Source organism: Aquimarina gracilis (genome assembly GCF_035285365.1).
Taxonomy (GTDB): domain Bacteria; phylum Bacteroidota; class Bacteroidia; order Flavobacteriales; family Flavobacteriaceae; genus Aquimarina; species Aquimarina gracilis.
On record NZ_JAYKLX010000002.1, the window covers coordinates 230,687 to 692,059 of the forward strand.

The following is a 461,373-nucleotide window of genomic DNA, read 5'->3' on the forward strand; positions in this document are numbered from 1 at the left end:
CACCCCTTTTCCCAAAAATGTATCCTTGGTGCCTACCGATCTTAATTTCGTAGTTTCTTCTTACAAAGATAGCTCTGGAAAAGGAACCACAGATTTTGATGCGTATACATTGAATTATCTTATTATGGCTAACGACAATACGATGCCTCCGGCGGTGCCTTTTGCCTGGAATTGGGTAGAAAAGAATAATCTAAGCAAGTTTGCAGGCTCTGTTGCGATCAATCGAAATGTTTTTGCTGATTTTTTGAATAATCTAATATCTCCGTCACTTGGTATAATTACAAAAGAACCAACAGTTTCATTCCATGTGAATTTAATCAAAGCCAATGTTACTACTGGTTTTAAGTCCACGCAAGGTCCTTATAAATATAAATTGATGCCAACAGGAGGCTCTCATGTATTATCCTATAGCTATACAAAGGAGGCTTCTGATAGCGATACCTTTGTACCTAATTGGGGGAATTATAGTGTGAAATATACCGCAACGTCAGATATTTACCTTGAGGGAACTCAAATTAAAAATGTCACCAAGCTCAATGCACATTGCCACCTTAATATAGACGGAGGTGTAACCGAAGGAAACTGGGCACAGTACACTTTGACTACACATTACAATATAGGTGTTAATGCACAAGGACAAATTAGTGTAACCATGGCACAAGATCCGTTAAAAGACACTTCAGAAAAACCAAATCCCGGAGCTTGGGCAAAATTTATAAGCTTAGGAACTATTGACAACATGGTAAGTGAAATCCAAGGGTATCTAAAAAATTGGCTTAGCGGGTATATCAATAACGAATCCGGAACCATACAAAATATGCTTAATGGATCTAATACTTGGGTGTTTCCTGGCAGTAAAACTTTTACTTTTCAGGATGCTGAGTTTTCAGATCATCAGGATATGATTGCACATGTGCTGTATGCAGATCCTACTGGTCAAGGAGTGCAAATGATAAAAACTCAACAGGATCCGGAACCAGAATTAGAAGCAGATTTTTATCAATAGTAAAATTCGAAACAGATCTAATATATTCTTAAAAGTTAATGATTGTTTTTGTGTCGTAATTCTATTTCAATAAAAGACCGTCTTAGAACATTCAAATCTCGATTATCGATTACTATTAACTCTAGAATGTATATTATTTATTGGTTATAACATTTTCTATAGCCTATATATCCATCCGATACTTTCTCAAAAGAGAAAATATATTTCGATTCTTTTGGGAAAGGTCGGTTTGGAATTCATACCACTGCTTTCGTAAGAAAGTGTATTCATCTTAAAAATTAGCTTATGTTAGAATATTTCAATTGTCATGTTACTATTGTTAACAAGACAGCTTTTTCGTTATCGTTAAAGTCAACACCAGTAAACACTCATGGAGATTATAAGCCGAAGCCACCTAAAATTATTCCTGCAGGTACAACTGTGAAATTTTCGTTGATACATACCAACTGGTCTCCTTTTGGTACAGATGGATCTTGTCAATACCAATGTAATGACGGAAAAACCAATCCAGTATTAAAGTTTTCATATAGTTGCCCTTCAGGAAATGGCTTAAATGCTACTGATGTAAAGATATTATCCGGATCTGGTATTCAAACATTGATGATACCTAATCCGTTACCACAGTCAGGTCATCCTGTACATGTTCAATTCACTATTAGTTAGTCCCTATTCTATATTTCTATCTTAAAATAATAATAAGATTTAGAACTATGAAGCATTAAAGATTTATACGTCAAATCTTTTGGTTAAGAAAAGAAATAACTGCATTAGGACTAAAAAAACAGTATTAGTGATACATAAATCAATCTTAAACTTAAAAAACATCTTATGAAACGCATTAAAATTCCGCCATATATACGATCCGGTAATCCATTCATGTCTAGGTGGCAATCTGCAGTTGCTACTGTTGCTCGAGACCAAATAAAGGAAAGTAATCCCGATATCGATCCCGAAAAATTGAAAAGTCTGGTTGCGAACCATCCTATGGTGCTTGGAACTAATCTACATGTAAATGAGTTTGAAAACAACGGACGCGATCTAAGGCCAGAACACATACAAAGTTATTTACCAAACAGTGAAAAAAAAGCAGAAATACATCCTATAGTTCATGCGTATCTTTCTCAAGAACATTTCAAAAAAACATTAGAACTTGCTAATGATCCAGAAGGGTTTCAACTAAAAAGTGCTACTGCACCTTTGATAGGAACTCCAATAGAATTTCCAGACAGCGATTATGCATATCTACAATGGGCCAAATGTGCTGTAATTTGGGGAAAAGATGGCAATCCTATCCCAGGTCCTTACATTGATATTGATGATCACGGGGGGGCAAGCAGCAACTTTGGAGTAGTAACCATTCCAGCAAATTCAAAAATAGCAATTTTAGGAGATTTCGGAACAGGGCTCAACGATGCTACAACTATGCTAATCGCCCTGCTAGAACAATTAGATCCTGATATTATCATCCATTTGGGAGATATTTATTACTCTGGTACAAAAGATGAATGTAAAACCTATGTAGATACTTTTAATACTGCATTTAAGAAAGCTGGAAAAAAAGTGCCTGTTTTTTCGGTACCCGGAAATCATGAATATTATGCAGGAGGTTGGGGCTTTTTTGAATCGGTAGTTCCTATGAATAAAAATAATGGTTTTACAGAACTAAACCAGGAGGCTAGTTTTTTTGCTTTACAAACCGATGACAAAAATTGGCAATTCTTGGGTATGGATACCGGATATAATTCTGTACATAATTTCAATATAGCTCATCCTACACAGGTAAATGCAAGCTATGCTCCCTGGCTTACTTTTTCTGAGGCCTCTTGGCATCAAAATAAGCTAGAAACTTTTACAGGAAAGACTGTATTACTCTCTCACCACCAGTTATTCTCTAGTCATTCTATAATTAATGATGGCAAGGGAGTAACTTATAAAAGTGGCACTGATAAGAAAAGTTTAGAATATCTAAATCATAATTTATTAGCAGTATTTCAGCCTTATTTTGCTAAAGTCGCCGCCTGGTTTTGGGGTCATGAACATGTATTAAATATTTTTGAAGATAATCAGTTAGGTTTGGCAAAAGGTCGACTTGTAGGAAACAGCGGTTATGAAGAATGGAAAGGTGAAGATCCTTATAAACCAACAGGCTCTTCGTATAAAGACCATACTCCACCTGCTGAGTTAGGTAGTTCTCCTGTAAGCTGGAGTGGTAGTAATTTTGATTTTTTAAACCATGGCTTTACCATGATTACACTTAATGGATCAAATGCCAAAGCAGATTATTATCAATATCCTGTATATGCACCCAGTGCTTCTATACCTAGCAACCCTCCTAAACTGATACCTTTTCCTTTTAGCGACCCAAAATTGTAGTTTCGAGGAGAAAAAGTATGTTTTAAAAAACCCTCCATTTTTAAATATGATATAAGCCTGAATTTTTATGTTAAGAACTCAGGCTTATTCATTTTTTATCTGAAAATAGTATTATTTCCTTTAAGGAAAAAAGCTTTATATCGTTCACTAAAGGGAATTTTTTCATTGGTATCCATGATTATGAGATTATCCTCAAAATAGATTTCTTTAATTTTTTTAAGATTTACCAAAAAATTTCGGTGAACTTGTTTGAACTCAGGTTTTGCCAAAGTCTCCTTGGTTTTTGTAAGCGATAATTTGATTTGATATTGGTCTTGGTCACAAATCAGATTACAATATTTATCCTTTACCTCTATATAGTGAATGGAATCTATTTCAACTTTTACCACACTCTTTCCTTTCTTTATAAATAGAAAGTTTGGACTAAGTATTGCATTTTTTTGAGTAAAACTTATGGTATTTGCCTGTTCATAATATGTTTCTATAGCGAGTTCTATGGAAAAGAGGAGTTCCAGGTTATTGTAAGGTTTCAACAGATAGCTAAAAGGTTTGGATTCTTTTGCCTGATCAAAAATTGATTTACTCTGTATATTGGTTAGAAACAAAAAGGGTGCGCTTATTCCTTTACTCTTTAATTGTTGTGCAAACGTAATGCCTTCTGGCTTTCCATTGATCATGATGTCTAAAATAATTACATCAAAAAAGTGGTTTTCTATTTCTATTTCAGCTTCTTCTAAACTTTTAACATGAGTTACTTTGTAATCATGGTTATGTAAAAACGATACAGTTTCTCTCGCTTCTTCTTGCTGGTCTTCTAAAAGTAATACTTGTAACTGTTTCATAATTTATCTATGCACTTACCCAAGGTAATAATACTTTTATTTTTGTTCCTTTATTTAGTTCACTTTCTATGAGTAGACTTCCTTTATTTTTTTTAATCAATGTTTGACAGAGTAATAATCCCAGCCCAACACCTTTTGATCTATCTATTTTATCGATAGTAATATCGCGCAAAGCATTAATTTTAAGCAATCTTTCTTCTGGAATTCCAATACCGGTATCGGCAATTTCGATATAACATTGGTTATTAGCCACTATTCCTGTTTTTACTGTTATGGTTCCTTTTTCTTCTGTATACTTTATCGCATTATCAAACAAGTTTCGAAGAATAATTTTTAAAGACTCTTTATCAACGTTTACTAAAATCTCATTATCCAACTCGGACAATAATGTGATTTCCTTAGTTTCTATTATGCCTTCAAAATTGATTAGCGTTTGTTCTACCAGTTGTTGTAATGGGTACGTACCCTGTTCAAAAAGTAACTGATTATTTTGTTCTAAAGACCAATGAAGTACATTATTCAATAAATGAAACGTATCTTCTGTGATTTCAATTGCAGTATTTGCGGTATTTTGCATTCCCAACATATCCTCATTTTCAATTTGAACCATCAATTTATTATGAACCTTTTTTAAGGTATTTATTGGAGAACGTAAATCGTGGGAAACTACAGAAAATAAATAATCTTTGGTCTTATTAGCTATTTCTAATTCTTCTCTTTGGGTAATAATTAATTTATTTTTTTTAATCAGTTTTTTATAAAAATACCCAAGAAATCCAATAAAAATAAGCAACCCAGAAGCCCCTATAACCAAACCTTTGCGTTGTATATTTTGTCGTTTTAACTTTTCATTTTGTAGTGCAATTTCTTGTTGTTTTCTGGCAATCGCCAACTGTTTATCACGTTCTGTTAATTCCCAAATTTTATCGGCGTTCCAAATCGAATCCTTCCATTTGTTGTATTCTATATAATAATCTACGCTTTCTTTAAAATTCTCCCTGTTTTTCTCTACAACAGCCAAGTTTTTTGACGTATTTTGTTTCAATTCAATATTTGAAAAGGATTTTGCCAGTTGATACGCTTCAACAAAAAGAGGTATTGCTGTTTCATCAAGGTATTGATTATAGTATACATTAGCCAGCTCCATTTTATTTGTAATGATTTCTAGAGTATCAGTATCGTTAACTAATTTCAATTCTTTGTCAAAATATTTTTTAGCATTTTTATAGTCCTTTTTATGTAAATAGGACAGCCCAAGATTATGATATCCATTTTTTTTTAAGACTTTGTTAGTGCTTAGACTACTATCTTCCCATTTTAAATAATATGAAATAGCTTCATCGTAGTTTTCCATCATAAGATGAAGCTGTCCTAATTTCAGGTTCTTTAAATTTTTAAAATCCGGTGAATTAGATATGGCATGAAAGTTTTGAAGTGCTTTTTTTAAAAACTTTTTTTTGATAGCACTCACCCCTTGAATATAATTCAAAACATCTTGTTCTTCTCTTGAAGAAACTTCTGCAAATGCTTTATTACTATACACGTAACATGAATCAAAATCTTTCTTAAGATAAAAACTAAAGGCCTTACAAAGTGTTTTCTTTGTTTTCGTTGTACATATTCTCTCTCCCTTTTTATAAAGCCTTTGTATATCGGTCTCTGGTGGTACTTGGGATAAAACTTTATTAATAGTTAGAAAAAATATGAAAAGAGTTTTTATAAAAATTTTATTGATCATCTGTCCTAACTGTAGTTACGGTACCACGGTCTGTCTCGGGATCTTCGTTAATATCATGAACAATTATGGCCTCTACAGATTGAAAACTTTTAGGTAATAATTCATATTCAAACTGTATATGATATAAATTATAGTTTTTGATCTGTTCATGTTCATCCTCACAATCATACTCAATATTAAATTCTCTACATAACAAAACTCCATTATCAGATTTATCTACTGCTGTAGTCACTTTACTTACACCAGAATAGTTAAAAAAAATAGTTTTGTCTTCATTTAAAAATAAACCACTACTAAGATTTAGATCAGCGAGAGATTGAAGGTTCTCTGGTAAATGGGCTACTATATTTACTATATATTTCTTAAGATCTGAAGAAATAGAGCTCTTGTATATATTAGCAATGGGTTGTTTAGAAATAAAATTGGATGGGATCGGAGTATCATTTGTTTTATGACAAAAATTTAATGTAAAGGAAATACCCGCTATAGTAATTGTATTGCTCATTTTTGTGATATAAAAAGGTTGGTTAAAGTAAATTTACGATAAAATTTACGGATATAAAACTCTTATACTAATTAACCGTCAAGTTTACTATAATGTACTTCCCACCATTTTTAGACACAGACTAAATTGGCTATTTTTTGATCCTATTTTGAGATATATTACACCAACTTTTGCCTACATATTTCTTCTGTACTGCCCCCCTACTTCAAATAAAGCAGAAGTAATTTGACCTAAAGAACATACTTTGGTCGCTTCCATCAATACTTCAAAGATATTATGATTTTGAATAGCTGCTTCCTGTACTTCTTTTAAAGCCTTGTTAGCCATATCTTCTTTGGCTTTATGTAAGTTATTAAGTGTTGTGATTTGATACTGTTTTTCTTCTTCGGTTGCACGAATTACTTCTCCTGGAGTAACGGTTGGTGATCCTTTCGAGCTCAAGAAAGTATTTACACCAATAATCGGGAACTCGCCGGTATGCTTTAAGGTTTCATAATACAAACTCTCCTCTTGTATTTTACTTCGTTGATACATAGTCTCCATAGCACCCAATACACCTCCGCGCTCGGTGATTCTGTCAAATTCTGTCAAGACTGCTTCCTCCACAAGATCAGTCAATTCTTCAATAATAAATGACCCTTGAATTGGATTTTCATTTTTGGCCAAACCAAGTTCTTTATTGATTATTAACTGAATTGCCATTGCTCGTCGTACAGACTCTTCTGTTGGTGTTGTAATTGCTTCATCATAAGCATTTGTGTGCAACGAGTTACAATTATCATAAATAGCATACAATGCCTGTAAAGTGGTTCGAATGTCATTAAAATCAATTTCCTGGGCATGCAATGAACGTCCCGAGGTTTGTATATGATATTTCAACATTTGCGCTCTTGGATTGGCGCCATATTTGTGTTTTAAAGCTTTTGCCCAAATCTTACGTGCCACACGACCAATTACAGCATATTCTGGATCAATACCATTTGAAAAGAAGAACGATAAATTTGGTCCAAATTTATTGATGTCCATTCCTCGACTTAAATAATACTCTACATAGGTAAATCCATTGGCTAACGTTAATGCCAATTGAGTAATAGGGTTTGCTCCTGCTTCGGCTATGTGATATCCTGAAATCGATACTGAATAAAAGTTACGCACTTGTTTTTCGATAAAATATTCCTGTACATCTCCCATCAAACGCAATGCGAACTCTGTCGAGAAAATACAAGTGTTTTGCGCCTGATCTTCTTTAAGGATATCTGCCTGAACTGTACCACGAACCGTACTCAATGTTTCTGCTTTGATCTTATTGTAGACATCTTCCGGTAACACCTGATCTCCAGTAACACCTAACAACATTAATCCGAGACCATCATTACCTTCAGGCAATTCTCCTTGATATTGCGGACGATTTACATCTTTTTCTTTATATATTTTCTGAATTTTGGCTTCCACTTCAGCTTCCAGCCCTTGTTCTTTTATGTATTTCTCACAGTTTTGATCTATCGCAGCATTCATAAAGAATCCCAACAACATAGGTGCTGGGCCATTAATGGTCATACTCACCGATGTCATGGCATGAGCAAGATCAAACCCCGAATATAATTTCTTGGCGTCATCCAGACAGCAAATCGATACCCCTGCGTTACCAATCTTACCATAAATATCGGGTCTATGATCCGGATCATTACCATATAGTGTAACCGAGTCAAACGCTGTAGAAAGGCGTTTTGCAGGCATCCCTAAACTCACATAATGGAAACGCCTGTTGGTACGCTCTGGACCTCCTTCACCTGCAAACATACGGGTAGGATCCTCTCCGGTTCTTTTGAAAGGGTATAATCCTGAGGCATATGGAAATTCACCTGGAACATTTTCTTGCAAAGACCATCTCAAAATATCCCCCCAAGCCTCATACTTTGGCAAAGCAACTTTAGGAATCTGAGTATGTGATAGGGATTCGGTATGAGTCTCTATTTTTATTTCTTTGTCCCTTACCTTAAACGAGTAAATAGGATCCTTATATTTTTTAACTTTTGCTCCCCAAGCAGTAATAATTTCCCAGTTATACGGATCTAAATTAAGCTTAACGCGATCAAACTCGGCAAGCAATAATTTCATGAGTGATTTTTTATCTTCATCTTTAACATTACGCAACCCTTCATCTTCAATACCATTTTTGGATAATCCAATGAAATTTATATCTGCAACACTGCAAATAGTTTTATAAATTCCGAACAATTTTTGAGCTACTTCAACTTGAGTATTTGCTGTTTTATCATAAGCTCGATTATTTTCAGAAATTTCAGATAAATATCTAGTTCTGCTTGGTGGAATAACAAAAATCTTTTCAGACATTTCTTTGGAGATATGAAAATCTGATTTAAGATCTGCTCCAGTTTTTTCGACTACCTTGTCCATGATTGCCTTATAAAGCGTATTCATTCCAGGATCATTAAACTGTGAAGCAATGGTCCCATAAACAGGTAATTCGTCTTGTGGGGTATCCCAAAGGTTGTGATTGCGCATGTATTGCTTTTTTACATCTCTCAAAGCATCCAATGAACCACGCTTATCAAATTTATTGATAGCGACTAAATCTGCAAAATCAAGCATATCAATTTTTTCCAGTTGTGTTGCCGCACCAAACTCGGGAGTCATTACATACAATGACGTATCGCTATGTTCAAGAATTTCAGTATCTGATTGTCCTATACCTGAAGTTTCAAGAATGATTAAGTCAAATTCGGCAGCCTTAAGCACTTCGATTGCCTCTGCAACATATTTTGACAACGCCAGATTGGATTGACGTGTAGCTAGTGAACGCATATATACCCTTGGGGAATTAATGGCGTTCATTCGTATTCTATCTCCAAGCAAGGCACCACCTGTCTTTCTTTTTGACGGGTCTACTGATATAATTCCTATTGTCTTGTCTGAAAAATCAATTAGAAATCTTCGTACAAGTTCGTCTACCAAAGACGATTTACCTGCTCCTCCAGTTCCTGTGATACCTAAAACCGGTGTTTTTGAAGTTTTATTCTTTTGGTGGATCTCATCGAGAGTATCTTTTGCTATTTCAGGAAAATTTTCTGCTGCAGAAATAACCCGTGCTATGGCACCAATTTCTTTTTTATTTAAATGATCTGCCTCTCCATTAAGACCGTTTCCAATTGGAAAATCGGATTTTTGAACCAGGTCATTTATCATTCCCTGTAATCCCAATTCACGTCCATCGTCTGGTGAATAGATTCTTGTAATCCCATAATCCATAAGATCTTTAATTTCTTCGGGAAGGATTACTCCACCACCACCACCAAATATTTTGATATGTCCTGCTCCTTTTTCCTGAAGCAGGTCGTACATATACTTAAAATACTCATTGTGTCCACCTTGATAAGAAGTCATTGCAATGGCATTGGCATCTTCTTGAATTGCACAATTTACTACTTCTTCTACGCTTCGATCATGCCCAAGATGTATTACTTCAACCCCTGTAGATTGAATAATTCTACGCATAATATTAATAGCAGCATCGTGCCCATCAAACAATGATGCGGCAGTTACTATTCTAACTTTATTCTTGGGCGTATACGGTGTAATTTGTTCCATTGACAATAAATAGTGATTTTAATGCTGCTAATTTACGAAATATGCATCAAAAAGGATTATTTTTTTAGAATTATATAATTTATTTAACCCTTTTAGTATATTCATTAGTTAAACTTCAAATTTAATACTATTTGCGATGTTTTTTTTGAAAATTATCTATAGAAATCCCTGTCTAATTTATAATCACCTAAAAACGTAGAGAAAATGGGTATGTTTAGTGAAAATTGTTATAAAAGTTATCTCAATAATAGTAAGTTTATCTTCCGAAAAGACTTTTATTAATGAAAAAGACCACATTTTTAATTAACTGCCCCGATAAGAAGGGAATTATAGCAACCGTAACCAATTTTATTTTAGCCAAAAAGGGTAACATTACTTACATAGATCAATATGTGGATCGTGAAGTAAAAGAGTTTTTTATGAGACTTGTTTGCGAATTTGATAGTGATGAGGAAAAATTGGCACGTTTTAAAGAATCTTTCAACAATGATGTGGCAAAAAATTATGGGATGCATCTGGAAATGTATGATACCGACAAAAAACCAAAAATGGCCCTATTTGTTTCAAAATATGATCATTGTTTGTATGATATTCTTGGGAGGCATGCATCGGGAGAATTGCATGTCAAAATCCCTATAATAATAAGTAATCATAATGATCTAAAACCAATTGCAGATGCCTTTAATATTCCTTTTAAACATATTCCTGTTACCAAGGACAATAAAGAACAAGCCGAAGCAGAACAATTGGCAATTCTAAGAGAACATAAAATTGACTTTGTTGTTCTTGCACGATATATGCAAATTCTATCACCTGATTTTGTAAATCATTTCCCCAATAAAATTATTAACATCCACCATTCATTTTTACCTGCTTTCCCAGGAGCAAAGCCTTACCATTCTGCATATGAGAGAGGTGTTAAAATCATCGGAGCTACTAGTCACTATGTTACTTCAGACCTTGATGAAGGGCCTATCATTGAGCAGGAAATTGTAAGAGTGTCACATGTACACAATGTTCAAGATTTCATTTTAAAAGGCAGGGACCTCGAGAAAATTGTATTATCCAGGGGAATCAAACATCATATACAACACAAAGTTTTAGTTTATAACAACAAAACTGTGATTTTTTCATAGGTATTACTTACATTAGATCTATTGAAAGAACATTTTTCATCCCATAAATCAATACTATGAAAAAAATAATTTTCCTACTTAGCCTTCTTCTTTTAAGCAGCTGCGCAGAACTTCAGCAAGTTGTAAATAGTTTGCCTCAAACAACCGGAGGAGGATTTGGAGTAAGCAATATTGATATTGCCAATGGGTTGCGCCAAGCTCTTGATAATGGAATCGACAAACAAGTTACCAAGCTTACACAAAAAGACGGGTTTTATAGAAACCAATTGGTGAAAATTTTGCTTCCACAAGAATTACGTAAAGTTGATAAAACATTGAGAGATGTTGGTTTAAGCAACTTGGCTGATGAGGGACTTAAAATACTTAACAGGGCGGCAGAAGATGCTGTTAAAGAAGCAACCCCGATATTTGTAGATGCCGTAAAACAGATGACCTTTACCGATGCTCGACAAATTCTTTTGGGTAATGATAATGCAGCAACAACGTATCTAAAAAACAAAACCAACAATGCTTTATACGCAAAATTCAATCCGGTAATCAATCGATCTTTCTCCAAGGTTGGAGCAGATAAAATATGGTCAAACATCATTAACAAATATAATGCGCTACCGCTTACCAATAATGTTAATCCAGACCTTACCGATTATGTAACTCAAGAAGCCTTAAAAGGCGTGTATACAATGATTGCGGTGGAAGAGAAAGAAATAAGAACCAAATTAAGCTCTAGAACTACTGATTTACTAAGACGAGTTTTTGCGTTGCAAGATCGCCCTTGATGTTTTACCTATTTTGAACAGGTGTTAATTTGTTTATATCATATTTATCATAACTTTAGGCTATGTTAACTCGCTATTAAGAGGGGCTTTTTTCTTTATCGGGTACCTTTGTAATAAAATTACAAAAAGAGAAAAGATGTTTAGTTGGTTTAAAAATAGAACCGAATTGCAAAAGTTACAGCACGATTACTGTAAAATGATGAAGAATGCTTATAAACTAGCACTTACAGATAAAAAGAAGAGTGATCAATTGCATGAAAAAGCCAATGAAATACTCTCTCGAATAAAAAAAATTGAAAGTTCGGCTATATTTTAAAATCGCCACTTCTTAAGACTCTTCAATAAAAGCTATTGTTTCTCTATTAAAAACCTCGGGTTGTTCGACATTTACTACATGTCCCGAATTTTGAACTACAAAAAGTTTTGATAATTTATGCGAGGCTGCAACTTTTTGTACTGAGGGAAGAAAAAGATAATCCTCTTCGCCCATTACATATAAAGTAGGTATTCTAATATCTTTTGCTCTGAAAAATCGTAATAATGGATTGATTTCTGAAGTAAGTCTAAACCAACGAACAAATTCTTTTTGATAAAGTTTTTTTGCTTCGTTGGCGAAAAGCAATCTCGATTGTTTATGATTCTTTTTGGGCATTATAATAAATGCAAAAAATTTATATAATAGCATATATGGAATCACAGACTTGAACACCACCCCAAGTTTCATTAATACTTGAGACCTGAAATTTAATTTCATTATAGCCCCGCCCATAATCATACTCTGCACGCGTTGAGGATACTTTTCGGCTAAATTTCGAATTAATATTGTACCCAGAGAAATACCAACAAAATGTGACTCCTTAATACCTTCTTTGTCAATTACCTTAACAATGTCCTGTGTAATCGAATCAAAAGTATATTTAGAGTTAAAAGCGTCTTTAAGAACAGGTTTAGAATTACCATGTCCTCTTAGGTCCAAAAGCAACACGTTAAAATGTTTTCTAAATTCTCTGACCTGTTTAAACCATATTGAAGAGCTACCTCCCGCTCCATGAACAAAAGTCACCCATGTATTATTTTCTGGATGGCGATATACCGAATAATTAAGCAATGCTTTGTTGTTTAGTGGTTCAAAACTACAAACTTATTTGGTATAAAGAATACGGTTAACAGTATTTATAGAATTGTTTATCGAATATTTTGTTTATGTAATGTCTTGAAATAAGAAAAAGCATCAGCCAGACGTGATCCATACCAGGAAAAATATTCCCCATCTACCAAAAGAACTTTTGCTCGTTGGTTTATTTTTTGAATTTCTAGAATGTGTTTTTCAGAAAAAGGAAATGGTTCTGATGAGAGAAGGATTAAATCCTGTTCGCCCAACGCATTTATCTCTTCTAGGGAAACCTCAGGGTAACGATTTTTGGAAGCAAAAACATTTTCAAAATTATTCAGTTCTAATAAATGATCTATGAAAGTATTAGCACCAACAGCAATCCAGGGATCCTTCCATATAAAATACCCAACCTTTTTTTTAGGATTATTAGCTACTTGCTTTTTAAATAACCTCTGTTCGGCTTCTATTTTTGAGACAAGTTTATTGACTTCATTTTCCATTTTAAAGATCTCGCCATATTGCTGAATCATGTTTGTAGCATCTTCTACTGAAAAAATATCGGAAACATGTACTGCATATTCTTTTTCCAAGTTTTCAACAATTTCTTTAGTATTTTCTTCTTTGTTACAGAGAATGATATCTGGGTTAAGTTTTCGTATTTTATCATAATTCACTTTTTTTGTACCCCCCACTATTGTTTTTTCTTTTCTTAACCATTTGGGATGTACACAGAATTTGGTAATCCCTACGATAGCATCTTCTAACCCCAATGTTACCAGAAGTTCTGTTTGTGAAGGAACCAACGAAATGATACGTTTAGGAGCCTCAAAAACTTCAATTTTTCGGTTCAATTGATCGGTATAAATCATATCGTTTATGTTTGGTAAAAATTAGTAGTTATACAAATATTAAAAAAAATATAAATTGTTGATAACTAAATGTTTAAAATAGGAATTCAGGAGAAAAATCCCTATCTTAGTAAGAGTTAATATTTAAAATATTGGGGCTATGAATGCAGTATTACTTAACATTATTATTTATGGGATAATGGCATTTTTCGTAGTGTTCATTGTTTATGGACTATATGGATATGCAAAGCAAGTGTTTAACGCAAATAGACGTTGATTCGATTCTATTCATTAATTTAATTTTAAAAGAACAAGGATACTAAAGTAGCTATTCTTGTTCTTTTTTTATTTTAAAATTGCTTGCATTTCCTGTTGCAGTTCAAAAGCTTTTTTTGCAGCGGCTTCTGCATAATCATGTTCGTTTGAAGCATAGATAATTCCTCTTGAGGAGTTAATTAATAAGCCTACTTGTTCGTTAAGCCCATATTTACAAACGTCTAGTAGACTTCCACCTTGCGCTCCTACACCAGGAACCAACAAAAAACTATCGGGTATTATTTTTCTAATATCAGATAGATACTCTGCCTTGGTAGCTCCTACTACATACATAAGGTTTTCAGAGTTTTCCCAAGACTTAGACACTTTGAGTACTTGCTTATACAACTCTACACCTTCGGTATCTTTTGTTTGAAAATCAAATGCTCCTTGATTAGAAGTCAAGGCCAATAGTATGGTATGCTTATTCTTGAAAGCCAAAAAGGGTTCTACCGAATCCTTACCCATATATGGGGCCACAGTCACCGAATCAAAAGACAGGTCTTCAAAAAAGGCCTTGGCATACATGGTACTGGTATTGCCAATATCCCCACGTTTTGCATCTGCTATTGTAAAAACTTCGGGATATTTTTTATTAATGTAATTAATTGTTTTTTCTAAAGACTTCCAGCCATGTACTCCATAAGCTTCATAGAAAGCTGTATTAGGCTTATACCCCACCGCCAAATGATGTGTAGCATCGATAATGGCTTTGTTGAATTCAAAAATAGGGTCTTCTTCTTTTAATAAGTGCTTCGGGATTTTATTAAGATCAACATCAAGACCAATGCACAGAAAAGATTTCTTTTTATATATCTGTTCAACAAGCTGTTGGGTAGTCATAGTTATTTTCTATTTATTGTAAAATTATTCTTTACCATCTACATAATCTTGTAGATAACTAAACCTTTGTGTTAATGTACCATCTTTGGTCATTCTAGCTCTTTCTAGAACTCCATTTTTATCGCCATCAAAAAAAGCAGGTAAGACATGTTCCAAAAACATATCTCCAAACCCTTCGCTGGCATCTTTGGGTAATTCACAAGGCAAATTATCGACTGCCATTACCACTATTGCTTTGGGATCTTTAAAACCGACCTCTGCTTCTGTTTCCGGATTATACCCATAAATTGGATCAGCTATTGTTGACGGCCTAATTGTGCTTGCTACTGGTCCATCAATGTCACATGAGATATCTGCAACAACTTTGATATTAAAGTCATTGGATTTGGCATCTTCTCGGGTAAAAATGAAAGGAGCTCCATCTCCAAAAAAATGCCCGGCAATATACATATCACTTACTTTCGCAAATCTCATGAAGTCACTATCGTATTCTTGTGGATTGGTATAAAAATCATTTTTATCCAAAACATGACCATCTTTGCGTTTATTGTAATCCAACACATCGATTTGGATATAAACGGGTTCATCGAAAGTATCATTGAGATATTCCTGTACAGTAACCTGCTTAATATTCATCGCATCGAGTACTTCTTTTGCTCCTCCTCCTACTTTTCCTTTTCCGGTAAGTACTATTTTTATATTGGGTAATGAAATCTTATTTAACTCAAATTCCAGTTCTTTCCGATCGTTAAGACTTTCGGCCTTTGGTAAATCAAAAGTATCAAACGTAAGACCCCAAGCTCTAAATCCGTTGTAAGCTCCAACAATTCCTGCATATCGCCCAAAACCAATTAATCGAAAACCGTTTTGCCCAACAATAACCTCATGATCATACAATTCTATATTCTTGTCGAGAATTGCTCTTAATAAATCCCTGTTATAAGGTTGTTTTTTGATGGTATGCGAGAAGAAAAAATACTTTTTGTTGGGCTGTAATGCCGAAATTGGCACTTCTTTTACTCCCAACAGCACATCACAATCTGATAAATCGCTAGTTACCTTAAATCCAGCACTCTCATAAGCATTATCATCAAAAACTCTAATATTTGAACTTTCTACGGCAAATAATGCCTTCGGAAATTGGGATTTTGCTTTTTTTAAGCCATTAGGAGAGAACACAACACGACGATCTGGCGGGTTTTTGCGCTCTTTAATGATACCGAACTTGGTCATATGGTTTTGGTATGTATTTTGTTGATTTAAAATTGCGGCTAAAGATATGACAATTATAGTTATCTTTGCCAACCATAATTCTGAGAATTCGGAATTCTTAATCTTGAATTAAAATCTGGGGTCGACTGGTTTTGACAGCGAGATTAATAGAGTGGTAAGCACGTCGAGCGCTGGGATATAGCTCGTAAATATCATATTTCACTTTTTTAAACGGCGAGAATAACTACGCCCTAGCTGCATAATCCGAATCATAGTAGGATAGTGCCTCGGCTCACCAGGTGAGCAAGCAGGATACCTCTCAATAGCCTTGGTTTACGGCGATTGATTATGGGGTATCGTAAAAGTAAACCTAGAAGTTATAGAATCTTGATATAATTTTGAAACTTAATTAAGAATAAGCGATAGGTTGGCGGTCTTTGGTCTTTCTTATCGTCGAAAATTAAACAAGGACTAAACGTGTAGAAAGCTATTTTGTTACTTGTTTGGACGAGGGTTCGAATCCCTCCGACTCCACTTCAATCCTGCCTAATGGCAGGATTTTTTTCATGATCAACGTTATCTCGTGATATTTAAAAGCAAAGAAGAGAGTAAAACTATCAACTTGGACTATGCAGACGCATGCATATTACCTGCATGTGAAACCACAATTTATGCATTACTTCCCAAAAACAGACATGTTATAATATAAAAACAACACAGCAAAACCATGTGGTTTTGCTGTGTTGTTTAAAAAGTATGTTGTTTTATTATTTAACAACCTTCTTTCCTTTATACTTCCATTCGGTTATGCCTCCGTCAAGGTCATAAATCTTTTTAAAGCCCGCTTTCTTCATATATGCAGAACATTTACTGCTTCTCCCTCCTCTACCGCAATATACCGCAACGGGTTTTGATTTATCTATCTTTTCAATTTGCTCTTCGAAATTTTCATTTCTAAAATCAATATTAATAGCCCCTTCTATGTACCCTTTGGCATATTCATCGGGAGTTCTTACATCGATTAATTGAACTTTTCCCATTTCTAATAACGAATCCATTTCTTCAACAGTAATAAGCTCTACAGTAGAACTTTCATCAATTTGTTTGCAACTGAAGAATGTTAAAGAAAAAAAGGAGATCAATAAAAATGGTATGTATTTCATATTACTAAAGTTATTCGGCAGTTTCGCCATCCCAATTCATAAAACCACCAATCAAATTATAGGTAGTTTCGAACCCCATTTGGTTCATTAAGGTACAAGCTTGCGCACTACGAGCACCCGAACGGCAATACACATAATAGTTTTTGGACTTATCCAGTTGTTCAACCTCATCCAAAAAACCTTGTCCTTTGCGAATATCAATATTCAACATATTAGGGATGAAACCATCTTCTACTTCTTCTTCGGTTCTAACATCAAGGATTACCGCGTTGTCATCCTTGGCAATAAGCTCCTGCCATTCTTCTTGTGTAATATCTTCTGCCATTTAAAAATAAATTATACTAAAATTTGGACTGAATTATTTTTTATTCCTTACAAATATAAGAGTCCTATATGAAAATGCACATAGTTATGCACTCATTTAATTTGAAACATTAAAAAAGATATGCTAGTGATCTATGCCTTAATACTACAGCCTATAGCTCTTGTAGTTTCTACAGGTACTTTTTGCCCATTAAGCAATGCATTAACTGCATCTTCAACGTATTTTTCGTCTGCAGCAGAGGCATCTTTGTAGTTATTATCTATAGCACCAATATAACGTACAACATTACCATTATTTGTTTTTTCTAAAACATATACATGAGGCGTTTTGGTAGCACCATACTGAGGGTAAATCTTTTGTCCATCGTCAAATAAATAAGGAAATGTAAAACCTTTATCCTTTGCTCTTACTTTCATATTCGCAAAACTATCGTCGGGATATGCTTTTGGGTTATTGGGATTAATTGCAATAACAGGATATCCTTTGGTTTTAAATTTTTTGTCCAGCTCTATGATTCTATCCTCATATGCAACAGAATATGGACAATGATTACATGTAAAAATCACAATAAATCCTTTGGCATCTTTATAGTCTTCTAAGGAAATAAAGGAATCGTCAATATTTTTTAATTTAAAATCGGTTGCGGTGTCACCAATGGCATATCCTCCGTCAATTTTTGGGGTCGAAACTTTATCTATAGCAAAAGCACTTATGGCGATTACTAAAGCTACTCCAACGAGAATTTTCAAAGTTTTCATAGGTAGTGTTTTTTGTTTTTTTAGCAATTTACAGTTACAGCATTTTCTTTAATTCGTTTTCAAGATCATTATATGTAAATGAGCGTTCATAGAATTTACTGGTATTTCCCTTATATATTATAGTTGCCGGGATAGAACCCGACCAATCTTTACTTACTTTTGGAATCCAGTTATTCGCATCTGGATCATCCAATAAAATTACTTTGCTTTTGATCTTTCTTTTTTTAACAAACGGAATCAATTTGGTTTCAACATGTTTTGGTAAATCCAGACTCACTAATATAACTTCGACTTGATCATCTGGATATCTACTATCAATTAATTCAAAATATGGTAACTCTGCTACACAAGGCTTACACCATGTTGCCCAAAAATTTATAACTCTGGTTTTACCATCATTAATTTTTAATAGTGGTTCTAAGCTTTCAAAATCATACATAGGGATTTCTACCCCTTTACTTTTAAAAACATCGGTGGCATCGAGTGCAATTTTTTGTTCTCCCTTACAACAAGTAAAAAGCACAACCAATACAATATACAAAATCGACCTCGGCATACTACTAATTTATCAAAACCCTTAATCAAGCAAAAGAAAATTAACAGGGTTTCTGAATTTTATCTAAATATTTTCAGAAATTTTTACAAATGTTTAATTCAATAGTAAAACTATTTATTTCGCAATAATACTATTTAACAAAACCTATAAGTCTAACTTTAACAAAGTATTAATATCTATTTATATTTTTTGAAACATAATCATTCATACATTTGTACATACAAATATTGTATAGACAATTGAAAATCGAAGATATCATAAAAACCGAAGTACAGCTTCCCCCTTCTCGAAAGGCGATCATAAACTTATTGTACACAGAGAACTGGATAATGGATAAAATTAACTTGGAGTTAAAACCTCATGACATATCCATTCAGCAGTTTAATGTACTTCGAATTTTGAAGGGACAAAAGGGACAGCCGGCCAATCTTTCTACAATACAAGAAAGGATGGTTAGTAAAATGAGTAATACAACCAGATTAGTAGATAAACTTATTTCTAAAGGATATGTACAGCGTATTCCTTGTGAATCAAACCGAAGGAAAGTAGAAATAACCATTACCGAAGAAGGAAAAACCTTTATAGAAAAAATAAGCCCATTGATGAATGCTTTTGAAGAAAGAATCACTTCAAATCTTTCAGAAAAGGATTTAATACTGCTTAACGAATTACTTAACAAATTAAGAACATAATATAAATCATTAACATAAATATTTTAAATTTTTAAAAATCATGAAAACTAGACTTAAATCACTAATCTTAGCTATTGCGGTTATTGTATCAGCATCAACATTTGCTCAAAAAAAAGAAATTAAAGCTTCAGAAAGTAAAATAAACTGGGTAGGCAAAAAAGTTACCGGTGAACACAGTGGAACCCTAAGTTTATCTCAAGGTTTCCTTGTCTTTGAAGGTGAAAACATTACTGGCGGAGAGTTTATTGTAGATATGACCTCACTAAAAGTAACAGATCTGGAGGGAGAATACAAGAAAAAACTAGAAGGGCACCTTAGCTCTGATGATTTCTTTAGCATTCAAAATCATAAAACTGCAAAACTTGTAGTTACAAAAGCTAAAAAAACAGATAAAGGTTACAAAATTGCTGGAGATCTTACCATCAAGGGAAAAACAAATCCAATTTCTTTTGAACTGGCCGTAAACGGAAACTCTGCATCTACCAAGCTTATGGTCGACAGAACAAAATATGATATTAAATATGGATCAGGAAGTTTCTTTGATAATTTAGGAGACAAAACCATCAATGATGAGTTTGAATTAGCAGTAGAATTAAAAATGTAATTTTTTTGTTGTTTTAAATTGTAATTAATTTATATATTTGACTCAAATAATAAAAATGAAAGCAATCTTAACAAATAACTGGTGGTGGTCATCTCAAAACGAAAATGTCGTGAGATAGCTCCTGTTATAATGTTAAGTAAACATATCAAAGGCTTGTCAAATCACGACAAGCCTTTTTTTATTGTCCGTTTCATAGGGGTAGAATTTAAAATTATAGTGTTTTAAAATGAGTTATAAATTAACCACACATTACAAGCAAATACTGGCCGATACAATCACACCAGTAAGCGTATATCTTAAAATCAGGGATCGTTTTCCTAACAGTTTACTACTTGAAAGTAGCGATTATCGAGGCAACGAAAACAGTTTCTCATACATCTGCTGCAACCCTATTGCTAGCATCAAGATTGAAAATGAAACCATTTATAAATCTTTCCCTGATGGCACAACTTCAGAGCATACAATTACAGGCAATAGCAATGTCCCAGCAATCATAGAGCAATTTGGAAAGCAATTCGAAACTTCAAAAAGCGATTTCAAGTTTATAAACAATGGGCTTTTTGGCTATATCGCATATGATGCCGTTCGTTATTTTGAAAACATTTCCATTTCAAAAAAAGAAGGAGCATTACATATTCCTGATATTCAATATAGCGTATATCAAAACATTATAGCAATCAATCACTTTAACAATGAGGCCTACATTTTTGCACATTGTTATAATTCTGACAGTAATATTGCAGAAATTGAATCCCTACTCAATATAAAGAATTTTGCTTCTTACAATTTCACAACCGTTGGTGACACAACCTCGAACCTGAATGATAATCAATACAAAGATCACGTATCATTGGCAAAAAAACACTGCCAACGAGGAGATGTATTTCAACTCGTATTGTCCAAACGTTTTTCGCAAAAATTTAAAGGAGATGAATTTAATGTATACAGAGCACTTCGCAGCATTAACCCATCTCCTTATTTATTTTATTTTGATTATGGAGATTTTAAGATTTTCGGAAGCTCCCCAGAGGCGCAACTCGTCGTAAAAGATGACATCGCTGAAATTCACCCTATTGCCGGAACATTCAAACGAACAGGTAATGATGAGCAAGATGCAGAACTAGCCAAAAAACTTGCTGCCGACGAAAAAGAAAATGCCGAACATGTAATGCTAGTCGATTTGGCTCGAAACGATTTGAGTCGTAACGGAAGTAATGTATCTGTAGAGACCTATCGTGAAATTCAGTTTTATTCGCATGTAATTCACCTTGTAAGTAAGGTAACAGGTAAAAAACATAAAAATACAACTACTATGCAGGTAGTGGCAGATACTTTCCCGGCAGGTACATTAAGTGGGGCTCCAAAACATATGGCTATGCAACTTATCGAAAAATACGAAACTGTAAATCGTGATTTTTATGGTGGGGCTATTGGTTTTATGGACTTCTCTGGAAACTTTAACCATGCCATTATGATTCGCACATTTTTAAGTAAAAATCATGAGCTTCATTGGCAGGCCGGTGCTGGGCTGGTAAACGAATCAAATGAAGAAAATGAATTACAAGAAGTATATAATAAATTAGGAGCATTAACAAAAGCATTGAAACTAGCCGAAGAGATTTAAAAAAATTGAAAATGGGAAAAAAAGTATTAGTAATAGATAACTACGATTCTTTCGTATATAATCTGGTTCATTATCTTGAAGATTTGGGATGCGAGGTCACCGTCAAGCGAAATGATCAGTTGCGATTAGAAGAGGTCGAACCTTTTCAGAAAGTTCTACTATCTCCTGGCCCCGGGATTCCCGAAGAAGCCGGATTACTAAAGGAGATAATAGCATCATATGCCGATTCCAAAAGTATTTTTGGTGTATGCCTTGGGCAACAAGCCATAGGAGAAGTTTTTGGCGGAAGCCTTATCAATCTTGATGAAGTTTATCACGGAGTAGCAACCAATATTACCCTATCTGCAGCTAACGAACCTCTTTTTGAAGGATTGAATAAAAATTTTGACGTAGGTAGATATCATTCTTGGGTAGTTGCCGAGAAAGACTTGCCAGAATGCTTAGAGGTAACCTCATATGACGAAAACGGACAAATAATGTCCCTTCGCCATAAAGAGCTGGACGTACGTGGCGTACAATTTCATCCAGAATCGGTATTGACTCCAGATGGAAAAAAAATGTTAGAAAACTGGGTCAATAATTGACACTTAAAACATATAATGACAAATATTAATTTAAAAATAACCCGTTTAAACTCCCTCTCCTCTCTGGGGAGAGGGTTAGGGTGAGGGGCCTATGAAAAACTTACTCAACCGATTAATTAATCACGAAACTATTTCAAAAGAAGAAGCGAAAAGTGTTTTGGTCAATATCTCAAAAGGTGAATATAACCAAAGCCAAATTGCATCCTTTTTAACAGTATATATGATGCGAAGCATCACTATTGAAGAGCTAGAGGGTTTTAGGGATGCCCTATTAGAACTATGTGTAGCTGTAGATTTAAGTGAATACAATCCTATTGACCTTTGTGGTACAGGAGGAGACGGAAAAGACACCTTCAATATCTCTACACTCTCCTCTTTTGTCTCGGCTGGAGCAGGTATCAAAGTAACCAAACATGGTAATTATGGAGTGTCTTCGAAATGCGGCAGTTCTAATGTTATGGAGCATTTGGGAATCAAATTTAGTAACGATAAAGACTTTTTAAAACGAAGTATTGACGAAGCCGGTATTTGTGTATTACATGCTCCCCTGTTCCATCCAGCCATGAAGAATGTAGCACCTATTCGTCGTGAATTGGGAGTAAAAACATTTTTTAATATGCTTGGGCCGATGGTAAATCCAGCTTTTCCAAAAAATCAAATTGTAGGTGTTTTTAACCTGGAGTTGGCAAGGATGTATGGTTATTTGTATCAAAATACTGACAAGAACTTCACCATTATTCATGCTTTAGATGGCTATGATGAAATTTCGCTAACAGGTAGTACCAAAACAATTTCTAATAAGACTGAGGGAATGCTAAGACCTGTCGATTTTGGTGTTCAAACACTGAAACAAGAAGAAATCGTGGGAGGAGACTCTGTAGAAGAATCAGCAGCAATTTTTATGAATATCCTAAGTGGAAAAGGAACCGAAGCACAGAACAATGTCGTTTGCGCCAATGCCGGTATGGCCATTGCCACCGTTGAAGGATTACAGCCCAAAGAAGGATTCGAAAAAGCCAAAGAATCCTTACTATCAGGAAAAGGATTACAAGCGTTAAAGAAAGTACAAGAATTGAGCAACGCAAGTTGATAGTTCCTAGTTTATAGTTGATAGTATGGAATACACCGAACTTAAAGTATGGAAAGAAACTAGGTCACTAGTAAGTAATGTATACGGTATAATTAAAGGTTTCCCTAAAGAAGAACTTTATGGATTAATCAATCAAATGAGAAGGTGTGCTATTTCTATTCCTTCAAATATAGCAGAAGGTTGCGGAAGAAGAACTCCTAAAGATAGTATACAGTTTTTCCATATTTCTAGGGGGTCGCTATATGAGTTAGAAACCCAACTATATTTAACTCTGGATCAAAATTATGTTCAAGTAAATGAACATAAAGAATTATCAGACCAAATTATAAATTGCAAAAAATTACTAAACGGATTTATAAATTATTATAACACGTTAAACTCAAAAAACCATTAACTATAAACAATCAACAAACAACTGGAAATGAATATACTAGACAAAATAGTCGCCGATAAACATAAAGAGGTAGCCCTTAAAAAAAGTTTGATTCCGGTTAAGCAATTAGAATCTTCGGTGTTGTTTGATAGAGAAACGAATTCTTTGGCCCATGCTTTACGAAATAGTAATACAGGGATCATAGCAGAACATAAACGAAGATCACCATCTAAAGCAGTGATTAACCAAAAAGTAAATGTACAAGATGTTGCGCAAGGGTATCAAACTGCTGGAGTGAGCGGAATGTCAGTTTTAACCGATGGAAAATACTTTGGCGGATCATTGGATGATCTTTTATTAGCCAGATCATCGGTAAAACTACCTTTGCTACGTAAAGAATTTATTATTGATGAATACCAACTGCTGGAAGCTAAAGCTCACGGAGCAGATGTAATCTTATTAATTGCTGCGGTTTTGGATAGAAATCAAATCAGGTCTTTATCACAATTGGCCAAAAGTCTTTCTCTTGATGTTTTGTTAGAAGTACATAACAAAGAAGAATTAGAAAAGTCAATCATGCCATCACTAGACATGCTGGGAGTAAACAATCGAAACCTTAAGACTTTTGACGTAAGTATTGAAACAAGCAAATCATTAAGTAATCAAATTCCAGATGATTTTGTAAAAGTATCAGAAAGTGGTATTAGTAGCATTGACGCAATCAAGGATTTAAAACAATACGGGTATAAAGGTTTCCTTATCGGAGAAAACTTTATGAAAACTGAAAACCCTGGTGCTAGTGCGATTGAATTTATAAAAGAGCTGGAATCATGAAACTGAAAGTCTGCGGAATGAAATATCAAGAAAACATGAAAGCGATAGCCGCTCTTCAACCCGACTACTTGGGCTTTATTTTCTATGATAAATCACCCAGAAATTTTGAAGAAGAAATTCCAAAATTGCCTTCAACCATCAAAAAAACAGGGGTTTTTGTTGATGCAACAATTGATTTTATCGTTGAAAAAGTAAATAAATATGACTTTCAAGCCGTTCAATTACATGGTAACGAATCTGCAGAATTTTGTATAAAACTAAAAAATGAACTCAACAGACCCCACGGGTTTTTAAAACCCGTGGGGTCTATCCATATCGAAGTGTGGAAAGTATTCTCTATCAAAGACACATTTAACTTTGATCTTTTAAAACCTTATGAGGGCATTGTAGATTACTTCTTATTCGACACCAAAGGGAAAGAAAAAGGTGGAAACGGATATACTTTTGACTGGCAAGTCTTAGAGAACTACCCTTCCACTACTCCACTTATATTGAGCGGTGGTATCGGTTTAGAAGAAATTGAAAAAATAAAGGCGATCCTTAAAACAGATTTACCTATTTATGCTATCGATGTAAATAGCAAATTTGAAATCGAACCTGGATTGAAAAATATTGAAGAATTAGAAGAATTTATAAAGCTTGTCATTCCGGCGTAGGCAGGAATCCAAAATATGATTACATAGTTTAAACAATTATACCAAACAACAATCAAATGGATCCCAATCTACACTGGGACGACATAAAACAAAAGAAAATAACAAAAACTGCATTATGAACTATCAAGTAAATGAAAAAGGATACTATGGTGATTTTGGAGGGGCTTACATTCCAGAAATGCTATATCCTAATGTAGAAGAGTTGCGAGCAAACTATCTTAAGATCATGAACGAACCTTCTTTTAAAGAAGAATTTGATCAATTGCTAAGAGATTATGTGGGTCGCCCCTCACCCTTGTACTTTGCTAAACGACTTTCAGAAAAACATAATACCAAAGTATACTTAAAACGTGAAGACCTAAACCATACCGGGGCTCATAAAGTAAACAATACCATTGGGCAAATTTTAGTCGCCAAGCGTTTAGGGAAAAACAGAATTATTGCCGAAACCGGGGCAGGTCAACATGGAGTTGCTACCGCAACGGTATGTGCTTTAATGGGCATACAGTGTATAGTATATATGGGTGAAATTGATATTAAGCGTCAGGCTCCCAATGTTGCACGTATGAAAATGCTTGGAGCCGAAGTAAGACCCGTAAAATCTGGAAGCAAAACTCTTAAAGATGCCACCAATGAAGCGATACGTGATTGGATCAATAATCCTGTAGATACACATTACATAATAGGATCTGCGATAGGACCTCATCCCTATCCCGATATGGTCACTAGGTTTCAGTCTATAATTTCAGAAGAGATAAAATGGCAACTCAAAGAACAAGAAGGAAGAGAACACCCAGATTATGTTGTGGCGTGTATTGGTGGCGGTAGTAACGCTGCAGGCACTTATTATCATTTTCTAGACGAACCAAGCGTAGGAATTATTGCTGTTGAAGCTGCCGGAAAAGGTGTTCATAGTGGTGAAAGTGCAGCTACATCACAACTAGGCAAAGAAGGTATAATCCATGGCTGTAAAACCTTATTAATGCAAACGCAAGATGGACAAATAACCGAACCTTACTCTATCTCGGCAGGGTTAGATTACCCTGGTGTAGGCCCATTACATTCTCATTTGTATAAATCTGGCCGTGGAGAATTCTTTTCGGTTACCGATGATGATGCCATGGCGGCAGGATTAGAGTTATCGCAACTAGAAGGTATTATTCCTGCTATAGAAACATCACACGCACTTGCCATTTTTAATGACAAAAAATTCAAACCCGATGACATTGTGGTAATAAGCCTTTCGGGGAGAGGAGACAAAGATTTGAATACTTACATTGATTATTTTAAATTATAAAAATTAGTAGTAAGTACGAAGTACTACGTATTAAGACATTTTTTTGATACTAACTACTAACTACTAACTACTCTGTACTAAAAAGAAATGAATAGAATAAACCAAAAACTGGCAGAAGATAAAAAATTGCTATCTATATATTTTACTGCAGGATACCCATCGCTTCATGATACTGTAAAAGTGATTCAGGATCTAGAAAAAAGTGGTGTCGATATGATCGAGATTGGGTTACCGTTTAGCGATCCATTAGCAGATGGACCAACCATACAAGAAAGTTCAACAGCTGCTCTTAAAAATGGGATAACAACCAAGCTTCTTTTTGAACAATTGAAAGATATTAGACAATCTGTAGAAATCCCACTGATTATAATGGGATACTTTAACCCAATGATGCAGTATGGTGTTGAAGAGTTCTGTGCGAAATGCCAGGAAATTGGTATCGATGGATTAATTATTCCAGATTTGCCAGTTGCAGAATATCATGAACATTATCAAGAGACTTTTGAGAAGTATGGATTGATCAATGTGTTTTTAATAACTCCACAAACTTCAGATGAGCGTATTCGTTTTATCGATAACGTATCTAATGGATTTATCTATATGGTAAGTTCTGCTAGTACCACCGGGGCAAAAAACACTTTTGGAAACGAACAACAACAATATTTTGAGCGTATTGCATCCTTGGGACTTAAAAACCCCCAGATCGTCGGTTTTGGTATTAGTAATAACGAGACCTTTACACAAGCTACAAAAACGGCCAAGGGTGCTATTATTGGTTCTGCTTTTATAAAACATTTAACCAATGATGGTATTGGTAACATTGAAAAGTTCGTAAAAAGTATAAGAGATTAGTTGATATATCCCAAAACATCATATAATCACTTATCAAAATTTTGATAAGTGATTATTGCGTAGTCATGTTATTGCCGTTTTACGAAAAGATTACGAATAAACTTATCCAGTTTTTCCTTTTTTAACAGTAAAACATCGGTTTTAATTCTGGTAATAAAACCATAGGAGTTTCCTTCGATGGCCATATCTCCTGCAATATACAATTTGTTCTTTCTATCGATTTGTATTTTGCTTAGCTCAATAATTGGATATCTAAAAACTATAGATGCAATCCCATTAACCCCAAAAGTTTCATCTATAGTCCCATCACTATTAAGTTTCTTTACCAATATTTCAGAATTATCATTTAAGCTTTTAGAAACGACAAATATTTCTCCTTGTTCACCTACTATAAAATTAGAGTCATATAAATCTGCATCACTGTCTATCTCACCAGTATCCCTAAAAGTTCCATCCAGATTACCATTCAAATCATATTTACGAATAAGGTATAATGCTTCGGCATTGATTTTCAATTGGGATATGTAGACCGCAGATTTTGTTAACACAATCTGATCGATGGTTTCATAATTCCCATCGGTCGATAGACAATGTACATTTTGGGACTCCATTCTTTCACTATCTAAACCGGCTAAATAGGTAGCATAATTTGTTTCATTTCTGGCAGTTTCTGAGTATGCCAATAACAAATAATCATCTTGCATCGCCGAGCTATTAAGTTGAAAACAACTATTGGCATATAAATCTGAGGATAAAGTTCTACCTTCTCTAGAGAGTTTTAGAATTGCTATTTTTTCATCGGTTACCGATACACTAAAGTCATTGATTTTGGCGACCACTACAATTTCGTCATTTGATGATGTATATAAATACTTACCGAAATTGTCATCTGTATTATCTAATATACTTTTGGTGTAAATACCTCTTCTGCCAAATTCCTGATTAAGCGCTCCGTTTTCAAAAAATTCGTTAATATGGATCATCCAGCTGAAGCCATTCCATAGGTTGGATAGCACGACCACAGTACCATCCTTTGTGGCGCTCATTGCTACCGGAGTTGTACCTTCATTACTTAAAATAGCAGACGTAAAATTAAATGTTATATCCTTTTGCCCATTTTTATGTAAACGAATCAACTTGCGATTAATATCCGACTCGTATAATACATAAAGCTCTCCATCGTCTGTTAAATTGTAATCTATAATTTTAGAAGAACCCATACCCAACTCTTTAAATAAATAGAGGCCATTTCTAGAAAACTCCACATCAATTTGTTGTCCAAACAAAGGGTAATAAATGACAAAAAAAAGAAAAGACAATAAGTTGATCTTCATATCAAATTGGTGTATAGCTTTAATACAAGCCATCACTCAAGTGGTTGGTCGGTACAGAAGATCCAGGGGTAGTTGGATTATGCCGCAAAAAAAAGAATTAATATGTTATGAAACAAAACCTTTCGATAAACAAGTCATAAAAATAGATCAAATCACCTAAATCGATTTATTGATGATAATGGACAACAGAAAACTTTGATTAAAAGTTTTGATAAAGGATTATTAACAAATTCTGGCCATATACTTACACAACCTATTGGATATAATCTAATATTTCCTTTTTTCTTCATAAATCCTTACATTAGTATCTCACACCTAATCAATTGTTTAATCCTACCCGAGTAAAATCGGGAGTAAAATCTAATCTATGGGTAAAGGAGATAAAAAAACACGCCGAGGTAAAATCATCATGGGGACTTTTGGAAGACTACGACGTCGTAAAAAAGCAAAAGCTGTGACTGTTACCGCTTCAAAGCCAAAAGCAAAAGCTGCTTCAAAACCAAAAGCAGCAGCCAAACCCAAAGCGAAACCTGCAGCCAAGAAAAAGGAAGAAAGCAAAACTGAAGAAGAGTAAATTAAAAAAACTCGCGATACTGCATCACCCTAAAATCAATGGTATTGAATTTAGGGTTTTTGATTTTTAGATCTTTATACAATTGCATACTACCAATAGCCCTATTTGCAGAACCAGAAGGTGCTGTAAGGGACACAGTGTTAACTACTCGATTTTCTAATGTAAATTGATGTATTCTTGGTACTTGTCCTGATACTTCTTCTAATCGTAAATGATACTCCTTCAAATGTCTTCTGAAGAAATATTCTGGTCCATTTTTACTATTACCTCCTGTAAAAATTAAGGTATCGATCTTAGCATATTGTTTTAGATACGAAACCAAGTCTCTAAGTTTTATATTTTGCATCCCAAGATCTGAGGCATCTATTTTTTTTCGCTCACAACTTTGTACAATATCACAGACTCCAATTCCTCTAGAAGTTAAAAATCTTCTTCGTTGTTCTGTCGCCTCAAAAGTAGTTTCATATTTTAGATTTAGATTAAAAATACGATCCAAAACTGGCCACAACAATCCATTACTGCTACCATAACAAAAATCTACATCTTTTTCATTAAGTTCGCCCGTCGTGAAACGAGGAGGTGGTAACGTCCCCACGATTAGTTTGGTGGCTCCTTCAGGAAAAAATGGTTCGTATGGGTGGGTGTGTAGAAACAAGTTATGAGTTATGAGTTATGAGTTACGAGTTATGAGTTACGAGTTACGAGTTACGAGTTACGAATTACGAATTACGAATTTAGAAGTATTAACTCAAATCTAAAAGAAATGATTACCCAAAAATTTTAAGAATAACTCCTCCTCCAGAGCGGAGCAGATCGATTTATGATGAAAAATGGCTTGGCACTGCTGCAAATTGAAAATCATGCCTAAAAATACTTTCCACACTGATGCAAATAGAAAAACAACGTAAAAAAATCACTCCACACCGCTGCGAATTAGAAATCAAACCTAAAATTACTTCCTGCATTGATGTAAATAGAAAATCAACGTAAAGAATTCGCCCCGCATCAGTGTAAATTGAATTTTGCGATGAAAAATGGCTTCCTCAAGTTAGAAAAGATCATTTTACGGCGAAAAATACTAGTCTCCAATAAAAGAAAGGTTATTTATGTTGTTTCCCACGACAGGCCCAGGTTACAATATAAAGATATAGTAGCCTTCCTATTGGTAGTTCAGGCGATAGTGGTATGCTCAAATAAACTCTATACCCACATACTCCAATACTCAAATTCTCAACAACTTCTTAAAACTGGAAATAAATAAATGGTTGGAAATCTGCCGCATAGGTTTGATAACAAATAACAGCCACTACCATAACAACAGCTGCTTTTATTGCCATATTACTTTTTATAAACAAATCTTCGATCCAATCTTTGGTTTTATAAGGTAACCAATGTGTTATATATCCTATAAGCATCACTATAAAAACTACTCTGTATTCCCAAAGTACAGAAAGTGCATTTTGCCAATCCATATTGGTTGCAACTTGTTGATAAAAACGATCAATATGATCCATACTATTCCCCCTAAAATAGATACGAGTAAACGTTATAAACACAAAAGTCAACGCAATCCTCCAAAGTAACGCATACCAGGCCTTAGAGTTTTCGTAAGGGCTTATTTTGCGCCAATATTTATAGGTTACGATACCAACCCCATTAAGACCTCCCCATATTACAAATTTCCAGGAGGCGCCATGCCATAATCCCCCAACCAGCATCGTGATCATGATATTCACATTTCTATTGAAATGCCAAGCAAGTCTCGATGAAAATAAGGTTATAATTAACAATAGCCCTATTGCTGCCGTGGTTATGATAGCGATTCCAAAATCGGCATAAGCAAAGGCTCCCAAAAACCCAAAAATTAATATAAAAGTGTACGAAAAAATACTACCATTACGATTACCTCCAATAGGGATGTATAAATAATCTTTAAGCCAACTAGATAGTGATATGTGCCATCGTTTCCAGAAATCACCACAATGAATAGCTTTATATGGAGAATTGAAGTTTACTGGTAGCTTGTATCCCATAAGCATCGCCAAACCAATTGCAATGTCTGTATAACCCGAGAAATCACCGTAAATCTGAAGTGAATAACCAAACATGGCCATGACATTTGTAAATCCAGAGAACATTTCGGGAACATCGAAGACACGATCCATAAAATTGGCTGCTATATAATCTGCAAAAAGCATTTTTTTGATAAGCCCTTTTAAAATCATATAGGTAGCTCCACCAAATTCCTGTTTGGTAATATTAATATCCTTTCTGATTTGAGGCACAAAATCTGAAGCACGTACGATAGGCCCGGCTACCAACTGCGGAAAGAAACTCACAAAAAAACCAAAATCTATAATAGAGTTGAGTGGTTTAATCTGTTTTCGATATATATCAACACTATAACTTATCGTTTGGAAAGTATAGAAAGAAATACCTACAGGAAGAATAATTTTATCTACAGTAAAATAATCAGCACTGCTCCATGTATTTGCCCAGTGTGCCAAGTAATTAAAAACCTCATAATTGGTTTGAAAAAGATAATTATAAGACTCTGTAAAAAAGTATGCATACTTAAAATAACAAAGTGTTCCCAGGTTGATTATCACACTAATGGTCACTAATGTTTTTTGAAGTAAAACAGATTTACTTTTATAAATTGCTTTACCCAAAAAGAAATCATTAATGGTGCTAAATATTAGAATTCCAATGAAAAACCCACTGGTTTTGTAATAAAAAAGCAAACTAATTGCAAAAAGATAAGCACTGCGCAAACTTTTCTTACTGTATACTATAGCATAAATAAAATAGACAACTGCAAAGAATATCCAGAAATTGGCTTGGGTAAAAATTAAAGGAAAATCCTCTGAAAAAGAAAATATGTCAATTAGTCTATTCATTAATGATTTGGTTCAAAATTGAATTTGGTTGTAATTTTAGTTCTGTCTCCCAAGAATGTGCCAGGGCCTGCAACAATAGGTCTGCCTTTATTCTATATCCCATCACGGTAAAATGAATTCGATCACGCGGCATTAATTTATTATCATACCAACTTTTGGAAGAATTAAAACCTCCCATAATTTCATAAAAATCCCAAACTGCCATTTGCTGTTCTTTGGCTACTTCATATATGACTTTTTGGGCTACACTTGTTCTTGGATTAGGTATTTTCTTTTTGTAATAAGAATCGTTTGGCACTGTAAGCAAAACTGCACAGTCGGGATTTGCTTTTTGAATTAACTTAATTAGTTCGGTATAATACTTCTTATACTCTTGAGGATCAAAATCGGGATGATATGCATCATTGGTTCCCACAGATACAATAAATAAATCTGGTTTGTACAGCAATAATTGATCGTCAAAATATTTGCAACGGTTATAGTATGAAAAGCTACCTCCGTTTACTCCAATCGAAGTATATTGAATTCCTTTGTTATCATTCATCAACTCTATTCCCATCATCAGAAACTCTGCATCTTCGGCATTTTCTTTTCTATGGACACAAAATTCGATTTCCTCTAAAGTTTGATTAAATGTAAATTCTACAAAATGTGCTTTTTTATCTTCTTTTATTTTGGTGACAAGGGAATCTTGTTTAAACGAAATCTCATAATCAGAACTCCAATTATCATAAAAGATTCTCATTTTATTGAAATCGTACATCTTTTCATGATAATTATTACCATTTGCCTTTATTTTCACATTGGCTAAAGAATCCTTAAAAACTGCTGTAACACCTGCTAACCCCCAAGCGACGCTATCTTTTCGCACAGAACATCTATAGCCTTTCCACTCACCATCGTACTCTACCCTATAATTTCCCGGATTGTTGGTTTTTGCAATACTATAAGGATAAATAAATCCACGTTGCCCCTTGGCTGTTGGGCTCATGGTTTGCAAATATGATCTAAGGCGGTTTGAATAAATATCGGCTTGAATATGAGAGCCTCCAATATGAAATATGTGAAGATCTTCACTCCCACCTTTGGCTATTGTATCTAACTTTTGAAAAAGCTTTTTAAAGGCTGGAGAATACTCTGCCATCTTAAGTGTATTCGCTTTCCAATTTACAAAAGGATACTTATTTTGTATCGTATCTAAAACATAAGTCTGTGCTGTAACTGGCAAGGTAAAAAGCCATAAAAGAATAAGTAGTTTGCTACGCTTCATCATTATTAATAGGTTCTTTAAGGTCAAGGTATAGGGCTGTAAAAAATAGTTCTGAAATAATTTTTGTTCCTTTCCAGGTAAAATGCATGTAATCTTTGGCGGTTAACTTTTCTTCTACCCATAACTCCATCGATCCTTTTCCTCCCATAGCATCATACATGCTCCAATACGCAACATTATTATCAAGGCAGGTCTCCATAAGTCTTGTGTTTAGATAAGGTAACATTGGGTAGGTTTCCATTTTACCATTTACCGGAAGGCACATATCTGTTGGACCAATAAAAATAAAGCTGGCATTTTTTGCTCGACGTCTAATCCAGTTTACCTGGCTTGTTATACGCTTGGTATATTTTTCGACATCGGTAGAATCTTTAAGATATGGCATTGTATTTCCTCCATATTGCATGATTATGATTTTTGGTTTTAATTGACGCATCATTCTACCATAAGTAGCCGAATTGGTACTTGTAAAAATAGTTCCTGAAGCTCCTCGCATGGCAACATTATCTATTTGCACTCTTGCACCTCCATCAAGCGTTAAACCATAAAAATCTGCACTTACTTTTCCTTCTAACTCAATTCTTAAATCTGTTGGAGTTCTAGGTGTTCGGATTTTGTATTGATGGTACCTCCCATCGGTCAACAGACTATCTTGCTGCAGTAATTCTCCATCATTATACACCGATATCTTTACTGGATATTTACAATTTCCATAATGCAAACCAATATTGGTAAATCGTCTAAACTTGGCATAGGTCTTTTTTGATTTTCCAACTTTTACAACAGCTTTTACCGTAGGTAATGAATCATATGCTGCACTATCAAGACGCACGGGCTGATGCTCTGTAAAACGTGAAATCGATAAATAAGAACCATATTTTTTATGAGCGAACTTCTTCTTTGTAGGGTCAAAAAATGCATATCGTTCCCAGTTTTCGCTAGGTTCTACTATAGCGCTTATTTGGCGATATACGGGCAAGACAGGAATAAAACCTGGACCACTACCTCCATACATATGTTGAAGCCTATTTCTAAGATAAGCTGTTATTCGATCACCTTCGATTTGTGAATCTCCGTAATGCACAATTCTACATGATCTTGAAGAAAGTTTATCTCTTAATTCTTTAGCAAAATTTGAATTGCCATCTGGATATCGAATGCGTACCAATTGTGTAGTGTCGATTTTAGAAAAGTCTGGCAATTGTTTTATAGGTTCTACCGAGGCAATAGTAGTAGTACTTTCTTCGGTTTCTATTTCTAGTGGGGTTACTATTTCTGTAACTTTAATGATATCCTGACGAGTAAGTGAAGAATCCTTTTCTTTTTCCAGTCCCAGGAATGTGAGGTATGTTGGATATTTAACCGAGAAGCCTTCATACGAAAAACCGTCATCTTGAACCTGAGCCTTTTGCACTCCTCCTTTCTGACTTAAAAACATAAGTCCAAATAATCCTCCTAGTACCAAAAGGATAAATAATGCTATTTCAATAGGTCTGATTCTCAACGTTCCCGGGGATATTTCTACTTTTTAGTAAAAATAGAAAGATTTTGGAAACTTCAAAGGAATTGAAAAAATAGAGTATAAAAAAAGCCCTATTTACCATAGAGCTTTTTACTTACTTTATTTTGTATTATGCCCAATCCTCGATTGGACCACCGCCACCGCTACCACCACCGCACTGACGAGCGTTGCTAATTATAGCTGGGTAATTCAATAAACAATATTGACTTGCCCCTGATGGTTGTGTAGCGCGTTTTGTACTACAATTACAATTAAATCTACAACTTCCCAAGTGAAAAAAAGGAGGGCAACCTCCTCTGGATCCTCCTCCAGAAATAGATTTTTGTTCGCTTCTACTAATTTGTTGAGTCCCTTCTAGGTTTAAGAGTTTTTTTAACATAACAAAATGATTAAAAATTAATAATCCTTGAAATTTAAAGACACCAAGGTTTGCGTCTATCATAATTATTTAAGTGGATTAATAAATAATATATATGCAATGCTAATAGCTATGCACTCTAAGGGCGCATAGTAAAATAAGGTAGGAACTCAAATATAAGTAAAATTTCAGAAATTTTATTTGATCAACACATTATTAACATAACTACATCATACTTTACATTGACATATTTTTATCACGCTTAGTTTTGTTGCAGATAAGATGAAGCTTTCATTATTAAGATTCAGCTAATAGCTTTTTGGTATTTTTTATAACTTCTCGATATTTGACTCGATTCGTTTTGGTCATATGCTGGGATTCAGAAATAATCTCAGACAAAATTTCTTTTGCGCTTCCATGCTTCCCCTTTTCAATAAAGAATTGTGCTAATCTGTACCTTTCTGCATAATTAGAATATCGCTGATCTATTTTTCGTAATTGCTCTTCTGCTTTTTCTGATTGTCCCAATTCCTCTAAAGCTAAACCATAAAAGAATTGACTTTTAGAACCATTAAAATCTGGTTTGGCATCAATCTTTTCAGCATAAAAGATTACTTTATTATAATCCTCAATTTCAGAATACGCTTTGATTAACTTTTTGATTACTCCAAAATTGTTACTGTAACTGCCGTTTAATGCTGTTTCAAATTCGTCTATTGCATTGGTATAGTCGCCAGATTCAAATAAAGCATCAGCCAAATTAACTCGGTTCTGAAATGTATCTGCAAAATCTAACTGTTTTTGTAAATCTTTAATCTTTTTTGAAGGATTTACAATGTTTATAATTTCATCCTGCGCTATATCCAGGTCTTTTTTATTAAATACTTGGGTAAGCAAATAGATGATACTACCTATGACAGGCAAAAAAATGATCACAAAGAACCAATAATAATCTTTTCTATTCTTAATTGCGTGATAAACACAGAACCCCTGCAAAGCAATAATTAAAAAATATGGCATAGAAACAAAAATAAAAACAATATTAAAATTGATGGAGGTAATATATCACAAAATTCCTAAATATCATTTAGGAGAACGTATTCAAAAACGATAGTTGAACTCTTTTTTGTTTTGGGTTAAGTTTAACGAATAGCTAAGAAAAACTAACATTTGTTCGTTTTATCTTTAAAAGATTATTAATCAAAATATAGTATCATGAAAAAGAAGAATTTAAAAAAATTATCGTTTGACAAAAATGTGATTTCCAATCTGAATTTAAAGAAAGTAACTGGTGGTCAACTCAGTATTCAAAGTATACAGGGTGCTGCGCCAACATGCACATCAAGCGCTAATGGCCAATGTAATCTTGCCTGTTAATAACTAATTTATAAGAGAAAACCGCCAATGTAATCTAGGCGGTTTTCTTAATACTATATTTATTTGAGAGTAACCACCAAATCATCTGCTTCTACCATCGTTCCTGGTTTCAGAATTATTTTTTTAATTATCGAATCTTCATTGGCGGTAATAGTAGTTTCCATTTTCATAGCTTCAATAATAAACAAAGGTTCATTCTTTTTAACTTCTTGTCCGGCTTTCACCAATACTGAAGATAACGACCCTTGTAATGGGGCTCCGATTTGTTTTGTATCTGCTTTGTCAACCTTTGCATGCACAACTTTATCCACTGTAATAGAAGCATCTTGCACCTCAACATTACGGGTCTGACCATTAATCTTGAAGAATACGGTAACTTTCCCTTCTTCATTGGGATCTCCCACCGAGATTAATTGTACAAGTAGTGTTTTCCCCTGATCAAGTTGAACTATTATTTCTTCTCCCGGGGTCATCCCATAAAAGAAGTTTTTTGTAGGAATATTCATTACATTACCATACTTCAAATGGTGATTGTATGCCCCGGTAAATACTTTTGGATATAGTTTATATGACAAGAAATCTGTTATATCTAACGCTCTACCCATTCCCTTTTTGAAAACTTTTTCGAACTCTTTAAATTCCGTTTCAAAATCTACGGGTTCAAGATGAGCGTTGGGTCTATTTGTAAAAGGTTTTTGATCCTTTAAAACTGATTTTTGTAGTGCCTTAGGAAAACCTCCTACAGGTTGACCAAGTTCTCCTTTGAAAAGACTTACTACAGACTGTGGAAAAGAAATAGTTTCACCTCTTTCTTTTACATCTTCGATAGTTAAATTATTACTAACCAAGTATTGCGCCATATCTCCCACTACTTTAGAGCTTGGAGTCACCTTAACGATATCGCCAAATAATTCGTTTACTTCGCCATACATTCTAGTAATTTCATGAAAACGATCGGCCAAACCAAGTCCTTGCGCCTGAGGTTTAAGATTAGAATATTGTCCTCCGGGAATTTCATGTTGATATACCTCTCCCGTTCCTGCTTTGAGACCCGATTCGAATACATAATAATACTCTCTTACCGCTTCCCAATAGTTTGAGTATTCATTAAGTTTTGGAATGTCGACCACATTTTCTCTTTCATGGAACTTCAACATTTCCACAACAGCATTGAAGTTTGGTTGTGCTGTTAGTCCCGAAAGCCCTCCTAGTGCAACATCTACCACATCTACACCTGCTTCTATTGCTTTTAAATATGTTGCCGACTGCACAGAAGATGTATCATGTGTATGTAGGTGAATAGGAATATTAATCTCAGATTTTAATGCCGAAACAAGCTCATACGCTGCATAAGGTTTTAACAAACCAGCCATATCTTTAATTCCAATAATATGAGCTCCTGCATTTTCAATATCCTTCGCTAATTGCACATAATACTCCAGGGTATATTTTGTTCTTTTTGGGTCCAAAATATCTCCCGTATAACATAATGAACCTTCGGCAAGACCCTGCGTTCTAGTTCGCACATGTTCAATACAAGGTGCTATTGATTCCATCCAGTTAAGTGAATCAAAGATTCTAAAAACATCTACACCATTTTCCCAAGATTGTTCTACGAATTTGCCTACCAAATTATCCGGATAAGCTGTGTATCCAACTCCATTAGAACCACGAATCAGCATTTGAAGCAATAAGTTTGGCATTGCTTTTCGCAACGCTCTAAGTCGTTCCCATGGGTTTTCTCTAAGGAATCGCAAACAAACATCAAACGTAGCACCTCCCCATACTTCCATACTAAATACTTCGGGATGGTTTTTGGCAAATCCTTCGGCTACCTTAAGCATATCATAGCTGCGCATTCTGGTTGCCAAAAGACTTTGATGAGCATCTCGCATTGTGGTATCGGTAAAATGAACTTTTTTTTCATTTTTAAGCCATTGAGCAAACTGCTCTGGCCCCAACTCTGTTAAAAGGTTTTTTGTTCCTTTCGGAAATGCTCCATTCTCTTCAAACTTGGGTATTACGGGTTCTACAAAGGTCTTGGTAGGATCAATTTTCTTAACATCTGGATTACCATTTACGATAACGTCTCCTAAAAAGTTTACAAGCTTTGTAGCCCTGTTTCTAGATTCTCTAATTTTAAAGAGTTCTTTGGTATCTCTAATAAAATTAACGGTTACTTCTCCTTTTCTGAAAGTTTCATGCTGTAAGATATTATCAAGGAAAGGCATATTTGTTTTCACCCCTCTGATTCTAAACTCTGAAAGGGCTCTTCGCATTTTTCGGCACGCTCCGTCCAAGGTTCTACTATTTGCAGAAATCTTTACCAACATTGAATCAAAAAATGGAGAGATTGTTACGCCTTGATAAACGCTACCCGCGTCCAAGCGAATTCCAAAACCAGACGCACTACGATAGGTAGTAATCGTACCATAATCTGGCTTAAAGTTATTCTCTGGGTCTTCTGTAGTAATTCTACATTGCAGAGCATACCCAGTTGTTTTTAAACTTTCCTGGCTTTCTATTTTAATTTGTTTATCCGATAATTTGTAACCTCCCGCAATAAATATTTGGGTTTTAATTAGATCTATACCTGTTACAATTTCGGTTACCGTGTGTTCTACTTGAACTCGTGGATTTACCTCAATGAAATAAATACTTCCATCATCATCAACCAAAAACTCTACTGTACCAATATTATTATACTCTACTGCTTTACATATGGTAAGTGCATACTTATACAAATCATCGAGAATATCTTGAGAAACTCCATAGGATGGAGCATACTCTATTACTTTCTGATAACGTCGTTGCACAGAACAATCCCTTTCAAAAAGATGCACCATATTACCATGATGATCGGCTACAATTTGTATTTCTATATGCTTTGGATTTTCTACGAATTTCTCTAGAAAAACAGTATCGTCACCAAAAGCATTAAGGGCTTCTCTTCTAGATTCGGGGAAAGCCTTTTCAAGCTCCTCTGCGTTTCTAATTACACGCATTCCTCGGCCTCCTCCGCCTGAAGCTGCTTTAAGCATCACAGGGAAACCAATTCGTTTGGCCTCTTTTAAGGCTATTTTAATGTCATGTAGCTCTTCCTTATTGCTTTGAATAATGGGAATATCATTATCGATAGCTACTTTTTTGGCCGTTATCTTATCTCCCAAAGAACGTAATACGGACACTTTGGGTCCGATGAAAATTATATCGTTTTCCTTACATTTTTGAGCAAAATTGGCATTTTCTGAAAGAAAACCATACCCTGGATGAATGGCATCAACATTATTCTTTTTTGCAACTTTTATAATTGCATCAATATTTAAATATGGTTTTAGGGGTTCATTGTTTTCACCTATCTGATACGCTTCATCTGCTTTATATCTATGTAAAGAATATCGATCCTCATAGGTGTATACACCCACTGTTTGTAATCCAATTTCTGTACAAGCTCTAAAAATTCGGATTGCGATCTCACCTCTGTTGGCGACTAAAACCTTTTTAATTTGCATATTTAAAATTTTGAGTTTAGAACACTTTTAGCGAACATTCGCTGCGAAGATATTGATAAGAAATATTCTTTGCAATAGTATATTCAAAATATATAAATTTTATTCTTTAGGAATGTGACCGCCTTTTCGAAAAAAATTACATTCTAACATAATCTTAACAAAAATTAACGCTGTAAATCATAAGATTCTTTACCTGTAAACCGTTGTAATAGAAGAAATAGCAATCTGAACAATATTTATTCACAATTAAATTATCAAGTATGAAAAACAGAGTTATCGCTTTTTTAAGCATCTTAATGGTATCAAGCACTTTTTTAATAAGTTGCCAGGATGATGATAACGATCCGCAGGTTCCAACAACACAAGTAACCACATCAAAGCAATTTGAAGAAGTTGAAGCTGCAAACACCGAAATCACCACTACGGTAGAAACTGTATTTGGAAGCGAATCTGGTTTTTTACCTGCTACTGGTAAGTTTGCAAACAAAATGCCCGATTGTGCTACAATCACTTCTGAAGTAATCGATTCTACACGTACTATTGTCATAGATTTTGGAGATGGATGTGAAGTAAACGGAGAAACAATCTCTGGTAGTATTCGCATGAGTTTTGCCATTGAATTGGATGGTGAGAATAAGGCTCTAATCTCGTATAGTCTTGAAAACTTTGTATACAATGATATTACAGTATCTGGTAGTGCTACAACTACATTTACATTCAACAATAATATGACAGATGGATCATATAGCTCTAATTATGCCACAACCTCTGATTTTACATTCGCGTGGGCAGATGGAATGACAGCAACAAGTCAAACCAATTTTAGTAACGAGACTTTCTTTAACATCAATCCAGACAACCCAGAAGAATTCGAATATTACTCTTTAAATTCTGGAAGTAGTTCTACAACTTTTAGCAACGGAGATATCTATTCTGTAGAAATCACTACTCCCCTTCGCAATGAAAGAGGTTGTGCTTACATAGTAAGCGGAGCAATTGTAACCAATGAAAATAGTGAAACAACTACTTTGGATTTTGGTGATGGAGAGTGCGATAATATTGCCATTCAAACCGATGGAGATGGTAATGAAACCACTATTGAATTATAGTAAATAGTAAAGGGGTTAATAAAGTAAAAAACCGTTTCAGAATCCTGGAACGGTTTTTTTTATTGTTATTCTTGAATTTTATTGTAGTATGCCTTTTCGGTCACTTCTGACCATTTGGAAATTCTTTTTTGAAAATTAGAGTAGCTTTCATACACTTCTTTTGACAAAGGATCATCACCAATCATTTCTTGCAATGCTTCTTTGGTATATCCTCGTAAAGCATCCAAAGTTTCTTTTGAAAACTCACGTATTTGTACACCTTCTTCATTAACCAATTTATCGAGATAAATTCCATTTTGTCTATCAAATTCGGATAATACCCAAACTTGTGCTCGTTTTGAAGCAGCTTGTAATACCGCCTGAAGATGTGGTGGTAATCCATTGTATAAATTCTTATTTATAAAAAACTCTAATTGCGATCCTGTTTCATGCCAACCAGGTGTATAATAGTACTTGGCAATTTTATGAAACCCCATTTTATAATCATGATATGGTCCAATCCATTCTGTCGCATCAATTACACCTCGCTCCAAGCTAGTATAGACTTCGCTTCCGGCAACAAGAACTGCAGCCCCCCCAGCCTTTTCAAGAACTTTACCTCCAATTCCTGGTAATCGCATTTTGAGCCCTTTAAAGTCTTCTATAGAATTGATCTCTCTATTAAACCATCCTCCCATCTGAACACCTGTATTCCCCCCCATAAAAGGCACAAGATTAAACTTGGCATAGGTTTTTTTCCATAATTCGTACCCTCCTCCTGTTTCTAACCATGAAGTGATTTGCTGGCTATTCATTCCAAAAGGAACGGCTGCAAAGAATTGTGCTGCCGGAGTTTTTCCTGCCCAGTAATACGCTGCTCCACACCCCATCTCTATGCTTCCCTGTGATACCGCATCAAAAGCTTCTAAAGGTGGTACTAACTCTCCTCCTCCATAGACTTTAATCTTAATTTGTCCATTTGACAATTCATCAACCCACTCTGCATATTTCTCTGCAACCTCTCCCACAACAGGGAAATTGGGTGGCCAGGTAGTGGTCATCTTCCAATAAAACACTTTATCCGGCTTACTTACATCATAAGAATTAGTATTCCTCATACTGGCCGGTGGATCTCCTAAACAAGACGAAAACAACAGGATTATAAGTGCTGGTAAAAATAATCCTGGAATTACATCTCTTTTCATTCTAAACAGCTTCATACTTCTTTATTTTGATATAAAAATAATTTCAGGAAAAAATACTACAATCCCAACGATTATTAATTGAATAACAATGAATGGAATAATTCCTTTATAAATTTGACTGGTTTTCACACTTTCGGGCGCTACTCCTTTCAGATAAAATAAAGCAAATCCGAAAGGTGGAGTCAAAAATGAGGTTTGTAAGTTTAGGGCAATTAAAATCCCGACCCATAACATATCCATCCCAAAGGCATTGAACAATGGAGTTACTACGGGAACTATTATAAAAACGATTTCAATAAAATCAATAAAAAACCCTGCAATAAAAATTACAACCATTACCAATAACAAAAACAGTAATGGTGATAAATTTGATGATATAATCAATTCCTGAAGATAAGAGTCTCCACCAAGGGTTCGAAACACCAGGGTAAAAGTTGTAGCTCCCAAAAGAATAAAAAACACCATTGAAGTTAATTTTGTAGTTTCTTTGGCAACCTCTTTAAGGATTTTAAGAGAAAATTTCTTCTGAATAATCGTCAATATTGTTGCTCCTATTGCTCCAATGGCCGAGGCTTCTGTAGGAGAAGCTACTCCTGTGAAAATAGAGCCTAAAACAAGTACAATTAATAATATAGGTAGAAACAACACCTTGAGAATCTTTGAAACAAACTTTTCCCCTCGAAATTCTTTAATTTCATCTGCTGGAATACTGGGCGCATCTTCTTTATGAATAAAAGATTTAATCAAGATATAAATGATGTATAAAATCACCAATATAATTCCCGGCAGTAAAGCCGCAGAAAACAATGCCCCTACGTCTACTGAGGCAGCACCTCGTGATGAGCTATTAATAGTATCTGCCAACAGTACCAATACAATTGATGGCGGGATTATTTGTCCCAAGGTACCCGATGAAGCAATCACTCCTGTAGCGAGCTCTGTTTTGTACCCACGTTTAAGCATGGTTGGCAAACTAATTAATCCCATTGTAACTACAGTTGCACCAACGATTCCTGTTGAAGCAGCCAATAAGGCTCCTACAATGACTACCGAAATGGCCAGTCCTCCTCGTACGCTGCCAAACATCATCGCCATGGTTTCTAATAAACTTTGCGCCAGTCCGGATTTTTCAAGCATTATACCCATAAATATGAATAATGGCACTGCCATAAGCACATAGTTATTCACCACTCCCATTATTCTTGAAGGAAGTAAATAAAATGTAGACATCTGAAAAACTTCTGGAGCAAAAATAGATACTCCATAAGCAAAAGCTACAGAAATACCACCCAACGTAAAAGCTACTGGATACCCTCTAAGGATAAGAATGAATATAATTACAAATAATACGATTGCTAAATATTCCATACCTAATCCTTATTAAAAATAGTTTGCATAGCTTTAAGCATATGTGATATCCCTTGAAGTAAAAGAAAGAGAAAACCTAATGTTATACAAAACTTGAGTACATATAATGCGGGAAGTCCCCCAGCTTGCGGTGAATTTTCACCAATTAAATAAGAAGATAATCCATAATACCATGAAGAAACAATAACTACATAACACCAGGGAATTAATAAAATGGCACCTCCCAGTAGGTCTATCCACGCTTTTCCTTTATTTGAAAGCTTGCTATAAAAGATATCTACCCGAACATGTTTATCATATTTGAAAGTATATCCCGAGGCTAACAAAAACATCATTCCGAACAGATAAATTTCTACCTCGATCATCCAAACATAAGTGAACTTAAAAATGTAGCGAATAACTACATCCAACCCTATAACTATAGCCAATAAAGCAGCAACCCAGCTTACAGCTGTCCCTATTTTCTCACCAATCCAATCCAGGAAATTGATAATTTTTTGCATGTACTAATGTATCTGTTTTTAAACTAGGGTTGAAGATACTAAAATTAGGTACATATAACAGAAAGAGATGTGCAAAGCACATCCCTTTATTATTTTTAAAACTTATAGCAAATCAAAGTTAGTTATCTAATAAACACCAATTCATTAGGTTTAGTAGTATGCTCTTCGCTAAAACCATATCCCTCGTAATTGAACCCTTTAAGATCTTCGATGGTTTCTGCCCCAGTATCAATAATATATCTCACCATCATTCCTCTAGCTTTTTTTGCAAAAAAGCTAATCATCTTAAGTTTATCTCCTTTCCAATCTTTAAACTGTGGAGTAATTACAGGTACTTTTAAAGTTTTAGTATCAACCGCACTGAAGTATTCATTACTAGCAAGATTTACAAACAATTCATTATCTACTAATTCTTCATTCAATTTTGCTGTTACAGTCTTCTTCCAGAATTCATAAAGATTATTTTTTCGACCTACTTTTAATTTTGTTCCCATCTCAAGACGATACGGCTGGATTAAATCCAAGGGTTTTAAAATCCCGTATAAACCAGATAATATTCTCAACGTATCTTGTAACACATCTAATTTGTCTTCAGGAATTGTATACGCATCCAATCCAATATATACATCACCATTAAATGCATATACAGCTTGTCTCGCATTTTCTGGTGTAAATGGTAATGCAAACTCTTGGTTACGTTGCCAGTTAAGCTGTGCCAACTTATCACTTATCCCCATCAAATCAGAAAGTTTTTTTGGGCTCTTTTTCTGAAGCGCAGTATTTAATTTTTCAGCCTCTGCCAAAAATGCGGGTTCTGTATATTGTTTTGTAGGTAATGCTGTTTCAAAATCCAAAGATTTGGCAGGGGATATTACAATTTTCATGTGTTCAATACTTTTTCTCAAAAATACAATAGTGTATCGAAAATTAAAATATACAACTGTATTTCTTGTCTATTAGGGTATTAACAAAAGTTATTCTTTTTTACTTTTTTAACAAATAAAAAAAGCCTATCGCAATCGATAGGCTTGTACTTAAAAAAATTAATGTTGTATCTATTAAATCACTTTAACATTTACTGCGTTTAATCCTTTTTTACCTTCTTTTAGGTCAAACTCTACTTCATCTCCTTCACGAACTTCGTCGATTAATCCAGAAATGTGTACAAAGTGATCTTTGTTTGATCCTTCTTCTGTAATGAATCCAAATCCTTTGGAGTCATTGAAAAATTTTACTGTTCCTTTATTCATTATAAAATATTAAAGCGCGAAGGTAGTGTTATTTCCTTAGGAAACACTATTAATTTCAAAATAAAGTTATTAGTAACTATAATATAATATTCAAAAAACAATAAAATAACACAAAAACAGACAGCAGAATCCAGTAATCTATTGGTCTTCCAGCTGGTTCTTGGCATAATTCCTCCATCGGTCAACACATTGCTGCATATCCTCAGGGATTGAAGTCTCAAAATGCATTTTTTCTCCGGTAACGGGATGTTCAAAACCAAGTGTTCTGGCGTGCAAAGCTTGTCTAGGAAGTATTTTAAAACAATTTTCTACAAATTGTTTGTATTTGGTAAAAGTGGTGCCTTTAAGTATTTTTTCTCCACCGTAGCGTTCATCATTAAAAAGTGTATGACCAATATGTTTCATGTGCACCCTTATCTGATGGGTTCTACCCGTTTCCAATTTACACGACACCAAGGTTACATACCCCAAGCGTTCGATTACTTTATAATGAGTAACGGCAGGTTTCCCTTTGTATGCTTCATCTCCTTCAAAAACCGTGTTTTGTAGTCTATTTTTGGGATGACGACCTATATTTCCCTCAACAGTACCTTCATCTTCTTCTACATTACCCCAAACAATAGCCACATATTCACGCTCACTAGTTTTATCAAAAAACTGTTTTGCCAGGTGGGTCATGGCATCCTCGGTTTTGGCAATTACCAGTAAGCCACTAGTATCTTTATCTATGCGATGTACCAAACCTGGTCGATCACTACTGTTATTAGGTAAATTATCAAAATGATAAATCAATGCATTGATTAGTGTACCAGCGTAATTTCCATGTCCGGGATGTACGACCATTCCTGCAGGTTTATTAACTACAAGCAAGGCATCATCTTCATATACAATGTTTAATGGAATATTTTCGGGTGTTAAAAGATTCTCATAAGGAGGATGAGCAAACAATACTCGTACCACATCATTTGGCTTGACCTTATGATTAGATTTTACGGCAACATCATTTACAAACACACTCCCATTTTTGGCAGCTTGTTGTATTTTATTGCGCGTGGCGTTTTCGACAAAATTCATCAAAAACTTATCAACACGCAGAGGGATCTGACCAGCTCCGGCTACAAAACGATAATGTTCATAGAGATCATCTCCTGTGGTATCAAAATCTTCGGTATCCAAGTTCTCTTCCAAAGCTTAGGTTTTAATTGGACAGATTTAATTTTAATCCCTTACCGTCTCCTACTACAAGGTCAATTGTAGAAGTCTTCATAAGCATGGTTCCAGGCTTTAAGTTCTTTCCATTATGCCTCAATTCAAGAACCTGATCAGACATGTTGGGTTTGTATGTAACCGTTCCTATCTTGAAACCCAAAGCAATTAATTTTGGTTCTGCCTGCCTGCGCGTTTGCAGTACCACATTGGGAACCTCTATTTTTCGATATCCCGAAGGATTAAGTGTTACGTAGATTTTTCGATTTTCTTTTACTTCACTTCCTGCGGAAGGATTTTGTTCTATTACAGAGTATCTTGGATAATCTGGATTAAAATTAGCCGAATCCTGAACTTCAAAACGTAAATCTTTTTCTGTGAGAATTTTTTCTACCTCATCCAAATTCTTTTTACTCAAACTTGGCACAACAATACGTTGATGATGATTTGTAGTACTCTCCAACCACTCTAAAGCTACATACGAAAGTATAACAACCATTGCAATTGCTATTACTAATTGTATCAAGAATATTTTACTATAAACAAATTTGAAAAGTCCTTTAAAGAAATTGATAACTGCATTCATAAATACGCGCATAATTTGGACAAATATATAAAAACGGAAGGTTTTAAGCTTTTGACACTTTTTAAATTTTATAATACATTAATCTATAAACAATTAAAACATTAAAAAAGTGTGTGATTAACTAACATAATTACTTAAAGGACCTAATATTGGACTTAAATAAATGATTTTTAAATTTCTGAATACTCGTTTCTTTTGATATAAATGATATTTTTGTTTCAAAAGCGTTTCGATGAAAAAAAATATTGCCATTTTAATGGGAGGATATTCAAGCGAATTTGAAATCTCTATCCAAAGTGGAAATGTCGTTTATAAGTATATTGATAGAGATCAATACAACCCATACAGAATACATATTACCAAAGAAAGTTGGTTTTATGTAGATGATCACGATCAAAAATTTCCAATCGATAAAAATGATTTTTCACTTACATTAAATGGTTCTAAAATTACATTTGATGCGGCATTTAATATTGTTCATGGCACCCCGGGAGAAGATGGTATTTTACAAGCCTATTTCGAACTAATTGGGATCCCCCAAACCGCTTGTGACTTTTATCAGGCTGCACTTACTTTTAATAAAAGAGATTGTATAAGCGCTTTAAAACCATACGGAATCCCTACTGCCACTAATTACTTTCTAAACAAAGGAGATAAAATTGATCCCGAAACTATTTTGAGTACTGTAGGATTACCATGTTTTGTAAAGGCCAATAAGGCCGGTAGTAGTTATGGCGTTTCTAAAGTTAAGACGCAAGCAGAACTTATCCCGGCAATTGAACTAGCCTATAAAGAAGATGATGAAATCATAATCGAATCTTTTTTGAGTGGTACCGAAGTATCGGTTGGAGTGATTACTTACGAAGGAGAAGACACCGTATTACCTATTACCGAAATTGTGTCTGAAAATGAATTCTTCGACTATGAAGCCAAATATTTAGGTAAATCTCAAGAGATAACTCCAGCACGTTTATCTGAAGAAGACACAGAAAAAGTAAAAGCACTCGCATTGCGAGTTTATCAGATATTAAAAATGAAAGGTTTTTCTAGAAGTGAATACATTTTTCATAATGGAGAACCTCATTTTATTGAAATGAATACTAATCCAGGTTTTAGTGAAGCTAGTATTTTACCACAACAAGCACGTGCTGCGGGCATTAGTATTAAAGACCTATTAACTAATACTATTGAAGAGGCTATCTTGAGTAGTGAGAAGTGAAAAATCTGCTTTTTGGATTTAAAAAAATAATCTTTCATTAGAAATCTAAATTCGTAATTCTTAAATTCATTTATATCTTTGTAACCACACCAATCACCAATAACTCATGAGAAGAGCAGTTTTCCCTGGATCATTCGACCCCATTACCTTAGGACACTATGATATTATCGAAAGAAGTCTTACGCTCTTTGATGAGATTATTATAGCTATTGGGATCAACGCCGATAAAAAATATATGTTCTCTCTTGAAGAACGAAAACAATTTATTGAAGAAGCTTTCAAAGGTGAATCAAAAATAAAGGTTATGACCTATAAGGGCCTCACTGTAGATTTTTGTAAACAACAAAACGCCAATTTCATTCTTCGAGGGCTTAGAAACCCTGCAGATTTCGAGTTTGAAAAAGCTATTGCGCATACCAACAGAAAAATGTCTGAAATTGAAACTGTTTTCCTATTAACCTCATCAGGAAAAAGCTATATTTCTTCTTCAATAGTACGTGATGTGCTTAGAAATGGTGGTGATGTTTCAGGATTGGTTCCAGATACCGTTAAAGCAAAATAAAAGTCACCCATGCAGCGTAAAATTGGTGCAATTACCCTTGTTGTTAAAGATTATGACGAAGCCATTCGGTTTTATGTTGAAAAACTAGGTTTTATTCTTGTTGAAGACACCAAATTAGACGACAAGAAACGTTGGGTTTTGGTAACTCCTTCAGGTCATACAGAAACGAACATATTATTAGCCAAAGCAGATGGCCCAGAACAAGAAAAAGCTATTGGCAATCAAACCGGAGGTCGTGTTTTCCTTTTTTTGCATACCGATGATTTTTGGAGGGATTATACAAAAATGAAAAACAAAGAAGTTTCTTTTTTGGAAGAGCCAAGAGAAGAAATCTATGGTACCGTTGTTGTTTTTGAAGATTTATATGGTAATACATGGGATCTTCTTCAATTAAAGTAAGCTATAGATTTTAAATTTTAAATTAAACCTTTTACCCGAATCACAGTCTTAAAATAAACGCTGTGATTATGAGTCCCTCTTTAACAGACAAACAAATACAACATCTTTACTGGAGAATTGGTTTTGGTATTACTTCAAAAGACCTAAGAACCACAAGAACGCTTTCAAAAAATCAGATCATTGATCAATTGTTCTTAGAAAGCGAGTCATTCAAACCTTTACATATGGATTTCGGGATGTTAACAAAAAATCCCAGAGACCTTTCTCGCGAAGAACGAAAAGAATTTCGCAAACTGCGTAATCAAAAAATGAATGAACTTAATATCCAATGGCTTGATCGTCTAGTAAGTAACAAACAAGTACTTCGCGAAAAAATGACATTGTTTTTTCATGATCATTTTGCGGTACGTCTTAGAACTCCTCGAGCTTGTTTACATTTAAACAACACGATCAGAAAACATGCTTTGGGTAATTTTGGAGATATGCTTATGGAAGTTTCCAAATCACCCGCAATGCTATTATTTCTTAACAATAGACAAAATAGAAAAGACCACCCAAACGAAAATTTTGCACGCGAGGTGATGGAACTGTTTACATTGGGTAGAGATAATGGATATACTGAAACCGATATTAAAGAAGCAGCTCGAGCATTTACGGGCTGGAATTTTAATAAGACCGGTGGATTTATCTTCAAAAAAAATCATCATGATTATGGTAAAAAAACTATCCTGGGTAAAACAGGAAACTTCAACGGAGAGGATGTAATCAAAATTCTATTAAAAGAAAAACAAACTGCCAGATATCTAACCATAAAGCTGTATTCTTATATGGTGAATGAAAAAATCAACCCAGCACATGTTGATGAATTAACCACAATATTTTACAATTCGAATTACAACCTAGAAACTCTACTTAGAGCAATTATAGGTAGTGAATGGTTCTATAATTCAAGAAATATTGGTGTGAAAATAAAATCTCCGATAGAATTGATGGTAGGTCTAAGCCGCCCTTTCCAAATTAAATTTAAAAACCCAAAGGTGCTGCTTTATCTGCAACGCAAACTAAATCAAATATTATTCTTCCCACCTAATGTTGCAGGTTGGACCGGTGGAAAAGCATGGATAGATAATTCGACCCTTATGTTACGTTTAAAATTGGCTTCAGTAACACTTAACAGCGGAGTAATTGAATGGAATGAGAAGGGAGATATGCCCGAAAACATGATCATCAAGCAACAAATAATGTATCGTAACATAAAGTCTAAACTTCAGAAAAAAGTACAAGCCACTCCCAATTGGGAAACTTTTCTCACAGATCTAGAACAGAAAAAGAAAGCAGAACTCATTGATTTCTTAATTCAACCCGAATTATCTCACTCTGCACAAAATTTAGTTTCTAAGCTTGATGAGACAAACACAAAGAATTTGATAATCGAGCTATTAAGCTTACCTGAATATCAACTTTGCTAAAACCTAATTATATGGAACGTAGAGAATTTTTAAGACAATCGGTTTTTGCATCAGGAGCTGCACTAATTCCTTCTTTTTTAAAAGGAATGGAATTTCTTTCTCCAGATCAATTATCTGGATATCGAAACATAGTTATAATTCAACTCTCTGGTGGTAATGATGGTTTAAACAGTATAATCCCTATTACCAATGATATTTATCACAGGCTCAGACCAACAATCGCCAAAAAACAAACAGAAACTCTTAAGATAACAAGCGACTTGGCTTTTAATGAGAATCTAAAAGCAATAAAAGAATTATATGATCTTGGTGAAGTATCTATAATTAATAATGTTGGATACCCCAATCCCAACAGATCGCATTTCAGAAGTACGGATATCTGGCAAACGGCAAGTGATACCAACACGTATCTATCAACAGGTTGGGTAGGCCGATACCTTGATGCCAATTGCCAGCATCCGTATCAAGCCATTGAAGTAGATAATTCATTGTCTCTTGCAATGAAAGGTAACACTATGAATGGAATTGCCGTCTCGGATCCTAATCAGTTATTCAAAACTACCAGAGAACCTTTTTTTAAAAGTTTGGTATCTAATACCGAAAAAGAAATGCTTGATGAGGACAATCAAGGGTATCTTTACAAAACCATGCTAGAAACCTACTCTTCGGCTTCCTACATTTATGAGACTTCAAAAGTTTATACGACCAATATTGAATATCCTCAAAATCCATTTGCCAAAAACCTTAAAACCATAGCTGATTTTATCGCGTCCGGTCTAAAAACAAGAATTTACTATAGTTCATTAGGTGGCTTTGATAGTCATGTAAATCAATTAAACAGTCAAGACCGATTGTTAAAAGTATATTCTGAATCTGTAGGTGCTTTGGTAAAAGACCTAAAGAAAAATGATCGATTTAAAGACACATTAATCCTGACATTTTCTGAATTTGGACGAAGAGTAAAACAAAACGGAAGTCGAGGTACCGATCATGGTGCCGCAAACAATGTTATTGCCATTGGTGGATCTCTTAAAAAAGCGGGGGCTTATAACGAACTTCCCGATTTATCAAATCTCGATACGAATGGGGATATTAAATACACAATAGATTTCAGAAGTGTTTATGCTTCTATTTTGCATAATTGGTTGCAGGTAAATGACCAAAAGGTATTACATAAAGATTTTGACAAACTAAGTTTCATTTAATTCCTTTTTTGCTCAAAAAAAATAACATCCGAAAAATTAAAATCACTACTGACATACCTTTGTCATTACCTCGGTATATTTTTGGTAATATATTCATCATAAAAACCAGAAATATGACAACTAGAAAATTAAACGGGTTTCACGTTATTGGTCTTTCTGTACGCACTAGAAACGAAGATCAACATGTTACAAATGATATCCAAAACCTTTGGAACGACTTCATGAATCAAGGTATTGCCCACAAAATTCCAAATAAAATAGAAGACACTATTTTTGGAATTTATACCGACTATGAAGATGGTCCAAACGGAGATTATACCTTAATTGTGGGGTGTAAAGTAAGTAGCCTTGACAATGTACCTGAAGGAATGACAAGTACTACCATAAAAAATGGGAGTTATTCAAAATTCACGGCAAAAGGAGATGTTACCAAAGAAGCCATTCCTGAAGTTTGGGGAGAAATATGGAAAACTGATTTAAACAGAACTTTTGCTACCGATTTTGAGGTATACGATCATAGAGCCATGGATCCCACTAATGCCGAAGTAGACATTTTTGTGGGAATAGACTAATGAAAAAACAAATCAATTATTAAATCTCACAGGTTTGAAAAAGACCTATGAGATCTTTTTTTGTATGCTATCTCAAATTATGTTTACCTAGGTATATAGTGATAATTTCAACTTTAACAATATATGAAATCAATATTCACTCATAAATTTAACTTAAAACTTCCATTAAAAGATGTAAATCACAAACCAAGAAAATTTTTATTTGATACTTTAGAGTAGGAATTAAACAAATCATTAAACATGAAAATTCATGAAACTGCTTTTGTCGTATCTACCTATAGGTCCTACCATGAAGATATTAGTAAGGACGGCTATGCCAAATTATGGAATAACACGGCAACCAATGCCTTGATCCCAGATATTTTAAAAAGTGTTTCTGAGCATGAGGCTATTTTGCATAGCCTCAGAAACCGATTCTTCTATGAACGTATGAATTCTTTTTTCCAACAAAATGAGGGTGGTACTTTAGTCAATTTTGGTGCAGGATTTAGTATGTATCAATTTTCGTTTGACGATCATGTTTCTACTATAGAAATAGACAAGAAAGATATTGTTGATTATAAAAAAGAAAAAGTAGATGCCTGGATTAAAGACAATAAGCTACCGCATCGCGATATTCAATACACGGCAATCGATTTTAATCAAAATTCTGTTGATACCATGGTAAGTTCTTTGCTATCGATCCTAAAAAAAGAGCCTACTTTTATTCTAATTGAAGGCGTGGTTTTCTTCTTGGATCGTCAAACAACAAACAAGTTATTTGAGGTATTTAGACAACTTCAGAAGCCTGGTGATCTTGTAGGAGTGGTGACTTATCTTCCAGAAGTTGAAAACACCGAAGTATACAAGCGTCTTTTACATTATTTTGACAGCCATAATGATACCGGTGATTCGTTTATGCATCAAACGATTCCTGATGAATATTTCTATAAAATAAATGGATATCAGGTAAAAGAAAACACCGATGAATTCGAGATGGTAAAAATACATGTTCCCACTCATAAGATTAAGAACAGAGAAGAAATCCTTAATGAAACTATGTATATTTTGGAGAAATCATAATCTAAAAACCACCTAATAGCGCTCCACATATACCAAGCCCCACAATAAGATAAATCCCCGCGATAATAAAGAGTATTTTACCCGCTCTACGAAAGCTTTTTCTAAATAAGATAATTCCTATTCCTGATAGCAAAGCCGGAGGTCCTAACAAAATTAAGAGTAAAAAATAGACGATTATACTATAATCTCCCCCTTCAAAAAAAAGTAGCCTAAATATCATATAGTTTCGTTTCTAAGTTGTTCTAAATATTCTAATTTGTCATCTCTATAAAACAAATTCATAGTTTCAAAAGGTATAATCTTATAATCTTTATTCACAATATGAACACATGACTTCTTGATTGCCCTAACATCAAAATTATATGCATCAATAAATTGCATAATAATAATTCTGAATAAATTTTCATATTCAACATCAGGAGCATCGATCTCTGGCAAACAGCACATTATTGATTTTAGATTTTCTGAAGCGGTTTCCACCGAATTTCCGGTACTAAATAATTCTAAGACTTTCCCATGTAGTTCTTTGTCTTGCTCATATACAATGGTATTTTTACCATTATCCAACAGATCAGCAGGATTAATATAACGTGTAAGAGGTAAAATACCATCTTCATTCTTTAATGCGTATCCCATTACCAGAGCATCAGGATTACAAGGCACTGGGATAAGATCATCGGTTTTAAAAACAGGAAATTGTTCTAGGATTTTTCTTCGAACCTCAGTAAGGGTAATTCGATTTGTTTGTGCATTAAAGTCTTCTAATCTTCCTGCAATTTGTGTAGGTTGAAAAGTGACCCCACGTACACATTTTTGCTTTGTAGCAAAATCAAGAATTTCTCCTATCTCAAGATTATTAAGACCTTTTTCCAAAGTGACCACCAAAGTAGTAGAGAGGTTGAATTGATTAAGATTTTCTATGGCCTGTTCACGTGTTCTGGTTAAATCTTCACCTCTTAGCTTTTGTAAAACTTCGGGTTGTAAGGAATCAAATTGTAGGTAAATCTCAAAATCCGGCATATATCCTTTCAGCCGTTCGACAAAATTAATGTCTTTGGCTATACGAATACCATTGGTATTTACCATTAGATGTCGAATAGGTAATTTTTTGGCATAATCAAGAATTTCGAAGAATTGAGGATGCACCGTAGGCTCCCCACCACTAATCTGAACCACATCGGGTTCTTTTTCGTTCTCTACAATAGTGTCCAACATTTTCTTAATTTCTTCAAGTGTACGATGACGACCATAGCTAGGTGAAGAAGAGGCATAACATGTAGGGCATGTTAAGTTACATCGATCTGTGACTTCAATAATCGTTAAGCAAGAGTGTTGTTCATGATCCGGGCATAATCCGCAATCATAAGGACACCCATAATCTGTAGCTGTATTAAATTTATATGGAAACTCTGAAGGCTTGTTATAATTCCTGATATTCTTATAGTATTCTATATCGTCGGCTATTAGTACTTTGGATCTACCATGTTCCGGGCAACGTTTCAGCATAAAAACCTTACCTTTTTCAAAAACTATTTTTGCATCGACTCTTTTAAGACATTCGGGACATAAACTTAGTGTGTAATCGTAATACGTATAATTTCTAGTTGGCATAAAAGAGATTTCGAATAGTTTTGTGATAATAAAGCCAGCATAAGATACATAAATACTGTATACTACTTAAACCAAAAATCAAAAATGTATTAGGTTTTAAAAATTCTATTATAAAACGAAATGAGAAATATGATATCATAAAATATTGAAACAAAAGACCGTTCTTAAGAATTTTCTTTTTCTGAATATGCTTTAAAAACACCCATAAAATCATTAGAAATACAACTTCAAATAATGCAATGGGATATCTCATAATGCCATCGCCCAGATCCATTCCTAAAAAGGAAGTGGTTTCTATACCATAGGTAAATTCATTAACACCTGCCAAAAAACAACCAATCCTACCTACGATAATACCCAGTATTATGGGAAAAGTAAATAAATCTCCTGAAGACTTTGTTTCATTAATTAGTTTTTTCGTTGCCTCGACTCCAAAAAGTCCACCAAAAAGTCCACCCATAATTGTTTTGGCATTAAGTATTAAAAGGAAATACTCTGCTTTGTAAGAAAAGATAGGATTTTCTAAAAAGGCTACAACTCTGGAACCCAGAAAAGCACCGAATACAGCGCCCACGATAATCGATAATCGATTATTGTTGGTTATGGGATCTTGCGTATATTTTTTGAGGTGTATATAATAACGAAAACCTACGAAGAAAGCTGCATATTCCAAAATCAAATGGATATTCAACTTAACACCAAAAATGATAGGTTCAAAAGGAATATCCATTTGCTGCTTTATTCGATTTCATATCGAAATATACATTTTTATTCCATCACTTTGGCCATCACATGATATCTGGGATCATCTACATTATGCTCAATAACACTTGCGAGTCTTGGTGAAGCTTTGATCATTAATGCCTGACACTCTTCGCTAAGGTGTTTTATCTTTACTCTTTTTCCGGCTTCTTCATATTTTCCAACCAACGCCCAAATCGCTTCTAATGCAGAATGATCGCTTACACGAGATTCTATAAAATCAATCTCTACACTTTCTGGATCATTTGCTACATCGAACTTATTATTAAATGCTTGTATACTTCCAAAGAAAAGAGGTCCCCAGATTTCATACACTTTGGTACCATCTTCTCGAACATGTTTTCTTGCACGAATACGTTTTGCGCTCTCCCATGAAAAAGCAAGAGCAGACATGATTACACCAGCGATTACCGCAACTGCCAAATCAAAGAAAACAGTAAGCGAAGAAACCGCAACCAAAACGATGGCATCTGTTAATGGAATTTTACTAATAATTCTAAAACTTGACCATGCAAAAGTCCCTATTACCACCATAAACATTACTCCTACTAATGCAGCTATGGGTACCTGCTCTATAAGCCCCGAGGCAAATAATATAAACATCAATAAAGTGACGGCTGCTACTATACCCGAAAGTCGGGTACGTCCTCCTCCTTTAATATTAATAATAGACTGACCGATCATTGCACAACCTCCCATACCACCAAAAAGTCCAGTAATGATATTAGCTCCACCTTGAGCCATACATTCTCTATTTGAGTTACCCCTGGTTTCAGTCAACTCATCTATTAAATTTAAGGTCATTAATGATTCTATCAATCCAATAGCCGCAAGAATCAAAGCATAGGGACCAATAAACTTAAAAGTTTCCCAAGTCATTGGTACTTTATTAAATATATCTAATTGAAATTGCGGAAGTCCTCCTTTTAAACCTTCTCCCCCACCATCACGAATAAAACTACCTACGGTGGCAACATCCAATTTTCCAAGTATCACAATTGCTGAGACTACTACAATTCCTATTAAAGCCTCAGGTAATTTTGAAGTAGCTTTTAATTTTGGTAATCCCCACATGATTGCCATTGTAAGTAATACCAGCCCCAGCATTAACCACAGATCTGTTCCTTGCATCCAAACTTTTTCACCATCCACAAATTCTTTAAACATTCCCAATTGAGAAAGAAAAATCACAATAGCCAATCCATTTACAAACCCCATCATTACAGGATGCGGAATCAAGCGTACAAACTTACCTAGTTTTAGAACTCCTGCCAGCATTTGTATAACTCCCATAAGAATTACCGTTGCAAATAGATAATACAATCCAAGTTCTTCCCCAGGAGCTCCCATTGCATTTCCTTCGGCAACAAGGCTAACCATTACCACAGCTAATGCTCCCGTAGCTCCAGAAATCATACCGGGACGACCACCAAAAATAGAAGTGATTAATCCTATCATAAATGCTGCATACAATCCTACCAAAGGATCTACCCCTGCAACAAAGGCAAAAGCAACTGCTTCTGGAACCAATGCAAGGGCAACAGTTAATCCAGATAAAATATCATTTTTGGCATTGGCCACTCTTTTTCTTACAAACTCTGTCATAGCAATGGTATTTGAGGCTGCAAAAATACGTTTATTTTAGAGTACAGCAAGTAAAATTAAAAGGTATCTCATTATGAGACAGTACTAAAACGTTATAGAAGATTCTTAATCTATAAAACTTAGTATATTTGGCCTTCACACAACTATACACCATGCAAAGAATCCTACTCGCAATCTTCATTTTATTTATTTTTTCTTGTACTACTTCAGAAAAGAATCCTTTAAAAGACTTTGATTTTACAACTCATTTTGAAAAAAGCAACGGGACCGAAACACCTACCTATCCGGAAGTTATTACCTATTATCAGAATCTTGCCGAAGCTTATAATGAAATCAGTATTCAAGAAATGGGGGTGACAGATAGCGGAAAACCTTTACATATTGTAACCCTGAATCCTGATCAAGAGTTTAACTTTGAAAAAATTCGCGAGACCAAACGCATTATATTGATTAATAATGGTATTCATCCTGGAGAAAGTGATGGTATCGATGCATCGATGTTATTATTAAGGGATATTGCTCAAGGTTCCGTTAAGCCCCCTAAAAATACAGTTTTGGTAGTTATCCCTATATATAATATTGGTGGTGCATTGAATCGAAATTCTGGCACTAGAACCAATCAAAACGGACCAAAAGAATATGGTTTCAGAGGTAATGCCCGTAATTATGATCTTAATCGGGATTTCATAAAGAATGATACTAAAAACGCTCAAACATTTGCCAAAATATTTCACTTGGTACAACCCGATGTTTTTATAGACAATCATGTGAGTAATGGTGCGGATTACCAGTATACACTTACTCATTTATTTACCCAGCATAATAAATTAGGGGGCGAATTAGGCAATTATCTCAATACACAAATGCAACCACAATTAGAAAAATCTTTAAAAAGTAAAAATTGGGATATCACTCCCTATGTGAATGTTTGGGGTACCACACCTAATAAAGGATGGGCACAATTTATGGATTCTCCCAGATATTCTACTGGCTATACTACAGTATGGAATACCTTGGGAATGATGGTTGAAACTCATATGCTTAAACCCTATAAAAAAAGAGTTGAAGGCACGTATGAATTAATGAAATCAATGATCGATATTGTTGAAAAAGACGGGACGACTATAAGTTCATTGAGAAAAAAAGCATTTGACGAACTACCTGATCAAAGAACATACCCTCTGAATTGGAAAGTAGACACAACACAAACTACACAGTTTACTTTTAAAGGATATGAAGGAGATTTTATTGACAGCGAAATTACAGGAGCCAAAAGATTAAAGTATTATCAGAATAAACCCTATGCAAAAAAAGTGTCGTATAAAAACTATTTTGTTCCAACAACAAAAATTGAAGTACCCAAAGCATATATTATACCTCAAGGATGGTGGACAGTCATTGATTTACTAAAACTGAATCAAATCGAATTTGAAACATTAGAAAAGGACAGCACCCTCACTACAGAAATCTATCGTATTTCGAATTACAAAACTAGAACAAGTCCTTATGAAGGACATTATTTACATTATGAAACTTCGGTAACAAAAAGTAATGAAAAGATTACTTTCAAAAAAGGAGATATTATTATCCCTACTAATCAAAGAGGTTTTAGATATCTTCTAGAAACTCTTGAGCCTGAGGCTCCAGATTCTTTCTTTAATTGGAATTTTTTTGATACTATTTTACAGCAAAAAGAAGGATTTTCCCCATATGTCTGGGAAGATAAGGCGAAAGAACTACTTGAAAATAATAAAAAGTTAAGAATTGAGTTCGAAACCAAGAAAAAAGATACTGCTTTTGCCAATAATTGGTATACACAACTAGATTGGTTACACAAACAATCGAACAATTATGAAAAGGCTCATATGAGGTATCCGATATATAGAGTTTTAAGATAAATAATCATGAGAGAATAGTAATCTTATGTTTGCATAAGAATCTTTCAAGGCTTTAATCGCTTTTTTCTTGTCTTTCCATTTTACTTTCATAATGCCTTCATTTTTTTGAGGAACAAGTTTTCCGTTATATTCTGTCTTCATTTCAAACCAGTAAGTAACCTTTAATCGAAACTCTCCATTTCTTTTAAAAACATGATAAGACTTGTATAAAAACTTGGTAATCTCCAATCCCGTTACGCCGGTTTCTTCTTCCACCTCTCGTATAGCAGTGGTTTCCATATCCTCTTTTTTCTCTGCTTTTCCTTTAGGTAAATCCCATTTTCCATTTCGGTGAATAAATAAAATTTCTTTCTTTTCGTTATACACCTTACCTCCGCCTGCCATTACCACTGGGAGCTTAGCATACAAATGTTCTATTAACTTGTCCTCAGTCTTGTGAAAAAAATGATATTTTGCCTCATTCCCCGCTGCCTCATTAGCCAAAACATCTCGTATAATTCTCGGAAAATCAACCTCTTTTATATGGACGGTTCTGTAACCTTCAATAGACTTTTTTGTAGACAGAATAATAGGTGTATTATTCACAAAAACTTTATACATTTGCAACTATGATTTTTGATAAAGATACAGCAAAAAAAACTGCTGAATTACTACTGCAAATTAACGCAATAAAATTACAACCACAAGAACCTTTTACCTGGGCATCGGGTTGGAAATCTCCTATTTACTGTGATAATCGTATTACACTATCTTATCCAGAAATACGAAACTACCTAAAACAAAATCTTGCCAAATTTATCGAACAAAAATATGGCAAACCAGATGTAATTGCGGGTGTAGCCACTGGTGCTATTGGGATAGGGATGCTTGTAGCACAGGAACTTGACCTTCCATTTATTTATGTTCGCCCAGAAGCCAAAAAACATGGAAGAAAAAATCAAATTGAAGGAATCGTTCCTGAAGGAAAGAGTATCGTTGTAGTAGAAGATTTAATTAGCACCGGAAAAAGTAGCCTTAATGCCGTAAAAGCACTAAAAGAAGTAAATGCAGATGTAAAAGGTATGGTAGCAATTTTTAATTATGGGTTTGATATCGCAACGCATAATTTTAAAGAAGCGGCACTATCTTTGAACACACTAAGTAATTATGAAAATCTATTAGAGCAAGCTCTGGACACTAATTATATTACTCAAGAACAGCAAAAAACATTACAAGGTTGGAGAACTAATCCCGCCGAGTGGAACTTATAATAATAAAACAATACCATGAATTTAGAAAGCCCTACGGTGACTGTAAATAAAACAGCCGAAGAAGTGTTTGAATTTTTAACAAAAGTTGAAAATTTTGAACAAATCATGCCCGAGAGTAAACAAAAATTTGAAAAAATAAGTGATTCAAGATTTCTCTTTCAATTAAAAGGAATGCCAGAATTGGTTTTGGATCAAAAAGGAAATACACCTCATAGTCAAGTTGTTTTGGGTGCTGCAAGTGATAAACTACCTTTTACGCTTACTGCAGACATCATTAATACCGAAGATGGAAAAAGTACAACAAAACTTACCTTTAATGGAGAGTTTAATGCAATGATGTCAATGATGATCAAAAATCCTATTCAGAATTTCATCAATACATTAAGCGAAAACCTTGGGAAACTTTAAAATCTAATAAAGCAAGCTAATCTCTTTAAGATCAAAGGGGGTTACAATTTCATCTTCTAACAATACTTGAAGTTTACCTTCATTATTAACAGATTGAATAATACCGACAAAAGAATTGCCCTCAGCATCCAAGAATGTTGAGGGTTTGTTTCTTCTAAAAAGTAACCTCTCATATTCTTTCTTAAGCATTGCAAAACTCGAAGTTGTTAATTGAGTAAATCTCTGTTCTAATTTGGTCAACAACACATCAAGAACTTCTTCTATCTCTAAATCCTTGCCCAAAATCTTTTTTAATGATCCAGCCTGGGGAAGGTTATCAAACTCTAGTTGGTTCACATTAATTCCAATTCCTATAATTGCTCCATTTAAACTGCCATTTTTAACAACATTTTCTATTAAAATCCCACAGATTTTTTTTCGGTCTGACAGAATGTCGTTTGGCCATTTTATTGATAATTTGGTAATTAAAAGATCATTCAAAGCATCACAAACAGCCAATGAAACGGCAATAGAAATAAAGAATTGCTCAACAAGCTCAATCCCCTTGACCTGCATAAACACACTACATGTAAGGTTTTTTCCTGGTTCGCTTTGCCAAACAGTCCCCATTTGCCCTTTACCTGCAAGTTGTTCTTTTGCCATTACACAAACAGGACCATCAAATTGTTTTTGGCGATTTAATTCCCTGAGAAAAGCATTTGTAGAGTCAATGGCATCAACTTTGATTATATCCATCTAAAAGGTGTAAAAGTTTTATAAATGTAGGTATATTACCGACATTAAAAAGATAAAAAGTAATAACTTTACACAAATAAAAAAAATGCATGACAAAAAAAGAAATCGGTACTGATCAATTAATCACTCATATTATAAAAGGTATTGAAGAAGTAAAAGGTAATGATATTAACATTTTGGACCTCCGGGATATTGAAAACACAGTATGTAACTACTTCGTAATCTGTAACGGAACTTCAAATACTCAAGTAAACGCGATCGTAAATTCCATACAAAAAACGGTAAGTAAAGAACTTAAAGACAAACCATGGCATGTTGAAGGTAGCGATAATGCAGAGTGGGTATTAATTGATTATGTAAATGTAGTGGTGCATGTTTTTCAAAAACATATTAGAGAATTTTATGATATTGAAGGACTTTGGGGAGATGCAAAAACTACAGTTATCGAGACAAATTATTAAAAGCAAACCGTAAATGGCTAGAGAAAATAAAAAAACAGAACCTAATAAAAAACCAAAGTTTAGCGCATATTGGATTTATGCTGTTATAATTGCTGGTTTTATAATATTAAACTTTATGGGGGGAAACAGTTTTGGGTCTGCCCCTACTACTTCTCCTTCTGAGTTTCAGGAATTTTTAAGTAATGGCGAAGTTGAGAAAGTTGTTATTATAAATCGTCGACAGGCTAAAGTATTTCTTACAAACGATGCTAAAGCTCTAGACAAACACAAAAAAAATAAAGGCAATTCTATATTGCCAGCGAGCCCAAATGATCCCGATTACCAATTTGAGTTTGGAGATCTTCAAAATTTTGAAAACAAAATCGCTCAAATAAAAACTGAAAAAGGGTTAGATACTCAGGTAAATTATGATACCGAAAGTAATGTGTGGGGAGAGATTTTTGTTACCCTGCTACCTTTTGCTTTGATTATTGGAGTATGGATATTCATCATGCGTAGAATGAGTGGAGGCTCTGGTGGCGGTGCTGGTGGACAAATTTTCAATATCGGTAAATCTAAAGCAAAACTTTTTGATCAAAATACAGAAGTAAAAGTTTCTTTTGAAAATGTTGCAGGTCTTGAAGGAGCTAAAGAAGAAATTCAGGAAATTGTAGATTTCTTGAAAAACCCAGAAAAATATACCTCACTTGGAGGAAAAATACCAAAAGGTGCATTATTAGTAGGACCTCCGGGAACTGGAAAAACGCTGTTGGCAAAAGCCGTTGCAGGTGAAGCCAAAGTACCTTTCTTTTCTTTATCAGGATCAGATTTTGTCGAAATGTTTGTAGGTGTAGGAGCTTCAAGAGTGAGAGACCTTTTCAAACAAGCCAAAGAAAAATCTCCAGCGATAATATTTATTGATGAAATAGATGCCATTGGTAGAGCAAGAGGTAAAAGTAATTTCTCTGGATCAAATGATGAACGTGAGAATACATTAAACCAACTCCTTACCGAAATGGATGGTTTTGGAACCAATACCAATGTAATTGTAATTGCCGCTACAAACAGAGCCGATGTACTAGATAAAGCATTAATGCGAGCTGGTAGATTTGATAGACAAATTTATGTAGACTTACCCGATGTTCGTGAGCGTAAAGAAATTTTTGAGGTACACCTTAGACCTCTTAAAAAAATCGAAAATGAATTAGATACAGACTTCTTGGCCAAACAAACTCCGGGATTCTCTGGAGCTGATATTGCTAATGTATGTAATGAAGCTGCATTAATTGCGGCAAGAAAAGGCAATAAAGCTGTTGGAAAACAAGATTTTCTGGACGCCGTAGACAGAATTGTTGGCGGATTAGAGAAAAAGAATAAAATCATCACTCCTGAAGAAAAACGAGCAATCGCTTTTCATGAAGCTGGTCACGCTACTGTAAGTTGGATGCTAGAGCATGCGGCTCCATTGGTTAAAGTAACAATTGTCCCTAGAGGACAATCACTTGGTGCAGCATGGTACCTTCCCGAAGAGAGGTTAATTGTAAGACCAAATCAAATGCTTGATGAAATGTGTGCGGCACTTGGAGGCCGTGCAGCAGAACAAGTAATATTTAATGAAATTTCTACAGGGGCGTTAAGTGACCTTGAAAAAGTTACAAAACAAGCGAGAGCCATGGTTACCATATATGGACTAAATGATAAAGTAGGTAACCTAACATATTATGACTCTTCTGGTCAAAGCGAGTACAGCTTCACCAAACCATATAGTGAGCAAACTAGTGAGCTTATTGATAAAGAAATTTCTAATATCATAGAAGAGCAATATCAACGTGCTATCCAATTACTAGAAAAGCACAAGGATAAATTAACAGAATTAGCAGAAGTGTTACTCGAAAAAGAGGTTATTTTTAAGGATAATCTAGAAAAAATCTTTGGAGAAAGACCTTTCGGTAAAAAAGAAGAAGAGATTGTTACTGAACCGTCATAAATAAAACATTTTTACTAGTAAATTAAAAAATCTTAACCTAAGCAGAATATTGGGTTAAGATTTTTTTTATCTTTGAATGTATTGTAAAATTGTAATTCCCCAAGCATAATCTAAAAAATGAGTCTATTTAGAAGAATTTTTTTTCCAAAATCTAAATCAGACCAAAAGAGTAAGGAACGCCATATAGAGGATCGCAGTAAGTATATGCCAGAAATTGATCTTCCGATCGATGAAAGTTTTATGATGAATTTCAAAAGAAACGGAGGCAAATTTCTTTATTGTGACAAAGATGATGAAGTTTTGGATTCTTTTGATAAGATACTTTTAGAAAATGATTGGTACGAGAAAGATGTATGTTGTTTTGACATTGGCCTTGAACATAAATTTTCTGGCTTTAACCTTAACTTCGTAAAACAATCTTCGGCATCTTTCTTTTTTGCTACATGTGAATATTTAATTGCCGATAGTGGAGCTATTCTTGTATCCTCTAATCAACTTAGAGAAAAAAAACTAACCGAACTGCCCGATAATTTTGTTATCCTAGCTGCTACAAGCCAATTAGTTAAGAGTATTGGAGAAGGCCTTAAAGGCATTAAAAACAAAAACAAAAATTCTATTCCTTCTAACATCACCACAATAAAAGACTTCGAGCCACAAAAAGAAAAGGATTTCTTAAGCTATGGAAGTAGTTCAAAAAATCTATATTTGCTCCTGCTGGAAGATTTATAATATGAAGGAACTACTCACAAGATCTTTATCAGGGTTTTTATATGTATTAATCCTATTAATATCCATTTTTGTGTCCAAATACACCTTTCTTGGGGTATTTCTGATTTTTGGAATGATTTCTATTTATGAATTTCAAAAATTAATTCATCTTAGAAATAAAAGATTGTACATTATTTTTCTTTTCATCCTAGGATTACTAAATGTTTTTCAAGATAAATTATATGTAACCCTCCCATTTTTGATATTAACTATTATTACAGAATTATTTTTGGTAAAAGATTTGGTTACTATTCGTATCATTCCAATGTTCGAACAAAGAAAGTACAGAACAAGCATCTTTTATTTAATCACTTGTATCGTTTTCTTAACTTTGGTTCCTAATTACTCTGGCGAATACCAACCACTAATAATTGCTGGAGCCTTTTTGATCACATGGGCCAATGATAGTTTTGCCTATTTGGTTGGGAAAAACTTTGGCAAGCACAAGTTATTAGAGCGAATATCACCAAAAAAAACAATCGAAGGTTTTATTGGGGGATTTGTTTTTTCAATTCTAGCAGGATATTTAATAGCGGTGTTATCACATACCTTATCTATAACGATTTGGTTGATTATAAGTATAATTATGAGTATTTTTGGTACACTAGGTGATTTAATTCAATCTAAGTTTAAAAGACAAGCGGGAGTTAAAGACAGTGGTACCATTATGCCAGGACATGGTGGCATCTATGATCGTTTGGATAGTGTTATATTTGCCAGCCCGTTTTTATATGCATTTTTACAAATTTTGAAATATGTTTCATAAAGAAGGATATAAAATTATATCGGTAGCGATTGTTTTATTTTTAGGAATTAATGTTGCTTCTTATGTTGCCATTCAAATCAAAGAATGGCAAATAGCAATATTGGTGTTAACATTGGCATTCTTAATATTGATCTTACAATTTTTTAGAAACCCTAAACGAAAAACACTTGTAGCCGATAACACTGTGGTATCTCCCGTAGATGGAAAAGTAGTAGTTATCGAAGAAGTGTTTGAAAAAGAACATTTTAAAGACAACAGACTTCAGGTGTCAATATTTATGTCTCCAATTAATGTTCATGTAACTAGACATCCTATCGGCGGAAATGTTACTTTCAGTAAGTATCACCCAGGAAAATACTTAGTAGCATGGCATCCAAAAGCTTCAGAAGAAAACGAAAGAACCACTGTAGTTGTTAAAAACAATATTGTAGAAATACTATATAGGCAAATTGCAGGAGCATTGGCAAAGCGAATTGTAAATTATGCTACAGAAGGTGAGCAAGTGGTTCAAGGTTCAGATAGTGGTTTCATAAAATTTGGCTCAAGAGTAGATGTTTTTTTACCCGTGGGAACCAAAATTAATGTAAACCTTAACGAAAAAGTAAGAGGAGGAGAAAGTGTAATAGCCACCTTATAAAAAACACAAAGAACATTCCAATTCATAAAAGAATTGTTTGATCGACTTTTTAAGTATACTTCCCTATTGGAATATTAAAAAGCTGTTATAGACATGAATGATGAAGAATTAAATATTGCTTTTGAAAAGGCTTATGAGCGTGCTTGTAATACAAAAATACAATTTCCGCCTGACATCATGCTTCACTTCTATGCGCATTACAAGCAAGCAACTCATGCCGATGGTTTCTATACTCCATCTGGAGATAGTCAACTTAGAAACGCTTTTAAATTAAACGCTCTTTTTCAGGTAAAAGATCTGTCACAACGAGAAGCAAAAATTAAATATATAGAACTGGTAAACAAATACATTGTTGACCAAGTTGATGATTAATAAAAAAGGCTTTGGAGTTCCCAAAACCTTTTTTATAATTATTATTTTTCATCAAAACTTAGTTTTGCAAACTCTCAAGACTGGACTTTAAAGTTGCTATTTTGGCCTCGGCATCTGCTTGTTTTTTACGCTCATTGGCAATAACTTGTTCTGGAGCATTATTCACAAAACGTTCATTTTGTAATTTTTTCTGAACAGATTTCAAAAAGCCTTCAGTATATGTTAATTCTTCTGTAAGCTTCTTTACTTCTTCTTCCACATCAATAGCACCAGATATCGGAATAAAATATTCATTAGATTTTACTCTAAACGAAAGTGCTCCTTCTACTTGCGCATCAACATAATTTAGCGAAGATATGTTCCCCAATTTACTGATTACAGTATCAAAGGTTGCATCCAATTTTTCGCTATTTAAAACCGACAACTCTATAGCATCTTTAAAAGAAATATTCTTTTGTTTGCGTATTGTTCTAATGCCTGAAACCACTTCTGAAGCAATTTCAAATTGTTTTACTAGATCTTCATCTATCGATTTTGAAACTGGCCATTTAGCAATTATTAAAGCTTCTTCAGAGGTGCGATCTGTAATATTTTGCCATATTTCTTCAGAAATAAAAGGCACAAAAGGATGAAGTATCTTTAAATTATCTTCTAGAATAGCAATGACCTCTTGATATGTTTTTGCATCGACAGGACTACCATAAGATGGTTTGATCATTTCTAATAACCAACTACAGAAATCATCCCAAACCAACTTGTACGTTGTCATTAAAGCATCACTAATTCGGTATTTACTATAACTATCTTCAAGTTCTGCAAGCGCTTGCTGGAATCTTGATTCGTACCAATTTATTGCAACTCTTGAAGATTCGGGTTGTTCGATATTCGAATCAATTTCCCAACCTTTAATTAACCTGAAAGCATTCCAGATCTTATTAACAAAGGCACTACCCTGTTTACAAAGATCTTCATCAAACATAAGATCATTACCGGCAGGAGAACTAAGCAACATTCCTACACGTATCCCATCGGCCCCATATTGATCAATTAAATCTAATGGATCAGGTGAATTACCCAAGGACTTAGACATTTTACGCCTTTGTTTATCTCTTACAATTCCGGTGAGATATACATTTGTAAACGGTTTTTCTCCTTTATACTCATAACCTGCAATGATCATACGTGCTACCCAAAAGAACAAAATCTCTGGAGCGGTTACTAAATCATTAGTTGGATAGTAATAATTAATTTCTTCATTATCTGGTTCCAAAATACCATTAAAAACACTCATTGGCCATAACCAAGAAGAAAACCACGTGTCCAGCGCATCAGCATCTTGTGTAAGGTCATTATCGGCAAGGGTCATATTGCCGGTTTTCTCTTTTGCCAGTGCCAATGCCTCTTCCCTACTTTCGGCTACCACAAAGTCTTCTTTACCGTCGCCATAATAGTATGCGGGAATTTGATGTCCCCACCATAACTGACGCGAAATATTCCAATCCCGGACATTCTCCATCCAATGTCTATAGGTATTAATAAATTTTTCTGGTACAAGATTAACTTCTTTATCTAAAACAGCATCCAATGCAGGTTGCGCAAGGTCTTTCATCTTTAAAAACCATTGATCACTTAGTCTTGGTTCAATAACCGCTTTAGTACGTTCACTTGTTCCAACTTTATTAAGATGCGTTTCAGTTTTTTCTAGGGCACCTATGCTTTCTAATTCTTTAACAATCTCTTTACGAACTACAAAACGGTCTTTACCCTTGTAGTGTAAACCATAAGAATTAAGGGTTGCATCCTCGTTAAAAATATCAACCACTTCCAGATTGTGTTTATCACCTAATTCCTTGTCGTTTGGATCATGTGCCGGAGTTACTTTAAGACAACCAGTACCAAACTCCATATCAACATACTCATCTTCAATTATTGGAATTACACGATTAGCTATAGGCACAATAGCCTTTTTCCCTTTTAGATGAGTAAATCGTTCGTCATTTGGGTTAATACAAATGGCAGTATCCCCCATAATAGTTTCTGGACGTGTCGTAGCAATAGTTAGAGTATCATCACTCCCATCTATTTTATATTTAAGGTAGTAAAGATTACCTTGTTTTTCTTCATAAATTACTTCTTCATCGGACAAAGTGGTTTTTGCTTCGGGATCCCAGTTTACCATCCTATATCCTCTATAAATAAGCCCTTTGTTGTATAAATCAACAAAAACCTTGATTACAGATGCAGACAAATTGTCATCCATTGTAAAAGCAGTTCGTTCCCAATCACAAGAAGCCCCGAGTTTTTTCAACTGTTCAAGAATTATTCCGCCATGTTTATGAGTCCATTCCCAGGCATGTTCCAAAAACTCTTCTCGAGTAAGGTCATTTTTATTGACCCCTTGTTCTTTTAGTTTCGCAACAACTTTGGCTTCAGTAGCAATCGAAGCATGATCTGTACCCGGTACCCAGCATGCATTATACCCTTTGAGTCTTGCTTTACGTATCAACACATCTTGAATTGTATTGTTAAGCATATGCCCCATATGTAATACACCTGTTACGTTTGGTGGAGGTATTACAATTGTATAAGCTTCTCTTTCATCTACTTCAGAATGAAAATAATTATTCTTCATCCAGTAGTCATACCATTTTTCTTCTACTGATTTTGCATCATATTTTGTAGCTAATGCCATACTTTGGTCCGATTTTTGGAATTTGAAGTGCAAAAGTAATTATTAAAGTACGAAGTACGAAGAGAGGATGTTATAAATTATGGTAACGAGTATTAAAAAAACAAAAAATATTAACTACGATATTGTTTTATTATCTTAAAATTGAAGTTTTTACTGTTTAAGATACTTTAATTTTATAATTTCGCACCTCTTACTTTTTATCTTGTGCTTTTGGTTGCCATTTTGAAGTTGGATAAAAAGTGAGTACTTTTACAAACAACAAAAACCTACATTATGAAAAAAGTGATGATGATTCTATTTATTGGTTTTATGGGAGTTGCATTAAACGCTCAAGATGCAAAAATAGAATTTAAAACTGAAGTTATTGATTATGGCGAAATTGCTAAAGGTAGTGATGGCGTTCGTCAATTCGAATTTACAAATACAGGAGATGCCCCTCTAATCATTTCTAGAGTGTATTCTAGCTGCGGATGTACAATTCCTAAAAAACCAGAAAAACCAATTGCTCCAGGAGAAAGTGGGGTTATCGAGGTAAAATACGACACCAAAAGAGTTGGTCCTATTCGCAAAACAATAACTGTCTATTCTAACGCCAAAGAAGCAACAAAAGCTATTAAAATAAAAGGAACGGTATTGGACAAAAGTGTTTTAGAAAAGAACTAATAGCGCTGCAAAATATACTTAATTAACAAGGGTTGTGTCTGAAGACACAACCCTTGTTTTTTTAAATTACTTTTTTAAGATAAAAGGTGAATTTTAACTCTACCCCTAATCGATTTACTTTAATCTTAATGCGCTTCCCTTCTTCAAAGTAAAATAAATCGTTAAGCTGAGACAATTTGTAATTGTAAGCTTTTTTACCATTCACTTCAAGAATAATATCTCCTTTTTTTAATCCGACTTCATCAGCTGGAGAGCCAGGTCTTACATCCGAAATTTCATATTTAGGTCTTAAAATAAAATTACTTGCTAATTGTAATGTTTTTTCATTTACAACTCGATTTAATCCTAAATAACTCCTATTTTTTTCGGTAACCTTATTTATCACTGTAGGTTGTTCATCTTCTTCAGGAAGAACTGTATCAAAACCAATATGCTGAATTGTTAAACCACTCATATTATAATGAAAAGGTTTATCAAAGAAACTGTTTTTCTTAAATGAAATTTTTTGATTCGGATAATCAATGATTAAGTTAAACCGCCTAAGCACATTTCCTCCCAAAGATCCTTCTCTAGTATCCAAAGATATCCCTTGGATGTATATTGAATCTGGAAATGCAGTAGTAACTTCTTTAAGTTTGAAATCACCTATATGTAGCTCACTTATTTTGGATCTTTGACCAAAAATATCTCCATTAAATCCTTTTCCTAAAAAATCGGCAAACGATTTTTCGGGTATTGTGATACCTTTTTGCTCATTTTCAAATAACCATAAAGAAGATCCCGAACCAGAATCTAACAACAGGCGTACATCTGTTAACTTGTCTTTAGCTTTATATCTGGCTCCCACCAATGGACGTTTATTATTTTCTCTGAAATCCAATTTGGTACTGTGACACCTATCACATTTCTTATACTTATACTGATTAGGATCATGTACTTTTATAACTTTCTTGGTATAATTCACATCCAAAATGAAGTCTTTAAAAAAATCATACCCAATGATACCATGAATTGGAAACCCCATTCTTGGTGAAAAATTAATAGATTCGTCAAACACCAAATAAACAGTATGCTTAACACTAGTTGCATCTCCTATTCTTAACTCATTATCAAGTGATTTTATAGCTTCAACTGGTTCATCATCCCCCAATCCCCTGAGGTAAATTCTTGATGCATTTTTAAGTTCGAGAGACTCCTTGTTATCAACGCTAAAAATAATTGTAGAACCAACACCGGTGTCCAAAATAAAAGAGAGTTCTATTCCGTTAAGAATAACCGGAAGAATAATTAGGTTATTTGCTACTTCAAACTTAATCTTATCACTCTTTTTACCCGCAGGTAACTTAAAACTTGATTGAGCAGAAATAATAAAACTGAAAACCAGAAATAGAACTAATACCTTACTTTTAAGAAATTGACAAAAATTAAGCAGTAAAACTTTCATTACTTTAAATATAGAAAATTACTTGAAAAATCATTGCAATAGTGTGTCTATTTCTTAAAATATTTAAGAAATTTACCACTATTTATTTTTAAATCATAAAAGATGCCAGTAGTATCACGTAAAGGCAACGCAATGCCAGAATCTCCGATTCGGAAATTGGTTCCCTTTGCAGAAAAAGCAGAAAAAGAAGGTAAACATATTTATCGTCTTAATATAGGTCAACCAGATATTAAAACACCAATTGAGGCAATTAATGCCGTTAAAAACAATCAATTGGATATTCTGGCCTATAGCCATTCTGCCGGTTTTGAAAGCTTCAGAAATAAACTTGCCGGTTATTACGCGAAGCATGATATTACGATATCTTCTGAAGATATTTTGGTAACGACAGGAGGTAGTGAAGCACTTATTTTCACCATGGGAAGTATAACAGATCCTGGTGACGAAATCATAGTGCCCGAGCCATTTTATGCTAATTATTATAGTTTCTCAACGCAATCGACAGTTAAGGTGGTTCCTGTTATTTCAAAAATAGAAACAGGTTTTGCATTGCCATCTATTACAGAATTTGAAAAACTTATTACACCAAAGACCAAGGCAATTCTTATTTGCAATCCAGGAAACCCAACGGGATATTTATATAGTAAAGAAGAAATAAAACAACTTGCAGAATTAGCTATCAAATATGATTTATTTTTAATTTCTGATGAAGTATACCGTGAATTTGTTTATGACGACTCCGAGCATTATTCAATTCTGCAAGAAAAAGAGCTCAATGAGCATGCTATTGTAGTAGATTCTGTATCCAAACGCTATAGTATGTGTGGTGCCCGAATTGGTTGTATGGTAAGCAAAAACAAAAGTGTAATACAAACTGCAATGAAATTTGCACAGGCACGATTGAGCCCACCTACTTTAGCTCAAATTGCTAGTGAAGCTGCCTTGGAAGCGCCAGAAACATATTATAAAGAGACGGTTTCCAAATATAAATTAAGAAGAGACACTCTAGTATCGGGGCTTAAAGAAATACCTGGAGTAAAAGTTGCTACTCCTAAAGGTGCATTTTATTGTATTGCAGAGTTACCTATTAAAAATGCCGATGACTTTACCAAATGGTTGTTAGATAAATTTGATTTGGATAACGAAACTGTTATGTTAGCACCTGCTTCTGGGTTTTATTCAAGTCCTAATGTTGGCGAAAATCAAGTTCGAATAGCCTATGTGTTAAACAGAAGAGATCTAAGAAAAGCGGTTAACATCCTGAAGCTAGCCCTAGAAAAATACAACGATCAATGAATATCGAATACAACAAATCTTTAAGAGATTACAATACTTTTGGAATAGAGGTAATCGCTTCAGAATTTATAAAAATCACTTCAGAAGTAGCACTGAAAAATGTCCTTTTAAAGAAAAACAGAAAAGAGATATTCGTTATAAGTGGAGGTAGTAATATGCTTTTAACCAAAGACATTGATGCTTTAGTTTTACACATTGCAATACCCGGAATAACCGTCACTGATGAGTCCGATGATTCGGTTATGATTTCCGCAAATGCAGGAGAAAATTGGCATGACTTTGTTCTACATTGTATTCGCAATGATTATGGCGGATTAGAAAATTTATCTTTAATACCAGGATATGTAGGGAGCGCTCCTATACAAAACATTGGAGCCTATGGAGTAGAATTAAAGGATACTTTTGTAAGCTGTGAAGCTATCGAAGTATTATCGGGTCAAAAACATTTGTTTTCAAACGAAGATTGCAAATTCGGATATCGTAACTCTATTTTCAAAAATGATGCTAAAGGTAAATTTATCATTACCAAAGTCACCTTCAGATTGAGCAAAAAAAATCATATTCTTAACACAAGTTACGGAGCTATCGAAAATGCCTTGGCAGAAAACAATATTAGTACCCCAACAATTAAAGATGTTTCTGATGCAGTAATCCAAATTAGAAAAAGCAAACTCCCTGACCCTAAAGAAATTGGTAATAGCGGTAGTTTCTTTAAAAATCCGGTGATCCCTAAAGACCATTTTTCTGAACTTCAGAAATCACATCCCAATATCCCTTTTTATAAAGTGAGTGAAGAGAAGGTTAAAGTGCCTGCAGGTTGGTTAATAGAACAAAGTGGTTTTAAGGGTAAACGCTGGGGGGATGCGGGAGTTCACAAAAAACAAGCATTAGTTCTGGTCAATTATGATAATGCTTCTGGCCAGGAAATCCTGGACGTATCAAAAATAATTCAATCAGAAATAAAAAACAGATTCAATATCAACTTGGAAACCGAGGTAAACATAATAAAGTAGATTTTTGAAATATCAATTAGCGCAAGACCTTTTATAAAAATCTTATTAAAAAACATTATTATAAATCTTAATTTTTTGTTTTATATCTAGATAGCAATACATTCTTCGTATCTTTGCAGCTAATTTTGATAGTTTTACATTATTATGAAACTTTTACTACTTACAATCGGCTTGTTACTATTGGCTTTTGGAGGAATTGCTATAAAATTATGGGCCAAAAAAGATGGAAAATTTGCTGGAACCTGTGCAAGTCAAAGTCCGTTTCTAAATAAAGAGGGGGAATCGTGTTCTTTGTGTGGAAAAACTCCAGATCAATATGCAAATTGCAACGAACAAGAACATTCAAAATAATTTTCCTCAAACAGGCATAGTCTGCTCAAAAAAAAATCATTGAAAAAAGAACGTCTTACTTTATTAGAAGAGCATATTTCTAAAGCAAAAGATGGAAATCAAGCATCTTTTAACTTCCTGCTTGATACATTTTGGAATGATGTTTATAATTTTCAACTAAAAAGAACACAAGACGAATATGAGGCCGAAGATATTACCATACAAAGTTTTTCCAGAGCCTTTGATAGGATAGAAACGTTTAAAGAAGAATATAACTTTAAGACTTGGTTAATTCAAATATCCAAAAATATTCATATAGATCTTCTTAGAAAAAAGAATGCTTCAATTCAATCTCAAACTACTACACAAGTTGATGATTCTGTTTATAAAATAGCAGATGATAATCCCACACCAGAGGATAAATTAATTACCGAGCAAAATCTTGCCCAGTTACTTTTATATATTAAACAATTAAAACCTCCCTATCAAAAAGTAATTAACTTGCGGTATTTTCAAGAACTGAGCTACAAAGAAATTGCCCAGAATCTTAATGAACCCATAAATAATGTTAAGGTAAAACTTTTGAGAGCAAAGAAATTATTATCTGAAATAATTAACAATAAAAAAGAATAACTTGACTAGGATCTTAGGTTAAAAGAAGTAAACCCTTTGATAACCATAAATAAAGGATCGATCCATTTATCATTGATTTTTTTATCATACTTAACAAACTTTTGAATCAATCCTTTTGGAGCAGATATCTCTTTTTCTATAGCGGTAATATTGATATACCTTTGATTTTTGAGAAGCCATTTCTCAACACGCTTTCGATTATTAAGCCTTTTTTTAGGACTCACCAACTCTTCCTGCATGATTTTTTGTCTTTTTTTGTATGACAAATAACTTTTAAAATCAGAAAAAATTTTATGTTAACTAAATTTTAACCTCTTGTTAAAAAAATATTTAGACTCAAGCTTTAACTATCTTTATTAGAAAACTAATTTTTCAAAATACTTTTTCCCTTTTTAGATTAATTCAATAAAAAATCACCCAGTGCACCTATCAAAATCATAACTTTTACTTAAACTCAATATAATCTAAGCTTTCTTTGTATTTTTGTTGAAAATATTGCTTGTATGAACAATGAAGCTACTGCGATTGCCCCAAAAATAGGAAAACCAAAATGGCTAAGAGTTAAACTCCCTACGGGTAAAAAATATACAGAACTAAGAGGTTTAGTAGATAAGTATGACCTGCATACTATTTGCACATCAGGTAGTTGCCCTAATATGGGTGAATGCTGGAGTGAAGGAACAGCAACTTTCATGATTCTTGGAAATATTTGCACACGATCATGTGGGTTTTGTGGAGTTAAAACAGGACGACCAGAAACTGTCGATTGGGAAGAACCAGAAAAAGTTGCCCGATCTATAAAAATAATGAAAATAAAGCATGCTGTAATTACCTCGGTTGATAGAGATGATCTGGCTGATGGAGGTTCTATAATCTGGGCAGAAACTATACAAGCCATTCGTAGAATGAACCCTGAAACCACTTTAGAAACATTAATTCCAGACTTTCAGGGAAAAACTAAAAACATAGACAGGATAATTGCTGTTGGTCCTGAGGTGGTTTCCCATAATATGGAAACGGTAAAAAGATTAACACGAGAAGTTCGTATACAGGCTAAGTATGAGCAAAGTCTACAAGTACTTAAATACCTAAAAGATAATGGCATAAGACGCACCAAAAGTGGAATTATGCTGGGATTGGGTGAAAAAGAAGATGAAGTCATTCAAACTCTAAAGGATCTAAGAGAAGTAAATTTAGACATTGTTACTATAGGGCAATATCTACAACCAAGTAAAAAACATCTACCGGTAAAAGAATTTATTACTCCTGATCAATTCAAAAAATACGAAGAAATTGGATTAGAAATGGGGTTTAGACATGTCGAAAGTGGCGCCTTGGTTAGATCTTCTTATAAAGCACAAAAGCATTTAACCTAACCCATAAACCTATACAATAGTAAGAGGATTTGATGAATACACCAACAAGAATTGCCATTAATGGTTTTGGAAGAATAGGTCGCAATCTTTTCAGACTATTACTAAATCATCCTAGTATAAAGGTTGTTGCTATTAATGACCTAGCAGACGCCAAAACTCTAAGTCACTTGCTTAAATATGATAGCATTCATGGAGTTTTACCCATAAACATATCTTACAATGATGATCACATCATCGCTGAAAACATTAAGGTTCCTTTGATTAACATAAAAGATCCTGAAAATTGCAATTGGAAAAAATATAATGTTGATATTGTTGTAGAAGCTACGGGGAAATTTAAGACTAAAATTCTGGCTCAAAAACACTTAATAGCGGGAGCAAAAAAAGTTATACTCTCTGCCCCACCGTTGGAGGACAGCATTAAAACAATAGTGCTTGGAGTTAATGATCATATTATTGATGGCTCTGAAACCATAATATCCAACGCATCATGCACAACAAACAATGCTGCTCCAATGATTAAAATCATTAATGATCTATGCGGAATTGAGCAAGCCTATATCACCACAGTACACAGTTACACAACAGATCAAAGCTTACACGATCAACCTCATAGGGATTTAAGACGGGCTAGAGCTGCAAGCCAATCTATTGTCCCAACAACTACAGGAGCTGCAAAAGCTTTAACAAAAGTATTTCCAGAATTAAGTGATGTCATTGGAGGATGTGGTATCAGAGTTCCTGTTCCAGATGGATCACTAACCGATATTACATTCAATGTAAAAAAAGAGACATCGATCAACGAAATAAACCAGGCTTTTAAAAGAGCATCCGAAACACATTTAAAAGGTATTTTGGCATATACTGAAGATCCAATTGTTTCTGTAGATATTCTTGGCAATCCACATTCATGCGTATTCGATTCTTTAATGACATCAGTAATAGGAAAGATGGTCAAAATAATTGGTTGGTATGATAATGAAATTGGTTATAGTAATAGAATAATTGATTTAATTGTCAACATTTGTAAGAAATAACTATCTTAGTTGAGATTTTTAGAGGAAAAATGCCAACCCCAATAAGACAATTTATATTTATAATTTTATTAGTTTGTTGTTTTTTTACTTCGGCTCAAACAGCTGATAACCAAACAAACATACAAACAAATGATACTATTGACCATTATTTAATAGAAGCCTCAAAAGCTATAAATAAAGGCCAATTAGAGCTTGCACTTTCTAATGTAATTATAGCAAAAGATCTTACTCCTAATAATCAAAGTAAAGCCTACAATGCCAAAACCAAAATGGTACTAGCCAAGCTATACAGAGAATTAGGTGATTACAACCAGGCAGAAGAGCAAATTTTGGAAGCCATAGAAATTCATAAAGAATTCGACGATGAAAATATGCTAGCGCATTCATATTCTCTTTATGGCTCAATTGCTATAGCACTTAAAAAATTTGATACCGCAAAAAAAGTTCTTGAAGAAGCATTATCAATCACAAAAAAAAGCAAAACTAAAGGACTTGAAGGCCCTATAAAACTCAATTTAGGACTTCTTGCACTTGAACAGAAACAATACGATACCGCTATAGCATATTTTAATAGTGGTCTACCCATAATAGAATCTGTTAATTTAAGTTACTTTAAAGCACAAGTTTATATAAATAAAGCGAGAACATTATTAGCGCAAGATCAAGCCGACGAAGCATTAAGAACAAATGATCTGGCTATGAAAATTGGGCAAGAAAATGAGTATACCAGAATACGATCCGAATGTTATTTTATTTATAGTAAGATTTACGAGCATAAAAAAGATTACCAATCCTCATTAAGCAATCTTAAAACCCACAAAAGGATTACAGATTCATTATTTAATATTAATAAGGAAATAATTGTTCAAGAAGCAGGAGCTAAACTGAATCTTAATGAAAATAATGTTTTAATTGAAGAGCTCACCGAAGAAAATAACCAACAACTCAAATCATTAAAATTAGGAAGACTAACTACAATCCTGAGTATAGCCCTTATTACTATATTGTCGTTATTAACCCTATCTCTTTATAAAAACAATAATTTAAGAGCCAGAGCCAACGAACTGCTGCAAAATAAGAATACAGAGCTTATTCTAGCAAAAGAAAATGCAGAGCGAGCGAGTGAGGCCAAAGTTCAGTTCTTATCTACAATTACCCACGAACTAAGAACTCCTTTGTATGCTGTTACCGGACTTACGCACCTTTTGCTAGAGGAAAGTCCGACACCAAATCAAAAAGAGCATTTGAATTCCCTTAAATTTTCTGGGGAATACCTGTTATCATTAATTAACAACATCTTAGACCTTAATAAACTTGAGGCTAACAAAGTGGAATTAGAAAACACTTCTTTTAATTTAAAGAAAAGAATTAATGATGTACTAATTGCCCTAGGCAAATCGGCAAAAGATAGAAATAACAAATTGCATTATGAATTTGACGACTCTATACCTCCAAAACTGAAAGGAGACCCATTGAAAGTTTCCCAAATTCTAATTAATCTTATTGGCAACTCTATTAAGTTCACTCAAAATGGCGACATCTGGATACGAGTGAAACCTATTAACATAAATGAAAGCAATATATCACTCAATTTTGAAATCGAAGATAATGGTGTAGGGATTTCTGAAAAGAAACAACAAACAATTTTTGAAAATTTCACACAAGGATCAGTACAAATTAATAGAAAGTTTGGCGGCACAGGGCTAGGTCTTTCTATTGTAAAAAATCTTTTATCTCTAATGGATAGTGAGATAAAACTTGAGAGTAAATTAGGAAAAGGCTCCAAATTTTTATTCAACCTTACCTTTGAAATTTTTGAAGAAAAAAGTACAGACTATCTGGAAGAAGCGAAAAAAATCGATTATAAGATATTAGCAGATAAACATATATTAATTGTAGAAGACAATAAGATCAATCAATTAATCACCAGAAAAATTTTGGAAAAGAATAAGATAAAGTGTGATGTTGCTGATAATGGTGATATAGCGGTCAATAAGGCCAAAGAAAACTCTTTCGATCTTATTCTTATGGATATACACATGCCTGGTATAAGTGGTATTGAGGCTACAAAACAGATCAGAGAATTTGACAAAGAAATCCCAATTATTGCACTTACAGCAGTAACGCTAGATGACAACTTGGATGAATTTTATGATAATGGCTTTAATGACATCATCCCAAAACCATATAAAACAGAGGAGTTTTTCACAAAACTTCATAAGGCATTGGCAAAAAAACAAACAACAACATAAAGAGACTTTGGCATAACTATTGAAGAATTTTGTATAACACAAGCTATAGTAGCTTATTTGAGTTAGCCAAAACATATATTAAAAATGAGGTTTAAGTTGATAAACCTCATTTTTTTATATAACTGAATATCATTTTATTAAACTCCTCCCCGTTTTCTACAAACTTCATTTCAATGGGCTGATACCATAAGTTATCCGATTTAAAATTACCTGATAAACGCATATAATCCTTTTCAGTCGTGATTATATGTTCAAGATTCCTAAATTCCTCCAACTCTTTCTCAGAAAAATTATGATGATCAGGGAAATTTATGTGGTTAAATTGTAATCCCAAAGAATCATAATACTCTACTAGCCTTTTAGGGTTTGCAATCCCAGTAATAAGAGAAAAAGAAGAATTCTTAAAGACTTCCAAAGATCGCATTTCAGAACTTCCGATCACTTCATTACCATAATTAATAGTTGCAAAAAACAGAGACTGATGATCTTCTATATTAAGCTTCTTTCTTATTCTTTTTCTTTCATCAACAGAAATATCCTCTGGACATTTGGTTACCACAATAATATCAGCTCGCTTTGCACCTTCTCGTGGCTCTCTTAAATTTCCTGTTGGTAATAGAATATCATCACAATACAAATCATAGTATGCAGTTAATAGGATGTAAAACCCGGCTTTTACTTTTCTATGTTGATAAGCATCATCTAGCAATATTGTATCAGGTTTTGGATTAAACTTTATAAGATTAGCAATACCACGACGCCTATCACTATCAACACTCACAAATACTTCTGGAAACTTAGTTTTAAACTGCAATGGTTCATCTCCCACTTCTTTTACCGTAGAAGATGATTTAACTAACTGAAAACCTTCAGTTTCTCTTTTATACCCCCTGCTCAAGGTCGCTAGTTTCACTTCTTCCCTAAGTAATCTAATCAGATATTCAATCATTGGTGATTTACCCGTACCGCCTACGCTTAGATTTCCGACGGCAATTACCGGAAAGTCATAGCCTGTAGATTTTTTAATTCCCAGATCATACATTTTATTTCGTAACCATGTTATAAAGTAATAGACCGGAACAACAGGAAGAAGTATCTTTCGCAATAGATTCATGGTTACAAAAGTATGAAACGTAACTTTGATAATCCCAAAAAGTTTTTTTACATTCAATTTTTACTTAAAACAACAAACAATGCAAATTAAAGAGGTTATACAACACCTTGAAGCTTTGGCTCCCACTACTTATGCTGAAGGCTTTGACAATGTAGGCTTATTGGTAGGAGACCCTGACACCAAAGTTACCGGAATATTGGTCACATTAGATACTTTGGAGATAGTCGTAGAAGAAGCTATAGAAAACAATTGTAATCTAATAGTAAGTTTTCATCCCATTGTATTTAAAGGAATAAAGAAATTTAATGGCAATAATTATGTAGAACGCGTAGTAATGAAAGCCATTAAAAACGATATTGCAATTTTTGCAATACACACAGCCCTTGATAATGCTTTAAATGGAGTGAACGATATGATTTGCGAGCAATTAGGCTTAACAGATCGAAAAATCCTAATACCCCAAAACGGGAACATAAAAAAACTAACCACCTTTGCACCCATTGCAGAAGCCGAAACTTTGAGATCAAAACTTTTTGATGCAGGCGCAGGAACTATTGGCAATTATGATAACTGTAGTTTCTCGACCGATGGCACTGGCACGTTTAGAGCTCAAGAACATGCAAACCCCACTATAGGCAAGATTGGAAAGATTCATCATGAAAAAGAAACTCAAATTCAGATAACCTATCCAAAACATAAAGAAAAGAACATTCTAAAAGCACTTTTTGAAAATCATTCTTATGAAGAGGTGGCATATGAAATTATTACCTTAGAAAATCAGAACCAAAATATAGGAATGGGAATGATTGGTGAGTTACCCGAACCCATGAATGAATTAGATTTTTTAAAACATATTAAAAATGTTTTTAAAACGGGCTGTGTACGATATTCTGAATTATTAGACAAACCGATCCGAAGGGTAGCTGTACTAGGCGGAAGCGGAAGTTTTGCTATTAAAAATGCCATACAAGCAGGAGCCGATGTTTTTATTACTGCAGATCTAAAATATCATCAATTCTATGAAGCCGAAAAACAACTTCTACTTGCCGATATTGGACATTATGAAAGTGAGCAATACACAAAAAACCTAATTGTTACCTATCTTAGAAAAAAAATCAGTAATTTTGCAATCATTTTATCGGATAAAAACACCAATCCTATTCAATATCTTTAAAATATGGCAAAGAAAGAAGTTACTGTTGAGCAAAAATTAAGAGCACTATATGACTTGCAATTAATTGACTCTAGAGTTGATGAGATTAGAAACGTTCGCGGAGAATTACCTCTAGAGGTTGAAGATCTTGAAGACGAAGTAGCCGGATTAAACAAAAGATTAGACAAGCTTAATAATGATCTTGAAACTATTGATGACGGCATCAAGAGCAAGAAAAATCTTATTGAGGAAGCTAAAGCACTAATCAAAAAATACGGAGAACAACAAAAAAATGTTCGAAACAATCGCGAATATAACTCTCTAAGTAAAGAGATTGAGTTTCAAGAGTTAGAAATTCAATTGGCAGAAAAACATATTAAAGAGCACAAAGCTCAGATTGTTCAAAAAAATGAGATCATAACTCAAACCAAAGATAAGCTAGCAGAACGCAACGAACACTTATCACATAAGAAAGGAGAGCTTGATGCTATTTTGGCAGAAACCGAAAAAGAAGAACAAGCCTTAATTGCAAAATCTGAAGATTATCAAAAAGAAATTGAAGAACGTTTGGTCAATGCATATAAAAGAATTAGAAACAATGTAAAAAATGGTCTTGCTGTTGTTCCAATTGAGCGTGGTGCATCGGGTGGGTCTTTCTTTACAATCCCTCCTCAAGTTCAAATGGAAATTGCTTCTCGTAAAAAAATTATTACTGATGAGCATAGTGGGAGAATTCTAGTTGACCAAGAGCTTGCCAAAGAAGAAAAAGAAAAAATGGAAGCGCTCTTTGCCAAATTATAGTGAAAAACACAATCGATATATTAGCCTCAGTTAAAACTGGGGCTTTTTTGATTCTAAACCAAACCAAAAATGAATCATGTCTTAATTATAGGTCTTGTCTGGCCCGAACCTAATTCATCTGCAGCAGGAAGTAGAATGCTGCAACTTATAAGCACGTTTTTAGCCAAAAACTGGAAAATCACTTTTGCGAGTCCAGCCGCCACCAGTGAACATATGATCGACTTGAACGAATTAGGAATCTCGAGAGTGAATATTGATATTAACAACTCAAGCTTTGATCATTTTATAAAGCAATTACAACCCGACATTGTCATGTTCGACCGGTTTATGATCGAAGAACAATTTGGCTGGAGAGTTGCTCAACACAGTCCGGACTCTCTTAGAATCCTTAATACAGAAGATTTACATAGTTTAAGAAGAACCCGACAGGAATCTTTTAAAACCAATAAAAAACACACTATCAAAGATCTATTATTGAGTGATTTTACAAAAAGAGAAATTGCCAGTATTTATCGTTGTGATCTTTCGCTTATAATTTCCGATTTTGAAATAAGACTACTTAAACATGAGTTCAACATTCAGGAAGATTTATTACATTATATTCCTTTTCTATTAGATTCTATTGATTCTGAAGCTACCGCTAAATGGCCAGTTTTCGAAGAAAGGGATCACTTTATTACTATCGGCAATTTCCGTCATGAACCAAATTGGAACAGTGTATTATATCTAAAAAAAACTATTTGGCCCCTTATAAAAAAAGAATTACCCGAAGCAGAATTACATGTATACGGGGCCTATCCCCCACCAAAGGCAACCCAATTACATAATGTAAAAGATGGTTTTATAATCAAGGGTTGGACAAAAGATGCTCAAGCAGTCATGCAGAAAGCCCGTGTTTGCCTGGCTCCTTTACGGTTTGGCGCAGGAATTAAAGGGAAACTTGCTGAAGCTATGCTATGTGGAACACCAAGTATTACAACTTCTATTGGTATTGAAGGCATGTTGGACGAAGATTCAGATTGGAACGGCTTTGTATCAGACGAACCTAATCACTTCGCAAAAGCAGCCGTAAGATTATATTCTGACAAAAATCTCTGGCAACAATCACAGCAAAACGGTATAGAAATTATTAATACGCGTTTCGAAAAAAATAAATTTCATACCGCCTTTATTGAAAAAATCAATTTTGTAAGAGAAAATTTAGAAGAACAACGCGCAAAAAACTTTATAGGCAGCATGCTTCAATTTCATACATTAAGAAGTACAGAATTCATGTCTCGTTGGATCGAGGAAAAAAACAAGTAAATAGGTTCATTAATCTGAATATTAAAATACACAATCGAGTTAACTCGTAGTTCATCACAATATATCGTAGTTCATCAAAATTCATTTTCATGTTCATAAATAAAGCTGTCAATTCGTACAGTAATATCAAAAATCAAAACATGAAAAAAATTTCACTCATCAATCTTTCACTTATCGTTATCATTGGAGTTTACTTAATTAAAAAAGACGATATAAAACAATCAACATTCGAAGAAATTACTGCAGAGCGGTTAAACATAGTAGGAAAAAATGGCAATAAGTATGTCGTAATTAGCAATCCCGAAAAACAAGCATCCCCATCCGAAAACAACAAATCTTTAAAACACTACAGACAAAGTAGAGAACCAGGATTAGTATTTTTTAATAGTGAAGGAGACGAAGTCGGAGGCCTCATTTTTGATGCCGATAGCACAAACAGTTACCAATATTTTACTTTTGATCAATACAAAGGCGATCAGGTTATGTACCTTGCAAAAGATGAAACTCTTGTAGACGGAAATTGGAAAAGATGGTATGGATTAATCTTTAATGAACGATCTAACAAACCTCAAAAAAAAATTCTTGAAGAATACCAAAAGATTATACAAAGCAACTTAGACTCTACAGAATTAAAAAAACAACTTAAAGAATTTTGGTCTTATGAAAAAGGAAATAGAGAAATGAATCGAATGTTTGTTGGTCGCGAGACAAATGGAGAAATTGGAATTTTTCTTACCGATAGAACGGAAAAACCAAGATTGCATATTTATGTTGATTCTCTTGGAACCCCCTTTATTAAAACTTTTGACCAACAGGGAAATGCAACCAACATCTTGAAAACAAGAAAAGAATAATGAGTTTACTATCCTCTTGAATTCTGAATAAATTTGGTTTATCTTATTATCCCCTTGCATTAATCCAGTATATCGCTAATTATGTACAAAAGATCCTGGTTAAAATATGTCCTGCTTTTTGCTTTCTGCCTTTTTAGACACACCCTTACTAGAATAAAAATTCACGGAGGTTTTGAAGGGCTTCACTTTACAGATGGTTTATACTGGTCTTTTTTAAATGGCGTAATCTGTATTCTGATAATTGACTGGCTAAGCAAAAAGTTTAAAAAAACTGGTTTTCTGTTTTTGTATAGTACTGTAGGTAACCTAATTATCGTTTCAATCTACAGTATAATGGTAATGTATTATTTGGGCCCTGGCTTGGAGGATACCAAATTTGTTATAACAGAGCTTACCTATTTTCTTTTTGAAGTTATATTGGTCACAACGCTATATCTACTTTATATACTTATAAAAAACTATCAAGAAAAAGAAAAAGAGCTTTTAATACTTCAAAATACACAAGCAAAAATGGAAGTCAAACTTCTTGAAGATCAGATAAACCCACATTTTCTTTTTAATAATTTGAATATACTATCCACAATTATCAATAAAGGAAAATCGAAAGATGCCGATCAGTTTCTAAATACATTCAGTCGTATTTACCGATATGTAATTGACTATAAAAACCAAGAGCTCATTTTGCTCTCAAAAGAATTAGAGTTTGTAAAGGATTATATATATCTTTTAGAAAAACGTTTTGTCAACTCATACACCTTTAACATTAACATAGCTGGAAATGAAGAAACCAAATACTACATTATACCAAATACACTTCAAATTTTAGTAGAAAACATTGTAAAGCATAATGAAGGTTCATCAGATCATCCTGTAGAAGTTTTTTTAGACATACAAGAAGATCATTTAGTAATAAAAAATACGTATTCTCCAAAAAAATACAAACCAGAATCAAAAAAGATAGGATTATCAAACCTAAAAAAAAAAAGATATCGTTTACTCTATGAACAAGAAATAAGTATTACCCAATACAAAGATTATTTTATAGTAAATATTCCTTTAGTAATAAAACACATATAACATGAACCTCCTTCTTGTTGAAGACGAACAATTTGCAGCTTATAGGCTTAAATCATTTATTAGACGATACAATCTCTCTTGGGATATTATAAATGAGCTAACATCTATAAGTGAGCTACTATATGTTCTAAAAAATACTCCTAAACAAATTGATCTCATACTCTCTGATATTGAGCTTAGCGATGGGAACTTAATGCAAGTCATTCATTTGCTACCTAAGAATATTCCCATTATTTTCGTAACTGCCTATGATCAATATTGGCAAAAAGCATTCTCTTTAAACAGTATACATTACATTACAAAACCTTTTGATTTCAAACAAATCAAAACCGCATTAGATAAATTCGTTTTACTAAATAAACAAGGAAACTTGCTAGACCACGAACAAATAAGTTTACTTCTAAACAACTCCAAGCATTATAAAGAAAAACTGTTAATCAAAAAGCATCGTAAACTACATCTAATTGACGTAAAAAGCATAGGTCATTTTTTATCGGAAGGAGGTATTTTATTTGCAAGAATTGGAGATCAAAGGATGTTACTAAAAGAAACTTCTCTTACCAATTTAAAATCTACATTAAACCCAAATCAATTCTTTAGGATTAATAGACATCAAATAGTAAATAGTAATCATATCTCCTCTATTCAAAAATATAATAAAGACACCTTGCTCATCAAATTATCTGATGGTAATGAATTAAGAACCTCACAAGGAAGAACAAAACCATTCAAAGATTGGCTCGATAAAAAACTATAACCTATATAAAATGCTCATTTTTGTATAACAAAAAAAGCTTTTCCAAAAATTGGAAAAGCTCAATATACCATATATCGTTTACTTTACTCTTTCTTAAAGAGTAGCTACGTGTTTAGCAAGCTGTGACTTTAAGTTAGCTGCTTTATTCTTATGAATAACATTATTCTTAGCTAACTTGTCAAGCATAGAAACAACTGTAGGAAACATAGCTTCTGCCTCTTTCTTATCAGCCTCACGTAATTTCTTGATAGCATTACGTGTAGTTTTGTGCTGGTATCTGTTTCTAAGACGCTTTGTCTCGCTATTTCTAATTCTCTTTAATGCTGACTTGTGATTTGCCATCTCTCTTCTATTAAATTTCTTACTACTAAAATTTGTAGCCCGTAGGGGAATCGAACCCCTCTTACCAGGATGAAAACCTGGCGTCCTAGCCGATAGACGAACGGGCCATTTTCCTTTTTCAAGGATTGCAAATTTATAGCTTTCACTTTAAATCTACAATTAATTTCATAATTCGTAGCCCGTAGGGGAATCGAACCCCTCTTACCAGGATGAAAACCTGGCGTCCTAGCCGATAGACGAACGGGCCATAGTTGTTTGCCTAATTGCGGATGCAAAAATACAACTATTTTTTAATGGCGCAAGAGTTATTTTATTTTTTTTAAAACTTAATACGCTTTCGCAAATAAAACACGTTTTTTTGAAGGATTACCACTATAAACACACACACCTTCTTCCTCTTTTGCATCAAATGGAATACAACGTATTGTTGCTTTTGTAAGTTCTTTGATCTTCTGTTCTGTTTCTATCGTTCCATCCCAATGTGCCGAAATAAAACCTCCTTTATTTTCAAGCATTTCTTTGAAATCTTCAAAAGAATTTACTTCAGTAATATGACCATCTCTATATTGAGTAGCTTTTGCATGAAGGCTTTTCTGAATATCTTCTAGCAATGCTTCTATAGTTTCAACCACTTCATTTTTGGCTACAAATTGCTTTGTTAACGTATCTCGACGAGCTAATTCTACTGTTCCTTTCTCCAAATCTTTAGGTCCAATTGCTATTCGCAGTGGCACTCCTTGCAATTCATATTGTGCAAATTTAGCTCCTGGTCGGTGGGTATCCCGGTTATCATACTTAACTGAAATTCCTTTAGCTCTTAAATCAGCAACCAATTCATTAGCCACTTCAGAAATTTGATCCAATTGTTCTTCTCCTTTATAGATAGGAACGATAACAACTTGAATTGGCGCTAAATTAGGAGGCAAAACCAGTCCATTATCATCACTATGAGTCATAATCAAAGCTCCCATTAATCTTGTAGAAACTCCCCAAGAAGTAGCCCACACATAATCTAGTTTTCCTTCTTTTGAAGTAAATTTAACATCAAATGCCTTTGCAAAATTTTGTCCTAGAAAATGAGAGGTTCCCGCCTGCAATGCTTTTCCATCTTGCATAAGAGCTTCAATACAGTACGTATCCTCTGCTCCTGCAAAACGTTCACTTTCTGTTTTTCTTCCTTTTATTACAGGAATTGCCATAAAATTCTCTACAAAATCGGCATACACATTGTTCATTTGCTCTGTTTCGGCAATTGCCTCTTCTCTCGTCTCATGTGCAGTATGTCCTTCTTGCCATAAAAACTCCGCCGTACGCAGAAAAAGTCGGGTTCTCATCTCCCAACGAACTACATTGGCCCATTGATTTACCAAAATTGGTAAATCTCTATACGATTGTATCCATCCTTTATACGTATTCCAGATAATTGCCTCAGAAGTAGGACGAACTATAAGCTCTTCTTCTAATTTTGCATTAGGATCTACAATTAACTTTGAGCTATCTTCTGGATCAGTCTTTAATCTGTAGTGCGTTACAACGGCACATTCTTTTGCAAATCCTTCAGCATTTTTTTCTTCAGCTTCAAAAAGACTTTTTGGAACAAATAATGGAAAATATGCATTTTGATGACCTGTTTCTTTAAATTTCCTATCTAATTCTGCCTGCATTTTTTCCCAAATAGCATACCCATATGGCTTAATAACCATGCATCCTCTTACTGCCGAATTCTCGGCCAAGTCTGCCTTAACGACTAATTCGTTATACCATTTTGAATAATCTTCACTACGCTTTGTTAAATTCTTGCTCATAAACTGCTATTTGGCACAAATGTTGTGGCTTTGTTAAATATAATTTTGTTAGCGCAAAACTAACTAAATTTGTAATGTTCAACAATAAAATAAGAAGATATGCATCCTAAAAATTATTTTCAAAGAAATAGTGCCGCCACAGTTTTACTTGTGGTCAGTGCGCTTATGTTGACGTCTTGTAGTTCTTATGAATATGTACCTTATAATGATGGTATCTATGCCGATTCAAGAAACCAAAGAAATACAGAATCTCAACCTAATAGAACTCCAAAAAAGTCAAGTTACTATTCAAGCTATTTTTCTGAAAAATCAGCACAAATAGATAATGTTGTTGAACAGAATGAAATTTTTACCGACGTTGATTCTTATTCTAGTGAAGAATATGATGCCGCCGACACCACGGCTGTGGCAGCTCTTAATTATGAAACTGCACAACCTGCATGGGGAAGTAACCCTACTGAGGTAAACGTAAACATCATTGATAATGGTTGGAACAACTGGTGGGGTCCTGGATGGGGACTTGGCTGGGGATGGAATGCCGGCTGGGGATGGAATGGATGGTACGGACCCGGTTGGGGATGGAACGCTGGCTGGGGATGGAATGGATGGTACGGACCCGGATGGGGACTTGGCTGGGGATGGAATGCCGGCTGGGGATGGGGACGCCCTTGGTACGGTGGTTTTTACGGCCCCTATAACAGAGGTTACTATGGCCGTGGATATGCTTATAACAGAGGTGGTAGGTATATTGGATATAATGGTGGCAGAAATTCATATGCCTATTCAAGAAATCGTAGCAGAGCATCATATAGAAATTCAGCTTACAGATCAAGGTCTGCCAATGGAAATTACTCTCGAAGCAGACAAGGATATACAAACCGAAGAAGAGTATCTGCAGATGGAAGCCGAAGTAGAAGTTCTAGTTATTCGAATAGGTCTGGCAACAGCTCGTACAACTCTCGCTCAAGGTCTTCTTCTATAAATCGCAACGGAAGCTCCAGGAGATATTCTAGTTCTCCATCGCGATCAAGAAACTATTCTTCGGGCAGAAGCTACTCTAGAGGAACGTCTCCTGCAAGAAGCAGAGGCTCAAGTTACTCAAGAGGAAGTTCTTCACGCAGTAGCGGTTACTCACGTTCTAGCGGCAGATCTTCATCAAGAAGTAGTGGTAGTCGAGGTAGAGGAAGAGGATAAAAATCATATCAGAGTTGGCACAAACCTGATATTTATCAGAAAACTTTCCCGAATGTCTCAGTATTTTTGAGACATTCTGTAATTCTAAAATTATTATCTAATGAAAAAGCTATTCTTATTCATAGGTGCTCTATCTATGTCTTTTCTGAATGCTCAAGATATTACAGATGCTTTGAGATATTCTCAACAAGATATTATCGGAACAGCACGATTTAGAGGTATGAGCGGCGCTTTTGGAGCGCTTGGTGGAGATTTATCTGCATTACAAATTAACCCTGCAGGATCTGCCGTGTTTCTAAGTTCCTATGGCTCTATAACACTTTCTTCAACCACGATTAATAATGATGCTAGTTATAATGACGATAGATTTCTCAATGGTTTTAACAACTCGAGTTCTTCTAATTTCAATTTTAATCAGCTAGGAGCAGTTTTTATTTATGACCATTACGATGAAGAATCATCTGGAATTAATAAACTATCTCTTGGTCTAACCTACGATCAAACTGCTGATAATGCTGACGAGTTTTTCACTTTTGGACAAAGTCGAAATTCTATAGACAGTTATTTTCTTACCGAAGCTCAAGGCATCCCTTTAGACCTTATAAGCCGCAGACCTGGTGAAACACCTAGCGAACTGTATGCATTTCTAGGTGAAACAGAGGGATATAGTGCACAGCAAGCCTTTTTGGGCCATGAAGCTTTTGTTATAGAAGCAGATGATTTGGACAACCCAGATAACACAACTTACTTTTCGAATATCGCACCTGGAGTGTTTGATCAAGAATACTTTTATGAGAGCACTGGACTTAATGGAAAGTTCACTTTAAATCTTGGAGCTCAAATTAACAGAGATTTCTATATTGGATTCAACCTTAACTCACATTTCATTAACTATGATAAGGTTACAGAGTTTTTTGAAGGAAACAATAACCCTGGAAGTAATGTAAATGAAGTATTATTCACAAATAGATTATCTGCCAACGGCGCAGGGTTCTCAGGACAAATTGGGGCTATTGCAAAAGTCTCCCAAATGCTTCGCCTGGGGGTTTCTTATGAATCACCTACATGGTATTATATCGAAGAAGAAACCATTCAGCGAATAGAAACAATTAGCGATACAGATGGTCGAGCAGTAGTAAACCCCGATGTTGTGAATATTTTCCCTGAATACAATCTGCGAACACCCGAAAGCTATACAGGTAGCGCCGCTATTTTGTTTGGTCAGAATGGGCTAATAAGTTTGGATTACACATATAAAGATTATACGGCTATAGAACTTAGTTCTGATTTTGCGAATAGTTTTACGAGCGTGAATAGCGATATTGATAACAATTTGCAGGGAGTCTCTATTATTCGTATTGGAAGCGAATGGAGAAACGGAAACTGGAGTTTCAGAGGAGGGTATAGTTACGAAGAAAGTCCCTATAAAAATGAATTAATACTTGGAGACAAAAATGGCTTTTCAATTGGTGCAGGATACAGTTTTGAACAGTTCAGATTCGATGTAGCCTATGACTATACAGAGCAAGAGCGCTTAGAACGTTTCTTCCCAAACTCTGGGTTTAACAATTTTGCATTTGTAGATACTTATAGAGATACTTTAACCTTTACGCTAGGAATGGTCTTTTAATAATAAGGCACTATATATAAAAAAGAGCTGATATCAAAAGATATCAGCTCTTTTTTAATTTCCTTATTTACCTGATTAGTGAAAAATTACCTGCAAAAACTCTCCTTCGCATATTAGGATCTGTAGGTTCATTGAATTCAACTCTAAACCAATAATCTGATGACGGCATTAGTTTACCATTATAGGTTCCGTCCCATCCTTCTCCACCGGGCCTTAGCTGTTTCAATAACTTACCATAGCGATCAAAAATGTAAATTAGTGCAGCAGGTTGATTTTCGATATTAATTAGACTCCATGTATCATGAAAACCATCTCCGTTTGGAGTAAAGTATTTAGGATAGCCCAAAATCATGAAAATATCTGATATCCGCTCACTTACCGGGCAACCTCTATATCTCGCTGCAACTTGATAATCTCCCGGAGGTACATTTTCAAAAACAGGTGAATCTTGATATGGTCTGTATTCGATAAAGCCATTACCTAAATCCCTATCCAATCTATATTCAAAATCTGTAAATCCTAATGCTTGGATATCTGTTGGAGTCGTGGTAAGCGCTGTTGTAATAGTATAACTTCCTGCAAAGGATTCTTCTGCCACTACTGGATTAACAGCAATCTCTATAGCAGATACATCTACAATTACTAATTCATCTCTTCCAACAATATCATTACCATTAATATCTGAATACCCTATCAATTCATAAACTCCTTCTTGTGTAGCCTGTAACACAGGGGTATCTGTTAATCCTTGGTCCCCTAATGGAGTTATCCATCGATACATTATTGCTCCTGGAAAACGCCCTTCAATTGAAACAGGAAATTCGCCACAGGTAGCAATATCTGGTCCAACACCAGGTTCTAGAATAGTACAATCTGTGGTCCCTGCATTGTCTTCACCCAGATTAGTTTGTTGCAGCTGTATAACTCCGGCTTCGTCAGAAAAATTAGTAATCAGAATAAAATAATATTCTCCGGTTTGAGCATTTGGGATGGTAAAGTTTTCTATAAAAATTCCTTCTTCAGGATTTCTGGCAAAACTACAATCGACAATACTCGTATTATCCAAATTCTGAATGTAATAATCTGGATCATCTACATTATTTACACATTCTTCGGGTCTTAGATTTTCCCCATCTCCATTATTATCACAACCTCTTGGTAAATCATCTCCGCAATTTATAAAAGAGGTTGTAAATGGTCCCCAAGCAATAAAATCCACATCAAGTTGCATTTCTCCTCTATCCAAATTATTATTACCATTTATATCTACCCATTGTTGAATATCAAAAATGAGCTCTCCTGCTTCATCAATTCTAAGAAAATACCAGGAAGAATTTCGGGTACTATCCAAACATCCCAATCCTTGAAAACTAATATCTTCACCTGTGATATTGGGAAATGTTAATTCTTGAGCAGCATCAGAACAAAAGGGTTGCGCCAATCTACAAGCTACATCAAAATCAAGTTGAGCATTTACCTTACTGATACTCAAGCATATTAAAACAAGAAACAATGAAATCTGAGGAATTACTTTTGCCATTTTCATATAACGTAAAAATTAAATTTTTCGTGTGTAGGTATAGATTAGGGCTTTAAATATACAGAACTTCTTCAAGAAAACCAGTATATCCAATTGTTTAACATTGCTTTTACCAACTAAAACAACAAAATCGTATCTTTGCAAACCATATTACGAGAGTAGAGCACTAATTCTTTCTCGTTTTGATCCAAAAGGTACTAAAGTGAGATAAATTTAAAAACTGTTTTCTTTAGATTCATCTCACTTTAGTATTACTTTTTGGAATATTCATATAATTAAAAAAATTTGAAGTGTGAAAATTGACAAGGCCCTTGAAGCTATTGAAGCGCTAGGTGATAATCATGTAGCTACTAGCGCTACCACTCCTTTGCGAGAAGATGCCTTTAAACTAAGTGACAAGGAAAAAATCGCTTTGATTAAAGAAGATGTAAAACATATTATGGAAACCCTAGGATTGGATCTTACCGATGACAGTCTTAAAGGTACACCCCAACGTGTTGCAAAAATGTTTGTAAACGAAATTTTCTCTGGACTTCATCCACAAAGAAAACCAGATGCCTCTACCTTCAAAAATCACTATAAGTATGGTGAAATGTTAGTAGAGAAAAATATTACAGTATACTCTACTTGCGAACATCACTTACTTCCAATCGTAGGAAGAGCGCATGTCGCCTATATATCCAATGGCACTGTTGTTGGTTTATCAAAAATGAATCGCATAGTGGATTATTATGCAAAACGACCTCAGGTACAAGAACGTATGACCATGCAAATTGTACAGGACCTTCAAGTAGTTTTAGGGACAGAAGACGTTGCCTGCGTAATCGACGCCAAACATTTATGCGTTAACTCTCGAGGCATTAGAGATATCGAAAGCAGCACTGTAACTAGTGAATTTGGAGGAAAATTCAAAGAAGAATCTGTTCGAAGAGAATTCCTAGATTATATTAAATTAGACACTACATTTTAAACCCTTTTTTCAAATACAAATCATTAGCATTTAATTAAATTATGGCTCCTAGTCCTATGTACAAAAATCAAGAATTAAAAATTTACAATTCAATTTCTGGGCAAAAAGAAACATTTAAATCAATTACCGAAGGTAACATAGGTATGTATGTTTGTGGCCCAACGGTTTATAGCAACGTACACTTAGGCAATTGTCGTACTTTTATTTCTTTTGACATGGTGTTCAGGTATTTGAAACACTTGGGTTACAAAGTACGATATGTACGAAATATTACCGATGCGGGACATTTAGAAAATGATGCCGATGATGGAGAAGATAAAGTAGCAAAAAAAGCGCGTTTAGAGCAACTTGAACCTATGGAAATTGTACAGCGCTATACCTTGGATTTTCATAATGTTATGTCTAAGTTTAATGCACTACCTCCTAGCATAGAACCAACCGCAACGGGTCATATTGTAGAACAAATTGAAATTATAAAAACCATCATAGATAATGGTTTTGCCTATATATCTAACGGCTCGGTATATTTTGATGTTAAGAAGTTCAATGAAACCAATAATTACGGAAAATTAAGTGGACGCAATCTTGAAGATATGATTGCCAATACTCGAGAACTTACCGCTCAAAGTGACAAGAAAAACCCTCAGGATTTTGCTCTTTGGAAAAAAGCAGAACCTCAGCATATCATGCGCTGGCCTTCTCCGTGGAGTGACGGCTTTCCGGGATGGCATCTTGAATGTACCGTGATGAGCACAAAGTATCTGGGAGAACAATTTGATATTCATGGTGGAGGAATGGATCTTAAGTTTCCACATCACGAATGTGAAATTGCACAAGGGGAAGCGGCTTGCGGGAAAACACCTGTAAATTACTGGATGCATGCCAATATGTTGACTCTTAATGGCAAAAAAATGTCTAAATCTACCGGAAATACTATCTCTCCGGCAGAATTATTTACAGGTAACAATAACTTTTTAGACAAGCCATTTGATCCTTCAATTGTTCGATTCTTTATGATGCAAGCTCATTATCGCAGTATTTTGGATTTTTCTAATGAAGCTTTGGAGGCTTCAGAAAAAGGGTTCTTAAAATTGATGGAAGCCATTCAAACCGTTGAGAGGCTACAAATCTCTAAAGAAACAGAAGGACTTGATGTAAATCAATGGATTTCTGAATGTTACGAAGCCATGAATGACGATTTTAATACACCGATTTTAATCGCCAAGTTATTTGAAGCTGTCAAATTCATTAATAACATAAAAGAACAAAAAGCTTCAATTAACGATGTAGATTTGATATTACTTCGTAATACGCTGGACGGTTTTGTATTCAACGTTCTTGGTCTTGTAAATATTAACGAAGTAGCTTCAAACACAAGTGACAAACTATCCGGAGCCGTAGAGTTATTGATTAAACTTAGAGCCGAAGCAAGGGCGAATAAGGATTTTGCAACAAGCGACAAAATAAGAGACGAATTATTAGAGATCGGAATACAACTAAAAGATAGTCGAGAAGGAACTACCTTTTCTTTAAACTAATAGATACTTGAGTTTAAGAGTGATAATACGACGAATTTTAATATTTCCATTTGTTATTTTGGTTAAACTATATCAAAACCTAATTTCACCCTTGACCCCTGCTACCTGCCGATATCAGCCTACATGTTCCCATTATACGTTGGAAGCATTACAAAAACATGGACTGTTTAAAGGAGGTTGGTTAGCCACAAAAAGAATTTTTAGTTGTCATCCTTGGGGCGGCAGTGGTTATGACCCGGTACCGGAAAGTGATACTGACGAAACAAAAAATCATTAATTCATTCTTATATAAATACCTATATTTACTTCGAAAAATAATCACAATACATGATACCATTAAAATTTGTTTGGAATCCAGTCGAAGGAATAGATCTTGGATTCTTTGTTATTCGTTTTTACAGCTTAATGTTTGTTGTAGCCTTTTCTTTGGGCTGGTATCTAATGAAAAAAATATACATTCGCGAAAACATTTCTTTAGAGAAACTGGATACAATCTTTATCTATGCGGTTGTAGCCACCTTGGTAGGTGCCCGCCTTGGACATGTTTTTTTTTATGATTGGGATTATTACAGAAACAACCTTCTAGAAATTTTATTACCTATTCGATTCAAACCAAAATTTGAATTCATAGGATTTCAAGGACTTGCCAGTCATGGTGCAGCAATTGGGATTATCATTGCTATGTATTATTATTCTAAGAATGTAATCCAAAAACATATCTTATGGATTCTGGACAGAATAGTAATCCCGGTAGCTTTTGGCGGGATATTTGTACGTTTAGGAAACTTTTTTAATTCTGAAATTATAGGAAAAGAGTCAGGTGATTCCGCTTTTGGTGTAAAGTTTATAAGAGAGTTCTATAGTAAATCTGAAGTCGTAAAAGAAACAGGAATAAGGAACATTAATGATGCCTACACTGCTGTGGCCAGCAACCCTAAATATTCAAATCTCTTAGACGCGGTTCCGTATAGACACCCCGCTCAATTGTATGAAGCTTTTGGTTATATTTTTGTCGCAATTATTCTATGGCTTGTCTATTGGAAAACAGACAAACGCAACAATCAAGGATTCATTTTTGGAGCGTTCTTAATACTGCTTTGGACCGTTCGTTTTATCGTCGAATATGTTAAGAAAAGCCAAGGAGGATTTGAAGATTCCCTAGGAGATGCTTTATCTACAGGACAATGGCTTAGTATTCCATTTATAATTGCTGGGCTATATTTTGTAATAAGATCATTTAAGAAAAAAGAAATTAATTCTTAAGACAAGGTTTTGTTTACACTAAATAAAGTATCCAGTCGTTATCAAAGCACGAATCACAGATATTTTATAGCATGAGATTACTATCCACATTTTTCATATTTGTATTATCTATTTCATTATTAAGTGCGTGCGAATCAGATTCTGATGCTCCTGGCCCAAGTACCGACGAGCAAGGAGAGGATAACTCTGGCGGAGATGGAAACAATGGTGATGGATCTACCGATACTCCTACAACTGCAGTTGCTAATTTTGGTTTATTGAAGACTTCAGGAAATAAAATTGTTGACAAAAACAACAACCCTATACAACTTAGAGGCATGTCTTTATTTTGGAGCCAATGGATGGGGCAATACTATACCAAAGAGGCTGTTAGCTGGTTAAAAGAAGATTGGAAATGTAATATTGTAAGAGCTGCAATGGGTGTTGAAGATGCAGATGGATATCTTTCTAATAAAGATTTTGAAAAACAAAAAGTATTCACCGTTATAGATGCTGCTATAGAGGAAGGCATTTATGTAATTGTAGATTGGCATAGCCACCATGCCGAGGATCATGTCGAGGAAGCCAAAACTTTCTTTGCCGAAGTAGCTCAAAAGTATGGAGATAAGGCGAACCTTATTTACGAAATATATAACGAACCCCTTAATGTCCCATGGAACGACGTTCTAAAACCATATCATGAACAGGTAATTACAGCTATAAGACAACATGATCCTGATAATTTGATAATTTGTGGTACTCGAACCTGGTCACAAGACGTTGACGAAGTTATTGGAAATGAAATAAATGACAATAACGTAGCATATACCCTACACTATTACGCTTCAACACACAAACAATTTTTAAGAGATAAGGCACAAAAGGCATTGGATGCCGGTATTCCTCTTTTTGTAACAGAATACGGTGTTACTGAAGCCTCTGGAGATGGTTTTATTGACACCGATGAAGCTAGAGTTTGGTGGGGCTTTCTAGATCAAAATAACATATCCTGGTGCAATTGGTCTATAGCTGATAAACGGGAAGCTTCTGCAGCACTAAACCCTGGAGCTAGTGGACAAGGTGGCTGGACAGAAGATGAAATCACAACGTCTGGCAAAATGGTTAGAGATGAAATTAAAACTAAAAATCCTTAATAACAACGGTGTGAATTGTTCAAAGGGCAATTTAGCAACTCCTTATAAATAAAAAAGCGAAGACAAATATCTTCGCTTTTTTATTTATACTACATTCTATTTTCTAAAATACTTCGTTTGACTCTTTCAACTTCTCGGTATTTTCTACTAACTGAAGTTCATCTATAATCTTTTGAATATCCCCGTCAATAATATTACCTAAATCATACAATGTAAGACCAATTCTATGATCGGTAACGCGTCCTTGAGGGTAATTGTATGTTCTAATTTTTGCAGATCTATCACCCGATGAAACCATACTTTTTCGCTTTTCAGAATCTGCAGCTTGTTTTTTAGCCAGCTCTAAATCATAAAGCCTAGATCGCAATACTTTTAAAGCCTTCTCTAAGTTTTTATGAGAGGATTTCTGGTCCTGGCAACTAACAATCATTCCAGTAGGTTCGTGATGCAATTTAATTGCAGAATATGTTGTATTTACAGATTGCCCTCCTGGACCGGTAGAAGTTGTTCTTTCTATCCTAACTTCGGTCATATCCAGTTCTACATCAAACTCTTCTGCTTCTGGCAACACCATTACCGTAGCCGCGCTAGTATGAACACGCCCTTGTGTTTCGGTTTGCGGAACACGTTGCACACGATGTACACCAGCTTCAAACTTCATGGTACCATAGGCGTCTTCTCCGTTTACCTCAAAAATTATTTCTTTATAACCTCCACTGGTGCCTTCATTTAAATCTACAACACTAATACTCCAACCTTTACCTTCACAGTACTTTGTGTACATTCTGAAAAGATCTCCTGCAAAAATACTTGCCTCATCACCTCCCGTTCCTGCGCGAATCTCTACCACACAATTTTTGGCATCTTCGGGATCTTTTGGCACCAACATAAATCGGATCTTTTCTTCGAGCTCCGGTAGTGCCTCTTTGGCTTCTTCTAACTGCATCTTGGCCATTTCGACCATTTCGGCATCGCTTCCATCTGCAATAATCTCTTCAGCTTCTTTAAGATTATCGGTTAACTCAATATAAAGATCTCTTTCATCCATAATAGCTTTAAGATCTTTATATTCCTTGTTAAGTTTAATGTATCTTTTTTGATCAGCAATAATATCGGGTTGAATGATCAAGTCGCTCACTTCATCAAATCGTTGCTTAACAATATTTAATTTATCTATCATAATGCACTCCTTCGGTGTAAAGGTTACAAAAATAAGCTTTTTTATGCAAAGCACCTACCCCAGAGTGATAATCCAAGTAGGTTCTTGATCTTTTCTAAATAAATCTTTTTTTCTGGGTATAACTTCAAAATAATGAGTAATTTAAACAAGAAACCAACTTAGTATATTATGACGATGAGCTCTAAAATCATTCCTAGGGTTAAACCTCATAGCTGGTTATGGGGAAGTGTAAAACCCTACCAAAAAGACACCCTTGGATTTCTTCAAAGAAGTATTGAAACGTATGGCGATATTTTTCAATTTAGAACGGCGCACAAAAGAATTACAGTATTAAACAGACCCGAATATATCCAACATGTTTTACAAAAAAACCATCGTAATTATAAAAGGCATTTTGCTTACGAAGTTCTTAAGTTACTTTTAGGCAATGGTTTGATATGTATAGATGGTGAAAAATGGAAGGAAGAACGCAGGCTTATGCAACCTCATTTTCATAAGGAAAGCATACGGTCCTATTTCTCGATTATTGATCAATTTACAAAGGAAGCAATTAAACAATGGAATACCCGATCTGAGGTATGGCTACTTTCTGAAATGACAGAATTAACCCTGGACATCATTACCAATTGCTTTTTAGGAGGAAGCGTTACAAATGGTGCCGCTGTTGTTGAAAAAAACCTTCCATTCGCATTACAAACTATTATTGATCGTATTCATTCTCCTTTGCAATCTCCTCTTTGGTTTCCAACTGCTAAAAACAAAAAGTTTAAAAAGTGTATCCGAAATCTGGAAAGACTAGTCGCTGAAATTATAACAGAAAAAGAAAAAAAACCAATTGGTAATGACCTTATCACCATGTATTTGTTGTTAGAACGTAAAGGAGAAAATATCACCAAACAACAAATCTTTGACGAAGTCATTACCATTTTAACAGCTGGTCATGAGACAACCGCTATTGCTTTATATGGACTTATCAAAAATGTTTCTGAAAATGATACTATACAACAAAAAATCATTAAAGAATTCGAGCAAGTAACAAAAGGGAAACCTCTTTCTATTGAACATCTTGGCCAACTTGGTTATATAGATAATGTCATAAAAGAAAGTTTACGACTTAGTTCACCCGCCTGGACCATTGGAAGAGAAGTTATCGAAGATGATATTATAGATGGTTATTTGATCAAAAAAGGAGAATCTGTAATGACTAGTCCGTATTTACTGCATCGTAATAAGGACTTATGGAAAGATCCTAACGTTTTTGATCCTGATCGTTTTACAACAGAGTTACCTCATAAATTTGCTTATTTCCCATTTGGAGGAGGTCCAAAACTTTGTATAGGAATGGGGCTAGCTATTATGGAGATGCAAATTATTCTTTATCATATTTTGAACTCAGATTTTAAAATGGAATCATTATCTGAAAAGAAAATTGAATTCGAAGCCTCGATAACCCTAAGACCAAAAACAGACATACGCCTCGTGAAATCTCTAGCAAAACCTAAAAAAATACTTGAACCATTTCAATAATGGTTCCTAAATAGTTTTAAAAACTTACCTTTGTATATAGATATGAAATCATATTCTACTGCATATCGTACATTTTTACAATGGTTGTTTACAATTACCATTTTACTTGGTGTAGGAGGCTATTCTAATTATACGTCTCCAAAAAGTAAAGATGTAACTACAGAACAGCTAGTTTCAGTGCATAGGAGTACCGAAAAGTCTGTTTCATATGCATATTTTCTATCAAAAAGATACCATGTTGATGTTATAAGAATAAATAAATTTTTGATAGGTTTAAAAGATTATCATTCTAAACTAGTTCGTACGAAATCCAAGGAACTATATTCGATTTTTACTATTCCACAAATAGAGGTTTTTATAACCCTAATCCATAATAATTCTTACATTTCAGAAGATTCTTTTCATAACACAATGAGTTGTTAAACTCATTATCATGTGCCGTTTTGGCATTTTTCAATAATTCATAACTGATCACCAACTTCCTTTTACGATAGGCGTGATCATACTATTTATCTATTACAAAAATGAAAAGATTCAAAAAATTACTTAGGCGAATAGCCTTAATACTTCTTATTATAATGGCATCATTAATACCTGCTCCCATCTTTATTCAGAAAAAAGAAGGAAAATTTAATGATGACAACATCATAGAATTAGTAGAGCAAACTGAAGAAAAGACAGAGGTAGCAACCAAAAAGTTAGATCAGGAACTGAAGTCTTAATTAGCTTCTGTAATTGGTCCCAACTCGATAACTTCAAAGTTTTCTAGTAATACTTGCTGCAGGTTCCTAAGGTCATCATTATCCCAATTTTCATTGGGTGCCCCAGTGATGAACATATCAGAACCTACATCAGCAAGCATTAAGCCATATTTTTTCATTGCTCTTAAGATAATCTGATTGGTTTCAGAAAAACTGCTAATATCATAATCGGCTTTAAGACGTAATCTACCTCCAAAAGGCAATAGCTCGTTACTGGTAGCCCCAGACACCAAGTGACGAGCCGGATGTACATACCCTTCATATATTTTACTTCGGCTTATGGTAAAACGTATGGGATGATCAATTTCTCCTTTTTCTATTTCTGGATAGCGAACCAGTAATGGAAAAATGGGTAATCCGGCAGCATCTGCCGAAGTCCAGCCATCTGGTCTGAATTCTACGGTATTTAAATTAAATACCGCTGCCGAAGAAGCTTCAAAACCATTATCCACTTGATCCGCATTATATAGTTCATATAACATTCCATTTTCTATATTAACCGTTATGACATGGCTATCCCCTGCTCCATTTCCTTCGATAGGCGCATCGAGCGGAATGGGAAATGGTCCTTGATCACTCTCTCCACCATAATTTCCATCATAACCATTGGCTCTAAAACTAATAGGGACATTAGGCTGATTATTATTCACTACCACATAAGGTATTCCTATTGGTGACCCCTGATATAATCCACTACCAAAATCAGCAAAAAGATGTTCAGTTAGACCGATATTACTTAATATTAAATCAGAATTTGGATCTACCGGACTATTAGAAATATCTAAATTTAAAGGATGGTTTGCCGGAAAAAGTTGTATATCTTCTGTATCAGAAAGATCGGTACCAGTAACATCAGGATTATTTGAATCATCACTTGAATCATCTGATGAACAAGAAAAAATAAAGACCGATACAAAAAAGGTTAATAAAATATATGATTTTGGGGCTTTCATGATATTAAACTTTAGAATATCATAACGCCCTAATTCAATAAATATTTTTTAACACACTGTATACTAGCTATAGATGTACGTTCCAAACTCACTATTGATTGTGAGTTTCTTTTCTGCAGCAGCCTCAACTTTACCTACTATCTGTGCATCTACATTAAAGCTTTTGGATATCGAAATAATCTCATCGGCAATTTCGGGAGAAACATACAATTCCATACGGTGTCCCATATTAAACACCTGGTACATTTCTTTCCAATCGGTACCAGAATTTTCCTGAATTAATCTAAACAAAGGAGGCACATCAAATAAGTTATCTTTAATGATGTGTAGATTATCAATAAAATGCAAGATTTTGGTTTGTGCACCACCGCTACAATGTACCATTCCATGTATGGTATTACTATCAAACTTTGAAAGGATTTTTTTGATAATAGGAGCATACGTTCGTGTTGGAGATAGTACTAGTTTACCAGCATCGATTGGTGCATCCTTTACAGCATCTGTAAGATTTGTTTTTCCAGAATACACAAGATTCTCTGGAACTGAAGGGTCAAAACTCTCTGGATACTTTTGTGCAAGAATTTTATCAAATACATCATGACGGGCAGAAGTAAGCCCGTTGCTTCCCATACCGCCATTGTACTCTTTTTCGTAGCTAGCTTGTCCAAAAGATGCTAATCCAACAATCACATCCCCCGCCTGTATATTTGCATTATCAATTACATCTGAACGTTTCATACGTGCAGTAACTGTAGAATCTACAATAATAGTACGAACAAGATCACCAACATCGGCAGTTTCTCCTCCGGTTGAGTGAATCTGAACGCCGAAAGATTTTAATTCCTCTAACAATTCTTCAGTACCATTGATAATGGCAGAAATTACTTCGCCAGGAATTAAATTTTTATTTCTTCCGATAGTAGATGACAGCATAATATTATCTGTAGCTCCCACACAAAGTAAATCATCCACATTCATGATCAAAGCGTCTTGTGCAATTCCTTTCCATACAGAAATATCTCCCGTTTCTTTCCAATACATATAAGCCAAAGAAGATTTTGTTCCAGCGCCATCGGCATGCATGATCAAACAATACTCATCGTCATGGGTTAAATAATCCGGAACAATTTTACAAAAAGCCTTGGGAAATAGACCTTTGTCAATATTCTTTATTGCACTATGCACATCCTCTTTGGATGCTGAAACACCACGTTGTGCGTAGCGTTTACTTACTTCTTGACTCATTACATTGAAAATTAAAGCACAAAGATAGCTCAATTTAGTTCAAAGACTAATATTGAAATACAAAATTCCAAATTCCATAAAACAAAGTATGGAATTTGGAATTTATATTGTTTTTGTTTTTAAAACTACTCCCAATCTGGCATTGCAGAATTCTCAAGCAATGTGGTTCTATCTCCTAAATCTGAAAGGCGTACTACCTGGATATTTCTAGCCGAGATCCCATCATTCGAAGTATTAACGTAAATTACACTGGCATCATTAGGTGAAAAACGAGGATCAAGATCATTGGTTCCCGAAGTTTTATCTATAGATACATCTACCGTTGGATTTCCATTAAAATTGTGGATAAAAATATGCGAATCTAATCTTCGATAAGTTGTATTTTCTGAACCAGATATATCTCGTATATACAATAATTGGGTTCCATCTATTGATAGATTAATACCCCCTGCAGCACCGTTCTGACCAGTCAATACAGTGCCTTGTACTACTCCAGAAGTGTTTATAGTAAATATTTCTACCGAGTACCCATTGAGATCGTTGGTTTTTAAAGCTATTATGCCAGTATTTTCATTGTTATCTACCTCGGTAATAAGGTTTCCATTGGTGGTTTGATAAACAAGATTTAAACCACTTCCGGTCACATTTATTGAATACAGTTTATCTTGATTAGGAAATAATAGTCGAGAACCGTTTGCATCCCATGAGAAATCGACTTCTTCAAGGTTAAATCCTGAAACCCCTACTTGAGAAGTCACCTGTCTTACATCTGAACCATCTTCATTCATAGTGAACAAATGTGTTTGAGAACCTACTGATTGTAAAAATGCAATCTTACCAGTGTTTGTATTTCTTCTTGGTCGGAAGCTATTTTTTGATGTAGAAGTCAGCGCTATTTCAGTATTTCCACTCTCATCTGCAGAATAAATAACACTATTGCCGTTTACAAGCCTTGTATACACTACTCTATTATTTGGTGGAATCGCAGTAGTGAAAGCAAAAGTAGTACTATTGACAGGGGCGTTAATTTCGTCATTAGAGCTTACTTGCCAGAAGTATTTCGTTCCGTAAGAAAGCCCTGTAAGAGCATATGTAGTATCTGTAATATTTTCAAAAACTTCTACATTATCATTATCCTCATTCCTGAGGGTTACTGTAAACTTCAGTGTATCATCATCAGGGTCATTAGCACTCCAAACCAATTCTAAATCTATGGCGGTATCTACGGCATTATCTTTAGGAGTAAGCAAAGTTGCTGCATCAGGAGGTCGATTGCCGGCAGTTTCTACATCCATTTCAAAAACCACTTCTAACTCTCTTTCTGCTATTACAGTAATACCTTCAAAAACAGCGAGTAGCCCTTCTCGTTGTGCTGAAAGAGAATAATCTCCAGCAGGAACATTTTCTAATAAATAAAAACCTTCAGCGTTGGTAAAAACAGTACTTGAACCTGGATTTGTAGATATTTTCACATTCTCCAAAGGCTCGTTTGTCCCAACTCTAACTACTCTTCCTTTTACCGATCCCAAACCTTCTAAATCAATAGTATCTTCACTACAAGAAATTGTTACTAGTACTAGTAAGGCAGTAATTGTTTTTATGATAAATCCTTTCATCTGTTTATGCGTATTTTTCAGAACTCATACTTTGATATTGCTTGGTATAAGTATCAAATTGGCCATAAGTAATTCTGTTGGCGTATATGCACTTGTTATGGCTCATTTTCAATCTATGTTTGTTTAAATTCTATTCTAATTAATTGTAAATTCTACCCAATTCAATTGATAACCCTAATTTATCAGCTATCCTCTGGGTTTTAAATTCTCCTTTCTAATTCTTCGATTCCTGTCTCTAAGCTTTTTCAGTTCTGCATTTTTATCCTTTTCTTTTTTTCTAGCTTTTTTATTCATTTTAATTGCACTATCGAAATACCAATTAAGTCCGAAAGAGAAATTAAAATATTGATCGTCCCTTTTTCCTTGAGCTATATTATCTAATTTATCCCCTAATACTACATTATGTGTAGCATTTAATGACAACCCAATATTATTGGAAACCAAATATTCGATCCCACCACCATACTGAAATTTAAAGAATGTCCTATCAAAATCATCACTATTTACATTTCCCATTCCTCCGAAGAAAAAAGGCGATAATTTTTCGAATGGTAATAGCGTAACTTCGGCATTTAAATCGACAGCATTAAAACCTTCAGAAAAGGAATTTTGATTGTTCAGTTCAAATTTATTAATGCTTGCGTTTACATTTAAGAAAGGATTTAAATAATACCGTGCTCCTGCCCTTACCGAATAGGACAACTCTGCGTTATTATAATCTCCACTAATTAAAGCTGTACCCCCTTTAACAAATATCGATTTTTTGCCCCTTCTTTCTTTAAAATAACGCTCATACAAAGCGGTGTTTTGCGCTTCGTCTTTTTCTATCTTATAACTGGCTATCAGATTGTTTACGGTTTGAACATCTGCTTTGGGAGCCCATAATTTATCTTCAATACCTTCTACAATTAGGGATTCTACCGCTTTTTCAATAGCTTCGGATACCGCCATTTGCGCGGGTTCATTTTTTGTAAATCCAGTTTCAGCTTCAAGAAGTCTTCTAAACCTTACATATCTAAAGAAATTAGCATCAAGTGCCTGAGAAAGTATGGTTTTGGAAACATACACTGTTTTCAAAATTTTACCGCTAGATGTTGATACAGCTCTTAAATATACTGTGATTCTATCCTGCCTATATTGAGTAGAAGCTCCAACTCCAAAATATCGTGCTCCCAAACCTCCTGTAATAATATTTGTATCATAAGACACAATTCCTCCTTCTAATATTATTCCTGCATATAATAATGGAGGCAATTGAGGTTCATTAGGGTTTTTATTTTTTCTGTATTCTTTTCTTGTCGATCTAATGATATTTCTTTCATTAAGTAAATTGCTCAGGTTTTCTCTTTCGATCGGCACGAACCATCTTGAATCTTCGAGTGCTTTAATTAAAATAGTAGTTGCCCCCTGTGTAACTGCGGTACTGAATGTACTACCCGCTTCTGTTGGTTTATACTGCCCTGTTTGATCTCTAAATTTATATACCCCAACCACTACAGGTTCTACTGGGGAAGGGAAATCTCTAAGTGATTTGGTGACCTTTGAATCCTCACCAATTCTTGCATTTTCTATAACAATAGGTTGATTGAAATATGCTCCACATCCTGATAATAAAAGTGCGCAAGAAACAATTGCGATTACTTTATAAAATTTACAATGCATTAAAAATTAATTAGGAATTATTACTTGGGATTGGTCGCCGGTGCTTGTGTCTAATATATTGATGACTAAACCTTCTCCGGATGGAAAAATCTCTATAAATAATGTTCCGAAACTAAATGTTCCTTCGGTTAGCCCATCTTCACCAAATTGCTCATTAAACAAAGATCTTGAGATCTGACTTAGCAATTGGTTATTCAAACTTTCTGTGAATCGCTCCAAGTCTGATCTTTCATCTCTTCCCTCATCTTCTTCTGTAAACTTATTTTGTGCCTCTGCAGAACTTAACAACCATTGGTAATTAAAGGTATCTCCTCCGAAGGCAGGATTTATTGGCCTGTACACCAAATCTTGCCCCATGGATAGATTGCAGACTGCAAAAGCAAAAAATATTGTTATTATAAATGGTTTCATTCTTATTGTTCTTAATATTGAAAGATCTCGTTTTTTTGCTTTTTAAGATCTTTAAAATACTTATACACCTTTCGAATTGCAATTTTCGACATTTGTTCTAAATATTCCAAATCCGGTTTCCCAATAAATTGATGTATTACGTTATCTTCTATTTTAACTTGAAGTATCGTAGTTCGTCCAAAACTTAGTGTTTCATGTACTCCCACTATTTTACTTCCGTTTATTTGGTTAAGGGTATATGAATTGTAAAAAAACTCATAGAAATCTCTTCCTGGCTTTGTTTTCGTTTCTTCAATAACAATTCCTTCGAGTTCTATTCCATCTTCAGACACATCTTCTTCAATTTTTTGGGGCTTTTTTTCTTCTTTTTCATTAAATGCCAAACGATCCTTTGCAACAATTTTATCATCCTCATAAATAAGTAATAGAACAATAATTTTATCGGGATCTTTGCTACTCATAGTACCCGATGACAATTCCTTTGTTTCGTTTGCTTCTAAAGTAAATCTTTCTTCCTGGAGATTTTTTGTTAAGTTATTTTTAGCATCGGTCCTAAAAACGGTTAGTGTATATCGTAGACTTTTATACACTTCGGTTGTATTGGTGGCAGTAGCAACAGCGGTAATAGTCTCATCTACTGTTTCTACTTTGATCTTTGCTACTACATCTGTATTAGTGAATTGCGCGATCGAAACCTGAATGGAAAAGAAAAGAAATATGAAAAGCTTAGGCTTCATAAACACAAGTACTAAATCCCGACAGCTAAAAACTTCTTACAATAATAGTTTTGGCCTCCCCAGTCATTTTAAATTTTAAGTTTTTGGAAAGCTCATTCGCTCCATAACGTTCAAAGATCAAATTATTTCCTTCCTGAATTAATTCTAGCGAAGTAGAAATATCTGGATTAATGGTAAAATCAACTACAGAATTATTGTTCCCTGTTTGGGTAATCACTTTTTCGGTTTCTTTTACAAACTCTTCTAATTCAACCCTGTTTTCATTTCCATTTTGAAGTATATTAATATCCGAAAATTTGGCCGTAATATTAGACCGTATTATGTTGTCAGCACCTATTTGTTGAATGAATATAGAATTTGAAACTTCAGAAGACAAGTTTCCATTTTCTTGTGAAGGAATGTTTTCATTTACCTGTGATAAAGTAATAAACTTATCTTGATCAGAAATTAAAGTCTCACTTTCTTTATCAATATCCTGACCATATGATAAAGCACTAAACAAACATGTAAGTACAAATACTGATATAAAATATATTTTATTGTTCATACATTCAGAATTAAAAATTAAGAAAAGAGTTATGCTCATTAAATATAAGCATAACCCTTAACTTTAAAATATAAACTTTGTTAATTCTTATTATAATCCTCCAATTTGAGTAACTACTGCAGAGTTGTTTGTTCCAACCTGAAGAATTGTACTACTGTTTAAGCTTCCTCCTTGGGTAACAAAAGTAGAATTCCCTTCTCCTAATTGTACATCTTCAGCAAAATTTCCTGCTCCTAACTGGAAGATATCACTAACATTAGAGCTTCCATTTTGATCGGAAATAGCTACGTTTTCGTCTCCTAACTGGAACTGAATAACTTCGTTTTCACCTCCAAAAGTTGCTAGGTTTTGAATTGCAAATGCAACGTTACCATTTCCAGACTGAGTTTGAGTAACAACGTTGTTATCTTCTTCATGTCTTGCGAAAGCATCGTTTCCTTCACCAGTTTGTGACTGGTCTATAGAACCGCCTCTTGAAGTAAAGAAGAATCCACCTTGTACTGCATTAGCAATATTTCCATTACCATTTTGAGTTTGTAAAGCGATGTTATCTGTACCGGATTGAGTTACACTAGCATCGTTTTCATCTCCACTTTGCAATTGATCAGAGATATTATTACTTCCATTTTGTGATGCACTTGCAATGTTTCCATTACCAAGTTGTACCTGAATAGCGAAGTTATCTCCACCAAAAGTACCTAGGTTTTGATCTGCACTTGCACTATTTGCATCTCCAACTTGTCCTTGAAGAATTGTGTTATTATCCTCTTCGTGGTTAGCAAAAGCACTGTTTTCGTCTCCTATTTGTATTTGTTGTACTTCTCCACCTCTAGAGTCGAATACACTGCTCCCTTGTAGTGAAGTTGCAACGTTTCCTCCACCTTCTTGATCTTGAACCAAGAAATTGTCTGTTCCCCACTGCTCGGCATTTGCCAAGTTTGCTTCTCCTACCTGAAATTGTTGTGAAGCATTAAAGTCTCCAACTTGTGCAATTGATGCAGAGTTAAATGCTCCGTCCTGGTTAATATCACTGAAGTTAAACGCTCCTTCTTGAGTAGTCGATGCCATGTTACCATCTCCTACTTGAGTTTGAAAAGCTGTATTCAAAATTCCTTCTTGAGAAACCTCAGCACTGTTACCATTTCCTTCCTGTAGTTGCTCTGAAGAATTACCTCCTCCAAAAAGTGCTAAGTTTTGCGTAGCACTAGCAGAGTTCCCATCTCCTACTTGTACCTGGAAAATACCATTTGCATCTTCTTCATGTTGTGCAGTAGCAGTATTTTTGGTACCCTCTTGTGTTTGCTCTACTACACCATTTCTAGAATCAAAGAAATCACTTCCTTGAATTGCAGTGGCAGTATTTGCCATTCCTGTTTGTGTGGTCGTCGAAGAGTTTTCAGCTCCGATTTGTGTAACATCAGCGATGTTATCGTCCCCTGATTGACTAACGTTACTTGTGTTTGATTGCGCAACCATAACCGTTGCACTCAATAAAGTTGCTAGACTAAGAATTACTGTTTTCATACGTAATATAATTAAAATGATTTAATGAGTTTACTATTTTAAAATCTGCATAAGAACGCTTCAAGACTAGAAAAAATCTAATCCTTCAATCTGATCAATATTAAAGTATTTTTGGGGGACTCTAGGGGGTGTAAGCTGAAAGCTAATCTCTCAGCAGTGACAAATTTATGAAAATATAAAGGCTATTTTTATGAATTCTTCAACTATTCGACGAAATACGTTACGGAAAATCCGTAGAAAATGAATTAACTACGGATTTTTTAAGGATTTAACAGGTTTTATTATTTTGTTAAGAATAACACATAAAAAGCACTGCAAGTAAGTTTATTCCTACTTATCTAGTAAACAGGAGTTCACGGTATTTTGTTAAAGGCCATAATTCATCATCTACCAAGAGTTCCAATTTATCGCAACTGTACCTAATTTCATCAAATAACGGTTTTACTTTTTTACAATAATCTGAAGCCTTTTTCTCTAAGTCTATAAGTTTATTTGCTTTTCTGCGTTGTTCTGTCATTTCATTCACCTTGGTATTTATCTTACCTATGTACTGAGAAATATCTTCAATAATTTGCATTTGTTCTTTGCCATATTCCTTGAAATCTTTACCATACAGTTCTTTCAGGCCCGAAACATTATTAATGAGCATGTTTTGATATCGTATTGCGGTAGGAATAATATGATTGCGTGCAATATCGCCAAGTACCCTGCCTTCAATTTGTATGCGCATAACATATTCTTCAACCTCTATTTCATAACGAGCTTTTGCCTCTATCTCATTCATTACTCCCATCTCCTCAAAAAGTTTAATGTTCTTTTCAGAAATCTTTGCCTTTAATGCTTCTGGAGTTGTTTTATTGTTGCTTAACCCTCTTTTCTTAGCTTCTTTTTCCCATTCGTCACTATATCCATTCCCTTCAAAAAGAATATTTTTGGATTGTTTGATGTACTCGCGCAATACATTAAAAATTGCTTCATCTTTTTTCAATCCTTTTTTATCTATTAACTTATCAACTTCCTTTTTGAAATCGGTCAACTGCTTGGCTACAATTGTATTAAGGATAGTCATAGGATTAGCACAATTTGCCTTTGAACCTACTGCTCTAAATTCAAATTTATTCCCCGTAAACGCGAAAGGGGATGTCCTATTACGGTCGGTATTATCCAAAAGAATTTCCGGTATTTTTCCAACAACATTTAATTTAAGATCTGTTTTTTCCTGTGGTGATAATTTCCCATCTGTTACTCCTTCCAACTCCTTAAGTACAGCTGTTAACTGTTCTCCAATAAACACCGACATAATTGCCGGAGGAGCTTCGTTTGCACCTAATCTATGATCATTACTTGCAGAAGCTATACCAGCTCTCATCAATTCTTCATTTTCATTAATAGCTTTTATCGTATTAATGAAGAATGTTAAAAACTGTAGGTTACTCATTGGGGTTTTTCCTGGACTTAGAAGATTTACTCCGGTATTTGTTCCCAGGGACCAATTATTATGTTTTCCGGATCCATTCACTCCAGCAAAGGGTTTTTCATGCAGTAAAACTCTAAGCTTATGCCTGGCCGCAACTTTACCCATGATATCCATTAATAGAGAATTATGATCTACAGCCAGATTTGTTTCCTCATAAATGGGAGCCAATTCAAATTGATTTGGAGCCACCTCATTATGTCTTGTCTTTACAGGAATACCAAGTTTCATACACTCTATTTCAAGATCCATCATAAAATTTAGTGCCCTGGTAGGAATACTACCAAAATAGTGATCATCTAATTGTTGTCCTTTGGCCGAAGAATGACCCAATAGCGTTCTACCTGTCATTACGATATCTGGTCGCGACTCTACTAGTGCGTGATCGATCAAAAAATACTCTTGTTCCCAGCCCAAAGAAGCATTTACTTTTTTTACATTTTTATCAAAATACTTCGCGATTGCTGTGGCCGCTTCGTCTACGGCATGCAAAGCCCTTAATAAAGGCGTTTTATAATCCAACGCTTCACCAGTATAGGCCACAAAAACGGTAGGAATACACAATGTTGTACCATAAATAAATGCAGGAGAAGTAGGGTCCCATGCCGTATATCCTCTGGCTTCAAATGTATTACGAATTCCACCATGTGGAAAAGAAGACGCATCGGGTTCCTGTTGAACCAATTGCCCTCCTCCAAACTTCTCTATTCCTTGTCCATTTCCAACGGTTTCAAAAAAAGCATCATGCTTTTCTGCGGTAGCCCCTGTAAGTGGTTGAAACCAATGTGTATAATGTGTAACCCCTTTTGATAATGACCATTCTTTCATGGCAGAAGCTATTTGATCGGCAATCTTACGATCTATCTTCGACCCATGCTCTATAGCATCCATTACACTCGTATAAGCATCCTTTGTTAAATATTGAAGCATTGTCGTTTGGTTAAATACATTTTCCCCAAACAATATAGAGCGGCGCTCTGTTTCTGTAACTGTTACAGAACTACGATTTAACGTTTCTTTTAAGGCTTGAAATCTAAGTGTAGACATAATCAAATAAATTTTACTACAAATATAAAACAAGTTTCTATTGTTAATATGAAAAATATACTCTTTTAAAATTAATGATTTTGAAAAATACCCCCTAAAAAAATAGGGTGTTAATAAAAATGAGTATAACTTTTGATTAAATACCCCTGTTTTTTTTGCTCATAACAAAAGAAGAATTAATTTTGACACCTTTAAGAGTTCAATTTATAAAGTGTTAATTATGAGTAAAGCTAAATTAGAATACATTTGGCTAGATGGTTACAAACCAACTGCTAATCTAAGAAGTAAAACAAAAATCGAAGAGGATTTTAGCGGAAAGCTTGAAGATTGCCCAATGTGGTCTTTTGATGGTAGTTCAACTAAACAAGCTGAAGGTGGATCTTCAGACTGTCTATTAAAGCCTGTAGCTATCTATCCTGATCCTACAAGAAAAAATGGATATTTAGTAATGACAGAAGTTCTAAATGCAGACGGTACTCCTCATGAGTCTAATGCAAGAGCTACTATTGATGATAATGATAATGATTTCTGGTTTGGTTTTGAGCAAGAATACTTCATTATGGACAAAAACACTCAATTACCATTAGGTTTCCCTGTGGGTGGTTATCCTGGTCCACAAGGGATGTACTATTGTTCTGTAGGAGGAAAAAATACTCATGGAAGAGACTTTGTAGAAGAACATGCTGATCTATGTATCGAAGCTGGACTTAACTTTGAAGGAATTAATCAAGAAGTTGCCAGTGGACAGTGGGAATTTCAACTTTTTTCTAAAGGAGCAAAAAAAGCTGGTGATGAAATATGGGTAGCAAGATACCTATTAGATCGTCTTACTGAAAAATACGGTTATTATATTGAATATCACCCAAAACCAATTAAAGGAGATTGGAATGGATCTGGTATGCACGCAAACTTCTCTAATTCTGTACTAAGAACTTGTGGTTCCCAGGAAGTATATGAAGCTATTTGTGAAGCTTTCAGACCTGTAACAAAAGAGCACATTGAAGTATATGGTGAATTTAATGACCAAAGATTAACAGGAGATCATGAAACACAATCTATCAATGAATTCTCTTATGGAGTATCTGATAGAGGAGCTTCTATTAGAATTCCAATTATCACCGTTGAAAATGGATGGAAAGGATGGTTAGAAGATCGTCGTCCAGCATCTAATGGTGACCCATATAAGATTGCTGCAAGAATTGTAAAAACTGTTAAAACAGCAGACGTAGAAGCATTACTTGCTCAATAAGAGACTAAGAACTGAACTAACTATACTATGTTGGTTAAACGCAAAAAAACCTCTGAAAATATTCAGAGGTTTTTTTATAAACCTAGCTCGTCTCTGAATTTTATAGATTGTCTTCTGGATATTTCAATCTCAACATCTAAACCTAAGTCTATTTTTAACTTACCGTTAAACCATGGAGTTACTTTTTTTATATAATTAAGGTTAATTATTTGTTGCCTATTTGCCCTAAAGAAAACAGTAGTAGGAAGCTTTCCCTCGACCTGATTTAAGGATTTATAAATAAGAGGCTTTTCATTTTCGAAATACACTCTGGTATAATTACCTACTACTTCGAAAAATTTGATGTCGGATATGGTAACCAGCCAACATTTTTCACCTTCTTTAATGAAAATTTGACTCATCTCTGAGAGTTTTTCACTTGATGCAGCTTTTTTCTTTTTAGATAACTCTTCTTTCAACTTATCGATCGTCTTGGAAAACCTCGATTGGTTTATAGGTTTCAATAAGTAGTCGAAAGCATTATACTCAAAAGATTTTATAGCATATTCGTCATAGGCCGTTGTAAATACCACCAATGGAACCTGATCCAACATTTCAAGCAGATCAAACCCATTTTTTTCTGGCATATTAATATCCAAAAACAATATATCAGGATTAACCTCGACAATAAGCTTGAAAGCTTCGTCTACATTTTTGGCTTCTCCAATAACTTTGATCGAAGGGTATTCCTTTAATAATTCTTGCAATTCTTTTCTCGCAAGTCTTGAGTCTTCAACTATAACTGCCGTATTATGATTCATCTAATGGGATTCTAATTTTAGCAATTACTTTATCGTTTTCTTCTTTCAGATCAAAAAGAGCCTTATTACCATAAAGTAATCGTAACCTTTCTTTTATATTATTAAGTCCAATTCTGGTGGAAGATTTCACCTGTTTCAACCTACCATTATTACTCACAATAATACATAAATTATATTCCTCTTTATGTATCTCCAACTCAACCCAACCTCCTTTTACTTGATTAGAAACACCATGTTTTATAGCGTTCTCTATAAGCATTTGAATAAGCATTGGAGGCACCTCAACATCTAGCACATTTTTGTCAACTTTTTCTCTGTACTCCAATCGATCTTCTAATTGGATTTTTGATAACTCGACATAATTCTCTACCGTTTCTAATTCTTCTTGAAGCAATATTGTGTCCAACGTATCACTATTTAATGAGTACCTTAATAGTTCTGACAACTTTGTAATCATTTCTCTGGATTTGGGGACATCTTCTAGCATCAACCCGCGAATATTATTAAGACTATTAAACATGAAATGCGGATTGATTTGTCCTTTTAAAGTATTTAATTGAGATTCTTTGAGGTTTGATATTAGTTTCAAACGTTCAACTTTTTCTTTTTGAGATCTTAGAAAGGCTTTTATTGAAAAATATAAAATACCCCAAAACAACAACATAAAGAAAGTATTAAGAATGTTGGCCAAAAAATTAAATTCGATTTCCTTTCCTTCAAAAATCGAATAAAAATAACTTGCAATCATATACTCGAACCCAACCAACAAGAAACATGTAACCAAAATTGTTACAACAACCCAAAGAACCGTTTGCAAATTAAAATCATCAAAAGAGATTTTTCTAAGATAAAACCATCTCATTAAGCTAGTAAACAACACTCCAGAAACCACAATTAGAATCCCTTCGGTAATAATGTAATTAAGAGAAACATCCTCTATAATTGCGGATTTCAAAAACACTTGTGTTAATGCCAAGCCGCCCCAACCTAAAAATTGCAATATCCAGAACCATGACTGTTGTGTCAATTTCATCTTACTCAAAACTTATACTTTTATACTTTCAAACTGAAAAATAAAGATTAAAATCTTTTGTTTATCCAATCACTTATCATTTTCATAACCTCAACGTTAAATGTTTCTTCAATTTTAGCATATTCGGAGCTGGCCCCTGTATCTGCCATTTGAAATAGGTGATTTACTCCTTCTATTTCTTTTATCGTTATATCTTCATTTCCTGATTTCTTTAACACTTCGTCAATTCTTGTTAAGTTAATTTCAGTAATTACCTGAAAATCCTTACTACCATTTAATGCCAAAACCGGCACCTTAGTTTTTGATAAAAATTTGGCTGGATCAGTTTTTATGAAATAATGCATCCATGGATCATTTACAAATTGCCTTAATTGTTTTTCTACTTCTCCCAGAGGAAACTTTTCTTTTTGGTCATTATTCAAACTTCTGTGATATGTTTCAATTTCCTTTTTCACTTTAGTTTTTATAACCTGAGGATTATCTTCATGATAAACTGTCGACAAAACGATATCTACAAACTTGTTATTTATTTTTATGATTTCGGCAGGTACATTCTCTAATTCTGCACCACGATTTATTTGTGATAAAAGAACTTCTCGTCCTGCAACACCAGTTCCCGATAACAAAACAACAAATGAAACGTCTTTTCTTCTTGATGCTACCATTGGCGCAATAAAACCACCTTCACTATGCCCAACTAAACCAATTTTTTGTGTATTTACATCCCTTCTTTTTTTTAGAAAATCAATAGCTGCCTCTACATCTGTAGCAAAATCAGCAGAAGTTGCCCCTTCAAAAACTCCTTCACTTTTGGCGACACCCCTATCATCATAGCGAAGAACAGCAACTCCATTACGAGTTAAATAATCAGAAAGCACTAAAAACGGCCTATGGTTAAATGCTTTAATCTCTTCATCTCTATTCTGCGGACCTGATCCCGATATCAATATTATAACTGGCGGATTATCGACGTCTTTTGGTAGCGTTAATGTCCCAGATAGTTTTATGTTGTTTGCACTTGCATTATTAAAGCTTACATCTATCGAAGTATATGGATAAGGTTTTTTAGGATCTTGCAATCTTGATACAGTCCTAACATCGCCTCGTTTTAATATTAAAGGCAATTCGCCGGCCCCTTGACTAAACGTTCCCTTTATTTCATTATCTTTTAATACTCCTTTAAAACTAATTTTTAACGCACTTACTTCAAACTGAAAGTTTCCTTCTGCAAATACTGTCTTATCACACGGAAATTCTTGATCGGATTGTCTGGGACTTTTTAACGTTGAAGTATAAGAATCATTATTTTTTACAACCGTAATGACTACAGGTAATTCGGAACCTGAAACATTGAGTGCACCGTTCCACATACCTTCAACCTGTTGTGCATTTACAATTTGAGAAACAAGAATAATTACCGCTGCAATTATCCATTTTATAAGTGTAACCATAATAACTGTTTTTTTGATTCACTATCAAAAGTATATGAAAACAGCCTTGCGGTTTATAGAATTATGATAAACGGTTTTTCTGAATGGTAAATGGCAACGCCAAATTATTTAATAAACACAAGTGCTATAAAAACCGTATAAGCGACAAAAATCAAGAAACCTTTAGGTCGGCTAAGGACCATTCTCTTAGGGATAAATGCCAATGGAAGTAAAACCAATGCAAATCCAAGCATCCAATAAATATTTACATTCATTAACGTTTCGTCTTTTACAGCAATGGGTTGAATTAAAGATGTTATCCCTAAAACAGATGCTATATTAAAAATATTGGAGCCTATAAGATTGCCCAACGATATAGCCTTTTCTTTTTTTAGTGCCGCTATAACCGAAGCAGCTAATTCGGGAACACTTGTTCCCACCGCAATAAGAGTCACTGCTATAACACCTTCACTTACGCCCATTTTTACTGCTATATCTTCGGCTCCCTTAACTAACAATTCTGACCCAAAATACAAAGCACAACCGCCTATTAATAACCACACAATGATTTTAAAATTTGATGTTTTTTGCAAAGAATCATCGACTTCCTCTAACATAACGTCTGAAAACTTTCGAGCTCTCCTTATTAATAAAAAAAGATAGACAAGCAATGACAAGAAGAGCATACCCCCTTCGAATTGAGTTAGCATTCCATCATTATCCAAAAGCAAGTACAACGCAAAGGATAGCAATACCATTACAGGCCAATTGAATTTATAAAAATCTCTATCAATTGCCAAAGGCCCTATAATAGCTGTTATACCCAAAACCAAACCTATGTTAGCAATATTTGAACCTACAACATTCCCTAAAGAAATATCAGATAATCCGTCTAGGGCAGCTTGTATACTAACCAATAGCTCTGGAGCAGAAGTTGCAAAAGAAACTACCGTTAGACCTATAACCATTTTAGACAATTTAAGCCTAAACGATAGTGCCACCGAAGATCTCACCAAAAACTCACCCCCTACAACGAGAAGTACAAAGCCAATTAACACATAAAGTATGCTTAAAAACATAGAATATTATTTGGATGCGAATATAAAATAAGTATCTCGTAGTTCTATAAATATCAAAACTATTTTATCATTTTTTTGGAAAGAAATAGGTTTTTAAAAACTATAAAAATAGTTAAATAACTATAAAAATAGTTGTATAACTAAAATTATAGTTATATGTTTGACCATGTTTAATTAATTTTCTCATGGAAAAACTTACAAACAAAGAAGAAGAGATAATGCACGCATTATGGAAATTAGGGAAAGCTTTTGCCAAAGAGGTACAAGCAGAGCTTAATAATACTGTTCATTACAACACTGTATCTACCATTATTCGAAATCTTGAAGAGAAGGGATATATTAGTCATAAGGCTTTTGGAAAGACTCATCAGTACTATCCTATCATTACCAAGGAACAATATAGTAGCCAATTTGTTGGAAAAGCTATGTCACAGTATTTCAACAACTCTTACAAAAACATGGTATCATTTTTTGCCAAAGAAGAAAAGATTACTGCTGAAGAACTACGTGAAATTTTAAAAGTAATAGAGGAAAAAAAATAGCCATGGAAACATTTCTTATCTACCTTCTGAAATCAAGTGTTTTACTAGGTATTTTCTACTTAGGGTATTATTTCTTACTTAGAAAAGATACATTTTTCAATGTGAATCGACATTTTTTATTGATAGGTATTTTGATTTCATTGTTTTTACCTTTCCTAGAGCTTACCACCATAAAATTTATAGAGGCTCCTAATTTTCAAATTGTTGATTATGGAACCCAAATAGAATCTAGTAAACCAGAACCTTCTATAAACTGGTGGCAAATTGGTGCAATACTTTATTGCATTGGGGTTTTTATATTTACTATACGCTTTTTCGTACAACTTGCTTCCTTAAAAAAGCTATTTGGTAACAATCCCAAAGTAAAGCAAGGAGACTTTGTATTTATCGAAGTACGTGAAGATATCGCACCATTTTCTTTCTTTAACCATATCGTATATAATCCAAGTTTGCATACTAAAGTTGAACTGGAAATGATTCTCAAACATGAAAAAATACATGTTATACAATATCATACAATTGACTTATTGGCTATTAATCTTTTCACAATTTTTCAATGGATTAACCCTGCGGTTTGGTTTTATAAGAACAGCCTTGAACAAAACTTAGAATTCATAGCCGATAAAGAAACAATTAATCAGGTAAATTCAAAAAAAGAATATCAGTTAACCTTGGTGAAGGTATCATCAAACAACTATGCAACCATTGCAAATAATTTTTATCAGTCATTAATCAAAAAACGAATAGTCATGTTAAACAAAAGAACATCGCAAAATGGCAAACTCTGGAAAATAACTTTTATGCTTCCATTGCTGTACCTATTTTTAGTGAGTTTTAATTCTAATGAAATAGTAAAGATCAAAGAGAACACATTTGACACGAAATCAAACCAAACGTTATTGCTTCAAAAAGAAGGAGAAAAGGTAATTGAATTTATAATTAGTAAAAACTCGACAAAAAAGGATTTAGATAATGTAAAAAAGACGTTTAAAGATGAGTTTAATGTGGAAGTTAAATTCTCAGGTATTGAAAGAAACAGTGATGATGAAATCACAGGAATTAAAGTAGCTATTAACGCTCCAAAAAGCAATGCAAATTATGCTCTTCAAAATGATAGCCCTATTAATCCTTTTGTAATTTCATACAACGATAAAACCAACAAGATAAATATTGGCCAATCTGAAAGTAGTCATGATTTTGTATGGGTTAACAAAAATGGTACTGGGAAAAGTAAGATTATAGAGATTCATTCGGATGACGATAAAAAACATGAAGTTATCATTTCTGGCAGCGGAAAAAACAAAGTAGTAAGAATAAAAGACAAAAATGGAAAGGTAATCACAGAAGAAATACATGGTAGTTCTCATGATGGTGTTTATGAATTCCGTACTGACGATGATAATACTTTTGCCTTTATTACTGGCAATGACGGAAAAGAACCCTTGTTGTATATAGACGGAAAAGAATCATCAAAAGAAAAAATGAAAAAACTTGATTCTAAGAGCATTGAAAGTATTAATGTTCTAAAAGGTGACACCGCTATTAAAAAGTATGGCAAAAAAGCCAAAAACGGAGTTATTGAGATTACTACCAAAAAAATGGCTAATAAAGGAACTGGGTTTCATTTTAAAACCGATTCTAAAAAATACTTGGGTACGTTACAAAAAAACAAAGCCAAAATAAACATTTATGAAAACAAGTATGCCATAACTCCAGAAAAAATACCTTCTAATGCGCTAGTATACATTGATGGAAACAAGAGTACTTTCCATAATTTTGAAAATCTTAATACCAACGCTATTACATCGATCAACGTTCTAAAAAAAGAAACTGCGACTATAAAATATGGTAAAAAAGCCGAAAACGCTGTCATCGAAATAACCACCAAAAACAACTAATGAATTTCCCAGGATAAAAAAATGATATGGAAACAACCTTAATCTACTTATTGAAAGTCAACCTATTAATTTCTATTTTTTACTTAACTTATTTTCTATTATTAAAAAGGGATACGTTTTTTAACATAAATCGTCATTTTTTTATCCTGGGTATAATAATTTCAATACTACTGCCTCTTGTAGAGTTTTCTGAAATTATTTATATCGAGAATCCTAATACTATAATTTCAAAAGAAATTCCAACAACAACACAAGAATTTGTTCTACCAAACACTATTTCTGAAGTAAATCAAATTAACTGGTGGTTCATTGGGGGTATCATATACGGGCTTGGATTATTTTTATTTTCTATTCGGTTTAGTATCCAATTAATATCACTTAGTAAATTATTAAATAGCAGTCGAAGTAGATCTAAGGACACGTTTCGCCTTATCGAGATCAATCAAGATATAGCTCCTTTTTCCTTTTTTAAGTATATCGTTTACAATCCAACGTTGCATTCTGACAAAGAGTTACGTATGATTCTAAAACATGAAATGATTCATGCCAAACAACATCATACTATAGATCTTCTTTTAGCCAATCTATTAACCGTTGTTTTATGGTATAATCCATTTATGTGGTTATACAAGAAAAGTCTTGAACAAAATTTGGAGTTCATTGCAGATCAAGAAACTATCAAGGAGGTTTCTTCGCCTAAAGAATATCAACTAACCATGGTGAACATATCATCAAATCACCACATAGCCATAACGAATAATTTTTATCAATCATTAATCAAAAAAAGAATCCTTATGATTAACAAACAACCATCAAAAAGACTAAACATAATTAAATTTGGTATTATCCTTCCAATATTATCTTTATTTCTATGGAGTTTCAATACAAAAGAAGTTATCAAATACAAGACTGAAAAATCTTCAAACGAAAAACAAACAGAATTCGTTTTAGATTCTACAAAACCTTATATGGGTTCTCTATCCAAGGACATAACAAAGGAAAGTACCATAGAAGAACTTAAAGAGTTTAAGAATTTTGTAAAGGAGTATTTCAATGTTGAAATCGAATTTGACAATATTGATTTTAAAGACAATCTTATTTCACAAATGAGCATGAAATTTGAAGATACTTACGGAAACAAAGGATCGTTTAAAAGCGATAATGGGAACGAATACATCCGGCCTGTTATTTTTAAGATCAGGGTGAATCAAAATGGAAAAACCGAAGAAATTGGATTTTTCAGACCAGAATCGGCACTAGATTCTGTTATAGTTGTAGACAATGGCGAAAACATAAACCAATTTACTTCTTTGGGGGAAAGCCCTATATATATTGTCAATGGAACGCAATATGAAAAGTCTCAATTAATAGGAAAGACTTTTTTAACGAATAAAAAAATAATGTTATTTATTGGCAAAAATGCAGTCTCAAAATATGGTAAGAAAGCCAAAGATGGTGTCGTTGTATTAGAAAATGCCACTCCATGGAAGAGTATGACTACCAGAATTGATGATCAATACCGAAAAGAGCATGAAAAAGCTCATTTAATTGGTATTACTTCCAAAAATCCAGAATTAGTTTTTGCACAATTTAAAAAATAATCTGACATACATTTTAATCAAAAACTCGCTTATACCAGCGAGTTTTTTTTATTTTCGCATTATGAACAATATCTTATTTTCGATCTTGGCCAAATTAAATAAACTAATCTTACCTAGTTTTACCAAGAGACGTTTGGACTTAAGTAAGGCTTCAAAATTGCAATTGCTCATTTTTGGATGGAAATTATATGTCACCAAAAGAGCTTTAAAATAATCCTACCAAGCTAATAAAATTTCTTGCAACACATTCTTCTCTTTTTCGTATTTAAGATAAAGTTTAACACCCTTGCATAAATAACCAAAATACAAAAGGATATGAAAAAATGGATCTTTATAGGAATGGCTGTGCTAGGTATGCTTTCCTTATCGGCCTTTACATCGACATCAAGAACACAAAAGCAGTCTGACGAAATTACCGCTATCATTAATAAGAACACCACAGAAAAAGAGTTAGAGGATTTAAAAACCTTTTTTGCTGAAAATGATATTGAGTTGGTATTAAAGAAGATAGAATATAATGAAAACAATGAGATGACCAGTCTGAGCATTGTTTTAAAAAAAGGAAACTCAAAAAGTCAATATTCTTCATCATCCAATACCCCCATTTCAGAAATTGAACTAGGTTATAAAAATGGAAGCTTGTACATTACAAATTCAGGGACATTCGATATTGCATCTTTTCGCAATCAACATACTTTTCATTTTCCAAAAGTTGATATGGACAGTATTATGAAAAAGCATGGTTTTGCCTTCAATTTTGATTTTGATGAAGACACAGATTCTTTAATTTTTAAAGGACAAATGAATTTTAAAAAGTTAAAAGATCAAATGATGAAATCTTTTACTTTTGAAGAAGATGAACATGGTAACTTCATATTCAATGGTCAAAAGCTTAAATCTTTCAAAAACTTTCCTAAACATAGATTTAATTTCGTTGACAATCCTGATATTGAAAAGCTAATTATTATAGATGGAAAAGAAGCAGATTTTGAAATGCTTGATAACCTTGCAAAATCTGATAAGCTTGAAGAAGTTGATTTTCTTAAACCCGAAACAGCCGTTAGCATTTATGGAGATAAAGCAAAAGACGGCGCCATTATAGCGACTACCAAAAAGTAAGTAGTTTAATTATATAGAGTTTGATTAAAGCCTTCGTGATACACGAGGGCTTTTTTATTAATAACTTAGTAATGATGAAACAGGCGAATTTAGTTTATCCCTACCATTTAAGAAATCGAGCTCCATAATAAAGTTGCATTGCACTACTTCACCGCCTAACTCTTCTACCAAATTACAGACTGCCTCTGCAGTACCTCCCGTTGCCAAAACATCATCATGAATAAGAACCTTCTCCCCTTTTTTAATGGCATCAACATGAATCTCGAGAGTATCCTTGCCGTATTCTAAACCATAATCTTTCGATTTTACCTGATAAGGTAATTTCCCTTTCTTACGAACTGGAACAAATCCCGCTTCCAAACGTTCGGCAATCATTGAACCAATAATAAACCCTCTAGATTCTATACCAATAACTTTGTCGATTTTCACATTGTCTGGAGAGAGTTTGGCCAATCTATTGGCACATCCTACCAACGCTTCATGATTTGATAATAATGGAGTAATGTCTTTAAATAAAATTCCGGGTTTTGGAAAATCCGGAATGTCCCTGATAAAATCTTGTATGTCCATTGGTCGAAAATAATGAAAATTTAAAAAAAGAGTGTCAAAAAACTCATATTAACACTTTAAACAGAAATATCTCCAAAAAATCCGCTTCACTTATTACATTTTTAAACCAAAACAACAATTATAATTACAAAATAAAACATTAATCAAGATTTTTATATAACAAATCAAAACCAAATTAACATTTAAACTTACATAAAAATATCACCTTTATTGATTTTGGCTAAAAAATTTTGTCGATAATTTTCCTTCAGATATATTGAAAAAACAATCAACCAATTGAATCAATTATTAACTATAAAACTTTAGAAATCATGTAAGTAAAACTACTTCTTCAGGTAAGGGAACAATTATCAATTAATCATTTTTTAAACTAATTAACATGCTAACATTTTTAGGAATCGTTATGATTCTTATCGGAATCATTATTTTCATTATTAAACCAATTTTTAGTTCATCTAAAGCTCTTAACTGGTTCACAAAACAACGTACGTTTCAGATGATTGGCTTGGGATTTGTACTAAGTGTCATCTCGGGTTTTTTCTTCTATGCAGAACCAGGTACCGCGTATGCAGTTCAATACCCATGGGGAAGCCAAAAAGCTGTTGTAAACCAAGGAATCAACACAAAAATGTGGGGACGCTTGATCCCAATACAATTCGAATTACCTATTAAATATGTGATTCCAAATGGTGATGGTGAGTTGGGGGAACAAAGTAAATACGCCAATGTAGATAAGGCAAAATATTGGGCATTTAGTGATGCGGTAAAGGCTAGAATTGCAACTTCGGTAGTAATTAGCATCAATACGGCAGATGAAGATCAATTCTTATCAGTTGCAGATCGAAATAAAACAGAAAGAAACCTGATTCGATCTCGTATTATACCCAATATTGATCAATCTATAAAAAACACCTGTAAACTTATGGATGCGCAGGATTATATCTCTGGACAAGCTTCAGATTTTGATAGATACTTTAAGGATCAACTCGAGAATGGGATGTATGTACTAGAAGAGTACATTGCCAACGAAAATAGAGAAACTATTGGTGATAGTACCACGGTACGAACTATTGTAAATAACGAATCAAAGCAAAAACGTTTCAGAATCAAATATCATAATGGAGAGCCTGTGAGAGAAAAAGGTAATTCTTTAAGAGCCTATGGTCTGACAGTTGTGCAGGCTGTAGTGACCGAAATTGACTGGGAATCTACCTTTGACAAGCGATTACAATTGCAAAAAGAAGAGGTTGCTCAAACGCAATTAGAGAAGCAACAAGCAGAACGAGAGTTTTATCGAGCACAAAAAGAAACAGCTCGTGGTGAGGCCGAAAAGGCAGCAGAACGTGCTAGACTCGAAAAAGAGCAAATTCAAAAAACTATTGAGGCAGAAACAAAGGCCAAAGTAGCAGAGTTTAACCTTATCGAAGAGCGTAAAAATTATGAAGTGGCACAGTTTAAAGCGAAAACGCAAAAAACACTGGCCGATGCACAATCGTATGAAAATGCAAAACTGGTTAGTGCCGGACTTACTCCGCAGGAACGAGCAGAGTGGGAATATAAGACCTCTGTAAACATTGCCCGAGAATTAAAAAAGCTGAGATTGCCAGAAATTTATATCCAGGACGGAGCAAAACAAGGTAATGATGGCAACTTATTGCAATCTTTGATCGGTGCAGAACTCGCCAAGAAGATGATGTCTAGAAAGGCTCAATAGCAAATACAAACGCATACAAGAAATAATGTATAAACTTGTATATCTGCAAATAATCAAGCTACTTGAAATGTGTTACGCAAGATTATGATTTTGAAAACCATCAAGTAGTTTTTTTTTATAAATAAAAATTCAAAATAAATTTTGTTCGCATTATAAAAAACAATTATATTTGCACCCGCAAAAAGGCCTCGTAGCATAACTGAATAGTGCACTTGATTACGGCTCAAGAGGTTGCAGGTTTGAATCCTGCCGAGGTCACAAATAAATCAACAAAAAGTTGAAACGAAGCAAGCTCAAAATCAAAGAGCTTGCTTTTTTATTTTGAGTAAAGCGTAGGTTTCTTTTGTTGATTCTCAAAGTGATATACTGTTGAAGATCGGTATGTCCTGCCAGGTTTTAAAATTACATCGGGAAATCTAATTTGATTTGGCGAATCCGGAAAATGCTGTGTTTCTAAACACAAACCTCTTCTAAAAGAGTGGTTTAAATTACTCTTTCCCTTAGTCTTTCCGTTTAAAAAATTACCACTGTATAGTTGCAAACCAGGCTCAGTTGTATATACTTCCAATACCCTTCCAGAATTAGGATCTTCGACTTGAGCTGCAAAAATTAAGTCTTGATCAGGAGTAAAAGGTCCTCTACTCAGAACAAAGTTATGATCGTATCCCTTGGTTAATGTCAGTTGATTGTCTTCAATATCCTTTCCCAAGGGCTTTGATTTACTAAAATCCATTACTGTATCTCTAACTGGTGCAATCTCACCAGTAGGAATCATACTTTTATTAATTGGTGTATAATAATCTGCATTAATTCTAACGATATGATCTTCAACAGTACCATTTCCCTCTCCATTGAGATTAAAATAAGAATGATGTGTTAAATTAATAATGGTCGTTTTATCAGATGTAGCGAAGTAGTTAATTTTCAGTTCATCGTTTTCTGTTAAAATATAGGTCACTTTTACTTTAAGATTCCCTGGATAGCCTTCTTCCAGATGCTCAGAAATATAGGAAAACTCTATCTTATTATTAGAAATTTGATCGGTTTCCCAAACCACTTTGTGAAATCCCCTAGTACCGCCGTGCAAATGATTAGGCTCATTATTTTTGATGAGAAAATGTTTTTTGCCCTCTAATACTAACTTTCCATTTGCAATTCTATTAGCATATCTTCCTATGATAGCACCAAAATAGTGTTCACTCTCAGGATACAAATATTCCTCCAATGTACTATGACCAAGAACAATATCGTCAAAAACTCCATTTCTATCGGGAGCCAAAAGTGATACCAATCGTTGTCCAAAATTAGTAAATGCTGCTTCAAGCCCATTATTATTTGAAAGCACAAATAATCCCGTTTGTTTTCCGTCGATTTCTTTTTCGAAATCTTCAAATTGTAAACCTGACTTGGTTTTAGAAGGTCTCACATTTGTTATTTCTAGGATTTCTTTTGATACACTCGAATATAATCGACTTCTAATGCCTGCGGAAGTTTTTCATCTTCAATATCAAATCCAGGCCAATTACCTCCTATAGCCAAATTAATAATGAAGAAAAATGGTTGATCAAAAGGCCAGTTCTCAGATGTTTTTTGTTCTGGTGAATAGGTATAGTAATTTAAATCGTCAATAAAAAAACGAATCTTTTCTTCATCCCATTCAATACCATATTTATGAAAATCTGTAGACGCTGTATTTACTTTGAGACCACCTGAATAGGGATGATTTCCACTAGCTGCTTTCATGTGCACTGTACCGTGTACAATATTTTGCATTTTACCAATATGCTCCATAACATCAATCTCTCCGCTGCTAGGCCATCCCACTTCTTTGATATTACTACCCAACATCCATAAGGCAGGCCAGGTACCATTGCCAATAGGTAATTTCGCTCTAAATTCTATTTTCCCGTATTGAAACTCACGCTTGCCCAAAGAGTTGATTCTTCCTGAAATGTATTTATCTCCTTCTTTTCTTGCTGTAATAATTAAGTTTCCATCTTTTACGGTAATCGTTCCTTCTTTTATATATTCTTGCAACTCATTATTTACCCATCCTGGTTTTGCTTCTTTTATGTTCCAGTTTAATGTATCAAGAGCATTTCCTTCAAATTCGTCAGACCAAACCAGTTTCCACACGTCTTTTACCTGTTTCTTTGTTCGTTCCTTTACAAATTGAGCAAGTAATGGATATCCTGCTTCGGTCATATCATGCCCATATCCCTGCAATTCATATAGATCAATATCTTCATGACCGGTATTCTTCATCATTGTTTCAAAATAAAGATTCTCTTCATATCTACCAGGTAACTCAAGATTGCGATCTCCGGTGATCAATAAAAAGGGAGGTGCATTATCGCGTACATGATACAAAGGCGCAAACTCATCTACAATTGGTTGGTTTCTTGGTATGTTGTCCTCTGCTCTTACTGTAAAATGAGTTATCGTATGCCCACTAAAAGGGATTACCCCTGCAATCTTATCTGCATCGATGTCATGAGCTTTCAGCCATTTTTTATCTAAAGAAACCATACTAGTTAAGTATCCTCCGGCAGAGTGTCCCGAGACAAAAACCTGATCAGGATCTCCTCCATAACGCTTGATATTTCTAAAAACCCAAGATACAGCAGCCGCAGCATCTTCAATATATTTAGGTTTTTTGGCTTTGGGATACAAACGATACTCTACAGAAACAACAGCAAATCCTTGATTCATTAAACGTTGTGGAATGTACTTTTTACCTCCTACTAGACCACCACCGTGAATCCAAACGATGGTAGGAAATTTTTTAATTTGAGTTGGATAGTACAAATCCAACACACATCTTTCTTTTGTATAACTATCCAACTTTTTCTTAATCCCTTCATAATATTGGACATTGTTTTCAAATTTATATGATGTTTCTTGCGAAAGCAGTAATTGAAAAAAGAGGATGCTAAAAATTGTAAACCGAATTGTCTTCATTAACTAGTTTTCTACATAATTTGGATTAGGTTCAGGAAATTTAGCTTTTAAATCTGAAAGTAATTTCCTCATATTACCTTTTAACACTTCAAGTTTCTCTGTCAAGACTTCAGACAGATCATTACTTTCAGATATGTCTTTTTTCAAATTGTACAGCTCATACCTATCATCCTCATAAAAGTGAATAATCTTCCAATCTCCCTCACGATATGCTGTAGAAGGTTTACCCCGTTGTGGGCTATAATGTGGTAAATGCCAAAGTAAACCTCTTTCTTTTTGAGAATCACCTTTAAACAGTGGAAGTAAACTTATTCCATCTTGCGTTCTTTCTTTGATTTCAGCAATTTCCATGAACGTATTATAAAAATCCTGACCTATTACAGGAGTTGAATCAATTTGACTTTTTTTAATCACTTTTGGCCAGCGAGCAATTAGTGGCTCTCTGATTCCACCCTCGTATACATACCCCTTACCTGCTCGTAACATTCCATTATCCGTAGGCGGTGTGTGCTTTGCAAAAGCAGCGACTTCACGTACCGATAATCCCCCATTATCTGATGTAAAAAGTACCATTGTATTTTCTTCTAAGTTAAGTTCTTTAAGTTTTTCAAGAATTCTACCCACATTTTGGTCGATAGATGTTACCATAGCCGCATAATGAATATTGGGCATGGTAGTTTCTGAAGTATCAACCCCTCTTTTCTTCTTATATTTTTCCACTAGATCCGGCTTTGCTTGAATAGGTACGTGAGGAGAATAATAGTTCAAGCTTACAAAAAATGCAGAATCCTTTTGTTTTGTAATGTATTCTATAGTCTTATCGGTGAGTATATCCGTTAGATAATCTCCTTCTTTTGAAGAATTTTGAAGCTCGGGTTTTTCCCCTTTGTTAAAAAATGGGTAAAAGAAACTCTTTGGAAGTCCGTTCCAGGCCCCTGCTATATTAATATCAAATCCTCGACGATCTGGTGTAAACTTTCCTCCACCCAAATGCCATTTACCAATAAAAGCAGTATTATAATCTTTTGTTTTCAATGCTTCGGCTATGGTTTTATGTTCTAACTTTAACTGTTGTGCAATTGGCGGTGTTTTTAGTTTTTGATTGGGTCCAGCAGGGTGATTTCCGTGAATATGTTCGGTGATATTAACTCGAATTGGATGTAGACCAGTCATCAAACTAGCCCTTGATGGACTGCAAAGTGGTGCAGCTGCATACGCATCTGTAAATTTAATCCCTTCCCTTGCTAATTGATCCAGATTGGGAGTTTCTATGAATTCATTACCATAGCAACTTAAGTCGTACCAGCCTAGGTCGTCGGCCACGATCATAATAATGTTAGGTTGTCTACTTATATTTGTATCCTTGTTTGTTTTACAGGATAAAATAGAGATCAACGTCAAACAAAAAAAGATAGTTTTCAAATTAAAATTTTCCCGTGCATTCATAATGTCTATTAATATCTTATAAAAGTATAGTTTGTCTTTGTTTTATTCATCATGCACTTACCTGCAATATTAATTCCAGCAAGGTACAGGATACTTTTGATTCTAAAAAGCTTGATCTTTATGGTATAATAGATAAGATCATGAAAAATACAGTTGCTTATATCCTTCTCATATGCCTAGTTTTACCTCTCTCATCTTTCGCACAAACTATCAATATAGATAATACAAAACCCAGATTAGATACAAATGGACAAATTGTGGATGCTCACGATGGCAGAGTGATCCAATTTGGTGATACCTTTTATTGGTATGGCACCTCTTATGGCAGTACTAATGGATTTACTACTCAAAATCATTATCGATGCTATAGTTCTAAAGACATGACGAAATGGAAATATGAAGGTAAATTACTAGACATACAACCTGAAGGAGTTTACTATAGACCGCATGTTATTTATAACGAAAAAACTAAAAAATATGTGCTCTGGTATAATTGGTACCCAAAACTTTGGGACGGACAATTTGGAGTAGCAACCAGTGATACTCCGCAGGGGCCTTTTAAAATTGAAAATGATAATGTTAAGATGTACCGATCCGATGTTGGTTTAGGAGATTTTGGTCTTTTTGTAGATAAAGATGGGTCGGGTTATATTAGTTATAATACCATACAAAATCATCAAGTATCGGTAGAAAAACTAAGTGATGATTATTTATCTTCTACCTTAGAAAACGGTGGTATTATCGACCAACACATGGAAGCCGGAACACAGTTTAAAAAAGCAGGAAAGTATTACCTGCTGACTGACTACACCTGCTGTTTTTGTAATTATGGATCAGGAGCGCGAGTATATATTTCTGATCATCCACTTAAAGGATATACACTCATTAATAATATCAACCGATACCCTGGAAAACACTCTTTAAAAATCAATGATGGAATAAAAAGAGGAACATCATATGAAACTCTATCAAAAAATAAAAATGGATATGATGCTGTTGAAATTCTTTTTGATGAAAAAGTAACGATTAATAAACTAGCACTTCATATTTTTACTGGGAATCGCCTCGAGAATTGTGGCGATGTAAATAATCCCAAAGTACATCCCGATATTGTTTCTCCAAAGTTTGAAATTTTTGAATGGAATAACAACACTTGGAAAAGTATCAAAATTAAAAACCAAATCATTGAAAAATCTGCTTTAAAAGAGGAAATCGTACTTAATTTCTCTTCCAGTATATCTGACCGTTTCAAAATTGTTCCTATCGAAAGTGATACTAACATTTATATAAGTGAAGTTGAAACGTTTAATGAAGAGACCCCTACCAACTCAAAAGGTAGTTTTTTTATAACCGGACCCAATATCCCCCAGAAACCAATAATTCCTGCTCAGCAGTCTTATGTAATGAAGCTTAACACAATCGAGGGAGAAAAGTATATCTGGATTGGAGATCTTTGGGGTTCTGCATCTGATAACATTAAGGGACACGATTATCAGTATTGGAGTGCCCCTTTAGAGTTTGAACAAGATGGAACCATAAAGACAATGAAATGGAAAGATCAATGGTCTGTCGAACTAAAAAAATAATAGGGTGTTATGCAGTACCGCCTATTTGATTTCCTATTCCTATGATGATCGTGGAAGAAATCAATACGACTAACCCTAAAGTCAATACCAGAGCTACTTTTTTGCTCACACCTTTCCATTCTTTGGTAATCAACCCCCACATTGTACTAAAAATGATAATAAAAGCCATATGCAAGGTCCAACTGGCAAAGTCATGTTCACTCATTTGTGTAGATCCCATTCCATAAAACATAAATTGACAATACCATGTTGTGCCTGCAATAGCAGCAAAAAGGTAATTTATCTTCAATGGTGTTGTTTTATTGCTATAATCTTTGTAGCTCTTCTTTTTAATATTCAAATAGGCACACCAAATAAAATTAGAAGTAAAACCTCCGGCCAGTATTACTATAAAAGTTGGGCCATTTTGCCATAACATTGGAGCATTATTTTGAACCGCTAATTCAGAGATGGGTCCTCCGGCCACTATTCCAAAAGCAAAACAAGCACTCATTATACCCGCAAACAGCGCGACAATGATTCCTTTTTTGAGGTTAAATTCTTTTACCCCTTGTCGTTTTTCTTCATCAGAAAGTTCTTTGTCCTTAAGAATACCTGCTCTTCCGCAAATAATAATTCCTAGTAAACAAACTCCAATTCCTATTAAAACTACCTGACCCGAAGTAATTTGTAACAAACTGCTAAATTTTCCTTCATAAATGGGTGGTATTAGAGTTCCAAAAGCCGCAGTAAGACCCAAAGCTAGTGCCATACCCAGAGACATCCCCAAATATCGCATTGCCATTCCAAAAGTTAATCCCCCAACTCCCCAGAGTACTCCAAAAAAATAAGTCCAGAAAAGTGTTGAAAAGTCAGCTTTGTATAATATGGTTATAGTCTCTGGCACTGTAAGTAACGAAACTAACCATGGAACAATGAGCCAGGCAAAAAAACCGTTAACCAACCAACCACTTTCCCACGACCACCTTTTGATTTTTTTTATCGGAAGATAAAAGGATCCGGCCGCAAAACCACCGATAGCATGAAAAACAATACCTAATACAGAATTTATCATAAAATGAATTATATGAAGTTTTTACTCATGCTACTATTCATTTACCTCTAACATATTTTGATATGTTTGATCTCCAAAAAGTCAGCAATTTTTTGAATTGTGGATGATGTATGCCCAATACCAATAGCACAGTGATGCGATGGGCCAGCCATAGACCATTGATTTATGAAATCCCTTATCGATACAGAAAACTTATAGCGAGAGTTTGTATTTCCGATTTGTAGTGTTGGGCCGTCTACAGATTCACCTTCAGCCGTGAGTAAATAAATCTCTCCTAAACTGTTTTGGCAGACAGACAGCAACGTTACAGACCCACTAGCCACTTTCATCTGAATGGATAATCCTTTCCCGGGTTTTCCATGATATACAGGTAATGGAACTAATCCAACTTTTCCTTCAGCTATTTTAAAATGTGCAGGTCCATCATGGCCCAATAAGATGATATCATCTTCAAAATCCATTGCATAAAACTCTGAAAACGAACCCCCACTTCCCAATGTGTCCATAATCTTCATTGCCTGAACATTTTTTATCTCACATTCTCCTGCCACCGGGATATTTTTTCCGGTAAGCAGCGTAAATCCAGGAATTAATGAGGTTGCTATGTTTTCATAAGTAGAATCTCCATCTCCTTCATAATAATATGCCAACGATCCCAATTTGAATTTTTCAATCAATGTATCTAGTGCTACAGATGTCTGAGCAGCTCTTTGCAATTCTTTCTTATCACATTCTAGAGAAACTTCAAATAGTCCTTTAAACTCTTTTATTTTATTCAGAATTTCTTTTTCAGGCACATTATCTCTTATGTTTTTAAGCGTTCCGAATTCGATGATCTCAAAATGATTTCCAAAAGTAGCGGTGTGTTGGGTAAGATCACTATATACATCCAACATTCCATTATAATAATGTCCTAAAATACCTACCCGATTGTTGTTCATCGTCTTTACAACTTCTATGGCTTGTATACATTCTCTTATCTCCTTCCAAACATATTCTTCATCCAGATACCCTGAAATCAAATGAAACTTAATATTAGATCGATTAAAAACACTTGCAAGCTCCGGTGCTACGCAACTTTGACAATGAGCAAGCCATTCTCCTGTCATTTTACCTCTATCTCCTATAGCATTAAATGCATCATAATCTATAGCTTTTACGGGCTGAAGGTTAAGAACAATTAATGGTACTTTTGTTTTTTGAACAACGGGCAGGACATTGTGAGAAAGTGCATATGTAGATATGAAAAGAATAATACAATCTATAGTTTCTTTATTAAACTTAGTTGCAATTTTATTAGCCTTGAAAGGGTTATCGACCATTCCGGTATTGACAACTTCAACATCGAGTTCTCTTAACTTATCTGCAATTTTGTTCTGATAACCTATAAGACGGTTCTTTAGTCCATCAAATTGATCCCAATACGTATCTAAACCTATTCCGAATAGTCCAATCTTAATCATGAAAACTTAATATTAAATTTGCCTTATACTTTTTTAAAATTCCTTTCCTATTATCAATAACAGTTGCTATGTAAACAACAATATCTCTTCTGAAAATTAAATTAGTGCGCTATTATTTCGTAAAACCCCGGTGAGACTTCGAAAACTTTATAATCTTGGTCCTTGGTATGAATTACTTTCTCACCGTTTACTATAATATCTTGATATCTTGAAGGAATGTAGACTATTGCTTTTGATTCTTTTGGCACTTCTATACCTAAACGATATTCTTTATCATTCTTCAGTTCTACTTTGATATTGCCCTTAATACTGGGTACAATGGCTCTTATGTGTTTTAAAAATCCAGGCTGTGGTTTTATTTGAAAGGTTTTATATCCTGGCGAAGTAGGAGAAATCCCTGCTGCATATTGATATAGTAAAGTCAATCCACCACCACTCCAAGCGTGATTTGTAGTTCCGCCTCCGAATCCTTCAGTACCTATGCCCCAACCTTCCCACAAAGTGGTGTATGTAGTATCCAGCACCATTTTCGAAAAGCGCTCTTTCATACGTTCCAAAGCATATTCGGGATAACCCATTTGAAATAATGCTTCTAACACATATTTTTCCATATAGGGGCTGGCGTGTTTTTCGGTTTGCAATACCTCATAGATTGCTCCATATTTATCTGGGTCTGCTAAACCGGCTACTACCGCCAAACCTTGTGAACGATCGTCGGTTTTGCCTTTATAATCTTGCGAACGGTAATGATCTCTTTTCCAGAAGACATTATTAAAAGCGTCTTTAAAATCTTTCATTAATTTTGTAATCGAATCCACTTCTTGTACTTGCCCTAAAGCTTCAGACATATTTTTATAGCCTTTTAGCGCTAAATAATACTGTGTGTTTATTAAGATAGGCACATCACGATTGGTTCCCCAATCCCCCCAAGTCCAACCTCCCTTTCGTACTGTTACAGTGCCATTTTCTTTAATTTTCCATAACGAAAGATATTTTTTGACAGGATCATATACTTTTTTAAGGGTTTCAAGGTCTCCGGTATGTAAATAGTAATTCCAAAATCCATAATATCCCACACTAGATAGCATCTGTCCTGGTAGTTCCTGATTCCAATTACCTGCTGGTATTGGTGAAAAAATGGTACTGTCCTTGCGTTGCCAGTTTACTAATTCGAACATACCTTTTTTGGTTAAAGCATCGGCATTTCTATCTAAAGCATAAAAAGCTTCTCCACTTTCTAACACAACATCACCCCACCATTGGGCACGCTCACGGCCAGGGGTGTCCATATAATTATCACGCATAGTCACATACAATGTGCGAACTGCTTTTTTACATAGCTCATTATAAAAATCATCGTTAACCTCAATAGTTCCGGTGAATTTTGTTTCATAGCCGGTTTCACGATATTTCAGATCTAAAATTTCTATTCCTTCTGGTATGATGTAATACATCTGATGCCCATTAATCCAACCTAATGATTCATACTGCTGTTCACCATCTTTTGTAATGTATTCTGCTCGCATATTATACTCAGAACCGCCTTTGTAATTATCTGTGAGCATAGTAATTTTTTTACCGGCTTTGGCCTTTACCTTTAAATAGGGAGTAACTTGGGCGTTGTATGGAAGTTTACATTTTATGGTATCACCTTTACTAACCAAAGGAAAGCTTATTATGTTTTCATAGCTTTTTAAGCCAAAATCCTTCCAAAAAGGAATAGGCCTTTTCACCAATTTGTTCCAAGGGGCACATGTACCTTGACAAATAACTTTTGCGTTCGGCCAGTTTTGATCTTCAAAATCTCGTTTTACCCAATCGGGTATATCTTTTCTAGCATCAAAAACAATATTGGATTCAGGCAATCGCCAATTAGGTTGTGGTTTCTCACTTTCGGAAATATATGCCAGAAACGGTATTGCCTTCCAAGTAGTATCAGTTTGAACTAATAACCGATCATTTTGATATAATTCGGCAATTAACCCTGCTTTTCCGCTAGATTTGTGTGTCATTCCTTCTTTCCCGAAATACCAAACCAAAATCGATATGGTATTTTCTCCATCTTTTAAAGCATCATTTATATCAACCTCATCATAATAGGTATCAGTAGGAGTAGGTCCGCGTTTTAATCCACCTTCAAAAACTACTAGTTCTCCATTGATCCATAACCAATACTTTGAGTCAACGGCTAATCGTAAAGTTGTTGAAGCTGTATCTTTTTTAAACTGAAATGATTTTCTAAAAGCCAGCCAGGCATTTTTTTCGGGAAGAGGGTCTTTTGTAGTTATCCAATTGGCTTTCCAATCACTACCTATTGGAGTGAGTGGAACTTCAGAAAGAGAAGTACTTTCTTCTTTGCAAGAGAAAATAAGTATAAATATTAGTATTACATACCGCTTCATTTACTCATAAATTTAATTCATTTCTCCACAAAATATAACACACAAAAAGAAAAACTATCTTGTTGTGTCCTGATACAAAGTCTTACTCGATAATTTGTATTCGAAAAGAATATTGATATTCCTTGGCCATAATTCTGAAGGGTTTATGAGGTCTTGCGTTAATATTCCAGGTGTTATCCCCCCCTACGCCCATTTGTTTATAATCTATATTTAGGGTAATGGTTTTTCCAGATTCAAGTTCTTCAACACGATTGGCTTGTTCGATTTGACTTTGGGTAAACGGCCAGGCACTAAAACTTAAAGGCGTATGAATGCTTTCTATTTTAAGTCCCTTGCCTTCAGAATTTGTTACAGCTACCCAATACACATCTGTTTTATTACTGCTCTCTTGAGGACGAACATAATACGTAAAATCTTTTTTTACAGATTCATAATATCTTCCGAAGAAGGCTCCTGTCTTCTTATCTGCATAGCTTTCTAGTGGCCCCCTACCAAACCATTGTAATTGATCATAATGAGCTGGTATTTGAAGCTGCCATCCTAACCGAGGAATATCCGGCAAATCTGCTTCTGGATCGAATTGATAATCCAATTGTATTGAACCATCTGCAAAGACCGTATACTGTTGAGTAACTAATGATTCTGTTTCACCAACTATATGTTGTATTTTTATTCTCACTGTATTTTCAGTTTTTTGAGAAGAAATGCTTATTAATTTCTGGTTCTCTGGGGCTTTTTTCCAAATTATTTGACGCTTCATAATTCCTGACGCCAAATCGTTGTCTGTAGGTGCACGCCAAAAATTAGGTTTTGGAGGTGTGCTAATAAAATTCTCTCCTTTCGAAGCATATTTAACAAGTGTTCCATTCTTTTTATTAAAAGCTACCTCAACGTTTTTGGCCACTAGTTTGATTTCAGAATCCGTTTCTTTTAGTATAGGAGCAGATTCATCTATTAATTCGTTCTTTTTTGGAATGTAGTGTAGCAAAAATTGTTCTGCTCCTATTTCAAAACCTTTTTTGGCCCAAGGCCTATTTTCCTTTAACACAAGGGCGATTTTTACATGGTACCTTGATCCTGGCTTTGGATCGATTTCAGGCAGAGGTATCTGAAAAGATCCTCCTTGTTGCGGTAGCACATTAGGAGATTCAGCAGTTCCTTTATGGATTACCTTTCCATCTTCAGTAATTTCCCAAGCCATATTGTATTCATTAAGATTGGTACGAAAATGACGATTGTGTATTTTAAATTTCCCTTTACGAATACTATCAGCCTCTATTTTTATACGCTGCCAAACGTATTTAGCCTGCCAGCCTCCGGATTTAACCCTTCCATCAGCAGAAATCAATCCTTTTTGTACTGGATTTAGATCTGCCTGTTCCTGTCCAAAATCCTTGCCGTGTTTCCAAAGAATTTTCTCATCTCTACTTTTCTTAGTAATCAACTGATCTCTCCAATCCCAAACGAAAGCGCCCACAAACCTTGGATATTTTCTAATAGCTTTCCAATAACTTTCTAAATCACCGGTTGAATTTCCTTGCGAATGCGCGTATTCGCACCAAATCACTGGTCTGTTATCATCAGGTTTGGTCGCCAAATCAATCATATCATCTGTTAATCGATACATCCGGCTAATAATATCGGTGTATGCACGATCTTTGGGCTCTGGTTTGGGCCAGTTATACCCATAAATATTTTGAGCTCCCTCTGCATGAATAGGCCTGGTAGGATCAAATTCTTTGATCCAGGAAGATAAAGCTGCATGATTAGGTCCAAACCCCGATTCATTTCCCAGAGACCAACTTATAATACTTGGATAATTCTTATTACGTTCTACCATTCTAATTCCGCGTTCTAAAAATGCAGTATGCCACTCTGGTAAATTGCTAAAAAGGGATCCATGACCATGGCTTTCGATATTGGCTTCATCCATTACATAGATCCCATATTCATCACAGAGCTGGTACCAATACGGCGGGTTGGGGTAATGAGATGATCGAGATGCATTTACGTTTAACTGTTTCATTAATTCTGCATCACGACGCATTGCCTCTTTGGTAACCGCTTTTCCAGTATTGGCATCCCAATCATGACGGTTTACCCCGTATAACAAAACCGGTATTCCATTTACTTTAAATTGTCCATCACTAATATCTATTTCTCTAAAGCCGATTTTAGTACTTCGGGCTTCGACAAGTTTACCTTTGTTATTTTTCAAAGAAAGTACCAGAGTATAAAGATTAGGATATTCAGCAGACCATTTTTTTGGATTGATTATCGTAGTCTGCATTAAATTTTCAAAAGGACGGTTTCCTATTTCGGGATGATATTCGTCTAAGATTCGGTCAACCGAAATCTCTAGAGGTTTTACTAAAATTTGTTTTCCTTCTTGATCAAATAGTTCAGCTTCTAGTTTGTAGTCTTTGGTATCTATTTTATCACATAATTTAATTTTGGGTCTGATTTGTAAAAGAGCATTTTTATACTCTTTATCCAAATCTGTTCTAACGGCAAAATCATATACTTGCACTTTTGGAGCAGCTTCCAGATATACCTCACGGGTGATACCACTCATTCGCCAATGATCCTGATCTTCAATATAGCTACCATCACTCCATTGAGAAACCTGAAATGCAATAACATTGTTTTTAGGTTTTAAGAATGTAGTAATGTCAAATTCAGCAGGTAACCTATTATCCTCACTATAACCGACATATTTTCCATTGACCCAGACCGATAAACACGAAGATGCTGCACCAACATGTAACGTGATTTGCATATCTTTCCAGTTTCTTGGAATATCTATAATCTTTCTATATAATCCTGTTGGATTATAATCTTTTGGAATATTAGGCTGTTTTATTCCTTTCTTTTGCCATATTTGATGGGTAAGTCGATGCCAAGGTTTGCCATACCCTTCTAATTCCCAATTTGAAGGAACAGGAATTGTATCCCATTTAGAATCTGGGAAGGAAATCGAATAAAATCTGGTTGGAACTTCGGAAGGATTCTGAACCCATTGAAACTTCCAATATCCATTCAATAATTTTTTTCTGGGTGATTGATCACGATTTGCTTCAATGGCAAGTTGTTTATTGGGGTATGATATTGAGGTTGCTCTAGCAGGTAATTTATTGACCTGAACTACTGATGGGTTTTGCCAATGACGTATTTCTTGTGAAAACACATCTAACACTACACAAAAACATAGAAAAGGAATACAAATGATTTTTTGAAAATTATTGTTTTTCACTGCTATCAGTATTTGTTTCTACTGGGCTTCTTTTTTAGCAAGTTCATACCGTTGCTTCATTATTTGTTTCAAATCTTCTTGACCCTTACCGCTTGCAAGGTTTTTAGTTTCTTTAGAGTCAATAGAAAAGTCATATAATTCTTCAAAAATGACTTCATCAGTATCTTCATTCATAAAATATTTCATATATTTTTTATCTTTCCAAACAACACCTTCGGTACTTGGTATATAATATCTATCTGAAGACTTCCAGAGATGTTCATAAAAGAAGCTATCTCGCCATTGCACTTCTTGGTTTTGCATTATTTTAGTAAGATCCTTTCCCTGAATGGTTTCTGGGATTTTAACATTTGCTATCGATAAAATGGTAGGTGCAATGTCTATATTAAGTACTTTTTTATCAACCCTTTTACCTTCTGATTGTTTTCTTGGGTCATAAATAATCATAGGTACTCTAATAGAAGGGTCGCTCCCATACCATTTGCCGGCGAACCCATATTCTCCAAGATAAAAACCATTATCACTGGTAAACAGGATCACGGTATTTTTATCCTGTCCAGTTTTTTTAAGATTTTCTACAATTTCGCCTACTACTTTATCAACACCAAAGATTAGTTGATAATATTTTTTAATCGATGCTTGTTGCATTTCGGGTGTTGCAAAACGACTTTCCCATCGATTTCTGGCAACATTATTTTTGGTAAACCTTTCTGGAAAATGATCAAAAAATGTCGGTTTTGAAGTTTCTGGCACCTTAATTTTGGTATCGGTATACAAACTATCATAAGCTTTATTAGGTAAAAAGTATCCCGGATCACCCTCTACATGCGGAGCTTTAAAACTAATGGATAAGCAAAAAGGTTTGGATGCTTCTCTTTGGGAGTTAAGGAACTCCAGAGCCTGTCCCCCTATTTTTTCAGTAAGATGAATGGGATTTCCTTGATCATCCTTCTGATCAAAGGTTCCCTGTCCACTAAAACCTTTCCAATAATCAAATTTATCCTCTGGTAATTGGTTGCCAACACCATATTTTCCAATAAAACCGATGGTATATCCGGATTTTTTCAAAAGTAAAGGATATGTGTTATTTAATTGCTCTTCGGTGAAGTTTTTACTAAACCCCCATATTTGGTGTCTTCGCGCATATTGCCCAGATAATATACTCGCTCTGCTGACGGCACAAATTGAAGTGGTTACATAGGCATTATTAAAATAGATTCCTTTTGTTGCTAATGCATCAATGTTTGGGGTTTGTAAACTTTTATTACCTACATAACTCAAAGCATCCCATCGTTGATCATCTGTAAGTAAAAAAATGATGTTGGGGCGTTCTTGTTTTTCCTCGCCGTTTGCCTCAATATTATTTCGAATATCCTTGCAATGAAAAAAAAGCAAAGTCAATAATATTAATGTTATCTCTTTTTTATTCTTAAAAAAGTTGAAGAGGTACATATGTTTTAAGGTGTAAATCATCTAAATGTTCTTTGTGATTCATAATAATATCCTTCTGGATGCTTATCTATAAGGCATCCAGAAGGATTAATTCAATGTAACTAAATTTACCTGTAATCAATGTGCTTGTAGTTACTTGGGGTAAGTATTTGACTAACTCAAACGCTACAGATTATATATAATCTACATTAGAACTAAAAAAACAATCAAACTAAAATCAAACTATATCTCTATATTTTATTCCCATCCGGGAGTTTGTTCAAAACCAAATGCAAGGACTTGATTAAACGGAATTCCTATTACCGTGCGTATATTTTGATATGCATCTGGGGTAACCGTTAAACCATTAGCTATCTGATCAACCCCGTGTGCTCTCATTACCTCTTCTAATTTACCTGTTCTCAGTAAATCAAAATATCGATGAGCTTCAAATGCTAATTCTCTTCTTCGTTCATCGGCAATAGTTTGTTCTAAATCTCCTAATTCTGATGCACTAAGTGTAGGATCTGCAAGACCAGCACGCGTACGTATTTGTTCTATAATCGCAATTGGATCTCCTCCACCTACTTTTTCATAACATTCTGCAAGCATTAGTAAAGCATCTGCATATCGATACATTTGCCAATTAATATTTTGTTGATTAGGTTGATTTTCGTCAAAAGGAAACGCAAATTTACTTGCCCAGTAGTAATCATCTATATTGATGATATTCCCGTCTGTGTCTCGTATTGTATCATTATACACTGAAATGTTATGCTGAAATCTTTCATCTTGAGTATTGTATAAATCTATCAGATTTTGAGTAGGTTGAAATTGATTCCCTCTACTATTTGGTGTCGTAGCATCTCCTAAAATATCTTGCCCACTAACAAAGGGCACATAGTTTCTAAAGAAATCTGCCCCTTGATCCAAACCAGGACTGTATTGTATCTCGAAGATTCCTTCATCATGATTTCTAGTAAAAAATACATCCGAGTAATTGGGCAGCAAAGAATACCCCAATGTTGTAATTTCTTGAAGAAGAGGCCTGGCTTCTGCATACTGCTCTTGTGCCATGTGGATTTTTGCTTTCAACATTAAAGCTGCACCTCTGGTAGCTCTACCTGGGTCATCTGTAGTCACAGGTAGTAAATCTATGGCCGTTTGCGCCTCGTTTAGTATATCGACATATATTTCTGCTGCCGGATCCCTTTCTATAAACTCTTCAGATAGTATCTGATCTGGAGTCAATCCAGGTTCGATAACATAAGGTACATCGCCATAAATCCTTACCAAATTGAAATAAAACAAAGCCCTTAGAAATACTGCCTCACCCTTTCTAGCATCTTTAGTAATAACATTTTCTTGATAATCTACACCATCTATGCTTGCTAATAAAAAATTCGCACGAGAAATTCCAGAATAATTAGTGTTCCAGTAGTCTGATATTCTTCCGTTCGCTGCATCCATCGTAAACTCATTTAACTGATCGTCTCCAAACCCTCCTCCATCACCAGTAATTTCTATATTTGTATTGTCAGACCTACTTTCACCAAATCTTTGTTGTAATTGATTATGAAGGTTTCTATTAATCCTATAAACGGCAGCTATTGCTTGATCAATTTCTGATGGTTTTGAATAAAAAGTAGTAGGAGCTCTAAAAGCTACAGGGTCTTCTTCTAAAAAATCTTCACAACCAATTAAGCTAAACATGAATAAGATTCCGATTAAAATTTTTAAATTTTTCATCTCAATAATTTTATTAAAAAGTTACGTCTAAACCTAGGGTAATTGTTCTTGATACTGGATAAGCTCCATTATCTACGTTTCTTACTGCGGCGTTATCTGCAGCTCTGTTAACTGTAGGACTACCAAATTCATACTCTGTAAACAAAAATGGGTTTTGTGCATTAATGTATATTCGAGTAGATTCAAAAAGGTTTTCGAATATATCTCCGGATAATCTATAACCTAAGGTAATATTTCTGATCCATAGGTAGTCGGCATCATTAACATGAAGCGAATTTGGTCTTCTAAAAAACTGTCTACTTTGTAAACTCCCGGTTCCAGGTATCACTTTTGTTCTAGGGTCATCACCTGGCCTAAATCTATCCAAATATGCCCGCTCTATATTAAATTGCCCATCATCCTGGTTTGCCAAATATTGATTAGTTGCAGTAAAGACTTGCTGACCAACAGCACCGTCTGCAATAATATTTAGGTCAAAATTCTTATATTTTAATTGAGTTGAAAAACCAAATATAAAGTCCGGATTAGCGTCTCCGATAATTGTAACATCCTGATCGTTTAGTACTCCATCGGCTTCATCTGGAATACCATCTCCATCTGTATCAATGGTAAGTACATCTTCAAATTTTAATGACCCTTCTATTGCGCCGGGATACTTGGGAACATTAGGATCATCAATTTCTTCTTGCGTAAATAATCCAGTTACATTAAATCCTCTATATCTACCTATAGGCTCGCCCTCTCTTACTTCAGTTATATTAACACGACCTATAACACTATTTCGGGGAAAAAAGAAACCTTGTTCTTGCGGTACATCAATTACCTCATTTCTATTGGCGGTATAATTGAAATTAAAATTCCATGTGAAATCTTTTTTGTCAATAATTGTTGCCGATACTTCTAGCTCAATTCCTTTATTCTGAATTTCACCTAGATTAGCTCTAACCTCACCAAACCCACTTGTTCTAGGTAAAGGAAGAGGAAACAAAAAACCTACCGATCGGATATCATAATAATCTGCCCCTATAAAAAATCGATTATTGAAAAAGCCTAAATCTACACCCAGGTTAGTTTCTTCAGTCTCTTCCCATTTCACATCAAAATTAGGAAGTCCACGAACTGCGGCCCCAACTGCATTTACATTACCGTATAGGTAATTTGTCGGAAAATCATTTCTTTGTAGTGATACATTTCCTTGGTATTCGTAATTACCAATATTACTATTATTACCACTGATCCCATAACCTCCTTCTATCTTGAATTCGGAAACAATAGGTCTAACTGGTTCCCAGAAGTTTTCGGCAGAAATTCTCCATGCTCCACCTACTGCCCAAAAGTTACCATACCTATTGTCTAAACCAAATTTTGAAGACCCATCTCTTCGAATAAGTCCCGTAAGAAAATATCTATTATCATATTCATAATTGAGTCGGGATAAATAAGTAATCAAGGCGTTAGCTTGATAACTCACTCCTCCTGTAAAATCAGTAGGCTCTACAGAATTAGAAGCACTTGGCACTCTAATTTCTTCATCTACTAAATTACTTGAATCCGCAGTGGTAACCGTAGTTTCTCTTTTTTCCATGGTATACCCAATCAGGGCATCCAATTTGTGTTGATCGTTTTTTCCTAACAACACTGAATAACTCAATGTATTCTCCCAGATGTAGTTGAGCGCATTCTCTTCACGAACACTGGCACTGGCTTGTTGTGATCCATTAATATTAGCAAAAAGGTTCCCTCCAGGGAGTCTTGAAGGTGTAAAACCTGCGTTTCGTCTATCAATCCACTGCATAGACCAAAAAGTTTTTGCTTTTAGATTAGGTAGGAATTCCCATTCAAGAAAACTTCCTAATCTTAATAGATCTGACCTTCTTTCTGCTTCACGTTCGATTAATGAAGTTACAGGATTAGCATTTCTGGATCTAAAAATCAAATTTCCTTGTGTCACTCCTGTTAGCACGCCTTGATCATCGAAAAGAGGAGCTGTTGGATCTGTCCATGCGGCTAAAGCAGGAGCGCTAAATATTTTGAAATTTCCGGCATCAGAATTAGTTCCTGTTCCTGTTGCGACAGAACGAGTAGGGGCAAAATTCAACCCAAGTTTTAAGTTTTCCTTAATTTCCGTATCAAAATTAAAATTCAGCGAGTATCGTTTAAAATTTGTATTAATTAACGTTCCCTCTCGATCTTGATGAGCAATCGATAAACTATATCTATTACTCTGCCCACCTCCGGAAACTCCAACATTGTAATTTCTTACTATCGCATCTCTGGTAATAAGGTCCCACCAATCATTATCGGGCCCAATATCTTCAAGACCAAGTAAAAACTCTCGTTGTTGGGTTTGCAAACCTCCTAAGGGAACTCCTGCAGCCTCCTGATCTTCATAAAATTCCAATTGGTATTGATACAATTCTTGTGCATTTAAAACATCAGGCGCTTCGAATTCGGGAACAGATTGTATACCCAAGAACGTTCCAAAGTTCACTACAGGTTTGGCATTTTTTCTCCCTTTCTTAGTCGTGATGATAATGACACCATTAGATGCTCTAGATCCATAAATTGCCTTAGAAGCAGCATCCTTTAAAACACTTATAGATTCTATATCTGCCGGGTTGAGAGAATTTAAGATATAGTTATCCCGTTGGTCTCCTGCATTGGTGCCTAATGGAAAGCCATCTACTACATATAGCGGATTATTGTTACCGAAAGTTGATACACCTCTAATAGTAAGTTCCGGTCCACCATCGGGAGCACCATTATCTCTAAACTGGACTCCCGATACTTGTCCTACCAAAGCCTGTTCAAAAGTTGCTACTGATTGTTCTTGTATAGTTTCTGCTTGAACAGTTGATACCGCTCCTATCAATTCTGATTTCCTACGTTGCCCATATCCAATTACTACTATTTGTTCAAGTGAGGTTGCTTCTATTTGCAAAGTAATATCTATAGTACTTCTTGTCCCGACCAGAACTTCTTGACTTACAAATCCAATATAAGAAAATACTAATACACTAGAATTATTAGGTATTTGGATAGTATAGCTACCATCAAAGTCTGTAGAGGCTCCAATTTGCGTTCCTTTTACCAAAACATTCACTCCTGGTAACGGTACCCCATCATCACCAACAACCTTTCCTGTTACTGTTTTTTGTACATCAAAACTTGCTTTTTCCTCTGCAAAGACAATGAGTGTACAACAGATAAATATTAGAAAAAAGCATTTTTGAAGTAGATTAAATTCGTTTTTTTTCATATTCATGCTAGAATTCTGGAATTATGATATTTTTACAATTCCTGGTTAGAAAATATGCTTACCGTAAATTATCCCTTAAAAAATTGCCAATAACTTGGTAATTTAAGACAATATTAACCTCGGGATAAAATATTTCCATCCTGTACTATGCTGGCTTATATTTTTTTAAAAGAAAATATAGATGAAGTAGAACAAAATTTGCTAAATTCTTTTTAAGGAATTGAAGTAATCGCTATTGCATCAAGGAAATATTCGGAAATCACATAGACTTACGATCAATAAATCTAAAATCATTTTTAATCTGATCTTTTCGATTTTCAAGAATAAGCTGTGCTGTAGTTTCGCCCATCTTTTTAAAATCTGTTCCAATTACGGTAATACCAAGTAGCTCTTTTAATGGGGTATCATTGTAAGAAACAATACCTATTTCTTTTCCTAATATCAAAGAGCTTTCTCTTACCTGTTTGACCAGATCAACCAAATCTGTTTCTTTAATGGTAATATAGGTATCCCCTGCTCTAAGTTCCATGCTCTCGTAAATATCGTCCAAAACTTCAAAATCAAAAGAATGAGTAACGCAAAACTTCCTAAAACCGTGTAGAATTTCTCGTGGATATGGATATACAGACTTATCTGGATATACCAATATGAGTTTTTTGTATTTTTTTAATTTTTCAAGCCCTTCTTTTAAGGCTTTTATGATATCATCTTCAAAGTCCTGATATACTTGAACAATATCTTCCTTTAAAAAATCAATTTTATTATCTAAAAGAACAAGTTTATTATCAGGTATTTCTTCGATCGCATTCAAAACTTTATCAGTATATCCTACATATTGAAGTTGTTCATTTTTAAAATGAGACATGATCACATAATAGTCATAATGACCTTTATATCTTTCCATTAGTTTCAAGAACAACGTTTCATCGCAATGATAAATATGAAGATCCAGATGGGCATTGGTTCCTATTGCGTTCAGAAATGCATTGTAAATTGTCATTTTATAGGAACTTAACTTATTGATCAAAAAAAGAATATTGACCTTATTTATCAGATCTGTTTTTGCCACATAAAACCCTTTTCCCTTTACAGATTCTATTATTTTACGTTCTTTAAGAAGATTGTAAGCTTTTTCAACTGTATCCCTGGAAAGATAGAACTCTTCACTTATTTCGTTAATAGATGGGATTTTTTGTCCAACATTTAGATTTCCTCTAGAGATATCATCTATAATCGAGTCTACGATCTGTTTATACTTTGGCTTTCTCGAATCATGATCTATCTTTATGTTTACTATAAGATCCATTTTTTTCGTAGGGGTAATTAGTTGTGTCGCGTTGAAAAATAAACAAAAAATAAACAACATTGTTGATTATTTAATCATTTTTTATCTAAATTATCGAAGCATTCTGAGTAAATGATTAATTATACAGTATACTACAGGATGGAGAATGTTGGTACTACTTCTATTTTCGTCAAGTGACACTTAGAAAATAAACACCAACTTTAAAACCCAGTTTACTATGGGAATAGCCAAAAAGACGTACACGTATGTCGATTATCTTTGGGATGATAAAAAAGCTGCTTCATTAAAGAATGATGAAGTAGCACTTTTTTTATATAGATCCAACATACTTGGTGCTGATTTACGTATAACCAATTATGGAGGTGGAAACACTAGTTGTAAGACCATAGAAAAAGATCCGCTCACTAATGAAAATGTTGAAGTAATGTGGGTGAAGGGGTCTGGCGGGGATATCGGCACCTTAACAAGATCGGGTATTGCCGGGCTTTACATAGAAAGATTAAGAAATTTAAAAACCATATACAAAGGCATCGAATATGAGGATGAAATGGTTTCTTTGTTCAACCATTGTTTATATGATTTAAATAGCAAAGCTCCTTCTATCGATACACCATTACACGGATTATTACCTTTTAAACATATTGATCATTTACATCCCGATGCAGTAATAGCTATAGCTGCTGCCAAAGATGGAGAAAAAATCACCAAGGAAATCTGGGGAGATACTATAGGTTGGATTCCATGGCAACGGCCAGGTTTTGATTTAGGCATAAAGTTGGAAGAGTGCTTTAAGCAAAATCCTAATATTAGAGGAATTATTTTAGAAAGTCATGGCTTATTTACATGGGGTAATACCTCTTATGAATGTTATCTCAACAGTCTTGAAGTAATAGAAATGGCTTCGGCTTACATTGAAAACAAGATTATACAGAATGGAAAAGTATTTGGAGGCCAGAAAATAAAATCGCTACCTCCGAGTAAAAGAAAAGAACAAGCAGCAATTCTTGCTCCTATATTAAGAAAGTTATGTTCAAGTGAAAATAGAATGGTTGGTCATTTTACAGACGACGACCGTGTTTTAACATATATAAACAGTAATGATTTAAGAAAATTAGCCCCTCTTGGAACCTCTTGCCCAGATCACTTTCTTCGTACCAAAATTAAACCTTTGGTACTTGACCTTAAACCCGGAGAAAATTTATCAAGCTCCAATGAAGTTACTTCTCTAATTGAACCCTTGTTTAAACAATATAGAACCGATTACAAAGCATATTACGATTCATGTAAACATCCAGATAGTCCAGCTATGCGAGACGCTAATCCCGTAGTAATCATTTATCCAGGTGTAGGTATGTTCACTTTTGCCAAAAATAAGCAAACCGCTAGAGTGGCTAGTGAGTTTTATGTAAATGCAATTAATGTAATGCGGGGATCTGAAGCTATTTCCGAATACACAGCACTTACTAGGCAAGAAGCTTTCAACATAGAATATTGGCTATTGGAAGAGGCCAAGTTAAAAAGGATGCCTCCAGAAAAGCCTTTATCACGAAAAATAGCTCTCATTACAGGGGCTACAGGTGGAATTGGAAAGGCTATTGCAGACAAACTGTTAGCTGCTGGAGCCAATGTTGTCATTACTGACATTCAAAATGAAGCATTACAACAAATCGCCAATTCATACAACAAGGACGAGGTAATAACCGCTGTATGTGATGTAACAAATCCAAAATCTATTGAAGATGCTTATAAAGAAGCTTCTTTGAATTTTGGAGGAGTAGATATTATAATTCATTCCGCGGGTCTTGCTGTTTCTAAACCTATTGAAGAAACTACCGAGTCAGATTGGAATCTACTTCAGAACGTACTAGTAAAAGGACAGTTTTTATTGGTTCAGAAGGGTGTAGAAATTATGAAAACACAGGCTTTTGGAGGAAATATTATCAATATAGCTAGTAAAAACGGATTGGTTGCAGGACCTAACAATGTAGGGTATGGAACTGCAAAAGCGGCACAACAGCATATGACGCGATTATTAGCAGCAGAACTTGGCAGGGATAAAATACGAGTCAATACTATAAACCCCGATGGTGTCATTGTAGGCAGCAAAATATGGGAAGGCAAATGGGCAGAAGGTCGTGCAAAAGCATACGGAATTAAAGTCGAAGAACTCCCAGCGCACTATGCTAAACGTAATTTACTTAACGAGATTATTCTTCCAGAGGATATTGCTAATGCTGTATTTGCATTTTTGGCTGTTTTAGACAAAAGCACTGGTAATACAATTAATGTAGATGGAGGAATGCCTAATGCATTTGTACGCTAAACTAAATATCTGAAATGAAAATAGATAAAAATAAAATCATTGATCTTAATAAGGATATAGAAACAAAACATCTTATTCAACTAGATTCTATAGCCAATCAACTACAACATAAAGATATTGATGGCCAAGATATAATTAAAAAACTCAAGATTTTTCAAGTAGCAATACCAAGCTGGGCATTGGGTGCGGGAGGTACTCGATTCGGAAGATTCTCTTTTGGAGGAGAGCCTGCCTCATTAGAACAAAAAATAGATGACATTGGTATCATTAATACCCTAACCAACACTGCAGGTGCTGTATCACTACATATACCCTGGGACATTCCTAAAGATTACAATGGTATTAAAGAAAAAGCAGCCTCATACAACATTGTTTTCGACGCTGTTAATTCTAATACATTTCAAGATCAACCAGATGCTAATGAAAGTTATAAATTTGGTTCTCTATCTAATATAAATAAAGCTGGTCGAGAACAAGCAATACAACATAATATTGAAGTAATAAACATTGGCAAAAAACTAGGCTCAAAAAGCATTACAGTTTGGTTAGCAGATGGAGCTAATTTTCCGGGACAAAACAATTTTCAGAAAGCTCTTAAGAATACTCAAGATAGTCTTCAACAGATATATCAATCGCTACCTAATGATTGGAAAATGTTCATAGAGTACAAACCCTATGAGCCCAATTTTTATAGTACAGTGATTCAGGATTGGGGCACTGCATTAATGTTAGCAGAAAGTTGCGGAGATAGAGCTTATACCTTGGTAGATCTTGGGCATCATTTACCAAATACTAATATTGAACAGATTGTAGCCACTTTATTGTACAAAGGCAAACTTGGAGGTTTTCATTTCAATGACAGTAAATATGGGGATGATGACTTAACGGTAGGTTCCATAAAGCCCTATACCCTATTCTTAATTTTTAATGAATTGGTATACGGAATGGAAAATAATCCTCAAAACCCAGATCTGGCCTGGATGATTGATGCAAGCCATAATGCTAAAGATCCTTTAGAAGATTTAATACAATCTTTAGAAGCTATTTTAATTGCCTATGCGCAAGCACTATTGGTAGATCAAAACAAACTTAGAGAAGCCCAGGAAGCACAAGATATAGTTACTTGTCAAGAGATTTTACAAGATGCATATCGAACAGATGTTAGGCCCTTGGTAAGAGAATCCAGATTGCAAGCATATGCTGCAATTGACCCTTTGGCGACATATCGAGCGCTGAATGTAAGGAAAAACCTAATTAAAGAGCGTGGAAAAAAATCAACCGCAACAGGATTATAAGAACACATGAAAAAGGTTGTCGCAGTTTTTGATATAGGAAAAACCAACAAGAAATTCTTTCTCTTCGATTCAGATTTTAAAGAGGTATATAAAGAATACATCCAATTTAAAGAGATTAAGGACGAAGATGGTTTTCCTACAGAAAATTTGACTAAACTTCAAAAATGGTTGAAAGAGGTTTTTAATCGAATCCTTTCTGCTAAAAAGTATGATATTAGAGCAATTAACTTTTCCTCCTACGGAGCTAGTTTTATTCACCTGGATAAAAATGGTAATGTACTCACGCCATTATACAATTATTTAAAACCTTTACCGAAAAAAGTTAGGGATAATTTCTACAAGAAACATGGAAACCCCTTAACTATAGCAACAGAAACGAGTTCACCACCTGCTCAAATGTTAAATTCAGGAATGCAATTGTTCTGGTTAAAAACAACAAAACCAGAAATTTATAAGAGGATAAGATATTCTATTCATTTCCCTCAATACCTTTCTTTTTTATTTACCGGGATTCCGGTTACTGAATTTACAAGTATAGGCTGTCACACTGCTCTTTGGGACTATAAAAATAATGACTATCATCAATGGGTATTAACCGAAGAAATTAATTGTAATTTCCCAAGTATTATATCTACAAAAACCTGTATTAAAATGGATTATCAGGGAAAAAATATACATATTGGTGTAGGCATCCATGATAGTTCTTCAGCATTAATACCTTACTTATTGGGAGAAAAAAAACCATTCGTTTTAATCTCTACAGGTACCTGGAGTGTTACGCTTAACCCCTTCAACAATACCACACTCACAAAAGAAGATATAAATAATAACTGTCTTAACTATCTGGATGTAGGAGGAAAAGCAATACGAGCTACCCGGTTTTTTATGGGAAATAAATACAAAACTAAGGTTAAAAGACTTTGCCAATACTTTCAAAAAGATTCATCTTATCATAAAAGTGTAAAATTTGACAGTGGCCTTTATCAAAAACTAAAAGAATCTAACCAGCAATATTTTGGATTCCAAGAAATGGAACATTCTCGCCAAACTAAACAGATTGATTTATCAGTTTTTTCATCTTTTGAAGAAGGTTTTCATCAATTGATGATAGAGTTAGTGCAGGTTCAGATAAAAACTACACAAGTGGCAATTGGCAAAAGCACGATCAAGAAAATATACATTGATGGTGGATTTGTTGAAAATGAGATTTTTGTAAAACTAATTGCATTGAATTTTAAAGAATACAAGGTTAGAACCACGCAATCTCCTCTGGGTTCTGCTCTTGGTGCAGCTATGATAATTTCCGATAAAAAATTGGATTCAAGGTTCTTAAAAGATTATTATCAGATTAAAAAAATAAAACCTCCCGTATTACAAACATTAGAATAGATTTTTAATATATGAAGTGGCCTTATAACACAAAATACCCCTCTGTCGACGACTTAAGAACTAAAGCAAAAAAACGAATCCCAAAATTTGCTTTTGAGTATCTTGATGGTGGTTGCAATGAGGATGTGAACTTACATAGAAATCGATCCGATATTCAGAAAATAGAACTCAAACCTCATTATCTTAGTACGCATACCGGCTCTGATATGAAAACCGAGCTGTTCGGAATTACTTATGATGCTCCTTTTGGCATTGCTCCTGTGGGTTTGCAAGGATTAATGTGGCCTAATTCACCCGAAATTCTAGCAAAAGCAGCACTCGAACATAACATTCCATTTATCCTTAGCACAGTTTCTACAAGTAGTATTGAACGTATTAGTGAAATTACGGAAGGTAATGCTTGGTTTCAATTGTACCATCCTACCGAAGATAGGTTAAGGAATGATATTATTAGTCGTGCGGCATCGGCCAGTTGTCCAGTCTTGGTACTCTTATGCGACGTTCCAACCTTTGGGTTTCGACCCAGAGATATAAGAAATGGGTTAGCGATGCCCCCAAAAATGTCTTTTCGAAATATATTACAAATTCTGAGTACCCCTAATTGGGCACTTCAAACCTTATTACAAGGACAACCAAATTTTGAAACTCTAAAACCGTATATGCCCAAAAATATGGACTTGAGTGCCCTGGGACAGTTTATGAACCAAACTTTTAGTGGTCGACTCAATGAAGAAAAAATAGCTCCCATAAGAGAAATGTGGAAAGGTAAGATTGTTTTAAAAGGAGTTGCCAGCGAAGAAGATACTGAAAAAGCAATTGAGCTAGGATTAGACGGTATTATTGTTTCTAATCATGGAGGCAGACAACTGGATGCGGGACAATCGACTATTAAACCATTATATACCATTGCGGAAAAATACGGAAGCAAGATCACGGTAATGATGGACAGTGGAATCCGTTCAGGTCCTGATATCGCCAGAACTATGGCTTGTGGGGCTAAATTCACCTTTATGGGAAGATCATTTATGTACGGCGTATCGGCTTTAGGAAAAGAAGGAGGAGACCATACTATTTCTCTTATCAAAACTCAATTACAACAGGTCATGGAACAAATATGTTGTGAAAAAGTATCAGGTTTTCCTGATCATCTGATTAATTCAAAAGTATGAAAATCGTATGAGTCAATTCAATATAGAAGAAGAAATCAAAGAAATCGTAGAAGGGGAATTTGAAAGAGAACCGGTTCCTAAAAGCAGCTGGAAAAGTTGGAAAAGCTTTTTAGGGATGTATGCTGGTGAACATGCAGCCGGAACCGAATTTATGATAGGGCCACTTTTTCTTACCGCCGGAGTAAGTGCCTTTGATTTAATTGTAGGCTTACTTATAGGTAACTTACTAGCAGTGCTAAGTTGGAGATTTCTTACCGCTGAAATAGCTATTAAAAATAGGCTTACCTTATATTATCATCTTGAAAAAATATGTGGTAAAAATTTGGTAACTACTTACAATCTTGCAAACGGAATTCTGTTTTGTTTTCTTGCAGGTGCTATGATAACTGTTTCTGCAACCGCAGTAGGAATCCCATTTGATATGGAAATGCCAAAACTCACAGATACAATGCCTAATGGTGCAACCTGGGTGATTATCGTAATTATTATTGGAGCGATTATATCATTGATTGCTGCCAGAGGTTATGACACGGTATCGCAAGCAGCTAATTGGATGTCGCCAATAATCGTATTAGCATTCCTGTCTTGTGGAATTGTTGCCTTAAATCAATTAGGCGTAAAAAGTGTGAACGATTTCTGGGCAATTTGGGGAGAAGGTTCTGCTCCCTTTCCCGGTCAAATTAAGTTTACTTTCTGGCACGTAGTATTATGGTCCTGGTTTTGTAACGCAGCCATGCATATAGGGATGTCTGATCTTTCAGTATTTCGGTTTGCAAAAGCTCCATCTTCCGGTTGGACTACTGCTGCGGGAATGTATGTTGGACATTATATGGCATGGATTGCAGCAGCCTTATTATATGCAGTGTATCTTAAAACTCCTGAAGCGCAAACTTTGTTAAATACTGGTGAAGCTCCACCAGTAGCACCCGGACCTCTCGCCAATAATGCTATTGGTATATTTGGGATCATAGCGGTTATTCTAGCTGGGTGGACCACGGCAAATCCCACCATTTACAGGGCAGGATTAGCTTTTCAGGCTATAATACCTAAAATTTCAACCTTTTGGGTCACTATTGTTGCTGGATCCATTGCTACTGCTGCGGGTATTTTTCCTGCTTTTGCTATGAAATTACTTGGTTTTGTTGCATTGTATGGCTTTATTCTTGCTCCTGTAGGAGCGATTATTGTATTTGAACATTTTTATGGAAAAAAAGTAGGAATAATTCCTTTTTATGCCGAAGAAAAGAAAATTACCTTTAATCTATCAGTTTTCTTAGCCTGGGGCATTAGTTTTGGCATCTTTTACTTCATTTCAAAACAGTTTGATATCTTTTTATCATTCGTTACTTTACCAGCATGGATAAGCTGTGGAGTCTTATATTTAGTCTTTAGTAAAATACTTCAAAAGTCTTAAAAACAAAATAACTACAGGAAAGCACAGGATAAGAAACAGTTTAATTACAAATATTTTTAAGGTACTAAACTATTTCAATAATGTTCCTAAGACATATTATATATATATCCTTACTGTTTCTAAGCTGCGAGAGCAAAAGTTTTCAACAAAAGGATTATCTACATTACGAAGATCCATTGGTAACGGCAATTAATCGATTACCCATGCGAGCCACATCCATCTCTTACGAAAGGAAAAAAACAGCAATTACAGCAAATAGAAAGGCTTCCAAAAGGCATAAATCCTTAAATGGAAACTGGAAATTTTCCTGGGCTCCTTTCCCCGAAGAAGCTCCAAAGGAGTTTTATGCCAATAGTTATAATGATACTAATTGGAAAACAATTCCTGTACCCTCTAACTGGGAGTTACACGGATATGGAACTGCAATCTATACCAATATCAGATATCCTTTTTCTCCTGTAAACCCTCCTTTCGTACCAAATGATGATAATCCTACGGGTAGTTATCGAACTACTTTTGAAATTCCAGAAAATTGGAAAGATATGCAGGTTACTTTACAATTTGGAGGAGTAAGTTCAGCTTTTTATTTATGGGTTAATGGCAAAAAAGTAGGGTATGGACAAGATAGTATGCTTCCATCAGAATTTGATATCACGCCTTATTTACAAAAAGGTAAAAACCTATTGGCCGTTCAGGTATATAGGTGGAGTGACGGGGTTTACCTTGAGGATCAAGATCATTGGCGATTAAGCGGGATATTCCGTGATGTTTTTATTACAGCCTCACCTAAAATACAATTGTATGATTTTTTTGTCAAGACTGAACTTGATGACAATTACAAAAATGCTTTGTTAAAGATACGACCAAAAATTAAAGTGTTTGAAGATCAAAAAATTGACGGCTGGAAACTTGAATCACAGCTATATGATTCTGAAGGCCTTCCTATTCTTAAAACTCCATTATCAAAAAGTTTAAAAGAGATCATCTTTGAATACTACAATCAAAGAGGAAAACCAAAATTTGCAATGTTTGAAGCTACCATATCTAACCCAGAAAAATGGAGTGCGGAACACCCTAATTTGTATACATTGGTATTTTCCCTTAAAGATGAGAATGGAAAGGTAAGAGAATACCGAAGCACAAAAATAGGTTTCAGAGAAGTAGAAATAAAAGATGGTGAACTTTTCATGAATGGAGTTTCTACATTGATGTACGGAGTAAATCGTCACGATCACGATCCTAATACCGGTAAAGTAATTACCGAGGAATTGATGTTGAAAGACATCAAAACTATGAAACAATTCAACATAAATGCTGTTCGTACTTCTCACTACCCTAATGATCCCAAGTGGTATGAACTCTGTGATAAATATGGTATCTATGTCATGGACGAAGCTAATCTCGAAACACATCAATTAGGTGGATATTTAAGCAATCGTTCTGAATGGGGATCTGCTCATTTAGAACGTGCTACCAGAATGGTAGAAAGAGATAAAAACCATCCATCTATTATCTTTTGGTCCCTAGGTAATGAATCAGGTTCTGGACCAAACCACCAGGCAATGTCTGGGTGGATTAAAAATTATGATGAAACGAGATATGTACATTATGAAGGTGCCCAAACTTTGAATCATAAGAATAAAGAATTCCTAAATGACCCTGATTATGTAGATATGATGAGCAGAATGTATATGCCTATTGAACCAATGATAGACATGGCAAATCTTGAAAATGACAATAGGCCGGTTATCTGGTGTGAGTATGCCCATTCTATGGGTAATTCTACTGGAAACCTATTTAAATTCTGGGATGCTATAAGAGCTAACAAACGAATGATCGGTGGCTATATCTGGGATTGGGTAGACCAAGGCTTATTACAAAAGAAAGATGATGGTACAACATATTATGCTTTTGGAGGAGATATGGGTGATACCAAAATTAATGACAAAAATTTTTGCTTGAACGGAATTGTGAATCCAGATCGATCTCCACAACCCGCATTATGGGAATGTAAAAAAATATTTCAGCCAGTACATATTATTGCTGGTAACCTAGATCAAGGTAAGATTAGTATAGAAAACAGACATAACTTTACTAATTTAAATGAGTTTGAGTTAATTTGGCAACTTCAGGAAGATGGAAAGACAATTCAAAACGGTAATCTTGGCAACCTTGATATACCTCCAAAAACAAATAAAGAAATAACCCTACCCCTAACTAAACCTGAATTGAAAGCAGGAGCAGAATATTTTTTAAGAATTTCTGCCAACCTTAAAAATGAAAAATCCTGGGCCCCAAAAGGTCATGAGGTGGCTTGGCAGCAATTTAAACTTCCTTATTATAAAAAAACACCTTCTTTTACAGATACCCAATCATATAGGGTTAGTGTTGAAGATAATAAAAGTAATCTTACCTTATCTTCTCAAGACTTTTTAATTATCTTTAATAAAAAAACGGGAGAATTGATTTCTTATAACTATAAAGGAATTCCACTTATCACAGGAGCTTTAACCTCCAGTTTTTGGAGACCAACTACTGATAATGACCGTGGAGGAGGAAGAACTCCTTCAACTCTTAAAATATGGAAAGATGCCAATAAAAATAAAAAATTAAGCTCTTTCAACATTGATAAAACAAATGACAAAAAATATAGGATTAACTCCAGCTATGTGGTAGCAGATGCAAAAGCTAAATTGGATATAAGCTACATCATTTTTGGTGATGGAACGATCCATGTACAAAATAAATTTACTATCAAAAAAGGTGTAAACTTACCAATACTGCCCAAATATGGAATGCAGGTTAAGCTATCTGGTGATTTAGACTCTCTTCAATGGTTAGGGCGTGGTCCCCACGAAAATTATATAGACAGAAACCTTAGTGCAGACATAGGCATTTTTAAAGAATCAATTTCAAAAGATTACCAACAATATATAAGACCCCAGGAAAGTGGTAATAAAACAGATGTCCGTTGGTTCTCTGTATCTAACAAGGAGGAAAAAGGACTTTATGTAGCCGGAAGCAGTGCTAATTTGAGTGTAAGTGCTTGGCCATACACTACCGAAGATATTGATAATGCACTACATACCTATGATCTTAAAAAAAGAGATTTTATAACACTAAACATTGATCACAAACAGATGGGTGTGGGTGGTGATGATAGTTGGTCTAAAAATGCATTACCCCATGAAGAATTTAGAGTTCCTGCTATGAATTATTTCTACGATTTCATCATAAAACCTATAGACACGATAGAAATTTCTGGACGTCTACCATTACCAAAATCAGAAAAATGATTTTTAGTACAACCAAAAAAATAAAGAAGAGTAGTACTGCGCTCTGTGCAAGTATATTTATCATCTTTATAGGATGCTTTCAGGAAAGAAAAGAAAAAAATACTGCAAATCAATTGAAGTCTCAGACTATTCTTATCACTTCAGTTCCAGAAGGAATTATCCCTCCAAAAGGTATGATTTGGGTTCCTGGTAAGAAATTCAGGCAAGGAGCTGTGCCTCAAGATTCTTTTGCGATGCATCACGAAAAACCAGCTCATGCGGTTGCCGTAGATGGGTTTTTTATTGATATTACTGAAGTTACAAATTCCCACTTTAAAAAATTTGTTGAAAGTACGGGATATATCACTATGGCAGAAAGAGAAATAGACTGGGAAGAAATCAAAAAACAGTTGCCAGTTGGCACTCAAAAACCTGCAGATTCAATTTTGCATCCTGGATCTCTTGTGTTTAAAAAAGTTAAATCACAGTTACCGAACCTTTTTGATTACTCCCAATGGTGGGAATGGAAAATTGGGGCTAATTGGAAAAACCCTAAGGGACCAGGAAGTACAATTGAGGGAAAAGATAACTATCCTGTTGTACATATCGCTTTCGAAGATGCGATGGCATATTGCAAATGGGCCAATCGAAGACTTCCTACAGAAGCTGAGTGGGAATTGGCTTCAAAAGGATTGCTTCTCAAATCCATTTACAATTGGGGGGATTCTGATGATACCCTATCTGAAAAAGCGAATACTTGGCAAGGAAGTTTTCCTGATAACAATACTTTAAAAGATGGGTTTCAGGGAATCGCCCCAGTAAAATCCTTTCCCCCTAACTCTATTGGCCTATATGATATGGCTGGTAATGTTTGGGAATGGACGCAAGATTGGTACGACCCAAAGTATTATAGCCAACAGAAGAAGTTGGGTTTAATTTACAACCCAAAAGGTTCAAAAAAATCTTATAATCCACAAAACCCTTTAGCAAAAGAAAGAGTAATTAAAGGAGGCTCTTTTTTATGTAATAAGTCTTATTGTACTAGTTATAGAAATTCTGCTAGAATGGCCTCAAGTTATGATTCATCTACTGAGCACATTGGATTTAGAACTGTGGTTTCAGTAGATATGCTACAAAGTCAAACCAAAAATTAAATCATATTCCTTCCTAAAAAATAAAAATCATGGGTATTACTTCCTTCCTGGGCTTTATTTTACTAGTTGGTATTATTTCGTATTTTTCAATGCTAAAAGCAGATAAAAAAACTTCTGATGGTTACTTTCTAGGTGGTTGTAGTCTAAACGGGTTTGTTATTGCAGGATCATTATTACTTACAATCTTTCAACAGAACAGATTGTAGGTTGAAATGGGTAAGCTTTTATAGAAAGGATTTTGGTAATGGACTGGGAAACTTTGGCTGCCATTGCTATGGTTATAACAGCTGCGTTTTTATTGCCCAGATATTTAAAAGGTGGTATTACTACAATTACTCAATTTTTAGAACGAAGATATGATACGACTACCAAAGCTATAACTTCTGGGCTTTTTCTAACCGGTTACGCTATAGTATTACTACCTATAGTACTATACATCGGTGCACTAGCATTAAGCATAATGTTTAATATCTCAGGTTTGATGGGAGTGTTAAAGAATACTGCTATATGGATTTGTGTTTTTGGCATTGGGATTGTTGGATCTGTTTATGCCATTTTTGGTGGTCGGGAGAGTTATGATTCCAATATTTGGATTGCTGGAAATAGGTGATGATAATATTATTATGGGATTGACAACTTTTATTTAAAGATAACCCTGACAAGTTTAATTCTATAGGTTCTAACAAAGCTTCAGTACCGTTTGGAACTATTTTTACTGGGATGATGCTAGTTCAATTGTTTTATTGGGGTACTAATAAAGCTATTATTCAACGGGTATTAGGTGTCAAAAATCTTAAGGAAAGACAAATAGGACTGCTTTTAGCTTCGTAATAAAGCATCAATTTTTATTGCTTCCAACCATAATATCTCTTATACCAATACTCAAAACCGTACTCCATTCAACACCATTGAGCCTTCCTTTTCCATTATATTGACCTGTATTTGAAAGCACGATAATTATATTTCCATTATCATAAAATCGAATCATTGCATTGTGGCCAACCGCACCGTCTTCTGCTCCTCCATGCCTAATTTCTTTTAAATCTCCTTCCTCATACTGCATAAACCAACCATAGCCATAAAAAGTACCGTTAACAGTATCTCCCCTGACATTAGAATGTGGGGTAAATTGTTGGTCAACACTATGCTTTTTCAGGATAGAATTGTCCTTAATAGCGCCTATCCATTTGTATAAATCTTCAGCTGTGCTATAAATACCAGTTGCGCCTTTGTAGCCATAGTTTTGAATACTCATTCCCTCCTTGTAAATTGTTGGCAGAAATGATTTCATCATATCTACATTTTTAAAATCAGTTACGTATTCAGATTTTTTATCATTGTCACCCCAAAATCCAGTATTACCCAAGTTTGCAGGACTTAATATGTTTTTAGAAACGTAATCCTCAAAAGATTCACCAGAAACTATTTCTACAATTATTGCCAGAAGATTGTAACCCTCGGCCGAGTAATTGAATTTTTCACCCACATTGCTTTTCAAAGGTGCAGATAAAATAATATCAAGGGCCTCTTCTCTATTGATTATCCCATCAACAGAATAATCATTTGCCAATCCCGAAGTATGTGTTAACAGGTGGTGAATAGTTATTTTTGCTTTATCTACTGGCACATTTTCAACAAAACGTGATATACTATCATTTACAGATAGCTTATTATTATCATGTAATTTAAGGATGGCTGATGCTGTGAACTGTTTACTTATAGAACCAACCCAGAATGCGGCTTTAGTTCCCATTTTATTATTGCCATAGGTTTTATGAAAAATGACATTTCCATCTTTTGCTATTAAAATGTTTCCATTAAAACCTTCGTTGGTAGATTTTTCAGCAAGAGAATCAATCTTTTTGAGTAAAGCAACATTTGAATCTTTGCTACTTGATTTCCTTGTATTACAAGCAGTTGTAAGAGATAAAAAACTACTGAGAACTATAATAATTATTCTATTGTATTCTTTCATTTGATCGGCAAGGTTAAATGTTCTCTAATAATAATATCTACTAATATAACATATACCACTATATACGACATTAGTAATTCTTTAAAACCTAAACTTACCATGAACCGAGAGTAGACTTGGTGTTCCATAAGCTCCATAAATAGATTTATTAAAATGCAGATCATATTCTACCTCTAAAGAAAAATTGCTTCTAATATCATAACCCCACCCATTCTTGAATTTAAGTTGTGGTGGTGGTAAATCTATCTGCATTTTATCCCGTTCCATTTCCAACTCAATGCCAGAAAGAAGGTACAACTTATCCGATATATAGAGTTTTGTAACGAACGGCATTCTAAAGACATCGGCCAATAGGTATGTATCATAATCTCCCTGCAATTCGAAAAAGAGACCTGGTTTTATTTTATAGTTCATAGTAAAACTGGCATGTTGCTCCGAGCTCAACCATGTTCGAGGATAAGCAAAATCAGTAATTGTCAATTTAGAATCAGCAGATGTGGAACCTTCTTCAACATCATTTTGCTCTTGGCCATATAGACCAATGCATGACAACAAAACAAATACATTAAAAATTAAGCCTCTACCTTCTTGAAGTTTTCTACTATGATTATTCCTCAATCTAATCTGTATATATCAAGATTTATAGCCAATTCGCCCTTATCTTCCTTAAATCCTGCATCCTTTGCAAAGATGTGTATATAATCCACCTCTAAACCAGTTTCATAATTAAAATGCTTTCCCAAATTTCTGCTCATTCCCCAAGTAGGAACGATAGAAAGATTATTTACCATTTCAATATCTTCATCATCGTCAAATTTGATGAGCAAATCTTCAAGGCGTAAACTGGATTTTAAAGAAAAGAAATTACCACTATTACCATCAATAGATTTTGACTGGCCACTTCTTCGATTTAAGTTATAATACCAAAGGGGTTCTAGAGTTATCATCGTTGACATCAAAAAACCCGTATTAGGGTAAAAATCGTCATTGTCGTAAGCATCTAAGCCCAACTCAGTTCTTAAAACTAATTGAAGGAATAGCTTTAATTCGTTATGAACCCAAACTCCTGCAAATCCGGTTTGGATTTCGAAAATTGATTTTTCTACACTTGCCTTTTTAGAATTATCGTTGTTTACAATTTGTGATTCGACGGTCATAGCCATACCACACAAAAGGGCGGTTATTAAGATTTTTTTCATTTCTATCGTTATATTGATTGAACTACAAATCAATAAACTTTGAATTACTTGAATTGACCAACGGAAGCATTGGTACATTCTTTTATCTAAAAAGTAAAACCCTATGAATACTTCTTTTTATAATCAGAAGGAGAAAGGCCTGTTTCTTGTTTGAAAATTCTATTAAAACTGGTTCTTGACTTAAAACCACATTTGCAAGCAATGCCAAAGAGGGTGTATTTGTTATACTCTTCCAATTTCATTCACTCCTTTACGGCCTCCACTCGATATTTGTTGATTAGGTCATAAAATGAAGTCTGTAAATGTTGATTTAACAATATAGAGAATTTCTTATCTGTGGTAGAATTCTGATTCGCCAATTTTAAATTCCGTCAAGTCTTCAGTAGTGATGATAGTTGCCTCCATAAGTAAGAGGGCTTTGAATTGATTTGACTTTCGTCCTACAAATTTAACAAGCATTAATGTACTATATTCAATAGGCAAGTCCACAATGAATTGTATTTAATAATTCATAACAGGTTATATTGATTGTAATTCTTAGCAGGAAATATTTTAGACTAGCTATTTGTCAACTAGATTTACTTTTTATACCAAGCCAAAGCGTTTTTATAAAAGATTCTTTCCTGGGAATTCTTGTCAAAATTATTTACGATTTTTTGAATATCTAAATTAGAAAATGGGGTTTTAGCTCTTGTTGAAGGTAAGTCGGTTCCGAATATTAAAGCCTCTGGGTTTATTTCGTTTATTTTTCTCATTACACCAGTAGGTTCAAAATCGATTCTTCCAAAACCTGTTGCTTTTACTTTTACTCCTTTTTCAACCCAATTGTAAAGTTCTACCAATCCACTTTTGGAAAGACCGAGATGGTCAATTGAAAACTGTTTCAATTTTCTCAAATGCTTTTTCAATTCTTTTAAATGTTTGCTATCAACATACAATTCTGTGTGCCACCCGTATTCTTCGTATAACTTGTTTGATAAATATTCTAAATGTTCAATAGTTTCAGAGCCGCCTCTTTTTAGGTTAAATCTAACTGCAACGACATTATTGTCGTTTAATAGTTTGAGCTCCTTGTCACTCATGTTTATTGGAATGTTTGCTACTCCAAAAAAATTACCCCCTAATTGAGACAGGGAATTTTTTAGATAATTTTGGTCAAAAGCCTGAAAAGAGCCCGACACAATTGCTCCTCCAGCCAATTCATAATCCTTGGTTGAATTTTTGTAATCTTCCACCTTAAATTCTCGCGGTATGTAGCCATTATTTTCAACAATAGGGTAATCGAAATCAATTATGTGAAAATGGGCATCAAATATTTTCATAAAAATTAATAGCTTTGTTTTTTAATAAACTTTGTGACGCAAGATTATAAAAATACGATTAAGTATCGGAATCCCACATCCGATCAATAAGAGCATCTTTCGTTATCCTGGAAAATGCGGGTAAATCATGTTTATGGCAAAAACCACCAATGCCATTAGCATTGCTATAAATTCTAGGCTTGAAACCCTCTTATTTTCTTGCATAATTGGTAATGGTAAGTTGGATTGAACTGCAATAGTTGCCACTTGATTCAGTCGAAGCTTTGATATGGAATAAACTATTTAGCCTTAAGTATAGTTCCTGTTTCCCCTTTCCAATTTTGAAGTCTATCGAGGTATAAATAAGATTCTACAAACTTGCGATGCTCTGGACTTGTCATTTTCTCAATCAAAATCAATGCAGATATATAGCTTGCCAAATTTCCGTTCGAAGAACTGAACTTACCATCCTCTACATAAGTTACCGTGGCATCGTCTTTAACCTTTAAATTGGGATAGTCTTTTTGTAGTTGTTTACCACCGCCAATATAGGTTACAATGTTTCTTCCATCGGCAATTCCCGATTTACCAACAAGTTTTGCCCCTGCACAATTACTAACCGTATATTTGGTTTCTTGGTTCTTCTCCTTTATAAACTTTACAATATTCTCATTATGTATCTGGGCGTACATATCGTATGCGCTAGGAATGAAAAGTGCCTCAAGTTTAGGGCAATTCGCAAAAGTATAATCGGGTATCATTTTAAGACCTTCCTCGGCCACAATCACCTTTTCCCTTTCAGCAATGGTAATCACATTGAACAGTTGTTTACCATCCTTTGTGGGCTTCGAAAAAACATCAGCCGTAGCTGTAACCTCGGTAGTGAGAACTCCATCATAAATTAGCAACCCTATAGTCGGCAAGTCCTTTCTGAAAGGTTTTAAATGTTTGGTTAACGTATCGGTATCGACTTTGGCCATCGTTTTGCCTTGCACTTTCTCTTTTGCATTGGCTGTTTTGCCCTCACTTTTGGAATTGCAACTAACCGATATTAAAGTAACGCAAAGTGCAAGGGCGCTTAAGATTCTCAATCTCTTTACAGAAAATTTTTCCATTTTAATTTAAAGTTTTATAAGGGCTTCTATTGAAAGAAATCCCATCATTACTAACACTAGTGATTTATGTTCAAAGCACTAGAACAACTACACAAAATTATTACTATGATCGCTTGGAAAAATTAAGCTGGTTTAAGAAACGGGTACCCTTATCCTGCTATTTTTGAATTAAGCTTTTTATGTTTTTCTCCCCAAATACCTAACTCGTTAATAATGGAACTAAGTTCCTTGCCAATGGATGTTAACTGATATTCAACCTTGGCAGGAACCTCTGCAATGATAGTGCGCTTTACAAGTCCTTTTTTTTCAAGTTTACGTAGTTCTAGAGTCAACATTCTGTCGGTAATTTTTGGCAAGCTCTTTTTTATCTCACTAAACCTAAGTTGGCCCTTGATTAGATAGCAACAGATAGCCAATGTCCATTGACCACTAATAATCTTTGAGGCATAAACCTCTGGGCATTTGCCTTCAAGGTATTTTCTGTTTTCATTATTGGTTGAAGCTTCCTTTAATTTTGTCATCACTTACTTTTTTTATAGTTACTTACAATAGGTTGTCTACATACGAACTGATATTTTCTCTACTTATTTTTGCTGCAAAAACTTGTAATGAAAACATTGATTTTGGTATTCCATCCCAGTATTGAGAAATCGAAAATTAACAAACGTTGGATTCAGGAATTGAGCAAATACCCGGAAAAGTTCTTGATTCACGAGTTGCATAAAGTATATCCTGATGAAACCATAGATGTCTCGAAAGAACAGCATCTTATTGAAGCTCATGATAAAATTGTATTTCAGTTTCCTTTTTATTGGTTCAACTGTCCACCTATGCTCAAAAAATGGTTAGATGAAGTACTTACTTATGGTTGGGCTTATGGCAGCACGAGCGGATTTAGGATGGGCGGCAAAAAAATAGCCCTTGCTATATCAGTAGGAATTGAAGAACATGAGTATAGCCCTAAAGGCAAACACAAATACACTCTTAAGCAACTAACTGCGCCCTTTGAACTTACATTTGAATACGTAAGAGCGAACTACAGACCTCTTTTCGCATACTATGGCATAGAACTGGACTCATCTACAGATTGGATAGAAAAAAGCATTCCTTTGTATATAGACTTCCTTGATTCCATTTAATCTGTTTAACTACTTCTTGAGCGTTTGACCAAATGTAATTATGTGTCCATCTGGGTCAGCCAGGTTAAAATCACTCATTCCATATTCTTGCTCGCCCAAACCTCGGTTAAAAAGCACCTTTTTTGAAATAAGTTCTTCGTATATTGACTCAATTGCGTTTACAAAAATGTATAGACTACTATAATGAAATTTCCCTTTCTTATAACCTTCTTTTAAGGTCAAATGAAGCTCTACATTTTCTCTATTTAAGACGGCGTAATCTATTGGCTTATTCCAAGAGAACGTAACTTTAAAATCAAGTTTATTCACATAAAAGTGAATGGACTCTTTCATATCTGAAACAGGAAGGACACAAGCTGCATGCAAAAATAGTTTACTCATTTAATGTTGTTGTTTGGATTTAAATAACTCCAGCCACAATAGTATTAAAAAAGACGTGCCCTTTACGTTGGCAACATTGGCATAGTTTACTGCTGAGTATGCCATTTTTAGCAAAACCTTATTATCTGAGGGTTTAGGACTTATAACGTCTTCCAACTTGACATTGTCAAAATCGGCATATTTATGGATTATAGCTCCTTTCACTTTAGCTCTGCTGTAGTTCAACCTTGTCTTTAATTCTAAAACTTTTTAAGCTCCCATCTGAAATAAATCCTAGTTTGGAATAAATTCTTTCACCTGCTTCCGAAGCTACTAAAACAACCATATCACTTTTATTTTCAAAGGCTTCCAACAACAATTTATGGGTCATGGTTTTACCCAAACCGAGACCTCGGTATTCTGGTGTAGTACCTATCATATGTATGCCCGAAATGTTATCGCTGTCCAATAACAACATTCCACAACTTACGTAATGGTCATTATGCTTGCCTATAAAGAGCTTTAAACTTGATGAATTTATCAATGGGGTTATTGTTGAATCTAGTATCTCGTACCCAAAAGATTTAGAAGCTATTCTTGCAAATTCAGTCGCTCTTTGTTCATTATCCACCTTATAAATAGAGTCAAAATCATGGTTAGACTTGGGCTTTTCGATCAAATTTAAATACATCCCCTTGACAGTTGATTTTAGCATGAATTTATTCTCCAATAACGCAGTTTCCAGTGCCTTATCTTCAAATATGGAAATTGAGTTTGGGAGGGTTTGGTTTTCTATTTCGTGGTGCAAATTTTTGAACATATCTTCCTCATTCTTTAGCTCAAAAACTATGCTGGGCCATGAATTGTTTTTGGAACGGACAAAGAGGTAGTCATCTGTGACGTGAAGGATTTTGCCTTTCTCCCCGATATGCTTCCAAAGCCCAAATAGGTTGTCAATTATTTTTTGTTTCATTCTTTGCATTCGTTTTTTTTAGCAGGGTAACAAATAGGTCATTTATAGGAGTAGGGACCCCTCTTTGTTTGCCTATCTCGGTGATGACTCCATTTTTTGCTCCAAGCTCTATTGGATTTCCTTTGAGCCTATCCAAGAGCATAGAACTAGATTTTTCTTTAGGATATGATAGCAGTTTGACAACCATTTCATCCACAAAATCATCTTCTATGCTTGCGCCATCGGCTTTAGCAACTTGAACAGTTTCCTTCAAAGTGCTTTTGTATAAATCCAACATTTCTCTATCCTGAAATATCCAACAAGTCTCACCACTTAAACATAGAATGGCACCAAGAGCAGAGCTTTCACATACTTTTTTCCAACTCTCAGTTTTAAAATCCTCTACTTGATTGATGTCAATACTTCTTCGTACAAAAAGATTTTCAAAACCTGTGGCCAATCGGCTTTTGGGCAAGGTTATTATGGGTTCCCTTAACTGCTCATAAATTCCGTTTTGCTTCAATTGCGTTGGGCAGTCAATGATACATTCTAAAATGTTCTCTTGCCGGGTGTATTTTAACAAGTGCGCTTTATGATTCAAACCATTTCTAACAGAAACCACTTTAGTATCAGGGTTTATAAGTTTTATTAGCAAGTTCTCTGCACTCTTGTACTGATGCTCTTTTAAACATATAAGCAGCCAGTCCAATTTCTTGTTGAAGTTGTTTAATTTATCAATTGAAACATTATGTTCACTACCTTCAAAAAGTATTTTGATATGACTTTTTGGTGTACGGTTATAATAGAATAAATCAAGAAATTTGTTCTCCTTCAAGAGGTAAGAAATGACACTGCCTATGGAACCGATTCCAAGTATTCCTATTTTTATTTTCTCATTGCTCATAACTTTGGTTACTTAATTTTATCATAATAGATTATGTTGTTTTATAACGAATATCAATAACCTACATTTAACCATTTAATTTCTAGCTTTAAATTGAATTGATTTTGAACTACGTATTGCAGATAAATAGACCCAAATAATAAATAACACTTGAAGCGGTACTCTAAACCATAGATAATTTAAACCGTTACCATTGTTCTCACCAGTTTGATAATTAATATTTTCAACTGCAGCATTAATGTTTGCCGGTAAAACCAAAACTAAAAAGACAATCAATGCCCAACCTGTCATCACTTGATATTTGGGTAGCAACAATGCGATAGCAAATATCACCTCAATGATTCCAGTAAATAGTACCAACTCTTTTTTGAATGGAATCAAATCAGGAATCATAGCTTGCATTCCCTCTGCATACATAAAATGACCAATTGCCGTAAAGACCAACATAATAGTCATAGCAGTTCTTCCTACTAATGGGAAGTTGTTTTCTTTTCTAAAGAGTCCAAGTACAAGTGCTACTAGAACAAATGAGATGACTAAAACAAATAGTGGTTTCATAAGTTAACTTTATGTTTTGGCCAACGCCATGCATGCCAGATAATTGAGCCAAACACCAATACTTCCACAATTTGGTATAATAAGTAGAAAGTATACCATCCGCCTAAATCATCTAGCTCTCCTATGATTATTAAAACCGACATGGTAGACCATATCAAGGCTACTATTATATTCGACCATTTATTGATTTTTGGTTTCAACAGAACTGAAAAAACAATCATCAATGAGGGTACTATCAAAATGAGAGAAAAAATTACTAATAGCCCAGGAGTGGTTTCCCCAACTGGTGTTTTCAGCTTCATTATCTGCTCTATTTTACCTGGGGTCTTCAACTCAAAATAGTCTGCGTATATGTATAAAAACATAAGACACGCCCAATGAGCGGTTAGTTTACTTTTTATATTCACTTTGTGGTCTGCAAGCATATTGTTCTTTTTCTTTTAATTGATATTTTGAATACTTAATTCTCTTTTATTTTAATCAATGCTTTACTATAAAAATCAGATCCTCTTTCCTCCTTAATTAGGTTTTCTAAAGCTTTCTTATAAGCAACATTTAAAGCTTCTTCCTTGGTAGTAGGAATAGCCAATTCAGGTTCATTAAAACGGGTCACGCTAACATAACTTATATTACCCTCAAGAATACGTGCATCCTTAAATCTATAATTGGGACGCCTTAACCAATTCAAGTAACCCTGCTCCTTTTTAATACTATCTTGAGGGCTTGAAGCCTTACTTCTTTTCTTAATCCTTTCAGGTTCGCAAAGAACCCTGAGATGCTTATCACTATTGATGGATTGGACATCTTTGGTCAGTTGTTTTGCGAAAACTGTGTGACTGGCAATGGTATCGTAAAGTCCCCTACACTTGTTAGATTCTAGTATCTCTACCAATTGCTTTGCAACTTGGAGAAACACATAATTTTCCATTAACACTTTTGATACGCTTTCGACCAAGTTTTTCTTTTCCTTTTTGGTCAAAGTTCTCTGGGCAGATAGTGGTTGAAAGACTGCTAAAAATAAATAGAGGGATAGGATTTTTTTCATATTGAATTATTAGTTTGATGTGGTTTTAGTTCGTTCCCCTTTTTTCTTTTAAAAAAAGACATATACCCAACAATCACACCAACGGCAATAAAACCAATGGACATTGCCCATGGTACTTGCGCAGCGTTGTTACCTGATTGAAGGGTCAATTCTGGAAATACTATTAAAAAAAAACTTTTTGCTAAAAAAATGAAACCTAATAAGGTTACAATTATTTGCAACGTACTCTTCCATAAAAAATGATGGACCAAAATTGTCATGCCAATGAAAAAATGCACCATTCCCGAAAGATTAATTAAAACGGGGTTCGAATCTGTACGAGTAATCATCTTTGAATAGTATTCACTAGACACCAAAAATCCTATACCGGTTATGATAAGATAAACAGCTATTATTCTTCCTATTTTCTTCGTCATGCTATAGTTCATTTTTTTAAAACACCTCGATTTTAAGTGAGCTCATCCAAAATGTTTTTCTAGCTAGTTTATCAAACCCCATATTATATAGAGCTTCTGCTTTCATATTTTTTTAATGATTGTACATCTCGATAGTATGGATGATTTCATCAACAAAATCTGCTCTACTATACCTTCTTCTGGTAACATCAGTCAAAACTGGCATACGACTTTATATATAAAGTATTAAAAAGCTTGTTGAAATTTTCCTTAATCTTTGTAATTATAAGCCTGTGCTTAAACACACCAACTGGGCTCCTTGAAAAGACGTCGTTTTCTGGAATAATTATTTTCATAAAAATTGTTTATTTTACATATTGAATTATATGCTCTTTGTATTTTTTTAAATCTTCTTCAATAGTCGGGTTATGATATATATCAAATGTTCCAAAGCTTGGCAGTTGCTGCATTCCAAAATATCTATTCGATAAGTGAAAAGGAAGAAATACATCATCTACAGTTTTGTTTTTCATCAAGAAAGCATTTGCATTCTCAAATGTACTTTCTGGGGTATTCCAGGTTGTCGATAACATGTATTTTTTGCTCGTCAAACTTCCCCTGGCCCCATATTCCATATTTTCAGAATATGGAATCAAGAACCGCAACCTTCCTGCGCTAAAGACATCATCAATAAATTTTTTGAACTTCCCAGGAATATTAAACCAAAATACTGGGGTCTGATATACGATTACATCAGCCCACAGAATTTTGGAAATCACTTCCTCGACATCATAATCTTCGTCTACAATTTCACATCTAATTTCGTGGTCATGTTCGACCAATGCATTTTTTGCTACTGTAAAAAAAGCGTTGTTAAGTTCACCCTTTGCATGACTCACCTTTTCATGACCGTTGACCAATAATACTTTCATAAATGTCGATTGCTTATATTTAACATTAAACCAATGAATTTTTTATAACTTAAATTGACCAATGGAAGCATTGGTGCTCATTTTTGTCTAATAACTCAACTAAGTAGTTTTTGAGTTAAAAGATTAAGGCAATGGTTTATGGGTACTAATGGCTATCCTATTCCACGAATTTATAGTTACAATGGTCATAACTATTTGACAAAAAGTATGTTCGTCAAAATGGCGAGTTGCTTCTTGGTAGGTTGCATCGGTTAAACCGTTTTCATTTAAAACTGTTAGTTCTTCTGTCATCTTTAAAATAGCTATCTCTTCATCGGAAAACAGGTCTGTTTTTCTCCAACCGCCTAATACATAGATGCGTCTCGGATTTTCACCTTCTTTTATAGCTTCCTTAATATGCATATCGATACAAAATGCACATCCGTTGATTTGGGAAGCCCTTATTTTAATTAAATTTTTATGGGTGGCACTTAGCTTGGATTTGGTCAAATAGCCCTCCAAAACGAACATTGCTTCATAAGCTGCTGGCTCAACAGCATCAATTTGTATTCTTTTCATTTATAATAATTTTGTTTGGAACAAAACTATTCAATGGTCAAAGCAAAAAACTTAAACTGGTTTAAGAACGATTTTTTGCTCTTATTTCACTAACATATTCTGGGGTAAGTCCTAAATATGATGCGATTAAATATTGAGGAACCCTTTGAGTAAATTGAGGAAAGCGTTCTGTAAAATGATAATAAATTTCTTCTTTGGTATAATCAAATACATATTTCATTTTCATTAATGAAGCACCGTATGAAATCTCATAGATTTTTCTAAAATACTTTTCTAAAGCGGGAAATTTAGTTAGCAACTCTTCTTGATTCTCACGGCTGATTTTTAAAAGCGTTGTGTTTTCTACGCCTTGAATAGTGAAATCTGTGACCCCTCCTTTTTGATATGCTAAATTGTCGGTCATCCACCAGTTCTCGATAGCAAACTGAACTGTTCGCTGTATTCCGTTTTCACCTGTAAAGAACATATGAAGACATCCTTCCAATACAAAATAATTGAAACTACATCTAGAACCAGCAGACAGAATCACATCTTTCTTACCGTACATTTGAATGTCAAAATATTCTTGAATTTTCTCAAATTCCTCCTTCTTGAATTCAGTAAAATTTCTAATATGTTTTAAAAGTTGTAATGGCATATTCTGTTTATCCGGTTCTAGCATATTCATTATACAAAGGTAAAATCCTTCTATTCAATTCTTTATCTTATTTTGAGAATATCTTCTTTTCTAATTATAAAAAGTTAGACTCTGGTGATAACTTAGGGTTATTGGCACTTTTCATATTTTTTGTATCCCTCTCTTGATAACAAATTCAAGATCGTTCTCACTAAACTTTGATTTGTTCTTTTCGTTTGAAAAAGGCATCAGAATTTATTTGTCTCCATTTTTAGAGAAGAAATTCTCGCATCTCCTTTGGGGGTATTAATAATTTGGCATTTTTTAAAATTTTAAATTTTTCCACTTAATTCATTCTTAATAAAGTCTTTTGCATTTAACAAAATTTTGCGAATTACAAATTTAATTTATACAAACCACACCACTATCAAGATATATATTAGCTCCATTGTTAGTTTCTAAATCACAAACTTCTTGTGGAATTGATGTTAACTGATTGTTTGTGAGGAATAAGTTTTTTAGCTTATTTAAGTTCCCTAATTCCGTGGTAATGTATTGAATAATGTTACTGCTTAAGTCTAAAGTTACTAAGTTAGAGAGTTTTCCAAACTCTTCAAGCACAAAAACCAATTGGTTATTACTAGCATTCATATACTTCAAATTGGATAATGAACCTATCCCATTTGGAAAAATGATTATTTTATTGAATTCGATATATAAATATTGTAGGTTGTTTATGTTACCTATAGATTCTGGCAATAGTACGAGTTCATTATTATTAACTTGTAATTGTGTAACTTTCTTTAAATTCCCTATAGATTCTGGCAAACTAGTTAGTTGGTTGTACTCTAGATTAACAATTTCTAAATCGACCATGTTTGTAAATTCATTGGGTAATTCAACAATATCATTTCCAGAAAGATTCAATTGATAAACTTTATTTAGGTTACCAATAGTACCAGGAAGTGAAGTGAGTTTATTGTTGGTAATACTTAAATTCAAAAGTGAAGTAAGTGCACCAAATTCTTCAGGAAGTGTGGTCAATTCATTATTATCTAAACTAAACAGTATTAATTCATTACTTAAATTTTCAATAAAAGTTGGAACAATTTTAATTTGATTTTCTGCTAAACTTAAATGCTTTAACTTTTTTAATGCAACTAATTCCATTGGAAATTCTCCGAGGTTATTATTAGCTAGATTTAGCGTTTCCATATTAGTAAGGCCTGTAAATTCAACAGGTAAATCAGTAATTTGATTATTATAAATAAAAAGTTTTTCTAGGGCATCAAGACCTCCAAATTCTGGTGGTATCTCTGTAATTTTTTTATTTTGCAGTTCCAATCTAGTTACCCTATTGTTTACTACTGTAACACCTTCCCAAGAACTAAAGCTATTTGCATGTACATCCCAATTTAATGAAGCATTAGGATTTTTATTGTAAAATATGGTTAGTATTTCCCTATCACTTAATGGCTCAGGTTCTTTTATTGTAGCTTCCAAAAGATATTCTTGACTGGACCCATCTTCTGCAGTTACAGTATACTTGATAGAATTGGATAGGTTTATGACTTCATTAGATTTTGGACTTATCACAGCTTTATCTGAAATGGTTATAGTAGGTACCACATTACTGATGTCGGAGCCAGATGGAAACTCAACGGTTACTTTGTTGTTAGTCTGGTCAATATTAGCCGTAAGACTTTCACTCGGAAAGCTGTTATTGATAGATTCAAAAATTAAAGCTATTATTTGCTTCTCATTACTTAAAGGTGATGTTAGGGTATCATCATCATTTTTACTACAACTTAATATTACTAACGTAAAGATTGGTAAAATGAGTTTTTTTTTCATAGTGATATTGTTTATGTAAAGTTTATTTTTTATCCCTGTGCATTTTGTTTAAATCACTTTTTTAGTGTTTAACTTAGTATTCTTTATGAGCAAATAAATACTCAGATCTAGCATAAAATTGAGCCTTCAGTTATCAATTAATTTGATTATTTCTTTTGCGACGATTGCCGAAGAAGGCAAAAACATGGTCGATATAATTCTTTCATCAATCACTACATCATGCTTATTATTCAAATCGCTTTTTGATTGAAAAATTGCACCATTCTTTCTCAAATTATCTTCTACCGTTGTTTGCAATAATGTTCCTTGCTTAGCCCAGCTTTTTGTAATCTCGGTTGAGTTTGGAAAACCAGTAACTTTTTTCCCACTAACCATATATTCACCATTGCTAAGTTTAACATTTGCAAAGGCACCTGGTCCATGGCCACAGCCTCCGATTATTCCTTGGTTTTCATAGATTGACGCCATCAATGAAAGTAACTCTTGGTTATCGGCAACATCAAACAAAGAGCCATAGCCACCACCAATATATACAGCTTTATATTCCTTGAAATCAACTTCATTTGGGGTTAATGAATTCTCAACTTTATGGTTGAACTTTTCGTACTTTATTGTGTAACTACTTATTCCTATGGGATCCATAGAAAAGGGTACTTTAGTCCCCTTGGGGGAAACAAAATCGACCGCGTATCCATGAGAAACAAATACATGGTATGGTGGAGCTACTTCCCAAAGGTTATTACCAGCAAAATATTCTTGGGCATCATCCATATATTCTGTGTTTGAAACAACAATCAATATTTTACCCTTACTCACTTTATCACTTTGACAGGAAGAAATATTGATGAGAAAGAAAACAGTATAGAATTTAAAGAAAACTACTCTCAACAAGGAGATATTATTAGATCTTCGTTTCTTCATCTCAAGTAAGGTTGTAAATGATTGCATAACCATAGGTCTCTTTTTCAACCTTTAATTCGCCATCAGCAATATTTAGTTTGTAATCTGGAACTCCAAAGTAATTAGCCTCAATATATTTGAAATCATAAAACACTTCTGAATTACTCATAATTCCCACTTGAGAATCATTCTTAGCATAGTCATATGTACCAGGTTCCAACTTTGTATCTCGGTCTAAACGAGGCCAAATCGAAACTCCATGGTTCAAATGCTCAGCACTAGGACAAGATGACCGTACTTGCGGATCTAAAAAGGCATATTCACCATCGATAAGTGTTAGAGCAAACCAACCCAATTCATTATCGGATTGATAGTCTTCATAATACTCATAGGGACACTGTTCCAAGTATCCGTTTGGGGTTAAATAAGTAGTGGCTTCATCAATTACAAATTCACTTGTTACATTGATTATGGCTGTATTATCATCTGAATTACACCCCAAGAGGGTAATAGATAATGAAAATAACACTAATTTGATTCGGTTTTTCATGTCAAACTTTTTTAAAAATTATATAGAAATAAATATATCAGTGAATCCAACCAAAAAACTTAAACTGGTTTAAGAACAACTGAATAGCAAAGCAAAAGATTTTCAATTATTCAAATTGACCAATGGAAGCAACGGTACATTTCTTTTTCCTGAAAAAACTTTGAGCATATCTTATGTATAACTAAAAAAGATTGTTAATTTGTTCTCATGTCCCTATCAAAACTTGCTTTAAAGAAAAATTTTTACGCGGCTCACATGAGAGGACTATTCCAGTAGTCATGCCTATCTGTAGTATTGCCTAGTAACTATTTCTTTAGAATCTAGTTGCTTAACGTGATTTTCAATCTCCCGCTTGGATTCGATCAAGGATTCCTTTGAACCGCTATAGGTTGTTCCATAAATACTAGAACTTTTTCTTTTGTCAATACCATTAATATTTAGAATGAGTTCAAAAATCACATAAAAACTAAATTTTAACATATAAAAACAAAAAAGCTGTGATTTTTTCACAACTAGTATTACTAATAGAGTATTAAAGCAAAAAAATAGAGCATGAGTATCACAAAAAACATCAATTCAAGTATTCTCATTAAGAATATAGTTCGCTTCGCATTATACAGTCTAATAGCCGCTTTATGGTTTTGGCTCTTTAATTAATCACAATAAATACTTAATGATATTTAATTAACAATGAGAAAGTCTATTATCATTCTAACTCTTTATGAGGTTTTCATATATGCTCTCTCCAGTATGAAAATTCTGAAATTGACAATGATATTTTCAGAAATGTTAATTGGTTTTTGGATTCTTGCAACTTCTGTCTGTAAAAATTACAGTAAGACTTTCTGTGGTATTCAAAATTCAGATGAATACTATTTTTTCTACGATAAAGAGTAGCTTTTTGAAGAATAGCTTTACATGAATTAATCTCCAGTAAACATGCAAAAATCAATCATAACTTTTAGTATTGTATTATATGCTGTTGCAGTACCATATTTAGAAATAAACGATACTCATGTTTTTAATCCAGATTGGACACCACATGTTCGCATTCATGAAGTTTGGCAATTAATAACCAACACTTCAATAGGCTTGCTGTGTCTTTGGTTGGTATGGAATAAAAAGCAATACAAAATCAGTACTATTCTAAGTATGTTGATCACGGGTGGTTTTCTTTTGGCTTATGCAATCAAAGACACCTATGGTGGTTCAATGAAATATTTAGATGGTTCTGAGAAAACCATTGCGGGAATAAACATTGGAGTCCTGGGGTTTGGCGTTGCTTTTTTACTTTTAATCGTTTCTTTACTTATTAGTATAAAGAAAAACAAATAGGATTTTAGACAATACAAAACTGTTATCGTTAATGATAACAATAAAAAATCAAAATTATGAAGTATACACCATCACATGGTTTCCTATATTACTTTACTCTAATCAAAGAAAAAGATTTACAAACACTCTACAATGCAATGTCAACTTTTGATTTTATAAAATCAATTCCTGAGGAAAAAGCGGGTCATCGATACGAACCGGATAAATGGAGTATAAAACAAATAATTGGACATATTACCGACCACGAAAGAATAAAAATGTTCAGAGCTTTTCAACTAAGCAGAAATGAAGATGTAGAATTATGGGGATATAATCAAAATTTTCTGGTTAATCAGAGTCGATTTGATGATTTAAAAATAAAGCTTTTAATTGATGACTTTCAAAATGTTAGAAAAGCATCTATAAGTTTTATTCGAACACTATCAGCACATCAATTGAAAAAAAAAGGCTGGGCAAGAGAACATGAGATTACACTTAAGGATTTTCTTATATCTATCATTGGTCATGAACGGCATCATATAAATATTATCAAGGAAAAATATTTATAAAAATTTAATACGGCATGTAACTAAAAGTAATTCTTTCCTACAAGGAATTACATTCAATAGCATTATATATTCTATAAATATGTGTGCGAGAACTAAGAATAAATTATTCCAAGTAAATCAAAAGGAGTTTCAATTTCGAAATCTGACACTAGTAACATGATTTTGCTGCCCCTCAACCCAAGAAAAGTAACTTCAATTTACATAGGGCAATTACTATTCACAAATCGTCAATTAATATACTCCATATCATACTGCTCCGGCTGTGAAGATGATCCAATTACCATTTCGTTAATTGTATCAAAACTTATTTTTCGAGGAAATGCTTCCAGCACCCTACCTTTCTGCCAAATCATAGCCTGCTCCAACAAGTTTTGCAATTCACGCACATTACCGGGCCATGGATATTTCTTTATTCGTTCCCTGCTCCTGCTAGACTCTTGGCTAGTGGCCGCTAGAGCCAATGGTCTCTCCTTAGACAATTCAAAAGCCAAAGAAATTCGTGATCGTGCATTTACCCATCTTAAAGAAGCAATGGATGAAATTAGAGACACGGATAAATATACTTTTAGAAAAGATCCAAAGTGTTACAAAGGCTATGTAAGCCGATACCGACGTAGGTAATTTTATCAAACTCCCATTATCACTAGCCCGCGCACTGGGTTTGGGTCTCCGCGCTGCGCGGGCGCCTCACTCTGGTGCGCGGGTTACTTTTTACCCTGCGCGGAAGCATCACCCAATACCGCTGATCGATACACCTGGTGCGCGGACAGGTCGCCCACCCGTGCGGAGCACCAACCAAATGCCGTTGGTCGATACACCTGGTGCGCGGACAGGTCACCCACCCGTGCGGAGCACCAACCAAACACCGTTGGTCGATAAACCTGGTGCGCGGACAGGTCACCCACCCGTGCGGAGCACCAACCAAATGCCGTTGGTCGATAAACCTGGTGCGCGGACAGGTCACCCACCCGTGCGGAGCACCAACCAAATGCCGTTGGCCGATAAACCTGGTGCGCGGACAGGTCACCCACCCGTGCGGAGCACCAACCAAATGCCGTTGGTCGATAAACCTGGTGCGCGGACAGGTCACCCACCGGATATAAAACAAGCCGAGGCAACCTTACAAATCCAGATTACTAAATACAATCTATCGGTTGCTGAATTGTATCCTAAAATTCAATTTGGTGGATCCATAGGATTTTCGGCCGTAGATTTTTCAAACTTTGCTAGCAACGAACCCTTTACCTGGAGTATTTTTCCAAATATCAGTTGGGCAGCTTTCAATTTAGGTAGAGTGAAACAACAAATCAATAAAGAAGATGCTTTGACTCTAGCTACATTACAACAGTATGAAAAGACAGTTTTGAAAGCTTTGGAAGAAATTAGGACTGCAATGACCAATTATACTAATGAACTAGAACGCAGGGAAACCCTTAGAAAATCGTCTTTGGCCAGTGCCGAAGCAGCTGATATTGCTCAAAAACGCTTCAATGCCGGACTAGATAGTTTTATCGATTATCTAAGTGCTGATAACACATTACTACAAGCAGAGAACAGATTGGCCATTAGCGAAATTGCTTCTGTAACATCCTTAATTGCTATTTATAAATCCCTTGGTGGTGGTTGGGAAATCATTTCTGAAACAGAAATTGACAATAAATTTGAAACTATGAAAGTGGCAAATAACCAATAACAACACAATAACATTTTTAGTGTTGGATAGAACAGCGGTCTTTGAGTAATCTGGATCGCTGTTTTTTTTATTATCCAGTACTTTTTTAGTATTCAACTGTAACAATCAAAACTGTTTTACATCTTTTTTGTAAACCAATTAAGATATGAAACGTTTCTTCCTCCTATTAATTCCCTTATCCATAATTAGTTGTACTCAGTCGCGATCCATACAAAAGCCAACTAAAAATATCTATTCTGAACTTAATGATAAAATTCCTAAATGGCTTAAGGAATATGATATCCCTGGTGTTTCGGTAACCAGTATAGAAGAGGGTAAAATAGTCTGGAGCAAAACTTTTGGAATGCAAAACGAAAATACCAAGGCAACTGATAGCACTTTATATCTAAGTGCGTCTATCGCAAAACCCATGACTGCCGAAATATTTTTACGATTAGCTTCTGAAGGTAAAGTAAATCTTGATGAATCCATGGCCAAATATTGGTTGGACCCTGATATTGCCGAAGATGATAGAGCAAAACTATTAACCCCAAGACACGTGCTGACCCACCAAACCGGATTTAAAAACTGGCGCAGAATGACTGGTGGAAAACTTCAGTTTGAATGGAATCCAGGAACCAAAATGGGATACTCGGGAGAAGGTTTTTTATACCTCGTAAAATATCTTGAAAATAAGCTGAAAAAACCTTTTAACCAGATTGCAAAAGAAGTATTATTTATACCTGAAGAAATGCACAGTGCATCCTATGTTTACCAAGATGGATTTGACAATAAGATGGCGTGGCCTTACTTTCCAAATAGCGTTTGGCAAGAACCCCGGAAAGTAGAAAACGCTTCTGGCGCCGGAGGTTTACGAATAACCACACAAGACTATGCAAAATTTGTAGTAAGTATTCTTAATAATAATCGAGTTAGTTCTCAATTGCGTAAAGAACAATTTACAATTTCGTTAAATCAGTTTGAACATTGCAGGAAATCATCTACTACCCCGGATGCCTGTCCTAAAAACCTTGGATTTGGTTTAGGTTGGTATATCTATGATTTTAAAAACGAAAGAGTCATAGGACATACAGGAGCCAATGCGGCAGAGAGAACTTTGGCAGTTTTTTCTCCAGATACAAAAAAAGGATTGGTGGTTATGTCAAATGGTTCTAATGGCAATCATATACTTTTTAAAATTGCTGATGCGATTGGCATAAACAAAAACTTTATTGACATCGAAAAACCTAAAAAATAATATAATGAAATCCATTTTCACCTCCGTATTCGTAGTACTTTACTCTTTTATCCTACAAGCTCAAAGTTCTGATAAAACTGTGTATTTTGACCTAGCACACAAACAACGATTCTGGAATGACTCAAAAGATATGGTTCCAAATATAGGCCTCGAAGACTCGTCTCGTATAAATTATCTAAATCAAGAACTGGATAATACTCTTGGTGAATTCAATGCTAAAGTTTCATTCCTAAAAAAGACGATTACATATGAACTTATCAAGAAAGGCGATTTGCTTATTCTTCATGTTCCCTCAAGTAAATATGAAGAGAAAGAAATAAAGGCCATACAAAAATTTGTCAATAAAGGTGGTAAGTTATTAGTAGTTATGGAAGCAGATTATTGGACCGACTTAAAAAAAACCAATGTAAATAAAATCTTAGCACCCTATGAAATAACATATGGAGAGCAAAGTCAAGATACACTTGCAGGGGGATATACAAAGAAAGGAGCTTTACATTCAGAAAAGTTGAAAGTTACCTATCAACTGGGTAGAATTGTAAAAGGTGGAACTCCTTTTAGTTTCAACTCTCAAGACAATCAACCTTTTGGGGTTTATAAGAAAGTAAAAAATGGCGGAAGATTAGTGGTATTAGGAGATGCCATGTCATCCTTATATATGACAGAATGGAAAGGAGTTTCAGACTATCAATGTCGCGAGTTTATGCTAGGAATTTATCGATGGTTGTTTAATGAATAGCCAACCTGGAAGATAAAATTCAATCCTGTTTTGTTGCCTTTAATCGTGTATTTTCTTATTCCCTTTTGGACAAAGGTTTTCTCAAAAGTAAAATTGTCAAAACGATGATGTTTTAATTGAAATTTAATGGTTTTAAACTCTTAAAACATTCAACTTAAAATAGTATAAATCTAAAAAACGTATAGTCATACCTAAAATATCAAGAATCGAACCGGTTCACATTCCAAAAGATCAATGGATTAAAAAACAAAACCCTCCCAAAGGTGTTCAAGAAGGTTTTCACTACGGAGTTAATTGTGTGGTTATCCGGTATAGTGTTGATGAAATTGGAGAAGGTCCAAACCTACATATGCATCCTTATGATGAAATCTTTCACATTATAGAAGGAATGTTGATTTCGGTATTGTACAACTGTAAATCTATATACGAACGGTTTAAAACAACTGAAAGTCATTTATCAAGAGGTCAAGGTACTTGCACAACAGTTTCAACAACTGGTCGATAAACTATATATCGATTCTAAAAATGTAAGTGATTATGCAGACCAGCTTAATGTGACACCCAATTATTTGACCACCACTGTAAAACAGATTACCGGTAAAACAGCAAAAGATATTATCCAGCAACGTGTGTTTCTAGAAAGCAAAACAATGTTGTCATTTACATCTTTGGATATAGCAGAAATTGCTTTTCAACTCAACTTTCAGGAGCCTACGCATTTTACACGTTTCTTCAAAAAATATAGTGGTGTAACGCCTAATAAATTCCGTCAAACACTCTAATAAAGATTTTTGCCATTTTATAGTTGAAACTGGTTATTTTTCCAGATAACATAATACGAACTTTGTACTATATTCATTAAGTATTTGTATTATGAAAAAGAAAAAAATTGCCGTGGTAACCGAGGCTGGAAACGACTTAGGAAAGAAATTTGCTCAAATACTAACTAAAAATGGGTACGAAGTTATTCTGGCTGCAAAAAAGAGTAGCTATGTCGCTCTATCCAGAGAAGCTATCCCTGCTGGTATCCATTTAGTAAAAGTTGATTTTACAAGTATCGATAGTCTAATTGTATTAAAAAACTTTATCCAAAAGGGCTATGGTAAACTAGATCTCTTGGTAAACAATGCCGAAATAGCTAATGGTTTTGGACAAAAAATTGACACGTTAAATATGACCGAAGTGAAACAACTTTATGAAGAAAACTTCTTTTCTATAATTAGAGTTATTCAAGTGTTACAGCCATTAATTCAAAAAAGTGAAAGGCCGAACATTATCAATATCACCAATCCCATAGGAGATATAGCAAAAATGCAAGACGAGCGATTTCCGTATGCTAACTATCAAATGACCGCATATGCCACTGCCAAAGCAGCATTAAACATGTATACAGTCTTGCAAGCAAAAGAATTTGAAAATTCAAAAATCAATATTCATTCTTTTGATCCTATTAAATTGAAGAACTGTACACACAATAGTGTTACAATTTGTAAAACTGTGGAAAAGGAGTTTTTGAGTTTGACCGAAAAGGACGAGAAAAAGATGGAAAGATGTTAGGAAATTAGCAACTCCAAAAGTTGCTTTTGTTCCAACAACATAGGTATTAACTCCTAGTAGTTAGGTTCTTGGAGAATTTTATTGTAAAAAAACTCTGTTATTAAAAAGCCCTGTAAACCGAAATAAATATTTACAGGGCAATATTACTATTATGTCTGGCTAATTAATCTATTATAATCCTTGTAAAAATCCTTGATAGGCATCCTTTTTTTGAAAAGATTCATCAAATAAAAGTGGCCACTCGGGTCGACCATTATTTTCTGGTATTAACCAGGTATCATCGTCCTTTAATCCCCACATCGTGATTGCATATTTCAGTTGTTGCGGAATCGCATTAAATATTTCTACTATTTCTTTTACTTGTTGTGCCTGAGCCAAAGACCTCTCTGCTGTAAACTCTGTTAAATCATTGGCAGCATTTACTTTTACATCTAGTTCTGCAAAATGTATGAGTAGATTTTTAGCCACTAATTCATCTGTAGCATCTTGTATCTCTTGTCTACTCGGAAAATTATAGTCAATATGCATTTGATATCCAACCCCATCAATAAGGTTTTTTGTTTTCAATTGATCTGCCATTGCAAGCACCTTTCCTCTTTTGATAGCATCAAATGTCATATTATAATCATTATAAAACAATTTCACATCTGGATCTGCTGCTCTAGCAAAAGCAAAACATTTTTCTACATAATCTTCGCCCATTCTCTGTAAAAACAACGTATTTCTCCATTGCGTACTCGGATCATCATCTATAGCTTCATTAACTACATCCCATGAGTTAATTTTTCCTTTGTAACGTGTAAGTACTTCGGTAATATATTGTTCAATTACATCCTCAAACTCTTGATCGGTACCATTGAAATTTTCTAATGCTTGTGGTAGACTTCTGTGCCATATTAGCGTATGCCCATGAACATTAAGATTATTTGTTTCGGCATAAGCGATCAAGGCATCTATTTTACTCCAATCGTAAATGATATTTCCAGAACCATCAATTCCTGTAAATATGGATGCCATTTTCATATCATTCTCTGCAGTGATGCTACTAAACTCTCTTGTATATACTTCATCATAGGAAGATATTTCGGTCCTAGTTGCAGAAACTGCAACGCCTACAAAAAAATTATTCTCTACTGCCTTTTTAAGAGTAATATCATCGGGGATTTCAGAATTAGTTTTTACCGTAATCATATTTGAATTGCCTGAAACGACCCCATTTACAACGGCTCGCACCCTATAGTAGTACTGTGTATTTTGGGTCAAACCTGTAATTGTTTGAAACAACTGATTTACCTTAAGGTTTTCATACCCTTGCAAAAAAGAAGAGAAATCTACATTATCTGAAACATCTAATTGATATTCTCCTGCTCCAAATACATTGTCCCAGTTTGCTCTAAAACCCGTAGTGGCAATTTCTGAGGCCTCCTTAGCCAAAGGAGCAACAGTCGTTCCTGGGTTTTCATCTTCATCATCACTTGAACATGCCATAAAAACCATAAACACAAGGCCTACCAAGGTATATAATATGGACAAATTAACTTTTTTCATTTTAAACATATCTTTTTTTTATAAAACAGGGAAGGGTTTATAGAAACCCTTATCTCCCTGATATTAGTTACCGCTCATTTATATAAGAAGAACTTTTGATTTAATACTATACGAATTTGACAACTACTCCAGCTCTAAAACCTCGAATTTGATATTGTCGTATTTATACCCAGACGGAACTACTCCTGCTCCTCCTTCATGGCTAATTTGCATTTTTACAGCTACTATAGTTGATGGATTTACATCTCCATTACTTTGGTTACTAGGATCAAAACTAAAACCAAAATCAGACATTTTTAAGCGCAACGTTTGCCATCCACTTCCTTCTAATGGTACTTTGAATAACCAATTACTTCGATCATCTTCTAAAACAAATTCCATCACAGTCCCTGGAAAACCATCACCATTAATATCAATAATCAAAAAAGCATTTTCTGCATCGGTAGAAGTAGTTACCGAAGCTATACTTTGATGTGAACTTCCAGTAAAAGGATCAGCGCCTGTATCATCCCAAATAATTTCGGCACCTGTGCTTCCATCTGCACCTATACCATTAGCTATTCGAAACATGTTATCTCCGTAACTAAACCAGTCTGCAGCGTAATCGTCATTAATACTAGGTATTCCATTTCCTTCGAAATCAGAAATCAAGATCTCTACAATACCTCCTAAAATTGGTAAATCTTTGGAAACAGATCCAGCTGCAGTAACTAAGGTGAACTCTGTTGTTTCTATTTTGCCTTCGGGAAAGATAAAAGTAAGTTCCTGAGGCGAGACAACATTAAAATCAATGACAGATTCACCATCAATAAGTACGTCTTCTACATTGAAAAACCAATCACCAAATACTCTAATTTCCGCACCTGCTTCAGCCTTATCTGGAGAAAACGTATCCTGAACACTTAAAATTGGTTCGGGCTGCTTAATTTCAAACTCTGTAGATGCTATTGCCCCAAATTGATTTTTAAGTGTCACGTTCTGTTTACCAAAACGGCTCCCTTTTTCTACATCAAAAGGAACATTGAAAAACAGCGCTACATCAGAATTTAGTGCCGTATTAAATCCAACATTTATTATATCATCAAAAACTATTTCTTGCACATTACTTAGACCACTACCTTCAACTCTCACCAGTTCGTCAGGAAAGCCTGAATTAATCGTAGGGTCGTCTCCTAATGATAATATGTTTGATACTACCGGGTTGCCATAAGTATCTTCTTTATTATCATCTTCACAAGAAGAAGAAATAAATACTATAACCAGTAAACATAAAATAAGGAACCAATTATAAGTATATATAGATTTTTTATTTTTCATCATTACTTATTTTATTAATCATTAATTATATAATCCACAGCAGGATTTGTTGTATCGATAAAAGATAATTCTGCTGCTGGTATTGGAAGAAGAAAATTAGCATCATCCACGTCGTTTACAAATACCGGTTCAGTATCTAAGGGGACAAGCGTATTAACTGTACCTCTATTTTGATTTCGAATAATCTCTCTTGCCATACTTCTATCCATTCGTAACAAATCCATCCAAAATTTACCTGCTTCAAATGCCAACTCTATTCTTCTTTCATTGAAAATATCTTCTTGGCTGAGTGTCATTTTTTCTGAAAGACCTGCTCTTGTTCTAACTTGGTTAAATGCTTGTAATGCCTGCATATCTGTGGTAGAACCGGCATTTCCCAAAATAGCTTCTGCATACATTAATAGAACATCTGAATATCGCATTAATTGAGTACTCATCTCTGTTCTCATAAAAAACACATTAGGATGCTCATTCAGAGAACCCACTACATATTTTCTGTATCTTATCTTGGTTGCTGAATTGTCTCCGTTTTCAGGAAAAGTATATCCACCTTCGACGGTTTTTAGTTCATCATATTGTCGGCCTGGCTCCATGATAATCCATTTTCTTCGTAAATCTTCTTCTCCAGAATCTGCAATTTTATCAAACGCAAGAAATAGATCAACGCTAGGTGCAACCGAACCAAAAGCTCCATTATTTCCGACTAAATCATCGTCATCTATCAAATAAGCCTGGTTTGTATTTTGAATACCCCATAATCCATTAATGGCGGTCCAAATCCATCTATAAATACCTTCTCTGTTAATACTTAATGAAGGATTTATAAACTGATCTTGATAATTAGATTGTAAAGAATGTAATCCACTATCGATAACCATTTTTGAATAATCTCTAGCGTTTTCATAGTCTTTTAAAGTCAAATACATTTCTGCTAAAAATGCCCACGGAGCTGTTTTTCCTACTCTTCTCTCATCAGAAGGGCTTAATGGTAAAAGCTCGGCTGCCTTTTTCAAATCGCTTTCGATAAAAGCATAGATACTAGAAACCGTATTCAGACTATATTTTGTCGAAGTATCTGCAGTAATCTGATCGATCACAGGAACTTCTCCCCATAACCTTACCAAATAAAAATATGCGAAGGCTCTAACAAATCTAGCTTCACCTTCAACCTGATTTTTAACATCTTCAGAAATTTCAGATCCTAATCCTTGATCAATGATCTTTAACAATTGATTTGCATCAGCAATACCTTTATAAAAGCCTTCCCATCCCTCTAGCAGCGTACGGTTATTAACTCCGACCGCAAATAATTTAAATGGAGCATCTGCTTCAAAGCCTATCGAGTTACCTGACAGCATATCTAATGAATACATGAACTTATCATTAGTCGTAAAAAAGGCTTGACCATATAGTGTATTAGCTCCCGCCAGCAGCTGATCATCTGTTGCATAAAAGTTATCCTCAGTAATCGTATCCACCACTGGAACCTCTAAGAAATCATCACTACAAGATGTGAGAAAGATCAAAACTAAAACATGTGTAAAAATTTTATTAATATTTTTCATACCCATAATATTATTTTCCTTTTTCATTATTAAAATTGAACATTAAGTCCAAGTGTTATCGTTTTTGGAACCGGATATCTACCAAAATCAATTCCTTTTAAAAGTGCGCTTTGGTTTAGAGAACCAACTTCTGGATCATAACCTGAGTAATTTGTAAATGTGTATATATTTTGCAAGATTGTATATACTCTTATTTGATCAAAGAAGTTATTTTTACCAAACGTGTTTTTAGGCAAGGTGCAACCAAAAGTTACACTTTGTATCCTTAGATAGGAGCCATCTTCAATAAACCTATCGGATACCCTGGTATTCCCATTTCTATCACCATCTGAATATCTGGGTAAACTCCCATCTGGATTTGAGACACTATATCTATCAATTACTGCAGTTGCCTGATTAGAATTAAAACGATTAATCCCTTCTGTAAAAACTCTGGTATAATTATAAATATCGTTTCCGTATGATCCCTGAAGAAAGACAGATAAATCAAACATTTTGTATCTAAAATTATTTGTGATACTAAATGTAAAATCTGGATGTGGGTTACCGATAAAGGTTCTATCATTGGCGTCGATTACACCATCATCATTTAAATCTCTAAATCTTATATCTCCTAACCAAGTTCCGTTAGCTTCGCTAATAGAACTCTCTGCCGGAATTGGGCCATCTGTTAATTCTTCTTGAGACCTAAATAAACCATCGGTTACAAAACCATAAAACATCCCTATAGGTTGTCCAACCTGAGATCTTGTAAGATCGGCAATCACGTCTTCGTCCTGTATGGTTCCTATGATGGCATCTTCGTCGTTCGATAATTCTTTAATTTCGTTTCTATAAAGAGAAAAAACTACGTTAGAATCCCAACTAAAGTTTTCGTTTGAAATATTTTTGGTTGATAAGTTGATGTCCATACCATCATTTATCATTTCTCCAAAATTTAGTACAGGAGGTTGAATACCGATAAAAGACAAGGAGTTCAAACTCCCTAAAAATCCTGGTAATGGCTGAATAGCCAAGAAATCTTTTGAGGTCTTTCTATACACATCTACATCCAGTCTGATTTTGCTATCGATAAATCCAAGTTCTATCCCGAGGTTAGGCGAAATAAGGGATTCCCAAGCAACATCGGCATTAGGAAAATTAGCAGCGCTAAAACCACTGCCTAATCCCGTATTTACATTTCTAAGTAAGGTACGAAAGAGATTATCACTTATTTGTTGGTTTCCACTGGTACCGTATCCAACTCGTATTTTAAAATAATCCCAAACATTTGAAACACCCTGCATAAAAGGTTCTTCACTAACAACCCAGGCAGCAGATGCTGATGGGAATACCCCCCATCGATTATTGGGGCCAAATTTTGAAGAACCATCATACCTGAGAGAAGCGGATACTAAATATTTATCCAAATAATTATAATTAATTCTTCCGAAGTATGAGGCGATTGTACTGGAGCCTTCAAAGGATTCTGCCAGAGAATCTTCGGCATCTCCCGTATTTAGCCCGTCAACATCATTACTTGGGAAGTTAGATCGTTGCCCCGATAATCCTTGAAATTTACTTTTTTGTGCTTCGGCTCCCAATAATATTCTAAGACCATGATCTCCAAATCGAGGTGAATATGTTAAGTAGTTTTTAAACAAGTAGAAAAAACCTTCATTGGCAGACTTAAAGGCGGTATTTGTATCATTTTTAATCGATCCAAAGTCAAAGGTTGGAAAAAAACTTTCGGTCTTTGCTGTATTGTAATCGTATCCCAAATCTGTTCTGAAAGTCAGGTTTTTAGCCAACTTTAAATCTAAAAAGATATTTCCATTAACCTTATACCTTTCTAATGTACTATTTCTAATTTCGGCAGAAGCAACAGGATTTAAGGCAGCACCATTACCCAAAACATTATCTGGTGCACCAAAAGTTCCATCAGGATTTCTTACGGGTACATCTGGTGTTTGCCGCAGTGCGGTAGTTATGGTTCCGTTTCTAGAGTCATTAAGTCCTACGTCTTCAAGGGAGTTGCTTAAATTAACATTATGCCCAAATTTTATCCAATCATTGATTTTATAGTCTAGGTTTAATCGAGCTCCAAACCTTCTTAAGCCCGAATTAATCACTATTCCTTCTTGTTCAAAATAGTTTATTGAAGCATAAAACTTTGCATTTTCTTGACCCCCTGACATCGATAATTGATGATTCATGATAGGGGCAGCTCTAAAAATGGCTCGTTGCCAATCGGTCCCTTCACCCAAAATCGATGGATCTTCAAATTGAGGAAGTGGTGGTAGGTTTACCGATGGACTTTGTCTTACATCGTTGGTATACACGGCATACTCTCTGAGATCCATCATATCTAATAATTTGGGTGCGAACTGAACTCCCCCATACGTTTCATAGCTAATTTTTGCTTTACCGATTTTTCCTCGCTTTGTGGTAATAAGCACTACTCCATTAGAGGCTTGAGCACCATAAATTGCTGCAGCAGATGCATCCTTGAGTACTGTAATGGATTCTATATCGTTTGGATTCAAAGCAGAAAGTGGACTTACTGCTGTTTGCCCTCCTGTTCCTCCAAAACGAGAAAAATCAAAAGAATCTGAAGATGCATTATTAACATTTACTCCATCGATAATATACAGCGGCTCATTAGATCCCGTAACCGAAGTAACACCTCTAACTCTTATAGAAACAGCACCTCCGGGTTGTCCAGAACTTCTGGTAACCGTGACACCCGAGACTAATCCTTGAATTCCCTGGTCAATATTAGGAATCGTTTGTTTCTGTAAAGTTTCTGCGTTAATTGTTGATATCGCCGAAGTAAGATCTTTTTTACTACTTTCTCCGTATCCAATAAGTACCACTTCATCTAAATCTGTGGCGTCTTGATTCATAACCACATTAATCTGTCTTGATTCTGAAAAAGTTTTTTCTACACTTTTCATTCCGAGATAAGAGAATTCTATAATATCCCCTTTAGAAACTCCTTGTATTTCATAGTTTCCATCAAAATCTGTAGAGGCACCATTTGTAGTTCCTTTTATTAGTACTGTTACTCCGGGTAAAGGTAAGCCAGATTCATCAGTTACCTTTCCGGTTATACTATTACCCTGAGCAAAAATATGTTGTGTCCCAATTATAATTAATGCAATAATTGCAAGTTTAAGTTTTATCATAGATGATTGTTTTTGGTTGTTAATAAATTGTTTGATAGCAATTTTATTTCACAATTGATTTGTGTGCTAATAACCATTAAAGAGAAATCCCAATGACCTTGTTTTGTTTTTTGTTTTCATGTGTTTACGTATTGATTATTTGATTTTTATTGTTCTTGCTATAACCTGTGTAGTTTTAGCATCGTTCTCGCTTTTAAGATTAGGTTGTTTTCCTCCTACAAAAATTTGAACTGGTCCAGGTATAACTTGCTCTTTCCCTTCGTTATCAATTAGCGCGTATTGTTTAGGAGTAATTTTAAATGCTACAGTTATCTTTTGCCCGGGGTCCAAATTGATTCTTTCAAAACCGACCAATGAGTGTTTTGGCCCATTATTATTTTCTATTTTTTGAGAGAAATACAATTGAACTACCTCATCGCCATTCTTGCTACCAGAATTTGTTACGTCTACGCTTACTTTGATATCCTTATTTATATCTACAGATTCTGGTATTTTTAAATTTGAATACGAGAAATTGGTATACGATAATCCGTGGCCAAATGGAAATAAGGGATCTCCTTGGAAATATTTATAGGTTCGGTTTGTCATATCGTATGATTTAAAATCCGGAAGATCTTCTACAGATTTATAAAACGTTACTGGTAAGCGTCCACCGGGATTATAATCTCCAAAAAGCACATCTGCTATTGCTTTTCCTCCAAATTCTCCTGGGTACCATGATTCTACAATCGCAGGAATGTGGTCATTTGCCCAGTTAATGGCCAATGCACTTCCGTTCATCAAAACCAAAACTACTGGCTTACCAAGCGCCTGAATTTCTTTCATTAAAGTAATCTGGGATTGTGGCAAAGAGATTTTGGATCGATCTCCCTTATCAAAACCATCAAGAACAACAGGCATTTCTTCTCCCTCGATATCGGGTGACAATCCCAAACACAGTATAGTCACTTCAGATTTTTTTGCGGCCTCTATTGCAGGTGACAATAAATCTTCATCTAATTTTGCCCATACCAATTGTGCCTGAGGATCAGTATGATAATTGTAGTATTCAATTTTTATATCATAGGCTTTCCCTTTGTCTAATACAGTATCGAAATACCTCATTTTAGGTTCATGATCATCACTAAATTCAACTTTTAATGAATCGTTCATGAATAGTTTTCCAGCACTACTTGCGCGCAAACCTATACGATATCTCCCTGTTTCTTTGGGAATTAATTGTCCAGTCCATCGAATTGAAAAGTCATCAGAGGTCAAATTATCAATTGGTTTTTTGGGCATCCATACAAAATCAATAACACTATCGATTCGTGTCATTTTAGGATTTCCTTTCCATTCTTGATTATCAAAATATGCTCCTTTTAATCCAGGGTGATCTCCTGTTTTAAGTACTGAAGAAGGAATTTTATTTAATAAGGGCCATCCTTTTGCTATATCACTTCCTTTTGCATAATGAATTTTTGTATTAGGGAGTTTTTCTTTTATGGCCTTTAACGGTGTGATACTATTATGAGGTGTACCATGATAATTTCCCAAAAGAACTTGTTTGGCATTTGCATTAGGGCCAATTATTGCAATAGATGAGATATCTTTTTTAAGAGGAAGTACATTGTTGTCATTTTTTAATAAGACTATGGATTCTCTTGCTGTTTTCTCTGATAATTGATAATGCTTATCACTACCAACAACACTGTAAGGTATTTTGGACCAAGAAACAGTTTCTTGAGGGTCGAACATTCCTAGTTTAAATCTGGCAGTCATTAACCTTGATAATGCCCTGTCAATTTGCTCTTCTTCTATCAGTTCTTTTAATACTGCTTCGTTTAAATTTGGATCAAAGGCATCACCACAATTTAAATCGGTCCCTCTATTTACTGCTAATGCAGATGCCTCAGCTGGGGTTTTGACCAACTCATGCTTACTAGGTTCCCAAAAATCATTGATTGCCCAACAATCTGATACCACATAGCCATCAAACCCCCATTCTTTGCGAAGGATATCATTTAGTAACAAATTACTACCGCAACATGCCTCATCTCTGTATCTATTATAAGCACACATTACTGACTGCACATTAGCTTCTTTAATTGAGGCTTCGAAAGCGGGTAAATAGGTTTCTCTTAAATCTTTATTTGATGTATGATAGTTATCTTCATGCCTCGATTTTTCGGGTCCACTATGAACCGCAAAATGTTTAGCTGTTGCCACGACCTTAAGATGGTTTGGATCATCACCTTGTAATCCTTTAATAAAATTAACTCCCATTCGAGCCGTTAGGTATGGATCTTCTCCATACGTTTCTTGGCCTCTACCCCATCTAGGATCTCTAAAAATATTTATGTTAGGTGTCCAAAAGGTTAATCCTTGATATATTCCTCTTTTATCTTCGTTTACGAAACGATGATGTTTTGCTCTAGCTTCATCAGATATTACCGTTCCTATTTGGTTGATTAATGATTTATTAAATGTTGCTCCCATTCCGATAGCCTGCGGAAAAACAGTTGCTTCGCCAGCTCTGGCAACGCCATGTAAACATTCGTTCCACCAATTGTATGCTGGAACGCCTAATCGATCTATAGCAGGAGCATCGTAACGCATTTGGGATACTTTTTCTGAGAGTGTCATCTGACTAACTAAATCTTCGGCTCTATCTTCAACAGATAATTCAGGATTTTGAAATTTATACTCATATTCTCTCTTAGCCATGCAACCGGAATTCAACTGTAATACAATTGACATAATCACCACGCCTCTAAAACCTAACAGTTTTTTCATTGATCTCTTTAGTTGTTTATTATTAGTTATGCACTCTACTACGACATGCTATTCAAAATCAAGACAAATAATCCAAGTACCACCCCTATTAAAATAACTTCTGCCAGAATTTTTAGTGTGGAATATTTCTTCTTGCTCATTTTCAATTCTTGAATTTTTTAACAATTTAGAAACAGGAATACTAAACAAATGCAACAAAAAAAGCATTTGCTATAATATTTGTAGCATTTGGGTAGTAAAGCTGCTTAACAGCACATATGGTATATTTTAGGCAACAATATTTCTAAACAAAGTGTGTGACACACACTACTCATGAGCGTATAAATAGTACATTGTAGAAAAGGCAAATAGTAGATAATCGTCTGGGGTTGGAAAACTGTACAAACCATTTGTAAAGTATTCTTTTTTTGAGTATCCAGTTTTTTTGTTGTAAAAATGGATCTACTGATAGGTTATCTAGTTTTTTATTATGTAGAAGTATGCAACTTTTTTAAAGTATGCATATGAAAATCTAACTTTTTATGCCAGGAATTCTACTTTATTATTGTTTCTCTGATTCTATTTCTGTAGGTAAAACACCAAAATGATTTTTGAAACATTTAGTAAAATAAGAAGGTGAAGAAAACCCAACCTGATAACAAACATCACTAATGTTATCATATCCTTTCTCTAAAATTTGTTTTGCACGTTGTAATCTAATATTACGTAGAAATTGATTTGCTGTCTGCCCCGTAAGTGTTTTAATTTTTCTATAGAATTGACTTCTACTTAAATGAAGTTGAGATGCCAAGATTTCGACACTTAGATCCGGATCACTAAGACTTTCATTAATGTATTTTAAAACTTTTTCGATAAACTCTTTGTCTAGTGAAGTTGTATTTTCATTAATCTCAGTATCACTAATTGCACTAAAATATTTATTAAATAATACTTGTCTGCTAGACAATAACTGTGCTAATCGTGATTTTAAAACTCTAAGGTCAAAAGGTTTACTCATATACGCATCTGCACCCGATTCTATTCCTATTAATCTATCCTCATGCATTGTTTTGGCTGTTAACATGAGTAATGGAATATGACTTGTCTGTATATCTGTTTTTATTTTAGAGCAAAAATCAAAACCATTCATTTCTGGCATAATAACATCGGTGATTATGATGTCTGGCATCTCTTTTTTGGCTTGTTTCAAACCTTCATTGCCATTTGTGGCTGTAAAAATCTTGTAGTTATCTCTTAACTCATGCTCTAAATAATTTCTTAACTCTGTATTATCCTCAACTATGAGAAGCCTATGTTTTTTTGAATCTTCATCTACTATTTTCTTTCTGGTATTTGAAGGTAAAACCAGTTTTTCTTTGATAACTGTATCCCTATTTTCACTATCTGTAAAAATTTCGTCTGTGCCAAAATGTGATTTACCTAGTGGTAAAACTATTTTAAAAACGGTTCCTTTATTAATCTCACTGTCTACTTCTACAGAACCTTTATGTAGTTCAACAAAGCTTCGAACCACTTCGAGTCCTATCCCTGTTCCGCCATAATACCATTTGTTTAGATTATTAACCTGATAAAAACGTTCAAAAATCTTGGATAATTGTTCTTTTTCAAGCCCTGGTCCGGTATCTCGTACTTGTATTTCAAAACTGTTTTGAATAGTTTCATTATACACCTCAACGAATGCATTGGTGCTTATTCTAACTTCAATTTCGCCTTTTTCTGGGGTAACTTTAAACGCATTAGACAAAAGATTAAAAATAATCTTTTCGATCATGCTTTTATCCACCCAAGCTATTAGGTTTTCAGTATCACATTCAACTTTCAGGTTAATCTTTTTATTTAAGGCTTCTTCACTGAAGTAGCTTACAATTTCTTTTACGAAATCAACAATATTTATTTCCTGGGCTTTAACCTTTAATTTATTGATTTCAAGTTTTCTGAAATCCATTAGTTCGTTAATCAATCTTGAAAGCCTATTGGTATTCTTGTAAATAATAAAATGCTTTTCTTTTACTTCTTCGGGCAAGTTATACGTCTTACTTTTAATAATATCAATTAGTGGGTTAATTATAAGAGTTAAAGGAGTTCTAAACTCGTGAGAGATATTTGTAAAAAACTGAAGTTTCTTTTTATGAAGTTCCTCCTCTTTCAATCTTTGCTCTCTTTCATATTTGATTAGTTGTTTTTCTTTAATTCGTTCTTTTGTTACTTTATTAAGAAGATAAATCCCCAGAAAGAATAGTAATATATATGAAAACATGGCCCAATTTGTTTTCCACCAAGGGGGTAAAATCGTAATTTTCAAATTCAGTGACTCATCGCTCCATACTCCATCATTATTTGCAGCCTTTACTCTAAAAGTATAATTTCCGTAATCCAGATTTGTATACGTTGCGCTTCTTGTATTTCCCACATAATTCCAGGATTTTTCTAATCCTTCGAGATAATATGCATATTGATTCTTTTCAGGTCTGGTATAATTTATCCCGGTATATTCTATAGTAAAAACTGATTGTTTGTGAGTCAAGGAAATACTATCGGTTTCTGAAATTACTTTTTGAAGAGGAGAATTTTTATCGTCAGTTGATACTTTTTTATTGAACAATTTAAACCCTGTCAAATATAAGTGGGGTTTACTACTGTTAATTTTGATATTTTTAGGGTCAAAGTAATCGATCCCTTTATAACTTCCGAAATATAGATTTCCCTCTTCATCTTTGTAAACTGCATTGAAATTGAAATCATTGGACAGCAAACCGTCATTAATGCTATAATGTACACTGTTGTTCTCAGAAAGATCTATTTTATGAATACCCTCATTACCGCTTATCCAAATGTTCCCGTCAGAACTTTCTATGATAGATGAAACATTTTCTTCATTAATGCCATATTGTTCGTTATACCAAGTAAATTTATTTTTCGATTGATCATATCTGCATAAACCCGCCCCTCTTGTTCCTATCCATAAAGTGTTATTTGAGCTTTCATATATTGACAAAATATGATTTGCATTTAAAGAGTTTTGGTATCTAGAAGACATTTTTTGCCTCATAGATACAATGGTATACTTATTTTGATCATGGATATTAACTTTAAATAACCCTGTGGTTGATCCAACCCAAACATTATTATTATGATCTACTAATACTTTGCGTATAGAGCTTTTATGGATATTTTGCTGCACAAATTCTTTGGTGTCATGATGTAGAATCTGATTATTTTCATAATCATATGATAAGAGACCTCCGTAAAAGGTTCCTATCCAAATCTTACCACTAGCATCTTCTGCAAAGCTTAAAACACTATTTGAAGATAGTTCGCCACTTGTGTTACTTGTGTTAAAATTGATAAATCGTTGTGTTCCTTTTTTTAAAAGAAATATACCACTATTCCAACTTCCTACCCATATATTTTCTTTACTATCAACAAATATGGTTTGTATATCATTACTTGTAAGTCCTGAGATATCTGTACTTTTTGTATTAATGTGTTTAAACTCTAATGTTTTGGGATCATAAATATCTATTCCTCCTCCGTCCATACTAATCCATAATTTATTAGACTGATCTTGAACAATCCCTGTAACAGAACTAGTTTCTAAGGAGTTAGATTTACTTGGTAAACTCTCTATATGATTAAACTTGTCATACAATTTATCATAAACCCCAGTACCGCTATTGTAGTACCCCATCCAAATTCTTTCATTTTGATCTAAAAACAAAGACCATATTGAGTTGGAACGAATACTATTTTTATCCTTTTTATCAAAGAGATAATTCTTTAAAACAATCCCTTCATTACTAACATGAAAAAGCCCGTCATTCTCTGTACCACACAGAATAGTCTCGTCGGGGACAGTAATCAATGATAATATTCGTTTGGTAGTTAAGGGTACATGAATTATCTGAGTACTTTCTTCCTCTGTTCTGTTTACCTTGTAAAGTCCTGAAGACAATGTTCCTATCCAAATATCATTGTTTTTAGTTATTAATAGCGACTGAATAGGTTCCTGAATTGTTTGAGAGCCATTTTGAGATAAAAAAATAGAGGGCCGAAGGGTTTGGGTCACTGGGTCGTACTCTTTAAGCCCAACATTTGTACCCACATAGATCTTTCCATTACTATCTGTCTTGAGGTCATTGATATTTAAGATTCCTGACTTTAATCTTGTACTGAAACCAATATTGGGAATATGATGAGCTACACGTTCTTCAACATTTAACTTAAATAAACCTTTTTCAAAAACACCTACAAATAAATTACCCTCCTTGTCTTCTGTTATGCTGCTTACAGCCATATGAGTATCAAAACTACTAGTATCCGGCCTCAATCTTACACTTTTAAACTGATCCTGTTCTCTATCATACAAACTTAAGCCACTTTCTGTACCTACCCATAGCCTATTGTTTTTATCTAGATAGGTACAAAAAATCATACGGCTATTTATAGATAATGCATCCTTAGATGTATTGGGATACGAAATATATTCAATACCATCATACCTATGGATACCAGCACCATTTGTGCCAATCCATACAAAACCATAATGGTCCTGAATAATTGTAGACACAGCAGTCTTTGAAATACCACCTTTAATATTAACAAAATTAAAATCTGTAGAAGACTCTTGTCCCCAAAGATGAATCTTCAATACTAGGAAAGTAACAATTAATTGTATAGTTCTATTGAGGTTCATAAATGAGGTATCGTATTAAAGAATAAAGTTACTATCTTTTTTAATTACGGATTTAACCAGGTTAAAACACATCTAATGTCTTAAAATCATAAGGCAGTTTTACTTTTTCATCCAGTAAAATATGTTAAGACTGAAATTACAACAACGACTAGTAAAACAGATAAAACAATATCTATTATCGTAAAACTATCTTTTGCTTCTTGTTTTTGAGCATCACTCAAAGTACCGAAAGCTAAACCTTTAATCATTTGATAATTTGGTGGAGCGGTTACAAGACTCGTAAATACACATACTATAATAGAAAATATAAACATAAAAATAGCCATATGTGCAAAGTTGACTGTAGCGAATTGGTAAGCAAACCCAGACAAATCTTCTTTACCTATTTCAGCAGCAATTCTTAAAGCTGCGACAATAAGTCCTGAAAATAAGGTCACAATCGCCGCTCTAGAGTTTACTCTTTTCCAAACTATTCCTAAAACAAATACTGCTGTTATTGGTGGTGCTATATAAGATTGTACACTTTGCAGGTATTGATATAATACTCCGCCTCCAATTTTATTCATAATAGGAATCCAAATTATACCTAATACCACTACCAGTGCAGTGGCAACTCGACCAATATTCAGTAGTTTTTTCTCGGGAGTTGAAGGTTTTAATTTTTTGTATATATCGATAGTAAATATGGTAGAACACGAGTTAAAAACCGATGCTAGTGAACTCATCAATGCTGCCATTAAACCTCCTGCAACTAATCCTTTAAGCCCTGTTGGTAGCAAAGTTTTTACCAAAACAGGGAACACTTCATCTGCTTTTTCATAGCTTAAAACCCCTTGTTGAGCCAAAGCAAATGCTATGATACCAGGTATTAGAAATATAAAGATTGGTAATATCTTAAGATAAGCTCCAAAAATAGCTCCTCGCCTTCCTATTTTTATATTATTGGCCGCGAGTGTTCTTTGTACGATATACTGATCGGTACACCAATACCAAACTCCAACAATTGTACCTCCAAACAATAAGCCTGTCCAGGGAAAGTCAGGATCAGACATTGGACGCCACATATTAAAATGGTCTGAACCTGCAGTTGCACGTAAATTTTCCCATCCTCCTACTTCTTGCAATCCGAGATATGTTATTATTATAGATCCTGCTATTAATACAACGGTTTGGAGCGTTTCGGTATATATAACTGCCTTCATTCCTCCTATAATGGTGTATGCTCCTGTGAAAACTACAATTCCGATGGCTCCATACCAAAATGGGATTCCTAATAACTCTGAAACTACAATTCCTCCTGCATAAATGGTAACTGAAACTTTGGTAATCACATAACCAGCCAGAGAAAATACCGATAAGAACCATCTGGATCGACTATCAAAGCGTTTTTCTAAAAATTCTGGCATGGTAAATACTTTGCTTCTCATATAAAATGGTAAGAAAAGCCATCCAAGAAGCAATACGATCCAGGCATGTAATTCATAATGTGCCATAGGCATTCCAGATTCTGCTCCGGTCCCTGCCAAGCCAACCACATGTTCTGATCCTATATTTGAAGCAAAAATTGATGCTCCTATAACAAACCACCCAACATTGCGACCCGCTAAAAAATAATCTGCAGTATCCTTATTTTTTTGAAGTATTACCCATATTGCTACCCCTATTAGTGCTAGAAAATAAGCCCCTAACACTACCCAATCTAATTGTCCTAAGACTGATTCCATATGTTCTTTAAGTTGTTTACGTTAAATGTATTTGGTTAATTGATATTTTAAATGATCTATGCTTATTTCCGTTTTTTAGTTAGGAAAAATATCCTAATCAATCATGAATTGCTTGTATTTCCCCTGTCTATTTAACAAATTCTTTCTTTTTAACTTAAAATTTTATTAAATGCTAAAATTATTGCTTGACCATACAAACAAATGGAAGATTTGAAGCAAATGCTATCATTTATGAAGCATTTTGATTTTAAAATATGTATTAATCAAAATTTTAGAATATATTCAGTAATAACATTTCAAATTAACAACAAGCTGTACGAAAACTTATTTTAAAAGGCCTTTATAGGTGAGCTTTTACTAACCTTTTTATTCAATACTTTCATGCGATTTTATAGTTTATTTTATGATACAATCCATTTGATATGAAAAGAAAAAGAATAACATTAAAAGATATCGCAAAAGAATTTGATGTTTCTATCGCAACTGTCTCAAAAGCGCTCAATGACAGCTATGAAATTAGCATCAAAACAAAGACAAAGATTCAAGAATATGCAAAAGTTCATAATTACAAACCCAGTAATAGTGTTCCTGATAATTCAAGCAAAAAAAGCATAAAAACCATCGGTGTGATTATACCTAATATGCTAAATCATTTTTTCACCAAAGTATTTGTAGGTATCGAAAGAGTGGCGACTCAAAGTGGTTATAATTTAATTACCTGTATTTCTAACGAATCTTATGAAAAAGAAGCTAGCGCAATGGAGCTTTTGAAAAATTCTCGACTTGATGGGTTCATTTTATCAATAGCCGAAGAAACGCAAGTAAAACAACGTTTTAGCCATTTACAGAATGCAATTAATCAGGGGATTCCTATGGTAATGATGGATAGAGTAACTGATAAAATAGAGTGCGATAAAGTTATAGTAAACGATGAAGAGGGAGGCTATAATGCTACTAAATATTTTATTGAAACAGGTTGCAAGAATATTGCTATCGTATCTAACATCCATAGGTTAAGCGTGGGTAAGCTAAGGTTAGAAGGATATAAAAGGGCACTTAAGGAAGTTAATATACCTATTGATGAAGCTTTAATTCTTAAAATCGATAAGTTCAATGATGTTGATACGTTATTAAAAATAGTATTAGGATCCAGAAAAGTGGATGCCATACTTTGTTTAGAAGAAGATTCTGCGATTAGCACTTTAAAATTGGTTATTTCTAAGGGGTACAAGGTTCCGGAAGATATTTCTATAATTGGTTTTACTAATGGAGTTCTGCCTAGGTATGTAACTCCCACAATTACTACTATTAGTCAGCATAGCACCTATTTAGGCGAAGTCGCAACAAAAATTCTTATTGATAAAATAGAAAATGGAAATATTGAACCTTCTTATACTACCAAGATCATTAAAACAAATTTAATCGAAAGAGAAAGTACTAAAGCATCATCTAAGCAGTATTAAATCTTATTTCTACAGATACGAAATCCTTGATCCGGACCAATACCACTTGCCTCAAAATATCCTCTATCACTTACTTTCATAAAATTTTCAACACCGATCCATCCCCCGCCTCTTTGAGATCTATAATACCCACTTGGTATTTTGTTATCCTCGTACCAATCTCCACACCATTCTCTTACATTACCTGTCATATCGTATAAGCCTAATTCATTAGGTATCTTACCTCCAATAGCATGAGTGCAGCAATTATTTTTTTCTATGATTCTATAATCCCAATTCTGAATCAATAAAGTGTCTCCGCAATTTCTCCAATACCAAGATACATGATCCACCTCATTACTACCACTATATGAATAACTTTTGCTTAATTGACCTCCTGTTGCTGCATATTCCCACTCAATTTCTGTGGGTAAACGATAACCATTTGCTTTAGGATCTATTTTTACAAGCCACTTGATGCTATCAAATTCTGATTTGTTAAAATAATCTATTGAATCTTTATAGATTTTATAATAAGGTTTCAGCCCCTCTTTTTTACTTTTTTTTATACAATATTCTATACAATCATACCAGCTAACCATCTCTACAGGTAGATTATCTCCAAGAAACTTTGAAGGGTTACTGCCCATAATTTCAACCCATTCTTTCTGGGTTATTTCAAACCTTCCTATGTAAAAGTCATCTAGTAAGGCTTCTGTTTTATAAAGTTTAGATTTTTTATTAATAAAAGCACCTCCTTTTACCAAAATTAAATCATCGGATACCAACAGATTCTCTTTTTCATTTTTGCAAGAGTACAGTATAAGGAAGACCCCAAAAGTTATGCTCCAAAATATTTTTTTCATGAATTGTGGATTAACTATACAATAACCTAGGTATAAATGTGCATACCCGCTTTTACAAAAAAATAAGGCCGTTACCTATTAACGGCCCTATTTTTTAAAAATGCAATATAGGCTACCATACGGTTGCATTAATTTTTCCCCAATCGCCACTATAGGATTCAATTCCAAAAACCTGATAATCAAAATCTCTAAGGTTACCACTATGTCCGCCATGGTTATTCCAATGATTAATATGCGCCTGCATATTTACTTTTTGATTGCTTCCTAATGGTGCGTTACCGTGTTGACTTATATACTGATAAAAAGTTCGTGTTCCCAGAATTGAAGGAGCATTAGATCTTATTTGTTTTTTAAACTGGTAGCTTTTTCCATTAACATTAAAATTTTTGTTTTGATTTTGGCCTTGGATATTCCCTCTTTCTACAATGTAATACTCTATAAGTGGAGACCTGGTCCAACCATAGACCCCAACGAAGTTATATGCCCCCTGCAACAGCCCAACATTATAATTAATCGTTCTGCCACTACCTGTTCTCCAACCTTTTCCCCCTACAATATCTTGATTGTCTTTGTACTCAATTTCAAAATTACCACTATACTGATTGGCATAAGGAAATCTTAATCTTCCCCATCCTCCTTCTTTATAGATGGTCCAAAAATAACCCTTGTTATATCCATCAGTTCGATTATCGCTTATGTAACCATTTGAATCAATTGATTTTTGCTCTAAATCTGTGTCTTGTGGAAGATTGTCATTCCCCAAATTGTCTGAACAACCAATTAGAATAAATAAAGCAGTTGTCGTGAAAATTAGATTTTTTTTCATAATTAGATAGTTTTACATTAGAATAATTCAAAAATTTTACACCAGAAACCAGGATCTATTATTTCAGATAAAAAATTATCGATACAATTACATATGTGTTAAAAAATTAATAGTACACCAATATAAAACCCATAAAACCAAACATTTAACAACTTGAGTGTTTTAAGAATAAATTTCACGAAAAGTTTTCGTAAAATATCTGGATATATAATTTCCTTATTTTTCTATTCGTTTTCTTTAAAAAAAATAACGTCAATACATTATTTAGTAGACAATTCACTAAAACGTTTTCGCTACAAGAGTTTCCCTTGAAAACTCTCAATACTTATACAAATCCTTTTGGTACCCTCTTATTTTAGACCTGGTAAGTATTTAGATGCTATACTACATTTCTTTTCTCTTCGTTGATTATTTGTTAATTTGACATATTTTTAACAAAAAAACACTATAGTTGTAAAACATTAAGATGCATTCGTCATTCGTACAAATAATGCCAAGACTTACTAGATTAGCTTTATTTCTTTTATGTTTTTCTATTGGAAGTGGTAATGCACAAAACTCATGGAAAAAAGTTTCAGAGGTTAAAAATTATGCTAATAATGAAATTGATAAAGCAGCTCCCAAAACCTTTGATATCACACAGGGTTCTAATGGCATTGTATATTTTGCCAATGAATATGGGTTGTTAGAATTTACAAGCAATACCTGGAAAATTCTGTTGCAACCCAAAAATCGTTCTTCCATTAACTCTTTACTTTCTTACGGTGATCGTATATATGTGGGAAGTAATAATGAGATTGGATATGCAGCGAGAAATAGGTTCGATCAAACTTATTATGTTTCATTAAATCATTTGCTCCCTAAAAAATCAACTAGTTTTTCGCAGGTTTGGGGAATCTTTGAAATTCAGAACAACATTTATTTTTGCTCCGACCAGCAAATTATTAAGTATGATATCACCAAGAACAAATTAATATCAATTAGCAGTAAAGGAGGCTTTAAATATGCAGCCAAAATTAGTAATCGCCTCCTAATATTAGACAATTCAAACCGTATTAGTATACTTATTGAAGATAAACTTGAAACCGTATACACTCCAGATTACTTTTCGAAATATACTATTGACCGTATTCTTCCATATAATAATGCGTCCTTTTTAATTTTTACAGCCAAAAACGGCGCTTTTACATTGAAAAACAAAAAGCTCGAACCCTGGGGAAATTCAGAAAATTTCAGTTTTCAGAATACAAATATCTCTTCAGGCATTTTACTAAACAATGAAATATATTGTATAGGAACTACTAATAACGGAGTACTTTTTTTTGATAAAAAAGGAAAATTGTTACAACAATTAAATCGAGACAACAAACTGCTTAGCAATACAGTTCTTGATCTATTCATTGATCAATCCGAAAACTTGTGGGTTACTCTAGAAGGTAGCATAAGCTATATTGAACTAAAGTCTCCTTTTTATACACTATCAGAAAATGAGGGAATCCTTGGTTCGACCTATGATGTCAAAAAATATAAAAACACTCTTTATGTCGCTACATCCAATGGTTTGTATTACAGCAACTGGCCACAAAATGGTCATACCGATAGTTTTAGCAAAGTAACAGGTGTAGAAGGGCAAATTTGGAACTTATCGATACTAAATGATCAACTTTTTATTGGCGCTCATAATGGATCTTACATCCTACAAAATAATAATGCAGTACCTATTAGCAATATCAAAGGAGGATGGAATTTTAATACCATACCCGGGAATAAAAATCTGATTCTTCAAGGTACTTATTCAGGGTTGGTTGTTTATCAAAAAAGTGAAGATGGTTGGAAAATATGCAACAAGGTTATCGGGTTTGATGAAACTGCCAGAGAGGTACATTTTGAAGGTAAATATGATATCTGGATTTCGCATGGGTATAAAGGAATTTATCGTGTACGCTTGAATGAGGATTACTCAAAAGTCATAGAAACCACTTTGTATGACCAAAAGAAAGGTTTTCCTGGCAACCTCTTTATTAGCTTACTGGACATTAATGATCAACAGTTATTCGGAACACAACTGGGCATCTATCGTTATGATTCGAAGGTTGATTCTATGATAATAGATAATAAATACACTAGCATACTTACTAATCATCATCTTGTTCGACGTTTAAGTAATATTTCAGAAAATGAAGTTCTTTTTATTCAGGGATACGACAGAGATGATGATATAGGAATTATCAACTTTTCTCCCAATGGAGATCATACCACTCATAGAGTTCCATTTCAACGACTAAAATCACTACTCATTCCGGCATTTGAGAAATTTATACATTTCGATAATGGAGATATAGGATTTACCTCGAAAAATGGCTTAATCATTTATAGAAAAGATGTTAGATCTGATTACAATAAAGAATACTCTACATTAGTACGTAATGTTAAGATCAAAGATTCTATCGTGTATGGTAATGTTGAAGATTATGTCACCGATATACGTAAAGATTCTGTTTCACCTCCTATTCCCTTTAAATTAAATAAATTAAGTTTTTCTTATGTTGCTCCTTTTTATGAATACCCAAAATCTGTCGTATACCAAACATATCTAGAAGGACTTGATGATAATTGGTCGCAATGGACCAAAGAGGCTCAAAAAGAGTATAACTTTTTACCATCTGGAGAGTATACTTTTAAAGTAAGAGCAAAAAACATTTATGACAAAATAGGGAAAGAAGCAGCTTTCGATTTTACAATTAAACCACCTTGGTATCGATCTTTCCCCATGTACTTTGTTTATGCTACTCTTTTAGTATTAATCATCTACACTTTTATACGTATAAAAAATGACCAGCGTAAAAAAAGTATGGAAAAACTAAAAATTGCACATAAAAGAGAAATTGAACTTCAAAAAATTAAGTTTGAAGAAAAGCGTCTTAAAGCCAAAAATGAAAAAATAAAAAAGGACAATAAATACCTCAAAGAAAACCTCGAATCTCAAAACAAAGAACTAGCGTCTTCTGCCATGCAAATGGTTCAAGTTGATAATCAACTATTACAACTGAAAAAATCCCTGGATGAGATCTACAATCAATCTGAAGGCAGCATAAGAAAACAACTTAGAAGTACAATAAAAACTTTGGACGATCAAATAAAAGGTGACAATAATTGGAAACATTTTGAAACACATTTCAATCAGATACATGACAATTCTTTAGAGCGATTGAAAGACGAGTATCCAAATCTTAATCACAGGGAAATAAGATTATGCGCATATTTGAAATTAAATTTATCCAGCAAAGAAATAGCACCGCTCATGGGTATTTCGTATAGAGGTGTTGAATCCTTACGCTTCAGGGTTCGAAAAAAAATGGGATTAGACACCTCTGTTAATCTTACTGATTTTATCATACGGTTTTAGTAGACTTTCTACAAAAACAATATTTGCGTAGTAAAACCGTAGTCCCCCTGTATTATTAATGTATCAGGATTGTTAAATCTTCTTTATATGACTCATAACTTTGGTTAGTTATTAAAATTTCTACCGTTTAGTTAACAATTCGGTAAACTAAAAATCACTAATCATGTTAATTACTAATACAACAAGGAACAATATTTTATGTTGCTGCTTATTCTTAATGGGATGTTTTGCTACATTTTCCCAAAATACTATCCCTGGCAAGTTTACACCTGTAAATGGAAAAACCATGCTTATTATCGGTCAGGATTTGGGTTCAGTAGCTGGGTATGTAAATAGCGGTCAATTTCCTACTCCTGCCGGTATTACCATGTATACTGATGTGTATACGATGGCTGGACTTAATAGTGTTACCAACTATGGTGCTGGCGATATTGGTTCGCAAGCTGCATTAGATCAGTATCCAAATTCGGCACTTGCGATTGGTCTATGGATGGTAGAAGAGGCAGATGGACAAGGAGAAGATCATCCAAACGGATTGACCGAAATAGTAAACGGTTTACACAACGATGAGCTGGACAAATTTACAGCCTTTGCCAATAGAAACACCCCAAGGCCCATTTATTTAAGAATAGGATACGAATTTGACGGTCCTTGGAATAATTATGATCCCAACAAATATAAAGCTGCCTATCGCTATATTGTAGATTATCTAAATCAAAAACAAGTTACAAATGTAGCTTATGTATGGCAATCTGCAACCTGGGGCGAAACTCCCGCAAACGGAATTGATAATTATTATCCAGGAGATCAGTACGTTGATTACGTTGGACTTTCCTTTTTCTTTTACGATGCAAATTTTAATGGAAACAACCTCGATTATATTTTAAGCTTCGCCCGAAACAAAAACAAACCTATCATGATGGCAGAAGTATCTGCACAATACTATGAATTTGACCAGGGAACTTTCCATCCATTCGATAATCCAGGAGCTCCACAACAACTAGGCGGACAGGGAATCTGGAATCAATATTTCAGAGATCAGCTTATTCCGTTTATCGATGACAATAGAGATGTAATTCGTGCTGTTGCCTATATTAATGCCAATTGGCAATCACAACCCCAATGGAGGTGGCCAGATGCCGGAAATGGTTTCTGGGGAGATACAAGAATTGAAGCCAATACAACCATATCAAACAATTGGAACAATTACATAAATAATGGCAATTTTCTTCACGGAGGGCCAAATTTATTAAACGATCTGGGAATCACAACGGGCCCAACTCCTTCTTGCAATGATGGTATCCAAAATGGAGATGAAACCGGCATTGATTGCGGAGGAAGTTGTCAACCTTGCCAAACCACACCAACATGTAACGACGGAATCCAAAATGGAAATGAAACTGGCATTGATTGTGGAGGAAGCTGTGCTCCTTGCAATACAGATGGTGATATTACGGTAAAAATTGAAGCCGAATCAGCTTCTCTTTCTGGTCAAGCTCAATACTACAACGATGGTGCAGCTAGCAATAGTCAGGGAGTAGCCTATCTTGACGGGTTAGGTAATGGGTTTACAATCACTAATGCCCCAAAAGCGAATAAGGTAGAATTCTTTTATGCTTCACAAAATACTGGTAAAATATCAATTCTGGTTAATGGGCAAGACCAAGGTGATCTCAATTTCTCTTCAAATGGTGCATGGGTCGGTTCTTATACTAAAGTTATATTTGATGTTGTAGTGGCTGCAGGAGATACATTTCAGGTTATAAATAACAGCGGGGATGTAGCTTTAAATGTAGACTACCTCAACTTTATAAGTCAAGATAATGGGGACGGAAATCAACCTTGCACAGGATCTGATATCCCAACAGCGACTGTAGATAAAACAGACGAGAGTTCCCAGGGGGCTAACGATGGTAGGATTACATTTAGTTTTCCGAATACCGCAGGAAGAACAAATATTGAATTCAGTATTGATGGTGGTAGCACTTATCCATACAATGTTCCTGATAATAGCGGTTCGACCACAGTATCAAATTTATCCTCAGGCACCTACCAATTATATGTACGCTGGGGTAACAATGAATGTCCTCAAAATCTTGGACAAACTACCATAAATGCAGGAGCAGGTTGCTCAGATTGCGTTAACTTTAATCAAACGGGAACTTCTTCGTTCTCTAATCAGGACAGTGCCGCTAATATAGTTATTCAAGATGGGGGAACTACTGCATTGCTAACCGATAATACATGGAGAAGAACTAATACCAAGTATACCATAACCTCCAATACGGTTTTAGAATTTGAGTTTCAAAGTACATCTCAAGGAGAAATACATGGTATAGGATTCGATAGCGACGAGTCACTAACATCCTCACAGATTTTTCAACTTTATGGAACACAAAATTGGGGGAATCGTGATTTCGACTATTCTCCAAGTGGATACACTTTTTTTAGTATTCCTGTTGGTAATTTTTATACGGGAAATGACATGTACCTCGTTTTGGTTAATGATTTTGACAACGGATCGGGTAACACAAGTAGTTTTCGTAATGTTAGAATTTTTGAAAACACAACCGCTCCAAGTTGTAACGATGGAATCCAGAATGGAAATGAAACTGGAGTAGATTGTGGTGGTAGTTGCGGTCCATGCGGTTCTACCAATCTTAGCGCTAAACTACTCCCTCCAAATAATAAAGTTTTACTTACCATAGGTCAAGATCTTAAAACAGTAAAAGATTATAATGATGGAGGAGTACAATCAAAAGGTTTCCCTGTGATGGGCGGAACTACAACTTATATTTCATTTTACAGTTTACTAGATTCTCAATTCCCACAATATGGTGCCTTAGGTGAAACTGTAAATGGGAATATAGCAACCCATGGAGATGGATCTACCATAGATGTAGATTGGGGTGCTGGCCCTTTAAACGCGAGAAGTTCTATTTTGGCATATCCAAATTCCAGCTTATCTATTGGGTTAAGCATGACCGAAGGTGAAGCTACAGGAACCGGAATTAACTATTGGTGTCAAGGTTGTTTGGCTCAAGTGGGGCAAGGTCAGTGGGATAATCAGATAAAAAGATTAGCTACCTTCTGCAAAAAATATAGTGATCGCGCTATCTATCTTAGAATTGGTTACGAGTTTGATGGAAACTGGAATGTAGGTTATGAAAACAGAACCAATTACATCAATGCATACAGGCGTGTAGTTGATGTAATGAGATCTGAAGGTGTAACTAATGTTGCCTACGTATGGCAATCCAGCTCATCCCCTATTGATGATGTTCTTGACATACAATTCGGTGAAGGAAACTTTGGGGACATTGAAAGCTGGTATCCTGGAGACGATTATGTAGATTGGATGGGATTATCATGGTTTGTTACCCCCGATGAAACTACTTCGGTTTTACCAGGAATCCCAACGCAAAGACAAAAAGCCAACGAGGTAGTCAATTTTGCAAGAAGCAAAAACAAACCGGTCTACATTGCCGAATCTACTGTGCAGGGTTATGATTTGGTCAACATAAGGGATTGTAATATATCTTCTGTATGGGATGGAAACGCCGCACAAGGTTGTATTAATAAATCTTCAGCTCAAATCTGGAATGAATGGTTTGCTCCCTTCTTTGATTATATTTATGCCAATAGTGACGTTATCCGCCAAGTACATTATATCAATACCAATTGGGAAGATGACACGGCGCTATTTGGTCAAGGAAACAGAGCAAATGGATATTGGGGTCGTGCCGGGGTTCATGTAAATAATACAATTGCTAATAATTGGAAAACTGAAATTGAAAAACCTATTTGGTTACATGGAAGTACTGATTTAAATAATATATTATTACAATCTCAATTACAATCAAGTGTTAACCATTCTTCCAAAAGTGCTATATCCAATATAGAGTTATATCCTAACCCAACCAAAGGAGTTTTTGTGATTAGAGGTCAAAACCTTGCCAAAATAGTAGTGAGTGATCTAAATGGCAGGATCTTAAAAGAAGTTATTGCAAACCCAAAAAACTTAGAGTTAAGAATAAACACACAACGAATCCAAAAAGGAATGTATTTGATACACATCCAAGATGCACATAATAATAAAACTGTAAAAAGACTTATCATCAAGTAAATCAAACTCAACTCACGCGGGAAGACAGTCCTTCTAGTGATACTAATTACTTATTATAATAAAGGGTTGCTTTTAAAAAAGCAACCCTTTTTAACTCATAATCATTACAGAAATAGAAATTGTTTACTAACTATTTCTTTCTACACCTATCTTCTTTTTTAAATAAGGTGTGAGCAGATTATACACAGGTATAAAAACCTTTTCTTTAATATTTTCGGCATCTTGAGAGTAATACACTTTATTCACTTCATACCGAGCACTTCCAAATAATTGATGCATATGTAGCATTTTAAAATCTACTACTTCCTTTATATTTTTTCCTAAATTATCGCAACCAAAAATCCCGGGGGTATTTGGTGCCAACAACAAAATGTTTTTGATTTCATCATCCTCATTAGCAAGATCATACAGTACCTGAAGAAACACCTGTTCATACAAATCCCCTGCTCCAAGACTCCAATCGGTTTTGGGTGATTCTTCTTTGGCCAATGTACCAAGAGAAAATGATTCTTCCAGATCAATTCCTAAAACCTTAAAAGCATCATTTAGATCTCCTTTTTCACCTCCAAGACTTTTAATTAAATTACCTATTCTTTCTTTTTCGGTATCGCTCAAAATATTTTCGATCATATGCTCATAACCCAACAATAATAACGCTTCTCTTATTGCTTTATATTTTGAGGGGTTCGTCTTTTTCATTCGCACAAATATGCCTCTTGCAGTTGCTGTACCCATTGCCATATTCGAAACCAGTAATTCTGCGCCAAATGCATGATCTGCAATACGTCTAATCCCTCCAGAGGTTAACTCCTGATCAGACCATTTTAAAAAATCAAATCGATCAGAGTAGGTATTTCCTTCTATAATTTCCTTCATTCTCAGTACATGCCGATAAGATAATGCTTCTCCGTTAGGGCCTGCTGCTTCATTATCTCCAAAAACACCTGGCCAATCCATATTTGTACCCCAAACGGGTCTAGGATTTTCACCATGACATCTGATACAAGAAGCAGGGTTTCGATGAAGCTTGGGTTCTTTCTGAGTAAAGTCAAATTGAGAAAACTCCCAAAACCCACTATTTTCATTCAGCTCTGCACAATCCAATAGATCATATTTAGGATCATCAGGTTTCGTACTGATATTCATCAAAAAAGTACCATCAGAACCAAATAGAACAATTCTGGGGTATCTCAAATTGGATTGTCCCTCTCCACGAGTATGCTCGACGAGTGAAAAATTATTTCTAAAGTGTTCTGGTAACCGATTCAGTAATTCTGTAATTGTGGTGATGTTATTTTTTTGAATAAAGTTCATGACACCATCAATAGTCATTTTTGGTTCCCCATCCTTTACAATAGAATTTAGGCTATTTAACTTAATAATAATATCATTTACTGCGGTTGGACAAAGAAGTTTTCCGTTGAGCTTTCCACCGGTACTTATATAATCCACCTTATTCGATACTATTGACTGATTTTTTATGTTTGTTTTGGAGCTACAACCTAACAGAAATATAATCATTGCCACAAAACCAAAACCGCTATATACTGACCTCATTAATCTTATTTTTTTAGCAAAAAAACAGAATTTTATCTAAAAAAATGACGCAAAAATTGTGTTTAAGGCAAAATGCGTGGTAAAAGTGTAGCAGTCAAGAACTGTTGAAGTAATTGTAATTATTAAATTAACAGCTTTTTTAGAGAAATTAGCTCAAACGATTGAGTTCATCTTTTTTCAATTAAAAAATGAACCATAAACTTTAACTAAACATAAAAATTGATAGACATGAAACGTGTAGTTAACTTAGTTGTTTTTGCAATACTATTTTTAGGAGTATTAATAGCTTGCGAAACTGAAGAATTTGTTCAAGATACCTCGGTATCTAAAATAATTACCCCAGATGGTAAATCAAGTTGCCCTAGTTCCCATCCTTTTGAAGCCTGTGGTGCCTGCTGGACCGATGCTGCACAAGCACAATCTGGAGGATGTAATGACACCGGAGGCGGAAACAATGGAGGTGGAGATAATAATAGTGGTGGAGATCAAAACAATAATTGTCCTTCTTCACACCCATATTCGGCATGCGGACAATGCTGGACCGACGCTGCCCAAGCCCAAGCTGGAGGTTGTAACGATACCGGCGGAGGTAATAATGGCGGGGGCAATAATGGAGGCGGAAACAATGGTGGAGGAACACCATGTGGAAACTACAATTACAATCCCGATAATACGGCGTGTGTAACCACAGTTGCCAACGGAAGCGGATGTATGAACAGTGATGGTTTATTTGTAAGCTCTAAAGGGGTTGTTAGCAATCCTTGTAACACAAAAGAAGCTGTTTTAGATATCGAAAGAAATTTAGGAATTAACATAGATGATCAATTCATTGCACAGTCTGGTTATCAAGGAAATGTTCCTTCGATCAATCCTACAATGACAAAAAGTGATTTTCTTATTTATATGAAAGAACTACTTAAGGGTATCAACATAAATGGTAAAACAGGTGATCAATTTGCTATAGAGTTTACCAATTTGCTTGATACAAATAATGATGGTATTTTAACAAGAAATGAAGCTAGTCAAGCCAAAGGTTCTGATCCGCGTCAGGTATTAAACCTTGAACCAATCTTTACCATTAACGGAGGGCTTGCTACAGATGATGTTCTAGCATACGTAGGATTATACCTTGGCGATGGTGCATTAGACAAATATGCAGGTGATTTACCACAGGTCGTTCAGGATAATATGGCTAGTTTCACCAGAACTTGGCAACCTGGTGTAAATGCAGCATCTAAACGATATGATTCTAATAAATAATATTTCCCCAAGTATATATTAGCAACCATATTCACCGTGTATTGCCCCAAAATAGAATGTAAGGGTTTGGTTAAAGCACCAAACCCTTACATTCTTTATTAATTTTTGGTAAAAAATTTACAAATCTTTCTTATTAATTGATTGTTATAATTAATCTAATGACCAAGAAGAAAAGAATAACACTAAAAGATATAGCTAACGAGTTTAACGTATCGATAGCTACAGTTTCTAAGGCTCTAAATGACAGTTATGAAATAAGTGCAAAAACCAAATCCAAAATACAGCAATATGCCCAAAAGCATCATTATAAGCCAAACAGTATTGCCTTAAATCTTCAAAACCGAAAAACAAAAACTATAGGTGTTATTATACCAAATATTCTTAACCACTTCTTTACTAAAGTATTTGTAGGTATAGAAAAAGTTGCTACCGAAAAGGGGTATAATCTTATCACTTGTATCTCTAACGAGTCTTACGAAAAAGAAGTAAGTGCAATGGAATTGCTTAAGAACTCTGCACTAGATGGTTTTATTCTTTCTATTGCCGAAGAAACACAAATAAAACAGAATTTTAGTCATTTTCAGAATACCATAAATCAGGGAATTCCTATTGTAATGTTTGATCGTGTAACCGATGAGATTGAATGTGACAAAGTGATTGTAAACGATAAAGAAGGTGCTTACAATGCTACCAATTACTTTATAGAAACTGGGTGTAAAAATATTGCAATTGTATCTACCATTCATAACTTAAGTGTCGGAAAATTAAGACTACAAGGGTATAAAAAAGCATTACAGGAAGCCAATATACCGGTAGACGAAGCTTTAATCTTAAAAGTTGATGAGTTTCATGATATCGATACATTGTTAAAAATCGTATTAGACTCTAAAAAAGTAGATGCCATGTTATGTCTTGAGGAAGATTCGGCGGTAAGTACTTTGCGCATGGTATGTTCTAAGGGCTACAAAGTTCCCGAAGATATTTCGATAATTGGCTTTACAAATGGAGTATTACCCAGGCACGTTACACCGGCAATAACAACTATTAGTCAGCACGGAATTTACCTTGGAGAAACTGCTACCAAAATGCTCATTGAACGGCTGGAAAATGAAGATTCTGAAACTTCGCACACTACAAAGGTTATTAAAACCAATCTTATTGAACGAGATACAACCAAACCGCTACCATACTAAAGCATAATGCTAAAACTTAACTCAGCACAACTTTCATAATGTTCTCCTGCCTTTAAAACTGAAGATGGAAAATGAACATGATTTGGTGCATCTGGATAGTTTTGCGTCTCAAAACATATTGCCGGAAATCTGTCGTATTGAACTTCTTTTCTAAATTTCCAATCCGGAAATTTTTCTGGTGTGTATATTACCACAGCTGGTTGGTTGGTGGTTACCTCCATTTTTATTCCGCTTTCTTCAGAAATAAGGATTGCTTTCGCTTTCTTTTCAGAGTCAAAAATCAAGGTATCATCTAATACTCCCTTATTTTCAATTCGTCTCAAATCTGAGGTCTGTAGAAAGTCAAATTTTGTATTTACCACAGACTTTACCTTACCTGTTGGTAATTGTTTATTATCTACTTCCAAATACTGCGAGCAATTCAGTTGAAGTGAATGATCAAGAATACTGTCCGATCCATTCAAATTATAATAAGCATGATTGGTAAGGTTTACTACTGTATCCCTATCAGATATTGCGTGATACGTTATCTTTAATGTGTTTTCATTGGTTAATTGATAAATTACCTTTACTCTTAGATTGCCGGGGTATCCTTCTTCCATATCTTCACTTATATAGGAAAGAGCGATCGATAGGTCATCTTCATTTATATAATCTATATCCCATACTTTCTCATCAAAACCATTTTTCCCACCATGTAAATGAATTCCATTTTCATGATACAGAGGGTATTCTATATCTGCAATTTTAATTTTATTGTTTGATACCCTTCCTGCATATCTTCCTATTGAAGCACCAAGAAACTTAGATTCTTTAGCCTTTGATTTATTAACATAATCATTCAACGAATCAAAACCAACAATAACATTGGTAAAACCGCCTTTGGCATTAGGAACGTCTAAGCTCATAATCGTTGCCGCAAAATTTGTAATCCTGACACGCATTCCGTTATCATTTCGTAAGGATAATACCAACAATTCTTTTTGATTATGAAAACCAAATGATTTTTGTTTGACTTTTCTTTTTAGTGTTTTCAATCTTAATATTTTTATTGATCGTTATGCCAGAGCTTATCATACAGTCCTGGAAAAGATTTAATATACTTTGGTTGAGATGTAATTTTTCTCCATCTACTACTAATAGAGTCACTAAGATGCAATCTAGCGTCTATTCGTTTAAAAGTTGGGTTATCAAACCACATTCTATGCGAATCCCAATTGCAATTTATATAATGAACCGCCTTTACTACATCCAGATTTTCATCGATGGTTTTAAAAAAAGGCACAAACCATTCTTGCCATGCTTCTTCAGCCTGTTTTGGATTGCTTAATTGAGTTTCAATAGTATTCCCCGTTGTTTTTGCATCGGGTGCCGAGATTGTTGGAGAGGCTTCAGCAATAAAAACGGGCTTTCCTTTTTTTCTTGCAAAGGCTATCATTTTTTGTTCGGCCCATCGGTTAAAGAATGAAAAACCTAACCAGTCCACATATTCATCTCCAGGATACCAGGACTCCAGATCTCCATCATTAGGAGACATAAAACCAGTTGACTGCCACACAAAAGCGGTATTTTTCACACCTCTTTCTCTTAGCATGGTTACCATCCTGATATACGCCTTTTTTGTGCTTTCTTTGTCATAATGGTTCCATGGATCACCATCAAACTCATAGGCTATACGCAAAAACACAGGTCTTCTTCCCAAAGACAATAAAAAATCGGCAAGTTTATGAATGTATTTATCGTGTGTCCCATTGGCTACTTTTTCTTCATGATTTACAAATTGAAGACCAATGGCCAATGCCATATCTTTATAATCTTCATCGGCCAATTGCAGGCTTGCATTATAATCGTTATCTCCCCAATCATGAGTATCCCAAATGCCATCTAGTCCTTCTTGTATTCTTCCAAAAGAGTTTTCTCCTGGATTTATATTGGTATACGTAGTCCATCCTGCTGGTTTTTCAAAATGATCCAGGTAACCATCATTATATTTTTCTAATCCACCAACAGCTTCTAATTCTTGTCCTACAAAAAGAAGCACCTCTCCTTCTTCCGGTTCAAACTTAGCACGCTTTTTTATAGCTTGGTCTTCTTCTTTATTGATGGTCGCCTGCTCTTGAAGTTGTTTATTTGTCTTTTTTTGGCTGCAACTCCAAATACAGCAGACGAACAATAGTAGTATTACTTTGTTATTCATAGCCATTTACTTTTTATGTATTTCTTTATATTCAAACCAATCAAAATCGGCATGTTTTTTATTGTACCCTAAATCTTGACAACATATCCCTACAAACATTCCTGTAAAGGCAGGTCTGTACCTCTCATCACGTTCTCTAACATAGTCGTCTGATAAGATACTGGCATCCAAAACTTTTCCAATAGGGACAAAGGTTTGTTCTTGGTCTATGCTATAATAAAACTGAAGCTCTTCGTGATGCAAAACTCCTTTTAAAACAATAGTTGATAGACCCGTTACATCTATTTGTTGTTCCTGCTCGGTCATTTCGAAATGATCTGAAGAGATTACTTTAAGTAGTTTTTGTGTTCCTTTATAATTTGAAGTCACATGCAGGTAATGATAATGCCCTGTATTATAATAAAAAACAAGCCCAGCCATTTCAAGTATATCGTCAGGATAAAATTCTATAGCTGTAGAAACCTCTATGTCAAAGTGCTGCACTCTTCTTGCAATTAGCGCTTGTGTATGAGTTGATGTAAGGCTTTCTTTTCCCTTAAGTCTAAGGAAACCCTTTCTTTCTCTTAAAGAAATCCAACTTTCATTTTTCGGAATTCTTAATGATTGAAAATCGAAACTTAATTCTTCTGCATCAAAATCATCTCTTATAGGAGACTTATTAAACGAATGCTCATTGATATTCGGTTCTGGGACTTCTATTCTTGGTAATTTTGATCCATTTTTAAGATAGGGCCAACCATTATCTTTCCATTCGATTTCCTCTATAGCGGTTTCTCTTCCTAAAATGCATTTTCCCCTTTCAGTTAGAGGTCTTCCCACTAGAAAAACTGTATACCATTTCCCATCAGATGTCTGAACAAAATCACCATGACCTGCCTTTTGCAGTGGGTGAGTTGTATTTTCACTACTACTTAAAATCATAGTGTTAGGATGTAATTCATAAGGTCCCAAGAGCGAAGATGATCTTGCTATAGACATTGCATGCCTGTATTCCGTACCACCTTCGGCCAGAATAAGGTAGTAAAAATCATCTTTCTTGAAGATATGAGGTCCTTCTGTACAACCTAAGGATGATCCGGGATGTAGATAATGAACCTCGCCCACTAATCGTTGTTTTTTGGGATCATATTCTTGTAATTCGATCCCGCCAAAAAACTTATGCTGTTGATGATTCACCAACATGTTTAAGAAATATTTTTTTCCATCATTGTCATGAAACAAAGAGCCATCAAACCCCCTGGAGCTTAAATAAATTGGATCTGACCATGACCCCCTGATATCTGTTGTTGTTACCAAATAATTAGGAGTATCTTTCCATATCCCGTCAAAGGACCTTACGTTTGAGTACACTAAGTAAAACACTCCATCATCATAGGATAAGCAAGGTGCCCATACACCACAGGAATCCGGATTTCCCTTCAAATCCAACTGAGATAATCTATTAAGAGGTTGCGCTATAACTCTCCAATTTTTAAGGTCTCTTGAATGATGTATCTGTACACCCGGGAACCATTCAAAAGTTGATGTGGCTATATAATAGTCTTCACCCACCCTTACAATTGAAGGGTCCGGATTAAAACCTCGTAATATTGGATTTTGAATAGTACTCATTAATTTTTAATTAATTCTTTTTCTAATTGTTCTAAGGATTTTCCTTTGGTTTCCGGCAATATCTTAGCTAATACAAAGAATCCTAGTAGTGCAATTATTCCAAAAATGAAAAAACTCATGGCGTTACCTAGATTTGCCAGCTCCCAAGGAAATATTTGCTGTACCAACCAGCTTGAAAATGAATTTATGAAACCTATAAATCCAATGGCCAACCCTCGATATTTGTTCGGGTACATCTCGGATAACATCACCCACATTACCGGTCCTAAAGAGAATGCAAAGCAAGCTATAAAACCTAAAACGCCTATTAAAACCAAGGTCGCATCCATATCTACGGCTGCCTCTAGAATAGCTCCTTTATTTTTTGAATACACTTGATTTCCTAAACTTGTTATCATTTCATTTTTAAAGTCAACATCATTATCGTATATCTTATTTGCAAAGGGTAGTAATTTTTGATGATCGATTTCTTTTAGCGAAACAATTTCATCTTTTGTTAATTGATAAGTGGCCTGGTTAAAACCATACGCGCATATTAACAGACTAATGGCTATCCCACCAATACCAAATAACAGTAATGGTCTACGCCCTAGTCTATCGATTAATAACATAGCTACAATGGTGAATACTACGGTTGTAAAACTCAATAAAACTCCAGAAGAAAAGGCTGCATCAGTACCAATACCCGTTTGTTTAAAAATGGAAGTCGCATAAAAGTAAATGGCATTAATTCCTGTAACCTGCTGTAAAACACCAATGGTTAAACCTACAATAAGAATAAATCGAATAGCAGGTTTAAAAAGTTCTGATATAGATATGTTTTTATTGCTTTTTTCTTGATTAATGCTACTCATTATAGTTTCTACTTCTGCATTAGCAATAACTTTTCCGTGCAACACACCTAACACTCTTTTCCCTTCTTCATATTTCCCTTTTATAAATAACCAACGAGGGCTTTTGGGAACAAAAAATAATAACATTAAATACAATACGGCAGGAATCAGTTCTACACCAAGCATCCATCTCCACACATTTTCATCATTAAAAAATCCGGATTCAACGCTATTCAAGCTATTGAGATAATAATTACATAAAAACGCCCCGAAAAAACCCAAAACGATATTCAATTGCTGTATAGAGACCAGTTTCCCCCTATTCTCTGCAGTTGAAATTTCTGCAATATAGGTTGGTGCTAATATTAAAGCAGCTCCAAAAGCTATTCCTCCAATCATTCTTGCAATCCAAAGCATATGATAGGAAATTGCATAAGCCGATAACAAAGCAGAAAGTGCATAAAGAGACGCCACTACCAATAATATTTTTTTTCTTCCGATGATATCACTTAATCTTCCTGCCAATAGCATAGCAATCATAGCCGCAAACGAAGGGCTACTTACTGCCCATCCCAATTGCCCTGTACTCAAATCAAACTGGGGGCCTGCATACTCCATAACTCCAGAAATAATCCCTGCATCAAAACCAAATAAAAAACCTCCTAGAGATACTACAAATGCTATAAAAAGTGTTTTTCTTGACATACTTTTACTATTGATTTAATTGTTTTTCTGAAGGAAATTGTAAACCAATTTGTTTTCTCACTTCATCAACAATTTGAATTAAATTAAGGCTATCCTTATGAGACCACAAATCACTTTCAATCTCATTATTTAAAATGCATCGATGACATTCTTCTATTTCATATGTAAACCCTTTTCCTTTTGTTGGAAATTGATAAACAACTTTATGATTATTTTTAATAATCGAATACGATTGAGTTTCGTGCCAAACAGGACTCAAACAAATTCTTCCTTCGGTACCACTTATTGTAGCTATCATATTAGATGGAGCTACAAAGCTACTGTGTAAAACTGCATGGGCATTAGAATACTGCAAGATCATCGATGTTTGCTGATCTGCTCCAGAATCATAAAAGTTTGCTGAAGCAAGCACATACTCGGGTTTTCCCAAAACCAAATATGATAAAAATAAGGGGTACACTCCCATATCCATCAAAGATCCTGCTCCATTTTCAATATCAATCATTCTTTTTTGTGGTGTACCTACATTAAATGCAAAATCTGCGTTTACGTATTTTATTTCGCCAATTTCGTTATTCCTTATTTTCATCAACACCTCTTGTATTGAGGGATTAAACCGGGTCCAAAAAGCTTCCATAAAAAAACGATTATTTGACCCTGAAGCTTCGACCATTTGTTTTGCCTCATGATAATTTAAAGCAACAGGTTTTTCACAGAGTACATGTTTACCCTGTTGTAATGATTTTACGGTCAAATCTGCATGAGAATCGTGTGGTGTTGCAATGTAAATGATATCTACATCATCATCTTGCATTACTTCTTTATAAGAGCCATAAAATTTTTTAGCCTTATGCATCTTTGCAAAATTTTTGGCTTTATTAATGTCACGTGAACCCACGGCTAATAATTGAGCACCGGAAATTAGCTCCAGGTCTTTTACAAATTGATGAGCTATATTACCCAAGCCAATAATTCCCCATTTTATTTTTTTTAACTCCTCCATTTGCCAATTCATTTCTTTACCATAAATGGAATGTTACCTCCCCCTGCCTTGCCTTTGTTATCATATACATAAGCAAATATTCGATATTCTCCCTCTTTGGGAGCGATAAACGTAAACTTATCTCCTTGATCCGAAATAACTTCAATATTAATATAAGGTGGCTCTAACTCTTTTTCGCCACCCTGGCTTCTGGTAACTACCTCCTTTAAAATGATCCATTTATACACTAAGGTATCATTGTCTGGTTCTGATGCAAATACTTTTGCTGTGTATTTTTGGTTAGGTTTTAAATACACGTTATCTGTTGCTTTCTTTCCGTTTAGCAATAAAGAATCTACCCTAGGGGCACGATTTTCAGGATATTTACCTGTCCATAGCTTCGTTAGGTTATCTATGGTTTCTGTCTGACTTCCGTCTTTATGAAACATCCCATACCAAGTGGGTGTACGTTCTTGCTTTTGTCCCCATTCGAAGGCAAAGCCCCCCAAACACTTACCAGAATTATTATTTTTCAATCCTTTTTGAATTCTATACAGGATTCCATCAGCTTTGGGCCCGCTCGTTTCTTCAATTTCTCGATTCCATTCTGTTTTTGGCATTTCCCAGAATCCCATAGGACCAAATTCGGTGACCATATAAGGTTTTTGGATTCCTGTATTTTTCATTCGTTCTTCTACATTTTCTAAATCGCCATAGACTTGCACCGATACAATATCTATCTGCGGACATCGCTCCATAGCCCCTTTTAGATGCTCTTTAATAACACCAGCAAAAGTAATTGTAACGGGATGGTTTGGGTCTTCTTTATGTATAAAATCCACTATATCTGCCATGGCATCATACACTTTTGGATTTACGGGTCGAAGTGTTCCGTTTTTGTTAAAAAGTAAATTTAACTCGTTACCCACCACCCAACATAGTACATTAGGATGATTTTTATACTTTTTTATAATTGCTTTTACTTTTTTGAATTGTTTGGCAACTGCTCTTTTGTCATTATAATCAAAACCATAGAGTTCTTTACCAATACTAATCCCCATGGCAACCATAAACCCATATTTTTCTGCAGCCGCCAACTCTTCTTCAGCATTTTTAACGGTCCAGGTTCTAAAGGCATTACCCCCTGCCTTATGTAATGCTTCAAAATCATGACCATCGGCATAGTTTATTCCAACACCTCTAATTTCAAACTTTTCTCCGTTCACAAAAAAGTTATATTGACCATCAATCTTCTTTACCTCTATTTTGGAAGGTTTTTTGAGAACGTCTTGCTTTTTCTGAGCTGTAAGATTGTAACAGAAGAGAAAAAGAGGAATTAGTAAATACAAAACAACGATTCTTTTCATTACTTACGTTCTTTTAAGACTTGGCTAGTTGAAAATTGATACAACATATTTCTATATACACAGATATCGGTAATATCTTCAGGTGTTCCTTTGGGCACTGCTCTGAAATTTGAAGAAATCCGATCCTTTTTTACGGGCATTACTTTGTGCCAACAATGACCATGAAGAAAAATTATTGTTCCTTTTTTGGGTCTAAAAACCAATTGCCCTTCCAGGTCTTCACTTGGAACTCCGATAGAAAGTATTCCTGCTTTGTGAGTCCCGGGAAAAATAACTATTTCTCCTCCAGTTTCTTCGGTAATATCATGAGTATATACCAATCGATTAAGATTGAATTTTTCCTTATCATCCGGGGGGCAGTCTTGATGCCATGCCTGGCCTTTGCTTCCAGCCTTGGAAAACATCATCATGCAGTATAGATTTTCCCATCCGTCACGAAGAATCAAATCGGTAATTGAATTAAAATGCTTATCATCATTAATTCTATCAAAATACCGTTTTCCTTCTCTATACGGGAACCATGGAACTACTTCGACAGCTGATTTTGTGATAAACTCATTGGTGTGTTCCCAATTGGGGTTCACCCCATAATGTTCAAGTATTTTATGATTATACTCATCCATTAAAGAAGCTCCAAAAAAATTCTCGAAAATGATAAAACCATTTTCCCAAAACTCATCTATTATTTTATCATCATCCATGTTCATACTCAATATAAATTAAACTTTCATTGATTTTGCATCTTCCAAAAACTTTTTTAATCCGTTATCGGTTAAAGGGTGTTTTAATAATCCTTCTATGGCTGAAAGCGGTCCCGTCATTACATCGGCTCCAATTTTGGCACAATTAATTATATGCATTGTATGCCTAACCGAAGCTGCTAGAATGTCTGTTTTGTAATTATAGTTATCATATATTCTTCGAATCTCTTCTATAAGCAAAAGGCCATCAGTAGAAATATCATCAAGCCTTCCTATAAATGGAGATACATAGGTAGCTCCTGCTTTTGCTGCCAAAAGTGCTTGCCCGCTAGAAAAAATGAGTGTACAATTGGTTTTAATTCCTTTTTCTGAAAAGTATTTTACGGCTTTTACACCATCTTTTATCATTGGTACTTTTACCACAATTTGTGGGTGTAAAGAAGCTAGTTCTTCTCCTTCACGAATCATTTCATCAAAAGAAGTTCCTATAACTTCTGCAGAGACATCCCCATCTACAATTTTGCAAATATTACGGTAATGGTTTGTTATACTTTCTTTACCTGTAATTCTTTCTTTTGCCATTAGTGATGGATTTGTAGTTACCCCATCCAATACTCCTAAGGCTTGTGCTTCTTTGATTTGATCTAAATTTGCTGTATCTATAAAAAATTTCATTCTTTTCATTTTTTACCCTACGAAGTAGGATAATATGGTTATTACAATAAGTACTAAAAGTACTGACAGTACGATATCTGATAATGTTATACTTTGTTGATTCTCTAATTTTTGTTCTTTAGTCAATGTTCCAAATGCTAATCCCGTAATTGCTGCATAATTTGGAGGGTACGATAACAAGCTAACCGAGATACATAGAATTACCGAAAACCCGAACATAAAAATTGCCATATGAGCAAAGTTTAAAGTGGCAAATTGATAGGCAAATCCTGAAAGATTATCCTTGAATATTTCGGCACTAATTCTTAAGGCAGCAATTATCAATCCCGAAAACAGAGTAACTATCGCCGCTTTTGCATTTACTCTTTTCCATAAAACCCCAAGCAAAAATACTGCGGTGATGGGCGGTGCAATGTATGATTGTACGCTTTGCAAATATTGATATAAGACTCCTCCTCCAATTTTTTCCATAATTGGAATCCATATAATCCCCAATAGTACCATAATTATGGTAGCCAATTTCCCAACATTAAGTAGTTGTCTTTCTGAAGTATAGGGCTTTAATTTTTTGTATATATCTATGGTAAAGATTGTGGAGCAGGAGTTAAATACTGATGCCAACGAACTCATTAACGCTGCCATCAGACCTCCTGCAACCAATCCTTTAAGGCCAACAGGTAATAAGGATTTTACTAATACCGGAAACACCTCATCTGCCTTCTCATAAGTTAATACTCCCTGCTTTGCCAATGCAAAGGCTATGATACCAGGAATAAGAAAAATGAAAATAGGTAAGATTTTTAGGTAAGCGCCAAATATTGCTCCTCTCCTTCCTATTTTAATGTTATTGGCGGCAAGTGTTCGTTGTACTATATATTGATCTGTGCACCAGTACCAAATACCTACTATTGTTCCTCCAAAAAGCAAACCTGTCCATGGGAAATCAGGATCGCTTATTGGCCTCCACATATTAAAATGATTAGAACCTACTGTTTCTCTTAAGGTAGACCATCCTCCCACTTCTTGTAATCCAAGAAAAGTAATAATTACAGACCCGGCAATCAGAATTATCGTTTGCAAGGTTTCAGTATAAATTACAGCTTTTAAACCTCCTACAATCGTATAAGCCCCTGTAAAAACTACAATCCCAATAGCTCCGTACCAAAATGGGATTCCTATCAATTCTGAAACCACGATTCCGCCAGCGTATATGGTTACTGAAACTTTGGTGATGACATAACCCGCCAATGAGAATACTGATAAAAACCACCTAGATCTACTATCGAATCTCTTCTCTAAGAACTCTGGCATTGTAAATACTTTGCTGCGCATGTAAAATGGAAGAAATAACCATCCTAGCACCAGAACAATCCAGGCATGAAGCTCATAATGAGCCATTGGCATACCAGATTCTGCTCCGGTTCCTGCAAGCCCAACTACATGTTCTGATCCAATATTAGAGGCAAATATTGAGGCACCTATAACGAACCACCCAACATTTCTGCCTGCAAGAAAGTAGTCCTCTGTATTTTTACTTTTTTTAAGAATCACCCATATGGCGACTCCTATTAAAGCTAAAAAATACAAGGACAGAACAATCCAATCGCCAAATTCTAATACTGATTGCATAGTGAATTTATATGTATTGATTGATAATATTTTCGAACAGCTCTTGCTTTCCGCTTTGTAGTTCTAATTCTCCATTTCCTGAAGCAATATCATAAAGGTTTTTGAGATCAAGTTTTCCTTCTTCGAATGCTTTTCCGTTACCAGTATCGAACGAGCTATACCTTTTCTCTCTCAATTTTTCGTATGGTGAAGAAGAAATAATTTTATCGGCAATCGTCAAAGCTCGTGCAAATACATCTGCGCCACCAATGTGTGCAAGAAAAACGTCTTCCATATCAGTAGAGTTTCTTCTTACTTTGGCATCAAAATTAACTCCTCCGCCTTGCAGACCACCAGCTTTTAAAAATACAAGCATAGCTTCTGTAACTTCTGCTATATTATTTGGGAACTGATCGGTATCCCATCCGTTTTGATAATCGCCTCGGTTTGCGTCAATACTTCCTAGCATTCCAGCATCGGCAGCCACCTGTAATTCATGTTGAAAGGTATGTTGGGCCAAGGTTGCGTGATTTACCTCTATATTGATTTTAAAATCTTTGTCTAAACCATGTTCTTTTAAAAAGGCGATTGAAGTAGCCGTATCAAAATCATATTGATGCTTCATCGGTTCCATCGGTTTGGGTTCAATAAAGAAAGTTCCTTTAAAACCCTGACTACGGGCATAGTCTTTGGCCGCCGTTAAAAATCTGGCCATATGATCTAATTCTCGTTGTATATCGGTATTAAGAAGCGACATATATCCTTCTCTTCCTCCCCAGAACACGTAGTTTTCTCCATTAAGAGCAATAGTAGCATCAAGAGCTAGTTTTACTTGCCCCCCTGCTCGAGCTAGTACATTAAAATCAGGATTGGTGGCAGCCCCGTTCATATATCTTGGGTTTGAAAAGCAGTTTGCCGTCCCCCATAAAAGTTTTATTCCTGAAACCTCCTGTTTTTCCTTAATATAATCCACAATAGTAGAAAGTCTTTTTTCTGATTCTGAAAATGTAGCACCTTCTCTTACTAAATCATAATCATGAAAACAGAAATAATCAAATCCCATTTTGGTAATAAATTCAAAAGCTGCATCTGCTTTTTCTTTTGCCGCTGTAATGGCATCCTTTGATTGGTCCCATGCATATTTCAAAGTCCCCGGTCCAAACGGATCTGCTCCCGTACCACAGAAGGTATGCCAATACGCTACTGCAAACTTAAAATGATCTCGCATAGTTTTACCTGCAACCACTTTATTGGGATCATAGTATTTAAATGCCAATGGATTATCTGATTCTGCTCCTTCAAACTTTATATCATTTATACCTTTAAAATATTCTTTACTTCCTAGTATAGCCATCTATTTATTTTTTTAAAATTCTATTTAATTCTCTTTTCCAATTTTTATATGCTTCTTTATAATCGTCTTGATTTTGAAGGGGGTGATACGTCATAACATGATCGTTTTTGGTAATCATAGTACCAAAATCCTTAAAAGTACCATCGCTTAAACCAGCAGCTCTGGCAGCTCCAATAGCTCCCGTAGTATTGTAAATTTCGATCTCTTGATTAATTAATGTTGCTACGGTATTTGAAAAAATTTCTGAGCGAAACAGGTTATCGTTACCCGCTCGGATCACTTTAATTTTGGTATTATCTTTTTTCAGGATCTCCATACCGTATACGAACGAAAAAGCAATACCTTCAAGAGCTGCTCTAAAAATATGAGATCGTGTATGCTTATTAAGATTAAGGTTACAGATATGTGTACCAATGGTTTGGTTATCTAACATTCGTTCTGCTCCATTCCCGAAAGGAATTAACTGTAAGCCGTTTGATCCCACAGAAACTTTTGAAGCATGAGAATTCATGGTTTGATAGGAGTGAGTTTCTAAATTGAGATTGTTTTTTAACCATCGATACTGAATCCCGGCACCATTAATACACAACAGTTTCCCTATTCTGGGTTCACTATTAGAATGATTGACATGAGCAAAATTGTTAAGCTTAATCCCTTCTTTTGCACGGGTACTATTAGTTACTGCATAAATAACCCCTGAAGTACCTCCAGTTGCTGCAACCTCTCCTTCATTAAATACATTAAGCGATAATGCGTTGTTTGGTTGATCTCCTGCTCTGTAAAGTATCGGAATTCCTTCTTTGAGTCCACTCTCATAGGCTCCTGTAAATGACAATTCGCACTGCTTTGAAAAAGTAGGAACCACGTCTGGAATAAGGTTAGGATCTATATTATAGTGCTGTAATAACCAATTTGCCGGTTTATCTTCTTTAAAATCCCATAAGGTTCCTTCTGACAACCCTGACTTAGTAGTAGTAATTGCTCCAGAAAATTTGTACGCTATATAATCCCCAGGCAATAAAAACTTTTGAATTCTTTTGTAATTCTCTGGTTCATTATCTCTGACCCATTTAAGCTTTGAGGCTGTAAAATTGGCTGGCGAATTGAGCAGTGTATCCATACACTTTTCTTTACCAATTTCTGTAAAAGCCCTATCTCCTATTTCTACTGCCCTACTATCGCACCAAATGATTGAATTTCTAATTAAATCACCGTTATCATCTAATAATACCAAACCGTGCATTTGATATGAGATTCCGATTCCCTTTATTTGATTTGGGCTAATTGTATTTTCTTTTAGAATACGTTTCGAAGCTTTACAAACATTTTCCCACCAGAACTCAGGGTTTTGTTCTGCCCATTCCTTATGAACAGAAATAATATCCATTTCCTCCTCGGGCTCATTAACAGAGGCAACTGACTTACCTGTTTTTGCATTAACCAATGCGGCTTTTATTGAAGAACTTCCTATGTCAAATCCAATATAATACATTGTTCAAATTTTTTGGTGATAAAAGTTCGACTTATTAACTAGAAACGAAACTTCTATCTCAAAAATCGCCGAAAACTTGGGTTAATAGTTTTCGTAATTATTTGTAACATTTTATTTTACATCCTACTAACAAAGAATAGAAAGGGTGTTTTTTTCTAATTTAATTGAAAAGAACTCCCTCTCTAATACATCAAAAACTAGCTTATATTCAAATATATATTGTCGCCTTTAATTTTTCTGATACACTCTGATATAATCTACTATTAGAAAAGTTGGGTAATCAGAAACTACTGGAGCGATTGGTAAATTGCCTCCAACTGATAGATTCATTATTAAGTAAAACTCATCATTAAATGGGTACGGTTGTCCTCCTGTTTGAGAAGGAGTAATTGAATGATATTCGACATCATTCACCAACCAAGTGATTTTATCTTCTTCCCAAATGATAGAAAACACATAATAAACCTTGTTATAGTTCTCGTTTGGGGCAGCATATTTTTTAGAATTGAATCTACGACTGTTAAAATCTACTCCATAATGTGCAGTCCCAAATACTTCGGTTGGGTCTTCACCCAAGTATTCCATGATATCAATTTCTCCTCCACTAGGCCACCATACCCCAGGATCTGTAATTGTATAATTATGATTTAATAACCAAAGTGCCACCCATGATCCTGTTGCCGAGGGCATACTGGCACGAATATCTACTCTACCATATTGAAACTCGAATTTATTATCAGTATGAATTCTGGAAGACGTATAATTCAATCCTCCTAAATTTTCTTGCCTGGCAGCAATAATCAAATTACCTTCTTCAAAAAATAAATTCTTTTCATTATTGGTATAATATTGAAGTTCGCTATTCCCCCAAAAACATAAATTAGGGCATCCATCACCTAAATGAAAAGACCATTTATCTGCAGACAACTTAGTATCATTAAATTCATCGCTCCATACCATGTTATATCCATCATACGAAGAAGGTGCATCAAATCCAGATGTTGGAATAACAACCTCACTTGGGCAGTCGTTGCAAGATCCTCCTCCACAATCGATTCCGGTTTCGTTACCATTTTGAACGCCATCAGTACAAGTCGCCTGTGCCGGTTCTTCTGAATCATCAGAAGATGAGCAGGCAATCATCATAAGACTAAGAATAATGTAAATGGATATATAACTCTTTGTTTTTTTCATTTGTATTTGATGACGGGAGGAATCATTACTTCCTCCCATATTTATATTGAATTATTCTTTACTTAAAAGGTACAAAATCTTTCACATAAAACTCTCCCGCGGTAGTATGTCCGCTACCTCCAAATCTTAGAGTAAATACCGTATAACTTGTATTATCGGGCAATAATGTTCCTGATCCCGCGGCCGCAGCATCAGCCCCATCAAACTCAAGAGTAACCCACGTATCAAATTCGGTTACCGTTTGCGATATTACCGTCCAACGATTGAAGAATTCAGGATTGTCATCATGTAAAATCAGCTCCACAGTAGGCGTTAAAGCTCCAGAGAAATCTTGTCCTGAGGGGATAAAGACGTCTACCTTGAATTTATGATATTCTGAAAAGTCTATGGTTTCGGTCTGTGGTTGAAACTTAAAATCTTCAAAACCGCCAAACCTCCCATCATCTGGCCTATACACTCTAGCCACACCAGCATTACTACCTGCAGGATCTGCAACACCGTATGAAATATCTACTCCTTGTCCATAAGGGCTTCCATCGGCATTTGTTGTTCTTGGTTCTAAATTTGTTCCAGAAGATGCGTCTCCGGCTTCAAATGTAAAATATCGAGGCAATCCAGATGTTGCCAACGCATCAGCTCTAGGAGTCCCAGGTAATACCAAACTTGTTGTAGGTAAAAAATTACGAACATAAAAAATTGCCCCATTTTGGTGATTAGACCCACCTATTCTAATGGCAATTGTATTATAAATTGTTGCAGCAGCCAGTGCATCTCCTCCGTTCACACCTATAGTAAACCAAGAATCAAAATCAGCTGGATCTACTGTTGCATTGAGTACCGTCCATGTTTCCCAAAAAGCAGGGTTTGTATTATCCAAAAGAATAATCTCTACCAATGGCACAAGGTTATCATCGTAAGCATTGCTTGAAGGCATAAACACATCTAGTGTAAACTTGTTATATTCTGAAAAATCAATTGGAGCATCGAATGCCTCGAATTTAAAATCTGAGAAACCATCTGCTACATTTCCTTCGGGGCGGGTGTATCTCCCCACAATTTCATCTGATCCTGCCGGATCTGCGATTCCAAAATCAAGTGTGACACTATTTTCTGCTGGTAATACCAGGTTTACTGCCGATTCTGCTAACTCAAATGAGTGAAAATATGGCAATCCTAAACCTTGTAGTGCATCAAATCGTGGTGTTGCCTCAGGACACTCGCTACAATCCGAACCACCGCAATCTATACCTGTCTCATTTCCATTTTGGATTCCGTCTGAGCAAGTAGGACAAGCGACTCCGCTACCACCACCGCAATCCACACCGGTCTCATCAAGGTTTTGAATGCCATCTTGATAGGATGGAAGGACTGCGAAATTGAATTCGGGATCATCATCCTCACAAGAGGTAGCTAGTACGAACACTAATGCAAAGATTCCGTATTTAATTAATGACTTTAATTGAACTATATTTTTCATTTTAATTCGTTTAAATTTGGTTAGTAACCGAGATTTTGTTTCAACATTCCAGGAGGATACAAAGCGATCTCTACTGAAGGAATGGGTAGTAATTCATCCCTATTTACTGTAAATGATTTTCCGACCGCTTCTACGGCTTCTTTTACATCTCCCCATCTTACCAAATCGGTAAATCTGTTCCAGCCTTCAGTAGCTAATTCTCTTCTTCTTTCGTCTTTTATGCCTTGTAAATCATACGCGGGCGCAGCAGGATTTCCTGCCCCATATGCTCTATCTACCACTTGTTGAAAAGAAGACATTCCATCACCGCCACCACCTAAAAGCGAAGCTTCAGCATGCATTAAAAGAACATCGGCATATCGGAGTATTTTTTCATTTAAAGGAGATTGAAATGGTGATAATAATCCTTGGACTTCTTCAAAGGTGAGAAAGTATTTTCTGCTCATAGCATCGTTTCCAATAGCAAAAGGAAAACTTGCTGGCGCGGGATCCCATCCTCTTTCGGCCAATCCAGGAGAGAATGTTCTAGATCCTGGCAATATAAAAGTTGCTTCTTTTCTGGTGTCGCTATCATCAAAAAACTCTACCAGAGATCTGCGGGGAAGCATATTTCCAAAAGATTCATAACTATCAATAAACATAAACATGAATTTCCAAGAGCCAGAACCCTCTTGTATTGGTGTTGGGGTTTCGAAACCTCCACCCACTAGGCCATCTACATAATTAATTTCGAATAGTGATTCTTTTCCAAACTCATTATTTAATTTAAAATTATCACCGAAGTTTTCTTCTAGACTATAGATGCCTTGTGTCATTATTGCTTCGGTATATTTAACTACCTCTGGATATTCTTTTTGGTACAAGTGAGCTTTTGCCAAAATTCCTAATGCTGCACCAGAAGTGGCTCTCCATGGATCTGTTTCTCCTTTTCTTGGGAGTAATTGAATAGCCTCCTTGAGATCTTCTTCGATTTGATCATATACTTGTACTACTGATGCTCTTGGCTTGAATAATTGATCTTCGGTACTGGTAATAGCTTCAGTAAAAATTGGCACTCCACCAAAAAGTCTTACCAACTCAAAATAATAAAGCCCTCTTAAAAACTTGGCTTCGCCAATTATTCTTTCCTTTAATCCAGCTGTTTCAAAATTCTGAAACTCATTAGCTAATTCTATAGTGAAGTTCGCTCGAGAAATCCCTTGATACCATTTACTCCACACTCCTGCTACACTTGCATTATTAGGCAAAATTGTATTAAATTGATCAAAATTGGCTCCTATAGCCCAAAATGCTGCTTGTTGAGAGTGTTCATCATCAGATCGTATACTCTGAAACATTTGAGGAAATGTATGTGCTCCATTTACAAATTGCCATTGCAATGGGTCGTATACCGCAGTGAGTGATGCCAAAACATCCTCTTCTGTATTAAATGCATTTTCGGAAGTAATCTCAGTTACGGGTGTTTTTTCTAAAATATCATCTGTATTACAAGATCCAAATATTATGACGCAAGCAGTAGCAATTATAACTGCTTTTATATTGATTTTTTTGTTAAACGTTTTCATGTTCATTGCTTTTTAAAAGTTAAATTCAAAACCTAGTAAAAACTGTCTTGGTTGTGGATAAAATCCCCTGTCAATTCCAATATCCAAAGAACTATTAATGAAGTTCTCTCCTATCTCTGGATCAACACCATCATAATCTGTAAAGGTTAATAAGTTTTGACCCGATATGTAGATTCTAACTTTTTCGGCTCCTATTGCACTTATTGCGCTCTCAGGAAGACTATATCCAAGAGAAACATTTTTTACCTTGAGAAATGAACCATCTTTCACATGAAAATCTGAAACCAAATTTTCGCCATTTGTTAAGCTCGTAGCCGCCAAATTTCTAGGTGCTCCTACTTCTGTATAAGCAACAGGACGATTAGACCCAATCGCGTCATAACGAATGGTAGCGTCAAAAATATCATTACCTTGTGTCCCAAATAAGAAAGTTGAAAAATCGAATCCTTTATAACTAGCGCCAAAACTGATCCCATATGTATAATCCGGGAACGGGTCACCTATGAAAGTTTTATCTTCGGCATTTGGAGTAGTTTTATCATTGCCACTATTATCAAGATCGGCAAACAACAAGTTCCCTGCTGCATCAATTCCTTCAACCTGAAAACCATAAAAACTTGAAATAGGCTCTCCAACTGCAGTTAAGGTGATGTTATCTGCAAATAACGGTGCTGTAAACCCACCACCTATAGCTTGACCATCTGCACCTAGATCTGTTACTTCATTTTCATTAAAACCAACATTAACCGAAGCATTCCATGAAAATCCATTTTTATAGGTATCTCGATATGATAACAATACTTCAAATCCTGAGTTTTTAACACTTCCAACATTTACTACTGATGGATTTAAACCAGAAGTTAAAGGAGTATTGGCCGCCAATAAAATATCTGAAGTCTCTTTGTCGTAATACTCTACAGTCAATCCCAAGGAGTTTCCAAAAGCGTTAAGATCTAAACCAACATTAATCTGTTCTAGCTCTTCCCATTTAAGATCAGGATTTGCAAGTCCCGTAAGCACTACTCCTTGTTCCCCTCCGTATCCAGCTCCAGTATTTACTGAAGATTGAAATGCCAAGGCTCTTGGAGAGGCGTCATTACCACTAATCCCCCAGCTGGCTCTTAATTTTAGTAAGCTAATGACATTTGAGTTTTGAAGAAAATTCTCTTCAGAAATTACCCACCCTGCAGATGCTGAAGGGAACCATCCCGATCGATTATTCTCACCGAAATTAGAAGATCTGTCATTTCTAATAGTAGCACTAAGTAAGTATTTTTCATTAAGGTTGTAATCTACTTTTCCAAAGTAAGAAACCAATCCCACTTCTTGTACAAAACCTGGAGTAACCAAGGCATCTGTAATATCTGTGGATAATGAAAAGTTTACATCATCAAAATTATTGGTTAAGAATTCTCCGGCATCTGTAACTGTATCTCCCGCAATTAATTCGTTTTCTACCACTTCATAACCAGCCAAAACTTTGAGATTATGACCTTTTTCAATCAAGTTACCAAAAAGATATTCTGCCGTTCCTCCCCATTGTCTTCTTATAAAATCGGTCGTGAATTCAGAATAATTTCCAAAAGGCCCACTATTAAATATTTGAGAAGGAATTGACAAAGTAGGTACAAACCCTCTATTAAGAGCTGATAAGTTAAAAGAAGAATATGTAGCTCTTAGGTTTAAATTTTCTATGGGCTCCCAATTTAATGCTCCACCCAAAACCGATATATCCTGTACTGCTTCATTGTTTTGAATAGCAATACTCCAAATTGGATTTGTAACCGCTCCTAACACATTAAGAGGCACACCCTGAAATGTGGGATTTGGATTTTGTCTTCCGGGATTAAAAATTTCTCCATCTTCGGCAAAAACTGGGTAAATTGGAGGAAGTGCCGTGATAAAGTTCATTAATGCATTACCTGGACCTCCATTATTTTCACTTAAAAAATAACGCTGTACACTTTGATAATCTGCTGTAAGGTCTACGCTAAGGTTTTTTGTAATATCGGCATTTAAGCTTCCTCTTATGTTTCTTCTATTAAATTCTGATTTGCCTTCCCCTCCAACAATACCTTCCTGATCAAAAAAACCACCAGATACCGAGTATGCAATTTGCTCTGTACCATCCTTTAAAGAAACATAAACATCCTGTATTGGTGCATCATTAAACAACACATCATACCAATCGGTATCGGGTAATAATGCGCGTTCTTCATCTGAGAAAGTCCCTCTAAAACCTTCGGCTAGATTTGCACCCGCAGCAGCAACTCCTGCATTATAATAATCGATATATTGATCTTTATTCATAAGGTCAGGTTTATTTCCTAAACTTTGAAAGCCATAGAAACCTTTAATAGTGATATCTGGTTTGGAACGCCCTCTTTTACCTTTAACAGTTTCTACCAAAACAACCCCATTACCACCTCTAGAACCGTAAATAGCTGCAGAAGCCGCATCCTTCAAAATTGATATTTTACCTATATCATTTGGGTTAAGGTATTCTAAGTTGGGAACCTGTAAACCATCTACAATGTAAAGTGGTTGAGAACTATTAGGCGATCCTACCCCTCGTATTCTAACAGTTAATGGTGATCCAGGCGATCCCGAAGTTTGAGCAACTACAACACCAGGTGCTGTACCTTGTAAGGCCGCCTCTGCCCTTTGAATAGGTAATTCTTCTATTTGATTTGAAGATATCGTAGAAACCGCTGTTGTAATGGTCTTTTTGTTTTGAACTTGACCATATCCCAATATTACCACTTCGTCTAGTGATTGAGTATCTGGTTGTAATGATACATTTATGGTTTTTCGTCCTGCAACTTGAATTTCTTGCGTTTGAAAACCTAAATAACTAAATACTAATGTTCCATTTTCTGGCACATCACTTATTATATACTGACCATCAAAATCTGTTGATGCCCCATTATTTGTTCCTTTGACAATTACATTCACCCCTGGAACCGGGATTCCATTGTCACCAGTAACCACCCCCGAAACACTTTGTGAATAAGTGTTACTTACCATCAAAAAGACTCCTATTAAAAGAATCTTAAGTAAGTTATTTTCCATACTTGACTGTTTTAAAATTATTAATAGTTTGTTTGTTGTTTTGCGAAAAATTGGTGGTTCTAAATTAGTTTTTCTCAAACCTCAGTCAAAAAAATTACGGTTTTAGTGTAAAAAGAACAGATATGAAAATAGTAGTTTCCTAAAACTTAACCTTAACTCTAAAATCTACATAAACACTTGATAAGCAAATGTTTAATTAGTTTTAGACAGAATCGTTTTATGTTTTTCTCAAACGTTTAAGTAAATTCCTTTCGTTTAAAAGTTTAAAGCCAAAAAATGACTAGTCTTTAAAAATCTCCTATATATATTATCAATTTTTCTTAAAAACGAACGAAAACATAAAAAAGCTCACAAAGTTTGTGAGCGATAATTTTAATTTTAAGGTTGTACTTCTATTTTGTCTTCACCAACGTAGGTTTAGGATACTTCTCTTTTATCTCTTTATACTTGTCATTGGTCGCATTTACTTTTTCACCTGTTTCAATATAATGCTTTAAACCAACCAAGGTGCCGGCCAAAGTTTTTCTGAAGCTTCCTTTGGCAATAGCTCCCATAAAGGCTGGTTTGGTTCTGAACTGAAACTCATAAGAAGCTGTTGATGTACCATCACCATTATCCTTTACTCGATAATATGCTTGTGAATTATCCATATCTAACGGAAACTTTTGGGCATCAATTACAATATTACGCATCACCATATTTTGATTATCAATTTCAACGATGCGCTCATGTGTCCATCTTGATCCTTTTCTATTGAAGCTACATTTTCGTTCTGCTCCTTTTTCACCTTTCAGCGAACCACTTATATAATCTGAAGCGTAGATGTAAGGAGAGAAATTGGCTATTTCCCCATAATCCAATACCATGGCTCGCCAAACCTTATTTGCTGGTGCATTGATTTGGGTTTCTACTTTCAACGTTCTGTACCTTTTTGACATACTTTGTGCAAGCATAGTCGTGCTACATATGGACAATAGAAGTCCTGCAACGAATGTTGTCATTGTTATTTTCATTTTTATAAAGTTTAAAGTTCTATGCGGCTTTTTGACCTTTCTTTTTAAAGTATTTTTGGTCTGATTTAATTTTGGCTTCTGTCAATTTTCCGGTTTCAATGAAATATTTGAGGTCTGCCAATGTTTGGTTAACATCCTTTTTCATCTTTGGAACTATCATCCAACCCATAAATATCTTGGGAATCGTAGCAAACTCAATATCCAAATCGATTGATACTTCCGAAGTATTTACTCCTTTCTGAAGAACTTTCCAGGTATTTTTTGCACTTTTCATTATAGCCGGCAACCCATCTGCATAATAGGTATAAGTCTTATTTTCTATGTCGAGATTTTCTACGATTTCATGGATTTCACCCCAGGTAGACATACATGCTCTTCCTCCATTATTACTTCCTTGTACTTCTCTATAGTCAGAACTATTTACGGTACTTGCCCATTTGCAAACCTGACCATAGTCACCCCACAACACCTCCCAAACTTTCTCTGCAGAAGCATTGATCTTTATTGTTTTCTGAATTTTCATGGTTTTATATTTTTCGTTTTTATCTTAGATTCTAAAAAAGAATTTGTGTGACCACTTTGCATAAAAAAACCCGAACAGATTGTTCGGGTTTTAATTTTGGAGTCCATTTGTCAATTAAGATTCATAAGGTGTTTTATATGGTCATCGTTTACGATATCTTCGAGAATAGATTTTTTATCAAAGTCTTTTTTAAAAGGAAGTTTTTGGTATAACTCATGATATTTTTCTTCAACATAATCTAACATCTTATCTGCCTTGGGACGAATAAAAGTTCTAAAATTTTGGTATTCAGAACGGTTATATAGCAAGTTTTTGCTGTCAATGGCTTTCCCTTTGATAGCATAAGTAACTTTTTTATGGCATCTACACGGATTATTTTTATTCACCAAACCGCATTTCTCATTCATGAAGTTAAATATGTCTTTACGTGCTCTAGATAATCTTTTTCTGAAACTATCTTTTGAAATCCCCAGAATTTCAGAACCTATAACATGATCGGCATTAAACATTTCTCCTAGAATGAAAGTTAATCGTTGCTCCCTAGTTAAACAAAGTAACATCCCGCTCATACACATATAATTCATCTCTCGAATCACTTCTTTCTTTTCTTGTTGCTCTAATTCGGTGAGAGGGGTGTCCGGAACATCGTCTAATGCCTTTGCTATGGTATCAAAGCTATCCAACACTTTTTCAAAGGGTCTACGCTTACTCATTAAGAAATGATTAGCTACAATTCTATATAACCATGTTCTAAAAGAGCTTTTACCTTCAAATTGTGCTAGTTTGGTAATTACTTTGATATTTACCTCTTGGGTAAGATCTTCTGCATCCGTTGGGTTACGAACCATCTTCCATGCAACATTATAGATATAAGGTTGATGTTTCAGGATTAGTTTCTCCAAAGATTTTTTATTACCAGATTTGGCTTCATTTACCAATTGAATATCTGTGATGTCACCTTTGTATTCTTTCAGAAATGGATTTTCCATAATTCGCTTTTTGAATTAGATGCCTAATCAAGTGATATGTGACAACATGATCCTTTATTTTTAAAAACTATGTATAATTTACAATTCTTATAACGAATCATCTTGCTTAAAATCTATATTTTTAAGCTATGCGTCGAGAAATAGTAGTATTTAAAGATATTGCAACCTTACTTAGAGGTCTTAAAACTGTTACTCCCAAACATCCTCATTTTCAGATTCATCGTTTTGAAGATGCCCCTGAGACTCAGGTTAACGAGACTACTATCTTTAGAAGCAATACTTATGTAGTAATACTTTTGCTTGACGGAGAGGCAGATTACAAAATAGGACTTCACGACTATCATATGGGCCCCGGTTCACTTTACTTTCTTGGACCTCAACACCTACGATACTATAAACGAAATGAGAATAACTGGAAGGGTTTTGTATGTATTTTCACCGATGAATTTACTACCAATACCAAACTTCCAAATCATTTTAATGACTATCCTTTTTATAGTCTAAAAGGAAATCAAAAATTTCAGTTAGAAGGAAAATTACTCCAAAAATTCACACAACTGATTACACAACTATATCATTATTTCGAAGTCTCAGCATTAGAAAATTGCTGGCATCAACTTCATATAATTTTAAATGAATCTCGAAAATTACATCGTGAATTGTATGAAGAGAGTGAAGTAAAACCAGGGACGCAATTGGTTATTGATTTCAATAGTGCTTTAGAGAAACATTTTTATGACGTAGCTACCAATAAAGCTGAATATATATTTTCAGTGAATGATTTTGCCCAAATTTTACATATACATCCTAATCATCTAAGCAATACCTTAAAAAAGTATACTGGTGAAACAGCTGGACAGTTAATTAAAAAACGTACGGTTCTTGAAGCTAAGTCTTTGTTACTTTCTACAGAGATGTCTGTTTCTCAAGTTGCTTACTTCTTAAAATTCAACGACACTTCCTACTTTACAAAGTTTTTTAAAGGTGCTGAAGGGTCAACTCCCAAAGAATTCCAAAGATCCAATAAACGGTAACCGTCAATACTCCGATATTTTTTAAAAACTACCATTACTACAGTAAAAACTACCAAAAATCGACCTACGTGCCGCCATACCTTTGTACTATAAATAATTGGTAATTCATTTAAAACATACAATCATGAAAACGCAAAAAACATACAAATTAGGAAATCAAGAAATCAACAGATTAGGTTTCGGAACCATGAGAGCTACAACCGGACCTGGAATTTGGGGTGACACTCCAAACAAATCCGATGCCATTAAGGTTATAAGAACTGCTATCGAAAATGGTGTCAACTTTATTGATACGGCTGATGCTTATGGACCTTATACTTCAGAGCTCTTAGTAAAAGAAGCTATAGAACCTTTTAAAAATGAAGTAGTCATTGCTACCAAAGGTGGGGCGGTAAAATACAAACCTGGGGCTGTAATGGCTAATGGTCATCCATACTATCTAAGAACTGCTGTAGAAGGAAGTCTACGAAGACTTAATCGAGAAACTATCGATTTATATTTTCTACATAGAGTAGACCCTACTATTCCTATTGAAGAATCTGTAGGCGCCTTGGCAGATATGCAAAAGCAAGGAATGATCAAGCAAATAGGAATTTCTAATGTAACTGTTGAACAGGTGAAAAGGGCACAAACCGTGGCAAAAATTGATGCGGTACAAAATGCCTTCAATTTTCAAGACAGAAGATATGAAGACGTAGTAAAACTTACCGCCAAAGAAAATATTGCCTTTGTTGCTCATACTCCTATTGCCGTAAACAATTGGAACCACGAAATTGTATCTCAATCGACAGAAGGGTTGTCTATTAATCAACTCTCACTTAGCTGGTTACTTGGTTTCGAAGAAAATGTAATTCCTATTCCAGGCACCTCTTCTCTTGAGCATTTGAAAGAAAACCTAATGGTTAACGACTTATATGTTCACCCAGATAATTTTTAAAAATAATTGTCATGAAAAAATTAATCATCACTACAATAGTATATATGGTAATCTCGGTAACTATAATGATTGTAGGATTTGCCATAATAGCATATTAAAATTATAAGAAAATGAAAACTACACTGAAGATTATAGCATTAACCTGGCTAGGAATCTATCCTTTAATCACATTAATTCTATGGTTACTTGGAGAAAACCTGAGCCAAATTATACTTCCGTTAAGAACTTTATTGTTAACCTTGATTTTAGTACCTTTAATGACACTTCTAGTAATGCCATTTTTGAAAAGGATATTTGGTCATTGGTTGCAACCAGAAACTAAACTTCTGAAAAAAGAAACTCTTAATCCAGTAGAAAAAAGTCGAAATGACATATAACTTCATAAAACCAAACATTATGAAAATCACACAAATTTTTAAGGTAGGACTACTTGCTATTTCATTATTGCTTCTAAGCTGTAACCAGAAAAAACAAAATGACACTTCTGAAGAAACTACAAACCAAGAAGTTACATCACATGAGGAAACAAAGGAAAAAGAAATTATTTATGATGTAAATAAGCCTGAAACCATCATCAAGGCTATTGCCGAAGCTTCTGGAGGTTGGAATAATCTCTGGAACCTTAAGGATGTCGAATACACCTATACCTATGAACAAGCAGATGGTAAAAAAGATGTATCTCTTGAACGTTACATTTTTGACGGAGAGTATTCCTGGGGTAAGTATACAACGCATCAAGTCAATGTATTACCCCAAGGGGATCAATCTGTAATACAATCCTTTGCAAATAAAAAGATAAAAGTTAGCATGGATGGCAAAGAAATAACCAATAAAAAGATTTTAGGTACTGCTGATTTTCTGAGACAAGTAAACTATTATTGGTTTATGATGAATTTTAAAATTGGTGATCCAGGAACCGCTTATGAATATCTAGGACAGGAAACAGTAGATGGAAGAACATATGACAAAATAACCGTTTCTTACGATCCACAAAAAACTGGAAAAGAAGTTAATGATGCCTATATCTTATATGTAAATCCCGAAACTAAACTTATTGATCAATTTTATTTTTCATTACCTGCCTGGGGAATTAATGAAACCGTATTATTAATGAAAGTGAAGTATACCGAAATTGATGGAATTCAAGTTTCTACACATCGATATGCCTATATCCCTAATGAAAAAGGAGAATATCCCGCAGAGCCCTCTTTATCAGAAATCTCAACGAATGTAAAATTCAACAACGGTTTTAAACCAGAAGATTTTAAGATTTAATAAATTGAAAACCGTATAAATATTACCTTAAGCACATTGAAGTTCATCATTTAAACATGAACTGAGAATGAAAAAGAATTAACAAAAGAAGCAGTTTTACCACTGCTTCTTTTACTTCGAATATTTTTCCATTGTTTTTATTTTTTTAAATAATCGATTACTGCCGCCATCGCATCGTTCACTGCTTCTTTCTCAAAGTACAATTGTTGTTGATTGTATTCATTTAACCATTTGATCTCTTTTTTACCCGATAAAAGTTCATAAAATTGCTTTGTTCCTTGAGGTACTGCCCCACTTTCACTATGCACAATAAATACGGGTTGTTTTATTTTTTCTCCAATAGAAATTCCATCAAAGGTTAGCCAGGGTTCCCAACTACTTATAGCAAATCGGTTATCATAAAGTTTTCCTGCTGCCTTGGAAGGATTTAAATAATAATCAAATACATTTTCAGGAACAAACATGGCGCTCAAAGGGTCCAATTCACTTGCTGCCAATACATATTCCATTTCTCCTGTTTTGGCATAATTGACCTTGGCCTCTTTGGCAGCTTTTATTAATCTATCGGTTCCTCCTGGACGCATATCATAAATACTTTTTGCAATTTCTGGATTATGTAACCATGGTGCCACCAAAATGAGTTTGCTTAACCTTTCATCCTGCGCTACAGCATGTGCCATATACCCCGAACTTGCGCAAACCCCCAAACCAGAAATATCGTTAACATCTACATTCTTATGACTAATCAAAAAATCTGTAGCAGCTTTGATATCCACAATTTTCAATTTATAATCTTCTACCTGTCTAGGCTGTCCTTCGCTTTCACCAAAACCTGTAAAATCAAAAGTTAAGGTTATAAATCCATCTTTGGCCATCAAACTGGCATATTCATCAGGCATTTGTTCTTTTACACTCGTCCAGCTTCCCGTTACAATTGCTGCAGGGTATTTTTTAGAAGTATCAAATCCCGGAGGTAAGAATAAATGTCCTTTTAATATGATTCCATTACTTGTAAAACTCACTTTTTCACGTGATACACCACTATCTGTTGTGGCTCCAGATTTATGAACTGAAAAGGTTTCCGGTTGTAGTCCGGGCCAGCTGTTTAATAAGATGTTTGGGTTAAAGAATTCTGTAAATTCAATGATTTTTTCATTTTTAGTTTTAAAAATACCTACATAATAATTGTTGTATGGTTTGCCCTCACCTGTGGTAACAATCCCATTATACCTTACTAAAACGGTATTAGGGTCTGCAGTGAGGTAATACTCTCGGTCGTATTTTTGTGTATAACTCATTACGTCGGTATATTGATTACGCATAGCATCAATTCCTGTTAATGATTTTGGAAAGTTACCTGGAGAGAGCGGCATAATTTGTTTAACATTTGTATCCATAGTCGCTAATACTTCATCTAGATTTCTAGCTTCCAAGGCTTGAAAAAACTGATCCACAGTTTCTTTGGCTACACTTTCTTTGAAATTGAAAGTTTTACCTTCTTCAACATTTTTTAAGGCTTGCGCCGGAAGTGTTGTGTCTCCATCTTGATTATACAGACTTAAGTCAATGCGAGCTAGTTTCCAACTTTCATTTTCTTTTATGTATTCGGTATCATAACCAACAAAAACCGTCCATTGTTTTCCATCTAGGTAATGCGTCGCGATCGCATCCAAAGTAGCACTTGCTCTATTTCCGGCCACCCAAATAGCTTCATTATGTATTTGATGAATGGTTTTTTCAAATCCAGGAAGTAGTGCTTTCCATCCGGTAAGGATTTCATCGGGTGATTTGAACCCATCATCTCCTCCTAAAGCCGTATAATCGGTATATACACTATCTGCCATTGTTGATTTCACCTCTTCCCAATTGCGATTATCTACTTCATTAAATAAAGTTTGAATCAATTGGTTAATTTCTTTACGTTCTTTTTCTGTTGAATTTATATTCTTGGCTATCATCTTGCTATCTTCTTTGGTATTATTATTTTCTTTCTTTTCTGTTTTACATGCTGTTATCATAAAAATTGATAACAGCATGATGTATATGGCTTTCATAGTATCTTCTTTTAGTTAATTAATCTATATGGGCTTTGATGAATCGCACAGCATTTTCAGATGCTTCTTGAACTTGTTTTTCTTGGTCATAGAAATCAAAGTGATATCCATCTAACCACACTAATTCTTTTTCACCTTCAAGATCATTATAGAACTTCTTTGCATTATCTGGTAAGGCACTCTCGTCGGAATGAATGACCATAACAGGGGACTGGATATTTTTAGCTTTATCCATAGGACTAAAATCTAACCAGGTGGCCCAACTCATAGTTGCAAATTCATTTCTCCACTCCTCTACTCCGCCACCACGAGTTGTATCCATATAGTATTCCATCGGGCCAAAATGAGAGGCCGTTTTATCGGTATCGCTGTAGGCAAGGATAATCTCATTTTTACCCTGTGTTTCATACTGTTCTTTCGCCTGATTGCCAGACGCTCGTAGTGTTCTTAAATTTTCTTCACTTCCATATAACAAGGGCAATGTTTCCTCATTGGGTAACCAAGCAGCAACAGTAATGATTGCTTTTATTCTGTCATCAGCTTCGGCTAGATAAGCCATATTTCCTCCTGAAGTACATACGCCTAAAGCACCTACTCCCGAAACATAATCCAAACCTTCTAAAAAGGTTACCGCAGCCTGCAAATCTTTTAGTTTCTGTGCAGGATCTTCAAACTGTCTTGGTAATCCTTCACTTTCGCCATAATGGCTATAATCAAATGCCAGCGCTATGATTCCCTGTTGGGCAAGCTTACTTGCATAGGTACTTGCCATTTGTTCTTTTACAGAGGTTAGAGAACCACCAATAAGTACTGCTGGATACTTTTTATTCTCGTCAAAATCGGCTGGAGTAAAAAGGTGACCAATTAATTGTAAATTATCTCTTTTGAATGTTACTTTTTTCATAGTGCTATTTTTTTGAATTAAACTTTTCTTTTTTGCGTTTACTAACAAACTTACTAGTATGATTACTGTAGTTGTGAATATCTTTTTCATGGCTTTATTTTTTAGTATTATGAATTAATTACACTACAAATCTATAGTACCCATCCAAGGCAGGAAGTACAGATTTCAAAGCAAGAAGTACAGATTTCAAAGAAGAAGAAAAAAGAAGAAGAAAAAGAAGGTTTTTTATCCTTTTCGGAATTGATTAGGCGTCATCCCAGTATGTTTTTTGAAGAAATTAGCAAAGTGATTAGGGTAATTATAATACAATTCGAATGCCACTTCTTTAACCGAAATATCGGTATTCTGAAGTTTGGATTTTGCAAGAGAAACCATATGCTTTTGGATCATTTCTGAGGCAGATTGTGAAGCAATACGCTTTACCACAGCATTGAGATGATTTGGGTGAATGTTGAGTTGATCTGCATAAAACTGTACCTTGTGTGGTTCTCCATGTTCATATCCTAAATTGGGATAAAAACTGGTTTCAATCAATGTTTTAAACCTACTCACCAATGCCAAATCATTATCTCGTCTCTCAAACGTTTGTTGATTCTTGGGCACCTTCTCTTTAAAAAGTCTCGCTACCTTATTTAGTAAAACTTGTGTATGATGAAAAACAATTGCTTCAGAAAACTCGTTGCTATTATTATACTCGTTATAAATCTCTTCTAAGGTTTTTATAAAAGTCTCTGCTTCATAGTCAGAAATTTCAATAGGGACTGTATTATCCACCAAAAGAAAAGGGAAATCTAAGCTAATCTGTTTTTTTTCATTTTCCCGACGATAAAAATCTTCAGAAAAAATGATGTAGAGTCCTTCCCAATCTGGCGCAATATCCCATTGCAAAATTTGGTAGGGCGAATTAAAAAAAATAGTAGCTTTTAAATTTTCTGTTGAGTAATTGCCAGTTTTGGCAAAACCTTCTCCGTCCAACTTAACTGCAATGGCATAAAACTCATGCTTGAAAGGAAGCATTTGTTGATATACAGTTTTCATATTCTCTTCAAAAGTGCGTACATCAAAGTGTTCCCATTTGGGTGGTGCTATGTTTATGCCTTTGCAATACTCATGTAGCGTGGTAAAATGATTCATGAACTAAAAATAAAGAGAATATACTTTTTATCTACTAATTTTCTACAATTGGCCACCCTGAAACGTCAAAAATTAAGGGGATTACCTATTTTTGGGAAATCCATCTTGTAAAAGCTAGAAAATTTTAACATTTAAAATTTTGAATTACTAGACGAGTGGTCATATTTTTGTGTTAAGAAAAGTAGGAAAAAGATGTCTAAAACCCTGAAACATGAAATCAAAGCAGATGCTCTCTTAGAGAAAGGGCTGCATATTATTTGGTCAAAGGGTTACAATGGAACAAGCGTGAATGATATAGTTAAAGCAGCCAATGTACCCAAAGGATCTTTCTATTTTTATTTTGACAGTAAAGAAGACTTTGCCATTAAAGCGCTACATAAATACTTTGAGATGCAGACTGGTGACGCGCTTAAAATTTTACATGATCCTTCAGTACGCTCACCAAAAAAACGTTTACTTCGGTTTTATGAATATCGTATAGAGGTCTTAAAGGAAGAACTCGAATGCAAGATGGGATGCATGGGGTGTAATTTGAGCAATGAGATGTCCGAACACAACGAGAATATTCGCCAGGCTATACTTACACTACACAACCGAGTGAAGAATGAAATTATAAACGTAGCGGAAGAAGCCCAAAGGCTGGGTGAAATAGATTCTGATATAGATGTAGTCAATATGGTAGAATTTATCGAAGATGCAGGAAAAGGTGCCATGACCACCATGAAAGAAATGAAAAGTGCACAACCAATTGATAATGTAATGAAAATGACCAAATTGCTCTTTCTGAGGTAATTTTTTTTAAAAATATTATAGACGACTGGTCAATTATTAACAATCTAATAACAAAAACCTATGAAACAAACCCTAATTTTACATCTGTAAAAATTTTTAGCAATTTTATAGACGACTGGTCAACTAACTAATTATACTGTTCCCAGTCCAAATATTAAAATACAAAACGTCTTACTTATAAAATTCACAACAATCAGAACTATGTGGGCTTATATAAATTTTACAAGTCGACTGGTCAACTAACTTTTAAACTATGAATGCACTTAAAAAAGCCGGCAATGCAACAAATGCATTTGCAAAAAGATGGGCACAATTTGTTATTCGATTTAAATGGCCTGTTTTACTAAGCACTTTGATTCTTGCCCTAGGGATGGGGTCAAAAGGCGCAATGGAGTTTGATGGAGACTATCACGTTTTCTTCAGCGAGTCTAATCCCGAACTGGAAGCATTTGATGCTCTACAAGAGAAATACACCAAAGATGATAATGTTATTATTGTACTCTCGCCATCAAATGGAGATATTTTCACCAAAGAAAATCTTATTGCTATTGAAGAATTAACCGCCGAGGCATGGAACACCCCATATTCATCTCGTGTTGATGCTGTTACAAATTTTCAACATACCAGTGCCCAGGGAGATGATCTTTATGTCGATGACCTTTCGTATGAATCTGCTTCTAAAACCAACCAAGAAATAGCTTTGATCAAAGAAAAAGCTTTAAAAGAACCTTTACTGGTAAATCGTTTGTTAAATGAAAGTGGAAGCGTAACTGCTATTAACGTTACCGTACGACTTCCCGGTGAAGACAGTGCTAAGGAAATCCCAGAGGTAACTACATTCATAAGAAAGACCGTAGCAGACTTTCAAGAGAAGCATCCTGATTTTGCAGTACATTCTTCTGGTTTGGTTCCTTTAAATACTGCTTTCTTTGAATCTGCAATGCGAGATTTGATGCTTACCATGATCATGTTGGTTATTGTAATCATTACTACATTGGTACTTACTAGAAATTTCTTCAGTACTCTGGCAACTTTTGTAGTAGTCATGTTTTCTATAATGAGTGCAATAGGGTTTGTAGGTATAATGGGAATAAAATTAACTCCCCCTTCTTCGGTATTCCCAACTATGATATTAACGCTTGCCGTAGCAGACAGTATTCATATCTTAATTACGATGTTACAAAAAATGCGTAAAGATAGATATACAAAAAAAGACGCACTATTAGAATCCATGCGACTTAACTTTATGCCTGTTTTTATTACAAGTCTAACCACAGTAATAGGATTCCTTACAATGAATTTTGGAGATGTTCCTCCTTTCTGGGATCTTGGTAATATTACTGCTTTCGGGATGACTATGGCATTTTTGTATTCTACAACTGCCCTACCGGCCCTTATGGCAATCCTACCTGTTAGGGTAAAGGCAAGAAAAGAAGAAAAGGAAAAAAAACTAAGCTGGTATACTAATCTAGGGCTTTTTGTTGCAAAACAACCGGCCAGATTAACCATTATCTCTATGGTGGTTATTGGTGGGCTTACGTTTTTGGCAACCAAAAATCAGTTTAATGACGAATTCATCAATTACTTTGATGAAACTGTAAAATTTAGAAGTGACACCGATTACATTAGTGAAAACTTGACAGGAATTTATAATGTTGAGTTTTCCGTAGGAAGTGGAGAAAGCGGGGGAATCAATAATCCAACATACCTAAAAAAATTAAATGAATTTGAAGATTGGTTAAATGAACAACCCGAAGTTATACATGTAAATGCTTTTAGCGAAGTCGCCCGAAGGGTAAATCGCTCTATGCATGGAGATGAGGAGAGTTATTATCGGGTACCCAATAACCGCGAGGAAGCTGCGCAATATCTACTTCTTTACGAATTGTCATTGCCTTTTGGATTAGACTTGAATAATCAAATTAATGTTGATAAATCTGAAACAAGGGTGACGGTAACCATCGAAAACATCTCAAGTGCCGAGATGATCACTTTTTCAAAACGCGCCGAACGATGGCTTCAGAGCAATACCCCTCAAGAAATGCATGCCATTGGTGTAAGCCCAACGCTTATGTTTTCCAAATTAGGTTTTAGACAAGCCGATAGTATGTTTAAAGGAAACATTATTGCACTGTTACTAATCTCATTAGTTTTAATGCTTGCCCTTCGAAACTTTAAACTTGGTTTACTCAGTATCATCCCAAATGTAACCCCAGTATTGGTTGGTTTTGGTTTTTGGGCAATGTATAAAGCCCAAATCAATACGGGTATGGTAATCGTTTTTGGAATGACCTTAGGAATTATTGTTGATGATACTGTTCATTTTATGAGTAAATTCTTGAGGGCTCGACGCGAACTTGGGTACGATGCAAGAAGTGCGGTAATTTATGCTTTTGAAACCGTTGGTAAAGCCTTGGTTACCACAACAATTGTTCTTTTAGCAGGGTTTGCTGTATTATCAACTTCTTCTTTTGCGCTAAACAGTTATATGGCTAGAATAACCGTAATAATAATTGTAGCGGCATTGGTGATTGATTTCATCCTTCTTCCGTCGCTACTAATATTAATAAGCAAAAAAAGCGAGTCTATCGAATCTGTAAAAGAATTAAAACCGCAAATGCAATTAGATAAATAGTAAAACATATAACCAACAGCTGGATTCGGGCAGGTTGGCTGGAGGCGAATCGCACGGATCCTGCTGTTATCTAACTTTTAATTAAAATAATAAAATACACCTAAAATGAAAAAATTAATCTTTACCATTAGTGCACTATTTGGAATTTCGATAATGATTGCTCAAAGTCCCGAAGAACGCGGGCTTCAGATTGCCAAAGCTGCAGAAAAAGCAGATGAAGGTTTTGTAAGTTCTATCGTAAATCTAAAAATGACCTTGAAAAATAAAAATGGTCAAACTAGTGAACGATTACTAGTTACCAGAACTTTAGAATTAACAGAAGACGGCGATAAATCTCTTATCGTGTTTAACAGCCCAAAAGATGTAAAAGGAACCTCAACACTTACATTTACTCACAAAGTTGGATCAGACGATCAGTGGTTGTTTTTACCTTCGATTAAAAGGGTAAAAAGAATTTCTTCAAACAACAAATCCGGTCCTTTTGTGGGTAGCGAATTCGCTTATGAAGATCTTTCCTCTCAAGAAGTAGAAAAATACAATTACAAGTTTCTTGAAGAAAAAGGAGACTTACTCATTGTAGAACAAGATCCTGTTGATCCAAAATCAGGATATACCAGACGCATTGTGACCTATAACAAAGACAAAGGATATCGTCTGGAAAAAGTCGAATTTTATGATCGTAAGAACGCTTTATTAAAAACACTAACTTATAGTGATTATAAACTTTACAAAGAAAAGCATTGGAGAGCACTTACCTTCAATATGGTAAACCACCAAAGTAACAAAGAAACACTTTTAAAATTTGACGAATATAATTTTGATGCAAATCTTGGTGACGAAGATTTTACTCAAGTAGCACTTCAAAGAGCGGGCAAATAAGTAGTTATTCATATACACAAGGTCCGAGTAGTATATTTTGAGTTATGATTGATTGGTTAGTTAATTTGTTAATACTTGGTCCTTGTGTTTCTTAAACAATTCTTCCTTGATTGATGTATTACACATCAAAATTTTAAAAAAATCTACATGAAAATTACATCCAGTTTTTTTATTATCCTATTCTTGATTATCTCCATCAACTTGTACGCTCAAAACCAAAATAAAAAAAAGGTTGTACATGATTTTGAGTTGGAGCTTGAAGGTGAATCTCGATATTTTTATGATGATGCTCTTTTTGAAGATCAGGAAGATCATTTTCCCTCTCTAGCTATACGACCCGATTATAAAATTGAATGGAATAAAGGCTATGAAAGTATTAATTTTAAAGGCTTCTTTCGTTTGGATGTAGATGATGAAAGAACGCATTGGGATATCAGAGAACTATATTACCAAAAAGCAAAAAACAACTGGGAGCTTAGCCTTGGATTAAAAAAAGTATACTGGGGTGTGGCCGAAAGTAATCACCTAGTCGATATTATCAATCAAACCGATGCTGTAGAGTCTTTTGATGGTGAAGAAAAGCTAGGCCAACCTATGGCCCAATTTACATGGATCACAGAAAAGTTTGGAACTTTTGACTTTTTCTACCTCCCCTATCATCGTAGACGCACCTTTGCCGGAGAAAAAGGAAGATTGCGCTTTCCTGTAGTAATTGATAAAGACGATTTGATTTATGAAAGTAGCGTCGAAGAATGGCGCCAGGACTTTGCAGTAAGATGGAAACATTACTTTGATATTCTTGATATTGGTATCTCTCATTTTTATGGAACAGGGAGAGAACCGCTATTTGTTTTTGATACTTCGGGAAATATTAATGCATTTTACCCTATTATTCATCAAACGGGACTTGATTTACAAATCACCCATCATGCATTCCTTTGGAAACTAGAATCAATTTACCGTTATGCCGATGCTCAAGATTTTTTTGCAGCCGTAGCAGGAGTAGAATATACGTTTTCTAACATTGACGGAAATGGGTTGGATATTGGTGTTTTAGGCGAATACCTGTACGACGAAAGAGATGAATTGGCTCTTACTGCTTTACAAAATGACATTTTCTTCGGAAGTCGAATTGCTTTTAATGATACGCAGGATACTTCTATCCTAATTGGTGGTATTGCCGACCTTGAATCTAGTAGTACTATATTTAGTCTTGAAGCTTCAAGACGTTTTGGGAGTACATGGACCGTAGAAGCCGAAGCCCGAATATTTAATGATATTGATGAAAATGAACTGATACTAGTTAACTTCAGAGAAGACAGTTTTTTTAGAATATCAATTTCAAAATATTTCTAATCTATGATTAGAGGCTTTCAGGATTTAGCGCAAGACTATTAAATAAGTTTGCCTTTGCAGTAAAAAACTTGTTTTGTACTTCGATCTCTTTCAATTTGGCATCAATCAAACTTCGTTCTCTAGAATTTATTAAAAACAATGAACTTTCTCCAAAACTAAATTTACGTTCTTCAGCTGTCAGTAAAGTTTGATAATCCATTACAATACCTTCGATAAGCTGGTTTTGATCTATAAAGGATTCTAACTCCACATAAATTGCCATTACTTTGTTTCTTATCTGTAATTGTGTCGTTTCAAACTCAAACTGCGCATCTTGTACTTTGTACTTGGCCAATTTAAGGTCTCCCCTTTCCTTTCTTAGAAAAAGTGGAAAGCTAAAAGTTACTCCTGCCTTATATTCGGCTGTATTAAATGTACTGGCAGTTTCTGGAGTTTCTGTCAAAAAATTATACTCCAAATCAATTTGAGGCAACAACTTATTAGCTTTCAGTTTTCGATCTACCTCTAGCCCTTCAATTTTAAAGTTTAATGATCTCAATTTCGGATGATCTTCTAGTGTAAAACTATCTAACGGTCGTCCCATGATTTCTAATGTCGTATCGATAACCTCTTCAACATTACTATCAGGTATAACATTTGATTTAAGCTCAATAGGGACATTATCTTCCAACCAAAGAAAATTAGATAACTCAAGCGATTTCTTCATTAATTTCACTTTGGCTTGCTCCAAACTTAACGCTCTGTTTTGAACCGTAATTCCTGCTTCTACAGTATCGATGGTTGCTCTATCACCGGCCAAAGCGCTTTTCTTAACGCCCAGAAAACGAACTCTGGCATTTTCTAAAAAATTACTATATATTTCTTTTTCGCTGTAGGCTCTTAACCAATCAAAATATGCCAATGAAGCATCATATAAGATTTGATTGACCAATAAATCCCGATCAGCTCTGGTTTGTTCTCTGAAAAACTTTGCTTTACGCAATGTAGCCATACGATCATTAATCAACAACCCTCTCGCTACAGATACAGAAACTCCCGCATTGAAAAGTCCATCTTCTGGAACTGTATCTTGAGGATTCAGAAACACTCCATCATTTTGCTCAAATCCTCCTTTAAACTCTATACCGTACCAGGTAGGGATTTTGAAAGTTGCATTTAAAAGATCGTAATATTCTGATCCTTTAAACTTTTTCCGATCGTAGTCTACTTCCATTTTAGGGTCAAAACCACCTCTTGCCTTCATTAAGTTTGCCTGACCTACACTAATATTAAGTTCGGCTTGTTTGGCAATAGGATGATATTTTTTCACATAGCCTAAGTACTCTTTAAAATTAAGCACAAGAGTATCTTGTTGCTGAGCAAAAAGAGGTGTTATCAAAAAAAACAGGGAATACATTATGTATTTCTTCATGTTATTTCTTTTCAGATTTGGCGATATTGTTTGTATCCGGTTGATAGTAGTTTGGCGGGAAACCATTAAGTTGTCTCCAAAGCTCGAACCAAATAGGAACATCTTCTAGTAGAGCCATTGTTCGTGCCCCCGATCCAACTTGTATTTCTGGCCATTCATGATCATTAGGATCTGGTGCAATAAGTATTCTATATTTACCATTGTCGCTAATAAATCTTTCTATTGCCACCACTTCTCCCCCATACGTACCATAGGATACATTGGGCCATCCACTAAATACAATAGCTGGCCAACCGTCGAATTGAATTCGTATTTTCTCACCAAGATGAATGAGCGGAACATCTAGAGGTTCTACATAAGTCTCAACAGCTAACTCGTATCCAGAAGGCATAATACTTACTAATTGATCCCCTTCCTTAAAGGTTTCTCCAACACCAGAACGTAGTGCTTTATTAATAAACCCATTTTGCGGAGCTTTGATATAGTACATATCATTACGCATTTCATAATTGGTATATTCATTCTCCAGTTTTGTGACCTGTGCCTCTGCATCAAACTGGTTCGATTGAGCTGTATACTTATCACTTTGCGATTTTGAGATTTTGTCAGTATACTCAGCCTGAATTCTATTTAATTCTATTTGAGCATTAATAACATCATTTTTACTGGCCAGTAATTTATTTTCCTGAGATATTAACTTTGCTTGAGTTTCTTGAAGCTTTAAGCGCTTTTCCTCTACATCAGTCAATGCTTTGAGCCCTTCTTTTTCTAATTGAACGATACGATTATATTGTCTTTCGGCTATACTGATATTGGTTTTTGCAGCCTCAAAATCAATACTATCGCTTTGTACCTTTAATCTAGATTGTAATAACTTATTTCGGGCCTGCTTCAATTTCAAGCCACGCTCACTGGTCAATGCCGCGATTTGATTGTTCAGAGCTTTCACTTTCCCTTCATATGAAGTAACAGACATTGATTTTGCTTTAATTTGTTGCCCCGTACGTGCGACCAAATTTGGATCAAAATACTCATTCTTCACTTCAGATATAAACAAGATAGTATCTCCTTCCTTAACAAAATCTCCTTCCTGAACATACCATTTTTCAATTCTTCCCGGGATTGGAGACTGAATAGTTTGGGGGCGTTGATCGGGCTTTAAGGTAGTTAAGTACCCGTTACCCGATATATTTTGTGTCCAGGGAAGAAACAAAATAACCACTACCGTTACAGCAAAAATCTTTAAGAACCGGTTAAAGTACTTATAATGCCTTCTATGAAAAACCTTTTTAGTTGCCTTATAATCAGAAAGATCGACTGTTTTATTTAATGCATTCTGCGAAATATTCAACATAACATTCTATTTTTCACTTACTATTTTTCCTTTTTCTATATTAATAATTCTACCACATCTTTGTATCCATTTTGAGTTTTGACTTACCACAACCAAAGCCCATGGATTAGAAGGCTCAGTAAGAAAATCCATAATTCGATTCACTTCTTGATCATCAAATTGATCCAAAGGATCTTTTAGAATCAGGAGTTTGGGTTTTCTTACAATGCTTCGAGCCAACACAATTTTCTTTGCAACTGTATAAGATACTTGCTTACCCTCTGGGTGAAGAATGGTATTTAACCCTTTGGGTTGCTCTTTGACAAATTGAGTAAGTCCAACCTTATCTAAAGCCCAATACACATCTTCGAAAGGAATTCCTGTATCTCCAAAAGTTACATTTTCAAGAATAGTACCTTCAAAAGGAGATTCTTCGGTTAAGGACTGTCCCAAATGCGATCTATAATAATTAAGATTTATACCTCTAAGTTCAACATTATTGATATAAACGCTACCAGTATTGGGTTCTATAAGTCCAGCTATAAGTCTTAACAAAGTAGACTTTCCTGATCCGTTTGATCCTTGCACAAGGATGGTACAATTTTCTGTAATCGTTAAAGAAATATCATCAAGAATCTTTCTGTTACTTTCTGGGGTTTGATAGGATACATGATCAAGTTCTACGGTAAAACCTTCATTTTCTTTAAACGGTTTCTCTCCGCCTTGCGGCTCTAAATCTTTATCAACCACTTGTCCTAATTTTTCTAAAGAAGTAAGTACATCGTAAAATGATTCAAGTCCCGTAATTAATTTTTCTACAGATCCAATGACAAGTACAATAATAATTTCGGCGGCTACAAACTGACCAATATTCATTTCTTGATTCAACACCAAAATACCACCAATTAACAAAAGGCCTGCAGTCACCAGTACTTTAAAACCAATCATCTGTATAAACTGAAGCACCAGTACTTTGAAATGGCTCTCTCTAGCAGTTAAATATTCGGTAACCAAGGTGTCATTTTTGGTAAGAGCCAGACTAGTTTTTCCAGAAAGTTTAAAGCTTACTATAGAACGTGCAATCTCTTGTATCCAGTGCGCAACCTTATATTTGCTTTTTGATTCTTTTAAACTAGTTTCTAATCCTTTTACAGCAGTGTATTTGAAAACTATATATACCAAAAGAAGTAGTAAAATACCATAAATAATAAAGAATGGATGGTAAAATGATAGTAACATTAAACCAAATAGAATTTGTAATAACGCTGCCGGGAAATCTACCAATATTTTGGCCAAACCTTTTTGTGCGGTAAGCGTATCAAAAAATCGATTTGCAAGTTCTGGCGGATAATAATTACGCAATTCGCTCATTTTTATCTTTGGAAAACGATACGAAAATTCAAAAGAGGCTCTTGTAAAAATCTTTTGTTGCACATTTTCTATAATCCGAATTTGCATTAGTTGTAACATTCCTGCAAACACAACCCCAAGAGTTACCAGAATGACCAGAATTATCCAGGAAGTACTAATTTGCGCTCCTTGAACCAGGTTTATTATAGCCTGGATCCCAAGCGGTAATGATAAATTAACCAATCCTGCAAATATTGCGTAATAAAAAGTTTGCATAATATCCTTCTTATCTAGCTGCAATAATCTGATTAATCGCTGCCAGGCTGTCAAAATATTTTTTGCCATATTGTTATTTCTTTATAGAGTCAAAAACTAAGTCGGTAAAAAATTTTGAAGGGGTAACTTTTTCGTTACAATCGGTTAATGATGAAAAGTGATCTCTGAGAAAATGTTGATGTAAAGCTCCTTCAATAACTGTACTAGCAAGGCTAGCAGGATACGGGTATTTGTTATTTACCTCGATAATCATATCCCTGATCCTGGTTGCCAAGCGTTTGTATATTGCAAAATAACCTTCTTTATTTTCTTTATCTACCTCTTTGGTCAAATAAGATTTAGAGTATTCATTGATAACAATCTTATTTAAGAGAATTTCATTTATATGAGAAAAAGATGAGTCTTCTTTTATTGATCTGGTAATGATCTCTATAGTCTGTCTTAATTTATCTTCTGGATCGGGGATACTATTAGTCTCAAAGACCAATTGATATTCGATCCACCCCCAATACCAACATGTAAGATATAACAAAAGCATATGTTTATTTTCGAAGTAACGATAAATAGAGCTTTCATTGGATCCAATTTTTTCTCCCAATTTCTTGAACGTAAAACTTTCAAACCCTATCTCCTGAATCATAAGAATACTATGTTCAATTATTCTCTTGCCCAAAGCAGAAGACTCGGGATCTTTGATATAGATCTTATCGTTAATTCTAACTTTTAAGTCTTGCAATAAATATTTCATCGTTTAAACTTTTTTGTTGACTGACATTTAATCTTTAATGAAAAAACTTATTGCAAACTTAAAAGTAATACTATTATAATTCAATAGATTAACTTTTATTTAACCAAAAAGAAATTTGAATAAACCTAATTGATTATTATTTTTATAAAAACCTAACTGAATATTTAACAATAAAACAAAACACAAATGAAAAAAGCACTGTTTTTTATATTATTATCAATTATTAGCTTGCAAGCGCAAGAAATGACCCCACCCAATCAAAGTTCAATTGAAGTAGGTGACAAGCTTATTATTGGGAAACCATCTGCAAAAGAGTATCAACATATTCACTTTCCAAAAACCAATTTTATAATGAAAAAAGGTGGTATAGCTAATTACAAAGCATTGGCAGGAAGTGATGTAACGGTGACAAAGATTGATAAAGACCAGGATGGAAACACCAAAATAACTTTAAAAAGAACCAATGGAAAAAAGTTTTTTAATGCCGTTGCTATTGTAAATGCCAATTTTGAAAAGGCTTTAGAAGAAAAAGAAATTCTACTATCCAATTAAAAGAAAGGAATAAAAAAACCATCCCGGTGTAGTTATTCGGGATGGTTTAATAAAGTTCAAAGCTTAAATTTATTTTTAGTAAAGGGCATTAATTGCCGTAATATCCGTACTTGTAAACTCTCCGTCCTCACTAGAACTGAAACAAGCTAACATAATAGAATCGGTTCTATCTGAACTTGGAGTACCAGGAATTAAAATAGCTCCTACTCCTGCACTACCTTCATTACTATTTTGACCACAACTCTGACGAGATCTGTAGTCTGTATGACGGAAACCAATACAGTGACCCATTTCGTGACCAATTACGTGTTCGTTTACATTGTTTCCGAAAGAACTTGTACCGGCATTAATTTGGATGAATTTGAATGGTCTACCAGCGCTATCTGGGAATCCAGCAGATCCACCACCACCACCTTGGTTGTTGTTATACACAACCATATCAGCAGCTTGGAAGTTTGTACCAAAAGTAAGTCTAAAATTAAGCGACGTATTTAACCTGTTATAATTATTAACCGCCCACTGTAATCCAGTTCTCATAGTACTAGTTAATGCATTTCCAGAACCAGTATATCCCAAGATATCAATAGTTCTGTTAGAACCTGTCACCAAGTTATTTGTACGATATTGTTTGTTACCGTCCGCTAAACTTTGGAGATCTGGTAGATTATCAAAATCATTAAGTGGAAATTTAATATCACCACCAGCAAAAATATACTTTTGAGTAACACCGTCTAACTCCGTAAAGTCTGCTATATAAGCATCAGACGTGTTAACTCCTAAGTTATTAAGTTTAGCAATTTGTTCTTTTGATAATTTTTCAACAGAAGCTTCTGGTTCTACTTCAGAAACATCATTTTTTTGACAAGATGTAGCAAAACCAGCTACAATAGCGCAAAGCGCTAATAATTTGATTTTTTTCATTTTTAATAAGTTGAGTTTGTGTAGTTACAAAACAAAATAGAATTGTTACCTCCTATTTTGAATACAATAGTTTAAAAAGCTTTGAACTTTTTTAAATTTTGCGGACTGAAGATATAATATTTTTTTTGAAATATGAGTTAATTTTTTGAACTATTCTTCATGAATACGGTAAAACCGTAAGATTATTTTAATGAATTCAGCGAAAATGGTTTTTTTAATCAATTGTAAAATCGATCAAATACACACAATATTTAAATCAATTTTCTATTAAAAAACTGTTAATACAGACTTATCCAAGCAGATACGATTAAAATAAAAAAAGTAAAAGAAATACTATCAAAAGAAAGTTTTTTCCTACAAATTATAAAATTTAGATTTTACATGTTAAAAAAAGTTTAATTTTTAAATATTTAACACTATAAGCAAAACTATATCTCCATATAACAACAAATTAACCTTCAAAATAAAAAACAAAACTTAAATTTAGTGCAAAAAAAAGCCCTTAAAAAGGGCTTATCTTATTGGAAAAAAATATGTTTTAAACAATCTCGGCACTTAGACCTGCCTGAAGTAATTTTGAGCACCTGGGTACAAGCTCTTCATAAGTTCCTGTTTTAACACTGCATTTGCCTTTATAATGTACTAATAAAGCACATTGTTCTGCTTGTAAAAGCGTATGTTCACAAGAATAAATCAAAGTTTCGATAACATGATCAAAAGTGTTGACATCGTCATTATAAAGTATAATCTCGTTATTATTCTGCTCGATTGTTTGCTCTAGAACTTCTTCTAATACTTTTTCTTGGGTACTCATAGAAAAAAAAGTTTTGTACAAATATAGTAACTTAAGCATTCAAATACGTAAAAAAGCCGGCTATTTTAATTCATAATAAGCTGCTATCCAATTATTTCTAGAAAAATGATCTTTATACACTAATCCATTTATTGAACACTCATTAGAAATCATTTCTATATCTTCTTGATAAAAACCGCTTAGAAAGAGCATCCCTCCGGGAAGCAAGGAATTTGCGTAATGCTTAATATCATTAAGTAAAACATTGCGGTTGATATTAGCAATTACTACATCATAATTTCTTCCAGACAAAAGAGAAACATTTCCTTGATATGCTTTAATAGCATCGCAATTATTTCGCTCTATGTTTTCTACTGTATTTAAGTAACACCAATTATCAATATCAATAGCATCAATGGGGCTTGCTCCTCTCATTTCTGCCAAAATTGCCAATACCCCTGTACCACATCCCATATCTAGAACCTTTTTGTCTTTTAGGTTTGCTTTTAACAAATGCTGAATCATCATATGTGTAGTTTCATGATGCCCCGTCCCAAATGACATTTTGGGTTCTATTATGATATCATATTTTGCCTCTGGTTTTTCATGAAATGGTGCTCTTACGCTACAAACACCATCTACCAGAATAGGATTAAAGTTTTTTTCCCATTCTGAGTTCCAATTGACTTGCTCTATTTCTTCAAATGTGTATTTTATTTTAAATTCTCCAGAACCTAGAATATGGATATCATTTAAAATACCATCATGCCAATCTTCTTTCTTAATATATGCATTTACTCCATCTTCGGTTTCTACAAAACTTTCAAATCCAGCATATCCCAGCTCTGCAATAAGAATTTCGGAAGCAGGCTGTAAAGTAGAAACTTTAAAATAATATCCCAGGTATATTGTATTTGACATAATCTATTTTTATTACGGTACAAAGGTAATCTTTATACGCAATAAAAAAGCACTCCAAAGAAGTGCTTTTTTATATTTGATCGTATTTCTCTTTTGTATTTAGATAGCTTTTGCGATAGTTCCAAAACTTTCTGCATCCAAAGAGGCACCTCCTATCAATCCCCCATCTACATCTGGTTTTGCAAAAATTTCTTTGGCATTGTTTGGTTTCACACTACCTCCATATAGAATGGAAACTTCATCTGCAATTTCTTCATTAAATGCCTTGCCTATTGTTGCACGAATAAAAGCATGCATTTCCTGGGCTTGATCTGGTGACGCAGTTTCACCTGTTCCTATAGCCCAAACGGGTTCATAAGCCAAAACAATATTTTTCCATGCTGAAGCATCTATATGAAAAAGTCCATTTTTGAGTTGATTCTCTACGACAGAGAAATGCCCATTACTTTTACGATCTTGTAATTCTTCTCCAAAACAAAAAATTACAGTCATATTGTGTTTTAAGGCGGTATTTACTTTTTCGGCTAACAACTGATCTGTTTCCCCAAAATATGCTCTACGTTCACTATGACCTAAAATTACAATTTCTACATCTATACTCTTAAGCATATCTGCAGAGATTTCACCAGTAAAAGCACCATTCTCTGCTTGATGCATATTTTGTGCAGCAACCTTAATATTAGTACTCTTTAATTCTTGAGTTGTCTTAGATAAATTAGTAAAAGTTGGAGCAACAATAATTTCAGCTCCAGAAATACCTCCTACGTTTTCTTTCAAACCAGAAAGTAACGATTCTGTTTCTGCCAGATTTTTATTCATTTTCCAGTTTCCGGCTACAATTTTTTTTCTCATTAATTTTAGTATTTATATTGTGGTTAAAGTATTGGTTTCTAAACTAAAAATGATATTAGATCACTCACACTCTTATTCTTGGATCTAACCATCCGTATATAACATCGACAAATATATTGATTAGTATAAACATACTGGCTATAACCAATACAGAACCCATGATAATAGGTAAATCCAACGTATTTAATGCATCAACAATCTCTTTTCCTAACCCATTCCATCCAAAAATATATTCAACAAAAACGGCACCTGCCAGCATAGATGCGAACCACCCAGAAATTGCTGTGACTACAGGATTTAACGAGTTTTTTAATGCATGTTTTCGAATAATTTGAAACATAGAAAGTCCTTTGGCTTTTGCAGTACGAATATAATCTTGACCAAGTACTTCGAGCAAAGAATTACGCATTAATTGAGTAACTACTGCCAATGGTCTTATTCCTAAAACAATGGCAGGCAAAATCAAATTTTTCCATTGTATATAACTCCCTTCTCCAAAATCATCAACTTCATAAAGGCTTCCGTTCATATTAAGATTGGTGAATTCATGCAATACATAACCAAATAACCAGGCAAAAATGATCGAACTAAAAAAAGACGGAACACTCATACCCAAAGTACTTACTAGTTGAATTAATCTATCTGCCCATTGATCTTTTGTTAATGCACTTATGATTCCCAAAAAAATTCCCAAAAATATAGCGATACATATTGATGAAACAGCCAAAACTATGGTGTTTGGCAGGGTCTCTTTGATCACATCACTTACTTTTTTCCCTCTTTTCTGAAAAGAGTCTCGTAAATATGGAAACTTCATAACCACGGCTGTGTTTTTAACACTAAAAAGTTTAATTGCAGTGTACTTCTTTTTGTCTAAATACGAAAAATCTTCTTGACTTAAACTATGAAAAGAAATTGGAGAAAGATCATTAATATAATACCCATACTGTGTAGTTATAGGTTTATCAAAACCATACTTTTTCCGCACATTGTTTAATTGCTCCTTACTTTCATTTTGGCCCAGCATCATTTGGGCAGGATCTCCTGGAAGTAATGTAAAAAGTAAAAAAATCACAGTAATTACTCCCAATAAAGTGAGTAAAGCATACCCTATTTTATTAATGAGGTATCCCAGCATAATTATTTAGATTTCCCCTTCAATTTTTCCACTTCTTCAAGAGTATAAACTTTATATTGCACTCCAAAGAGGCGTTCACAATATTCCTCTACAGTTTCGGTAAAACCAGCTTCTTTTCTTCTTTGATTAACCGATTCTTGATCCTTAATTGGCCATATCATCGGAATTTGACTCCCAGTGTTCTCTGTAAAGGTCATTCCCTGGGTTCCATAGATTTGCTCTAAACCCTGTTGCATAAGATGTCTATCTTCCATCATAGCAACAGAAGACCTGTCCAATTCTCCTTTTTCACCCGCTTCCTTTATGATAGGTAAATACTTACCGATCTTATTAGAATGTTGAATTACTAACCATGCTGCAATACTCGTTTCTTCGCCAACTAATGATTTACCAGGGTATCCATGTTTTTCGAACACCTTTTCTATAAACAAAGTATTTGTACTATCAATTTGTTTTTGCACATCCCAAGAAATGTTTCCATCATTTCTTCCCTCTTGATCGAGCTTCATAATGCTATCTAGCTGTGTCTTTAACCTTACATTAATTTTTGGTTTTGGTGGCGCTACCTTTTCGAGTAAAAGTTTTTTCGCATCGTTCCAATGTAATTTTTCAACAATAGTTCCTTTTTTAAGCTGAACGATTCCAGGGTTTGACCTTAAAATGGTTTTTAAAGCAGTCTCATCTGTAGTATAAAAATCAAAATCGAGGTTATATCTTTCTTTAATTTCGGACATTGCTTTTGGCGCAGAAGCAGTAAGACCAATTACATTATACCCTTTGGATAATGCTTCTTTGGTAATTGTTTTAACAGCATCAAACCCTTCAGCTTCACTTTTTGACAAATTATACGCAACAATGAGGATCACATTCTCTTCTTGAAGATATTCAGTAGTATAATCTACATTACCTTTCTCGATAGCAAAATCGTGAATCGGAGGTTCATATCCTTCTTTAACTGTTTCAGTTTCTACATCAATAAATTTACCATCCACTTTTGGATAATCCCCACTAGTGGTGATGATTTTTTCTTCACCGCCAACATTAAACTTCCAATGATACGCAAATTCAGCCTTTGGAGCATCTTCTGGCACCTGCATTCCCTGTTCGATATTTGTTCCAATTTTATAGGCTCTAAAATCAAAAACTGGCAAATGCATTAACACATGATATGCAAACCCAAGACAAGCTGTAAAAGCACCAAACACGATCCATTTGTGGGTAGGAATAGGGTTTATAGGAGTAATAAATTTACGTCCAAAGAATAATATTAATATTAAAATAAGAAGAATAACATCTTTGGTAAAAGATTCCCAAGGTGTTAACGGTAATGCGTCTCCAAAACAACCGCAATCGGTAACTTTATTAAAATAAGCCGAATAAAATGTCAAAAATGTAAAAAACACGATCATTAGCAGTAATGACCAAACCGTAAACTTGGGCAAATACCCTAATATTAAGGTTATACCTAATATTACTTCAAAAATCACCAGGAAAACTGCTATTAATAAAGCATAAGGAATTAAAAACTCTAAATTGAGCACTCCCTCTCCAAAATATTCTTGTAGTTTATAAGAAAACCCCAATGGATCATTCAACTTTATAAATCCTGAGAACAGAAACAACGCTGCGACAAATATTCTGGAAAATGTAACTAGTATTTTCATAAATCAATATTCTTTTTCGGGAATAATTCGACCAATATAATTAGTTATAAATCTTCCCTTCTTTAGTTTAACAGTATTTTATACGTTTATTCTTATCTTGCTTCGCCAAGATGAATCATTGCAAATACCGCATAATTAATCATATCTTGATAGTTTGCATCAATCCCCTCACTTACAAGTGTTTTTCCTTTATTATCCTCTATTTGTTTTACCCTTAATATTTTCTGGATAATGAGATCTGTAAGAGAACTTACTCGTAAATCACGCCATGCTTCTCCATAGTCATGATTCTTGTTCATCATTAATTCTTTGGTAATCTCAACATGCTTTTTATATAATTTCTGGGCTTCTTCAGTAGAAAGATCAGGTTGATCTGCAACACCTTTTTCTAATTGGATTAATGCCATGATACTATAGTTAATAATCCCTATGAATTCTGATGTTTCATCTTCATCTATCTTACGCACTTCATTTTCCTGAAGACTTCGAATGCGTTGTGCCTTAATAAAAATTTGATCGGTTAATGACGGAAGCCTTAATATTCTCCAGGCACTTCCGTAGTCTTTCATTTTTTTTACAAATAGATCACGACATGTATTTATGATCGCGTCATATTGTGCAGACGTATCTTGCATATAACTGTTGAATTTTGCGTAAATTTCGCTTTAATATGGGAATTAAAAAAATTGAATCTAAAAATAAATAATGACAATTAACTGCAAAGGTTCTCTGATAGATCTATCTACCCCAAAAGCAATGGGGATTCTTAACGTTACACCGGATTCTTTTTATGATGGTGGTCAATACAAAGACGAATACCAAATTCTGTCTCAAACAGAAAAAATGCTGACTGAAGGAGCTACATTTATAGACATAGGAGCATATTCATCGAGACCCGGAGCAGACCATATTTCTGAAGAAGAAGAGAAGAAAAGAATTTTACCAATCATAACACTTTTACTTAAAAAGTTTCCCGAGATTTTAGTATCTGTAGATACATTTAGAAGTGAAATTGCTAAACGTAGTATCGAAGCTGGAGCAGCATTAATTAATGATATCTCTGCCGGAAATCTGGACAAGAATATGATCTCTACGGTAGGAGAATTGAAGATCCCTTACATTATGATGCATATGAAAGGAACTCCTCAAACCATGAAATCTATGGATCAATATGAGGATCTTATAAACGAAATAAATCTGTATTTTTCTAAAAAAGTTGCCCAAGCCAGACAGCATGGAATAAATGATATTATCATCGATCCCGGATTTGGATTTGCAAAAAATGTTACTCAAAACTTCGAATTACTTAAAAATCTTGAACTATTGCATATTCACAACCTACCCATATTGGCTGGATTATCAAGAAAATCTATGATTTACAAAACTTTAAATACCGAACCAGCACAGGCTTTAAACGGAACAACATCGCTAAATACGATTGCACTTCTTAAAGGAACTTCAATCTTAAGGGTTCATGATGTAAAAGAAGCCATAGAGTGTATTACATTAATAAATCAAATACGAGTAAGTTAACTTTATACAATCCCGTTTCGCTAATTTTTCTATTTTTACAAAAACTCCTGACACTTTGGATTTAATCAATCTTAGAATACTTGATGTACTTGATATCGTATTAGTAGCTGTATTGCTATACTACATCTATAAGTTGGTTAAGGGCACAGCTGCTATCAATATTTTTATTGGAATTGTAATGATTTATCTGGTTTGGAAACTTACACAGTTTCTTGCCATGGAAATGTTAAGTAGTGTGCTAGGTGAGTTTATTGGCGTAGGAATGTTTGCACTAATTGTTGTTTTCCAGCAGGAAATACGCAAATTCTTATTAATGATTGGATCGACCAATTTTGGAAGAAGGCGAAAATTTTTAAGACAATTAAAATTTATTAGAGATACTCCCGAAGATAGTGTTACCAATGTAAAATCTATCATTGAGGCTTGTCTAAATATGGGTAAAACCAATACCGGAGCTCTTATTGTTATTAAACGAAACACCTCACTTGATTTTGTAAAAACCTCTGGGGATGCTATGGATATTCTAGTAAACACCCCCATCCTGGAAAGTGTTTTTTACAAAAACAGCCCATTGCATGACGGTGCAATGATCATCGAAGATAATCATATAGTAGCCACGCGTGTTATATTGCCGGTAACAAATGATAATAATATGCCTTTGCGTTTTGGTCTACGCCATAGAGCTGCAGTAGGCATCACCGAAAAAACAGATGCCTTGGCATTAGTGGTAAGCGAAGAAACCGGTAAACTTTCTTATATCAAAAATGGAGAGTTTGTTATTTTTAAAACAAAAGAAGAGTTAGAAGAAAAAATAAAAAGGGACTTGGTTTAATGGGAGATATAATTACGATTACAAATTGTAAAAATTGCGGAAAACAAATTGAGATTTATAATTTTGATGTAATTGGTAAAAAAATATTACATTCGCGGTGTTCACATTAATCAATCTCATTTCTTTTATAATATTCTAAAATTTTCTTAGCATTCATGGTGATAGCTGAAAAACCAAAAAAGAGTAAGCATTAATTAATTTAACTATATTATTATGAAATTATCTTTAAATGATTTACAAGCTTCTGAATGTATTGAAACATTAGACCAAAAAGAATTAAACAAAGTACATGGAGGAAACAGTATTGGTATCGGATATGCTATATCGTGGGGCGTAGCAAAAGTTGCCGGTTGGTTTGACGATAGCGATGAGTATGTTGCATACGATCCTTGTGATCCACTTGCCGCTGAATAAAATAAACTTCAAAACGATATTGCGCAAAAAACCTAGGTTATTTATTCAAAAAAGTAATCTAGGTTTTTGAAAAAAATCTAAAACTATATTATACCAAATTCTTATCTAAAGATTTACTCTTCTACTGCAATGGCAAATTGCACTTCATAAAGATTCCTGTAATACCCATTGGCTATCTCGAGAAGTTCATTATGATTTCCTTGCTCTACTATTTCACCTTGGTCCATTACTATGATCTTATCTGCATTTTTAATAGTAGCCAATCGGTGAGCAATAACAATCGAGGTTCTTCCTTTTGTGATTTTATTGGTAGCATCTTGGATCAACTGTTCGCTATGCGAATCTATAGAAGATGTAGCTTCATCAAGCACCAAAATTTCCGGATTAGTTACATATGCTCTCAAAAAAGAAATTAATTGCCTTTGACCAGAAGACAACATGGCACCTCTTTCTTTAACATTGTAATGATACCCATCTGGTAAACTAATAATAAAGTCATGAATTCCTATTTCTTTGGCAGCTTCGTGCACTTGCTCTTCGGTAATTTCGGGATTATTAAGTGTAATGTTATTCAATATAGTATCTGCAAACAAAAACACATCCTGAAGCACAACAGCAATATGGCTTCGCAATGATTCTAAACGAATGGTCCTTATATCTACATCATCTATCGATATAACTCCACTATCGATTTCATAAAATCTACTTAGTAAATTAATGATTGTTGATTTCCCAGCCCCTGTTGCTCCAACAATAGCAACAGTTTCACCAGAATTGACATTAACAGAAACCCCCTTCAATACTTCTTCTCCTTCAAGATAACTGAATCTCACATTTTCGAATGAAATATTACCTTTTACCTCTTCTAGTTCTATCTTCCCTTCGTCCTCAATTTTAGAATCTGTATCCAGAACAGCAAATACTCTGTTGGCTGCCACCATTCCCATTTGTAGGCTATTAAACTTATCTGCTATTTGGCGTAGAGGCCTGAATAACATTTGTGATAACTCTATAAACGCAACAACAACACCCAAGGTTATTACATCTCCTTGAGCAGCTTTTAATCCACCAAACCAAACAATCAATCCAATGGTAATTGAGCTTGACATTTCTGCAATAGGAAAAAAAATGGAGTTATACCAAACGGTTTTTATCCATCCTTTTTTATGCTTTTCATTAATCTCCTTAAAATTGGCGTATTCGGTTTTTTCTCTTGTAAACAGTTGAACTATTTTCATACCGGTAATACGTTCCTGAACAAAAGAGTTAAGATTAGAAACCTGCGTACGAACTTCCTCAAAAGCTACTTTCATTTTCTTTTGAAAAACCCTGGTTGCATAAATTATTACAGGTAAAACCATCAACACTAACAAAGTAAGCTCCCAGCTTTTATAAAACATATACCCCAAAATGACTAACATTTTCAATAGGTCACTAATAATCATAAAAAGTCCCTGACTAAAAATACTAGCAATGGTCTCTATATCGCTAACCGCTCTGGTTACCAATCTCCCTACAGCAGATTGATCATAATATTGTTTCTTGAAGCCAAGCATGTGCTGGAATAATTTCACTCTAATATCCCGAATCACTTCTTGTCCCAGCCAATTCGCAAAATATATGAACAAAAATTGAGTAATTACTTCAAGAAATAGTACACCAAGTATTAAACTTATTAGAGTTAACAACAACTCTCCGTTTTGCGGAATTATACTTCTGTCGATTACTTGCTGCAAAAGGTGAGGTCTCAAAACAGCAAATACAGATAATAAGATAGCAAAAAACGCCACAGAATAAAAAGTAAGTCGATAGGGGTCAGTATACGTTATTAACCTCTTGAACAACTTAAAATCAAAAGCTTTACCACTCTTTTCTGACATTTATTTAATAAATTTTTCTGGATATTCTACTTTAGTTAAATATAGGCCATGCGCAGGCACCGAATAGCCTGCACGACCACGGTCTTCGCTTTTTATAATATCGACAAGATCATCCAAATCGAGCTTGTGCTCTCCTATTTCGATCAAAGTCCCTACGATTGCCCGTACCATGTTTCTTAAAAAGCGATTTGCAGAAATTTTAAAAACAATTTTATCTTTATTACTCTCCCAAAAAGCTTCTGTAATGGTACAATTATACGTTTTTACATCGGTTTTAGACTTACTGAAGCATTTAAAATTAGTATAGTTTAACAGTAATTTAGCAGCTTTATTCATAAGATCCAAATCCAAAGTTTTCTTCAAATAATAGGATTTATTAATTACAAATGGGTCTTTAGTAAAATTAACATGATACTCATAAGACCTACTAATTGCATCAAAGCGGGCATGCGCCTCTTCGTTTACCCGGAAAACAGATCGGATTGCAATTTCTAGTGGTAAAATTGAATTTAGTTTATAGCTAAGATCTTCATCATTCAATTCATTTTCAAAATCAAAATGTGCCATGATTTGTTTAGCATGAACTCCCGTGTCAGTCCTACCTGCTCCTACAATTTCAGTTTTAGTACGCAAAATAGTAGACAAAGAATCTTCTAAAACCTCCTGAACCGAAATCGCATTAGGTTGTCGCTGCCAGCCATGATATGGTGTTCCATCATAAGAAAGTTCTAAAAAGTATCTCAAAGTATTCTATTTTTGTAAAACCAAAGGCAAATATACCTTTTATAATACAGATACATATTATGACCAGGTTTCTGTTTTCTTATTATTCTATAAACGATATTTATATTCTTAATTTTGAAAAAAATCCTTCTACTTAGCGATACCCATAGTTATATCGATGATCGAATCTTACATTATGTAAAAGAAGCAGACGAGGTCTGGCATGCAGGGGATATAGGAGACCTGAAGGTAACAGATGCTATTGAAGCTATCACCCCCTTAAAAGCAGTTTATGGAAATATTGATAATGATAAAGCCAGAGCTACTTTTCCCTTAAACCAAAGGTTTATCTGCGAAGGGGTTTCAGTTTGGATCACTCATATTGGTGGATATCCCCCAAAATATAATCGTGTTACCCGAGAAGAAATTAGGTTAAATCCACCAAAACTATTTATCTGTGGTCATTCACATATTCTCAAAGTAATTCCAGATCATAAAAATGGACTTCTACACATGAATCCTGGTGCTGCTGGTACGCATGGTTTTCATAAAGTAAGAACCATGCTTCGATTTACATTAGCTTCTGGTAAAATTGAAAATCTTGAAGTCATCGAATTAGGAAAAAAATAAAACCCGAAGTTGGCATACTTCGGGTTTTAACGCACTAATACTACTAAGATGTTAGGTTTATCGTAATCGATCTACAGATTTTACGAGATTTTCATCCTTTTTAATAGCCTTATTGGCCATTACTAATAAAACGATAGAAATAATAGGAATTATCATCCCAATACCTTTCTCAGAAACCTTAGTTTCTCCAGATACCGTTAGAGACCAATAAACAAATACTCCTAGTAAAATAAAGTTTAATAAGATATTGATACGCCCCAATACAAATTGAAGCTGTCGGTTTTTAAACAAAAAGATTGCTATAAAGGACAAGACAGCCGATCCAGCAAACAACCCTAAAAGAAAAAAATCTTCCTTCGCAAACAATTCAACCCCATCACTATCAATACCGTATGGTAAAAATACAGGTAGTGCTGCCGAAACTCCGGCGGCCAATAAAAGGTATATCGTTTGGATTCTTTGTAACATTACAACGTTTTCTTACGGAAAAGCAAAAATAAGAGTTTCTTTTTATAAATATGTGTAAAAAATTAAAAATAAAGTCGTATACTTGCAGCACAAAATCTGTAACCCATTCAATCAAGGTTACTTACCTTCGAAATAAAATTTTCCTAGATTCTTCTTTAGAAAATTTATATACCTAAACGTAAATTATATAACAAATTTAAATGTTAGATATTTCTGAATTAAAAGCAAAAAAGCTTCCTGAATTACAGGAAATTGCAAAAACCCTAAGTGTACCTAAATATCGTACACTCAAAAAATTGGACTTGGTATACCAAATATTAGATTACCAAGCCGCCAATCCCGACAAAGTAAAAGAGGTTGCAAAAGAAGACTCTTCCAAAAAGACAGAGCCTGAAAAAAAGAATACAAACCCTCGACAAAGAAGACCACGCACCAGAAAAACAGATGGCCCGAACAACCCTGTTAATAAAGAAACTAACGTTTCTAAAGAGAAGACTGGTGAAGCTGCTTCACATACCCCAGCAGAAAATACTCCTAAAGGTTCACATACCGAAAACATAGTTAAAGGGGAAGAAAATAAGGATAGCGATAAACCACATCAAAATAAAGATGATAAGAAAGATCACAGGAATCGTGGTAATGACAAATCGCAACAAAATAAAAACAGAAATAACAACAAAAAGGAAAACGGAAATAGAGATAATCGAAATCGCTATAAAGAACCTGATTTCGAATTTGATGCTATTATAGAAAGTGAAGGGGTTCTTGACATTATGCAAGATGGTTATGGCTTCTTACGCTCAAGTGATTATAATTATCTTTCATCACCAGATGATATTTATGTATCTCAATCACAAATAAGACTTTTTGGATTAAAAACAGGAGATACCGTATTAGGACAAGTTAGACCCCCTAAAGAAGGAGAAAAATATTTCCCTCTTATTAAGGTAAATAAAATTAATGGGCTCGATCCACAAGTGGTACGCGACAGGGTTTCTTTTGAACACTTAACTCCATTGTTCCCTCAAGAAAAATTTAAACTGGCAGAAAAACAAAGTACAATTTCTACCAGAATTATGGATTTATTTGCTCCCATTGGTAAAGGACAAAGAGGAATGATTGTCTCGCAACCCAAAACTGGTAAAACCATGTTACTAAAGGATGTTGCCAATGCAATTGCTGCCAATCATCCAGAAGTATATCAAATGATTCTTCTAATCGACGAAAGACCAGAAGAAGTTACCGATATGCAACGTAATGTTAAAGGAGAAGTAATAGCGTCAACATTTGATAAAGAAGCCAATGAACATGTAAAAGTTGCCAACATTGTTCTTGAAAAAGCCAAAAGACTTGTAGAATGCGGCCATGATGTGGTGATATTACTTGACTCTATTACCAGGTTGGCAAGAGCTTACAATACTGTTCAACCTGCAAGTGGTAAAATATTAAGTGGTGGTGTTGATGCCAACGCACTTCACAAACCAAAACGCTTCTTTGGTGCAGCACGTAATATTGAAGGAGGAGGATCTCTATCTATAATTGCCACTGCCTTGACCGAAACTGGATCTAAAATGGATGAGGTAATCTTTGAAGAGTTTAAAGGAACCGGTAATATGGAGCTGCAATTGGATAGACGAATTGCAAACAAACGTATCTTCCCAGCGATTGACCTTATATCAAGTAGTACTCGTCGTGATGATCTATTATTAGACGACACAACAATACAACGTATGTGGATTATGAGAAAATATCTTGCAGACATGAATCCTGTAGAGGCTATGGAATTTATTAACGAGCGTTTTAAACAAACACGCAACAATGATGAATTTTTAATTTCCATGAACGGTTAATTCAAAAAAGATAATTAGACGAGATAATAAAAACGGCTATCAAAAATTGATAGCCGTTTTTATTTATCGTTCTTTTAAGGAATGTTTAAAGAACATCTCTCTAATTTTATATTCCTAATAATTTCTTGAAAGTTTTTTCTAATTCAACAGACCAATTGTTCAAAATTAATTTCGACATGAAAAAAATACCATATATAATAGTACTTACAATCTCATTTCTATTTATTAGTTGTCAAAGCAATGGCCAATCAACAAAAAATGAAAAAAACCCCCTTCAAAATATCAACCCAGTTGAAGTCCCAATGGTAGACGGTTTGGATAGAGCTTACTTTGCTAGTGGATGTTTTTGGTGTGTAGAAGCCATCTATGAAAGTGTAAAAGGAGTAAAAGAATCCATTTCAGGGTATTCTGGAGGACACACAAAAAACCCAACGTATCAATCAAGCAATACAGGACGTACCGGACATGCAGAAGCGGTAGAAATATATTATGATCCTAATGTTGTATCCTTTGCTACCTTGGTAGATGTATATTTTGGCTCACAAAATCCAACTCAAGTAAACGGACAAGGCCCCGATCATGGGTCACAATATCGATCTATCATTTTTTATCAAAATGAAGAACAGAAAAAAATTATAGAACAAAAGAAAAAAGCTTTAGGTAAAAAGCTTAATAGAAAAATAGCTGCAGAAATACTTCCATTTCAAAAATTTTGGATAGGAGAAGATTATCATCAGGATTACGAAAAAAGAAACCCATACAATCCATACATTAGAAATGTATCCATACCCAGATTAAAAAGATTTCAATCCAAATTTCCAGAACTTATTAAAAAGAACCATTAGTAGATAAAATTCTAATATGTTAAACTTTACTAAATATGATTTGTAACGACATTTTCGCATTTGATGTATTTTCAGGTCACACATCTTCTACTTCGCCTTTTTATATAGCCTTATAATGCCTGAAAAGTAAAACCGACAAAATCTGCTAAAAAAACATTCTAAATCGGTTGTAATGCAATAAAAAATCGTTGAAAAACACAAAACAGAGAAAAAAAATTCATATTTTTGTACAAATAAAATCAAAAGATGTTGTGTTTTTAATATTAAAACACTACTTTTGAATCTGATTTAATGGTTTTCTTATCAGTATTTTAATACAAATTATTAAAGTTCTACTAAAGAAAAAATTTGTTAAATTATTGAAAAACAAACCATTACCAATCAGATTGTTCTTTTAAAAGTTGTTAATATTCGCTTCTTAAGAAAAATATATATTAAGAAGAATTTAGAGTAAATTTAACTTTGGCATCTTTTTTGAAAGGCAATTTTTGACGGTAAATTCGAGTTTTAGAACTCAGAAAATTGAATTAACATAAAAATAATATTGAATAAAAATTATAACCCAATCTACTTAAAAACAAGAGATATGAAATCTATTTTTACATTTATTCTGCTTTTGGTGATTACTTTCTCGTCGGCTTATGCTCAGTCTGAGCAATATTTGATGTCCGCTCAAAAATTAACAGTTCGAAGTGGTCCAGGATTAAACTTTAATACTATCGCTGAGGTTCCTCAAGGAACTCAAGTATATGTGATGAGTTCTAACTATGGAGAGTGGAGTGCTATCCAGTATAAAAGTATGAACGGTTTTGTTATTACAAAGCACTTAACAGAAGATAGCCGAATCGCAGACGCTGAAAGAGCGGCAAAAGAAGCAGCTGCCAAGAGAGAAGCTGCAAAAGCAGCTGCCCAAGCTGCAATCGCACAAGCAGAAGCAGCTAAAAGAGCTGCAGAAGAAGCAGCAAGAAGAGCTATTGCAAATGCAGAGCGTTTAAAAAGAGAAGCGGAAGCCAATGCAGCTAAAGCAATCGCTGATGCTGAAGCAGCCAAAAGATCTAAAGATGCAGCAGCAAGAAAGGCTCTTGCTGACACTAGAGAAACACAAAAAGCCCTTGAAGAAGCGAGACGTAGAGCAGCACAAGGTGACGTAGCTGCGGCACCTATTGAGTCTACCACTCCTTCTTATGGTTCTAGTTCTAATGCGTCTACTCCTACTGCTGCTACTATGACAGTAACTAGAGAAGATAAATATTCTTCTTGGGAATCAAAGACCTATAAGTCTGGTGCAACACCAAAGTCATTTAACTTTAAAGGTAAGTTTGACTATAAGTTAGACAACTACCTTAAAATTAAAGTAGGTAAAAACACAGAATGTGTTGTTAAGCTTTATAAAATGGGTAAAACCGAAAATGATGATGAGCTAGTGCGTATTACATATATCAATAAAAGCACTACGCAATTTATCAGAAACATCCCTCAAGGTGAGTACTACTTAAAAATTGCTTATGGTTTTGAATGGAAGGAAAAAGTTATTAACGGAAAGCGTGTAGGGACATTTACTAAGAACGCTTTATACGAAAAAGGTACTCAAATCTTAGATTTTAACACTGTTAAAACTTCGAAAGGAATTAGTGTACCTTCATACAACTTGTCATTAGACCTACGTCCTTCTGGAAGTGGTGGATACCAAACTAACGGAGAGGAGAACATTTCTCCAGAACAGTTCAATAGCGATAGAGGCTAAAAAAATAAAAATATACATTTAATCACCAAAATATAAATGTAACAAAATGTTAGGGCGCTGCCCTAACATTTTTTTTATATCCCTATCCCAATCATTTTATTATTCTTTAATAATACAACAAGGAACCAATAGCTATTGGCGCATATCAAAAAATATTATCACTTTTAGGAAAGGTTATCTAACATGGTTACCCTTAAAAAAGAATAAAAAAATATCCCAGAACGATGTTCTGGGATATTTTTTAGTTTAAGGTATAATCTTTATTATTTACTAGTTGCGCGATGCCTTTCTCTAGCCAATAATGTATTTTTAAGCAGCATTGCTATAGTCATCGGCCCTACTCCTCCAGGAACCGGGGTAATATACGAAGCTTTTTTGCTTACATTTTCAAAATCAACATCCCCTACAATTCTATAGCCTTTTTTTGCAGATTCATCCGGCACTCTTGTGATACCTACATCAATAATTACAGCATCATCCTTAACCATTTCTGCTTTCAGGAAATTAGGCACACCCAATGCCGAAATTACAATATCAGCCTGAGAGATAATCTGTGTAATATTTTTGGTATGACTATGCGTAAGTGTAACCGTAGAATTACCGGGCCAACCTTTTCTTCCCATCAAAATACTCATAGGGCGTCCAACGATATGACTTCTTCCTATTACCACAGTGTGTTTTCCTTTGGTATCTACATCATATCGCTCTAGTAATTCCAAAATTCCAAAAGGAGTTGCAGGAATAAATGTGGACATGTCCAATGCCATTTTCCCAAAATTCATAGGATGAAAACCATCTACATCCTTATCTGGATCCACCGCAAGCAATACTTTTTGAGTGTCTATTTGAGGAGGTAATGGTAATTGAACAATAAACCCATCGATATCATCATCTTCATTAAGTTCTTTTATTTTGGCAAGCAGTTCGATTTCACTAGTTGTACTAGGCATCTTTACCAAAGTAGATTCGAAACCTATACGTTCGCAAGCTCTAACCTTGCTACCTACATAGGTTAAACTAGCGCCATCATTACCTACCAAAACAGCTGCAAGATGTGGCACTTTCTCACCACGTTCTTTCATTTTTTGAACTTCGGCAGCAATTTCATCTTTGATATCGTTACTTATTTTCTTTCCATCCAGTATTTCCATTCCCCCAATAATCTTTAAAATTTATATATTAAGTTTTGTGTTATCTCATTTTACCCATCATCTGCATCATTCGTTTACCACCGCCACCTTGCATCATTTTCATCATTTTACTCATTTGGTCAAACTGTTTCAGCAATTGATTTACCTGTTGAATTGAAGTACCAGAACCTTTACCAATACGTTTTTTTCTACTGGCATTTATAATTTGTGGTTTGGATCTTTCTTCTGGTGTCATAGAATGTATTATAGCTTCGATATGCTTAAATGCATCATCATCTATATCCATATTCTTCATCATTTTTCCGGCACCTGGTATCATCCCTACCAAGTCCTTCATATTACCCATTTTCTTAATCTGTTGGATTTGTTTCAAGAAATCATCAAAACCGAACTGATTTTTGGCTATTTTCTTTTGAAGTTTTCTAGCTTCTTCTTCATCAAACTGTTCTTGCGCACGTTCTACAAGAGAAACCACATCTCCCATTCCCAGGATACGATCTGCCATACGTGAAGGATAGAAAACATCTATTGCTTCCATTTTTTCACCTGTACCAATAAACTTAATCGGTTTATTGACTACAGATTTGATAGATATTGCCGCTCCACCTCTGGTATCACCATCAAGTTTTGTAAGAATAACTCCGTCAAAATTCAGAACATCGTTAAAAGCTTTGGCTGTATTCACTGCATCCTGCCCTGTCATAGAATCTACTACAAACAGTGTTTCGTTAGGCGTTACCGCCTTATGAATATTTGCTATTTCGGTCATCATGGCTTCATCAACAGCCAAACGACCCGCTGTATCGATAATAACAACATTAAATCCATTGGCTTTTGCATGGGCTACCCCAGCTTTTGCGATAGCTACGGGGTCATTATTATCACGATCACTAAAAACCTCAACATTAATCTGTTCTCCAACAACATGCAACTGATCGATTGCGGCAGGTCTATAGACATCACAAGCAACCAAAAGTGGTTTTTTAGTCTTTTTATTTTTAAGGAAGTTAGCAAGTTTACCCGAAAAAGTAGTTTTACCAGAACCCTGAAGTCCAGACATCAAAATTACTGAAGGATTCCCAGAAAGGTTAATTCCTGCGGCATCACCACCCATTAATTCGGTAAGTTCGTCTTTAACCAGCTTAACCATTAATTGACCCGGCTTAAGGCTTTTTAACACGTCCTGACCAAGTGCCTTTTCTTTTACTCTAGCAGTAAAGTCTTTGGCAATTTTATAATTAACATCGGCATCTACTAGTGCTCTACGAACTTCTTTAAGGGTCTCTGCAACATTAATCTCTGTAATCTGACCATGACCTTTAAGAATATGCAAGGCCTTATCTAACTTATCACTTAAATTATCAAACATATATTTATCCTGTTTTGAAAAATATCCATCTTTATCAATAGATAGGTGCAAATTTAAGGATTTGAAGCGTATAAATAAAGAATGGTTTTACAAGAATTGCACAAGTTTTTTGGGATTAAAAAAAATCACCGATAAGAATCAATTTTTATTGTCCTTACCGGTGAAATTTTCAGGAATAATCTGAAGTTCACTAACTCAAATTCTTAACTATTTTTAGATAGAAGAAGGTATTAAAACTCCTTCGATCACGTGTACAATCCCGTTGGATGCTTCGATATCGGCCATTTTAACGACTATTTCTCCGTTCAAAATGACATCGCCATCGAATATTTCAATAGTTACTTCTTCACCTTGAAGCGTTGTAACGGTTTCTGCGGTTAATAAATCTTCTGCCGTAAATTTTCCAGAAGCAACATGATACAATAAAACTTCTATCAAAGCATCACCGCTTGGGATCGCGCTTAGTGCCTCAAATGCGGCATTAGTTGGTGCAAAAACAGTAAAGGGCCCGTCACCACTAAGCGCATCAACCAAATCGGCACTTTGAAGAGCACTAACCAAAGTGGATAATTCTGGTGTTGCAACAGCAATTTCTACAATAGATGGCAAATCTGCAGGCGGTAACAAAACCCCTTCAATAACATGAATAATTCCGTTTGAAGCTTCAATATCGGCAGTCATCACTTTTATAGAACTATTAAGGATGACATTTCCATCGCCATCAACCTCAATGGTCACCTCATCTCCTTGTAATGTTGTTACTGTTTCTCCTTGAAGAAGGTCTTCTGCTGTAAATTTACCTTCGGCAACATGATATAATAAAACTTCCGTTAAGGCATCACCCGATGGAATTGCATCAAGAGCATCAAAGGCAGCATTGGTTGGTGCGAAAACTGTGAAAGGTCCTTCGCCATTGAGTGCATCAACCAAATCTGCTGCCTGTAATGCTCCAACAAGGGTTGATAAGTCTGGGGTGTTTACAGCAATTTCTACAATAGATTGTAAGTCAGCTGGCGGTAACAAAACCCCTTCAATAACATGTATAATTCCGTTTGAAGCTTCAATATTGGCAGTCATCACTTTTATAGAACCATTAAGAATCACATTTCCATCACCATCAACCTCAATGGTCACCTCATCTCCTTGTAATGTTGTTACTGTTTCTCCTTGTATCAAGTCTTCAGCAGTAAATTTGCCTTCGGCTACATGATATAATAAAACTTCGGTTAAAGCATCACCCGATGGAATTGCATCCAGTGCTTCGAAAGCTGCATTTGTAGGAGCAAAGACAGTAAATGGTCCTTCTCCGCTAAGTGCATCAACCAAATCGGCACTTTGCAATGCACTAACCAGGGTCGACAATTCTGGGGTATCAACTGCGATTTCTACTATACTAGGAAGAGGTTGAAACGAAGGCGGGATTAAAACCGCGTCTATAACCTGGATAACTCCGTTTGACCCTCCTATATTAGCAGAAAGTAATTTCACCGTATCGTTGATAACTATTTCGTTATTTTCGTTAAGACTTATTTTTACGTTTTCTCCTTGTAATGTCGTGATCATTTCTTCTGCGAGAAGATCTTGAGTATTGAATCTACCACTTGCTACATGGTATAATAAGATTTCGGTTAAAACATCTAACGGTGGTATTTCGTCTAATGCTGCAAAAGCATCATCTGTTGGAGCAAATACTGTAAATGGTCCTTCACCCGACAGTGCGTCTACCAATTCTGCAGCTTGTAATGCTCCTACCAAAGAAGTAAATCTACCGTCTTCTACAATTAATTCTACAATTGTTTTATCTGGGAATGTAGTTTCTGTAAGCTCGGCTGTCCAGGTTCCTCTTCCCAAGCCTCCAGAGGTGAAGAATCTGAAACTCCCGTCTATATCTCCGTTATCCCTAACTCTTCCAATCCCAAAAATTAAATCTCTACCAGGTGGATTAATTATTAAATATACAACGCCATCACTCACAATCGCTCCACGTGCTCTAGCTTCGGTACCATCTGGTAATGTCAAATTACCCCTAACAATTGTAAAGCTTGCGTGGTACAGTGTAAAGTAAAGCTTGAGCTCTCCACCAATTTCTGTTCCTGCCCCTGCTCCACTGTTAACATTGGCAGAAAAATTATAAACTCTTTTTTCTCGACTTATATCAAAGCCGAAGAATTTATTTTCTGTAGAAGCTAATTTTCCTTCTTCGAAAGCCAATTCTCCATCAATTGTGCTTTGTGTCATCTTATCAATTTCATCAAAGCTAATAATTGGAGATTCTTCAAATTCGGTAAGTTCCGGTTCATTGTTCATCTCATCATCATCTTGACAAGACAGTACAAAATTCATTAGAAAAAGGCACAAGAAAGGTACCGTTAATCTTTTGATTAGCGTTTTCATTGTAATAAAGGTTTTAAAAATTAGTGTAAAGAAGAGAATCTGGACCGTCGCTTTAACGGGTAAAAAAACAGTCCAGATTTTTTATTTTGGAGCGATATATATTACATCATTGTTGGTGGAAGTAACACCTGGTCAATAGCATGAATAACTCCATTTATGGCTTGTACATCAACAACAATTATATTGCTTGCGGTATCATTTCCACCTCCTTGAACACTAGGAGCTGAAGCATTTATAGTAACATCACCATTTAATGTTTCAACGGTACCGTCTACCAAATCTGTAGAACGTACATTTTGACCACCTACAACATGATAATTCAAAATAGGTACTATGTCGTCTTCATTGTCGGGGACAGTAATTGCAGCAAAAGCAGTATTTGTAGGTGCAAATACTGTGAAAGGTGCCGGCGCTTCTCCTGTTGTACTTAAAATTTGTGCAAAATCTGTATTTGGCGTTAAATCGGTAAGGGCTGCTACCAAAGTACTAAAGTTATCTGCATCTGCTACTGCAAATGTAACTACTGTTGGTAAAGTAATTACGGCATTTACAATATGCATAACTCCATTACTTGCTACTACATCTGCGGTTTGCACGCTAGAAGTTCCATTAAAAGTAACTCCATCACTCGTATTAATGTAGATACTAAGATTATTATCAGTACCTCCATAGGTTGCAAGTGTGTTTCCATATCCAGTAGCTAAGCCAGAAGACAAGTTTTCTCCTGCAATCACGTGATTTAATAATGTGTTTTCTACCTCGTCGTCTGATAATCCACTTAAATCAACTCCGCCAAAAGCCGCATCGGTTGGTGCGAGCAATGTAAGTGTTGTATCTCCCGATAATGCGGCTGCAACATCTGCCGTAGCTACAATACCCAAAGAAGATAAATCTGGATCTGCAGTAACAAAATCAAGTAACGTAGGAACTGCGATTACTTTATCTACTGCATGTATCACTCCATTTGATTGATCTATATCGGCTGTAGTAACGGTTACATCACCATTAATAACAACTCCGCTAGATGTATTAATGTAGGTACTTACCCCGGATTCATTACTCACATATCCAGTAGATAATTGAGATGAAGTAACTTCTGATCCTATCACATGATTTAACAAAATAGGAGTTAAATCTTCTTTGGTAAGATCATCCAACGTTACTCCTAGATCGGTAAGAAATGCATCAAAAGCAGCATTATTAGGTGCAAAAACTGTAAAACTCCCTGTTGTTGAAGATAGTGTTTCAACTAATTCAGCTTTTTCTAAAGCAGCTAGAAGAGAGCTATAATTAGGATTATTAGCTACAAACTGTGCAATGGTTGTTGAATTTTCATCAAATGTAGTATCATCGTCGTCACTACAAGAAGAAACTATTACTACACTTAAAATGATTAGAAGTGTTTTAAAAAGGTTTTGAAATTTCATGGTGTTTAAATTTATTGTTTGATCATTAAACAACTTACTCCTAAAAACTCTAACCCCAAAATATGACTTTAGCATTATTTTAACTTTTTGTTTATCTATTCTAAAAAAAAGTTAAACAAAAAAGCCATCAAAAATATGATGGCTTTAGTATAAAAGGAATCTAATTTTAATTATCATTCTCTTCGCAAGTAAATGCAGTATCAAGAATAGTTTCCAACAAACCGCTATTATGTTGCGCATTTAATCTTTGTCCATTATGTGCAACAAGGTCAATAGGATAATTAATACTAACAAAAGAGTTATCTCCCAATGTAGACATGAATGTAAACATCTGGGAATCATGTCCTATATCAACTACCCTAAACCTATTAGATTGGGCATTAAAAATTGACAATCCAATTGGATAAACAAAATCAACACATTCGATATCATCATCTTCTTTACGACAACTTGCTACATAAGTATTTAATTCATTACCATCAATTACTGTTTTCTCACTATGATCAAATAGTGTAATTGTAATTGGGTATTGAATCTCGATCATATCATTCACCGAGAGATTTTGATAATCCCCAATGTTATCAACAATTATCTCTTCATCATTTACAATGATCATATAAGGAAAATTAATACTAAAACAGTTACCACCATCTATTACATCATCATAAGAACCGTCGTGAGTTACTACATTGCGCATTAGTTTTGCTAATTGCGAATCTTTAGGTATAGTATTATTGATAGTAGGATCAATAACTTCTCTTTCCTCCTCCTGACAGGACGAACATAATATCATTCCAATTATTAGTAAACATAAAATCTTCTTCATCTCTTAACAGTTTTCCTACATTTTTGTAAGTAAAACAATATACACGACAAAATTCCTACTCGTAACCTCTTTTTTTTTTAATTTTAACAAAAATACAAGGAATGTCTAAAGATTTATTTGAGAATGTCTGTGAAGAAAAGCTGTTTTCTGAGCTTTTTAAAAAGCATTCCAAAGACCTCCACGACTTTATATATTATAAGTATGGAGAGCATATTGATCCAAAAGATAAAGTACAAGAGGCATTCATAAAACTCTGGGATAATTGTAAAAAGACCCCCCTTCGAAAGGCAAAAAGCTTTCTTTTTACCGTTGCTAACAACTTAACTTTAAATGAGTTAAAACACAATAAGGTAAAGTTAAAATTTCAGCAAACCGATCACATAAACAAAACTAATGAAAGCCCTCATTTTGTTTTAGAGGAAAAAGAATACTTAATAAAGTATCAAAACGCCCTATCCAAACTTACTGAAGCGCAAAGAGTTGCATTTCTAATGAATCGGATAGAAGGAAAAAAACATCAAGAAATTGCAGGCTTACTTGGGATTTCTAGAAAGGCCGTAGAAAAAAGAATTTATGGTGCATTAGAAAAATTGAGAAAAGAAATTGATGGAATTTAAGATACAAGGGTAGGAGTTTTTAAGGAACAGTTGTTATATAAACAGAAATCTTGCTATGAAAAAGAAAGATCTCATACAAAAGTGGTTGGATCATGAACAACTCACTTCAACGGAATCAGAGGCGTTTAAAAATTTAGACGCCTATGATTCTTATGTGAAGATTTCTGAGACCGCTAAGAAATTTATATCGCCACAGTACAATGTTGAACAAAATTTACAAACGTTACAAGATAGGTTATCTGAGCGCCAAAAGATTACTAATTACAGGATAAATTTCACTTACCTAGCACGAATTGCCGCTGTACTTGTTTTGGCAATTGGAAGCTATTTTATGTTTTTTAATCAAGATATATCTACTGTGGACACCTTGGCCAGTGAAAAAACTTTGATCAATTTACCAGATCAGACTGAAGTTACGCTCAATGCGCTTTCATCTATAACGTACCAGGAAGAAGATTGGGATGATAATCGTAAAATCAAGCTTGAGGGAGAAGCATATTTTAAAGTTGCAAAAGGAAAAAAATTTGATGTTGTAACCTCATCTGGTATCATAAGCGTCCTGGGAACTCAATTTAACGTAAAACAAAGAGAAGGCTTTTTTGAAGTAGTGTGTTATGAAGGATTGGTTAGTGTTACTTATTTAGAAAATGCCACGCAGCTTTCAGCAGGTAATGTTTTTAGAGTGTTAGACAAAAAAATAGTCAAGACACAAACTTCTTTAACCAAACCAAACTGGACAGAAAATCGCAGTACCTTTTCTAGCACGCCATACAAATATGTTTTAAGAGAGTTTGAAAGACAATATAATATTATAATTATTTCAAAAAACTTAGATCAAGATAAACTTTTTACAGGTAATTTTGTACATTCAGATATTCAAACGGCATTACAATCTATTACAATACCGATGCTTTTGAAATATGAAATGAATGACAACAACATAACCCTGTATAAACAGTGATCAAAACCACAATCACAGTTTTTTTTACTTTTCTCTTTTTTATTGTTCAACAGACATTCGCACAATCTGAACAGGAACCACTTCCTCTTAAAATTATATTAACCCAGATTGAAGAAAAATTTGATTGTAGTTTCACATATATTGATGAAGATATTGAAGAAGTAAGACTATTAGGTCCTTCAGATGATTTAGACCTAAAGGGAACAATCAAACATTTACAAGACAACACATCTATTGATTTCACTATTTTAAATAATAAAAACATTGTATTAAGCGCCAGATTAAGAGAGATCGAAATCTGTGGAATTTTACAATCTCTAACCGAGGATAAGACATTATCAAATGCAACCATACGAGTAAAAAATAATACAACAATTAGTGACGAAACCGGGAAATTTGTTCTAACTGTAAGAGATATAGATGAATGGATCAAAATTAATTTCATCGGATATAAAGCTTTAAGACTTCCTATAAAAGATTTTATAGATCAGCCTTGCAAAACCATTCTTTTAACTCCAGAAGTCCAGTATTTAAACGAGGTTATCCTTAATGACTTTTTGGTAAAGGGGATCAACAAAAAGTCGGATGGTTCTATAATTATTGATTATAATGATTTTGGTATACTGCCAGGATTAATTGAACCCGACCTATTACAAACTATTCAGGCATTACCAGGAGTTTTGAGTGTTGAAGAAACCGTATCAGATATTAATGTGAGAGGAGGAACTAATGACCAAAACCTTATTCTTTGGGACGGAATAAAAATGTATCAATCGGGGCATTTTTTTGGGCTTATTTCAGCTTTTAACCCGTACCTCACAAAAAACGTGCAGCTCATAAAAAATGGGTCTAGCGCTGCCTATGGTGATGGTGTCTCAAGTGTAATTGCTATGAATACCGCCAATGAAATCAACAAAGAATTTGATGCCAGTATCGGTATAAACATGATTAGCCTAGATGGATACCTTGACGCCCCTTTGGGCAAGAAGTCTTCACTTCAGGTGTCATCGAGAAAATCAATTAGTGAAGTATTAGAGACCCCCACCTACAATCAATTTTTTGATAAAGCCTTTCAGGATTCTGAGGTTACCAATACAATAGAAGATGTATCCAATACCGATCAAGAATTTTCATTTTATGATACTAGCTTAAGATGGCTATACCAATTGACTCCAAAAGATTTACTCAAGGTAAATGCTATTCTTATGCGAAATGATTTGGTTTTTGAAGAAAATGCCTTAATTAATCAAGTAAATGTATCCAGAGAAAGTAGTGCTAAACAAAATAATTTTGCCGGAAGCATATCTTATCAAAGAAACTGGAATAGCTTCTTTAGAAGTGAAATCTTAATTTATGGGACTAATTACAATCTTGAAACAATCAATTCTGACATTATAAATGATCAGCGCTTGTTACAAGAAAATGAAGTTCTAGAAACTGGAGTAAAAGTAAATACGCTATTAAAACTAAATAACTTTTTTAATTTGAAATCGGGTTATCAGTTTAATGAAACTGGTATTTCTAATCTTAGAGATGTGAATAATCCAACATTTAGAGATTTTACCAAAGAAGTTATTCGAACAAATAGTATTTTTTCAGAAGCCGAATTTAAATCACAAAGTAACAATACTCATGTTAACTTAGGATTTCGTCTCAATCATTTTAATAAGTTTTACACTTACCTTTTTGAACCTCGTATAAGTATCAATCACCGATTTAATAATCATTTTACTATTGAAGCATTAGGTGAATTGAAGAGTCAGGTCACTTCTCAAATTATTGAATCTCAAAATGACTTTTTGGGTATAGAAAACAGGAAATGGGTCCTTTCCAATGAGAATGACATACCCATCATAGAGAGTCAGCAAATATCTTTTGGAATAAGTTATAATCACAATAATTGGTTGGTAAGCACAGATACTTATTATAAAAATGTAGATGGAATTATTACTCAAAGCCAGGGATTCCAAAATCAACTTGAATTTGAACGCGATCATGGAAGTTATACAATTAAAGGAATAGATTTTCTAATTAATAAGAGATTTAAGTCTTTTGGAGCGTGGTTAAGTTATTCTTATGCTGAAAACAATTATACTTTTAATAATTTAAGCGAAAGGGACTTCCCCAACAATATTGATATACGGCACAATCTCAATCTTGCTTTTTCGTATTCCAAAAATAACTTTAAATTTTCTACTGGAATTAATTGGCACAGCGGTAAACCCACCACAAGACCTATAGCAGGAAATGAAATATCCGACAATCTTACTATTAATTATTTACCTCCAAATTCTGACACGCTAGAAGATTATTTTAGATGGGACGCTTCAGCTACTTATGATTTTAAATTCGCTAATAAAACTAGTGGAATGGCAGGAATATCTTTATGGAATGTCTTGGGACAGAAAAATACGGTAAACAATTACTATCGCATAGATTCCAACATCACTACCGAAGAAGTAAAGCAATTAGGATTAGGGTTTACTCCTAATATTGTCTTCAGAATTAACTTTTAAAGTTTTTTAACCCCGCTGTAGTTAATTATTTCATTACCTCCGACTACTTTAACAGCATTCTTAACAATGTCGAATCCATTCTTTTCGAAAAAAACTTTGGTCGCCAAATGTATTTGTATGGTAAGTGTTTTAATACCTTCTTTTTTTGCTACTTCTTCAAGTGTAATATATAATTGACGGGCAATACCTTTACCATGATAATTCATGTGTACAAAGAAGTACTCTATGTTTCCATTAACATCCATAGAAAAAGACCCTACAATTTCTCCATTAAGCTTGGCATTGTAAATAAAGCCTTTTTTAAATTTCTTTTGCCAGTATATTTTATTTGTAGCTAAGCGAGAATAAATTTTTATTTCATCCTTGGTAAATAACAAGGCACCGTAAGTTGTTACTGTTTGATAAAACAAACGTTGCATAAGTGGCAAATCACTATCAGTTGCTCTCGTTATTTGATACTGCATATCGTGAAAATAAAAAAACAATTATTCAATAACAATTTGTATTGCCGATTTTCTAAGCTTTTTTCGGATAAAAAGAGTAAAACATCGTTATTCTTCAATTATTTGAACATGAAACATATCTATTTCTAGTCAAAAACTAAATTTTACTACATTCTTTCGGGAACATTAATCCCCAAAAGGCCAAAAGCAGATTTGATAGTATTTCCAACCATTCTAGAAAGTTGAACTCTAAATTGCTTCTCTTCTTGAGAATTTGCCCCAAAAATTGAAACGTTCTGAAAAAACGAATTATAGCCTTTTACCAGATCGTAGGTATAATTTGCAATAATTGCGGGGCTGAGGTCTTTAGCGGCACTTTGAATGATTTCAGGATACAGCTCTAGTTGTTTAATCAGTTCTTTTTCTTTTTCATGTAACTCAATATTGGTTATCGAAGTATTAATATCAAAATCGGCTTTTCGTAAAATAGCCTGTATTCTTGCATAGGTGTACTGAATGAAAGGTCCCGTATTCCCTTGAAAATCTACCGACTCCTCTGGATTAAATAATATTCTTTTTTTAGGATCTACTTTAAGAATATAATATTTCAATGCTCCTAAACCAATAGTATTATATACCTCTTTCTTCTCATCTTTTGTATAACCTTCCAGTTTACCAAGATCCTTAGATATCTCTTCTGCGGTTTTAGACATCTCCAAAATCAAATCATCGGCGTCCACAACAGTTCCTTCTCTACTCTTCATCTTACCGCTTGGCAAGTCTACCATTCCATAGCTTAAGTGATGTAAGTTTTTCGCCCAATCATAACCTAGTTTCTTTAAAATTAAAAACAAAACTTTAAAGTGATAATCTTGTTCATTACCCACGGTATAAATCATTCCACCTATATCTGGATTATCTTTTACACGTTGTATTGCTGTACCTATATCCTGGGTCATATAGACGGCTGTACCATCGCTTCGCAATACTAATTTTTCATCCAGGCCTTCATCTGTTAAATCGCACCAGACCGATCCATCGTCTTTTTTAAAGAATACCCCTTTGGATAATCCCTCTTCTATATTATCTTTTCCTAACAAGTAGGTATTACTCTCATAGTAATAGCTATCAAAATCGACTCCCAATGCATTATAGGTTTGATCAAATCCATCATATACCCAACTATTCATCTTTTTCCAAAGCTCAACAACTTTTTCGTCTCCTGCTTCCCACTTTCTAAGCATTTCTTGAGCTTCAATTAAAATTGGCGCTTCTTTTTTTGCTTCTTCTTCAGGTTTACCTTTTTGAATTAATTTTGATATTTGATCTTTATAGATCTGATCGAATTTTACGTAGTAATTTCCGACTAATTTATCCCCCTTTAGATTAGATGTCTCGGGAGTTTCGCCTTCGCCAAACTTTTGCCACGCTACCATGGATTTACAAATATGTATTCCGCGGTCATTAATAATCTGGGTTTTGTATACCTTTTTTCCGCTGGCTTTAATTATTTGAGCAACCGAATACCCCAACAGAATATTTCTTATATGCCCAAGATGTAAAGGCTTGTTTGTATTAGGTGAAGAATACTCGACCATAACAGCCTTTTTGTCTTTCAGAGAATTTGCAAAACCGAATTGTTCTTCATCCCTAATACTTGTAAAAAAATCAAGATAATACGAATCTGCAATCACAAGGTTAAGGAATCCTTTTACAACATTATACCCTTTTATTTCATCAACATTATCAACCAAATACTGTCCTATCGCTTCTCCAATTTGCATAGGGTTGCCTTTTACTACCCTAAGCATTGGAAACACTACAACTGTAATATCTCCTTCAAATTCTTTACGAGTAGATTGTAATTCAACAGATTCTAGAGTCGCTTGATACAGGTTCTGTACGGCTAATTTTGTCTTTTCGGAAATGGTTTTTTGTAAACTCATTTTTATAAATAAAAGGTCATTAAAATAAGATCCCGCTCATCAGCGGGATAAGTTCAAAATTTTCACTTAATTAAGCTGCAAAGATAATAGAAATTATAGAGTCGTACTATGCGTTTTGATATCATTTACCTATCTTTTAGTAAAAAGAAAGGTTGTTACCAATTCCTATAAAGATCTCGAGTTAATGAAAAGATAGACGATACTTTGACCAAGTGTTTTTATCAAAACCAATTTCTTTGTAACTTATAGAAAAAAATGCGAATTCTTCTCACTGGGACCAATGGATATATTGGTATGAGATTATTACCGTTACTATTGGATTCTGGACATCAAGTTATTTGTTGTGTAAGAGATAAAAACAGGCTTTCTATAGACGCAGAGATTAAGGAAAAAGTCTCAATTATAGAAATTGATTTCTTAAACCCACCAGATACATCCAAACTTCCAAAAAAAATAGATGCCGCCTATTATTTAATTCATTCTATGAGCTCCTCTACGCTAGATTTCGATAAAAAAGAGGAAATATCGGCTCAAAACTTTAACATATATGTACAAAATACAGAGATTAAGCAGGTAATCTATTTAAGTGGTATCGTTAACGAAAAAAATCTATCAAAACATTTATGGTCCAGAAAAAATGTAGAAGAGACTTTATATCAAGGCAATTATAACCTAACAGTATTGCGATCTGGAATCATTGTTGGTTCAGGTAGTTCTTCTTTCGAAATTATAAGAGATCTATGCGAAAAACTTCCTGTTATGATTACTCCAAAATGGGTAAATACCAAAACACAACCTATTGCAATTCGTGATGTTCTAAGTTATATGATTGGAGTTTTGGGAAACACTCATTGTTATAATGCGTCCTATGATATTAGTGGCCCAGATATTTTGACTTACAAGCAAATGCTTAGGTTATATGCCAAAGTAAGGGGTATTAAATCCTTTATTATTACTGTTCCAGTAATGACTCCAAAACTCTCATCATATTGGTTGTACTTTGTAACTTCTACATCATACAAACTCGCCCTTAATCTGGTGGACAGCATGAAAATCCCAGTAATTGCAAAGGATAATCGATTAGAAGAACTACTAAAAATAAAACCCATTTCATATGAACGGTCGTTAGAGCTTGCGTTTATCAAAATAGAACAAAATCAAGTAGTTTCTAGCTGGAAAGATTCTATGATAAGTGGTAGATTTAGAGTCAATATACAAAAGTATATTACTGTACCCAAAAGAGGTTGTCTTACGGATAAGAAAAAACTAAAAGTCGACAATCCCGAAAAAGTTATCGAACGTATCTGGGCCATTGGCGGAGATACTGGATGGTATTATGGAAACTGGATGTGGAGAATGAGGGGGTATTTGGACAAGTTCTTCGGAGGTGTGGGCTTACGAAGGGGGCGAACACACCCTGATAAAATATTCTCTGGTGATGCATTAGATTTTTGGCGTGTTTTGGTAGCTGACAAAAAAAACAAACGTTTATTGCTTTTTGCTGAAATGAAGGTACCCGGAGAAGCTTGGTTAGAATTTGATATTGATAAAAATGATGTTTTGCACCAAACAGCAACTTTTAGACCTAAAGGAATTTGGGGGCGATTATATTGGTATGCAATGGTACCCTTTCATTACTTCATTTTTGGCGGCATGATCCAAAAGATTGTATCTCAAAAATAATTTTACTAGGACAAAACGCTTAGTTTTATCGATAAATTACCATTTTCTGTGTTTTTTTTATATATTTAAAGAAAAACTGCATGAAGCGACTCTTACCTTTTTTTTTACTATCCATTTTCTTATTTGGTTGCAATTCTAAGAGCGCAAAAGATACAGAGTTAAACAACTTAGTAAATTTGGTATTAGGCGAATTTTCTAATGAAGAACAGGCAAAAAATGATGCAAGCTATGCACATCTAAACTTGGTTAATGCAAGAATCTGGAAAGACAAACCTGGTTATTGGGTATACTCTGAAGTTTCGGATGCAAAACAAGACTTATATATCTATAGTCAACGAATAGTTAATTATAAACGCCTGGATTCAACAAGTTTTATAAGTACAAGTTATATAATAGATGGTGCCAAAGATTTTGAATCAGGATGGAAAGACCCAAACATATTTGATGAACTTACTATGGACGATATTGAAATGAGAAGAGGTTGCGAGGTTTATTACAAGAAAAAAACCTCGACTATATTTTCGGGAAAAACAGATAAGGGGTCATGTATAAGTAGCATTAAGGGAATTGATTATATCACTAGCGCCTTTGTAGTAAGTAAAGATAAGATTTCAGTATGGACAAGGGGTTATGACCAAAAAGGGAAACAGGTATGGGGTAAAATCAAAGGTCCTTTTAAGTATAAAAAACAATAAACTAACCCGTAAAGTCGGCCAATGTCTTATTTTCTAAGACTTTTAATGTACTATCTCTTACCTCTATCATCAAACTGTGTACTGCGCAGCTATCTTCATCTGGACAATCATCACACTTTTCATAAAAGTTAAGGCTCACACACGGCAACATTGCAATAGGACCTTCTAATACTCGTATTACCGAAGCCATTACAATTTCTTTTGGCTCTCGGATCAGATAATATCCACCTCCTTTACCTTTTTTAGAACCTAAGAACCCATTTTTTCTTAAGGTTAATAATATGCTTTCAAGAAACTTTTGAGATATATTTTCACTCTTGGCAATCTCTGATATCTGAACTGGATGCTCACATTTCCTTCTAGCAATATAAGTTAGTGCCTTTAAACCATATTTTGTTTTCTTAGAAAGCATATCCTATTATTTACCGGGCAGAAAAACTTCTGCCATCATACATCTTGCGCTTCCCCCTCCCAAAGTTTCGATTGTGGTAAGATCACTATGAAGAATAGCACAATGTTTTTCAATCTTACTTATTTGATCCTTGGTTAAACTTTTGAATGCCGCAGACGACATCACAAGATAGCGCTTATCTCCCGAACCTGCAACTTGAAGCATATTACCTGCAAAATTATTCACTTGACTCTCTGTAATGGCTATAATTTCTTTACCATCATTTTTTAAATGACTTATTAAATTCTTTCTTTCTTTTTTATCATCTATACAATCAAGACAAACAATTGCAAAGGTTTCTCCTATTCCCATCATTACATTGGTATGATATATGGGTAACCTTTTCCCTTTAACGGTTTGATATGCAGTAAATACGACCGGTGTATATTCAAAATCTTCACAAAATTCTATGAGTAATTCTTCATCTGCCCTGGGAGAAAGTGCACAATATGCTTTTCTATTGGTTCTATCCAAAACCAAGCTTCCGGTTCCCTCGAGAAAAACTTCTTCATCTTCGGCATCAGTATAATCAACAACATTTTTGATCTCAAAACCAGCTTTTTCTACTGTATCCAAAACTTCAGGTCTTCGTTCTCTTCTTCTATTTACCGCAAACATAGGGTATAAACCTATATCCCCATTTTCATGAAAAGAAACCCAATTATTTGGAAAAATAGAGTCTGGCGTATCATTTTTAGGTTCATCATTTATGACAATGACATTCACCCCTGCACCCCGCAATGTTTCTACAAAATCATCAAATTCTTTTTGGGCTTTAGTATTTGCATCTAGTATACCTGTATTTTCCTGATAATAATTATTAACAGCAGTTTCTTCATTCATTCTAAACTGCACAGGGCGAATCATTACTATAGTATTTGTTACTTGTTTCATCTGTTTGTTTTGGTATTTACCATCTCACATTTGGAATTAGGTAATAATCATAAAAACTTTTATCTAGTCATTTCCTGACTTACTTCATTACTTTAATCACGTATTAATGGCATCGTAGAACAACGTAATAATCCTTCTTGTTTTGCTATTTCTGCATAAGGCACTTCTTCGACAGTAATATTTAGGCTGCGTAGCCAAGTATTTAATCTCGTAAAATTTCTTTCAGAAACAACTACATCTTCTGCAATAGAGAAAATATTTGAATTCATATGATACATTTCGCTCTTATCGATATGAAATAAGTTTTCTTTTCCGAAGAAATCTACCAAATACTCATAATCAAGTGGGTCCCTAAACCCTTCCTTATGAATAATGGCTTTATCTTTACCTACTGGTTGAAAACAGCAATCCAAATGCAAAGCATTATCTCTAGGATCTTTCATTGATTTGTTAAGATCAAATTCTTTTACCGTTTTATTCGGAAAAAGGGATTTAATGTATTCTACTCCTTTCATATTGGTACGAGCAACGATACAATCAGGGTAGTCTTTTCCTTTATAAGTGCCAATAAAAATATGATCGTTATGAATCATTATGTCTCCTCCTTCAAAGTGAATATCATCTGTAGGCGCCTTGTATACTTTACCAGGGTCGATTTCATTTATGACATGCTGTATAGCCACTATTTCTTTTTCACGATCTGGAAGTATATTAGATTTAATAAACTTATCTTCGATGACAAGAGCTATATCTCGAGCAAAGATTTGATTATAATCTTCAATGATTTTGGGTCGATAGACCTTCACATCATATTTTTCAAATACTTTTGCTACCGCTTCCATTTCGGCCACCATATCTGATTCTTTTGGATATGTACCCGCCTTAATATGTTCTATAGACTTTGGATCATAGGCATCTTCAATACTTGGAACTGGTCCATTACTAACCGCCGTTCCTAAAACAACTGCTCGAAGTCTTGAGGTTTCGTTTTGTATATTTAATTTCAACAAAATTAGTTTTTAAGTGTAAATTATACTGATTTGTTTGAGTAGTTACGCAAATATATAAATAGACAATATTACTGAAGTAACTTTCTTCAAAAAAGTAAGGGTAATATTATTAAAATGTAAAAAAAGAGATACTTTAAAGCATCTCTTATGTGGATTTAATAAAAAAGCGTTGAATTTCTTCAACGCTTATATAATTTTTATTTCTGATTGTTTAACGTTCAGAGATTGCTTTAAACTTGCGATAGTTTTCTCCGATATAAATCTGTCTAGGTCTTCCTATTGGTTCTTTACGAAGTCGCATTTCTCTCCATTGAGCAATCCATCCGGGCAATCTACCAAGTGCAAACATTACAGTAAACATTTCAGTAGGAATACCTAATGCTCTATAAATAATTCCAGAATAGAAATCTACATTTGGATATAATTTTCTTTGTACAAAATACTCATCCTTAAGAGCAACTTCTGCAAGACCTTTGGCTATATCAAGTACTGGATCTTCTATTCCAAGATCTCCCAATACTTCTTCTGCAGATTTCTTAATAATCTTTGCTCTAGGATCAAAGTTCTTATATACTCTATGACCAAATCCCATCAAACGGAAAGGATCATTTTTATCTTTTGCTTTTGCAATATATTTGGCAGTATCTCCTCCATCTGCCTTAATAGCTTCAAGCATTTCGATAACAGCTTGATTTGCTCCCCCATGAAGTGGTCCCCACAAAGCTGAGATCCCCGCAGAAAGTGAAGCAAATAACCCTGCATGAGAAGATCCAACTATTCGTACAGTAGAAGTAGAACAGTTTTGCTCATGATCTGCATGTAAGATTAATAATTTATCAAGGGCATCGTTTACAATTTTGTTTGCTTCATATGCTTGATTAGGTTTGGCAAACATCATTTTATGTAAGTTCTCTACATAACCAAGAGAATTATCTCCATAGTCTAAAGGAAGGCTTTTTCTCTTTCTCATAGTCCATGCAGCCAATACCGGGAACTTAGCCAAGATTTTGACAATTGCCCCATACATCTCCTCTTCGGAATCTACATCTACAGATCCTGGATTGAAAGCAATCAATGCACTAGTTAAAGAAGATAGGACCCCCATTGGATGAGCACTTTTTGGAAATCCATCCAAAATCTTCTTCATATCCTCATCTACCTGAGATTCTTCTTTAATATCTTTATCAAATTTTTCTAGCTGCTCTGCAGTAGGTAATTCTCCAAAAATCAACAAATAACAAACCTCTAGAAAATCTGCTTTTTCGGCAAGCTCTTCTATAGAATATCCACGGTATCTTAGGATTCCTTTTTCACCATCTAAAAAGGTGATAGCACTTTGACAACTTCCTGTATTTTTATACCCTGGATCTATTGTTGTAATTCCATCAGTAGCACCTCTAAGCGTTTTAATATCAATTCCTAATTCATTCTCTGTTCCCTCTATAATCGGGAACTCATATTTATTACCGTTGATTTCTAACGTAGCTTTTTTTGACATTTGATTATTTTAGAATTTTGCTGTTATTGTAAGGGTCGCTAAAATACGAAATATAGTGTTAATATGATATTAATCGTTATATGATTTTTAGCCTTACAACGAATTTTCAAAATTATTCGCAAAAAAAATAGGCTATCTTACCAGATAGCCTATTTTAATTCAATAAATTGATAGAATTATTTTACTTTGAAAGCTTTTTCTTTTGGATAATAAGCCACGCTTCCTAGTTCCTCTTCGATCCTTAATAATTGATTATATTTTGCCATTCTATCACTTCGTGAAGCTGATCCGGTTTTGATCTGACCTGTATTTAGGGCAACTGCCAAATCTGCGATTGTATTGTCTTCGGTTTCTCCTGAACGGTGCGACATAACTGAAGTATAACCTGCATTATGCGCCATATTAACAGCTGCAATAGTCTCGGTAAGCGTTCCTATTTGATTAACTTTAATTAGGATAGAATTTGCGATGCCATTCTCTATTCCTCTTGATAACCTTTCAACATTAGTAACAAATAAATCATCTCCTACCAATTGAACCTTATCTCCTATTTTTTCTGTAAGATATTTCCATCCTTCCCAATCATTTTCATCCATACCATCTTCGATAGAAACTATTGGATATTTTGAAGCCAATTCTGCCAGGTAATCAGCTTGTTCCTCACTCGTACGCACAACTCCTTTATCACCTTCAAACTTGGTATAATCATATTTACCATCAACATAAAATTCAGCAGAAGCACAATCTAAAGCAACTTTGACTTCGTCTCCAAATTTATAACCTGCATTTTCTACAGCCTTTGCAATTGAGTCTAAAGCATCTTCGGTTCCATCTAGTGTTGGAGCAAAACCGCCTTCATCTCCAACAGCAGTACTTAATCCTCTATCATGTAATACTTTTTTAAGATGATGAAAAATTTCAGTTCCCATTTGCATGGCATGAGTAAAGTTTTCTGCCTTAACTGGCATTACCATAAACTCCTGGAATGCAATTGGAGCATCACTATGAGATCCTCCATTAATGATATTCATCATAGGTACAGGAAGTGTATTTGCGCTTACCCCTCCCACATAACGATATAGTGGCATATTAAGTTCATTTGCTGCTGCTTTTGCAACTGCAAGTGAAACCCCTAAAATGGCATTAGCTCCTAATTTTGACTTATTCGGTGTTCCATCAAGATCGATCATGGTTTGATCTAATAAATTTTGATCGAATACAGAATACCCTAAAAGCTCTTCAGCAATTATTGTATTTACATTTTCAACAGCTTTCAACACACCTTTACCCATGTAGTCTTTACCACCATCTCTAAGCTCTACTGCTTCATGCTCTCCTGTAGAAGCTCCTGAAGGAACAGCTGCTCTTCCTAAGACACCATTTTCAGTGATTACATCTACTTCCACGGTTGGGTTACCACGTGAATCTAATATCTGCCTAGCGTGAATATTAATAATTACACTCATTTTTCTATTTATTTTGTTGGATAATTTTAATTCTTCGCAAGATAACAAAACAGGTAATTCTATTGCGTCCAAAAAAGCCTTAATTTATTACGAAAACCGCAATAACACTGTTAAGTTATCAACTATAACGTTATAGATTAGTACATTATAAAAATGTGCTAATCTTAAAATAATTAATCCTAAATTTTATGCTGTGATTTTTACTTTTTTAATATTTTCTATAAACTGATCAAACAGATACGTAGAATCATTGGGTCCTGGACTAGCTTCGGGATGGTACTGTACCGAAAAGCAGTTTTTATTCTTAATCCTAATTCCTGCTACCGTATGATCATTAAGGTGCAAATGTGTAATTTCTACATTATCGTGATTTTCAGTTTCTTCTTTATTTATTGCAAAACCGTGATTTTGAGAAGTAATTTCCCCTTTACCAGTAAGTAGATTTTTAACCGGGTGGTTTATCCCTCTATGACCATGATGCATTTTATAAGTGCTTATTCCATTGGCAAGTGCAATTACTTGATGTCCTAAGCAAATTCCAAATAATGGTAAATCTCTATCCAGAATTTCTTTTGCAGTATGTATAGCTTCCGTTAATGGTTCAGGATCTCCTGGTCCATTAGACAAAAAGTACCCATCGGGACCCCATTCACTCATTTCTGCGAAAGATGCATTATAAGGAAAGACTTTTATGTATGCATCTCTACTTGCTAGATTACGAAGTATATTCTTCTTTATCCCAATATCTAATGCCGAAATTTTATATGTGGCATTTGGATCTCCAAAGAAGTAAGGTTCTTTGGTAGATACTTTGGAAGCTAATTCCAAACCATTCATATTAGGAACAGCAGCCAATTGTTCTTTTAATTTATCTACATTATCTATTTCTGTTGATATTACAGCATTCATAGCTCCGTTATCACGGATATAACTCACCAATGCGCGAGTATCTACATCTGAAATAGCCAGCAGGTTATGTTTTTCCAAAAACTCCTGTAATGAACTATCCGCCAATTCACGCGAATATTCATAACTGAAATTTTTTACAATAAGGCCTGCAATTTTTATAGAGTCTGACTCCATTTCATCCCTATTGGTCCCATAGTTTCCTATGTGGGCATTGGTAGCTACCATTAACTGTCCGTAATACGATGGATCAGTAAAAATCTCTTGATAACCGGTCATTCCGGTATTAAAACATACTTCTCCAAAAGCACTCCCTTCTCTACCCACTGCTTTACCATGAAAAATTGTACCGTCTGCTAATAAAAGAATTGCTTTTTTTCGGGATTGGTATTTCATCATTTTTCTACTTTGTTTTTTGATAATACTATTTTACCAGGTGGAAAAAACTTTCCAAAATTATTCAAAAAAAAAGGATAAACGTCAAACGTTTATCCTTTTATTATTATGTGTTATTCACACTTTTCATTTATTCTTCTTCAGAATTTGTAGCTTCAGGAGCTGGTGCTGCCGGGGCAGTTTCCGTTTTCTTGCTTCTACTTCTACGTGTTGACTTCTTCTTAGCAGGTTTACCAGCATTGTACAGCTCGTTATAATCTACTAACTCAATCATTGCCATGTCAGCATTATCTCCAAGTCGATTTCCAAGTTTAATAATTCTTGTATATCCTCCTGGTCTATCACCTACTTTGGTAGCTACTTCCCTAAACAATTCAGTAACCGCATATTTATTACGTAATTTACTAAATACGATACGACGATTATGAGTAGTATCCTCTTTTGACTTGGTCACTAGAGGTTCTACAAATTGTTTAAGCGCTTTGGCTTTTGCAACCGTAGTGTTAATTCTTTTGTGTTCAATTAGGGAACAAGCCATGTTTGCAAGCATTGCCTTACGATGTGCTGTTTTTCTTCCTAAGTGATTTACTTTTTTTCCGTGTCTCATGACATTTAATTTTAATCATCATCTTGCTACAACCCATTCTGGGGAGCAAATTATGATGAGTTTTTAGTCTTTATCTAATTTGTATTTTGAAAGATCCATACCAAAGTTAAGTCCTTTAACATTTACTAGCTCTTCAAGCTCTGTTAAAGACTTCTTACCAAAGTTACGGAATTTCATTAAGTCATTTTTGTTATATGATACCAAGTCACCTAAAGTATCTACCTCTGCAGCTTTCAAACAGTTAAGCGCTCGTACAGAAAGATCCATATCGATCAACTTAGTTTTCAACAACTGTCTCATATGAAGTGATTCTTCATCATATGTCTCTGTTTGAGCAATCTCATCAGCTTCTAAAGTAATGCGCTCATCAGAGAATAACATGAAGTGGTGTATTAAAATCTTAGCCGCTTCAGTTAACGCATCTTTCGGATGAATAGATCCATCGGTAACAATTTCGAAAACCAATTTTTCATAATCTGTCTTCTGCTCTACACGATAATTCTCGATGCTATATTTAACATTTTTAATTGGAGTGTAAATAGAATCAGTAAAAATAGTTCCGATAGGAGCATTTGCTTTCTTATTTTCCTCAGCTGGAACATAACCTCTACCTTTTTCGATAGTAATCTCTAGGTTAAGTGCCACTTTTTTATCCATATTACAGATAACCAAATCAGGATTTAGTACTTGGAAACCAGAAATAAATTTCTGAAAATCACCAGCAACCAACTGCTCCTGACCTGAAATAGAAATAGTAACAGACTCATTATCTATATCTTCTATTTGACGCTTAAAACGTACTTGCTTAAGATTTAAGATAATCTCTGTAACATCCTCTACTACTCCAGAAATGGTTGAGAATTCGTGATCTACACCTTCTATTCTAAGAGAAGTTATAGCGAATCCCTCTAAAGAAGATAGCAAAACTCTTCGTAAAGCATTACCTACCGTTAATCCATACCCTGGTTCTAATGGTCTAAATTCAAATTTACCATCGAACTCAGTAGAGTCGATCATGATAACTTTATCGGGCTTCTGAAAATTTAATATTGCCATGTTATTGTTTCTTCTTTAGCGTTATTACTTAGAGTATAATTCGACGATGAATTGTTCATTAATGTTTTCCGGAATTTGAATTCTAGCCGGAACAGATACAAAAGTACCTTGCTTTGTATCATTATTAAAAGTAATCCATTCGTACACTTTGCTGTTATTAGCTAATGCATTTTGTATTACTTCTAATGATTTTGATTTTTCTCTTACTCCAACAACATCTCCTGCTTTTAATTGGTAAGAAGGGATATTTACCAAGTTCCCATTTACAGTTATATGTCTGTGAGAAACCAACTGTCTTGCCCCTCTACGAGAGTTTGCTAATCCCATTCTAAAGACAACGTTATCTAAACGAGATTCACATAATTGAAGTAGTACTTCACCTGTAATTCCTTGCGCACGTGTTGCTTTTTCGAACATATTACGGAACTGACGTTCAAGGACACCATAGGTATATTTTGCTTTTTGCTTTTCCATTAACTGGATAGCATATTCACTTTTTTTACCTCTACGTCTGTTATTTCCGTGTTGCCCTGGAGGGTAGTTTCTTCTTTCGAATGACTTATCGTCTCCGAAAATCGCTTCTCCGAATTTACGAGCGATTTTAGTTTTTGGACCAGTATATCTTGCCATTATTAATAATTTAGTTATTGGGGTGATTATGAATTAAGGTCTCTTTCCTTCGATAACCATTATTTCCCCATTTCGATTTACTTACTTGTGTTATAATATAAAGAGATCCCGAAACAAGTTTCGGGATAAAAATTTAAACTCTACGTCTTTTTGGAGGTCGACAACCATTATGCGGCATTGGTGTTACATCAATAATTTCTGTAACCTCTATTCCTGCATTATGAATTGAACGAATTGCTGATTCTCTTCCGTTTCCTGGACCTTTTACGTATACTTTAACCTTTTTTAGTCCTGCCTCTATAGCAACAGATGCAGCATCTTCAGCAGCTAATTGAGCAGCGTAAGGTGTATTTTTTTTAGATCCTCTAAATCCCATTTTACCAGCAGAAGACCAAGAAATTACGTCTCCTTTTTTATTGGTCAACGAAATAATAATATTGTTAAAAGAAGCTGTTACGTGAGCCTCTCCTACTGATTCAACTATTACTTTACGTTTTTTTGAAGTTGACTTTGCCATACTACTTATTATTTAGTTGCTTTTTTCTTGTTAGCAACTGTTTTTCTTCTTCCTTTACGTGTTCTAGAGTTGTTCTTAGTACGTTGTCCTCTTAGCGGTAAACCAGCTCTGTGACGAATACCTCTGTAACATCCTATATCCATAAGACGTTTGATATTTAACTGTACTTCAGATCTTAATTCTCCTTCTATGGTATAGGCACCTACAGCTTCACGGATACGTCCTATTTGATCGTCATCCCAATCAGAAACTTTAATATTTTCATCTACTTTGGCAGTCCCTAAAATTTCTTTAGCTCTACTTCTACCAATTCCGAAGATATAGGTTAATGCTATAACTCCTCGCTTTTGTTTAGGTATATCTACCCCTGCAATTCTTGCCATAATTACCCTTGTCTTTGTTTAAATCTAGGATTCTTTTTATTAATCACGTAAAGTCGGCCTTTTCTACGCACAATCTTGCACTCGGCACTTCTCTTTTTTAATGATGCTCTAACTTTCATCTCTTTTTATTTTATTACTGAAAAAACAAATTTGGTCTTTTCAGAAGTATCCATTAACAAGATTTTTTCAGCGTGCAAAATTACGGAAAAAATCTTAATAACCTAACATTCTTAAATTTAATTAGTATCTATATGTTATACGAGCCTTTGATAAATCATAAGGACTCATTTCTAACTTCACTTTATCACCTGGTAATAATTTGATATAATGCATACGCATTTTACCAGAGATATGAGCAGTCACAACGTGACCATTTTCAAGCTCTACACGAAACATTGCATTAGACAATGCTTCGATAATACTTCCATCCTGTTCTATTGCCGGTTGTTTTGCCATTATGCTACTGCTTTTCGGTTTTTACCAGATTTCATTAAACCATCATAGTGTCTATTCAACAAATATGAATTTACCTGTTGCATTGTGTCTATAGCAACACCCACCATAATTAGTAAAGATGTTCCTCCAAAAAACAATGCCCAACCCTGTTGTACATTAAGCAACTTCACAGCAATTGCAGGGAATACAGCAATCAATGCTAAAAATATTGAACCAGGTAATGTAATTTGAGACATGATTTTGTCTAAATATTCAGAAGTCTCACTTCCAGGTCTAATTCCTGGTATAAAACCACCACTACGTTTTAAATCATCCGCCATTTTATTGGTTGGAACCGTAATTGCCGTATAAAAGTATGTAAAAACAATAATTAATAAGGCAAACAACACATTATACCAAAATCCGAATATATCGCTAAATGCAGCTGCAACACCTTGAGAGGTTTCAGAATCTGATAGACCAGCTACTGCAGCAGGAACAAACATAATTGCTTGAGCAAAAATGATTGGCATTACTCCAGATGCGTTTAATTTTAGCGGAATGTATTGACGAGATCCAAAAACATTTTTCTCATATCCTCCACCAGCTGTTCTTCTGGCATATTGAACTGGTACCTGACGTACAGCCATTACCAATAGAACTGAAGCAAGAATAATAACAAACCAGATCACTAATTCTATAAGTACCATAATAATATCCCCACCTTCCCCAGAAGTTCTAGAAATAAAGTTCTGAACAAATGATTGAGGAAGTGTTGCAATGATACCCACCATTATCAATAACGAAATACCGTTACCAATACCCTTGTCTGTAATCTTCTCTCCTAACCACATAGCAAAAATACACCCAGTAGTAAGAATTATTACAGAAGACACAACAAAAACTGTCTGGTTAGGAATCACGAATGCTTCCCCAGGAAGTGTTGCAAACAAATTATAGATATACCCTGGTCCTTGAACCAAAGTGATCGCAATCGTTAACCATCTTGTGATTTGATTGATTTTTTTTCTTCCACTTTCTCCTTCTTTTTGTAGTTTCTGCAAGTAAGGTATTGCTATACCCATTAACTGAACTACAATAGAGGCCGAAATGTAAGGCATAATACCAAGTGCAAATACTGATGCGTTAGCAAATGCTCCTCCTGTAAATGCATTAAGCAAACCAAGCAAACCATCTTGTGTTTGAGTTCCTAAATTTGCTAATTCCGCTGCATCCACACCAGGAAGTACAACTTGTGCTCCAAAACGATATACTAAAAGTAATCCCAGAGTAACCAGAATCCTATTTTTTAGTTCTTCGATTTTCCAAATGTTCTTTATTGTATCAATAAATTTCATGAATTGTCAATTATAAGGTTACTGCTTCACCACCGGCTGCTTCTATAGCTGCTTTTGCTGTGGCTGTAAATTTGTGAGCTGAGACTTTAAGTTTTGCCTTCAATTCACCTCTTCCCAGTATCTTAACCAAATCATTTTTTCCAGCAAGACGAGTAGCCAAGATCACATCTAGATCAACAGTATCCTTGATTTTACCTTCATCTACTAATTTCTGTAGTGTATCCAGGTTAATTCCTTGATATTCTTTTCTATTAATGTTCTTGAAACCGAATTTAGGCACACGTCTTTGAAGTGGCATTTGCCCACCTTCAAAACCAATTTTTCTAGAATATCCAGAACGAGACTTTGCTCCTTTGTGCCCTCGTGTAGACGTTCCTCCTTTTCCGGAACCCTGTCCACGACCAACTCGCTTATTGTTATTTTTTACTGAACCTGCAGCAGGTTTTAAGTTACTTAAATCCATGTGCTTTTATTATTTTGTTTCAACAGAAACTAAATGTTTAACTTTATTTACCATCCCAAGGATATTAGGAGTATCTTCATGCTCCACAACCTGGCCGATCTTTTTAAGACCTAGAGCCTCTAAGGTTCTCTTTTGTCTTTGAGTGCGATTAATTGCACTTTTTACTTTAGTAATTTTAATCTTTGCCATCGTTCCTTTTTTTATCCTTTAAACACCTTTTCAAGTGAAATACCACGTTGAGATGCTACTTGTTGCGCACTTCGCAATTGTAATAACGCATCAAACGTTGCTTTCACCACATTGTGTGGGTTAGACGATCCTTGATTCTTAGAAAGTACATCATGTACTCCTACTGCTTCTAATACCGCACGGATTGCACCACCGGCTATTACCCCGGTACCTGTAGCAGCAGGCATTAATAACACTCTAGCACCTCCGTATTTACCTTTTTGCTCGTGAGGCAATGTACCTTTATGCAAAGGAATACGAACTAAATTTTTCTTTGCATCTTCTACTGCTTTAGCAATAGCTTCTGCTACTTCTTTCGACTTACCTAAACCGTGACCTACAACACCATTTTCATCACCTACAACAACAATTGCAGAGAATCCAAAAGCTCTACCACCTTTAGTAACTTTAGTCACACGTTGAACACCAACTAAACGGTCTTTAAGCTCAAGTCCACTTGGTTTTACTAATTCTGCGTTTTTATATTTTTGATACATAATTTCTTAGAATTTAAGTCCTGCTTCTCTAGCTCCTTCAGCTAACGATTTTACTCTACCGTGATACAAATACCCTCCTCTATCGAAAGATACTGTTTCCACTCCAGCTTTCTTAGCTTTTTCAGCAAGTGCTTTTCCAACCAAGTTTGCTATTTCAACTTTATTTCCAGATGCCGAAGCAATGTCTTTATCTCTTGAAGAAGCAGCACTGATAGTTTTACCAGTTACATCATCTATGATTTGAGCATAGATTTCTTTATTACTTCTAAAAACAGATAATCTAGGACGTTGTTCTGTTCCGCTTACTCTACCGCGGATTCGCTTTCTTATTTTTAATCTTCTTGATTCTTTTGAGAATGCCATAACGTTAGTTATTATGCAGATTTACCTGCTTTTCTTCTTAATTGTTCTCCTACGAATTTAATTCCCTTCCCTTTGTAAGGTTCTGGCTTACGGAAGCTTCTAATCTTAGCAGCAATCTGTCCTACCAGTTGTTTATCATGAGAAGTCAATTTTACGATAGGGTTTTTACCTTTTTCAGAAATAGTTTCAACCTTAACTTCTGGAGCAAGGTCTATAACTATGTTGTGTGAGAAACCTAAAGCCAAATCTAATTTTTGGCCTTGGTTAGAAGCTCTGTATCCAACTCCTACTAACTCTAATTCTTTGGTAAAACCTTTAGAAACACCTTCAACCATATTATTGATCAAAGCTCTATACAATCCGTGTTTAGCTTTATGATCTTTGGCATCACTAGGTCTTTCTAGAACCACTTGTCCTTCTTCAACTTTTACAGCAATACTGTCAATCTCTTGAGAAAGCTCTCCTAATTTTCCTTTAACAGTAACAACATTACCTGTCACTTCTACAGTGACACCAGACGGAATAGTTACTGGATTTTTTCCTATTCTTGACATTTCTTTTTGTCTTTTATACTGTTAATATACGTAACAAAGTACCTCACCACCAACATTCTCTTGTCTTGCTCGCTTACCTGTCATTACTCCATGAGAAGTAGATACGATTGCGATACCCAATCCATTAAGAATTCTTGGTATATCATTAGCTCCGGCATATTTACGAAGACCAGGCTTACTTATTCTCTGCAATTGTTTAATTACAGGTTCTTTGGTCATCTTATCATACTTAAGTGCAATCTTGATAGTACCTTGAGTAGTATTATCTTCAAACTTATAACTTAAAATATATCCTTGATCGAATAATATTTTAGTGATCTCTTTTTTAACCTTAGATGCAGGTATCTCAACAACTCTATGTTGAGCTCTATTTGCATTACGTATTCTGGTTAAATAATCTGCTATAGGATCTGTATTCATTGTTTATAGTTTATGGTATTGGTTTTCGACTTTTACCGAACCTAATACCAATTAATTTACTTTATTATTACCAACTAGCTTTGGTTACCCCTGGAATTAATCCTTTATTAGCCATTTCTCTGAAAGTTACACGAGAAATTCCAAATTGACGCATATATCCTTTTGGTCTTCCTGTTAACTTACAGCGATTGTGCATACGGATAGGAGATGCATTTTTAGGTAACTTTTGTAACGCTTCATAATCTCCAGCTTCTTTTAAAGCTTTACGTTTTTCAGCATACTTAGCTACAGTTTTCGCTCTCTTTACCTCACGGGCTTTCATTGATTCTTTAGCCATAATTAATTCTTTTTAAAAGGTAATCCTAGTTCTGTTAACAATGATTTTGCTTCTTTATCGGTTTGTGCAGAAGTTTCAAAGGTGATATTCATTCCTGAAATCTTATTTACCTTATCGATATCAATTTCTGGAAAAATTATCTGCTCGGTAATACCCAAAGAGTAATTACCTCTACCATCAAAACCTGTTGCTTTAATTCCGTTAAAATCTCTTACACGTGGCAAAGCTGAAGTAATTAAACGATCTAAAAATTCGTACATTCTTTCTCCTCTTAACGTAACTTTTGCTCCAATTGGCATTCCTTTACGTAATTTGAAAGATGCAACATCCTTTTTAGAAATCGTAGGCACAGCTTTTTGACCAGTGATTGTTGTTAATTCGTCTACAGCATAGTCTATCAACTTCTTGTCAGCTACAGCCGCTCCAATACCTCTACTCAAAACAATCTTTTTAAGTTTTGGCACTTGCATTACATTATCATAGCTGAACTCTTCTGTAAGAGTGGATACTACTCTATCCTTGTACTCTTGTTTTAATCTTGGGATATAAGCCATAACTATATTACTTCATTAGATTTTTTAGAAAATCTCACTTTCTTATCTCCTTCTACTCTATATCCAACTCTAGTTGTTTCTCCTTTTGAGGTTAACAATGATAGGTTAGAAATATGAATAGGTGCTTCTTGCTTTACAATACCACCCTGTGGATTAGTAGCACTAGGCTTTTGGTGTTTAGACACAAGGTTAACACCTTCTACAATCGCCTTGTTCTTATCTTTCAATACTTTTTGTACTGTACCCTCTTGACCTTTATTGTCTCCAGCAATAACTCGTACTGTATCTCCTGACTTTATTTTTAGCTTTGTCATCTTTAAAATATATTTAAAGCACTTCTGGCGCTAGTGAAACAATCTTCATGAATTGCTTATCACGAAGTTCTCTTGCCACAGGACCAAACACACGAGTTCCTCTCATTTCGCCAGCAGGGTTTAATAAAACACATGCATTATCATCGAAACGAATATAAGAACCATCTGGTCTGCGCACTTCTTTTTTGGTACGAACTACAACTGCAGTAGAAACCGCTCCTTTTTTGATATTACCATTTGGAGTTGCTTCTTTTACACTGACAACGATCTTGTCTCCTACAGAGGCGTATCTTCTTCCTGTACCACCTAAAACACGAATAACTAAAACTTCTTTAGCCCCAGTGTTATCGGCTACTTTTAATCTAGACTCTTGTTGTACCATAATTACTTCGCTCTTTCAATTACTTCTACTAATCTCCAGCATTTGGTTTTACTCATAGGTCTTGTTTCCATGATCTTTACAGTATCACCAATATTGCAGTCGTTTTTCTCGTCGTGTGCAACGTATTTTTTCGTTTTCAACACGAACTTTCCGTACATAGGGTGTTTTACTTTTTTAACCTCAGAAACCACGATCGATTTCTGCATTTTGTTACTAGTAACAACTCCTATACGTTCTTTTCTTAAATTTCTTTTTTCCATCTTTCAGCAGAATTAACCGTTTAATTCTCTTTTTGTTAACTCAGTAGCCATTCTTGCAATAGATCTTCTTACTTTACGTAACTGTAAAGGATTTTCTAATGGAGACATAGCGTGAGCCATTCTTAAATCTGAATATTCTTTTCGAGTTTTACTAAGTTCCTCTTGTAATTCAGCTGTAGACGATTCTTTTACTTGTGATTGTTTCATAGTCTCTTTCGAATTTAACCTTGATAGGTTCTTGATACAATAAACTTAGTTTTCACTGGTAGCTTTTGAGCAGCTAGACGTAATGCCTCTTTAGCTACATCATATGGTACACCACTGATTTCGAATAATATTCTTCCTGGTTTTACTACAGCTGCCCAGTATTCTACGGCACCTTTTCCTTTACCCATACGTACTTCAAGAGGTTTTTTGGTAATTGGTTTATCTGGGAAAATTTTAATCCACAGAGACCCCTCTCTTTTCATATAACGAGTAGCAGAAATACGAGCTGCTTCTATTTGTCTGGCTGTAATAAAACTTGAATCCAATGATTTAATTCCGAAGGTACCGTTTGAAAGTGTATGTCCTCTATGAGAAAGACCTTTCATACGTCCTTTTTGTTGTTTACGGAATTTTGTTCTTTTAGGCTGTAACATTGTTAATTTACTTTAAAAAATTACTTTCTACGACGTGATTTATTTCCACCACTTCGTCCACCTCTGTCACCTTTTCCTTGTTTTTTGGATAAACCAACTAAAGGAGAAAGTTCTCTTTTACCATATACTTCGCCTTTCATGATCCATACTTTCACACCCAATCTACCATAAGTAGTATGAGCTTCTACTAAAGCATAATCGATGTCAGCTCTAAATGTTGATAAAGGAATACGACCTTCTTTGTAAGACTCTGAACGTGCCATTTCAGCTCCATTCAAACGTCCTGAAATCTGAATCTTAATACCTTCAGCATTCATTCTCATTGCAGCCGCAATAGCCATCTTGATAGCACGACGATATGAAATACGACTTTCAATTTGTCTTGCAACACTAGATCCTACTAAGAATGCATCAAGTTCTGGTCTTTTGATCTCAAAAATATTGATCTGAACTTCTTTATCAGTAATTTTCTTAAGCTCTTCTTTTAACTTGTCTACCTCTTGACCACCTTTACCGATAATGATACCAGGTCTAGCAGTAGTGATAGTAACGGTTACAAGTTTAAGTGTGCGCTCAATAATTACTCTAGATACACTAGCTTTTGATAAACGAGCGTGCACATATTTTCTAATCTTATCGTCTTCGGCAAGTTTATCACCGTAGTCATTACCTCCATACCAGTTGGATTCCCATCCTCTAATGATACCAAGGCGATTTCCGATTGGATTTGTCTTCTGTCCCATACTGTTTATAATTAGCTTTGTGTATTATTGTTAGCTCCCAACACGATAGTTACGTGGTTTGAGCGTTTTCTTATTCTGTGCGCGCGACCCTGTGGAGCAGGACGAAGTCTTTTTAACATACTTCCTCCGTCTACACGAATCTCTTTTACAAAAAGATCTGCATCTTCGATGCTAGCGTCTTCATTTTTCGCCTGCCAGTTTGCTATTGCAGAAATCAACAACTTCTCTAAGCGACGTGCTGCTTCCTTTTGGCTAAATCTAAGAATATGAAGCGCCTTTTCAATTTTTTCACCACGAATCAAATCCGCTACCAAACGCATTTTGCGAGGTGATGTCGGGCAGTTATTAAGTTTAGCAAAAGCAACTTGCTTTTTCTCTTCCTTAATTCTTTCTGCCATTTCTCTTTTACGAACTCCCATGACTTAAATTATTTTTTACCTTTATTTTTAGCACCAGCGTGTCCTCTAAATGAACGTGTTGGCGAAAATTCTCCTAATTTATGACCTACCATATTCTCTGTAACATACACAGGAACAAATTGGCGACCATTATGAACTGCTATTGTTTGCCCTACAAAGTCAGGAGTGATCATAGATGCTCTTGACCAAGTCTTGATAACAGACTTTTTATTAGCCTCTACATTTGCAGCTACTTTTTTCTCTAACTTATAGTGAACGTAAGGTCCTTTTTTTAATGAACGTGCCATATCTTATTATTTCTTTCTACGTTCTACAATATACTTATTACTCGCTTTCGTCTTAGAACGGGTTCTATATCCTTTTGCAGGAAGACCTTTTCTAGAACGTGGGTGACCTCCAGAAGAACGTCCTTCACCACCACCCATTGGATGATCAACAGGGTTCATCGCTACTGGTCTTGTACGTGGACGACGACCCAGCCATCTTGTTCTACCCGCTTTACCACCAACGATCAACTGATGATCACTGTTTGATACAGCACCAATAGTAGCCATACAGTTAACCAAGATCATTCTCACTTCGCCAGAAGGTAATTTCACAGTAGCAAATTTACCGTCTCTAGCCATAAGCTGAGCAAATGATCCAGCACTACGCGCCATTACAGCACCTTGACCCGGACGTAATTCTATACAAGAAATGATTGTACCTAAAGGAATATCGCTCAAAGGCATTGCATTTCCAATTTCTGGAGCTACATTGTTACCTGAAACGATGTTTTGACCAACTTGTAAACCATTTTGAGCGATTACATAACGCTTTTCACCATCTTGGTAATTTACAAGTGCAATGAATGCAGTTCTGTTTGGATCATATTCGATTGTTGCAACGGTAGCAGGAACTCCCTGCTTATCACGTTTAAAATCAATAATACGATACCTTCTTTTATGACCACCACCTTTGTAGCGCATAGTCATTTTTCCTTGACTGTTTCTACCTCCAGTTCTTTTTTTCGGAGCTAATAAACTTTTCTCCGGCTTATCAGTAGTAATTGCGTCAAATCCATTTACTACTCTAAAACGCTGACCTGGGGTAATTGGCTTTAATTTTCTTACTGACATTTTCTAGTCTTAAAGATTACTATATAAATCAATTACTTCACCTTCCGCCACCTGTACAATTGCTTTTTTATAAGCACTTGTTTTACCAGTGATCATACCAGTTTTGGTATAACGAACCTTACGATCCGGACGAACATTTATTGTGCGAACTTTAGTAACAGAAACACCATAAGCAGCCTCTACTGCTTTTTTAATCTCTACCTTATTCGCTTTTTTATCTACTACAAAACCATAGCGGTTGTATACCTCACTATCATTAGTAGCCTTTTCCGTAATAATAGGTTTTATTAAGATACTCATGGCTTCTATTTACTTAAATTCGTTTCAATTCCTTTCAAAGAACCTTCCAAAAGCACAACATTACTCGCATTAAGTATCTTGTAAGTACTTAATTCTGAAGCAGTTATAACTTCTGAACCTTTCAAATTGCGTGACGACAAATATACATTTTTATTTGACTCAGCCAACACAAACAAAGATTTTTTATTTTCAAGCCCTAAAGACTTCAAAACAGCAGTAAAATTCTTTGTTTTTGGAGTATCAAAAGAAAAGTCTTCAACAACTGTTATTGCCTTGTCATTTGCTTTAATACTTAACGCAGATTTACGTGCTAATCTCTTTAAGTTCTTATTCAATTTAAAAGAGTAATTTCTTGGTCTTGGGCCAAAAATTCTACCTCCTCCTTTAAACACAGGAGACTTAATGCTACCAGCTCTGGCAGTACCTGTCCCTTTTTGTTTCTTTATCTTTCTTGTACTACCAGCAATCTCTGCTCTTTCCTTTGCTTTGTGAGTACCTTGGCGTTGATTAGCCAAATACTGCTTCACATCAAGATAAACAGCATGATTATTTGGCTCTATACCAAAAACAGCGTCAGAAAGGTCTGCCTTTCTTCCTGTTTCTTTTCCGTTAATATCAATTACCGCTACTTTCATTACTTCTGAATAGTTACATAAGCGTTTTTGTGCCCAGGAACACATCCTTTAACCACAAGTAAATTCTTTTCAGGAACTACTTTTAACACTCTTAAGTTTTGAACTTTAATTTGGTCTCCACCCATTCTTCCTGCCATCTTCATTCCTTTGAATACTCTTGCAGGATAAGATGCCGCACCTATAGAACCAGGAGCTCTTAAACGGTTATGTTGCCCATGAGTTGCTTGTCCAACACCACCAAAGTTGTGTCTTTTTACTACCCCTTGAAAACCTTTACCTTTAGAAGTTGCTGACACATCAACAAATTCTCCTTCTACAAAGTGCTCTACTGTTACCGTATCACCTAATTTGTACTCCTCATCAAAACCTTTGAATTCGACAACTTTACGTTTAGCAACAGTTCCTGCTTTTTTAAAGTGACCTAAAGCCGCTTTAGTAGCATTTTTGTCTGCTTTGTCATCGAAACCTAATTGAATAGCTTCATAACCATCAACATCTTTGGTTCTGACTTGGGTAACCACACATGGTCCAGCTTCGATTACGGTACATGGAATATTTTTTCCATTCTCGTCGAAAATGCTGGTCATGCCGATCTTTTTTCCTATTAACCCAGACATATTTAAATTATTTATTAATTACTCTTATTTATTAATTAAAAATCTCTTTTTAACCTTTCACTGTATTGATTCGCAAAAAAACAGGGTCAAAATACTTTCAACCCTGAAATGTATTTTTGCCGTTTTTCTCTCGCACGCAGCTCGAGACATTTTATAGTAGACTAACGCCTACAAAAGTTTTATCAAACTTTGATCTCCACTTCAACTCCACTTGGTAATTCAAGCTTCATCAACGCATCAATCGTTTTTGAAGAAGAGCTATAGATATCCAAAAGTCTTTTGTAAGAACTTAATTGAAACTGCTCTCTGGATTTTTTGTTTACGTGCGGAGAACGAAGCACTGTAAAAATCTTTTTATGTGTTGGCAAAGGAATTGGCCCAGTTACTACAGCTCCTGTACTCTTTACCGTCTTTACGATTTTCTCGGCAGACTTATCCACCAAATTATGATCGTAAGATTTTAGTTTTATTCTAATTTTTTGACTCATTTCTGTAATAATTAAGCGTTAACTCCTTTTGCTGCCGCGATTACTTCTTCTGAAATATTTGTAGGTGTTTCTGCGTAGTGAGAAAATTCCATTGTGTAACTAGCTCTACCTGAAGTAAGCGTTCTTAATGAAGTTACGTAACCAAACATCTCAGATAATGGAACAACCGCTTTAACAACTTTAGATCCCGAACGATCACCCATATCATTTACCTGACCTCTTCTTCTATTCAAATCTCCTACAACGTCACCCATGTTTTCTTCTGGAGTAATTACCTCCAATTTCATCATAGGCTCCATGATCACAGCTCTTGCAGCTTTTGCAGCAGCTTTGTAACCTAGTTTTGCAGCCAATTCGAATGATAACTGGTCAGAATCCACATCATGATACGAACCATCGGTAAGTGTAACCTTCATAGAATCCATTTCATACCCGGCTAAAGGTCCATTTTTCATTGCCATCTTAAATCCTTTCTCAACAGAAGGGATAAATTCTTTTGGCACGTTACCACCTTTAATTTCAGAAACAAACTCAAGACCTTGTTTACCTTCTTCAGCAGGCTCCATTGTAAATACAATATCTGCGAATTTACCCCGACCACCAGACTGTTTCTTGTACACCTCTCTGTGCTCTGCACGTGCTGTAATAGCTTCTTTGTACTCCACTTGAGGCTGACCTTGATTTACGTCTACTTTGAATTCACGCTTTAAACGATCAACAATAATATCCAAGTGAAGCTCACCCATTCCAGAAATAATAGTCTGTCCTGAAGCTTCATCAGTTCTTACAGTAAATGTAGGGTCTTCTTCAGCAAGCTTTGCCAAAGCCATACCTAACTTATCTACGTCAGCTTTAGTTTTTGGTTCTACAGAAATACCAATTACCGGATCTGGGAAATCCATTGATTCTAGAACTATAGGATTTTTTTCATCAGATAACGTATCACCTGTTTTAATATCTTTAAAACCTACTGCTGCACCAATATCTCCAGCTTCTATATATTCGATTGCATTTTGCTTATTTGAATGCATTTGGTAAATACGTGAAATACGCTCTTTCTTTCCAGAACGATTGTTTAACACATAAGAACCTGCATCCAATCTTCCAGAATACGCTCTAAAGAATGCCAAACGACCAACGAATGGGTCAGTAGCAATTTTAAATGCTAATGCAGAAAAAGGCTCCTTAACATCTGGTTTACGAGAAATCTCTTCATCAGTATTAGGATCTGTACCTACAATTGCATCTTTATCTGTTGGAGAAGGCAAATAACGACATACAGCATCTAATAAGAACTGTACTCCTTTATTTTTGAATGCCGATCCACAAACCATAGGAATAATAGACATATCCATTACAGCAGCTCTAAGCGCAGCATGCACTTCATCTTCTGTAATAGAATCTTCATCTTCCATATATTTTTCAAGAAGATTCTCATCATACGCTGCAACCTCTTCGATAAGTTTACCACGTAATTCTTTTGCTTCTTCTTTAAGTTCTTCAGGAATATCAATGACATCAAAAGTTGCTCCTTGAGTTTCATCATGCCATACAATAGCACGGTTTTTTACAAGATCAACGATACCTTTAAAATCTGCTTCATCACCTATATTTAATACAATAGGAACAGCATTAGAACCTAACATTTCCTTCACTTGGTTACAAACCGCTAAGAAGTTAGACCCTTGGCGGTCCATTTTGTTTACAAATCCCATTCTAGGAACTTTGTAATTATCAGCAAGTCTCCAGTTAGTTTCTGATTGTGGCTCAACGCCATCAACAGCACTAAACAAGAAAACCAAACCATCTAACACACGTAAAGAACGGTTTACCTCTACTGTAAAGTCAACGTGACCCGGAGTATCAATAATATTGAAGTGATATCCTTTGGCATCTGCTGTTGGCTTTCCATTTTCTGTAGGGAAGTTCCAAGTACAAGTTGTAGCAGCAGAAGTAATGGTAATACCACGCTCTTGCTCTTGCTCCATCCAGTCCATGGTAGCCGCACCATCGTGCACCTCACCTATTTTATGACTTACCCCTGTATAATAAAGTATACGCTCGGTAGTCGTTGTCTTTCCTGCGTCGATATGCGCAGCAATTCCTATATTTCTAGTATATTTTAAATCTCTAGCCATTTCTGTTATTGATTAAAATCTAAAGTGAGAGAATGCTTTATTTGCTTCAGCCATTTTATGAGTATCTACTCTTTTCTTAACAGCAGCTCCTTCTTCTTTTTCTGCAGCAATAATTTCTGCAGCAAGTTTTTGAGCCATAGATTTCTCATTTCTTTTACGCGCAAACTGAATCAACCACTTCATAGCAGTAGATATTTTACGGTCTGGTCTGATTGGATTTGGAATTTGAAATGTAGCTCCACCAACACGACGACTTCTCACTTCTACGTGAGGCATCACATTAGATAATGCATCTTTCCACATTTCTAACGCGGTTTTTTCGTCATTTTGTTTCTTTTCATCTACGATATCAATCGCATCATAGAAAATTTTGAAAGCAACTGATTTTTTTCCATCCCACATCATCATGTTTACAAAACGAGTCACTAATTGATCGTTAAAACGTGGATCTGGTAAAATCGGTCTTTTTTTAGCCTTTCTTTTTCTCATGTCTTCTTCTTAAAGTTTTTTGATTACTTCTTAGGGCGTTTTGCACCGTATTTAGACCTACGTTGTGTCCTACCTTCAACACCAGCGGTGTCTAAAGCTCCACGAACAATGTGATATCTAACTCCCGGTAAATCTTTTACCCTTCCACCTCTAACTAATACTATCGAGTGCTCCTGGAGATTGTGACCTTCACCACCGATGTATGCATTCACTTCTTTTCCATTAGTCAACCTAACACGAGCTACTTTTCTCATAGCCGAGTTTGGTTTTTTAGGAGTAGTAGTGTATACACGAGTACATACACCGCGTCGTTGCGGGCACGAATCCAAAGCAGCCGATTTACTCTTCTTAGTTATTTTGGCTCTACCTTTTCGTACTAATTGTGAAATTGTTGGCATAATTTGCTTTACACTATATATTAATTTTTTTTTAAATATCCCTTTTTAAAGGGCTGCAAAGGTAGAAATATTTTTCAGCAAATCAAATCCTAAGAGATTAATTTTCAAATAGATTAAAAATCATACAATTCTAGAACCAAAAAACAAGCCTGAACACTTCTACTTTAAAAGGCTTTTTCAGGGATAAAAAATGAATTCTTAAAATTTCTTTTCAAGATAACAGGCTTGTTTCACCCCGGCGTCATAAATAGGTACGTTCTTTTGTCCCTAATATTTTATGATTCATCCCATTTTATATAACCTTCAGTACATTTTTTTTGATTTTTTCTCTAAACGGATTTTTATTTACCAAAAGAAAATATTAATAAAACTTTAATATCAAAAACTATTTTAAAAATAAGAGAACTATCATTTAAAATCAATTAACCAATGAAGAGCGGCAAGAGGTAGAAAATCTAGCGTAAAATTACGAATCAAATTATGGTTAAAAAGAATGACTTACACCGATAAATTATGGCCGAAACAAAACAGATAGATTAACCTCGAAAAACAAAAACAATTACCCTAGAAGACCGCTAGCAAACCCGTACCATTACACATATTTAATAAAATTAACTAAAAATGAAGATTACTGTCAAATTATTATAAATTAACAAACATAATAGTTAATAAAAGTTAAAAAATTCAAAAAAATAGCCTTAAAGTATCATTTTATTATCAATTTTGAAATAACTAATTTAAATAAACACACAAATCAATGAATGTAACAATGAAGCAAACTCTAATGCTTCTCATAGCATTAGCTGTGCATTATTCTTATGCACAAGACAAAACCATAACTGGTAAAGTAACAGATGACAAAGGGTCTCCATTACCTGGAGTAAATATCGTCATAAAAGGAACGAACACAGGAACACAATCAGATTTTGATGGCGTATACTCCTTAGAAACTTCTGAAGGAAGTATTCTTGTTTTTAGCTATTTGGGTTTCTCAAACAAAGAGATAACTGTTGGAGCAACTAACAACATCGACGTACAATTAGAAGCATCAGCAGCACAGCTTGAAGAAGTAATTGTAACTGCTCAAGGTATTAAAAGAGAAAAGCAAGCCCTTGGGTATGCTGTTGCCGAAGTAAAAGATGAACAACTAGAACAAAGAGCAGAGGGCGATATCGGAAGGGTATTATTTGGTAAAGCCTCTGGGGTAAACATAACTCAACAAAATGGTTTATCCGGGTCTGGAACTAACATTGTAATTAGAGGGCTAAGTTCTTTTAGTGGAAGTAACCAACCTTTGTTTATTGTGGATGGAGTACCTTTTAGTAGTGACACCAACTCACAAGGCTCTAACGATGGAAATAGCCAAAACGACTTTGTAGACGGAAATTCTGGATCAAGTAGATTTCTTGACCTTGATCCTAATAGCATAGAAAGTGTCAATGTACTAAAAGGGTTAGCCGCAGCTACACTTTATGGAACTGCTGGTAGAAATGGTGTAATTCTTATCACAACAAAAAATGGTTCTGCGGGTAATGCTGTAAAGAAAAATGAGGTAACAATCACCTCTTCATTTTTCTTTAATGAAATTGCCTCATTGCCAGATTACCAAAATCAATATGGTAATGGATTTGACCAAGCTTTTGGATGGTTCTTTAGTAATTGGGGACCCAGTTTTGAAAGAGAGGGCGTTGCTGGTTGGGGGAATGGAATAAATGAAGATCCAAACAGAGGATTTAACGAAGACGGTACACTCGCCCATCCTTATAGTACGGCTGCTGCTGCGACTGGGATTCCCGCAGATTTCCCACAATTTGCAGGAGTACGATACGATTGGAGACCCTATGATAGTGTAGATAATTTTTTCGAAACCGGTACAGTATCGAATACTGCAATCAATTTTCGAGGTACTACAGCAGACAATACTTTGAGCTACAATGCAAACTATAGTTATCTTGAAGATCAAGGATTTACCCCTGGAAACAAATTACGAAGAAACACCCTTGGATTTGGTGGAAGAGCAACACTCTCAAATAAAATAACCATTTCGAATACACTGAATTATTCAAAAACAGACTTTAGGACTCCTCCCGTGGCAGCCAGTAATGGTAATGGAGCTTTTGGAACAGGGTCTTCAGTTTTTGGAGAATTATTTTTCACCCCACGAAGTGTCGATCTTTTAGGACTACCTTTTCAGAGTCCTGTTGATGGCCGTAGTGTTTATTACCGTCAAAATAACAGTATACAACATCCATTATGGACAGTTGCCAATGCCCAAAACAGACAAACAACCAATCGGGTATTTGGAAACGGAACGCTTCAATATGATCTTTCAGAAAACCTAAATTTAGTTTATCGCTTCGGCCTTGACAACTATACTGAATCTAATATAAATCAACAAAATCGAGGTGGTGTAAGTGATGATGCGGCTTTGCGAAGTGGTATCTATCAGACTTGGACAAATATCAATACTATTTTCGATCACAACTTCATTCTTAATGGTGATTTTAATTTAAGTGATGAAATAGGAATGACTTTTAACCTTGGAGCTACAAGTCGAAGAGAAATTTTTGAACGAAATGGTGTTGCCAGTAGCGATCAAGTCCGATTTGATGTATTTCGGCATGTGAATTTCCTTAATCAGAATGAAATCGAATTCAAACAAGAAAGAAACATTGTTGGACTTTATGGACAAGCAGATTTTGATTATAAAAGAATGCTATATGTAACACTTGCCGGAAGAAATGATTGGGTATCCAATTTAAGCACAGCAAACCGTTCAATTTTTTACCCTAGTGCCAGTATCTCATTTTTACCAACAACAGCATTTGCAGGAATTAAATCAGACAACGGAATCAACTATCTTAAATTACGAGCTGGATACGGTACTTCTGCTAATTTCCCGACCGGATTCCCTATTGCCGTAACACTTGATTTAGACACACAAAACTTTCAAGACGGAGGGACAGATATCGTAACGAATTCTATTCCACCACGAGACGGAAATCCAAATCTAAAACCTGAAAGGTTGAATGAAATAGAATTTGGAATTGAATCTCGTTTTTTTCAAAACAGAATTAACTTAACGGCTTCATACTACAACCGTATTACCAAAGATCTAATTATTGATCGCCCCTTGGATCCGGCTACTTCGGCGACTATTAGAAGTGAAAATATTGGAGAAATACAAAGTGATGGTTTGGAAATCGACCTAGGTGTTGACATCCTAAGATCCCCTGGTGATAATGGATTTTTATGGAACACAAACATTAACTTCACTACCAATGAAACAGTAGTTGAAGATTTAGGAGCTGATACAGACATCATTGTATATTCTGGATTTTCAAACTTAGGGAATGCCGCTATTGAAGGTGAGCCCCTGGGAGTGATTGTAGGTAGCCGCATCCAGCGTGACGATAATGGAAACTTTGTTGTAAACGACGCTGGAAACTATAGAGAAGAAGAAGGTACGTTTGTTATCGGCGATCCAAACCCGGATTACCTATTAAATGTATCCAATTCTTTTTCTTATAAGAATTTCAACCTCAGTTTCCTTTTCACCTTTGTTAAAGGAGGAGATATTTATTCAAGAACAGTCTCTACATTATTAGGAAGAGGATTAACTACTGATACTGTAGATAGAGAGAACACATTTATACTTCCTGGCGTAAGAGATGATGGATCACCAAATAACATTCAAATTAATAACTCCACATTTTATTTTTCAAATGTACTATTTGGACCAGACGAACTTGGAGTTTTTGACGGTACAGTATTAAGATTACAAGAATTATCATTAGGATACTCATTACCTTCTAAATTTCTTGACAAAACACCATTTGGCGCCGTTAGTTTAAATGTAACAGGTTACAATTTATGGTTCGATGCTTTTAATATACCCGACGGCACAAACTTTGACCCTAATGTAGCTGGACTTGGTGTTGGTAATGGACGAGGATTTGACTTCTTAAACGGACCAAGTTCCAGAAGATATGGTATGAGTATTAAAGCTTCTTTCTAATCAAAAAACACGAACACAATGAAATTATTATCACATTATATATCGGTAGTTTCAATCCTAATTTTGGGATTGTTATTTACTGCCTGCGAGACTACAGAATTAGATTTAACTGAAAATCCAAATCAATTAGATCGCGACCAATCTGATGCAGACCTGTTTCTCAACTCCATTCAAATAGATTTTGGAAAAGTTATTGAACGTTTCGGAGCAATTGGCGGACAAGTTACTCGTATTGACAACATGAACGGAAGAGATTATGAAAATGTTTATTCACCTTCTGATTTTAATGACTTATGGAGCGGATCCTATCAATCAACAGGAGTTCCTTTTACCGATCAAAATGGTCATAACCAAACTTTCAATGGAATTTTAGCTGATGCACGGGCACTTGAACCTATAGCAGCAGAAAACGAGTTATACCAACATTTAGCTATAGCCCAAGTAATCGAAGCCTACATTATAGTAACACTAGTAGATTTCTTTGGTGATGTTCCTTATACCGAAGCACTTCAAGGTAGCACAAATCTCAATCCGGGAGTGGATGATGGAGCCATAATCTATGATGCCGCACTAAACCTTTTGGATAATGCGATTGCCAATTTCCAAAAAGACTCAGATACCGAACCAATAAATGATTTTTATTATAGAGGTGATTGGGAAAAATGGATACAAGCTGCCAATACTATAAAAATGAAAATTTATCTTCAAGAAAGACTTGTCAACCCTGAAGCCCTTAACAATTTTAATGAAATTGTAAACAATGGGAATTATATTCAGAATATGAGCGATGATTTTCAATTTTCCTGGGGAACAAATGAGATTCAGCCAGATAACCGTCATCCCAGATATGCAAACAATTATGAAGGTGATGGCGCAGACGAATATATGTCTAATTGGCTTATGAATCTGATGTCCAATTCTGACGACCCAAGAATAAGATATTATTATTATAGACAAACCAATGTTGTTCCCGGGGCCGAAACAGCTCCGAATGAAGAAACACTAAGTTGCTCACTAGAAAGTCCCCCACAGCATTATATAGATGGCGGTTTTACCTTTTGCTTTTTAAATAATGGATATTGGGGACGTGATCACGGAGATGACGACGGTATTCCGCCAGATGGGTTTTTACGTACTAATTTTGGAGTTTATCCTGCTGGTGGTCGTTTTGACGATAGTAGTTTTGAAGGCACTTCACAAGGTGATGGTGGTCAAGGGGCAGGAATTACCCCAATATTATTGTCTTCATGGGTAGACTTCATGATCGCCGAAGTTGCTATGGAAGAAATGAATGATGGTGCAGCTCTCATAGCTCTTCAAAATGGTATTACAAAATCAATAGATAAAGTTAGAACTTTTGGAATATTAGACAACTCAGCCAATTTGTCTTTTGAGCCCGACAATACTGCTATTCAATCTTTCATAAGTGACATCGCTACAAACTTCAACAACGCTGTTACTATGGAAGATAAATGGAATGTAATATCAGAGCAATATTGGGTCGCTTTGTTTGGAAACGGCATTGACGCTTACAATTTTTATCGAAGAACTGGTTATCCAACTACTCTTCAACCCAATATTGAACCTTATCCAGCTACGGGTGATTTTATAAGATCCTTCCCGTATCCTGCAGATTTAACCACAAATAACTCATCTGTCGATCCAAAACCAGATGTAGTTCAAAAAGTTTTCTGGGACAACAATCCAGATTCTCCAGCTTTTCCAGTTTCTAACTGATTTTTTAACACTGAGATATGCTTAGATGATTAGAACAAAAAAATACAGAAAAATGAAAGAAATAATCAAATATTTTAATTTAATACTTCTCGCCGCCATTACACTAGGATGCGATAGTGATGACAAAACGGTAGATGTTATTCTAGACACCTTTACCAGCGGGGGAGTATTAAGAACAATAGACATTGACAACAACATGGTCTATAATGATCTTACCATGCAATTTGACAACGATGCAAACTATACACTTACATTAGAAGAACAAGATAATCAGAATGGAGGACTATTAAGCGAAGTTGAAATTTATACCAGATTTATCGAAAACACCAGAGTCGACACAAATAATGATGGAAAGATTGACGATAAAGATGATGACCTATCCACAGAAGAAGGATTAATACGCACACTTACAGCTTCTGATTTTCAAACAGGAGAAAGAGGTGTTCCAACATCTGTGATTACTTTTACTGCAGCGGAATTAGTATCATTTACAGGGGTAAATGAATCTTTAATCCAAGGGAGTGATGATTTTGAATTGCGTTTTATTCTTAAGCTTACAGATGGTAGAACATTTTCTGTTGACGATGCTAACGGAAATGTATCTGGAGGCTCATACTTCTCTTCACCTTATACATACAGAACAACAGTAAAATGTGCAATAACCGAATCTCTTGCCGATACGTATACCTATCAAATCACAGAATTAATATCGGCACCAGGAGGAAGAAGTAACTGCCCTTCTACCCTCACTGGCCAAGTTACCTGGGAAGAAACCGATACCCCGGGAGAGTATACTACGACCGATATAAGCTTTGGTCAATTTGATAGTTGCTACAACGGTATATTTAAGGAAATCACATTTGACGAAATAAAAATCACTTGGGATTGTATTGAACTTGTTGCCGAGGGCACCATAGAAACGGTTGAAGAAGGATCTGACAAAGAAGAAGAATTCACATATACTTATACTATTACAGAAACTTCAGGATCTGACATAACAATTGAATTTGGTAATTCTGCGGGAGATAGAGGTACTGTAATATTAACTAGACCCAATGGTAAAGTCTGGCCTACTCTTTTAACCAGATAACAACTCATTTTACGATGAATAAAAAGGCTTCCATGTAAATTGGAAGCCTTTTTTATATATCCTCACTTCTAGTTTGTTAAACACATTTGACTAATTACTAAACAAGAGTGTCAAAAAAAGTATGATTCGGTATGACTGAATTATTTTTTTCCAACATCAACAAAACAAAAAAATGTCTTAATAAAAACCATTACTCCCTTGACCAAAACCACATTGTATTTCAACATGTTACGCAAAAAACCAACAATATCATAGCCTTACAAAAACTTATACTAAAAGATTGGATATACTTTAAAAAAATAAGGTTAATTAACAAAAAATTTACGTTTAAGTTGTATTATTTAAATGTTTTACAGACTTTTGAGTAGGCTAATTCTAAAATTATAAAACATAATGAAAACATCAATTCGAGGGTTGCTGATGCTATTCCTAGCATTAGTGGTGCATTTTTCCTATGCACAAGAAAAAACAGTTACAGGTACTGTAACAGATAATGGCGGAACGCCATTACCGGGGGTAAACATCTTTATTAAGGGAACAAACAGTGGAACACAGTCTGATTTTGATGGAAATTACTCTATCAATGTGAATCAAGGCGGCGTACTTACTTTTAGTTATCTTGGTTTTGCTACCCAAGAAGTTTCCGTTGGAAGCGGTAACCAAATAAACGTAAAAATGCAAGAAGATGCTGCAGTACTTGAAGAAGTAGTAGTAACAGGGGTTGCATCTGGCACCAGTAAGCGTAAACTTGGTGTTGCTGTAAACTCGGTTAAATCTGAAGATTTACAAGTTCAGGGAGCACAGGCAATCGATCAAGCCTTACAAGGAAAGATTGCTGGTACTATTATTCAATCCACAACAGGGCAGCCCGGCCAACAGCAAAACATAGTTCTTAGAGCTATCAACAGTTTGAACTCTTCGCAGCCAATGATATTAATTGATGGAGTTCAGGTTTCCACTTCTCAAACAAGTATAGGTGGTGCTTCCAATCAGAGTTCACGTCTAGCCGATATCGATTTTACAAATGTTGAAAGAGTCGAAACTATATCTGGTGCGGCGGCAGGAACAATATATGGAGCTCAAGGAGCTAACGGGGTTATTAATATAATTACTAAAAAAGGAAAGGCTGGAGCCCCAAAAGTATCAGTTAGAACAAATGTAAGTATTGCTTCTGCTATTACCAATGATGACGCAAATAGAGCAACTTTACACCACTATTCTACCAACGCTAATGGTTTCTTGGTCGACCTTAATGGAACACCTGTTACAGATCTCAATAGCAATGCTCAATACTTGGCTGTAGATCCAAATGAAAGAGACGTAAACGGCACGAATTTGGGAGCAGAAGGAATTAACGACACTCCTTTTGCCGAAAATACTTTCTTAGCAACTGATATTTTATTTAAGGAGGCATTTAATACGACTACTGGCGTTTCTGTTTCAGGAGGTTCAGAAAACATAAGCTATCTAGTTTCAGGTAATAGATCAGAACAAGAAAGTGTTTTGGTAGTAGGTAAATACATAAAGTATGATGCACGATTGAGCTTAGGATTCGATTTAGGTAAAAAAATTAAAATCAATACAAGATTTGATGTAATAAACAGCACCAACGATACCGGAACAAATACCGATAATGCAAATGCGAGCAACTTAATTAATAACGTTTTTCAAAATTTACCACATGTAGATTTCTTTAATAGAAATTCTGATGGTGACTTAACCGTTTCACCAGATGCTACAGATCCGAACTCTATAAACCCTTTCTTTTTTAGAGAAATCCAAACAAGACAAGACGATATTACTCGTTATTTGGCAAATTTTGATTTAGTGTATAACCCATTTAAAGTCTTATCACTAAATATTAAATACGGATACGATACCTATACTCAAAATTTCTCATTTTTCCAGGAGAATCAATCCAGTCACCTACAATCTGGCTCGATCCCAACTAATATACCAGGAATAATAAATCAGGTAGATACTCAGGAATACTTTCAGAATTTGCTAATTTCTGCAAATTTAACATTAGATTTTCAAGAAGATTTAGGTCTAAATATCCCTGTGACATCAACTACCACTTTTAACTTTGATTGGAGAGATCAGGAATTAAGACAAACTTCTGTTACAGGAACCAACCTTCCTGCCGGACCATTTGGTTCTTTTAACATAAACCAAGCAGCGGTAAAGACCTTCAACGGTTTCTTTGAATCTCCATTTAGAACTTATGGTTTCTTGATCAACCAAAAGTTTGATTACGAATCCTTGTTTGGTTTCTCAGGTGGTTTTAGAAGAGATTTCTCTAACAGATTCGGAAATGGCTTAGACTTTACCTTTCCAAGAGCAGATGCATATTTCAATATTGCAGAGCTATTCGAATCTGACATGGTAAATACATTAAAACTTAGAGCTGCTTATGGTGAAGCTGGAATTCAACCTTTATTCAGTCAAAACCTATTTACTTTTGCCTTAACCACTGTTGGTAGTGAAACTTTATCTAGCATCCCTTCTACTGTATCTAATCCAGATCTTGAAGTTGAAACATCCCAAGAGACAGAAATTGGTATTGACTATACCTTTTCACCATCATCCGGAAATTGGTTCAGCAGATTAGATGGTTCGGTGAACTATTTCGACAGAAAAACTGAAGGAGCAATTTTTGATTTAGGGATACCATCAAGTACCGGAGGTTCTGCTGTTTTCAATAATTCTTATGATATAAGCAGTGATGGTATTGAAGCCTCTATAGACCTTAATATGTATCGATCTGATAAAATTAATTGGAATTTTGGAGTTCGCTTTACTAAATCAACAGCTATATTAGACAGAATAGAAAATGGACTACCTGTAGTAGTTAATGACAACTTCGTTTTACAAGAAGGACAAGAAATAGGAACATTTTCTGTTTTCCCAGTACTCACTAGTTTAGATCAATTAGACAATAGCGGAAATAGAATTATTGCAGAGGCCGATGTTGATAATTTTACAGTAGCAAGCTCTGGCTATGTTGTAAATAAAAACACAGGTCGAGTTGCTATAGGGCCGGATAAAGTCGTTGCAGGTAGTACTCAACCGGACTTTGTTTTAACTTTCCTTAATGACGTTTCATTGTTTAATGATATCGTAGGAATTTCATTTCAAATTGATTGGTTCCAAGGGTTAGATGTTTATAATAGAGCAAGACAATGGCTGTACAACAATGGACTACATAACGACACGGCTGCCCCTATTTCTATAGAAGATCCTACTGGAGCTGTACAAACTGGTGCTTTTGTTGCTTACTATACTTCTCTTTATAATACAAATGTTCCTACGTCAGAGTTTGTAGAAGACGGGTCTTTTGTAAGACTTCGAGATGTTAGCCTTCGATTAAGAGCCAATAAACTTATTAAAGCAGGATTCTTTGACAATATAGACCTTACTATATCAGGAAGAAACCTTCTTACTATTACCGATTACAAAGGGCTTGATCCCGAAGCAGCTAGAGGCTTCGGAAATACCTTTCAAAGAGGATTTGATGAATTCACACATCCAAATGTAAAAAGTTACAATTTTGGATTAAATCTCACATTCTAAAAAAAAGAAACTATGAAAAGTTTATTTAAACCAATAGCATACATAATTATGCTATCATTTATCACAGGATGTCAAGATAACATTCTGGATACCGAAATAGATCCAGTAGATAATAACTTACCTGTAATAGCCTCCTTAGGGAATGTTGATGGACTAACTACCTTTTCAAGAGGCGTTTACGACTTCTTATCTTCAGAAGATGTTTTTGAAAGTGTTGGGCCTGAAAAAGAAAGCCCAATGTTATGGTTTACTTATGGATATCACGAAACTATGGGAGACGTATTGACAATGCCATGGGGTAATTTTGGAGGTAGATGGGTAAACCAAACTCAATCTGTCACTTTAGACGATGGTACAGAAGTAACACCTCCTGCTGGTGGACCGCAGCCTGGTGAAATAGCAATCAGAAATACTCGTGATGCGGGAAGCGATAATGCTATACAATATGAATGGAGAGATATGTACAGTATTATTGTTCAGTGTAACACTATTGAAGAAGCTCTCGCAGATCTTCCTGCAGATGATGCTACTAGAGACGCATTCCTTGCATGGTCATTATGGTGGCGTGCATATGCTCATAGTAGACTAGGATCAATTTACGAACAAGGGGTTGTTAATGAAAGCGGATTAATTTCTAACCCAACTTCTATTCCTAGTACTCAGTTTGTATCTAACACAGAACTTATTAACAGATCAAATAATTTCTTAAATCAATTAGAAACGCTTCTGAATAATGTTACCGATAACGCAGCTTTTAACAGTCGTTTTTCCAGCTTTCATATATCTTATTTAACAGAAAAGGTAGATATAACTGAATTAATGGAAAACATTAACACGCTTCGAATTAGAAATCTAGTGTACAATACCAAAGTTACTGACATGACAGCTGCCGATTGGGCCCAGGTTATAACCTTAGGAAACAATGGTGTTTCTTCAAATGATGGTGCTTTTATCATGCAATCTGAATCATCTTTCATTGCCAATGGATGGCTGCCTTCACAAGTGTTAGGTTTTTGGTATTTCCCAAGTGATCGTTTAATCCAGGATATAAATCCAGGAGACGCAAGATTTGATGATTACTTTATCCAGGATCCTGATCAAGGTTTCCCATTCCCTAACCAAAGAGGTAGAGGGATACAATATGGTGCATCGTACTTCTGGCAAGTAAACTCCGGAATTGTTTCTAATAATGACCTAGAAATTAAAATGTATTATGCCGGAAGTTATGAAGAAAATCAATTATTCTTGGCTGAAGCAAAAGTAAGAACCAATGATATCGAAGGTGGATTAGCACATCTTGACGCAGTAAGATCATTACAAGAGTCTGAATTACCCGCCACGGTAGGAACTGGCCTAAGCCAAGACCAAGCTCTAGAAGAAATAAGAAAAGAACGTCGCTTAGCCTTATTGTTCAGAGCGGTAGCTTTCTATGATGCCCGTCGTTATGGCGTAGCATCTGGATCAAGAACAGGCGCTCGTGTGTTAGATCAAAATGGTAATCTTAACACAAATGCGACTATTAATTATGGATACCTTGAGTATTGGCCCGTACCTGCATTTGAATCGGACTTCAACTCAATTCCATCTTCATTACAATAGAACATTTAAATCAGTTTATAGATTAAAAAAAGAGGTTGTGTATACATAACCTCTTTTTTACATTTACGACATGAAAAATATCCTAAAATTTCTTGTAGCTCTGTTACTTTTTAGTTGTTCTAATGAAAAAACAAAAGAGAAAGATTTCTTATTTAAAAAACTAGATCCAGAATCAACTGGAGTAGATTTCAAAAATGTACTGACTGAAGATGCTGAGTATAATATCGTAAACTACCTTTATTATTATAACGGAGGTGGTGTTGCTGTAGGAGATATTAACAATGACCATCTTCCAGATATTTATCTAGTTTCAAATAGAGGAGAAAACAAACTTTATTTAAATAACGGTGATCTTACTTTTAAAGACATTACAACGTCTTCAGGGACATCTGGTAATTCAGACTGGAATACTGGCGTTACTATGATAGATATAAACGGAGATGGATATTTAGATATTTATGTTTGTGCCGTGACTAAGATCCTTGGATTCAAGGGGCACAATGAGCTGTTCATTAATCAGGGTGATGGAACTTTCATTGAAGAATCCGAAAAGTATGGATTAAACATAGAAGGCTATGCTACCCAGGCCTATTTTTTTGATTACGACAAAGACGATGATTTAGATGTATACATTGTAAATCACGCATTACACACCAAAACCTCCCATGGCCCTTCATATATCAGAAAAAAAAGAGCTGACTATGTAGGTGACCTGTTGTTAAGAAATGACAATTCGCAATTCAATGACGTAAGCAAAGAAGCTAATATATATGGTGGCGCTAATGGATACGGATTAAGCGCATCAATTGCAGATTTTAATAATGACGGCTGGGATGATATCTATGTTTGTAATGATTTTCATGAAGACGATTATTATTATGTGAATAATGGTGACGGAACTTTTAGAGAAGAGTTGTCTAAAGCCTTTTCCCACACCAGTAGATTTTCTATGGGAAGTGATGTCGCGGATATTAATGGAGATACATATCCGGACCTTATCACTTTAGACATGCTACCCTATAACGAAAAGGTCCTGAAAGAATCAGATGGAGATGTATCCTATAACACCCAAGATTTTTTAATTAAGCAAGGGTACCAAAAACAGTATGCTAGAAATATGTTACAAATAAACAATAAAGGAACATATTTTACTGAGTCGGGCTTATATCACGATCTTGCTGCTACCGACTGGAGCTGGGCTCCTTTAATTGCAGATTTTAATTCTGATGGATATCAAGATATCTTCATCACAAACGGTATAGACAAAAGACCAAACAATCTTGATTTCATGAGGTACTTATCCAATTCTTTTAAAAGCAAATCAAAAGATAAGAAAAAGAATGATTGGTTGATTAATTCCCTTAAGGTAATGCCAAGCGGCAAAGTCCCTAACCAGATTTTCAAAGGAAACTCTTCGACATTTGAGAACCAGACCGGGTTGTGGATTAGTAGCGAACCAACTTTATCAAATGGTGCGGCATATGCCGATTTAGACTTGGATGGAGATTTAGATCTAATCATTAATAATTTAAATGATCGTAGTTCAATCTATGAAAACCGATCAGACACGACCACAAAAAGTTCAAGCATATCAATCTCCTTAAAATATAAAGGAAAAAACAAAAATGGTATTGGTTCAAAAATCTTTCTTTATACAAATAAAAACATACAAAGCAGGCAACTTTTCAATTCAAGAGGCTTTATATCTTCAGTTACAACAAAAGTACACTTTGGAATACCCAAACAACAGAGTATTGACTCGATAAAGATTGTTTGGCCAGACAACACTTGGCAAACCATACTACCTACCAGTACTAATAAAAATATCGAAATTACATATACCACCCCCTCCTCCCACTTTAACAACAATCAAACCGAAGAGCCTATATTCACAAAAGAAAACCTAATTCAATATAGCCATAAAGAGGACGCTTATAACGACTTCGATATTCATAAACTTATTCCATACAAAGTTTCAACACAAGGTCCTGCAGTAGCTATTGGCGATATAAACAATGATGGTAAAGATGACATTTTTATAGGTAATGGCTCTCTTAAAAAGTCAAAGATATTTATAAACACAAATGATGGATTCAAAGAAAAAAAAGTCCTTGCAATAGAAAATGACTCTATTAGTGATGATGTAGATGCTGTCTTTTTTGATATTGATAACGATAAGGATCTTGATCTCTACGTAGCCTCGGGAGTCATATCAAAAAAACATGAAGAATCTCAGAATGATCGAATTTACGAAAATGATGGTAAAGGAAATTTTAGAAGACTACGTAATGCTATACCAAAAAACAATCATAACACCGCAGTTGTAAAACCTTATGATTATGACCACGATGGCGATATCGACATATTTATAGGAAATAGATCTGACTCAAAAACCTATGGATATCAAGTAGACTCTTTCATATTAAAAAACAATGGTTCAGGTAAGTTTGAGAAAGACCAAAATTTCAAATTAACATCAATGGTCACAAATGCAAGTTGGGCAGACATAAACAATGACGGCATTAAAGATTTACTTGCCTCTACAGAATGGGATCAACCAAGAGTTTATATTAATACGAACGGCACATTAAATGAAATACAACTTCCAAAAGAGTTATCTGGGTTATGGCAATCGATAACCGCATACGATATCGATCATGATGGCGACCAAGATATTGTTTTAGGAAACTGGGGGCTCAACTCAAAATTCAATGCCTCGATAAAAGATCCCTTATTAATGTATTTTTCAGACTTTGATCAAAATGGTAAAATGGAAACCCTTTTAGCTTATAAAAAAGAAGGACACTATTACCCCCTCAATTCTAAGGACGAATTATCTTCTCAAATGCCTTTGATAAACAAAGTATATAGAAATTATGCCAGTTATGCCGGTCAATCAATAGAAAACATCATTAAAAACCTTACTTCAAACAAAGTATCTAGCTATAAGGTTACAACACTAGAAAGTGGTTATTTAGAAAATAGAGATGGTAAGTTTATAGCGTTCAAAAAGTTACCATTAGATTTTCAAATGTCTCCTATAACTTGTTTTTTAGCAAATGACTTTCTTGATAAAGGCTATGAACAACTTCTAATGGGAGGTAACTTTTATGGACTGAACACTTATCACGGAATCTTAAGTTCCAATTTAGGTTTTTTAATACAAAGAGAGAATAACAAAGAGGGTTGGAGCTACAAAAACTCACTGCACCTGGGGTTAGAGCTTTACAATAAAGAAATAAAAAACCTAAAATCTATTACACACAAGGGAAAAAGCTATATCCTGGTTCTAAGTAATAATGATAGTATTGCAACATACGGGATCAATAAAAAAAACTAAAAAACTAAAAAATTATGTTTTCATAGAGTCTAGATTATTCAAAGTCAGAAAAACAACTTGTTAATAATTAAAATTTTAGCCTATTTTTTTTTGGCTATTTCAATTTACCCGAAGAACATAATTTGATTACTCCTATAGAATTCAAAATAAATTATTTACTTCATCATTTTCTCGCAATAACACCTATTTACTAAGGCCATCACCTAACACCATAATTCAAATTTTAATAACAAAAAGTTGTTTTATAAATATATTATTATGATTTTTGGAACTGGCTAATTCAAATAAATTGTAAAATGAGAACAAAGTTTAGTGGAATTTTAACGCTATTACTAGCGTTTGTTGTGCAATTCACTTTTGCGCAAGAAAAAACAGTTTCAGGAACTGTGACCGACGATAAAGGGTTGCCACTTCCTGGAGTAAATATTGTTGTGAAAAACACAGCTACAGGTACACAAACGGATTTTGACGGTAACTATTCTATAGAAACCAACAAAGGTGCGGTACTTACTTTTAGCTATGTTGGTTTTTCAACAAAAGAGATGGTGGTCGGTGATGGTGACACCATAAATATTCAATTAGAGGCCGCTGCTTCAGAATTAGAAGAAGTAGTAGTAACGGCACAAGGTATTTCAAGACAGAAAAAGGCACTTGGTTATGCAGTGACGACAATTGCTGCAGAATCTATCGAGGAAAGCCCTGAAAGAGACCTTGCCAGAGTACTTACCGGAAAAGTAGCCGGTGTAGCTGTTACTAGTACAGGTGGTACTGTTGGTAGTGGTACTAACATTATAATCAGGGGTCAATCTTCTATTAACCAGAGTAACCAACCTTTATTCATCGTAGATGGTGTTCCTTTTAATAGTGACACTAATGACCAGGCTGGTTTTGGTGATGGTGGTGCGGTAACTTCTTCAAGGTTTTTAGATTTAGACCCAAATAACATTGTAAGTGTTAACGTATTAAAAGGTTTAAGTGCTACCGTTCTTTACGGACAATTAGGTCGTAATGGTGTAATTCTTATTACAACAAAAAATGGATCTCAAAAAGACGTAAATAAGAAATTTGAGATTACAGCTATTCAGTCTGTTTCTGTAAACAAAATAGCAAACTTGCCAGATTATCAAAACACTTATGGACAAGGTGGAGATCAAGTTGCCAACCCAGGTTTCGTAGGTAATTGGGGAGCTCGTTTTGACTCTAATCAATTAATAAACCACCCATATAATAGTGGTAGACTTAATGGTGTTTTCCCACAATTTGCTGGCTTACAAATACCTTACGAAGCTGCAGAAGACAATGTTAAAGATTTCTTTAGAGATGGAATTGGTACAACAACGTCTATAAACGTAGCTTCTACTCAAGAAAATACTAAATTCAATGCGAATTTCGGTCTATCTCAAGAAGATGGATTTATTCCTGGTAATGAATTCAGAAGGGTAAACTTTGGTATCGGTGGAAGTGCCAAACTATCAAACAAATTTACAGTATCTGGTACTGGAAACTTTGTACTTAGTGATTTTAAAACTCCTCCAATTGCTGCAAGTAATGCCTTAAACTCTATCTCTGTATTTACTAGAACATTATTTATCCCTCGTAACTTAGATTTAACAAATCTTCCTTTCCAGGATCCTGTTACTGGTGCTAGTGTATACTATCGTACAGATCAGGAAAACCCACTATGGTTAGTAGAAAATTCTGGATTTACTCAAGAAACAAGAAGATTTTTTGGATCTAACAGTATCAACTATGCTGTAACAGACAATTTCTCAATTAACTATAGAGTTGGTTTGGATACATTTACTGAAAACCAATCTTTCTTTGTAAATAAAGGTGGTGTATCGGCTCCACAATATCAAATTGGTTATTTAAGAAACACTTCAGGAGTTAACACTATTTGGGATCACACTTTATCTTTTAACTTAAATAATGTAGACCTTACTGAGTCTATCGGGTTAAATGCATTGGTAGGTTTCAACCCTAGAAGGGATGTTTATGAGCAAACAGGAGTTGTTAACACACAACAAATTGTATTTGGTTTCCTTGACCAAAATAATTATGGAACTCAAAGTAATGCAGATCCTTTCGGAACTTCTTTAGATTTTAAAACTGAGAGAAATATTCTAGGTCTATATGGTAATTTAGAGTTCGATTATGAAGATTACCTATATTTAACATTATCTGCCAGAAATGACTGGGGATCCACGGTAGAAGCTGAAAACAGATCATTATTCTATCCTGGTGCATCTGTATCATTTATCCCAACATCTGCATTTCCAGGTATGAGATCGGACAAGTTAGGGTATTTAAAATTAAGAGCTTCATACGGTTCTTCAGCAGGATATCCAAACGCTTTCCAAACAAGGCCTCAACTTAACATAGCGACGGCTTCGTTTACAGATAATGGAGGTACACCTCTTAATACCAACTCTAATACTGCAACTTTCCCTAACCCTGACTTAAAGCCAGAGCGTTTTGAAGAGTTTGAACTTGGTATTGAAGCAAACTTCTTTAATAATAGAATTTCGTTAGATGCTTCTGCATACTTAAAAACAGCGAACGATCAAATTATTAATAGAAACTTAGATAATTCTACTGGTTTTGAAACTACAACAATCAATGCAGGGGAAATTGAAACTGAAGGTTTAGAAATAGGATTAAACATCACTCCTTTAAAATCTGAAAATTTCTCTTGGGACATTAATAATGTATTCACAGCATACGAAACTACAGTAGTTGATCTTCCAGACGATGTAAATCAAATTGTTTACTCTGGTTTCTCTAACTTAGGAAATGCAGCCATAGAAGGTCAACCATTAGGTGTTATTATTGGTAGCTTTGCTGTAACGGATGATGAAGGAAATCTACTTATCAACCCAGAAGACGGTAATATCATCGCCAGTGGTGAACTAGGATTAGATGACCAGGTTGTTGGTGATCCAAACCCAGACTGGACGCTTACTTCTATAAACACCTTCAGATATAAAGATTTATCTTTATCTGCTCAGATTGAATATGTTCATGGTGGAGATTTCTATTCTGGTACAATTGGTAACTTACTAAGACGTGGTGTTACAACTGATACTGAAGACAGAGAAGGAACTTTTGTAATACCTGGTGTACTAGCTGACCCAGAAACGGGTGATGTTTTAAGAGATGCAAATGGAAATGCAATTAGAAATACTATTCAGCAAGGTGCAAACGAGCTTTATTTCTTAAATTTCTTAGATCCAACAGGACAACAAATTTATGATGGATCAAGATTAAGAGTAAGAGAGGTATCTTTGTCTTACAACGTTCCTGAAAAATTCTTGGATCGTACTCCTTTCGGATCTCTTTCTTTAACTTTCACTGGAAATAACGTATGGTACAAAGCCTTTAACGTTCCAGAAGGAACCAACTTTGACCCTGAAGTATTAAGTACAGGTGTTGGTAATGGTCAAGGATTAGAATTTACTACGGCTCCTAATAGTAAGAGGTACGGTTTTAGTGTTAAAGCTACATTTTAATAAAAGAGTAAAAAATTATGAAACTAAATAAAAAAATAAGAAATGGCTTGCTATTATTAGCATCAATTATCACATTGAACTCATGTGAGACATTGGACTTAGACAAGCTAGACAATCCGAGTTTGCTTACGCCGGATAGTGCGGATCCAGACTTATTGTTGAACAATGTAGAACTTAATTTTATTAATTTCTTAGAACAAATTAATGCTCGACAAATGGAATTTGCCAGAATGGAGCAATTGTTCGGTGCATATACAGGTGCATTTGCTATGACAGCACCAAGTTTGGATAATGATTGGGATTTTGCATATTCAGAAATGCTACAGGATAACGAAACGTTATTAGCTTTAGCTGAAGAAAGACAAATTCCAAGATACCTTGGTATTGCAAAAGTACTTAAAGCATATGTTTTTGTATCTCTAGTGGATACTTTTGGAGAGGTTCCATTTACTGAAGCTCTTCAAGGAGCATCTAATGCTAACCCAAGTGTTGATGCTGGAGATGTTATTTATGACGCTATGTTTGATCTTATCGATGAAGGAATCTCTGATTTATCGCAAACTGCAATTGCCGTGCCTAATGAATTGTTTTATGGTGGTGATGCTGCACAATGGATAAGATTAGCCAATACGCTTAAACTAAAAATGCACTTCCAAAGTAGATTAGTTCGCCAAACTGCTTCTACTTCTGCGATTACTTCATTAGTAAACTCTGGTAATATAATTACTAGCAGTGCAGATGATTTTGTTTTCCAATATTCTTCTACGGTAACTCCTGCAGATAGCCGTCACCCAGAATATATTCAAAACTATCAAAATGCCGGAGCTGCTGATTACATGAGTAACTACTATATGAGTATCATGAAAGATGAAAAAGTAGATCCAGATCCAAGATTAAGATACTATTTCTACAGACAATCTGGTACAGATCCAGAAGGAGACTTCTTACCATGTTCTGATGATGCATTAGAGTTTTGTTATATCGACGACTTCTACTGGGGTAGAGATCACTTCTTTGATGAAGGTGTACCAAATGATAACTTGTTAAGAACTACTTGGGGTGTATATCCTGCAGGTGGTGCATTTGATGCTGACACTTTCTTAGGTGTAGATAGCAATGCTGGTGCAGGTGGTGCAGGTATATTCCCATTAATCACTTCATCATTTGTAAACTTCATGTTAGCAGAGTCTGCTTTGATGATTAACACTCCTGGAGATCCTAGAACTTACTTAGAAAATGGTATTAGAGAGTCTATGGCAAAAGTTCTTAACTTTTTACCAGGACAAGTAGATCCAGCTTTCGCTGCAACTTCTACGCAAGTAGAAGCTTATGTTGCTGAAGTTTTAGCTGATTACGATGCAGCAGCAGATAATAATGCTAGATTAGATATCATTGTTAAAGAATATTTTATTGCTCTTTGGGGTAATGGAATGGAAGCCTATAATGCATATAGAAGAACAGGTTTCCCATCTGATATTCAATCGCCAACTGGTTCGGCAGGTCCGTTCCCAAGATCATTCTTTTATCCTACAAATGCGGTTAACTTGAATACCAGTATCAGCCAAAAAAGTGTTACTGAGAGAGTTTTCTGGGATAATAACCCTGATGGATTTATAGACTAAAAAAAACAATTATGAAAACAAGATTTTTAATATATTTTAGCATTATTGCTGGTTTAATCATCACTTCTTGTACAGATGATGACAAGACTAATTTCGATGAATTCGAAAAAACGGGTGCATTCGTTAGATTTACTAGCGAAAACCCTCCTGCAAACGTAGGTGTAAATGACATAAGTGAACTTACATATGGTTTTAGCGTTTCAGATGCTAACAACAATGTTGCAATGTACGATTTGGATCTTTATGCCGATATAAGCGGTACAAGAACAGATACTGTAAATGTTGCAGATGTTACTTCATTTCCGGCACAGTTCAACTTTACTGCAAGTGACCTTGCTGGTCTTTTAGGAATTGACGCAGCTGATATCAATTTTGGAGATTCTTTCTTCTTCACAGCAAGAGCTACTACCAATTCTGGTGTAGAATATTTCGCTTTTGAAGATTTAGATTATGATGATTTAGACGATGATGATCCTAGCACATTTACTTTAGAAGGTGGAGGACTTACTAATGACTTAATTGGTGAAGCAGGATACAGACAGGCTTTCGAATTTAACTTTGTTATTCTTTGTCCTGATGTTGACCTTGCTGCTCTAGTAGGTACATATGATGTAGTAAACCACCGTTTTGATGCTTTCTTTGGTTCTCAAGGCCCAACAAGAGAGGTAATTGCTGGTCCTGGACCAAATCAACTTACCATTGTAGGTGGTGCTTTACCATTAGATGGTGCAGATGATCTTATTATTGATGTGAATAATGACTCATCATTAGGTTATGGTGGTGCCGGTTCTGCAATTCACTTCAATACATTTGGACCTGGTACTTATGGTTCAGTAGAAGGTACTGCTTTCTCTTGTATTGGTGTTCTTGACCTTACCATCAATTCAGAAGGATTTATTCCAAACTTCTTGACATTGAGAAAACAATAATAATATTGTTTATTAAATAATAAGAGCCGCCTTTCATTTTGAAAGGCGGTTTTTTTATACATATATTTGTCTCTTATGAAACAAGAATCATTAATCTTTGGTATTAGAGCAATTATTGAGGCCATAACATCAGGCAAGACTATTGACAAACTTTTTATACAAGGCAACTTACAGGGAGAACTAGCCAAAGAGCTCCTACAATTAGCAAAGCAGCAAAAGGTAACGGTAAATTATGTGCCCATTGAAAAGCTAAACCGTCTTACTCGTAAAAATCATCAAGGCGCCGTTGCATACACCTCTCCTATTGATTTTTATGAATTAGAGAATCTTGTTTTACAAGTAATAGAATCTGGACACACACCACTGTTTTTAATATTGGATCAGCTATCAGATGTACGTAATTTTGGAGCAATTATTAGAACTGCAGAGTGTACAGGTGTTCATGGTATTATTATTCAAAAAAAAGGAGGAGCTCCTGTTAATGCAGATACTATAAAAACCTCAGCCGGAGCAGTTTTTAAAATTCCTATCTGCAAGGTAGATCACATAAAAGACGCTCTATTCTATCTACAAGGATCAGGAATCCAAGTGATCGCAGCTACAGAAAAAGCCCCTGACACCATATATGAACAGGATTTAATGCTCCCTACAGCTTTTATAATGGGAAGTGAGGGTAAAGGCGTTTCTAATTCTATATTAAAATTAGTAGACAAACAAGCCAAACTACCCATGTATGGTGAAATAGGTTCGTTAAATGTCTCTGTAGCATGTGGGGCATTTTTATATGAAGCAATAAGGCAAAGAAGATAACAATAATAAAACGTTATTTCGACTTTTTTGGGTGCCCCGAATTATCCTTATAATCATAAATCACCTTTATTTCATCATTTTGCTCTTCTAGATCATCTTCGGGTAACTGTTCTATAAAGTTACCATTTTCATCGAAATGTTTAAGAAAATCATCTTCTTCTGGGTCATACTCTGGGGATTGCCAATAATACAATTTTGGTTTTACAATATCTTTCTTGATTAAAAATGCCAGTATAGTTCCCGTTAATAATCCGGATAAATGCCCTTCCCAAGATATTTTGGGGTCTACAGGAAAAACATACCAAACCATACTTCCGTAAAGAAAGACTACTATAAATGATAAAGCCATAAGCCTAAAATGCCTTGCCAAGATTCCTTTAAAAAAGAGAAAACCAAACAGCATATATACTATGCCACTGGCTCCAATATGGTTTGCAGTACGACCAAGTAACCAGGTAGCTAGGCCAGTACATAGAGTTCCTATAATTAAAATTTTCCAAGCATTGGGATAATAAAAATAGAAAAGTGCAGCTGACAAAATCAACAAGGGAAGTGTATTATGCCATAAATGTGTTATATCCGAATGAATAAAAGGAGAAAACAATACTCCTTTAAGCCCTCCAAATGTTCTTGGATATACACCAAAATTATTAAAGTCAAAACCAAACCTAACCTCTAACCAAAAGACGATCCAAATTACCAGTACAAAAAGCAAAGGATACCCTATTGTTCCGGTATTAAACACAAATTGATCTTGTTCTCGTACCATATGAGTAAAAGGTATCAAAAAAAATTCCAAAACCCAACCTTCGGATAAAATGGCAGGTTTTTAAAACCAGAACACACTTTATCTTTACTTCAAACATTTTTAAAGCAACATATCCGTAACTTTGTACTCATGGATACAAATAAGCCTCTTGCAGAAAGAATACGTCCGCAATCCTTATCTTCTTACCTTAGTCAGGAACATCTGGTAGGAGATGATGGCTCGCTTACCCAACAAATCAAAAAAGGTATTATTCCTTCATTGATATTATGGGGACCTCCGGGAGTAGGAAAAACGACGCTGGCAAATATCATAGCACAAGAATCACAGCGACCATTTTATACATTGAGCGCAATAAATAGCGGAGTAAAAGAAGTGCGTGATGTTATAGAAAAAGCTAAGCAAAGTGGTGGATTATTTACTGCAAAAAATCCAATTCTATTTATTGATGAGATCCACCGATTCAGCAAATCTCAACAAGATTCTTTACTAGGCGCAGTTGAAAAAGGATGGATCACCTTAATAGGAGCCACTACCGAAAATCCAAGTTTTGAAGTAATCCCTGCACTTTTGTCTCGTTGTCAGGTATATGTCTTAAAACCTTTTGGAAAGGAAGAACTTGAAGCTCTTTTGAACCGTGCTATGCAAGAAGATGAATACTTAAAATCTAAAAAAATTGAATTAAAAGAAACCGAAGCTCTATTAAGATTAAGTGGTGGGGATGCTCGAAAACTACTTAATATTTTTGAACTTATCATTTCTAGTCAAGATCAAAAAACGATTATCATTACGAATGACCTTGTTTTAAAACTAGTACAACAAAACACGGTGCGATATGACAAAACAGGAGAACAACATTACGATATTATATCTGCTTTTATAAAATCTGTTCGAGGTAGCGACCCCAATGCAGCAGTATACTGGCTTGCTCGTATGATTGAAGGTGGAGAAGATATCAAGTTTATCGCCCGCAGAATGATTATTCTTGCATCAGAGGATATTGGAAATGCCACCCCTACTGCCCTAATAATGGCAAATAATACATTTCAAGCAGTAACTACTATAGGATATCCCGAGGCAAGAATCATTTTAAGCCAATGCGCTGTTTACCTGGCCACTTCTGCAAAAAGCAACGCTTCTTATATGGCTATAAATCAAGCCCAACAATTAGTAAAACAAACAGGGGATTTACCGGTACCTCTTCATATAAGAAATGCGCCAACAAAACTTATGAAAGAATTAGGATATGGAGAAGATTATAAATATGCCCATAATCATAAAAACAACTTTGCAGAGCAAGAATTTCTTCCGGAAGAAATAAGTAACACTAAACTTTATGAGCCGGGAAATAATCAGCGAGAAAATGCATTTAGAGCTTTCTTAAAATCAAGATGGGGAGATAAATACAATTATTAAAATAAGTAAAACCTTAATTCTTAGTCGTCTATTGTCTTGCAAATGTATCTAAAATCACTTTGTTCGTTACCGGATTAACTCTCTCTAAAAGGAAATTTCCATAGGAATCAAAGTATCCAACACCACTTAAATCACCGGCAGTAACCAAATACATATTTTGTTTTTTCAGGCTATATATCTTCCCCTTAAGTACAAGTTCATCGCCTTGATTTTCAAGAAGCTCAAATCCATACTCTTGCTTTTTAATGGTAAATACACTACTATTGAAAGTATACAAAAGTGTTTTTTCAGTGAATGAAAACCCATTATTTTTTGTGGATTTATCCTCTACCCCGGCTGTAATATTTTTTTCAGTTTCATTGCTTGTTACATCTCCCTGCTTTTTTGGAGTCGTAGCCACATCTTTTTTCGCGCTTTCGTTATACTTATAATTCAATTTTTGCACCTCTTTAAAAGCGTTACGTAATGCTTCGTGATATGCTTTTTTGAATTCTTTTTCTCTACTTGTCCCCTCAGAAGAGGAAAAAACCAAAGTATTACTACAGTCTTTTAATTGAACAACCAATTTGGTAACGAATAATCCAGGGTTTTTAACTACATCTGCACGCAAAGCCATGCACCCGTTATTTACAAGATCCTCTGGAAGTTCTTCTCCTTCCATAAAAGTTGTAAAACCGTATTTATTGAATAAGAATTTGGTCAAGGAGTTTAGTTGATACGCATCTTCTTCACCCAGAAAAACATATCCTTTTGGGACAATCACATATTTGTGGTCACTTACATCTTTTTGCCCGAAAATAAACGAACTTGAAATTAGAAAAATTATCAAAAATAAAAAACGTTGCATATTAATTACATTATTACATTAAATCCGAACTGCAAAGATGCTCCTCGAGCTTTTGCAAGATTAGTATATTCTAATAAATTATTAGCCGAAATATAAAAATTAATTTTATCTATATGAGTAGATAATAAAAAACCAAAGTTGTAAAATGAATAATCGTCTATTGTATAGGTAAACTTCGTTCTAAGAAAACTGAGCCATTTTTTATGATAAAATAAAGATGCAGCATACTGCGGCCTTTTGGGTCTAAACTGCGAAAATAATTGTATACCAACCGCATCTAAATACCTTAACCTTTCACCTTCAAGAAAACAATTACAGCTACCATCATCTGGATTAAAAGAGTATTTAAAAGATCCATTAATTTTTAGAGGACGAGCAACTATATAACTATTACTAAGCGTATCTAAAGGAATCGCCTCTTCTAGTTCATCTAAAAAATCTTGCGCTTCTTCTCCAGAAAATTGAATTGGGGTCTCAAATCCTTCAAAAACATAATTCCCTTGTGCTCTATAAGTCTCTACATCTTTGGTATAATATATTAACCCTAGATCATTTACACTTCCTGTAACAGAAAGTTGATCATCGATTTTATGCGTAAAACCGATATCAAGACCTACTCCCAAATTACCACCTAACAGTGCTCTTCCTATAAGCTTATTTACTGCTTCCTTTACTTCTTCAGACGTAGTTTCGCCTTCAATTTCTCTAAGAGATTGAATCCCCGATGTACGAATGGTAACATCGGCATTGCTAATGACATGTTGATAAAAATTACTTCCTTGCGGTGTCTCTATCGTGGTAAAAACTCCTTTATTTCTAGCACTTCGTATATGTAATAAACTTGAATAAAGCTTTGCTCTTGCTCCAAAAGTAAGTTTTTTATTCACCCTTTTATTATAACCAAAATGATAAACCATAAGTAACTCTCCAGATCCACTTACATCCGAAAATCGAAAAGGTTGGTTAAGAAAATCTTGATTGCCCTGATAAGCAAGTACAGCAAAGTCTTTGGGAAAGTACCCAATTGCATCCAATTCTTGATAGATCCCACCAGAAAAATAGATTCTATCATTTCGTTTACTTCTCCATCCGAAATTTACAAGCTCTAGCTGTTGTGTTACCGTGAGATAGTCATTACTGGTAAGGTTGTTAAGTGTAATTTCAATCTTTTCATTAATATCCCTGCCATCATCGGCAAAAATATCATAAATGGATGCTCCGCGAAGTCCCGCATTTATATGAATTTGAGATAAAAAAGGCACACCCGTATGAAATTTAAAATTAATCTCTGCTCCGGGATTAAGCATAAGGGATTGTGGTAAATCTGTAAAATCGTATAGAACCTCTTTATTTTGACAAAAAAATGAGAAGCTCCATAAACTTATACATAAGAATAGAATAGCTCTCATAAATCGTAATTAATAAAATAGGTTCCTTTTGATTTTAGTTCTAACACTCCTTCTAAACCGCTATTAATGTTAAAAACCCTAATCGACGAAACTAGTTTTGTGGCCTCACTAAGTACATTAATAGTAGCATTATCAAGAATAATAATTTCATTTGTAATTATCGGTTCTGTTCCCGGTCCCATTCCTGCATTGGCAATTATGGTATACGAAGGCCCTATACGTACCCCGACATCATTAAGAAAACCAAAACTAAATGTAAAATCTCTTTCTATAGTATTGCTAAACTCAAAAGTCAATTCAACCTGCTCTAAATTATCAACCACAAAATCGGTACCCAACAAGTCATAATTAAGTGTATCATTAATGGCAACTTCTGGAATTATAATAGAGGAGTCTATACCAGGTTCAATAAATTGATCTGTATCAAATCTTGAATAAATAAAATCAAGTTCCAAGACTGGAGTAAGCACGACATCTTCAACTTGATCAAAATCTACATCCTTGACACAAGAAGTAAATAGTATAGATAACACTATACTACAAAGCAATAAGTATCTGTTTTTTATTTTCATTTGGGGCAAAAAATAATTATAAAATACTAAAATACAAATATTTATAACTAAAGATATTTTTTAACTTGTTTTAATGCAGAAACCTGCAAGCTACTTTTAGGTAATATTTCTTCATGATAATTAAAACATATGGTTTTTATACCCAATGCCTCTGCCCCCAGAATATCGGCTTCATAATTGTCCCCTATCATCAAACTATTATTGTTTTGTGCCCCAGAAACTTTAATCGCATGTTCAAAAATAAATGGATTAGGTTTCTTCACCCCGACTTCTTCACTATTGGTAATTGTTTTAAAATAATGTCGGATTCCAGAGTTGGATAATTTATTATTTTGAACTTCTTTAAACCCATTGGTAATAATATGTAAATCATATTTTGGATTTAGATAATCCAAAAGTTCTTTGGCACCATTAATCAAATGGTTATTCAAGGGTAGAAAAGCAATATAATCATGAGCCATCTCATCGATTATAGTCAAAGAAAAACTATGTCCTAAAATATCAAAAGTTTCGGTAAGTCGCCCTCTTCGAAGCTCTTGTTTGTTAACTTTTTCTTCTCTATAAAGTTTCCAGTATTTCATGTTAATTGGGCGATACACTTTTAAAAATGCTTCTTGATCCATCCCAATACTAAATTTCTTGAAAATCATTTCAAAAGCCAATGACGAATTCTTATCAAAATCCCATAAGGTATGATCTAAATCAAAAAATATATGCTCTATTGTATTATTCATCTTCGATATTCCATATAAATTCTAAAATCGATTTCCAGAAAGTTTGACCATAAAGTTCACTAAACAACACATTACTTAAAACAGGAATAAACAATCCGTTGACTTTCTTAATTTTTTCTATATAATCAACAATTTCTTTTCTTGCCAATGCTTCATTATCAATATCTTCTCTTTTTCCAAGATTAGCAAAACAAAAAGAAAATATCTTTAATGGAGTTTGCACTTCATAATCCAAATCATAAAACATAAATGGTGTACATGTTCCTGCCCTAAAACCTGAGAACCGAGAATACCCCATTGAATAATCTTCTTCTACTTCCAGCTCTATAAAGTTACGATATGCTTCAGGTAGTTTTATTTTAAAAAATGAGCACATTGTATATTTTAATCTTCTATTTAAGATACTTTCTATTCGTTGTTTTTCTTTGTTTAATGTTAACAAATCACCAATTGCTTCGTATGAAACTTTGAGACCAACTTCTATATAATCAGATATATGCTTTATGATAATTCGATGTTGGGGGATACTATGCCCTACATTCTTTTCATAATTAGAATAATCTCCTAACCCAAAAAACACTTTGCTTTTTCTTCTTTTTCTCCTTTGAAGGTCAACCACAAGATCAAAAGTATCGTATGGATCTTTTTTGATCCCAAGAACGACTTTGACTCTATCGGTAAGTTCTTCAATTTTTAGTCCCCACAAATCACGAATTCCTCCACCCAACGATCGCAAAAAGCCTTTGTTTCTATATGCAAATGTTTCACTCACAGAAATTATTGGGCGAATTGCAAATTTCCTTTCTTTAAATTCGAGATCCTTAAACTTTTGAATTAATACCTCTTTAAACTTAAATGCCCAAATATCGACCACAGGATCCTGCAAAAAACCATTATTAAAAGCTAAACTTTCTGAAGCAGGAAATCGACCCATCGAATCTTTAACATGAGGCAAATACTCTTCATATCGTGTAAGCAAATAAAATGTTGCAGCAAAAATATCGTATGGTAAAGCCGAGTTCTCGTGTTTAACTTCAAAAAAGCATTTTGTTTCTTCCCAGTCTGATACTCGAATATCATGATCACTTAACCCATGTTCAAAAAGTAAATCAACGCTTTGAAAATAAAGTTCTTTACCCAAGGGTTGTTTTCCGTAAGAAAATTTTGGTCCCTCGTGGGCGATAAACGTCTCTATTTTGGAAGTTAAATCCACCTCAAAGCCCAAAATTCGCTTACAAATATGTTTAAATGTGTAAGAAACTCTTGGAGTAATCTGTTGAACATGAATAAGTAACATATAATTTTAATTGTAACCGTGTCTTATATTTTTAAAAGGTGCTATTATTTTCGAAGTAAAACATCACAAATTCTAGTTAATAGATACATAGGCATCATCTTTATAATAACGATTCATCTGCAAAGCTAAAATAGTTTTTTTCGGTGATAATCAAATGATCTAGAACTTTGATATCTAAACTGATTCCTGCAAGTTTCAATTTTTGAGTTAATTCTTTATCTGAAACACTTGGAGTTCTATTACCGCTTGGATGATTATGAGCAATAATAATTCCCGTAGCTCCATATTCTAAAGCAAATCTATAGACAATTCTTGCGTCAACGAGAGTTCCAGTCTTCCCCCCGATACTAATTTGCTTCTTTTGCAAAACCTTATTAGCATTGTTTAGGAACAATACCCAAAATTCTTCATGATCCAAATCTCCTATAATAGGATTAAGTAGATTAAAAACATCCTTACTAGATGTTATTTTTGTCACTACCTCTTCACCCTCATTTCTTCGTCTACGTCCTAATTCTAAACCAGCAACTATAGTTATAGCCTTAGCCTCTCCTATTCCTTTAAATTGCATAAGTTGTTTAACCGACAGCTTTCCCAACCGGTCAATTTTATGATCAACACCTGACAAAATTCTTCTACTTAAATCAACAGCACTTTCATCACGATTGCCTGATCCAATGAGTATCGCAACAAGCTCGGCATCTGTCAAAGAATTTTTCCCTTGAACGATTAATTTTTCTCTTGGACGATCATTTTCACTCCAGTTTTTGATGGAAAAAGAAGAATTTTCTTCGCTCATTTGCAAATTTTATCGATTAAATTAACATAAGTTTTTTCTCCTGTAAGTATAAACTATTTATCTCAAAAACAAGGCATTATTGCGTTAATAATGTAAAAAAAACAGCTCCCAAAAATTAAATATTCTTCAATATTTACCCCATATATTTGTTTGAAAATGAAAGTTTTACTATATTTGGGGCACCCAAAATCAAATAATGAATAATTTAACAACTTCAAATTAACCTATTTATGAAGAATATTTTTACCCTAGTTTTATTGCTTTCGACTTTAAGCTTTTATGGTCAGGATAAGAAAGTTTCCTTTTTAAATTTAGTAGGAAATAACATACAAGTTCCTAGTGGATGCGAAGCTCAATCTGAATACGAAATGCAAGCCTGTGATGGAACATCTATCAAATGGGATTATTATACTGATGATATGTTGTCTGCTGTTTTTGATGCTACTATAAGTGCATTTGCAGAAAGTAATAGTTCTAAAACTGAGGTAACATTTACTTCTTTTGGAGAGCAGTTAAAAGGTTATAAGTTTAAAATGGGAACAACCTACCAATATTTCTTAAAGGGAAAAATTAAAGATCAGGCCCTTATGATTAATCTTGGTACTCCAAAAGACATAAGTAAAACTGATGATTTGGACGGTTTTTTAAGTTTATTCTTCGACGAAGCTAGTTAAATAAAAGATATATATTATTTATAAAAAGGTGAATCAAATGATTCACCTTTTTTATTTAAATCCCCTGAAAATATCTTACTTTTGAGCATCAATCATCTTAAAACAGCTCTTATGAAGTCATTGTTTGAAGAATCTACCTTGCAGGAAATAAAAAGTAGAATAGACAACCTGTCTAATGAAAGTAATGCCTTATGGGGAAAAATGGATGTGGCCCAAATGTTTAATCATTGCCAGTTTCCATTAAAAATTGCCTTAAAAAAAGACCATCCTCATCTTAAACCTAGTTTATTAGCTAAGCTTTTTTTCAAAAAAGCTATGTATAATGATAAACCTTGGAAAAAGAATTTACCAACACATTCAAAATTAAAAGTAGTCGAACCAAAGGAGTTTCAGAGCGAAAAGGATAAACTTTTAGAATTAGTTTCAGAATTTTCTAACCAGCGGGGCAAGAAAGAATGGGACCCACATCCAATGTTTGGTAAATTCACCTATGAGCAATGGGGGAAAATGCAATACAAACATCTTGATCATCATCTTCAACAATTTAATGTATAATCGCCTTTGTACCCACCAAAACATCATCAGGACTATAATCCAGAGAATATAAAAGAAGTAGCAAAAATATATCCTTTTGCCACAATTATATCAGCAAAAGACAATACTCCTTTTATCACTCATGCTCCTTTAATTTTTCACAGAGAAAAATTAGTGGGTCATATCGATCGCAATAACCCTCATATAGGATTATTAAATGAAAAATATCCAGTTGTAGCCGTATTTCAAGGACCACAGACCTATATTTCTCCATCTATATATACCTCAAAACAATTACCGACCTGGAATTACATCATTTCAAATGCTACAGGCATCGCAAGAGAAATTAAAGATCCGGCAGCCATAAAAGAATCTATGGTCATAATGACCGAGTACCTTGAAGCTCCTAACAATAACTTTGAGTTAAGCATGAATGATCCTAGGATGGATAGATTAGTACCTTATATTTATTGTTTCGAAATCGAGGTAAAGCACTGGGAAGGAAAGTTTAAATTGAGTCAAGATAAAGTTCCTACTGATATTGAGAATGCCAAAAAAGCGCTTATTGAAAACAACCAAAAAAACATAGAAAGTTTTGTTAATCAATTATTTGAAAAGCATTTTTGATTATCGTATAAATTAAAACCAACTTTTCACTTCATCAAAATTGAGTCCACCATAATTACCACTACTCATTAGTACTAATGCTGTGTTGGCAAACTTTTGTTGCTTTAGATATTGCTGAAATTCTTCTGGATTTGTAAAAATAATTAAATCATTACGGTCAAAAGCCTTTTCTATTTGTGAAGCAGTAACCTCTTCTAATTGCTTAATTTTTACCGCATGTGGAGAATAAAATACTACTGCTTCATCAGCGGCATCCAATGCTCCCCTATATTCTTGCAAAAACTCCGCGTTCAAACTACTATAGGTATGTAACTCCAAACACGCTATCACTTTTCTATCTTTATATTGGTCTTTTACAGCCCTGGTAGTAGCGCTTACTTTTGACGGGCTATGAGCAAAATCCTTATATGCAATTGATGTTGAATTTTCTGCAATCTTTTCTAATCTTTTGGAGGCTCCTTTAAACGAAGCTATAGCTTCATAAAACTCATCTTCATCAATTCCCATATGCTGACAAATCCATTTTGCACCAGCCAAATTACTAAGGTTATGTGCTCCAAAGACTTCAATTGGCATTTCACCTTCTGGAGTTTGTAATAACGTTTGATCATCCTCTACAGTATATTCGGGTATTGTATACGGGAATTTACGTATTGGATTTTGAGTTGATTCTGCAAGCTTTTTAACCGCTTCATCTTCGTCATTATAGACCAATGCCCCTCCGTTTACTATAGAATCTATAAAAATTCTAAACTGATCTACATAATTATCAAATGTTGGAAAAACATTGATATGATCCCACGCAATACCGCTTACCAAAGCAATATTGGGTTTATACAAATGGAATTTTGGTCTTCGATCTATTGCAGAAGAGAGATATTCATCACCTTCTAATACCATAAAATCATTTTCTTCAGTAAGGTGTACCATGGTATCAAAGCCTTCAAGCTGTGCTCCTACCATATAATCTACCTCTTTGTCATGATAATGCAGTACATGCAAAATCATGGAAGTAATAGTGGTTTTACCGTGTGACCCGCCAATAACGACCCTGGTTTTTTCTTTTGATTGCTCGTATAGGAATTCTGGATACGAATAAATGGTTATCCCAAGTTCTTTGGCTCTTAAGAGCTCGGCATTATCTTCTTTTGCATGCATACCTAGAATTATAGCATCAAGGTTACTGGTAATTTTTTCAGGAAACCACCCAAATTCTTTGGGCAATAAACCATGTTTTTGCAATCTTGATTTTGAAGGTTCAAAAATAGTATCATCACTTCCTGTTACTTGATAACCTTTTTGGTGTAACGCAATAGCAAGGTTATGCATAGCACTACCCCCAATAGCTATAAAATGTATACGCATAGTCTAATTTTAAATCGAATGGTAAAGATACAATCTACATTCAATATTAAATACTATATTTTTCAAAAGGATTTTACTTTACCTACCCCAAAACACTAATTCACTAATTCAAACCAGAACTTCCCTAAGTACTAATTTATTCTATACTTTTATATTACTTTCTTGGTTCTTGAAAAGAAGCAACGTTATATCCGATTTTGCATCTATAAAATTGTTAATGCTCATTTCAAATACGTAGCTTTATAATGTTATTTAAAATAAATAAGATTGTGTCAATTAATTTGATATACCTCTTGTTTATGTTTGTTAACAACCTAAAACCTTTATGATGAAGAAGTATATCATCCTTATTTTAATCTGTATAGCTAACCTGAATACTATGAACGGTCAAAATGATTACAAGGAAGAATGGAAAAAAGTAGAAACTTTTGACCAGCAAGGACTACCTAAATCTGCGCTTGAGGTGGTCGAAACCATATTTAAAAAATCAAAATCTGAAAACAACGATAATCAACTTATAAAAGCTTTGTTTCATAAAGCAAAATACCTCCTAACTCTAGAAGAAAATGCACAACTCACTATTATAAACGAATTTAAAAGCGAGATTAATCAAAGTCAATTTCCCAAAAGAAATATTCTGGAAAATATTCTTGCCAATTTGTATTGGCAATACTTTCAGCAAAATAGATGGAAGTTTTATAATCGCACGCAAACTTCAGAAAAGATTGATAAAGAAGATTTTAGAACATGGGACCTAGAAACATTGTTTACCGAAATTCATCTTCATTATCAAAAATCTATCCAAAATGGGGTCCTGGCACAACAAACAGACCTCAAAAAATTTGACGATATTCTAATTACCCACGAGAACTCCAAAAAATACAGGCCAACCTTATATGATTTCTTGTTACACAATGCATTAACCTTTTATAAGAGTTCTGAAACCGGTATTACAAAACCAGCATACGCTTTTACAATCAACAATCCTGACTTTCTAAAAGAGTACAATACTTTTTCGGCCCTCGAAATAAAACCAAAAGATTCTTTATCATTACAAGGAAATGCACTAAAACTATATCAAAACCTAATAAAATTTCATTCTAGAGATACCGACCCTACTGCATTAACAGAGGTAAATATCGAACGACTACAATTTGTATATGAAAATGCAATATTTGGCGACAAACAAAATATTCTTCTTGACGCCTTAAATGCAGAAAAAGAAAAGATTAAGGATCACAGCAGCTCTGCATTATACTATTTTGAAATTGCCAATATATACAAGCAACAAGCGGCATCATATATTCCTAATGATAATGAAGTACATCGCTGGAGACTAAAAAAGGCTATAGAAATATGCAATGATGCGATACAAAAGTTCCCTAATTCGAGAGGTGCCAACAAATGTATTTTGCTAAAAGACCAAATACTTCATCCCGAAATTAGTATTAAAACTGAAAAATATCTTCCTATTAATACCCCGGGAAGGCTACTGATAAGCTATAAAAACTTGGATAAACTGTATTTAAGAGCTTTAAAAGTCAACAAAAAACAGCTAAAATCTTTAAACAGGTTGTATCGTACAGATGAACAAATTAAATTTTTAAATTCCCTAAAGGTTATAAAAACCTGGGAGTCTAAAATTAAAAATGAAAAAGACTTCCAAACACATACTACCGAAGTACTTCTTCCTAACATGGAAAAAGGAGCATATTTGGTAGTGGCGACAGTTTCGGAAGGACTATCCCCAGAAAGTCTCTTCTCCTATGGTGATGTACAGATAAGCAATTTGGCTCTTATTGAAAATCGAACTTCAGAAAAAACAATCTTTCAAGTGATTGACCGCAATACGGGAAGTCCTATTGCCAATGCCAAAGTACATCTCAAAACAGATAGTGCCCGAGGATACAGAAATAAACTAGATAAAATGCTTTCTACAGATCGAAATGGTCAATGTTCATTAGCACTAAACAACTATTACTATGATGTAACTATTACTGTATCCCATGAAAATGACAGCGCGTATTTTGAAGGGTATTATCTAAATCAATCCTATAGAACCGATGATAATGAAAATCAAATCAGGTACAATACGTTTTTATTTACAGATCGTAGCATTTACAGGCCAGGGCAAACGGTCTACTTTAAGGGAATAATGATGTCTTCTTCAGGTAAAGAAGACTTTAAGGTACTCCCCGACAAATCCACTTTTGTAAGATTAATGGATGTTAATGGACAAGAAGTAAAGATGTTAACTTTTAAAACCAATGAATACGGCTCTTTTAGTGGTGAATTTATTCTTCCTTCTTCTGGACTAACCGGTATTTACACTTTGCAAACCGATAATTATCAAAGTACTTCGATTTCTGTTGAAGAATATAAACGTCCCAAATTTGAAACCAAATTTAATCCGGTTACTGAAACGTATAGAATAAATGATAACGTAAAACTAACCGGAACTGCAAATGCATATGCCGGAAGCAATATTACCGATGCCAAAGTAGTGTACCGAGTACATCGAAAAGTGCAATACCCAAGATGGTGCTATTGGTACCCGCGCTATACTGCAGAACCTCAAGAAATAACACATGGCGAAACAAAAACAGATGAAAAAGGAGAATATTTTATCGAATTTGTTGCACAACCAGACCCAAGTGTTTCAAAAGAAAATCTCCCTATCTTTAATTATGAAGTGATAGCTGATGTTACCGATATCAACGGTGAGACTCGTAGCACTACCACAATAGTGAATGTTGGGTACCACGCTATGACAGCTGCAATTTCAGTATTGGATAAAATCGATAAGACTCAAAAAGACAATTCATTTTCTGTCACCACTTTAAACTTAAACAATGAGTTTATTGAAGCAACTGGAACACTGAAAATTCATAAACTACAAGCCCCTAGTAAACCTATGCGACTACGCCCCTGGAAAGCTCCAGACTATAAAGGTTTTGAAAAAGAGGAGTTTACCAAATTATTCCCTCATGATGCATACGACAATGAATCGGATTACAGAACGTGGAAAAAAGGAAAATTAGTATTAGATGCATCTTTCAATACTTCGGCTAGTAAGAATCAAGAAATTGGAAATCAAAAAATAAGCTTTGGAAATATTAAAAAATGGGAATCGGGTAAGTACGTAATCCAACTTGACACAAAAGACAAGTTTGGCCAAGATGTTAAAGATATACAGTACATTACCGTTTTCAGTCAAGACGATAAAACAATTAGTGATCAACAATTGTTTGAGGTTACTACAAACCAAAAAACGTATAAAATTGGCGAAGAGGCAATTATCAAATTAAGCTCTGCTTCTGAAGATATTACCATTACCGTAGATATCGAAAAAAACCAAAAAATTATTGAAACCCGACTTGTAAAGCTTTCGAAAAATAGCAAAACGATCAAAATACCGGTGACAAAACAGGATTTGGGAGGTTTTGCTATAAGTTACAGCTTTGCCAATTACAATGGTTATCAAAACGGTACAATTCCAATCTCGGTTCCTTATGCCCCTTCAGAGCTTAGTATAGAAACAAAAACATTTAGGGATAAGTTACAACCTGGCGAACAAGAAACATGGAGTTTCATCATTAAAGGACCAAAAGGAGACAAAGTAAGTGCCGAACTTTTGGCGAGTATGTATGACGCTTCACTGGATCAATTTAAACCTCATCAATGGTATTTTAATCCTATTAATCGTCCTGTGTACTATCCACAAAGCAAAAGACAAGCAACGCGTAGTTTTGTGTTGAATGCATTTAAATTAAATAACCATAGTACTCCAGGGTATTATTACAGTAGCCAAGTATATGACCAACTCAATTGGTTTGGACTATACTTTGGACAACAATATTTGGAAAGAAGCAAACGAGAAAGTCTTATGTTTGAATCGGCTCCAGCTCCTATGATGCAAAAATCAATGGCTGTTAGTGGAGTTGCAGAAGATGCAGAAATGGAGGAATCGGTTGCTGCAGATCAAGCGGATAATGCTTCAGAAAAAAAAGCTAAAGACAATGATCAAAGTATAGAAGAGAATAAAAAAGATGTTTCTTTAGAAGGAGTGAAAATTAGAAAAAATCTTCAGGAGACGGCATTTTTCTTCCCACAACTTTCTACAGATGAACGGGGAAATGTGAGTTTTAATTTCACTGCTCCAGAAGCATTAACCAAATGGAAATTACAATTACTGGCACACACAAAAGAACTAAACACCACCACTACAACTCTAGAAACGGTTACTCAAAAAGAGTTAATGATCCTCGCCAATCCGCCAAGGTTTTTAAGGGAAGGAGATAGAATTGTCTTAAGTACAAAAATATCCAATCTTACTAATAAAGTTTTAAGTGGTGTTGTAGAATTACAGCTATTCGACGCTTTGACCAATAAAACAATTGACACTCACTTGCAAAACACCAATGCACGTCAAACTTTTGAAGTAAAAACCAAAGGAAATACTAATGTTTCTTGGGAGCTACAAATTCCAGACGATGTACAAACTGTGCAGTATAAAATTATTGCAAAAGCCGGAGATTTTGCCGACGGAGAACAAAATGTACTACCAGTACTTTCCAACAGAATGTTGGTTACCGAAACACTACCTATGTGGATTAAATCCAATCAAACGAAGAGTTTTACCCTGGATAAACTTAAGAATTCGAGCTCCAATACATTAAAGCATCATAAGCTTACATTAGAAATGACTTCCAATCCAGCTTGGTATGCGGTACAGGCACTCCCCTATCTTATGGAGTATCCTTATGAATGTTCTGAACAAACATTTTCTAGGTATTATGCTAATGCGTTGGCAAGCCATATTGCCAATTCGACACCAAGGATCCAGGAAGTATTTAATCAGTGGAAATCTACAGATGCTCTTTTAAGTAATCTTGAAAAAAATCAAGAGCTTAAATCTCTAATTATTCAAGAAACGCCATGGTTAAGAGATGCGCAAAGCGAAACCGAACAAAAAAAGCGTATTGCTTTACTCTTCGACTTAAACAAAATGAACAATGAGCTACAGTCTGCATTAAACAAATTAAAACAAATGCAATATGGCTCGGGAGGTTTTCCTTGGTTTAAAGGCGGGCATGAAAATCGATTTATTACGCAACATATTGCTACCGGTTTTGGGCACCTCAAAAAATTAGGTGTCACCCAATTTGATAATGGCACCCTAAGCATGCTTCAAAATGCAATTAAATACTTAGACAAAGAATTTATAAAAGAGTACGATGATTTAAAAAGGTATTGCAAGAAAAATAAAATTGATATTAACAAGAATCATTTAAGTTATACTCAAATACATTACCTATACATGCGAAGCTTCTTTGGAGATATTAAAAGACCCAAAAACACCAATGAGGCATGGAACTATTATCTTGGTCAATCAAAAAAATATTGGTTAAAACAGAACTTGTATGCACAAGGAATGTTAGCTCTTATTTTAGAAAGAAACGACAGTCACGAAAGCGCTGTAAAAATCATACGGTCGTTAGATGAAAGAAGTATTAGCAGTGAGGAATTAGGCATGTATTGGAAATCCAATATTGCCAGTTGGTATTGGCATCAAGCTCCTATTGAGACGCAATCCTTAATGATTGAAGTCTTTTCGGAAATTGAAAAAGAACCAAAACGAACTGAAATAGTGGATAATCTTAAAATCTGGCTTCTTAAAAACAAACAAACTAATCGTTGGCAAACCACCAAAGCAACTTCTGATGCTGTTTATGCCCTATTATTACAAGGAAGTGATTGGCTATCGGTTACCGATATGGTAGAAATAACATTAGGAGATCAAAAAATTGATCCAAATATAATGGACGATATAAAAGTAGAAGCAGGTACAGGGTATTTTAAAACCTCATGGAACGGTAGTGAAGTTAAACCCAATATGGCCACAACCAAAATCACCAAAAAAGGAAAAGGTATCGCTTGGGGCGCTTTATATTGGCAATATTTTGAAAATCTGGACAAAATTACCGCAACCAAAACCCCATTATCACTTAGTAAAAAATTATTTATAAAAAAGAATACAGATACTGGAGAAGAAATCACAGAGATTACAGATGCTACCAACTTACAATTAGGTGATCTAGTAAGAGTTCGTGTTGAATTAAGGTCTGATCGTGCAATGGAATTTGTACACATGAAAGACATGCGTGCCTCTGGCCTAGAACCCATTAATGTAATTTCTCAATACAAATGGCAAGATGGATTGGGATACTATGAAAGCACAAAAGATGCAGCAACTAATTTTTTCTTTGATTATTTACCAAAAGGGGTATATGTTTTCGAATATGATTTACGAGTAAATAATAAAGGTGATTTTTCTAACGGAATTACAACCATTCAATCTATGTATGCTCCAGAATTTTCAAGTCATTCTGAAGGGGTTCGAATAATAATTAATTAGAAATTTGGTAACATTTTCTATTATTTTTGGACCTATTAGGCATTATAGAATATGAAAAAACGCTTCAAGAAAATATTACGATATATTAGTTTTATTTTACTAATACCTATAGCCTATATCATCGTTTCTTTAACGTTAACCTATATTCCGGTAAATACAGATGAGGATGCAACTAGAAAAAACAGTAGTGTTTATTTAAGTTCAAACGGGGTTCATTTAGAAATAATTATTCCGAAAGAGGAACTTGATCCTTCAATCCTTGAAGGTTTAAAATTTCAGGATACAGAACAATTTTTTTCGTTCGGATGGGGAGATAGAATGTTTTATGTAGAAACACCTACATGGGGCGATTTAACTTTTGTAAATGGCTTTAGAGCTTTGTTTGTAAACACCTCTACATTGCTACACGTGACAAGATATTCTGTAGCTCAAAAAGATTGGGTAGAAATTAAAATTAATGCTGATCAACTTCAAAAAATAAATACATATATCAACAATGCATTTCGTCTAGATGCAAATGACCACAAAATACTGTTACCTGGTCTGGGGTATTATAAAAATGATGATTTCTATGAAGCTACGGGAAACTATAATTGTTTCAGAACTTGTAATAGCTGGGTAAACACAGGGCTTAAACAAAGCGACATTAAAGCTTGCCTATGGACTCCTTATGATTTCAGATTACTAGATCTACATCGATAAAAAAAGCAGAAGTTTAGTTTAAACTTCCACTTTTTTAAATATATAAAATTTAAGAAGAATGTGGCTAGTTATTTCTTGGGTTGCATTACCCTATCAATAGTATTAATATAACCATTGGCAGCTTCTACATCGGTAGTAATTAATTTACCTCCGTTACCCATTTCATCAATTAAAAATATGCTGTTGCCTTTCATAGTAGCCGTGAGTTTTTTACCTCCCAATGTTCTTAAAGGAACACTACCTCTACCTTCATTAATAGCAATTTTTATATCTTCCTTTGTTATTATACTAGGGATTATATGATAGTTCAAAATGTTTGTAAGCTGTTGTTTGTTTTCGGGTTTTAATAGCTTTTCTACAACACCTTCAGAAAAACCATCAAATGCAGTATTTATTGGAGCAAAAATTGTGTAGCCCTTTTCGGTATCAAGCACTTTATCTAATTCTGTGGATTGCAAAGCAGCAACAAAGGTCGAAAACCCTTTATCACTAGATACAAAACCTGTAATGGTAGGTAACTTTTCTTCAACTTTTTCAGTTTCAATAGTATTTTGTGCTATCAAACTATCCGAACCATCGGGATTCTTACCTTCCTTTTTTGTTATATCACAAGATGTGAAGAATAATACTGAAAGAATAAAAGAAGTTGATACATTTTTAATTTTCATTGAGACAATATTTTGGTTTTTATTAAATTTCATAAACGTGAGAAAATCATTTTTCTTTGGTAATCTTTGGTTAAATAAGTGTTAACAAAATCCTAACAAACCATTTATAAAAAAGCTCTAGTGCATTATCCAGTATTACAATATTAACAAGAGAATATTTGGTATCTTAGAGATCATAAAAATCTATATGCATTTTATTGGAATAGTTTTAATGGATAATCCTGATGTATTTTATGAAGAAGATCATGGAAGACGCTTATTCTTGTATGAAAGATTATTAATCGATACATCCAAAAAACTGGGAGTTAAATCCCCCAAGGATTTTGATAGTTTTAAAGAAGCCGAAGGGATTGCCGATAAAGCACCAGAAAATATTTCAGACATAGCATGGTTATCAAAGTACAATGAAGCCCGAAATAGTATTCTACCCAAATGGTTTCTTCCTGAAAATGCAATACCCGATTTCAAAAAACTTAAAAAAGAAATTGAAAATCTTTATAATCAAAGCAATGATGATGAAGATTCTGAATTTCTTATTGAATCTACAGAAGTGTTGATAGAAGCATTACAGATTTTTAGATCCAGAAACACCATGTTTATGCTTTGTCTTACATAATACACAAATCCTTTTATTTATGCGAATAACAAAACGAATTTCACTAGTCATAGTACTTCTTATTATTACTTATGCACTTTACACCTTAATCTCAACCGGTTATTTTAGAACCATAGAAAATCAATTTAAAGGTACTATCGTAAAAAAAATACCACTACCAGGTGCTGAAGATATTACCATTAGCTATCTTGATAGTTTTGCATTAATCTCCTCTACAAAAAGATTAATATATCCTCCAACCCAAGAAGAACAAGGAGGATTATATTTTATGGATTTGAAAGGTAAAAGCTTCTCTACAAAACATCTTACTGAATCTTATAACAAGCCTTTTGCTCCTCATGGCATCTCAATGATAAAAAAGGACAGTGTTTATACTATAATGGCTGTTAATCATACTACCAAAAGGCATTCTATTGAAGTTTTCAGGTTCGATGGCCAACAAATAAGCCATGTAAAATCCCTAACAGATCCTTCTATGATTAGCCCAAACGATTTGGTATTAATCGACAATAATCGATTTTATTTCACGAATGATCATGGTTATACCGAGGGGGTAGGTAAATTTCTCGAAGAATATGGTGGACTTTCTGTATCCAATGTAATCTACTATGACGGTAAGACTTTTAAAGAAGTGGCTAATGGAATTGCTTATGCCAACGGAATCAATTTTGATCCCAAACGTAAACTTCTGTTTGTTGCATCTCCAAGAGGGTTCCTCATTAAGGTATATAATGTAAGGAAAAATGGATCTCTAGATTTTATTGAAGACATTTCTTGTAATACTGGTGTTGACAATATAGAAATAGACCAATACGGAAATCTTTGGAGTGGTGCTCATCCAAATTTATTACGATTTAAAGCCTATGCCAAAGGGAAAAAAGATACTGCTCCATCAGAAATAATTAAAATAAAATACGCAGGCAAAAACAACTACAAAGTTGAAAAAGTATATGTTGAAGACGGTAGTATAATGTCTGGCTCTAGTGTAGCAACTTCATTTGGTAACCTAGTTATTACAGGAAATGTAATGGATGATGAATTTTTGATTCTTGAAAAGCTCGATTAGCAATCAAAAATAACAACCTAACTTTAACCTTGTTTTAAGTTCTGTTTGTGTTGAAAGCTTTAACTTTAATAAACTTCTAATTGTTTCTAAAAATGGAAAAGAAAGATTGGTCGCAACTCGCTTTAATCAACAATGACAGAGCTCCAAAAAAACGTTTTGAATTGCATGTAGAAAACCAAATCGTATTTATAGAATACATCCTGGCCAAAGGAGATTCTATATATCTAACTCATACCGAGGTCCCGGTATCACTAGAAGGAAACGGGTTGGGTAGTGCCATTATCAAAAAGACCTTGGAATATATCCGCAAAAAAGGTTATCAACTAGTTCCTTTATGCCCGTTTGTTGCCGCTTATATAAAAAAACATCCAGAAGCTGGTAAAGGAATCTTAAAATCGGGGTATTCTGTATAGACTAAGCGTTCAACATCTGCCAAAGTTTATCCTTCAACTCTTGCAATCCTTGTTGCGCTACCGAGGATATGAATACATAAGGAACATTAAACTCCTGGTCCAATTCCACCTTTAATTCTGCTTTTAATTCTTCATCTAGCATGTCGCATTTTGAGATAGCAATAAGCCGTTCTTTATCTAAAAGGTCTGGATTGTATCGACGCAATTCATCAAGGAGAATCCTGTACTGTTCTGCAATATCTGGCGCATCTGCCGGAATTAAAAAAAGTAAAGTAGAGTTACGTTCGATATGGCGTAAAAATCGATGTCCAATACCCTTTCCTTCGGCTGCTCCTTCAATAATCCCTGGGATGTCGGCCATTACAAAAGTCTGAAAATCCCGATACTCCACAATACCAAGATTTGGTTTTAAGGTAGTAAACTCATAATCTGCAATTTTGGGTTTTGCTGCTGTAACAACAGATAACAATGTAGATTTTCCGGCATTAGGAAACCCTACCAACCCAACATCTGCAAGTACCTTAAGCTCGAGTGTGATATCATACTGTACCCCTTCTATACCCGGTTGTGCATATCGAGGGGTTTGATTTGTTGGGCTTTTAAAGTGCCAGTTACCTCGACCTCCCATTCCTCCTTCGGCTACAATATATTCCTGCCCTTCTTCGGTAATTTCTTTGATAACACTTTGGGTTTCGGTATCTCTAATTACAGTACCCAATGGCACATCAACATAGATATCTTCTCCATCTGCTCCTGTACTTCTATTTTTACTACCGTGACCGCCATGCCCCGCCTTAAAATGACGTTTGAACTTGAGGTGATATAATGTCCACATATTAGGGTTTGCCCTAATAATAATATGACCTCCACGACCGCCATCACCGCCATCAGGACCGCCTTTGGCAATATATTTCTCTCGATGTAAGTGCACAGATCCCTTACCTCCATTTCCGGAAGTTACATGTAACTTTACATAATCTACAAAATTCCCTTCTGTCATATTTCACTATCTCAAATTCCGGTAAATATTGGAACTATTTTTATACAAACTTTTGTAAACAAACGATACCCCAACTTAAGTCGGGATCAATAATTATAGTTTGTCTATTACTTCACTTAATCTATCAGTAATCTCATCGATGGCACCAACACCATCTACCCCAAAATATTTATTCTGTTTTTGGTAGTAGTTCTTTAAGATTGCAGTTTCATTGTAATATACTTTAATTCGATTGCGAATTACACCTTCATCGGCGTCATCTGGACGACCAGATGTTTTTCCTCTTTCTAATAACCGCTGCACCAATACTTCATCATCAACTTCTAAAGCAACCATAGCACTTACCTTTGCTCCTTTTGAAGCTAATAATTCTTGTAGAGAGTCAGCTTGTGCCTCGGTTCGAGGAAATCCGTCAAAAATAAAACCTTTAGCCTCCGGATTTTTATCCACCTCAGCATTGAGCATATTAATGGTTACCTCATCTGGTACTAACTGCCCCTTATCAATATAAGATTTTGCCAATGTTCCTAATTCGGTAGCATTTTTTATGTTATATCTAAATACATCTCCTGTAGAAATATGTATTAGATCATATTTTTGTTTTAAAACTTCTGCTTGTGTTCCTTTTCCGGCTCCTGGAGGGCCAAATAACACTAAATTTGTCATGTTGTAACTTGATTTTAGTTGATAAACGTCTGTAAGATTACGTCCTAAACCATCATAATCTAATCCGTACCCTATTATAAATTTATTGGGAATCTCAATCCCAAAGTAATCTATTTTAATTTTTTTGGTGTAAGCTTCAGGTTTGAAAAACAATGTAGCTATCTTAACTTCCTTACAATTGAGGTTTGCTAATAATCCAGATAATACTTCAATAGTATTACCCGTATCCACAATATCTTCTATAACTACTACAGTCCTTCCAGAGACATCTTGATTTAACCCTATAAGCTCTTTTACTTCATGTGTAGTCACAGTTCCTTGATATGAAGCCAACTTAATAAAACTCACTTCGCAATCAAACGAAAATCGCTTTATAAGCTCAGAAGCAAACATAAAAGCGCCATTCAAAACTCCAATAAACAAAGGATTTTTGTCTGATAAGTCTTTATTTAATTTGTCAGACATTCTTTCAATCGCCTCAATTATTTCCTTTTCAGCAATAAAAGGAACAAATTGTAGATCATATAGTTTTATAGCACTATCCATTATATGCTTTTAATGGCCTTTAATTTTTTAAGCGGCAAAGATAGTGATTATATAAGTTTGACTCTAGTATTTACTTCTTATTCTTATGGTTATTCTTACCGAAAAAATTATTTTTGTCGATATTAGGTAAACATGAAACCCCAGTAATGGCAAATTTTTTCTCATCAGACTTTAAATTAGGAATTTTAGGAGGAGGTCAATTAGGCAAAATGATGCTGTATGACACCAGAAAATATGATATCCAGACTCATGTCTTAGACCCAAGTCCTGATGCACCTTGCAAAATAGCGTGCGATCATTTTCAACAAGGAAGTCTATTGGATTATGAAACAGTCTATAATTTTGGAAAAAAAGTAGATACACTAACTTTCGAGATTGAAACTGTTAATACAAAAGCACTGGCAAAACTAGAGAGAGAAGGAAAAAAAGTATATCCTAGCTCAAAGACTCTGGAAATTATACAGAATAAAGGAGCACAAAAGCTTTTTTATGAAAAAAACAATATTCCTACGGCAAAGTTTAGGAGATTTTCTAATAAAGCTCATCTTACTGAAGGAATTACAGACAATAAAGTCAAACTGCCTTTTGTTTGGAAAAGTACCCAAGGAGGGTATGACGGGAAAGGTGTCTCGATTATAAAATCTGGTGCAGATGTTGCCAAGCTTCCTGATGTCGAGTGCATTGCAGAAGAAATGATCGATTTTAAAAATGAATTGGCAGTTATTGTTGTACGAAGTATAAGTGGTGAAATTAAAACCTATCCTGTTGTAGAAATGGAATTTCATCCCGAGGCCAATCAGGTAGAATATGTTATTTGTCCAGCAAGAATAGATAATAATGTTGCCAGCAAGGCTGTTAAAGTAGCAGAAAAAGTATCTAAAGCATTTGAACATGTTGGGATTCTTGCTGTAGAGATGTTTCAGACCAAAAATGATAAAATCTTGGTTAATGAAGTGGCTCCAAGACCTCATAATAGTGGCCATTATAGTATAGAAGCCAGCTACACGAATCAATTCGAACAGCATCTTAGGGCAATATTAGATTTACCCCTGGGAGCCACAGAAAGTAAGGTTGGTGGTATAATGGTAAATTTGGTTGGTGCCGAAGGACATACTGGAGATGTAGTTTATAAAAACATAGAAAAAATCATGAAAATGAAAGGAGTAACACCACATATCTATGGTAAGAAACAAACCAGGCCATTCAGAAAAATGGGACATGTAACTATTATTCATGAAGATATAGATGAGGCAAGAAAAATTGCCGAAAAAGTTAAAAATACTATAGAAGTAATTAGCAAGTAAAAGCTTATAATAACAATTAAAACAGGAATAATAATGAGTAAGGTGGGAGTAATCATGGGCAGTACAAGTGATATGCCCGTAATGGAAAAAGCAATCGAGGTATTAAAAGGTTTTGATATCGAAGTAGAAGTGGATATCGTTTCTGCGCATCGCACACCAGAAAAACTATTTGATTATGCTAAAAATGCTCATATCAAAGGAATTAAGGTTATAATTGCAGGTGCAGGAGGTGCCGCTCATCTTCCGGGCATGGTTGCTTCATTATCTCCCTTGCCAGTTATTGGCGTTCCTGTCAAATCAAGAAATTCTATCGATGGATGGGATTCTGTATTATCAATTTTGCAAATGCCCGGAGGTGTTCCTGTAGCGACAGTTGCATTAGATGGTGCGTTGAATGCAGGTATACTTGCTGCTCAGATTATAGGAGCTTCAGATTCTTGCGTTTTAGATAAAATATTAGTGTACAAAGAAGGGTTAAAACAAAAAGTAATCGAAGGAGCAAAACAGATTAAAAAGTAATTTAACCTCCAAAATGTTAAGCTTATAAACAAAAAAGAGTCACTTTTCAGTGACTCTTTTAATATTAGGCCTTACAGAAGAATATAACAATATTTATTAACCAACTTAAATATATTACACAAAAAAATTCGTTGTAAGACCATACTCTTAAAACCTACAACAAAGGTAAAACCTTACTTTAATTACACAATAAAAGTAATGAAATTTTATCAACAATTTTCGATGAAATACATCTTTAATCGACAAACCGCATTTTCAAAAGGTTTCGAGCGTTTTTTTTGATAGAAAAGACAGACATAAACATAGTTATTCACAAAAAAACACTCTTTTTTAACAAAAAAAAGAGCCGCATTTATTGCAGCTCTTTCCATATATTTGGTCTTTGCTTCGAAAATTTATTATTACTATCCATACCCCTGATAAGAATAATGTTGATGTTTTCGTCAAAAGACCATCACTAATAAACCTGATCAAATGTATTCATACGAAAGTATGATTGCTTAAAAAAGCATATAAGTAAATATAAAATTTTCGACAAAAGACACATTTTGTCGATATATAGAAAATAAAACAAGAAATTATTTATACAAAGATGAATAACCCATTATTAAAACTATTCGACGCTGCTCCATTTTCTACAATAAAAACAGAGCACTTTTTACCAGCCATAAAGAATGGAATTACTATTGCCAAGAAAGAAATTGATCAAATAGTTTCTAATAAAGATCTGCCTACTTTTTCTAATACTATTGAAGCTCTAGAATTTAGCGGAGAACTATTAGATAGGATAACTAGTGTATTTTTTAATCTCAATAGCGCAGAGACTAATGAGGAAATACAAAAAATTGCACAAGAAGCTTCTCCATTACTTTCAGAGTTTAGTAATGATATTGCTCTCAATCTAGATTTGTTTAAAAAAATTGAAATGGTATATAACCAACGTGAAGAACTTGAACTTACTTCAGAACAACTTACCTTACTTACCAAAAGATATAAATCATTTTCTAGAAACGGAGCAAACCTTCCTGAGGATAAAAAAGAAAAACTTCGCGAGATAGATAAAGAGCTGTCAAAATTAAGTCTAAATTTTGGTGAAAATGTATTGGCAGAAACTAATAAATTTGAAATGCTTCTCACCAACGTATCAGATCTAGACGGTCTTCCTGAAGGCGCAAAGGAAGCCGCCAAAGCAATGGCAAAGGCCAAGGATAAGGATGGATGGCTAATCACATTGGATTATCCTAGTTACATCCCTTTTATGACCTACGCGTCTAGCAGAGAGCTTCGTAAAAAATTAGCAATCGCGTTTGGATCCAAAGGTTTTCATAATGATGACCTTGACAATCAAGGTATTGTTTTGAAAATTGCTACTTTACGACATGAACGTGCACAACTTTTAGGATACCAATCCCATGCTCATTATATTCTTGAAGAAAGAATGGCCGAAACCCCAGATAAAGTATTTTCTTTTCTAAATGAAATATTGGAGAAGGCAAAGCCTGCCGCCGAAAGAGAGTTCAAACAACTCGAAGGTTTTGCAAAAGAACTAGACGGAATCGATCACCTTGAAAAATGGGATGAAGCCTATTATACCGAAAAATTAAAACAAAAGCTTTTTAACCTTGACGACGAAAAACTTAAACCTTATTTTAAGTTAGAAAATGTGATCAAAGGCGTATTTACAGTAGCTAACAAATTGTTTGGGCTTAATTTTCAAGAAACCAATGATATAGACAAATATCACGAAGAGGTAAAAACATACAATGTAACCGACTCTGAAGGTAACTTTGTTTCTCTATTTTATGCAGATTTTCACCCAAGACCAGGGAAACGTAATGGCGCTTGGATGACCTCATATAAATCTCAAATGAGAAAGGATAATAAAAACATTCGCCCTCATATTTCTATAGTTTGCAATTTTACGAAACCAACACCGAGCAAACCTTCTTTATTAACTTTTAATGAAGTTACCACGCTGTTTCATGAGTTTGGTCATGCTTTGCATGGTATGCTAGCAAATACGACTTATCCGGGCCTATCGGGAACTAGTGTGTATTGGGATTTTGTAGAATTACCAAGCCAGGTACTTGAAAATTGGTGCTATGAGAAAGAAGCTCTTGAGCTTTTTGCAAAACATTATGAAACCGGTGAGACCATACCAATGGATTTGGTCGAAAAAATCAAAGAATCAGCAACCTTTATGGAAGGTATGGCTACATTACGCCAGCTAAGTTTTGGATTGCTTGATATGTCATGGCATGCTCAAGATCCAAGTGGTATTAAAAATGTAAAAGAACATGAGAAAAAAACATTTTCAGAAACCTCGCTATACCCAGATGTAGAAGAAAATTGTATGAGTACTGCCTTTTCTCATATTTTTCAAGGAGGCTATTCTGCCGGATACTATTCTTACAAATGGGCAGAAGTATTGGACGCAGATGCATTTGAATATTTTAAAGAAAACGGAATATTTAATAAAGACATCGCAACCAAGTTTAAAGACAATGTGTTATCCAAAGGAGGCACGGAAAACCCAATGAAACTCTATAAGCGTTTTCGTGGACAAGAACCAAAACCAGAAGCATTACTAAAACGTGCTGGATTGATCAAATAATTTCTAGCATATCCTATAAAGAAGGTGCTTCGATATTCTTGAAGCACCTTTTATATTAAGTTTCAGTTTTTATTTGATGATTATTTTCTTTGTTACCGATTCCTCACCATCGGTTTCAATTTTAATAAGATACACCCCCGATTGCAATTTTAATTTTTTGGCAGAAAAACTATTTGCACCTGGATTTAAGTGTAATTCTGCCACCTTTGATCCTGTAATCGTATGTATTACCGCTGTAGTATTCTTTGTACTATCGTATCCTATAGATAAAGTAAAGCTATCTTTTGTAGGATTTGGATTCATTTTAATAGACGACAGTACACCTTCCTCTTGATTTCCTAAAATTGGGGTAATTGATTCAAAAGTAACAGCACTTCTTACCGATCCACAAGTACCTTCATAAATTTTCACATTCGAAAAAACAGAGGTGTTTCCACTTCCTGCATCATTATCATTTACAAACACCAATCGATCCATTACACCTGTGTAATAGTTCCCAACTGGAATTACATAGCGTTCAGTACCGTTTGTATAGTTATCATAATTGGTTACCCCATAATTTTGTGTACCATGAACTTTAAAATATCTGTTCGAGGTTAACGTATTGTCATTTTCGAATCCAATACCATGAATTTCTCCTTGAGAAGTACTACTAAAGTCAAATTCGATGACTGTTTGCGAAGTAACAGTATAATTTAGAGCAATGAATTTCCATGTATTATTCTGAAGGGATAATCCAGCACCACTATCTACCACCGAATAATTTCCTGCAACGTCCTGATTAGAGAAAGCTGTTACTGCAAAATCATTAAAGTTTAAAGTGTCGCAATTGCCCGGTCCCGGATCTACTATAGACTCTCCAACGTTAACATCGTCTATAGCAATATCCCCTTGCCAACTGTTACCCGTAATAGCATTAAATCGAAATTGCACCGTAGTTCCCGTATAAGATACTAGGTCTATGCTTGCCTGATTCCAATCAGTACCTTGAGATCCGGATTTACTAAAAATACTACTCCAAGTAACGCCATTATCGGTACTAGCCTCAAGGATTAATGTTCCCACAGCATCTCCTTGCATATGATACTGAAAACTGAAACTGGCATTGGTCAATCCACTTAGATCAAAGCACGGAGAATTCAGAATAGCTCTTTTATTAGGATGTCCACTACCATTACCAGAAGCTTCAACATAAATGTATGATGATCCTTCGACTGCGCTGCTAGGCCCAGTACTATTAGATGGAGTACCATTAGAATCAATGGTCCAATCCAGATCATCGCCTGCGACCTGAGACCACATACCTAGTGTGCCTTCAAAACCTTGTCGATAAGGAAAAGAAGCTGTAGTAACAGAACAATCCCCACCTCCTCCAGGGCCACCAGGAGTTACCCCGTTAGAGATTTCAATTAAATATTCAAGAGCCAGTTTCGCAAATTTGGCTGCATGCGTAGCGTTAGGCGTTGGAGATCGATCAAAAGTATCTCGGGTAGTATGGATATTGGGATTGTGCTCTCCAAATTTTGCTTCAAATGGAAAAGTAACATCATATCCCTCTTGTGCCCAGCTATAATGATCAGAACATCCATAATTACAACTAGAAGTTCCATAGGTTATCCTGTGTGTTCCTGAAGCATTATAATGATTCAACAATGCAATCATGAAGTCGTTTAGCGTATCATCATTATACGAATCTGTAGACACATACACATCATTGGTTGAACCTTTATAATTGGTCATATCCAACTGCATATAACTTACTACATTTACGTTTCGACTTCTATAATCTTGCGCTATTTCTTTAGATCCCCGAAGCCCTACCTCTTCGGCAGCAAAAGCCATAAATTCTATTGTACGTTTAGGTCTAAAATTCATAGAAAATAAAACCCGGGCGGCCTCTGTAATTGTAGCAATACCCGATGCATTATCATCGGCACCAGGAGCATTAGAATTATTTCCTCCAGCGGTAGAATCGGCATGTCCCCCCAGAATTACAAATTCGTCTGGCTTTTCAGTGCCCGTTATCGTCATGACTAATGAAGGCATAGCCGTACTAGTGTGCTCGACTACCCTAACAGTAACATCACTTCGACCTCCGGCAATACTTTCCCATTTCGTTTTTAAATCTAAAATCGCTTGCCTGGCAGTATTTGTAGTATGATACCGAGTTCCATAGTTTTCGAGTTCCTGAATTTGGTTAGCAATATTACTATTGCTAACCAAATCAAGACTTTGCAGAACCAAAGCATCCTGAGTGATCATAAAAGTCGCTTTTTGATGCACTCTATTCACCATTTTCGCAATATTCGCTATTGCTGAAACAGCACTTTTTTCTGAGTTTTCATAAACAAATCCAGGTCCGTGTTTCAAGACCTTATGATGTAATTCTTCGGCAGCTTTGTCACTTAACATCACTGCGCTATAACCATTCGCAGATTTAAGAATTTTTATATCCTTGGGATGATTGAGCTGAAGACCTTTGGCATCATGAGTTTGCATAGTTGCAAAAAACATGTCATTGGTTTGTTTTTGCGCAAAGCTATAGGTAAAGAATAAGCATAGACATGCCACTGAAATAATTAGGTTTAATTTTTTCATTTTTGTATGAGTTTGTGTTAGACTTATAACTTACACAAAATCAGACGTTAACAAAAATGGCTTCACCGCAAAATAATAACTGTATTAACTTCTATTCCGCTAGCTAATACTTATAACACTATTAAACTTTCAATATTTTTTGAAAGTTTAAAATTTTTTATATATTTGTACTATGAATTATGATGATGCCAAAAATAAATTTATATCTACTTGGGGAGCCCTGGGTACTTTGTGGGGAATAAACAAAGCAATGGCACAAATACATGCCTTACTTTTAATATCTCCAGAACCTCTATCTATGGAAGATATCATGGAAGAACTTCAGATATCAAGAGGTAATACCAGCATGAACTTACGCCAATTAATGGATTGGGGTATAGTCTTCAAAGAGAACAAAATGGGAGAACGCAAGGAATACTTTACTTCGGAAAAAGATGTGCAAGAGTTAGCCCGACAAATTGCAAAAGAAAGAAGTCGTAGAGAGTTACAACCCACTATAAAAATTTTAAATGATGTCTCGAATATAGAAGATGACGGAAGTGCCAAAACGGCCGAACTAATCAAACAAACCAAGGCGTTGCATGAAATGGCTGATAACCTGGACACTATGCTTAATAGAGTGGTTGGACAAGATCATAATTGGATCACAAAAGCATTGGTCAAATTAATTAAATAAAAACCTAAACAATAAACAAGGAGGAAAACTCCTTTTTATTTTCAATACATCTTTCAATTTTTTCTGAAACTTTAAAATAATTAAAATTATGACTTTCAATATTCCAAACTGGTTAATTATTACAGGAGGCATCGGCCAAATCTTTACAGCGTTAATATATCCTTACATAAGACACCAAGTTTTTGATTGGTACAATGATGTTAAGCAGTTAAAACCTCTTAATCAAGAAATTGCTAAAACCTATGGGAGATACATCCAGGGGCTCAATTTTTCTTTTGGATTAATTGCTATTCTTCTTACTTCACAATTAAAAGAACAATCAGCATTAGCCATTGCTTTAACAGGGTTAATTGCAGCATATTGGGTAGGAAAAGTACTTACACAAATTGCCTATTACCCTATGTACGAAATTCCAAAAAAGCGAATATTCAAAATTGGCAGCTATTTCATGAATATGTTGTTTGTTCTATTTGCTGCGGTATATACTTTATTGCTTGTTTATAACAGTATCGGTTTCTTTAATCTTTAAAAAATAAGATCATGAGCTCATTAACCCTATTACAAAAACTAAGAATTAAACGTTCTGCAACCAAAGAAAAAATCATTCAGTTTTATAATGAAGCAACTGAGGATTATGAGTTCTGGAGCAAAGATTTTAATATGCATTTTGGATATTATATCCCTTTCAAAACAAATTTGTTTAAAAGAGATTCGATGCTTAACGAGATGAATAATCAGGTATTCAATCGACTTAATGCTCCAAAAAGGAACGCCTTGGTTGCCGATTTAGGTTGCGGTATCGGTGGTACCATGCAATACGGACTTAGAAAATATCCTCTACTGAGAATTATTGGGATAACGCTTTCAAAATTTCAAGTAAACCAAGGAAATAAGAGGTTAAACAATATGAACGGATTAATTCTTGAAGAAAATTTTAATCACACTTCGTTCAAAACCAATAGTGTCGATGGCGCCTATGCCATTGAAAGTTTTTGTCACTCTGGTCATAGCAGGCAAACTTTACAAGAAGCATATCGTATCCTAAAACCAAATGCAAGATTGGTCATAGCCGATGCTTTTATAAAAAAAGACGAAGAAAAATTATGTAGAGGGAGCAATTATTGTTATGAACAGTTATGCAAAGGATGGAGTCTCGAAGGGTTAGGCAGTATCCAAAAGGTCAAAAACAGTTTAGAGCAAATAGGATTCAAAAATGTTAAAGTAGAAGATATATCCTTGAGAGTAGCACCTTCTGTGCTACATGTCCCCTTTGCTATTACAGGTTTTATACTTAAAAAAATTTTCAAAAAACAAACATTAAAACCTCAAAGTTGGAAAAACCTAAAGGGATCTATGTTTGCTTTGTTATCAGGTTTGCATATGAATGATTTTGGATATTATTTAATAACCGCAGAAAAAAAATAATATGACGACCATTAAACTACAAACTTATATCAAAGCTCCTGCCGAAGATGTTTTCAATTTATCTCGAAATATTGATTTTCATATCCTATCTGCAAAAAACACCAATGAAAAAGCAATAGCAGGAAAAGCATTTGGTTTGATTGGACTTAACGAAACAGTTACCTGGAAAGGAAAACATTTTGGTCAACACTTAACTCACCAAAGTAAAATTACCTTATTCAAATTTCCAACCCATTTTACTGACGAGATGATTAAAGGAAACTTTAGGTTATTTAAACATCAACATTTTTTCAATACATCATCTAATATAACCGAAATGATTGATATTCTTGATTATCAAACACCATATGGTATTTTAGGAAAGATTTTTGACCGATTCATTCTAAAAAAATATTTGACTAATTTTTTGGTTACAAGAAATCGATCTATCAAATCACACTTAGAAAGTAAAAGGCAAGGCCGAAAGGTTCTTCAACATAAAGTGTAAGGAATCTATTATAATTCCCACCTATTATACGATGAAAGCATTCTAAGATTCAACTTTTTATCCTATTTTTGGTGAATACAACAATAGAAATCAAAATGTCAACAAATACCATAGACCCCAATACATGGGTTGATAAATACAGTGATTACCTGTTTAACTACACCATTGTAAGAGTTGATAACAAAGAAATTGCACAAGATCTTGTGCAAGAAACATTCTTTGCTGGCCTTAAATCAATGAAAAATTTTAAAGGAGAAGCAAGTGAGCGAACCTGGCTTATTTCTATTCTTAAAAGAAAGATTATTGATCATTATCGAAAAATAAACAGTAATAAAGGAAAAGCTGAAGTACGAATAAACTATACAGATTCTGAAACCGAAGGTGATTGGCTCGAAGAACGAGTAGCAGATCCTTTTGATGGTAATGCCGAAGGGGAAATTGAAAATGAAGAACTAGGGTTAGCTATTCATAATTGCATGGGTAAACTCCCAGAAAAACAAGCCACGATTTTCAAAATGAAAACGATTCAAGGCTTTGATACTGAAGCTATCTGTAATGAATTTGATATTACGGCGTCTAACTTATGGGTTATCATACACAGAGCGCGTACAGCAATGGCTGAGTGCTTAGAGAAAAATTGGTTTTAATAGAAAACAATGAGTAATAAAAGAGGAATTTTTGTGAGCTGTTCTGACGCAAATCACTTTTGTGATAAGAATCAATATAAAGAGGCTACCTTTTGGGAAAAAGTAAAATTAAATATACATCTGTTGTATTGTGCAGCATGCAGAAAATATTCTGCTAAGAACACAAAATTGACCAAGCTTGTAAAAGACCCTAAAGTAATAAGCATTAATGAGTATGAAAAGAATGCTATGAAAGAACGACTAAAACAAAAAATATCGGAAAATAAGTAATCACTGCCCAAAGTAAAAGAAGTATAGATATTGTAATGAAGACTACTACGAACAAATTATTTGTATCCTGTGAAGAAGCAAAGCATATCTGCGATAAAAATCAGTATGGCGAAGCTTCTGTAATAGAAATTATCAAGCTAAATATTCGCTTGATCTATTGCAAGGTTACCAGAGCATATTCAAAAAGAAATACTAAGCTCACTAAAACCATCAGAAAATCTGATATCCAAACTATTAGCCCTTCTGTAAAAGAAGAAATGAAAAAACAATTACAGAAAGAGTTAACTAAATAAATTCTGTAATACAACTAATATAATTAACCACATTATAGGCACACTTTCTACCCAAAAAGAACAATAATATTTTGATTGTTCTTTTTCTGTACCCCACAAAAACAATAAGCTAATGGTTGTTACCAAAATTGTGCTCAAGATTTCTACAGAAGAGAGTAATTCTTTTACTGCAGTAAGCAATAAAAACACCACCAATAAAATGCTCCCAAAAACCTTTGTTCGAGTTATTCCAATGGTTTGAGGAATTGTTTCTAGTGATGAAGAATCATATTCCAGGTCCCTAATCTCAAAAGGGAGCATCATAACTATAATAAACAAAAAACGTTGTATAGTTTCAATTAAAAAGTCAAAATTCATATTAGCCTCAGCATATATTACGGGCACCACAACCGTAATTCCAGTCCAAACAACAGCAATAATGAAGATTTTAACACCAGCTATATTTCTAAGGTTACTTTTATTCGGAAAAACCGGTACAACGTATAAGATTGTCAATACAATAAACGGAAACATATACAGCAAAGTCTTCAAAGACATTTTAAAAGCAAAATACATAAATAAAGCAAGAGAAAACCATGTTAAAAACCTTATACCTTTCATTGATCTGGCCAGTCTTTTATGATAAAGTTTAGATACGTTGGAGTATTTCACAAAGTTATAAGCTGCAATCGAACCCAAAAAACTGAGAAAAAGAAACATGTTTCCATTGGTTACTTCAAATTTTATAAAAGTAACACTCACCAGAGCAGAAATCGCCAAGGCGACATGAATACTACTATTAACATAAAATCTGAATATACTTTTTAGGGTTTCCACGTTACAAATTTAAGGGTATCTGTTAATAACCCTCGAAGTTGGTTAAAAACTTGACACCTTCTCGTTAATTAATTGTGAAATTTTTAAGTATTAAATATGTACTTTTGCGGTCAAAATCTCAACTGTTATTATTGCTATGAAAACTGACTCTTTTAAACTGCGTCATATAGGTCCATCAAAAAAGGATCTGGACAGCATGTTACAAACAATTAAAGCAGATTCTATAGATCAACTTGTTTATGAAACTGTACCTGATGATATTCTTTTAAAGGAGCCCCTTAATCTTGATGCGGCAATGAGTGAACAAGAATATTCTGCCCACATTCAAAAATTATCGGCAAAAAATAAAGTTTTTAAAACTTACATTGGTTTAGGGTATCACGAAGCATGTTTGCCTGCGGTAATTCAAAGAAATATTCTTGAAAATCCCGGTTGGTATACCGCTTATACTCCTTATCAAGCCGAAATCGCTCAAGGAAGACTAGAAGCGTTATTGAATTATCAAACAATGATTTGTGATCTTACTGGTATGGAGCTGGCGAATGCGTCACTTCTTGACGAAAGTACAGCCGCCGCCGAAGCAATGACAATGTTACTTGCAGTACGCTCTAGAGATCAGAAAAAAAATGATGTGAAAAAGTTTTTTGTGTCCGAGGAGATTTTACCACAAACACTTTCACTATTAAAGACAAGAGCAATACCTCTTGGTATCGAATTAGTAATTGGAGATCATCAAAAGTTTGATTTTTCTAGCGATTTCTACGGAGCAATTTTACAATATCCGGGAAAATCTGGACAAGTATATGATTATGCCGATTTTGTTTCAAAAGCGCATGATACTGATATAAAAGTAGCCGTAGCTGCCGATATATTGAGTTTAGTATCCTTAAAATCACCTGGAAGTTTTGATGCCGATGTTGTTGTAGGAACCACTCAACGTTTTGGTATACCTTTAGGTTATGGCGGACCGCATGCAGCATATTTTGCGACCAGAGAGCAATACAAAAGAAATATTCCAGGTAGGATCATTGGAGTTACCCAGGATATGAATGGTAATCGAGCACTTCGAATGGCCTTACAAACCAGAGAACAACATATCAAAAGAGATAAAGCTACCTCAAACATATGTACTGCTCAAGTTTTATTGGCGGTAATGGCAGGTATGTATGCTGTTTATCACGGTTCCGAAGGTTTAAGATATATTGCAAAAAAAGTAAATAATACTACTTCAGAGCTTAGTAAGCAATTGGAAAAATTAGGTTTTAAGCAACTTAATGATTCTTATTTCGATACGATTCGTATAAGTGCAGATGCTAGCAAAGTAAAAGAAATAGCAGAGGTTAACGAAGTGAATTTCTATTATCCAGATACCAAAACTATCTCTATATCCCTAAATGAAGCGACAACAATCGTAGATCTCAATAATATCATTTCGATTTTTGCAAAGGTTGCAGGAAAAGAAACGATAGAAATAAAAGAAATTAGTGAAGTCACAAACATTGGTAAAGACTTGACTCGTAATACCGATTTCCTTACCAATGAAGTGTTTAACACTTATCATTCTGAAACTGAGTTAATGCGCTACATCAAAAAACTAGAGCGTAAAGATCTTTCTTTAAATCATTCTATGATTCCTCTTGGTTCTTGTACCATGAAACTTAATGCGGCTTCAGAAATGTTACCACTTAGTGATCCGCAATGGGGCAATATTCACCCATTTGTACCCATTGATCAAGCTGAAGGCTATCAAGAAATTCTAAAAAAATTAGAAGATCAACTTACAGAAATTACCGGTTTCGCTGCAACTTCGCTTCAGCCCAATTCTGGTGCACAGGGAGAATTCGCAGGATTAATGGTAATAAGAGCATATCATGAATCTAGAGGAGATCAGCATAGAAATATTTGTTTGATTCCATCTTCTGCGCATGGTACCAATCCAGCTTCTGCAGTAATGGCAGGAATGAAAGTAGTTGTTACCAAAGCAACCGAAGAAGGAAACATAGATGTTGAAGATTTAAGAGAAAAAGCACTTAAATACAAAGACAATCTTGCTGCCTTGATGGTTACCTACCCTTCTACACATGGGGTGTATGAATCTGCCATTAGAGAGATCACCAAAATTATTCACGATAATGGCGGACAGGTATACATGGATGGAGCAAATATGAATGCACAGGTTGGTTTAACCAACCCAGGCGCTATTGGTGCCGATGTTTGCCACCTTAATTTACATAAAACATTCGCAATCCCTCATGGTGGTGGAGGGCCAGGAGTTGGGCCTATTTGTGTTGCAAAACAGCTAGTCCCTTTCTTACCAGGAAATCCAATTATACCAACTGGAGGAAGTGATGGAATTACAGCCATTTCAGCTGCTCCGTGGGGCTCTGCCTTAGCTTGTTTAATCTCTTATGGGTATATTACCATGCTAGGCACCAAAGGGCTTAAAGAAGCCACAGAATACGCTATATTAAATGCCAATTATATTAAGCAACGTCTTGATGGACATTATGATGTACTGTACACTGGTGAAAGAGGAAGAGCCGCTCACGAAATGATCATTGATTGTAGACCTTTTAAAGCTAATGGAATTGAAGTAACTGACATTGCAAAACGTTTAATGGATTATGGTTTTCATGCACCTACAGTTTCTTTTCCTGTTGCAGGTACCATTATGATCGAGCCAACAGAGAGTGAAAGTAAAGCTGAATTAGATAGATTTTGCGATGCACTAATATCCATTCGCCAGGAAATTGCAAAAGCTAGTGCAGACAATCCTAATAATGTAATGAAAAACGCACCACACACTTTGGCTATGCTTACTGCAGATAAGTGGGATCTCCCATATACCAGAGAACAAGCTGCGTACCCATTATCGTATATTTCTGAAAATAAATTCTGGCCATCTGTGCGTCGTGTAGATGACGCATATGGGGATAGAAATTTAATATGCACCTGTGCTCCTATCGAAGAATATATGGAAGCTGAAGCCTAATTTTGGCAATACAATAAAACATTACAATAGAGGCGACTTTAAAAGGTTGCCTCTATTTTTTAAACATAAACCTAATGAAGGACATAGAAAACAGGGCGGATATAGAATTTTTAATGCGATCTTTTTATAAAGAAGCATTCAATGATTCTGCTATCGGAGAATTCTTCACAAAAATCGCAAAACTAGACCTTGAAGAGCACCTTCCTCATATAACAGATTTTTGGGAGCAACAATTATTTAGAAAGGGAGATTATAAAAAAAATGTTCTACAAATCCATAAAGGTCTTAGCGAAAAAAAAAGCTTTGAAAAACTTCATTTTGAACGCTGGTTATTTTTACTTGATAAGACTGTAGATCAAAATTTTGAAGGAGAAAAAGCCAACCTCATCAAAACAAGAGCCTTATCTATTGCCACAGTAATGCAACTAAAAACAGTCTAAAATACATATTCTAACGTGTCAAAAAGGTGTTTTAGGCATCGTAAACAAAATTATGCGCGCATAATATTTTATATTTAAACGCTTACCTTAAGGTTTTACAGTAATTATTTAAGGTTATGAATATTAAAATAACAGGCACAGGAAGCTATATACCTAAGGAAGTTGAGAAAAATGAAGACTTTACAAATCGCGAATTTTTTAATGATGACGGAGCCAAAATAGAGCACTCAAACGATGTAATTATAGACAAATTCAAAAATATTACGGGTATTGAAGAACGTAGATATGCCTCTGCCCAACAAAATGCGTCAGACCTGGCTTTTCTAGCCGCACAAAAAGCTATAAAAGATGCCCAGATTGATCCAGAAACACTTGATTATATTATTGTTGCCCATAATTTTGGTGATGTAGATAAAAACTCTTCCCAAACAGATACAATACCAAGTTTGGCCGCGAGGGTAAAACACAAACTCAAAATCAAAAATCCTTACTGCGTTGCTTATGATCTTCTTTTTGGGTGCCCCGGTTGGATAGAAGGTGTCATACAAGCACAATCATTTATCAAAAGTGATATGGCCAAAAGATGCCTTGTAATTGGGGCCGAAACTTTATCCCGTGTAATAGATGAACACGATAGAGATTCAATGATTTATTCAGATGGCGCAGGAGCTTCTATAATCGAAACTACTCAAAATCCCGGCGGAATACTTTCTACAATCAGTGCTTCCTACACTCTTGAAGAAAGTAACTTTCTTTTCTTTGGAAAAACCTACAACAATCTTATTGATGATAACAATAAGTACATCAAAATGCATGGTAGAAAAATATATGAATTTGCTTTAAACCATGTTCCAAAAGCTATGAAAGCCTGTATAGATAAAACTGAGGTCAACATTTCTGATATTAAAAAAATCTTGATTCATCAAGCCAATGAAAAAATGGATGAAGCTATAGTAAAAAGATTTTATCGTCTCTTTAATCAACAGGCCCCCAAGGATATTATGCCAATGAGCATCCAAAAATTGGGAAATAGCAGTGTCGCCACAGTACCTACCCTTTACGACCTTATTCTCGATGGTAAGATAAAAGATCATGACATAAATACCGGAGACACGCTACTATTTGCAAGTGTAGGTGCTGGAATGAATATTAACGCATTCCTGTACAAACACTAAGTGGTTTTCCAAAATTCTTCTGACTCTACCTATTGTAATCTTAGTAATTTTCTATTTTTACACCTTCAACTTCTGATTTGATCATTATGTACGAAGGAAATTTCCCTTATAAACGCTATCAAAAAACATTAGAATTTCTTAGAGCAAATGTTCCTTCTCCTGCTTCTATACTCGATTTGGGTGTAAGAAATCCCTTTGTAAAATTTATGGAAAAAGAAGGATATACGGTTACCAATACCTCTGGAGAAGACTTGGATCTGGATACAAAAGCAGTAATAAACGAAAATATTGAAATTGTAACCGCTTTCGAAATATTTGAACACCTTGTAGCTCCTTTTAATGTATTGAAAGATATTAAAGCAGATAAATTGGTAGCTTCGGTTCCTTTAAAACTATGGTTTTCTTCAGCTTATAGAAGTAAAATAGACCCCTGGGACAGACATTATCACGAATTTGAAGATTGGCAATTTGATTGGTTACTAGAAAAGGCAGGTTGGAAAATCAAAGCACGCGACAAATGGACTCACCCTGTAAAAAAAATAGGATTAAGACCTTTATTACGTCTATTTACTCCCAGATACTATATTGTGTATGCCGAGCGAAGCTCTACAGTATAACTGCAATTGATAAAGCTTGAATATATATATTGTCATACCAGCTCATAATGAAGAACGTTTTATATCGAAAACGCTTCAATCCCTGGTTTCACAAACCCTTCTGCCAAAAAAAATCGTTGTAGTAAACGATAATTCGACCGATAATACTGAAAATATTATTAATGGCTTTATAGGCAAGTATAACTTTGTTTCACAAATAAAGACTGAATCGTCAAAAGAACACATGCCTGGCAGCAAGGTGATTAATGCCTTTTACCAAGGTTTCAAAATGTTAGATTATGATTATGATATTATTTGTAAGTTCGATGCCGATCTTATATTCCCTGCAAATTACTTAGAGAGAATAGTAAAACTTTTTAAAGAAGATTCCAAAATTGGAATAGCCGGGGGGTTCTGTTATATCCAAAACAATAACACATGGGCACTAGAAAACTTAACCAATAGAGACCATGTCCGCGGAGCCTTAAAAGCATATCGTAAAGCCTGTTTCGAGGATATTAACGGGCTAAAACCCGCCATGGGCTGGGATACAATTGATGAGCTCCTTGCCCAGTACCATCAATGGAAAGTTTCAACAGACGAATCATTACATGTAAAACACCTTAAACCTACTGGTAATACCTATAATCTAAAAGCAAAATACAAACAAGGCGAAGCTTTTTATCGTATGCGTTATGGTTTTTGGATTACACTTATAGCATCAACAAAACTAGCACTGCTTAAAAAGAAACCTAAATTCTTCCTTGATTATATGCTTGGTTTTTTAAGAGCAAAAAAAGCCAAACAACCCCATCTTGTATCAAAAGATGAAGGAAAGTTTATTCGTAAACTACGCTGGAATAATATTCTCGAAAAACTATTCTAATACAAAAGATAAAACATCACCAGTCGCTCCATTAGGAAAGGCTATCCCTAACAAGGCAGAAATTGTCGGTGCAATATCTGTAATATGAGTTTCATGGGTAGTACTTCCTTTTTTAATTCCTTGTCCAAAAAACAGCAAAGGAGCGTGTGTATCATAGGTCAATCCACTACCATGAGTAGAACCCGTTTTAGAATATGCTATCGTAGCAGGATTTAATACCACAATCACGTCTCCGCTTCTTTTTTGATTATATCCCTTTTGAATCAATGTAGCAATACCCGATGTATAATTTGTAGATTCTAATTGTTTTCTTGTAAATACTTTATCAATATGTGGTTCTTGTAACAAAAAATGCGCAATAGCTTCTTGTAAATCTCCAGAAGCAATCTTACTCTCTTTCAAAGTATTATAATTAAAAAACACCTGGTAATTGCTTATATGTTCTATGAGGTCCTTTACGTCAAATTTGTTATGGGCAAATGCTGTTACTTTTGCGCTAAACTCATTGGCATCAAAATAACCAGCAGGTATGTTAACTGACTTCAAGTAAGATGGTACATGCACAGCTCCATGATCTGCAGTTAAGAAAACTGTATATTGTCCTTTACCGACTTTTTGATCAAGCGCATTAAAAAACCGCTCTAAATCTTGATCCAAACGCAAATAGGTGTCTTGAATTTCTTTAGAATTTACACCAAAATTATGTCCTACATAATCTGTACTAGAAAAACTCACCGTAAGAAAATCGGTAGTATTATCTGCTCCTAATTGTTCACCATCGATGGCAGCAATAGCAAAATCGGCAGTAAGACTATTTCCAAAAGCAGAAGATTTTATAATATCATAACCCGCGTTTTGGTCTTTTAACTTCGCTAAATCATATGGAAACGTTGCTGTTTCCTTTCCTTTATACCCTCCTTCAAAGTTATTTTTGTCAGAACCACTTTCGCTATACGTATTAATATCGTATAATGTATTCCATACTTTAAAATACGATTTTGCTTTCCCTGATTCGTTAAACTTCTTAACCCATTCTGGCAAATCATTTCTATAATATGTACTGGTAATCCATTTTCCTTCATCTTTGCCTCTAAACCAATATGCTGCATTTGCCGTATGTCCCGCAGGCAGTATAGCCCCTCTATCCTTGATAGCGATTCCAATAGTTTTACCTTGTAATTGTGTATGCAATCTATTTTGATCAGAAACTGTGGTAGTTTTCATACGATGCGGAGACATTCTTTCCATATCACTATCGGAACCAACTGCTTTAACAGAGGGATCACTGGCGCAATACACCATTTGTTTACCAAACTTATCATACCAATGATTTGAAATTATCCCATGGTTTTGTGGCGTAGTTCCAGTATACACAGAGGCATGCCCAGGACCAGTATATGTGGGCACATAATTGAAGTGATTATTCTTGCAATTGTATCCCTCGCTAATCATTCGCTTAAATCCTCCTTCACCAAAACGGTTATAGAAACGGGTTAAATAATCATATCGCATTTGATCTACAACAATACCAACTACAAGTTTGGGTGAGTGATTTATAATTTCTTTTTCTTGAGCGCCGCCAGAAACAAACATTGCCAACAACCACCCTATTAGAAATAATTTCTTTGTCATTCTTTTTAAATTTAAATAGCTAAAATTGCATTTATGCAAATGTAAAACTTTAATGGAAGGTTAAATGCTGTCGCTATTTTTTTTTCTATTTTAGCCTTTCTAATAACAAAGAATGTTTTACCTAGACGATATCGGACGATATTTTTTAATGCTTAAAGGTGTTTTTAGTCGAATGACTAAAGGCTCTGTAATTAGAAATTTAATTTTTAAAGAAATAGACGATTTGATTATCGGTTCTCTTGGGATCACAGTATTTCTTGCATTCTTTATTGGAGCTGTTGTTGCTATTCAAACAGCACTTAATCTTACAAACCCTTTAATTCCTAAAAAACTTATTGCTTTTGCTTCTAGGCAATCGGTGATTCTTGAGTTTGCTCCAACTTTTATTTCGGTAATTATGGCGGGTAAAGTAGGGTCTTTTATTACTTCAAGTATTGGAACCATGAGAGTAACCGAACAGATTGACGCCCTTGAAGTAATGGGAATTAATTCTCTTAATTACCTGGTATTTCCTAAAATTATTGCGATGCTTACCTACCCATTTGTCATAGCCATCGCGATGTTTACCGGAATTTGTGGCGCTTATATCGCTGGGGTGTATGGTGGATTTGTATCCAGTACAGATTTTTTAACTGGATTACGCGAGGAATTTATCCCGTACCACCTTACCTATGCTTTTATAAAAACCTTTTTATTTTCATTCTTATTGGCAACCATACCTTCTTTTCATGGATATTATATGAAAGGTGGAGCACTCGAAGTAGGAAAAGCAAGTACATCGGCTTTTGTTTGGACTACTGTAGTTATCATTATATCTAATTATGTACTCACTCAATTATTATTAAGTTAATCTGATGATAGAAGTTACCGATTTGCATAAAGGCTTTAATGGAGAAGAAATTCTAAAAGGAATTACTACCACATTTGAACGTGGTAAAACTAATTTGATTATTGGAACCAGTGGTAGTGGTAAAACCGTATTCTTGAAATGTTTACTAGGATTGTTTACTCCAGAAAAAGGCTCTATCTGCTATGATGGCGCAACATATTCTGAGCTTAACGAACAACAACAAAGAGACTTAAGGGAACAAATGGGAATGGTTTTTCAAGGCAGTGCATTATTTGATTCAATGACAGTTGAAGAAAATGTTATGTTTCCGCTCATGATGTTTACCAAACAGAAGAAAGAAGAAATGCTAGAAAGAGTTCATGAAGTACTTAATCGAGTAAACCTTGAAAATGCAGAGAAAAAACTACCTTCGGAAATTAGTGGAGGAATGCAAAAAAGGGTGGCCATTGCTCGAGCAGTTGTAACCCGCCCAAAATACTTGTTTTGTGACGAGCCCAACTCTGGATTAGACCCAAGAACTGCAATTGTAATCGATAATCTTATTAAGGAAATTACCGAGGAAAACAATATTACTACCGTGATTAATACGCACGACATGAACTCGGTTATGGAAATAGGAGAAAAAATTGTTTTCCTAAAAAATGGATACTTAGAATGGGAAGGCGATAAAACTCAAATATTCAAAACCGATAACAAGGCAGTTACTGATTTTGTATACTCTTCGAACTTATTTAAAAAGGTAAGAGATGCCCAATTAAAAGGGTTATAAGTCAGTCTTTCTTACCTTACCTCTTTTGTTGTTCCCGAACCATCTATCAAAAATAACGCATGCCACTAAATCACCTGTTACATTTACAGTAGTTCTAAACATTCCCAGGATTCGGTCGATACCAATAATAACAATCAAACCTTCTGTTGGTATACCTGAACTTTGTAGTACCGACGCCAAAATAATGACTCCACCACCAGGAATTGCAGGAGTACCTATTGAAGCTCCTACTATAGTAATTGTGATCAATAGTAAGTTTATAAGTGACAACTCAATACCGTATGCCTGAGCAATAAATAATGCTGATGTACATTGAAAAAGTGCTGTCCCATCCATATTGATCGAAGCTCCGACGGGAATAACAAAGTCACTAATATTTGAAGAAACATTTAACTGCTCATCGGCTACTTTCATAGACAAAGGCATCACTGCTGCAGAACTGGCAGTTGAAAAAGCTAGTAATTGAGGTTCTCTTGCTGCTTTTAGAAAATGTTTGGGGTTTTTCTTTCCAACAATCATAAGTATCATCATATAAAACACCAATAGTAAAGCTAGCCCTAAAAGTACTACTACCATATAATATCCAAGTCCTAATAGCACCTCGACCCCCAAGTCTGATAACAGAGCTGCTATAAGTCCAAAAACAGCTATGGGCACCAATAACATTGCCCAAGAGACCACAATCATGCAAATTTTTTGAATAGCCTCGATCATTCTTATAATAGGCAGTGCGATGTTTTCTTCAAGTTGCGTAATTGCAACACCAATAATTATGGTAAAGATGACCACTCCCAACATTTCTCCTAATAGTATCGACTCTAAAGGGTTATCGGGTATAAGATTTGAAATTGTTTGAGGTACATTTTGAAAATCTGATAAAGATCCGTTAGCTACCATTTTTTCTCCCTTTACACCCGGCAACCCTCCGAGCTCATTTACTAATGCACCTGGTTTCATAAACATTGTTAAGACAGCTCCTATTATAATGGCAACGGCAGTTGTAAAAACAAAGTATAAAAATAAACGCAATCCCATTGTTTTCAATTGTTGTGGGTTATTGCTTATAATACCCGAAATGATCGACGCAAATATTAATGGGATCATAACCATCTGTACCAATCGCAAAAAAATCTTACCGGGCAGATCCAACCAATTTGCGAACCAATCACTAAAGGATTCTGTCACAACACCTATCGATGGGTTTAATATGATCCCTACGCCAGCCCCTAACAAAAGTGCCATGATTACCTGCAACCATAACTTTCCTTTGGTAAGCCGCTTTAAATGTGATGTTAATTCATTGAGCGATGTAATCTCTATCATGATAAATAACTATCTATTATAGTGTGTAGCGAACCTAGATAAAGATTATCTTGCAAACAAGTGAATAGTTGTTAATAGTTTTTTAATTAACATACTATATTCATCAAAAACATACTCAGAAAATCACTTTTTTTCTTTATTTCGATGAATCGTAATATTTCTTTAAGTTTATAAAACCGCGGTTACAATAGCACTAAAAAAACGCTTTATACAACCAACAATTAAAACATTAACACAATACTCACTCTTTAGTATTAGAAATTATCAGAAGGAGAAAATAGGAATACCGAATCCGCATCGGAGAGTACTAGTTTTTTTTCAAGGCTGAGACCTAATTTTTGCAGTAATTTAATAGACGATGTATTATCTTCATCTGTAATTGCCACAATTCTAGATATTTTTAGAACATTCTTCGCATAATTCATTACGGCATTTGCAGATTCAAAACCATATCCTTTATTCATATAATCTGGTAACAGCGCAAATCCGATATCCACATCTTCAAGAATTTCTCGATTTACCAAACCACACATCCCAATAGGTACCTTAGAATCTCTTAACTGGACGAGCCATAATCCAAATCCGTTTTCCTTGTAACTTTTTATGGGCCCATCTACAAGATAACTTATGGCATCCTCAATAGTTTTAACTCCCTTATCTCCAATAAACTTTATCCAATTGGGTGAATTAACCAACTTCAATATAAAATCAGCATCTTCGACATGAAATTCACGAAGACAAAGTCTTTCAGTTTCAAGTATTATTGTACCCATACTCTAGAAATCTTTGCTCTACCTTCCAGTTTTTCCTATAAAGACGCTTACCTTGGGGTTCATAGGATTACCCGAAGATCTTCTGAATGAGACTATTTGACCAACATGATATATAGCATCAGAAATTTGCCCGTTAATCATATTCCAATAAGGAAATTCTCGTTTGTTATCTCCAGACTGAAAAATTACTTTGTAAGTCGAAACATCTTCTGCTGACTTACCAGACAGCAATGCACTGGCTTTTTTAAGATTTAGTAATGTTTGTTTTCTTAGTTCCCCAAAATTAAGCTCAGGTTGATTTTCGTTTCTAATATTTGGTAAGTTTTGTGGAGCATTTAAAATTCCTTTAGACAAATCATAAATATGTTGCAATGTTTGTAACATGGTTCTTCCATCTGTAGAAGGGGTATAGTTTAGATCTTCTTTGGTAAGACCCTCAGTCGCCCAATAGTAACGATATCCCAATCCATCTATAAACCGCGAAATTACATTTCCGGATGTAAAATCTTCCGGATACCCGGGAATTTGTTTATAGGGTAATTGCATAGTTTCTGAATTTTGACACAGCATGATCTGTGTAACGGATAAAAATGTAATAAATGCTAATATTTTCATATTTACTGTTTACTTACTATTATCAAGAGAATTAATTCTTTTTTATGGTTTGTTTATACTTTTCTGAAAGGTATTTTTCGGGTAATGGATTATCTTCAGTTTCAGCAGTAAAAAGAGTACTTGCTATCCACCATCTATTTTTTGAATATACCAATTGATAGCTATTTATACCCTTTTTTTCATATGTACCTTTTAGATTTTTACAATAGTAACTTTGAAATGCACTGGCAATACCATTAAATTCATCTACTCGAAGTCCTATGGCATACTCCTCAAAACCATCTCTTTTATAAAGCGGGCCCACATTTCTAATAAATTCTTCCAAATTCATTACCCTAACTCTCTCTTCTCCTTTTTTATTAACAGACAAAGACATCTTTTGTGCCGTTGGCAAAAACAAATTTCTATACTCCTCCCAATTTCTTTCTTCACCAATATCCCCAGATATCAATTCTATCATTTTGTTGGTAACACCCTCTATAGTTTTCAAATAAGAATTATCTTTTTTGTTTTGCCCCATTAAATGTATATGAATCAAAAACACGATTAGAGTTACCATTGCTTTTTTCATATGATTATTTGACTTCATTAATACTTTTACATAATAAATAACTACTTCACAAACAGAGTATCTGCTTTCAACTCTTTGGTAATCCATTCTCTTAAGGTATTCACCCGTATTGTATTTAGACTATCAGAAACCTGGAATTTCCATTTTGGAAAAATCACTTGTATCGTATCCATTTTTAAGAAATTAGATTGTAACACTTCTCCATATCCCAAAGTTTCTAAATCCGGGAAGCGAATTTTGGCATCTTTAGAAATATTAAAATAAGGTAGCTCATCAACGGGTACGACCTTGTTGGCCTCTCTCAAATTAGTTTCTAATCCGGCGATTTGTATCTTAAGGTCCTCAATTTCATCCAGAAGTTTATCATTTTCTTTTTCTATACGATCTAACTCAACAATAGCCCTATCATAAGCTTTAGAAACCTGATCTAGTCCTCTAGCTTTGTTTCCGTTTATAGTAAGCTCAAAATCACTTATATCATCATATTCTTTTATTTCATTCTTTAAACCACTAACAATTACATCTGGTATTTCTCCGTCAAAATATAATTTTATGGTTTTTTCATTGTAATTGTAGAAATCTTTACGCAGATATAGATTTTCATTGGCTTCAATTTCGTTTTCTAGAAAAAGCTTATAATCGTGTTCGGCATTACTTTCATTCAATGTTTTATAAAATGTCCAGCTTGCAGGAATCATAACAATAACAGCCAATAAAGAGGCTAATTGTGCCGTGCGCTTTCTTTTTGCAGAGTTTGCATAGCGCAACATAGGAAAACGTAATAATTTTGCAACAATAAAGGTAGAAAGGGCGATAAAAATCGCATTTATCGAAAATAGGTATATCGCTCCTCCTGCATAGTTTAATTCCCATTCAGCGATACCATAACCTACGGTACACAATGGTGGCATTAACGCAGTTGCAATTGCTACTCCAGCAATAGCATTAGGCATCGTTCCTTTTTTTGATTTGGCTACAATAAGTGCCAATCCTCCAAAAATTGCGACCAATACATCTAAAATTGTAGGTGCAGTTCTTGCTTCTAATTCTGGGGTCAATTCTGTTAACGGAGAAAGCCAAAAATACATCGTAGCTGCCAGTACACTGAGCCCAACCATAACTGCAAGGTTTGCAAGAGATCTACGTAACGTATCAATATCATTGATTGCTATTGATAGTCCAACCCCTACGATTGGCCCCATTAATGGAGAAATTAACATGGCTCCGATTACTACCGCTGTAGAACTCACATTCAGACCGATCGATGCTACAAATACAGAAAAAATGAGAATCCAGGCATTATGTCCTTTAAATGGAATATCTTTTTTTACATCTTCAATAGTTTGATCTTTGTCAGTTTCAATTCTAATATTAAGTAATTCTCTAAGGAATTTATTGATGCTAACCAAAAGACCTTTTGCATCTCTTTTTACTGATTCGCTACTAAATTCTTCTTGATTAGAAACTGGTTGATTTTTATTTTCTTCCATGGATATTAACCGTATTTTTCTCCAAATGTTTCTTTTACTTTATTAAGTACTTCTTTGATGTTTTGCTCTTTCTTTTTGGGGTAAATTAACAGAACTTCTTCTTTATCTACAATGATATAGTCTTCTAACCCATCAACAACAACGATTTTATCGTTAACGGTTCGAATCATATTTCCCGAAGCATCCTGCGATAATACGCGAGCATTTACAATTGCATTTTTAACATCATTCTTTTCTAACTTATCATATAATGACCCCCAGGTACCCAAGTCATTCCAGTCAAAAGTAGCTGGAAATACATATACATTTTCGGCTTTTTCTAGAATTGCATAATCGATAGAAATGTTTTCGGCTTTAGGGTAATTTGAACAGATAAATTCATACTCTTTTCCGGTATTATAAAGTTCTCTCCCCTTATCAAACAACGCAGTCATCTCTTTCTGAAAACTAGAAAAAGCATTTATGATGCTAGTTACACTCCAAATAAAAATTCCAGCATTCCATAGATAATTACCTTCATTCAAAAATCTTTTGGCAGTTTCATAATTTGGTTTTTCAGTAAATTGAATTACTTCTTTTACCGAATTTTCTTCTTTATTATACTGAATATAACCATAACCTGTATTTGGGAATGTAGGTTGTATTCCTAAGGTCATAAGAATATCTTTTTGGGCACATGCTTCAAAGCACTTGCCCAAATTCGAAATAAAAGCATCTTCATTTTCTATCCAATGATCACTGGGTGCCACCACCATGACTGCTTCAGGGTTCTCTTTTTGAATCTTCATTGCAGCATACAAAATGCAAGGGGCCGTATTACGCATAGCGGGTTCGGTTACCACCTGTCTTTGTTCGGCCTGTGGCAATTGCTCAAGTACCAAATCATTGTACCGCTCGTTGGTTAGAATAAATATATTTTTGGGGGGAACGATTTTGGATAAACGTGAAAATGTACGCTGAATCAGGGTTTCTCCTGTTCCCAGCATATCATGAAATTGTTTCGGAAACTCAGTGGTACTCACCGGCCAAAAACGAGACCCTACTCCACCAGCCATTAAAATGGCATAATAATTTTTATTCATAATCAATTTAAAAGCTCTACTTCAGCATTGGGGTTAAAAAGGTAGATTCTACCTGTGCTTATTTCGATACACTCGTATCTCTTTATTTTTTTGTTCCCTTTCTTAAAAATTTTTCCATTGTATAATCTAAAGGTACTTCCTAAGGGTATTTCAAAGATATAATTTTTATCATTTTGCGGATCAAATTGTTTTAGTGCCAGTGACAATTTTTCGTCTGTATCACTGCTTGCTCTTGGATTTCTAAAGTGGTTTGCAATCACCGGCAACAATCGAGATGGGAACACTTCTGGATTAATAAAAGGCAACATAAGCTGTTGAAATGTGCGTTTCCATTCTATCCCGTGTGGTTTAATGAGTCTTCCATATTTTTCAAAAGCTACAAGATGTGCAATTTCATGTATTAAAGTTATCAAAAACCTATACTTATTAAGTGAAGCATTTACGGTTATTTGATGTCTTCCATCTGGCATTTTGCGATAATCACCGTGACGGGTAACTCTTTCATTCACTATTTTAAGATGTACATTACATTTAACTATTAAGTCAAACGCCATATTTATTGCTCGTTCTGGGATATATCTAGCAAGTATTTCCTTCACGGGTACAAAATACAAAATTAACCCCATCAGGACAGCACCCTTGCATAATTATTTTGCTTTTTGATTTACCATTAAAGAACCTTCTAAAATTAGATATTTTTATTCTAAAAAAACCTAACTTATTCATTTTCAATTTTATATTTTTTATCTTGTACTATCCAACAAAGATAACGTTGAACTTCTATAAATATACTAGTTCTGAAAAAAGCTATAACTACTTAATTTAAACTAAGAAATCATTAAACAAGTATTGATTCTCATAACATTAATTTCCTTATTAGTAGGTTGTTCTAAAAACACATCTAAGAAAACACCTATTATTCCCGTTAAAGTTTCAGATAGCATATCTAAAGACAGTATCTCTAAAAAAAAGGATTCAATTGCTTCTACTCCTCTCGAAAAAAACAAAAAGAAGAGATTTTTTACAAAAAAAAATAAAAAACAAAAACCTTCTTCGATCTTAAAATTCTCGTTGAGTGATCTTACATTTACATGGGAAGAAATTAATGCCTGTGATTGTCTATTTGTTGTAAAAGCCAAAAACACTGATTATGAGCGATTATATTTTGGCCGTTTTAAAGGAGATACTTCTGGGGTAATTCAATTTGGAAAAAGTAATCAAAAACAATTGATACCATCAACCAAACCAAGATCAAAAAACCGAGAACCTGGTAGTTTTTGGAGAGAAATATATCAAAATGATAACTATAAAATTCAGCTCAAAGCAAATTCTACAAATCCAAAAGTAAAAGGGAAATATACATATTACATTGAGTTTGTTTTGACCGATTTATCCACAAAAAAAATCGTGAAAAAAGTTGTTTTAGCCAATTGCAAGTCATGACAAAAAGTATGGTTTTATGTTTTAATAATTACTGTATTCACCTCAAATTATAGTTGTTGACCGACTAAATCTTAACATTTATCGATTATCAACACCATTTAACTCATTGTTAATCAAATATTAATATTTTTAAATCCTTAAACACAAACCACAAAACTCAACACTATGAGGATTCTAGTTACCCTTATTGTTCTTTTTATGTGCACTTTGGGCAATGCACAAACTAAAACTGAAGAACCTAAAAATGAAGCAAAAATTCTAAAGCAGATGGCTTCGCAAAAAGCTATCGAACTACAAAAAGAGCTTAATCTAACCATTCGAGCAAGTAAGGCCTTAGAAAAGTCAATTTTTAACTATTCTCTAAAAGCAAACAAAATTTTGCAATCTAATGTCTCGGCAAGAGAAAAATCAAAAAGTTTAAGTAATCTGATTTACTTTCAGAATGAAGAATTAAAAAAGCTATTTACGGTGGATCAATTCTACAAATATTTAAGCTTGCAGAATGCCTATGTAGCAGGTTATTAAATTAGAATAAAAACTTATTACGGGGTGCTGCTGGATACTTGCAGCACTTTGCCATTATAGTATTTGTTTCCGGTTAAAGAAAACGCCTTAATATGAGCAGCCATATCTAGTGCAGTTAATGGAGCTTTATACCCTGGGAAAGCTTCTTCTAGCATTTCGGTTTGCACCGCTCCCAAAGCCAAAACATTAAAAGCAATACCCCTATCTTTATATTCCTCTGCAAGCAATTCGCTCAAAGTAATAACAGCACCCTTACTAGAACTATAAGCCGCTAAACCAGGAAATTTCATACTACCTTGAATCCCTCCCATGCTGCTAATGGTCACTACGTGACTTCCCGATTTCATCAAAGGGAGTATTAATCTCGTGATTTCGGCAACCCCAAAAACGTTTACCTTATATACTTCTTCAAAATCTTTGGTAGATAATTTCTCAAAAGGCTTATTAAGCAATTTACCTGCATTATTAATTAAAACATCAACCTGACTCCAATGCTTTGAAATATAGTCTACCATCTTATCCAGATCAGTAGACTTTGAAATATCAAAAGAAAATGTGTGTATATTTTTATGCCGAAGAGAAGTTATAGGAACAACATTTCGAGATAATGCCAAAACCTGGTGTCCTTCATCGGCGAACAACTTTGCCATCTCGAATCCAATACCTCTACTCGCCCCTGTAATGATTATGTTTTTCATATTTATATCTAAAAGTCAAAGCTATAAAATCGAGAATAGTTCTAGTTCAATTTAATTTCTTTGTGTGTAGAATTAGCCATTTTTGTAATTGCAGGAACAAAACTATTAATTAACTCTGTCATAAACTCAAAATCCATTTCAGAGACCTCATCATCCACATGATGATAATAGCTATAATTGGTGAAATCAAAAGTAGAAACTGTTTGACACGGCACATTAAAAGCTGAGTAAAAAGGATAGTTATCACTTCTTCTAAATAACTGAAATTCTTTTGCTTTGGAAAAAAACCCTATTAACTCTGATCCAACATACTCATTAATTTTATCGGCCATATTGGATATTTCATACCCAGTAATGTATGCCTTATAACTTTTCTCATTTAACGGAACACCTATCATTTCAAAGTTAACCATTGTATACAAATCCAAATTCTTTTCTTTAAGTACTTTTGCCAAATGTGCAGATCCTAACAATCCTATTTCTTCGGCACCAAATAACACAAAAAGAATACTTCTCTTATTATTTTTTAATTGAGCAAATTGTTTTGCCAGAGAAATTACAGCAGTACTACCAGCTGCATTATCGTTTGCGCCATTGGCAATGGTATCCCCATTAACATCTTTACCTGAACCTATATGATCAAAATGAGCACCAATGATTATAAATTCTTTAGCAAGTTTTTCATCTGTTCCTTTTAAATACCCAACTACATTAAAAGTTTCGGTCCCTTTGGCATCAAAAACATTTCTATAGGTATCAAAATATGGAAGCAAGCCAAATTCTTTAAATTCACTCTCTATAAATTGAGCTGCCTTTTCTAAACCCTCACTCCCTGTATTTCTTCCAGCCAATTCATCGCTAGCCAAAAAACTCATAATATCTTTTACTTCGGAAGATGTTGTTGTCTTTACCGGTATCGCTTTTTCTTCTCGAACTTGTTGTTGAGCAGAAGTGGTTTGTTTGCAATTCATTAAAAAAAATGAAACAAGAAGTATACTTAGTAGCTGTCGCATATGTATATAGTTTTGGTTAAAGATAAAAAATCCCACTTCGACTGAAATGGGATTTTTTATAAATATTTAATCTCTTGAACTAAGCCAGCATTGTTACCGGGTTTTCAAGATATTGTTGTAATGTCTGTAAGAACTGAGCACCAGTAGCACCATCTACAGTTCTGTGATCACAAGCCAAGGTAACTTTCATGGTATTACCAACGGCAATTTGACCATCTTTAACTACCGGTTTTTGAACAATTGCTCCCACCGACAAAATTGCCGAATTAGGCTGATTAATAATCGAAGTAAACTCTTGTATACCAAACATTCCCAGGTTGGATACAGTAAAAGTACTACCACTCATCTCTTGTGGTGTTAATTTTTTGTTCCTTGCTCTACCTGCCAAGTCTTTTACTTTGGCACCAATTTGTGTCAAAGACATTTGATCTGTAAATGGTAAAACCGGCACAAGTAGTCCGTCTGGCACTGCCACGGCAACCCCGACACTAATGTGTTTTGCATATTTGATAGCGGTATCAGTCCACTGGGTGTTTACTTGAGGGTGTTTACGCAATGCCATTGCACAGGCTTTCACAACCATATCGTTAAAAGATACTTTGGTATCTGGTAGCTCATTAATGTTTTTACGAGAAGCCATTGCGTTTTGCATATCAACTTCTATAGTAAGATAATAATGCGGCGCTGTAAACTTTGAAGCCGAAAGACTTTTGGCTATAGCTTTTCGCATTTGAGAATTATTCACTTCTTCAAAACTCACTTCACCGGCAGGGACAAACGCTTGCACTGCTGGAGAGGCCGTTTCTGCTTTAACCGGAGTAGAAGTTCGTACAGCTGCTGCAGGCGTAAATGATTCTACATCCTTCTTTACGATGCGGCCATTTTCTCCTGTTCCTTTTACTTGAGAAAGATCAATTCCTTTATCTGCAGCAATCTTTTTTGCCAATGGAGAAGCCAATATTCTGCCGCCTGTTGCTGTTGTTGTAGCTACAGGTTGCGGTTTAGTTTCGGTTTTTGATTCTTCAACCAGAGTCTCTGGCTTTGCAGAAGATGGAGAGGTTGCAACCCCATCCTTAAGACCGGAAACATCTGTGCCTGCTGGACCAATAATAGCTAATAGCGCATCTACAGGTGCTGTTTGACCTTCTTCGATACCAATGTGTAACAGCGTACCATTATAAAAGGATTCGAACTCCATGGTAGCCTTATCAGTTTCAATCTCGGCCAAAATATCCCCTTCTTCAACTGTATCACCAACTTTTTTAAGCCAAGTAGCAACGGTACCTTCTTCCATAGTATCACTAAGGCGAGGCATTGTAATGATCTCAACCCCTTCAGGAACCTCTGTCTCATTAGAAGTTTGTACCGTTTCTTCTACCTTTTCTTCTTTCGATGTTTCAGATTGAGAAGCCGAATTTCCATTAAGTAATTCAGATATATCTTCACCTTCTTCGCCAATTATGGCAAGTAATTTATCTACAGGTGCTGTTTCTCCTTCTTCAATCCCAATATGGAGCAATGTTCCTTCATAAAAAGATTCGAACTCCATAGTAGCTTTATCAGTTTCAATCTCGGCAAGGATATCTCCTTCACTAATTTTATCTCCTTTCTTAACAAGCCACTTTGCAACAACTCCTTCTTCCATAGTGTCGCTCAAACGCGGCATATTTATAACTGTAGCCATATTTTATTGTGGTTTGTGTGATAAAAATGGATAATCTTCTTGTTCATAAACTACATCATACATCACATTCTTTTCTGGGAATGGTGATTCTTCAGCAAATTTCTGACATTCTGCAATGCGATCCTTTACTCTCTTGTCAATCACAGTAATTTCCTCATCGGTTGCATATTTTTTCTCCTTTATAATGTCCAATACCTGAGTAATTGGATCTATTTTTTGATATTCAGCGACTTCTTCTTTAGTTCTGTATTTTTGAGCATCACTCATAGAATGCCCTCTATAACGATATGTTTTAAGTTCTAAGAATGTTGGACCTCCGCCTGTTCTTGCTCTGGTAATTGCCTCATCTAAAGCTTCGGCTACTTTTACCGGATTCATGGCATCAACAGGTCCACAAGGCATTTCATACCCTAAACCAAGTTTCCAAATATCTGTATGATTTGCAGTTCTTTCTACAGACGTACCCATTGCATATCCATTATTCTCTACACAAAAAACTACTGGTAGGTTCCATAGCATTGCCAAGTTAAATGTTTCATGAAGAGAACCTTGGCGAGTAGCTCCATCACCCATAAAAGTAAGCGTAACTGCATCTCTTTTATGGTATTTATCAGCAAAGGCAAGACCTGCTCCTAATGGGATTTGTCCTCCAACAATACCATGACCACCATAAAAACGATGTTCTTTAGAGAAAATATGCATTGATCCTCCTAACCCTTGAGAAGTACCTGTTCCTTTTCCGTAGAGTTCGGCCATAACGCGTTTGGGATCAACTCCCATACCTATAGGCTGTACATGGTTACGATAAGCTGTAATCATACGATCCTTTGTAAGGTCCATAGCATGTAAGGCCCCGGCTAGAATAGCTTCTTGACCATTATACAAGTGTAAAAACCCTCTTACTTTCTGTTGAATATATACTTGAGCAAGTTTATCTTCAAACTTCCTCCAGAAAAGCATTTCTTCATACCAATTTAGGTAAACTTCTTTGGTTATTTTTCTCATTTACAATTGTGCTGATAAGTGTAACATTTTAATCACCCAATATGGTAATTATTAAAATTTTTCCGATTCTTTCCTAACAGAACGAAAAACAAAAATAACATATTCGAAATTAAGGGAAAAGGAGTTTTTGTAATAAAATCTACGAAAACGTTATAAATACGAATTATCAAAAATAAGAGGTAATAAATTAGATAAAGAGGAAGATTTCACCACTTTTCCTGTCTCTCCCATAAAATAAATGATTATTGGATTGTCTTGTTTTTGTTCATATTCTGCAATAGCTTGTCTACAGGCACCACATGGAGGTGTAGGTGTAATAAGCTTATATTTTAATGATTTGGCAGATAAGGCCATAGCAACAACAGGAACATCAGGATAATTGGCCCCGGCATAATAAATTGCAGTACGCTCTGCACAAAGGCCCGATGGATAACAGGCGTTCTCTTGATTATTCCCCAAAACCACCTCACCATTCTCTAACAAGATTGCTGCACCTACCAAAAATTCTGAATATGGAGCATAGGCTTTATCACGAATCATCATAGATTGATGCATTAATTCTTGAATGTTTTCTGGCAACTCATCAAACGAATCATATACTTGTAATACCGATTTGATCTCTATTTCCTTCATCTCTCTTAGTTAAAATAGCATCACAATGTACTACAAACAAAAAAAGTATCAAACTTTAAAGTTTGATACTTTTTTATATATCTTAAATACTATTATTACAATCTAATCATCGTAGTATTGATCTCCAAAATTGAATGTAAGACCAAAACGAAGTGTTCCTTCTAGAGGACTTCTAACAGATGAAGTGGAAAACAAATAGGATACATCAAGGTTAACAATGTTATATCTAAAACCAGAACCTAATGATAAGAACTGACGTGCCCCTTTTTCATCACTCTCATGAAAAAATCCTGTTCTAAAAGCGAACACATCTCGATACATATACTCTGCTGCAAGAGACCAAGTTATTTCCTTTAATTCTTCACTAAAACCTCCATCAGCGTCTCCCCAAGAAGAGAACACAGCACTAAAAGAGTCTATATCCTGATATTCTATATTATCTTCGGCATCAATATCCCCATCTCCATCAAAATCTTGCGGAGTTGGAACCAACAGTTTACTAAATTCTATCGAAGGCGTAATTCTATTCTCATCATTCAAGATAAAATCAAAAGCACCACCTAATCTAAAGTTTGTTGGGATAAAATTCTCTTGACCGGCATCATCATAACTAATTTTAGGACCAAGGTTTGAAATTGCAGCTCCTGCTCTCCATCTACCATTAAAAGAATTAAATGCTATTTCTTCACTTCTGAAAAAACCTGCGATATCTACACCAAAACTTCCTGCAGCGCTAGCATCGTCTGCATTCTCTGTCTGTAATCGTAAATCTGAACGTAGATAACGCCCAGCTACAGCCATCGAAAAATGGTCGCTCAGTTTAAGAGCATAAGAAAGATCTAAAGTAAACTCGTTTGGGCGTTGTGTATTAGCTGCACCATCAGCGGTTTGCCTAAACTCAATATCTCCTAAACTAAAATATCTAAAACTTGCGGCAACTGCACTACGTTCGGTAATCCTGTTGTAATAATTTAAATTCCCTAAAAATATATCATTTACAAGATTACTAAGGTAAGGTGTATAATTAACGGCAACTCCCTGCTTGTTTTTGATAAATGCATACTTAGCCGGGTTCCATTGTTGCGAAAATGCATCTGGTGAAGTGGCAACTCCTTGATCCGCTAAACCAGCTGCTCTAGCATCGGCGGCAATTAGTAAAAATGGAGTGGCAGTAGTAATTGCTCTGTTATCTTGAGCCTTGGCGCTAAATTTTGATAGTGTTAAAAATACAAGACCAAGAATAAATGTTTTTTTCATACCTGCAAAAATTGAGTTTGACAAATATATAGTTATTTAGTGATTAAAAAATAATGAGCCATTTAATTTTTTTACAGCTCACTCTTATGTTAACGAATAATTTACTAATATCTTATATTTAGATTACATGTTATTGTCCTTACACCCTATTTAAGAAAACAAAATTTTTAAGATCTTATTGTTTTTTTATTAAAGCCTATTACTGGCAATGTTACTGGTTAAACTATCAATCGATTTAGATTTAGGTATACTATAATATTATTTCTAAATCTTCGACTTTTTGAATAAAATTTTCTTTGAATTACAAAGGTAATCCCAACAAAAAAAATAATTTTAGAAATATACAACTGTGTTATTTTGAGATTACCCCCTATCAAAGCTATATCTTACGCTTATGAATCAAAAAAATATGATTTGAGAATCTGCGTGTTTTTTTTACAGTTTTTATTTGGTCATAAATAATATTTTTAGAAATATTGCGTTAAACCAAAGTCGTTAGAAATTCATAAAAAACTGTGAATTGATAATATTTTAAAAATTTTGGGGTAAATTTAACGTTTATTATTATATTGCGAGCCCTAATTCTACTTTAACGAACTTAAGATTATGAAAAAAGCGTTTATTTTTAGGTCGCTGATGGCACTTTCCGTTAGTGTTTTACTGTTTAGTTGTACTAAAAACGACTATGGAAGCAGTTCTAGAGCCACGGGTTGGAAATACAACTCCAAAGACGGTGGTTTCCAGGTAGCAACAAATTATAAAGAGCAAGAGACAGGACCAGGTTTGGTATTTATTGAAGGAGGTACTTTTACTATGGGTCGTGTACAGGACGATGTTATGCATGACTGGAACAACACCCCTACACAACAACATGTTCAATCATTTTACATGGATGAAACCGAGGTTACAAACATCATGTATTTGGAATATCTTGATTGGTTAAAAGGTGTTTACCCCCCAACGGAGCCAAAATATAGAAATATTTACTATGGAGCGCTTCCTGATACCCTTGTATGGAGAAACCGCTTAGGTTTTAATGAAATGATGACAAATAATTATTTACGTCATCCAGCCTATGCTAATTACCCTGTAGTAGGTGTAAATTGGATCCAAGCAGTAGAATTTAGTAACTGGAGAACAAATCGTGTAAATGAAAGAATTCTTGAAGAAGAGCAAGTAATTAAAGAAAATGCTCCTTTTGAAGATGTTTCTGCAGAAAGTACTTTTGATACAGAAACTTATTTAAATGCTCCATCTCAAACATATGGTGGAAATGATGAAGCCATTAGAGGTGGTAAAAAATCAGAACAATACGAAAAGCGTAATGACTCAACAGGATTATACATCCAACGTAAGGATGGATTACTTCTTCCAAAATATAGACTTCCTACTGAGGCTGAATGGGAATATGCAGCTTTAGGTCTTGTTGAAATAAGAAGTTATAACATTTACAGAGGTAGAAAGAAGTATCCTTGGAGTGGAAAATATACTAGATCTGGAAAAAGAAGAAGTAGAGGTGATCAGTTAGCCAACTTTAAGCAAGGAGATGGTGACTATGGAGGAATTGCCGGATGGAGTGACGATGGAGCTGATATCACCGCTCCCGTAAAATCATATGATCCAAATGACTATGGCCTATATGATATGGCTGGAAACGTTGCAGAATGGGTTGCAGATGTATACAGACCTATAGTAGATGATGAATACAATGACTTTAATTATTACAGAGGTAATGTATACACTAAAAATGCTATTAATCCTGACGGAACTGTAAAAGTTGTAATGACAGATTCTATCGTTTATGACACATTAAGTAACGGTAAAATTATTGCTCGTGTATTACCAGGAGGAATATTACAAGTACCCATTACCGATGAAGATACGTACATGAGGACTAACTTCACTGATAGTGACAATAGAAACTACAGAGATGGTGACAAGAGTTCTTCTAGATATTTTGAAGGGTATCAAGATGAAAACCTTCCTAACAGAAGAATGTACAATGCTCCTATTCACTATGTAGGTCCTGATGCTGAAGATAGTACAAAACTAGAGAGACGATATGACGAATCTAGTAAGAGAACAACCATTGTAGACGATAATGTAAGAGTTTACAAAGGTGGATCTTGGAAAGATAGAGCATACTGGTTGGACCCTGCACAAAGAAGGTTCTTACCGCAAGATATGGCTACGGATTATATTGGTTTCAGAAACGCGATGTCTAGAGTAGGTACAAAAGCAAGAAAGAAAAAAACACCTAGACACCAAAAACCAAGAAGATAAGTTTAGAATATTAAAGTTCGTTATAAATAAAAAACCCTGTGCATATTTATTGTTCAGGGTTTTTTAATATACTTTTGTTTCATGAATATTAGTCAGATCCATCAGTTATTTTTAGAAAGTGCAGGGGCCTGCACAGATACTCGAAAAATTAAACCTAATACCATATTTTTTGCTTTAAAAGGTGATAATTTTAATGGTAACACTTATGCAGATAAAGCTGTAGAACTTGGTGCAAAATATGCCATTATTGATGAAGGTAAGTTTAAAAAAACTTCCAAACATATTTTGGTTGATCATGTTCTTAAAACGTTACAAGAACTAGCTACATATCATAGAGAGTATTTAAAAATTCCGATAATCGGATTAACCGGAAGTAATGGAAAAACAACTACCAAAGAGTTAATTAACAAAGTACTATCAAGCACATTTAAAACTACTGCTACTACAGGTAATCTAAATAATCATATTGGAGTTCCTCTAACGCTACTTTCGATGACTGAAGAAACCGAAATAGGAATTGTCGAAATGGGTGCTAATCATCAAAAAGAAATTGATTTTTTATGCTCTATTGCCAAACCTGATTTTGGTTATATTACCAACATTGGTAAAGCTCACCTCGAAGGATTTGGAGGTATAGAAGGAGTATTAAAAGGAAAAACAGAACTATATAAACACTTAAAACAAAATGATAAATTGGTTTTTCTTAATGCCCAAGACAAAAAGCTTAAAAAAGCCTCTGAAGGCCTAAAGACCTACTCCTTTTCTCAAAACTATGGAAAAGATGTAAAAGTCTTATTTACAAAGACAAATCCAAATGTTGTTGTATTATATAAAGGGTTAACGATCCAAAGTAATTTAATTGGAGCTTATAATTTCACAAATATAGCTGCGGCTATTACCATTGGTGATTATTTTAAAATTGATCCAAAACAAATAAAAAACGCTATCGAAGAATACATACCTTCAAATAATCGATCTCAAATAATTGAACATGGTAATTTTATAGTAATACTAGATGCCTATAATGCCAATCCATCTAGCATGGAAGCAGCTATCCAAAACTTTGATCTTCTGGAAGGATATTCTTTTAAATCTGCTTTTTTGGGAGACATGTTCGAATTAGGAAAGGAAGCATCCAGTGAACATCAAAAAATATCAGAATTAATTGCAAGTACCCAAGTGAATGAAATACATCTGATTGGAAGTAACTTTTATGAAATATCCAATGATGATTCGCGCATAAAGAAATACAAATCTTTTGATGAGTTAAAAGACCAATGGTCCTTTACATCAAAAAATGAAAAAAGTGTACTACTTATTAAGGGATCCAGAGGCATGAAGTTAGAACGAATACTAGATCTTCTTTAAACCGAGATTTTCTTGTTCTACGAATTTTTTGAGATTATCTAGTGATGTTTTTAAAGACTTTTTTATTCCTCTTTTTATTAGAATAGCTAATACTATCTTTTTAAACAAAGACTTTGCCTTAGGATATACTTCTACAGTCATTTGGCAAGAATGTTCAGATACTGCCTTGATAATAAAAAACTGATACAATTCGTCCAGAGGCAAATCGGTAGTGCGCTCTCCGTAAATCAAGTTACAAGGATCTGTTTTCTTTGTAACCGTGGTGAAATTAAAATGCTTTCCATCAATTACACATACATGTTCGGTCCCTAATCTAGTTACCTCATCAGGGTTATACTCAAATTTATTCACTCCCTTAACCCAATAATGCCGATAGCTATAGTTGGTAACATATTCAAACAATTCGGCTGCGGTTACATCAAACTCTTTTACAAAAATAATACTTGGTGGATTTTTAAAATCCACCACCTCTGGTATGGCGAATGGATTTAGTTTTAAGTTCTTTTTATTTATTTCAGAAAATAAATATCGAATTTCATTGCTATCATAAGTATCCACCCCTTGATTGAAATGATACAATTTACTTTTATAACTAACCGGGAGGCCAATTGTTTTTGCAACATTCTCACTCAATAAGGCATAATGATCACTTGGAATCGAATTCTTAAGCAATCTATGCGCTTCAATCACCACTTGTCCAAATGGTTTTCTTTTTTCCTGAACTGTAATAAACTGTAACTCGCCACAATGAACGATAATTTTAAGTTGTAAATTAGGAGCCGTAGCACAAGCATTGCAAGGACAAATACGATTTTTCTCTAATAGCTTGAGATGACTATAAAATGCCGTAAACATTGTCTCTATCTGTGCCAGAAGTTTTTCCTGAGAAGGAATTTCATTTTCTTTATAAAAAAATAATGCGTCCCCCTCTACCTCTGCCAGCTTTAAGTTTTGCGTATTAGCATTAATAAGAACTTCCAATAACTCCGAAATTACATGTTGACTATGTTCTATTTCGGTATTTTGTACAAAATATGTAAAACCAGAAATATCAGGAATAAAAAGTAGGGAATTCATCATTTAATAAATGTAATGAATTAAAATGAACCACGTACAAAACAAAAGAGCCCAAACATATGTTCGGGCTCCAGTTTTACTCAATCACACATTTTTAGAACAAGGTCAACTCTAAAGATAACATTGAGTACACTTAACGTTTACTAATAAGTATATTTCATATCAAGAACATTAACTCGTATAGGATTTGAAATTACCGGATTTGATGTATTTTTAAATGCCAGATGGCATTTATACTCCTGATCTAATACAACTTCTTTCACGTAAAAATTTTCCGTATCGATAATCGTGTGATTGTTTATAATTTCAAAAGACTTCAATGGTACCGATAGTCCCATACCATGTGCCTTTATAACCGCTTCTTTTTGTGTCCAATAGTTAAAAAAAGAGTTTTTGATATCACCCGAAGATATAATACGCTGCCACTCTAACGATGTCATTTGATTTTTAAAATCCTCAACTTCTATGTTTTTAACTATTTCGATATCAATACCAATATCATTATTTTGTGTAATCGCACACACAACAATATCACCTGAATGAGAAATATTAAATTCAACCTCTAAATCGATAAAATATGGTTTGTTGTAAGAGGTATAATGCATATTGAGCTCATTGTTACACACAATACCATAGTCTTTAAGTCCTTGTTTCAATAATAACCTTCCTAATAAAGACAATTGTGCATCTTGCCATCTTCTATATCGCAATACTTTTTCCTGAAAGCTTTTAGGGAACCTGGGTAACCATTCTTTTATTAAGAAGTTATGATTCTTTTCTTTGATATAAGAATATAATATTCGAGTCATTGATCTTAGAAGATTATAATTGTCTTATTGTTTAACCAATAGTAGAGAATTGGAGTTCAAATTGCTCAAACACTTGCAAAAACTACTTTTTTACAATTTATCAATTAATTATAATAGTAATTTTATTAGAAAACTCCCCAGTAAAACAAATATGTCATAAGTAAAACATTTGAAAATATTAATGAGAAAACAATACTTCTATCCTTTATTCTTCTTATTTGAATTATGAAGTACAGCAGTGTAATTGTTAGTAATACAGTAAAAATCATAAATAATGTAAAGATATAATTGAAGTCATTTGGTAAGCCAAAAGCCAAAATGAAATAATTCTGACCCGCTACTTTGATTAATGCCAATACTATGAATATTAAACCCGTTATTCCGAAAATCGAAGTAAGTAGACTTGAAATTCTAATAATCTTATCGGGTGTCGATTTATACTTTTTGCGTAAGAGCTTAATTATATAAGTGACAACAAATATTGTCATTAATAGTAAAGCAATAAAAAGTGGGGATAAAAAAATGAGATTAAATTCACTTAAACTGTTCCCTATATTTGAAACTCCTGAGTTAATAAATACATCTTTCACAAAACTTACCTCAGAGTTATTTGCGAAGGCCTCCGAATTTGGTTGTTGATAGGGTTTGTTAATAAATGTTTTCGCTACCAATGCTCCTTCTTTTGTAAAACTTGGTACATGGCCTAATGAAGGAGCAGGCACATAATATGAATTATAAAAATTATTTGCCGTTTTTTCTCCATTCTCCATAGGAGTAATTGGATCATATTCTCCTGCAAGGATCAATACTGGGAATGACACACTCGATAAACTTGAATAATCTAATTTCTGCAAAGAGTTTCCATTATTCAAATTCCATTTTTCACAGACCTTGAAATCGGATTTATAAAAAGACACTCCTCCATTTAGTCCTTTGTAACTTTTTGCATCTTCGTTATACTCTATTCTATTATTCACAGGAAGTGTTTCGGTACAACTTACACAATAATAGACTCCATAGTCCATACTTAATAAACTGGAAAATGCAGCTACCAAATTTCCCAAAGCCTTTTCATTTCTATTTTGAAACTGATAAATTAATAATGGAACTATCTCTATTAGTTTTTTATGATACAAAGCTTGTTGGATGGCGATTTTAAAGTCTTCAGAATTATATGTGAATGTACCACTATCAACTATTTTTTTATCTACCGATACTGTAATGGGTGTTTTTTCTAAACTCTCTATCACTTTATAATACACACTCTCCAAATTTGGATATTCTTCGTTACATTCTTCATCATTCGAACATTTTTTAAAGACTTTTAAAAGGCTATTAATGTAATTCGTAGTGTTTTTGGTATAATATGAAGTTATATCATTAATAGAGGAGTCTAACAACATTGCTTTAATATCATTGGGATATTCGCTGGCATATACCTGAGCCATATAGGTTCCATATGACACCCCATAAACATTCCAAATTCGATATCCGAGCTGTTGTTTTAATGCATGTAAATCTTTTGCAACCGAAAAGCTGTGATATGCATTAATATCTACCTCTCGATCTTGAAGATCTTTTTTGCAAGATAAGGCAGCAATTGCTTTTTGTTTTTCATCTTCTTCAGCAGATTGATTTTTTGCCAAAATATCCAAAAAGGTCTTCCCTAAATCTGGACATAATCTCGGTTTTGAAAAGCCGGTACCCCTAATATCAAATAACACAATATCATTATTTTGACGTAAATCATGTTTACGCCAAAATCCCATATTATCCACCCCCTTGGCACCAGGCCCTCCTTGTATAAATACTACCGCATTATTCGAATCCCTATTAGAAGTGTTTTTTAAAACTGAAACTGCAATCTTAATCTTATTACTTTTGGGATTGTTCCAATCTTCGGGAACCGTAAGATATCCCCAAATGATGTTATCATTCTTCAAAGTTTTAGAGTTTGGGTAGAAGGAAGTAGTCTTTTCAAAGCTTGTATTTTGCCCAGAAAGCATATTGAATAGCATAATACCAATAATGATTAGCATTCTTTTCATTTTGTTGTAAAATCTCATAGTATTTGGTAAAGGTGGGTTATTGAATAAATGATTACTAAAAACTGAAATCTATTTCAATTGTCTCTTGTTTTTCAAAATCCAAAGCAATATCTAGTTCATTAATAGAGACAAAAGGGTTATTTATAACTGCCTCTAAAGTCTTTTTGAATTTCTGAGTTAATAACTCTATAGTAGCAGTTTCATATTTGCTAGTATCATAATATACAGAACCATTCAAATGCTTTTCATTTATAGAAAAACTAAACAATAAAGGCAATCTGCTATATTTTGCATTTACAGGATTGAACTTTAGGACAAAGTCATGACTTACCTCAATCTTCTCATAATTGAATGTTGGGTTTTGCAGGACCAATATTGCTTCTACCCTGAGCTTGCTTAAAATATCTTCTGGGATGTCCTGATGCTCATCTATAGCCAACATATCCTTTTGCACTTGTTCAAAAAAATCTGAAATCAATTGATCGGGATGTATCTTTGACCGTAACGGTAATGTTTTTACAAACATTCCTATTTGTGAATGTAAATCTGAAAAAGGCCTTCCCGAGTTTATAGTTCCAATGCATATATCATCTAACTTTTGCATCTTATGAATCAATACATTAAATGTGGTTGCAAGTAATGTATGGAGCGTAATTTTTTGACTAAGCGCAGTCTCATTAAGTTTATTCAAAAACATTTTATCCCAATTGAAATGATAAAAGCTGCCAGAAAATTTCTTGCTTAACGATTCGTCTTTATCATATGATATTAGGCTCTCCCATTTATAATTGTTCAAATAATCTTTCCAAAATTTACGATTAGCGGGTTTACTTTCTTGTTCTATTTTGTGTTGCCAAGTAGCATAATCTTTAAACTGTATATCCGGTTTCTTTCGTTTTTTATCACTTCCTACTATTAAAAGTCCATAAGAGTCTACTACTTCTTTTATCAAAACCTCAAGAGACCACCCATCCATAATAATATGGTGTGTAACAAATAGTAAAGTTTTATACCCTTTTGTCGTTTCAAACAACCCAAGACGAATTAATGTTTCTTTTTTAAGGTCAAACTCGTGGTTTGCATATGTTTCTAGTTCTTTTTTTAATTTAGAATCTTCAACAATAAAATGATCGGCTTTAAAAAAAATATCATCATTTGATTTTATGACTTGACAAGGAGAACCATCGATCTCTAAAAAATTAGTTCTTAAAGCTTCATATTTCTCTATTGTTTTTTTAAAAGCTTCTTCCAGCAAAGACAAATCAAATTTACCTTCTACATTATATGACCTAAACATATTATATGCTACCGATTTTTCACTTTGAAATGAAGCCAGCCATATGGCGTATTGCGGTAAAGTGATTGGATAATGAGTGTTTTCTTGAGCCAAGGGTATGGCCTCTAAGTTCTGAGATTCTTTTTCTTTCAGAAAACTTGTTAATGACTGGACTGTTGGATGATCAAAAATGGTCTTTAGTGAAATTTGATACCCCAGGTTTTTTTCAATTTTTCCAATTAAGCGTACTGCATTAAGAGAGTGTCCTCCTAGCCTAAAAAAGTTATCTTCTATTCCTATTTGAGTGTCAATTTTTAAGACTTCGCCATAGTATTTACATAATTTGATCTCTAAATCGGTGGTAGGCTTTTTATACTTTGATTTGTCCAAAATTGAACCTATCTCTAATTGGGTTAAAGCTTTTCTATCTATCTTTTTATTGGGAGTTAATGGGAATTTTTTAATTGAAACTATTGTACCAGGAATCATATAATCAGGTAATTCTTCCCTAAGAGCACCTAAAATCTCATTTACCTCAATTTCATCTTTATCAGGAATCACATAGGCCACCAACGCCGCTTCTTGATTTTTGCTCTTTTTTGCAATCACGACCGATGATTTTATAGCATAATGGTCGTTAAGCTTCGTTTCAATTTCTCCAAGCTCTATACGATACCCCCTTATTTTAACCTGGTTATCATTTCTTCCAAAAAATTCTATTTCACCTTTATCATTCCATCTTCCAATATCACCGGTGTTATAAATTTTTGACTTTTTTTGAAATGGATTTCTAATGAATTTTTGAGAAGTGAGAGACTTATTTTTAAAATATCCTTTTGCCAACCCGTCACCACCAATATAAATATCTCCTACAATACCTTCTGGTAACAAATTTTGAGATTTATCTAATATATAAAACTGAGTATTGTGTATTGCCTTACCAATGTTTGATGCATCTTCTGGTTTTTCTATTTTTTTTATACTTGACCATATCGTTGTTTCTGTAGGCCCGTACATATTCCATACTTCAGAACATGTTTGTAGCAAGTTCTTGGCCAAAGATTCACTAAGAAGATCTCCCCCACATAATACCTTTAACTCTTTTTCTCCTTCCCAACCCGCGTTGAACAACATTTGGTAAAAACTCGGAGTAGCCTGTATTATGGTTGGTTGTATTTGTTTTATTTCTTTTATTAAACCTAAAGGATCATTTAGAATTTCTTTTCCGGCTACATGTAATGTTGCACCCGAAATTAACGGCACAAAAAACTCAAGAATAGAAATATCAAAAGATTGTGTGGTAACCGAAAACAAAACATCACGAGAATCTATCTTTGGTTCTTCTTGTATACTTAATAAAAAATTAAGCAAAGATTGATGACCGATGACCACTCCCTTTGGTTTTCCTGTGGATCCTGAAGTGTATATTACATAAGCAGTTCGGGATGGCCTAATTTCAACGAGATTAAGGGATTCATCAACCATATCTGAATGCAATAAAGAATATACGTTGATTACATCTGCTTGTGTTCTTAAATTAGATTGTAGCTCTTCCTCTCCAATAATGCACTCTACTTCACTATGTTTAAGAATATAACGTAAACGTTCTTTAGGAAAGCTTGGATCCAGAGGAATGTATGGTCTCCCCGATTTAAGAACTCCCAACAATATGACTACAAGATCTGCAGATCGCTCCATAAGAACAGCAATTGGCGATTGATTACCCACACCATAATTGCGCAACAAATAGTTGGCCACTCTATTGGATAAAGCATCTAACTCTTCATAACTATAAACATTGGTTTTATCCTGTATGGCAGGATGGTATGGTCTTTTTTCGACCTGATTCTTAAAAAAAGTTAATAATGTTGCATCTTTCGGGTAATCAACTTCTGTTTGATTAAATGAGTGCAACAATCGTTTCTCTTCTTGCGATGTTATATATTGATACTCTGATAGCTTTTTTTGAGGATTAATATTTATTTCTTCAATAAGTTTTTCAAAATGCATTGCTACCTGTTGGATCGAGTTTTCATTAAAAAAATTGATATTGTAATCAAAATCGATCTTTACATCTTCTTTTTCATCAAATTCCCTTATGTATATAGCAAGCGCTACACGTTCGGATTGATGGGTTAATGGGATCACCCTTGTTTCTGTATTTTTAAAATGACCTGCATAGTTTTGTTTTTCGTAGGATAAAGTAATATCGAACAAGCGATTTTTTTGTTCAAAAAGTCTTAACTCCTGAACTAACTTACCTAGCGGAAATCTTTGATGTCGATAATCTTGGCGTAATTGCTGTCTAATATTAAGAATTAACTCTTCGAAAGTATTTTCAAAATCCAATTGCATACGCAGCGCGTTTACGCCCATAAATAAGCCTACTGTTTTTTTGAAAATTGATTTACTACGATTTAATACCGGAAGCCCAATTGCAAAATCTTCATTTTGATGTTTTCTACCAAAATACAGATACAAAATCCCTAAAATAATATGAAAAGTTGAACTACGATATTGCTTTGCCAACGTCTCTAAACGATTATACGTGGTTCTCTTGACTACTACTTCTTTTCTCTTACTTTTATTAATATCGATTGTATCATCAATTTTTTCGAAAAGATGTGTTGGAAGTTTTTCGAATTTTTTTGTCCAATACTCTTTGTTAGCTAAAAAATCGTCAGATTTGTGATAGTTCTCATCATCATCAACAAAATTTTCATAACTATAAGGATATTGAGTCTGTATTTGCCCGTGTTCAATAAGTTCATTATAGTTACTCACCAATCTTTGAAACATCAATGAAGTTCCCCAACCATCGGTGATAATATGATGATATACAGAGAACAGATAGTATGATTGCGCATCCACTTTTATTAAGATAAATTTGTGGAGCAACTCTTTTTTTCTTAGATCAAAAGGAGTAATAAATGCTTCTTGCATATATTGATTTGCCAATATATCAGCATCATTATTAGTTGAAAAATCTTTAAACCCCAAATTAGAGTTATGTGTTGGTAAAATCTGTAATTCACCATTTTCACAGTTATCAATAATAATGCTTCTATAAGCATCATGTTGATTTATTAGTGCTATATATGCCTGGTTTAATATTTCATATTGTATGTTACCTCTGATGGCTATTTTGGCTCCAATGTTATAAATAGGTTCATTGGGATATAGCAATTGCTCAAAATAGACATCTTGTTGTGGAAGTGTCAATCTCATATCTAAAAAAACTCTAATAAATTAGTAAGGTATTTATCACTCTTGACCCCAAGAGTAAATAGAAACCGAAAAAAATGTGATTATGCCCAAAGATTTTCGGCTAGCTCTTCTCTATTATCAATCACAGAAACATCTTTTACGATTTTTCCATAATCAAACTTTATAATTCTATCTGCGCAATGAAAATAGGCATCATCGTGAGTTACGGCAATAATAGTTTTTCCTTCTTCTCGTAATCTTGGTATTAAATCTTCATAAAAATATTTTCTAAAATGAGGATCCTGATCTGCTGCCCATTCATCCAATATTAAAATTGGCTTTTTCTCAAGAAGAGCAAAAATCATAGACATTCGTTTACTTTGACCTTTAGAAAATTTTCTTCTTGCTGATTCTTCTTTGTCATCGGTTACAACATTATCCAACTGCATAGTTTCTAATAGTTTCTTATACTCACTATTATTTTCTACGGTATAATCATCATAATTATTGGAAAAAATATGATTGTTGGTAAAAATAGAAGTCATCGAATCTTGAAGATCATCTTTGATTGTTAAATTGGCATCATTGTTTATGATAACATTTCCTGTTGAAGGTTTATACAATCCTGTTAACACATTGATAAATGTACTTTTACCCGATCCATTACCCCCTACAATAAATATAACTTCTCCTTTACGAATCGAAAGATCAATCGGCCCCAACTCAAAAGAGTTTTCTACATCATTTCCGTATTCAAATCCCATGTTTTTGAATTCAATGGAAAGAAATTGATGATCTTTATTATTTAGAGCAACAACTTCTTGATCATCATTTTGAAAATCTTTCATAAACGTCTTTATTCTTTTATTTGCAACCATAAACCGGGTATATACTTGTTGTAGGTTCACTAAATTGTTTATTGGCCCAGAAATAAAAAGAATAACCACTACATATGCTATAACATCTTCTCTTTGTAAAAATCCCAATGCTGGTAGTCCAAACAAAACTGCTGCAATAACAGCATATAAGCCATATTGACTTATCATATTAATAGATAAAAAGACATAATTAATTTTGAAATCTAGTTTTTCGGATTTATCTCGATTTGGTTCCAAAAATTTTTTCATGATATTCTGTCTCTTAACCGCACTTAATTTTAACTCTTTAAATCCCATAATCAAATCATCGACATACTTATAATAATACTCATTAAACTTGCGAAGCGTACTTACCTGTTTTGACATTGAATTCATTACAATAAAATAGCACACAGCAACCATGAGTATAAGGGCAAGCACAATACCTGCAGATATTGTCGATAATGTGAACATGTAGACAATTCCTAATATCAACATTAGCAAAGAACTAATAGTGTGCGTAACGGTATATGGTAAGTTTGAGAATACTCTTAAATCTTCCATAGCTGTATAAAACCTTTGAGTGCCATATTTTTCAATAATTCCCAAAGGTGCCTTTAAGATTTGATCAAATAGATTTTTCTCATTTCTGTACAATAGATTAAATGCATATTTATTTAATCCTTTTTGAAATATAATATTCAATAAATATGTGTAGCCAATAAAAGATAAAAAAACTATTGCCATATAATCTTTTAAAAAGCTTTCATTTCCAGCCAAAACGTTATTAATTATATAGATTATACCAAAACTTAATACTGTATTTGGAATAGCATATAACAACAAAAGGATTATGTTTTTGGGTTTTAATTTTAGCATTGTATTTGGTGTATTTTACTGATGATGGACTCAAGCAGTTGGTTATTGATTAGTCAAGACTTGTTCAAAACAGTTCGTAATAATATTGGCTATTTTTTTTGAGTGATTATTAATAAAAAAATGATTGCCTTTTAAAATCTGGCTCCTGAAACCACTCTTTGTAAATTCCTTCCAATTTTCTATGTTTTCGACATTTTTTTCCTGATCACCCATAATTGCATAAATAGAACTATCAATTTTAACTTTATTCTCAGGAGATTTTCCTTTTTCCAGTATGGCAAAATCTGCTCTCAAAACTGGAGCAAAAAAATTATACAATTCACTATTTTCAAGAATTTCATCAGGCATCCCTCCCATTTTTCTTAATCTCTCCTTAAAATCACGATCATTCATTAAATGATATTTCTTTTTCTTTGTATTATCTTCTTCTTGGTCTTTTTCCTTTATACGTGGGCCTGAGTGGCCGGAAACTACTAATGACACTGGGGGATCTCCTTCTTTCTCCATATGATTTGCAACCGAAAAACCAAGAATTGCCCCCATACTATGTCCAAAAATTATATAAGGCGTCTTATTCCTAAGGTTTTTAATCTGTTTGACATAATCCATAATTGCATCTTCCTTACTCAAGAGAAGATTTTCTTTATATCTTTTTCCCCTTCCTGGTAGTTCTAAAGCGTAAAAATCTATTTTACTTTTAAGATCATTTCTTAAAAAATCATAAGAATAACAATTTCCACCCGCAAAGTGGAGTAAGAATAGCTGCATATATTTTTTGTTTAATTTAAGTTATGATGTACGATACTATTGGGCTCTTCTGGTTTCAGATTTACCTACATCCTTATTCTTGTACTTAGATTTTTTCAAATTCCCGAAATTGTAGGATACAGAAAATCTGAAATAATTGGCGTTGTATGTATTTGCATATGTCACATCAGTAATCCCAACTCTATATTCACCATCGGCTCTGTATTCATTAAAAATATCGTTGAAATCTATATTACACGTAACGGTATTGTTAAACAATTTTTTCTCAAGTCCCATGTTTACAGACGATTGGTCTTTTCTTAGATATATTCCATCTCGTTTATCCCCCAAGTACCATGCAGTAAGATAAATTGTAAACCAGTCTTTCACATCAAAACTATTTTGAGAATAGAGATAAAAATAAGGTTCTATATCACCACTGACTTGAAAAACCCCTTCATCCTCTATAAGATCATTAATACTTATACTCGCAGTATTTATAGATCTCCACCACTTTAAATTGATGTTTTTTGACAACGAAGCAAAGTATGAATGTTCTCTACTTAAATTAGCCCTTTGTAAAATGTACTCACTTGGATTCTCTTGAGATTGAAATGCCCCTCCATATATAGGATCTTTTGTATAATTATACCCTAATTTTAAACTCCATTTTTTATATGTACCCCCTAATTCGATTGCGTGTACAATAGACGGCTGAAGATCAGGGTTCCCTCGAATTGATGTAAAAACGTCTTGATATACTACAAAAGGGTTTAATCGATTATAAGGAGGCCTTTTTATTCTTGAAGAGTATGTTAGATAAGTGCTTGCCTTATCCGATAATTTGGCGCTAAAGGACGCATTGGGAAAAAAATTGATGTAATCATCTTCTACAATTACCCCTCCGTCAACACTACTAAACAAGGTGTAGTCTGTAAACTCTGTTCTCATTCCCAAGCTATAATTCATCCCTTTTTTGATAGTTCCTTTAAAATTTATGTATCCTGCAGGAACTCTTTCGTCATAATCAAAATTGCTAGATAATTGCTCATCAAGTATTAAGTTTCCTTCATTATCAATATCAAAAAAAGTAGTATTCGAATTTATATTGACATACCCATACTTTATACCCATTTCCAAAGCATAATCATTTTTAAACATTTTGGTATAATCTAACTGCGCACTAAAAATGTCTATGTTATTTTCTCCCACATTATTAATTCTAGCATTATTTTCAATCCCTGAAATGATATTGGACTCATTAATATTGTTATCAAAATCATTATTGTATGATGCATATTGACTACCGATAAAAAGATTCGAACCCAAGGTGTCAATTTTGGAATAATAATTTGCGTTGATTGTATTCTTTAATGTAACATCATCTTGTAATAAATCACTTGTATAGATACCTACTTCAACATCGGTAATTGTATTGTCACTTGTGAGCCCTCCTCCCAGTTCTTCATACCCTCCGGTATACTGTACAGAGATATAACTTTCATTAGAGAAATTATATTGAATCCCCAAACCATAATTAGATAAATTTTCATAATCATATTGCCAATCTGTTTCGATATCAGAGTTAAAAACATCTCCTACTTCATTTCTAGATCTTGTCGTTTCGAGAATTTGTCTATCTTTCCCAACAATTAAACCATAGTTACTATTGAAGGACCATTTTCCTTTCGCATAGTTATAATCAATATTGGTTCTATTTTGATATCCTGCAAAATCTGTATAACTGTAATAGTTTTTTATAGCCCCTTTTGAACCTTCGTCAATGTTTCGCTTGGTTATGATATTTATTACTGCATTTCCTTCTGCATCATAACGCGGCCCAGGATTCCCTATAATCTCGATCTTTTCAATGTTTGATGGGGAAAGGGTAGATAAACGTTCATTTGCAACCCTAATTCCATTAATGAATATTATAGCATTTCCCTTACCAAAAACTCCTATCTCGTTATCTTCGTTGACTACGATACTTGGAGATTTACTTAGTATTTCATTTACAGAAGTACTAGTGGCCAAAGTAGTATTTGCCACTTTAACCTCTACAGAACCATCTGGCTTTTCTTTTACCAATGAACTCTTTGAAACTATCGCTACCTCTTCCAATTCGTATTGTGCTTCAGTTACTACTATATTCCCTAAATCAATATTGCTGTTATCTATGTATTCAATATCTATAAACTTATCCTGAAATTCCAGAGATGTAAGTTTCAATATTGCTTTCTTTTCGTTTAGATTTACCAGATCAAATTTTCCTGCAAAAAAACTTGTTCCCGTAATTACAGTAGAATCTTTGGAAGACAATAGAATTGCATTTCCCAAAAGGACTTCACTTTTAGAATTAACTACATTTCCAGAAATAGTTTCAATGGATTGCGCAGTTGAAGTTACATAGGAAAGAGTTAAACATAAAGAGAGTACAATAACTTTTAAAATTTTGTTCATTTTTATTAGGTTTTTGCTAATCCTATTTACAATGAATTCCCCCGAGTACCTCTTAATCATTTTCAAATAATACATAGAATGATTTTAAAAATAAGATTGACAGCAGTTAAATATTTATTTAAAATGGTTGTGCTATTTAAGATGACATTGAAACCAAAATTTTTCTTGGTCCTTCGAATGGGGTTCTTCCATGAGCAGTGTTAATGTTATCTACTAACATTAAATCTCCTTTTTCCCATTCAAATACTATCATATTTTTTTCTGAAACGGATCGAATTTCTTCAAGCATATCTAATGGAATTTCATTTCCGTCACCAAAAGTTGCATATTGCGGCATACTCTTGGGGTCACCTTCATATATTTCCATTAATGCCTCATAAACTTCCGGTGAATTGGTACTAGGATGGAATTGATCGGCTTGGTTAAACCATACTTCTTCCTTTGAATTGGGATGTTCTATAATAGCCTTTCTTTTTTGTATGAGACGTAAAGCATTGTTTTCTTTCCATTCGAATTGAATGTCATTTAGTTTACAGTAGTTCTCTACATCTTTTTCACTATCGGTTTCAAAAGTATCTTGCCAAGAAGGCCCAGCCCCAAATCCGCCATGAAGATTTCTTATATATTCTACTCCTTTTTCTTTGAATGCCATTCTTGTATTCTCGGAAAGATCTGACAATATGGCTCTACTATCCGCCACAGCTGTACTCCCACCTTTTAATGCAGGAACAACACAACAAAAGAACAAGTAATTTGGCCATTGACTGCCATATGAAAGTTCATTATGTAATGAAATAAATTCTTCTGGCGGATGCTCTGTCGACGTATATACTTTTCCATGCAATTTTGTGCGTGGCGAATTCCCATCTATATAATCCATTGAGTTCCCCGAAAAAGCATTTACACAGGCTTCTAATTTTTCTGCGTTATCAATGTTATAGGACTTGAAAAGTATCGCTCCGTTATCAACAAGCATACTTTTAATCTTTGATTTTTCAGTTTGTAATAGCTCTGGCAACGATGTTAATTCAGTAGATTCTGAATTCCACAAGAATGGAAGACTTAATTTTGTTTTCATTTTACTATTTTTAATGTTTAAGAGTACTTAGATTTACCTTTACAGGTTATTTAACTAACACAACAAATAAGTAGGAGGGTATCGATTTAATTTTGGCATCTCCTTTTTTGCCTAACATTTATTTTTATTACAAAGAAGTATCTCGCCTAGAATAATCAGGTATTTAGCAAGTTAAATAGTGGTTTTTTGAGAATTCTTTCGGATAATTTTGAGTCCGGAACACTTTAGACAATAGCTTATACCGTTATAAAGATCATTATTACTCTTTAACCTATATCATAATGTATATTAGTAGGCTTTAAATTAGCATTCAACAGCTTCTTGAGATAAGTCTCTCTATCGAAACTTTTAATATGATCTAGTTGTAATGTCGAGACAATTTGGTTGGTAGCTGAATCATTAAAGATAAAATAATTTTCTTTCTGTGCTACACTATGGAAACTCAATTCATTACTATTTTCATTAATGTATTTTATAAAATTCTCGTATGAAACAGATTCTGGTTTAAATCCAGTAGTTCTTAAAGCCTCAAAAATCTCGCGATTTGAAAATGGTCTTTTTGATTTTAAATGATAAATTTTAAGACAATTTACATCGACAAATGAAATCTCAGAAATTAATGCCGAGAGTATGTCTACAGGTATAAAACTAATATTAGAATAATCATCCAGAATTTTTTCATTATAATATTTCAATTTGGACAATGATTTCAGTCTTAACCACATTAGGTTTTTATTAAGATCTGTAGCAAAGTGACCATCTTCAAATCTTCCTCCAATATTTGAAATTCTAAAAATTTTACTTGAGAACTTATACGCATTATTGATATATTTTTCAGCCTCAAGTTTTGATGCTCCATGGATTAATTGCTTACCATTCTGTTGTCCAAGGTCTGTATCTGTTTCATAAAAATTTTTAACCTCTTTTGGCATGTTGCTACCAACTACACCTACAGTAGAGATGAAGCTAAGCTTTTTAATTTCATGCTCATTTGCCCAATCAACTATATTCTTGGTTCCAATGAAGTTAATATGATCCTTTTTACTTTTTTTACTTATAAATTCTGGAGAACCAGCGATATGAAATATCATTTCAACATCCTCAAGAGATTGATCAACATGAGTTATGCCTAAATTTTCATTATATAAATCTCCTTCAACAACAGTAATTCGGTCTTTATTCTTGGTGTATTTATGTTCTCCATAAATTGACCAAAATCTGTTTTCGGCAACATCATAATCTTTTTTTCGAACTAAACAGTAAAGATCCGCTTCTGTATTGTCTATGAGATAATCTATAACTGCTTTCCCTAAAAGCCCTGTGCCTCCAGTAATTAATATCTTATTAGGAATACTTTTTGTGAAACTTTCGGTTTTTATGCGATCAATTAGTCCTTTATACTGCTTGTTGCGTAATTTTGAATCGATTTTTTTACTTGCCCCATTTTCAGAAACCAAATTAATGTTTGTTTGTGGTATTATCTTTTGCACAAGCTTAGAAATGGTAGAATACGAATAGATTTCTTCGTATGATATATTTAGACCTTTAACTTTCTTTCCTAACTCGTCTATCATATCTAATGCCGAAAGTGAAGTCCCTCCAATATCGAAAAAATCGTCTTCATCTTGAAAAGCATCTGTTTCAAGAATGGATATCCAAACATCTTTAATAATTTTTTTGACTTCATTTTGGCTTAAACTTTTTTCTTCATTCTGTTCTCCAGTTAAGTCTTTTGCTTCCTGATGTATTTGTAAAGAAATCTTTTCTGCAAGTTTTGAAACAGTTGAATATGAATACATTTCTTCATATGAAATTTTGACGCCATTGAATCTTTTTTCAAGTTCATCTATCATATCTAATGCCGCAAGAGAAGTCCCTCCAATATCAAAAAAATCGTCTTCATAAGTAAAATCCTCTGTTTCCAATATAAACGACCAGACTTTACCAATACTACTTTTAATATCATCTATTTTTATATTATCAATTTTGGTTTTATCGAATGTAGTATGGTTTTTGGTAATACTTGGCCAAAAACGTTTAGACTTAAAGTGAGGTAATTCTATGCCATGGTATATTGGATTAGAACCCACTTTGAGAGGATTTTCTCCTAATTCTACAATATTTGAGTATATTGCGTATCTATTTTTATCCTGTAATGAACCCTTTATAAGCTGTAGTTTTACATTAAGATTATCAAATCTGAAAGATTCTTTTTTTGAAAAGTCTAATATGATTATTTCTTCAGAAGTAAGTTTCTCTTCTAAATACTTCTTGAACGAGTCTTCATCAAAATCTGCGTGCCAATCATTAACATTTATCGGTTTTGCGAGCAATTCTTCTACTGTAACATTTGATTTTACTAAACTATTTAGAATACTATCTTTTTTTGGAGTGATGAATTTCACTTTAGATCCCAATTTGTTTATCAAATACTTGTACAAAGAATATTGAAATAGAATGTTTAAAGTATCTTGATTTTTTATTTCATCAATTTCTTTTGAAACATGTATATCCCATTGTTCTTTTATAAACAAGTTTTCAGAAAATATATCTTTAATAAATTCTCTTGAATAACTTAAAACATCAAGATCCAATAGTAAAAATATTTTTTTATATACAGATTTTGTTTTATCTAATTTTAGAGAATCAATAAGTACTTCTTTCGAGGTGTACACGATAGCCTCATTGTACTGATTAGTCTCATAGACCTTATTGAGTCTTTGGCATAGTTTTTTTACTTCGTCAATAGTATTTAGATTGCTAATTTTTTCAGACAAATATTTCTTAAAACTTCTTAATTTCTCAATATTTTTTTGACTGATTTGCAAATAGTTACACTCTTTGTTTTTATACAAGTCTTCATTATAGCAATCCTTTTTAGATACTACAACATGTACATTGGTTCCTGTCATTCCAAAACTACTCACACCACCTACTCTATTTTCTTTATGACTGTTCCACTCTTTGGGGTTTGCAGGAACATAAATACCTGTATCTTTTAGATTGAAAAATTCGTTTAACTTCTTGAAATTGGGTTGAACCGGAATTATTTTAGAATTTAATGCAACTACCATTCTAAGCAATCCGGCTAGACCACTCAAATAATCCAAATGCCCTATTTGTCCCTTAAAAGAGCTCATGGCTATGTCTGAATCATGAAATGAAGGGTTCAATGTGGATAATGCTTGCTTTAACCCTTCTACCTCTATGGGATCGCCCAAAATTGTACCAGTGCCATGGGCTTCTATGTATTTTATATCACTATATTCTATATCTGCATTTTTCCAGGCTTGTAAGATTACTTCTTTTTGTGCATCAGAGCTTGGAGCGGTTAAACTGGATATTCTATCTCCTCCATGATTTACAGCAATTCCCTTTATTTCACCTAAAATTGAATCTCCATCTTTAACTGCTTGATCGTATTTCTTTAGAACAAAAAATATAGCTCCTTCGCCATTTACCATTCCATCGGCTTCTTGATCAAAAGGTTTACATTCACCTTTTTGAGAGTGCACTACATTGGTACGTGTAATTTCTTCAGTTAATGAAAGTATCTTTACACCTCCAACCAGGGCCAAATCACATTCATTATTCTCTAGACTTTGTCGAGCAGCATTAATAGCAACCAAGGAAGAGGAGCATGAAGTATCGATAGATACGACTGGACCTCTGGTATCTAAATACTTTGCCAATTTGGTTCCTTCAATCGCTCGTACAAAATCAAAATGATTAAATGAAACGTCTGAAACACTTGCATAATTAGGATAAGCAGATTCTGCGGCATTAAAAAAAATACCTGTCTTTGATCCTTTTAATGATGTTTCAGAATACCCCGCATTATAAAAGGCCTTTATTGCATTGGTTAAAAAAAGACGATGCTCTGGAAATGTTCTTAGTGATTCTCGCTCTGTAATTCCAAAATATTCGTTATCAAACTTGTCGATTTCATTAATATATCCACCAACGGCCATCTCTTTGATACCAAATGCTTCACGAATTTCCCCTAAGCGATGGTCAGGCATTCTGGTGATAAAAGATTCTTTATTTACAAGCGAATCTTGTAAATCTTTCCAATTCTTGATGTTAGGCAGATCAAAAGATAAACCAATAATAGCTATAGAATTTTTCATACTCTCACTTTTTTAGAATTTAATTTCATCAATCTCTGATACTTCTTCTAATTCTTCTATTCTAAGAAATAGGTTCGCTTGTTCTTCGATGGTAGTATTATTAAACAAATCCACAATATTTATGGGTTTATCATAAATTTTCCCAAGCTCATGTTTGAGTTTTACCACTAGCAGAGAATCTCCTCCGATTCTGAAAAAATTATCCTGAACCCCGAAACTTTGATGTTCTAGTATGCCTTCCCAAATCTGCATTAAAGATTCTTCTATCTCATTTCTGGGTTCAACAAAATGCTCAAGGGTATCCTTCTCAATTTCCAAATTAATCAATGCTTTTCTATTAATCTTCCCATTAGGTGTTAAAGGGAACTCATCTAATGGTATAATTTTACCGGGTATCATATATTCTGGTAGATGAACCGATAGATAATTGTATAATGAATCGAATGAATACTCTTCTTTTGGGACCACATATGCTATAAGGTATTTCCTTCCACTTTCAGTAGTCTTTATCATAACCAATACATTTTCTACTACTTCAGAAGCTTGAATCTTGGACTCTATTTCTCCTAATTCTATTCTAAAACCACGAAGCTTTACTTGGTTATCGATTCTTCCAATAAACTCGATAGTCTCATCGGGTAACATTCGTACTAGATCTCCTGTGCGGTAAACCTTACCCACCCCTTCTTTAAATGGATTCTCTATAAAATGACGCTGGGTCAACTCAACATTGTTAAGATAACCTCGAGATACTCCTGCTCCTCCAATCAACAACTCACCAGGAACACCCTTGGGACATAACTTCAATTGCTTGTCTACTACATAAATCGAAGTCGATGAAAATGGCTTACCTATAGGAATCGAAGTGTAAGAATTATTATCTTCTAATGAAATTAATAACTTCCCTACAGTAGTCTCTGTAGGTCCATAATGATTCAACAATTCAACATCACCTTTCTGAGTCCTAATCTTATCAACATATTCAACCGATAGCCTATCACCACCAAAAATAATCATACGGTTTGGCAGCAATAACTCATCGCCTTTTGATAAAGCGTTCCAATGAGCCGGTACAATCTTTATGCAATCTATACTATGCTGCTTAAAATAAGAATGCATCCCTTCTACATCCCGTAGCAAATCCTTGGATGGTAAATGTAAAACACCCCCTGACAATAAAGATCCATACAAAACAGTATTCCCAAGATCTGTCGCTATATTGGACATCAATGCAAAACTCCTACTCGAAGTAAGTGTAGTATGAGCATAAAGACCTCTAATATAATCTGATAAATTACCATGGGTTACCATTACTCCTTTGGGATGACCCGTAGATCCCGATGTATAAATAACATAGGCTAGATCTTTGGCATGAGCAACCGGCAATGTAGAACCAAATTCTAAATCCTTTATCGTATCCCATAACAAATCAACATCCAAAATATCAACCTGATAATCCTTGGAAGAATCAATAGCTCCCGATATAGAACATAAAGCTTTGATATTGGTATCTTCTATAATGTATCGTATACGCTCATCGGGCATATCAGAATCTATAGGAACATAACAACCTCCTGATTTTAGAATTGCCAAAATTGAAATGATCGACCAACTAGAAACAGGCATTAAAATACCTATTAAATCATCTGACTCTACATCATAATGATCAACCAAATATTGAGCTAGTCGATCTGAACGATCATCAACCTCTTTATACGTAAAAGAGCCTTCAGAAGAAACTAGCGCTAAAGCATCTGGCGACATGAGAACCTGATCCCTAAACAAATCTAAAACAGTTAAATCCACTTCAGAATCTAAAACTATAGAATCCAAATACGAACTATCAATATCAGATAAGTAATCGACATCATTTATGATCAAATCCGAATCTTCCAAATAGTTTAATAATATAGATTCTACACATTTATGAATATCCTCAAGTCTTATATTATTCTTGAGTTCCCTTCTTAGCTTGTATTTGAAGTTTAATGAATTACCTAGTGCGTCTGCCGTAAAATCAAACGAAGTATTTGTCAATAAAAAAGAGTCTTTATTTATTGTTTCTCCTTCTAATGATTGTTCTTTACTTTCATTGGTTATCGGTTCAATTGAGTTATAAACGTGAAAATTAACGTAGTTAAACATAACATCAAAAAAAGGAGAGTTTCCTGCAGATTTCTCGTCCAGGATTTTAGAAATTTCGTATAAAGTCAACCTTTCATTTTTCTTTACTTTAATGAGGTTATTTTCTATTTCTTTAAAATAATCGGATAATGATAAGGTCAAAACGTGTTCAAGATGATTTCTTACTGGAACCGTGTTTAAAAAACATCCTAGCAACTTTTCTCCGTCCTCAATTGGTGGCCTATTATTGGAAACTACTCCTATTACAAAATCATCTTCATAATTAATAGTATTTAAAGCATAAACAAATGCCCCATAGATAGCAGCTTTCATAGACACCCCATCTTCTTTGCATTTGGACTCTAATTTATACTTGAAATCAAAATCATAGGTTCTAGTAATTTTTTGGTCTTCCTGCTTATTATTGAATATATCTAATCTTTTATAATCGTTTAGCTCTTCCTTCCAAAAATTAATAGATTCAATATTATTTTTATCATAAAGTTCTTCTATTACGGCATCTCTATATCTTACTTTTAGCTTATCAATTTTAAAAGAAGATTGTTTTTCTAATTGTTTATATACGCTAAATAATTCGGCATTTAATGATGCCACACTCCAGCCGTCTAGTATTGCATGGTGGAACTGAAATAAAAATATACTATCGGTATTACTTATTTTGAACAAAGCAATACGCCAAAGGAATTCGGAATTCACCTTAAAAGGCATATTTCTCTCGGTTATCATATAACCTCCAATATGTTCTTCTTGTTCTTTAATTTCAAGAGCTCGAATATCTTCATGATGAATAGTAAAACTAGCTTCCTTTTTTACAATTTGTACCGCCCTTTGATAAGTGTACAAATCAAATTGAGTTCTTAAAGTTTCATGTTTCCATACTAATTTTGAAAAAGCTTCTTTGAATAAATCAATATCAACTGAGGGGATTTGAAAAACGAATTGATCATGATATACTCCTGCTCCGGGATCCAATGCAGATAAAATGACCATTCCTTTTTGAATATCACTCATAGGATAGATGTCCTCAATATCTTGAGCATTATCAATATCTTCTAAAACTGTTCTTTTAAGAATTTCAATATTGTCTTTGATATTATTTATTGCATTTTTCTTTTCTTCGAATAAAGCTTTTCCTTCTTGTATCAATGCAGATAGCTTATCGATAGTATTAAACTCGTACAATTCAGGAATTGTAAGGGAAGTTTTGTACTTTTTGTTAATCTTACTAATTACACGTATTGACAAAATAGAATCACCTCCTATTCTGAAAAAATTATCGAATACTCCAATAGACTCAATACTTAGTACTTCTTCCCATATATTAGCCAAAGATTTTTCAAGTTCATTGCGAGGAGCCAAATGATGCTGATCTAATGTATTAGAATCATCCTCAATTTCAGATAAGGATTTACGATCAATTTTACCGTTAATTAATAATGGAAACTCTTCTAAGACCACAATTCGACTTGGCACCATATAATCTGGCAAACTAGCTTTCAAATAGTTGTACAAGTTATCTTCTGTGTAACTCTGATTAGAAACAACATAACCTACCAAATGTTTATGAGAATTCTCACGCTCTTTGACCAATACTACTACATTATCGACATATCCAGAAGACAAAATCTTTGATTCAATTTCTCCTAGTTCTATTCGATTTCCTCGTATTTTCACTTGATTATCTATTCTACCGACATAAGATATTTCTCCATTCGGAAGCCATTTTGCTAAGTCCCCAGTTCGATAAACATAATTTCCCTTTGTAAATGGGCTCTTGATAAACTTTTCTGCATTTAAATCTGGACGATTAAGATAACCCTGCGCTACCTGAACTCCTTCTATTAATAACTCTCCAGGAATTCCTATGGATTGATGAGATAAATGTTTGTCTACTATATAAATTTTAGTATTGGCAACGGGTTTACCTATACTTACTCCTAGCTGTTTTGTGTCGACTTTGGTTAAATCTACTGCAGTCACATCTATTGCCGCTTCAGTTGGACCATATAAATTGTGTATTTGCACCCATGGTAATTTTTGCTTAAACAATTCCACCATATTACTTGGCAGTGCTTCTCCGCTACAAATCACATGACGTAAACTCTTACAATTTTCGGGTTCTAGATTTTCTAAAAAGATTCCTAACATAGAAGGTACAAAATGTACAATAGAAACTTTTGCATCTTTTATTAATTGCTGAAGATATTCTGGACTCTTATGACCCCCAGGTTTTGCAAATACCAAATTGCATGCTGTAATACATGGTATTAATAACTCCCAAACAGAAACATCAAAGGTATAAGGGGTTTTTTGTAAGATTACATCCTTTTCATTAATTCCTAAATCGTCTCGCATCCATAATAATCTATTGTATAAACCAGAATGAGAGTTAATAACTCCTTTGGGTTTTCCAGTAGATCCTGATGTGTAAATAGCATAAGCCGGGTTTGACCCTTTAGATCTTGTTTTCAATTTTTCCTTACTATAGGTATCCTTTTCTGATTTAAAATCTGAAATGAATTTTTTATCAATACATACTTTGTATCTACTATCTTCTTCGATGTATTGTAGGCGTTCTTTAGGGTAACTAGTATCCAGCGGAAGATAAGCCCCCTCAGCTTTTAGAATTCCAAGAATACTTATAATCATCCATTCGCTACGATCCAGTTTAATCGCAATTAAATCCTTAGGCTTAACATTGTTTTTTTTCTTAAGGTAACTTGCAAACGCATTCGTATAATCATTTAATTCTTTATATGAGAGTTTTACATTTTCGAAGGTTACGGCTATTTCATTTGAATGCTTCTTAACCAGATCTTCGAATAAATCCAGAATAGTTTTATTTTTTTCGTAGGATACATGGGTATCATTAAAATCATTAAGTATTCTTAATTTTTCCGATTTTTCAATGTATGAAACTTCTTTAAGTAATATTGATGGATCCTTACTAAAACCAGTTAAAACATTTTCAAAATGTGTTTTTATTTTAATTACATCTTCTTCCTTATACAAATTACCATTATACTGAAATTTCACATCAATACTTTCCTTATTAGGAACGACAAGAATATCAAAATCATAATGGGTATTGGTTTCGTGTTGAGCGGATAGTATAGAAACCTCTTCGCTATTATTTCCTAAATCTGAATCGGTGTCAAGCTCATTAATTGCATAGTTCTCAAATACCAAAATATGATCTAATAAATCCATACCCAATTGACTTTCAGATTGGACCTCGGATAAATTCAAATAATGATGATCTAAGCTTGAAATTGATGCATTATGTACTTGATTAATTAAGTCTAATACCGACATCTCTTGATTGTAACGAATTCGAACCGGAATTGTATTTATAAACAATCCAACCATATCTTCTATTCCGTTAATATCACTTGGTCTACCCGATACAACAGATCCAAATACTACATCGTCTGTATTATTATATTTAGATAATAAATATCCCCAAACGCTTTGTATAAAAGAGTTTTCGGTTATCTTGTTTTGGGAGCATATGTTTCTAAAATTAGATAAATCATCCCCTTGAATCTTTAAAACTTGTTGTTTTGCAAGATATTTAGAAGTGCTTTCTCCAATTTTTTCAAAAGGTAAAACAGCTTTTATCGAATAATCACTTAAATAATCTTTCCAGTATGATTTACTTGCTACCCTATCTATTTGTTCTAACCATTGTATATAATTTGAATAAGGAACAACTTCTGAAAGTGATATTGGTTGATTAGATTGTAGAGATTTGAGTATTAAATAGAATTCATTTATTAAAATACTACCACACCATCCATCCATTATTATATGATGGTTGTTCCATACAAACTCATAGTTGTCTTTTCCTAAATCCAATACAGTTAATCTTATTAAAGAATCTTGTTTAATTTCAAAACCACGTTCTCTATCTTTTTCTTTAAAATCTAATATGAAAAGTTCTCTTGATTCTGCAGATGATAAATCAGATATATCTTTGTATACGTATGTTTTGCTTACCTCTTTTCTTACTATCTGCAATAAACTATCTGAATCATTAATAAAACTTGTTCTTAAAATGGAATGACGGTTAATCAAGAGCTCGTAACTTTGGTGGATATGATCTATTGTAACTCCAGGCATGTGCAACCTATAACTACGTTGAGAACAATAGGTAGCTTTATCTAAACTCGAAATCCAATGATAATAAATCCCTTCTTGTAAAGGAGATAATTTGTATACATCTTCAATATTATTATTCTGATTAAGTACAGAAAGTTCTGATATAGATAACTTTTTGTGTGTTAAGTCATATGGGGTTAAATAAGACTTATCTTCTTTACTTAACTCTTTAATAATGGTTTCTAATGCATTTTTATAGGCATCAGCCAAATCCAAAATCTGCTTTTCTTCATAAACCGATTCATTATATGTAATATACATCTGCAGGGCTCCATTGATAAGCATTCCTGAAACCCCAATCCTTTTATCCAATCGATTATTTAGATTTGAAGATTCTACTCCTTTATACTCTTCAGAATATGTGAAAGCTCCTTCCTTATCTTTATTTTTTTGATTTACTGTTCCTCCAAAATCCCCCAAATAATTGAATACAACACTAGAGTTACATTCTCTTTCAAAATCTTCTTTTAGATACTTAAGAATTCCATACCCAATTCCTTTATTTGGGATTTTTCTTAATGCTTCTTTAACTTCAACTAAAGATGTTCTAAAATCTAAATTATCACTAATCTCTAAAGAAAAAGGGGACAAACTAGTAAACCAGCCGATTGTTCTGTTTATATCAACATCATCAGATATACTTTCACGCCCATGACCTTCTAAGTCAATGATCACATTATTAGCACCAAATATTTTCTGGATACCTATTCCTAAACCTGTCAATAGTATATCATTAATTTCTGTGTTATATACACGATGCGTTTTTGTTTGTAAAAGCTCTACAGTTTCATTTGCTAAAGTGAAATGTGTACTTCTCACTTCTCCCGTACTAACATCTAATCTTTGTTTTTGAGATTTGTAAAGAGGTGTTGTATTTGTTGAAATAATATCTTTCCAATATTTTTTCTCCTTGGTCAAAGTACTACTTGAGGCATATTTATCGAGTGTATTTGTCCATTTTTGAAATGAATCCGTTTTCTTAGGTAAAACAATATCTTTTTGCTTTTCTAAATCATTATAAACATGACCCAAATCTTCTAATAATATCCTCCACGATACCCCATCAATTACTAGGTGATGTATCACCAATAAAAGACAATCCTTGTCTTTAAGCCTAAATAGTGCAACCTTAAATAAAGGTCCATCTTCTAAGTTGATACTTGATTGAACAGAATTACATAACGAATTCATTTCAGATTGGTAATCATTCAATTTTGATAAATCATGAATATCCAATGAATAAGATTTATGATCTAATCCTTTGTTTTCTTGGCGCCATGCACCTCCCTCTTTCCTAAAAGTCATCCTTAGGGCATCATGATGTTTCACCAAAAACTGTAAGCTTTTGTCTAATATGATGGAATCTATCGGTAACGTACTATCGAGCATTACTGATTGATTATAATAAGATTTATCTGAGAACGAATCCGTAGTCAGAAACATTTTTTGAATCGGGCTTAGCAAAACTTCACCATCTACCGTTATTTGACTAACAACATGAGTAATTTGAGTTAGCTTTTTAGATAAATGAGACAATTGAGGTGTTTGCATTAAATCAGATACTTTTAATGCATATCCTTTTTGTTTTAACCTCGAAACTATTAATATACTCTTTATTGAATCCCCTCCTAAATCATAAAAGTTATCGTAAATACTAATCCTGTCACGCTTTAATACCGACTTCCAGACATCTACAAGAATCTGATCTTCTGCATTACGAGGTAAGGCATATTCTACTTCATTTGATAGTTGTAATTCAGGGTCTGGTAATAACTTTTTATTAACTTTTCCATTAGATGTTAAAGGGAATTCTTCTAAATACACAAAATAACCCGGAATCATAAAAGTAGGTAATCGATCTTTTAAATAAGATCTTAATTCTGAAACATCCAAAGGTCCACTGGCTTTATAATATGCCACCAAATCTTTATCTCCCAAAGTTGATTCCTTTGCTATAACAATTACTGCATCTATTTCATCTTTTGATAATAATAAATTTTCTATCTCTCCTAGCTCTACTCGATTACCTTTTATCTTTACTTGGTTATCGATTCTTCCAATAAACTCGATAGTTTCATCGGGTAACATTCGTACCAGATCTCCTGTGCGGTAAACCTTACCCGCCCCTTCTTTAAATGGATTCTCTATAAAATGACGCTGGGTTAACTCGGCATTGTTAAGATAACCTCGAGATACTCCTGTCCCGCCAATCAACAACTCACCAGGAACACCCTTGGGACATAACTTCAATTGTTTGTCAACAACATAGATCGAAGTCGATGAAAATGGCTTACCTATAGGAATCGAAGTATAAGAATTATCTTCCGCTAATGAAATTAATAACTTCCCTATGGTAGTCTCTGTAGGTCCATAATGATTCAACAATTCAACATCACCTTTCTGAGTCCTAATCTTATCAACATATTCAACCGATAGCCTATCACCACCAAAAATAATCATACGGTTTGGCAGCAATAACTCATCGCCTTTTGATAAAGCGTTCCAATGAGCCGGTACAATCTTTATGCAATCTATACTATGCTGCTTAAAATAAGAATGCATCCCTTCTACATCCCGTAGCAAATCCTTGGATGGTAAATGTAAAACACCCCCTGACAATAAAGAGCCATACAAAACAGTATTCCCAAGATCTGTCGCTATATTGGACATTAATGCAAAACTGCTACTCGATTTAATTGAGGTATGAGTATAAAGACCAATAATGTAATCTGACAAATTACCGTGGGTTACCATTACACCCTTAGGATGACCCGTAGATCCCGATGTGTAAATAACATAGGCTAGATCTTTGGGATAAGCAACCGGCAATGTAGAAGCAAATTCTAAATCCTTTACCATATCCCATAACAAATCAACATTCAAAATATCAACCTGATAATCCTTGGAAGAATCAATAGCTCCCGATATAGAACATAAAGCCTTGATATTGGTGTCTTCTATAATGTATCGTATACGCTCATCGGGCATATCAGAATCTATAGGAACATAACAACCTCCTGATTTAAGAATTGCCATAATCGAAATGATCGACCAACTAGAAACAGGCATTAAAATACCTATTAAATCATCTGACTCTACATCATAATGATCAACCAAATATTGGGCTAGTCGATCTGAACGATCATCAATCTCTTTATACGTAAAAGAGCCATCAGAAGAAACTATCGCTAAAGCATCTGGCGACGTGCTAACCTGACTCCTAAACAAATCTAAAACAGTTAAATCCCCTACTACAGAATCTAAAACCATAGAATCCAAATACGAACTATCAACATCAGATAAGTAATCAAAATCTTCAATTTTTGTTTCACTCTTTTCAAGAATCTTTCTAGTCAATTCTTGATAATGCTCCAAAAATTTTTCTATCATCAAATGATCATATATATCTGTATTATATGTTAAACTTAATGATAAATGATCTCCGACCTCTTCAAAAATAAATAGCATATCGAATTTGGACATGGCACTCCCACAATCCTTTATCACTTCTATTTCTGTTGTGGACATTTCTAATGTTTCATCAACCTCTCCAACATTTTGCAGTACTACTCTTATATCCAATAATGGATTCCTTGCAGTATTTTCATTTATCTTCAGCTCATCACATAACCTATCAAAAGGATACATTTGGTGTGTATAAGCTTCTAATAAATTTTCTTTTACATTCTGATAGAACTGATCGAAAGAAATACCACCATTAATTTTATTTCTTAATGCTATAGTATTAATATAAAAACCTATTTGATCTTCCAAATCTGAATGATCTCGACCGGCTACCGAACTCGTAATTACTATATCTTCTTGGCCAGTATATCTGTAAAACAATACTTTTAATAGAGATAATAAAAACATAAACACGGTCCCTTCTTTTTGTGCAGCATAATTCCGTATAGCTAGTGTATCCTTTTTGCTAAAAAAAGTTTGCACCATCCTACCATTGTAAGTTTTTAGCAAAGGGCGTTGTTTATATGTGGGTAAATTAAGAATCTCCAAATCTCCAGAGAGCTTTTCTAACCAATAATCTCTGTGAATTTTGTATTGATAAGTGTCTAGTTGAGCTAGTTGCCATGAACTAAAATCTTTGTATTGTATTCTTAATTCTGAAAGTTGTAGCGATTTGTTTTCAGAATAATGTTCATAAAATGACGATATATCACGCAATAAAACATTCATAGACCAACCATCACTTATAATATGATGCATATTATAATAAAGCACATATTCTGAATCAGTTACCTGTAATAAAACCACCCGTAAAAGAGGCCCTTTTTCTAAGTCAAATGGCAGGTAAGAATCCTTTTTAATGAAGTCCTGTGTGGATTTCCAAGGGTTTTTGTCTTTGGTGAAATTCTTATATCCAATATCAAAACCAAGTTCTGATAATTCTAAAACTACCTGATATACCTTTCCATCAGAATCTTCTTTAAAAACAGTACGCAAAATCTCATGACGTTCTAAAACACTAAGTATTGATCTTTTAAGGCTTTCTAAGTCCTGAACATCTTTTAAGTTGAATGAGTTAGGCATATTGTATGATACAGAGGCTTCTTCTATTTGGCTAAGAACCCATAATCTACGTTGTGCGTCTGAAATTGGATAGTTGTTAGCAACAGGAGCTACAGGTATAATAAAATGTTCATTTTTATCAAGAGAAGAGATTAAAGCTACATGAGACGCTAATGAAGTATTTGAAAAAATGTCTTTAATAGAAAGCTTAACATTAAATGCCTTATGATATTCATTTGTTAACTTAATTCCTTTCAGGCTATGTCCTCCTAAATTAAAAAAATCATCATTGACCCCTATTTGATTTCGCTCTAAGACATTTTGCCAAATTGTTACTATTTTCTTCTCTATTTCATTTCGTGGAGGGACATACCTTGATTCTGAATCCAACTCCAAGTTTCTATAATCAGGTAAAGCTTTATAATTAATTTTCCCATTGGTTGTCAAGGGTACCTCATCAATAGCAATAAAATAATTTGGAATCATATAAGAGGGTAAAAAATCTTGTAAATAGCTTCTTAGGTCAGAAACCATTAAATCTTTTGAAGAGGTATAATAAGCTACCAGATCTTTATTTCCTAAAGAATCTTCTTTGGCAATAACTACAGCGGTTTTGATTTCTTCTCTTTCAGATAAAGTATTCTCTATTTCCCCTAGTTCTATTCTATATCCTCGAATTTTCACTTGACTATCCTTTCTTCCAAAAAACTCTATAGTACCATCTTTTAACCACCTTCCGATATCTCCAGTTCGATACATAAACTCTCCTTTTAAGAAAGGATTGGGAATAAATTTTTCTGCACTCAATTCTGAATTATTGAGATATCCAAGACCAACACCTAGTCCCGAAATACAAATCTCTCCTTGTACTCCTATTGGTAATAGTTCCAAAGAAGCCCCCAAAATAAAGACTTTCACACCAGAAATAGGCTTTCCTATTACGACCTGTTGATCTAACTTTAATTCTGAAACAATGCAGCCTACAGTTGTTTCTGTAGGTCCATATTCATTAAAGACACGAATAGATGGATTAATATTTTTAAGCGTTCGAACATGATCCAGATTCACTTCTTCTCCTCCAACTATGACACATTGTATATTTGAAGATTCAATATCGAGTTGCTCGAGCAAACTAATATGGGAGGGAGTAAGTTTAATAGTGTTGATATTATTAGACTCATCAAAGCTATCTATTAAAACATTTGACAACTCATCATCTTGTGAGTAAATTTTTAAGCTTTTTCCCCGAGTTAACACACAAAAAATACTCGTAATGGTTAAATCAAAAGACAATGATGTAAATAGTCCAAAATCGCCAATATCATCATTAAAGTAATAATTGTTTGACCATTGGATGTAATTGGATAAATTACCATGAGATAGCATGCAGCCTTTTGGTTTTCCTGTAGAACCTGATGTGTAAATAATATAAGCTAAATCAGTTTTTTCAACCGGAATTGCATTAAATATCTTTTTTTCTAATTTGTCTAATTGATCATCAACTTTAAATATTAAACCAGAGTAGCACTTCAGATCCTTTTCAAAAGCTTTTTGGGTAAGTAAAATATTTATTCCTGTATCCTCTATTATATATGATTTTCGGTCTTTTGGATAAGTAGGATCAATAGGAACGTAAGCTCCTCCCGCTTTTAGGATTGCCAAAATAGAAATAATCATTTTTTCAGATCGATCTTGTAAAATGCCAACCAAATCACCTTTACCAAGGCCACAATTATCTTTTAAGTACCAGGCCAATCTATCTGAGTAATCATCTAAGACCTCATAGTTAAAAGATACTCCTTCATAATTTATCGCTTCAACATTTGGAGCTTTAAAGACCTGACTTTTAAACAAATCAATTACTGGCGTATAAACGATCTCATTTATCGCTTCATTATAATTTATAGAAGTTTTATTGAAATTATTAAATAACTGATTTTTTTCTTTCTCGTTCAGGTAGTCAAGGTTGGACATTGATAAATCAGGAGAATTCATTACCTCTTCAAGTATCATCTGGAAATGGTTCATCAAACCCTTCATCATATCAGCGTCATATATATCATTGTTAAATATTATTTCGAACGAAATAACATCGCCCAATGGCATAAAATGAAATTCAATATCATTCTTATTTGCAACAAATCCTCGATCTTCAATAACACCTGGGTTAGTCATTATCGAAGTGTCGCTGTTATTGATATTACTTTCATGAAAGGTTAGGGAAACATCATACAAAGAAGTTCGACTAGGATCATAATTCAATTCTAGCGCTTCGATGATTTCATCATAAGGATATTCCTCATGTTCGAAATCTTCCAAAGTGTTTTCTTTAACTCTATTGTAAAACTTCACAAAACTATCATTTGGACTTATTGTGTTTCTAATAGCTAATACATTAACATAAAACCCTATTTGATCTTCTAAGTCCGGATGTGATCTCCCTGCAACCTGACTTCCGATTAATATGTCTGTATTATGCGTATACTTATGCAAAAGAACATTTACTGCGGAAAGCGTTAACATAAATAAACTTCCTTGATGATTTTGAATAAAATCATACATCTTTTTACTTAAATCACTAGATAGAAAAGTACTTAAGTATCGACCATTACTTGTCTGAAAATTAGGTCGTTTCTTGTACGATGGTAAATCAATTTTTGGAATTTCACCCGATAACTTATCTACCCAATATTTTTTATGCTCTTGATATTCAGGCTTTGTTAATTGATTAAATTGCCAAGCAGAGTAATCCTTATACTGGACTCTTAGTGGAGGAACATTAACAGGAGTTCCTGCTTCATAGGCCCTGTAATAACTCATCATATCTCGAAGCAGAATATCTAAAGACCATCCATCGCTTATAATATGATGCATGTTAAAGTGAAAAATATACTTATCATCTTCAACGTGAAGCAATGCTACTCTTAACAAAGGACCGCACTTAAGATCAAATGGTTGGTAAGAATCATGATCAATATACAATTGATATTCTTTTACGGGATCCTCCTCATTCCTAAAATCTTTGAAATCAACTTCAAAATTAAACTCTTCCTGTGTTAAAACGAACTGTCTCACTTCGCCAGATTCAACCTCTTTAAATACAGTGCGTAATATTTCATGTCGTTCTATAAGTGAAAAGATAGCCCTTTCAAAAAGAGAAATATTATAGTTCCCCTTTAATTCAATTTGAGTGAATATATTATACGCCCTGGCCTGATCTTCAAATTGATTTAATATCCATAAACGCTGTTGTGAATTTGAAATTAAATAATGCTCATTCTCAGGTACATTATCAATGTTGGAATAGACCTTATCACCATTCTTTTTAAGGTTACTTAAATATAAAATCAAATCTTCTTTCCTAGATTTAATTTCTTGTATAATAGCTGGATTAACTCCTTTATTTGGAATTTTCACAGATAATTCTCCTTCATTAAGGCTTATATGAATGTTTTCTTTAATAAGCTTAGACAGAAATGTTTTCATTTTGAAGTTATGTGATTAGCTTTATTTGAAATTTTTGTTATTTCTCTTCTCTAATTATTTACCTTAACAACTGTTTTGTCAAATTTGAAAAGCAAATGGTGGATATTTAGGCAGTAAACATTAAAAAGAATAGATGCTCATCTAACCAAGAGGCTATTATAGATGAGCAGTACCGAATTGCAAGAAAAATCCAAAAAAGTATCCTTGCAATATGTTTATGTATAATCAGGTTTTAAAATTATACTTCCTCCGAGGTGAATAAATCTACAGTAGAAATAGAGGAGATAGGTTTAGATAAGTGATCAACCAAAAAATTTGATAATGTTCTAAAAGAAACCATCAAATCTATTATTGTCTCTCTATCGTACAAATCGGTATTATAGTTTATATTATACCATAGACAACCACCTAGTTCACGAAAATCTATTTCTACATCATATTTTGCTACAACTGTATCTACATATTTTTTTCCGATACCAAGTTCCAAAATCGATCCTTTCTTAATTCCAGCTATTTGAAAATCTTCAAGTACCTGCTCTTCCCGTTGAAGGACCATTGCCGTATCGAAAATGGGGTTTCTGCTAGGATCTAAGGAAAAATCAATATCCTGGATTATCTTTTCATATGGATACATTTGAAACGAGTACGATTTTGAAACAACTTCTTTAACTTTTTCGTAGAACTGAATAAAGCTCTCATTGGGGTTAATCCTACTGCGAATGGCAATCATATTTATGTAAGGTCCTATTTGTCCTTCTAAATCTGGATGATCTCTACCCAAAGCCTGTGTCCCGATAACTAAATCCTTTTGGGATGTTTGGAAATAAAGAAAGACCTTCCATAAGGTCATAAGACCCATAAAAAGATTTCCTCCCTTATCGTTCACAAAACTTTTGATCTTATTACTTGTTTCAATTGAGAAGTTTGTTCCTAAAAGTTTCCCAGAAAATGTTTTTGTTGCTGGTCTTTCTTTTTGATTAGGTAGATCAAGTATGGGCAAGTTTCCAGATAAGTGAGTAGACCAATAATTCTTATGCTCTTTTAATCTATTATTTTCAAGACATTTTGATTGCCAATTTGCAAAGTCTTTGTATTGAATTTTTAACTCAGGTAACGATGGAGAACTTCCATCTTTAAGTGCTTCAGAAAAAACCATTGCTTCTCTGGTAAAAATCTCTATAGACTCTCCATCTGCTGCAATACTATGCATATTATAATAGAAAATGTATTTTTCTTCTTCAATTTTAAATAATGCTGCCCGAAATAACGGTCCATTTTCCAAATCAAACGGCAAGTAAGCATCTTTATTTATGAACTCGCCAGCTTTTTCTTCTTTATCTTCTACATTGCTGAAATCAAAATAATCGATTTCGAAATTCAGGTCTTCTCTCGACAATATATATTGTCTAACCTTACCTGATTCGTTTAATCTAAAAACGGTCCTTAAGGATTCATGTCTATCGATTCCCGCATTCAAAGCCTGCATAAACCTATCTTTGTCTAAAGCAGCTCCAAATTCTATGGTTCCTGGAACGTTGTAAGCTATCGAGCCTTTATCTAATCGGCTTAAATCCCAAATACGTTTTTGAACATATGATAACGAATAGTTTTCTTGTTGAGATAAAGTAGGAATTTGGTCAGGGTCTGCCAGTTTTGACAGATACTCAATTAATTCTGTTTTTTTAGCCTTAATCTCACCTATTATTTCTGGATCAACTCCCGTTTTGGGTACTTTTACAGATAATTCACCTTCTTTTAAACTAAGGTAAATGTTTTCTTTCACTAATTTTTGCAAAAATGTTTTCATCAGATGATTTGTGTTTCATTTAATTGATTAGAAATCCTTGTTAGGTCTTACTAACATCCTAATAAGGTTTTTCTAACATTTTAAAGAGTTCTGATTCAAGGTGAATTTTCTCTCCTTTTTTAACATAAATTTTACCTTCACTCCAAATAGCATTTACTTTTCCCCAATCCATTACACTTTGTACATCTGGGAAAAATCCTTTACCGCTATGATTTGCACTTGTATTACATAAAAGAGGTACTCCACTTAATTTCTTATATTCTTGAAGTAAGCCATATACTTCTGGATTATCTTGTTCGCTTACCGTTTGAAGTCGTGCAGTTCCATCTAAATGGGTAATTGCTGGAATCTTATCTATCCATTGATCTCTAACCTTATGATCATATAGCATATATGGGTCTGGAGTTCCCGGGCTGAAAATTTGTGGCGCATCTTCTACGATACATATTGGAGCAACTGGCCTGTAATCTTCTCTTCCTTTAATCTTATTTAATACTCCTTTCATTGTAGTTGAAACCGGGGCTGACAAAATGCTTCTGTTCCCCAATGCTCTTGGACCCAGTTCTGCCCTACCATTTAAGAAAATAATTGGCTCATTAAATTCATGTATTATTCTAGCCAATTCTGGAATAGCACAATCTACACTAGTCCATAAGTCATTATCCTGAAACTCGTTCAAAAATGGACCGCTATAAACATTCCAGTCTAATGCCAGTTCCTCGGTATGTTTCAACATTTCACAGCATGCTGCTCCAACGGCACTACCCGAATCGTTTGGAAAAGGAGGAACCCAGACATCTTCAAACATACCAGAATTTCTTATAGCACTATTCCATTTTATATTTAGGGCACAACCACCTACCATACATAGGTTTTTCTTTTGCATTGGATAGCGATCTACCAAACCTTTTAATTTCACCAATAATATTTCCTGTAGAAAGACGTGATACGTAGCCATGAGATCAACAGGTTTTACATCATTAATTTCTCCATAGATTACAAACTCTTTTAGAAGGTTTGTTGATCTGTTAATTAAAGTTTTTAAATCTGTAATTTTATCTGTTAGAATTTCTCCTTCGTTTTTATTGAACGTGTCTTTAAAAAAACTTAAGACTTCTGGAATACACTTTCCCAAAGCTATATAAGCCATTACTTTACCGGCAATAGAAAGTCCTTCACCTTCAAAATTTGTAAAGGGATTATAATTGGACGCAAAAGATGCATAACTATCGCCCTTTATGTGAAAAATCGGTCCTAAATTATCTATTTTCCTAGTGGTGGCATTGAAGTAAAAACATTGTGGAAACATTCCTCCATCCCAAACCAACACAAAAGAGTCTTCTTTATTTTTTGCAAATGGACTTGTACAATATGCCCCCATTAAGTGACCCGAAATATGTAAATAACTATTATAATCAAAATCATTTGACAAATAGGAAAATGATTGTTGTTCTAATACGTCCTCATCTTTTACAAGCATCCCATATTTACCAAATTCAATTTCGAATTCCCGACCCAACATGTCTTTAATTTTGGTAAAAAAAGAGGCCGCATCATTTTCTTTTCCAGCGGTTTCCTCATTATATTCTCCCCAGCCATCAATTACGAACTTATCTACATTTTCAATTTTATACCCATGTTCATTCAGTACTGACGCTAAAAACCTTAAGTCAAGGTCTAGCAGACTTGAAAATCTTGGATTGTTATTCAGTTTTTCCATTTCATAACTGAAAATCAATTTATCATTGTCAATTAATGCTATTGCACCGTCGTGAGTAAGTTTTAAGCCACAAATGATCATATCTTGTATTTTTAATAATTAATTTTGAAGGTTTTGTTAGTTATATTTTAATTTCACTGAATTCACTCTCATCAATTTCTTCGGCTTCTTTAAACCTTAAATCAATCTGAATTCTTTCTGCAATTAACTCGATTGTGTTTTCTACATATATACCTCTTAGGTCATATTTGAGCCCAAATTCTTTATTAATTGTATTTAATACTCGTATCCCTCTGAGACTATTTCCCCCGGCCTGGAAAAAATCGTCTTTAATACCAACATTGTCAATTTGTAAAATCTCTTTCCAGATTTCTACTAGTTTTTCTTGGATTTCGTTGGATGGAGATACATACTCTTGTTTTATTGCAGGTACCGGAAGAGCACTTCTGTCTATTTTTCCATTTTGAGTAAGAGGTATTTCGTCCAGTTTCACATAAATTCTTGGGATCATGTATTCTGGCAAAGTATTTTTTAGGAGATTCTGAATTTCTTGATCATTTATTTCCTGATCTGAAACAACGTATGCAATTAGCTGTTTTGAACCACCATTACTATCGAAAGCCGTAACTACTGATTGTTTAACCCTTTCTATTGTATTAAGTTTAGACTCTATTTCTTCTAATTCTATTCGATAGCCATTAATCTTTACTTGATGGTCGTTTCTTCCCAAGAATTCCACAGTACCATCTGGCATCCAACGAGCTAAATCTCCTGTGAGATAGAGTTTTTCATCTTTGATAAATGGATGATCTACAAATCTTTCTTTTGTAAGTTTTTCTCTATTCAAATACCCATTGGAGAGACCATCCCCGCTTATACATAATTGCCCAACTGCACCAATAGGCATTAGCGACAAATCTTCGTTTAATATATATACTTGTGTATTTGCAATTGGCTTACCAATAGGGACGGAAACACCAAACTCTTCATCTTTTGATAGCTTAAAACATGTGCTGTAGGTGGTATCTTCTGAAGGACCGTAAAGGTTTCTAACTTCTATATCGTACTTAGAAAGCTCTTCAGCAATATCTAATGGAAAAGGTTCTCCAGCAAGATTAATAGCTGTTACATTTTTTAGATCATTATCATTTTCTAATACGTTTCTTAGACTAGAAGGCACCGTATTTAATAAAATCTTGGAGTCACTTTCTAAATGTTCTCCTATAAATGAAGCATTTTCTAATAATTTAATTTTCTTTCCGGCAGATAGTGTGAAAAAAATCTCAAAAACCGATAAATCAAAACAGTGAGATGTTACCGCATAAACGACATCAAAATCTGTATTTCTAAATTCATCTTTTGCCCAATTGATAAAAGAGGATACATTTTGATGATTAATCATTACTCCTTTGGGGTTACCTGTTGTTCCAGAGGTATAAATGATGTAAGCTAGATCTTTTGAATCCCTATCTATATTTATATTCTCTTTTGAATAATTTTTTTGCTTTTCTTCAAAACAATTGAATTCATCCAAATCAAGAATCAATTTGCAATTGCTGTCATTTTCAATAAATTTTATTCTTTCTTCAGGATAATTTATATCTACCGGAATATATGTGGCCCCGACTTTAAGTAATGCAAGTAAAGAAACTATCAGTTTTTCACTTCTTGGAAGTTTTACTGAAACAAAGTCATTTTTTTGAATGTTTTTCTCCTTGATAAGATAATCTGCAAGAGCATTAGATTGTTGATTAAGTTCGGCATAGCTCATTTCTAAATTTTCAAACTCTAGTGCAATATGGTCTGGGACTTTACTTACCTGTTCTATGAACATGTCCAATATAGTCTCATTTGTATCATACTCCTTTTTGGTATCATTAAATCTTTCTAGTAGTTTTTCCCGTTCATCCTTTAACAAATATTCTACTTTACTAATACTCGCTTTTGGGTTGTTTAAAAATTCTTTTAATAGTCTTTTGTAATGTAATATGAAACTTTCAACTACTTCTCGATCATAAATATCTGTATTGTATTTTATGATAAAATCCACTCCTCCTTTTACCTCTGTAATCTCGATTTCCAGGTCAAATAAGATCATTTTCTCACCAAGATCCTGTATGTCTTCTCCTACTATACCATCTTTTGAGACTTCTGAAACCCCCAAGTAATTAATCAATATGTCAAAAAGAGGATTTCTATTGGCTTCTCTTCGACCATTAAGATCTTCTAGAAGTTTATCAAACGGATACATTTGATGCTCTAAAGCCTTAAGAGTATTTGTTCTTATTTGGTCATACAGTTCTTCAAAATTATTACTCGGGTCAATTTGATTGCGTAAAGCCAAAGAGTTTATATAGACTCCTATTTGATTTTCAAGATCTGCATGTTCTCTTCCTGCAATTGGATTTCCTAAAACGATATCCTTCTCGCCGGTGTAATGATAAAGTAGTGCTTTGGTTGTTGCCAACAGCCCCATAAATAAACTTCCTCCTCTTTTTTTGGCCAAGTCTTGTAGTTTCGATATTATTTCTCTTGAAATATGGGTACCTATACTTTTTCCAGCATATGTTTTTTCTTTTGGCCGCTTTTTATTTGTAGGTAAATCTATGGTTGGAATTTCACCATTTAATAATGACAACCAATATTCTTTATGTTCTTGATGGCTTGCGTCATTTAGCAAGTTTAATTGCCAGGCTGCATAGTCTTTATATTGAATTCGAAGAGGGGAAATCTCGGGAACTGAATTTGAGATATACGCTTCATAATACGTGATTACATCTCGAGCTAGAATCTCCATCGACCATCCGTCACTTATGATATGGTGCATATTGTAATAGAAGACATATTTGTCGTCTGAAACTTGAAGTAGACTTGCTCTTAGTAATGGCCCTTCCGATAAGTTGAATGGCTTATAGGCATCTGCCAAGGTGTAAGCGTTCGCTATTTCCTCGGGGTTCTCATTATTTCTAAAATCACGAAAATCAATAGTAAAAGATACTTCTTCAGGACTTAAAATAACCTGGCAAGGTTCTCCATTATTATCTTCTTTGAAAATTGTTCGTAGTATTTCGTGTCTTCCTATAACCGATTTTATGGCACGTTGAAAACAATCAATATCATAGTGCCCTATTAATTCAATTTCAGTTGGCAAATTATAGGCTGCAGACCCTTCTTCGAACTGACTCAATATCCATACTCTTTGCTGGGCATTGGATAAAGGATAGCTTGTTTCTACATCTATAACTGGTATTGGTGACATTACACTATTATTATTCCTACTCTTTAAATATTTAATGATCTCATCTTTGTTAGATTTTATCATCGCTATTTGATCAGGAGAAATCTTATTTTTATAAGAAGCTATTTTAATATCATCTCCCTGCAAGAACAATTTAATTTGCTGTTCTTGAAGCTTTACAAAAAGATCTTTTACATTTATCTTTGATGTAGTGTTCATGTTTGATTGTTTTTTTGTGACTTAACTATTCGTTATTTGTGCTTTAATTCTCGAGGGGTCAGAAAGTGCAAAAATGAGTCTTTCTATTTTTTAAATTGATTGTACACAAAAGGAGTTTGGATGAAAAAGAATTTCAATTTCACCAACTTTTTTGATACAACTATACTACTTCAGGTTTTTTTATTAACTCAAAAATTCTTGAGGTTTAAATGACAATGGTATCTACTTCTTCATTTTCGTTTATATCGTCTTGCATCCATTTTGTTTGATCGATTAACTTCGAGATATCGCCAATGGTCTTATTAGAAAATATATCGGACATTGTTAAGACCACGCCCAGTTTATTTTTCAATTTGTTTATGAGCATTACCGCTTTTAGAGAATCTCCTCCTAATTCAAAAAAGTCATCTTCTACTCCTAGTTCTGTGATTCCAAAGAGGTTTTCAAATAATAAAACTACTTCCGTTTCAGTTTCATTTTGAGGTGCTGTAAAGGATGTTTTTAATACTTTTCGGTTTACTTTAACATTGTTCTTAGGTTTCTCTATATTTTCTGAATTCCTTACAGGATTATTAAGATCTCTTTTGGAAACTATAACTTGTTGTAAATTGTCGTATAAGAAAGAATATTGAAACACCTTGATAAGTTCTTCTGGACAAATCCATTGATTATCATCATGTACACGATCCAAATTTAAAACCGACCATTTAGCATTTTCTTGTAATGTAAGACTATCCATTTGGGATGACGCCGTGGCATAAGCGCCATAAGAAACTCCTCCTAAAAATGAAGATAAACTCGATATTACTTTAACAAAGTCAACATTTCTTTCTTGTACAAATCGTTTGATAGTTAGCAATCCATCTACCCTTAATGAAAAATGCTTTTGTATACTAGCTTCAGTAATACTGGATATTAATTCTATATCTTTTATTTCAGTACATCTTGCTGTATGAATGATACCGTCTATCGCTCCATACTTGTTTTCAATCTTTTTTATTTCCTTTAAAAAAGTAGCATAATCGGTAATATCTACATGAAGACAGACTGCGTTCCCAGGTTGTTGTTTTAACTGTTCATACCGTTGTTTCTCTTTCTCGGTCCACTTAAAAGGACCTTTATTGGAAAAGATAATTACATTAGTTTCATAATCATTAAGTAAATGATTTGCCAAAGTAAACTCAATATCATCAAGAGTACCTGTAATTAAATAATTACCCTGCTTTTTTATTGAAGCGACTTTTACTTGTTCATCTTTTATAGATGGAAGTGATTCATAAAACGAAACCCACCTTTTCCCATTTCTAAAAGCAACGGTGTAATATTTTGTATCATTTTCAAACTCTTTGATAATTTCATTGATGTTGTAACTGTCAATATCTATATCCAAAAAAGAAGCGCATACATTTTGATTTTCTTGAGTTAATACGTTTAATAAGGTACCTGTATGTTGATTGATATATTCCAACTTTTCCTCACCTGTAACACTATGATTTTTATAACTTAGAACTACTATTTTCTTTAAGGTTTTTGTATCCTCCAACTTCAGCCCATTAATAATATTTAATACATGATTAAATATGTAATTATAGTGTAAATAACCTTTTAAATTATCGGTTTTGGTTTGTTTGGTTAGTTCCCAAGTGTAAATAATGAAATCGAAGTTAAAGTCAATCGTACCTATGTGATCTTTGAGTAATTTGTATGTAGTTATTTCTTCCGAATTAATTATAACATCTCCGGATTCAAGAACTTCAAAGTGTTCTCCTTTCAGAACCTTCAGCACATTTTTACCGTTTTCTTCTAGCTTATTAACAAGTTTCACAGAGAATTCTGAAGTATCTGCGAAGACTATATAATTATTTGCATTCGAAAATTCAGTCTTTTCAAAAATACTATTAGGCATAGGTTTCCAGGAGGGCATATACAAAGATTCTGAAACATCTTTTTTGATCTGACCCGCCCCACTCAATTTTAAAAGACTTTCATCAATCTTTACTTTTGAAGGAATATCGTACTCATCAAAAGCATAAGTAGGTACTGAAATTTTGTTGGGTTTGTCTCCTTGATAATATTTATCCCAACGAATATCGAGTCCATTTATCCATAGTTTGCCTAAAAAGCCTAAGAAATGTTCATTGTCATTGACCCTCTCTTTTGGATGTCGTATCGTTGTTATCACATCATTTGTTAAATCACGATTTTGACATTTGTTATAGAATGTAGTCAAGGTTCTTCCTGGTCCAACTTCTACAAAAAGTGTGTTATCCTGTTTGATAAGTGTTTTAATTCCCTTTTCAAAGCATACTGCTTCTACAATATGACTACTCCAATAGTTTGTTGATGTAGCTTCATCTTTGGTGATTAAATTACCTGTAATATTAGAAACAAAAGGGATCTTAGGTTCATGAAGTGTTATAGATCGTAACTCTTCTTCAAAATCATCCAAAATCGTTTCCATCATTTTAGAATGAAAAGCATGAGATGTTTTTAAAACAGTAAACTGAATCCCTTTAGTCTCTAATTTCTCTTTTACTTCGGCAATATTTTCTTTCGTTCCTGAAACAACAAAAGAATCTGGCGAATTTATAGCCGCTATAGATACCTTTTTTAATATTTCTTCTTCAATATTATCATGGGGTAAGCCAATACTTAGCATATCCCCTTCGGGTACTTCAGACATTAACTGGGCTCTTTTACTCACAATTTTTAATGCATCTTGAAAGGTAAACACCCCACTAATAGTCGCGGCAACATATTCTCCAAGACTATGCCCAATCATACAACTGGGAGCTATTCCGAAATCAATTAATAACTGCGCCAAGGCATATTCAAAAACAAAAAGTATAGGTTGTGTATAAAGCGTTTGATTGATTAAGTCTGCGTTTGCGTCATTTCCTTCAAACAGTATTTTTCTATAATCAGTTCCATTAAGTTCTTGGAGAGCGTTTAATCCTAAATCAAGAGATTCTTTAAATTTTGGAAAGAAGTCGTATAAATCTCTTCCCATATTTAAATATTGACTCCCTTGACCAGAAAACATAAAAACAATATCGGTTTTTGTTTTCACTACATTTTCCTTAACCTTCTTGTTTTTTAAAACATTGATTAGTTCATCTTTATCTTTTACCACCAGATATTTTGCCAAATCAAATTGTTTCCTTCCAACTTGTAATGTATAGGCTAGATTATCTACATCTACGGTTTGATTCTCAAGAAAACTTAATAACCTACTTTCATAATTTTCTAATGCAGTATCTGATTTTGCCGAATATCTTATCAATTTATAGGGTGAATCTTTTTTATTCTCTTCAAGAGCAGGAAATTCCTGTAGAACTACATGAATATTTGTTCCTCCAATCCCTAGAGAGCTCACCCCTGCAGTGCGTAATTTTCCTTGGTCTGCTATCCATTCTTTTGTTTGATGATTTACATAAAAAGGACCACTTTCAAAATTAATAGTTGGGTTAGCCTCTTGATAATGTAAACTGGCCGGTATTGTTTTATTTTTTATTGACAATGCAGTTTTTATAAGCCCCATGACACCTGCTGCTTCATCGGCATGTCCCATATTAGATTTTATAGTCCCGATTGCGCATTTATGATTGGTGTTATTATTAAATGCGAGATTAAGAGATTCTACCTCTATTGGATCTCCAATTTTTGTACCTGTTCCGTGAGCTTCGATATACGAGACCTCTTCTGGTGAAACCCCAGCTATTTTTTGCGCCAACTTTATACATTCTGATTGTCCATCGACACTCGGCATTGTATAACCTGCTTTTGCATTGCCATCGTTATTCATCGCTGTACCTTTGATGACCGCATAAATGTTATCATTATCTTTTATGGCATCTTCTAATCTTTTTAAGATAACTACTCCTGCTCCATCGGTCCCCAGAGTTCCTGAAGATTTGCTATCAAAGCTACGATTATGACCATCGTTGGACATAATAGATCCTTCTACATATTTATAGCCATTGTCTTCATTTGAAAGCAATCGAATACCTCCAGCTACGGCAATACCACATTCATTAAGCAGTAAACTTCTACAAGCCAAATGAGCTGTGCTTAATGAGGTAGAACAGGCTGTATCTATAAAATAACAAGGACCTTTAAAATTTAATTTATAGGCAATTAATGAGGCCATAAAATTTGGATTGGATAACTTTCCTTTTGTTAATTGATCTACATTAAGATCATTGGTCAACATGGCATGCAAACTCCAGTTTAAATCTTTATTGGCGCCCAAAAAGATTCCTATTTTTTTGGTGTAGGTTTCGGTATCACATCCAGACTTTTCTAACGCTTCCCAAACCAACTGATGCATCATCCTGGTTTGAGGATTCATTATTCTGGCTTCATCCAATGTATAATTAAAGAAAGGATAATCAAAAGCATTAGTGTTTTCAATGAAAGAAGCTGCTTTTATATAGTTTTCCTGGTCTATTTCTTTTTTATCAACTCCTCTATCGATCAATTCCTCATCTGAAAAGAAATGAATCAACTCTTTTTCCTCCACAAGGTTTCTCCAAAATTCTTCTATATTATTTGATTTTGGGAATTTCCCTGACATCCCAATTATTGCTATATCTCGTTTCATTTAAAAAAATAGGTTTAAGAGCTTAGAAAAAAAGCTTGTCATATTTGAAATTTTACATTTCATTCATAAAATCAATCAAATCTTCGACATCTTCCATCTCATTTTCTTCTATTTGAACTTTTTGAGCAGTTTTAGTATTATTAAGCTTTTCTACTAGTGCTCTTATTGTTGGATATTGAAAAAATGAAATGATTTTTAGATCTGTGTTTAAAGTGGTATTAATAAGCGTTAATAATTGAAATGCTTTCATTGAATTCCCTCCAATTTCGAAAAAGTTATCATCAATACTAATCTGTTCTATATTTAGAAAATCTGCCCATAACGTGCATAGCTTTTCCTCAGTTTCATTTCTAGGGGCTACATAGTTTTTGCTTAAAACCGTAGTTTCATTTGGTTTTGGTAACGCTTTATAATCTATCTTCCCATTTGGTGTTTGGGGAAATTCTTCAAGAACAAGAACATGTTGGGGAATCATGTAATGGGGTAAGCGTAATCTTAAAAACTCTTTTAATAAATCATTGTCAACCTTATTTGATATTTTTATATAAGCTATCAAAAAGGTTTGATTGTTTTCTTGAATCGTCGACACTGCACATTGTACTACACTTTCATGATCAAGAATTACATTTTCTATTTCTTTTAGCTCTATTCGATATCCTTTTATCTTTACCTGGCTATCTAATCTGCCTAAGTATTGTAGTTCTCCATTAGGCAACCAACAAGCCAAATCTCCTGTTCTGTAAATTTTTTGACCTTCTTCAAAAGGATTATCTATAAATCTTTCGTTTGTTAATGTTTCCTTATTTAGATAACCAAGAGTTACACCATCTCCTCCGATGCAAAGTTCACCGGATACTCGCACCGGACATAATTGATTATTTGTATCCAAAATGTAAATTTTAGTATTTACAATTGGGGTTCCGATAGTAACATTCTCTTCAGTTCCGACAGTTTTTACCGAAGACCAAATCGTCGTTTCTGTTGGGCCATACATATTATGAATACTAGTTCCCACCTGAGTAACTAACTTTTGAGCCAAAGATTCTTTTAATGCTTCTCCCCCAACCAAAAGTGTTTTGATTCTTTTTAAAGCTTTTTTTCCTTCATCATTTAACAATAATTCTTCATAAAGGGATGGTGTAGATTGAACATGTGTAACCTTATGATTATCAATCAATTGAGCCGTACTTTGGTTTTCGGTTAATTTGTTTAATGTTTTAACAATAAAATCATATTGCATTTTGGACCTTTTTACGGAGTCTTTGAGATCAAAAAGATGACCCAAATTATTTATTACCAACTCGTGGTCAACACCAAAATCTATTAAACAGGCGACCTCATCAACACCAATTTCATGAACTCTACTAATCATTTTTTGACATGTTTCTGGAGTTCCAAATAAGCTACTGGTTTTATAAAATCGTTGATACCCAATATCCAATAGTGGTTCTAAATCATTATCCAAATCAAGATCTAGTTCTTCTGCAATAGGTTTTAAAAGATTGATTGAATTTTTGAGATAGTCTTTAAATGGTTTTTCTACGGTTTGCTTAACAAAATCAAGATTATCACTTACAAATGTATGTAACATTAATGCCACTTTATGATTCTCTGGATTATATCCATTTTCCTGAAGTGTTTGACGATATACTTTTATCTTTTCTTCAAGATCTTCGATACTTTGTCCTAATAGATGAGTTAAAATATTGGCGCCTATCGTACCTGCATATTTAAAAGTTTCTATGCTTCCAGCGGCTGTAATCCAGATTGGTAATTCTTCCTGTATTGGTTTGGGATGTACATAAAACTCAAAATCTTTTCCAACACCATTTTTTCTGGTTACCGATTTTCCTCCCCAAACATTTTTTAAAGTCTCGATCCCTTCTCGCATTACCTGGTGGCGATTTTCATACCTATCGGGAGCCAAAACAAAATCATTTGGATGCCATCCTGAAGCAATAGATAATTCTACTCTTCCTTCAGACAAATTATCTACCATAGACCACTCTTCGGCTACACGTATCGGATCATGTAATGGCAACACCACACTACCAGATCTTAACCTTATATTCTTAGTTATACTTGAAACCGCTGCTGCTGCAACCGAGGGATTTGGAAACTGATCCCCAAAATTGTGAAAATGTCTTTCGGGAACCCATATAGCTTCAAATTGATTTTTATCGGCAAACTTTGCTCCTTCCAACAATAATTCATACTTATTTTGAGGTCCTGTGGCATTATTATGCGTTGGAAAATAGAATAAGCTGAAATTCATTTTTGGCTTAGCTTCTATAGGAACAGGCCTCTCAAGATGCATAACTATTTTATTACCGTTTGTGAGTGTCCATAAAAGTTCAAGAATAGAAATATCAAAACTTATACTTGTCATTGCCAACCAAACGTCTGACTTTGATTTTGAATCAAATTTATGATTCATTCCGGCAATAAAATTGCTTAGGTTTTTATGCGAAACCTTTACTCCTTTTGGTTTACCCGTAGAGCCAGAAGTATAAATTACATAGGCCATCGAAGAAGGTTCTATGCCTACAAATTGAATGTCATCTTTTTGATCCCAAATTATGTCGTCATCCACATTTATAATTTCAAGATTATCTGGTAAAATGTCTTGAGTTTCTGTATTGGCAACAACAAATTTTGTTTCACTATTTTCTAAAATATAATCGATTCTATTAACAGGATAGAAAGGATCTAAAGGAAGATAAGAAGCTCCAGATTTTAATATTCCAAAAATAGCAATCACAACATCTATCGAACGCCCCAAAAATACACCAACTGTAGTATTGGCTTTTACTCCTTTTTCTTTTAAAGAAACAGCCAACTGGGTAGATTTCTGATCTAACTCTCGATAAGAAATCTCTTCGTTTTCACAAACAATTGCCGTTTTTTTAGAAGAAACCCTGGCTTGGTCGACAAATAGGTCAATTACGGTTTTTTGAAAATCAACATTTTGATTAGTATCGTTAAATGAGCTTAACAACTCATTTTTTTGTTCTTCATTTAAATAAGAGATTTCTTGAATTTCGTAAGTGGGATTTTCAATGCATTCCTCCAAAAAATTCTCGAAATTGATAAGAATCCTTTCTATAAATAAATGTTCGTATAAATCTGTATTATATTCTGCACTTATACTTAACTGACCATCAAACTCTAAAAAAGAAAATGTAATATCGTATTTACTTACCAAAGATTTGGCCTCTTCATACGATTCACAACTTAACCCATCAAATAATGTATTGAAACTAGATTCATCATCGTTTTGTTTTTGATAGATCACTAGAACATCAAAAACTGGGGATCTACTTGTATCTCTATTCAGATTCAATCCATTCAAAATATCCCCAAAAGAATAGCTGGAATTGGCATATGCTTTTATCAATATATTTTTTTGATGATCTACTAATTGATAAAAATCATCGGATTTATTAAATCTTGTTCTAATAGGTATTGTATTGATATATAGTCCTATTTGATCTTCTAAATCTTTATGTTCTCTACCAAGAACTGGAGTACCAACTATGATATCGGTTTGATTTGTATACCTGAAAAGCAATCCTTTAAGAGCAGCCAACAACACGGTAAAATCTGTTGTTTTTTGACTTTTGGAAAATGTATTTAGCCTATCAAGCAATCCATCGTTGAATTGATATGACAAACTAGTACCTGCATATGTCTGGATCTGTGGCCTATTTTGAAACGTTGGTAAATTTAAAATAGGAAGCTCTCCCGACAGTTCATTCATCCAAAAAGCATGTTGCTTTTCATTATTGTCTGAAGTAGTGTCATTTACCCAATAGGTATAATCTTTGAATTGCACCTTTAGGTTGGGCAATTCAATTTTTGTTGATGATAAAAGGTTATTATATATGGTCGATAATTCTTTAATTAAAACTTGAAGAGATTGTCCATCAAAAACAATATGATGAATTATCATTGGTAGATAAAAACAATTGGTATCGGCATGTATTACACAAGCCTTTATTAAAGGAGCTTGGGTTAAATCGAAGGGTACATTAATAAACTCAGAGATCTTATCTCCTAGATTATCCTTTGGACTAAGTTTTATTAATTCTAGGTTAAAATCGATCGAATCTTTTGATAAAACCTTTTGCTTGATTTCGCCATCTGTATCCTGAACAAAACAGGTTCTCAAGGCTTCGTGTCTTTGAATAAGTAAATTAAAAGCTTGTGCTAGCAAATCTTTCTGTAAACCTCCTTCTAATTTGAATGTAAAAGGTATGTTATACGTTTTATTTACTTCTGGCATTTGACACAAGAGCCAAAACCTTAATTGAGCAGAAGTTAAAGGGTAATATTCCTGTTCTGGAACAATAGGAATTTGGGTGCTTTGAGAATTTTCTGTTAAAAATGGAATTATTCCCTGTATAGAAGGATTCTCAAATATGTCTTTAAAAGTTACATTAAATCCTGTTTCCGATTTAATCTTATTAATAATTCTGGCAACACTCATACTGCTACCTCCCAAATCAAAGAGCGAGGAGTTTATACTTACCGAAGTGGTCCCTAAAACTTCTTTCCAGATATTTGCCAGTTGTTTTTCGAGGCGAGATTTGGGCTCAACAAACTTAGCATCGGCTACAAAATCATTTTCTGTAGGTGCAGGAAGTCTATCTTTATCAATTTTACCATTGGTAGTAAGCGGTATATTTTGTATCCCAATAAAACAAGAAGGGATCATGTAGGCAGGAAGCTCTTTCTGTAATTCTTCCTTGATTCGTTGTTTATCTAACTTCTTTGCAGTAATAACATAAGCGACAAGCTGTTTTTGTTCCAAAACATTTTTTACGGCTACAACCACTTGTTTTATATCCGATTGTTGCATCAAAGCCTGTTCTATTTCTCCCAACTCTATTCTAAAGCCCCTGATCTTAACCTGTTCATCTGCTCGTCCGGCAAATACAATATCACCATCAGATAACCAACTTGCAAGATCACCCGTATCATACATTTTTTGTCCTTTTAGGAATGGATTTTCAACAAACTTCTCTTTTGTTAGGTCTGGTTTGTTTAAATATCCCCTTGAAACGCTATCACCAGATATAAATAATCGTCCAATATATCCTGGAGGTAAAAGGTGTAATGAATCATCCAGAATATAAACTTGTGTATTTGAAATTGGTTTGCCTATTGGAATGTTGTTTTCATCATTATTAACCTTATAAGAAGTAGTCACTACCGTATTTTCTGTAGGGCCATAATTGTTGTAAATGGTTAGATCTGTTTCCTTACCTAGTTTTAATACATCTCCACCTGTAAGAATGGAAAGATTTTCCATTTGAAACTCATCTTCAACCAGGTTTTGACATATTTGAGTTGGTAAATAACTATGGGTAATACTATTATTTTTTAAGAAAGCAGATAGTTTATTTGTATTAACACGAACTTCACTATCTGATATTGGATAAAGAGTTCCTCCACTAATTAAATAAGGGCAGATTTCCCAAACAGAGGCATCAAAAGCAATCCCAGAAAATAAGGTAGCTTTACTAGTTGTATCTGCGTTATAATAGTTTACGTGCCATTGACATAAATTGGTCAAGCCTTTATGTTCTATCATTACCCCTTTGGGCTTTCCCGTAGAGCCCGAAGTATATATTACATAGGCCAAATCATTTGGTTTTGAAGTAATATTAAGGGACTTAGAACTTATTTTTTGATTCTTAAAAGAATTGATAAATTGTTCGTCAATGAGAATTTTACAATTACTATCTTTTTCAATATATGCAATCCGATCTTTTGGATAATCTGGGTCTATAGGTAGATATGCTCCTCCTGATTTTAGTATGCCAAGCATTGAAATTACCAGCCATTTACTGCGGCTTAATTTCACCCCAACCAAATTTTCTTTTTTTACCTTGTTTTCTTTTAAAAGGTAATATGCCAAATCATTAGATATTACATCTAACTCTTTGTAAGTTAACGATTCTCCATTATAAACAATTGCTTCTTTATTAGGTGTCTTTTTGACTTGTTCTTTAAAAAGTTCTATAAATGTTTTTTCATTAGTATAAGAAGCTTTGGTATCTACAAAATCCTTTAATAAGATTTCTTTTTCCTTTTCAGTTAAAACTGAAATTGTATCTAATGAAGATTCTGGTGATGAAATAATACTCTCAAGTAAAACTTCTATATGCGAAACGATCTGCTTGGCAAATATATCTGTATACGTTGCTGTATTATAGGTTAACAGAAGGTCTACACCTTTTTCTGTTTCCTTGAAGGCAAACTCTAATCCAAATTTTGAAGATGTTCTTTCAATTAGATCACATTCCTTGATTTCGAGTCCTGCAATACTTTGTGATTCTTTTTGTTGATCAAGGCTGTTTTCTAGCGTTAATACAATATCAAATAAGGAATTTCCCGGCAAAGCCAGATCTTCTAGCAATTTGTCATATGGATAGTTTTGGTGATTATAAGCTTCCAAAAGATTGTTTTTAACTTTTAAAAGTAAATTCTTAAAGCTTTCTTTTGGATCTATGGCTGTGCGTAATCCTAATAGGTTAATATAAAAACCTATTTGGTTTGATAACTCAGGATGCTCTCTTCCCGAAACTGGAGAACCTACTATAATATCTTCTTGATTGCTATATTTAAACAATAGCAATTTTGTAAGTGCCATGAGCCCCATATATAAGGTTGCTCCTTGCTCTTCGCAAAACTTTTTGAAAGAATGTATTTGATTGGCATCATAAGATTTACGGATAAGACGGCCTTGATAAGTCTTAATAGGATTACCTATTTTGGACATCGGCAAACTTAAAGTGGTTGTTTTATTATGAAAAAGTTCAAGCCAGTATTCTTTATGCTCTTCTAATTCTGAGTTTTGTAACTGTTTTTGCTGCCATGCTGCATAATCCTTGTATTGAATCTTTAAAGGTGTTAAAGGATTTTTATTTCCAAAAACATAAGCATTGTAGAGTGTAAAAACTTCATTGTTTAAAATCTGAATAGACCACCCATCACTAATAATATGATGCATAACCAGATTAAAAATATACTCGCTATCTGATATTTTGAGTAGCTTGGCTCTTAATAAAGCATCTGAAGTAATATCAAATTCAAAGTTTGATTCTTTAAAAACACTTTTTTCAGCAAGCTTTTCGACCTTGGTTTCTTTACTTAAATCTATATAGTCCAGAACAAATTTATGATCCCGATTAGGTAAAACAACTTGCCTGGGGTTTCCTTCTTTATCCGTTATGAAGTTTGTTCTTAAGATTTCGTGTCGTTCTATAAGCGATTCAAAAGATTTTTGCAACGACTTGACACATAAATCTCCCTTAATTCTATATGTACTAGACATATTATAGGCAATGTTACCTTCATCCATTTGACTCAATAACCATAATCTATGTTGGGCAGAAGACAAGGCATAATCGTCCTTTGGGTCTAATACATTTATTGGTGCATAATCTACCTTCTTTCCACTTTTTTGAGCCAAAATCAATCTAATCAAACTCTCTTTATGCTCTTTGATCTCATTTAATAGTTCCTTGGTTATTACCCCCTTTGGGGCAGTAATATCCAAGTTGTTATCTATTACGTCTATCGAGATGTTTAATTCTTTCAGTCTATCAATTAGTGTATGCATGATATCACGGATATATGATTTCTGTTAATGTTGTGAAATGTGAATAGGTATCTTTCCCAAGAAGTTGGATAAGGAATCAAAGAGCTCCTTTTCTAAAGTTTAAAGGCTATCAAAACCAAAAAATTAAAGTTGAATTAAAAAACGTATTGCATTGTTCTATATAGAAAACTTTTCTATTTCGGTATCTTCAATTTCTGTATTTTGAACCTTGTTTTCTTGGTTCAAAATACTTTGAATTATATCTGATTGTTCTTTAAGAATACTGTTGTAAAATAAAGTGCTTGTCGGGATTTTTACATTAAAAGTTTTATAGATCCCATTGATTAACTTGGTTATTTTCAAGCTATGCCCCCCCAGTTCAAAAAAACTGTCTGTCAAACCAACTTTTTCAACCTCTAATATTTCTTGCCACAAGTGAGCCAGTTGTTTTTCAAAATCATTACTGGGGGCTACATATTCCTTTTGAGTGATTTTTTTAGGTTCAACATCTGGGAGTTTGGTATGGTCAATCTTTCCATTAGGTGTTAGAGGAACAGATTTGATAACCATAAAATGATTAGGAATCATATAATATGGTAGTTTTTCTTTAAGATACTGTTGTAGCTTTTCCAACGTTATCTGCTTTTTCTCTACAAAATATACCACCAATACTTCTTGTTTGTTTACTTCTTTTATCGTTACCAGGGCTTGAGATATATTTTCTGAAAACTGCAGTATTGCATTCTCAATTTCTCCCAACTCGATTCTGTATCCTCTCAGCTTAACTTGGTTATCTTTTCTTCCATAGAACTCGATATTACCATCGGCGAGCCATTTGGCCATATCTCCGGTATCATACATATATGTACCTTTCTTGAATGGGTTTTTAATAAAACGCTGCGAAGTCAATTCGGAGCGATTCAAATATCCTTTGGCTACTCCTTTACCTGAAACAAATAACTTTCCTATGACACCAGGTGGTACTAACTTCTTATTTTCATCTAAAATATAAACCTGCGAATTGGTTATTGGTTTTCCTATTGGAATAGAAGTGTACGATTTACTTTTGGATAATTTATAGAACGTACTGTATGTAGTATCTTCCGATGGGCCGTAAAGGTTTCTAACCTCAACATCGAGTTTTAAGAGGTTTTTGGCAAGATCTATTGGGAAAGGTTCTCCCGCCAGATTTATAGCACTTACATTACTCAAATCGTATCCATTTTCCAAAATATTTCTGAGACTTGAAGGAACGGTATTAAGCAATACTTTATGATCCTCGTTCAGATATTCTCCCATTTCTAAAGCATTCTCCAACAGTCTTATTTTCTTTCCAGTAGAAAGTGTGTAGAAAATCTCAAAAATTGATAGATCAAAACAATGAGAAGTAGCTCCATATACTATATCAAAATCGGTACTTCCAAATTCGTCTTGAGCCCAATTAATAAAAGAAGCAGCATTATTATGAGTTAACATTACCCCTTTAGGATTTCCAGTTGTTCCAGAGGTATAAATTATATAGGCAAGATCTGATGAAACAAACTCAAACTTAGGATTATCTTTGGAATAGTTTTGCTGTTCTTTGTCAAAGGAAATAAACATTTCCTCGTCTATCACCATTATGCAATTACTGTCATTTTCTATATAAGTAATGCGTTCTTCAGGATAATTTACGTCTATAGGAACATATGTAGCACCTGCTTTAAGTACAGCGAGTAATGAGATTATTAATTGCTCATTTCTTGCCAGTTTGATCCCAACAAAATCCCCTTCGAGTATTTCTTTTTCTTGCGTAAGATAATATGCCAATTGATTTGCGCATTCATTAAGTTGTTTATAGGTCAAAACATTATCTTGAGATATAATAGCGACATTATCTGGAGTTTTTAACACCTGTTCTTCAAATAAAGAAATAATGGTGGCTTCATCATCATAATCCGAATAGGTATTATTAAATTCTTCTAATACAAGTTTCTTTTCTCTATCTGTAATAAATTCTATTTCACTAAGTGGAATTTCCGGGGAGCTTACAACCTGATGAAATACCTTTTCCAAATGAAGAAAGACAGTATTTATAAATAAGGATTCATAAATATCTGTATTGTATGAAATACTTAACGATAAATCTTCATCTTCCACAAAAGAAAAAGACATATCAAATTGTGAAGAATCTGTCCTCAATTCATATTCTTTGATTTTAAAGTCGGGAAGAGATTTTCTATTTTCAAAACCAGATAATTGTTTCTGATTATGCAATACAACCAAGATATCGAATAAAGGAGACCTTGAAGTATCTCGAACCAAATTTAATTCTTCTACAAGAAGATCAAATGGTAAATCCTGATGAGCGTAGGCACCGAGTAAGTTTTGTTTTTCCCTACCTAATAGGGTTAAAAAAGTATCTGCATTTTCCAAGTGTGTTCGAATGGCCAAAGTATTTAGGTACAGCCCAACTTGTGATTCTAAATCTGGATGTTCTCTACCAGCTACCGGTGTTCCCACAATAATATCTTCTTGATTGCTATATCGCGTGAGCAATGTCTTTATTGAAGTCATTAAAGTCATAAATAAGGTAACCTCATGTTTTTGCGAAAATTCCTTAAGCTTGTTTAATAACTCCTTTGAATACTTATGAGTGATAACATTACCGGAATATGTTTTAATCAACGGGCGTTTTTTTGTACTTGGTAGTTGCAATATGGGTATTTCTCCTTGAAAAACACTAAGCCAATATGCTCTAGATGCAGATGCATTATTTGTTTTATCTGACAACCAGGTTGCATAATCCTTAAATTGTATTGGTAATTCTGGCAAAGACAATGAACCTTGCAATTGAAGTTGTTTGTAAGCTTCGATAATTTCTGAAGTCAATATCTCTAGTGACCAACCATCACTTATGATATGATGCATTGATAAGAAAAACACAAAATTGTCATTATCTTTCTTAATCAAAGATGCTCTTAACAAAGGGGCTACAGAAAGATTGTATCCCTTATTTTGCTCTTGTTTAATATAATGTCTTACTGATTTATCTGGAGATTTTGTATTTGAAAAATCCTTGATTAATAAACTTAGGTTTACTTCAGATTTATCGGCTATACCATGTTCTAAAATTCCCTCATCGTTATTCTTAAAATAAGAGTATAATATTTCATGTCGATTTATTACATATTCAAAAGCCCGTACAAAATCGCTTTGATTAACCTGCCCATATAGAGCCACGGCTCCAGATATATGGTAAGCGTGATTGTCGGTTTCAAACTGACTTAAAAACCATATTCTTTGTTGTGATGGTGTCGTTGGATAAAAATCACGCGTTGTGGTTTTATTAATTGGCGAAAACTGTCTTTCTTCAAGTGTATCACACAATTTCTCTATAGTAGGATTATTGTAGAAAAAAGAATATGAAACAGACTTTCCCATTCTTTTATAAACCCTATTAATGATTTGAGAAATCATCAAACTATGCCCTCCTAATTCAAAGAAATTATTGGCAACTCCTATATTCTCTTTTTGAAGAACATCCTGCCATATAGCAACCAATTCAATTTGTGTTTTGGTAACAGGCGCCTTATAATTATGATAAGTAGTATTCTCTATTGTTACTTTTGGTAGTTTTTTCTTATCAATTTTCCCATTAATAGTTAAGGGTATCGAATCTATATTAATGTAATAGTTAGGAATCATAAACGATGGTAATTCTGTACTAAGACTATTACTTAACTCGGTATAATCAACAGTTTTACTAGAAACAATATAAGCCACTATCGCTGGATTCGTTTTCTCATTTGCAACAACAACTACAGCCTTTTCTATTTTATCTTGCGAAATCAAAGCTTTTTCGATTTCTCCAAGTTCAATGCGATATCCTCTTATTTTGACTTGATCATCCTTCCTGCCCATGAATTCAATCATCCCTTTGGATGTCCACCTTCCCAAATCCCCTGTTTTATAGAGTTTTTGTCCTTTTACAAAAGGATGATTAATAAATTTCTCTGAGGTTAGTTTTGGACGATTGTGATACCCTCTTGCCAAACCATCACCTCCTAAATAAATTTCTCCAGTAACCCCTACCGCAACAGGACTAAGCTTATTATCTAACACATAACAAGTACTGTTCGAAATTCCTGCCCCAATGGGTATCGTTTGAATATTGTCCTCTAGATCATCAACCGGATAATATGTAGAATAAGTAGTGTTCTCGGTAGGGCCATATACATGATGCAGTTTAACATTGGGATATAATTCTTTAAATCTTCTTACATGTTTTACAGAGACTTGTTCACCTCCAAACAAAACATACTTTAAATTTTTTACATACCCTAATTCCGATTCTACTATAGTATTAAACAAGGCGGTGGTTATAAAAAAGCTATTTACATTATGAGCCCGTAATAAATTATCAAATTTGTTCAGGTTCAAGAAAATATCTTTTGCAGCCACTACAAAACTTGCTCCATTAAGAAGCGGCATAAACATATCAAAAGTAGAACCATCAAAAGAGAAACTGGATAACCCTAAAATCGTATCTTTTTTGGCAACTTCAATATAATTCGTATTCTTAACTAATCTAACAACTGACTTATGTTCTACCAAAATCCCTTTAGGTTTTCCTGTAGATCCTGAAGTGTAAATTATGTAAGCAAGGTTATTAGGCTCCAAAACTACTTTTGGCAAGGAATCTTTACCATTCTGTGTTTTATCAAAAGCTTCTAAGAGATTTTTGTCTACAATAACTTTACAGTTGCAATCTTTCTCGATATATTCAATTCGTTGCTTTGGATACTCTGGGTCTATAGGAACATAAGCCGCGCCTGTTTTTAAAATGGCCAAAATCGATATTACTGACCATTCGCTTCGATCCAATTTTATTCCAACTAAGTCCTCAGTTTTTATATCATATTTTGCAAGTAAGTAATTTGCCAGACGATTGGATATTTTATCTAGTTCAAGATATGTCAGTTTAATTTCATTAAAAACAAGTGCTTCTTGTGTTGGATTTTCATTAACCTGTTCAACAAATACATCAACGATTGTTTTGTCCTTTGGATAATTGGCTGTAGTCTTATTAAAATCAACCAATATATTATTTCTCTCTTCGACACCCAGAAGATCAATTTCATCTATTAAAATATCTGGCGAAGTCGTTACTTGCGTCAAAAGGGTTTCTAAATGAGAAAATATGTTGGTTATAAAAAACTCATCATAAATATCTGTATTAAATGTAACGGTTAATAAAAGTTCTTCTTTTTCTAAAAATGCAAAAGACAAATCGAATTGCGAAATCTCCCGTTCTAGTGAAAACTCATTTATCACTATACCTTCTGGGGTTCTTCTGTTCTTAAATTTGGATAATTGCTGATGGTTTTGCAAAACCACCATAACCTCAAACAATGGAGATCGAGAAGGATCTCTTTTTACATCAAGCTTCTCAATAAGTTTGTCGAATGGATATTCCTGATGTACAAATGCTTCTAATACTTTTTGTTTCTCTTGTCGTAATACATCCAAAAAGCTATTTCCGGTTGCAATTTGAGTTCTAATGGCCAAGGTGTTGATATACAACCCTATTTGTTGTTCAAGATCAGGGTGTTCTCTACCTGCTATAGGTGTACCAACGATAATATCTTTTTGGTTGGTATATTTACAAAGTAACGCTTTTACCGCTGCCATTAATGTCATAAACAAAGTGACATGGTGTTGCTTTGAAAAGCTTTTTAACTTTGCCAATACCTCTTCAGAAAATGTATAGCTGACATCTTTCCCAGAATAAGTTTTTTCTAAAGGCCTATTCTTAAAACTAGGTAATTGTAAGACTGGTAATTCTCCTTTAAAATTGTTAATCCAATATTCTTCGGAAGATATCCCTAATGTAGATGAATGCTTTTTAGCTAACCATGCAGTATAATCTTTAAACTGAATAGGAAGATTTGGTAACGAAGGTATTTTACCGGACTCTAGTTGCAAATAACATTCTACCAGCTCTGAGGTTAGAACTTCCATAGACCAGCCATCACTTATAATATGATGCATGGAAAGGAAGAATACAAATTCTGCTTCATTAACCTGAATAATTGAAGCATTAAATAAAGGTCCTCTTGAAAGATCATATGTAATACTTAACTTCTCTTTTATATAATCTTCAACTTCATCATATGCAGAACTTAGTTTCGAAAAATCTTTAAAACTGAGAGTCTCCTCAAAATTAGATTCGGGTAAAATACACTGTTGTACTATTCCATCTTCACTGGTGGTAAAAACAGTTCTTAAAACCTCATGTCTATTTACAACATAGTTAAATGCTTTCTTTAAAGCGTTAACATCGAGCTTCCCTTTCAAGGATAATCCACTAGTAACATGATACGCCTGGTCTCCTCCTTCCAATTGACTTAATAACCATAATCGATTTTGGGATGCCGTTATTGGGTAAGAATCAGAAACTGAAACCTTTTCAATCCTTTCAAATTCTTCTTTGTATAAAGATTTACTAATGTTTTCTATGGTAGGGTTCGAATAGAAGGTTCTAAAAGGTATCGTTTTACTCATTTCTTCCTGAACCCTATTGATAAGTAGAGAAATCATTAAACTGTGCCCTCCTAACTCAAAGAAGTTGTCTTTAATCCCAATATTCTTAATCCCAATTATTTCCTCCCATAAATCAACTAGTTTTTCTTCAGTCTTGTTTGTTGGAGCCACATAGTCATTTCTTATAACATCGACGGTATCAATCTCTGGCAATGCTTTTTTATTAACCTTTCCATTGGCCGTAAGAGGTATCTCATCTATGACAATAAAATGACCTGGAATCATATACGAAGGAAGCTGTTCTTGTAAATAAGATCTTAATTCAGATTTATTAACAACTTTATTCTCTACATAATATCCAGCCAATACATCTACATCCTTTACATTTTTGACGGTTACTGCGGCTTGCAGAATATCATCAGAAAATTGCGAAATAGCCGTTTCTATTTCTCCCAATTCTATACGATATCCTCGCAGTTTAACCTGATGATCTTTTCTTCCTAAAAATTCGATATTTCCATCTGGCAACCACTTTGCCATATCTCCGGTATCATACATAAATTGACCATCGCAAAAAGGGTCCTTGGAGAACTTCTCGGTTGTCAATTCTGGGCGATTAAGGTATCCTTTTGCCACTCCTGCTCCAGTAACATAGAGCTTTCCTACGGCTCCATATGGAAGTAATTGTTTATTCCTATCCAAGACATATGCTTGGGTGTAGGTTATAGGTTTTCCAATAGGAATCGAAGTTCTATACTCTTTATCTCTTGATAGTTTGTAATTGGTACTATACGTAGTATCTTCAGAAGGGCCATATAGGTTTCTCACCTCTAGGTCATATGTTAAAAGTTTTTGAGCGATATCTACTGGGAATGGTTCTCCGGCCAAATTCACGGCACTTACATTACTAAGATCGTAACCGCCCTCAAGTATATTCCTAATACTTGAAGGCACTGTGTTTAACAATATATTCTTGTGATCTTTGAGAGACTTACCTATCTCTAAAGAGTTATCTAATAACTTAATTCTTTTACCAATAGATAGGGTGTAAAAGAATTCGAAAATGGATAAGTCAAAGCAATGAGAAGTAGCTGCAAATACCACTTCAAAATTTGTATTCTTAAATTCCTCTTTTGCCCAATTAATCAACGCAACCGCATTTTTATGGGTAATCATAACTCCTTTGGGATTACCCGTAGTGCCAGAGGTGTAAATGATGTATGCTAAATCATTAGAAGTGCTTTGAAGCAGCAAATTTTCTTTTTCATTCGCTTTAAATTTGTTTAGGAATGCATTCAATTCATCTTTGTCGATTACCAACTTACAATTACTATCGTTTTCAATATAAGAAATACGTTCCTCTGGATAATTAACATCAATGGGAACATAAGTCGCACCAGCTTTAAGTATAGCCAAAAGAGAAACTATCAAATATTCGGTTCTGGATAATTTTACACCTACAAAATCTCCTTTAACTATTCCCTTTTCGCTCCTCAGATAATGAGCTAGGGCATTTGATTTTTCGTTTAACTGTTTATAAGTCAAAACGTTTTCTTCAAATTCTATAGCAACTTTACTTGGTGTTTTTGTAGCCTGCGCTTCAAAAAGAGAAATAATAGTTTGGTTTTCAAAGGTATTGAAGTTATTAGTGCTTACTGATTGTGATAAAAGAGCGGCCTTTTCCTCATCAAACAATATTGGTATTTCGGTTGCCAATACTTCGAGATTGGTCTCTAGATTTTTAACCCAAGACACAAATTTTTGTAAAAAATTCTCGGCAAATTCATTTCCCACAAAAGTTTCTGCATACGAGATCAAAAATTCTAAACTTTGGTTTTCGTTTTTTTGTATTGTTATAGAAAATGAGGCATTGCTTTCTGCTTCGTTATTGTACACAAATCCAAAAGGAGTATAAGTACCAAAAGTATCTTTTTGAAATGATGTATTGTTATACTCTTTATGTTTATATACCTCTTGAACTTCTAGTTTAACTTCTTGAAGAAAATTCTTTAATTTTTTCTTTTCAATAGAATTAAAAGAGAACAAAAGAGGCGTTTCATCATTGGCCATTATGCCGTTTGAATATACTAAATCACATTCCTCAAAATAGCGTTGTAATAGCACATTGAAAAGAGACAATAAAACAGTAAACTCTACGATGTGATTTTTGGAAGTAAGTTTATAAAAATACTGTAAACTCTGCTCTTCTATTAAAATACTTGCAGTAGATGCATAACACGTATTGGCACTTAAAGTAGAATCTGTAGAAGTATTATATCTCAGTTTTTCGCGCCAATAATTCGTAGCTATTTTTTTCTGAATTGAATTCATCTTAATTATGAAGTTATGCTATATTACCTAGACTTACTAAGTGATAGGAAGGAATTGAAGCTATGATATTTTGCTGCAAAGAATTAATTCTAACTATAATTTTGTTGGCATTATTAATTTTTAAAATCTCACATTCCAGGCCACTTAGTGAGCCTGAATTAATGACTTTATTCTCTCCAACTCTTAATAGTTTTCCCGAGGTTTTAATGTCTGACAGCTCATCAGAACCTATACACAACTTAATTTTAAGTATTTCTTCTTCGCTCACTCTGGCATATTCATTTCCAAATTTTATGAATGTGCAGGCCCCTTCTATAGAGACAGCTTTATGGAAGTCCATAGATGAGTTTATCTTAACAAAGACGTAAGAAGGAAAAAGAGGAAGTTTGATCATTTTTCGTCGATCACTCCATCTTCTAATGGTTGTGATCATAGGTAGAAAAGATTCTAGTTGATTCTCTTTAAGAAGATCATCAACTTTTCTTTCGTGGCGTGATCGAACATAAAGAACATACCACCCGGTTTTAAGAAGTTTGCCCATGAATATTTAAGTTTTGAAAATAACTTGATAGCTACTTTCTATAAGTGAAAAAATTTGTGTAATCGAATAATGTGAAAGAAAGCTAAAAAAAGAATACAGCTTCGCTTCCTCGACTCACATAGTGTACTTGCCAAATAAAAAAATACATTATGTAAAATCTAGTAGAGCTTATACGATATAATCTTTATATCATAAAACAGCTTTCTTGTTATGGCAATAAATTTTGAGCAATTTAAATCTCAAAATTGAACTTTAAATTAATACCATTTTAAAAAATCAATAATTCTATTAAAGAAATTGTTATGATCTTGCCTTAATACAAACTTAAATTAAAACTAATGCTCCAAACAAGTTATTGCAGTCCGTTTTCAGGAATAAAGACCCTTAATTCCCGGAATTAGGAGATAAAACATATATATTAAAATATTGATTATCAATTATTTAAAAACAAATATGTTTAAATTCATCTGAAAACACACTTTATCAAACCGAAAAAGTTTTGAGTGGAAAATCATTTAATTATGCTATGTTTTGTTAACATACACACTCTATTCATTAACATTAATTTAAAACCTATTTGATTAAATGATGAACACAAAAATTTTATCCTGCGCAAATACTTTTCACCTAAATTGTCTTCAAATACATTAATGGAATATACTTATAGAAATAAACCATTAAAACTCAAATAAGATGTACCTGAGCCTATTATTGCCAAATAATGGGGTTCTCTAGAAAACTGTATATTTGTATGATATTAACCAGGGGCTTATTAATACTTATTTTGAAACACAAAAATTCAAACATTTTTTATGGAATTTTGTCTCACCGCATTTCATTTGTAATGAAAAAAGACAAGATATACTTCCTATATAAATAATGCTCCAAACTTTAAACTTAAAACCGGTTAAACAAATATAAATGTTACTTAGTCTAAGTCCTATGCAGCTTGCTCCAATGAACAACCAAAAAAAGAAACATTAATAAAATGGTTCATTTTGGGACTAAATACTATTTTTATCCGTTATGTATGTATTATGAGATAAGACATAAGGTTTATATTGAAAATATAATTAATAACATTAGAACGTATCCTGTTTTTTTAAATTAAATAGTAAGCAGAGAATGTCTAATTGCTTAATTATTATTGAAATCAGTTATAGAAAATGAAGAATTTAACATATAAAACTATTGTATTTCTCGGCTTCTTTGTTCTTAATCAAATGACTGGGCAAGTTGTTTCGGAACAGGCAAAAAA

The 461,373-nt window shown here is 34.4% G+C and carries 370 protein-coding genes, 3 tRNA genes, 1 other RNA gene and 1 pseudogene (2 of these 375 only partly in view); 152 read left to right on the forward strand and 223 right to left on the reverse strand.

The genetic code is table 11. The features are described from left to right. The 3 genes from U6A24_RS03960 to U6A24_RS03970 all read left to right on the forward strand — a co-directional run. Positions 1-1,006, forward strand: partial view of a hypothetical protein gene (locus tag U6A24_RS03960; RefSeq protein ID WP_324178642.1) — the 3' portion only. It extends 773 nt beyond the left edge of the window; 1,006 of the gene's 1,779 nt are visible here — the last part of the coding sequence; the start codon falls outside the window, past its left edge; the stop codon is at positions 1,004-1,006. A 285-nt stretch (positions 1,007-1,291) separates the two neighbouring features. Next, positions 1,292-1,669 (forward strand): hypothetical protein, encoded by a 378-nt coding sequence (locus tag U6A24_RS03965; RefSeq protein WP_324178643.1) that lies wholly within the window; start codon positions 1,292-1,294, stop codon positions 1,667-1,669. Positions 1,670-1,834: 165 nt separating this feature from the next. Beyond that, a complete protein-coding gene (locus U6A24_RS03970) occupies positions 1,835-3,379 on the forward strand; it encodes a metallophosphoesterase family protein (RefSeq protein WP_324178644.1) in 1,545 nt (514 codons plus the stop codon). Between the two features lie 95 nt (positions 3,380-3,474). Here U6A24_RS03970 and U6A24_RS03975 read toward each other — a convergent pair whose 3' ends face one another. From U6A24_RS03975 to U6A24_RS03990, 4 genes are all read right to left on the reverse strand, one after another. Next, the gene (locus tag U6A24_RS03975; protein ID WP_324178645.1) at positions 3,475-4,221 is read right to left on the reverse strand and encodes a LytR/AlgR family response regulator transcription factor; all 747 of its coding nucleotides are present in this window, start codon (positions 4,219-4,221) and stop codon (positions 3,475-3,477) included. A 7-nt stretch (positions 4,222-4,228) separates the two neighbouring features. Continuing rightward, positions 4,229-5,764 (reverse strand): tetratricopeptide repeat-containing sensor histidine kinase, encoded by a 1,536-nt coding sequence (locus U6A24_RS03980; RefSeq protein ID WP_324178646.1) that lies wholly within the window; start codon positions 5,762-5,764, stop codon positions 4,229-4,231. Positions 5,765-5,948: 184 nt separating this feature from the next. Continuing rightward, entirely contained in the window at positions 5,949-6,464 is a 516-nt protein-coding gene (locus U6A24_RS03985) for a hypothetical protein (RefSeq protein WP_324178647.1), read from the reverse strand. 174 nt (positions 6,465-6,638) lie between these two features. After that, entirely contained in the window at positions 6,639-10,073 is a 3,435-nt protein-coding gene (locus U6A24_RS03990; protein ID WP_324178648.1) for a methylmalonyl-CoA mutase family protein, read from the reverse strand. A gap of 281 nt (positions 10,074-10,354) precedes the next feature. Here U6A24_RS03990 and purU point away from each other — a divergent pair, with 281 nt between their 5' ends. The 3 genes from purU (at position 10,355) to U6A24_RS04005 (ending at position 12,301) form a co-directional block, all read left to right on the forward strand. Then, complete coding sequence (gene purU, locus U6A24_RS03995; protein ID WP_324178649.1) at positions 10,355-11,209, forward strand: formyltetrahydrofolate deformylase; 855 nt, start codon at positions 10,355-10,357, stop codon at positions 11,207-11,209. Positions 11,210-11,265: 56 nt separating this feature from the next. Beyond that, positions 11,266-11,985, forward strand: a complete 720-nt coding sequence (locus U6A24_RS04000; protein ID WP_324178650.1) for a DUF4197 domain-containing protein — start codon at positions 11,266-11,268, stop codon at positions 11,983-11,985. 136 nt (positions 11,986-12,121) lie between these two features. Then, positions 12,122-12,301, forward strand: coding sequence for a Lacal_2735 family protein (locus U6A24_RS04005; protein WP_324178651.1), 180 nt, complete (start codon positions 12,122-12,124; stop codon positions 12,299-12,301). 12 nt (positions 12,302-12,313) lie between these two features. Here U6A24_RS04005 and U6A24_RS04010 read toward each other — a convergent pair whose 3' ends face one another. The 4 genes from U6A24_RS04010 to U6A24_RS04025 form a co-directional block, all read right to left on the reverse strand. Then, positions 12,314-13,093, reverse strand: a complete 780-nt coding sequence (locus U6A24_RS04010; RefSeq protein ID WP_324178652.1) for an alpha/beta fold hydrolase — start codon at positions 13,091-13,093, stop codon at positions 12,314-12,316. 77 nt (positions 13,094-13,170) lie between these two features. Then, positions 13,171-13,968, reverse strand: a complete 798-nt coding sequence (locus U6A24_RS04015; RefSeq protein WP_324178653.1) for an ABC transporter substrate-binding protein — start codon at positions 13,966-13,968, stop codon at positions 13,171-13,173. 324 nt (positions 13,969-14,292) lie between these two features. Continuing rightward, the gene (pyrF, locus tag U6A24_RS04020; protein WP_324178654.1) at positions 14,293-15,105 is read right to left on the reverse strand and encodes an orotidine-5'-phosphate decarboxylase; all 813 of its coding nucleotides are present in this window, start codon (positions 15,103-15,105) and stop codon (positions 14,293-14,295) included. 24 nt (positions 15,106-15,129) lie between these two features. Next, positions 15,130-16,338 (reverse strand): NAD(P)-dependent oxidoreductase, encoded by a 1,209-nt coding sequence (locus tag U6A24_RS04025; protein WP_324178655.1) that lies wholly within the window; start codon positions 16,336-16,338, stop codon positions 15,130-15,132. A gap of 117 nt (positions 16,339-16,455) precedes the next feature. Here U6A24_RS04025 and ssrA point away from each other — a divergent pair. Next, positions 16,456-16,854, forward strand: a transfer-messenger RNA (tmRNA) gene (gene ssrA, locus U6A24_RS04030). Between the two features lie 230 nt (positions 16,855-17,084). Here the strand turns inward: ssrA and U6A24_RS04035 are convergent. From U6A24_RS04035 to U6A24_RS04050, 4 genes are all read right to left on the reverse strand, one after another. After that, a complete protein-coding gene (locus U6A24_RS04035) occupies positions 17,085-17,480 on the reverse strand; it encodes a rhodanese-like domain-containing protein (RefSeq protein ID WP_324178656.1) in 396 nt (131 codons plus the stop codon). Between the two features lie 10 nt (positions 17,481-17,490). Beyond that, the gene (locus U6A24_RS04040; protein WP_324178657.1) at positions 17,491-17,805 is read right to left on the reverse strand and encodes a rhodanese-like domain-containing protein; all 315 of its coding nucleotides are present in this window, start codon (positions 17,803-17,805) and stop codon (positions 17,491-17,493) included. Between the two features lie 131 nt (positions 17,806-17,936). Then, positions 17,937-18,563 (reverse strand): thioredoxin family protein, encoded by a 627-nt coding sequence (locus U6A24_RS04045; RefSeq protein ID WP_324178658.1) that lies wholly within the window; start codon positions 18,561-18,563, stop codon positions 17,937-17,939. Positions 18,564-18,597: 34 nt separating this feature from the next. Next, positions 18,598-19,119 carry a TlpA disulfide reductase family protein gene (locus U6A24_RS04050; protein WP_324178659.1) on the reverse strand — a complete coding sequence of 174 codons (522 nt, stop codon included), beginning with the start codon at positions 19,117-19,119 and terminating at the stop codon, positions 18,598-18,600. A 239-nt stretch (positions 19,120-19,358) separates the two neighbouring features. On the opposite strand from U6A24_RS04050, the gene U6A24_RS04055 reads away from it, so the two are divergent. From U6A24_RS04055 to trpA, 10 genes are all read left to right on the forward strand, one after another. Beyond that, a complete protein-coding gene (locus U6A24_RS04055; RefSeq protein ID WP_324178660.1) occupies positions 19,359-19,811 on the forward strand; it encodes a MarR family winged helix-turn-helix transcriptional regulator in 453 nt (150 codons plus the stop codon). A 40-nt stretch (positions 19,812-19,851) separates the two neighbouring features. Further along, on the forward strand, positions 19,852-20,415 hold the full coding sequence (locus tag U6A24_RS04060) for a YceI family protein (RefSeq protein WP_324178661.1): 564 nt from the start codon (positions 19,852-19,854) through the stop codon (positions 20,413-20,415). Between the two features lie 226 nt (positions 20,416-20,641). After that, positions 20,642-22,039 carry an anthranilate synthase component I family protein gene (locus U6A24_RS04065; RefSeq protein ID WP_324178662.1) on the forward strand — a complete coding sequence of 466 codons (1,398 nt, stop codon included), beginning with the start codon at positions 20,642-20,644 and terminating at the stop codon, positions 22,037-22,039. A gap of 11 nt (positions 22,040-22,050) precedes the next feature. Then, positions 22,051-22,623 (forward strand): anthranilate synthase component II, encoded by a 573-nt coding sequence (locus U6A24_RS04070; protein ID WP_324178663.1) that lies wholly within the window; start codon positions 22,051-22,053, stop codon positions 22,621-22,623. A gap of 91 nt (positions 22,624-22,714) precedes the next feature. Continuing rightward, positions 22,715-23,713 (forward strand): anthranilate phosphoribosyltransferase, encoded by a 999-nt coding sequence (gene trpD, locus U6A24_RS04075; RefSeq protein ID WP_324178664.1) that lies wholly within the window; start codon positions 22,715-22,717, stop codon positions 23,711-23,713. A 25-nt stretch (positions 23,714-23,738) separates the two neighbouring features. Then, positions 23,739-24,107, forward strand: a complete 369-nt coding sequence (locus tag U6A24_RS04080) for a four helix bundle protein (RefSeq protein WP_324178665.1) — start codon at positions 23,739-23,741, stop codon at positions 24,105-24,107. Between the two features lie 27 nt (positions 24,108-24,134). Beyond that, the gene (gene trpC, locus U6A24_RS04085; RefSeq protein WP_324178666.1) at positions 24,135-24,920 is read left to right on the forward strand and encodes an indole-3-glycerol phosphate synthase TrpC; all 786 of its coding nucleotides are present in this window, start codon (positions 24,135-24,137) and stop codon (positions 24,918-24,920) included. Beyond that, a complete protein-coding gene (locus U6A24_RS04090) occupies positions 24,917-25,576 on the forward strand; it encodes a phosphoribosylanthranilate isomerase (RefSeq protein ID WP_324178667.1) in 660 nt (219 codons plus the stop codon). Before trpC ends, U6A24_RS04090 begins: the two co-directional genes overlap by 4 nt. Before the next feature lie 115 nt (positions 25,577-25,691). Beyond that, complete coding sequence (gene trpB, locus U6A24_RS04095) at positions 25,692-26,873, forward strand: tryptophan synthase subunit beta (RefSeq protein WP_324178668.1); 1,182 nt, start codon at positions 25,692-25,694, stop codon at positions 26,871-26,873. Between the two features lie 87 nt (positions 26,874-26,960). After that, positions 26,961-27,725 carry a tryptophan synthase subunit alpha gene (gene trpA / locus U6A24_RS04100; protein ID WP_324178669.1) on the forward strand — a complete coding sequence of 255 codons (765 nt, stop codon included), beginning with the start codon at positions 26,961-26,963 and terminating at the stop codon, positions 27,723-27,725. 68 nt (positions 27,726-27,793) lie between these two features. Here the strand turns inward: trpA and U6A24_RS04105 are convergent, their stop codons facing one another. Next, complete coding sequence (locus tag U6A24_RS04105) at positions 27,794-29,059, reverse strand: NHL repeat-containing protein (protein WP_324178670.1); 1,266 nt, start codon at positions 29,057-29,059, stop codon at positions 27,794-27,796. Positions 29,060-29,426: 367 nt separating this feature from the next. Between U6A24_RS04105 and U6A24_RS04110 the strand changes: the two genes are divergently transcribed. Next, positions 29,427-29,633 carry a 30S ribosomal protein THX gene (locus U6A24_RS04110; RefSeq protein WP_324178671.1) on the forward strand — a complete coding sequence of 69 codons (207 nt, stop codon included), beginning with the start codon at positions 29,427-29,429 and terminating at the stop codon, positions 29,631-29,633. Between the two features lies 1 nt (position 29,634). Here U6A24_RS04110 and U6A24_RS04115 read toward each other — a convergent pair whose 3' ends face one another. From U6A24_RS04115 to U6A24_RS04140, 6 genes are all read right to left on the reverse strand, one after another. Beyond that, positions 29,635-30,288, reverse strand: a complete 654-nt coding sequence (locus tag U6A24_RS04115) for a uracil-DNA glycosylase family protein (RefSeq protein WP_324178672.1) — start codon at positions 30,286-30,288, stop codon at positions 29,635-29,637. 586 nt (positions 30,289-30,874) lie between these two features. Beyond that, positions 30,875-32,533: an MBOAT family O-acyltransferase gene (locus tag U6A24_RS04120; RefSeq protein WP_324178673.1), complete on the reverse strand. Its 1,659-nt coding sequence runs from the start codon at positions 32,531-32,533 to the stop codon at positions 30,875-30,877. Continuing rightward, entirely contained in the window at positions 32,526-33,806 is a 1,281-nt protein-coding gene (locus U6A24_RS04125) for a GDSL-type esterase/lipase family protein (RefSeq protein ID WP_324178674.1), read from the reverse strand. The genes U6A24_RS04120 and U6A24_RS04125 overlap by 8 nt, the downstream gene beginning before the upstream one ends. After that, positions 33,793-35,307 carry an SGNH/GDSL hydrolase family protein gene (locus U6A24_RS04130; RefSeq protein WP_324178675.1) on the reverse strand — a complete coding sequence of 505 codons (1,515 nt, stop codon included), beginning with the start codon at positions 35,305-35,307 and terminating at the stop codon, positions 33,793-33,795. The genes U6A24_RS04125 and U6A24_RS04130 overlap by 14 nt, the downstream gene beginning before the upstream one ends. Before the next feature lie 127 nt (positions 35,308-35,434). After that, positions 35,435-35,704, reverse strand: coding sequence for a hypothetical protein (locus tag U6A24_RS04135; RefSeq protein WP_324178676.1), 270 nt, complete (start codon positions 35,702-35,704; stop codon positions 35,435-35,437). 276 nt (positions 35,705-35,980) lie between these two features. After that, the gene (locus U6A24_RS04140) at positions 35,981-36,703 is read right to left on the reverse strand and encodes a tetratricopeptide repeat protein (RefSeq protein WP_324178677.1); all 723 of its coding nucleotides are present in this window, start codon (positions 36,701-36,703) and stop codon (positions 35,981-35,983) included. A gap of 195 nt (positions 36,704-36,898) precedes the next feature. Between U6A24_RS04140 and U6A24_RS04145 the strand changes: the two genes are divergently transcribed. Then, positions 36,899-37,060, forward strand: coding sequence for a hypothetical protein (locus tag U6A24_RS04145; RefSeq protein ID WP_324178678.1), 162 nt, complete (start codon positions 36,899-36,901; stop codon positions 37,058-37,060). Positions 37,061-37,119: 59 nt separating this feature from the next. On the opposite strand, the gene U6A24_RS04150 is transcribed toward U6A24_RS04145, so the two are convergent. Beyond that, positions 37,120-40,572, reverse strand: a complete 3,453-nt coding sequence (locus U6A24_RS04150; RefSeq protein WP_324178679.1) for a pyruvate carboxylase — start codon at positions 40,570-40,572, stop codon at positions 37,120-37,122. 260 nt (positions 40,573-40,832) lie between these two features. Between U6A24_RS04150 and U6A24_RS04155 the strand changes: the two genes are divergently transcribed. Continuing rightward, positions 40,833-41,681 carry a hypothetical protein gene (locus U6A24_RS04155; protein ID WP_324178680.1) on the forward strand — a complete coding sequence of 283 codons (849 nt, stop codon included), beginning with the start codon at positions 40,833-40,835 and terminating at the stop codon, positions 41,679-41,681. Positions 41,682-41,746: 65 nt separating this feature from the next. Here the strand turns inward: U6A24_RS04155 and U6A24_RS04160 are convergent, their stop codons facing one another. The 7 genes from U6A24_RS04160 to U6A24_RS04190 all read right to left on the reverse strand — a co-directional run bounded on the left by U6A24_RS04160 (position 41,747) and on the right by U6A24_RS04190 (position 47,778). After that, positions 41,747-42,880, reverse strand: coding sequence for a TRAP transporter substrate-binding protein (locus tag U6A24_RS04160; protein WP_324178681.1), 1,134 nt, complete (start codon positions 42,878-42,880; stop codon positions 41,747-41,749). A 6-nt stretch (positions 42,881-42,886) separates the two neighbouring features. Then, positions 42,887-44,233: a TRAP transporter large permease gene (locus tag U6A24_RS04165; RefSeq protein ID WP_324178682.1), complete on the reverse strand. Its 1,347-nt coding sequence runs from the start codon at positions 44,231-44,233 to the stop codon at positions 42,887-42,889. 2 nt (positions 44,234-44,235) lie between these two features. Next, positions 44,236-44,736: a TRAP transporter small permease subunit gene (locus tag U6A24_RS04170; RefSeq protein ID WP_324178683.1), complete on the reverse strand. Its 501-nt coding sequence runs from the start codon at positions 44,734-44,736 to the stop codon at positions 44,236-44,238. A gap of 122 nt (positions 44,737-44,858) precedes the next feature. Beyond that, the gene (gene yaaA / locus U6A24_RS04175; protein ID WP_324178684.1) at positions 44,859-45,620 is read right to left on the reverse strand and encodes a peroxide stress protein YaaA; all 762 of its coding nucleotides are present in this window, start codon (positions 45,618-45,620) and stop codon (positions 44,859-44,861) included. A 174-nt stretch (positions 45,621-45,794) separates the two neighbouring features. Next, positions 45,795-45,986: a cold-shock protein gene (locus tag U6A24_RS04180; RefSeq protein WP_066314082.1), complete on the reverse strand. Its 192-nt coding sequence runs from the start codon at positions 45,984-45,986 to the stop codon at positions 45,795-45,797. 138 nt (positions 45,987-46,124) lie between these two features. Continuing rightward, positions 46,125-47,174 (reverse strand): RluA family pseudouridine synthase, encoded by a 1,050-nt coding sequence (locus U6A24_RS04185; protein ID WP_324178685.1) that lies wholly within the window; start codon positions 47,172-47,174, stop codon positions 46,125-46,127. A 10-nt stretch (positions 47,175-47,184) separates the two neighbouring features. Then, on the reverse strand, positions 47,185-47,778 hold the full coding sequence (locus U6A24_RS04190; RefSeq protein WP_324178686.1) for a PASTA domain-containing protein: 594 nt from the start codon (positions 47,776-47,778) through the stop codon (positions 47,185-47,187). Between the two features lie 232 nt (positions 47,779-48,010). Between U6A24_RS04190 and U6A24_RS04195 the strand changes: the two genes are divergently transcribed. The 7 genes from U6A24_RS04195 (at position 48,011) to U6A24_RS04225 (ending at position 54,266) form a co-directional block, all read left to right on the forward strand. Then, complete coding sequence (locus U6A24_RS04195) at positions 48,011-48,997, forward strand: D-alanine--D-alanine ligase (protein ID WP_324178687.1); 987 nt, start codon at positions 48,011-48,013, stop codon at positions 48,995-48,997. 106 nt (positions 48,998-49,103) lie between these two features. After that, positions 49,104-49,559: a pantetheine-phosphate adenylyltransferase gene (coaD, locus tag U6A24_RS04200; protein WP_324178688.1), complete on the forward strand. Its 456-nt coding sequence runs from the start codon at positions 49,104-49,106 to the stop codon at positions 49,557-49,559. A 9-nt stretch (positions 49,560-49,568) separates the two neighbouring features. After that, on the forward strand, positions 49,569-49,958 hold the full coding sequence (locus tag U6A24_RS04205) for a VOC family protein (protein ID WP_324178689.1): 390 nt from the start codon (positions 49,569-49,571) through the stop codon (positions 49,956-49,958). A gap of 68 nt (positions 49,959-50,026) precedes the next feature. After that, entirely contained in the window at positions 50,027-51,427 is a 1,401-nt protein-coding gene (locus U6A24_RS04210) for a DUF1800 domain-containing protein (protein ID WP_324178690.1), read from the forward strand. An 11-nt stretch (positions 51,428-51,438) separates the two neighbouring features. After that, the gene (locus tag U6A24_RS04215) at positions 51,439-52,632 is read left to right on the forward strand and encodes a DUF1501 domain-containing protein (RefSeq protein WP_324178691.1); all 1,194 of its coding nucleotides are present in this window, start codon (positions 51,439-51,441) and stop codon (positions 52,630-52,632) included. A 113-nt stretch (positions 52,633-52,745) separates the two neighbouring features. Continuing rightward, a complete protein-coding gene (locus U6A24_RS04220) occupies positions 52,746-53,204 on the forward strand; it encodes a GyrI-like domain-containing protein (protein ID WP_324178692.1) in 459 nt (152 codons plus the stop codon). A gap of 240 nt (positions 53,205-53,444) precedes the next feature. Further along, positions 53,445-54,266 carry a class I SAM-dependent methyltransferase gene (locus U6A24_RS04225; protein ID WP_324178693.1) on the forward strand — a complete coding sequence of 274 codons (822 nt, stop codon included), beginning with the start codon at positions 53,445-53,447 and terminating at the stop codon, positions 54,264-54,266. A gap of 216 nt (positions 54,267-54,482) precedes the next feature. On the opposite strand, the gene U6A24_RS04230 is transcribed toward U6A24_RS04225, so the two are convergent. From U6A24_RS04230 to U6A24_RS04240, 3 genes are read right to left on the reverse strand one after another with little or no spacing between them, the layout of a single operon-like run. Beyond that, on the reverse strand, positions 54,483-55,877 hold the full coding sequence (locus U6A24_RS04230) for a radical SAM protein (RefSeq protein ID WP_324178694.1): 1,395 nt from the start codon (positions 55,875-55,877) through the stop codon (positions 54,483-54,485). Then, complete coding sequence (locus U6A24_RS04235) at positions 55,867-56,607, reverse strand: prolipoprotein diacylglyceryl transferase family protein (RefSeq protein WP_324178695.1); 741 nt, start codon at positions 56,605-56,607, stop codon at positions 55,867-55,869. The genes U6A24_RS04230 and U6A24_RS04235 overlap by 11 nt, the downstream gene beginning before the upstream one ends. A 38-nt stretch (positions 56,608-56,645) precedes the next feature. Next, positions 56,646-58,244 (reverse strand): SulP family inorganic anion transporter, encoded by a 1,599-nt coding sequence (locus tag U6A24_RS04240; protein WP_324178696.1) that lies wholly within the window; start codon positions 58,242-58,244, stop codon positions 56,646-56,648. A gap of 152 nt (positions 58,245-58,396) precedes the next feature. Between U6A24_RS04240 and U6A24_RS04245 the strand changes: the two genes are divergently transcribed. Next, entirely contained in the window at positions 58,397-60,142 is a 1,746-nt protein-coding gene (locus U6A24_RS04245; RefSeq protein ID WP_324178697.1) for a M14 family metallopeptidase, read from the forward strand. On the opposite strand, the gene U6A24_RS04250 is transcribed toward U6A24_RS04245, so the two are convergent. Continuing rightward, entirely contained in the window at positions 60,134-60,742 is a 609-nt protein-coding gene (locus tag U6A24_RS04250) for an NUDIX hydrolase (protein WP_324178698.1), read from the reverse strand. The genes U6A24_RS04245 and U6A24_RS04250 overlap by 9 nt on opposite strands. An 8-nt stretch (positions 60,743-60,750) precedes the next feature. Between U6A24_RS04250 and pyrE the strand changes: the two genes are divergently transcribed. Together pyrE and U6A24_RS04260 are read left to right on the forward strand one after the other, a co-directional pair. Further along, positions 60,751-61,392, forward strand: a complete 642-nt coding sequence (gene pyrE, locus U6A24_RS04255; protein ID WP_324178699.1) for an orotate phosphoribosyltransferase — start codon at positions 60,751-60,753, stop codon at positions 61,390-61,392. Between the two features lie 15 nt (positions 61,393-61,407). Continuing rightward, a complete protein-coding gene (locus U6A24_RS04260; protein WP_324178700.1) occupies positions 61,408-61,800 on the forward strand; it encodes an SRPBCC family protein in 393 nt (130 codons plus the stop codon). 3 nt (positions 61,801-61,803) lie between these two features. On the opposite strand, the gene U6A24_RS04265 is transcribed toward U6A24_RS04260, so the two are convergent. Continuing rightward, positions 61,804-62,535, reverse strand: a complete 732-nt coding sequence (locus U6A24_RS04265) for a biotin--[acetyl-CoA-carboxylase] ligase (protein WP_324178701.1) — start codon at positions 62,533-62,535, stop codon at positions 61,804-61,806. Positions 62,536-62,624: 89 nt separating this feature from the next. Between U6A24_RS04265 and rsfS the strand changes: the two genes are divergently transcribed. The 6 genes from rsfS (at position 62,625) to U6A24_RS04295 (ending at position 67,505) form a co-directional block, all read left to right on the forward strand. Continuing rightward, complete coding sequence (gene rsfS / locus U6A24_RS04270) at positions 62,625-62,996, forward strand: ribosome silencing factor (RefSeq protein WP_324178702.1); 372 nt, start codon at positions 62,625-62,627, stop codon at positions 62,994-62,996. Positions 62,997-63,009: 13 nt separating this feature from the next. Beyond that, on the forward strand, positions 63,010-64,962 hold the full coding sequence (gene ftsH, locus U6A24_RS04275) for an ATP-dependent zinc metalloprotease FtsH (RefSeq protein ID WP_324178703.1): 1,953 nt from the start codon (positions 63,010-63,012) through the stop codon (positions 64,960-64,962). A gap of 117 nt (positions 64,963-65,079) precedes the next feature. Then, positions 65,080-65,691: an LUD domain-containing protein gene (locus U6A24_RS04280; RefSeq protein ID WP_324178704.1), complete on the forward strand. Its 612-nt coding sequence runs from the start codon at positions 65,080-65,082 to the stop codon at positions 65,689-65,691. A 1-nt stretch (position 65,692) separates the two neighbouring features. Continuing rightward, positions 65,693-66,496 carry a phosphatidate cytidylyltransferase gene (locus tag U6A24_RS04285; protein WP_324178705.1) on the forward strand — a complete coding sequence of 268 codons (804 nt, stop codon included), beginning with the start codon at positions 65,693-65,695 and terminating at the stop codon, positions 66,494-66,496. Next, a complete protein-coding gene (locus U6A24_RS04290) occupies positions 66,486-67,133 on the forward strand; it encodes a phosphatidylserine decarboxylase family protein (protein WP_324178706.1) in 648 nt (215 codons plus the stop codon). The genes U6A24_RS04285 and U6A24_RS04290 overlap by 11 nt, the downstream gene beginning before the upstream one ends. 93 nt (positions 67,134-67,226) lie before the next feature. After that, on the forward strand, positions 67,227-67,505 hold the full coding sequence (locus U6A24_RS04295) for an acyl-CoA-binding protein (protein ID WP_324178707.1): 279 nt from the start codon (positions 67,227-67,229) through the stop codon (positions 67,503-67,505). 58 nt (positions 67,506-67,563) lie between these two features. Here the strand turns inward: U6A24_RS04295 and U6A24_RS04300 are convergent, their stop codons facing one another. Beyond that, positions 67,564-70,197, reverse strand: a complete 2,634-nt coding sequence (locus U6A24_RS04300; protein WP_324178708.1) for a valine--tRNA ligase — start codon at positions 70,195-70,197, stop codon at positions 67,564-67,566. Positions 70,198-70,470: 273 nt separating this feature from the next. Here U6A24_RS04300 and U6A24_RS04305 point away from each other — a divergent pair, with 273 nt between their 5' ends. Further along, complete coding sequence (locus U6A24_RS04305) at positions 70,471-70,860, forward strand: DUF1573 domain-containing protein (protein WP_324178709.1); 390 nt, start codon at positions 70,471-70,473, stop codon at positions 70,858-70,860. Positions 70,861-70,921: 61 nt separating this feature from the next. Here the strand turns inward: U6A24_RS04305 and U6A24_RS04310 are convergent, their stop codons facing one another. Continuing rightward, positions 70,922-72,304, reverse strand: a complete 1,383-nt coding sequence (locus tag U6A24_RS04310) for an aspartyl protease family protein (RefSeq protein ID WP_324178710.1) — start codon at positions 72,302-72,304, stop codon at positions 70,922-70,924. A gap of 102 nt (positions 72,305-72,406) precedes the next feature. Between U6A24_RS04310 and U6A24_RS04315 the strand changes: the two genes are divergently transcribed. The 4 genes from U6A24_RS04315 (at position 72,407) to U6A24_RS04330 (ending at position 75,576) form a co-directional block, all read left to right on the forward strand. Continuing rightward, positions 72,407-73,600, forward strand: coding sequence for a pyridoxal phosphate-dependent aminotransferase (locus U6A24_RS04315; protein ID WP_324178711.1), 1,194 nt, complete (start codon positions 72,407-72,409; stop codon positions 73,598-73,600). Further along, positions 73,597-74,613: a UDP-N-acetylmuramate dehydrogenase gene (gene murB / locus U6A24_RS04320; protein ID WP_324178712.1), complete on the forward strand. Its 1,017-nt coding sequence runs from the start codon at positions 73,597-73,599 to the stop codon at positions 74,611-74,613. Before U6A24_RS04315 ends, murB begins: the two co-directional genes overlap by 4 nt. Positions 74,614-74,757: 144 nt before the next feature. Beyond that, the gene (locus U6A24_RS04325) at positions 74,758-74,964 is read left to right on the forward strand and encodes a membrane or secreted protein (RefSeq protein WP_324178713.1); all 207 of its coding nucleotides are present in this window, start codon (positions 74,758-74,760) and stop codon (positions 74,962-74,964) included. Positions 74,965-75,003: 39 nt separating this feature from the next. After that, positions 75,004-75,576, forward strand: a complete 573-nt coding sequence (locus U6A24_RS04330) for an RNA polymerase sigma factor (protein ID WP_324178714.1) — start codon at positions 75,004-75,006, stop codon at positions 75,574-75,576. Between the two features lie 5 nt (positions 75,577-75,581). On the opposite strand, the gene U6A24_RS04335 is transcribed toward U6A24_RS04330, so the two are convergent. Further along, a complete protein-coding gene (locus U6A24_RS04335; RefSeq protein WP_324178715.1) occupies positions 75,582-75,842 on the reverse strand; it encodes a hypothetical protein in 261 nt (86 codons plus the stop codon). Positions 75,843-76,079: 237 nt separating this feature from the next. On the opposite strand from U6A24_RS04335, the gene lipA reads away from it, so the two are divergent. From lipA to U6A24_RS04350, 3 genes are read left to right on the forward strand one after another with little or no spacing between them, the layout of a single operon-like run. Further along, positions 76,080-76,952, forward strand: coding sequence for a lipoyl synthase (gene lipA / locus U6A24_RS04340; RefSeq protein WP_324178716.1), 873 nt, complete (start codon positions 76,080-76,082; stop codon positions 76,950-76,952). Positions 76,953-76,984: 32 nt separating this feature from the next. Continuing rightward, positions 76,985-77,989, forward strand: coding sequence for a type I glyceraldehyde-3-phosphate dehydrogenase (gene gap / locus U6A24_RS04345; RefSeq protein ID WP_324178717.1), 1,005 nt, complete (start codon positions 76,985-76,987; stop codon positions 77,987-77,989). Between the two features lie 29 nt (positions 77,990-78,018). Continuing rightward, entirely contained in the window at positions 78,019-80,241 is a 2,223-nt protein-coding gene (locus tag U6A24_RS04350) for a response regulator (RefSeq protein WP_324178718.1), read from the forward strand. 106 nt (positions 80,242-80,347) lie between these two features. Here U6A24_RS04350 and lpxK read toward each other — a convergent pair whose 3' ends face one another. After that, entirely contained in the window at positions 80,348-81,412 is a 1,065-nt protein-coding gene (lpxK, locus tag U6A24_RS04355; protein WP_324178719.1) for a tetraacyldisaccharide 4'-kinase, read from the reverse strand. 22 nt (positions 81,413-81,434) lie between these two features. Here lpxK and U6A24_RS04360 point away from each other — a divergent pair, with 22 nt between their 5' ends. The 6 genes from U6A24_RS04360 (at position 81,435) to U6A24_RS04385 (ending at position 87,302) form a co-directional block, all read left to right on the forward strand. Next, positions 81,435-82,529: a Nif3-like dinuclear metal center hexameric protein gene (locus tag U6A24_RS04360; RefSeq protein ID WP_324178720.1), complete on the forward strand. Its 1,095-nt coding sequence runs from the start codon at positions 81,435-81,437 to the stop codon at positions 82,527-82,529. A 3-nt stretch (positions 82,530-82,532) separates the two neighbouring features. After that, on the forward strand, positions 82,533-83,309 hold the full coding sequence (locus U6A24_RS04365) for a zinc ribbon domain-containing protein (RefSeq protein WP_324178721.1): 777 nt from the start codon (positions 82,533-82,535) through the stop codon (positions 83,307-83,309). Between the two features lie 69 nt (positions 83,310-83,378). Then, positions 83,379-84,614 carry a glycosyltransferase family 4 protein gene (locus U6A24_RS04370; RefSeq protein WP_324178722.1) on the forward strand — a complete coding sequence of 412 codons (1,236 nt, stop codon included), beginning with the start codon at positions 83,379-83,381 and terminating at the stop codon, positions 84,612-84,614. Positions 84,615-84,754: 140 nt separating this feature from the next. Then, positions 84,755-85,468, forward strand: coding sequence for a hypothetical protein (locus U6A24_RS04375; protein ID WP_324178723.1), 714 nt, complete (start codon positions 84,755-84,757; stop codon positions 85,466-85,468). An 81-nt stretch (positions 85,469-85,549) separates the two neighbouring features. Beyond that, a complete protein-coding gene (locus tag U6A24_RS04380) occupies positions 85,550-86,545 on the forward strand; it encodes a sensor histidine kinase (RefSeq protein ID WP_324178724.1) in 996 nt (331 codons plus the stop codon). A 1-nt stretch (position 86,546) separates the two neighbouring features. Continuing rightward, positions 86,547-87,302, forward strand: coding sequence for a LytR/AlgR family response regulator transcription factor (locus U6A24_RS04385; protein ID WP_324178725.1), 756 nt, complete (start codon positions 86,547-86,549; stop codon positions 87,300-87,302). A gap of 93 nt (positions 87,303-87,395) precedes the next feature. Here the strand turns inward: U6A24_RS04385 and rpsT are convergent, their stop codons facing one another. The 4 genes from rpsT to proS form a co-directional block, all read right to left on the reverse strand. Further along, positions 87,396-87,644 (reverse strand): 30S ribosomal protein S20, encoded by a 249-nt coding sequence (gene rpsT, locus U6A24_RS04390; protein WP_324178726.1) that lies wholly within the window; start codon positions 87,642-87,644, stop codon positions 87,396-87,398. A 35-nt stretch (positions 87,645-87,679) separates the two neighbouring features. Then, positions 87,680-87,751 (reverse strand) — tRNA-Glu (locus U6A24_RS04395). Between the two features lie 68 nt (positions 87,752-87,819). Continuing rightward, a tRNA-Glu gene (locus U6A24_RS04400) sits at positions 87,820-87,891 on the reverse strand. Between the two features lie 79 nt (positions 87,892-87,970). Continuing rightward, positions 87,971-89,449 (reverse strand): proline--tRNA ligase, encoded by a 1,479-nt coding sequence (gene proS / locus U6A24_RS04405; protein WP_324178727.1) that lies wholly within the window; start codon positions 89,447-89,449, stop codon positions 87,971-87,973. A 99-nt stretch (positions 89,450-89,548) separates the two neighbouring features. On the opposite strand from proS, the gene U6A24_RS04410 reads away from it, so the two are divergent. Further along, positions 89,549-90,643: a hypothetical protein gene (locus U6A24_RS04410; protein ID WP_324178728.1), complete on the forward strand. Its 1,095-nt coding sequence runs from the start codon at positions 89,549-89,551 to the stop codon at positions 90,641-90,643. 100 nt (positions 90,644-90,743) lie between these two features. Further along, the gene (locus U6A24_RS04415; RefSeq protein WP_324178729.1) at positions 90,744-92,273 is read left to right on the forward strand and encodes an OmpP1/FadL family transporter; all 1,530 of its coding nucleotides are present in this window, start codon (positions 90,744-90,746) and stop codon (positions 92,271-92,273) included. Between the two features lie 67 nt (positions 92,274-92,340). On the opposite strand, the gene U6A24_RS04420 is transcribed toward U6A24_RS04415, so the two are convergent. Continuing rightward, a complete protein-coding gene (locus U6A24_RS04420) occupies positions 92,341-93,819 on the reverse strand; it encodes a T9SS type B sorting domain-containing protein (protein WP_324178730.1) in 1,479 nt (492 codons plus the stop codon). 286 nt (positions 93,820-94,105) lie between these two features. On the opposite strand from U6A24_RS04420, the gene folE reads away from it, so the two are divergent. The 5 genes from folE (at position 94,106) to U6A24_RS04445 (ending at position 98,717) form a co-directional block, all read left to right on the forward strand. After that, on the forward strand, positions 94,106-94,783 hold the full coding sequence (gene folE, locus U6A24_RS04425) for a GTP cyclohydrolase I FolE (RefSeq protein WP_324178731.1): 678 nt from the start codon (positions 94,106-94,108) through the stop codon (positions 94,781-94,783). Between the two features lie 41 nt (positions 94,784-94,824). After that, positions 94,825-96,321 carry a cysteine--tRNA ligase gene (cysS, locus tag U6A24_RS04430; protein WP_324178732.1) on the forward strand — a complete coding sequence of 499 codons (1,497 nt, stop codon included), beginning with the start codon at positions 94,825-94,827 and terminating at the stop codon, positions 96,319-96,321. Positions 96,322-96,343: 22 nt separating this feature from the next. After that, positions 96,344-96,598 carry a membrane protein insertion efficiency factor YidD gene (yidD, locus tag U6A24_RS04435; RefSeq protein WP_324179013.1) on the forward strand — a complete coding sequence of 85 codons (255 nt, stop codon included), beginning with the start codon at positions 96,344-96,346 and terminating at the stop codon, positions 96,596-96,598. Between the two features lie 50 nt (positions 96,599-96,648). Continuing rightward, complete coding sequence (gene lgt, locus U6A24_RS04440) at positions 96,649-97,584, forward strand: prolipoprotein diacylglyceryl transferase (protein ID WP_324178733.1); 936 nt, start codon at positions 96,649-96,651, stop codon at positions 97,582-97,584. 71 nt (positions 97,585-97,655) lie between these two features. After that, on the forward strand, positions 97,656-98,717 hold the full coding sequence (locus U6A24_RS04445; RefSeq protein WP_324178734.1) for a glycoside hydrolase family 5 protein: 1,062 nt from the start codon (positions 97,656-97,658) through the stop codon (positions 98,715-98,717). A 103-nt stretch (positions 98,718-98,820) separates the two neighbouring features. On the opposite strand, the gene prfA is transcribed toward U6A24_RS04445, so the two are convergent. Continuing rightward, positions 98,821-99,897: a peptide chain release factor 1 gene (gene prfA, locus U6A24_RS04450; RefSeq protein ID WP_324178735.1), complete on the reverse strand. Its 1,077-nt coding sequence runs from the start codon at positions 99,895-99,897 to the stop codon at positions 98,821-98,823. 174 nt (positions 99,898-100,071) lie between these two features. Here prfA and U6A24_RS04455 point away from each other — a divergent pair, with 174 nt between their 5' ends. The 3 genes from U6A24_RS04455 (at position 100,072) to U6A24_RS04465 (ending at position 102,146) form a co-directional block, all read left to right on the forward strand. Beyond that, entirely contained in the window at positions 100,072-101,424 is a 1,353-nt protein-coding gene (locus U6A24_RS04455) for a cytochrome P450 (protein WP_324178736.1), read from the forward strand. Positions 101,425-101,466: 42 nt separating this feature from the next. After that, positions 101,467-101,847, forward strand: coding sequence for a hypothetical protein (locus tag U6A24_RS04460; RefSeq protein ID WP_324178737.1), 381 nt, complete (start codon positions 101,467-101,469; stop codon positions 101,845-101,847). A gap of 101 nt (positions 101,848-101,948) precedes the next feature. Continuing rightward, entirely contained in the window at positions 101,949-102,146 is a 198-nt protein-coding gene (locus tag U6A24_RS04465) for a hypothetical protein (protein ID WP_324178738.1), read from the forward strand. On the opposite strand, the gene U6A24_RS04470 is transcribed toward U6A24_RS04465, so the two are convergent. The 9 genes from U6A24_RS04470 to U6A24_RS04510 all read right to left on the reverse strand — a co-directional run bounded on the left by U6A24_RS04470 (position 102,143) and on the right by U6A24_RS04510 (position 113,401). Beyond that, a complete protein-coding gene (locus tag U6A24_RS04470) occupies positions 102,143-103,138 on the reverse strand; it encodes a hypothetical protein (protein ID WP_324178739.1) in 996 nt (331 codons plus the stop codon). The genes U6A24_RS04465 and U6A24_RS04470 overlap by 4 nt on opposite strands. A gap of 63 nt (positions 103,139-103,201) precedes the next feature. Then, on the reverse strand, positions 103,202-104,383 hold the full coding sequence (locus U6A24_RS04475) for an AIR synthase related protein (RefSeq protein ID WP_324178740.1): 1,182 nt from the start codon (positions 104,381-104,383) through the stop codon (positions 103,202-103,204). A gap of 125 nt (positions 104,384-104,508) precedes the next feature. Then, positions 104,509-105,999, reverse strand: coding sequence for a carboxypeptidase regulatory-like domain-containing protein (locus tag U6A24_RS04480; RefSeq protein ID WP_324178741.1), 1,491 nt, complete (start codon positions 105,997-105,999; stop codon positions 104,509-104,511). Between the two features lie 186 nt (positions 106,000-106,185). Continuing rightward, on the reverse strand, positions 106,186-107,661 hold the full coding sequence (locus U6A24_RS04485) for a CsgG/HfaB family protein (RefSeq protein WP_324178742.1): 1,476 nt from the start codon (positions 107,659-107,661) through the stop codon (positions 106,186-106,188). 6 nt (positions 107,662-107,667) lie between these two features. Next, entirely contained in the window at positions 107,668-108,072 is a 405-nt protein-coding gene (locus tag U6A24_RS04490; RefSeq protein WP_324178743.1) for a curli production assembly/transport component CsgF, read from the reverse strand. An 11-nt stretch (positions 108,073-108,083) separates the two neighbouring features. Then, positions 108,084-108,809, reverse strand: a complete 726-nt coding sequence (locus U6A24_RS04495) for a CsgE family curli-type amyloid fiber assembly protein (RefSeq protein WP_324178744.1) — start codon at positions 108,807-108,809, stop codon at positions 108,084-108,086. Positions 108,810-108,834: 25 nt separating this feature from the next. Then, positions 108,835-109,356 (reverse strand): hypothetical protein, encoded by a 522-nt coding sequence (locus U6A24_RS04500; protein ID WP_324178745.1) that lies wholly within the window; start codon positions 109,354-109,356, stop codon positions 108,835-108,837. 90 nt (positions 109,357-109,446) lie between these two features. Then, complete coding sequence (locus U6A24_RS04505) at positions 109,447-110,880, reverse strand: hypothetical protein (protein WP_324178746.1); 1,434 nt, start codon at positions 110,878-110,880, stop codon at positions 109,447-109,449. 334 nt (positions 110,881-111,214) lie between these two features. Continuing rightward, entirely contained in the window at positions 111,215-113,401 is a 2,187-nt protein-coding gene (locus U6A24_RS04510; protein ID WP_324178747.1) for a glutamine synthetase III family protein, read from the reverse strand. 220 nt (positions 113,402-113,621) lie between these two features. Here U6A24_RS04510 and U6A24_RS04515 point away from each other — a divergent pair, with 220 nt between their 5' ends. Beyond that, complete coding sequence (locus U6A24_RS04515) at positions 113,622-114,650, forward strand: glutamine synthetase beta-grasp domain-containing protein (protein WP_324178748.1); 1,029 nt, start codon at positions 113,622-113,624, stop codon at positions 114,648-114,650. A 74-nt stretch (positions 114,651-114,724) separates the two neighbouring features. Here U6A24_RS04515 and U6A24_RS04520 read toward each other — a convergent pair whose 3' ends face one another. The 4 genes from U6A24_RS04520 to U6A24_RS04535 all read right to left on the reverse strand — a co-directional run bounded on the left by U6A24_RS04520 (position 114,725) and on the right by U6A24_RS04535 (position 118,992). After that, a complete protein-coding gene (locus U6A24_RS04520; RefSeq protein WP_324178749.1) occupies positions 114,725-115,450 on the reverse strand; it encodes a LytR/AlgR family response regulator transcription factor in 726 nt (241 codons plus the stop codon). Beyond that, positions 115,440-116,483 carry a sensor histidine kinase gene (locus U6A24_RS04525; RefSeq protein WP_324179014.1) on the reverse strand — a complete coding sequence of 348 codons (1,044 nt, stop codon included), beginning with the start codon at positions 116,481-116,483 and terminating at the stop codon, positions 115,440-115,442. Before U6A24_RS04525 ends, U6A24_RS04520 begins: the two co-directional genes overlap by 11 nt. 47 nt (positions 116,484-116,530) lie before the next feature. Then, positions 116,531-117,934: an alpha/beta hydrolase family protein gene (locus tag U6A24_RS04530; RefSeq protein WP_324178750.1), complete on the reverse strand. Its 1,404-nt coding sequence runs from the start codon at positions 117,932-117,934 to the stop codon at positions 116,531-116,533. A 104-nt stretch (positions 117,935-118,038) separates the two neighbouring features. Further along, positions 118,039-118,992: a calcium/sodium antiporter gene (locus U6A24_RS04535; RefSeq protein ID WP_324178751.1), complete on the reverse strand. Its 954-nt coding sequence runs from the start codon at positions 118,990-118,992 to the stop codon at positions 118,039-118,041. A 185-nt stretch (positions 118,993-119,177) separates the two neighbouring features. Here U6A24_RS04535 and U6A24_RS04540 point away from each other — a divergent pair, with 185 nt between their 5' ends. The 5 genes from U6A24_RS04540 (at position 119,178) to U6A24_RS04560 (ending at position 124,152) form a co-directional block, all read left to right on the forward strand. Beyond that, complete coding sequence (locus tag U6A24_RS04540) at positions 119,178-119,534, forward strand: BlaI/MecI/CopY family transcriptional regulator (protein WP_324178752.1); 357 nt, start codon at positions 119,178-119,180, stop codon at positions 119,532-119,534. A gap of 2 nt (positions 119,535-119,536) precedes the next feature. Further along, positions 119,537-121,432 carry a TonB-dependent receptor plug domain-containing protein gene (locus U6A24_RS04545; RefSeq protein ID WP_324178753.1) on the forward strand — a complete coding sequence of 632 codons (1,896 nt, stop codon included), beginning with the start codon at positions 119,537-119,539 and terminating at the stop codon, positions 121,430-121,432. A gap of 26 nt (positions 121,433-121,458) precedes the next feature. Further along, the gene (locus tag U6A24_RS04550; RefSeq protein ID WP_324178754.1) at positions 121,459-123,033 is read left to right on the forward strand and encodes a M56 family metallopeptidase; all 1,575 of its coding nucleotides are present in this window, start codon (positions 121,459-121,461) and stop codon (positions 123,031-123,033) included. A gap of 61 nt (positions 123,034-123,094) precedes the next feature. Further along, the gene (locus tag U6A24_RS04555) at positions 123,095-123,247 is read left to right on the forward strand and encodes an SsrA-binding protein (protein ID WP_324178755.1); all 153 of its coding nucleotides are present in this window, start codon (positions 123,095-123,097) and stop codon (positions 123,245-123,247) included. A 101-nt stretch (positions 123,248-123,348) separates the two neighbouring features. Further along, entirely contained in the window at positions 123,349-124,152 is an 804-nt protein-coding gene (locus U6A24_RS04560) for a hypothetical protein (protein ID WP_324178756.1), read from the forward strand. Positions 124,153-124,209: 57 nt separating this feature from the next. On the opposite strand, the gene U6A24_RS04565 is transcribed toward U6A24_RS04560, so the two are convergent. Continuing rightward, entirely contained in the window at positions 124,210-124,722 is a 513-nt protein-coding gene (locus tag U6A24_RS04565; protein ID WP_324178757.1) for an adenine phosphoribosyltransferase, read from the reverse strand. 379 nt (positions 124,723-125,101) lie between these two features. Here U6A24_RS04565 and U6A24_RS04570 point away from each other — a divergent pair, with 379 nt between their 5' ends. Together U6A24_RS04570 and U6A24_RS04575 are read left to right on the forward strand one after the other, a co-directional pair. After that, complete coding sequence (locus U6A24_RS04570) at positions 125,102-126,436, forward strand: hypothetical protein (protein ID WP_324178758.1); 1,335 nt, start codon at positions 125,102-125,104, stop codon at positions 126,434-126,436. Positions 126,437-126,620: 184 nt separating this feature from the next. Continuing rightward, a tRNA-Arg gene (locus tag U6A24_RS04575) sits at positions 126,621-126,694 on the forward strand. A gap of 58 nt (positions 126,695-126,752) precedes the next feature. On the opposite strand, the gene U6A24_RS04580 is transcribed toward U6A24_RS04575, so the two are convergent. From U6A24_RS04580 to U6A24_RS04590, 3 genes are read right to left on the reverse strand one after another with little or no spacing between them, the layout of a single operon-like run. Beyond that, the gene (locus U6A24_RS04580; RefSeq protein WP_324178759.1) at positions 126,753-127,862 is read right to left on the reverse strand and encodes an aldose epimerase family protein; all 1,110 of its coding nucleotides are present in this window, start codon (positions 127,860-127,862) and stop codon (positions 126,753-126,755) included. A gap of 11 nt (positions 127,863-127,873) precedes the next feature. Beyond that, positions 127,874-129,397 (reverse strand): family 16 glycosylhydrolase, encoded by a 1,524-nt coding sequence (locus U6A24_RS04585; protein ID WP_324178760.1) that lies wholly within the window; start codon positions 129,395-129,397, stop codon positions 127,874-127,876. Between the two features lie 3 nt (positions 129,398-129,400). Further along, entirely contained in the window at positions 129,401-130,726 is a 1,326-nt protein-coding gene (locus U6A24_RS04590) for a sulfatase (protein WP_324178761.1), read from the reverse strand. Between the two features lie 257 nt (positions 130,727-130,983). Between U6A24_RS04590 and U6A24_RS04595 the strand changes: the two genes are divergently transcribed. Next, entirely contained in the window at positions 130,984-132,429 is a 1,446-nt protein-coding gene (locus U6A24_RS04595) for a family 43 glycosylhydrolase (RefSeq protein WP_324178762.1), read from the forward strand. A 7-nt stretch (positions 132,430-132,436) separates the two neighbouring features. On the opposite strand, the gene rhaT is transcribed toward U6A24_RS04595, so the two are convergent. The 8 genes from rhaT to U6A24_RS04635 all read right to left on the reverse strand — a co-directional run bounded on the left by rhaT (position 132,437) and on the right by U6A24_RS04635 (position 148,346). Then, a complete protein-coding gene (gene rhaT, locus U6A24_RS04600) occupies positions 132,437-133,483 on the reverse strand; it encodes an L-rhamnose/proton symporter RhaT (RefSeq protein WP_324178763.1) in 1,047 nt (348 codons plus the stop codon). Positions 133,484-133,530: 47 nt separating this feature from the next. Beyond that, the gene (locus U6A24_RS04605) at positions 133,531-134,946 is read right to left on the reverse strand and encodes an L-fucose/L-arabinose isomerase family protein (RefSeq protein ID WP_324178764.1); all 1,416 of its coding nucleotides are present in this window, start codon (positions 134,944-134,946) and stop codon (positions 133,531-133,533) included. A 101-nt stretch (positions 134,947-135,047) separates the two neighbouring features. After that, positions 135,048-137,348 (reverse strand): alpha-L-rhamnosidase-related protein, encoded by a 2,301-nt coding sequence (locus U6A24_RS04610; RefSeq protein ID WP_324178765.1) that lies wholly within the window; start codon positions 137,346-137,348, stop codon positions 135,048-135,050. A gap of 82 nt (positions 137,349-137,430) precedes the next feature. Next, positions 137,431-140,601, reverse strand: coding sequence for a glycoside hydrolase family 2 TIM barrel-domain containing protein (locus U6A24_RS04615; RefSeq protein WP_324178766.1), 3,171 nt, complete (start codon positions 140,599-140,601; stop codon positions 137,431-137,433). An 18-nt stretch (positions 140,602-140,619) separates the two neighbouring features. Beyond that, positions 140,620-141,996 carry a sulfatase family protein gene (locus U6A24_RS04620; RefSeq protein WP_324178767.1) on the reverse strand — a complete coding sequence of 459 codons (1,377 nt, stop codon included), beginning with the start codon at positions 141,994-141,996 and terminating at the stop codon, positions 140,620-140,622. Positions 141,997-142,290: 294 nt separating this feature from the next. Continuing rightward, complete coding sequence (locus U6A24_RS04625) at positions 142,291-143,781, reverse strand: RagB/SusD family nutrient uptake outer membrane protein (RefSeq protein ID WP_324178768.1); 1,491 nt, start codon at positions 143,779-143,781, stop codon at positions 142,291-142,293. 13 nt (positions 143,782-143,794) lie between these two features. Then, the gene (locus U6A24_RS04630; protein ID WP_324178769.1) at positions 143,795-147,040 is read right to left on the reverse strand and encodes a SusC/RagA family TonB-linked outer membrane protein; all 3,246 of its coding nucleotides are present in this window, start codon (positions 147,038-147,040) and stop codon (positions 143,795-143,797) included. 259 nt (positions 147,041-147,299) lie between these two features. Further along, the gene (locus tag U6A24_RS04635) at positions 147,300-148,346 is read right to left on the reverse strand and encodes a GntR family transcriptional regulator (protein ID WP_324178770.1); all 1,047 of its coding nucleotides are present in this window, start codon (positions 148,344-148,346) and stop codon (positions 147,300-147,302) included. A 217-nt stretch (positions 148,347-148,563) separates the two neighbouring features. On the opposite strand from U6A24_RS04635, the gene U6A24_RS04640 reads away from it, so the two are divergent. The 8 genes and pseudogenes from U6A24_RS04640 to U6A24_RS04675 all read left to right on the forward strand — a co-directional run. Then, positions 148,564-150,669 carry a bifunctional aldolase/short-chain dehydrogenase gene (locus tag U6A24_RS04640; protein ID WP_324178771.1) on the forward strand — a complete coding sequence of 702 codons (2,106 nt, stop codon included), beginning with the start codon at positions 148,564-148,566 and terminating at the stop codon, positions 150,667-150,669. A gap of 14 nt (positions 150,670-150,683) precedes the next feature. Beyond that, positions 150,684-151,964, forward strand: a complete 1,281-nt coding sequence (locus U6A24_RS04645) for a sugar isomerase (RefSeq protein ID WP_324178772.1) — start codon at positions 150,684-150,686, stop codon at positions 151,962-151,964. Positions 151,965-151,970: 6 nt separating this feature from the next. Continuing rightward, positions 151,971-153,353, forward strand: coding sequence for an FGGY-family carbohydrate kinase (locus U6A24_RS04650; protein WP_324178773.1), 1,383 nt, complete (start codon positions 151,971-151,973; stop codon positions 153,351-153,353). A gap of 11 nt (positions 153,354-153,364) precedes the next feature. Beyond that, on the forward strand, positions 153,365-154,522 hold the full coding sequence (locus U6A24_RS04655) for an alpha-hydroxy acid oxidase (protein ID WP_324178774.1): 1,158 nt from the start codon (positions 153,365-153,367) through the stop codon (positions 154,520-154,522). A gap of 7 nt (positions 154,523-154,529) precedes the next feature. Further along, entirely contained in the window at positions 154,530-155,936 is a 1,407-nt protein-coding gene (locus U6A24_RS04660; protein ID WP_324178775.1) for a purine-cytosine permease family protein, read from the forward strand. Between the two features lie 80 nt (positions 155,937-156,016). Then, a complete protein-coding gene (locus tag U6A24_RS04665) occupies positions 156,017-159,232 on the forward strand; it encodes a glycoside hydrolase family 2 TIM barrel-domain containing protein (protein WP_324178776.1) in 3,216 nt (1,071 codons plus the stop codon). Further along, positions 159,229-160,365 carry a formylglycine-generating enzyme family protein gene (locus U6A24_RS04670; protein WP_324178777.1) on the forward strand — a complete coding sequence of 379 codons (1,137 nt, stop codon included), beginning with the start codon at positions 159,229-159,231 and terminating at the stop codon, positions 160,363-160,365. Before U6A24_RS04665 ends, U6A24_RS04670 begins: the two co-directional genes overlap by 4 nt. 29 nt (positions 160,366-160,394) lie before the next feature. Further along, positions 160,395-161,193 (forward strand): annotated as a pseudogene (locus U6A24_RS04675) (sodium:solute symporter family transporter); the annotation flags it as partial. 10 nt (positions 161,194-161,203) lie between these two features. On the opposite strand, the gene U6A24_RS04680 reads toward U6A24_RS04675, so the two are convergent. The 7 genes from U6A24_RS04680 to U6A24_RS04705 form a co-directional block, all read right to left on the reverse strand. Next, positions 161,204-162,340, reverse strand: a complete 1,137-nt coding sequence (locus U6A24_RS04680; protein WP_324178778.1) for a serine hydrolase domain-containing protein — start codon at positions 162,338-162,340, stop codon at positions 161,204-161,206. An 81-nt stretch (positions 162,341-162,421) separates the two neighbouring features. After that, positions 162,422-162,958 carry a hypothetical protein gene (locus U6A24_RS04685; protein WP_324178779.1) on the reverse strand — a complete coding sequence of 179 codons (537 nt, stop codon included), beginning with the start codon at positions 162,956-162,958 and terminating at the stop codon, positions 162,422-162,424. After that, on the reverse strand, positions 162,955-163,539 hold the full coding sequence (locus U6A24_RS04690) for a hypothetical protein (protein WP_324178780.1): 585 nt from the start codon (positions 163,537-163,539) through the stop codon (positions 162,955-162,957). Before U6A24_RS04690 ends, U6A24_RS04685 begins: the two co-directional genes overlap by 4 nt. A gap of 101 nt (positions 163,540-163,640) precedes the next feature. Next, positions 163,641-163,781: a helix-turn-helix domain-containing protein gene (locus U6A24_RS23195; protein ID WP_407654005.1), complete on the reverse strand. Its 141-nt coding sequence runs from the start codon at positions 163,779-163,781 to the stop codon at positions 163,641-163,643. A 336-nt stretch (positions 163,782-164,117) separates the two neighbouring features. After that, complete coding sequence (locus U6A24_RS04695; RefSeq protein WP_324178781.1) at positions 164,118-164,861, reverse strand: amidohydrolase family protein; 744 nt, start codon at positions 164,859-164,861, stop codon at positions 164,118-164,120. A 278-nt stretch (positions 164,862-165,139) separates the two neighbouring features. Then, positions 165,140-165,955, reverse strand: a complete 816-nt coding sequence (locus tag U6A24_RS04700; RefSeq protein ID WP_324178782.1) for a DJ-1/PfpI family protein — start codon at positions 165,953-165,955, stop codon at positions 165,140-165,142. Between the two features lie 149 nt (positions 165,956-166,104). Next, the gene (locus U6A24_RS04705; protein ID WP_324178783.1) at positions 166,105-166,476 is read right to left on the reverse strand and encodes a winged helix-turn-helix transcriptional regulator; all 372 of its coding nucleotides are present in this window, start codon (positions 166,474-166,476) and stop codon (positions 166,105-166,107) included. An 87-nt stretch (positions 166,477-166,563) separates the two neighbouring features. On the opposite strand from U6A24_RS04705, the gene U6A24_RS04710 reads away from it, so the two are divergent. Continuing rightward, the gene (locus U6A24_RS04710; protein ID WP_324178784.1) at positions 166,564-167,094 is read left to right on the forward strand and encodes an NAD(P)H-dependent oxidoreductase; all 531 of its coding nucleotides are present in this window, start codon (positions 166,564-166,566) and stop codon (positions 167,092-167,094) included. Between the two features lie 9 nt (positions 167,095-167,103). Here U6A24_RS04710 and U6A24_RS04715 read toward each other — a convergent pair whose 3' ends face one another. From U6A24_RS04715 to U6A24_RS04780, 14 genes are all read right to left on the reverse strand, one after another. Continuing rightward, entirely contained in the window at positions 167,104-167,475 is a 372-nt protein-coding gene (locus tag U6A24_RS04715) for a glyoxalase superfamily protein (RefSeq protein WP_324178785.1), read from the reverse strand. Then, positions 167,476-167,679 (reverse strand): hypothetical protein, encoded by a 204-nt coding sequence (locus U6A24_RS04720; protein ID WP_324178786.1) that lies wholly within the window; start codon positions 167,677-167,679, stop codon positions 167,476-167,478. It lies immediately after the preceding gene. A 1-nt stretch (position 167,680) separates the two neighbouring features. Beyond that, positions 167,681-168,427 (reverse strand): GNAT family N-acetyltransferase, encoded by a 747-nt coding sequence (locus U6A24_RS04725; RefSeq protein ID WP_324178787.1) that lies wholly within the window; start codon positions 168,425-168,427, stop codon positions 167,681-167,683. Beyond that, positions 168,408-169,310 carry a ketopantoate reductase C-terminal domain-containing protein gene (locus U6A24_RS04730; RefSeq protein WP_324178788.1) on the reverse strand — a complete coding sequence of 301 codons (903 nt, stop codon included), beginning with the start codon at positions 169,308-169,310 and terminating at the stop codon, positions 168,408-168,410. The genes U6A24_RS04725 and U6A24_RS04730 overlap by 20 nt, the downstream gene beginning before the upstream one ends. 75 nt (positions 169,311-169,385) lie before the next feature. After that, positions 169,386-169,868 carry a DoxX family protein gene (locus U6A24_RS04735; protein ID WP_324178789.1) on the reverse strand — a complete coding sequence of 161 codons (483 nt, stop codon included), beginning with the start codon at positions 169,866-169,868 and terminating at the stop codon, positions 169,386-169,388. Next, the gene (locus U6A24_RS04740) at positions 169,865-170,293 is read right to left on the reverse strand and encodes a DUF6326 family protein (protein ID WP_324178790.1); all 429 of its coding nucleotides are present in this window, start codon (positions 170,291-170,293) and stop codon (positions 169,865-169,867) included. The genes U6A24_RS04735 and U6A24_RS04740 overlap by 4 nt, the downstream gene beginning before the upstream one ends. Positions 170,294-170,328: 35 nt before the next feature. Then, entirely contained in the window at positions 170,329-170,913 is a 585-nt protein-coding gene (locus U6A24_RS04745) for a hypothetical protein (protein WP_324178791.1), read from the reverse strand. After that, on the reverse strand, positions 170,910-171,329 hold the full coding sequence (locus tag U6A24_RS04750) for a hypothetical protein (RefSeq protein WP_324178792.1): 420 nt from the start codon (positions 171,327-171,329) through the stop codon (positions 170,910-170,912). Before U6A24_RS04750 ends, U6A24_RS04745 begins: the two co-directional genes overlap by 4 nt. 344 nt (positions 171,330-171,673) lie before the next feature. Next, positions 171,674-172,240 (reverse strand): NAD(P)H-dependent oxidoreductase, encoded by a 567-nt coding sequence (locus U6A24_RS04755; RefSeq protein WP_324178793.1) that lies wholly within the window; start codon positions 172,238-172,240, stop codon positions 171,674-171,676. Between the two features lie 123 nt (positions 172,241-172,363). Next, a complete protein-coding gene (locus tag U6A24_RS04760) occupies positions 172,364-172,798 on the reverse strand; it encodes a carboxymuconolactone decarboxylase family protein (RefSeq protein WP_324178794.1) in 435 nt (144 codons plus the stop codon). A gap of 61 nt (positions 172,799-172,859) precedes the next feature. Then, positions 172,860-173,465 carry a Crp/Fnr family transcriptional regulator gene (locus tag U6A24_RS04765; RefSeq protein ID WP_324178795.1) on the reverse strand — a complete coding sequence of 202 codons (606 nt, stop codon included), beginning with the start codon at positions 173,463-173,465 and terminating at the stop codon, positions 172,860-172,862. Positions 173,466-173,816: 351 nt separating this feature from the next. Beyond that, entirely contained in the window at positions 173,817-175,268 is a 1,452-nt protein-coding gene (locus U6A24_RS04770) for a leucine-rich repeat domain-containing protein (RefSeq protein ID WP_324178796.1), read from the reverse strand. Positions 175,269-175,394: 126 nt separating this feature from the next. After that, positions 175,395-176,189: a type 1 glutamine amidotransferase domain-containing protein gene (locus tag U6A24_RS04775; RefSeq protein WP_324178797.1), complete on the reverse strand. Its 795-nt coding sequence runs from the start codon at positions 176,187-176,189 to the stop codon at positions 175,395-175,397. A 1-nt stretch (position 176,190) separates the two neighbouring features. Next, entirely contained in the window at positions 176,191-176,718 is a 528-nt protein-coding gene (locus U6A24_RS04780) for a hypothetical protein (RefSeq protein ID WP_324178798.1), read from the reverse strand. 939 nt (positions 176,719-177,657) lie between these two features. On the opposite strand from U6A24_RS04780, the gene U6A24_RS04785 reads away from it, so the two are divergent. Together U6A24_RS04785 and U6A24_RS04790 are read left to right on the forward strand one after the other, a co-directional pair. After that, the gene (locus U6A24_RS04785; protein WP_324178799.1) at positions 177,658-178,053 is read left to right on the forward strand and encodes a hypothetical protein; all 396 of its coding nucleotides are present in this window, start codon (positions 177,658-177,660) and stop codon (positions 178,051-178,053) included. Positions 178,054-178,109: 56 nt separating this feature from the next. After that, positions 178,110-178,601: a DinB family protein gene (locus U6A24_RS04790; RefSeq protein WP_324178800.1), complete on the forward strand. Its 492-nt coding sequence runs from the start codon at positions 178,110-178,112 to the stop codon at positions 178,599-178,601. A 227-nt stretch (positions 178,602-178,828) separates the two neighbouring features. Here the strand turns inward: U6A24_RS04790 and U6A24_RS04795 are convergent, their stop codons facing one another. After that, positions 178,829-179,152, reverse strand: coding sequence for an AAA-type ATPase lid domain-containing protein (locus U6A24_RS04795; RefSeq protein ID WP_324178801.1), 324 nt, complete (start codon positions 179,150-179,152; stop codon positions 178,829-178,831). Positions 179,153-179,406: 254 nt separating this feature from the next. On the opposite strand from U6A24_RS04795, the gene U6A24_RS04800 reads away from it, so the two are divergent. From U6A24_RS04800 to U6A24_RS04820, 5 genes are all read left to right on the forward strand, one after another. After that, positions 179,407-180,294, forward strand: a complete 888-nt coding sequence (locus U6A24_RS04800; RefSeq protein WP_324178802.1) for a TolC family protein — start codon at positions 179,407-179,409, stop codon at positions 180,292-180,294. A gap of 145 nt (positions 180,295-180,439) precedes the next feature. Further along, entirely contained in the window at positions 180,440-181,531 is a 1,092-nt protein-coding gene (locus U6A24_RS04805) for a serine hydrolase domain-containing protein (RefSeq protein ID WP_324178803.1), read from the forward strand. A 4-nt stretch (positions 181,532-181,535) separates the two neighbouring features. Then, on the forward strand, positions 181,536-182,270 hold the full coding sequence (locus tag U6A24_RS04810; RefSeq protein WP_324178804.1) for a hypothetical protein: 735 nt from the start codon (positions 181,536-181,538) through the stop codon (positions 182,268-182,270). Positions 182,271-182,824: 554 nt separating this feature from the next. Continuing rightward, positions 182,825-183,052, forward strand: coding sequence for a helix-turn-helix domain-containing protein (locus tag U6A24_RS04815; RefSeq protein WP_324178805.1), 228 nt, complete (start codon positions 182,825-182,827; stop codon positions 183,050-183,052). A gap of 91 nt (positions 183,053-183,143) precedes the next feature. Next, positions 183,144-183,827 (forward strand): SDR family NAD(P)-dependent oxidoreductase, encoded by a 684-nt coding sequence (locus tag U6A24_RS04820; RefSeq protein WP_324178806.1) that lies wholly within the window; start codon positions 183,144-183,146, stop codon positions 183,825-183,827. Positions 183,828-183,998: 171 nt separating this feature from the next. Here the strand turns inward: U6A24_RS04820 and U6A24_RS04825 are convergent, their stop codons facing one another. The 7 genes from U6A24_RS04825 to U6A24_RS04855 form a co-directional block, all read right to left on the reverse strand. Beyond that, complete coding sequence (locus U6A24_RS04825; RefSeq protein WP_324178807.1) at positions 183,999-185,375, reverse strand: endo-1,4-beta-xylanase; 1,377 nt, start codon at positions 185,373-185,375, stop codon at positions 183,999-184,001. Between the two features lie 123 nt (positions 185,376-185,498). Then, the gene (locus U6A24_RS04830) at positions 185,499-186,692 is read right to left on the reverse strand and encodes a hypothetical protein (protein WP_324178808.1); all 1,194 of its coding nucleotides are present in this window, start codon (positions 186,690-186,692) and stop codon (positions 185,499-185,501) included. 14 nt (positions 186,693-186,706) lie between these two features. Next, positions 186,707-188,257, reverse strand: coding sequence for a RagB/SusD family nutrient uptake outer membrane protein (locus tag U6A24_RS04835; RefSeq protein WP_324178809.1), 1,551 nt, complete (start codon positions 188,255-188,257; stop codon positions 186,707-186,709). A gap of 29 nt (positions 188,258-188,286) precedes the next feature. Then, positions 188,287-191,424 (reverse strand): SusC/RagA family TonB-linked outer membrane protein, encoded by a 3,138-nt coding sequence (locus U6A24_RS04840; RefSeq protein ID WP_324178810.1) that lies wholly within the window; start codon positions 191,422-191,424, stop codon positions 188,287-188,289. Between the two features lie 135 nt (positions 191,425-191,559). Next, positions 191,560-194,199 carry a glycoside hydrolase family 3 protein gene (locus tag U6A24_RS04845; protein WP_324178811.1) on the reverse strand — a complete coding sequence of 880 codons (2,640 nt, stop codon included), beginning with the start codon at positions 194,197-194,199 and terminating at the stop codon, positions 191,560-191,562. A gap of 541 nt (positions 194,200-194,740) precedes the next feature. After that, on the reverse strand, positions 194,741-198,892 hold the full coding sequence (locus U6A24_RS04850) for a hybrid sensor histidine kinase/response regulator transcription factor (RefSeq protein WP_324178812.1): 4,152 nt from the start codon (positions 198,890-198,892) through the stop codon (positions 194,741-194,743). 107 nt (positions 198,893-198,999) lie between these two features. After that, positions 199,000-200,616: a sodium:solute symporter gene (locus U6A24_RS04855; protein ID WP_324178813.1), complete on the reverse strand. Its 1,617-nt coding sequence runs from the start codon at positions 200,614-200,616 to the stop codon at positions 199,000-199,002. 422 nt (positions 200,617-201,038) lie between these two features. On the opposite strand from U6A24_RS04855, the gene U6A24_RS04860 reads away from it, so the two are divergent. Continuing rightward, complete coding sequence (locus U6A24_RS04860) at positions 201,039-202,079, forward strand: LacI family DNA-binding transcriptional regulator (RefSeq protein WP_324178814.1); 1,041 nt, start codon at positions 201,039-201,041, stop codon at positions 202,077-202,079. On the opposite strand, the gene U6A24_RS04865 is transcribed toward U6A24_RS04860, so the two are convergent. Further along, entirely contained in the window at positions 202,076-202,924 is an 849-nt protein-coding gene (locus U6A24_RS04865; protein WP_324178815.1) for a formylglycine-generating enzyme family protein, read from the reverse strand. The genes U6A24_RS04860 and U6A24_RS04865 overlap by 4 nt on opposite strands. Before the next feature lie 112 nt (positions 202,925-203,036). Beyond that, on the reverse strand, positions 203,037-203,750 hold the full coding sequence (locus U6A24_RS04870) for a glycoside hydrolase family 11 protein (RefSeq protein ID WP_324178816.1): 714 nt from the start codon (positions 203,748-203,750) through the stop codon (positions 203,037-203,039). Positions 203,751-204,240: 490 nt separating this feature from the next. Here U6A24_RS04870 and U6A24_RS04875 point away from each other — a divergent pair, with 490 nt between their 5' ends. Both U6A24_RS04875 and U6A24_RS04880 read left to right on the forward strand, forming a co-directional pair. Beyond that, complete coding sequence (locus U6A24_RS04875; protein ID WP_324178817.1) at positions 204,241-207,156, forward strand: triple tyrosine motif-containing protein; 2,916 nt, start codon at positions 204,241-204,243, stop codon at positions 207,154-207,156. A 163-nt stretch (positions 207,157-207,319) separates the two neighbouring features. Continuing rightward, positions 207,320-211,282 carry a glycosyl hydrolase gene (locus tag U6A24_RS04880; protein WP_324178818.1) on the forward strand — a complete coding sequence of 1,321 codons (3,963 nt, stop codon included), beginning with the start codon at positions 207,320-207,322 and terminating at the stop codon, positions 211,280-211,282. A 126-nt stretch (positions 211,283-211,408) separates the two neighbouring features. Here U6A24_RS04880 and U6A24_RS04885 read toward each other — a convergent pair whose 3' ends face one another. Beyond that, complete coding sequence (locus U6A24_RS04885) at positions 211,409-212,839, reverse strand: hypothetical protein (RefSeq protein WP_324178819.1); 1,431 nt, start codon at positions 212,837-212,839, stop codon at positions 211,409-211,411. A gap of 228 nt (positions 212,840-213,067) precedes the next feature. Here U6A24_RS04885 and U6A24_RS04890 point away from each other — a divergent pair, with 228 nt between their 5' ends. Further along, on the forward strand, positions 213,068-214,099 hold the full coding sequence (locus U6A24_RS04890; RefSeq protein WP_324178820.1) for a hypothetical protein: 1,032 nt from the start codon (positions 213,068-213,070) through the stop codon (positions 214,097-214,099). A 158-nt stretch (positions 214,100-214,257) separates the two neighbouring features. Then, a complete protein-coding gene (locus U6A24_RS04895; protein WP_324178821.1) occupies positions 214,258-215,292 on the forward strand; it encodes a LacI family DNA-binding transcriptional regulator in 1,035 nt (344 codons plus the stop codon). Here the strand turns inward: U6A24_RS04895 and U6A24_RS04900 are convergent. The 18 genes from U6A24_RS04900 to U6A24_RS04985 form a co-directional block, all read right to left on the reverse strand. After that, positions 215,289-216,329 (reverse strand): aldose epimerase family protein, encoded by a 1,041-nt coding sequence (locus U6A24_RS04900; RefSeq protein ID WP_324178822.1) that lies wholly within the window; start codon positions 216,327-216,329, stop codon positions 215,289-215,291. The genes U6A24_RS04895 and U6A24_RS04900 overlap by 4 nt on opposite strands. A gap of 11 nt (positions 216,330-216,340) precedes the next feature. After that, positions 216,341-217,489 carry a glycoside hydrolase family 26 protein gene (locus tag U6A24_RS04905; protein WP_324178823.1) on the reverse strand — a complete coding sequence of 383 codons (1,149 nt, stop codon included), beginning with the start codon at positions 217,487-217,489 and terminating at the stop codon, positions 216,341-216,343. A gap of 6 nt (positions 217,490-217,495) precedes the next feature. Next, positions 217,496-219,100, reverse strand: coding sequence for a glycoside hydrolase family 43 protein (locus U6A24_RS04910; RefSeq protein WP_324178824.1), 1,605 nt, complete (start codon positions 219,098-219,100; stop codon positions 217,496-217,498). Then, positions 219,100-220,638 carry a sugar porter family MFS transporter gene (locus U6A24_RS04915; RefSeq protein WP_324178825.1) on the reverse strand — a complete coding sequence of 513 codons (1,539 nt, stop codon included), beginning with the start codon at positions 220,636-220,638 and terminating at the stop codon, positions 219,100-219,102. Before U6A24_RS04915 ends, U6A24_RS04910 begins: the two co-directional genes overlap by 1 nt. Before the next feature lie 7 nt (positions 220,639-220,645). Continuing rightward, the gene (locus U6A24_RS04920; RefSeq protein ID WP_324178826.1) at positions 220,646-221,641 is read right to left on the reverse strand and encodes a Gfo/Idh/MocA family protein; all 996 of its coding nucleotides are present in this window, start codon (positions 221,639-221,641) and stop codon (positions 220,646-220,648) included. A gap of 8 nt (positions 221,642-221,649) precedes the next feature. Further along, positions 221,650-222,987, reverse strand: a complete 1,338-nt coding sequence (locus U6A24_RS04925) for a glycoside hydrolase family 2 TIM barrel-domain containing protein (RefSeq protein ID WP_324178827.1) — start codon at positions 222,985-222,987, stop codon at positions 221,650-221,652. After that, positions 222,987-223,694 carry a phytanoyl-CoA dioxygenase family protein gene (locus U6A24_RS04930; RefSeq protein WP_324178828.1) on the reverse strand — a complete coding sequence of 236 codons (708 nt, stop codon included), beginning with the start codon at positions 223,692-223,694 and terminating at the stop codon, positions 222,987-222,989. The genes U6A24_RS04925 and U6A24_RS04930 overlap by 1 nt, the downstream gene beginning before the upstream one ends. Before the next feature lie 12 nt (positions 223,695-223,706). Further along, entirely contained in the window at positions 223,707-224,363 is a 657-nt protein-coding gene (fsa, locus tag U6A24_RS04935) for a fructose-6-phosphate aldolase (RefSeq protein ID WP_324178829.1), read from the reverse strand. Between the two features lie 12 nt (positions 224,364-224,375). After that, a complete protein-coding gene (locus U6A24_RS04940) occupies positions 224,376-225,992 on the reverse strand; it encodes a sodium:solute symporter (RefSeq protein ID WP_324178830.1) in 1,617 nt (538 codons plus the stop codon). Between the two features lie 7 nt (positions 225,993-225,999). Continuing rightward, positions 226,000-227,325, reverse strand: coding sequence for a xylose isomerase (gene xylA, locus U6A24_RS04945; RefSeq protein WP_324178831.1), 1,326 nt, complete (start codon positions 227,323-227,325; stop codon positions 226,000-226,002). 4 nt (positions 227,326-227,329) lie between these two features. After that, positions 227,330-228,817, reverse strand: coding sequence for a xylulokinase (locus U6A24_RS04950; protein WP_324178832.1), 1,488 nt, complete (start codon positions 228,815-228,817; stop codon positions 227,330-227,332). A gap of 228 nt (positions 228,818-229,045) precedes the next feature. Then, positions 229,046-230,011 (reverse strand): glycoside hydrolase family 16 protein, encoded by a 966-nt coding sequence (locus tag U6A24_RS04955; protein ID WP_324178833.1) that lies wholly within the window; start codon positions 230,009-230,011, stop codon positions 229,046-229,048. Between the two features lie 58 nt (positions 230,012-230,069). After that, positions 230,070-231,488 (reverse strand): hypothetical protein, encoded by a 1,419-nt coding sequence (locus U6A24_RS04960; protein WP_324178834.1) that lies wholly within the window; start codon positions 231,486-231,488, stop codon positions 230,070-230,072. 20 nt (positions 231,489-231,508) lie between these two features. Beyond that, on the reverse strand, positions 231,509-233,053 hold the full coding sequence (locus tag U6A24_RS04965) for a RagB/SusD family nutrient uptake outer membrane protein (protein WP_324178835.1): 1,545 nt from the start codon (positions 233,051-233,053) through the stop codon (positions 231,509-231,511). Positions 233,054-233,065: 12 nt separating this feature from the next. Next, positions 233,066-236,125, reverse strand: coding sequence for a SusC/RagA family TonB-linked outer membrane protein (locus tag U6A24_RS04970; RefSeq protein WP_324178836.1), 3,060 nt, complete (start codon positions 236,123-236,125; stop codon positions 233,066-233,068). Positions 236,126-236,517: 392 nt separating this feature from the next. Further along, a complete protein-coding gene (locus U6A24_RS04975; RefSeq protein WP_324178837.1) occupies positions 236,518-237,138 on the reverse strand; it encodes an SRPBCC family protein in 621 nt (206 codons plus the stop codon). A gap of 19 nt (positions 237,139-237,157) precedes the next feature. Next, on the reverse strand, positions 237,158-237,661 hold the full coding sequence (locus U6A24_RS04980; protein WP_324178838.1) for an SRPBCC family protein: 504 nt from the start codon (positions 237,659-237,661) through the stop codon (positions 237,158-237,160). Between the two features lie 110 nt (positions 237,662-237,771). Beyond that, entirely contained in the window at positions 237,772-238,650 is an 879-nt protein-coding gene (locus U6A24_RS04985; protein ID WP_324178839.1) for an RNA polymerase sigma factor, read from the reverse strand. Between the two features lie 128 nt (positions 238,651-238,778). Between U6A24_RS04985 and U6A24_RS04990 the strand changes: the two genes are divergently transcribed. The 4 genes from U6A24_RS04990 to U6A24_RS05005 all read left to right on the forward strand — a co-directional run bounded on the left by U6A24_RS04990 (position 238,779) and on the right by U6A24_RS05005 (position 241,896). After that, positions 238,779-239,684, forward strand: a complete 906-nt coding sequence (locus tag U6A24_RS04990) for a helix-turn-helix transcriptional regulator (protein ID WP_324178840.1) — start codon at positions 238,779-238,781, stop codon at positions 239,682-239,684. 124 nt (positions 239,685-239,808) lie between these two features. Further along, the gene (locus U6A24_RS04995) at positions 239,809-240,621 is read left to right on the forward strand and encodes an aldo/keto reductase (protein ID WP_324178841.1); all 813 of its coding nucleotides are present in this window, start codon (positions 239,809-239,811) and stop codon (positions 240,619-240,621) included. Positions 240,622-240,731: 110 nt separating this feature from the next. Beyond that, a complete protein-coding gene (locus U6A24_RS05000) occupies positions 240,732-240,998 on the forward strand; it encodes a hypothetical protein (RefSeq protein WP_324178842.1) in 267 nt (88 codons plus the stop codon). A gap of 19 nt (positions 240,999-241,017) precedes the next feature. Beyond that, positions 241,018-241,896, forward strand: a complete 879-nt coding sequence (locus U6A24_RS05005; RefSeq protein ID WP_324178843.1) for a DUF6503 family protein — start codon at positions 241,018-241,020, stop codon at positions 241,894-241,896. 137 nt (positions 241,897-242,033) lie between these two features. On the opposite strand, the gene U6A24_RS05010 is transcribed toward U6A24_RS05005, so the two are convergent. The 3 genes from U6A24_RS05010 to U6A24_RS05020 form a co-directional block, all read right to left on the reverse strand. Next, on the reverse strand, positions 242,034-243,950 hold the full coding sequence (locus U6A24_RS05010) for a nuclear transport factor 2 family protein (protein WP_324178844.1): 1,917 nt from the start codon (positions 243,948-243,950) through the stop codon (positions 242,034-242,036). Between the two features lie 19 nt (positions 243,951-243,969). Further along, positions 243,970-244,944, reverse strand: a complete 975-nt coding sequence (locus tag U6A24_RS05015; protein ID WP_324178845.1) for an alpha/beta hydrolase — start codon at positions 244,942-244,944, stop codon at positions 243,970-243,972. Positions 244,945-245,079: 135 nt separating this feature from the next. Next, entirely contained in the window at positions 245,080-245,988 is a 909-nt protein-coding gene (locus U6A24_RS05020; RefSeq protein WP_324178846.1) for a helix-turn-helix domain-containing protein, read from the reverse strand. 192 nt (positions 245,989-246,180) lie between these two features. On the opposite strand from U6A24_RS05020, the gene U6A24_RS05025 reads away from it, so the two are divergent. From U6A24_RS05025 to U6A24_RS05040, 4 genes are all read left to right on the forward strand, one after another. Further along, complete coding sequence (locus U6A24_RS05025) at positions 246,181-246,780, forward strand: TetR/AcrR family transcriptional regulator (protein WP_324178847.1); 600 nt, start codon at positions 246,181-246,183, stop codon at positions 246,778-246,780. Between the two features lie 253 nt (positions 246,781-247,033). Further along, positions 247,034-249,415, forward strand: coding sequence for an efflux RND transporter permease subunit (locus U6A24_RS05030; protein ID WP_324178848.1), 2,382 nt, complete (start codon positions 247,034-247,036; stop codon positions 249,413-249,415). Positions 249,416-249,520: 105 nt separating this feature from the next. Further along, positions 249,521-250,294, forward strand: coding sequence for an outer membrane lipoprotein-sorting protein (locus tag U6A24_RS05035; RefSeq protein WP_324178849.1), 774 nt, complete (start codon positions 249,521-249,523; stop codon positions 250,292-250,294). 147 nt (positions 250,295-250,441) lie between these two features. Further along, complete coding sequence (locus U6A24_RS05040) at positions 250,442-251,650, forward strand: hypothetical protein (RefSeq protein WP_324178850.1); 1,209 nt, start codon at positions 250,442-250,444, stop codon at positions 251,648-251,650. Positions 251,651-251,657: 7 nt separating this feature from the next. Here the strand turns inward: U6A24_RS05040 and U6A24_RS05045 are convergent, their stop codons facing one another. The 4 genes from U6A24_RS05045 to U6A24_RS05060 are packed head-to-tail and all read right to left on the reverse strand — an operon-like array spanning position 251,658 to position 256,768. After that, a complete protein-coding gene (locus tag U6A24_RS05045) occupies positions 251,658-253,061 on the reverse strand; it encodes a TolC family protein (RefSeq protein WP_324178851.1) in 1,404 nt (467 codons plus the stop codon). 1 nt (position 253,062) lies between these two features. Further along, positions 253,063-254,415 (reverse strand): HlyD family secretion protein, encoded by a 1,353-nt coding sequence (locus tag U6A24_RS05050; RefSeq protein WP_324178852.1) that lies wholly within the window; start codon positions 254,413-254,415, stop codon positions 253,063-253,065. Between the two features lie 6 nt (positions 254,416-254,421). Continuing rightward, positions 254,422-256,089: a peptidase domain-containing ABC transporter gene (locus U6A24_RS05055; RefSeq protein WP_324178853.1), complete on the reverse strand. Its 1,668-nt coding sequence runs from the start codon at positions 256,087-256,089 to the stop codon at positions 254,422-254,424. Positions 256,090-256,093: 4 nt separating this feature from the next. Continuing rightward, positions 256,094-256,768 carry a TetR/AcrR family transcriptional regulator gene (locus U6A24_RS05060; protein ID WP_324178854.1) on the reverse strand — a complete coding sequence of 225 codons (675 nt, stop codon included), beginning with the start codon at positions 256,766-256,768 and terminating at the stop codon, positions 256,094-256,096. Between the two features lie 186 nt (positions 256,769-256,954). On the opposite strand from U6A24_RS05060, the gene U6A24_RS05065 reads away from it, so the two are divergent. Next, the gene (locus U6A24_RS05065; protein ID WP_324178855.1) at positions 256,955-257,320 is read left to right on the forward strand and encodes a hypothetical protein; all 366 of its coding nucleotides are present in this window, start codon (positions 256,955-256,957) and stop codon (positions 257,318-257,320) included. Positions 257,321-257,395: 75 nt separating this feature from the next. Here U6A24_RS05065 and U6A24_RS05070 read toward each other — a convergent pair whose 3' ends face one another. From U6A24_RS05070 to U6A24_RS05100, 7 genes are all read right to left on the reverse strand, one after another. Next, the gene (locus tag U6A24_RS05070; RefSeq protein ID WP_324178856.1) at positions 257,396-258,241 is read right to left on the reverse strand and encodes a M57 family metalloprotease; all 846 of its coding nucleotides are present in this window, start codon (positions 258,239-258,241) and stop codon (positions 257,396-257,398) included. Between the two features lie 538 nt (positions 258,242-258,779). Next, entirely contained in the window at positions 258,780-259,055 is a 276-nt protein-coding gene (locus U6A24_RS05075; protein WP_324178857.1) for an ATP-dependent Clp protease adaptor ClpS, read from the reverse strand. 60 nt (positions 259,056-259,115) lie between these two features. Next, a complete protein-coding gene (prmA, locus tag U6A24_RS05080) occupies positions 259,116-259,955 on the reverse strand; it encodes a 50S ribosomal protein L11 methyltransferase (RefSeq protein ID WP_324178858.1) in 840 nt (279 codons plus the stop codon). A 99-nt stretch (positions 259,956-260,054) separates the two neighbouring features. After that, the gene (gene tpiA, locus U6A24_RS05085; RefSeq protein WP_324178859.1) at positions 260,055-260,807 is read right to left on the reverse strand and encodes a triose-phosphate isomerase; all 753 of its coding nucleotides are present in this window, start codon (positions 260,805-260,807) and stop codon (positions 260,055-260,057) included. Between the two features lie 64 nt (positions 260,808-260,871). Continuing rightward, positions 260,872-261,945, reverse strand: coding sequence for an ABC transporter permease (locus tag U6A24_RS05090; protein WP_324178860.1), 1,074 nt, complete (start codon positions 261,943-261,945; stop codon positions 260,872-260,874). Positions 261,946-261,947: 2 nt separating this feature from the next. Continuing rightward, complete coding sequence (locus U6A24_RS05095) at positions 261,948-263,609, reverse strand: BT_3928 family protein (RefSeq protein ID WP_324178861.1); 1,662 nt, start codon at positions 263,607-263,609, stop codon at positions 261,948-261,950. A gap of 92 nt (positions 263,610-263,701) precedes the next feature. Then, positions 263,702-264,244: a DUF1599 domain-containing protein gene (locus U6A24_RS05100; protein WP_324178862.1), complete on the reverse strand. Its 543-nt coding sequence runs from the start codon at positions 264,242-264,244 to the stop codon at positions 263,702-263,704. A gap of 70 nt (positions 264,245-264,314) precedes the next feature. On the opposite strand from U6A24_RS05100, the gene folP reads away from it, so the two are divergent. The 3 genes from folP to U6A24_RS05115 all read left to right on the forward strand — a co-directional run bounded on the left by folP (position 264,315) and on the right by U6A24_RS05115 (position 266,388). Then, entirely contained in the window at positions 264,315-265,142 is an 828-nt protein-coding gene (folP, locus tag U6A24_RS05105; RefSeq protein WP_324178863.1) for a dihydropteroate synthase, read from the forward strand. Positions 265,143-265,197: 55 nt separating this feature from the next. Beyond that, entirely contained in the window at positions 265,198-265,974 is a 777-nt protein-coding gene (locus tag U6A24_RS05110; protein ID WP_324178864.1) for a diadenylate cyclase, read from the forward strand. A gap of 213 nt (positions 265,975-266,187) precedes the next feature. After that, positions 266,188-266,388, forward strand: coding sequence for a hypothetical protein (locus U6A24_RS05115; protein WP_324178865.1), 201 nt, complete (start codon positions 266,188-266,190; stop codon positions 266,386-266,388). A 113-nt stretch (positions 266,389-266,501) separates the two neighbouring features. On the opposite strand, the gene U6A24_RS05120 is transcribed toward U6A24_RS05115, so the two are convergent. Together U6A24_RS05120 and truA are read right to left on the reverse strand one after the other, a co-directional pair. Further along, complete coding sequence (locus tag U6A24_RS05120; protein ID WP_324178866.1) at positions 266,502-268,268, reverse strand: ABC transporter ATP-binding protein; 1,767 nt, start codon at positions 268,266-268,268, stop codon at positions 266,502-266,504. Further along, positions 268,269-269,012: a tRNA pseudouridine(38-40) synthase TruA gene (gene truA, locus U6A24_RS05125; RefSeq protein WP_324178867.1), complete on the reverse strand. Its 744-nt coding sequence runs from the start codon at positions 269,010-269,012 to the stop codon at positions 268,269-268,271. Between the two features lie 114 nt (positions 269,013-269,126). Here truA and U6A24_RS05130 point away from each other — a divergent pair, with 114 nt between their 5' ends. Further along, complete coding sequence (locus U6A24_RS05130; RefSeq protein WP_324178868.1) at positions 269,127-269,621, forward strand: metallophosphoesterase family protein; 495 nt, start codon at positions 269,127-269,129, stop codon at positions 269,619-269,621. A 57-nt stretch (positions 269,622-269,678) separates the two neighbouring features. Here U6A24_RS05130 and U6A24_RS05135 read toward each other — a convergent pair whose 3' ends face one another. Then, the gene (locus U6A24_RS05135; RefSeq protein WP_324178869.1) at positions 269,679-270,089 is read right to left on the reverse strand and encodes a DUF4293 domain-containing protein; all 411 of its coding nucleotides are present in this window, start codon (positions 270,087-270,089) and stop codon (positions 269,679-269,681) included. A 200-nt stretch (positions 270,090-270,289) separates the two neighbouring features. On the opposite strand from U6A24_RS05135, the gene rho reads away from it, so the two are divergent. The 3 genes from rho (at position 270,290) to U6A24_RS05150 (ending at position 274,528) form a co-directional block, all read left to right on the forward strand. After that, the gene (gene rho, locus U6A24_RS05140) at positions 270,290-271,939 is read left to right on the forward strand and encodes a transcription termination factor Rho (protein ID WP_324178870.1); all 1,650 of its coding nucleotides are present in this window, start codon (positions 270,290-270,292) and stop codon (positions 271,937-271,939) included. Positions 271,940-272,115: 176 nt separating this feature from the next. Beyond that, positions 272,116-272,784: a peptide-methionine (S)-S-oxide reductase MsrA gene (gene msrA, locus U6A24_RS05145; RefSeq protein WP_324178871.1), complete on the forward strand. Its 669-nt coding sequence runs from the start codon at positions 272,116-272,118 to the stop codon at positions 272,782-272,784. Between the two features lie 586 nt (positions 272,785-273,370). Further along, a complete protein-coding gene (locus U6A24_RS05150) occupies positions 273,371-274,528 on the forward strand; it encodes an SH3 domain-containing protein (RefSeq protein ID WP_324178872.1) in 1,158 nt (385 codons plus the stop codon). 263 nt (positions 274,529-274,791) lie between these two features. On the opposite strand, the gene U6A24_RS05155 is transcribed toward U6A24_RS05150, so the two are convergent. The 5 genes from U6A24_RS05155 to U6A24_RS05175 all read right to left on the reverse strand — a co-directional run bounded on the left by U6A24_RS05155 (position 274,792) and on the right by U6A24_RS05175 (position 281,695). Beyond that, positions 274,792-275,679: a bifunctional 5,10-methylenetetrahydrofolate dehydrogenase/5,10-methenyltetrahydrofolate cyclohydrolase gene (locus U6A24_RS05155; RefSeq protein ID WP_324178873.1), complete on the reverse strand. Its 888-nt coding sequence runs from the start codon at positions 275,677-275,679 to the stop codon at positions 274,792-274,794. 40 nt (positions 275,680-275,719) lie between these two features. Continuing rightward, complete coding sequence (gene ffh, locus U6A24_RS05160) at positions 275,720-277,048, reverse strand: signal recognition particle protein (RefSeq protein ID WP_324179015.1); 1,329 nt, start codon at positions 277,046-277,048, stop codon at positions 275,720-275,722. A gap of 213 nt (positions 277,049-277,261) precedes the next feature. Further along, positions 277,262-279,442, reverse strand: coding sequence for a fasciclin domain-containing protein (locus U6A24_RS05165; protein WP_324178874.1), 2,181 nt, complete (start codon positions 279,440-279,442; stop codon positions 277,262-277,264). A 101-nt stretch (positions 279,443-279,543) separates the two neighbouring features. Then, positions 279,544-280,869, reverse strand: a complete 1,326-nt coding sequence (locus U6A24_RS05170; protein WP_324178875.1) for a fasciclin domain-containing protein — start codon at positions 280,867-280,869, stop codon at positions 279,544-279,546. A 166-nt stretch (positions 280,870-281,035) separates the two neighbouring features. Continuing rightward, complete coding sequence (locus U6A24_RS05175) at positions 281,036-281,695, reverse strand: hypothetical protein (RefSeq protein WP_324178876.1); 660 nt, start codon at positions 281,693-281,695, stop codon at positions 281,036-281,038. Between the two features lie 101 nt (positions 281,696-281,796). On the opposite strand from U6A24_RS05175, the gene U6A24_RS05180 reads away from it, so the two are divergent. Genes U6A24_RS05180 through U6A24_RS05190 form a run of 3 tightly spaced genes read left to right on the forward strand, consistent with a single transcriptional unit; the run spans position 281,797 to position 285,789 of the window. Continuing rightward, positions 281,797-282,312: an RNA polymerase sigma factor gene (locus U6A24_RS05180; RefSeq protein WP_324178877.1), complete on the forward strand. Its 516-nt coding sequence runs from the start codon at positions 281,797-281,799 to the stop codon at positions 282,310-282,312. A 55-nt stretch (positions 282,313-282,367) separates the two neighbouring features. Next, positions 282,368-283,273 carry a FecR family protein gene (locus U6A24_RS05185; protein WP_324178878.1) on the forward strand — a complete coding sequence of 302 codons (906 nt, stop codon included), beginning with the start codon at positions 282,368-282,370 and terminating at the stop codon, positions 283,271-283,273. Next, complete coding sequence (locus tag U6A24_RS05190; protein ID WP_324178879.1) at positions 283,270-285,789, forward strand: TonB-dependent receptor; 2,520 nt, start codon at positions 283,270-283,272, stop codon at positions 285,787-285,789. The genes U6A24_RS05185 and U6A24_RS05190 overlap by 4 nt, the downstream gene beginning before the upstream one ends. Here the strand turns inward: U6A24_RS05190 and U6A24_RS05195 are convergent. Both U6A24_RS05195 and argS read right to left on the reverse strand, forming a co-directional pair. Further along, positions 285,786-286,253, reverse strand: coding sequence for a GNAT family N-acetyltransferase (locus U6A24_RS05195; RefSeq protein WP_324178880.1), 468 nt, complete (start codon positions 286,251-286,253; stop codon positions 285,786-285,788). The genes U6A24_RS05190 and U6A24_RS05195 overlap by 4 nt on opposite strands. A 146-nt stretch (positions 286,254-286,399) precedes the next feature. Beyond that, entirely contained in the window at positions 286,400-288,178 is a 1,779-nt protein-coding gene (argS, locus tag U6A24_RS05200) for an arginine--tRNA ligase (protein ID WP_324178881.1), read from the reverse strand. 255 nt (positions 288,179-288,433) lie between these two features. On the opposite strand from argS, the gene U6A24_RS05205 reads away from it, so the two are divergent. Both U6A24_RS05205 and U6A24_RS05210 read left to right on the forward strand, forming a co-directional pair. Further along, positions 288,434-289,861 carry an SDR family oxidoreductase gene (locus U6A24_RS05205; protein ID WP_324178882.1) on the forward strand — a complete coding sequence of 476 codons (1,428 nt, stop codon included), beginning with the start codon at positions 288,434-288,436 and terminating at the stop codon, positions 289,859-289,861. Between the two features lie 80 nt (positions 289,862-289,941). Then, a complete protein-coding gene (locus U6A24_RS05210; RefSeq protein WP_324178883.1) occupies positions 289,942-290,556 on the forward strand; it encodes a chromophore lyase CpcT/CpeT in 615 nt (204 codons plus the stop codon). 1 nt (position 290,557) lies between these two features. Here U6A24_RS05210 and U6A24_RS05215 read toward each other — a convergent pair whose 3' ends face one another. From U6A24_RS05215 to rpsL, 38 genes are all read right to left on the reverse strand, one after another. Beyond that, a complete protein-coding gene (locus U6A24_RS05215) occupies positions 290,558-290,968 on the reverse strand; it encodes an RrF2 family transcriptional regulator (RefSeq protein WP_324178884.1) in 411 nt (136 codons plus the stop codon). A gap of 6 nt (positions 290,969-290,974) precedes the next feature. Next, positions 290,975-291,901 (reverse strand): citrulline utilization hydrolase CtlX, encoded by a 927-nt coding sequence (gene ctlX, locus U6A24_RS05220; protein WP_324178885.1) that lies wholly within the window; start codon positions 291,899-291,901, stop codon positions 290,975-290,977. Positions 291,902-291,993: 92 nt separating this feature from the next. Next, a complete protein-coding gene (locus tag U6A24_RS05225) occupies positions 291,994-292,911 on the reverse strand; it encodes a dimethylarginine dimethylaminohydrolase family protein (protein ID WP_324178886.1) in 918 nt (305 codons plus the stop codon). A gap of 211 nt (positions 292,912-293,122) precedes the next feature. Beyond that, positions 293,123-294,409, reverse strand: coding sequence for a citrate synthase (locus U6A24_RS05230; protein ID WP_324178887.1), 1,287 nt, complete (start codon positions 294,407-294,409; stop codon positions 293,123-293,125). 176 nt (positions 294,410-294,585) lie between these two features. Beyond that, positions 294,586-295,875 (reverse strand): phosphopyruvate hydratase, encoded by a 1,290-nt coding sequence (gene eno / locus U6A24_RS05235; protein ID WP_324178888.1) that lies wholly within the window; start codon positions 295,873-295,875, stop codon positions 294,586-294,588. 186 nt (positions 295,876-296,061) lie between these two features. Then, the gene (gene carA / locus U6A24_RS05240; RefSeq protein WP_324179016.1) at positions 296,062-297,177 is read right to left on the reverse strand and encodes a glutamine-hydrolyzing carbamoyl-phosphate synthase small subunit; all 1,116 of its coding nucleotides are present in this window, start codon (positions 297,175-297,177) and stop codon (positions 296,062-296,064) included. A 130-nt stretch (positions 297,178-297,307) separates the two neighbouring features. Next, a complete protein-coding gene (rplQ, locus tag U6A24_RS05245) occupies positions 297,308-297,784 on the reverse strand; it encodes a 50S ribosomal protein L17 (RefSeq protein ID WP_324178889.1) in 477 nt (158 codons plus the stop codon). 63 nt (positions 297,785-297,847) lie between these two features. Then, on the reverse strand, positions 297,848-298,840 hold the full coding sequence (locus U6A24_RS05250) for a DNA-directed RNA polymerase subunit alpha (protein WP_210195883.1): 993 nt from the start codon (positions 298,838-298,840) through the stop codon (positions 297,848-297,850). Between the two features lie 24 nt (positions 298,841-298,864). Beyond that, positions 298,865-299,470, reverse strand: coding sequence for a 30S ribosomal protein S4 (gene rpsD / locus U6A24_RS05255; RefSeq protein WP_324178890.1), 606 nt, complete (start codon positions 299,468-299,470; stop codon positions 298,865-298,867). A gap of 133 nt (positions 299,471-299,603) precedes the next feature. Next, a complete protein-coding gene (rpsK, locus tag U6A24_RS05260; protein ID WP_324178891.1) occupies positions 299,604-299,987 on the reverse strand; it encodes a 30S ribosomal protein S11 in 384 nt (127 codons plus the stop codon). Positions 299,988-299,995: 8 nt separating this feature from the next. Next, entirely contained in the window at positions 299,996-300,370 is a 375-nt protein-coding gene (rpsM, locus tag U6A24_RS05265; RefSeq protein ID WP_324178892.1) for a 30S ribosomal protein S13, read from the reverse strand. A 2-nt stretch (positions 300,371-300,372) separates the two neighbouring features. Beyond that, positions 300,373-300,489, reverse strand: coding sequence for a type B 50S ribosomal protein L36 (gene ykgO / locus U6A24_RS05270; RefSeq protein ID WP_073316873.1), 117 nt, complete (start codon positions 300,487-300,489; stop codon positions 300,373-300,375). Positions 300,490-300,610: 121 nt separating this feature from the next. Next, positions 300,611-300,826 carry a translation initiation factor IF-1 gene (gene infA, locus U6A24_RS05275; protein WP_010181908.1) on the reverse strand — a complete coding sequence of 72 codons (216 nt, stop codon included), beginning with the start codon at positions 300,824-300,826 and terminating at the stop codon, positions 300,611-300,613. Further along, complete coding sequence (gene secY / locus U6A24_RS05280; protein WP_324178893.1) at positions 300,826-302,163, reverse strand: preprotein translocase subunit SecY; 1,338 nt, start codon at positions 302,161-302,163, stop codon at positions 300,826-300,828. The genes infA and secY overlap by 1 nt, the downstream gene beginning before the upstream one ends. Before the next feature lie 10 nt (positions 302,164-302,173). Next, complete coding sequence (rplO, locus tag U6A24_RS05285; RefSeq protein WP_324178894.1) at positions 302,174-302,626, reverse strand: 50S ribosomal protein L15; 453 nt, start codon at positions 302,624-302,626, stop codon at positions 302,174-302,176. 9 nt (positions 302,627-302,635) lie between these two features. Then, positions 302,636-302,815, reverse strand: coding sequence for a 50S ribosomal protein L30 (gene rpmD / locus U6A24_RS05290; RefSeq protein ID WP_103070990.1), 180 nt, complete (start codon positions 302,813-302,815; stop codon positions 302,636-302,638). Positions 302,816-302,826: 11 nt separating this feature from the next. Then, positions 302,827-303,351: a 30S ribosomal protein S5 gene (gene rpsE / locus U6A24_RS05295; protein ID WP_324178895.1), complete on the reverse strand. Its 525-nt coding sequence runs from the start codon at positions 303,349-303,351 to the stop codon at positions 302,827-302,829. A gap of 6 nt (positions 303,352-303,357) precedes the next feature. Continuing rightward, complete coding sequence (gene rplR / locus U6A24_RS05300; RefSeq protein ID WP_324178896.1) at positions 303,358-303,714, reverse strand: 50S ribosomal protein L18; 357 nt, start codon at positions 303,712-303,714, stop codon at positions 303,358-303,360. An 11-nt stretch (positions 303,715-303,725) separates the two neighbouring features. After that, complete coding sequence (rplF, locus tag U6A24_RS05305; protein WP_324178897.1) at positions 303,726-304,268, reverse strand: 50S ribosomal protein L6; 543 nt, start codon at positions 304,266-304,268, stop codon at positions 303,726-303,728. A gap of 21 nt (positions 304,269-304,289) precedes the next feature. Next, a complete protein-coding gene (rpsH, locus tag U6A24_RS05310) occupies positions 304,290-304,688 on the reverse strand; it encodes a 30S ribosomal protein S8 (RefSeq protein WP_324178898.1) in 399 nt (132 codons plus the stop codon). Positions 304,689-304,755: 67 nt separating this feature from the next. Then, a complete protein-coding gene (gene rpsN / locus U6A24_RS05315; protein WP_140597674.1) occupies positions 304,756-305,025 on the reverse strand; it encodes a 30S ribosomal protein S14 in 270 nt (89 codons plus the stop codon). A 2-nt stretch (positions 305,026-305,027) separates the two neighbouring features. After that, complete coding sequence (gene rplE, locus U6A24_RS05320; protein WP_324178899.1) at positions 305,028-305,579, reverse strand: 50S ribosomal protein L5; 552 nt, start codon at positions 305,577-305,579, stop codon at positions 305,028-305,030. Between the two features lie 2 nt (positions 305,580-305,581). After that, positions 305,582-305,893 carry a 50S ribosomal protein L24 gene (rplX, locus tag U6A24_RS05325; protein ID WP_201922871.1) on the reverse strand — a complete coding sequence of 104 codons (312 nt, stop codon included), beginning with the start codon at positions 305,891-305,893 and terminating at the stop codon, positions 305,582-305,584. Positions 305,894-305,906: 13 nt separating this feature from the next. Next, positions 305,907-306,275 carry a 50S ribosomal protein L14 gene (rplN, locus tag U6A24_RS05330; protein ID WP_322193633.1) on the reverse strand — a complete coding sequence of 123 codons (369 nt, stop codon included), beginning with the start codon at positions 306,273-306,275 and terminating at the stop codon, positions 305,907-305,909. Between the two features lie 2 nt (positions 306,276-306,277). Beyond that, positions 306,278-306,535, reverse strand: coding sequence for a 30S ribosomal protein S17 (rpsQ, locus tag U6A24_RS05335; RefSeq protein ID WP_034243856.1), 258 nt, complete (start codon positions 306,533-306,535; stop codon positions 306,278-306,280). Between the two features lie 12 nt (positions 306,536-306,547). Then, the gene (gene rpmC / locus U6A24_RS05340; RefSeq protein WP_324178900.1) at positions 306,548-306,742 is read right to left on the reverse strand and encodes a 50S ribosomal protein L29; all 195 of its coding nucleotides are present in this window, start codon (positions 306,740-306,742) and stop codon (positions 306,548-306,550) included. 14 nt (positions 306,743-306,756) lie between these two features. Next, a complete protein-coding gene (gene rplP, locus U6A24_RS05345) occupies positions 306,757-307,176 on the reverse strand; it encodes a 50S ribosomal protein L16 (RefSeq protein WP_324178901.1) in 420 nt (139 codons plus the stop codon). Positions 307,177-307,196: 20 nt separating this feature from the next. Beyond that, entirely contained in the window at positions 307,197-307,919 is a 723-nt protein-coding gene (gene rpsC / locus U6A24_RS05350) for a 30S ribosomal protein S3 (protein WP_324178902.1), read from the reverse strand. Positions 307,920-307,930: 11 nt separating this feature from the next. Then, positions 307,931-308,338, reverse strand: coding sequence for a 50S ribosomal protein L22 (rplV, locus tag U6A24_RS05355; RefSeq protein ID WP_324178903.1), 408 nt, complete (start codon positions 308,336-308,338; stop codon positions 307,931-307,933). 8 nt (positions 308,339-308,346) lie between these two features. Next, the gene (rpsS, locus tag U6A24_RS05360; protein ID WP_019386271.1) at positions 308,347-308,625 is read right to left on the reverse strand and encodes a 30S ribosomal protein S19; all 279 of its coding nucleotides are present in this window, start codon (positions 308,623-308,625) and stop codon (positions 308,347-308,349) included. Between the two features lie 6 nt (positions 308,626-308,631). After that, positions 308,632-309,456 carry a 50S ribosomal protein L2 gene (gene rplB / locus U6A24_RS05365; protein ID WP_324178904.1) on the reverse strand — a complete coding sequence of 275 codons (825 nt, stop codon included), beginning with the start codon at positions 309,454-309,456 and terminating at the stop codon, positions 308,632-308,634. Positions 309,457-309,465: 9 nt separating this feature from the next. Continuing rightward, positions 309,466-309,756, reverse strand: coding sequence for a 50S ribosomal protein L23 (gene rplW / locus U6A24_RS05370; RefSeq protein WP_324178905.1), 291 nt, complete (start codon positions 309,754-309,756; stop codon positions 309,466-309,468). A 5-nt stretch (positions 309,757-309,761) separates the two neighbouring features. Further along, the gene (gene rplD / locus U6A24_RS05375) at positions 309,762-310,391 is read right to left on the reverse strand and encodes a 50S ribosomal protein L4 (protein ID WP_324178906.1); all 630 of its coding nucleotides are present in this window, start codon (positions 310,389-310,391) and stop codon (positions 309,762-309,764) included. Then, positions 310,391-311,008 carry a 50S ribosomal protein L3 gene (gene rplC / locus U6A24_RS05380; protein ID WP_324178907.1) on the reverse strand — a complete coding sequence of 206 codons (618 nt, stop codon included), beginning with the start codon at positions 311,006-311,008 and terminating at the stop codon, positions 310,391-310,393. The genes rplD and rplC overlap by 1 nt, the downstream gene beginning before the upstream one ends. A gap of 182 nt (positions 311,009-311,190) precedes the next feature. After that, complete coding sequence (rpsJ, locus tag U6A24_RS05385) at positions 311,191-311,496, reverse strand: 30S ribosomal protein S10 (protein WP_010181931.1); 306 nt, start codon at positions 311,494-311,496, stop codon at positions 311,191-311,193. An 11-nt stretch (positions 311,497-311,507) separates the two neighbouring features. After that, positions 311,508-313,634, reverse strand: coding sequence for an elongation factor G (gene fusA, locus U6A24_RS05390; RefSeq protein WP_324178908.1), 2,127 nt, complete (start codon positions 313,632-313,634; stop codon positions 311,508-311,510). 12 nt (positions 313,635-313,646) lie between these two features. Then, positions 313,647-314,123: a 30S ribosomal protein S7 gene (gene rpsG / locus U6A24_RS05395; protein ID WP_324178909.1), complete on the reverse strand. Its 477-nt coding sequence runs from the start codon at positions 314,121-314,123 to the stop codon at positions 313,647-313,649. 23 nt (positions 314,124-314,146) lie between these two features. Then, the gene (gene rpsL, locus U6A24_RS05400) at positions 314,147-314,521 is read right to left on the reverse strand and encodes a 30S ribosomal protein S12 (protein ID WP_024770883.1); all 375 of its coding nucleotides are present in this window, start codon (positions 314,519-314,521) and stop codon (positions 314,147-314,149) included. A gap of 757 nt (positions 314,522-315,278) precedes the next feature. Here rpsL and U6A24_RS05405 point away from each other — a divergent pair. The 10 genes from U6A24_RS05405 to rlmB all read left to right on the forward strand — a co-directional run bounded on the left by U6A24_RS05405 (position 315,279) and on the right by rlmB (position 336,748). Further along, positions 315,279-318,539 (forward strand): SusC/RagA family TonB-linked outer membrane protein, encoded by a 3,261-nt coding sequence (locus U6A24_RS05405; protein ID WP_324178910.1) that lies wholly within the window; start codon positions 315,279-315,281, stop codon positions 318,537-318,539. An 18-nt stretch (positions 318,540-318,557) separates the two neighbouring features. Beyond that, a complete protein-coding gene (locus tag U6A24_RS05410) occupies positions 318,558-320,276 on the forward strand; it encodes a SusD/RagB family nutrient-binding outer membrane lipoprotein (protein ID WP_324178911.1) in 1,719 nt (572 codons plus the stop codon). 52 nt (positions 320,277-320,328) lie between these two features. Beyond that, complete coding sequence (locus U6A24_RS05415; RefSeq protein ID WP_324178912.1) at positions 320,329-321,366, forward strand: hypothetical protein; 1,038 nt, start codon at positions 320,329-320,331, stop codon at positions 321,364-321,366. 393 nt (positions 321,367-321,759) lie between these two features. Then, positions 321,760-324,939: a SusC/RagA family TonB-linked outer membrane protein gene (locus tag U6A24_RS05420; protein WP_324178913.1), complete on the forward strand. Its 3,180-nt coding sequence runs from the start codon at positions 321,760-321,762 to the stop codon at positions 324,937-324,939. A gap of 12 nt (positions 324,940-324,951) precedes the next feature. Then, a complete protein-coding gene (locus U6A24_RS05425) occupies positions 324,952-326,538 on the forward strand; it encodes a RagB/SusD family nutrient uptake outer membrane protein (RefSeq protein ID WP_324178914.1) in 1,587 nt (528 codons plus the stop codon). A gap of 70 nt (positions 326,539-326,608) precedes the next feature. Continuing rightward, positions 326,609-329,878 (forward strand): VCBS repeat-containing protein, encoded by a 3,270-nt coding sequence (locus U6A24_RS05430; protein WP_324178915.1) that lies wholly within the window; start codon positions 326,609-326,611, stop codon positions 329,876-329,878. Between the two features lie 296 nt (positions 329,879-330,174). Then, positions 330,175-333,387 (forward strand): SusC/RagA family TonB-linked outer membrane protein, encoded by a 3,213-nt coding sequence (locus U6A24_RS05435; RefSeq protein ID WP_324178916.1) that lies wholly within the window; start codon positions 330,175-330,177, stop codon positions 333,385-333,387. Positions 333,388-333,404: 17 nt separating this feature from the next. After that, on the forward strand, positions 333,405-335,009 hold the full coding sequence (locus U6A24_RS05440; protein WP_324178917.1) for a SusD/RagB family nutrient-binding outer membrane lipoprotein: 1,605 nt from the start codon (positions 333,405-333,407) through the stop codon (positions 335,007-335,009). Positions 335,010-335,020: 11 nt separating this feature from the next. Further along, positions 335,021-335,938 (forward strand): hypothetical protein, encoded by a 918-nt coding sequence (locus U6A24_RS05445; protein ID WP_324178918.1) that lies wholly within the window; start codon positions 335,021-335,023, stop codon positions 335,936-335,938. Positions 335,939-336,013: 75 nt separating this feature from the next. Next, a complete protein-coding gene (gene rlmB / locus U6A24_RS05450; RefSeq protein ID WP_324178919.1) occupies positions 336,014-336,748 on the forward strand; it encodes a 23S rRNA (guanosine(2251)-2'-O)-methyltransferase RlmB in 735 nt (244 codons plus the stop codon). 13 nt (positions 336,749-336,761) lie between these two features. Here the strand turns inward: rlmB and U6A24_RS05455 are convergent, their stop codons facing one another. Further along, complete coding sequence (locus tag U6A24_RS05455; RefSeq protein WP_324178920.1) at positions 336,762-337,517, reverse strand: rhomboid family intramembrane serine protease; 756 nt, start codon at positions 337,515-337,517, stop codon at positions 336,762-336,764. Positions 337,518-337,646: 129 nt separating this feature from the next. On the opposite strand from U6A24_RS05455, the gene U6A24_RS05460 reads away from it, so the two are divergent. Further along, positions 337,647-338,930 carry a replication-associated recombination protein A gene (locus U6A24_RS05460; RefSeq protein ID WP_324178921.1) on the forward strand — a complete coding sequence of 428 codons (1,284 nt, stop codon included), beginning with the start codon at positions 337,647-337,649 and terminating at the stop codon, positions 338,928-338,930. 28 nt (positions 338,931-338,958) lie between these two features. Here U6A24_RS05460 and U6A24_RS05465 read toward each other — a convergent pair whose 3' ends face one another. From U6A24_RS05465 to radC, 6 genes are all read right to left on the reverse strand, one after another. Further along, positions 338,959-339,777 carry a hypothetical protein gene (locus tag U6A24_RS05465; protein ID WP_324178922.1) on the reverse strand — a complete coding sequence of 273 codons (819 nt, stop codon included), beginning with the start codon at positions 339,775-339,777 and terminating at the stop codon, positions 338,959-338,961. A 5-nt stretch (positions 339,778-339,782) separates the two neighbouring features. Next, a complete protein-coding gene (locus U6A24_RS05470) occupies positions 339,783-341,186 on the reverse strand; it encodes a DUF5723 family protein (RefSeq protein WP_324178923.1) in 1,404 nt (467 codons plus the stop codon). Continuing rightward, positions 341,183-341,758: a hypothetical protein gene (locus U6A24_RS05475; protein WP_324178924.1), complete on the reverse strand. Its 576-nt coding sequence runs from the start codon at positions 341,756-341,758 to the stop codon at positions 341,183-341,185. The genes U6A24_RS05470 and U6A24_RS05475 overlap by 4 nt, the downstream gene beginning before the upstream one ends. A gap of 47 nt (positions 341,759-341,805) precedes the next feature. After that, the gene (locus U6A24_RS05480; RefSeq protein ID WP_324178925.1) at positions 341,806-342,492 is read right to left on the reverse strand and encodes a YjjG family noncanonical pyrimidine nucleotidase; all 687 of its coding nucleotides are present in this window, start codon (positions 342,490-342,492) and stop codon (positions 341,806-341,808) included. After that, the gene (locus U6A24_RS05485) at positions 342,485-343,789 is read right to left on the reverse strand and encodes a DUF7033 domain-containing protein (protein ID WP_324178926.1); all 1,305 of its coding nucleotides are present in this window, start codon (positions 343,787-343,789) and stop codon (positions 342,485-342,487) included. Before U6A24_RS05485 ends, U6A24_RS05480 begins: the two co-directional genes overlap by 8 nt. A gap of 100 nt (positions 343,790-343,889) precedes the next feature. Next, positions 343,890-344,588, reverse strand: a complete 699-nt coding sequence (radC, locus tag U6A24_RS05490; protein WP_324178927.1) for a RadC family protein — start codon at positions 344,586-344,588, stop codon at positions 343,890-343,892. A gap of 230 nt (positions 344,589-344,818) precedes the next feature. On the opposite strand from radC, the gene U6A24_RS05495 reads away from it, so the two are divergent. The 3 genes from U6A24_RS05495 (at position 344,819) to U6A24_RS05505 (ending at position 346,423) form a co-directional block, all read left to right on the forward strand. Then, complete coding sequence (locus U6A24_RS05495) at positions 344,819-345,262, forward strand: hypothetical protein (RefSeq protein ID WP_324178928.1); 444 nt, start codon at positions 344,819-344,821, stop codon at positions 345,260-345,262. Positions 345,263-345,373: 111 nt separating this feature from the next. Then, positions 345,374-345,817, forward strand: a complete 444-nt coding sequence (locus tag U6A24_RS05500; protein ID WP_324178929.1) for a DUF1569 domain-containing protein — start codon at positions 345,374-345,376, stop codon at positions 345,815-345,817. 6 nt (positions 345,818-345,823) lie between these two features. Next, positions 345,824-346,423, forward strand: coding sequence for an FMN-binding negative transcriptional regulator (locus U6A24_RS05505; protein ID WP_324178930.1), 600 nt, complete (start codon positions 345,824-345,826; stop codon positions 346,421-346,423). Positions 346,424-346,435: 12 nt separating this feature from the next. Here U6A24_RS05505 and U6A24_RS05510 read toward each other — a convergent pair whose 3' ends face one another. Continuing rightward, a complete protein-coding gene (locus tag U6A24_RS05510) occupies positions 346,436-347,788 on the reverse strand; it encodes a UDP-N-acetylmuramate--L-alanine ligase (RefSeq protein ID WP_324178931.1) in 1,353 nt (450 codons plus the stop codon). A 325-nt stretch (positions 347,789-348,113) separates the two neighbouring features. Here U6A24_RS05510 and U6A24_RS05515 point away from each other — a divergent pair, with 325 nt between their 5' ends. After that, the gene (locus U6A24_RS05515) at positions 348,114-354,206 is read left to right on the forward strand and encodes an alpha-2-macroglobulin family protein (RefSeq protein ID WP_456062063.1); all 6,093 of its coding nucleotides are present in this window, start codon (positions 348,114-348,116) and stop codon (positions 354,204-354,206) included. A gap of 51 nt (positions 354,207-354,257) precedes the next feature. Continuing rightward, a complete protein-coding gene (locus U6A24_RS05520; RefSeq protein ID WP_324178933.1) occupies positions 354,258-354,908 on the forward strand; it encodes a TIGR02117 family protein in 651 nt (216 codons plus the stop codon). A gap of 68 nt (positions 354,909-354,976) precedes the next feature. Here the strand turns inward: U6A24_RS05520 and U6A24_RS05525 are convergent, their stop codons facing one another. Continuing rightward, positions 354,977-355,576, reverse strand: a complete 600-nt coding sequence (locus tag U6A24_RS05525; RefSeq protein ID WP_324178934.1) for a fasciclin domain-containing protein — start codon at positions 355,574-355,576, stop codon at positions 354,977-354,979. Between the two features lie 187 nt (positions 355,577-355,763). Here U6A24_RS05525 and U6A24_RS05530 point away from each other — a divergent pair, with 187 nt between their 5' ends. From U6A24_RS05530 to U6A24_RS05540, 3 genes are all read left to right on the forward strand, one after another. Next, on the forward strand, positions 355,764-356,192 hold the full coding sequence (locus U6A24_RS05530) for a hypothetical protein (protein WP_324178935.1): 429 nt from the start codon (positions 355,764-355,766) through the stop codon (positions 356,190-356,192). Positions 356,193-356,211: 19 nt separating this feature from the next. Next, positions 356,212-357,258, forward strand: a complete 1,047-nt coding sequence (locus U6A24_RS05535) for an SMP-30/gluconolactonase/LRE family protein (protein ID WP_324178936.1) — start codon at positions 356,212-356,214, stop codon at positions 357,256-357,258. 92 nt (positions 357,259-357,350) lie between these two features. After that, a complete protein-coding gene (locus U6A24_RS05540) occupies positions 357,351-357,671 on the forward strand; it encodes a GNAT family N-acetyltransferase (RefSeq protein ID WP_324178937.1) in 321 nt (106 codons plus the stop codon). A gap of 1 nt (position 357,672) precedes the next feature. On the opposite strand, the gene obgE is transcribed toward U6A24_RS05540, so the two are convergent. Together obgE and U6A24_RS05550 are read right to left on the reverse strand one after the other, a co-directional pair. Further along, entirely contained in the window at positions 357,673-358,671 is a 999-nt protein-coding gene (obgE, locus tag U6A24_RS05545; RefSeq protein ID WP_324178938.1) for a GTPase ObgE, read from the reverse strand. 93 nt (positions 358,672-358,764) lie between these two features. Then, positions 358,765-359,883: an adenylate kinase gene (locus tag U6A24_RS05550; protein ID WP_324178939.1), complete on the reverse strand. Its 1,119-nt coding sequence runs from the start codon at positions 359,881-359,883 to the stop codon at positions 358,765-358,767. Positions 359,884-360,029: 146 nt separating this feature from the next. On the opposite strand from U6A24_RS05550, the gene U6A24_RS05555 reads away from it, so the two are divergent. The 3 genes from U6A24_RS05555 to U6A24_RS05565 all read left to right on the forward strand — a co-directional run bounded on the left by U6A24_RS05555 (position 360,030) and on the right by U6A24_RS05565 (position 364,320). Then, positions 360,030-361,187 (forward strand): 5-(carboxyamino)imidazole ribonucleotide synthase, encoded by a 1,158-nt coding sequence (locus U6A24_RS05555; RefSeq protein ID WP_324178940.1) that lies wholly within the window; start codon positions 360,030-360,032, stop codon positions 361,185-361,187. Between the two features lie 33 nt (positions 361,188-361,220). Next, positions 361,221-361,706 carry a 5-(carboxyamino)imidazole ribonucleotide mutase gene (purE, locus tag U6A24_RS05560; RefSeq protein WP_324178941.1) on the forward strand — a complete coding sequence of 162 codons (486 nt, stop codon included), beginning with the start codon at positions 361,221-361,223 and terminating at the stop codon, positions 361,704-361,706. A gap of 592 nt (positions 361,707-362,298) precedes the next feature. Next, on the forward strand, positions 362,299-364,320 hold the full coding sequence (locus tag U6A24_RS05565) for a M3 family metallopeptidase (RefSeq protein WP_324178942.1): 2,022 nt from the start codon (positions 362,299-362,301) through the stop codon (positions 364,318-364,320). A 69-nt stretch (positions 364,321-364,389) separates the two neighbouring features. Here U6A24_RS05565 and U6A24_RS05570 read toward each other — a convergent pair whose 3' ends face one another. Further along, the gene (locus U6A24_RS05570; protein WP_324178943.1) at positions 364,390-366,918 is read right to left on the reverse strand and encodes a M20/M25/M40 family metallo-hydrolase; all 2,529 of its coding nucleotides are present in this window, start codon (positions 366,916-366,918) and stop codon (positions 364,390-364,392) included. A 172-nt stretch (positions 366,919-367,090) separates the two neighbouring features. Between U6A24_RS05570 and U6A24_RS05575 the strand changes: the two genes are divergently transcribed. The 7 genes from U6A24_RS05575 to U6A24_RS05605 all read left to right on the forward strand — a co-directional run bounded on the left by U6A24_RS05575 (position 367,091) and on the right by U6A24_RS05605 (position 370,716). Next, positions 367,091-367,594, forward strand: a complete 504-nt coding sequence (locus U6A24_RS05575; RefSeq protein WP_324178944.1) for a GbsR/MarR family transcriptional regulator — start codon at positions 367,091-367,093, stop codon at positions 367,592-367,594. An 88-nt stretch (positions 367,595-367,682) separates the two neighbouring features. Further along, the gene (locus U6A24_RS05580; protein ID WP_324178945.1) at positions 367,683-368,123 is read left to right on the forward strand and encodes a hypothetical protein; all 441 of its coding nucleotides are present in this window, start codon (positions 367,683-367,685) and stop codon (positions 368,121-368,123) included. A gap of 11 nt (positions 368,124-368,134) precedes the next feature. Beyond that, entirely contained in the window at positions 368,135-369,019 is an 885-nt protein-coding gene (locus tag U6A24_RS05585) for a methyltransferase domain-containing protein (RefSeq protein ID WP_324178946.1), read from the forward strand. Position 369,020: 1 nt separating this feature from the next. Continuing rightward, positions 369,021-369,506 carry an SRPBCC family protein gene (locus U6A24_RS05590; protein ID WP_324178947.1) on the forward strand — a complete coding sequence of 162 codons (486 nt, stop codon included), beginning with the start codon at positions 369,021-369,023 and terminating at the stop codon, positions 369,504-369,506. Positions 369,507-369,601: 95 nt separating this feature from the next. After that, entirely contained in the window at positions 369,602-370,153 is a 552-nt protein-coding gene (locus tag U6A24_RS05595; protein ID WP_324178948.1) for a sigma-70 family RNA polymerase sigma factor, read from the forward strand. 9 nt (positions 370,154-370,162) lie between these two features. Further along, positions 370,163-370,423, forward strand: a complete 261-nt coding sequence (locus U6A24_RS05600) for a hypothetical protein (protein WP_324178949.1) — start codon at positions 370,163-370,165, stop codon at positions 370,421-370,423. 35 nt (positions 370,424-370,458) lie between these two features. After that, entirely contained in the window at positions 370,459-370,716 is a 258-nt protein-coding gene (locus U6A24_RS05605) for a hypothetical protein (protein WP_324178950.1), read from the forward strand. On the opposite strand, the gene U6A24_RS05610 is transcribed toward U6A24_RS05605, so the two are convergent. Continuing rightward, positions 370,705-371,532, reverse strand: a complete 828-nt coding sequence (locus U6A24_RS05610; RefSeq protein WP_324178951.1) for a UbiA prenyltransferase family protein — start codon at positions 371,530-371,532, stop codon at positions 370,705-370,707. The genes U6A24_RS05605 and U6A24_RS05610 overlap by 12 nt on opposite strands. A 136-nt stretch (positions 371,533-371,668) precedes the next feature. On the opposite strand from U6A24_RS05610, the gene gcvP reads away from it, so the two are divergent. From gcvP to U6A24_RS05635, 5 genes are all read left to right on the forward strand, one after another. Then, positions 371,669-374,524 (forward strand): aminomethyl-transferring glycine dehydrogenase, encoded by a 2,856-nt coding sequence (gcvP, locus tag U6A24_RS05615; protein ID WP_324178952.1) that lies wholly within the window; start codon positions 371,669-371,671, stop codon positions 374,522-374,524. 74 nt (positions 374,525-374,598) lie between these two features. Further along, the gene (locus U6A24_RS05620; protein ID WP_324178953.1) at positions 374,599-374,964 is read left to right on the forward strand and encodes a group III truncated hemoglobin; all 366 of its coding nucleotides are present in this window, start codon (positions 374,599-374,601) and stop codon (positions 374,962-374,964) included. A 116-nt stretch (positions 374,965-375,080) separates the two neighbouring features. After that, positions 375,081-376,139, forward strand: coding sequence for a 3-oxoacyl-ACP synthase III family protein (locus tag U6A24_RS05625; RefSeq protein WP_324178954.1), 1,059 nt, complete (start codon positions 375,081-375,083; stop codon positions 376,137-376,139). An 86-nt stretch (positions 376,140-376,225) separates the two neighbouring features. Beyond that, positions 376,226-376,756, forward strand: coding sequence for a methyltransferase (locus U6A24_RS05630; RefSeq protein ID WP_324178955.1), 531 nt, complete (start codon positions 376,226-376,228; stop codon positions 376,754-376,756). A gap of 16 nt (positions 376,757-376,772) precedes the next feature. Further along, a complete protein-coding gene (locus tag U6A24_RS05635) occupies positions 376,773-377,621 on the forward strand; it encodes a glycosyltransferase family 2 protein (protein WP_324178956.1) in 849 nt (282 codons plus the stop codon). Here U6A24_RS05635 and pafA read toward each other — a convergent pair. Beyond that, complete coding sequence (pafA, locus tag U6A24_RS05640; protein ID WP_407654006.1) at positions 377,613-379,253, reverse strand: alkaline phosphatase PafA; 1,641 nt, start codon at positions 379,251-379,253, stop codon at positions 377,613-377,615. The two genes, U6A24_RS05635 and pafA, sit on opposite strands and share 9 nt — an antisense overlap. Positions 379,254-379,365: 112 nt before the next feature. On the opposite strand from pafA, the gene U6A24_RS05645 reads away from it, so the two are divergent. Together U6A24_RS05645 and U6A24_RS05650 are read left to right on the forward strand one after the other, a co-directional pair. Further along, complete coding sequence (locus tag U6A24_RS05645; RefSeq protein WP_324178957.1) at positions 379,366-380,103, forward strand: MlaE family ABC transporter permease; 738 nt, start codon at positions 379,366-379,368, stop codon at positions 380,101-380,103. A 4-nt stretch (positions 380,104-380,107) separates the two neighbouring features. Beyond that, the gene (locus tag U6A24_RS05650; protein WP_324178958.1) at positions 380,108-380,872 is read left to right on the forward strand and encodes an ABC transporter ATP-binding protein; all 765 of its coding nucleotides are present in this window, start codon (positions 380,108-380,110) and stop codon (positions 380,870-380,872) included. Here the strand turns inward: U6A24_RS05650 and U6A24_RS05655 are convergent. The 7 genes from U6A24_RS05655 to U6A24_RS05685 form a co-directional block, all read right to left on the reverse strand. Further along, positions 380,867-382,195 carry a dicarboxylate/amino acid:cation symporter gene (locus tag U6A24_RS05655; protein ID WP_324178959.1) on the reverse strand — a complete coding sequence of 443 codons (1,329 nt, stop codon included), beginning with the start codon at positions 382,193-382,195 and terminating at the stop codon, positions 380,867-380,869. The genes U6A24_RS05650 and U6A24_RS05655 overlap by 6 nt on opposite strands. Positions 382,196-382,449: 254 nt before the next feature. After that, positions 382,450-382,968 (reverse strand): GNAT family N-acetyltransferase, encoded by a 519-nt coding sequence (locus U6A24_RS05660; RefSeq protein ID WP_324178960.1) that lies wholly within the window; start codon positions 382,966-382,968, stop codon positions 382,450-382,452. An 18-nt stretch (positions 382,969-382,986) separates the two neighbouring features. Then, the gene (locus tag U6A24_RS05665; RefSeq protein ID WP_324178961.1) at positions 382,987-383,583 is read right to left on the reverse strand and encodes a DinB family protein; all 597 of its coding nucleotides are present in this window, start codon (positions 383,581-383,583) and stop codon (positions 382,987-382,989) included. A 31-nt stretch (positions 383,584-383,614) separates the two neighbouring features. Next, positions 383,615-384,241, reverse strand: coding sequence for a hypothetical protein (locus U6A24_RS05670; RefSeq protein WP_324179019.1), 627 nt, complete (start codon positions 384,239-384,241; stop codon positions 383,615-383,617). Beyond that, positions 384,196-385,644 (reverse strand): DUF389 domain-containing protein, encoded by a 1,449-nt coding sequence (locus tag U6A24_RS05675; RefSeq protein ID WP_324178962.1) that lies wholly within the window; start codon positions 385,642-385,644, stop codon positions 384,196-384,198. The genes U6A24_RS05670 and U6A24_RS05675 overlap by 46 nt, the downstream gene beginning before the upstream one ends. Positions 385,645-385,649: 5 nt before the next feature. Further along, positions 385,650-386,726, reverse strand: coding sequence for a mannose-1-phosphate guanylyltransferase (locus U6A24_RS05680; RefSeq protein WP_324178963.1), 1,077 nt, complete (start codon positions 386,724-386,726; stop codon positions 385,650-385,652). Between the two features lie 2 nt (positions 386,727-386,728). Further along, entirely contained in the window at positions 386,729-387,325 is a 597-nt protein-coding gene (locus U6A24_RS05685; RefSeq protein ID WP_324178964.1) for a SprT-like domain-containing protein, read from the reverse strand. A gap of 250 nt (positions 387,326-387,575) precedes the next feature. Here U6A24_RS05685 and U6A24_RS05690 point away from each other — a divergent pair, with 250 nt between their 5' ends. Together U6A24_RS05690 and U6A24_RS05695 are read left to right on the forward strand one after the other, a co-directional pair. Continuing rightward, positions 387,576-388,169 carry a hypothetical protein gene (locus tag U6A24_RS05690; protein WP_324178965.1) on the forward strand — a complete coding sequence of 198 codons (594 nt, stop codon included), beginning with the start codon at positions 387,576-387,578 and terminating at the stop codon, positions 388,167-388,169. 165 nt (positions 388,170-388,334) lie between these two features. Then, positions 388,335-388,694, forward strand: coding sequence for a hypothetical protein (locus U6A24_RS05695; RefSeq protein WP_324178966.1), 360 nt, complete (start codon positions 388,335-388,337; stop codon positions 388,692-388,694). 17 nt (positions 388,695-388,711) lie between these two features. Here U6A24_RS05695 and U6A24_RS05700 read toward each other — a convergent pair whose 3' ends face one another. The 6 genes from U6A24_RS05700 to porV form a co-directional block, all read right to left on the reverse strand. Further along, positions 388,712-389,392, reverse strand: coding sequence for an SDR family NAD(P)-dependent oxidoreductase (locus U6A24_RS05700; RefSeq protein ID WP_324178967.1), 681 nt, complete (start codon positions 389,390-389,392; stop codon positions 388,712-388,714). A 41-nt stretch (positions 389,393-389,433) separates the two neighbouring features. After that, the gene (locus U6A24_RS05705) at positions 389,434-390,405 is read right to left on the reverse strand and encodes a M20/M25/M40 family metallo-hydrolase (RefSeq protein ID WP_324178968.1); all 972 of its coding nucleotides are present in this window, start codon (positions 390,403-390,405) and stop codon (positions 389,434-389,436) included. Positions 390,406-390,484: 79 nt separating this feature from the next. Next, positions 390,485-392,089: a pyruvate dehydrogenase complex dihydrolipoamide acetyltransferase gene (locus tag U6A24_RS05710; RefSeq protein WP_324178969.1), complete on the reverse strand. Its 1,605-nt coding sequence runs from the start codon at positions 392,087-392,089 to the stop codon at positions 390,485-390,487. A gap of 3 nt (positions 392,090-392,092) precedes the next feature. Continuing rightward, positions 392,093-393,094 carry a pyruvate dehydrogenase (acetyl-transferring) E1 component subunit alpha gene (gene pdhA, locus U6A24_RS05715; RefSeq protein ID WP_324178970.1) on the reverse strand — a complete coding sequence of 334 codons (1,002 nt, stop codon included), beginning with the start codon at positions 393,092-393,094 and terminating at the stop codon, positions 392,093-392,095. Between the two features lie 150 nt (positions 393,095-393,244). After that, on the reverse strand, positions 393,245-393,727 hold the full coding sequence (locus U6A24_RS05720) for a cytidine deaminase (protein ID WP_324178971.1): 483 nt from the start codon (positions 393,725-393,727) through the stop codon (positions 393,245-393,247). Between the two features lie 102 nt (positions 393,728-393,829). After that, entirely contained in the window at positions 393,830-394,984 is a 1,155-nt protein-coding gene (gene porV, locus U6A24_RS05725) for a type IX secretion system outer membrane channel protein PorV (protein ID WP_324178972.1), read from the reverse strand. Between the two features lie 606 nt (positions 394,985-395,590). Here porV and gldJ point away from each other — a divergent pair. Together gldJ and U6A24_RS05735 are read left to right on the forward strand one after the other, a co-directional pair. Beyond that, positions 395,591-397,267 carry a gliding motility lipoprotein GldJ gene (gene gldJ, locus U6A24_RS05730; RefSeq protein ID WP_324178973.1) on the forward strand — a complete coding sequence of 559 codons (1,677 nt, stop codon included), beginning with the start codon at positions 395,591-395,593 and terminating at the stop codon, positions 397,265-397,267. Between the two features lie 81 nt (positions 397,268-397,348). Further along, positions 397,349-398,635 carry a UDP-N-acetylmuramoyl-tripeptide--D-alanyl-D-alanine ligase gene (locus U6A24_RS05735; protein WP_324178974.1) on the forward strand — a complete coding sequence of 429 codons (1,287 nt, stop codon included), beginning with the start codon at positions 397,349-397,351 and terminating at the stop codon, positions 398,633-398,635. Here the strand turns inward: U6A24_RS05735 and U6A24_RS05740 are convergent. From U6A24_RS05740 to U6A24_RS05820, 17 genes are all read right to left on the reverse strand, one after another. Next, positions 398,621-399,715, reverse strand: a complete 1,095-nt coding sequence (locus U6A24_RS05740; protein ID WP_324178975.1) for a DUF2652 domain-containing protein — start codon at positions 399,713-399,715, stop codon at positions 398,621-398,623. The two genes, U6A24_RS05735 and U6A24_RS05740, sit on opposite strands and share 15 nt — an antisense overlap. A gap of 140 nt (positions 399,716-399,855) precedes the next feature. Continuing rightward, entirely contained in the window at positions 399,856-400,521 is a 666-nt protein-coding gene (locus U6A24_RS05745; RefSeq protein ID WP_324178976.1) for a 4'-phosphopantetheinyl transferase family protein, read from the reverse strand. A gap of 125 nt (positions 400,522-400,646) precedes the next feature. Continuing rightward, a complete protein-coding gene (locus U6A24_RS05750; protein WP_324178977.1) occupies positions 400,647-402,587 on the reverse strand; it encodes an alpha/beta fold hydrolase in 1,941 nt (646 codons plus the stop codon). 37 nt (positions 402,588-402,624) lie between these two features. Further along, a complete protein-coding gene (locus U6A24_RS05755) occupies positions 402,625-407,073 on the reverse strand; it encodes an amino acid adenylation domain-containing protein (RefSeq protein ID WP_324178978.1) in 4,449 nt (1,482 codons plus the stop codon). An 80-nt stretch (positions 407,074-407,153) separates the two neighbouring features. Then, entirely contained in the window at positions 407,154-408,788 is a 1,635-nt protein-coding gene (locus U6A24_RS05760; RefSeq protein ID WP_324178979.1) for a cyclic peptide export ABC transporter, read from the reverse strand. 42 nt (positions 408,789-408,830) lie between these two features. Continuing rightward, complete coding sequence (locus U6A24_RS05765; protein ID WP_324178980.1) at positions 408,831-409,556, reverse strand: thioesterase II family protein; 726 nt, start codon at positions 409,554-409,556, stop codon at positions 408,831-408,833. Positions 409,557-409,592: 36 nt separating this feature from the next. Continuing rightward, a complete protein-coding gene (locus U6A24_RS05770) occupies positions 409,593-411,995 on the reverse strand; it encodes an outer membrane beta-barrel protein (RefSeq protein ID WP_324178981.1) in 2,403 nt (800 codons plus the stop codon). A 136-nt stretch (positions 411,996-412,131) separates the two neighbouring features. Further along, positions 412,132-413,073: a TauD/TfdA family dioxygenase gene (locus U6A24_RS05775; RefSeq protein ID WP_324178982.1), complete on the reverse strand. Its 942-nt coding sequence runs from the start codon at positions 413,071-413,073 to the stop codon at positions 412,132-412,134. A 266-nt stretch (positions 413,074-413,339) separates the two neighbouring features. Further along, positions 413,340-417,203 (reverse strand): beta-ketoacyl synthase N-terminal-like domain-containing protein, encoded by a 3,864-nt coding sequence (locus U6A24_RS05780; RefSeq protein WP_324178983.1) that lies wholly within the window; start codon positions 417,201-417,203, stop codon positions 413,340-413,342. 12 nt (positions 417,204-417,215) lie between these two features. After that, entirely contained in the window at positions 417,216-431,522 is a 14,307-nt protein-coding gene (locus U6A24_RS05785; protein ID WP_324178984.1) for a non-ribosomal peptide synthetase, read from the reverse strand. 238 nt (positions 431,523-431,760) lie between these two features. Beyond that, a complete protein-coding gene (locus tag U6A24_RS05790; RefSeq protein WP_324178985.1) occupies positions 431,761-433,329 on the reverse strand; it encodes a condensation domain-containing protein in 1,569 nt (522 codons plus the stop codon). Between the two features lie 58 nt (positions 433,330-433,387). Then, positions 433,388-435,130 carry a carbamoyltransferase N-terminal domain-containing protein gene (locus tag U6A24_RS05795; RefSeq protein ID WP_324178986.1) on the reverse strand — a complete coding sequence of 581 codons (1,743 nt, stop codon included), beginning with the start codon at positions 435,128-435,130 and terminating at the stop codon, positions 433,388-433,390. Between the two features lie 40 nt (positions 435,131-435,170). Next, positions 435,171-438,506 (reverse strand): non-ribosomal peptide synthetase, encoded by a 3,336-nt coding sequence (locus U6A24_RS05800; RefSeq protein ID WP_324178987.1) that lies wholly within the window; start codon positions 438,504-438,506, stop codon positions 435,171-435,173. Between the two features lie 205 nt (positions 438,507-438,711). After that, a complete protein-coding gene (locus tag U6A24_RS05805) occupies positions 438,712-443,109 on the reverse strand; it encodes an SDR family NAD(P)-dependent oxidoreductase (RefSeq protein ID WP_324178988.1) in 4,398 nt (1,465 codons plus the stop codon). Positions 443,110-443,161: 52 nt separating this feature from the next. Continuing rightward, a complete protein-coding gene (locus tag U6A24_RS05810; RefSeq protein ID WP_324178989.1) occupies positions 443,162-450,739 on the reverse strand; it encodes a non-ribosomal peptide synthetase in 7,578 nt (2,525 codons plus the stop codon). A gap of 156 nt (positions 450,740-450,895) precedes the next feature. Next, a complete protein-coding gene (locus U6A24_RS05815) occupies positions 450,896-459,574 on the reverse strand; it encodes a non-ribosomal peptide synthetase (protein ID WP_324178990.1) in 8,679 nt (2,892 codons plus the stop codon). A 13-nt stretch (positions 459,575-459,587) separates the two neighbouring features. Next, complete coding sequence (locus U6A24_RS05820) at positions 459,588-460,115, reverse strand: UpxY family transcription antiterminator (protein WP_324178991.1); 528 nt, start codon at positions 460,113-460,115, stop codon at positions 459,588-459,590. Positions 460,116-461,281: 1,166 nt separating this feature from the next. On the opposite strand from U6A24_RS05820, the gene U6A24_RS05825 reads away from it, so the two are divergent. Then, positions 461,282-461,373, forward strand: partial view of a helix-turn-helix domain-containing protein gene (locus U6A24_RS05825; protein ID WP_324178992.1) — the beginning only. The gene runs 1,642 nt beyond the window's last position; the window shows 92 of its 1,734 coding nt (coding positions 1-92); the start codon lies at positions 461,282-461,284; its stop codon lies off the right edge, out of view.

What these genes read in the sequence shown, in the direction of transcription:
- U6A24_RS03965 (WP_324178643.1), top strand. Translation starts at nt 1,292, where the DNA reads ATGTTAGAATATTTCAATTGTCATGTTACTATTGTTAACAAGACAGCT.
- U6A24_RS03970 (WP_324178644.1), top strand. Translation starts at nt 1,835, where the DNA reads ATGAAACGCATTAAAATTCCGCCATATATACGATCCGGTAATCCATTC.
- U6A24_RS03975 (WP_324178645.1), bottom strand. Translation starts at nt 4,221, where the DNA reads ATGAAACAGTTACAAGTATTACTTTTAGAAGACCAGCAAGAAGAAGCG.
- U6A24_RS03985 (WP_324178647.1), bottom strand. Translation starts at nt 6,464, where the DNA reads ATGAGCAATACAATTACTATAGCGGGTATTTCCTTTACATTAAATTTT.
- U6A24_RS03990 (WP_324178648.1), bottom strand. Translation starts at nt 10,073, where the DNA reads ATGGAACAAATTACACCGTATACGCCCAAGAATAAAGTTAGAATAGTA.
- purU (WP_324178649.1), top strand. Translation starts at nt 10,355, where the DNA reads ATGAAAAAGACCACATTTTTAATTAACTGCCCCGATAAGAAGGGAATT.
- U6A24_RS04000 (WP_324178650.1), top strand. Translation starts at nt 11,266, where the DNA reads ATGAAAAAAATAATTTTCCTACTTAGCCTTCTTCTTTTAAGCAGCTGC.
- U6A24_RS04005 (WP_324178651.1), top strand. Translation starts at nt 12,122, where the DNA reads ATGTTTAGTTGGTTTAAAAATAGAACCGAATTGCAAAAGTTACAGCAC.
- U6A24_RS04015 (WP_324178653.1), bottom strand. Translation starts at nt 13,968, where the DNA reads ATGATTTATACCGATCAATTGAACCGAAAAATTGAAGTTTTTGAGGCT.
- pyrF (WP_324178654.1), bottom strand. Translation starts at nt 15,105, where the DNA reads ATGACTACCCAACAGCTTGTTGAACAGATATATAAAAAGAAATCTTTT.
- U6A24_RS04025 (WP_324178655.1), bottom strand. Translation starts at nt 16,338, where the DNA reads ATGACCAAGTTCGGTATCATTAAAGAGCGCAAAAACCCGCCAGATCGT.
- U6A24_RS04035 (WP_324178656.1), bottom strand. Translation starts at nt 17,480, where the DNA reads ATGAAATACATACCATTTTTATTGATCTCCTTTTTTTCTTTAACATTC.
- U6A24_RS04040 (WP_324178657.1), bottom strand. Translation starts at nt 17,805, where the DNA reads ATGGCAGAAGATATTACACAAGAAGAATGGCAGGAGCTTATTGCCAAG.
- U6A24_RS04045 (WP_324178658.1), bottom strand. Translation starts at nt 18,563, where the DNA reads ATGAAAACTTTGAAAATTCTCGTTGGAGTAGCTTTAGTAATCGCCATA.
- U6A24_RS04050 (WP_324178659.1), bottom strand. Translation starts at nt 19,119, where the DNA reads ATGCCGAGGTCGATTTTGTATATTGTATTGGTTGTGCTTTTTACTTGT.
- U6A24_RS04060 (WP_324178661.1), top strand. Translation starts at nt 19,852, where the DNA reads ATGAAAACTAGACTTAAATCACTAATCTTAGCTATTGCGGTTATTGTA.
- U6A24_RS04065 (WP_324178662.1), top strand. Translation starts at nt 20,642, where the DNA reads ATGAGTTATAAATTAACCACACATTACAAGCAAATACTGGCCGATACA.
- U6A24_RS04070 (WP_324178663.1), top strand. Translation starts at nt 22,051, where the DNA reads ATGGGAAAAAAAGTATTAGTAATAGATAACTACGATTCTTTCGTATAT.
- trpD (WP_324178664.1), top strand. Translation starts at nt 22,715, where the DNA reads ATGAAAAACTTACTCAACCGATTAATTAATCACGAAACTATTTCAAAA.
- U6A24_RS04080 (WP_324178665.1), top strand. Translation starts at nt 23,739, where the DNA reads ATGGAATACACCGAACTTAAAGTATGGAAAGAAACTAGGTCACTAGTA.
- trpC (WP_324178666.1), top strand. Translation starts at nt 24,135, where the DNA reads ATGAATATACTAGACAAAATAGTCGCCGATAAACATAAAGAGGTAGCC.
- U6A24_RS04090 (WP_324178667.1), top strand. Translation starts at nt 24,917, where the DNA reads ATGAAACTGAAAGTCTGCGGAATGAAATATCAAGAAAACATGAAAGCG.
- trpB (WP_324178668.1), top strand. Translation starts at nt 25,692, where the DNA reads ATGAACTATCAAGTAAATGAAAAAGGATACTATGGTGATTTTGGAGGG.
- trpA (WP_324178669.1), top strand. Translation starts at nt 26,961, where the DNA reads ATGAATAGAATAAACCAAAAACTGGCAGAAGATAAAAAATTGCTATCT.
- U6A24_RS04105 (WP_324178670.1), bottom strand. Translation starts at nt 29,059, where the DNA reads ATGAAGATCAACTTATTGTCTTTTCTTTTTTTTGTCATTTATTACCCT.
- U6A24_RS04110 (WP_324178671.1), top strand. Translation starts at nt 29,427, where the DNA reads ATGGGTAAAGGAGATAAAAAAACACGCCGAGGTAAAATCATCATGGGG.
- U6A24_RS04120 (WP_324178673.1), bottom strand. Translation starts at nt 32,533, where the DNA reads ATGAATAGACTAATTGACATATTTTCTTTTTCAGAGGATTTTCCTTTA.
- U6A24_RS04125 (WP_324178674.1), bottom strand. Translation starts at nt 33,806, where the DNA reads ATGATGAAGCGTAGCAAACTACTTATTCTTTTATGGCTTTTTACCTTG.
- U6A24_RS04135 (WP_324178676.1), bottom strand. Translation starts at nt 35,704, where the DNA reads ATGTTAAAAAAACTCTTAAACCTAGAAGGGACTCAACAAATTAGTAGA.
- U6A24_RS04140 (WP_324178677.1), bottom strand. Translation starts at nt 36,703, where the DNA reads ATGCCATATTTTTTAATTATTGCTTTGCAGGGGTTCTGTGTTTATCAC.
- U6A24_RS04145 (WP_324178678.1), top strand. Translation starts at nt 36,899, where the DNA reads ATGAAAAAGAAGAATTTAAAAAAATTATCGTTTGACAAAAATGTGATT.
- U6A24_RS04150 (WP_324178679.1), bottom strand. Translation starts at nt 40,572, where the DNA reads ATGCAAATTAAAAAGGTTTTAGTCGCCAACAGAGGTGAGATCGCAATC.
- U6A24_RS04155 (WP_324178680.1), top strand. Translation starts at nt 40,833, where the DNA reads ATGAAAAACAGAGTTATCGCTTTTTTAAGCATCTTAATGGTATCAAGC.
- U6A24_RS04160 (WP_324178681.1), bottom strand. Translation starts at nt 42,880, where the DNA reads ATGAAGCTGTTTAGAATGAAAAGAGATGTAATTCCAGGATTATTTTTA.
- U6A24_RS04165 (WP_324178682.1), bottom strand. Translation starts at nt 44,233, where the DNA reads ATGGAATATTTAGCAATCGTATTATTTGTAATTATATTCATTCTTATC.
- U6A24_RS04170 (WP_324178683.1), bottom strand. Translation starts at nt 44,736, where the DNA reads ATGCAAAAAATTATCAATTTCCTGGATTGGATTGGTGAGAAAATAGGG.
- yaaA (WP_324178684.1), bottom strand. Translation starts at nt 45,620, where the DNA reads ATGAAAATTGTAATATCCCCTGCCAAATCTTTGGATTTTGAAACAGCA.
- U6A24_RS04180 (WP_066314082.1), bottom strand. Translation starts at nt 45,986, where the DNA reads ATGAATAAAGGAACAGTAAAATTTTTCAATGACTCCAAAGGATTTGGA.
- U6A24_RS04190 (WP_324178686.1), bottom strand. Translation starts at nt 47,778, where the DNA reads ATGAATGCAGTTATCAATTTCTTTAAAGGACTTTTCAAATTTGTTTAT.
- U6A24_RS04195 (WP_324178687.1), top strand. Translation starts at nt 48,011, where the DNA reads ATGAAAAAAAATATTGCCATTTTAATGGGAGGATATTCAAGCGAATTT.
- coaD (WP_324178688.1), top strand. Translation starts at nt 49,104, where the DNA reads ATGAGAAGAGCAGTTTTCCCTGGATCATTCGACCCCATTACCTTAGGA.
- U6A24_RS04205 (WP_324178689.1), top strand. Translation starts at nt 49,569, where the DNA reads ATGCAGCGTAAAATTGGTGCAATTACCCTTGTTGTTAAAGATTATGAC.
- U6A24_RS04210 (WP_324178690.1), top strand. Translation starts at nt 50,027, where the DNA reads ATGAGTCCCTCTTTAACAGACAAACAAATACAACATCTTTACTGGAGA.
- U6A24_RS04215 (WP_324178691.1), top strand. Translation starts at nt 51,439, where the DNA reads ATGGAACGTAGAGAATTTTTAAGACAATCGGTTTTTGCATCAGGAGCT.
- U6A24_RS04220 (WP_324178692.1), top strand. Translation starts at nt 52,746, where the DNA reads ATGACAACTAGAAAATTAAACGGGTTTCACGTTATTGGTCTTTCTGTA.
- U6A24_RS04225 (WP_324178693.1), top strand. Translation starts at nt 53,445, where the DNA reads ATGAAAATTCATGAAACTGCTTTTGTCGTATCTACCTATAGGTCCTAC.
- U6A24_RS04230 (WP_324178694.1), bottom strand. Translation starts at nt 55,877, where the DNA reads ATGCCAACTAGAAATTATACGTATTACGATTACACACTAAGTTTATGT.
- U6A24_RS04235 (WP_324178695.1), bottom strand. Translation starts at nt 56,607, where the DNA reads ATGGATATTCCTTTTGAACCTATCATTTTTGGTGTTAAGTTGAATATC.
- U6A24_RS04240 (WP_324178696.1), bottom strand. Translation starts at nt 58,244, where the DNA reads ATGACAGAGTTTGTAAGAAAAAGAGTGGCCAATGCCAAAAATGATATT.
- U6A24_RS04245 (WP_324178697.1), top strand. Translation starts at nt 58,397, where the DNA reads ATGCAAAGAATCCTACTCGCAATCTTCATTTTATTTATTTTTTCTTGT.
- U6A24_RS04250 (WP_324178698.1), bottom strand. Translation starts at nt 60,742, where the DNA reads ATGTATAAAGTTTTTGTGAATAATACACCTATTATTCTGTCTACAAAA.
- pyrE (WP_324178699.1), top strand. Translation starts at nt 60,751, where the DNA reads ATGATTTTTGATAAAGATACAGCAAAAAAAACTGCTGAATTACTACTG.
- U6A24_RS04260 (WP_324178700.1), top strand. Translation starts at nt 61,408, where the DNA reads ATGAATTTAGAAAGCCCTACGGTGACTGTAAATAAAACAGCCGAAGAA.
- U6A24_RS04265 (WP_324178701.1), bottom strand. Translation starts at nt 62,535, where the DNA reads ATGGATATAATCAAAGTTGATGCCATTGACTCTACAAATGCTTTTCTC.
- rsfS (WP_324178702.1), top strand. Translation starts at nt 62,625, where the DNA reads ATGACAAAAAAAGAAATCGGTACTGATCAATTAATCACTCATATTATA.
- ftsH (WP_324178703.1), top strand. Translation starts at nt 63,010, where the DNA reads ATGGCTAGAGAAAATAAAAAAACAGAACCTAATAAAAAACCAAAGTTT.
- U6A24_RS04280 (WP_324178704.1), top strand. Translation starts at nt 65,080, where the DNA reads ATGAGTCTATTTAGAAGAATTTTTTTTCCAAAATCTAAATCAGACCAA.
- U6A24_RS04285 (WP_324178705.1), top strand. Translation starts at nt 65,693, where the DNA reads ATGAAGGAACTACTCACAAGATCTTTATCAGGGTTTTTATATGTATTA.
- U6A24_RS04290 (WP_324178706.1), top strand. Translation starts at nt 66,486, where the DNA reads ATGTTTCATAAAGAAGGATATAAAATTATATCGGTAGCGATTGTTTTA.
- U6A24_RS04295 (WP_324178707.1), top strand. Translation starts at nt 67,227, where the DNA reads ATGAATGATGAAGAATTAAATATTGCTTTTGAAAAGGCTTATGAGCGT.
- U6A24_RS04300 (WP_324178708.1), bottom strand. Translation starts at nt 70,197, where the DNA reads ATGGCATTAGCTACAAAATATGATGCAAAATCAGTAGAAGAAAAATGG.
- U6A24_RS04305 (WP_324178709.1), top strand. Translation starts at nt 70,471, where the DNA reads ATGAAAAAAGTGATGATGATTCTATTTATTGGTTTTATGGGAGTTGCA.
- U6A24_RS04310 (WP_324178710.1), bottom strand. Translation starts at nt 72,304, where the DNA reads ATGAAAGTTTTACTGCTTAATTTTTGTCAATTTCTTAAAAGTAAGGTA.
- U6A24_RS04315 (WP_324178711.1), top strand. Translation starts at nt 72,407, where the DNA reads ATGCCAGTAGTATCACGTAAAGGCAACGCAATGCCAGAATCTCCGATT.
- murB (WP_324178712.1), top strand. Translation starts at nt 73,597, where the DNA reads ATGAATATCGAATACAACAAATCTTTAAGAGATTACAATACTTTTGGA.
- U6A24_RS04325 (WP_324178713.1), top strand. Translation starts at nt 74,758, where the DNA reads ATGAAACTTTTACTACTTACAATCGGCTTGTTACTATTGGCTTTTGGA.
- lipA (WP_324178716.1), top strand. Translation starts at nt 76,080, where the DNA reads ATGAACAATGAAGCTACTGCGATTGCCCCAAAAATAGGAAAACCAAAA.
- gap (WP_324178717.1), top strand. Translation starts at nt 76,985, where the DNA reads ATGAATACACCAACAAGAATTGCCATTAATGGTTTTGGAAGAATAGGT.
- U6A24_RS04350 (WP_324178718.1), top strand. Translation starts at nt 78,019, where the DNA reads ATGCCAACCCCAATAAGACAATTTATATTTATAATTTTATTAGTTTGT.
- U6A24_RS04360 (WP_324178720.1), top strand. Translation starts at nt 81,435, where the DNA reads ATGCAAATTAAAGAGGTTATACAACACCTTGAAGCTTTGGCTCCCACT.
- U6A24_RS04365 (WP_324178721.1), top strand. Translation starts at nt 82,533, where the DNA reads ATGGCAAAGAAAGAAGTTACTGTTGAGCAAAAATTAAGAGCACTATAT.
- U6A24_RS04370 (WP_324178722.1), top strand. Translation starts at nt 83,379, where the DNA reads ATGAATCATGTCTTAATTATAGGTCTTGTCTGGCCCGAACCTAATTCA.
- U6A24_RS04375 (WP_324178723.1), top strand. Translation starts at nt 84,755, where the DNA reads ATGAAAAAAATTTCACTCATCAATCTTTCACTTATCGTTATCATTGGA.
- U6A24_RS04380 (WP_324178724.1), top strand. Translation starts at nt 85,550, where the DNA reads ATGTACAAAAGATCCTGGTTAAAATATGTCCTGCTTTTTGCTTTCTGC.
- U6A24_RS04385 (WP_324178725.1), top strand. Translation starts at nt 86,547, where the DNA reads ATGAACCTCCTTCTTGTTGAAGACGAACAATTTGCAGCTTATAGGCTT.
- rpsT (WP_324178726.1), bottom strand. Translation starts at nt 87,644, where the DNA reads ATGGCAAATCACAAGTCAGCATTAAAGAGAATTAGAAATAGCGAGACA.
- proS (WP_324178727.1), bottom strand. Translation starts at nt 89,449, where the DNA reads ATGAGCAAGAATTTAACAAAGCGTAGTGAAGATTATTCAAAATGGTAT.
- U6A24_RS04410 (WP_324178728.1), top strand. Translation starts at nt 89,549, where the DNA reads ATGCATCCTAAAAATTATTTTCAAAGAAATAGTGCCGCCACAGTTTTA.
- U6A24_RS04415 (WP_324178729.1), top strand. Translation starts at nt 90,744, where the DNA reads ATGAAAAAGCTATTCTTATTCATAGGTGCTCTATCTATGTCTTTTCTG.
- U6A24_RS04420 (WP_324178730.1), bottom strand. Translation starts at nt 93,819, where the DNA reads ATGAAAATGGCAAAAGTAATTCCTCAGATTTCATTGTTTCTTGTTTTA.
- cysS (WP_324178732.1), top strand. Translation starts at nt 94,825, where the DNA reads ATGGCTCCTAGTCCTATGTACAAAAATCAAGAATTAAAAATTTACAAT.
- lgt (WP_324178733.1), top strand. Translation starts at nt 96,649, where the DNA reads ATGATACCATTAAAATTTGTTTGGAATCCAGTCGAAGGAATAGATCTT.
- U6A24_RS04445 (WP_324178734.1), top strand. Translation starts at nt 97,656, where the DNA reads ATGAGATTACTATCCACATTTTTCATATTTGTATTATCTATTTCATTA.
- prfA (WP_324178735.1), bottom strand. Translation starts at nt 99,897, where the DNA reads ATGATAGATAAATTAAATATTGTTAAGCAACGATTTGATGAAGTGAGC.
- U6A24_RS04455 (WP_324178736.1), top strand. Translation starts at nt 100,072, where the DNA reads ATGAGCTCTAAAATCATTCCTAGGGTTAAACCTCATAGCTGGTTATGG.
- U6A24_RS04460 (WP_324178737.1), top strand. Translation starts at nt 101,467, where the DNA reads ATGAAATCATATTCTACTGCATATCGTACATTTTTACAATGGTTGTTT.
- U6A24_RS04465 (WP_324178738.1), top strand. Translation starts at nt 101,949, where the DNA reads ATGAAAAGATTCAAAAAATTACTTAGGCGAATAGCCTTAATACTTCTT.
- U6A24_RS04470 (WP_324178739.1), bottom strand. Translation starts at nt 103,138, where the DNA reads ATGAAAGCCCCAAAATCATATATTTTATTAACCTTTTTTGTATCGGTC.
- U6A24_RS04475 (WP_324178740.1), bottom strand. Translation starts at nt 104,383, where the DNA reads ATGAGTCAAGAAGTAAGTAAACGCTACGCACAACGTGGTGTTTCAGCA.
- U6A24_RS04480 (WP_324178741.1), bottom strand. Translation starts at nt 105,999, where the DNA reads ATGAAAGGATTTATCATAAAAACAATTACTGCCTTACTAGTACTAGTA.
- U6A24_RS04485 (WP_324178742.1), bottom strand. Translation starts at nt 107,661, where the DNA reads ATGCATTGTAAATTTTATAAAGTAATCGCAATTGTTTCTTGCGCACTT.
- U6A24_RS04490 (WP_324178743.1), bottom strand. Translation starts at nt 108,072, where the DNA reads ATGAAACCATTTATAATAACAATATTTTTTGCTTTTGCAGTCTGCAAT.
- U6A24_RS04495 (WP_324178744.1), bottom strand. Translation starts at nt 108,809, where the DNA reads ATGAAGCCTAAGCTTTTCATATTTCTTTTCTTTTCCATTCAGGTTTCG.
- U6A24_RS04500 (WP_324178745.1), bottom strand. Translation starts at nt 109,356, where the DNA reads ATGAACAATAAAATATATTTTATATCAGTATTTGTACTTACATGTTTG.
- U6A24_RS04505 (WP_324178746.1), bottom strand. Translation starts at nt 110,880, where the DNA reads ATGAAAACAGTAATTCTTAGTCTAGCAACTTTATTGAGTGCAACGGTT.
- U6A24_RS04510 (WP_324178747.1), bottom strand. Translation starts at nt 113,401, where the DNA reads ATGTCTACACTTAGATTTCAAGCCTTAAAAGAAACGTTAAATCGTAGT.
- U6A24_RS04515 (WP_324178748.1), top strand. Translation starts at nt 113,622, where the DNA reads ATGAGTAAAGCTAAATTAGAATACATTTGGCTAGATGGTTACAAACCA.
- U6A24_RS04520 (WP_324178749.1), bottom strand. Translation starts at nt 115,450, where the DNA reads ATGAATCATAATACGGCAGTTATAGTTGAAGACTCAAGACTTGCGAGA.
- U6A24_RS04525 (WP_324179014.1), bottom strand. Translation starts at nt 116,483, where the DNA reads ATGAAATTGACACAACAGTCATGGTTCTGGATATTGCAATTTTTAGGT.
- U6A24_RS04530 (WP_324178750.1), bottom strand. Translation starts at nt 117,934, where the DNA reads ATGGTTACACTTATAAAATGGATAATTGCAGCGGTAATTATTCTTGTT.
- U6A24_RS04535 (WP_324178751.1), bottom strand. Translation starts at nt 118,992, where the DNA reads ATGTTTTTAAGCATACTTTATGTGTTAATTGGCTTTGTACTTCTCGTT.
- U6A24_RS04540 (WP_324178752.1), top strand. Translation starts at nt 119,178, where the DNA reads ATGGAAAAACTTACAAACAAAGAAGAAGAGATAATGCACGCATTATGG.
- U6A24_RS04545 (WP_324178753.1), top strand. Translation starts at nt 119,537, where the DNA reads ATGGAAACATTTCTTATCTACCTTCTGAAATCAAGTGTTTTACTAGGT.
- U6A24_RS04550 (WP_324178754.1), top strand. Translation starts at nt 121,459, where the DNA reads ATGGAAACAACCTTAATCTACTTATTGAAAGTCAACCTATTAATTTCT.
- U6A24_RS04555 (WP_324178755.1), top strand. Translation starts at nt 123,095, where the DNA reads ATGAACAATATCTTATTTTCGATCTTGGCCAAATTAAATAAACTAATC.
- U6A24_RS04560 (WP_324178756.1), top strand. Translation starts at nt 123,349, where the DNA reads ATGAAAAAATGGATCTTTATAGGAATGGCTGTGCTAGGTATGCTTTCC.
- U6A24_RS04565 (WP_324178757.1), bottom strand. Translation starts at nt 124,722, where the DNA reads ATGGACATACAAGATTTTATCAGGGACATTCCGGATTTTCCAAAACCC.
- U6A24_RS04570 (WP_324178758.1), top strand. Translation starts at nt 125,102, where the DNA reads ATGCTAACATTTTTAGGAATCGTTATGATTCTTATCGGAATCATTATT.
- U6A24_RS04585 (WP_324178760.1), bottom strand. Translation starts at nt 129,397, where the DNA reads ATGAAGACAATTCGGTTTACAATTTTTAGCATCCTCTTTTTTCAATTA.
- U6A24_RS04590 (WP_324178761.1), bottom strand. Translation starts at nt 130,726, where the DNA reads ATGATCGTGGCCGACGACCTAGGCTGGTACGACTTAAGTTGCTATGGT.
- U6A24_RS04595 (WP_324178762.1), top strand. Translation starts at nt 130,984, where the DNA reads ATGAAAAATACAGTTGCTTATATCCTTCTCATATGCCTAGTTTTACCT.
- rhaT (WP_324178763.1), bottom strand. Translation starts at nt 133,483, where the DNA reads ATGATAAATTCTGTATTAGGTATTGTTTTTCATGCTATCGGTGGTTTT.
- U6A24_RS04605 (WP_324178764.1), bottom strand. Translation starts at nt 134,946, where the DNA reads ATGATTAAGATTGGACTATTCGGAATAGGTTTAGATACGTATTGGGAT.
- U6A24_RS04610 (WP_324178765.1), bottom strand. Translation starts at nt 137,348, where the DNA reads ATGAAGCGGTATGTAATACTAATATTTATACTTATTTTCTCTTGCAAA.
- U6A24_RS04625 (WP_324178768.1), bottom strand. Translation starts at nt 143,781, where the DNA reads ATGAAAAATTTAAAAATTTTAATCGGAATCTTATTCATGTTTAGCTTA.
- U6A24_RS04630 (WP_324178769.1), bottom strand. Translation starts at nt 147,040, where the DNA reads ATGAAAAAAAACGAATTTAATCTACTTCAAAAATGCTTTTTTCTAATA.
- U6A24_RS04635 (WP_324178770.1), bottom strand. Translation starts at nt 148,346, where the DNA reads ATGGATCTTATAGTAAACATAAAGATAGATCATGATTCGAGAAAGCCA.
- U6A24_RS04640 (WP_324178771.1), top strand. Translation starts at nt 148,564, where the DNA reads ATGGGAATAGCCAAAAAGACGTACACGTATGTCGATTATCTTTGGGAT.
- U6A24_RS04645 (WP_324178772.1), top strand. Translation starts at nt 150,684, where the DNA reads ATGAAAATAGATAAAAATAAAATCATTGATCTTAATAAGGATATAGAA.
- U6A24_RS04650 (WP_324178773.1), top strand. Translation starts at nt 151,971, where the DNA reads ATGAAAAAGGTTGTCGCAGTTTTTGATATAGGAAAAACCAACAAGAAA.
- U6A24_RS04655 (WP_324178774.1), top strand. Translation starts at nt 153,365, where the DNA reads ATGAAGTGGCCTTATAACACAAAATACCCCTCTGTCGACGACTTAAGA.
- U6A24_RS04660 (WP_324178775.1), top strand. Translation starts at nt 154,530, where the DNA reads ATGAGTCAATTCAATATAGAAGAAGAAATCAAAGAAATCGTAGAAGGG.
- U6A24_RS04665 (WP_324178776.1), top strand. Translation starts at nt 156,017, where the DNA reads ATGTTCCTAAGACATATTATATATATATCCTTACTGTTTCTAAGCTGC.
- U6A24_RS04670 (WP_324178777.1), top strand. Translation starts at nt 159,229, where the DNA reads ATGATTTTTAGTACAACCAAAAAAATAAAGAAGAGTAGTACTGCGCTC.
- U6A24_RS04680 (WP_324178778.1), bottom strand. Translation starts at nt 162,340, where the DNA reads ATGAAAGAATACAATAGAATAATTATTATAGTTCTCAGTAGTTTTTTA.
- U6A24_RS04690 (WP_324178780.1), bottom strand. Translation starts at nt 163,539, where the DNA reads ATGAAAAAAATCTTAATAACCGCCCTTTTGTGTGGTATGGCTATGACC.
- U6A24_RS23195 (WP_407654005.1), bottom strand. Translation starts at nt 163,781, where the DNA reads ATGAAATTGGAAGAGTATAACAAATACACCCTCTTTGGCATTGCTTGC.
- U6A24_RS04695 (WP_324178781.1), bottom strand. Translation starts at nt 164,861, where the DNA reads ATGAAAATATTTGATGCCCATTTTCACATAATTGATTTCGATTACCCT.
- U6A24_RS04700 (WP_324178782.1), bottom strand. Translation starts at nt 165,955, where the DNA reads ATGGAAAAATTTTCTGTAAAGAGATTGAGAATCTTAAGCGCCCTTGCA.
- U6A24_RS04705 (WP_324178783.1), bottom strand. Translation starts at nt 166,476, where the DNA reads ATGACAAAATTAAAGGAAGCTTCAACCAATAATGAAAACAGAAAATAC.
- U6A24_RS04710 (WP_324178784.1), top strand. Translation starts at nt 166,564, where the DNA reads ATGAAAACATTGATTTTGGTATTCCATCCCAGTATTGAGAAATCGAAA.
- U6A24_RS04715 (WP_324178785.1), bottom strand. Translation starts at nt 167,475, where the DNA reads ATGAGTAAACTATTTTTGCATGCAGCTTGTGTCCTTCCTGTTTCAGAT.
- U6A24_RS04725 (WP_324178787.1), bottom strand. Translation starts at nt 168,427, where the DNA reads ATGAAACAAAAAATAATTGACAACCTATTTGGGCTTTGGAAGCATATC.
- U6A24_RS04730 (WP_324178788.1), bottom strand. Translation starts at nt 169,310, where the DNA reads ATGAGCAATGAGAAAATAAAAATAGGAATACTTGGAATCGGTTCCATA.
- U6A24_RS04735 (WP_324178789.1), bottom strand. Translation starts at nt 169,868, where the DNA reads ATGAAACCACTATTTGTTTTAGTCATCTCATTTGTTCTAGTAGCACTT.
- U6A24_RS04740 (WP_324178790.1), bottom strand. Translation starts at nt 170,293, where the DNA reads ATGCTTGCAGACCACAAAGTGAATATAAAAAGTAAACTAACCGCTCAT.
- U6A24_RS04745 (WP_324178791.1), bottom strand. Translation starts at nt 170,913, where the DNA reads ATGAAAAAAATCCTATCCCTCTATTTATTTTTAGCAGTCTTTCAACCA.
- U6A24_RS04750 (WP_324178792.1), bottom strand. Translation starts at nt 171,329, where the DNA reads ATGACGAAGAAAATAGGAAGAATAATAGCTGTTTATCTTATCATAACC.
- U6A24_RS04755 (WP_324178793.1), bottom strand. Translation starts at nt 172,240, where the DNA reads ATGAAAGTATTATTGGTCAACGGTCATGAAAAGGTGAGTCATGCAAAG.
- U6A24_RS04760 (WP_324178794.1), bottom strand. Translation starts at nt 172,798, where the DNA reads ATGAAAAGAATACAAATTGATGCTGTTGAGCCAGCAGCTTATGAAGCA.
- U6A24_RS04765 (WP_324178795.1), bottom strand. Translation starts at nt 173,465, where the DNA reads ATGAATATGCTAGAACCGGATAAACAGAATATGCCATTACAACTTTTA.
- U6A24_RS04770 (WP_324178796.1), bottom strand. Translation starts at nt 175,268, where the DNA reads ATGAAAAAAAAACTCATTTTACCAATCTTTACGTTAGTAATATTAAGT.
- U6A24_RS04775 (WP_324178797.1), bottom strand. Translation starts at nt 176,189, where the DNA reads ATGAAGAAACGAAGATCTAATAATATCTCCTTGTTGAGAGTAGTTTTC.
- U6A24_RS04780 (WP_324178798.1), bottom strand. Translation starts at nt 176,718, where the DNA reads ATGAAAAACCGAATCAAATTAGTGTTATTTTCATTATCTATTACCCTC.
- U6A24_RS04785 (WP_324178799.1), top strand. Translation starts at nt 177,658, where the DNA reads ATGCAAAAATCAATCATAACTTTTAGTATTGTATTATATGCTGTTGCA.
- U6A24_RS04790 (WP_324178800.1), top strand. Translation starts at nt 178,110, where the DNA reads ATGAAGTATACACCATCACATGGTTTCCTATATTACTTTACTCTAATC.
- U6A24_RS04805 (WP_324178803.1), top strand. Translation starts at nt 180,440, where the DNA reads ATGAAACGTTTCTTCCTCCTATTAATTCCCTTATCCATAATTAGTTGT.
- U6A24_RS04810 (WP_324178804.1), top strand. Translation starts at nt 181,536, where the DNA reads ATGAAATCCATTTTCACCTCCGTATTCGTAGTACTTTACTCTTTTATC.
- U6A24_RS04820 (WP_324178806.1), top strand. Translation starts at nt 183,144, where the DNA reads ATGAAAAAGAAAAAAATTGCCGTGGTAACCGAGGCTGGAAACGACTTA.
- U6A24_RS04825 (WP_324178807.1), bottom strand. Translation starts at nt 185,375, where the DNA reads ATGAAAAAAGTTAATTTGTCCATATTATATACCTTGGTAGGCCTTGTG.
- U6A24_RS04830 (WP_324178808.1), bottom strand. Translation starts at nt 186,692, where the DNA reads ATGAAAAATAAAAAATCTATATATACTTATAATTGGTTCCTTATTTTA.
- U6A24_RS04835 (WP_324178809.1), bottom strand. Translation starts at nt 188,257, where the DNA reads ATGAAAAATATTAATAAAATTTTTACACATGTTTTAGTTTTGATCTTT.
- U6A24_RS04840 (WP_324178810.1), bottom strand. Translation starts at nt 191,424, where the DNA reads ATGATAAAACTTAAACTTGCAATTATTGCATTAATTATAATTGGGACA.
- U6A24_RS04845 (WP_324178811.1), bottom strand. Translation starts at nt 194,199, where the DNA reads ATGAAAAAACTGTTAGGTTTTAGAGGCGTGGTGATTATGTCAATTGTA.
- U6A24_RS04850 (WP_324178812.1), bottom strand. Translation starts at nt 198,892, where the DNA reads ATGAACCTCAATAGAACTATACAATTAATTGTTACTTTCCTAGTATTG.
- U6A24_RS04855 (WP_324178813.1), bottom strand. Translation starts at nt 200,616, where the DNA reads ATGGAATCAGTCTTAGGACAATTAGATTGGGTAGTGTTAGGGGCTTAT.
- U6A24_RS04860 (WP_324178814.1), top strand. Translation starts at nt 201,039, where the DNA reads ATGAAAAGAAAAAGAATAACATTAAAAGATATCGCAAAAGAATTTGAT.
- U6A24_RS04865 (WP_324178815.1), bottom strand. Translation starts at nt 202,924, where the DNA reads ATGAAAAAAATATTTTGGAGCATAACTTTTGGGGTCTTCCTTATACTG.
- U6A24_RS04870 (WP_324178816.1), bottom strand. Translation starts at nt 203,750, where the DNA reads ATGAAAAAAAATCTAATTTTCACGACAACTGCTTTATTTATTCTAATT.
- U6A24_RS04875 (WP_324178817.1), top strand. Translation starts at nt 204,241, where the DNA reads ATGCCAAGACTTACTAGATTAGCTTTATTTCTTTTATGTTTTTCTATT.
- U6A24_RS04880 (WP_324178818.1), top strand. Translation starts at nt 207,320, where the DNA reads ATGTTAATTACTAATACAACAAGGAACAATATTTTATGTTGCTGCTTA.
- U6A24_RS04885 (WP_324178819.1), bottom strand. Translation starts at nt 212,839, where the DNA reads ATGAGGTCAGTATATAGCGGTTTTGGTTTTGTGGCAATGATTATATTT.
- U6A24_RS04890 (WP_324178820.1), top strand. Translation starts at nt 213,068, where the DNA reads ATGAAACGTGTAGTTAACTTAGTTGTTTTTGCAATACTATTTTTAGGA.
- U6A24_RS04895 (WP_324178821.1), top strand. Translation starts at nt 214,258, where the DNA reads ATGACCAAGAAGAAAAGAATAACACTAAAAGATATAGCTAACGAGTTT.
- U6A24_RS04905 (WP_324178823.1), bottom strand. Translation starts at nt 217,489, where the DNA reads ATGAATAACAAAGTAATACTACTATTGTTCGTCTGCTGTATTTGGAGT.
- U6A24_RS04910 (WP_324178824.1), bottom strand. Translation starts at nt 219,100, where the DNA reads ATGAGTACTATTCAAAATCCAATATTACGAGGTTTTAATCCGGACCCT.
- U6A24_RS04915 (WP_324178825.1), bottom strand. Translation starts at nt 220,638, where the DNA reads ATGTCAAGAAAAACACTTTTTATAGCATTTGTAGTATCTCTAGGAGGT.
- U6A24_RS04920 (WP_324178826.1), bottom strand. Translation starts at nt 221,641, where the DNA reads ATGGAGGAGTTAAAAAAAATAAAATGGGGAATTATTGGCTTGGGTAAT.
- U6A24_RS04925 (WP_324178827.1), bottom strand. Translation starts at nt 222,987, where the DNA reads ATGAAAAGAATCGTTGTTTTGTATTTACTAATTCCTCTTTTTCTCTTC.
- U6A24_RS04930 (WP_324178828.1), bottom strand. Translation starts at nt 223,694, where the DNA reads ATGAACATGGATGATGATAAAATAATAGATGAGTTTTGGGAAAATGGT.
- fsa (WP_324178829.1), bottom strand. Translation starts at nt 224,363, where the DNA reads ATGAAATTTTTTATAGATACAGCAAATTTAGATCAAATCAAAGAAGCA.
- U6A24_RS04940 (WP_324178830.1), bottom strand. Translation starts at nt 225,992, where the DNA reads ATGCAATCAGTATTAGAATTTGGCGATTGGATTGTTCTGTCCTTGTAT.
- xylA (WP_324178831.1), bottom strand. Translation starts at nt 227,325, where the DNA reads ATGGCTATACTAGGAAGTAAAGAATATTTTAAAGGTATAAATGATATA.
- U6A24_RS04950 (WP_324178832.1), bottom strand. Translation starts at nt 228,817, where the DNA reads ATGTATTATATTGGATTTGACATAGGAAGTTCTTCAATAAAAGCCGCA.
- U6A24_RS04955 (WP_324178833.1), bottom strand. Translation starts at nt 230,011, where the DNA reads ATGAAAAAAACAAAGAGTTATATATCCATTTACATTATTCTTAGTCTT.
- U6A24_RS04960 (WP_324178834.1), bottom strand. Translation starts at nt 231,488, where the DNA reads ATGAAAAATATAGTTCAATTAAAGTCATTAATTAAATACGGAATCTTT.
- U6A24_RS04965 (WP_324178835.1), bottom strand. Translation starts at nt 233,053, where the DNA reads ATGAAAACGTTTAACAAAAAAATCAATATAAAAGCAGTTATAATTGCT.
- U6A24_RS04970 (WP_324178836.1), bottom strand. Translation starts at nt 236,125, where the DNA reads ATGGAAAATAACTTACTTAAGATTCTTTTAATAGGAGTCTTTTTGATG.
- U6A24_RS04975 (WP_324178837.1), bottom strand. Translation starts at nt 237,138, where the DNA reads ATGAAAATAACAATGACAACATTCGTTGCAGGACTTCTATTGTCCATA.
- U6A24_RS04980 (WP_324178838.1), bottom strand. Translation starts at nt 237,661, where the DNA reads ATGAAAATTCAGAAAACAATAAAGATCAATGCTTCTGCAGAGAAAGTT.
- U6A24_RS04985 (WP_324178839.1), bottom strand. Translation starts at nt 238,650, where the DNA reads ATGGAAAATCCATTTCTGAAAGAATACAAAGGTGACATCACAGATATT.
- U6A24_RS04990 (WP_324178840.1), top strand. Translation starts at nt 238,779, where the DNA reads ATGCGTCGAGAAATAGTAGTATTTAAAGATATTGCAACCTTACTTAGA.
- U6A24_RS04995 (WP_324178841.1), top strand. Translation starts at nt 239,809, where the DNA reads ATGAAAACGCAAAAAACATACAAATTAGGAAATCAAGAAATCAACAGA.
- U6A24_RS05000 (WP_324178842.1), top strand. Translation starts at nt 240,732, where the DNA reads ATGAAAACTACACTGAAGATTATAGCATTAACCTGGCTAGGAATCTAT.
- U6A24_RS05005 (WP_324178843.1), top strand. Translation starts at nt 241,018, where the DNA reads ATGAAAATCACACAAATTTTTAAGGTAGGACTACTTGCTATTTCATTA.
- U6A24_RS05010 (WP_324178844.1), bottom strand. Translation starts at nt 243,950, where the DNA reads ATGAAAGCCATATACATCATGCTGTTATCAATTTTTATGATAACAGCA.
- U6A24_RS05015 (WP_324178845.1), bottom strand. Translation starts at nt 244,944, where the DNA reads ATGAAAAAGATATTCACAACTACAGTAATCATACTAGTAAGTTTGTTA.
- U6A24_RS05020 (WP_324178846.1), bottom strand. Translation starts at nt 245,988, where the DNA reads ATGAATCATTTTACCACGCTACATGAGTATTGCAAAGGCATAAACATA.
- U6A24_RS05025 (WP_324178847.1), top strand. Translation starts at nt 246,181, where the DNA reads ATGTCTAAAACCCTGAAACATGAAATCAAAGCAGATGCTCTCTTAGAG.
- U6A24_RS05030 (WP_324178848.1), top strand. Translation starts at nt 247,034, where the DNA reads ATGAATGCACTTAAAAAAGCCGGCAATGCAACAAATGCATTTGCAAAA.
- U6A24_RS05035 (WP_324178849.1), top strand. Translation starts at nt 249,521, where the DNA reads ATGAAAAAATTAATCTTTACCATTAGTGCACTATTTGGAATTTCGATA.
- U6A24_RS05040 (WP_324178850.1), top strand. Translation starts at nt 250,442, where the DNA reads ATGAAAATTACATCCAGTTTTTTTATTATCCTATTCTTGATTATCTCC.
- U6A24_RS05045 (WP_324178851.1), bottom strand. Translation starts at nt 253,061, where the DNA reads ATGAAGAAATACATAATGTATTCCCTGTTTTTTTTGATAACACCTCTT.
- U6A24_RS05050 (WP_324178852.1), bottom strand. Translation starts at nt 254,415, where the DNA reads ATGTTGAATATTTCGCAGAATGCATTAAATAAAACAGTCGATCTTTCT.
- U6A24_RS05055 (WP_324178853.1), bottom strand. Translation starts at nt 256,089, where the DNA reads ATGGCAAAAAATATTTTGACAGCCTGGCAGCGATTAATCAGATTATTG.
- U6A24_RS05060 (WP_324178854.1), bottom strand. Translation starts at nt 256,768, where the DNA reads ATGAAATATTTATTGCAAGACTTAAAAGTTAGAATTAACGATAAGATC.
- U6A24_RS05065 (WP_324178855.1), top strand. Translation starts at nt 256,955, where the DNA reads ATGAAAAAAGCACTGTTTTTTATATTATTATCAATTATTAGCTTGCAA.
- U6A24_RS05070 (WP_324178856.1), bottom strand. Translation starts at nt 258,241, where the DNA reads ATGAAAAAAATCAAATTATTAGCGCTTTGCGCTATTGTAGCTGGTTTT.
- U6A24_RS05075 (WP_324178857.1), bottom strand. Translation starts at nt 259,055, where the DNA reads ATGAGTACCCAAGAAAAAGTATTAGAAGAAGTTCTAGAGCAAACAATC.
- prmA (WP_324178858.1), bottom strand. Translation starts at nt 259,955, where the DNA reads ATGTCAAATACAATATACCTGGGATATTATTTTAAAGTTTCTACTTTA.
- tpiA (WP_324178859.1), bottom strand. Translation starts at nt 260,807, where the DNA reads ATGAGAAAAAAAATTGTAGCCGGAAACTGGAAAATGAATAAAAATCTG.
- U6A24_RS05090 (WP_324178860.1), bottom strand. Translation starts at nt 261,945, where the DNA reads ATGCTGGGATACCTCATTAATAAAATAGGGTATGCTTTACTCACTTTA.
- U6A24_RS05095 (WP_324178861.1), bottom strand. Translation starts at nt 263,609, where the DNA reads ATGAAAATACTAGTTACATTTTCCAGAATATTTGTCGCAGCGTTGTTT.
- U6A24_RS05100 (WP_324178862.1), bottom strand. Translation starts at nt 264,244, where the DNA reads ATGCAAGATACGTCTGCACAATATGACGCGATCATAAATACATGTCGT.
- folP (WP_324178863.1), top strand. Translation starts at nt 264,315, where the DNA reads ATGACAATTAACTGCAAAGGTTCTCTGATAGATCTATCTACCCCAAAA.
- U6A24_RS05115 (WP_324178865.1), top strand. Translation starts at nt 266,188, where the DNA reads ATGAAATTATCTTTAAATGATTTACAAGCTTCTGAATGTATTGAAACA.
- U6A24_RS05120 (WP_324178866.1), bottom strand. Translation starts at nt 268,268, where the DNA reads ATGTCAGAAAAGAGTGGTAAAGCTTTTGATTTTAAGTTGTTCAAGAGG.
- U6A24_RS05135 (WP_324178869.1), bottom strand. Translation starts at nt 270,089, where the DNA reads ATGTTACAAAGAATCCAAACGATATACCTTTTATTGGCCGCCGGAGTT.
- rho (WP_324178870.1), top strand. Translation starts at nt 270,290, where the DNA reads ATGTTAGATATTTCTGAATTAAAAGCAAAAAAGCTTCCTGAATTACAG.
- msrA (WP_324178871.1), top strand. Translation starts at nt 272,116, where the DNA reads ATGAAAAAAATACCATATATAATAGTACTTACAATCTCATTTCTATTT.
- U6A24_RS05150 (WP_324178872.1), top strand. Translation starts at nt 273,371, where the DNA reads ATGAAATCTATTTTTACATTTATTCTGCTTTTGGTGATTACTTTCTCG.
- U6A24_RS05155 (WP_324178873.1), bottom strand. Translation starts at nt 275,679, where the DNA reads ATGGAAATACTGGATGGAAAGAAAATAAGTAACGATATCAAAGATGAA.
- ffh (WP_324179015.1), bottom strand. Translation starts at nt 277,048, where the DNA reads ATGTTTGATAATTTAAGTGATAAGTTAGATAAGGCCTTGCATATTCTT.
- U6A24_RS05165 (WP_324178874.1), bottom strand. Translation starts at nt 279,442, where the DNA reads ATGAAAACGCTAATCAAAAGATTAACGGTACCTTTCTTGTGCCTTTTT.
- U6A24_RS05170 (WP_324178875.1), bottom strand. Translation starts at nt 280,869, where the DNA reads ATGAAATTTCAAAACCTTTTTAAAACACTTCTAATCATTTTAAGTGTA.
- U6A24_RS05175 (WP_324178876.1), bottom strand. Translation starts at nt 281,695, where the DNA reads ATGAAGAAGATTTTATGTTTACTAATAATTGGAATGATATTATGTTCG.
- U6A24_RS05180 (WP_324178877.1), top strand. Translation starts at nt 281,797, where the DNA reads ATGTCTAAAGATTTATTTGAGAATGTCTGTGAAGAAAAGCTGTTTTCT.
- U6A24_RS05185 (WP_324178878.1), top strand. Translation starts at nt 282,368, where the DNA reads ATGAAAAAGAAAGATCTCATACAAAAGTGGTTGGATCATGAACAACTC.
- U6A24_RS05195 (WP_324178880.1), bottom strand. Translation starts at nt 286,253, where the DNA reads ATGCAGTATCAAATAACGAGAGCAACTGATAGTGATTTGCCACTTATG.
- argS (WP_324178881.1), bottom strand. Translation starts at nt 288,178, where the DNA reads ATGAGTTTACAAAAAACCATTTCCGAAAAGACAAAATTAGCCGTACAG.
- U6A24_RS05205 (WP_324178882.1), top strand. Translation starts at nt 288,434, where the DNA reads ATGCGAATTCTTCTCACTGGGACCAATGGATATATTGGTATGAGATTA.
- U6A24_RS05210 (WP_324178883.1), top strand. Translation starts at nt 289,942, where the DNA reads ATGAAGCGACTCTTACCTTTTTTTTTACTATCCATTTTCTTATTTGGT.
- U6A24_RS05215 (WP_324178884.1), bottom strand. Translation starts at nt 290,968, where the DNA reads ATGCTTTCTAAGAAAACAAAATATGGTTTAAAGGCACTAACTTATATT.
- ctlX (WP_324178885.1), bottom strand. Translation starts at nt 291,901, where the DNA reads ATGAAACAAGTAACAAATACTATAGTAATGATTCGCCCTGTGCAGTTT.
- U6A24_RS05230 (WP_324178887.1), bottom strand. Translation starts at nt 294,409, where the DNA reads ATGTCAAAAAAAGCTACGTTAGAAATCAACGGTAATAAATATGAGTTC.
- eno (WP_324178888.1), bottom strand. Translation starts at nt 295,875, where the DNA reads ATGAGTGTAATTATTAATATTCACGCTAGGCAGATATTAGATTCACGT.
- carA (WP_324179016.1), bottom strand. Translation starts at nt 297,177, where the DNA reads ATGAAATACCAATCCCGAAAAAAAGCAATTCTTTTATTAGCAGACGGT.
- rplQ (WP_324178889.1), bottom strand. Translation starts at nt 297,784, where the DNA reads ATGAGACACGGAAAAAAAGTAAATCACTTAGGAAGAAAAACAGCACAT.
- U6A24_RS05250 (WP_210195883.1), bottom strand. Translation starts at nt 298,840, where the DNA reads ATGGCAATATTAAATTTTCAGAAGCCCGATAAAGTTATCATGATCGAC.
- rpsD (WP_324178890.1), bottom strand. Translation starts at nt 299,470, where the DNA reads ATGGCAAGATATACTGGTCCAAAAACTAAAATCGCTCGTAAATTCGGA.
- rpsK (WP_324178891.1), bottom strand. Translation starts at nt 299,987, where the DNA reads ATGGCAAAGTCAACTTCAAAAAAACGTAAAGTAATAGTTGAATCAGTA.
- rpsM (WP_324178892.1), bottom strand. Translation starts at nt 300,370, where the DNA reads ATGGCAAGAATTGCAGGGGTAGATATACCTAAACAAAAGCGAGGAGTT.
- ykgO (WP_073316873.1), bottom strand. Translation starts at nt 300,489, where the DNA reads ATGAAAGTTAGAGCATCATTAAAAAAGAGAAGTGCCGAGTGCAAGATT.
- infA (WP_010181908.1), bottom strand. Translation starts at nt 300,826, where the DNA reads ATGGCAAAACAACCGGCAATAGAACAGGATGGAAGTATTATCGAAGCA.
- secY (WP_324178893.1), bottom strand. Translation starts at nt 302,163, where the DNA reads ATGAAATTTATTGATACAATAAAGAACATTTGGAAAATCGAAGAACTA.
- rplO (WP_324178894.1), bottom strand. Translation starts at nt 302,626, where the DNA reads ATGGATTTAAGTAACTTAAAACCTGCTGCAGGTTCAGTAAAAAATAAC.
- rpmD (WP_103070990.1), bottom strand. Translation starts at nt 302,815, where the DNA reads ATGGCAAAGATTAAAATTACTAAAGTAAAAAGTGCAATTAATCGCACT.
- rpsE (WP_324178895.1), bottom strand. Translation starts at nt 303,351, where the DNA reads ATGTATCAAAAATATAAAAACGCAGAATTAGTAAAACCAAGTGGACTT.
- rplR (WP_324178896.1), bottom strand. Translation starts at nt 303,714, where the DNA reads ATGGCATTCTCAAAAGAATCAAGAAGATTAAAAATAAGAAAGCGAATC.
- rplF (WP_324178897.1), bottom strand. Translation starts at nt 304,268, where the DNA reads ATGTCAAGAATAGGAAAAAATCCAGTAACTATTCCGTCTGGTGTCACT.
- rpsH (WP_324178898.1), bottom strand. Translation starts at nt 304,688, where the DNA reads ATGAATACAGATCCTATAGCAGATTATTTAACCAGAATACGTAATGCA.
- rpsN (WP_140597674.1), bottom strand. Translation starts at nt 305,025, where the DNA reads ATGGCTAAAGAATCAATGAAAGCCCGTGAGGTAAAGAGAGCGAAAACT.
- rplE (WP_324178899.1), bottom strand. Translation starts at nt 305,579, where the DNA reads ATGGCTTATATCCCAAGATTAAAACAAGAGTACAAGGATAGAGTAGTA.
- rplX (WP_201922871.1), bottom strand. Translation starts at nt 305,893, where the DNA reads ATGACAAAGCTAAAAATAAAGTCAGGAGATACAGTACGAGTTATTGCT.
- rplN (WP_322193633.1), bottom strand. Translation starts at nt 306,275, where the DNA reads ATGGTACAACAAGAGTCTAGATTAAAAGTAGCCGATAACACTGGGGCT.
- rpsQ (WP_034243856.1), bottom strand. Translation starts at nt 306,535, where the DNA reads ATGGAAAAAAGAAATTTAAGAAAAGAACGTATAGGAGTTGTTACTAGT.
- rpmC (WP_324178900.1), bottom strand. Translation starts at nt 306,742, where the DNA reads ATGAAACAATCACAAGTAAAAGAATCGTCTACAGCTGAATTACAAGAG.
- rplP (WP_324178901.1), bottom strand. Translation starts at nt 307,176, where the DNA reads ATGTTACAGCCTAAAAGAACAAAATTCCGTAAACAACAAAAAGGACGT.
- rpsC (WP_324178902.1), bottom strand. Translation starts at nt 307,919, where the DNA reads ATGGGACAGAAGACAAATCCAATCGGAAATCGCCTTGGTATCATTAGA.
- rplV (WP_324178903.1), bottom strand. Translation starts at nt 308,338, where the DNA reads ATGGGAGTTCGTAAAAGAGAAATGGCAGAAAGAATTAAGGAAGAGAAA.
- rpsS (WP_019386271.1), bottom strand. Translation starts at nt 308,625, where the DNA reads ATGGCACGTTCATTAAAAAAAGGACCTTACGTTCACTATAAGTTAGAG.
- rplB (WP_324178904.1), bottom strand. Translation starts at nt 309,456, where the DNA reads ATGTCAGTAAGAAAATTAAAGCCAATTACCCCAGGTCAGCGTTTTAGA.
- rplW (WP_324178905.1), bottom strand. Translation starts at nt 309,756, where the DNA reads ATGAGTATCTTAATAAAACCTATTATTACGGAAAAGGCTACTAATGAT.
- rplD (WP_324178906.1), bottom strand. Translation starts at nt 310,391, where the DNA reads ATGAAAGTAGCGGTAATTGATATTAACGGAAAAGAAACAGGAAGAAAG.
- rplC (WP_324178907.1), bottom strand. Translation starts at nt 311,008, where the DNA reads ATGTCTGGGTTAATAGGAAAAAAGATCGGCATGACCAGCATTTTCGAC.
- rpsJ (WP_010181931.1), bottom strand. Translation starts at nt 311,496, where the DNA reads ATGAGTCAAAAAATTAGAATAAAACTAAAATCTTACGATCATAATTTG.
- fusA (WP_324178908.1), bottom strand. Translation starts at nt 313,634, where the DNA reads ATGGCTAGAGATTTAAAATATACTAGAAATATAGGAATTGCTGCGCAT.
- rpsG (WP_324178909.1), bottom strand. Translation starts at nt 314,123, where the DNA reads ATGAGAAAAAGAAAGGCTAAAAAAAGACCGATTTTACCAGATCCACGT.
- rpsL (WP_024770883.1), bottom strand. Translation starts at nt 314,521, where the DNA reads ATGCCAACAATTTCACAATTAGTACGAAAAGGTAGAGCCAAAATAACT.
- U6A24_RS05405 (WP_324178910.1), top strand. Translation starts at nt 315,279, where the DNA reads ATGAATGTAACAATGAAGCAAACTCTAATGCTTCTCATAGCATTAGCT.
- U6A24_RS05410 (WP_324178911.1), top strand. Translation starts at nt 318,558, where the DNA reads ATGAAATTATTATCACATTATATATCGGTAGTTTCAATCCTAATTTTG.
- U6A24_RS05415 (WP_324178912.1), top strand. Translation starts at nt 320,329, where the DNA reads ATGAAAGAAATAATCAAATATTTTAATTTAATACTTCTCGCCGCCATT.
- U6A24_RS05420 (WP_324178913.1), top strand. Translation starts at nt 321,760, where the DNA reads ATGAAAACATCAATTCGAGGGTTGCTGATGCTATTCCTAGCATTAGTG.
- U6A24_RS05425 (WP_324178914.1), top strand. Translation starts at nt 324,952, where the DNA reads ATGAAAAGTTTATTTAAACCAATAGCATACATAATTATGCTATCATTT.
- U6A24_RS05430 (WP_324178915.1), top strand. Translation starts at nt 326,609, where the DNA reads ATGAAAAATATCCTAAAATTTCTTGTAGCTCTGTTACTTTTTAGTTGT.
- U6A24_RS05435 (WP_324178916.1), top strand. Translation starts at nt 330,175, where the DNA reads ATGAGAACAAAGTTTAGTGGAATTTTAACGCTATTACTAGCGTTTGTT.
- U6A24_RS05440 (WP_324178917.1), top strand. Translation starts at nt 333,405, where the DNA reads ATGAAACTAAATAAAAAAATAAGAAATGGCTTGCTATTATTAGCATCA.
- U6A24_RS05445 (WP_324178918.1), top strand. Translation starts at nt 335,021, where the DNA reads ATGAAAACAAGATTTTTAATATATTTTAGCATTATTGCTGGTTTAATC.
- rlmB (WP_324178919.1), top strand. Translation starts at nt 336,014, where the DNA reads ATGAAACAAGAATCATTAATCTTTGGTATTAGAGCAATTATTGAGGCC.
- U6A24_RS05455 (WP_324178920.1), bottom strand. Translation starts at nt 337,517, where the DNA reads ATGGTACGAGAACAAGATCAATTTGTGTTTAATACCGGAACAATAGGG.
- U6A24_RS05460 (WP_324178921.1), top strand. Translation starts at nt 337,647, where the DNA reads ATGGATACAAATAAGCCTCTTGCAGAAAGAATACGTCCGCAATCCTTA.
- U6A24_RS05465 (WP_324178922.1), bottom strand. Translation starts at nt 339,777, where the DNA reads ATGCAACGTTTTTTATTTTTGATAATTTTTCTAATTTCAAGTTCGTTT.
- U6A24_RS05470 (WP_324178923.1), bottom strand. Translation starts at nt 341,186, where the DNA reads ATGAGAGCTATTCTATTCTTATGTATAAGTTTATGGAGCTTCTCATTT.
- U6A24_RS05475 (WP_324178924.1), bottom strand. Translation starts at nt 341,758, where the DNA reads ATGAAAATAAAAAACAGATACTTATTGCTTTGTAGTATAGTGTTATCT.
- U6A24_RS05480 (WP_324178925.1), bottom strand. Translation starts at nt 342,492, where the DNA reads ATGAATAATACAATAGAGCATATATTTTTTGATTTAGATCATACCTTA.
- U6A24_RS05485 (WP_324178926.1), bottom strand. Translation starts at nt 343,789, where the DNA reads ATGTTACTTATTCATGTTCAACAGATTACTCCAAGAGTTTCTTACACA.
- radC (WP_324178927.1), bottom strand. Translation starts at nt 344,588, where the DNA reads ATGAGCGAAGAAAATTCTTCTTTTTCCATCAAAAACTGGAGTGAAAAT.
- U6A24_RS05495 (WP_324178928.1), top strand. Translation starts at nt 344,819, where the DNA reads ATGAAGAATATTTTTACCCTAGTTTTATTGCTTTCGACTTTAAGCTTT.
- U6A24_RS05500 (WP_324178929.1), top strand. Translation starts at nt 345,374, where the DNA reads ATGAAGTCATTGTTTGAAGAATCTACCTTGCAGGAAATAAAAAGTAGA.
- U6A24_RS05510 (WP_324178931.1), bottom strand. Translation starts at nt 347,788, where the DNA reads ATGCGTATACATTTTATAGCTATTGGGGGTAGTGCTATGCATAACCTT.
- U6A24_RS05515 (WP_456062063.1), top strand. Translation starts at nt 348,114, where the DNA reads ATGATGAAGAAGTATATCATCCTTATTTTAATCTGTATAGCTAACCTG.
- U6A24_RS05520 (WP_324178933.1), top strand. Translation starts at nt 354,258, where the DNA reads ATGAAAAAACGCTTCAAGAAAATATTACGATATATTAGTTTTATTTTA.
- U6A24_RS05525 (WP_324178934.1), bottom strand. Translation starts at nt 355,576, where the DNA reads ATGAAAATTAAAAATGTATCAACTTCTTTTATTCTTTCAGTATTATTC.
- U6A24_RS05530 (WP_324178935.1), top strand. Translation starts at nt 355,764, where the DNA reads ATGCATTTTATTGGAATAGTTTTAATGGATAATCCTGATGTATTTTAT.
- U6A24_RS05535 (WP_324178936.1), top strand. Translation starts at nt 356,212, where the DNA reads ATGCGAATAACAAAACGAATTTCACTAGTCATAGTACTTCTTATTATT.
- U6A24_RS05540 (WP_324178937.1), top strand. Translation starts at nt 357,351, where the DNA reads ATGGAAAAGAAAGATTGGTCGCAACTCGCTTTAATCAACAATGACAGA.
- obgE (WP_324178938.1), bottom strand. Translation starts at nt 358,671, where the DNA reads ATGACAGAAGGGAATTTTGTAGATTATGTAAAGTTACATGTAACTTCC.
- U6A24_RS05550 (WP_324178939.1), bottom strand. Translation starts at nt 359,883, where the DNA reads ATGGATAGTGCTATAAAACTATATGATCTACAATTTGTTCCTTTTATT.
- U6A24_RS05555 (WP_324178940.1), top strand. Translation starts at nt 360,030, where the DNA reads ATGGCAAATTTTTTCTCATCAGACTTTAAATTAGGAATTTTAGGAGGA.
- purE (WP_324178941.1), top strand. Translation starts at nt 361,221, where the DNA reads ATGAGTAAGGTGGGAGTAATCATGGGCAGTACAAGTGATATGCCCGTA.
- U6A24_RS05565 (WP_324178942.1), top strand. Translation starts at nt 362,299, where the DNA reads ATGAATAACCCATTATTAAAACTATTCGACGCTGCTCCATTTTCTACA.
- U6A24_RS05570 (WP_324178943.1), bottom strand. Translation starts at nt 366,918, where the DNA reads ATGAAAAAATTAAACCTAATTATTTCAGTGGCATGTCTATGCTTATTC.
- U6A24_RS05575 (WP_324178944.1), top strand. Translation starts at nt 367,091, where the DNA reads ATGAATTATGATGATGCCAAAAATAAATTTATATCTACTTGGGGAGCC.
- U6A24_RS05580 (WP_324178945.1), top strand. Translation starts at nt 367,683, where the DNA reads ATGACTTTCAATATTCCAAACTGGTTAATTATTACAGGAGGCATCGGC.
- U6A24_RS05585 (WP_324178946.1), top strand. Translation starts at nt 368,135, where the DNA reads ATGAGCTCATTAACCCTATTACAAAAACTAAGAATTAAACGTTCTGCA.
- U6A24_RS05590 (WP_324178947.1), top strand. Translation starts at nt 369,021, where the DNA reads ATGACGACCATTAAACTACAAACTTATATCAAAGCTCCTGCCGAAGAT.
- U6A24_RS05595 (WP_324178948.1), top strand. Translation starts at nt 369,602, where the DNA reads ATGTCAACAAATACCATAGACCCCAATACATGGGTTGATAAATACAGT.
- U6A24_RS05600 (WP_324178949.1), top strand. Translation starts at nt 370,163, where the DNA reads ATGAGTAATAAAAGAGGAATTTTTGTGAGCTGTTCTGACGCAAATCAC.
- U6A24_RS05605 (WP_324178950.1), top strand. Translation starts at nt 370,459, where the DNA reads ATGAAGACTACTACGAACAAATTATTTGTATCCTGTGAAGAAGCAAAG.
- gcvP (WP_324178952.1), top strand. Translation starts at nt 371,669, where the DNA reads ATGAAAACTGACTCTTTTAAACTGCGTCATATAGGTCCATCAAAAAAG.
- U6A24_RS05620 (WP_324178953.1), top strand. Translation starts at nt 374,599, where the DNA reads ATGAAGGACATAGAAAACAGGGCGGATATAGAATTTTTAATGCGATCT.
- U6A24_RS05625 (WP_324178954.1), top strand. Translation starts at nt 375,081, where the DNA reads ATGAATATTAAAATAACAGGCACAGGAAGCTATATACCTAAGGAAGTT.
- U6A24_RS05630 (WP_324178955.1), top strand. Translation starts at nt 376,226, where the DNA reads ATGTACGAAGGAAATTTCCCTTATAAACGCTATCAAAAAACATTAGAA.
- pafA (WP_407654006.1), bottom strand. Translation starts at nt 379,253, where the DNA reads ATGACAAAGAAATTATTTCTAATAGGGTGGTTGTTGGCAATGTTTGTT.
- U6A24_RS05645 (WP_324178957.1), top strand. Translation starts at nt 379,366, where the DNA reads ATGTTTTACCTAGACGATATCGGACGATATTTTTTAATGCTTAAAGGT.
- U6A24_RS05650 (WP_324178958.1), top strand. Translation starts at nt 380,108, where the DNA reads ATGATAGAAGTTACCGATTTGCATAAAGGCTTTAATGGAGAAGAAATT.
- U6A24_RS05655 (WP_324178959.1), bottom strand. Translation starts at nt 382,195, where the DNA reads ATGATAGAGATTACATCGCTCAATGAATTAACATCACATTTAAAGCGG.
- U6A24_RS05660 (WP_324178960.1), bottom strand. Translation starts at nt 382,968, where the DNA reads ATGGGTACAATAATACTTGAAACTGAAAGACTTTGTCTTCGTGAATTT.
- U6A24_RS05665 (WP_324178961.1), bottom strand. Translation starts at nt 383,583, where the DNA reads ATGAAAATATTAGCATTTATTACATTTTTATCCGTTACACAGATCATG.
- U6A24_RS05670 (WP_324179019.1), bottom strand. Translation starts at nt 384,241, where the DNA reads ATGGATTACCAAAGAGTTGAAAGCAGATACTCTGTTTGTGAAGTAGTT.
- U6A24_RS05675 (WP_324178962.1), bottom strand. Translation starts at nt 385,644, where the DNA reads ATGGAAGAAAATAAAAATCAACCAGTTTCTAATCAAGAAGAATTTAGT.
- U6A24_RS05680 (WP_324178963.1), bottom strand. Translation starts at nt 386,726, where the DNA reads ATGAATAAAAATTATTATGCCATTTTAATGGCTGGTGGAGTAGGGTCT.
- U6A24_RS05695 (WP_324178966.1), top strand. Translation starts at nt 388,335, where the DNA reads ATGAGGATTCTAGTTACCCTTATTGTTCTTTTTATGTGCACTTTGGGC.
- U6A24_RS05700 (WP_324178967.1), bottom strand. Translation starts at nt 389,392, where the DNA reads ATGAAAAACATAATCATTACAGGGGCGAGTAGAGGTATTGGATTCGAG.
- U6A24_RS05705 (WP_324178968.1), bottom strand. Translation starts at nt 390,405, where the DNA reads ATGCGACAGCTACTAAGTATACTTCTTGTTTCATTTTTTTTAATGAAT.
- U6A24_RS05710 (WP_324178969.1), bottom strand. Translation starts at nt 392,089, where the DNA reads ATGGCTACAGTTATAAATATGCCGCGTTTGAGCGACACTATGGAAGAA.
- pdhA (WP_324178970.1), bottom strand. Translation starts at nt 393,094, where the DNA reads ATGAGAAAAATAACCAAAGAAGTTTACCTAAATTGGTATGAAGAAATG.
- U6A24_RS05720 (WP_324178971.1), bottom strand. Translation starts at nt 393,727, where the DNA reads ATGAAGGAAATAGAGATCAAATCGGTATTACAAGTATATGATTCGTTT.
- porV (WP_324178972.1), bottom strand. Translation starts at nt 394,984, where the DNA reads ATGAAAAAAACATTTATTCTTGGTCTTGTATTTTTAACACTATCAAAA.
- gldJ (WP_324178973.1), top strand. Translation starts at nt 395,591, where the DNA reads ATGAAAAAAGCGTTTATTTTTAGGTCGCTGATGGCACTTTCCGTTAGT.
- U6A24_RS05735 (WP_324178974.1), top strand. Translation starts at nt 397,349, where the DNA reads ATGAATATTAGTCAGATCCATCAGTTATTTTTAGAAAGTGCAGGGGCC.
- U6A24_RS05740 (WP_324178975.1), bottom strand. Translation starts at nt 399,715, where the DNA reads ATGATGAATTCCCTACTTTTTATTCCTGATATTTCTGGTTTTACATAT.
- U6A24_RS05745 (WP_324178976.1), bottom strand. Translation starts at nt 400,521, where the DNA reads ATGACTCGAATATTATATTCTTATATCAAAGAAAAGAATCATAACTTC.
- U6A24_RS05750 (WP_324178977.1), bottom strand. Translation starts at nt 402,587, where the DNA reads ATGAGATTTTACAACAAAATGAAAAGAATGCTAATCATTATTGGTATT.
- U6A24_RS05755 (WP_324178978.1), bottom strand. Translation starts at nt 407,073, where the DNA reads ATGAGATTGACACTTCCACAACAAGATGTCTATTTTGAGCAATTGCTA.
- U6A24_RS05760 (WP_324178979.1), bottom strand. Translation starts at nt 408,788, where the DNA reads ATGCTAAAATTAAAACCCAAAAACATAATCCTTTTGTTGTTATATGCT.
- U6A24_RS05765 (WP_324178980.1), bottom strand. Translation starts at nt 409,556, where the DNA reads ATGCAGCTATTCTTACTCCACTTTGCGGGTGGAAATTGTTATTCTTAT.
- U6A24_RS05770 (WP_324178981.1), bottom strand. Translation starts at nt 411,995, where the DNA reads ATGAACAAAATTTTAAAAGTTATTGTACTCTCTTTATGTTTAACTCTT.
- U6A24_RS05775 (WP_324178982.1), bottom strand. Translation starts at nt 413,073, where the DNA reads ATGAAAACAAAATTAAGTCTTCCATTCTTGTGGAATTCAGAATCTACT.
- U6A24_RS05780 (WP_324178983.1), bottom strand. Translation starts at nt 417,203, where the DNA reads ATGAAAAATTCTATAGCTATTATTGGTTTATCTTTTGATCTGCCTAAC.
- U6A24_RS05785 (WP_324178984.1), bottom strand. Translation starts at nt 431,522, where the DNA reads ATGAAAACATTTCTGTCTAAGCTTATTAAAGAAAACATTCATATAAGC.
- U6A24_RS05790 (WP_324178985.1), bottom strand. Translation starts at nt 433,329, where the DNA reads ATGAAAACATTTTTGCAAAAATTAGTGAAAGAAAACATTTACCTTAGT.
- U6A24_RS05795 (WP_324178986.1), bottom strand. Translation starts at nt 435,130, where the DNA reads ATGATCATTTGTGGCTTAAAACTTACTCACGACGGTGCAATAGCATTA.
- U6A24_RS05800 (WP_324178987.1), bottom strand. Translation starts at nt 438,506, where the DNA reads ATGAACACTACATCAAAGATAAATGTAAAAGATCTTTTTGTAAAGCTT.
- U6A24_RS05805 (WP_324178988.1), bottom strand. Translation starts at nt 443,109, where the DNA reads ATGAAACGAGATATAGCAATAATTGGGATGTCAGGGAAATTCCCAAAA.
- U6A24_RS05810 (WP_324178989.1), bottom strand. Translation starts at nt 450,739, where the DNA reads ATGCATACACTAATTGATAGACTGAAAGAATTAAACATCTCGATAGAC.
- U6A24_RS05815 (WP_324178990.1), bottom strand. Translation starts at nt 459,574, where the DNA reads ATGAATTCAATTCAGAAAAAAATAGCTACGAATTATTGGCGCGAAAAA.
- U6A24_RS05820 (WP_324178991.1), bottom strand. Translation starts at nt 460,115, where the DNA reads ATGGGCAAACTTCTTAAAACCGGGTGGTATGTTCTTTATGTTCGATCA.